Origin of the sequence: Streptomyces melanogenes, assembly GCF_014649795.1 — a bacterium.
Taxonomy (GTDB): Bacteria; Actinomycetota; Actinomycetes; order Streptomycetales; family Streptomycetaceae; genus Streptomyces; species Streptomyces noboritoensis.
On record NZ_BMTS01000001.1, the window covers coordinates 56156 to 514031 of the forward strand.

The window sequence follows — 457876 nt, forward strand, 5'->3', positions numbered from 1 at the left end:
GAGTGAGGTATGGTTCTCATGCACGACCGGCCAGGGGAAGCCCCAGGTCAGACGGGCAACGGGACGTGGCGCAGCTTGGTAGCGCACTTGACTGGGGGTCAAGGGGTCGCAGGTTCAAATCCTGTCGTCCCGACCAGCGTTCTTCGCAGGTCGAAGCCCGCTTTCGCAGAGATGCGAGAGCGGGCTTATCCGTTTTCCGGCCCGTCGCGCGAGGCACCGCCCCGCGTCGACCACGGGCTGCCCCCGGCTCAGCGGGGGGAGCTGATCTGGCCCAGGGGCAGCCCGCGTGCTGCCGTCGACTGCGGCGCCGACACCGTGCCGGATCCCGGGCACGGTGGTCACAACGTATCGCCGGGATCCGCGGCGGCCGATCCGGGATGCGTGGCCGTTTCACGCAGGCTAGGGCGTGCCCAGGGTCTGGGAGGGGAGTTCGCCGAAGCGCCTGCGGTAGTGGTCGGCGAAGCGGCCCAGGTGGGTGAAGCCCCAGCGGTAGGCCGCCTCGCCCACGGTCAGTTGGGCGGGGTCGGCCTGGCACAGCTCCGTGTGGACGCGGGTCATGCGGACGTCGCGCAGATACGCCATCGGGGACATGCCCAGATGGCGGCGGAAGCCCTCCTGGAGCCAGCGGGCGCCGACTTGGCCTATGACGGCCAGTTCCGTGGTGGTGAACGGGCGCTCGGGGTGCGCGTGTATCGCGTCCACGACCCGCTTGACCGGGCCGGGCAGCGCGGCCCCGACCGGCTCGTCGAGCGCCTCGCGGTAGCGGTGCTCGGTGGCCAGGAGCAGGCCCGTGAGCAGGGCGTCCTGGAGCCGGGCCGCCATCAGGGGCTGGGCGAGCGCCCCGTGCTCGTTGTCCATCTCCTTCACCGCCAGCGCGACCAGGCGTGCCCAGCTCAGGCCCGGGCCCCGGCTGATGTCGAGTTCGGGCGCGAGCCGCATCCCGGTGGGGACCGAGCGGTCGAGCAGGAGCTCCAGATGGCGCAGCAGGTCAGTGGCGCCGATCTTGACGGCGAGCAGGCGGCAGTCCCCGTGCCACCGCTCCAGGGTCGACTCGCCCTGCGGGTGGAAGACGGCCGCGCGCCGGGCGTCCGCGGTGGCGGGCGTGCGCGACCCCTGCCGCCAGGCGAGCTCCCCGGAGAGGGGGACGTCCACGTGGTACGCCCCCAAGTCGCCGAAGCGCATGTGCACATCGGTGCCGCAGCGCAGGTCACCCAGGGTCAGCGGGCCCAGCCGCACCACTTCGAAGGCGGCGTCGAGGCGGCGCTCGCGGTCCAGTACGTCGATGGAGTTGGCGTAGTACGTCTCGCCGATCACCTGGCGGGCCTCGTCGAGGTCCCCGGTGCGGAACGAGAGCCGGGACGCGGTCGGCGCGCGCCGCGTGCCGGTCTGCGAAGTTGCCTGCATGGCCCACATCTTCCCGGTGGCCGGGCCCGGTCGTCACCCGTCCTTCACGAACCCGTTTCCGCCCGTGGCCGCGCGGCGGTCGCGGGAATCGCGGGTGTCCTTTCGTGGGCGTCCTGGAGAAATCCGGTGCGGCCCCTCTGTGTTTGCCGTGAAAGACGTTGAACGCGTCGTACTCTGAGGCGGTTATCGGCTATCGGGTTAATTCAGAACTCTCCGGTCCGCGCGTCAGGGATCCGTGGGACGACTGACGGGAGAGGCGATGCACGGGATCACCCGAAGGGGACTGCTGGGGGCCGGACTTGGTGCCGTCGCGGCGGCCGGAGTCGCCGGCTGCGGCACGGAAGGCCGGGACGGCGCCGCGGAGCGAGCGCATTCGCCGGGGAACGGGCCGGGCCATCCGGCGGCGCCCAATGCACCGGTAAAGCCCCAGGTCAAGCTGATCGGTGACGGTTCGACAGCCGATGCCGGACGGCAGCCGCACCAGCCCGACAAGCCCGTGCCGCTCGAACCGGGCCAGACCCCGCCGCAGTTCGTGATCTTCTCCTGGGACGGCGCCGGAGAAGTCGGCAACGGGCTCTTCCCGCGCTTTCTGGAGCTCGCCCGCGACCACGGCGCCTCGATGACGTTCTTCCTCTCCGGAATCTATCTGCTCCCCGAATCCAACAAGTCGCGCTACCGTCCGCCGAACAATCCTGTCGGCGCCTCCGACATCGGCTATCTGACCGACGCACATGTGCGCGAGACGCTCAAATTCGTACGCGAAGCCTGGTACGACGGCCATGAGATCGGGACGCATTTCAACGGGCACTTCTGCGGCGGATCCGGCTCGGTGGCCAACTGGTCGCCGGGCCAGTGGCGCAGCGAGATCGAGCAGGCCGTCTCCTTCGTCACCGAGTGGCGCACCAACACCGGCTGGCACGACCTCGAACCGCTGCCCTTCGACTACCGCAAGGAGCTCGTCGGCGGCCGTACGCCGTGTCTGCTCGGGCAGGACAACCTGTTGCCCACCGCCCGCCAGCTCGGCTGGCGCTACGACGCCTCCTCGCCGGGCGGGCGCCAGGTGTGGCCCGAGAAGCGCCAGGGCGTCTGGGACCTGCCACTCCAGGGCGTGCCCTTCCCCGGGCACTCCTTCGAGGTGCTGTCGATGGACTACAACATCCTCGCCAACCAGTCGAAGAACACCACCCGGGGCATGCCGTCGCGCTACCCGGGCTGGCGCGAGCAGGCGACCCGCGCCTATCTCGCCGGGTTCCAGCGCGCGTACGAGACGAACCGCGCGCCGTTCTACATCGGCAACCACTTCGAGGAATGGAACGGCGGGATCTACATGGACGCCGTCGAGGAGGCGCTGAAGGGGATGGCCGGGAAGAAGGACGTACGACTGGTGTCCTTCCGCCAGTTCGTGGACTGGCTCGACGCCCAGGACCCCCGAGTGCTGGACAAGTTGCGCGCGCTGGACGTCGGCCAGGCCCCGGCGGGCGGCTGGAACGCGTACTTCAAGACCGTCTGACGCCTATGACTCAAGACCGTCCGAGGGAACTCGGCGCACACGCGAAAGGGACGTTGTCGTGCACGAGATGAGAGCCGAGCGGGACCCCGGCGGGGTGGGGGCGGTGGGCCGGGCCGCCCTGCTCTGGCACGTCATGAGCGCCGACGAGCCGAGGACGATGTGCGGCCGCACCCTAGGCCGCCCGGACGCGGCGGTGCCGCCGGACCCGGACCTGTCCGACGCCGACCGCTACTGCGCGGCCTGCATGGCGGCCTGCTGAGCGGCGTCAGCTGTGGGAGACCGGCTCCTCGTGCCGTATCCCGGCCGGTACGTGCGGCGCCGCCACCAGTGAGCCGAGCGTCAGCCACACCGCCGCGAACAGCCAGCCCCCGAGCACATCGGTGAGCCAGTGCACCCCGAGGTAGACGCGGGAGAGGCCGACCGCCGCGCCCCACCCGAGGACCAGCACGGCGGCGAGGTGCGCGGAGGCCGAGCGGGAGCGCGTGGTCACGCCCCACACCAGGAGCCCGGCCGTCAGTGCGGCGGTGGTGGCGTGGCCGGAGGGGAAGGAGTGGCCCGAGGCGTGCGTCGCCCAGTCGGCCATCGCGGGGCGCGGGCGCGCGACGGCGCTCATCACTCCGTACCGCACGGCCTGGCCGAGGGCGAGGACCGCGAGCGCCCCGGCGGCCGCGCACAGGCGCTGGCAGGCGTCCCGCCCGGCCAGCAGACCCGCGCCCACGGCCAGCAGATAGGGGAGCGCCCCGGTGCCGGTGGTGGTGACCGCGCGGGCGACCGCCAGCGCCACCGGCGGCCGGTGGTCCAACGCCCAGGTGTGCGTGGCCCGGTCGCCGGGCAGCGGTGCCCCGTCCCGTACGGCGACAGCCACCGTGAGCAGGACGAACAACAGCAGGCACAGCGCGGCCCCGACGAGCCGGGCCCTCCTCATCGGGCGGTCACCAGCGGGCGCAGCCGGGTCTCGCCGAGCCGGTCCACGAGCGGCCCGGCCCGGCGCGCGAGCAGGGTGAGGACCAGGGCGACCGCCGCGCCGACGGCCAGGCCGACCAGGACGTCGTGCGGGTAGTGCGCGCCGATCCAGACCCGGGAGGCGGCCATCAGCAGCGCGGCGGGCACCGCGATCGCGCCCAGGAGCCGGTCGCCCAGCAGGACGGCCACGGCGGCCGCGGCCGCGATCGCCGCGTGGTTGCTGGGGAAGGACCAGTCGCCCAGCGGCGGACAGGCCTCCACGGTCAGCACGTGCAGGGTCTGGCAGGGCCGCTGTTCCTGGACGGCGGACTTGAACAGGTCGTTGACGGCGAACGCCGCGACCACCACGAGCGGCGCGGCCAGCGCCATGGCGAGCCGGGCGCCGCCGGTCCGCCGGGCCCGCCACCAGGCGAGGACCATCAGGACCGCGAAGAGCCCCAGACCGTAGTCCGACCAGAGCCGGACGGCGGTGTCGACCGGGCCGGGGGTGTCCTGCGCGAGCTCGGTCACCCAGCTGTACCACCTGTCGTCGAAGTGCATCAGGGGGTGTCCTCGGTGGTGCGGGCGCGGCGGGCGCGCAGGATCTCCAGGGCGATCGGGAGCAGCGAGACGGCGACGACCAGCGCCACCAGCGGCAGCAGATAGCGGTCGACGTTCGGGATGGAGGAGCCCAGCGCGTACCCGCCGAGGACCAGGCCGCACGTCCACACCGCGCCGCCGACGACCTGCCAGAGCGCGAACACCCCGGCGGGGACGCCGAGCACGCCCGCGAGGGGGTTGAGCACGGTCCGGACGATCGGCACGAAGCGGGCCAGGACGATCGCCTTCGCGTGGCCGTACTTGGCGAGCAGCTCCTCGGCGCGGGCCGCGCCCTCGTGGAGCTTGCGGGACCTGGTGCGGGCCAGTAGCGCGCGGCCGCCGCGGCGGCCGATCCAGTACCCCACCTGCGCTCCGACGAGCGCGCCCGCCACGGAGGCGAGCAGGACCTGCGGCAGCGAGAGCGACACCGGTCCGTCGCCGCCCGGCACGCACAGCAGCCCGGCGGTGAACAGCAGCGAGTCGCCGGGCAGGAAGAAGCCGACGAGCAGGCCGGTCTCGGCGAACAACACGACGGCTACGCCGATCGCGCCGAACGCGGAGAGCAGCGAGCCCGCGTCCAGCACGTTCACGGCCTGCGGGGCGGCGGCGAACAGGGGTACGGCCATGGCGGTGGGCCCTCCCATAATGGTTTGCGGGCCGCGAGCAGCGCGGAGCCCGACTGACTACAGTGGTGTAGACGGTCTACAGAACTGTAGACGAAAGATCGAGGAGGATCGTTCCCATGGCGGTCGTTGACGGGTCCGGCCACTTCGGCGGCCGCGCGGGCGGCGACGCGCGGCGCCCCGCCGGCGAGCTGGAAGCGGGCGTGCTCGCGGCGCTGTGGGCCGCCGAGGGACCGCTGACGCCCGGCGAGGTCCAGGGCGCGCTCGGCGGCAGCCTGGCCCGCACCACGGTGACGACGATCCTCACCCGGCTGTACGAGAAGGGCGCCGTCACCCGCGGCCGCTCCGGCCGGGGCTTCGCCTACACCCCCACCGAGGACTCCCCGGGCCTCACGGCCCGCCGGATGCACACCGAACTCGCCAAGGAGGAGGACCGCTCCACGGTCCTCGCCCGCTTCGTCTCCCAGCTGAGCGACGAGGACGAGCAACTGCTGCGGACGCTGCTCGAAGGGGAGGCGGGGGCGTCGGGGGAGGCGATATCCGGGGGCGGGGCCGCCTCTGGCCACGACCGGTTCGGTTCGGCGCACGACCGGGCTCCCTCCGCGCACGACCGAGCCCCCTCGGGCCACGGCCGGACCACCCTGGGCCGTGAGTCCGCCGGAGGTGACCGGGGATGATCTTCGCGGTGTGGATTCCGCTGCTCGTGCCCTTCCTCGCCGTCCCGGCCGCGCGCAGGCTCGCCGAGGCGCTGCCGCCCAGGCCCGCCGCCTGGCTGCTCGCCGTCGCCTCCACCGGCCTCGCCCTCTGCTCGGCGGCCGCCCTCGGACTGCTCGCCCTCGCGGGCGCCCTGCGGCTCCCGTTCGTCGCCGCCCTCGGCCATCTGGTGAGCCCGCTCGACGAGGTGCCCGGCGCGCTCGCCCTGCCCGCCGCCTGCGCGGCCACCGCCCTGCTCGCCCTCTGCGGCCTCGCCCTGATCCGCACCGCCCGCCGCCAGCTCGGCGAGGTGCGCGCCGCCCGCCGTAGCCTCGCGCCCGCCACCGGTGAGCTCGCGGTGGTGCGCGACCCCTCCCCGTACGCCTACGCGCTGCCCGGCCGCCCCGACCGCATCGTCGTCACCACCGGCATGCTCCGCGCCCTCGAACCGGCCGAGCGTGAAGCCCTGTTCGCCCACGAGCGCGCCCATCTGCGCGGCCGCCACCACCTCTTCCTCGCGGCGGCCGAACTCGCCGCCCATCTGCACCCCTCGCTCCGCTCGCTGCGCGCCCCGCTCGAATACGCCCTGGAGCGCTGCGCCGACGAGGCCGCCGCCCGGGCCGTGGGCGACCGCCGGCTCGCCGCCCGCGCCATCGGCCGGGCCGCCCTCGCCGGCCGTGCGGGCGCCCCGGCGGTGCCGCGCGCGGCTCTCGCCGTTGCGGCGGGACCCGTGCCGCGCAGGGTCGCCGCGCTCCTGGACCGCCGCCCAGCCGCCCCGTTCCGCTCGCGCGGCGCCCGGCTGGTGGCGGCCGCGCTGCTCGCCTGCCTCTGCGCCTCCGCCGTCTCGGCGGTCGAGGCCGCCGCCGATCTGCACGGCGGCATCGAGACGGCCCAGGGCGAGGACTGACCTTTCCGAGTAGGCGGGGCACCCCAACGGCCCAGCAACGCTGAGGCCCGGCGCCCGCCGCACCGGAGAGTGGATCCCGTACGCCCGTGACGGCGTGCCACGTCACGAACGGCCAGCGCGGGAGGCAGCCATGACATGCATCAACCGACGGGACCTGGGACTCCTCGTCCTGCGGGTGGGCACCGGCGCCGTCCTCGCGGCGCACGGCACCCAGAAGCTCTTCGGCTGGTTCGGCGGCGGCGGGATCGAGGCCACGGCCGCCGGGATGGAGCACATGGGCTTCCGCCCGGGCAAGCAGAGCGCGGTGGCCGCCGGGCTCGGCGAGGCGGGCGGGGGCGCGCTCCTGGCCCTGGGCCTGGCCACCCCGGCCGCCGGGGCCGCGGCGGCCGGAGCCATGGCGGGCGCGGTCGCCGTGCACGCCCCCGCCGGGTTCTTCGCCCAGGGCGGCGGCTTCGAGTACCCGGCGTTCCTCGGCTTCACGGCCGCCGCGATCGGCGTCGCCGGAGCCGGGCGCTACTCCCTCGACCACGCCTCCGGCCACGTCCTGGACCGGCCGTGGACGGTCGCCCTGGCGTTCCTCGGCAGCGCGGCGGCGGCCGCCCTGGTCGTCGGCCGACGCGCGCAGGACCAGGGCGACGGCGACCCCGAGGCCGAGCGGGCGGAGGCCGACGCGTCACCGGAGGCCGGGACGTCCGCGTGACCCACGGCCCACGGCGGAGCCGGGCATTCAACTCGCGCGGCCGTTGAGATCGAGACGCAGGCCACAGGCCCGGGCGGCGGACCAGGGCCGTACGCTGTCGTCGACGGCGCGTACCCCGACCGGGGGCGCGACCCTTTGTACGGCAGGGAGTGACGCAGTGCTGCGCACCATGTTCAAGTCCAAGATCCACCGAGCCACCGTGACCCAGGCCGACCTCCACTACGTGGGGTCCGTGACGGTCGACGCCGAGCTGATGGAAGCCGCCGATCTGCTGCCCGGCGAGCTCGTCCACATCGTCGACATCGACAACGGCGCCCGCCTGGAGACCTACGTCATCGAGGGCGAGCGGGGCTCCGGCGTCATCGGCATCAACGGCGCCGCCGCCCACCTCGTCCACCCCGGCGACCTGGTGATCCTCATCAGCTACGCCCAGGTCGACGACGCCGAGGCGCGCACCCTGCGCCCCAGCGTCGTCCACGTCGACGCGGAGAACCGCATCGTCGAACTCGGCGCGGACGCCTCCGCCCCGGTGCCCGGCACCGACCAGCGCCGCGGCCCGCACGCCGTCGCCTCCGTCCCCGCCCCTTCCAGCCCCGTCGCCGTTCCCCAGCACTGATCCGGGAGAAACGTATGCTCGCGCTGCTCCACACCTCGATGGTGCACGTGCCGGTCTTCAATGCCCTGCGCGACGAGAACCACCCCGGCCTCGAACTGCGCCACCTGGTGTACGAGGAACTGCTCGGCCGCGCCCGCGGGCTCGGCCCCGCCGCTGCCGCCGAGGCCACCAAGACGGTCATCTCCGAGATCACCGAGGAGGGCGCGACGGCGGTGCTCTGCACCTGCTCGACGATCGGCGCCGTCGCGGAGGCCGTCGGGGCCGAACTCGGCGTGCCCGTGCTGCGGGTGGACCGCCCGATGGCCGCTGCGGCGGTCGCGTACGGCTCCCGGATCACGGTCCTCGCCGCCCTGGAGTCCACCCTGCGCCCGACCTCGGAGCTGCTCCACGAGGAGGCGGACGCTGCGGGCCGCGAGGTCGAGCTGCGGCCGGTCCTGGTGCCCGACGCCTGGCGCCGCTTCGAGAAGGGCGACCTGGAGGGCTACGCGTGGGCGGTGGCCGAGGCCATCGAGGAGGTCGAGGACGCGGACGTCATCGTCCTGGCCCAGGCCTCCATGACACCCGGAGCGCAGCTCGTCCCGTCGAAGATCCCGGTGCTCTCCAGCCCGCGCCTGGGCCTGGAGGCGGCGGCGAAGCTGGTGTGAACGCGCGCGGTCCGGGGTAGCCCGCCCCCGGACCGCGCTCCTCGCTCAGCCCGCCTCGACCTCCGTGCGGTCCCCGCCCCACAGCGTGTGGAACGAGCCCTCGCGGTCCACCCGGCGATAGGTGTGCGCCCCGAAGAAGTCCCGCTGCCCCTGGGTGAGCGCCGCCGGCAGCCGCTCGGCCCGCAGCGCGTCGTAGTACGCGAGCGCCGCCGAGAAGCCCGGCACCGGCACGCCCTGGCGGGTCGCCGCCACGACCACCGCGCGCCAGTCCTCCTGCGCCGCCCCGATCTCCTCGCCGAACCGCTTGTCCGAGAGCAGGCTCACCAGCTCGGGCTCGGCGTCGTACGCGGCCCGGATCCGGTCCAGGAACGCCGCCCGGATGATGCACCCGGCCCGCCAGATCGCGGCCACCGAGCCAAGGTCCACGCCCCACTCGTACTGCTCGCTGCCCGCCCGGATCTGGTGGAAGCCCTGGGTGTACGACACGATCTTCGACGCGTACAGCGCCTGCTCCACCTGGGCGGCGAACGCCTCGGCCGCCTTCTCGTCGAGCGGCTCGGGCACGGGGCCCGCGAGCGCGCCGGACGCCTCGCGCAGGTCGGCGTGGCCGGAGAGGGAGCGCGCGAACACCGCCTCGGCGATGCCGGAGACCGGCACCCCCAGGTCGAGGGCGATCTGCACGGTCCAGCGGCCCGTGCCCTTCTGCTCGGCCCGGTCCTGCACGACGTCGACGAACGGCTTCCCGGTCGCCGCGTCCTCGTGGGCGAGCACCTCCGCCGTGATCTCGATCAGATACGAGTCGAGGCGGCCCGTGTTCCAGCCCCGGAACGTCTCCGCGATCTTGGCGGGGGAGTACCCGGCGACCGTGCGCAGCAGGTGGTAGGCCTCGGCGATCAGCTGCATGTCGGCGTACTCGATGCCGTTGTGCACCATCTTCACGAAGTGACCGGCCCCGTCCGGGCCGACGTGCGTCACGCACGGGGTGCCGTCCGGCGCCTTCGCCGCGATCTTCTCAAGGAGCGGGCCCAGCGACTCGTACGACTCGGCCGAGCCGCCCGGCATGATGCTCGGGCCGTGCAGCGCGCCCTCCTCGCCGCCCGAGACGCCCGCGCCCACGAAGTGGATGCCGCGCTCGCGCAGCTCGCGCTCGCGCCGCCGGGTGTCCTCGAAGTGGGCGTTGCCGCCGTCGATGATGACGTCGCCCTCTTCGAGCAGCGGCGCGAACTCCTCGATCACCGCGTCCGTCGGCTCGCCCGCCTTCACCATGACGACCAGCCTGCGCGGCCGCTCAAGGGCGGCTACGAACTCCTCGGGCGTCTCGGCGGGCACGAACCGCCCCTCCTCGCCGAACTCCTCGACCAGCGCCCGGGTCTTGGCCGCCGTCCGGTTGTGCACCGCCACCGTGAGGCCGTTGCGAGCGAAGTTGCGGGCGAGGTTGCGCCCCATGACGGCGAGTCCGGTCACGCCGATCTGGGCTGTTCCACTCATGGCTGTGCTCCTGAATCATCGGGTGCGCTGCTCGATCAACCCTACGGAAGACTCCAAGCCGCGCGACTCGGCCGGCATTCCCCTCGAAGCGTGGGTACGCACTCTTGTCACGGTCCGTTCAGAGCCCCTAGTTTGGCGGCTCCCGATGCGTTCGAGGGGGACCCATGTCCGTACGCGGGCGGCACCGCCGGTATCAGCCGAGCCGTATCAACCGGGCCTCGCTGACAGTGACGGCGGGCGGGGCGGGCATGGCCCTGCCTCTGATCGGCGCGGGCGCCGCGCACGCCGCGTCGCTGGACGTCTGGGACAAGGTCGCGGCCTGCGAGTCCACCGACAACTGGAAGATCAACACCGGCAACGGCTACTACGGCGGGCTCCAGTTCAGCCAGTCGACCTGGGTGGCCTACGGCGGACGGCAGTACGCGCCGCGCGCCGACCTGGCCTCCAGGAGCGAGCAGATAGCCGTCGCCGAGAAGGTGCTGGACGCCCAGGGCCCGGGCGCCTGGCCGGTCTGCTCGGGCGAGGCGGGGCTGACCCGGGGCGCCGCGCACACCGCGCACACCACCCCGGCGGCGCAGCAGCACCACGCGCGCGTGGCGAAGAAGGCGCCGCCGCAGGCGAGCCCCACCAAGGTCCCCGGCAAGCGCGAGGGCTACACCGTCATCCCCGGCGACTCCCTCTCCCGCATCGCGCACACCGAGCACGTCAAGGGCGGCTGGCAGGCGCTGTACACCGTCAACCGCAAGGTCGTCGGCCCCGACCCCGATCTGATCCTGCCCGGCCAGCGGCTGGCCCTGCCGGACACGGCGACGCCGCCGAAGGCGCACCCGAAGCCGAAGCCCCAGCAGAAGCAGCCGACCAAGCCGCAGCAGAAGCACCCCGCCAAGCCGCAGCCCAAGAAGCCCGCCGCCCCGCACCAGCAGGCGCCGACGCCGGTCGTCCACAAGAGCGCCGGGTTCAGCGCTCCCGTCGACGCCGGCCCCAGCACCCCGTACCACAAGGCCGGTTCGTCCTGGGCGAGCGGCTACCACACGGGCGTCGACTTCCCCGTCTCCACCGGGACCTCGGTACGGGCCGTGGCCACCGGCAAGGTCGTCGAGGCGGGCTGGGGCGGCAGCTACGGCTACCAGGTGGTGATCCGGCACGCCGACGGCAAGTACAGCCAGTACGGCCATCTCTCGGCGGTGAACGTACGGGCCGGACAGCAGGTCAACTCCGGCCAGCGCATCGGCCGTTCCGGCTCCACCGGCAACGCCACCGGGCCGCATCTGCACTTCGAGATCCGCACCGGGCCCGCTTACGGGTCGGACATCGACCCGCTGGCCTACCTCAGGGCGGGCGGCGTCAGCCTCTGATCGGACCCGGTGCTCTTGCTCTCGGCGCTCGGACCGGGCGCCGGGATGCCCGGCAGCGTCTTGTGCTCGGTGCGTGAGCGGCGGGAGGCGGCGCCGAGCCGCTCGGTGGTGAGCAGGATCAGCCCGCCCGCCGCCACGATGCCGCTGGCGAGGGCGAAGACCAGCCCGGCCGTCCCGTACCGGAACTCCTCGCCGAACATGGTGAGCCCGACGGTCGCCGCGACCACCGGGTTGACGACGGTGACGGTCGCCAGCGGCGCCGCGAGCCCGGCGCCCCGGTAGGAGGCCTGGGAGAGCAGCAGACCGGCGGCGGCGAGCACCGCTATGGCCAGCAGGCTGGGCACCTCGCTGAGCTGGAGGCCCGCGTCCCAGTCCTCGGCCACCAGCTTGGTGAAGACCGACGCCATGCCGAAGGAGACACCGGCCGCGGCGGCGAGCAGCACGCTGCGCACCACCGGCCCGTGCACCACGCGCGAGGCGAGGAAGAGCACCGCCATCCCGCCGAAGGTGGCCGCCGCCAGCAGCAGGCGCTGGCCGCCGCCGACCGAGTCGGCGTCCGCGTCGGTGGTGAGGGCGAGCAGCCCGGCGAGGCCGACCGTCGCCATGACCGCGCCGCGCCAGGCCGCCGCGCCCGCCTTGCGGCGGACGAAGACGGCGGCCATCGGCAGCGCGAAGACTATGGTCAGCGCGCCCAGCGGCTGCACCAGGGTGAGCGGCCCGCAGGCGAGTGCCACCACGTGCAGGAGGGCGCCGAGACCGTTGAGTGCCACGGAGACCCACCAGGCGCCTTGGCGGAGGTAGGTGCTGTCGGGGGTGGCCGCGGCCACGCGCTCCTGGACGATCGCCGCGGCCGCGTAGGCGACGGCGGAGACCAGGGAGAGCAGCACGGACAGGGCAAGGGCACTCATGCATCCACGATCTCTCGCGAATCGCCTTCCGTCGTCGTCCTTGAGACCGCATTGACACGTACTGCCATAGGAGTAGGCGCCTACTCCAGAAGTCGTCCATACATCGGACATTCGGTACAACTGCTGGTGAGGGTGGGTGTGTTTGGATCATTTCGGCCAGATGACCCCCTAGGGATGTCCGGTAGTAGTCGTACGTAAGTTCGATCGAAAATCTGTAAGAATCACGGCCATCCTGGCGCGGACACGCCAGGTCTTTCCGTGGGCGGCGCCTGCGGACGCAAACAAAGCGGACGGGAACAAAGGGGACGCGTGGTGGATCTGGCGGCGGTGGCGTCGGTGGGCGGGTTCTTCGCGCTGCGCACCGGACCGGCCGACGGCGCGCACCTTCCGCTGGCGCGGCTGTACGCGGGCGAGGGCGCGCCGCTCACGGCCCGGATCGACACCGTCGCGGCCGCCCTGCGCGCGCCCGAGCGCCGGACCGCCGCCTCCATCGCCCACCTGGGACTCGTCGCCCGGCTCTGGTCGATCGCCCTCGGGTCCGCCGTGCTCCACGGCGAGCTGCCCGACCTCGACCCGAAGGCCCTGTCCTGGGACGGCGGCCGCGGCGCCCCCGACGACCTGCTGCTCGACGCGGTCCGGCCGCTGCCCGGCACCGCCGAGCGGATCCGCGAGAGCGTCCAGTACGGCCACCTCGTCCCGCTCGCCGAGGCCTTCCGCCGCGACACCCCGGTCTCGCCCGGCCTGCTGTGGGGCAACGCGGGCTCCGCGCTCGCCGGGGCCGTCCGCGAGCTGCACCGCTGGGCGCGGCGCGAGGGCCGCCCGGACGCCGCCCGGCGGGCCCTTGAGCTCGGCGCCGAGCTCTTCGCCCACCCCGACCTCGCGGGCACCGGCACCCTGCTCCCCGGCCCGGCCTTCCGGCGCCGCAGCTGCTGCCTCTACTACCGCTGCCCGGGCGCCGGCCTGTGCGGCGACTGCGCCTTCGATCGGCCACCCGTACGCGCCTGACCGGCGGCCGGAGGGCTCGCGGTTTGGTGTGCGGCGTCCTCGCTCCGTACCATTCCGCTTTTGGGAACTTTCACGCGCGGGCGAGACCGCACGCATGACCGAGGAACGGCGACGGCGATGACGGTGACAGAGGACATCCAGGACCAGGGGTACGGTCCCGGCATCGGCCAGGAGCCCGGCGAACCCGAGATCGAGTACGGCCCCGGCATCGACCCGGAGCGGCTCGCCGTCTGCCTCAGCGTGCTCGACGAGCTCGACACCATCGAGGTCGACCACCCGGACGCGATCGCCGTGCGCCGCGCCACCGCCGCCATCTACCGGACCGTGAAGCAGCGCCGCCGTCAGGAGCGCCGGGCCGCCAAGACCGCCCACGACCGGGCCGTCACCCATGCCACCGCCACCGGCTCCGCCGAGCGCATCGACGACGAGACCGAGGGCATCCTGCCGTCGTCCGCGACCCCCACCGGAGAGATCGCGGGGATACTCCAGCGCCCGCGCTCCTGCTACATCTGCAAGACGCGGTACGTCGAGGTCGACTACTTCTACCACCAGCTCTGCCAGAAGTGCGCCGCCGAGAACCGCATGCGCCGGGACGCCCGCACCGACCTGACCGGCAAGCGCGCGCTGCTCACCGGCGGCCGGGCGAAGATCGGCATGTACATCGCGCTGCGGCTGCTGCGCGACGGCGCCCACACCACGATCACCACGCGCTTCCCCAAGGACGCCATCCGCCGGTTCAAGGCGATGGAGGACTCGGCGGACTGGATGCACCGCCTGGAGGTCGTCGGCATCGACCTGCGCGACCCGGCGCAGGCGGTCGCGCTCGCGGAGCAGACCGCCGAGCAGGGCCCGCTGGACATCCTGATCAACAACGCCACCCAGACCGTGCGCCGGCTGCCCTCCGCCTACGCCGCCCTGGTCGACGGCGAGGGCGCCCCGCTGCCCGCCGGCGAACTGCCCGCCCACCACGTCATCGGCGCCTTCAACTCCGGCGCGGTCGACGGGCTCGCCGCGCTGCCGCTCGGCACCTCCGGCCTCGACGCCCAGCGGGTCGCCGACCTCGCGCTGGTCGCGGGCAACGCCAGCATCGCCCGGCACCACGACGGCACCGCCATCGACGCGGGCGGGCTGCTCCCGGACGTCGTCGACACCAACACCTGGGTCCAGTCCATCGACCAGATCTCCCCGGTCGAGCTGCTGGAAACCCAGCTGTGCAACTACACGGCGCCGTTCATCCTGATCAGCATGCTCCGCCCGGTGATGGCCGAGGCCGCCCGCAAGGCGCCCAACGGCCGTGCGTACGTGGTGAACGTCTCGGCGATGGAGGGCGTCTTCAGCCGCGGCTACAAGGGCGCCGGACACCCCAACACCAACGCCGCCAAGGCCGCCATGAACATGGTCACCCGGACCAGTGGCCAGGAGATGTTCGAGACCGACAAGATCCTGATGACCTCCGTCGACACCGGCTGGATCACCGACGAGCGCCCGCACCACGACAAGCTGCGGCTCGCCGAGGAGGGCTTCCACGCCCCGCTCGACCTGGTCGACGGCGCCGCGCGCGTCTACGACCCGATCGTGCGCGGCGAGGCGGGCGAGGACCTGCACAGCGTCTTCCTGAAGGACTACGCGCCCGGGAACTGGTAGGCCCCACCGGACACGCGAAAGTGGCCGGGCTCCCTCGGGGGAGTCCGGCCACCGGCGTGTCCGCCCGGGTCAGGCGTCGTACCGCCCCCGTGCCGCGCGGCCACCAGCTCCAGGACCGGCCGCCAGTCCTCCATCACACCCACGTCCAGGCCGACGACCTTCCCGGCGTCGTCGGCCTGGCGCAGGGTGAGCGCCGCCTCGGCCTCCGGGTCGAGCGCGAAGGCGTCCGCCTCCTCGGGCGTCATCACCCCGCCCTGCGCCCGCAGGGTCAGCTCGCTCTGCGGCGACAGCGTCCGGTCGGGCTCGACCGCCGCGAGGTAGCGCTTGGCCGGAACGTGCAGCCGTACGAGCCGGGCGACCCGCGCCCCGAGCAGCGGGCGCACCGCGTCCGCCGCGCGGTCCGCGTGCCCGGCGTCGTCACCCGGACGGAGCAGATGCCCCAGATCGTGGACGAGCCCCGCGATCTGGAGCTCCTTGTCACTCGGATGGGTGCGCCGCAGCAGATGGGCGGTCTGCAGGGCGTGGTCGTGCAGATCGACCGGATCGCCGCTGCGGTCCGGTGTGTCCCAGGCGTCCCGGCAGGCGTGCAGCAGGTCCATCAGTTCCGCGACGGACCGAGGCCGGCTCGGCAGGTCCATGTGAACTCCTCCCCGGGTGGCGACCGACGCCGGTCAGCAGATCATGGCCGGATGAACGCCGTGATGAACTCCGTGTTGAACGGGCGGCGAAGGAAAGTTGACGCAAAGGAAGTGGCCCCATCGAGCGGGGGTCCGCTCATTTGGTTACTCTGACCCCGACGGAAGCCATCAAAGGATCCACCAGTCCTCGATGCCCGTTCCGGGACCGGCCTGCAACCTGGCCGTGCTTCCGACAGAGTGCCGGCGCCACCGCGTCAGAACTGCCCCTGCCCCCTGCCCCCTTGGGCGGCCGGCGACCGGGAAGAGACCGGAGTCGCCAGTACGCCCAGGGTTACGCGACACAGAGGAGTGCGCGGTGACACCAGAGATGACAGAACGCGAACAGCGGACACCGGAACGCGGCGACCGGCCGGGCCGGCCCGAAAAGCTCCGCAACCTCGAAGTCTGGGCCCGTTCGGCCCCGATCCGGCTGGCCGGGTACGAGGACGACCTGGCCGAGCCGCACATTCTGCCTGGCATTGACTGAGCGGGTCCGTGTGACGTGTGCCCCCTGTTCCGGCAGGGGGCACACGTCGTTCCGGCGCGCCGCGAGTGGTGCGGCCCGGCCACACGTATGCCGGTCGTCCGCTTGCGGGACCGGCCGACATCCGGCAGACAATAAGGGATAACTCGGGGCAAAAGGTGGGAGATTTGCGTGCGCCCGATCCCGCGCCGGTTCACCCTGGCGGCAGCCGTCATGTCCATCGGAGTGCTCGTCGCGGCCTGTGGCAGCGACAGCGGCGGCAACAGCGCCTCCGATCAGAAGGAGCTGTTCCTGCAGCCCGTCGCGGCGTCCGGCCCCGACCCCTTCACGGAGTCGACGGCCAAGGCCGCCAAGCCGCTCACGCCCTCCCAGCCGCCGCCGAACGCCCCCAGCAGCCCCACGGCGACCGTGCAGGCCATCCGTGCCGTCTCGGGCTCCACTCCCGGCCTCTACGGCGGCACCCAGTCGGTGGCCAGCTGCGACGTGGAGCAGCAGATCCGCTTCCTCAACGCCGACCGGGTCAAGGCGCGCGCGTTCTCGGAGACCGCCGGGATCAACCCCGACGACCTCCCGTCGTTCCTGCGCGGGCTGACCCCCGTGGTGCTGCGGGCCGACACCCGGGTCACCAACCACGGCTTCAAGGACGGCCACGCCACGGCCTTCCAGTCCGTGCTCCAGGCCGGCACCGCCGTCATGGTCGACGACCACGGCACCCCGCGCGTGCGCTGCGCCTGCGGCAACCCGCTCAAGCCCCCCGTCGCCACCCGGGGCGCCGCCTCGCGCGGCCAGTCCTGGCCCGGCTACCAGCCGCAGCGGACCGTCGTCATCAACCGCACCACCACGGTCATCAACAGCCTGATCATCGTGAACGTCATCAACAACACCTGGATCGAGCGGCCCACCGGCGACCACGGCATGCACGACCGCGAGCGCCCCGACATCCAGATCGACCCGACCGCGCCGGTGGTCACCGACTCGCCGTCCACGTCGGTGAGTCCGGACCAGTCCAGCCCCGCCGTCTCGCCGAGCGAGTCCACGCCGTCCACGTCCAGCACCTCCCCGAGCGGCACCAACTGCCCGAGCACGACCCCGACGGTCACCGTGACGCAGTCGCCCCCGTCGGTGCCGCCGGGCGGCACCACGCCGAGCGCGCCCACCACCTCGGGCTGCCCGACGGCCACCGTCACCGTCAGTCCCAAGCTGACGTCGAAGCCGCCGTCGCTCCCGGTCACGCCGAGCCAGCAGATCGTGCCGACCCCGTCCACCGAGCTGCCCACCCTGCCGTCCGAGCCGCCGCCGGTCTTCCCGCCCGAGTCGTCGGGCGGCCAGTTGCCGTCCGGCACCTCCGACTTCGACACCGAGCCGCCGCTGGACGCCAGACTCTCCTGACGGACGCCCCCGATCGGACCGAGGATCGGAGTGACGATGGACGACTGGCCCGCGCCCCCGAGTCTCGGCCTCGCCCTCAACCGCATGGGCACCTTCGACTGGGACCTCATCAGCGGGCAGCTGCACATGGACCGCTCCGCGCTGGCCGTCTTCGACATGGCGCCCGAGGAGTACGACGGCCGGCCCGAGACCCTGGGCAGCCGGGTGACCCCGGCCGAGGGGACCCGGCTCGACGCCCTGGTCTCCCAGGCGCTGAAGAACGGCAGCGTCCACTACGGCGCCTACTTCCGCGTCCGGCTGCGCGACGGCTCCGCGCGCTGGACGCACACCCAGGGGTACGTGGAACGGGACGCCACCGGCCGTCCGCAGCGCATCATCGGCGTGGTCCGGGACGCCACCCAGGAGCTCACCGAGTACTCCGACCGCCCCGCCGCCGACGACGAGGACCAGCGCCGCAGTACGAGCGTGGTGGACAGCACCACGGCCGCCCTGGCGCACGCCCGTACCGTCCAGGACGTCATCGACGTGCTCAAGGGCTCGCACGGCCTGGAACACCTGGGCGCCACCAGCCTGGTGATGGGGCTCCTCGAAGCGGGCCGGATCCATCTGGTGGCCGAGGGCCCCGAGGGCAGCTTCGTGCCCGGTACCCGCTGGACCCGGGTCGACGAGCAGTACCCGATGAGCGAGGTCGTCCGCACGCTCGCGCCCCGGTTCATCCAGACCGCCGACGACTTCGCCCGCTCCTACCCCCGCCTGTGGCCGCACATCAGCGGCCTCGGCATCACCGCCGCCGCCTATCTCCCGCTGATCGCCCAGGCCCGCCCGATCGGCGCCCTCGGCCTGCTCTACAGCGACAAGACCGGGTTCACCGCCGACGAGCGCAACCTTCTGGTGGCGCTGGGCAGTTCCATCGCCCAGAGCCTCCAGCGGGCCGTGCTCTACGAGCAGGAGCACGACCTCGCCGAGGGGCTCCAGCAGGCCATGCTGCCGCGCCGCATCCCCGAGGTGCCCGGCGCCCAGATCGCGGTGCGCTACCGCTCGGCCCGGCTCGGCCGGGACATCGGTGGCGACTGGTACGACGTCATCCCGCTGCCCGGCGGCCGCGTCGGCGCGGTCATCGGCGACGTCCAGGGCCACGACACGCACGCCGCCGCCGTCATGGGCCAGCTGCGGATCGTGCTGCGCGCCTACGCCGCCGAGGGGCACACCCCGGCCACCGTGATGGCCCGCGCCTCGGTGTTCCTGCACGAGTTGGACACCGACCGCTTCGCCACCTGCACCTACGCCGAGGCCGACCTGTCGACCGGGGTCGTCCAGCTGGTGCGGGCCGGACACGTCGACCCGCTGCTGCGGTACTCCGACGGCAGCTGTCGCAGACTGCCGGTCGAGGGCGGCCTCCCGCTGGGCCTGTCCGCCGAGTTCGGGCGGCTCGAATACCCGGTCACCACCGTCGAGCTGGACCCCGGCCAGACCCTGCTGCTCTACACCGACGGCCTGGTCGAGCAGCCAGGCGCCGACCTCGACGACGGGATGCAGCTGCTCGCCGCGCTCGTACGGTCGGGGCCCGGCGACCTCCAGGAACTCGCCGACCGGCTGTGCGACGTGGTCGACGACCGGGCGGGCGACGACGACGTGGCGCTGCTGCTCCTGCGCCGGCGCGCCCTGGAGGCCCCGCAGAGCGGCGGCCGGCTCCAGCAGCACGTGGCGCAGAACGACCCGGAGGCGCTGAGCTCCTCGCGCCATATGATCCGGGCCGCCGTGCGGGCGTGGGGCGCCCGGGAGCGGGCCGACGAGATCGAGCTCGCCGCCGACGAGCTGATCACCAACGCGCTGATGCACACCGACGGCGGCGCCATCGTGACCGTACGGGTGCTCGCCGGGCCCGAGCGGCGGATGCGCGTCGAGGTCGAGGACCGCTCCAGCGCCCTGCCGCGCCGCCGCGAGGCGGGTGACTCCGGGGTGTCGGGGCGCGGCCTGATGCTGGTGGACCGGCTCGCGGACGTGTGGGGCGTGGAGTCGAGGGGCAGCGGCAAATGCGTGTGGTGCGAGTTCATCGTCCCCGAGCGCGCTACTTGACAGTAACTATCCGTAATCTGATCCTACTTGACCGTAACCGAACGTTGACGCTTGACTGCTGAACTCGTGCGGTCGGCGGTGTCGCCGGCTGCCCGCCCGCGACTGACACGAGGCCCCCTTGAGCAGTGAGCTTCTGGCCCCTCTCGACCTGGCGTTCTGGCACCTCGAATCGGCCGAGCACCCGATGCACCTGGGGGCGCTCGCGGTCTTCGACGCCCGCCCGGGCTGCGACGGCGAGCGGATCGCGGACCTGCTCGCCGAACGGGCCGCCGCGGTGCGGCGCCTGCGGATGCGGGTGCGCGGCGTCTGGCTGCCGGTCGGCGGCGCCGCCTGGGTCGCGCACCAGGAGTTCGACGTACGCCGCCATGTCGGCCTGGTCCGGCTGCCCGGCGACGACTTCGCCGCCGAGGCCGCCCGCGTGGCCGCCGAGCTGATGGAGAGCCCCCTCGAACGCGGTCTGCCGCCCTGGCGGATGTACGTCCTGACCGGCCGCGACGACGGGCGTACGGGAGCGCCCTTCGCGGTCCTGGTCAAGCTGCACCACGCCCTGGCCGACGGGATGCGGGCTGTCGCCATCGGCGCGGGCATCCTCGACCAGGCGGCCGAACCGCGCACCCGGCGCGGCCGCCCCGCGCCCCCGAAGTCGTGGCTGCCGGGCCCGCGCGAGGTCGCCGGGTTCGCCCGCGAGCGGGTCGGGGAGGTGGCCAGGGCGGTCGGCATCGGCGCCTCCGTCGTCCGGGCCGGCCGCCTCGAACTCGGCACCGCCTCCGCGCTCGCCGCCGACTCCAGCGGCACCCGGCGCCTGGCCACGGCCGTGCTCGACGAGGACGAGGTAAGGCGCGTGCGCAGGGTGAGCGGCGGCACCGCCAACGACGTGCTGCTCGCGGTGGTCGCGGGCGGGCTGCGGCGCTGGCTGCTGGAGCGCGGCTCCCCGGTCCCGGACGCGCGGCCCCGCGCCCTCGTCCCGGTCTCGCGGCGCCGCCCGGGCACCCCGCCCGGCTCCGGCAACAAGCTCTCCGCGTACCTCCTGGGGCTCCCGGTCGACGAGCCGGACCCGGCGGCCCGGCTCGCCGCGGTCCGTACCGCCATGGAGCGGAACAAGGCCGCCGGGCCCGGGCGCGGTGCCGGGGCGGTCGCGCTGCTCGCGGACCGACTGCCGCCGCTGGCCCACCGGTTCGGGGCGCCGCTGGCGGGCGGCGCGGCCCGCATCCTCTTCGACGTGCTGGTCACCAGCGTGCCGCTGCCCCGCACCGGGCTGAGCCTGGGCGGCTGCCCGCTGCGGGAGATCTACCCGATGGCGCCGCTGGCGCGCGGCCAGTCCCTCGCGGTCGCCCTGTCCACGTACGGCGGCCGTATCCACGTGGGCCTGGTCGCCGACGGCAAGGCCGTCCCGGACGTCGACTGGCTGGCGCGGGCGCTGGGCGAGGAGCTCGCGGAGCTGGTTAACCTGTGAGGTATGCCGGAATTGCCCGAAGTTGAAGCGCTCCGTGACTTCCTCGCCACGCATCTCGTCGGCCACCGGATCGCCCGCGCGCAGCCGGTCGCGATCAGCGTCCTCAAGACGTACGACCCGCCGCTGGCCGCCCTCGACGGGCGGACGGTCACGGGTGTGGGGCGGTACGGCAAGTTCCTCGACCTCGACGCCGACGGCCTCCACCTGGCGCTCCATCTGGCCCGCGCCGGCTGGCTGCGCTGGCACGACGCGCTGCCGACCGCGCCGCCGCGCCCCGGCAAGGGCCCGCTGGCGCTGCGGGTCGCGCTGGAGGGCGGGGCCGGGTTCGACCTGACCGAGGCGGGCACCCGCAAGAGCCTCGCCGCCTACCTGGTCCACGACCCGCGGGAAGTGCCCGGCATCGCCCGGCTCGGGCCCGACCCGCTCGCCCCGGACTTCGACCGCGACCGGTTCGCCGGGCTGCTCGCGGGGGAGCGGCGCCAGCTCAAGGGCGCGCTGCGCGACCAGTCGCTGATCGCCGGGATCGGCAACGCCTACAGCGACGAGATCCTCCACGTGGCACGGATGTCGCCGTTCAAGCAGGTGGACCGGCTCACCGACGACGAGATCAGCACGCTGTACGAGGCGGTCCGCGCCACCCTCACCGACGCGGTGGAGCGCTCGCGCGGGCTCGCGGCGGGCCGCCTCAAGGCGGAGAAGAAGAGCGGGATGCGGGTGCACGGCCGCACCGGCGAGCCCTGCCCGGTCTGCGGCGACACCGTCCGCGAGGTCTCCTTCGCGGACTCCTCGCTCCAGTACTGCGCCACCTGCCAGACCGGCGGCAAGACCCTCGCCGACCGGCGGATGTCCAAGCTGCTCAAGTAGTCCTCCCCGTACGGCGGACGGCCGCCCCTCAGCCCGACCTGGTCAGCGTCGCGAGCCGGGCCCCGTCCCGGGTCCGCACCTCGAAGCGGGAGATGTCGGCGGGTGCCAGCGCCGCGGCCCCCCGCATCGTCACCTGGGCCGCGTCCCGTACCGCCCAGGTCGCCACCGTGTCCTCCTCGCCGCCGCGCCCCACCGCCACCAGCGTGCACACCGCAGGTCCCCGCACCCCGCCCACGTCCAGCCCCACGTCGGTGCCGAACCCGGCGGGCGCGGCCGCCAGCGTCGCCGTCACCCCGGGCGCCGCCGCGGTCGCCGTCCAGTGCGGCGTGGCCGGGTCCGCCATCAGTTCGCGCGCAGCGAGGGGCGCGCCCGCCACCAGCGCCGCCGCGGCCACCAGCAGGCCGAGCCGCCTCCTGCGCCGCGCCCGCAGCCGGTCGCCCACCGCGCCGAGCGCCGAGTGCAGCAGGCCGGGCGACGGCGTGGCGACCGGATCCACCCCGGGCGGCGTCCAGCGGGCGTACGCGGCGAGCAGCGCCTCCACACTCCCGAGCTCCTCCAGCAGGCGCGCGCAGTGCGCGCACCCCGCCAGGTGCTCCTCGAAGCGGAAGGTTTCGGCGACACCGAGCACACCGAGCGCGTACGCCCCGACGTCCCGGTGGAGTTCCAGCGGCCTCATGCCGTCTGGTACGCAGACGGCGGCCCAATCACTCAAGTCACACGGGAAGGGACAGTAAGGAGTCGGCGCACCTACAATCCGACCGCATGCTGCGCGTACTGGCCGTCGACGACGAAGCCCCCGCCCTGGAGGAGCTCCTTTACCTCCTGCGCTCCGATCCGCGGATCCGCAGCGCCGAGGGCGCCACCGGGGCCACCGACGCGCTGCGCCTGATCGGGGGCGCGCTGGACGCCGGGCCCGACGACGAACAGGGTGTGGACGTCGTCTTCCTCGACATCCACATGGCGGGGCTCACCGGACTCGACATCGCCCGGCTGCTCGCCGGGTTCGCCCGGCCGCCGCTGATCGTCTTCGTCACCGCGCACGAGGGCTTCGCCGTCCAGGCCTTCGACCTGAAGGCGGTCGACTACGTCCTCAAGCCCGTCCGCAGGGAGCGGCTCGCCGAGGCGGTGCGCCGGGTGGCCGAGATGAGGGGGGAGCGCGGCCCGGCGCTCCCGGAGGTGCACGAGTCCGCGACGGCCCACATCGCCGTCGAGCTCGGCGGCGTCACCCGGTTCCTGGCCGTCGCCGACATCGCGTACGCCGAGGCGCAGGGCGACTACGCCCGGCTGCACACCGACTCCGGCAGCCATCTGGTGCGCGTGCCGCTGTCCACGCTGGAGGACCGCTGGCGCGCACACGGGTTCGTACGCGTCCACCGCAGCCATCTGGTGGCGCTCGCCAGGATCGACGAACTGCGCCTGGAGGCGGGCAGTATGACCGTCCGCATCGGCGGGGCCGAGCTCCCCGTCAGCCGCCGCCATGCGCGTACCCTCCGCGACCAGCTGCTGCGTCGCGGCGGTCGCTGATGCTCCATCGCCTACGTTCTGATGGTCCGTCAGAACAGATGGATCGCCAGATGCCCGAGCGGCAGGCCGAGTTCCCACGCCGGGGTCCACACCCGCGGCTCGTCCTCGGCCTCGGCGCGCGGGTCGACCCCGCCCGGCACCACCGCCTCCAGGTCCGCGGCCAGCAGCTCGGTCTCCTCCAGCCACCGCCACGCGTCCCGCGCCAGCGCCAGGTCGGGGCCGGACCCGGCCGCCTCCCGCTCGCGCAGGCGCTCGCGGACCCAGCCGTGCCACGGCCGCCCGGCCGCGGTCAGCGAACTCCACTCGTCGAGTCTGGCCACCACCCGCGCGCCGCCGACCGCGCCGTCCGACAGGAAGATCGTCAACGCCAAGGCGTTGCGTCCGGCCCTGAATTCGAGCGTCGTCGGCGGCATGAGATCGCCGGTGCGCAGTAATTCGTCGGCGATGTACTCCGCGTACATCCATGCCATCGGCACCAGCAGTTCGCCACCACTGGTCCCGTTCGTACCCTCCGGACGCATTCCGTCTCGCCTCTTTCATCGACTGTCCAGGCGCTCCAGGGAGCTCCAGGGAGCATTGAACCGGGGGAGCGTGCCCGCCGTGGCCAGAAGGGCAGGATCCGTCGTCCCACACGAGGTGCCCATGCATGTGCGGCAGTCGCTCGGCGCTTACGTCCTGGGCGCCCTCGCGCCGGACGAGGACCGCCGGGTCGCCGGTCATCTGCGCACCTGCCCGGGCTGCCGCGCGGCCTACCTGGAGGTCGCGGAGGCGCCCTCGATGCTTGCCCTGCTCTCCGAGGAGGACCTGGCGGACGGGCCGCCGGACGAGTAGCCCGGCAGGACCCGCGCCAGGGCCCGCAGAGCATAGTACGAGCGGGACTTGACGGTGCCGCACGGCACCCCCAGGACCTCCGCCGCCTCGGCCACGCTCAGCCCCCGGAAGTAGATCTGCGCCAGCACCGCCCGGTGCTCGGGGCTCAGGGTGCGCACCGCGTCCCGTACGTCGAGCGCCGCCGCCGACCGCTCGGCGTGGTCGTCCTGCGCCTCCACGCGCGCGTCGAGCACGGCGTCGTGCACCTCGACCGGGCGCGCCTGCCGGTTCCGGCGGGCGTCGATGGCGAGGCGCCGCCCGACGGTGAACAGCCACGGCCGCATCGAGGCGTACGGGCCCTCGAACGCCTCCGGGTGCTGCCAGGCGCGGACCAGCGTCTCCTGGAGCAGGTCCTCGGCGCGCTGGCGGTCGCCGTAGGTCAGGCCCAGCAGGAAGTGCATCAGGGCGGGGCCGTGCTCGCGCTGGAGCGCCGCGAGGTCGGGCTCGCGGGTGTACCGCGGCGGCGCCGCACCTCGCGGGGCCGCGCCCGGCCGTGGGGCCGTGTCCGGTCGGGGGACCGCGTCCGAGATACCCGTGCTCACCGTGGTGCTCCCTTCCCGAGAAGTCCGCAGGCCGCAGCCCGTATCCGAGCGCAGTCGGGCGCGAAGGGACAGCCGCCGGACCGCGACATGCGACGAACGGTCGAATGGAGCGGCGAATGGTGCGGCGAACGGTTGGACAATCGGGCTATCTATGCGTGATATGGATATCTGATAATCAATCAGGCATTCCCGACCCATGGAGCCCGGTGCCATGACCAGCAGCACGAGCCGGCGGACGGCGGCCGTCGCGGCCCTCGTCCTCGCCGCGACCGCCGGGTGCTCGGTGGAGCACCCCGCCCCCGCGCGCCTGCCGCACCACCAGGACTCCGAGCGGCCCGGCACGCCGTCGCCGGCCGGGGGTTCGGCGAAGGCGGGGCCGCGCCCGTTCACGCTGGTCGCGACCGGTGACGTACTGCCGCACTCCTCGACCATCGAGCGCGCGGCGGCCGACGCGGGCGGGGACGGCTACGACTTCCGGCCGATGCTGGCCGGGGTCAAGCCGGTGATCTCCCGGGCGGACCTGGCGATCTGCCACATGGAGACGGTGTACGGGCCGGACGGCGGGCCCTTCACCGGCTACCCGGCCTTCAAGTCGCCGCCGCAGGTGGCCGCCGCGCTCAAGGACACCGGGTACGACTCGTGCTCGACCGCGTCCAACCACAGCCTCGACGACGGGGCGGACGGGATCGCCCGGACCCTGCGCGCCTTCGACAAGGCGGGCCTCCAGCACACCGGTTCGGGCCGCACGGCCACGGAGTCGGCGACGCCCGCCCTGCTTGAGGCGGGCGGCGCGAAGGTCGCCCAGTTGGCGTACACGTACGACACCAACGGCTATCCGATGCCGGACGGGCAGCCGTGGGCCGTCCACCTCATCGACGAGCAGAAGATCCTCGCGGACGCGCGCGCGGCCCGTAAGGCGGGGGCCGACGTGGTCGTCGTCAGCCTCCACTGGGGCACGGAGTGGCAGACCGAGCCCGACGAGCAGCAGCTCCAGCTGGGCAAGGCGCTCACGGCCTCGCGCACCGGGGGCCGCCCCGACATCGACCTCATCCTGGGGACGCACGCGCACATCCCGCAGGCGTACGAGAAGGTCAACGGCACCTGGATCGTCTACGGGGAGGGCGACCAGGTCGCGGGGGAGATGTTCAACAACTCCGGCGCGCGCGATCCGCGCGGCAACATGAGCTCCATCGCCCGCTTCACGTTCGCGCCGCCCGTGCGGGAGGGGGCGCGGTGGGAGGTCACCAAGGCGGAGTTCATCCCCCAGTGGGTCGACGCGGACCGCGGCCGCGTGGTGAACCTCCCCGAGGCCCTGCGCGCCTCCCCCGACCGGGAGGACTACCGCACGGCGGAGACGGAGATCCGGGAGGCGGTGCTGGGCCGCGGGGCGGCGCGGGACGGGTTGCGGATGGCGACGGGGTAGGGCTGCGCCCCCGTTCGTCTGCGGACCGTGCTGGGTTGCTCGCGCAGTTCCCCGCGCCCCTAACCACCTAGGGGCGCGGGGAACTGCGCGACCAGCCACAGACGGCCTGCAGTCGACGAACCCGGCCGCCCGCCAGAGGGCTTTCGGGAAGGGGCGGGGTGGGGAATCCAACCCCCTACGGAACCACCGTCACCGGCCACCGCCCCGCCTTGACCAACCGCACCGCCACCGACCCGATGATCCGATGCCCCGCCGACTCCGACGCCCCCACCACCACCGCATCCGCCTTCAAAGAATCCGCAGCCGCCACCAGCCCCCCATACGCGTCGCCCCGCAACGTATGGAACTCCCACCGCACGGTCCAGATGTCCCGCACCCGTTCCGCCGCCGCGCGGATCTCCTCGGCCAGGCCCTCCGCGATCTCACCCGTGGTGTCGGCGATCGGCGCCCCCATCGCGGCGCCCGCGGGCACCAGCGGCTGGACGTAGACCACCGCGAGCAGCGCGTTCTGGCGCCGGGCCAGCCCGCTCGCGTAGGCCGCCGCGCGCAGCGAGGAGTCGGAGCCGTCCACCCCGACGACGATGACCTTGGGACCATCCGTACCGCGTTCGAAGGGTGTTGTCACACCATCGAGGCTAACCCGCTCCCGACAGGCGGCCCGGCGTGCCGCTCCCTAGAGTGCAAGGCATGAGTGTCAGCGAGGAGACGCCCATACCGGCACGGGCCCGGACGCCCGCGCGGTCCCGGTTCCTGAGCCGGGTGCCGGAGGCCTTCGCGATGTTCTTCGCCGGGCTCGGGCTGTACTGCGGCGTCATCGCGCTGGTGCCCGCGCTGCGCAGATGGCTGCGGCCGGTCTCCTGGTTCTTCGACCGGGTCACCGTCCCCGTCAGCGCCAACCTCGCCTACGCCGTCTTCCTGCTGCTGCTCGCCGCCGCGATCGGCGCCCGCAAGAAGGTCGCCTGGTGGCTGGTGGTCGGCTACCTCGGGCTGCTCTTCCTCGCCGACGTGCTGCTCGTCGCCGTCGCCGAGTGGATGTGGGCCGCCAACGGCGTGGTGTGCGGGGCCGCGCTCCTCGTGCTGATCCTGGCGCGCGGCGAGTTCTACGCCGAGACCCGGCGCGGCGCGGTCCGCCGCGCGCTGCTCGTCCTGGTGCTCGGACTCGCCGCGGGCGTCGTGGCCGGCTGGGCGCTGGTGGAGATCTTCCCCGGCACGCTCCCGCGCGGCCAGCGGCTGCTGTGGGCCAGCAACCGGGTGCTCGGCGGCCTCGCCTCCGGCGGCCAGTTCGACGGCCGCCCGCCCCGCCCGCTCTACTTCTTCCTCGGTCTGTTCGGCGCGATCGCCCTGCTCAGCGCGGCCACCACGCTCTTCCGCTCGCAGCGCATGGAGGCCGCGCTGCACGGCGACGAGGAGCCGCGCATCCGGGCCCTGCTGCGCGCCTACGGCCGGGACGACTCGCTCGGCTACTTCGCCACCCGCCGCGACAAGGCTGTCGTGTTCTCGCCGAGCGGCAAGGCGGCCGTCACCTACCGGGTGGAGGCCGGGGTCGCGCTGGCCAGCGGCGACCCCGTCGGCGACCCGGAGGCGTGGGGGCCCGCGATCGCCGCCTGGCTGGACGTGGCCAGGAAGTACGCCTGGGCGCCCGCCGTGATGGGCGCGTCCGAGGAGGGCGCCACCGTCTACGCCCGGCACGGCCTGGGCGCGATGCAACTGGGCGACGAGGCGATCCTGCACGTCGCCCGGTTCGACCTGGACGGCCGCGAGATGCGGGTCACCCGGCAGGCCGTCCGCCGCGTCGCCCGCACCGGCGCCACCACCCGGATCCGCCGCCACTCGGCGCTCACCGACGAGGAGATGGGCCAGATCGTCGACCGGGCGGACGCCTGGCGGGACACCGAGACCGAACGCGGCTTCTCCATGGCGCTCGACCGCCTCGGCGACCCGGCCGACGGCGACTGCCTGCTGGTGGAGGCGTTCGACGCGGACGGCAAGCTGATCGCGCTGCTCTCGTTCGTGCCGTGGGGCCCGGACGGCATCTCGCTCGACCTGATGCGGCGCGACCGCAGCGCGCCCAACGGCGTCATGGAGTTCATGGTGGCCGAGCTCTGCGCGTACGCCCCGAAGCTGGGCGTACGGCGGATCTCGCTCAACTTCGCGGTGTTCCGCTCCGCATTCGAGGAGGGCGCCCGGATCGGCGCGGGCCCGGTGCTGCGGCTGTGGCGCAGGCTGCTGCTGTTCTTCTCCAAGTGGTGGCAGCTGGAGGCGCTGTACCGCTCGAACGTGAAGTACCAGCCGCAGTGGTTCCCGCGCTTCCTCTGCTACGGGGACGCGGGCTCGCTCGCCCGCGTCGGCCTCGCCTCCGGCATCGCCGAGGGCTTCGTCTCCGTACCCAGCCTGCGCAAGCTGTGGGGCAAGGGGCACCCCAGGGGCGTCACCAGCCCGGGCAGCACCGAGGGCCTGCCGTCCATCGAGGCGCTCGGCCTGTCCGAGCAGGGCGCCGAGGGGGCGGGGGAGCGGCGGCTGCCCGACCAGGTGCGGGTGCGCCACCGCAAGCTGGAGCGGCTGCGCGCCGAGGGCACCGAGCCGTATCCGGTGGTCATCCCGCGACGCACGCACACCCTGGCGGACCTGCGCGCGGCCGGTGCGGGCACGGCCGCCACGGTCGCCGGGCGCGTGATGGCCGTACGCGACTTCGGCGGGGTCGTCTTCGCCGTGCTGCGCGACTGGTCGGGCGACCTCCAACTGGCGCTCACCCGGGACGGCACGGGCGCGGAGGTCCTCGACCACTTCACCCGTGACGTCGACCTCGGCGACCACATCACCGCCACCGGCACCACCGGCACCAGCGCCAAGGGCGAGTACTCGCTGTTCGTCACCGGCTGGCAGATGACCGGGAAGTGCCTGCGCCCGCTGCCCGACAAACGGCTCGGCCTGGCCGACCCCGAGGCCCGGGTCCGCCGCCGCTACCTCGACCTGGTGGCCCGCCCCGAGGCCCGCGACGTCGTCCGGGCCCGCTCCACCGCCGTCCAGGCGCTGCGGCAGGGCCTGCTGGACCGTGGCTATCTGGAGGTCGAGACACCGATGCTCCAGCAGATCCACGGCGGCGCCAACGCCCGCCCCTTCACCACCCACATCAACGCCTACGACCTGGACCTGTATCTGCGGATCGCGCCCGAGCTGTATCTGAAGCGGCTGTGCGTCGGCGGGGTCGAGAAGGTCTTCGAGATGGGCCGCACCTTCCGCAACGAGGGCGTCTCGTACAAGCACAACCCCGAGTTCACGATGCTGGAGGCCTACCAGGCCTTCGCCGACTACGACGTGATGCTCGATCTGACCCGCGAGCTCATCCAGGGCGCCGCGACCGCCGCGTTCGGCGCGCCGGTGGCGCGCAAGGCGGGTCCCGACGGTCGGCTCGTGGAGCACGACATCTCCGGCCCCTGGCCGGTCAAGACGCTGTACGGGGCGCTCTCCGAGGCACTGGGCGAGGAGATCGACGCCGACACCGAGGAGCGGGAGCTGCGCCGGCTCTGCGACCGGGCCGGGGTCCCGCACACCCCTGAGAACACCCGGGGCGACGTGGTGCTCGAAATGTACGAACGGCTGGTCGAGGAGAAGACCCAGCTGCCCACGTTCTACAAGGACTTCCCGACCGACGTCTCGCCGCTCACCCGCCAGCACCGCCGCGACCCCCGGCTGGCCGAGCGCTGGGACCTGGTGGCCTTCGGCACCGAACTGGGCACCGCCTACTCGGAGTTGACCGACCCGGTGGAGCAGCGGCGGCGGCTCACCGCGCAGTCGCTGCTCGCGGCGGGCGGTGACCCGGAGGCGATGGAGCTCGACGAGGAGTTCCTGGACGCGCTCGAATACGCCATGCCGCCCACCGGCGGACTCGGCATCGGAGTGGACCGGCTCGTCATGTTCCTCACCGGCCTGACGATCCGTGAGACACTGCCGTTCCCGCTGGTGCGACGCCACTGAGCCACGTCCGTCAACGGTTCGGCCGGGTGCGTCCCAACGGGTGTTTTCGGCCGCGCGGGCGGTGCGCTTCAGGCGCCGGGACCGCGTGTCGTGCGAGCCATGGGTCATGAAAGAGGATGAGATGCTCCCCGGGCGGCGTACGTTCCTGCGCGTCGGCGCCTGTCTGGGAGCCGCCGCCGCGCTGCGGATGCTGACCGCCGAGGACACCGGCGTTCCGGAGCGGAAGGCCGCGCGGGCCGCCGCGGGCCCGCAGGCCGCCGCGCCCCGGCTGAAGTCCACCGCGTACCGCCTCGAACCGATGACCGCCGAGGCGCCGCCGCAGTACCGCACCGCGCTGCCGCCGGTGCGGCGCCGGCCGTTTCTGAGCATGCCCCAGCTCGGCCCCGACACCATGGTGCTGACCTTCGACGACGGGCCCGACCCGCGCTACACGCCGGAGATCCTGCGGACCCTGCGCGAGCACGACGTGCGCGCGATGTTCTTCGTCTGCGGCGAGATGGCCACCGACAACCGCGACCTGCTGCGCGAGATGCACGACGACGGGCACGTGATCGGCAACCACTCCTGGACGCACCCGCTGCTCATCAAGATGTCGCGGGAGGCGGTACGCGACGAGATGACCCGGACCAGCGAGGTGGTCGAGGAGGTGCTCGGCGAGCGGCCGCAGTGGTTCCGCGCCCCCTACGGCGCCTGGAACCGCAACTCGTTCCAGATCGGCGCCGAACTCGGCATGGAGCCGATGGGCTGGACCCTCGACACGCTGGACTGGACGACGCCCGGCACCGACACGATCGTGCGCCGGGTCCAGCAGGGCGCCGCCCCCGGCGTCGTGGTGCTCTCGCACGACGCCGGGGGCGACCGCTCGCAGAGCGTGGCGGCGCTGCGCACCTATCTGCCCCGGCTGATGGCCGCGGGCTACCGGCTGCGCGTACCGCCCAAGCGGCGCTGAGGCCGGGGCGGTTCAGCGGGTGGCCACCATCCGGGCGAAGACGACCACGTTGCCGTCGTAGCCCTTGGTCCTGGTGAAGCCGCCGCCGCAGGTGATCACCCGCAGCTCCGGGTGCCCGGTGTCGCCGTACACCCGGGCACCCGGGAAGTTGTTCTTGTCGTAGACCTCGACGCCGTACACCTCGAAGACGGCCACGTGCCCGTCGTAGCGGGTCACCTCGACGTGGTTGCCCTTCTTGAGCGAGCCCAGGCCGTAGAAGACGGCGGGGCCCCGCAGGGTGTCGACGTGGCCGACCATGACGGCGGTGCCGCGCTGGCCGGGGGAGATCGCGTTCTGGTACCAGCCCGCCAGGTTGGGGTCGTCCGGCGGCGGCGCCTGCACCCAGCCGTCCTGGTCGATGCCTACCTCGATGACCGGGGCGTCGACCTTGATCGCGTCGATCTTGACCCGGGAGGCCGGCGCGTACGCCAGCGGCTCCACCGGGGCGAGGGAGGTGGCCGGGACGAACACCTCCGGCCGGCCCGTCAGCGCGGCGGCCGCCGCGGGCTGCGGGGGGCCCATCGTGACGTCCGCGCCGTTCCGCATCAGCGCCAGACCGGTGAGCATCACCAGGGCCAGCGCCCCCCACGGCGACCGCCTCCGATGCTCCGAGCCGCCCTCTTCCTGCCCCATCTCGCTCCCTCCAAAGCCCTCCGTGCCACCTCTAGGCACGGTAAGGGCGCGCTCGCACTCCGGCGATCAGAGAGGGGCGAACGGGTGGTGGCGGGGGTGACGGCCGACCCGTGCGGCACCCGGGGTGACCCATCCGTGTCATGGTCCGATAAAAGTTCTGACGGTCTGTGACCTGCGGGTCCGTCAGATCAGCCGTCCGTCCCCCGGCGTGTCGGCTCACCAGGGTGGACCAGCGCGACATGCGAGGTGAGAAGCCTGCGGTGAGGGTTCGTCATGGGAGGCGTACTCGTCGAATTTCCCGGAGCACGGCTTTGGGGCGCCCTCCCTCGGAGGTTCAACCATGCGTGCTGCACGCGCTCTCCCGGTGGCCGTGGCCGCCTTCGCGGCGGTGGGGCTCTCGGCCCCGCTCGCCTCCGCCAACTTCGGCCCGAGCAACGTCACCGTCAACCCGAGCGCGGTGCACCCGGGCTCCACGCTGACGATCACGGCCAACGGCTGCGGCCACGGCGGCATCGTGACGTCGAACGCCTTTTCCCCCACGTCCCTCTCGGGCGGAGACACCGGATTCGCGACCGCCAGGATCCACGACCACATCACCCCCGGGTCGTACAACCTGTCGGTCCGCTGCAACGACAACCCGCGGACGGAGACGCGCAGCTTCACCGTGCTCCCCGGCCGCGGCGCGATGGGCGGCCTCGGTGGCGCCGCCGGTCCGACCCAGACCGAGATGGCCGTCGGCGGGTCCCTGGTGGCGCTCGCCGCCATCGGCGGTGCCGTGTTCGTGGCACGGCGCCGCCGCACGAGCGGCGGGCGGGTCTGACCGGCCGAACCTCCCGGACAGAGCCGAACCGCCCGTCGCCCCGAGTCCTGGCCAGGACTCGGGGCGACGGGCGGTTCGCGGTGTCTTCTTCGGATGCGGCTAGCCGTCCCGGCGGCGCAGATAGAACATCAGGCCGCCGCCGGCCGCGGCGACGAGCGCGAGGCCGATCGCGATCTCGCCCAGGTCGACGCCGTCCGAGGTGCCGCCGAGGCCGCCCCGCACCCCGCGCGAGGGCGCGGTGGTGGTGCTGGTCGTGGGGCGGAGCGTCTGCAGCCCGCCGGTGATCGTGAGATCGGTGGTGCCCCGCTCGCCGCCGCACATGAACGTCACGGTGTAGGTGGCACCGCGCTTGGCGTTGAAGTCGACCTGGGCGGTCGTGGAGCTGTTCGGGGAGATGGTCACCGTGTTGAAGACGCCGGAGGAGGCGGTGGCGGTGGAGGGGCACCCGGTGACGTTCAGCGTGACCGTACCGCCGGGGGCGATGGTGGAGGGGGTCACGCTGAACCCGAACGACGTGATGTTGCTGCCGTGCGCGCCGCCGCCGTCGGCGGCCGGCGCTGCCGCGGGGGTGGCGAGGGAGAGAGCCGCGGCGCCGAGCAAGGTGGCGGATGCGATGCGTATCGCGCCCATGGACAATCCTCCGGGTCCCCGAGGAGCACTGCGGAAACGATTTCCACAAAAAGCGGGAAATGCACCTCGTGCCCGACACGCTAGGAGCGGGTGGCGCCGGTCGCGATCCCTGTCCGGCGAATGGGGCATTCGCTTCCCCCACCCGGCGGACCTGTCGGGGTGTCACCGGGGATTCGGCTCAGGTGAACAGATCGGGAAAGAGGTCGCGGAACGGCGCCGAGGTGGCCGACAGACCCCGGCCGAACGGCGCGTCGAAGTCCCAGATCAGGAAGAGCAGGAAGGCGATGAGCACGCTGAAGAGCCCGGCCAGGAGCAGTTCGCGCCCGGTGCGGCGGATCTGCAGCGTGAAGATCAGGCCGACGGTCACCACGGCCCCGGTGATCAGCCCGAACCAGACCACCCCGGGCATCGTGGCCCCGGCCCCCTCGCCGCGCGTGGTGCGGGCGTCGTCGACGGCCGCCACCTGGTCGACCAGCGGCTGGTACGCCTGGCCCTCGTGGTCGGTCTTGGGCTCGTAGTCCGTGACGTCCCGGCGCAGCTGGGCGAGCAGCACCGCCCCCTTGTCGCCGAGCTCGCCCTTGACCTCCATGTGGTGCCATTCGGAGCGGACGACGTAGGTGACGTACGAGTCGACGTCGGCACGGATGCGCGCGCGGACCGGGCCCGGGTAGACCTGGACGCGCTCGCTGACCTCGTGCAGCGCCTGCGCCTCCTGGCGGACGGTCTCCGAGGCCGCGCCCTTGGCCTCCCAGACGCCCGCGATGGCGAGGCCGAGGACGATCGCGTACACCACTCCCATCATCATCGTCATGTACTCCATGACGTCCGGGGTCTGGGAGGGGTCGTCGTCCTCGCCGATGCGGCGGTGGTTGACGACGACGATGGTCAGCACGACGACGCAGGCGGCGGCCATCGCGATGGTGAGGACGATCCAGTCCTTCAAGGGGGAACCTCCGACGAGGGAGAAGCGGTAACGGCGCGGGGGCCGACGGCTAGCTGGAGCGGGGGCGGAGCACCGCGACGGCGATCACCGCGGGCACCGTGATCAGCAGGGTGAGCGTCACCGTGGACAGCCCCGGCGCGGGCTTCTTCCGCGGCGGCTTGCGGTAGGCGGGCAGGGCGATCGGCCGCAGCCGGGGCGGCGGGGTGGCCGAGGGGCTCGGCGGCACGGGCGCGGGCGGCGGCGGTGGCGCCGGCTGCGGTGGTACGGGCGGCGCGGGCCGCACCGGCCGGGGCTTCGGGGGCTGCGGCGCTGGTGGCGGGGGTGGTGCGGGAGGGACCGGCTTCGGCGGGGCCGGTGGATGCGTCGGCGGTGGTTTCGGCGGCGCCGGCGGCTTCGGTTCGGGCGGCTCGGGCGGCGGTGGTTTCGGCGTGGGCGGCGGGGGCGACGGCGTACAGATGCCGCCCCCGGCGACCGCCACCGCCCAGTCGTCCCCGGAGCCGCCCGAGACCGAGGCGTACGCGCAGGCGTCCGCGCGCGCGTACGGCGCGGGGCCGGTCAGCAGCAGGGCGAGCGCGGCCGCCGACAGCAGTCGCTGGGCCAAGTGGGTTACGGGCACGCCCAGGATCATCCGGCCCGGTGGGCCGTGCGGCCACGAGACCGACGTGGATTCGCCTGATGGGGGGAGGTTGGGCGGGTTTGCGTTTGGAACCGCCGGGGGCGGTTCTGCGGGGGCGGGAAAATTCTTTCGCAGGCTTTGAACACTCGGGGGTCCGCCACGCGTACCTAGGGCCATGAAAGGCGCACTGGGGCGCCACAAGAATCAGCGGATCAAAGGGAGTTGACATGGCAACCTGGCGCAACGCCTCGCTCGCGGTGACGGCGGCGGCAGTACTGGCACTCACGGCGACGGCCTGCGGCCAGGACAAGGGAAGTGCCTCGCCGAAGGGCCAGTCCGTCGGCAACGCCGCCCAGGCCGCGGGCAGTGGGAACGGGTACGGATACGGCGACGCGGGCTACGGCTCGGGGGGCACGGCCAACCAGGCGGCGGCCAAGGCGGCCGGGCAGCTGGCGGTGTGGGACAGCAAGGAACTGGGCAAGGTGGTCACCGACAGCGCCGGATTCACGCTCTACCGCTTCGACAAGGACACCGCGAGCCCGCCCAAGTCGAATTGCGACGGCGACTGCGCGAAGCTGTGGCCGGCGGTGCCCGCGGCCGGTGTCACGGCGGCTCCCGGCACCGACGCGAGCCTCATCGGCGAGGTGACCCGTACCGACGGCAGCAAGCAGCTGACGATCGCGGGCTGGCCGATGTACCGGTACACCAAGGACACCAAGCCCGGCGACGCGACCGGCGAGGGTGTGGGCGGCACGTGGCACGCCTCGGCCCCCGACGGCAAGAAGGCGACGCCGTCCGCCGACAGCGCCGAGGCCGGTGGCGGCGCGGAGACGCCGAGCCTGCCGGGCCTCTCGGTCCGCAACGACCCCAAGCTCGGCAAGATCATCGTCGATGCCCGGGGGATGACCGTCTACCGGTTCAAGAAGGACTCCGCCTGGCCCATGAAGTCGGCCTGCACCGGCGACTGCCTCAAGAAGTGGCCGGTGGTCGCCCCGGTCGACAAGAAGGACACTGAGGGCATCATCCAGAAGGGCTTCGTCACCTTCAACCGGCCCGACGGGCTCAAGCAGCAGTCGGTCAACTGCTGGCCGATCTACACCTACGCCGGTGACAGCAAGCCCGGCGACACGAACGGCCAGGGCGTGGGCGGCACCTGGTGGGCCGTCTCGCCGGAGGGAAAGCTGATCGCCACCACCAAGTGAACCCCCTCCCAAGGCCGTCGGCCCGTCACCGTGTCCCCCGCGCGGTGGCGGGTTCGACGTGCGTCGCGGCGGGTGTGACCGAACCTGTGTGTGACCAATAACGGATCGGCATTTTCCGTTTTTACTCGCCCTCCTGCCTGACGATCAGTAGCCTCAGCTCGAACACTGACCATGCACATGGCCACCACACCCCCCGCGGCGAGTTGTTGGAGACATAGATGGAGCGTCCTGCCTGGGCCCCTACGGGCATCGACATCTCGGTGCCGAGTGTGTCCCGCATCTACGACTACTACCTGGGCGGTTCGCACAACTTCGAGGTGGACCGGGAAGCCGCGCGCAAGGCCATGGAGTTCATCCCCGGACTGCCCAAGGTGATGCAGGCGAACCGGGCGTTCATGCGGCGGGCGGTCCGGTTCGCCCTGGATGAGGGAATCACGCAGTTCCTGGACATCGGCTCGGGCATCCCGACGTTCGGCAACGTCCACGAGATCGCCCAGAGCGGCGCCCCCGAGGCGCGGGTCGTCTACGTCGACCACGACCCGGTCGCCGTGGCGCACAGCAAGGCCGTCCTGGAGGGCAACGACCTGGCGGGCGTGGTCGCCGCCGACCTGCGCAAGCCGCAGGACGTCCTCAGCAGCCCCGAGGTCACCCGGCTGCTCGACCTGGACCGGCCGGTCGCGCTGCTGCTGGTCGCCGTCCTCCACTTCGTGGAGGACTCGGACGACCCGCGCGCCGCGGTCGCCGCCCTGCGTGACGCCCTCGCCCCCGGCAGCCTGCTGATCCTCACCCACGCCGCGTACGAGGGCATCCCGCTCAGCGAGGACCGGGCCGGCGGCGCCGTGGGCGTCTACCGCAACATCCGCAACCCGCTGGTCATGCGCACCAGCGAGGAGATCGCCACCTTCTTCGACGGGTTCGAGATGGTCGCGCCCGGTCTGGTGCAGATGCCGATGTGGCGCCCGGAGAGCTCGCCGGAGCAGGAAGACCCCTATGCCTTCTCGGGGTTCGCCGGCGTGGGACGCATAGCGTGAGCACCCCGATCCGCACGGACGGGCAGCCCGTCGATCCCGACGGCCCCGAGTCCAGGCTCAGACGGTTCGCCACGATCTGGAGCCGGGCCATCTTCCCGGTGACGGCCACGTCGCTGACCCGCCCCGAGTTCGAGCGCCATCTGCTGCCGCTGGCCCGCCGCCTCATCGAGGCGCTGCACCGCCGCCACTTCGACCCGGCGCCCGCGCACGAGGTCGGCGCCGCCCTGGTCGGCGTCCACTGCACCGACCCGGACGCCCTCAGCCGTACGCTCGGCGTGGTCGACTCCTACCTCGTCCTGTACTGCGGTACGGGCGGCGACCTGCGTCCCGAGGAGGCCCGGGCCCGCTGCGCCCGCCTCCAGCACGCACTGGCCGCCGGGTTCGCCCAGGCGCTGCGCGAGCGCACCCTGAGCGAGCAGGAGGCCATCGCCCGCTCCGCGCTCTCCGCCCGCAGCGCCGCCGAGGAGGCCCTGCACACCACCGAGGCCCGGTTCCGCGCGGTCTTCGAGGGCGCCGCCGTCGGCATCGGGATCGCCGACCTCGAAGGCCGCGTCCTGGAGGTCAACGAGACCCTTACCCGGATGTTCGGCGGCGTCGAGGGCCAGATCCGCAGCCGCAACGTCAGCGAGTGGGTGCACCCCGAGGACGCGCCGCAGGTCTGGAAGCTGTACGAGGAGCTGGTGCGGGGCGAGCGCGACCACTACCGGGTCGAGAAGCCGTACTACCGCGGCGACGGCACCGTCCTGTGGACCAATCTGACGGTCTCGCTGCTGCGCGACGCCGAGGGCCGCCCGCAGTACCAGCTGGCCCTGTTGGAGGACACCACCGAGCGGCGGCTGCTCAATCTGCGGCTGCGCTACGAGGCCACCCACGACGCGCTGACCGGCCTGCCCAACCGCACCCTGTTCTTCGAGCGCCTGGACAAGGCGCTCGCGGCGGGCGACGGCAAGCGCTTCGGGCTCTGCTACCTCGACCTCGACGGGTTCAAGGCGGTCAACGACAGCCTCGGCCACTCGGCGGGCGACCGGCTCCTGGTGGAGGTCGCCGACCGGCTGCAGAGCTGTGCGACCGGGCCGGGCGAGATGGTGGCGCGGCTCGGCGGCGACGAGTTCGTGGCCCTGACCACCGGCACCGACACCCTGCGCGAGGTCGACGAACTGGCCTCGCGCATCCTCGGCGTGCTCTCCGTGCCGATCCGCCTGGAGGGCCGCGAGCTCACCGTGCGCGGCTCGATCGGCGTGGTCGAGGGCCCGGCGGACGAGCGCGGCCCGGCGGAGGTGCTGCGCAGCGCCGACATCACGATGTACCGGGCCAAGGCGGCGGGCGGCAACCGCTTCGAGCGGGCCGACCCGGAGGCCGACGCCCGTGCGATCACCCGGCACGGGCTCACCAACGCGCTGCCCGCGGCCCTGGAGCGCGGCGAGTTCTTCATCGAGTACCAGCCGCTGGTGCACCTGGGCGACGGCAGTGTGCACGGGGCGGAGGCGCTGGTGCGCTGGTCGCATCCGCAGCACGGCGTCCTGGGCCCGGACCGCTTCATCCCGCTCGCCGAGCACACCGGTCTGATCGTGCCGCTCGGCCGCTGGGTGATGGAGGAGTCCGTACGCCAGGCGCGGTTCTGGCAGGAGCGCCACCCGGGCGCGCGGGCGGGCGCTCCGTTGCGGGTCAACGTGAACCTCTCGCCCACGCAGCTGCACCACCCGGGCCTGGTGGCCGACACGGTGGAGATGCTGGAGCGCTCCGGTCTGGAGCCGGGCGCGCTGTGCCTGGAGGTCACCGAGTCCGCGCTGATCGGCGCCGACGACGATCTGCTGAAGCCGCTGCGCCAGCTCGCGGACATGGGCGTGGACATCGCCCTGGACGACTTCGGCACCGGCTACTCGAACCTGGCGAACCTGCGTCGCCTCCCGGTGAGCGTGCTCAAGCTGGATCGTTCCTTCACCCAGTCCATGCAGCAGCACCCGGCCGACCCCGTCGACATCAAGATCGTCGAGGGGATCGTGTCACTGGCCCACAGCCTGCAACTCGCCGTCACCGTCGAGGGCGTGGAGACCGGGGCGCAGGCCGAGCAGCTGCGCGAGCTGGGCTGCGACACCGCCCAGGGCTGGTACTACGCCCGCCCGGGCGCCCCGGACCGCATTCACTCGCTGGCGCTGACCGACGCCGTCTGATCCGTACCGATGCCGAGCAGGACCCGCTGCAACTCCCGCGCCGCGCGCGGCGGGTCCACGTCGCTGCGGTGGGCGAGCGCGATCGTGCGGCGCAGGCCCGGGCGGGCCAGCGGGGTCACCCGCAGGTCGCGGCCCGCCCGCGCCGCCACCATGCTCGGCACCACGGCGATGCCGAGCCCGGCCCGTACGAAGCCGAGCACCGCGTCCATCTCGCCGCCCTCGACCGTGAACACCGGCTCGAAGCCCTCGGCGCGGCAGGCCGCCACGGTGAGCTCGCGCAGGTCGTAGCCGTGCCGGAACATCACCAGCGGCGCGTCTCGCAGATCGCGGACGTAGACCCGGCCGCCGCTGCCGGGGGCCGGTTCGGCGGCGGCCGAGACTACCACCAGGTCCTCGTGGAAGAGCTCGACGCTGGTCAGCGCGGGGGAGCCGGGCGGCAGCGGGAGCACCACCAGGGCGAGGTCGAGGGCGCCGCGCGCCAGCTCCCGTACGAGGTCGTGGGAGCCGCCCTCCTCGATCAGGAGCTGGATGCCCGGATGGCGGTCGTGGAAGGCGCGCAGCACGTCCGGCAGCAGACCGGTGCACAGGCTCGGGGTGGCGCCGAGCCGCACCCGGCCGCGGCGCAGCTGGGCCAGCTCCTGCACCTCGATCCGGGCGGTGTCCGCGTCGGCCAGGATGCGGCGGGCCAGCGGCAGCAGCGCCTCACCCGCGTCGGTCAGCGCGATGTTGCCCCGGGCGCGGCTGAACAGCTCGGCGCCCAGCTCCTTCTCCAGCGCCCTGATCTGCTGGGAGAGCGAGGGCTGCGAGACGTGGACCTGCTCGGCGGCGCGGGTGAAGTGGCGGGTCTCCGCGACGGCCACGAAGTACAGGAGCTGCTGGAACTGCATGGACCCACGATAGGCCATGGCTATCGAATTGAGCGTATTCATGTCTTGGACCTCTCGGGACCTCCGGCCCTAGCGTCTATGACATGGCTCTGGCAACGCGGACGGACCGAAAACCGTCCTTGACGCGCACCGTGTGGGACTCGACCGTCGGCAAGAAGGCGGTCATGGCCGTCAGCGGTCTGATCATGCTGACGTATCTGGCCGTCCACATGTTCGGCAACCTCAAGATCTTCTTCGGGGCGGGCGACTTCAACGGGTACGCGCACTGGCTGCGCACCGTCGGCGAGCCGTTCCTGCACTACGAGTGGGCGCTCTGGATCATCCGGGTGGTGCTGGTCGCCGCCGTCGTCGCGCACGCGGTCTCCGCGTACCAGCTGAGCCGGCGCGACATCAGGGCGCGCCCCAGCCAGTACGTGCACCGGCGCCCCCGTGCCAGCTACGCCACGCGCACCATGCGCTGGGGCGGTGTCATCCTCGGTCTGTTCATCGTCTGGCACGTCCTGGACCTGACCACCGGGACTGTCCACCCCGGCGGCTTCCAGTCCGGGCACCCCTACCAGAACGTGATCGACACCTTCTCCACCTGGTACGGCAACACCATCTACATCGTGGCGATGCTCGCCCTCGGCCTCCACGTCCAGCACGGCTTCTGGAGCGCCGCCCAGACCCTCGGCGCCGGCAGCGCGGCCCGCGACCGGATCCTCAAGACCCTCGCCAACGTGCTCGCGCTGGTGCTGACCCTCGGATTCATCTCCGTCCCCGTCGCCGTCATGACCGGAGTGGTGAGCTGAATGACCTCGTATACCGACTATGCGCTGGGCGAGCCGATCGCCGACACCAAGGCGCCCTCGGGCCCCGTCGCCGAGCGCTGGGACACCCGCCGCTTCGAGGCGAAGCTGGTCAACCCGGCCAACCGCCGCAAGCACACCGTGATCGTCGTCGGCACCGGCCTCGCGGGCGGCTCGGCCGGGGCGACCCTGGCCGAACAGGGCTACCACGTCGTCCAGTTCTGCTTCCAGGACTCACCGCGCCGCGCCCACTCCATCGCCGCGCAGGGCGGCATCAACGCGGCCAAGAACTACCGCAACGACGGCGACTCCATCCACCGCCTCTTCTACGACACCGTCAAGGGCGGCGACTTCCGGGCGCGGGAGTCCAATGTCCACCGGCTCGCGCAGATCTCGGTGGAGATCATCGACCAGTGCGTGGCCCAGGGCGTGCCCTTCGCCCGCGAGTACGGCGGCCTCCTCGACACCCGCTCCTTCGGCGGCGTCCAGGTCTCCCGTACGTTCTACGCCCGCGGCCAGACCGGACAGCAGCTGCTGCTCGGCGCCTACCAGGCGCTGTCGCGGCAGATCGCGGCGGGCAACGTAGAACTGCACGCCCGCACCGAGATGCTCGACCTGATCGTGGTGGACGGGAAGGCGCGCGGCATCGTCGCCCGGGACCTGGTCACCGGGAAGATCGACACGTACTTCGCGGACGCGGTGGTCCTCGCGTCCGGCGGCTACGGCAACGTCTTCTACCTCTCCACCAACGCCATGAACTCCAACGCCACCGCCGTGTGGCGGGCCCACCGGCGCGGCGCCTACTTCGCCAACCCGTGCTTCACCCAGATCCACCCCACCTGCATTCCGCGCACCGGCGAGCACCAGTCCAAGCTGACCCTGATGAGCGAGTCGCTGCGCAACGACGGCCGGATCTGGGTGCCGAAGGCCAAGGGCGACACCCGTCCGGCGGCCGCGATCCCCGAGGACGAGCGCGACTACTACCTGGAGCGCATCTACCCCTCCTTCGGCAACCTCGTCCCGCGTGACATCGCCTCGCGCGCCGCCAAGAACGTCTGCGACGAGGGCCGCGGGGTGGGCCCCGGCGGCCAGGGCGTCTACCTGGACTTCGCGGACGCCATCGCGCGGATGGGGCGGGACAAGGTCGAGGAGAAGTACGGCAACCTCTTCGAGATGTACGAGCGGATCACCGCCGAGAACCCGTACGAGGTGCCGATGCGGATCTATCCCGCCGTGCACTACACGATGGGCGGGCTGTGGGTCGACTACGACCTCCAGACCACCGTGCCGGGCCTGTTCGCGATCGGGGAGGCCAACTTCTCCGACCACGGCGCCAACCGGCTCGGCGCCTCGGCCCTGATGCAGGGCCTGGCCGACGGCTACTTCGTGCTCCCCTCCACGATCAACGACTACCTGGCGCGCAATCCGCACCAGGAGCCGGTCACCGCCGAGCACCCGGCGGTCGCCGAGGCCGTCGCGGAGACCGAGGACCGGCTCAACCTGCTGCTCGCGGTGGACGGCGACCGCACCCCCGACTCCTTCCACCGCGAGCTCGGCGAGCTGATGTGGGAGTACTGCGGGATGGCCCGCACCGAGGAGGGGCTGCGCAAGGCGCTGGAGCGGATCCCGCAGATCCGCGAGGAGTTCTGGCGCCGCATCAAGGTCCCGGGCACCGGCGAGGAGTTCAACCAGTCCCTGGAGAAGGCCAACCGCATCGTCGACTACCTGGAGCTCGCCGAGCTCATGTGCCTCGACGCACTGCACCGCGCCGAGTCCTGCGGCGGCCACTTCCGCGAGGAGTCCCAGACCCCGGACGGGGAGGCGGCCCGGCGCGACGAGGAGTTCTCGTACGCCGCCGCCTGGGAGTTCCGGGAGACCGGTGCCGCCCCCGTCCTGCACAAGGAAGACCTCGTCTTCGAGTACGTCCACCCCACCCAGCGGAGCTACGCATGAAGCTCACCCTGCGCGTCTGGCGGCAGCAGAACGCCGACGCCGACGGAGCGATGTCCACCTACGAGGTGGACGGCATCTCGGCCGACATGTCCTTCCTGGAGATGCTCGACACGCTCAACGAGGAACTCATCCTCGGCGGCGAGGACCCGGTCGCCTTCGACCACGACTGCCGCGAGGGCATCTGCGGCGCGTGCAGCCTGGTCATCAACGGCGATGCGCACGGACCGGAACGCACCACCACCTGCCAGCTGCACATGCGGGCCTTCCGGGACGGCGACACCATCGACGTCGAGCCGTGGCGGGCAGCCGCGTTCCCGGTCGTCAAGGACCTGGTGGTGGACCGCTCGGCGTTCGACCGGATCATCCAGGCGGGCGGCTACATCAGCGCCCCGACGGGAGCCGCGCCCGAGGCGCACGCCACGCCGGTGCCCAAGCCGGACGCCGACTTCGCCTTCGAGCATGCCGAGTGCATCGGCTGCGGCGCGTGCGTGGCGGCCTGCCCCAACGGCTCGGCGATGCTGTTCACCTCGGCCAAGGTCAACCACCTCAACGTCCTGCCGCAGGGCGCGCCCGAGCGCGAGACCCGGGTGCTCGACATGGTCGGCCAGATGGACGCGGAGGGCTTCGGCGGCTGCACCCTCACCGGTGAGTGCGCCACCGCCTGCCCCAAGGGCATCCCGCTGCCGTCGATCGCGGCGATGAACAAGGAGTGGCTGCGGGCGACCAGGAAGGCGAAGAAGGTCGGCCGCTGAGACGCTGAGACGCTGAGGCGCTGAGGCGCTGAGCGGTGGGTGTGCCCCGGGCCGTGGGTCCGGGGCACACCCCTTTTTTTGTTGTACTGCTCAGCTGGTGACGGTGATCTGCTGGGCCGCGTCGGTGGTGTCGGTGACGTCATACGTCGCGCTGAAGGTGGCCGTCTGGTTGCCCGTCGGGCAGAGGAACCCACCCGTGCCGGTGGCGGCCACGGGCGCGTTGGCAATGGCCAGCTTGGACGGCGAGCCGTTGGTCCAGGTGCCCGGGACGCTGGTGGGGCCGCCGGGCGAGGCGGTGAGCGTGCAGCTGGCCAGGCCGCTCGTCTTGATGACGACGCCGCCCTTCGGCATGGTGAGCCCGGCCGAGATCGGCGAGCCGTACTGGGCGGAGATGCTCCACTGGCCGTTGGTCGCGTTGCTGGTGACGGTCACACCGACGCCGAAGATGCTGGTGGTGCAGCCGCTGAAGGTCGGTGGGTTGATGGCGGCGGAGACGGGCCCCGAGGCGTTGTGGTTGCCGGGGGCGGCCGGGATCTGGTTGGTGCTCCCGCCGTTGGGGACCGACGCGGAGACCGTACAGGTCATGGTGGTGGAACCGGCGGTGAAGGTGGCCTTGCCGTTGAGCTTGGCGGCGAAGGAGTGGCCGGCCGGGGTCACCGTGGTGGAGCTGGGGGCGACGGCGCTCGCGGCGGTGGTGGCGCCGAGGGTGAGAGCGGCCGCGGTGGCCACGAGGGCGGCGGGCACGCGGAATCTGCGGGTTGCCATGGGGGGCTCCTCGGTCGTACGACTTCGATGGGGTGGGGGTTGCGAGGAGGAACTCAGGTGAATCCGAACCCTGGTGAACTTGAGGGTAAGTCCGCTTTTTCGGACCGAACAGCCGCTGTTCCGCCACGAATTGACGAACCGTCAGCTTGCTGTTCGGTGAGGTTCTGCTACTGATCGGCGGCGGTCGCCCGTCAGCCGTCGAGCGCCTTCGCCAGATACGGGGCGGTGCGTCCGGCCCCCGCCGACGCGACCTCGCGCGGCGGGCCCGCCGCCACGATCCTGCCGCCCTCGTCGCCGCCGCCGGGCCCGAGGTCGACCACCCAGTCGGCGCCCGCCACCACGCTCATGTCGTGCTCGACCACGACCACCGAGTGGCCCGCGTCGACCAGGCCGTGCAACTGGCGCAGCAGCACCTCGACATCGGCCGGGTGCAGCCCGGTCGTGGGCTCGTCCAGCAGGTAGAGGGTGTGGTCGCGCCGCACACGCTGAAGTTCCGACGCCAGCTTGATGCGCTGGGCCTCGCCGCCGGAGAGCTCGGTGGCGGGCTGGCCCAGCCGCAGATAGCCGAGGCCCACGTCGAGCAGTGCGGTCAGGCTGCGGGCGGCGGCCGGGGTGTCGGCGAAGAAGTCCGCCGCCGCCTCCACGGTCAGGTCGAGCACCTCGGCGATGGTGAGCCCCCGGTGGGTGACCTCCAGCGTCTCGGGGTTGTACCGGGCGCCGTGGCAGTCCGGGCAGGGCGCGTACGTACTGGGCAGGAACAGCAGCTCCACCGAGACGAACCCCTCGCCCTGGCAGGTCTCGCAGCGCCCGCCGGCCACGTTGAAGGAGAACCGGCCCGCCTTGTAGCCGCGCACCCGCGCCTCCTCGGTGGCGGTGAACAGCTTGCGTACGACGTCGAAGAGACCGGTGTAGGTGGCGAGGTTGGAGCGGGGCGTGCGGCCGATCGGTTTCTGATCGACCATCACCAACCGTCCCACGCCCGGGAGTTCGTCGGTGACCTCGCCGACCAGGGTGGACTTCCCGGAGCCCGAGACGCCGGTCACCGCCGTGAAGACGCCCAGCGGCAGGCGGGCGGTCAGACCCCGCAGATTGTGCCGGGTCACCGGCCCGACCTCCAGCCAACCGGACGGCTCGCGCACCTCGCGTACGGGCGCGGGCGCCGTGTCGAAGAGGAAGCGGCGGGTCTGCGACTCGGCCACCTCGGCCAGCTCGTGCGGCGGCCCGCTGTGCAGCACCTGCCCGCCGTGCACACCGGCGTGCGGACCCACGTCCACCAGCCAGTCGGCGTGCCGCACCACATCGAGGTGGTGCTCGACCACGAACACCGAGTTCCCGGCCGCCTTCAGCCGGTCGAGGACCGTGAGCAGGGCCTCCGTGTCGGCCGGGTGGAGCCCCGCCGACGGCTCGTCCAGGACGTACACCACGCCGAACAGCCCCGACCGCAGCTGGGTCGCGAGCCGCAGCCGCTGGAGCTCCCCGGCGGAGAGGGTGGGCGCGGTCCGGTCCAGGCTGAGGTAGCCGAGGCCGAGCTCGGTGACGGGGGCGATCCGGCTCAGCAGGTCGGCCGTCAGGACCTCGGCCGTGGGGCCGCCGTCGGCCGAACGCAGCACCTCGGCGAGGGAGCTGAGGGGGAGCGCGGCGAGCTCCGCGATCGTGCGGCCCGCGAAGGTGACCGCCAGGGCCTCCGGCCGCAGCCGGCTGCCGCCGCAGACCGGGCAGTCGGCGCTGGTGAGGAACCGCTCGGCCTTCGTCCGCAGCGTGGGGCTCTTGCTCTCGGCGAACGTCTTCATCACATAGCGGTGGGCGCTCATGTACGTGCCCTGGTACGGGCGTTGGATGCGGTTCGCCTCGCGCACCGGGTGCACGGTGACCACCGGCTGCTCGTCCGTGAACAGGATCCACTCGCGGTCGGCCGGGTCGAGCTCGCGCCAGGGCCGGTCCACGTCGTACCCGAGCGTGTCCAGGACATCGCGCAGGTTCTTGCCCTGCCAGGCGCCCGGCCAGGCGGCGATCGCGCCCTCGCGGATCGACAGCGACGGGTCGGGGACGAGGAGCTGCTCGCTGGTGCGGTGGACACGGCCCAGGCCGTGGCACTCGGGGCAGGCCCCGGCGGCCGTGTTGGGCGAGAAGGCGTCCGAGTCCAGGCGCGCGGCGCCCGCCGGGTAGCTGCCCGCGCGGGAGAACAGCATCCGCAGCGAGCTGGAGAGCGTGGTGACCGTGCCGACCGAGGAGCGCGAGGTCGGCGACGAGCGCCGCTGCTCCAGCGAGACGGCGGGCGGCAGCCCCGAGATCTCCGCGACCTTCGGCGCCCCCACCTGGTGGATCAGCCGCCGGGCGTAGGGCGCCACCGACTCGAAGTAGCGCCGCTGGGCCTCCGCGTAGATCGTCCCGAAGGCCAGCGAGGACTTGCCCGACCCGGAGACCCCGGTGAAGACCGCCAGCGCGTCCCGGGGGATGTCCACGTCGACCCCGCGCAGATTGTGCTCGCGGGCGCCCCGCACCCGTACGTACGGGTCGTGGGCGCGGTCTTCGGTGGGTCCGGCGGGGCTTTGCATACCGGAATTCTAGGCGGGGCCGCCGATGAGGCCCGCGAGCCGCCGGTAGGAGTCCAGCATCGCGCCCCGGTCGTACGTACTGGTCGTGACCAGGTACTCGTCGGCCGCGCTGCGCGACAGCAGCTTCTCCAGGGCGTCAGTGACCTCGTCCTCGGTGCCGTGGATCTGGCCGCGCCGGGCCTCCTCGAAGAGCGCGCGCTCGCGGTCGGTCATCGCCAGCGCGAGGATGTCCTCGGCGGGGGACAGCGGCGGGAACTCGCCCCGGGTGCGCGAGTACGCCGTCGACCAGGCCTCGGGCAGCAGGATGCGGCGGGCCTCCTCGGTGGTGTCCGCCACCGCGACCGTGCCGGAGACCACCACGTACGGGCGGTCGTTCCACGCGGACGGGCGGAACGCGTCGCGGTAGTCGTCGATGGCACGCAGCATCGTGTCCTCGCCGCGCACATTGGCGATGACCAGGGCGAGACCCGCCTCGGCGGCGAGGCGGGCGCCCTGCCCGGTGGCGAGGACGAAGGCGGGCACCCGCAGGCCCTCGGCGGGGCGGGCGTGCACCTGGGGGTGGGCCGTCTGCGTACCGTCGAAGTAGCCGAGGAGCTCGGTCAGCCGGCCCGCGAAGTCGTCGGCGTCCTGCTTGTCGCGGCCCAGCGCCCGGCGGATCCCGTCGGTGAACCCGACCGAGCGGCCCAGGCCCATGTCGATGCGGCCGGGGAAGAGGGATTCAAGCACCCCGAACTGCTCGGCCACCACCAGCGGTTGGTGGTTGGGGAGCATCACCCCGCCGGTGCCGACCCGGATCGTGGAGGTGGCGGCGGCGACGGCCGCGGCGAGCACGGTCGGGGCGGAGCCCGCGACGCCCGGCACGCTGTGGTGCTCCGAGACCCAGAAACGGTGGTAGCCCAGCCGCTCGGCCTCCTGCGCGAAGGCCACGGTGTCCCGCAGCGCCCGCGGGCCGTCGTGTCCCGCGCGGATGCGGGAGCGGTCCAGGACGGAGAAGCGCGTCGACGCGATCACTGAGCTCACACAACCTTCAACGTCTGTGCCGCGCCAGGATTCCCTAGGGTGGACGCATGACCGAGAACAGCAGGCCACTGGCCGTATTCGATCTCGACGGCACGCTCGCGGACAGCGGCCACCGCCAGCACTTCCTGGAGGGCGCGAAACGGGACTGGACGGCGTTCTTCGCCGCCGCCCCGGCCGATCCGCCGCTGGCGGAGGGCGTCGCGCTGTGCCTGAAGGCCGCCGAGGAGTGCGAGGTCGTCTACCTCACCGGCCGCCCCGAGCGCTGCCGCCGGGACACCCGCGCGTGGCTGGCCGAGCAGGGCCTGCCCGACGGGACGCTCCACATGCGGCCCGACGCCGACCGCAGGCCCGCCCGGACCACCAAGCTGGAGCTGCTTCGCCGGCTCGGCGCCGGGCGCGAGGTGCGGATGCTGGTGGACGACGACGAGCTGGTGTGCGACGCCGCCGAACGGGCGGGGTTCCGGGTCGTACGAGCGCGCTGGGCTGCCCCGTCCGAGGCGCTCAAGGACGCGCAGGAGCGCGAGGGCAGGACCTGAGCGGCGGGCCGGACGGCCCGTCACACCTCCTGGTCGTCGTCCAGCCGGAAGCCGACCTTCAGACCCACCTGGTAATGCTCGATCCGCCCGTCGGCGATCTGGCCGCGCACCTGGGTGACCTCGAACCAGTCGAGGTTGCGCAGGGTCTGCGACGCGCGGGCGACGCCGTTGCGGATGGCCTGGTCGACGCCCTCGGGGGAGGTGCCGACGATCTCGGTGACGCGGTACGTGTGGTTGGACATGGAGGTGCACTCCTCTTCGTCGCGTCCCTCCACCGTGCCCCACCTCGCGCCGCTTCGCGAGGCGTCGGCCGGGGCGCGGGTGCCGGGCCGGATGCGGCCTCGGTTCCGTAACGGGGCTTGACCGGTCCATTGGTACAGACCAAAATCGGCCGCACCCGAACTAGCCAACAGCTGCTTTCCCCCAGAAGAGCCGTCTGCGCTTTCCCCACGTCGGGTCATGACTGCCCGTGCCATGACGCAGAAGGTGACCTCCGTGAAGAACCGCTTCCTCCATGCCCCCGTCGTGCTCGTCACGGCCCTAGCACTCGGCGGCTGCGGCGCGCTGCCGGGCATGGGCGGGGACTCCACCACCAAAGTCACCGTGTGGCTGATGAAGGACAGCGCCTCCGACGAGTTCGTCAAGCGGTTCACCGACGAGTTCGAGAAGGAGCACAGGTCGGTCAAGCTGGACGTACGCATCCAGGAGTGGACCGGCATCGGCCAGAAGGTGACCGCCGCCCTCAAGACCGGTGAGGCGCCCGACGTCATCGAGGTCGGCAACACCCAGGTCTCCCAGTACGCGGCGAGCGGCGGGCTGCTCGACCTCACCCTGGAGTCGCTGCGCGACTGGGGCAGCAAGGACTGGCTGCCGGGCCTCGCCGAACCCGGCAAGGTCGACGGGGTGCAGTACGGCATCCCCTGGTACGCGGCGAACCGCGTCGTCATCTACAACAAGGACCTGTTCGACGCGGCGGGCATCACCAAGACCCCGAAGACCCGCGCCGAGTGGCTGACCGACACCGGCAAGCTGAACACCGGCGCCCAGCAGGGCATCTACCTCGCCGGACAGGACTGGTACACGCTCGCCGGGTTCGTCTGGGACGAGGGCGGCGAGCTCGCCCAGGAGAGCGCCGGGGAGTGGACCGGCACCCTCGCCACGCCCGCCGCGCTGCGCGGCATGGACTTCTACCGCCAGCTCCAGGCGCTCGGCGCGGGCCCCAAGAACGCCGACGAGGCCACGCCCCCGCAGGCCGAGGTCTTCGCCAAGGGCAAGGTCGCCCAGATCATCGCGGTCCCGGGCACCGCCAAGGCCATCCAGAAGGCCAACCCCGCGCTCGCCGACAAGCTCGGCTACTTCCCCATCCCCGGCAAGAGCGCGGCCAGGCCGGGCGCGGTGTTCACCGGCGGCTCGGACCTCATCGTGCCCAAGCGGTCCGTGCACCACACCGAGGCCGTGGAGGTGATCAAGGCGCTGGCCGGGGAGAAGTGGCAGCAGGACCTCGCCGCCACCATGAGCTACGTACCGAACAAGCCCGCGCTCGCGGCCGCCGTGGAGAACCAGGCGGGCACGGCCGCGATGGCGCAGGGCGCGGCCCGGGGCCGGGCCACGCCCAACTCGCCCCAGTGGGCCGCCGTCGAGGCCGACAACCCGATCAAGCCGTACATGACCGCCGTCCTCACGGGCGCGGACCCGAAGACGGCGGCCAGGACGGCGTCCTCGCGGATCAGCGCGCTGCTGTTCCCCTGACCGGGTCGTCGCCAGCCGCGCCCGCCGTCGCCAGCGACAGCGCGAACCGGCCGCCGGCGTCGGTCCACCAGTGGGTGGCCGTCAGCCCGGCGGCCGCCAGCTCGGCCCGCACGCCCTCGCGGCGGAACTTCGCCGAGATCTCGGTCCGCAGCTCCTCGCCCTCCTCGAAGCGGACGACGAGGTCCAGCTCGGGGATCTTCACGGTGAGGTCGGCGCGGGCCCGCAGCCGCATCTCGATCCACTCGTTCTCGGCGTCCCAGCGCGCCACGTGCGCGAAGTCGTCGAGGTCGAAGTCGGCGCCGAGCTCGCGGTCGATGACGGCGAGCACGTTCTTGTTGAACTCGGCCGTCACCCCCTGGTCGTCGTCGTACGCTCGCACCAGGACCGACTCCTCCTTCACCAGGTCGGTGCCGAGCAGGAAGCTGTCGCCGGGCTCCATCATCGCGGCGACCGAGGCCAGGAACTCCGCGCGCTCGGCGGGCAGCAGATTGCCGATGGTGCCGCCGAGGAAGACCACCAGGCGCGGGCCCGGCGTGGCGGGCAGGGCGAGCGGCCGGGTGAAGTCGGCGATCAGCGCGTGCACGTCGAGCTTCGGCCGCTCCTCGATCAGCGCCTTGGCCGCCCCGGTCAGGGCGCTCTCGCTGACGTCCACCGGGATGTACGTGAGCGGGTCCGGCAGCGCGTCGAGCAGCAGCCGGGTCTTCTCCGAGGAGCCCGAGCCCAGCTCCACCAGGGTGCGGGCGCCGGAGGCGGCCGCGATCTCGGCGGCCCGACGGTGGAGGATCTCCCGCTCGGCGCGCGTGGGGTAGTAGTCGTCGAGCCGGGTGATCTCCTCGAACAGCTCGCTGCCCCGGGCGTCGTAGAACCACTTGGGCGGCAGGGTCTTGGGCGTACCGGTCAGCCCGTGCAGCACGTCGGCGCGCAGCGCGGCCCCGGTGGCGTCCTCGGGCAGGGTGCGGGTCAGCTGGAACGGGTGGGACTCGTGCACGAGGAAGGCTCCTTGAGGGGGGTCAGTACGAGGTCGGTACGGGTCGCGGACAGCAGGGTGCGGTCGGGGACCTCGTGCCAGTGCGGATCGTCGTCGTAGGGCTCCGAGGCGACGACCGTGCGGTCGCCCGGCCGGGCCAGGTACCAGAGGGTGTCGCCCCAGGCCGTGGCGGCGATCGTCTCGCCGTCCATGACCAGCAGGTTCAGCCGCGAGCCGGGTGCGGCCTCGGCGACCTCGACCACCGTCTCGGCCAGCGCCCGGCCCAGCTCGTCGCCCGCCCGCAGGCGGTGCAGCAGCAGGGCCCACACCAGCGCGGAGTCGCAGCGCGCCTCCAGGCGCAGCAGTTCCTCCGCGGGCAGGGTCGCGGCCAGCGGGGCGAGCGAGCCGGGCCAGCCCTTGACGGCCCCGTTGTGGCTGAACAGCCAGTTCCCGGCGGCGAAGGGCGCGGCCGCGGCCTCGCCGTCCGCGCCGGGTTCGGTGGCGTCCCGGACCGCCGCGAGCAGCGCGCCGGTGCGCACCACCCGGGCCAGGTCCGCGAACGACGGGTCGGCCCAGATCGGCCCCGGGCGGCGATAGCGGCCCGGCACCGGGTCGCCGTCCGCGTACCAGCCCACCCCGAAGCCGTCGGCGTTGACCGTCCCGTACCGCTGGCGACGGGGCGCCCACGACTGCCGGTACAGCGCGTGCGGCGGGCTCACGAGCAGCTCACCCAGCGCCAACGGCTTGCCCAGAAAGGCGATGTGACGGCACATCAGGCATCCCTCGCGGTCCGGAACCCGGCGAAGATCTGCCGCCGCACCGGAAGGTCCCAGTTGCGGAAGGTGCCCCGGCAGGCCACCTGGTCCACGGCGAAGGAGCCGCCGCGCAGCACCTTGTGGTCGGGCCCGAAGAACACCTCCGAGTACTCCCGGTAGGGGAACGCCACGAAGCCCGGGTAGGGCATGAAGTCGCTGGACGTCCACTCCCACACGTCACCGATCAGCTGCCGCACCCCCAGCGGGGACGCGCCCGCCGGATAGGCCCCGGCGGGGGCCGGGCGCAGATGGCGCTGGCCCAGGTTGGCGTGTTCGGAGGTGGGGTCGGCGTCGCCCCACGGGTAGCGGTGGGAGCGGCCGGTGGCCGGGTCGTGCCGGGCCGCCTTCTCCCACTCCTCCTCGGTGGGCAGCCGCCGCCCGGCCCAGCGGGCGTACGCGTCCGCCTCGTACCAGCTCACGTGGAGCACCGGCTCGTCCAGCGGTACGGGCTCGGTCACCCCGAAGCGGCGGCGCAGCCACTGGCCGCCCTCGCGGCGCCAGAACAGCGGGGCCGTCAGCTCGTGCCGGCGGACCATCGCCCAGCCCTTCGGCTTCCACCAGCGCTCGTCGGTGTAGCCGCCGTCCTCGATGAACCGCAGATACGCGCCGCAGGTCACCGGGGTGGTGTCGAGGTGGAACGCCGGGACGATCCGGTGGTGGGCGGGGCGTTCGTTGTCCAGGGCCCACGGCTCGGCCGAGGTGCCCATGGTGAACGGGCCGCCGGGTATGAGGACTTCGGCGGGCATTTCCGCGGTGGAGCCCTTCGGCGGCTCGGGGGCGGCGAGCGCGGCCGGGCCCTTGCGGAGCTGATGGGTGATCAGCATCGTCTCGTCGTGCTGCTGTTCGTGCTGGGCGATCATCCCGAAGGCGAAGCCCGCGTCGACGAGGCGGGGGCCGCCCTCCAGCGGGGTGCTCTCCAGGACGTCGAGCGCCCGGCCGCGCACTTCGGCGGCGTACCGGCGCGCCTCGGCGGGCGAGAGCAGCGGCAGCGAGGGGCGGGACGCTCGGGGGTGCTCGAAGGCGTCGTACAGCGAGTCGATCTCCGGGCGCATCGCGTCCCGCCCGGCGACGGCCCGCAGCAGCCACTGCTCCTCCTGGTTGCCGATGTGCGCCAGGTCCCAGACCAGCGGCGACATCAGCGGGGAGTGCTGGGCGGTGAGGTCGTGGTCGTCGACGCAGGAGGTGAGGGTGGCGGTGCGCGCCCGCGCGGCGGTGAGAGCGTCCAGGGCGCGCCGGCGCAGCGCCTCCGGGTCGGTGGGGGCCGCTCCGGTCGGTTCGGGGCCGGTCATGAGGAGGTGTCCTTCCCGGGGGCGGGCGCGGACGAGGTGTCCGCGGGGGAGAGGCCCCGTGCGACGTGGCGGTCCGTGAAGGCGGCGACCGCCCGCCGGACCTCGGTGGTGGCGCCGAGCCGGGGCAGCGCCTCGATGGCGGCGGCGAAGCAGATCTCGGCCGCCTCCCGCAGTTCGGGGTCGGTGAGCCCGGAGCGGGCCGCGTCGACCCAGAGCGGGTTGCGCGGCGCGGGCGGTGAACCCGCCCTCTCGGCGAGGGACTTGACGGTCCGGTAGGCGGTCTCGGCCGCCTCCTGGTCGTCGAAGAGCGCGGTGGTCACGGCGAGTGGGACGATCCAGCCGTCCTCGCCCGGCTGCGCGTCGATCATGCGCAGCTCCAGGTGCCCGCGCGGTCGCACCGGCGGGAAGAGCGTGGTCAGGTGGTAGTCGAGGTCCTCGCGGGTGGGGCGGCGCGGCTCGCCCGTGCGCAGCCACTCCCGGAAGGTGAGCCCCTCCGGCGCGTCCCAGGGGCCCTCGTCGGAGCGGACGCACATCACCGGCGCGTCCAGGACGTGCGCGGCCCAGGCCGCCCGGGGCTCGGCGTCCAGCGGCGGCGCCAGCGAGCGCACCGGGTCGATCGCGGTCCACACCGCCTGCCGGGAGGAGCGCCAGTCGGTGCGTCTGCCCTCCTGCCAGGGGGAGTTGGCGAACGCGGCCACCAGGACCGCGCCGAGGAGGTGGGCCAGCCGCCAGCGGCGCCCGAAGCCCAGCGGGCCCGGCTCCTCGTACCCGGCGTCGAGGCAGACCTGGACGGAGGCCGAGGCGCACATCATGGCCCGCCCGGCCGGGCCCGTCCGGTCGAAGTGGGCTTCCATGGCGTCGTACCGGGGGTCGTGCAGGAACCGGCGCGGCGGCTGCCACGGCTCCTGGCCGAGCCCGGTGAGTGTGAGGTCCCTGGCGCGAAGAGCGGCCCGGACGGCCGTCAGATCGGCCGCCACGGAGTCGATGCACTCCATGAGGGATTCGGCGGGAAGCGAGCTGAGCTCCAGCTGGCCGCCGGGTTCGACGGTGAGTGCCGACCGCAGGGGCAGTGCCCTTAACGAGGCGTAGGCGGCGGCGAGTCGATGGTGCTGTACGGGGAGGTGCGGGTCGTGCAGATCATGGACGAGCCATTCCACTTCGACGCCGACGGCGCGAGGTGGGCCGGTCTTGAAGCAGATACATCGAAGCAGATCATCCGCTTCCGTTTCTGTGAACTGTCTGGTCAGCATGGTCGCTTCCCCAACTCGGGGGCCTTTTCGGTGCACTGTCCCACCTAAGCCACTGCCGTCATCTCGCACAAGAGTGCCCATCCGGACGGAAAGTATGTTGCGGGAGTGTCGTCCCGGCGTCAACGATGCTAGATATGAGTGCACGACTGCGCGACCTCGCGCGCCATACCGTGGAGATCACCGAAACCGGAGCGTACGAGGCGCCCGGCGGGGCCACGGTCTCGATCGCCGCCTGGCTGGCGGCGGCCGTCGACGGAACCCGGCTCTTCGGCCCCGGCCCGGTGCCGGTGACACCCGACTCCGACCGCTCCAGCGTATGCGCGGTGACCGGCGAGAGCAGCCTGGAGGCGGCCCGGCGGCTGGTGGGCGAGGGCCCCGGCGAGGTGGCCGTGCTGAACTTCGCCTCCGCCCGCAACCCCGGCGGCGGCTTCCTGAACGGCGCGCAGGCCCAGGAGGAGGCGCTGTGCCGCTCCTCCGCGCTCTACCCGACGCTGCTGACGGCGCCCGGATTCTACGAGCACCACCGCGCCGACCGCGATGTCTTCTACACCGACCGGGTGATCCACTCACCCGGTGTGCCGGTCTTCCGGGACGACCGGGGACGGCTGCTGGACGAGCCCTTCCGGGTCGGCTTCCTGACCTCGCCCGCGCCCAACGCGGGAGTGATCCGCCAGCGCACCCCGGAGGCCGTGGACCGCATCCCGCAGGCCCTGGCGGGCCGCGCCGAGCGCGTGCTGGAGACGGCTGCCGCCTGCGGCTACCGACGCCTGGTGCTGGGCGCCTGGGGCTGCGGTGTCTTCCGCAACGACCCGGCGGGGGTGGCGGGCGCCTTCCACGCCCACCTGACGGGCGAGGGCCGCTTCGCACGCCACTTCGACGAGGTCGTCTTCGCGGTCCTGGACCGCACGGCCGGCAGGGCCACGCTGCGGGCCTTCGAGACGGTGTTCGCGCAGGCGTAGCGGGCGCCATCGGGTGAGAGTCGCCTCCCCGGCTGCGCCGGACGGCGCAGTATGCGCGGCCCCGGGGGCGGACGGCGGCCAGGCTCGGGGGCATGATCGTCCGAGCCCTCACGGCGCTGCTCGCCGCCCTCCTCGCCGTCGCCGCCGTGCCCCCGCCCGCCTCCGCAGCGGAGCCCGCACCGCCCCGCACCGTCTCCGCCTGGCTGCCGTACTGGGACCAGGAGGGCGCGTACCAGGACGCCCTGCGCCACGCGGCCCAGCTGCACACCGTCAGCCCGTTCTGGTACCAGGCGATCAGCGCCGAGCGCGTCGACGGCCACCCGGGCGCGGGCGACCGGCGCATCGTGGACGGGCTGCACGCGGCCGGGATCGCCGTGGTGCCGACCGTCATGGAGACGATGAAGCCCGGCGTCCTCGCCGCGATCCTCGCCGACCCGGCTCGCCGCGCCGCCCACATCACGGCCCTGCTCGCGGTGGTGGGCAGCCGCTCCTACGACGGCCTGGACATCGACTACGAGTCGATCGCCCCGACCGGCGACGCCGGCTACCTCGCGGTTCGCGCGAACTACGCCACGTTCATCACCGAGCTGTGCGAGCGCCTGCACGCCCTGGCCAAGCAGTGCGTGAGCACCGTCTCGCCGCAGACCGCGACCACCGGGCGCATCTGGGACTACGCGACGATCGGCCGGGCCGCCGACCGGGTGCGGATCATGGCGTACGACCGGCACTGGTCGGGCGGTGACCCCGGCCCGCTCGCCGGGGTCGACTGGTACGAGGAGATCCTGCGCCGGGCCACCGCGCTGATCCCGCCCGCCCGCATCGAGATGGCCCTGCCCGCGTACGGCTGGGACTGGCCCGCCGACGGCGGCGGCCGCGCCAAGCACGTCACCATGCGCGAGGCGGAGGCCCTGCGCGTCGCCGAGGGCAGGCCGTACCAGCTCGACCCGGTGTCCCAGACCCCGCACTTCGGCTACCAGGACGGGGACACGGCCCGCGAGGTCTGGTACCAGGACGCCAAGGGCATCGAGGCCGACCTGCCGGTCCTGGCCCGCTACGGCATCCGGAACACCTCCCTGTGGGCCCTCGACTTCGAGGACCCGGGGGTGTGGCCGGTCCTGGCCAAGCTCAGCCCGTGACCGTGGCGGTCGGGGTGTTCCACCCCGAGATCCGCAGCCGGGGCGCGGAGCCGTGCAGGTCGGCGGTGCGGTAGCCGACCGTCAGGGTCGCCGATTCGCCGGGCCAGAGGCTGACCTGGTTGTCCGACCAGTGGACGGGCAGGACCGGGGTGTCCTTGGTGTCCACGAGGTGGACGTCGGTGAGCAGCGCCGGGGTCCTGCCCGTCCCCGTGTTGGTGAGCGTGACGGTCGTGGTCGAGGTGCCGTCGCCGCCGGTGGTGGTCGTCGCGGTGGCGCTCACCTGCGCCTTCGCCATCGCGCTCAGGCCCTTCAGATCGGCGTACGCGGTGGTGGGGGTGTGGTACCAGTCGGTGTGCGCGTAGTCGAGGGCGTCCGCCTTGGTGGAGAGCCAGTACACATTGCGGCTGACCTCCTTGCCGGTGGCGTCGGTGAGCAGCAGCCGGGCGAGGTAGGTCGTGGAGAGGCCGCTCACGTGCGCCGGGACGGTCAGCGCGGTCGCCTTCGCCCCGTCGCCGCCCACGGCCACACCGGTCGCCGTCCTGTCGTACTTCTGCGTCCCGTCGGTGGTGAAGAGGGTCACCCGGGCCGTGAGACCCGACACCGGAGCGTGCGCGCCGTTCACCACGGCGACCGTGCGGTCGTCGTAGGAGTACTGGACGTGCAGCGGCTCGTTCGCCTTCCTCGCGCCGAAGTACGCGCCGCCCTGGTCGAGATAACGGTCCATCAGCTGCCAGTGCAGGGAGGTCCAGCCGCTGTTGAACATCCAGTAGACGACCCCGGTCGCGGGCTTCGAGGCGTCCTTGGAGTTGCGGGCGTACGCCTCGTACTGGGCGCGCACGTTCTCGTACTGGGCGAGCTGCGCCTTGCGCACATAGTCCTCCAGGCCCGTCGGGGCGCCGTAGCGGCCGGTCAGGGCCGCGTCGTAGAGGGCGAGGGTGGCGAAGGTGGAGGAGGGGGAGCGGTGGTACTGCTTGGCCGACGGGCTCTTCCAGAGCGTGTCCAGCTCGGCCGGGGACATCATGCGGCGCAGGGTGTCCAGGGTCGGGATGTCGGGGCCCGCGCTGGTCTCGGAGTTGAAGCCGGTGGCCCCGCCCTCCTGCTTGTTGTACCAGTAGGTGGGCGGCACCCAGTCGTAGGGCCCGGTCATCTTCATGCCCGAACTGCCGGTGATCGGCGAGGAGTTGTCGGAGGCGGCGGCCACGACCGGGGTCGGCCAGTCGGCCGCCCGCAGCGCGTCCACGTACCCCTTCTCGATCGTCTTGTCCGGCGCGAAGTCGCTGCCGATCAGGAACGAGATCACGCTGGGGTGGTCGCGCAGCCGGGCCGCCTCGGCGGCCATCGACGCCTTCGCGACCGGGTAGTCCGTCGCCGTCCACTTCTCGCCCGGCTCGCTCCCGTTGACCTGCCCCTCCCACTTGTCGCAGCACTCCCAGCCGGGGAGCGTGAGGATGCCGTACCGGTCCGCGAGGTCGAAGAACTCGTCCGGCTCGATGTGCCCTTCCAGCCGGATGGTGTTGAGGCCCAGGTCGAGCGCGTACTTGAGCCGGTCCTCCACATAGGCGCGGTCCCAGCGAAGATACTCGTCCGGCGACCAGCCGCCGCCCTTGATCAGCAGCGGGCGGCCGTTCACCGAGTACTGGCGGGCGCCGTCCGCGTTGAGGGGTGCCTTCACGTCGCGGATGCCGAACGACTCGTGCGCGGTGTCGGAGGGGGTGCCGGAGACCGACGCGGTCAGGTCGAGCCCGTACAGCGCCTGCTCGCCCATCCCGGCGGGCCACCAGACGTGCGGCGAGGCGAGATGGAGCTGGGGGAAGGCGGTCGGGGTGAAGGTGACCGTCTTCGTCTCGTGTGCGGCGAGCGTGACGTCCTGGCTGAAGGAGGCCGTGCCGATCGTGCCGGAGACGGTCGTGGTGACCGTGCTCGCCGAGTCGTTGCGCGCCTGGGCCTTCACCGTCAGGTCGGCGGTCGCGAGCGACGGCACGGCCAGGGAGGTGACGACGTGCGCGTCCCGCAGCGCCACCGGACCGCCGCGCCGCACCAGCACGTCCCGGACGATGCCCATGTTCTCGTCGGGCGGCGGCTGGAGCCAGTCGATCCACCCCATGGTGAGGTTCTTCCTGGGATCGTTGGGCTGGACGCGGAAGGCCACGGTGTTGGTGCCGGATTTCACCGTCGAGGTGATGTCCAGCTCATGGCGGGTGTACGCGCCGGCGACCGTGCCCTTCTCCGCGACCTGCTGCCCGTTGACGAACACGTCGGCGGCCGAGACGACCCCGCTGAAGTCGAGGTACGTACGGGAGGAGGTGTCCGCGACGGTGAAGTCCGAGCGGTACCACCAGGGGACGGCGAAGTCCGCGGTGGGGATGTTCTTCTGGTTGGTGGAGTAGAACGGGTCGGCGTACTTGCCCGCCGCGAGCAGGGCCGCGAGGACCGTGGAGCGGGGCCCGGCCGGGTACCAGCCCGCCGCCGGATAGCCGGGGCTGGAGACGGCCGCGGCCGAGTCGGTGACCTTGGCGGTGGACTGGATGGCGTATCCGGAGAGCGCCATGGTGGAGGGGGCAACTGCCGTGCGGTCGGCGGGAGTTGCCTGCTGGACCCCCGAGGCGAGCGCGAGGATCAGGGTGAGGGCGGCGGCCGCGGCGGTCCTTCGGCGGACGAGAGGTCGACGGTAGAACACGGTGGTCTCCCGGCATCCAGGTCAGGCATCAAAGTGAGGAATTCAAAGTTAGGAACCCTTACTAACGCGCATCCCGAAGGTAGAGACCTGAGGAAGCCATGTCAACGACCGGGGTTACCGGAGCGGGTGCGCCGCTCGAACGTCACGTCCCGCGCCGTCCCCAGCGCCGTCGCCACCGCGCCGAGCAGTACCGCGTCCTCGCCGAGCGAGCTCGGCGCCACCTTGGGGCGCAGCGGCGTCAGGGTGCGCAGGGTCTCCCGTACGGTCCGCAGCAGCAGGTCCGCGCTATGGCCCACGCCCCCGCCGAGCACCACCAGATCCGGGTCGAGCACCGCGGCGACGGCCGCCACCGTGTGGGCCAGGCGTTCGCCCTCCAGCTCGACCGCCTTGACCGCGGCGGGATCTCCGGCCCGCGCGGCCTCGAAGACGTCCTTCGCCGTGAGGGGCCCGGCCATGCCGTGCGAGCGCGCCGCCGCCACCACGGCGTCGCCGGAGACCGCGTCCTCCAGGGTGTCCGGCTTCTGCCGTCCGGGCCAGGGCAGGAAGCCGATCTCGCCGGCGCCGCCGTGCGCGCCGGTGAAGAGCTGGCCCTCGCTGACCACGCCCATGCCGAGGCCGGTGCCGATCATCACGTACACGAAGAGGCGGCTGCCCGCGCCGACGCCGAAGGTGTACTCGCCGAGCGCCGCCAGATTGGCGTCGTTGTGCACCGCCAGCGGCATCCCGAGCCCGTCGCGCATCCGGTCGAACAGGCCGGGGCGGCCCCAGCCGGGCAGGTGCTGGGCATAGCGGACCCGCCGCTTCTCCGCGTCGTACACACCGGGCGTGCCGACCACCGCCTGGGCGATCTTCTCCGCGTCCACGCCCGATCCCGCGACGAGCTGGTGGGCGGTGGTGACCACCAGATCGGCCATGGTGGAGGAGGTGCGGGCCTGGTTGCGGACCTCCGAGCGGGCCACTACCGCGCCGTCCAGGTCCGCCAGCGCGACCCGCAGCCAGGCCCGCCCGATGTCGATGCCCAGCGCGTATCCGGCGGTCGGGTCCGGGGCGTAGAGCACCGCGGACCGGCCCCGCTCGGGCGTGTGCGTGCCCGCCTCGCGGACCAGGCCGGTGGCGGCGAGCGCGGCCAGGGCGCTGGAGACCGTGGGCTTGGACAGACCGCTCTCGCGGGCGAGCTGGGCCCGCGACGAGGGGCCGCCCGCGCGCAACCGGTCGAGCAGCAGCCGCTCGTTGCTGTTGCGCTGGCGCTGTGGGTTCCAGGGCTGCTCACCCTCGTCGCTGCTGGTCATCGCATCATTCTCACGCATCGCTCCGGACGGTTTCCCGGCGACCTCTTGACGCCCAAAGTAAAGGTACTTAACTTGAGCACGCCCGGCGCCGGGGCGCACCCCCGCACTGGCGAAGAACCGCCGCCCGCACCGCCGTTGCCCTCGCGTCCCCCGAGCCCCAGGGAGGTCCCTCGTGTCCGGAACCCCGCCGCCGACCGGCGGCTTCGTCCGCCGTATCGGACTCTTCCAGGCCACCGCCATCAACATGAGCCAGATGTGCGGCATCGGCCCGTTCGTCACCATCCCGCTGATGGTCGCCGCGTTCGGCGGACCGCAGGCCGTCCTGGGCTTCGTCGCCGGGGCGGTGCTCGCCCTCGCCGACGGGCTGATCTGGGCCGAACTCGGCGCCTCCATGCCGGGCTCCGGCGGCAGTTACGTCTATCTGCGCCAGGCGTTCCAGTACCGCAGCGGGCGTCTGATGCCGTTCCTGTTCGTGTGGACGGCGATGCTGTTCATCCCGCTGATCATGTCCACCGGGGTGGTCGGCTTCGTCCAGTACCTCGGCTATCTCGCCCCGGACATGGGCAAGACGACCGGCGACCTGGTCGGGCTCGGGGTGATCGCGCTGGTCGTCCTGCTGCTGTGGCGCGGCATCGAGCACATCGCGCGGATCACCACGGTCATGTGGGCGGTGATGATTGCCTCGGTGGCTCTCGTCATCATCGCCTCGGCCACCCACTTCAGCGCCGACCGCGCCTTCACGTACCCGTCGGACGCCTTCGAGCTCACCAGCAACCACTTCTGGCTCGGCTTCGCCGCGGGTCTCACCATCGGGATCTACGACTACCTCGGCTACAACACCACCGCGTACATGGGCGCCGAGATCAAGAACCCCGGGCGCACCCTGCCGCGCTCCATCGTCTTCTCGATCCTCGGCATCATGGTGATCTACCTGCTCCTCCAGATAGGCACGCTGGGCGTCATCGACTGGCAGCGGATGACGGACCCGGGCGACATCGCTTCCACCTCGGTCGCGTCCGCAGTCCTGGAGAAGACCTGGGGCAAGGGCGCCGCGGACGTCGTCACCGTCCTGATCCTCGTCACGGCCTTCGCCTCCGTCTTCACCGGACTGCTCGGCGGCTCCCGGGTGCCGTACGACGCGGCCCGCGATCGCGTCTTCTTCCGCCCGTACGCCAAGCTCCACCCCCGGCACCGGTTCCCGACCCTGGGCCTGGCCACCATGGGCGTGATCACGGCGATCGGCTTCCTCATCGGCCGCCACACGGACCTGGCCACGCTGATCCAGTTGCTCACCACGGTGATGGTGCTGGTGCAGGCGCTGGCCCAGATCGCCGCGCTGACGGTCCTACGCACCCGCCAGCCGACCCTGCGCCGCCCCTACCGGATGTGGCTCTACCCCCTGCCCAGCGCCGTGGCCCTGGTGGGCTGGCTGGTGATCTACGGCTACGCCGACAAGAACTCACCCGGCCGCCACCCCATCGAGTGGTCACTGGCATGGCTGGCACTGGGCTGCGTCGCGTTCCTGGCATGGGCGCGCTTCGAGAAGGTGTGGCCGTTCGGGGAGCGGGAGGTGCGGGAGGAGTATGTGGAGGAGGGGGTGGGGGCGGGCTGAGTGCCGTACGGGCGAGTTCCGATGGCCCGGTTCCTGGTTGGGGCGGGGCCAACTCCGCAAGGCCCGCACCGCCCTCGGCAGCATGTCCTACGCTTCCCCCATGATCCGCGCAGTGGCCTTCGACGTCGGCGAAACCCTCGTACGCGACGACCGCTACTGGGCTTCCTGGGCCGACTGGCTCGACGCCCCCCGGCACACCGTGGCCGCTCTGGTCGGCGCCGTGGTCGCCCAGGGGCGGGACAACGCGGACGCGCTGCGGCTCATCCGGCCGGACATCGACGTGGCTGCGGAGTACGCGGCTCGCGAGGCCGCCGGGCGGGGCGAGTTCCTGGACGAATCCGATCTGTACCCGGACGTACGCCCCGCTCTGACGGCCTTGCGCGACCGAGGCGTACGGGTCGTGATCGCCGGAAACCAGACGACTCGCGCCGCCGAACTCCTTCGGGCCCTCCACCTCCCCGCCGACGTGATCGCCACATCCGGCGAGTGGGGCGTGGCGAAGCCCGCGGCCGACTTCTTCGCCCGAGTCGTCGAGGCCGCGGGGACCGCGCCGGGCGAGACGCTGTACGTCGGCGACCACCCGGCGAACGACGTCGCTCCCGCCCTCGCCGCGGGCCTGCGAACGGCACACCTGCGGCGGGGCCCGTGGGGCCACCTGTGGGCGGACACGGCGGAGGCGGCTGCGGCGGATTGGCGGGTCGACTCCCTGGATGACCTTGTGCGGATCGTTACCGGGTAGGTCGCGGTGAAACGGCCCCAACTCGGTCTTGGGAAAGGTCTCGAGCGTGCGCCTCGCCGGTGTCGTGGCCCTGTCTCAGCAAACCGCATCGCGCGCCATCACGGCGGCGAGCTCACCCATGCGCTGATGACGGCAGAGCCTCGATGGCGGCTTGCCACGGGTACGCTTCGAGGTCGCCGTGCCGGGGCCGGTGCGGGACGAAGCCGTCCTCCCCGAGCAGCACGGTCACACCAGCGCCGCGCAGCGCGTCGACGTGTCGCGCGATCGCGGGATGCGCGCCTTGGGCGCTGTTCCAATGCGGCAGCGCGACGATCGGCAGGCCGAGCCCGATGCCCTCGGTGATGAGTCCGAGGGCGAGGGTGTCGCTGACGGCGGTGGCCCATTTGGCAAGGGTGTTGGAGGTCAGCGGGGCGACGAGGAGTGCGTCCGGCGGCGGCAGCACGTCGTCTTGCGAGGGCAGCTTGCAGTCCACAGCGATCGGCGAGGCCGCGCAAGCGGCCCTTGGTGCTGCCGGTGCCGCAGGCATGAGGACGGAGATCTGGAGGCGCGAGTGGGGCGATACGGCGATCGGATCCAGCAGGCGTATGGCCACCGGGCAGTGCACAACTACCCTGCCTGGGAGGCAGGCTTCGAGCAGCGGGCGCGCCCGGAGACGTCCAAGACGAGGTGGCGCCTGTCATGCCGCTCGGCGGGCGCGTACCGCGTCGGTGTACAGCTCACGCGTGAGGTCGTCGGCGTCGATTCCGAGGTCTGCCAGCACGGCGCGAACGTCGGTGAGTGCTGCCGCGAGCTCGTCCTCGTCCACGAGGGTCTCCAGCTCGATGAATGTGCCGTCGAGCTCCGGGACCCGGACCAGCGTCGCGAGCATCCGGCGGCCGCGCGCCTCGAAGTCGTAGTTCCGGCACCGCTTCTCGAACGCGATCACGGGCAGATAGCCGAGCCCGCGCAGCATCGCGTGCACCGCGTCGGCATCCTCGACACGGGTCTCGTGCTCGGGCTTGGAGCCGGTCTCCTCGTCCACGCGCGCGCCCTTGAAGGTGAGGACGGTGCGGGTCTCGTCCTGACCGTGCACGGTGCGGACCCGCAGTTCCTCGTCGCGTGCCTCCAGCACGCCGTCCGGGGTGTCGTAATAGGTGTCCTGGTACACCTCGGCCCTGCCGACGGCACGCTCGTCGAGTTGCCGGAGCAGCGTCTCAGGTGCGTGGACGCGGGCCTTCAGCTCGGCCTCGATCACGTAAGGCTCCCCTCTTTTCCTCAGACAGTGCGTGTGGCTCCGTCGACGATCGCCTCCACCATCCGCCTGAATCCCCGGAACAGGGGTCCGTGCGGTGTCTCCATCACCTTGTACGTCGCCGATTCATGCCCTTCCCATCCCGCATCGAAAGCGCTGACGAACATCGTGTTGTCGGTGCGGATCATCCGCCAGATAGGCAGCATGCCGTACCGGTAGACCTGAATGTCGCACGTCTCGGCGAGCTCTCTCAGCCGGGCTTCGGCCAGACGTACGCCGCTGGCCAGAGACTCCTCGGATTCGCCGATCTCGGCCGCACGCCGAGCGAGGGCCGGTGACTCGGGATCGAGGAGCAGCACGCGTACTCGCAGCCCATGGCCGCCCTGCTCGCGCGGCAGACAGGCCCGCAGGAGCGAGTCGTTCAGGCCGATCAGGCCGAGACCTCGCACCGCGAGGACGTCGAGCTCCTGGGCGGCGCGGGCCTGTTGCTGGATTTCTTCGCGGGCGGAGGCCTGCGAGGCGTAAACGCGCACGACCTCGGGGAACGCGGACAGGTCGAACGCGGCGCCGCCGGAGCGCTTCTCGCGGCCGGCGGCGAGGCCTAGGAGGTGCCGAGCGTCGTCGGGCATGTCGAGGCCGTCGGCGATCCGCTCGTACACGTCGAGCCGGGACACTTCGCGACGCCGGTTGATGATCTCGTTGACGCGGCTCTGCGTCATGTCGACCGCTGCGGCGATACGAGCCTGGCTGGCTCCCGAGTACTGCTGTACGTACGCGAACACCGAGGCGATGTCCCTGCGTCGGAGGGCCTGGCGGACCGCGGCCTGTTCCCACGCCCAGGCCGGGATGGTGACGGCGCCGACCGACGCGGACATGGCTGTGCTCCCTCTCCACCGGGGAATGAGAATCCATCTCACCGTGAGATTACCGCTCGGGTATCGAACCAGCACCGGCCGTGACCGGAACCTGTGGCGCACAGTCAGCTACCAAGGCGACCAAGGGAGTACCTCTGTGAACGCCATCAAGCCGTCGGTCGATCCGGCAGCGCACCGACAGTGCGAGGTGTGCAAGGAGCCGGGGGCCGACACTGCTATCCGCCTGCTGGTCGTCGACTCCGGCGGCTGCCACGCCAGCTACGCCCACCGTGGCTGCGCCGAGGCGAACGAGCCCACCGGGGTGGTCACGCCGTGATGAACCAGACCACCAGCGCCATCACCGACTGGCTCGCCTCCGCGCACGACGTGCCCGCCCAAGCCCAACGCGAATTCGCCGTAGGCATCGCCCTCGTGCCGACCGGCGAGAAGTTCGACGCGATCCGTCTCCCCGCACCCATCGTCCACGCCGCTGCGGGCAGCGAAGCCCCCGACGCCGTCGCCGCGTTCCTCGCCGAGACCCTCCCCGGCGGAGCCGTCATCCACGACGCGTACGGCATCGGCGTCTGGCACTACGCCCTCGTCCCACCCGGAACGTACGCCAACTGGCAGGCGCCGGGCGTCGAGTGCCTGCGCCCAGGGACCTGGCTTGGCGTACCCCGCCCCGACCTCACCGCACAGCCTGGCCCCCACTGGGCCCTGCCGCCCCACACGGCAGGCAGCGTCTGTGCGGCCAAGGCCGTCGCCGACCTGGTCGCGCTCGGGCAGAGCAGTCCGCGCCCGATGCCGATGGCGCCGGAGCGGACGTCATGAGGTCCGTGATTCGGTACGCGGAGTGGACGCTCGGCGCCGACACCACCCCCGGCGCCTCCGCCCCCATCCACGTCATGGAATGCACCACCTGCCTCGACGCCTCCCCACCCTCCGACACCCGCGACGGGCCGGAGGACTGGGCGATCCGGCACACCGCGCGGCACCACGATCACGCCGGATTCCGGGCCGTCGTGACGTCGTTCGGCCGGGTCACTCCGGCGCCGGGCAACCCGTTGTACGCGCAGGCGCCGCCCCGTTGAGCGCCCGCCCTCGTGTCCCGCGCCCCGGACGGTATATCCGCTCCCCGCCGTACCGACTTCGGCCAACCGCCGGACCTGGACACCGGTGGTTCTGCAAGGATGCCGAACGCGATGAGCGATACAGCGAAGCAGCCGCAGCAGCCCGCCGAACGTCCGGTCCCGACCAGTGCCGACGTGGCCCGACTGGCCGGTGTCTCGCGCGCGACGGTGAGCTACGTACTCAACAACACCTCGGCCGTACGCATCAGCGAGCCCACCCGCGTGCGGGTCCGGGAGGCCGCCCAGGAGCTGGGGTACGTGCCGCACGCCGCCGCCCGCAGCCTGCGCGCCGGACGCACCCGGATCGTGCTCCTGCCCAGCGGGCACATCCCGGTCGGCCCGCTCTACAGCCGCTTCCTCAACGAACTGCAATGGGCGCTGCGCCGCCTCGACTACACGGTCGTGCAGTACGGCAGCCTCGGCCTGGGCGCCGACGAGGCCGCCCGCGCCTGGGCCGAGCTGCGCCCGGTCGCGGTCATCTCGCTGGGCGAGACCGCACTGACCGCCCAGGGCGTCGAGCTGCTGAAGCGGTCGGGGGCGCGGGCGGTCGTCACCCTCGGCCCGCACCGCGTCGAAGGCGCGCACTCGCTGCCGATGGACCAGCGCGAGATAGGCCGCTGCGCGGTCGGCCACCTCCTGGAGCGCGGCCACCGCCGCATCGGCGTCGTGGTGCCGTCCGAACCGGGCCTGGAACTCTTCTCCACCCCCCGCCTGGCGGGCGCGCGCAAGGCCGTCGCGGGCACGGACGCGGTGGTCGAGCCGCTGGAGCTGGCGTACGACGAGTCGTCGGCGGCCGCGCTGGCCCGGCGCTGGCGGGGCCTGGGCCTGGACGCGGTGTTCGCGTACAACGACGAATACGCGATGCTCCTGATGCGCGCCCTCCAGGACGCGGGCGTCGAGATCCCCGGCGAGACGGCCGTGGTGGGAGCCGACAACCTCCTCCTCGGCAACCTCCTCCGCCCCCGCCTGACCACGGTCAACATAGACATGGTCGAGGGCCGCCACCTGGCAGAACTGGTGGACGCGGCAGTACGCGACCCGTCGGAGGTGGGGGAGCGGAGGGATTTGATGGGGGCGACTTTGGTGAGACGGGAGTCGAGCTAGAGGCGTGCAGTTGCGCGCCAGCTACCCGTCCCTCCCCGTCCGTTGTGGGCATGCGTTCCGCCAAGGGCGGAACGGGTGGGCACAACGGACCACCGGCCCGCAGCCGAAGGACCCAGCCACCCGCAGGGCTTTCGGGAAGGGGCGGGGTGGGGAAAAATCCCCCACCAGCGGAGTGGCACCGCAAACCCCCCACCCCCACCCCCCTACCGTCCCCCCATGCACCCCTCCCGCTTCGTCATCCTCATCGTCCCCTCCCACGTGGAAACCCGCGGCACCGCCTCCGTAGCCGACAGCGCCGTCCGCTCCGCCCTCGTGGAGGCGACGGGCGAGACCGGCGAGACGGGCTACCCCCGCTACGCCGGCCACGGCATCGTCGCCGACGTCGACCCCCGCACCCGCACCGTCGAGGCCCTCCTCGTGGACGGTACGGAACTCGACTACGGCCTCACCGCACTCATCGCCCCCGAAGAGTGACCGGGCACCCCCAAAGCGCCCAGCGCGCCCGGCACCCCCAGCACCCCCAGATCCGCCGAGATCCCCGCCCCCGCAGCCCGCAGCGCGGGAAGCACCGCCCGCACCATCTCCTCCGCGCTCCCACGCCCCGCGTGCTGCGCCACGTTCACCGCAGCCACCACCCGCCCGTCCGCCCCGCGCACCGGCACCGCCAGTGAGCGCAGCCCGACCTCCAACTCCTCGGCCACCAGCGCGTAGCCATCGGCCGCGCACCGCTCCACGATCCGGGTCAGCTCGGCCGCGGACGTCACCGTGTTCGGGGTGAGGGCGGGCAGCCCGTCGGGCAGCGGCGGGCGTTCCCCGGGCGCGAGACCGGCGAGCAGCACCCGCCCCATCGACGTCGCGTACGCCGGGAACCGCGTCCCCACCGTGATGTCGATGCTCATGATCCGTACGGTCGGGACGCGCGCCACATAGCGGATGTCGGCCCCGTCGAGCACCGCCATCGACGCCGACTCGCCGGTCCGGGCCACAAGGCGCGCCAGATGCGGCCGGGCGACCTCGGCGGGACCGAGCGCCGAGAGCCGGGCACAGCCCAGTTCGAGGACGCGGGGGAGCAGCCGGAAGCGGTGCCCATCCGGACCGCCGCGCTCCACGTACCCCAGCTGCACGAGGGTGAGCAGCGAGCGCCGCACGGTGGCCCGGGCCAGGCCGGTCGCCTCGGAGACGGTCGTGAGCGTCAGCCCCTCGCCCCGGTCCGCGCCCAGCGCGCACAGCACCGCGAGCCCACGCGCCAGGGACTGCAGGAAGTCCGGCCCGAGCTCCCGCTTGAGCCCGGCGGACGCGTCGACGAACGCGGCGCCCGCCACCGGATCCGCCGCACACCGGCCCGCCAGCGCCGCCTCCATCGCACCCCCCGCCTCCCGCAGCCGAGGCAGCGCCGCCTCCCGCAGGGACCGGGGGGTGTGCCTGCTCGTATGGCTCGCCACGCTCACCGCGCACACCGTCGAGCCCGCCCCGTCCCGTACCGGCACCGCCACCACGATCAGCCCCGGCTCGATCAGCTCCTCGTCGACCGCCCACTCCAGTGTGCCGTCGGCGAAGAGCGCACCCGGCGCGCAGCGGTCGGCGGGCAGCAGGTCGCCGACGCGGAAGGCGAGCGCCATCGTGCGGCGGCGGGCGGCGGTCTGGAGGACGACGCGGACGCCGTCGCCGTCGGGCACGCCCACCGAGACGGACTCGTCCAGCTCGTCCGCGAGCCGCCCCACCAGCGGCCCGAGCGCCGCCGGGATCCCGCTGCCGCGCAGATAGGCGCCGGACAGCACCATCAGGCGCGGCGCGAGCGCCACTTCCCGGCCGTCCGCGCGGACCAGGTCGAGCCGGTCCAGGGTCGCCACCACCCGGTCGACCGTCGCCCGGGCGAGCCCGGTGGCCCGTACGAGGGCTCCCCGGTCCATTTCGTACGCGGCGAGCGCGCGCAGCACCGCGAGGCCGCGTTCCAGCGGGCCGACCGACATGTCTGGGGACACGGGTCCTCCTGGGGCCGTTGACAGCGCGCCGGGGGCGGGCCGAGACTCGGGACTGATTGTGAACCAAAGTTCACTGGGCGAACAGCCCCGGAATGAAACGAGTGCGTCGGACCGAATGCGTCGCGCACCACGCGGGCACGGCCGACCGAGCAGCGGGAGAGAACCGATGAGCATCCGGGACGTGTACATCGTCGACGCCGTGCGCACCCCCATCGGCAAGTTCGGGGGCGCGCTCGCCTCGGTGCGGCCCGACGACCTGGCCGCGCACGTGGTGAAGTCGCTCGTCGGCCGCTCCCCGCAGCTCGACCCGGCCCGTATCGACGACGTCTACTTCGGCGACGCCAACGGCGCCGGAGAGGACAACCGCGACGTGGCCCGGATGGCCGTGCTGCTCGCCGGGCTGCCGGTGTCGATCCCCGGCGTCACCGTCAACCGCCTGTGCGGTTCGGGCCTGGAGGCCGTCATCCAGGCCGCCCGCGCCATCGCGGTCGGCGACGCGCACATCGCGGTCGCGGGCGGCGTCGAATCGATGTCCCGCGCCCCGTGGGTGATGCAGAAGCCCGAGCGCGCCTTCCCGGCCGGCCACCAGCAGCTCTGGTCGACCACGCTCGGCTGGCGGATGACCAACCCGAGGATGCCCGCCGAGTGGACGGTCGCGCTCGGCGAGGGCGCCGAACTGATCGCGGACAGGCACGCGTTGACCCGCGAACAGCAGGACGCGTTCGCCCTCGCCAGTCACCGCAAGGCCGCCGAGGCCTGGGCGAAGGGTCTGTACGACGACGAGGTCGTTCCGTACGAGGGCGTCGACCTCGCCCGTGACGAGTGCATCCGTGAGTCGTCCTCCATGGAGGCGCTCGCCCGGCTCAAGCCCGCCTTCCGCGAGGGCGGTTCGGTGACGGCGGGCAACTCCTCGCCGCTCAACGACGGCGCCGCCGCGCTGCTGCTCGTCGACGAGGAGGGGCTGCGCGCCACCGGCCGCGAACCGCTCGCCCGGATCCGTACCTCCGCCGTCACCGGGATCGAGCCGCAGCTCTTCGGCCTCGGTCCGGTCGAGGCGGTGCGCACCGCGCTCGCCAAGGCGGGCAAGGGCCTCGGCGACCTGAGCGTCTTCGAGCTCAACGAAGCCTTCGCCGCGCAGTCGTTGGGGTGTCTGGCCGAGTGGCCGGAGCTGGATCCGGCCGTCGTGAACCCGCGCGGCGGCGCCATCGCCATCGGCCACCCGCTCGGCGCCTCGGGCGCCCGGCTCGCCGGGGCGGTGGCCCACCAACTGGCCGCCAAGGGCTCGGGCGTGGGCCTCGCGGCGCTCTGCATCGGCGTGGGTCAGGGGCTGGCGCTGGTCCTGGAGCGCTAGGCGCTCCGCCGGGAGTGCGGTGATTCGGCTGCGGGTTGTGGGTGGCTGGTCGCCCCTTCGGGGCGCCGGTACCGCACCGGACTTCCCCAAGTCCGCTTGGGGGGACCCGTATCACGAGTGACGGGCGGGACATTTGTTCGTGCGGCCCCACTAAGATGCCGCACGGGACTTCCCCGCGATCATGGCTTCCCCCCGGGCACCGCTCTCGATCACGCGTGAGACTGGAGATCCTTCATGACCCTGCTCGACCCCAAGACCTGGCAGGCGCGGACGCTGTCGGGGGGTGAGTACGAGGTCACCGAACCCGCCACCGGAGAGGGCCTGGGCGCGCTCACCCTGGCCACCGCCGACGACATAGCGGCGGCCGTCGCGGCGGGCCGCGCGGCCCAGCCCGGCTGGGCCCGCTCCCCGCACTTCGCCCGCGCGGCCGTACTGCGCCGCGCGGGCGACCTGTTCACGGAGTACGCCGACGAACTGCGCGAATGGCTCGTACGGGAATCCGGCTCCATCCCCGGCAAGGCCGACTTCGAGCTGCACGTGGCCGCCCAGGAGTGCTACGAGGCCGCCGCGCTCGCCTCCCGCCCACTGGGCGAGGTGCTGCCGAGCGAGGAGCCGAGGCTCAGCTTCACCCGGCGGGTGCCGGTCGGGGTGACCGGGGTGATCGCCCCCTTCAACGCTCCCCTCATCCTCGCCATCCGCTCGGTCGCGCCCGCGCTGGCTCTCGGCAACGCCGTGATCCTGAAGCCCGATCCGCGCACCGCCGTCTGCGGCGGCCTCTCGCTGGCGGCGGTCTTCGAGGAGGCCGGACTGCCCGAAGGACTCCTTCACGTGCTGCCAGGGGGCGCGGAGGCCGGCCAGGCCCTGGTCGCGGACCCGGGCGTCCCGGTGATCTCCTTCACCGGCTCGACCGCCGCCGGGCGCAGGGTCGGCGAGGCCGCCGGGCGCCTGCTCAAGCGCGTCCATCTGGAGCTCGGCGGGAACTCCGCGCTGGTCGTCCTGGAGGACGCCGACATCGAGGGCGCGGTGGCACAGGCCTCCTGGGGCTCGTTCTTCCACCAGGGCCAGATCTGCATGACCACCGGCCGCCACCTCGTACACGCCTCGCTGTACGAGGAGTACGTGGAGCGGCTCGCCGCGCGGGCCGACGCGCTGGCCGTGGGCGACCCGTACCGCGAGCAGGTGCACCTCGGCCCGGTCATCGACCGGCCTCAACTGGCCAAGATCCACGGCCTGGTGGAGGCCAGCACCGCGCGCGGAGCCCGGCTCGCGGCGGGTGGCACCCACCGAGACCTGTTCTACCGCCCGACCGTCCTCGCGGACGTCGACGACCACACCCCGGCATACGCGGAGGAGGTGTTCGGTCCGGTGGCGCCCGTACGGCCGTTCCGTACCCTCGACGAGGCCGCGGCCCTGGCCGCCGACGGCCCGTACGGCCTCTCCCTCGGCATCGTCACCCGCGACACCGCACTCGGCCTGGAGCTCGCGGACCGCATCCCGACCGGCATCGCCCACATCAACGACCAAACGGTCAACGACGAGGCGGTGGCCCCCTTCGGCGGCGTGGCGGCGTCCGGAACGGGGGCGAGGTTCGGGGGCACGGCGAATGTGGAGGCGTTTACGGAGCTGCGCTGGACGACGGTAAGGCGGGAACCGGCGGCACACGGTTTCTAGGGCAACGTCGCGGTCCGGGGCAGGCCGTACCCCCTAGGGGCGCGGGGAACTGCGCGACCAGCCCCAGACGGCCCGCAGTCGAACGACCGTCCGTTCCAGCCACAACGCACCGCATACCCTTGCGCGGTGCACAACGTGATCACCGGCTTCCTGCCCATCTGGGCGCTGACGGCCTGCGGCTGGGCCGCCGGGCGCTACAACGTGCTCGGCGCCCAGGCGCAGGCGCAACACGTGCTGGGAAGGTTCGCGTTCACCTTCGCGATGCCGTCGCTGCTGTTCCTGACGATGTCGCGCTCGCACCCGGGCGACCTGGCCCGCCCGGGCGTCGCCGTCTTCGCCGTCAGCCTGGTCACCGTGTTCGCGGCCGGACTCCTCGTCAGCCGCTGGATGTTCCGCCGCAAGCGCGGCGAGCAGGCGATAGGCGCGATGGCCGCGTCCTACGTGAACTCCGCGAACCTGGGCATCCCGGTCGCCGTACACGTCCTGCACGACACCTCGTTCATCGTCGCCGCCGCGCTCTTCCAGATGCTCTTCATCACGCCGCTGATCCTGGTGCTGATCGAGCTGGACGTACGCAGGGCGGGGCGCGAGCGGTGGACGCGGATCCTCCAACTCCCGTTCCGCAACCCGGTGATCGGGGCATCCGCCCTGGGACTCGTGGTCGCCGGGCTCGGGCTGCGGCTGCCCGAGGAGGTGGTCTCGCCGCTCCAGATCCTCGGCGGCGGCGCCGTCCCGGCCGCGCTCTTCGCGCTCGGCATGTCGCTGAACGCGCGCGCCCGGCCCGACGCCGACGGCCGGACCGAGCGGCTGATCCTGGTGGGGCTGAAGGTCGCGGCGCAGCCCCTGTTCGCCTACGCGCTGGGGCGCTGGCTCTTCGGGCTCGACGGGCACGCGCTGTTCGCGGTGGTGCTGTGCGCCGGACTGCCGACCGCGCAGAACGCCTTCATCTTCGCGTCCGAGTACTCCCTGGACACGGAGCTGCCCAGGGACACCGTGCTGCTCTCGACGCTCCTGTCGATGGTGTCCCTGTCGCTCATCGCCTGGCAGCTGGGCTGAGGCAGCGCAGCCGGAGGGCGCCCTACTGCGCCTTGTTGGCTTCCTCCACCGACTTGCGGACCTCGTCCATGTCGAGCGCGCGCGCCTGCCCGATCACGTCCTCCAGAGCCGCCTCCGGCAGCGCGCCGGGCTGCGAGAAGATCGCCACGTTCTCGCGGACGATCATCAGCGTGGGGATCGAGCGGATCTCGAACGCCGCCGCCAGCTCCTGCTGGGCCTCGGTGTCCACCTTGGCGAAGACCAGGTCGTCGTGGCGCTCGGAGGCCGCCTCGTAGACCGGGCCGAACTGCCGGCAGGGACCGCACCAGGAGGCCCAGAAGTCGATCAGGACGAAGTCGTTGTCCGACACGACCTGGTCGAAGTTCTCCTTGGTCAGCTCCACAGTCGCCATCACGCACTCCCTCTTCCTGGCCTCACCGTGAAGCCGCTTCGCACAACGGCGGCCGCCGTCGTGGTATTCCGAGTGTTTTCCGCTGACTCACGGCTGCCCCTGTGGCTCCCGGGTACTCCCCGCACCAGACTGTGCCTATGACGGAAGCCTTGGAATACGACGTGGTGGTGCTGGGAGCGGGACCGGTCGGGGAGAACGTCGCCGACCGGGTGCGGGCGGCGGGCCTGAGCGCCGCCGTGGTGGAGAGCGAGCTGGTCGGCGGCGAGTGCTCGTACTGGGCGTGCATGCCCAGCAAGGCGCTGCTGCGGCCGGTGATCGCCCGCTCGGACGCGCGCAAGGTGCCCGGCCTGCGCGGGAGCGTGGCGGGCCCGCTGGACGTGCCGGCGGTGCTCGCCCACCGCGACGAGTACGTCTCGCACTGGAAGGACGACGGCCAGGTGCGCTGGCTGGAGGGCATCGGCGCCCACCTCTACCGGGGCCACGGGCGCCTCTACGGCACCCGCAAGGTCAGCGTCACCAGCCCCGAGGGCGAGCACCATGTGCTGACCGCCCGGCACGCGGTGGCCGTCTGCACCGGCAGCCGCGCGGTCGTGCCCGATCTGCCCGGCATCGCTGACGCCCGGCCCTGGACCAGCCGCGAGGCCACCAGCGCGCAGGAGGTGCCGGGGCGGCTCGTGGTCGTCGGCGGGGGAGTGGTCGGTGTGGAGATGGCGACGGCCTGGCAGGCGTTCGGCGCGCAGGTGACCGTTCTGGTGCGCGGCGACGGGCTGCTGCCGAAGATGGAGCCGTTCGCGGGCGAGCTGGTCGCCGAGGCCCTGAAGGAGGCGGGCGCCTCCGTCCGTACGAACGTGTCCGTCTCCGAGGTCGTACGGGACGGCGGCACCGGTCCCGTCACGGTCGTCCTGGACGACGGCGGGCGCATCGAGGCGGACGAGATCCTCTTCGCCACCGGCCGGGCCCCGCGCACCGACGACATCGGCCTGGACACCATCGGGATGGATCCCGGCTCCTGGCTGCCGGTCGACGACTCCTGCCGGGTGGCGGGGAGCGACTGGCTGTACGCGGTGGGCGACGTCAACCACCGGGTGCTGCTGACCCACCAGGGCAAGTACCAGGCGAGGATCGCGGGCGCCGCGATCGCCGCGCGCGCGGCGAAGGTGCCGCTCCTGGAGACCGACCCGTGGGGCGCCCACGCGGCCACCGCCGACCGCGCCGCCGTCCCCCAGGTCGTCTTCACCGACCCCGAGGCCGCCTCGGCGGGGCTGACGCTCGCCGAGGCGGAGGCGGCCGGGCACCGCGTCCGGGCCGTCGACTACGACCTGGGCGGCGTGGCGGGCGCGGGCCTGTACGCCGACGGCTACCGGGGCCGCGCCCGGATGGTCGTCGACCTGGACCGCGAGGTCCTGCTCGGCGTCACCTTCGTCGGCCCCGGCGTGGGCGAGCTCATCCACTCCGCGACGATCGCGATCGCGGGCGAGGTCCCGATCGGACGGCTGTGGCACGCGGTACCGGCGTACCCGACGATCAGCGAGGTGTGGCTGCGCCTGCTGGAGGCGTACCGCGACCAGTAGGAGCGGGCCCGCGCGGAGGTCAGCGCTCCTCGAAGACGAGGTTCTCCGGTGGCTCGGTCATCCGGACCGTCTGATCGGCGACCTCCACGACCGTCGACAGGGTGGTGAACTGCCCCTTGGAGACGATCAGGACGCGATCGGGCCGCTGGTCGAGGAAGGCCTTGAACCCGGCGAGCGAGGGGTCGTCGGCGCCGAGGACGAGATAGTCCGCGAGCCGCCGGAACAGCTTCGGCAGCACGACCGCGCTCTCGGTCAGCGAGGCCAGACCGTCGATCTTCGCGCCGCTGGCGGTCAGGTCCACCGGCCACAGCCCGTTGGCGGCCGTGCGCGCCTCCTGCACCGCGGCCGTCATGACCGCGCGCAGATCGACGAACAGCTTGGTGTAGTACGTCGGATAGGCGAGCCCGTCCGCCAACTGGGCGAAGTTGGCGGTCTGCTGGAGCAGCGCCGCGTCGACGAAGTGCTGCTGCCCGCTGGGGCCGGGCGCCGGGCCGCGTCCGGCCATGGCCACACAGCGCCCGTGCAGGTCCGCGCCCCGGGTGAGAATGAACCCCGGGGCCTGCGCGGGCTCGGAGGCGGTGACCGTGCCGTGGGCGTCGCGCTCGACGCCGGTGAAGCCGAGCCAGGTGGTGAGCGCGTCGGCCGCCTCGTCCGCGAACGGCGGCGGCTGGTGCATCTCGCGGCCGTGCGCCGGGATGTAGTGCGTCTCCAGGGTGTCGATGCCGTCCAGCCGCAGCTGGGCGCCGCCGGTCCGGTTGCGCTGGACGCGGTGCGGTCCGGGCACGAGGTCCCACTGGGTGAGGTCGGCCGGGTAGAAGCGGACGGAGTCGCCGTCCGGGCGGGCACCGGTGACCCGGTACGTTCCTTCGATCACGAGCATTCCCACGACGGCCTCCTCAGCGTGCACACCGGGCACCTCCAGCATCCGCCGCACAGCCGTCGAGGGCGCCCGCCCGGCGCGATACTTACGGTCCCGCGGGCCCCGGCGCGCACAGCGTCGTACGCCGTTGCGCGTACGCCCCGTCCGCTCCGGCCACCACCTTGCCGAACGCGTGCGATTCGGCCAGGCCGGGAGCGCGGCGCCGGGCCCCGGTTCGCCCGTACGGCCGCCCATCAGTAATACTCACCCCATGACCTCACACATTACGAGCAAGGGTGGCGAAGGCGTGCGGATCCGGCGCGCGGTCGCGCGCGACGCCAAGCGCCTCACCCGGCTCGTACGGTCGTCGCGCGCCTACGAGGGCCCGTACGCCGCGATGGTCGCGGACTACCGGGTGGGCCCCGACTACATCGAGACGCACGAGGTGTACGCGGCGGTCGGCGCCGACGACCGGCTGCTCGGCTTCTACGCCCTGCTGCTCGCCCCGCCCGAGCTCGACCTGATGTTCGTCGCCGACGACGCCCAGGGGCTCGGCATCGGGCGCCTGCTCATCGCGCACATGACCGACCGGGCCCGGGCCGGGGGCCTCGACCGCGTCCGGGTGGTCTCGCACCCGCCCGCCGAGGGCTTCTACCGCAGCGTGGGCGCGCTGCGCACCGGCACGGCCCGCGCGAACCCGCCCGCGGTGCTGTGGGACCGGCCCGAGCTGGAGATCCCGATTCCCTGACCGGTCCCGGACCGGCTCAGCCCAGCGGCACGCCGACCTGGCTCCACGCCTTGGTGACGGCCTGGAGCTCATCGCCGTCGCCGAACAGGCTGCGGGCGGTGGCGACGGTGAGGCGCCCGAAGTCGGCGAACTTGGCGTCGGTCGCCAGCTCTCCGCCGGTCAGCGTCGCGTACCAGATCTTCCCCGCGCGCTCCCAGGCGTTGCCGCCCAGGGCCGTGGCCACCAGGTAGAACGCGTGGTTGGGGATGCCCGAGTTGATGTGCACACCGCCGTTGTCCCGGCTGGTGCGCACGAAGTCGTCCATCGTGGCGGGCTGCGGGTCCTTGCCGAGCTGCGGGTCGTCGTACGCCGTGCCCGGCGCCTTCATCGACCGCAGCGCCTCGCCGTGGATGCGCGGCCCGAGCAGCCCGGCGCCGATCAGCCAGTCGGCCTGGTCGGCGGACTGCCCCAGCGCGTACTGCTTGATGAGCGAGCCGAAGACGTCCGAGAGCGACTCGTTGAGCGCGCCCGACTGCCCGAAGTACTCCAGGTTGGCGGTGTACTGCGTGACGCCGTGGGTGAGTTCGTGGCCGATGACGTCGACCGGGATGGTGAAGTCGAGGAAGAGCTCGCCGTCCCCGTCGCCGAACACCATCTGCTCGCCGTTCCAGAAGGCGTTGTCGTACTTCTCGCCGTAGTGGACGGTCGCGTCCAGCGGCAGCCCGGAGTCGTCGATCGAGTGGCGGCCGTACGCCTTCAGATACAGCTCGAAAGTGGCACCCAGCCCGGCGTGCGCCCGGTTGACGGTCGCGTCCTGCGACGGCGTGTCGCTCTCGGAGTGGACCTTGGTGCCGGGCAGCGCCTCCTGGGTCCGGGCGTCGTAGATCGTGCGGTCGGGCTTGTCGGACGGCGTGCCCGCGGAGGGGGTGATGCCACGCACGGTGGTGATCCGGCGCCGGGTGCGCTGGAGCGCGTCGTGCTCCAGGGTGCGGCGCGCGGGCTCGAACGTGCCGGGGTCCTCGGCCTGCGCGAGCTTGTCGAGGACGTGCGGCGGGATGATGGTGCAGAACACGGTGTTGGTCTCCATGCCGAGCAATGTGGCACAGCGTGACCGCTTCGGTGATGCCTGTAGTCGAGTTGGCCGAAAATCGGTGGCGGAGTCGGAACGCCCGCTTCTACGGAGCGTGACGGTGACCCCTCAACCGACCGATCAGAGCCAGCCGTTGCGGCGGAACCCCCGGTGGATGGCGAAACAGGCGGCGGCCATGACGGCGAGCGCGAGGAAGTACCCGTACTTCCAGTGCAGTTCGGGCATGGTGTCGAAGTTCATGCCGTAGATCCCGCACACCATCGTCGGCACCGCGACGATCGCCGCCCAGGCCGTGATCTTGCGCATGTCCTCGTTCTGCGCCACCGTCACCTGCGCCAGATGGGCCTGGAGGATCGAGTCGAGCAGCGCGTCGAAGGAGCCGATCTGCTCGTTGACCCGGGCCAGATGGTCCGAGACGTCGCGGAAGTACGGCTGGGTGTCCGGGCCGATGAGCGGCATCGGCCCGGTGGCCAGGGCCTGGAGCGGGCGGTTCAGCGGGGTCACCGCCCGCTTGAACTCCAGGAGTTCGCGCTTGAGCTGGTAGATGCGGCCCGCGTCGCCGCGCCCGGCGGTGTCGCTGAACACGGCGGTCTCGACGGCGTCCACGTCGTCCTGCATGGCGTCGATCACCACGAGGTAGTCGTCGACGACGTGGTCCGCTATGGCGTGCAGCACCGCCGCCGGGCCCTTGGCGAGCTGCTCGGGCGTCTCCTCCAGGGCCTCGCGCAGCGGGCCGAGCGAGCCGTGCTTGCCGTGCCGCACGGTGACCACGAAGTCGGGCCCGGTGAAGATCATCAGCTCACCGGTCTCGACGACCTCGCTGGTCGCGGTGAGCTCCTCGTGCTCGACGTAGCCGACGGTCTTGAAGACCGCGAACAGCACGTCGTCGTACGGCTGGACCTGCGGGCGCTGATGGGCGCGGACCGCGTCCTCGACGGCCAGCGGATGCAGCCCGAAGAGCTCGGCGATACCGGCGAACTCCTCGGCGCTCGGCTCGTGCAGCCCGACCCACACGAACCCCTCCTTGGCCCTGCGCACCCGCCGTACGGCCTCCTCCACCGGGCAGTCGCCGGGCTGGCGCACCCCGTCCCGGTAGACCACGCAGTTCACCACGGCGCTGCCGAGCGGCGAGCGGGCCGGGTGGCTGAGGTCCACCGTGCGGCGGTAGGCACGGCGGACCGCCCTGCGGAGGTTGCGGATCATGGGCACGGCTGGGCACTCCTTCGGCGGATCGGCGGCCAGTGTGCCATGCCCGGCCAAAGCGCCCGTCCGTACGCCGACGCCGCAGGTCACCGCTGTGCGGCGACCTCCCCCGCGACGTCCCCGTCGAAGGCGGCGGCGAGGCGCAGATAGCGGGCCGCGTCCTCGGGCCGGCCCTGGCGCTCCAGGGTGCGGCCGAGCATCAGCGTGGCGTACTGCTCGACGGGGTCGCGCTCGAGCACGGCCCGCAGCTCGGTCTCCGCCTTCTTGAGCTGGGCGGAGTGGTAGTAGGCCCGGGCGAGCAGCAGCCTCGGCGCGACCTGCTCGGGCACCTCGTCGACGATGCCGGTCAGGATGCGTACGGCTGTGACGTACTCCTTGGCCTCGAAGAACAACTGGGCGCGGTCCCAGCGCTCGGCGGTGCTGCCGGACTCGTAGTAGCTGTCGACCACGGAGGATCCTCTCGTAGCTGGTGTGCTGGATGCCGTTACGGACGCCACAACACAAGGTAATGGTTGAAAATTCCACAACCTTGCGGGTGTGGCGCGCGTGGGAGGCTGCCACCGGGTGCCCCGACAGGAATAGGTTGACCGACATGAGCAATCTCGATCGTCAAGCCACACTCTCCGTGTGCGGCGGCCGCGGCTTCGTCGTCGCCGAGCCGGTGCGCGAGCTGCTTTCGCCGCGCACCGTCAAGCTCGGCGAGTCCACCGAGGTCCGCCGACTGCTGCCGAACCTCGGCCGCCGTATGGTCGGCGCCTGGGCCTTCGTCGACCACTACGGCCCGGACGACATCGCCGACGAGCCCGGCATGCAGGTGCCGCCGCACCCGCACATGGGGCTCCAGACGGTGAGCTGGCTGCACGAGGGCGAGGTGCTGCACCGCGACAGCCTCGGCAGCCTGCAGACCGTACGCCCGCGCGAGCTCGGCCTGATGACCTCGGGGCGGGCGATCAGCCACTCCGAGGAGAGCCCCCGCCCGCACGCCCGCCTGCTGCACGGCGCCCAGCTCTGGGTCGCCCTGCCCGACGCCCACCGCCACACCGAGCCGCACTTCCAGCACCACGCGGACCTGCCCACGGTCACCGCGCCGGGCCTGCAGGCCACGGTGATCCTGGGCGAGCTCGACGGCGCGGCGTCGCCGGGCACGATCTACACGCCCCTGGTCGGCGCGGACCTGACCCTGACGGCGGGCGCGGACCTCGCCCTGCCCCTGGACCCCGACTTCGAGTACGCGGTCCTGTCGATGTCCGGCGAGGCCCACGTGGACGGCGTCCCGGTCCTCCCCGGCTCCATGCTCTACCTCGGCTGCGGCCGCACCGAACTCCCCCTGCACGCCGCCTCCGACGCGGGGCTGATGCTCCTGGGCGGCGAGCCGTTCGAGGAGGAGATCGTGATGTGGTGGAACTTCATCGGGCGTTCGCAGGCGGACATCGAGGAGGCACGCGAGGAGTGGATGTCGGGGGCGCGGTTCGGTGAGGTGAAGGGGTACGACGGGGAGCGGCTTTCGGCTCCTGCGCTGCCGGCGGGGGTGTTGAAGGCTCGGGGGAGGGTGCGGTGAGCCGGGGCTGAGCTTTGGCGCCGCGATCATCGACGTCGCGTACAACACCGCCCCCTGACCGCCCCCTTGAGATCGAACGATTGGTCGACGGTGTTCGAGCGCTGGTAGCTTCACCTCGCCCCCGGACCGCATGCGGGGGCGATCGGAGGAAGCACGCCCATGAGGTTCGGCGCGAGGCTCGCGCTCGCCGTCATCACCTTCGTGGCCACGGTCACCGCCTGTGGCGCCCCGCACGGCAGCGGCCCGCAGTCCCGTACGGCCACGGACTGCGGGCCGTACGCGCGTTACGGCGAGCACGCGGGCACCCGGGTGAGCGTCTACGGGCCGGACCGGGACCGGGAAGCCGATCTGTTCGAGGAGACCTGGGCGGACTTCGCGCAGTGCACGGGCATCGACGTCCAGTACGAGGGGGACGGCGAGTTCGAGGCCCGGATCCAGATCCGGGCCGAGGGCGGGAACGCGCCGGACGTCGCCTTCTTCCCCCAGCCGGGGCTCCTGGAGCGCTTCGCCCGCGCGAGCAGGCTCAAGCCCGCGAGCGCCGGGCTCGCCGCCCTGGCGAAGCGGGGCTGGTCGGCGGACTGGAACGGCTACGCGACCGTGGACGGCACCCTCTACGGCACGCCGTTGGTCGCGAACGTGAAGTCGTTCGTCTGGTACTCGCCGAAGTTCTTCCGGGACAGGCGACTGACCGTTCCCCGCACCTGGTCCGAGCTGATGGACGTGACGGAGAAGGTCGCCGCCTCGGGGGTCAAGCCGTGGTGCGCGGGCGTCGAATCCGGTGAGGCGACCGGCTGGCCGCTGACGGACTGGATCGAGGACGTCCTGCTGCGCCAGCAGGGGCCGGACGTCTACGACCAGTGGGTCACCCACAAGATCCCGTTCAACGACCCCAGAGTGCTCAGGGCCATGGACACCGTGGGGTCCATCCTCAAGAACGACCGGTACGCCAACGGCGGTTACGGTCCGGCCAAGTCGATGGCCTCGATCTCCTACCAGGAGGCCGGTACCCCAATCCTCCCCGGCGACTGCGCGATGCACCGACAGGCCTCGTTCTACGCCGAGCAGTGGCCCAAGGGCACCGAGATCGGCCCGGACAAGGACGTGTTCGCCTTCCTCCTGCCCGGAACCGACGCGACCAGCCGTCCGGTCCTGGGCGGTGGGGTGTTCGCCGCCGCGTTCGCCGACCGGCCCGAGGTCCGCGCCTTCCAGGAGTACCTGGCGACCGCGGACTTCGCCCGCGCGCGCATGAAGAAGGGTCCGTTCGTCTCGGCCAACAAGGGCGTGGACCCGGCGAACGCCGCCAACCCGGTCGACAAGCTCGCGATGCAGCTGCTCCAGGACCCCCGGACGCAGTTCAGGTTCGACGGCTCGGACCAGATGCCCGCGGCGGTCGGTGCGGGAGCGTTCTGGAAGGGCGCCGTCGACTGGATCGGCGGCAAGAGCACCCGGCAGGTGGCCGACTCCATCGAACGGTCCTGGCCGAGCCACTGATGTCGTTCGATGTCGTCGCCCAGCAGCCCAAGCTGCTGTATCTCCTCCAGGGCATCGCCGCGTTCACGGCGGTGGTGGGCCTGATCCTCGTGGCGCTGCACCGGGGGCCGATACGCAGGCGGGGCGCCGCCGCCCTGCTGCTGGCCCCCGCGCTGCTGCTGCTCGCGGTCGGTCTCCTCAGGCCCGGTCTGCGCACCCTGATGCTGTCGTTCACGGACGGCGAGGGGGACTCGTGGGTCGGGCTCGACAACTACGTGTGGATCCTCACCGACCCCCAGGCGCTGACCGCACTGCGCAACACCCTGACGTGGGTGGTGCTAGTCCCCGTACTGACGACCGTGGTCGGTCTGCTGTACGCGGCGGCCGTCGTCCGGTCGCGGTTCAGGGCGCTCGCCCTGTCGCTCCTCCTGCTGCCGATGGTGATCTCGTTCGTCGGCGCCGGTCTCGTCTGGAAGTTCGTCTACGCCTACCGGCCTGCCGGGGCGGACCAGATCGGGCTGCTGAACCAGCTCGTGGTGGCATTGGGCGGCCAACCGCAGCAGTGGCTCGTGGACTCTCCCTGGAACGTCCTGTTCCTCATCGTCACGATGGTGTGGACGCAGGCGGGCTTCGCCGCCGTCCTGCTTGCGGGCGCCATCGCGGGGGTTCCCCGGGAGATGACCGAGGCGGCCCGGCTGGACGGTGCCTCGCCCCGGCAGATCTTCTGGCGGATCACCCTGCCCTCGATCAGACCCACCCTGCTCGTCGTGGTCCTCGCCGAACTGATCGCCACCTTCAAGGCCTTCGACGTCGTCAAGACCATGACGGGCGGTCAGTTCGACACGGGTGTCCTCGCGTACGAGATGTACGACCAGGCCTTCCGCTACGGACAGACGGGCCGGGGCGCGGCGCTCGCCGTGCTGCTGTTCGTCCTGGTCACCCCCGTCGTCGTGTACCAGGTCCGGGCGCAGCGGGGGGCGAGGTGAACGGCGTACGGGAGCGGCTGGCCTCCCGTACCTTCTCCGTGATCGCCGTGGTGATCGCGGTCCTGTGGACGACACCGACGTTCGGCCTCCTGCTGTCCTCGTTCCGCCCCGAGGGCGAGATCAAGACGACCGGCTGGTGGACCACGTTCGGCTCGCCGCACCTCACCCTCGACAACTACGGCGAGGTGCTGTTCGGCACCGGCAACGCCTCGGGTCGGCTCGCCGACCACCTCGTCAACTCGGTCGTCATCACCCTCCCCTCGGTGCTGTTCCCCCTCGTCCTGGCGTTCTTCGCCGCGTACGCCCTGGCGTGGATCGACTTCAAGGGGCGCGACGCGCTCGTCGTCGGCATCTTCGCGCTGCAGATCGTGCCCCTCCAGATGGCGCTCGTCCCCCTGCTGAAGCTCTTCTCCCAGGGGTGGCTGTTCCTGCCCGCCTGGGACCCCACAGGACCGGCCCGGTTCGGCCACGTCTGGTTCGCCCACACGGTCTTCGCGCTGCCGTTCGCGGTGTTCCTCCTGCACAACTTCCTGGCCGCGTTGCCCCGGGAGCTGATCGAAGCCGCCCGGGTCGACGGCGCCTCGCACGGCACGCTGCTGCTCCGGATCGTCCTGCCGCTGGCCCGCCCGGCGCTGGTCTCGTTCGCGATCCTCCAGTTCATCTGGGTGTGGAACGACCTGCTGGTGGCGCTCACCCTGTCGGGAGGTACGGCGGATACCGCGCCGATGACGGTGAAACTGGCGGCACTGGCCGGGACGCGCGGCAACGAGTGGCAGCGGCTGACGGCCGGGGCGTTCGTGTCCGCGCTCGTCCCGGTGCTCGTGTTCTTCGCCCTCCAGCGGCACTTCGCCCGGGGGCTGCTCGCCGGATCGGTCAAGGGATGACCGCCGGGCCTCGTGACGCGGTCACATGGCGTGGCCGCTGCCGTACGGGGCGTACAGATCGAGCAGTCTGGTGCGGGCCGCGTGCAGCCGGTGGGCCAGGACGCGGCCCACCCAGCCGCTGACCGCCGCGCTGAACGCGGGGTCGGAATCCATCAGGGCGCGTACGGCCAGGGCGTCGAACTCGAAGGCGTGGACGGGCGTCATGACCTCGGCGCCCAGCTGCCACACATAGGGGCGGAACAGCCAGGACCAGCCCACCAGTTCGTCGGAGCCGAGCGTCTCGATCACGGCCGGGCGTCTGCCGGGGATGCGCATGTCGAGGGTGACCGTGCCGGAGCGCAGGACCCAGAACCGGTCGGCGTGGCCGCCTTCGTTGAAGAGACGGGTTCCGGAGGGGAAGTCGACCTCTTGGGCGAGGTCGGTGAGGCGGTTGCGGTGCTCGTCCGCCAGGGCGCTGGTGAGCCGGGGGAGCGCGGGAATGCTCATGGGCGGCCTCCTTGCCGAGTCCCCCTTTTGTCGCGTTTCCCTCCAGTGTCACCCGCCCGCGACCAGGACCGCCTCCTCCAGGGTGGGAACCACGTGCAGCACCGCGCCCAGGCCCGAAAGCGCCAGGATCCGGAGCGTGAACGCGTGCGCACACACCACGGTGAGGCTGCCGTGGCGGGCGGCCACCCGACGGCGGGCGGAGCTGAGCAGCCGCAGGCCGGAGCAGTCGAAGAAGGTGACCGCCGTCAGATCGATCACGACATGGGCCTCGTACGGGGCGGTGACCGCCTCCAGGTACGGGACGACCTCGACGGCGGTGGCGATGTCGATCTCGCCGCAGAGGGCCAGCACGGTATGCCCGTGCATGCGGTAGACGCGCGACGGTGGAGCGAAGTCCGGAAGAACGGTGACCATGTGCTCACCTCGGCGGAGGCGACCCGCCCGCCGGGGGCGGACGGAGGAGAGAGGACGGCGGACGACGTGCGGTGGAACGGTGGAGACGCCCGGCCCCAGGTGTGCAGAACCGGAGCCTCCGGTGTGTGCATGCCCGTCCCAAGTGGCCATTGAACATGGTGCGTTGGCATATGACGAACTGGTTGGGCGGGCGGTCCGGTAGGTCGGCCGGTGAGGCGTCAGGAACCGTCGCCGGTGCGGGCGGTCAGATGCTCCATTCCGAGCAGATCGTCGATGCCCGCCTTGATGCGCTCGGGTGTCACCCGCCGCCCGATGGTGAGGTGCTCCATCAGGCTCGGCACGAACGGCGCGAGCAGCAGATGGGCCAGGATCGCCGTGTCCGCCTCGGGGCGCGCCTCGCGCAGGAGCATCGACACATGGGTGTGCAGAGTCGCGTACACCCCGCTGGTGTAGCGCGCGCTCGGTGACGCGGCCTCCGCCAGCTGCATGATCTCGCGCTGCTCCACGATCCGGTCGGCGAGCGCGTGCAGGAAGGCGCGCAGCCGGTCGGCGGGCGGGGCGCCCGGGCCGAGCGGCGGGGGGCCGGTCAGGAACGACTGCTGGAAGCGCTGCTCGCTGTCGTCCAGGAGGGCGAAGAGGAGCTGGCTGACGTCGCCGAACCGCCGGTAGACCGTGCCGACGCCCATGCAGGCGGCGTGCGCGACCGCGTTCATGGTGACGGCCTGGGGCCCCTGCTCGGCAACGAGACGGGCCGCCGCGTCGAGGATCTTCCGGCGGTTGCGAGCGGCGTCGGCGCGCTCGGGTGGGGCCTGGCCCGTGACGGAGAGTTCGATGCGGGTCATGGTCCGAGGCTAGCGGATGCCTCGGATACGTATCCGCTTCGAGCGCGGGGTCGTGCGGAGCCCCTCCCGAATCGCTTGCAAAGTGGATTCCTATCCGCTTTACTCGTGCTCAGCGGAACCGGATAGATATCCGGATCCAGTGCACAGTCTTACGATCTCTGCTTGGGAGGGGCCTCGTCATGAGCGCCAAGGTCGCGGTCATCTACTACTCGTCCACCGGCAACGTCCACCAGCTCGCCAAGGCGGTCGCCGAGGGCGCCGAAAAGGCCGGCGCCGAGGTCCGGCTGCGCCGGGTCCCCGAGCTCGCCCCGGACTCCGCCATCGACGCCAACCCGGCCTGGCGCGAGCACGTCGAGGCCACCAAGGACGTCGAGATCGCCACGCTCGACGACCTGGCGTGGGCGGACGCGTACGCGCTCGGTTCGCCGACCCGTTACGGCAACATCGCCGCGCAGCTGAAGCAGTTTATCGACACCACGGGCGGCCTGTGGCAGCAGGGCGCGCTGGCGGACAAGCCCGCCACGGGCTTCACCAGCGCCCACAACGCCCACGGCGGCAACGAGTCGACGACGCTGGCCCTCTACAACACGTTCCACCACTGGGGCTCGATCATCGTCGCGCCCGGCTACACGAACCCGGTCGTGTACGGCGCGGGCGGCAACCCGTACGGCACGGCCCACGCCGGCGCCGAGGCCGTCTCCGAGGACACCCTGGTGGCGGCCCGCTACCAGGGCGAGCGCCTGGCGACGATCGCCGCGCGTCTGCTGGCGGGCTCGCGCTGACCGTTCCCGCTCCTTCGGTGCCCCGGCCGTACGTCACGGCCGGGGCACCGACGCGTACATCGACGTAGAGGGGGAACCCGTACCAACCGACCGCACACGCAGTCGAGTTCGGAGGTACAGCCATGGGTCTGGGCGGATGCATTCTGCTGATCGGGGCCGGAGCGATTCTCACGTTCGCGGTCGACTGGCATGTGCAGGGCATGAACATCCATGTGGCCGGTCTGGTCCTGATGGCCGTCGGCATCATAGGAACGGCGGCGTACGTCAGCATCTTCAAGCGCAGGCGGCTCCAGGCACCGCCTCCTGCCGCGCCGGTGGTCGAAGAGGACCGCCGCTACTACTGAGGCGCGGAGGATTTCGCATGGAACCCCTGTCGAAGAAGGTGACGACGGAGTCGACCGGCCTGGTGGAAGCGGCGGTCCTCGCCCTCGACTGCGCCGAACCGGAGGCACTCGCCGAGTTCTACGCCCGCCTGCTGGGCGCCGAGCCGCCGGCGGAACGCGGTACGGAACGACTGGAGATCACCGCCCCCGGCGGCACGAGAATGGCCTTCCGCCGCGACCACGGCGCGGCCCCCAACAGCTGGCCCCGCCCCGACGACTCCCAGCAGGCGCACCTGGAACTGCTGGTGTCCCGGGAGGACATGGACGCGGTCGAACGCCAGGTGATCACACTGGGCGGCCGCCCCCTGGACACGAAGGACAACGGCGGGCTCCACGACACCAGGCTGTACTCGGATCCGGCGGGGCATACGTTTTCGTTGCGGAGCGGGTGAGGGGCCGCGCGGAGGACGAGGCCGGGCTGAGTACGGGTACTCATGCGCCCGCCTCACCCGCACGGCCAGGGTGACGGACATGAACCTGCCCATCGCCCCGCCGGCCTTCGACGCCACGACCGGCCCCAAGCGGCGCCACCGCGCCGATTTGGGCGCGGACATCGCGGCCGGGTGCGGCCTGATGCTCCTGGAGCTGTTCTTCCTGGGGATGACCTTTGGACTGTGGTTCCTGTCGGGGCTCGACCTCGACGCGGGGGAGCCCGTCCACGTCGACTCGTTGTGGGGTTACCTGGCTGTCGCGGGCGGGGTGGGTGTGGTGGCGGTCGTGGCGGCTGCGGTTGCTGCCCGTGCGGGAGCGGTGGTGACGGTCATCAGCCAGGTGGTCATGGCCGTTCTGGTCTGTGTCTGCGTGGTCGGCGGGGCCGCGATGCAGTCCCATGAGGATGTGAAGTGCCGTGATGTGCCGTCCGCTTCGGGCTGCGACGACTGATCCCGCGTGCTGGCGGGCTACCGCCTGGCTTCCGAGCACCGTTTCCCCGGCCGCGCTGAATTATCCGTATGCCGTGCCGGTCCGGGCCGCCGAGTCGGCGGCCGAACTTGGCTTCGACGTGGGGCCGCGATCTGGCAGCGCCACTCTCCGCTATTGTTGAACGCGTTCAAGTCGGCGCGTAGAGCGACATGGGGCGCTGCGCGGCGGGGCGGGAGTGGGGGTGCCTGGCGTGGCGCGGAGTGCGAGTAGGGGTGCTGCGGGGCAGACGGGATCTGCGCCGTCGTCGGTGCCGATGGCTGTGCTGTGTGTGACCGTTGCCGCGCTGGTATTGATATGGATCGAGGCGTTCGGCGGTTCCCCGGAGGGCGCTGCGGTGCTGATTCCTGTAGCCGTCGTGGCTGGGCCGGTGATGTTTGTGTCGGTGAGCGCGGCGGTGACCGTCGCGTACGTCCTGCCTGCTGTAGCCCTTGCTCATTGGTTCGCGCGGCGCACCGGCCGCAGGCGGCAGTGGCGGTGGGTGGCCGCGAGCGGCGCACTCGGGCTGCTGCCCGCGGCTGGCCTGCCCACGTTGTTCCGGATCCTGCACGGCGGGCTCCATGACTGGCGTCGGATTGCCGTGGAGGGTCTGGTGTTCGCGGGTGTGCTGTGGATTGTTGCGACTCCGGCCGCCGTTGCCGCGCACATGACCGTGCTGCGGGAAGACGCAGGAGACCCGATCCGGCCGGTTGGTGACATCCTCCTGTGGGGAACGCTGGGGCTGTCGATCGAACTCACAGGGTGGCTGGCATGCCTCTGAATCAGGCGGTGGGGTGTGAGTGGGCCGCCGCCGTGCACCCGTAGCGGTCATGCTCTTGTCGGTGTGATCAGGCGACCAGTTCACTGATCTCGAACAGATGTCCGTCAGGGTCGCGGAAGAATGCTCGGATCTCGTAACCGCGGTCCAGCGGCGGAGTGAGGAAACGCGCCCCGCGCGACCGGAGCGTTTCGTATGCGCCACGGCAGTCGCGTACGCGAAAGATCAGTTCGGCGCTGACCCGGTCGGGGTCCGTGGGTGGGGCCATGGTCACGGTCGGTTTGTCCTCGGTCGGGTCGCCGCCCGGGACCAGGAGCAGCCAGCCGCCCAGCATGCGCAGCACGCACGAGGATTCGTACGCGCGGTCGACGTGCGCGCCCAGTACCTCCTCGTACCACTGACGCGAGGCCGCGACGTCGGAGACGACGAGCAACCGGGTCATTTCCATGTCCTCGGTCGGGAAAGCACTCACCGCGCGGACACCTCCTTGGGACGGAACCCCGCCGCTTCGGGGCGGCCCTTGTCTCTCATCGTCGGGGGTTGTGGGCGTCGTGCCACCGGAGTCGGCCGCATGTGCCTACCGAGTCGCCAGTGGCGCGAGGGCGGGCCAGGATGGGCGGGCATATCTCGTACATCTCGTGTATCTCGATATGAGAGGTTCGATTCCATGGCCGCTGAGAACGCGTCCGAGCCGGAGAACGGGCCCGTAAGAGTGCTCGTCTTCGGGGGCTCGCTGCGTGCCGATTCCCTGAACAGGCGTCTAGCCGCGCTCATCGCCCGGCTGGTGGAACGTACCGGCGCGGCCGTCGAACTCGCCCATATGCGGGACTTCACCATGCCGGTCTACGACGGGGACGTCGAGACGGCCGAGGGGCTACCGCCGGGCGCGCTGGCTCTGCGGGAGCGTATCGAGGCGTGCGACGCGTTCGTGATCTCGGCTCCGGAGTACAACGCGTCGGTGTCCGGTGTGCTGAAGAACGCCATCGACTGGGTCTCGCGTGTCCGCCCCCAACCGTTCAAGGACAAGCACGCCCTGCTCGCCTCGGCCTCGCCCTCCATGGTGGGAGGAAACCGCGGGCTGTGGGCGCTGCGGGTCCCGCTCGAACACCTCGGCACCCGCGTGTACCCGGACATGTTCAGCCTCGCCAAGGCGCACGAGGGTTTCACCGAGAGCGGTGACCTGTCCGACTCGGCGCTCCAGGAGCGCCTGGCGGACACGGCGGCGTCGTTCGTGCGGTTGGTGGAGGCCGACACCCGTTACGTATGCCTGCAACGCCGCTGGTACGAGTTCCTGGGGGACTGCACGGACGCGCCGGTCACTCTGCGGGCCCAGGACTGAGCGCCTTTCGGGGGGCCGTGGTGGACCGTCACGGCGACGTCCCCCGTCCTTTCCGTCGTGCGGGGACAGCGGCGGCGTCCAAACAGGCCATTGTTTAGGTAATTTGGCTATTTCGAGACATTTGATCAGCATTTCTTACGCGATGTGAATATTTTCCGTATAGGTTAGGTGTTGTCAGTCGGAGAATTTCTTCGGCTGTACAACCGAAAGGCGTACCCCATGCGCTCCATGCGCACCATCGCCATCCCCCGAAGCCTCCTCGTCGCCGTGTTCGCTGTCGCCGGCCTCGCTGCTACCCCCGTCCTCGCTTCCGCAACGTCACAGACCAACACGGGCATCGCCCGCACCCACACCGACCTCGGAGCCCTGGGGCTCCCCGGTGGCAACGGAGCCAATGGAGTGGGGAGCAACGGTGGGATCGGCGGCCTGGGCGGTACCGGCGGCGCGGCCGGCGCCAACGGCAACGGCGGCAACGGAGGCGCCGGCGGCAACGCCAACGGCATCCTGAGTGTCGGCGGCGCCGGTGGCGCGGGAGGCGCCGGCGGGGCCAACGGCAACGGTGGCACTGGCGGGTTCGGCGGCGCCGCCACACTCAATGGCACCGGTGGCAAAGGCGGCGTAGGGGGCGTCGGCGATGCCGGGGCCGGTATCCCCGGTGGCGCGGGCGGCAACGGCGGTGCCTCCACAGTGGGAGGCGGCCACAAGGGCGGTACGGGTGGCGCCGGCGGCGCTGCCAGCCCCGTATGCCCGGGCAAGCCGGGTGGCAACGGCACCGCTGCCACGTTCGGCGCTGACGGCACCACGGGTGCCACCGGCGCTGCCGGTCGCACCACCCTTCCCTGCTGAGCGTCGCACGACCAGCGAAAGGCCGGTCCTCTTGCCCCTTCGGGGGCGGGAGGACCGGCCTTTCGCGTGCATGCCGAGGCGCGGGGAGGGTCGGCCACACCGGCCGACAGGAAGCCTCCGCTCCCTCGAAGAGTCTGGCACCATGCAGCGACATCGCAGTGTGGGACAGCGTCGCAGCGTGGGACAGCATCGACCCAAGGAAGCAGGCAGTCGAAGATGACCGATCCCGGCGGTACGAGGCAGCATCATCCGGTCGTCGTCGCGCACCGGACCCACCGCGCGGGCGACGCCCAGTTGCGCATCGCCGATGCGATCACCAAGTTCGCCGGCTCCATGCCGTTCGTCTATCTGCATGCGGTCGGTTTCGCGCTCTGGATGCTGTTCGTGGAATCCAACCCTTGGCCCACGCTGACCCTCGTCGTATCCCTTGAGGCGATCTTCCTCTCGACGTTTGTCATGATCGGCCAGAACCGGCAGGCGGAGTTCCAGCAGGCGAAAGCCGATCACGACTTCGTCGAGCAGGAACTGGAGCTCAAGACGAACACCGAGCTGACCAGGGCGATCCACACGATGACCGCGGAACTCCACCGGCGGCTGCTGACCACCCCCGAGAAGGAATAGCGCCGCCGTAGTCTCCATTGCGGTCCCCTGCGCGCCCAGGACTGAGCGGGATCAGCCGGTGTCGAGGCCGTCGATCAGCCGGTTGAGGAACCGGGTGAAGGTGGCTTCGGGGGTGAGCGGGCGGCCGGGGGCGGAGAGGGCTTCGGCGAGTTCCGGGTGGTGGCCGTCCGTGGCCACGGCCGCGAGGTAGCGGGCTTCGGCGGCGGCCCGGTCGGGCGACTGCGAGGCCGCGGCCTGCGCGATCTCATGCGCGGCGTGCCCGGCCACGAATGCCGTGAGCTGGGCGAAGACCTCCAGCTTCGCCGTACCGTCCAGCCCGGTGGGCCGCAGCACAGCGAGCACACGCTCCAGGAAGGCGAGCGTGTTGGGTCCGGGGATGCGGCGGCCGGTCAGGGCGGCGGGCAGCCAGGGGTGTCGCAGCATGTGGGCGCGCTGGAGGTGGGCGATGGCCTTCAGATCGGCGCGCCAGTCGCCGGTGGATGTGTCCGTCGTCGGCAGTTCGCCGCTGACGTGGTCGACCATCAGGTTGAGCAACGTTTCTTTGTCCGGGGCGTAGCTGTAGAGCGACATGACACCGGCTCCCACCTGTGCGGCGACCTTCCGCATGGTGACCGCTTCGAGCCCCTCCGCATCCGCCAGGGCGACGGCCGCGGCGGTGATCGCCTCTCGGCTGTAGGCGGGCTTGCGGCCTCTGCGTGGCTGGGCGGGGCTCAGCCAGAGCTGCTGGGGGTCGATGCCCGGGGCGTCGGTCTCTCCCTCGCGGGACATGGTCCCTGCTCCTTCCCTTGATCACGGAGGCCTTGCGGGTGTCAGTCAAGCATGCTCTATTCTCGTACAGTGTACGGAAAAGAAGGAGGGGAAGGAACCATGACATCCCGCACGCACGGTCCTGCTGTGCCGAGGCCGACCTGGGTGGCGCCCCCGGGGAAACCGCCACTGTCCGCACGGATGATGAGGGCGACTTGGCGGCGCCTCCCGGCCAAACTGCACGAGGTCGGGTGGGAGCCGGGGTTGGTGGTACCGGCGGCCGATGGCAGCCCGCTGATCACCGACCACTACTTCCCGCGTGTCAACGACAACCGCGCCCAGGGCGACTTCCCCACCCTCCTGGTGCGCTCCCCGTACGGCAGGGGCCTGCCGTGGTCCCCCATGTACGGCCTGCTCTTCGCCGAACAGGGCTTCCACGTGGTCGTACAGAGCTGCCGGGGCACGGGTGGTTCGGGGGGCACGTTCGACTACTGGCGCAACGAGGTCGCCGACGGCCAGGCCACGGTGGCCTGGCTGCGCGAACAACCCTGGTTCAACGGCACACTCGGGACCGTCGGCCCCAGCTACCTGGGTTACGTGCAGTGGGCTCTCGCCGCCGACCCGCCGCCGGAACTGAAGGCGATGGTGGTGCAGTTGGGTCTGCACGACCCGTACGCCCTGTTCTACGCGGACGGTGTGCTGCGCCTGGAGACCGCCCTCGCCGTCGGTGTAGGTATGACCTACCAGCACCAGGGCATGGGCCCGTTCCTGAAGGCGACCTTGCGCCTGCAACGCCGCCTGCGTGAAGTCACCACCGCCAAGCCACTGCGCGGAGCGTATGCCCCGGCGTTCGGAGGCGAAGTGCCCTGGTTGGACGAGGTGATGGCCCACCCGGACGCCAAGGACGCGTACTGGCAGGGCGCGTCATTGGCGCAGTCGGCAGAGCGTCTCAGCGTTCCCACCGCTCTGATCACCGGATGGCACGACGCACTGGCCGACCAGACCTTCGAGCAGTACGACCGACTGCGTCAAGCGGGCTGCGAGACCTCCCTGCTCGTCGGCCCCTGGACGCATACCTCCGCCCTGCAACAGGGCTGGCCCGAGGTGTTCGCCGAAACCCTGGCCTGGCTGCGCGCCCACCTCGGCGCCGATCCCTCCGATCTCCGTCGCACGAAGGTGCGCGTGCACGTCGGCGGCGAGAACGCCTGGCGCGACCTCGACGACTGGCCGACGGCCACGGCCGCCAGCCCGTGGTTTCCCACCGCCGAGGGGCATCTCACCCAGCAGGCCCCCACGGACTCCGCACCACTGACGTCGTTCCGCTACGACCCGGAGGACCCCACCCCGTCCCTCGGCGGCCCGCTGCTCTCCCGCACGGCCGGTTCGCGCGACAACAGCAACCTGGAGGCCCGCGAGGACGTACTGATCTTCACCGGCCCGCCGCTGACCGAGCCCGTGGACATCCTCGGACCGGTCTCCGCGCGGTTGAGCATCTCCACGGACACCGGGCACACCGACGTCTTCACCCGCCTGTGCGACGTGGACCCGCAAGGCCGCTCCTTCAACATCTGCGACGGGGTGGGCCGCCTGCGTACGGAAGGGGACGAGCCGTCGCAGATCACCGTCCCGATGAGCTCGACCGCCCACCGCTTCGGCGTCGGCCACCGCATACGCTGGCAGATCAGCGGTGGCGCCCACCCGCGCTACGCCCGCAACCCCGGCAACGGGGAGTCGCAGCTGGACGCCACCACGTTCACACCGGTGCACATCACGCTCCATACGGACTCGGCGTTGATGCTCGCGACGCATACGGCGGTGCGTGCTGCTGAGGCCGAGGACACCGTGTGACCGGTCTGGGACCGTTCTTGGCTCAGCCCACGAAGTCCTGCGCCCACCAGTAGTTGCCGTTGCCGTCGACTGTGACGCCGACGCCGGTGTACTTGTAGGCGTCGCCCAGGATGTTTCGCTCGTGCAGCGGTTCCTTGATCCACGCGTCGACGACCGAGGGGGCGTCCTTCCAGAAGCCGGGTGCGCCGGCCGCGTTCTCGGCGATGGCCCCGACCGGGCGGGAGTAGCCGTACCGGGAAAGCGAGTCGCGCATCGCCGCGAAGGTCCAGTGGCCCTGCTGCCCACGGCGGGCCTGCTCGTTCGCCTCGTCCTGTGCGGTACGGGCCACGGCGTCGTCGTACTGGAGCGCCGCCTTGCCGTGCTGTACGCGGTAGTTGTTGACCAGGTCGAACACCTGCCGCTGCAGTGTGGCGGGCGGGTTCTGGCCCTGGTCACCGCCCCACTTCCACACCTGGGAGGCGGTGAAGTTGCAGGTGTAGATCTGCACCGGGGTGCTGTCGGCGGTGTTTCCGCCGGACACGTCCAGGCACTTGTTGGACTGCGGGTTGATGAGCACGTCGCCCTGGTAGCGGACCCACTTCTGCGCTCCGCTGCCGTTGCAGTCCCACAGCTGCACGGGGGTGCGGTCGGTGGTGCCGCTGGACGCGACGTCCAGACACTTGCCGAACGCGGTCACCGTCGCACCGACCTCGCCGGGCTGCTCGGTGTAGGTCCATCTCTGGGAGGTGGTGCCGTTGCAGCCGTAGATCTGTACGGGGGTGCCGTTGCCACTGTTCCCGCCGCGGACGTCGAGGCACTTGCCCCCGAGCCCGACGACCGGACCGGTCAGCTGCGCCGCCTGCGCGGTGGTCGGAACGGCGGCGATACCCATCGCGGCGACGGCCAGCGTCCCCCATATGTGCGACTTCTTGAGTGCCAGTGTCATGACAGTCAGTCCTTGCCCTCGCATCCGCGGCCCTGGCTCGCCACCAGGGCCGTTCCTGTCGTCAAGGACGGTATGGACGGGCTCTCAATATCAAATAAACGCCCTCTGAGCGGGGTTGGTCGGCCCGGCCGCCGAGTCTCCCCATTCATTCGCCGTTGATCTGCCATTGAGCGACCCACGTTGCAATGCCCGGACAAACGCTGTCCAGGTACCCAGAAAACGAGGTCACGGCATGGTCCTCCCACACCAACGGGTGAGGAACAGACGGCGGCGGGGGCGGAGCGGGTACGGCGTTCCCGTCGTCCTCCTCCTGGCCGTCGCCCTCCTGGCCGGGCTGCTCCCGGCCTTCGTACTGCCCGCGCGCGAGGCGGCTGCGGTTCCGGGGGGATTCCAGTACAAGGCTGCGTCGTGGAACATCGCGGCCTCGGGGTCGCGACTGCGCAACGAAGTGCCCAGGCTCATGCAGGCGTCGGGCGGACTGGACGTGATGACCATCCAGGAGGTACGCGACCAATATTCGGAGGCTGTCCTGCCGGGGGACGCCGAGCCTTCGGTGGTCGTCCCGGAGGACCGGAGGGTCGACGACCCCGATACCCCAGGGGGCTGGCAGGTCCGGCGGCAGTGGACCGTGGAACGCTCCCGGTGGACCCCGCAAGATGGGCTCTCATTGTATCTGTACCGCGTCAAGACGCCGGAGAAGAACAACCGGTCCTTGGTGGTTGTGCAGCGGAGTTGGAACGCCGGGCAGGTGCTGCTGGATGCGAATGACCTGAGCGTGCTGACGATGCGGCCCGGTCACACGGTGGCACGACCGCTGCCCAATCCCACCGCCATCCATCCCGACAACGCGGGTTTCCCCGCCCTGGGCATCCGCCTCAATGTTGCCGGGCGCGGCGGAGCCACCTGGTTCTATTCGATCCACGCGACCAGCAAAACGACGCGCGCCGACAACAACGCCGACTTCATCGTCCAGGACGTGAGCTCCAACGACCCACGGCGTGCCGCGGGCGACAGGTGGGCCATGCTCGGCGACTTCAACCGGATTCCCACCGCCCGTTCGATCGGCAACACCGGCAATGCGGAGAACGACGCGCCTCTCGAAGACATCGTCGAGCGCGACGCCGATGAAGCGTTCCACTACTCGGACCCCAGCCTTCCCACCTATTGGAGCAAGAAGGGCGCCAGGATCTCCAGGTCGCAGCTGGACTACATGGTGTCCAAGGAAGCCATCGACAAATACAAGGCCGTGCGCTGGCCCGACCGCATGGGGTCCGACCACTACCCCGTCGTCTACGTGCCGCCGGCCTGCCCGGTTACCGCTCGTACGGCCAGGGCGGCCGCAGACAACTGCGGGACCAAGCTCCCCGCCGCAGTCTCCCTAGGCGACAGCTACATCTCCGGCGAGGGCGGCCGATGGCGCGGCAACGCGAACACCTGGGCCGACGGGTCGGCCTGGGGCACCGACCGTACCGCCGTGTCATGCGATGCGGACGAGTCGAAGTGCGGACACGACCTGAGCCGGGTGTACGGCTCCACCTCCTACGGCACCGATGAGGAGGGCGTCGAGGGCAATCGGTGCGACCGGGCCGACACCGCCGAGATCCTGACGGCCGACCTGCCGGACATCGGCCCGGAGCGCCGCTTCAACCTGGCCTGCTCCGGAGCCACCACCGCCAACGTGCGCGATACCGGGTTCAAGGACGAGGACCCGCAGATCGATCAACTGGCGGCGCTGGCCGAGTTCTTCGACATCAAGACGGTCGTGGTGTCGGTGGGCGGCAACGACCTGGACTTCAACGGCATCGTCAATGCATGCGGCGAAGCCTTCGTCAACCGCCTGAACACCTCGTGCAGCAAGAGCAGGGAGCCCGGTTTCGCCAGCGCCCTCGGTGAGGTGCAGAGCAAGGTCAAGGCCACCCTCGACGCCGTGCACGCCACCCTCAGGGCCACGCAGGCGCCCGGCAGCTACAGCGTGGTGCTGCAGTCCTACCCGTCGCCGATCCCGCGCAACGACAACAACCGCTACCGCGACGCGCTCAACCGCTACGAGTCCGGCGGTTGCCCCTTCACCGCCCAGGCCTCCGACTGGGCGCGCGACTCGGTCATGCCCCGGATCAGCTCGATGCTCCGGCAGGCCGCCCGCGCCGGTGACGCGGCGTTCCTCGACGTCCAGGACGCCTTCAACGGGCACGAGTTGTGTGCCAAGACCGCTCAGCAGGCCACCTCGGCCAACCGGCTCGGCCGACCGCAGTCCGCCGAGCAGGCGGAGTGGGTGCGCTGGGTTCCGTACCTGTCCGAGAAGACGAAGGACTGGCTGTGGCAGTCCCAGGGCGACCAGCAGGAGGCCGTCCACCCCAATGCTTTCGGCCAGCAGATGCTCGCCGCCTGTCTGACGCGTCTGGTCGGCCAGTCGCCGCGCGGGGGCGCGGAGTTCGCCTGCACCAACACGCCGGGGCAGGGCCCGGACGGCGCCCAGGTGCGGCCGGGCACGGCCCGTGGCATCGACGCGACCCTGTCGGTGGCGACCAACGAGGCGTATTTCTTCCACGGCGACCAGTACGCCCGGGTGAAGCTCGGTCCCAACGGCGCCAACGAGATCGTCGACGGCCCGGACAAGGGCATCAAGTCGATCGGCGACAACTGGCCGAGCCTGCGCGGCACCCAGTTCGCCAACCGGGTCGACGCCGCGTTCTCGCTGCCCGATGTGCCGGGCGAGGCCTTCATGTTCAGCGGCAGCCAGTACGTACGGATCAAGAACGTGACCCCGGGGACCAGCAACGACACCCGGGTGAACGGGCCGTGGTCCATCTGCACCGGGTGGACCAGTCTGTGCAGCACACCGCAGTTGAAGGCGCTGTTCGCCGACGGTATCGACTCCGCGCTGTCGGTCCGCAAGAACGAGGTGTACTTCTTCAAGGGCGACCAGTACGTGAGTGTCGAGGCCAACCCCGGCAGCATCGACCACATCATCAACGGCCCGAAGCCCATCGCCGACCACTGGCCCAGCCTCAAGGCCGCCGCGGACAAGGCCCCCTCGGCGGGCTTCACCAACGCCATCGACGCCAGCTTCGGCGTGCCCGAGTGGTACTGCAACTGGCTGGAGGCGTTCATCACGCTCGGCATCGCCTGCTCGTTGAACGAGCCGGGGCGCGGGGCGGTGTTCGCGGGTGGCCAAGCCGTCACGATCTCGGTCATCCCGGGCACCAACGACGACAAGCTGCTCGGCGGTCCCGAGCGGATCTCCGATGCGTGGACGTCGCTGCGCAACACGATCTTCGACGAGCAGCCGGACCCGGCCGTCATCCGGGCGCGCTCATCGATGCGCGGCCCGCAGCCGGCCGAGGACCGCGAGCCGAAGGGGCCGGGCCCCTGGTCCACCAACCCCGCCGACCAGCCCAAGTGCCGTCCGGACGGTATGACGTCGACGCCCGACGTGAACACACCGTACTGCCAGGTGTACGACGACCAGGGCCGGGAGCGGATGGGCAGCACCCACCCCCGGCGCGTCGTCGGCTACTTCACCGGCTGGCGCACCGGCGCCGACGGGCGGGCCCAGTACCTCCCGAACAGCATTCCCTGGGGCCAGGTCACCCACGTCAACTACGCCTTCGCGCACATCCAGGACGACAAGATCTCCGTCGGCGACCCGAATGATCCCGACAACCCGGCGCTGCGGATGACCTGGCCGGGCGTCGCGGGCGCGGAGATGGACCGCAGCCTGCCCTATCAGGGCCAGTTCAACCTGCTCACCCAGTACAAGCGGCAGCACCCCCGGGTGAAGACGCTGATCTCGGTGGGCGGTTGGGCCGAGACCGGCGGCCGTCTCAACCCGGACGGCACCCGCACCGCCGACGGTGGTTTCTACGCGCTGGCGACCAAGGAGGACGGCAGCGTCAACCAGCCGGCGATCGACACGTTCGCCGACTCCACGGTGGAGTTCCTGCGCCGCTACGGTTTCGACGGAGCGGACATCGACTACGAGTACCCCACCGCACTCCCGGACGCCGGAAACCCGCTGGACTGGCCGGTGTCCAACCCGCGGCGCAAGGGCCTCACCGCCGGATACACCGCACTGATGAAGACCCTGCGCGAGCGGCTCGACCGCGCGGGTGCGGCGGACGGCCGCTACTACCAGCTGACCACCGCCGCATCCGCTTCCGGCTATCTGGTGCGCGGTATGGAGGACTACTCGGCGCTGCAGTATCTCGACTTCGTCAACGCCATGTCGTACGACCTGCACGGCTCCTGGAACAGTTTCGTCGGCCCGCAGGCCCCGCTCTACGACGACGGCCGCGACATCGAGCTGGCGGCGGCCGGGATGTACGACAAGGCCAAGTATCCGGAGTTCGACCAGGAGGGCTACTTCAACACGGACTGGTCCTACCACTACTTCCGGGGTGCGATGCAGGCCGGGCGCATCAACCTGGGCGTCCCGTACTACACGCGCGGCTGGGACCACGTCAGCGGCGGTGTGGGCAATGGGCTGTGGGGGACGTCCGAACTGTCCGACCAGAGGGCGTGCCCACCCGGTACCGGTCCCAACGGGGCCCGCAGCAACTGCGGTTCGGGCGCGAAGGGCGTCGCCAACCTGTGGCACGACACCAACCCCGACGGCAGCGAGGTCGGCGCGGGTTCCAACCCGATGTGGCACGCGAAGAACCTCGAACGCGGTGTCACTCCCGGCTACCTCGAACGCTTCGGCCTCGACCCCGACGCGCCGGTGAACGCGACCGGTGGCTACACCCGCCACTGGGACGACACCCTCAAGGCGTCCTGGCTGTGGAACGAGGACAAGAAGACGTTCCTGTCGACGGAGGACGAGCAGGCCGTGGCGGCCAAAGCCCAGTATGTGAAGGACAAGGGCGCGGGCGGTGTGATGCTGTGGGAGCTGGCCGGGGACTACGACTGCCCGGCCGAGGGGGAGTGCCGTCCCGGCTACACCCTGACCACGGCACTCGACGAGGCACTGCGCTCCGCCGATCCGTACGGCGCCGAGCGCGCGCAGGGATCGACGGCCACCCTCCCCAAGGAACAGCTCGACGTCAGCGCCGAGTTGGTGGAATTCCCCACCGGTCGCGATGACCTGTGGCCCCAGCAGCCCAAGCTGAGAATCACCAACCACACGGGTGGCTCGCTGCCGTCCGGTGCGGAGCTGTCCTTCGACATCCCCACCAGCACGCCGCCGCTCGTGAAAGACGGGGCGTGGAAGGAGCTGAAGGGCGCGGTCCAGGCGGGTCACAGCGGCCCCAACGTGGGCGGTCTGAAGAGCGACTTCCACCGGGTCACCCTGAAACTCGGCTACTGCGAGGACATCCGGGCGGGCCAGTCGCGTGACATCGCGCTCAAGTACTACCTGCCCCTGACCGGCCCGGCCAACTTCACCCTCAAGATCGGAGACACCACGTACGGCCTGAGCCAGGACCGGCGCAAGAACACCACGACCGTGGCGCCCGCCGCGTCCGACGGTCCCGGCTGCCAGGCCGAGGAGTGGGACGGCGGCCGTACGTACAACCCGGCCTGGGCCCCGTTCTCGTTCTGGCAGACGGGCGACAAGTGGAAGATCGAGGACGTGAGCAGCGGCAACCTCCTCGACCACCCCGGTGACTGGTCCACCGCACACCTGACCGAGAAGCAGGACGGCAACGCCAACCAGCTGTGGACGGTCAGCGAGGACTCGGCCGGCGGTTGGTTCCGGATCAAGAGCGGCACCAGCGGCCACGAGCAGTGCCTGGGCGCGGCGCGGACACTGGACGCGCTGACGGTGGGGGACTGCGACTACAGCCCCGGCCAGTGGTGGCAACTACGCACGGATGCGGGGGAGGTGACGACGGGCGCGCCACGCCATGGCGGGTCGTACGGCCTGGTCTCGTTCGCGGCAGGCACGGACTACACGAAGCCGGACTTCGCGGCGGAGCCCCGCAACAGCGGCACCGCACCGGGCACGCAGGTCGTGGCCGGCGCCCCCGACGGCAGTACCCGCACGGTCGTCTCGTACGGCGGCTTCTACTGGAGGGCGAAGTACTGGACGAAGGGGAACCGCCCTGACGCGGCAGATCCTGCCAACCCGTGGACGCGCCTCGGCCGTACGACGACGGAGGCGCTGCTGAGGGGCCCCGGCTTTGGGGGCGGCCTTATGTTGTCGCGGCCTCTGGTGGGGGGAGGTATGGGTATGGGTATGCAACGGGGGCTCGGCTTGAACTAGGCGAGCACTACCTGCAAACGGTGGCCTGCTGCGGCAGGCCACCGTTTCGGGTTTCACGTCCGGGTAGCGCGGCCGCAGCCCTTGTCCGTCCGCTGCTCCAGGGGCGTGCTGCGGTCGTACGGATCGATCGCGGGGCCATCACCGGCGCCGGTGTCCTGTCCCGAGCCGAACACCGGGTTGAGGTAGCCGTTCGGTGCGCCGCAACCGCCGTTGGTCATGTCGAGTTTGTACGAGACGAGGGAGAACGTTCCCGGCTCGGTGATCACCTTCGCGGGATTGTCCCAGCTCACCACGACCTCGCGCCGCACGATCGTACGCTCGACGTCGTCGCTGCCTGCGGCCGCGCGCACGACCGGGTATACGTACGTGATGTCGGTGGTCACCTGCAGAGCGCCGCGCTCACCTTGCTGATACGTCATGCGGCCCCGCGTCTTCACCACGTCCCCGACGAGACGTGTACGCGTCTTGTCGAACCGGCTGAAGAGCAGCAGCGGGTCGTTCTCCTTGCTGGGTGTGCGGAACGCGGTCGACAGGTAGTCCTGGACGTCCTTCTGGTGCGGGTTGATCCGGGCGATCGCCTTGGTGGGGTGATCGCCGCGCAGCACCGCCGGATCGAGGCTGGCGGCGGTGAGGAAGTCCCGGGTGCGGCCGAGGGCCTGTGCCACCTCCGCCGTACTCATCCACCCGGTCGCCTTGGCCTCGGGAACCGTAATCCCGGCGGCGTTGTCGGCCCAGCGTGCCGCGGGCGATCCCCTGAACGGTTGGTCGAGGGTGGGCCGCTGCGCAGCCGGTGTGGGCGGTGCCTGGTCGGGGCGTCCCGACTCGGCGGCAAGGGGGGTGTCGGACTGCGCGTCGTCGCCGAACAATCCGACGACACGCCCCGGCATCAAGGCGACGACCAGCAGGGCGATCGACGCCAGGAAGCCGACGACGTACCACCCCTGCTTCTTCCGCCTCGGGCGGGCCGGTGTGTGGCTGCGCCACGCCTGCGGCGACTCGGGTTCCTCGCGCAACCGCTGCGCCACCACGCGGGCCCGCGCGGACGGCTCCTTGGGTGCATCCGCCACGCCATCGGCGGACTCCCGCAGAAACCGCTCCCACTCCTCGTCGGGCACCGACGACCCGTCGCCGTGCTCCGCAACCCCGCTCACGCCAGTTCCCCCTGCATCACCGGCCGCCCAGGCCCTCCCCGGCGGCCCGCCCATGGTCGCACAGCGGGTTGCGGGTGTTGGTCATCGGTTCGGGTGCTCGGCGCACGTCGAGGAGGTTGGTGCCGCTCGGATTCCGTTACGGCGCCCGATCCCTCAGACTTCCGGCTCGGTGCGCTCCACGCCGCCTCGGTGCAGCACCGCTTCCCGGGCCCGCCGGGCGGCTCCCTCGGCCACGCTCCGGCCGGTGCCTCGGTCGGCGACGATGACCATGCCCATGCTGCCCTTGTCGGCCCAGCCGCATGCCACTTCGGGAACGCTGACGGCGGGTTGGTACGTCACGCACTTCATCCAGCCGCCGTAGCGGCCCGGTTCGGCGTTCCACTCGACGCTGACGGTCAGGCCGGATGCCTCCAGGCCGTGGCGCAGCTCGTCGAGGAGGTCGGGGGTCATGGCGTGGAAGTCGCCCGTCGCGCCGAGGACGATGAACGCCGTCCGGCCGAGCTCCTTGTTCCCGTATACGTAGGCGAACGTCTCGTGCGCCACGCCCGCGAAGTTCGCCTTCAGCTGGTCGGCCATGCCTTGCTGGACGGGTGTCAGCTCCAGCCTGTCCAGGCGGCCGAGGCTCGCGGGCGCGGCGACCGTGTAGTGGGGGTAGTCCCGGTACTGGATCTGCGACCAGGTCACGGAACCGGCGGCCGCGCCGATGGCGGTGGCGAGGACGAGCGCGCGGGTGATGCGGTCACGTGGGGTGGGGGCCGGTACGGGCGGCAGCACCGGGAAGGTGAGGTCCTGCGGGGTGTGGGTGGAGGTGGTCGAGGTGTGTGTCCCGGCTCTGCGTCGAGCCCCGCGCAGTACAAGGTGCAGGACGGCCGACGGGAGGAGCGGGAGTGCGGCGGCGCATGCGGCCCACGCCGGGAGGGGGACCGCGGGTACGGCGAGGAGTATCGCGGCGTAGGCCACCCAGGACATGAACGTGCTCGCCAGTGGGTGTACGACCATCAGGCGCAGCGGACCCCGGCCCGGCCGGACCAGCGCGTCCAGGGTTTGGGTGAGCACCGCGAGGCGTTCGTCCTCGGGGCGGGCGCCTGCCTGGATCCGGGCTCGGTCCGCGGCCGTGCGGGGGGTGGGGGAGAGCTTCAGCACCAGCCGCGCGTCGTGGCGCTGCACTCGGGCGGGCTTGGGTACGCCCTTGCCTCCGGCAGCGCGCTCGGCCCGGAGCGCCTGGACTGAGCCCGGGGCCAACTCGCGGATGCGTGCGGCGAGTTCGGGGCCCCGGCGGTGGCGTCCGGGGCGTTCCAGGTAGTCGGCGTTGAGGCACAGTTCCGCGTAGGCGGACAGCAGATCGATGTCGTCGGGGAAGGCGTCCAGGCCTGCCCGGTATACGGCCTCGGCGCGGTCGTCGTGGTGGTCGTCGCCTTCGGCGGCGTGTGCGCGGCCGAGGACGGTGTAGAGGCGGGCGGTGGGCCGTACGCCGGTGTCCAGCGCGCGCTGGGCGGTTTGCCGGGCCTCGATGAGCCGCCCCTGCTGTAGCAGGGTCTCGGCCTCCTCGACTGCGGCGGCGGTCGCGGTGTCGGCCTTCGCGTTGGTCGCCGTCTCAGACGCCGCTTCCGCTTCCGCTTCCGCTTCCGCGCATGCCGAACTGCCTTCTTGCCCCTTGACCTGCATGATTCCCCACCCTGTGAACGCCCGAACGGTTCGATCAGAATTCCGTTCAGTGGGCAACTATTGTTGCTGCGCGGTGGGGCGGTCAACTGGGTTGATCAGTGGTCAAGGCTGGCTCGGGGCGCCATCCCCGCAAGGCCGCCGACCAGCTTCAGGGAAGCAGGCGCCGGGCCACGGGTACGCTGGCAGCCGATGCCGGAACCCCGCCAACCCTCACCGCCCTTACCGACGCCCGGGGCACCACCGGCGGAGGTGCCTCGTGGTGCGGCCTGGATCCCGCACGGCTACCACCTCGACGCCCACTCCCACACCCACGGCCAGCTGGTGTACGCCGCCGCAGGAGCCTTCGCCACCACGACCGAACGCGGTACCTGGATCGCCCCGGCGAACCGGGTGACGTGGACGCCGCCCGGATTCGACCACTCCCATCGCTTCTACGGCCGAACCGACGTCCGCCTGCTAGACATCCCCGTCGACCTGTGCGGCGAACTCACCGCGTACCCCGGTGTGTTCGAGGTGAGCCCGCTGCTCCGGGAGGCACTCCTGGCGTTGACCGACCGGCCGGAGTTCCGCCCCGGGGCCGACCGGCGGCTGCTCACGGTGGTGGTAAACGAGCTCGCCGAGGCCCCCGAGCCGTCCCTTCACCTGCCCGAACCGCGCGACGACCGGCTGCGAGCCGTAACCGCCCTCCTGCATGCCGATCCCGGCCGGACCGCGACCCTGGCTGCGTTGGGGCGGACGGTGGGGGCGAGCGAGCGGACGTTGAGTCGTCTGTTCCGCACCGACCTCGGTATGAGCTTCCACCATTGGCGCACTGTCCTGCGCATCCATCACGCCCTGGTGCATCTCACCAACGGCCGGTCGGTCACCGACACCGCGATGGAGTGCGGTTGGTCCAACCCCTCCAGTTTCATAGAGGCGTTCACCAACATCGTGGGTCAGACCCCGGGCCGCTACCAGGCCGATCTGCGCGGCGAGGTGCCGTAGCCGTACACCGTTCCCACCTTGGCGGCTTTCCCGTATTCGCTGGCTGTTTCCCGGTTGGGGGAAGTCGCGGCGCGGCTCACAGTGAAGGGCATACAGGCGGAGCGAAGGGGGAGACGGACACGTGATGGATACAGGTGAAAGCACAACGGTCGTCATCGTGGGAGCCGGGATCGCCGGACTCACGCTCGGCAATTTGCTGTTGCGCAACGGCATCGACTGCGTCGTTGTGGAGAAGCGCAGCCGGGCATACGTCGAGCGGAGGCAACGGGCCGGAACGATCGACGCCCGAGGGGTGCGTATGTACCGGGAGTGGGGCCTCGAAGAGGTGGTGGAGAGCTTCTTCTCCTCGGAGATGATGGGTTTCCGGCTCGACGGCGAGGAGTTGCCGCTCGTCTTCGGCGGGGACGACACCGACGACATCGCCTTCTGCCCGCAGCAGGTCCTCGTACGCAATCTCACGGAGGTCTTCCTGCGCGACGGCGGCGACCTCCGGTTCGAGGCGGCCGACGTCCTGCTCGAAGGCATCGACGGTGAGCGCCCGCGTGTCCGATACCGGGACGCGCTCGGCTCGACGAAGACAGTCGACTGCGACTACATCGCTGGCTGCGACGGCCACCACGGCGTGAGCAGGGCCTCCATCCCCGCAGGCGTCCTCACACGCCACGCTCATGAGTACGCGTACGCCTGGCTGAGCGTCCTGGTCGACGTGCCGGCCGATCCCGCAGCCATGGCGATACACTCCCGCGGCATGGCCGGGCTGATCCCCCGTGGCACGAACGCCAGTCGGCTCTACCTCCAGTGCCCGGCCGACGACACCCTCGCGCAGTGGCCGGACGAACGCATCTGGAGCGAGCTGGAAGCCCGCTTCGGCACTCCCGTCTCGACCGGCCCGATCCTCGACAAGCGACTCGTGCCGCTTCGTAGCGTGGTGTACAGCCCTATGAGTTACGGCAGGTTGTACCTGCTCGGAGACGCGGCGCACCTCGTCCCACCCATGAGCGCGAAGGGGATCAACCTCGCCCTGAACGACACCGAGGTGTTCGCCCGAGTCGTCATCCGCCGGGCGAAGGAGACCGATTCGACCCTTCTCGATGCCTACTCGGAGACCTGCCTGCGCCACATCTGGAACTATCAGGCGTTCGCGGTCTGGATCACCGAGCTGATGCACAACGCCGGAGACGCCTCCTACGAAGGGGAGTTCCGTCGCCGGATCGCCCGAGCGGAACTGGAGCGCATGCTCACCTCGCGGACGGCGAAGCGCCTGTTCGACGAGTTCATGGCGGGCGTGAACTAGGGACTGGGAGGCTGTGCGCGCGCGGGGACCGCCTGTGCGATCTCGCCCGGGTCTGTTGGCCTGGGGGTCGAGATCCTGTGCGGGACGGCGGATTCAACGCCCAGTGCCATGGTCGTCGGAGTCGAAGCGGCGTCGTGCGGTGTCGATTTCGTCGAGGTAGCGGCGGGTCCAGGCGCACATGCCGTTGACCGTGTCGCGTAGCGCCGCGCCTGCCTCGGTGAGGCGGTAGTCGACGCGGGGTGGCACCGTGGCGTACACGGTTCTGTGCACCACCCCGTCGCGTTCCAGCCCGCGCAGAGTCTGAGTGAGCATTTTGTGGCTGATGCCCTCGACCTCGCCTCTGAGCTCGGTGAACCGCAGCGTCCGCGTCCCCAGGACGTTGATGACGAGCAGTGCCCACTTGTTGGCCACCCCCGAGAAGATCTCGCGGGCGAGGGAATGGGCGCGTGTCACATCCGCGTCGTCGGGGACGGGTTGGGGCTGCTCGGTTTCCATGAGGTTCCTCTCTCACCGAAAAGTGCGTTCTTCCACGCCCGAGGCTACGCACCTACGGTTCCAGAGAGCCGGCAAGAGACTTGAGAGGGCAAGGCCATGACCATCCTGAGGACCTACGCACGCCTGTGGACCGACGACCTCGACCACGCACTGCCCCTGTTGGAGGAACTCACGGGCGAGCAACCCCACTTGCGTCTGGATTTCCACGCGGTGGGCCTCGCCGCCATCGGCAACTTCCTGGTGATCGCGGGCTCGGCCGAGGAGCGAGCGAAGTACGAGCACGCCTCCGCCACCGTCGTCGTCGACGACCTCGACGCCCTCCAGGAGACGCTGGTGTCGGCCGAGGCGACCATCACGACCCCCGTAACCGATGGCCCGACGGGGCGGTTTCTCTACGCCCGCCATGCGGATGGAGCGGGCGTGGAGTACGTCGAGTGGAACAGGGAGCTGGTTGGCAGGCTCATCCGCGCGTAGGCCCTGATACGGCGAGGGCGGATGGACGGTCCTCACGTATCGGAAGATGCCTTTGGACGGGTCGGGTCGGGTCAGGGGCGGTCGACGGGGGAGGGGCTCGTGGCCCGGGGGTCGGTGCCGCTGGTGCGGGCCGGGGTAGGGGCCGCGACCGTTACGACCTTCGTGTCGCGCCGGATCAGCCGGTGACCCAGCTCGCCGATGAGCAGGCCGGTGGCGATGATCGCGGCTGCGGGGAGGCCGAGGTGGTTTACGGACACCACGTCGTCCAGGAGGAAGCCGCCGACGATGGGGGCGAGGGAGACACCGATGTAGTTGGCGGAGGAGCTCAGGGAGATCGAGAGTTGGGAGGCGGCGGGGTTCACGCCGACGAGCCGGTGCTGGATCGGGACGAGCATGGCCCATCCGCACGCGCCCCAGATAACGACAGCGATGAACGCCGATACGAGGTGTCGGCTGCTCCAGGGGGTGGTGAGGAAGACGAGGACGGCTGTGACGCCTGCGGTGTTGATGACGATGCGGCTGCCGAATGCGTCGGTGAGGCGGCCGGCGAACAGGTTGCCGACCACGGCGGCGGCGCCCCAGGTGAACAGGAGCCAGGCGAGGGTCGTGCCGTCGCCGCCGGTGGCCGGTCGGAAGACCTGGCTGACGTAGGTGTAGAGGACGAAGAGACCGCTGTAGGCGACGAGCAGCAGGAGCAGGGTGAGGGTGATCCGTGCGTCGGCGAGCGGGGAGAGGCGCTGCTTGAAGGGGACGGCGGGTGGGCGGGGTATGGCGGGCAGCCCGATGAGTACGGCGATGGCGGCGAGTGCGCCGACGGCGGCGACGAACATCATGGTGCCGCGCCAGTCGGTGATTCCGCTGATGGCGGTGCCGATGGGGGAGCCGAGGGCGGTGGCGGCGCTGAGCCCTCCGAAGAGGATCGACAGTGCGGTGGCCCGCTTCTCGGGCCCGGCCAGGGCGACGACGGCGCCTGCGGCGGTGGGGGTGAACATGGCGCCGCCGAGCGCCGCCACGACGCGGAAGGCGATGGCGGTTTCGAAGGTGGGGGCGAGGCCGGTGCCGATGTTGCCCGCGACGAAGACGGCCAGCCCGCCGATCAGCAGTGCTTTGCGGGATGCCCGGCCGGCGACCGAGGCGATCACCGGGGACAGGATGGCGTAGGCCAGGGCATAGGCGGTGATGAGTTCGGCGCTGGTGGGGACGTCGACGTGTAGGTCTTCGGCGACGCTGGGCAGGATGCCGGCCACTACGAAGCTGTCGGTGCCGATGGCGAACATGCCGATGGCGAGCGCGACGAAATGGAGGTTGAGGCGCTTGTCGGTTGGTGTCATGGGTTGTTCCTCGGTAGGAGCCTTGGCCGAGAACTCGGGGTCTAACGGCAAAGGTGTTGGCTTTCCGTTGTAGATCGGTCGGCGTGACGGTACGTCGAGTCACGGCAAATCTCAACTGATACCGTTAGGGACGTGGACGCCGTCGAACGATCTCTCTCATCGCAAGGGCCCGCCCCCGGCGAGGCCGATCACTGCTCGCTGGCCCTGGTCAACACCGAGTTCGAACTCCCCGGTGGGCCCTACGAGGGGCTGCCCGACGGGCCGGCTGCGGGCCGGTGGCTGCGAGAGCGCGGCCTCGGCCCGGTGCGGTCGGTGACGGAGGCGGAACTGCGGCGGCTCAGGCTGCTGCGCGAGGCCACGAGGGCGATCTTCAGCGCGCACATCGCGGGCGAGCGCCCGGCGGAGCAGGCCCTGGAGTGCTACAACGACGCGTTGGCTGCGGCGCCGGGCGTACGCGAGTTGGCCTGGAGCGTGACGGGCCCGCGACTGGCCGTGGGGGAGAGGCCGGGAACGCGGATGGAGGCGGTGCTCACGCAGTTGGCCGAGGACGGGGCGGACCTGCTGACCGGGGCGTCGGCCGCGAAGCTGTCGGCCTGCGGAGCGCAAGGCTGCACGCGCCTGTTCATCCGCTCGCATGCGGCTCGACGCTGGTGCTCGGACCGCTGCGGGAACCGGGTCCGGGCGGCGCGGCATTATGCGGAGCGTGACCGCAGTACGAAGTGATGTACGGGGGCCGGAAGCTTCCGGCTCCGCTCTTCGGGGAGAGGTCAACGGAGCGGTCGCGCACCTCGCGCGCACCGGGATCTCGTGATCCTCGGACGTTGGGATCGCCGAGTCCCAGAGTTTCCAGCACGACGCGGCCGGTGCCCCCCACGAGCGCCTGCAGCTGATGAGTTGCCGGATCTTCCCGCGCGTCGGCAGGAAGGACCCACAAGGCGCGTCTCGTACTCCAGCGTGACTTCGCGATCTACGTGCTGGAGGGGGGCGGAGGGCCGCTGCCGGTAGCGGCTGCGAGGTGCCGGAGCTTGGTGGCTTGTGCGCCAGTTCGACCAGTGCGGGAGTGTGTTCAGGGCTGTGATCGGCGGGCTGAAACAGTGCGCCGATCAGGCGGCGGATCTCTGGGGCGGTCAGGCCGACCGGGTCTCCGCTTCGGGCGGGGCGGTTCGGATTCGCACGTCTGGTCGGCCTCGCGCAGTCGACTGCCGCGGCACGGAACGCGTCGCGTCGGTGCGGCGTTGCTCCGTTGGCTGTGATGTGTGGCGCCTATGTCACACCAGTGCCGCGCCGCCGTCTATCGCGAGCGTGATGCCGGTGACGTAGGCGTTGGTCAAGACGAAGAGATACGCCGCCGCGGCTTCCTCGGCAGTGCCGACACGCCGTGTGAGCAGCTCGGACCCGGCGCCCTGGAGGAAAGCCTCCGGGTCCGGGACACTGCCGTCCCACAGCTCGGTACGGATCACACCGGGCTGGATCACGTTGACGCGCACAGGGGCGAGTTCGACGGCGAGGGCCCGGGACAGGGCCTCGATGCCGCCGGTGATCCCTGCCGTGAGCGCGGTTCCGGACAGGGGGCGGATCGCGAGGACGCCGGAGCTGAAAGTGATCGAGCCGCCGTCGCGCAGTCGCGGTGCGGCGTACTTGGCGGAGAGGAACGCGCCCCAGAACCGGCGCTCGAAGACGGCCCTGGCCTCCTGCGGGGTGGTGTCGACCAACGGCTTGATCAGCAGAGATTCGCCCGCGGTGTAGACGAGGTGGTCGAACTCCCCGACCTGCTCGAAGAACGCGGCGATGGCGTCGCCGTCGGCGACGTCCAGGCGGCGGCCTTGGGCCGGCTCGCCCAGCCGCTTCGTCGCGGCGTCCACGCGGTCCTGATTGCTGGAGGCGACCACGACGTCCGCGCCGGCCGCCACGGCCTGTTGGGCTACCGCGAAGCCGATGCCGGAGGTTCCGCCGATGATCACGATCTTCTTGTCGGCCAGAGACATGGAATCCATTCCTTCGTCGATGCGGTGCCGGGGTTCGGCAACCGCCATGGCAAGAACGTACGCCTCTACATCGAGACGGTGAATGGCTGAAGATCTCGATTCCCTGTCATATCGTCTCGCCATACAGGCACTAGAGTGGTGCTATGGACATCCTGAGCGACACCCTCGAAGTCCTGCGCACGGGACGCCCGATGGTGACGCGCACCGACGCCCACGCCCCGTGGGCCCTGACGTTCCAACCCATCTCGGGAGCCGGATTCCACGTGGTCGTGGAGGGGCACTGCCACCTGCTGCCACCGCACGGCCAACCGCTCGCGCTCGGCCCCGGCGACATCGTGTTCCTGCAGCGCGGCAGCGGACACACCCTGTGCGATATACCGGGCCGCGATCCGGTGGACTTCGTACCGGACCGCGTGGACCGTTCCTCGCCGATCGGCCAGGTCACCGTGGACGGACCAGGGCCGCACACAGTTCTGGTGTGCGGCGCGTACGCGATCGACATCGATCGCCCGCATCCGCTGTTCAGCGATCTGCCGGAGGTCATCCACCTCCCCGCGGTCCCCGGCCGCCACCCGGTGCTGCGCTCGGCGGTCGATCAGCTGTGCGCCGAGTTCCACGCGCCGCAGCCGGGCTCGGACGCGGTCGTCACGGCGCTCATCGATCTGCTGCTGCTGTACATCCTCCGGTCGTGGTACGCCGAACTACCCAAGGAGCGGACCCGGGGTTGGGCGGCCGCGCTGACCGACCCGGCAGTCGCCCCGGCCCTCAAGGCGATCCATGACGATCCCGGCCACCCCTGGACCGTGGAGTCGCTGGGCACCCGCGCCGGGCTGTCCCGAGCGGCGTTCGCCCGCCGCTTCACCTCGGTGGTCGGCGAGCCGCCGTTGACCTATCTGACCAACTGGCGGATGGCCACCGCGGCACGGTTGCTGCACCAATCGCCGACCCCGTTGAGTACCATCGCGCAGCACACCGGGTACACGTCGCAGTTCGCCTTCGCCAAAGCTTTCAAACGACACTTCGGGTCGCCACCGGGGGCCTACCGCAAGCGGGTCAGGACGGCAGGCGACGAACCAGGCGGACACAACTGACGGTGAGGGACAGGACATCACCGCAGCGGATGGGGGAAGCGGTGGTCGCTGCCGATCCCGGTCTCGCGGTGGTTCAGATGCAGTGACCGCGACGATGCGCGGTGGCGTGGGCTGGCGGGGAGAACGGACGGGTGGGTGGTGGGAGGCAGACTCCGGCCGGAACACCTCCACGCTGGCGGGGAGGACCCGACCAGGAGCTCACCCTCACCAAGGCCATGCGGATCACCCCCGCGTCGGCGGGAGGGGCACTTCCTGACCTGCACCTCAGTAAGGGCTTTGCAATTCCTTTGACTTGGTCGAGATGTGTGGGGCGCAGGGCATGCGCTCACTGTATAAGACCTCACACCGCGACGGCTGGTCTGTCTTCCTTCTGTCAGCCGTAATACCTACTGGTAGCGAAGCGGGCGTCAACGGCCTCGCCAGGCATCATGAGGAAGCGCCCGAAGCCAACGAATCTGCCTGACGGATAGCCGATGAGCTGTGCTCACTTACCGCACCACGCCGACCCCTCGGGGGCCTGTGAGGCTTGACCCGAGACCCCCCGCAATAGTCGGCCATCAATCGAACACCGAGACCCGTCCGTTCCCTGAGGCTTGCCAGACCGCCCGTTTCTTCCTGTGCCCGTTAACCGGCCGACGGCACCCGAGCCGTAACTCAGGAAGGGGAGCCAGCCGCCCCGGCGAACGAACCGCCCAGCCCCGATCACGACACCGCTCACCTCGCCCACACCCACGCTCAGCCCGTAAGAACTCCCGAAGCGGAATTCACCGGAATAGCCTCCTCCGGCACCGAAACCTTCACAGCCTTCCCGTGATCCGCGAAGTCCACCGTCACCGCCACGTGCCCCGGCCCCAGATCACAACGCAGACGAGCCCGCACCAGCCTGCCCCGACCGTCCACCCACGTGTCCGCGTACATCGGTATCTCCCCGATCGCGTCGCGCAGCTGGCCGGCCTGCTCGCGCAGCTTCGCCGAGCCGCGAAGCGTGAGGGTGTCCGCGCCGAGGAGTCCGTGATAGCGGACGGCCGCCGTACCGTTCACCTGCTCCGTCTCCTCCTTGGAGATCTTGTGCATGGTGCCGAGCTGGCGCAGCACATGCTCCGGATCATTCAACGGTGCCCTCAGCAGATAGTGTGCCTCGGCCTTATCGCGGCCGATCACGCCCCATTCACCATCGAGGCCCGCCGCACCCCGCACGTATACCTTGCTGTCCGCGAATACCTCGTCCACGTGACTGATACCGCCCTCAGGGAAATCGACGGCGAGCGTCCCCCTGTCCCCGGCGAAGTCGAAACGGCCCTTGACTCCGATCCCGAAATTCTGGCCGTCGCCAGCGATCTCTACCTTCTCGTCGAATGCCGCCGTCGACTTGCCCATCGCAGCTACAGCCGTTCGCACCGTCGGGCCGTAATCCGGAGCAGGCGACTCGGCCGCCCTGTCGGTCTTCGTACCCGAGCAGGCCGCACAAAGCAGCAAGGCAGCACTAGTCAGAGCGAGGTGAGGGCGGCGGCGCATGAGTGGTTCTCCGAAGTCGTGCAGGAGTCGTACAGGACCGGCCACAGCCCAACGTCCGTCCGAGCCCAGGAAAAAGAGGAGTGAGGCCCTGCGTTCGGGGGATGCCGCAGGGCCTCACTCGCGTCCACTTTACTCCCTCTTTTCCATCACGGCAGTGGTCGGTCAGCCGATCGGCCAGAGGGTACGGACCCTCCGCCTTACTTCCGCCAGAACAGGTGATGCATCACACCACTCGGACTCGGCACCACCTCCAAGTGGAAGCGGTCCCGCAGCTCATCCGGCGACTCCCACAGCCGGATCCCCGACCCCAACCGCACCTGCGGCGACACCGCCACATGCATCGTGTCGACCAAGTCCGCCTCCAGGAACTGCCGGATCGTCGTGACCCCTCCACCCAGCCGTACGTCCTTGCCCTGCGAGGCCTCCCGCGCCTGCGCCAGCACCGCCGCCGGGTCCCCGTCCACGAAATGGAACGTGGTGTCCGAGAGCGTGAACGACGGCCGCTTGTGGTGCGTCATCACGAACACCGGCGTATGGAACGGAGGCTCGTCACCCCACCAACCCCGCCAATCCTCGTCCTGCCACGGCCCCCGCAGCGGCCCGAACTTGTTCCGACCCATGATCTCCGCACCGATGTTGTGTGCGAAGTCCCGCGTGAAGTAGTCATCCAGGCCACGGCTGCCCCCGGGATCCGTACGCATCGGCCAGCTCGCCGTCGCACCCGCCCAGGCGAACAACTCGCCCGGATTAGGAAGGCCGAACGGGCTCTCCAGGCTCTGGTCCTCTGCAGCACCCGCGCCGATACCGTCGCTCGAAACGTTGAAGTTCTGCACCCTCAGTAGCTGAGTCATTCGTTCCCTCCTGCTGTTGCCGACACAGCTGTGACTGCTCGGGCCGCGCAAACTCATCGCCGCGGCGGTCACCAATCACACGGGCGCGCAGGATGGCCATGGCGGGCAGCGTTCCACGATGCACCTCCTCGCCACGACGTGAATCTGGGACCCCACGCCAACTCGCACGCTCCGGGGATCGGCTGACACGGCGTGAACGCTGTGTGGGGACCAGACCGCGGTCTGGTCCCCACACGCGTCTGCGGCCGGACAGGTCAGCCGGTGTACTCCATCCATGGACGGTCCGGATCGGGAACGTTCGGCGGCCCCCACACCAGAGCCCCGCCCGCGATGCCTGGTTTGCCATATGTAGACAGGGAAGGCGCTTCAAGGCTGTCGGCGATCTCTTCCAAGTAGGTGACCAGCGTTTCGCGCTTTGCTTCGTCCCGGTACGGGTAGTGGTCTTCCCGGGACCAGGGGTACATGTAGCCGGTATCGGTTTCGAGGTAGAGGCCGGAGAAGGTGTCGTCGGCTCCGAAGGAGCACACCGGTACCCATGTCGTCCTCCACACCGTGGTCTCCTCTTCGTCCCTTCCTGCTGCCCGCCGGATGGCGCCAAGAGCGTCCGACTACTCCTGGATGTCCATTTTCATCCGGTAGTGGTAGACCACCCTGTCCAGGTCCATCAGGGCCCAGCCGTCCAGGAGGAACCCCGCGCCGTACACGTGGCGGACACCCGCATGCAGGGACCACAGCGCCTTCAGGGGTGCGGGGACCGGCACGCCGAGTGTTTCTTCGAGCGCAGCGATGTCCTCCCGTGAGGCGCCCGGGTTGAGGGATGCGTACGACGCGGGAGCATGGGCGCGCAGCCATGTTCCGATACGGTGCCACGCGTCGGCCACCTGCCGCACCGCTATCTCCTCCGGGTGCGGGCCCGGTGCCGGGGGCTGGTCCTTGGGGGGCGCGGAGGCAGGTTGGCTGGCGAGGAACTCCGCGAATGCCGCCGACTGCTTCGGGTCCATGTATCCCTGGCGTCCTTGGCGCGCCCGCTCTTCCAGCCAGGCAAGATCACGCGCAGAGCGCATCTCGGCCACGATGACCCGGTCCCGCGTAAGCGTCATCCGTAACCCGTCCGCGTGTACGTACCGGGTATACGGGCCCTGCTGTTCCGGTCCCGGAACGCTTTCCAGCGATGCGTCCGGAACGGGCAGCGGGGCGCCGGAGCCCCGCTGCGCCCAGTGCTCCAGCTCGGCCAGCTCGGCCGCCGGAAGGACCACACCCACCAACTCACCACCAGCGGTAATACCCACGCGTTCGCCGGTCTCCTCGACCAAGGAAGCCAGGCGCTCGAAGTCCCCGACCACATCTGCCAGTTCAACGCTCCTCAGCGGCGTGCCGTCCGGCGTCACGTTCGCTTCCCTTCTGTGGGCGGGCCATCTCGTCTGTCGTACGACACTAGCGTCGGCCCATGTCGTAGGAGTGCGAGAGGAACCGGCGCTGTTACGTCCCCACCTCCCTCGCCGTTTCGCTTGGGTACGGCTGTGAGTGGGCTGGAATCGGAAAGTGCCCTTCCTGACCTGGGACGATGAGGCACCTGATATACGGGCAGCGCGTGCGGGGTGTGGAAGTCATGCCGAGCCCTCCGCCCACGCGGGGACCACCGCCGTCGAGTCCGGGCGGGGGAAACGGCTCCCCCAGGTGCTCGCCGAAGGCCCGGCCGACTCCGGGGCAGCGAAAAAGCTGGTGTGCGGGGCCGACGGAACCGGGTAAGGTCTTTGTCATGTTCTTCCAGACGCCGATTTACGAGTGAGAGCGTGACGGGCCCCGCTGACGTCCTTCGACGTCGCCGCCCGTCCCCCATCGATGAATCCGTAGATCACTTCGCATCATTACCGGGAGAACCCGTGACCGTGAGCAAGAACATCAACAACCCCGTGGGCCAAGGCGGCGGCCAGCGCAAGAAGCAGTCCCGCGCCGAACGCCAGAACAACGGTCCGCACCGCAACCTCGACCGTCAGAGTGCGGCCGAGCAGAAGGCGGAGCTGGTGCGCAAGATGCGCGAGAAGGCAGCCGCAGCCGCAGGTGAGGGCGCCGCGCAGGCGGGCGACGACACCGCACAGAGCTGACACACCGCCGCCACAGGGCGGCACCGCACGGGGCAGGGCCCGGACCGCGACGCGCGGTCCGGGCCCTGCTGCCGTACCGGGCGCGGCCGGTCCCATTCAGCTCCCGGCCCACCACCGCATCTCAGCTGACAACCCGGGGCAGCTCGTGGAGGCGCCCGCCGGGATCGTCCCCCCAGGCCCAGAGACCACAGCGTCGCCGCGTACGACGACGACCTGCCACCGGGACCGCTCCCGCACGTGGCAGGGGCCACGCCCGCACCCATGGGGCCCACCCCTGCGTGTGCGGGGACCACACACCGGATTTCAGGCTTGCCAATGCCGGGCGGGGACCACACGGCCCGCCTGATGAGGCAGGACTCCGTGGAGGGACCACCCCCGCGTGCGCGGGGACCACTTCGAGAAGGTGAAGAGTTTGTTTGCCAGCCAGGGACCACCCCCGCGTGCGCGGGGACCACAGGTGGTGACCAGGGCCTTCACGTAGCTGGCCTACGGATTCTGCCCACTTCTTCAGATTCCGGCATTCCGATCGAAATACGTGTAATCGGTGGCTAGTTGTGGGGGTGGAACTACCTCCACGACAGGCTACTGGGAGGGACTGCCAGGGGGAGACGAAAAGGCGTCGCGTTCACTATCCCGATCGAACTGCCCCTCCACGCTCATGGGATTCGCCTTGTCCTGAACAGAGCACCGATACCTTGCCCGTTTCCTCCTCTGCCCGTTATTCGCGTTACGAGCCGTACCGAGCATCAAGCCCGCGCCACACCGGTGAGCCAGTTGAGTCCTTGCGGAAATGAGCTTCATGCCCAGCGAGCGCAGCCGCTACGAAGTTCCCCCGTGAGGCCTCGCCCCCGCCCCCATCAGGAGCTCAACGGTTTCCGGATGAGGCCCACGAAGCGCCCACTCCAGTGGCGACCAACCCGTCCCGTCATCCTCCCGGCGGTTCGGATCCGCGCCGTACGCCAGCAATACGCGCACCGTCTCCGCATACCCCCAGCACGCCGCCGCGCACAACGGGGTGCCCTCCGCCCCGACCCCGCTGCTCTCGGCATTGGGAGCAGCCCCCGCCGCCAGCAGCAGGCGGGCGATCTCCGCGTTCCCGTTCACCGACGCCTTGTAGAGAGGTGTGGTGCCTTCCCTGTCCGGGCGCTCCGGGGCGGCCCCAGCCCTCAGAGCCGCCCTGACGCGGGCCGCGTCACCCACCAAAATCGCTGTGAAAAGACGATGGGAGAGCTTCTTCTGCTGCCGCCGGTTCATAACCGCCGAGGCTAGCGACCGGGCGCCCGGCTGAGCCAGTCATTTCCGCCCCACGGCGCCCTTGACCTGCAACGTCACCGTCGGCCACCGGATCGCGGCCTCATCGCGGACACCAGCCTGCCCCTCGCTCCAGCCACGCCCCAATCTCAGAATCCAGGGGAGCAGTCACTCCTGGCCGACCCCATCGCGACTCAAGCCACCGACCGATCCTCAACCTCAATCACCCGCGCCGGCCCCGCCCGAAACCCTGGGCTCGCGGCATCCGCAGCAACCATGTGCGCAGTGACATCGTGCGCCGCCAACGCCTCCCGCGACGCCCAAAGCTCCACGAGAACGAACTGATCCGGATCACCGACCACCCGGTGCAGGTCGTACTGCAGGCACCCCTCCTCAGCCCGCACGATCGGCGCGAGCCGCTCATAGGCATCCACCTGCTCCTGGCCGCGGCCAGGAAGCGTGGTGATCAGTATGTGAAGTCGTACGGGCTGTGACATGCGTGCGAGCGTAGATCAGCAAGCACGGCAGGAGAACCGGGGTCTCAGCAGGCAGACATCAGCCCAGATATCGGCGCAGACGTCAGTGGCGCAACCCGCCCCTGGTCAGCCGACATCACCCCCATCGACTCGCGCGCCGCCCCTACCAACCACCACCGCCCCCACCCCATCGGCCCATCCCCCCGAGCGTCCACCCCACCCCCCACCTTCCAATAGGAACGTGACCGCCGGACAGCTCACCGCGGTGCTGCCGCCCGCCGACGCCGGGGCGCCCCACGACTGCCTCGCGCGTAACGAATGGATCTGCGGGGAGTACCTCTCCACCCGCCGCCAGATCCTCTGGGACGCCGTCGTTCAGCACCTCCAGCTGACCGCCGTCTCCGTCGTCATCGGGCTGGCCGTCGCCCTGCCGCTCGCCGTCGCGGCGCGGCGGTGGCGGTGGGCCGCCGGGCCCGTGCTCGGGGTCACCACCGTCCTCTACACCATCCCCTCGCTCGCGATGTTCTCGCTGCTCCTGCCCGTATACGGGCTCTCGGCGACGCTCGTCGTGGCGGGACTGGTGCTGTACTCGCTCACCCTCCTTGTACGGAACATCCTCGCCGGGCTACGAGCCGTACCCGACGAGACGCGGCAGGCCGCGCGCGGCATGGGATACGGGCCCGTACGGCTGCTCCTCGCCGTCGAGCTGCCGCTCGCGCTCCCCGCCGCCATGGCCGGGCTGCGCATCGCGACTGTCTCCGCCGTCTCCCTCGTCACCGTTGGCGCCATCGTCGGATACGGCGGACTCGGCAACCTCATCTACTCCGGCATGAACACCTACTTCAAGGCGCAAGTCCTCACCGCCTCCGTCCTCTGCGTCGTCATCGCCATCGCCGCCGATCTCGTTCTCCTCTTTGCCCAGCGGCTGCTCACCCCCTGGACCCGGGCGGTACGCGCATGACCCAGCCCCCCGACCCCCCACCGGCGACCCCATGACCACCCTCTCCCACGCCTGGTCCTGGCTCACCACCTCCGCCCACTGGCACGGCGAGAACGGCATCTGGCACCGGCTCGGCGAGCACCTCTGGCTCACCGCCCTCTGTCTCCTCCTGAGCTGCCTCATCGCGCTGCCCGTCGCCCTCGTCCTCGGCCACCTCGGCAAAGGCGGCGCCCTCGCCGTCAACCTCTCCAACATCGGGCGGGCCGTGCCCACCTTCGCCGTACTCGTCCTGCTGCTCCTCACCCCCCTCGGCAGGCACGGCGAAGCCCCCACGATCGTCGCCCTCATCCTCTTCGCGGTACCGCCGCTCCTCACCAACGCGTACGTCGGCATGCGCGAAGTCGACCGCGACGTCGTCCGGGCCGCCCGGGGCATGGGCATGACCGGCAGCCAGATGCTCTGGCGCGTCGAGCTGCCCCTCGCGCTCCCGCTGCTCCTCACCGGCGTACGCATCGCAGCCGTCCAGCTCGTCGCCACCGCCACCCTCGCCGCACTCGCGGGCGGCGGCGGGCTCGGGCGGATCATCACCGCCGGGTTCAACCTCGCCTCCACACCCCAGGTCGTCGCCGGTGCCGTCCTCGTCGCCGTCTTCGCCCTCCTCGTGGAGGCGATCTTCGAGGTCGCCCAGCGCCTCGCGCCCGCCTGGGCGAGGGGCGGCCCCTCATGAAAGCCCGGCATCTGCTCCCTGCGGCGCTGCTCACCCTTACCGCCTGCACCACCGGCCCCACCCTCGAAACCCAAGGCACCGTTACCGCACCCCCCGGCGACAGCAAACACCTCACCATCGGCACCGCAGGGTTCACCGAAAGCGACCTGCTCGCCCAGATGTACGCCCTGCTCCTCGGCAAAGCCGGCTACCGCACCAAGATCCTCTCCGTCACCAACCGCGAGCTCTACGAACCCGCCCTCGAAGCCGGGCAGATCGACGTAGTCCCCGAATACGCCGCCACCTTCGCCGACTGGCTCAACGCCAAAGCCAACGGACCCGACGCGCCCCCCGTCGGCTCACCCGACCTCGCCACCACCATGACCGCCCTCCGGCGCCTCGCCGCACCCCGCGGCCTCACCGTCCTCGACCCCGGCAAAGCCGTCGACCAGAACGCCTTCGCCGTCACCGCCGACTACGCCCGGCAGCACAGACTCCGCACCCTCAGCGACCTCGGCGCCGCCAAACTCCCCGTACGGCTCGCCGCCGGTGACGAATGCGTCCAACGCCCCTACTGCGAACCCGGGCTGAAGAAGACGTACGGCATCGACATCACCGCCGTCGACCCCAAAGGCGTAGGCACCACCCAGTCCAAACAAGCTGTCCAGAACGGACAGGACCAGATGGTCCTCACCACCACGACGGACGCCACCCTGGACGCCTTCGGGCTCGTCCTCCTCGCCGACGACAAGCACCTCCAGAACGCCGACTACATCGTGCCCGTTGTCAACCGGTCGCGAGCCGGAAGCGCAGGGGTCACCAACGCGCTCGGTGCGCTCAACACCGTCCTGACGACCGGCGACTTGGCCAGCCTCAACCAGCAGGTCGACAGCTGGCGGCGACTCCCGAAAGACGTCGCCAAGAACTACCTGGTGTCCAAGGGCCTGCTGCGTCCCTAACGGTCCTGACGCCCCTGCCGACCCGGAATCCTGTCCCGCAACCGGTCCTTGCCGCGCCGGTGCAGCCGCCGCTGGACACGCCCGAGCGTGCGGTCCGGCGGCACCTCCTCCACCAGGTCGTCGGCGCCCTCCTGCACGCACACATGGACGTGCACGTCATGCCAGCCGTCCGCGTGCAACTGCGCGCTGCGCCGCGTGCTCTCCGGGACGAAACCCGACTTCAGAGCCACCCGGCAGGCCGCCTCGTTCGCCGTCGGATGCGCGATCTCGATCCGGTGCAGCCCCACCGTGTCCAGCGCCCACGACGCCAGCGTGGCCACCGCAGCCGGCGCCACCCCCTGGCCCCGCACCGACGGCAGGATCCAATAACGGCAGTCCGCGCGGCCGACCGCCAAGTCCAGACTGCACAGCGCGACCCAGCCGATCAGCGCCCCGTCATGCGCCCGCACCACCGCCCAGTGCGCGTCCGTCTCCGCACGCCAGCCCTGCCGCCAGCGCGCGATCCACCCCCTCGTCTCGATCTCACAGTCCGCGCGCCGCCGCGTCCAGTGCTGGATCGCCGGATCCTGGTACGCCTCGTAAACGAACGGCGCGTCCTCAAGTTCCCACGGTCGCAGGAAAAGACCGGCTGACACCGCCAGGGCCGGTTGGTCGGACCGACCGAGACGGCCTGCCGGGACAACGGCAGGGACCAACTGGGGCATGGACCCATCATGGCAGCGGAGCACCGCCGGAGGGGGCCGCTCCAGACGGACCGTCCAGCCGATTTTTCACGTCCACATTTTCACGTCCCTACGGGACTTGACGCGACCAGATGCCACGCCCGCACCGCACCCGCGCGACCCGCCCCACCGATTCGACCCCGACAATGGCAGCAAGCAGCAACAAGAGAAGGCACCGGCGAGAGGGACACGAGAGCATGGATCACGACGAGCTCCGCAGCCGCTTCGCGACACTGACCACCGCACACGTGGCGGACGCCTGCCTCCGCGCGCGCGTGCCCGTGCGGTGCGCGCCGTCCGTCGTACGTCCCGTAGTGGACGGCGGACGCGTCGCCGGGCGCGTGGCACCCGCGCGGCACGTCGGCAGTGTCGACATCTTCCTGGAGGCGTACGAGGAGGCCGCGCCCGGAGACGTCCTGGTCGTCGACAACGGCGGGCGGCTCGACGAGGCCTGCGTCGGCGACCTCGCCGTCCTGGAGGCCAAGGACGCCGGGCTCGCCGGAGTCGTCATCTGGGGGCTGCACCGCGACAGCGCCGACATCCGGGCCATCGGGCTGCCCGTCTTCAGCATGGGCGCCACCCCTGCCGGACCCCAGCGGCTCGACGGCCGCGCCAAGGACGCGCTGGAAGCCGCCACGGTGGGGGAGTGGACCGTCAGCCGCGAAGACGTCGTCTTCGGAGACGACGACGGCGTCCTCTTCGTACCCGCCGACCGGGCCGCCGAACTCCTCACCGTCGCCGAGACCATCCGCGACACCGAACGCCGCCAGGCCGACCGCATCCGAGAAGGCAACTCCCTGCGCGAGCAGGTGCAGTTCGCCCGCTACCTCGCCGACCGCCGAGGCAACCCCGCGCTCACGTTCCGTGAGCACCTGCGCGCTGTCGGTGGGGCGATCGAGGAATAGCATGGTGTACGTGGCATACGGCACGCATCTCCGCACGCCTCGCGGCAGAAAGGACGGGTGACCGATGCTCATCGGCGCACACGACCCTCTCGCCGTCGAGGTGGCAGCGGCGATCCGTACCGGGGACCTCCAGCGCTTCCAGGAGCTCCTCGCCGCCCACCCCGGCCTCGCCACCGCGCGGCTGGGCGACGAGCTCGTGAACCGGACCCTGCTCCACGTGGCCACCGACTGGTCGGGCCACTTCCCGAACGGCCCGGCGGTCGTGGCCGCGCTCGTCGCGGCGGGCGCGGACGTGGGAGCGCGGTTCACCGGTCCGCACGCCGAGACCCCGCTCCACTGGGCCGCCAGCTGCGACGACGTCGCCGTCCTCGACGCGCTGCTCGACCTCGGCGCGGACATCGAGGTCGACGGCTCGGTCATCGCGGGCGGCACGGCGATCGCGGACGCGGTGGCCTTCGGCCAGTGGCGGGCCGCCCGCCGCCTGCTCGAACGCGGCGCCCGTACGACCCTGTGGCAGGCGGCCGGCCTCGGCGAACTCGACCGCGTCACCGCCTACTTCACCCCCGGCACCCCGCCACCGCCCACCATCGATGTCACCGAGGCCCTGTGGTGCGCCTGCCACGGCGGCCAGCAGCCGACGGCCGCGTACCTGCGCGACCGGGGCGGCGACATCGACTGGGTCGGCTACGACGAACTGACCCCGCTGGACGCGGCAGTCCGCTCGGGCCACGAAGAGGCGGCGGAGTGGCTGCGGGGGCTGGGGGCGCGGTCGGCCACCGAGCGGACCTGACGCGGCCGCGTTCCCGGCCTCTGCCCGCGACGCCTGGCGGGCTCCGCCACGGGCGTGTGGACCTGGCGGGAAACGAGGCTCGGCCTCGGGGGCCGGTCCGCTACCGTTTTCCCACGGGGTCGCCTCGCTCCACCCGGCTGGTGCGGAGCGTGCGGATCCCTCTCCTGCCGCCCGGTGTGACCGCTGGGGCTGCGCGCACGTTCGTCCGCTCACCACGGGGGAGTCCATGCCGGTCGCGCGCGTGTCCACGGACCTGATACCGGTGGCGGAACGATTCGACTGGTGGTGCGACCTGGTCTGGCAGGACGTCGCCCGCACCATCATCACCAGCGATCACGCCGCCGAGTTCCAGGCCGGGGCGGAGACGGCAGACCTGGGTCTGGTCAAAGTGACCGCGATGCACTTCGCGCCGATTCGCTCCCTCCGCACCCGGACGCTCATCCGGCAGTCCGACCCCGAGGTCTACGAGCTCGCCTTGATCACGGGCGACCCGATGTGGCTTTCGCAGCGCCGCAACGACACCGCCGCCCGGGCGGGCGACCTGCTTCTCTGGGACACCTCACAGCCGTTCGACGGCGGTGTCTGCGGAGACCACGCCGAGGCGATCATCGTTCATCTGCCACGCTCGGCGCTGTCCCTCCCACCCGACCGGATCGACCGCCTGGTCGCGCAGCGCATGCCCGCGACCAGTGGCATGGGGGCGATCCTGGCCGCCTTCCTCACCGAGGCCCTCGACCAGGCCCACGCCTGCCGCCCACAGGACCTGAACACCCTGGGAACGGTCACCCTGGACCTGGCCTCCGCGTACCTCGCCCAGCGTGTCGACGCCGCGGAGCGGCTCTCGCCCGAGACTCGCCGACAGGTCCTGACTGCGCGCATCACGGCCTTCATCGACCGCAACCTCGCCGACCCGGACCTGACCCCGGCCGTGATCGCGGCCCAGCACCACATGTCGCTGCGCTCACTGCATCTGCTCTTCCAGACCTCCGGGGAGAGCGTCGCCGCCACGATCCGGCGCCGCCGCCTGGAACGCTGCCGCAGGGACCTGGCCGACCCGAGACTGCGTCACCGCACGATCGGCGAGACCGCCGCCCGGTGGGGATACCACCGCCCCGCGGACTTCAGCCGGGCGTTCCGGGGCGCCTACGGCGTCTCGCCGAGCGAGGTCCGGGCGCGCGCATGGGAAGCGAACGACGCTCGCGCTCCGCGCTGAGCGACGCGTCCAGCACTCGGCGCAGAACAAGCCGAACCGGCTCCGGCGAAGTCATCGTTCAGGCTCTGAGTTCAGCCTTCGACAATGCCGCCCGTCCATGATGCTTTTCCGGCCAGGAATGGCAAATCCCGGCGTATGTCTGGAACAAGGAAATCCGGATGCGCTGAATGACAACGAACCGTGCGCGACAACCCAACGACCGAGTGCCGCCCTCCCCTGCAAACTCCTTGCACCGAGTCGATCCAAGGCCGACTCGGTATCGCAGCAGTCTTCGACAAAGGAGTCAGACAATGCACTTCTCCCTGCCGCGCACGGCAGTTCTGGGGGCCTTCCTCATGGGAGCCGCCCTCACACCCACCGTGGCCAACGCCGCCACCAGCACCTCCCCGGCGCCGGCCCCGGCCGTCGCCAAGGTGTCGGCGAGCAGCGCCGGTACGACCGTCACGGTGAACCGCGACGCGCGTACCGGCGTCTTCACCGCGACCGGATGTCACGGCACCACCTGCATCTACGTCAACGGGACCGGCCTTTACGTGAATTACGCGACCGTCACCAATCGGAACGGCGACCCCACGGGCCGGGGAGTGATTTCCAGTACGTGGGACGGCCAGACCCACTACGGACCCTGGCTCGGGAAGAGCGGTTCCTGGCGCTGGGACTACTACGTTTATATGAACCAGAACAACAAGGTCTGCGGATCCATAGAAGGCCGTGACGTGGCCTGCCTCACGATCCATCGCTGACGTCAGGCAGCGGTGACGGTGGCCGGGCCTCGGAGGCCGCGCCCGCGTCCACCGTCACCGCGAGCCGCGCGGTCCCGTGCGCCCTGCCCGATGTCAGTGGCCCGTGCGAAGGTGGTCCACATGGGAACGACACGTACGACACCTGACGGGCGGCCCATTCCGCCGCCGCACGCGGACGAACGGGCCATGCTGGAGAGCTGGCTGGACTTCCAGCGCGCCACGCTCGCGCTGAAGTGTGAGGGGCTGGACGACCACCGGCTTCGGCTGGCGTCCGTGGAGCCGTCCGCGATGACGCTGCTCGGGCTCGTCCAGCACATGGCGGAGATCGAACGGAACTGGTTCCAGCGGGTGTTCGCCGGGCAGGACATACCGTTCCTGTTCGGCAAGGACGGCGACGCCGGGTTCACGCTCGACCCGGACCGAGGGATCGACGAGGCGCTGGCGCTCTGGCGCGCGGAAATCGACCGGGGCCGCGAGCTCATCGCCGACGCGTCCCTGGAGGACTCCGGGCCGCTGAGCGCGGAGAACGCGGCGGTCCTGGGCGAGCCAACCGTCTCCCTGCGCTGGATCCTCATCCACATGATCGAGGAGTACGCACGGCACAACGGGCACGCGGATCTGCTCCGGGAGCGGGTCGACGGGGTGACGGGCTTCTAGGGGCGCATTGAAGCAGAGGGAGGTTCTGGAGCGCCCTGGTCGCACATCGATCGGACCTGTCGGCTTGGGGCAAGGCCCTGCCCGCGAAGCACTCCGTTCGCGACACTGGAGTACGGGGTGGGCCGCGCGCGGTCCTGTTCCCGTGTGTCGGAGGACAGGAGGCAGTCATGGCCCTGCATCGCAGCACGCGGTCGCGGCCCTTGGCCGTCGCGACAGGTGTGCTCCTCGCCCTGGTGGCCGTCACGGGGTGCTCGGACGGTGGTCTGCCGAATCAGGGCACCGCCCCCGTGAACCAGGGGGGCCAGCGCGGCGGTGCGGACGACGCCTGGATGACGGAAGCCCGGGATGCCGTCCAGGTGGTGGACGACTTCTGGCGGTCGCACTGGAACCAGCACTTCACCGGTGCGTATGGATCACCGAAGGTCTTCGGCACGTACACGCCCAACACTCCGCAGGCCCCGAGGTGCGGGAGCGAACCGGCCACCCCGTACAACGCGTTCTACTGCCCCGCCGGGGACTTCATCGCCTGGGACGGAAAGCTGATGCGCGACGGATATGCCCAGGGCGACTCCTGGGTGTATCTGGTCATCGCCCATGAATGGGGCCATGCCGTGCAGCGCAGGGTTCTGGGATTGAAGGACGTGGCTCAGGAACTCCAGGCGGACTGCCTGGCCGGGGCCACCCTGTTCGGCTCCGAGGAGCTGCGGTTCGAGCCGGGGGACACCGACGAGCTGGCCCAGGCGCTGACCGCTCTCGCCGACGAGTCGCCGTGGACCAACTCCCAGGACCACGGCAACGCCGACCAGCGCCTGTCGGCCTTCAGCACGGGCGGCCGGGGCGGGGTCAACGCCTGTCTGCCCAGGTGAGCGGCGTGCCGGACAGCCCGTCGTCAGCGAATCCGGCGGACCGGTCCCCCACGCTCACATCCCGCCGTGGTGCTCGACCGCGTACACCCGACCGCCCAGGTCGGCGACGTACACCACCCCGTTCGACGCGGCCGGTGACGCCTGTATCGGGCGGGCCGTGGCAAGCCGCCACCGCAGGGCACCGGTCTCGGTGGACAGGGCGTACAGACGCAGACCAGGCCGTCCGCCAGGACCGGCGACACGCTCACACCGCTGCCCACAGGGGTGCCCCATCTGATCTGTCCGGTCAACGCGTCGATCGCGTACACGTAGCCGCTGCCGGTGCCCACGTAGAGGAACCACTCGGACAGAGCGGACCGGGACGAGATCGGGGAGGGGAGCGCGGTCCGCCACTTCCGGTTCCCGGTCGCCGCGTTGACGCCGTACACGGCCCGCCCGGTGGCGGTCCACACCAGACCGCCGGCCGCCGTCACCCACAGGAAGGGGGCGATGCGCGGGCAGTACGTCCAACTCTTCTCACCCGTGGCGAGGCTCAGGGCGTACAGGCTGTTCGTGTTCGCGAGGTAGACCGACCCGCCGTCCGTCTCGGGGAGGGCGGTGATCCGTTGGCGCACCTTGAACTGCCAGCGTTCCGCGCCGGTGCGGGCGTCGAGCAGATGGAAGTACGGGCCCGCGGTGACGCCCACGGTCCCTTCCGGTCCGGCGAGCACGGCCCGCACGGGGTTCCCGGCGTCGAAGCACCAGTGGTCGCGGCCGGTGGCCGTCTCCACCGCGTACACCCGTCCCCGTTCGTCGCCGACGTGGACCGAGCCGCTCACGACGGCGAGGGAGGCGTGCACGGAGGCGTCGGTGGTGACGGACCAGCGGATGCGGTCCTGCGGCACGGGGGGTGGGGCCGGTAACGCATGCGGCTCCGGCGGCAAGGCCGGGGCCGAGTCCTGCGGCGGCGGGACCGGGACCGGAGCCGTGGGCGCCAGCTCCTCCCCGGCCCCGGTCAGGGCCTGCAACCGCGCCGCGGCCGCCGCCGAAACACTGCGGCTGTCGTCGTCCAGGAGACGCCGCATCTCCTCCTCGACCCGCTGCCGTACGGTCGCGTTGCCGGTCCGGTACCGATCGGCGAGGCCCTCGATCGCGCCGAGCCGGTCGGCGGCCAGCGGACTGGCCAGCGCGTGCCGCACATGCGCGGGCAGCTGCCAGTTGACGTTCCGGGCGATGACGATGCGGCCCTCGACGTTCTCCTGCTTCTTGGGGCGCTGCTGCGGCATCTCCTCGACGACCTTGTCGTGGACGTACGCGTACAGCTCGTCCAGCGTGATGTCCCCGTCGCCGTCGAGGTCGGCGCTGCCGTCGCGCAGCCCGGACACCAGGTGCCGGGTGAAGACCGACTGCGGGGCCCGGCCGTGCACCTGGTCGCCCTCGAAGGAGTACTGGGTGGCGTCGGAGGCCGTCAGGACGCTGCGGCCCCGGCCCCGGAACCGCTCCAGGGTGTGCATGTCGGCGTCGCCCTTGGCCAGGCGGCCCGCCGGGAAGGCGCCGCTGTAGCAGCAGTCCAGGATCAGCACCTGCTGCCGGGACGCGCACCCGGTCATCGCGCGGTCGATCTGCTCGGCGGGCAGCGACGTGAACGCCAGGTTGTCGCGGCGGGTGTTGCCCATCGCCAGATGCAGATGCCCCTCGTCGTCCTTGAGGCCGTGCCCGGTGAAGTACAACAGCGTCAGATCGTCGCGCCGCCGGTCGCGGAACAGGTCGCCGATGGCCTCACCGACCCGGTAGTGGGGCTCGTTGATCAGCGTGGTGACCTCGAAACCCGCGATGTCCGGGTCCCGCAGCACGCCCGCGAGGGCCTCGGCGTCGTGCGCGGGCGCCGTGAGCCCGCGCAGACCCGCGTCCTGGTACTCGTACGTCGCGACCAGAAGGGCGAGCCGACGGCCCACCGCTACTCGCCCGCCCGGTGGCGGCGCACGAACCCGTCGATCAACTCCCGGCGCTCTTCGGCGGTCGCGTGCTCCAGCTCGATCGTGTCGCCGTCGATCGTCACGGAGATGCGGTGCCGGGCCGACTGCCGGCCGAGCCAGTCCCGCAGGGTGTCGATGAGCACCGTGAACACGCCGCCGGACGCGCTCAGCGCCACCACGATCGCCCCGACCGTCACCGGGTCGCTGCCCTTGGCACCCGGCGGAAGCTGCCCGACCGGCACCGGACGAAACACGTCGACGTCCAACTCGCGCAACTCCGCGAGCAGCCGGCGCGTCAGCCGCTCGGCCTCCTCCGCGTCCGACTCCTCGTCAGGTGCCAGCGCCAGCAGCACTTCCATCACGCGCCCCCGCTCCAAACCCGCAGCCCACACATCTCGGTGGTCCCGCACGGACAGTACGGTCCATTACATCAGGCGGGCCCGCGGCTGGTTTCAACTTCCCTGTCACGGCAACCCGGTCGGCATGTCCAGACGCTATGGCGGAAACCCGGCCGCGACGATCATCCTGATCATCGCGGATGTCACGGCGGTGATCCTGATCCTGTGGATCGCCTTCTTCCTCTTGGACGCCAACACCGCGAACGACCTGGTGTCATGGGTCCACCACGCGGCGAACTGGCTCTCGGGCTGGTCGCGCGACATGTTCGACGTCCAGTCCGACGACTGGCGCACGATCCTCAATTACGGCCTGCCCGCAGTGGTCTACCTGATGATCGGCCACGCGGTCGCGGGGCGCGTCAACCGCTCGTAGCACCGCAGCGAGTGCACCGCAGCGGGCGCCTCACCGCAGCGGCCGCCGACGGCCGCGCCGGGACCACCGCAAGGTGAAGAAGGCGATGTCGGCCACCAGCACGATGACACCGATGGCCAGCAGATAGCCCAGGCCGTCCGCGACCGCGCCGATCAGTCCCAGGACGACGGCCACGAGGATGAGGAACAGGAACAGCGCCATGGTGTGGCCATCTCCTTCGTACGTGGGCGGCGGTCGGCGCGGTCACGGGCGGGCGAGCCGGCGCTCGCCCGCCGCGCCCGGCCGGTACTCCAGCTCGTAGTACTGGAAGATCGCCTCCTCCTGGTCGGCGGGCAGCACGTCGTCCGTTCCGATGGAGGGGGCCTGGCGGACCATCGACCGGGCGTACGGGACCTTGACGTAGTGCGGACCGAGGACCGCCTCGCCGAGCGGGACGAAGACCAGGCGGCGCCGGGTCGGCAGACCGGTCAGGACGGTGGCCATCGCCGGTTCGTCGCTGCTCGTGTCCACGTACACCGCCTCCAGCACCCCGATCCTGCGCCCCTTCGGGTCGACCACGTCCTGGTTGCGCCACTCACGGACATCGGCTGAGGTGATCATGGTCGTTCCCTCCGGTCGGGACCCGGATCGGCAGGCCCCCGCCCCTCCAGCCTGCCCCCGATCGCGTACGACCACCACGGTCGCCACGCCCACCGGCCCCCGAAGTCACCCGAGCCGCGTCACCTTCGACCCGAAGGACGGCTCGCGGAGATCCTTCTGGAGCGCCACCGGGACGGTCGGGGCGTCGGGACCGGTGCCGATCGTCAGCGTGGCCACCACCGCACCGGCCCCGGCCGCGTGCGGCACCGGCTTGCCCGAATCCGTGAGCCGCAGGGGCAGCCGCTGGCCCGGTACGCCGATCGCCTTCAGGTCCCTGGTGGCGACCAGCGGCGTACGGCCGCCGAGCCCGTCGTCCACGTACCCGACCACCTGGCCCTTCCGCACCGCGACCACGGAGGTCAGGGCGTCGCGCACCGCCGCGATGACCTTCTTGCTGTTCTCCTTCACCAGGGTGAGGCTGTTGCCGCCGTTGGGGTCCGGGCCGTCGACGCGCTGGTCCAGCATCGTGCCGAGGATCAGCGGCGTCCGGTCGCCGACCGTCTTGTACGCGGCCCACATCAGCGCGCCGCCCGCCGCCGTGTTGGATCCCGTCTTGATCCCCTTGATGCTCAGCCCGGCGAGCAGCAGGTTGTCGTTGTTGTTGTTGATCGGCTGGGGCAGACCCTTGATCGTCGCGTTCGGCAGCGCCACGATCGGCCGGAAGGCGTCGAACCTCATCACCGCCTCGGCGAGCTTCAGCTGGTCGACGGCGGTGCTCACGGTCTTCGCGTCAAGACCGCTGGGATCGGTGTACGTGGTGTCGTTCATGCCGAGCGCCTTGGCGGCCTCGTTCATCTTCGCCACGAACGCCGTCTCGTCGCCGCTCCCCGTGTCCCAACGCGCCAGCAGCCGGGCGATGTTGTTGCCCGACGGGATCATCAGCATCTTCAGCATGTCCTGCTGACTGAACTTCGCCCCGGCCGTCAGACCCTCGATGCGCGACTCGTCCTTGGCCTCCCCCTCCCGTACGGCCTTCTCGTCGACCTCGATCGTCGGCCCCGCCTCGTCCTTCTTGAGCGGATGGTCCTTGAGGAGCACGTACGCCGTCATCACCTTGGCGACACTCGCCGTCGGCACCGGCTTCTGCTCCCCGAACGTGCCGAGGCTCCCCGAGCCCTGGACCTGCACGGCGCCCTGGCCCTTCGCGGGCCACGGGAGGCTGAAACGCCCGTCGAAGGTGTACGAGGCCGTGTCGGCGCCCAGCTTCAGGGACGGCGCCGGCAGGGGGCGGACCGCCTGGACGATCACGAAGACCAGGGCCAGGAGGAGGACGATCGGCACCCAGATCTTGAAGCGGCGCGTGATCGTACGAGCCGGGGTCTCCGGCGGTTTGGGTGTGTTGGTGAGCTCCGCGAGGAGGTCCAGGGGCGGGAGGGCCGGTGCGGGCTCCTCGGCGTCAGGGGTGGGTGATTCGGTCGGCTCGTCCTTGGGCCGGGCGCCGAGCGCGGGACCGGCCGTCACCGGGCGCGGCGGCTTCAGGGCCGGTACGTCGACCGGCTTCAGCGCCACGAACTCGCTGGTGCGCTCGGAGTCGGATTCGGGGGGCGCGTCGGGGGTGCCGGGAGCGTCGGGGGTATCGGCGGTCTCGGGGGTGCCGCCGGAGCTGGCCGAGCCGACCGTCTCCTCCGTCCCACTAGCCTCCTCCGTCGTGTCTTTCTCCTCCGCCTCGCTCGCCGCCTCCGCGTCGATCTTCCGCTTGCTGCCCTCGTCGGGGGACTGGTCCGCCACTGCTCTCTTTCCCTGTCCGATCTGAAACCGTCGTGGCACCACCCGTGCCACCGCCGCCACCTGTCGGCGCTACTTCTTCAGCACCGCCTGCATGACCGCCTTCGCGATCGGCGCACCAAGGCGCCCGCCCGCGATGGCGTCGCGCGAGATGTCCATGTCCTCGGGGTCGACGAGCACCGCCACCGCGACCGGTGAAGTGCCGTCGCTCTGCTTGGCGTACGACACGAACCAGGCGTACGGGCGCTCGTCGCGCACATCGGCGCCGTGCTGCGCGGTGCCGGGCTTGCCGCCGACGGTCACGCCGTCGATCTTCACCTTGCTGCCGGAGCCGTCGGTCACCGTGTACTCCATCATTTCCTGCACCTTCTTCGCGGTGGCCTCGGAGACGGCCTGGTTCAGCACCTCCGGCCGGGTCTTCGCGAGCGGTGACAGGTCGGGGCCGCGCAGCTCCTCGACCATGTACGGCTTCATCACCTTGCCGTTGTTGGCGAGCCCGGCCGTGACCATGGCCATCTGCAGCGGGGTGCTGGTGAGGCTGCCCTGGCCCATGCCGGTCAGCGCGGTCTGCGGCTTGTCCAGCTTCTCGGGGTAGCCGCTCGCCACCGTGCGTACGGGAGTGAACTGCTCCTTGTTGAAGCCGAACTTCTCCGCCGTCTCGCGCATCTTGTCCTTGCCGGTCTTCAGCGCGGCGTCGAGGAAGACGTTGTTGCAGGACCACTGGAGGCCGGTCTTCATCGAGACCTTGTCGCACTGGGAGTTGGGGACGACGTTGCCGATCTTCTTCGTGCTCTGCGGCAGCGGATACGGGGCCGGGGCGCCCGAAGGCGCGTTGATGTCGGTGACCGTGCCGTGCTCCAGGGCGGCCGCCGCCGTGAGGATCTTGAAGGTGGAGCCGGGCGGGTAGATCTCGCGGATCGCCCGGTTGTTCAGCGGCTTGGACTTGTCCTGGTCCAGCTTCTTGAACACCTCGCCCTCCTTGCGCGAGATGCCCGCGAAGACCGAGGGGTCGTACGAGGGCGTGCTCGCCATGGCGAGGATCCGGCCGGTACGCGGGTCGAGCGCGACCACCGCGCCCTTCGCGTCGAGGTCGGTGAGCCCCTTGTACGCGGCCTTCTGCGCCTTCGGGTCGATGGTGGTGATGACGTCGCCGCCGCGCGGTTTGACGCCGGTCAGCGTGTCGAGCGGTCCGGCGAGCAGTCGGCTGTCCTTGCCGCTGAGCACATCGCCGTGGACGCCTTCGAGGAAGGTGGCACCCTGCGCCTGGGAGAGGTAGCCGGTGACCGGTGCGTACATCGGGCCGTCCTTGTAGACGCGCTTGTACTTGAGGTCGGAGCCCGGCGTCTCCACGGAGGCGGTGATCGGGGCGCCGCCCACGATGATGTTGCCGCGCGGCTGGGCGAAGGTGTCGATCCGCACCCGCTGGTTGTTCGGGTGGTTGGCGAGGGTGTCGCGCTGCGCGAACTGCACCCAGGTCGCCCGTACGAGCAGGGCGAGCGTCAGCGCCCCGCAGAAGACGGCTATGCGTCGCAGTGGCCGGTTCATCACTCTCCGTCGGGCGTCGTGGGTTCGGCGGTGGGCATGGGAGGAGGAGATCAGCAGTCTGTGCCGTATGTCCAAGTTCACTATCAGTCCCAGATCGATAAAATTGCGATATCGTCGCTGGTCGTGGACTTGATTCGGCATCTGGAGTGCTTCGCGGCTGTTGCAGAAGAGTCACATTTCGGTCGGGCCGCGGAGCGGCTCGGTGTGGCTCAGCCGCCCCTTTCGCAGCGCATCCAGCGCCTGGAGCGCGAGCTCGGGGTGCGGCTCTTCGAGCGCACCAGTCGACAAGTGACGATCACCAAGGCCGGGACGCTGCTCCTGGAGGAGGCGCGTGAGCTGCTCGCCCGCTCCGAGGCGCTGATGGCCACCGCGCGCCGCATCCGGGACGGCGAGAGCGGGCTGCTGCGCGCCGCGCTGCCGCCGGACATCGCGGGCGAGACCGTCGCCGCGATCCTGGCGGACTTCGCCCGGCTCCACCCCGGTGTGGAGCTGGAACTGCGTGAGCTGACCACCACTCAGCAACTGGCCCAGTTCGCCTCGCACGACCTGGACGCCGGGCTCATCCACCACCCCTGCGACGTCTCCGGCCTCGAACTGGGCCCGGTGCTCCGCCGCGAGGTGGGCGTCCTGCTGCCACGCGACGCCCCGGAGGCGGAGCTCGACGCGGTGCCGCTGGCCGCCCTCTCCCCGTACGACCTGATCCTGTTCCACCGCGCCGCCGCGCCCGCGCTCCACGACGACGTCCTGACCACGTGTGCGCGCAACGGCTACACGCCCGCGGCCGTACGGCACGGCCAGGGCGCCAGCTTCATCCGCGGTCTGATCCTCTCGGCGCACGCCGTCGCCCTGAGCCCTAGGGACGCCCACACCGCCGACCGCGACCCGGACCTCGTCTGGCGGCCGCTCGCCGGGGCGCCGCTGTCCTGGCGGCTCTCGGTCGCGTGGCCGCGCGGGCGCAGCGACACGGCGGTGAGTACCTTCGCCGAGGCGGCCACGCGCGCGTTGCGGGAGACTTCGGCCGTGAGCACCGAACTGCCCCCGCGCCCGCTCCATCTGCGCCCGGCCGCGGAGTACTGGCTGTGACCGCCGCCGCCCGCATCCGCGAGGCCTTCGACGAAGCCGGGGTGACCGGCTGGCTGCACGCGCTCGACATCGACTCGGGTGCCGAGATCGGCACGGGCGGCGACCACGCGGTGGTCACGGCGAGCGTGCACAAACTCTGCGTGCTGGTCGCGCTCCACGAACAGGCGGCGGCGGGGCGGTTGGACCTGACGGAACAGCTGGAAGTCCCCCTGTCCGGCCGGGAGTTGGGCCCCACCGGAGTCGCGGCCATGCTGGACCCCGTACGCATGTCACTGCGCGACGCCGCGTACCTGATGATGGCGGTCAGCGACAACACGGCCGCCGAACTCCTCCTGGGCCGCATCGGCCTCGACGCGGTCAACGCCACCACGGCCCGGCTAGGCCTCGCGCACACGTATGCCGTCCACACCTTCCGCGAACTCCTCGCCACCATCAAGGAGGACGCGGGTCCCGGCGGCGCCCAGGCGCTCGCCGACCCGTACGTCATCGCCCGCCTGCGCGCGCTGGACCCCGCCCGCACCAACCGCAGCACGCCCCGCGACATGACCCGCCTGCTGAGCGCCGTATGGCGGGACGAGGCGTGCACCCCCGAACACGGCGCCGCGATCCGCCGCCTCCTGGGCCTCCAGGTCTGGCCCCACCGGATGGCCTCCGGCTTCCCCTTCGACGACGTCCACGTGGCGGGCAAGACGGGCAGCCTGCCGACCCTGCGCAACGAGGTCGGCGTCATCGAATACCCCGACGGCGGCCGCTACGCCGTCGCGGTCTTCACCCGCGCCGCCAGCACGGCGGCGACGCTGCCCCCGGCGGACGCGGTCATCGGAACGACGGCGCGGATCGCGGTGGAGGCGCTGCGGGGGGCGTAGTCGCCGTCCGGGCCGACGTGCATCGGTGGCGGCTGTAGCGCCGAGGGAGTGATCTCGGAGGGGCTGCAGCCTGGCTGTGTTGCACGGGGCACATGCCCGGTTTGGGAGTTTACGTCCTGAGGGTGGGCGGTCGGAGCAAGACTGCTGAGCAGGAAGACACCCCCACGTGAAGGAGAGACAATGTCCCCCACCAATGTCCTGCCTCTGCCTCGGCGCGCGAACTCGGAGTCCGAGTGCCCCTCGTGGTGCGCGCGCGAAGCGCACATCGAAGCCACCGGGAGCCACGCCGGGGCCCCGGTCGAACTGGCCTTGCCGCAGGGGAGGCTTCCGGCCGCTAAAACTCCTCTGCTTTCGGTACGGATCGTCCTCGGGCACGACGAGGAGCTGCGCGGCGATCCGCCCAGGCTCTGGCTCTCGGATTCTGTGGGCTCGGCGGAATGGGACAGCCAGGCCCTGGAAGCACTCATCTTCGGCCTTGAAGACTTCGCGCTGCGGCTGCGGGGCCTTCAGCACCGGTACGACACGGTCGTGGTCGGCGGTGCGGAGGAAAGCCTCGATTTCGTCGAATCGCCGACCCATCCGCTCGAACTCGTCGCTCCCTGCCCTCCCTGGTGCCAGTACCGGGACGCGGACCCGCACACTCTGACCGGGCTCCTGGTGGATCACTTCCACGCAGCACACGAGTTCAGCCTGGAGCTTGGGCTCCAGAGGCCTGTGCGGACAAGCCGAGGGCTGGAGGCGGTGTCGCTCGAACTCCACATGGAGCACATGCCGCACGCGGCGATGCCTCAACTCGACCTCACGGTCGGCAGCTCGGCGAACTGGCGTCACGCCTCTCTCACCTTCGAGGAGGCGGATCAACTCCGGTCGCAACTCAACGAGTTCATCGCAGAGGGTCGCGAATACGCTCAGCCGCAGGCCGTACCCTCGCTGCGGGAGCTCGTGGACTACTGCGGTGTCCGGCTCGTCGAACACGAGGGCAGCGCGACCCGTTTCCTCGAGCACGCCGTCGGCGACACACGACAGGGTGGACCCGTCTGGGTGACTGTGCCGAAGGGAATCGCCGGCCCATGCCTTGAGGGCTTGGTCAAGAGCCTCCTCGCGGAAATCCACGAAAGTCAGGAGGAGTTCACCGTGCGCGGCGACACCGCAGCGCACACGGTGGGTGAAGCACCCATGCCGACCTGGCCGGAGAATCGGTCGGCCGCCTAGCTGAGGCGCGAGATGATGCCGCTGGCCAGCGAGAAATCAGATGCTGGTCAGCGGCTGTTCGGCGCCTCGTTCGGGCTGGTCGCCGCGCCGCTGATGCGGCGGCGCCGCCTGGAGACGGGGCTCGGCCTCGCCGTCGCGGTGTGCTGCGCCAGGCCGGTACGGTCTACCAGTTCCGCCACATCCAGTTGCAGCGCCACCTCGCGGGCCGCCGCTGACGACGACCGCCCGAAAAACCCCTCTACGCATCCGCCACAGAGTCGAACTCCACCTCCCCCCGCCCCACCCCCTGCGCATCCGCGTCCACCGACCGCCGCAGCGCCTCGTGGAGCTTCGCCGGGGTGAGGACGCCCGCGAAGTGGGAGCCGTCCAGGACCGCCACCCAGCCCGCGTCGTACTGGAGCATCTCGCTGAACGCCTGCTTCAGCGGCGCTCCCAGCGGGACCCACGCCTCCATGCGGCGGGCCAGGTCCGCCACCGTGGCCGGGGTGCCCGCCAGGGACAGCTCGTCCGTGGAGACCCAGCCGTGCAGCTCGCCCGACGCGTTGAGCACGACCGCCCAGCGCGCCTCCGCCTCGCGCAGCCGCGCGGCCGCGGCGTCGGCGGGCTCGTCGAGGCGGGCCAGCGGCGGCTGCTCCAGGTCGGCCTCCTCGACCGTGGTGACCGACAGCCGCTTCAGCCCCCGGTCCGCGCCCACGAACTGGGCGACGTACGGGGTCGCCGGGGCGCCCAGGACCGCCGCCGGGGTGTCGAACTGTTCGATGCGGCCCTGCCCGTACACCGCCATCCGGTCGCCCATCCGCACCGCCTCCTCGATGTCGTGCGTGACCAGCAGGACGGTCTTGCGCACGGTCGCCTGGAGGCTCAGGAACTCGTTCTGGAGCCGCTCGCGCACCACCGGGTCCACCGCCCCGAACGGCTCGTCCATGAGCAGCACCGGCGGATCCGCCGCCAGCGCCCGCGCGACCCCGACGCGCTGGCGCTGGCCGCCCGAGAGCTGCGCCGGATAGCGGGAGCCGAACGTCTTCGGGTCGAGGCCCACCAGGTCCAGGAGCTCGGCCGCCCGCGCCCGCGCCTTCGCCCGCTTCCAGCCGACCAGCGCCGGAACCGTCGCCGTGTTGTCCAGGACCGTGCGGTGCGGGAACAGGCCCACCTGCTGGATCACGTAACCGATCCGGCGGCGCAGTTTCACGGGGTCGACCGACGCGATGTCCTCGCCGTCCACCAGGATCCGGCCCGACGTCGGCTCGATCAGCCGGTTCACCATCATCATCGTCGTGGTCTTGCCGCAGCCCGAAGGGCCGACCAGGGTGACCAGCTCCCCCTCGGCCACCTCGAAGGACAGCCCGTCGACGGCGCTCGTACCGTCCGGATACACCTTGCTGACCCGCTCGAACCTGATCATGGATCCACGCTAGGAGCCGCCGTGGCCGTACGCACACGGACCGCCGCCACGGGAGTGCGCTCCCGGTCGGCCGGATGGCAGCGGGCGGGGGAGTGCGCGCAGCGGCCGGTGTGATCCACTGGGCCGAACCGGACGTACGACCGAGAGCAGGAGCCCGCACCCTTGACCACCGCGCCCGCCTACCGCCAGCCCGGAACCGTCCTCGTCGACCACCGGTTCGTCGTACCGCTCGACCACGCCCGCCCCGACGGCGAGCAGATCGAGCTCTACGCGCGCGAGGTCGTCGCCGCGAGCCGCGCCGCCGACAGGGAGCGGCTGCCCTGGCTGCTCTACCTGGAGGGCGGCCCCGGCTTCGGCGCGCGGCGGTTCATCGGGCGGCAGGCCTGGCTCGGGCGCGCCTTGTGCGACTTCCGGGTGCTCCTGCTCGACCAGCGCGGCACCGGCCTGTCCACCCCGGCCAACCGCCAGACCCTCCCGCTGCGCGGCGGCCCCCGCGAACAGGCCGACTACCTCGCCCACTTCCGTGCCGACTCCATCGTCAAGGACTGCGAGCTGATCCGCCGGCGGCTCACCGGCGGCGCGCCCTGGACGGTCCTCGGCCAGAGCTTCGGCGGCTTCTGCGCCACCCACTACCTCTCCACCGCCCCCGAAGGCCTCGACGCCGTCCTGATCACCGGCGGCCTGCCCTCGCTCGACGCCCACGCGGACGACGTGTACCGGGCCGCCTACCCCCGCATCGAGCGCAAGAACGCCGCGTACTACGCCCGCTATCCGCAGGACGTCGAGCGGGTGCGCCGCGTCACCGAGCACCTGGCCACCGAACGCACCACCCTGACCAGCGGATACGTACTGACCCCGGCGGCCTTCCAGTCGCTCGGCATCCTCCTGGGCGGTGGCGACGGCGCCCACCAGCTGCACTACCTCCTCGAAGACGCCTTCGTGCGCACGGCCGCGGGCCCCGCGCTCTCCGACGCCTTCCAGGAAGGCGTGCACACGGCCCTCTCGTACGCCGCCCACCCCCTCTACGCCGTCCTCCACGAGGCGATCTACGCCCAGGACGCCCGCCCCACCGCCTGGTCCGCCGACCGGGTCCGCGCGGAGTTCCCCCGGTTCTCCGCCGAGAAGGCCCTCGCCGGAGACGGCCCCGTCCTCTTCACGGGCGAATCCGTCCACCCCTGGCACTTCGAGACCGACCCCGCGCTGCGCCGGCTGCGCGAGACCGCCGATCTGCTGGCCGCCCGCACCGACTGGACCCCGCTGTACGACCCGGCCGCGCTCGCCGCCAACGAGGTGCCCGTGGCGGCCGCCGTCTACCACGACGACATGTACGTCGACACCGCCCACTCCCTGGCCACCGCCCGGGCCGTGCGGGGTCTGCGCACCTGGGTCACCGACGAGTACGAGCACGACGGCGTACGGGCGAGTGGCGAGCGCGTACTCGACCGGCTGCTCGCCCTCGTACGGGGCGAGTTGTAGCCGGGAGGCGGCGCGGCGGCCTCCGCCGGGGCTCGTAAGCTGCGGCTATGACAGAGCAGTTGGAACAGTTGGAAGAGATGCCCGACGACTGGCAGCGGGCCCTCGCGGTCGTCGCCCACCCGGACGACCTGGAGTACGGATGCGCCGCCGCGATCGCCGGATGGACCGACGCGGGCCGTGAGGTCACGTATCTGCTCGCCAGCCGCGGCGAGGCGGGCATCGACGGCATCGAGCCCGCCAAGTGCGGGCCGCTGCGCGAGCAGGAGCAGCGGGCGAGCGCGGCCGTCGTCGGCGTCTCGGCGGTGGAGTTCCTGGACCACAAGGACGGTGTGATCGAGTACGGGACCGACCTGCGCCGGGACATCGCGGCCGCCATCCGCAGGCACCGGCCCGAGCTGGTCATCACGCTCAACCACCGCGACACCTGGGGCGGCGTCGTCTGGAACACCCCCGACCACCGGGCCGTCGGCCGGGCCACGCTCGACGCCGCCGGTGACGCCGGGAACCGGTGGATCTTCCCCGAGCTCATCGAGCAGGGCCTCCAGCCCTGGAACGGCGTGCGGTGGGTGGCCGTGGCCGGTTCCGACTCCCCGACCCACGCGGTCGACGCGACCGCCGGGCTCGAACGGTCGGTGGACTCGCTGATGGAGCACCGCAGTTACATCGAGGGCCTGACGGACGAGGAGCCCGAGACGTACTGCCGCACCTTCCTCACCGCCAACGCCGAGCGCGCGTCCGCCCGCTTCGGGGGCCGCCCGGCGGTGGCGTTCGAGGTGTTCCCCCGGTAGGGCGGTTCTTCCGGCAGGGCTGTTTTCCGGTAGGGACGGACAAGGGCCGGGCCGAGTGGGTTTCCCCTGCTCGGCCCGGCTCGCCGCTATTCTGACGTACCGTCAATTATCTTTCACCATAAGGGAATCAGGAGGGCGTGATGATCGACACCCTCGACCGGGAGATCCCGGACGGCGAGGAGCGGATGCGCCTCGAGGTCACGGGGGACGGGCTCGGCGTCCTCACCCTCTGCCACCCCGAGAAGCTGAACGGCTGGAGCTGGGAGTCCAGCCGTCAGCTCGGCCTCCTCGCCGACCGGATCCGCTTCGACGACGCGATCCGCGCCGTCCTGCTGCGCGCCGACGGTCGCGCCTTCTGCGCCGGGATCGACGTCACCGCCCCCGGCGGCGCCATCACCGGCCGCTCCCCGGCCGAGCGCACCCACCGCTACTCCGAGGGCATCCGCTGGGTCCACGAGCGCTTCGCCGCGTTCGCGCGGCTGCCGCAGCCCGTGGTCGCGGCCCTCCAGGGCTACTGCCTCGGCTTCGGCTTCGAGCTCGCGCTGATGGCGGACATCAGGATCGCCGCCGAGGACGCGGTCTTCGCGCTGCCCGAGACCGGGATCGGGGTCGCCGTCGACGCGGGCGGCGACCTGCGGATCGCCCGGGACGCGGGCGCGGGCTGGGCGAAGCTCCTGGCCCTCACCGGCCGCCGCATCGACGCACCCACCGCCGAGCGGCTGGGTCTCGTCCAACAGGTGGTGCCCGAAGCGGAGTTGGAGAAGGAGGCGCGGGCGCTGGCCGCCGAGATCGCGGCCAACGCCCCGCTCGCCGTGCGGGCGGTCAAGCGGAACATCGACGCGTTCGCGGACGCGGGGCTGGCCGAGGCCCTAGACCGTACGGCCATGGCCGCCGCCCTCACGCTCACCTCGGAGGACGCCCGCGAGGGCTATGCGGCGAAGGCGGCTCGCCGCCCGCCGAGGTTCGAGGGCAAGTGAGGCCGCTGGGGTTCACCCGTGGAAGGGCTCGCGGCCCAGCTGCTCCCGTACGGGAGTGACCGGCGCGGCGACCACCGTGCGGCGCTGCCAGTTCGCGCCGTCGACCACCAAGGTGTGGCCGCTGATGAAACGGGCGTACGGGGAGGCCAGGAAGGTCGCCGCCCAGCCGAGCTCACGGGGCTCGCCCACCCGTAACGCGGGCTGGCGGGCGTCGAGTTCGCCGCGCGCCGCCGCATCTTCCAGCCCCGAGCGGATGGCCTCGGGCATGTCCGGATGTGGGAAGAGTCCGGGGACGAGCCCGTTGACCTGGATGCCGTAGGGGCCCCACTCCACGGCGAGTGTCTCCACGAGGTTCCGTACCCCGGCCTTCGCGGCCGCGGAGTGGGCGTACCCCGGACCGCCCGTCCAGGCGTACGACGCCCCCACGTTGATCACCGACCCGGGCGTCCCGGCCGCGAGATGGCGGCGGCCGAACTCGCGGGTCGTGAACCAGGTCCCGGTCAGCGTGATGTCGACGACCGCGCGCCAGGCGTTGGGGGACAGGTCCTCGGCGGGGGAAGGGAAATTGGCGGCGGCGCTGTTGACGAGCACGCCGGGGAGTCCGACCTCCCGTTCGGCGAGGTCGAAGGCCGCGCCGACCTGCTCCGGTTCGCGGACGTCGCACACGGCGACGACCACGCGGCCACCGCTCAGCTCCGCCAGCTCCTCCCGAGCCGCCTTCAGCCGCTCCTCGGTGCGTCCGAGGATCACCAAGTCCGCTCCCAAGCGGGTGAATTCGGCGGCCATCGCCTTGCCGAGGCCGGAGCCGCCGCCGGTCACCAGGACTACGGTCCCGGCGTACGTCCCCGGCGGCAGTGCGCGGGCGCCGGGCGGGGGAGGGGCGGGCAGCCCGGGCAGTGGTGCGGTGTCGTCCGTCATGGCGGCCATCCCTACCGCCGACACCTCGAATCCACCAGACACGGCTACTGAGTAGCCGTCAAAATCCCTCTGTGGCAGTGACTCAGGACGAATCGGCGATCGCGGCGGTCTGGGACCAGCAGAACGTCTGGTCGCGGAGCGCGGACCGGCTGAAGAAGGCGGTGGAGGGGGCGCGCGGCAAGGCGCTGCTGCTCGCCATCCTCGCGGCGGTGCTCGGGACGGGTTCCGCCCAGGCGATGGGCCGGAACGAGGCGGCGGGCAAGGCGCTCGCCTTCGCCGCGGCCCTGGCGGCCGGAGCGGCCCCGCTGTTCGCCCAGCGCGGCGGGGCGTCCCGGCTCAGCGACTGGATCCGGGTGCGGGCGGTGTCCGAGGCGCTGAAGGCCGAGGTGTACACCTGCCTGGCGCGGGTCGGGCCCTACCGGGACCTGGCGGGCGCGGGGGCGCTGCTGGCCGAGCGGGGACGGGCGTACCGGACGGACGGCGGCGACCTGATCCGCTACACCGCCGGGATCACCGCCCTCCAGAGGCCGCTGCCGCCGGTGACCGACCTCGACTCGTACGTCGAGCACCGGCTGCGGCGCCAGATCGAGACGTACTACCGGCCCAAGGCCGAATGGATGCGCCGGAAGGTCGTCCTGGCGGGCCGTGTGGAGCTGGCCCTCGGCGGCCTGGCCGCCGCACTGGCCGCGGCGGCGGGCGTGTTCTCGGTCGGCGGCCTCGCCGCGTGGGTGCCGGTGGTGGCGTCGGTGTCGGTCGCGCTGACCGCGCATGCCATCGCGCAGCGGTACTCGTACCAGCAGCTCGAATTCATGCGTACGGCTGAGGAGTTGGAGCGGTTGTCGGTGCGGTGGGAGGGGGTGCCGGGGGGTGTGACGCCTGAGGCGGCCGAGGCGTTCGTCGCTGAGTGCGAGCACGTGATTTCGATTCAGAACGAGGCGTGGATGATTCGGTGGACGGTGGGTTGATGGAGGACATCGCCGCGACGACCGCGGACAGCGCGTTCGAAAGCCGCTACCTGGAGTTCGTGGCCAAGAGGTACGACCGGGTCGAGGTGTTCGGCGTCGATGTCCCCTCAAGGCGGCCGAGGCACGGCTGGCCGCTGCGCGACCTGTTCACCGGTCTGAGGGCGTTCGACGAGGCCGGGTGGCCCACGGCGGTGACCGCGGGCAGCGCGCTGACCGGGGGGCGGCGGACGCTGCTGCGCGGTGCGGCGGGCACCGGGAAGACGACCCTGCTGTGGCACATGGCCGTCTCGGCGGCGCGGGGCCAGCTGGCCGGGAGCGACCATCTGCACGAGCACATCCCCTTCGTCCTGCCGGTACGGAGCCTCGGACGGCTGGATCGCCTGCCCCGCCCTTCGGACTTCCTGGCCGCCACGGGGGTGGTGATCGCGAACGAGCAGCCGGTGGGCTGGGCGGAGCGCGTACTGGCCTCCGGCCGAGCCCTCCTGCTCGTCGACGGCGTCGACGAGGTGGGCGAGTCCGAGCGGGCCGGCATCCGCTCATGGCTGGGCGAGTTGCGCACCGCGTATCCGGACTGTTCGTACGTGGTGACGTCACGGCTTCACGCCGTGCCCGAGTCGTGGCTGGGCGAATGGGAGTTCAGGGCGCTGGACCTGGGGCCGCTGAGCCCGGAGGAGGTTCGTGAGCTCATCACCCGCTGGTACGCGGTCAGCTTGGCGGCCACGGAGGGACGGGCGGAGAGGGCGGCACTGGGGTCGAGGCGGGACGCGCTGCTGGCCGCCGTCGTCGAACGGCCCGATCTGCGGGAGTTGGTGAGCAACCCGCTGCTGTGCACGCTGCTGTGCGTCGTCAACGAGGAACGGCGCGGCCTGCTGCCCCACACCCGGTTGCAGCTCTATGACGCCGTCCTCGACATGATGCTGACCCGGCGGGACGCGGAGCGGGAGATCACGGTAGCCGGGGCGGCCGTGCTCGGGCGGGAGGCCCAGACCGCGCTGTTGCAGCGGCTGGCCTACTGGATGCACCGCAACGACCGGACCGAGACCGAGCGTGCCAGAGCCGTGGCCCTGTTCGCCGACTTGCTGCCGGCCCTTCCCGCCGTCGTCGGGCGATGGACGCCCGAGGAGGTACTCGGCCGGCTGCTGGAACGCAGTGGCCTGCTCCGACTGGCCGCACCCGGCTACCTCTGCTTCCAGCACCGGACCTTCCAGTCGTATCTCGCCGCGAAGGCCGCCGTCGAGGAGGGGGACTTCGGCATCCTCGTGGCCAGGGCCCATGAACCGGCCTGGCAGGACGTCGTCCTCATGGCGTTCAGCCACGCCCGGCGGCGCGACGCCGAGGAGCTGTTCCAGGGGCTGCTGGACCGCGCGGAAGGGGACGCGGAGCACCGGGTGCGACTCCATCTGCTGGCCGCGGCGGCGCTCGGATACACCGCCGTGGTCGCCCCTTCGGTCCGCGAGCGGGTCGAGTTCCGGCTGGCGCAGCTGGTTCCGCCCCGAACGCCCGCCGAGGCCGACGCGCTGGCCGAAGTGGGGGAGCTGGTGCTGGAGTTCATGCCGGGGCCCGAGAGTCTGGACCCCGACGGCCCGGAGGCGGCGATGGTGCTGCGCGCCGCGCAGCGGATCGGGAGCGCCGCCGCCCACGAGCTGGTCCGGCGCTTCGTCGCGGCCCGCGAAGAGCGCGCCGCCCGGGTGCCGCGAGCAGCCGCCCGGCCGGCCCCGGAGGCCGTCCGGGTCGAGTCATGGGCCACCGTGCCGGGCCGACAGGATTCCGCACCCCGGTCGTTGGAGATCTCCGGATCCGAACTGCCGAGGGACCTGGACCGGCTCGCCCGCACCGTCCATCACGTGGTCTGGCGCGGCGCCGCGTCCCCGAACGCCGCCCTCGCCCGACTGCCGCTGCTGCGCACCCTGGTCATCGCGGACAGCCCGGCCCTGACGGACCTCGGCGGACTCGTCGGGCTGCGCCGGCTGCGTACGGTAAGGATCACCGCGTGCCCGGCCCTCCGCGACCTCACGGCGCTCGAGCGCACCGGAGTGGTCTTCCTCGACGTGGCGCCCAACCCCGGGGTCGCCGCGATGGCGGCACTCGCGCGCGCGGAGCGCCTGCGCGTGCTCGGATTCCCGCTGCCCGAAGGGGAGTTCGACCTGGAGGCGCTGCGCAGCGGGCTGCCGGGAGTGCAGCTCGTACCGCGTTCCGGCGTCCACGGGTGAGAGGGCGCGCCGGCGTGCACAATGACTTGCGGACGCACCGTCGAGGGAGGGCCGCGTGCTGCGGTACGACAAGGAGTTCGACCCCAAGGGCAGCGGCGGCCCGGCGGCAGATCCCGGGCGGTACGCCGCCGACGACGAGGTGTACGTGTTCGACGACGACGAAGTCGTCCTCGCGGTCAACGTCGCCCTCAAGACGGGGCGCCCCCTCCTCCTCTTCGGCCCGCCGGGCTCCGGCAAGTCCACCCTCGCACCCAACGTGGCCAGGATCCTGGGCTGGGAGTACTACGAGCACGTCGTCACGGCCCGCACCGAGCCGGAGGACCTGCTGTGGCGGTTCGACGCGCTGAAGCGGCTCAACGACGCGCAGGCGCAGCAGCTCGTCGACGACATGGGGTACTACTACACCAAGGGCCCGCTGTGGCGGGCCTTCGCGGCTCCCGGCGGCAAGCGGTCGGTCGTCCTCATCGACGAGATCGACAAGGCTGACCCGGACCTGCCGAACAGCCTGCTGGGGCCGCTCGGTTCGCTGTCGTTCCCGGTGCCGTGGGACGACGAGCAGTCGGTCTCCGTACCGCCGGAGCGGGCGCCCTTCGTGGTGATCACGACGAACGACGAACGCGAGCTCCCCCGGCCGTTCCTGCGCCGCTGCATCGTCTTCGAGCTGCGGTCTCCGACCAAGAAACACCTGCTGAAGGTCGCGGACTCGCACCTCGGCGAGCGGTACGAACCGGAGCTCGCGGACAAGGTCGCCGAGCACATCCTCGACGTCCGCAAGAAGCTGGAGGATCCGGCGGCCGGGCCCAGCACCGCCGAGTACCTGGACGCGCTCAAGGCCAGCCAGCAGCTCGGCGTGGTGCCCGGTACGCCCGAGTGGGACGCGCTGGAGGCGGTGACCCTGCGCAAACGGCGCGACGGAGCGGAGCCCACCGGGTGAGCGGGCGCGGCGAGCTCTTCCTCGGTGATCTGGTGCGGGCCATGGCCGAGTTGAAGCCCGCGGACCTGGCCACCGCCGCCGCCGTGGCCGCGCTGCTGGGGCAGGGGAACCGTACGCCCACGGCCCCGCCGCAGAGCCACGCCGTACGGGCCGTCGTCGCGGGTGCCGGTCGCCCGACGGCCGTACGGCTGGAGGGGGCGTCCGGCGGGCCGCGTCGCAGCACGCCCGCGCCGCCTCCCCGGGCCATCGCCGCGGAGCGGGGACCGCGCGCGGAGCGGCCGGAGCGCTCCGGACCGGAGGAGGAGGTTCCCGGCCGCGACGGCGCGGAGCGGGCGGTCCTGCTGGCCCACCGGCCCGTCGACTTCTCGCTCACCGCGATCGGCGGACCCGCGCCCCCGGCCACCGAGGCGAACGGCACGGAAGCGGGACCCGGGCTGCCGGAGCGCAGGGCCGCCGCCGTCCCGCTCGCCCACGAGCCGCCCTGGAAGAAGGACTGGGCCCGGGGAATCATGTTCGCGGCGGTCGCCACCCCCGTCGAAAGCAGGGAGGTCGACCAGCGGGCGCTGCTGCGGGGCGTCGCGGGCCGCCAGGCGCTGCGGTCCGTACCGCGCCGGCGGCGGCTGAGCACCCGGCGCGGTGCGCAACTCCTGCTCGACCACGGCCCGGGCATGGCGCCGTTCCGCGACGACGGACTGTGGCTGCGCGACCTGGTCGGCAGCATCGCCGGACGCGACCGGGTCGAGGTGCTGAGGTTCCGGGGCGCACCCGGACGCGGGGTGGTGCGCCAGGACCCGCTCACCATCGACCCGTACCGGCCGCCGCCGCCCGGCACACCCGTGATCCTCTTCTCCGACCTCGGCCGGATGCGGCCGCCGTTCGCCGGGCAGGGCGTCGCGGGCCCGCAGGAGTGGCGCGCGTTCGTCCACGCCGTGGCGCACTCCGGCTGCCCCGTCGTCTGCCTGACCCCGTACGAGAGCGGCGACTATCCGGCCGTGCTGCGCAAGAGGGTGGCGTTCGTCCCCCTCGACCGGCGCGTCTCGCTGCGGCACGCGCAGCGGGCGACGGCGCGGGTGCGGGGCTGGCTGGAGCGCCCGTGACCCAGCCCGAGGCGCCGGAGGCGCACCTGCCGCCACGGTCCGACCGCACGATGGAGGAGTACATCCCGCGGCTCGCGCGCAGCCGTCCCCAGCTCGTCCGGCTCGCCGAGTGCCTCTCGCTCGCGGCCGGGGTGGAGCGGCCGCTGCTGCGGCGCGCCCGGCTGCGCTTCCTGCCGCGCTCGGCGGCGGGTCTGGAGGCCGAGCTGTGGTTCTCCCCGCTGGTGGAGGCGGCGAGCGAGCACTCCTTGGTGCTGGATCCGGCCGCGGCGGCCGTCCTGCGCCGACGCCTCGCACTCCGACCCCGCCCATTCGTCCAGGACGTCCGGGACATGTTGGTCGAGGCGCATCTGGGCGCGCAGCCGGTCGCCCGCTGGTTCGAGGACCTGCTGTGGGCCGACCTCTTCCCGGCCACCTCGACCCCCGAGTACATCGAGGAGCAACTGCGGCGCGTCCTGCACGCGGTCACGGCCATCGGCGATTCGGGCGACGAGGTCGGGCGCTGGGCGCTGCACTATGTGCCGCGTCTGCCGAGCGGGGTGCGGCGCTACGACGACGCCTGGCGGATCCAGGTGGCCTCCTCCGAACGCCTCGGCCTGGCCCCGCCGGTGGACGACTTCCCGCGCCCGCCCGGCGTGACGGCGGGGGCGCGGGCGCTTGTGCGGCGGGACATTCCCGTGGGGGTGGTGGCCCGCTCCGACGGCTTGGTGCTCAGCTGCCCGCCCGTCGACGGCGTGCGTACGGTGTCGGCTCCGGGGGTGCGGACGGCCCGCATCGAGGTGGCGAGCGTGCTCGCGCCCCGGTCGGCGCCGGTGCGGCTGGAGCTGGAGGAGCACCAGAGCGTCCGCCTCCCCTTCACCGTGGTGCAGAGGCTCTCCACGAACGGCGAACCGACCCAGGGCATCGCGCACCTCGGGAACGCCGACGAGGTGGCGGTCGCCTCGGGTGTGGTGGGGGAGGGCGCGCGGTACGCCGTCCTGCTGGCGGACGGCACGATCGTGCTGTACGCGGACGACGGGACGGAGAGGGGCCGCCTCCCCGCCGAGGACGGCGGCCCGCCACGGAAGTCCCTGAGCGTGTTGGCTGACGGGCGGTTCCTGGCCTGGATCGAGGGGGGAACGGCGATCACGTACGAAGTGGCCTCGGGGAGGCTGGATTCCCATGAACGGGAGTGGGACGCGGCGCTCCTCGTGCGGTTCACGTCGAGTCATACGGTGAGACTCGTGCAGCTGGGCATCGGGGACGGCCAGCTCCTCCTGGACAGGGGGCGGCATATGGTCAGCTGGGCAGAAACCACCCCGGTTCGGACGCTCTGGCTGTCGCAGGACGGGGAGTGCGCGGCCTTCATCGACGGATCGGGTGTGCTGAGGGTCGAGGGCCCCTGGGAGCTGGAGGGGGCCGGGGCCCCCGACGTCACCGCCGTTACCAGTACCGCGGACGCGGTATCCGTGGCCTGGGCGCATGCGGATGGAACGGTCTGCGCGCGGGTGATCGGCGACGACCAGAGACTGGTCGACTGCGGCGCCGCGCCCTGGCAGATCACCTCCCTGGCCATGAGTGATGACGGCCGCTGGATCACCGCCGTGGGCGGGGACTCCAGGCTGCTGCTCTGGGAGCTCGTGGACGGGGCGGCCGTACCTCACGTACGACGGCTGGCCTTCTGCGCCGACCGCGTCTTCGCCCTCCCCGGCGGCGAGTGGGCCGTTTCCGGCACCGGCGGCCCGGTCGAGCTCACCACCGACGACGGCCGTCAGTACGTCGTCACACCGGACACCGAAGCCCTGGCTCACCCGGTGGACGTGCCCGGCTGGATCCGGGGCGAGGTGATCGCCGTGGTACGGGCGGGCCGGGACCCGGTCACGTTCGTGGACCTGGCGGAGGCGATGGAGTCCATCCGGGCGGTCGGCGTCACGTGCCTGACGGTCGGGCCGATCACCCCGACCGGCAGCGGCGACGTGGAGGGAATCCCCGGCGAGGAAATTCCCGGCTCCCTGGGGGACTTCGGAGGGTTCGCGTCACTGCTCATGTCCGCCCACCACCACGGCGTACGGATCGTCGTCGACATGGATCTGCGGGCCGTGTACGCGGTCGGCCGGATCCTCAACTCGATGCGCCAGTGGCTGGACCACGACGTCGACGGCCTGCGGCTGGTCGGCGACCGCCGCCTCGACGCGGACGTACTGCGCGATGTGCGCCACCTGCTGGACGGCTACGACGACCGGGTGCTCATCGGTACGCACACCACCGGGCTCCCCGCCACCGCGGACTCCGACTTCGGCGCCACCGGCGCCTTCGTGGCCTGTGATGTCGTGGTGCGGGCTCTGCAGGGGGAACTGATCATCGGGTTGACGGAAGGCGCACTGGTCAGGAACGCACTGGTCAACGCCCAGTTGCCGCTGGGCGCGGCCAGGTCCGGAGCGCAGTGGGGCCATCTGCTGCCCGACGACCTGACCGCACCCGGGCGAACGGCGTTGGCCCTGCGTGTGCTGCTCGGCCTGCCCGGATGCCCCATCGTTCCCCTGTCGCTCCTCCAGAACCAGGACCCGGAGGTGTCAAGAATGCTGGAGCTGCGCCGGGACCACCTCGCCCTGTCCCGAGGTGACTGCCGTGAACTCCCGTTGTCGCGCCCTGGCTTGCACGGAGTCGTACGGCGACACGGCGACGAGATCGTCCTGTGCGTCGCCAACGCTGGTGCGAACCGGGAGGCGATCCACGTCACCCCGGACGACCTGGGCGCCCCGGGCGACGCACGGCTGCTCGACCTGTTCGGCGGGACCGTGACCCCGTGCTCGGACGACACCCCCGCCACCGTGACCGTCGACGCCGGCGCGGTCCGCTGGTACCGGCTGCTCCCGATACCGCACACCTCCGGCCCGGGGGAGTAGCGGCCATGGCACGTCCCCGGATCTTCCTCAGCCACAGTTCGCAGTGCACCCCCGAGTCGGGGTGCGACTGCCGGGCCTACCTCTTCGCGCTCGAGGCGCACCTCGTCGACCTGGGCTGCGAACCGATCGTCGACAAGGGCATCCTGAACGGCGGCGACACCTGGTACGGCAAGGTGCTCACCGAGATCAAGAACTGCCACGGCATGATCATCCTGCTGTCGCCGCACGCGCTCGACTCGTACTACGTGATGGTGGAGGCGATCGTCGCCGACGCCGAGCGGGCCGGGACCGACGACGCCTTCGTGGTCCTGCCGGTGACGCTGCCCGGAGTCCGGCGGCGCCAGCTTCCCGACAGCGGGCTCGGCAAGCTGAACCTCGGGCGGTTCGACATGGTGGACTGGAGGCCGCAGTACGGTCCCACCCGGCCCCCGAAGAAGATCGCCACGTCGCTGCGGCCGCTGATCGAGCGCCAGGGCGCGCTGCCGTATCCGGAGGTCACCGACTTCCTCGTCGGACGTATCTCCGACCTTTCCGACGCCGCCCTGGAGCACACCGCCGAGATCCTGGGCGTCGCCACCTTCGCCTACGCGCGCGGCCACTCGCGCTACGCCGTGGCCCAGGGGCTGCTGACCGAGCGGCCGGTCGAGAACGTCGGGGACAGCTGCGCGATGCGCAAGGCGGTCACGCACTTCCTGCCCAAGGTGAAGCTGCGGGAGCACCGGCAGGAGATCGTCGACGTCGTGGTGCCGTTCGCCCGGGTGCCCAAGGAGGCAGCCGATCAGCTGCGTCTGGTGGTGGAGAGCGGTGACGACCGGGTGGCGCTCCTCGGGGCGACGCTCAAGGAGACCGCGGACATGTACGTACGCCGGGCGAGCGAGACGCCCAAGCCCTGGCTCATGAGCAAACCCGCGCCCCGGCACGACGGGGCGGGCTTCGTCGAGAGCGTGGTCGCCGAGGTGCGTGCCTGTGTGGTCGCCTCGATCGGGTACGGCTTCGAGTGCGACGACGACACCCTGCGGCGGCTGCTGGCCCGCCACGAGGCGGAGTCGGGGCCGTTCACGATCGTGCTGTACCAGCCGCCGGACGCCGACCTCCTCGACCGGCTGCTCGCCGCGTTCCCCCGACTGCTGTTCGTCTTCGCCCACCAGCAGGCGGCCGCCGCACGGGGGTGGAAGGGATCCGTCCGCCTCGCGGGGCTGACGCCGGGTCAGGAGCAGGACATGGTGATCACGCACTGGGAGTTCCAGGAGCTGGCCGCCGCGCGGGAGTGCCCTTCGAGCAGGCCCGATTGACAATCCGCCTTGCCGATTCTGCAATGGACGGATGGACGAGGAACGCGCACTCGACGACGTGCTGACCGACGTCGGCCCCCGGCTCCGGCGGATCCGCAAGGAGCGCGGGGCCACGCTCGGCGATCTGTCGGCGGCGACCGGGATCTCCGTCTCCACGCTCTCCCGCCTGGAGTCCGGGAACCGGCGGCCCAGCCTCGAGCTGCTGCTGCCGATCGCCCGCGCCCACCAGGTGCCGCTCGACGACCTGGTGGGCGCGCCGCCGGTCGGGGACCCCCGGGTGCGGGCCAAGCCGATCGTGCGCGGCGGCAAGACCCTGGTGCCGCTCACCCGCCAGCCCGGCGGCCTCCAGGCGTACAAGGTGGTGGACCGGGAGGTGGGCGGCGAGCCCGAGCCGCGCGTCCACGAGGGCTATGAGTGGCTGTACGTCCTGGCGGGGCGGCTGCGGCTGGTGCTCGCCGGGAACGACGTGGTGCTGGGGGCGGGGGAGGCGGCCGAGTTCGACACGCGGTTGCCGCACTGGTTCGGGCCGGCCGGGGACGCGCCGGTGGAGTACCTGAGCCTGTTCGGGCCGCAGGGTGAGCGGATGCACGTACGGGCGCGGCCCAAGCGGGCGTAGTCGCGGTACGGCGGGGGAGAAGAGACAGTGCCTCGCCTCTGCCTGTTCCCTCAGCGGCAAGCGACCGCTTAGTATGCGATGTGGCAAGGGTACGCAGCCGTACCGCCTACAGTGCGTGGAGGCCCCGAATGCAGGCATGGCGAGTGCACGAGAACGGCGAGCCGGGCGAGGTGATGCGGCTCGAAGAGGTCGAGCGCCCCACCCCGGGCCCGGGGCAGGTGCTGCTGAAGGTGCGCGCCGCGAACATCAACTTCCCGGACGCGCTGCTGTGCCGGGGGCAGTACCAGATCAAGCCGCCGCTGCCGTTCACGCCCGGGGTGGAGATCTGCGGGGAGACCGAGGACGGGCGGCGGGTCATCGCCAACCCCGTGCTGCCGTTCGGCGGGCTCGCCGACCATGTGATCGCCGACGAGCGCGCGCTGCTGCCCGCGCCCGACGCGCTGGACGACGCCGAGGCCGCCGCCCTGCACATCGGCTACCAGACCGGCGTGTTCGGGCTGCACCGCAGGGCCAACCTCCAGGCGGGCGAGACGCTGCTGGTGCACGCCGCCGCAGGCGGGGTCGGCAGCGCGGCCGTCCAGCTCGGCAAGGCGGCCGGGGCCAAGGTCATCGGCGTGGTCGGCGGCGCCGACAAGGCCGAGATCGCCCGGCAGTTGGGCTGCGACCTGGTCATCGACCGGCGCACCGACGACATCGTGGCCGCCGTCAAGGAGGCCACCGGCGGGCGCGGCGCGGACGTGATCTACGACCCGGTCGGCGGCGACGCGTACGCCAAGTCCGCCAAGTGCGTCGCCTTCGAGGGCCGCATCCTCGTCGTGGGCTTCGCCAGCGGCAGCATCCCCGCCCCGGCCCTCAACCACGCGCTGGTGAAGAACTATTCGATCGTCGGTCTGCACTGGGGGCTGTACGCGCAGAAGGACCCCGCGTCGATCCTGCGCTGCCACGAGCAGCTGACCGAGCTCGCCGCGAAGGGCGCCGTCAAACCGCTCATCAGCGAGCGCGTGGCGATGAAGGACGCTGCCGCCGCCGTCCAGCGGGTCGCCGACGGCACGACCACCGGCCGTGTGGTCGTGCTCCCGGACGGAGTCGCCCGGTGAGCGAGCAGCAGCCCGGCGCCGACGAACTGCTCGCCCGTACACGGGAGTTGCTCGCCGCGCACCCGCCCGCCACGACCGAGGCGGTCGACTTCCTCAAGGCCCGCTTCGACGCCGGGCTCGCCTGGGTGCACTACCCGGTGGGCCTCGGCGGGCTCGGCGCGCCGCGCTCGTTCCAGCCGGTCGTCGACGCAGAGCTGGCGGCGGCCGGCGCGCCCGACAACGACCCGCGCCGGATCGGGATCGGGCTCGGCATGGCCGCGCCGACCGTGCTCAAGTACGGCACCGACGAGCAGAAGCGGCGGTTCCTGCGGCCGCTGTGGGTCGGCGAGGAGGTGTGGTGCCAGCTGTTCAGCGAGCCGGGCGCGGGGTCCGACCTCGCCGCGCTCGGTACCCGGGCGGTCCGTGACGGCGACCACTGGGTGGTGACCGGGCAGAAGGTGTGGACGTCGAGCGCCCATCTCGCCCGCTGGGCCATCCTGATCGCCCGCACCGACCCCGACCTGCCCAAGCACCAGGGCATCACCTATTTCATCTGCGACATGACCGACCCCGGCGTCGAGGTGCGGCCGCTGCGCCAGATCACCGGCGAGGCCGAGTTCAACGAGGTCTTCCTCACCGACGTCCGCATCCCCGACGCCCACCGCCTGGGTGAGGTCGGGGACGGCTGGCGGGTCGCGCAGACCACCCTGATGAACGAGCGGGTCTCCATCGGCGGGATGCGGCTGCCCCGCGAGGGCGGGATGATCGGGCCCGTCGCGCGCACCTGGCGCGAGCGCCCCGAACTGCGCACCCACGACCTGCACCAGCGCCTCCTCACCCTCTGGGTCGAGGCCGAGGTCGCCCGCCTCACCGGCGAGCGGCTGCGCCAGCAGCTCGTCGCGGGCCAGCCGGGACCCGAGGGCTCGGGCATGAAGCTCGCCTTCGCCCGGCTCAACCAGGAGATCAGCGGCCTGGAGGTCGAACTCCTCGGGCAGGAGGGGCTGTTGTACTCGGACTGGACCATGCGCCGGCCCGAGCTCGTCGACTTCACCGGCCGCGACGCCGGATACCGGTATCTGCGCTCGAAGGGCAACTCCATCGAGGGCGGCACCAGCGAGGTGCTCCTGAACATCGTCGCCGAGCGCGTCCTCGGGCTGCCCGCCGAGCCGCGCAACGACAAGGACGTCGCCTGGAAGGACCTGGCCCGATGACCGAGACCGCCCCCGACCTGCTGTACTCGGAGGCCGAGGAAGACCTCCGGGCCGCCGTGCGCTCCCTGCTCGCCGACCGCACCGACACCCCGTCCGCGCTGGCCCGCGCCGAGTCCGACACCCCCTACGACCCCCGCCTCTGGCAGGCGCTCGGCGCCGAGATGGAGCTCGCGGGTCTCCTGGTGCCGGAGAAGCTGGGCGGCCAGGGCGCGGGACACCGCGAGGCGGCCGTGGTCCTGGAGGAGATCGGCCGGAGCGTCGCCCCGGTCCCGTACCTCACCAGCTCGGTCGTCGCCACCGAGACGCTGCTCGGCCTCGACACCACGAACGCCGAAGTGGCGTCTCTCCTCGGCGAGTTGGCGTCCGGCCGCAAGACCGCCGCGCTGGCCGTGCCGTTCTCGTACGGGCCCGACTCGCTGCGGCTGCGCGGCGGGCTCGACGGGATCGTGCGGACCGTGGCCGACGCCGCCACCGCCGACGTGCTGCTCGTGCCTACCGGGCAGGGGCTCTACGCCGTCGAGGCGGACCAGGTGACCGTCACCGCGCTCACCCCGCTCGACCTCACCCGCCCGCTGGCCGACGTCGCCCTCGACGGGGCGCGCGGCACGCTGCTCGCCGACGCGGACACCGGCCGGGCTGCCGTCCGTCGGGGGCTGCTCGCCGGGGCCGGGCTGCTCGCCTCCGAGCAACTGGGCGTCGCGGAGTGGTGCCTGACCGAGACCGTCGCGTACACCCGGGACCGCAAGCAGTTCAACCGACCCGTCGGCTCCTTCCAGGCGCTCAAGCACCGGATGGCGCAGCTCTGGCTGGAGGTCGTGTCGGCGCGGGCCGCCGCGCGCAACGCGGCCGACGCGCTGGCGACCGGCAGCCCTCAGGCGCCGCTGGCGGTGGCGGTAGCGCAGGCGTACTGCTCGCGGGTCGCGGTGCACGCGGCCGAGGAGTGCGTCCAGCTGCACGGCGGCATCGGGATGACGTGGGAGCACCCCGCGCACCTCTACCTCAAGCGGGCCAAGTCGGCGCAGGGCGCGCTGGGTTCGGCCGGTGAGCACCGCGCGTCGGTCGCGGAGATCGTGGGGCTGCCCGGACCCGCATAGTCTGCGCCGAGTGTCCCGTTTTTGACCGCCCCTTTACGGACTGTTTAAATGGCGAGCTGTTGCGATCGATTCGCAATAACAGTCGATCTTCAATAAGGGGTGTGGGGCATGGTCGCCCGTTCGATCCACGGGGCGATGCGAGGAGCGGGCGCCGCGGCGCTGGCCGGAGCACTGGCCCTCACCGCGAGCGCCTGCTCGAACCCGGGCGGGGAGAGCGGCGGCACGGCCGCCAAGGACACGGCCGTCGTCGGCATCGCCTACGAGCCCGAGACGCTCAGCCCGCTCCTCGGCTACGGCAAGGACGGCAACTCCAAGATCTTCGACGGGCTGCTCACGCAGGACGTCGACATGAAGCTGAAGCCCGCGCTCGCCGTCGCCCTGCCCGAGGTCAGCTCCGACCGGCTGACCTACACGTACAAGCTCCGCAAGGGCGTGACGTTCAGCGACGGGCAGCCGTTCACCGCCAAGGACGTCGTCTTCACCTACTCGACGATCCTCGACCCGAAGACCAACAACCCCTCCAAGGGCGAGCTCGACGCCGTCAAGGAGGTCCGCGCCGACGGCGACGACACGGTGGTCTTCACGCTCAAGTACCCCTACGCGCCGTTCGCGCAGCGGACCGTGTTGCCGATCGTGCCCGAGCACATCGCGGGCAAGCAGGACGTGAACACCGGCGACTTCGCCACCGCGCCCGTCGGCACCGGGCCGTACAAGCTCGTCAAGTGGTCCAAGAGCGAGAAGATCGCGTTCGAGGCCAACCCGTCGTACTGGGGCGGCGCGCCCAAGGTGAAGAAGTTCACCATGGCGGTCATCAAGGACGACGACGTGCGCGCCACCCGGCTGCGCTCCGGCGACCTCGACGGCGCGATCCTGCCGCCCAACCTCGCCCAGGGCTTCGCGAAGGACAAGCACAAGAAGACCTGGACGGCGAAGACCTACGACTACCGCAACGTGACCCTGCCCACCGGCAACAAGGTCACCGGCGACACCGCCGTGCGCCGCGCCCTCGACCTCGCCGTCGACCGCAAGGCGATGGTCGACAAGATCCTCGACGGCGCCGGCAAGCCCGCCTACGGTCCGGTGCCCACCGGCAGCCCCTGGTTCGCCAAGGGCACCGAGCGGCCCCACGACCTCGCCGGGGCGAAGAAGATCCTGGACGAGGCGGGCTGGAAGCCCGGCGCCGACGGCGTCCGCGAGAAGGACGGCGTCCGCGCCGCCTTCCCGCTCTGGTACCTCTCCGGCGACAAGCTCCGCCAGGACCACGCCCTCGCCTACGCCTCCGACGCCAAGAAGGCCGGCATCGAGATCACCACCCAGTCCGGCACCTGGGAGGTCATCGAGCCGAAGATGAAGGACGAGGCGGTCCTCGCGGGCGGCGGCTCGCCCGGCGACCCCGACTTCGACCAGTACACGCTGCTCAAGTCCTCCCTCGCGGGCGACGGCTTCAACAACATGGCGTGGTTCACCGACCCGGCCGTCGACAAGGCGCTCGACGACGGCCGCCGGAGCGGGGACACCGCCGTGCGCAAGGCCGCGTACGACACCGTCCAGCGCGAGCTGGTGATGAACCCCGGCTACACCTTCCTCACCCACATCGACCACCTCTACGTCGTCAACGACCGCTGGGACGGGCTCTCCACCCAGACCGAGCCGCACGACCACGGCCTGGCCTCCGGCCCGTGGTGGAACGTCGAGACCTGGGCGCCGAAGAAGTGAGCCGCCGCCTCCCCTGGGGGCCGATGGCACGGATGGCGGGGCGGCGGACCCTGTTCGCCGCCCCCGTCCTGCTCGTGGTGACCTTCGGCGTCTTCGCCGTGGCCGCCGCCTCCCCCTTCGACCCGGTCAAGGCCTACGCGGGCACCGCCGGGCTCACCGCCTCGCAGGACAACCTCGACCAGCTGCGCGCCAACCTCGGCGTCGACCAGCCGCTGGTCACCCGCTGGTGGGACTGGCTGACCGCCGCCCTCACCGGCGACCTCGGCGACTCCAGCGTGCTGCGCCAGCCCGTCGCCGACGTCATCGGCGAACGGCTCGGCTGGTCGGTGCTGCTCGCCGCCACCGCCTTCCTGGTCGCGATCGTGCTCGGCACCGGGCTCGGCGTGCTCGCCGGGCGCCGCCCCGGCGGCTGGCTCGACCGGTGCGTCAGCTCCGCCGCGTACACCCTGGAAGCGGCGCCCGCCTTCTGGCTCGGGCTGCTCGCCATCTGGTTCTTCGCGCTGAAGCTGGACGTGCTCCCGGCGGGCGGGCTCACCGACACGGCGAGCGACACCGTCACCTTCGGCCAGGTGGCGAGCCACCTCGTGCTGCCCGCCGCAGTCCTCGGCGTCTCCCAACTGCCCTGGTTCTTCCTGTACGTACGCCAGGGCGTCGCCGACGCCCTGGAGGAGGACCCGGTGCGCGGCGCCCGCGCGCGCGGGCTGAGCGAGCGGACCGTCCTGCTCGGCCACGCCCTGCGCTCGGGCATGCTGCCGATGCTGACCCTCGTCGGCTCGCGCGTGCCCGAACTCATCACCGGCGCACTCCTCGTCGAGACCGTCTTCAGCTGGCCCGGCATCGCCGCCGCCACCGTGCAGGCCGCGACCTCCGTGGACTTCCCGCTGCTCGCCGCGCTGACCGTGCTCGCCACCGCGGCCGTGCTGCTCGGCAACCTCCTGTCCGATCTGCTCTACGGCATCGCCGACCCGAGGGTGGGCTTCGATGGCTGACACCGTGTGGCGGACGCACGGGCGCACCCGCCGCTCCACCCGGACGCTGCGGGTCCGCGCCTCCGCCGTGATCCTCGTCGCGGCGGTCCTCGCCGTCCTGCTCGTACCGCCGCTCGTCCACCTCGACCAGCAGGCCGTCGACCTGTCGCAGAAGCTCCTCCCGCCGTCCTGGGAGCACCCGTTCGGCACCGACGACGTCGGCCGCGACCTGCTGCTCCGCTGTGTCTACGGGCTGCGGATCTCGCTCCTCGTCGGTGTCGTGGCCGCGCTCGTCGCCACCGTCGTCGGCACGCTCGTGGGCGCGGCGGCCGCGGCCCTCGGCGGCTGGACCGACCGACTGGTGATGCGCCTGGTGGACGTGTTCTCGTCGGTGCCGCACCTGCTGCTCGGCATCTTCGTGGTCGCGATGTTCCGCCCCGGGGTGTGGCCGGTGATCGCCTCGGTCGCCGTGACGCACTGGCTCTCCACCGCCCGTATCGTGCGCGCCGAGGTGCTGTCCCTGCGCTCGCGCCCCTACATCGACGCGGCGATCTCCGGCGGCGCCTCCCGGCTGCGGGTGACGACCCGGCATCTGCTGCCGGGAGTCCTGCCGCAGGCCGGGCTCGCGGCGGTGCTGATGGTGCCGCACGCCATGTGGCACGAGTCGGCTCTCTCCTTCCTCGGCCTCGGCCTGCCCAGCCACCAGGCCAGCCTCGGCAACCTCGTCCAGTCCGCCCGCGGCTCGCTGCTCGCCGGGGACTGGTGGCCGACCCTCTTCCCGGGCCTGCTGCTCATCGTGCCGACCCTCGCCGTCGCGGGCCTGGCCGGCGCCTGGCGCGAACGCCTGGACCCGCGCCGCCGATCGGAGCTGATGCTGTGACCAAGGCTGCTGCTACCAAGGCCGCTGCGACCACGGTCCTTTCGGTGCGCGGCCTGTCCGTGCGCTTCCGGATGCGCGGCGGCCGCCACATCGCCGCCGTCACCGACGTCTCCTTCGACCTGGCGGCGGGGGAGTGCCTGGCCCTGGTCGGCGAGAGCGGCTGCGGCAAGTCCGTCCTCGCCTCGGCGCTGCTCGGCCTGCTGCCGGGCAACGCCCAGACGGCGGGCAGCGCCGTGCTGCACGGCGGCGGCGACCCCGTCGACCTGCTCGCCGCCGACGAACGCACACTCGCCCGTACGGTACGGGGCCGCCGCATCGGTCTCGTACCGCAGAGCCCGGCCGCCCACCTCACACCGGTGCGGACGGTCCGGGCGCAGCTCGCGGAGACCCTGCGCGAGCTCACCGGAACGCCCAGGCGCGAGCTGCGCGCGGCGACCGAGGCGGCCGCCGAACGGGCCGCGTTCCCGCTCGGGCACCTCGACCGCTACCCGCACGAGCTGTCCGGCGGCCTCGCCCAGCGGGCCGCGACCGCGCTCGCCCTCGTCGGGGACGCGCCGCTGCTGCTCGCCGACGAACCGACCACCGGGCTCGACCGCGACCTGGTCGACCGCACCGCCGACGAGCTGCGCCGCACCGCCGACGACGGCCGGGCGCTGCTGATGATCACCCACGATCTGGCCGCCGCCGAGCGGATCGCCGACCGGGTCGCCGTGATGTACGCCGGGCGCGTCGTGGAACTCGCCGACGCAACCTCGTATTTCGGCGGGTCCGGACCCCGTCACCCGTATGCTCAAGGCCTGCTCGAAGCGCTCCCGGAGCGGGCCTTCACGCCCGTCCCCGGGATGCCGCCCGAGCTGGGCGATCTGCCGGACGGCTGTGCGTTCGCACCCCGTTGCGAACGGGCCACCGGCCAGTGCGGCACCCGGCCGCCGTTCGACGGCCGGGTCGCCTGTCACCACCTGGAGGAGCCCGGCCGTGCTTGATCTGAAGAACATCACCGCCGGGTACGAGCGCGGCAGGCCCGTGGTCCGCGAGGTGAGCCTCGCCGTCGCCCCCGGCGAGGCGGTCGGCCTGCTCGGCCCCAGCGGCTGCGGCAAGTCCACCCTGGCCCGGGTCGCGGCGCTGCTGCACCGGCCGGACAACGGCACGGTGACCCTCGACGGCGCCCTCGTCACCGAGTGGCGCCACCGCGCCCCGCGCGCGCAGCGCACCACCGTCGGGGTCGTCTTCCAGTCGCCCCGGCTCGCCGCCGACCCCCGGCTGCGGCTGCGCGAGATCGTCGCCGAGCCGCTGCGGGCGACCGGCCGCCAGATCGAGGTGCGCGAGCGCGTCGACGAACTCGCGGACCTCGTCGGCCTCGGCGGCGACCTGCTCAACCGCCGCCCCCACGAGGTCAGCGACGGCCAGCTCCAGCGCGCCTGCCTGGCCCGCGCCCTGGTGCTGCGCCCGCGCCTGCTGGTCTGCGACGAGATGACGGCGATGCTGGACGCGTCGACGACGGCGGCCCTGGTGGCGGCGGTCGAGCGCTACCGAAGGGAGACGACCGCGTCCCTCCTCGCGGTGGGCCACGACCGGACGCTCCTTGAGCGGTGGTGCGACCGGGCGGCGGAGTGGACCGAACTCTCGGGGTGACTGAGCAGTAACGTGCCTGCGATACGGGTCGCCCCGCGCGGCCACCGGGTGTCCGGGCGGCGAAGTACCGGCCAACTCTGCGAAGGAGCCTGCCCGTTGGGGCGGGTGCGCACGCATACTCGGTCGCGTCCGCCCGTCCCACCGCCCCGGGAGCACCCCATGGCTCGACCGACCCGCCGCAGCGCCGTCGCCGCCCTCGCCGCGGCCGCCGCCTCCGCCGCCATCGCGCCCGCCGCGAGCGCGGCCGAACGCGCCCACCCCGCCGGGCCCAGACCGCTGCGCCGCACCCACGCGCACAACGACTTCGAGCATCCGCACCCCCTCTTCGACGCCCTCGACCACGGGTTCACCAGCGTCGAGGCCGATGTGTTCCTGGTCGACGGACAGCTCCTGGTGGCCCACGACCCCTCCCAGCTCGACCCGACGCGTACGCTCGAAACGCTCTACCTCGACCCGCTGCTGGCCCGCGTCCGCGCCCACCACGGCTCGGTGTACCGGGGCTACCACCGGCCCGTGCAGCTCCTGGTCGACATCAAGACCGACGGCGCCGCCGCCTACCTGGAACTCGACCGGCGGCTGCGCCCCTACCGCCGGATGCTGACCAGCTACGCGCACGGCCGCGTCTCGACCGGCGCCGTCACGCCCGTCGTCTCCGGCGACCGCGCCGCCCGGGTGCCGATGGAGGCGCAGAAGGTGCGGTACGCGTTCTACGACGGGCGCCTGGACGACCTCGGCACCGCCGCCACCGCCGCCTTCATCCCGCTCATCAGCAGCAACTGGACGCAGAGCTTCAGCTGGCTGGGCGCCGGGCCGTTCCCGGCCGCCGAGCGCCAGAAGCTGCGCGCCATCGTGGCGCAGGCCCACGCGCACCGGCAGCGGGTGCGGTTCTGGGCGACCCCCGACCTCCCCGGACCCGAGCGGAACGCCCTGTGGCGCGAACTGCTCGCCGCCGACGTCGACCACATCAACACCGACGACCTCGCGGGCCTGGAGGCCTTCCTCCGCGCACACGGAGAGTAGTACCGGCCGCATACCGGGGTCGCACGCGCCACTCGCCTCACGGGTCGTCACCCGCAGTCAACACCCGTACGGCGGACACGCCATACGCCCGACCGGCCCGCCTCCTCCGCCACACTGGCCGCCGAATGCCGCAATTCCGGCGCGGTGGAGGAGGTTGGCCATGGCCATTTCGATCTCGGTGGTGCTGTTGCTCGTGGTGCTGGCGGTGATCTTCCTGCGCAGCGGCGGCCTCAAGGCCTCGCACGCGATGGTCTGTGTGCTGCTCGGCTTCTTCCTCGCCGGTACGAGCATGGCCCCCACCATCCAGGACGGGCTGAACGCCACCGCGAGCGTGGTCGGTAGCCTCAGGCCATGACCCCGGCCCGCCCGAAGATCACCGCCGCGGCGCGGCGCGCCCGCCTCGGCCCCCGCCACCTCCTCACCCCCGCCACCCGCGCGGCGACCCCCGAGGCGGTCGCGGACGCACTGGTGGCGCTGCACGCCACCGACCCCGCGACGGTGTACCTGGCGGCGGCCGCGCGGATGGGCAACGCGTCGGTGGCGGAGCTGGAACGGGCGCTGTACGAGGACCACTCACTCGTACGGATGCTGTGCATGCGCCGCACCATGTTCGTGCTGCCCACGGCGTTCGCCCCGGTGGCCGACGCGGCGGCCGCCCGGGCCGTCGCCGTCCGTGAGCGCGCGGGGCTTGCGAAGGTCATCGAGGAGCAACTCGGCTTCGACGCCCAGTGGTTCGCCGCCACCCAGGAAGCGGTCCTGGCCGCGCTCGCCGAGCGCGGCGAGGCGACGGCGGCCCAACTCGCCGACGACGTACCGGACCTGAAGTCGCAGATCGTCCAGGCCCCGGGCAAGCCGTACGAGGCGCGGCCCCGCATCACCAGTCGCTTCCTCGGGGTCCTGGCCGCCGAGGGCCGCATCCGGCGCGGCCGACCGCTGGGCACCTGGGCGTCCAGCCAGTTCCGCTGGACCGTCGCCGAGCCGCACCCCGAGCTCGCGGCCGACGAGGCCAGGGCCGAGCTCGTCGCCCGCTATCTGGACGCCTACGGGCCCGCCACCACGGAGGACGTGAAGTGGTGGACGGGCTGGACCCTCACCGACACCCGCAAGGCGCTGGCCAGGACCGACGCCGTCGACGTCGACCTCGACGAAGGCCCCGGGCACGCCCTGCCCGGCCAGCTGGCCGCGCCGCCCGACCCCGAGCCCTGGGCCGCCCTGCTCCCGGGCCTGGACCCGACCCCGATGGGCTGGCGCCACCGCGACTGGTACCTCGACACCGGCCACAAGGCCGAACTCTTCGACGGCACCGGCAACATCGGCCCCTCGGTGTGGTGGAACGGCCGCATCGTCGGCGGCTGGGCCCAGCGCCCGGACGGCGAGATCGTCACCCACGTCTTCGCCGACCAGGGCCGCGAGGCGGCCGCCGCGATCGAGGCGGAGTCGGTCCAGCTCACGGCCTTCTTCGGCGACGTGCGGGTCCGTCCGAGCTTCCGCACCCCGCTCGAACGGCGGCTCTCCGCCTGAGCACCGGCCGATCATGAAACGTGTGTGAAGCGGCCATCGTTTCCATGGACACTTCAACCCTGCGGCTCTAGCGTCGGGCGCCGGCGCGACACCCGATGTACGTACACGGCGTACGTGTGGACCACGTACGCATGCCGACGTACGCACCCAGAGGAGCCGTATGTCCCGCAGAGCGCTCGCCCGCGCACTGGCCCTGACGCTCACCGTCTGCGCGACCGCCCTCGCCGGGCCCACCGGCGCCGGGGCGGCCGAGATACCCAAGGCGCCCGGCCACCGCCTGGTCAGCCAGTACGAGGGCGCCCCCGCCACCGCCCGGCCGGTGCCGGGGCCGGCCCCCGCCCAGCACCCCTACCTCGCCCCCAACGGGCGCAGCGGGATGCACGGCGACGCCTGGGGCAGCGGCACCCATCCGTACGCCGGTCCGCTGGGCCGGGATCCGCAGGTGACCAGCGAGCAGATCGCGGCACTCGGCGGCGAGTGCGCGACGGCGACGTTCGACGCGGCCGGGCGGCTGATCACCGTCTGCGGCACCTTCCAGGGCTTCAAGCTGAAGCTCCTGGAACCGCGCACGCTCGCCACCCTCGCGGAGTACCAGCTGCCGCAGCGCTCCTCCACCGTCGAGGCGATCACCCGCCTGGACTTCTCGAAGATCTTCAAGGACACCTCGGGCGGCGCCTACTTCTACCTCGACAACGAGGACCGGGTGGTCCTCGCCGACTCCCGCCACCACATCCTGCGCATCGCGCACGAGCGGACCGGGGACGGCGGTTGGCGCTTCGCCGTCGTGGACGACTGGGACCTGACCGGGGTGGTCCCGCACGACTGCGTCAGCTGGACCAACCTCTTCCCCAGCGGCACCTGCGACCCGGTCACCTCCGTGATGCCGGACTGGCAGGGCCGTATCTGGTGGGTGACGCGGCTCGGCCGGGTGGGCACGGTGGACCCCGGCACGGGCCGGATCCGCTCGGTCGAGCTGCCGGGGGAGGAGATCCAGAACTCCTTCTCGGTGGCCGAGGACGGCGTCTCCATCGTCTCCGACCACGCCCTCTACAGCTTCCGCGCGGGCGCCGACGGCACCCCGGTGGTGCAGTGGCGCCAGACGTACGACCGGGGCACGGGCACCAAGCCCGGCTCGGTGAACCAGGGGTCGGGCACCACCCCCGACCTCTTCGGCGACGGCTATGCGGCCATCACCGACAACGCCGACGACCGCATGAACGTGGTCGTCTACCGGCGCGGGGCGGGCGTCCCCGACGACCGGCGCCTGGTCTGCAAGATCCCGGTCTTCGGATCGGGCCGGTCGACCACCGACAACTCCCTGATCACCTGGGGCAACAGCATCGTCGTCGAGAACAACTACGGCTACGAGAACGTGACCTCGCTGACCTTCGGCAGGAGCGTGACCGGCGGAGCGACCCGCATCGACGTGCGCCCGGACGGAAGCGGCTGCGACACGGTGTGGGAGAGCGCCGTCCGCTCCCCCTCGACGGTTCCCAAGCTCTCGACGGCCAATGGGCTGCTCTACTTCTACGAGAAGGAGCCCAACGCCCTCGGCATCGACGCCTGGTATCTGACCGCCGTCGACTTCCGTACGGGCGCGGTGCGCTGGAAGCGGCTGACGGGGACCGGCCCGGCGTACGACAACAACTGGGCGCCGGTGACGATCGGCCCGGACGGTACCGCGTACGTCGGCGTGTTCAACGGGATCGTGGCCGTGCGCGACCGGGACTGACCCGGGGCGGGGGCTTTGGCGTGGCCGTCAGATGAGGCGGGAGCGGATCAGGAAGCGCACGCCCTCCGGCGCCTCCAGGGAGAATCCGCTGCCGCGCCCCTCGACGACGTCGACAATCAGCCGGGTGTGCCGCCACACCTCGTGCTGACTCACCGACATCCAGAACGGGACGGGCTCCTCCACCCCGTCGACGGCGAGGCGTTCGAGCAGGACGTCCGACCCTCCCGTACGGAACTCGCCGTCCGGGTAGCACATGGGCGCGCTGCCGTCGCAGCAGCCGCCCGACTGGTGGAACATCAGTGGCCCGTGGGCCGCCCGCAGCCGCCGCAGCAACTCGGCGGCGGCGGGCGTCAGCTCCACGCGCGCGTGCCCCGTGCTCGCGTCGCTCTCCGCGTTCCGGTCGGACATGAGGATCACGGCCCTTCGGTACGGTGTCCGGTGCCAGCCCCCCAAACAACCACGGAGGGGGTTGCGGTCACGTTGCGGGCAGGTCAGACGACCGTCACCGGGTGCCGGACCACCGCGTCGAAGAGGTAGCCCTGGGTGTTGTGCACGGCGGTCGGCGGCTGGACGCGGCCCGAGGCGTCGGTCGCACGGGCGAGCAGTACGGCGGGACCCCGCTCGCGCGGCACCCAGGGGGTGGACCAGCGCACCCAACTGCCCCGGCGCGGCGCGTCGTGCAGCCGCGCCCGGCGCCAGGTGCCACCGGCGTCGGTGCTGACGTCGACCCGCCGCACGGGGGCGCCGCCCGACCAGGAGCGCCCGGTGAGCACCGTGCGGCGGTGGGCCGGAAGGGTCGCGCCGGACGCCAGCTCGAAGGCGCTCTTGAGGGTCTGCCGGGTCAGCGGGGCGCTGCCGCCGGGCGGGTAGGCGGCCCCGAACAGCCGGTACATGTCGGTGTTCCACGGGGTGTACAGCGGCTCGTCGCTCACCTCGATGTCCCCGACCCACTTCACCGAGGAGATGCCCACCCACCCGGGCGTGATCACCCGGACCGGATGGCCGTGGTCGGGCGGCAGCGGCTCCCCGTTCATCTCGTACGCCAGCAGCACGTCGTCCAGCGCCTTCGCGACGGGCAGCGGGCGGCGCACCCGGCCGAGGTTCACGCCGTTGCTGACGACCTCGTCGTCGAGCCCTCGCGGCAGTACGTCGACGGCGTGCGGTGCGATGCCCGCGCGGTGCAGCACGTCGGCGAGCCGCACCCCGCGCCAGTGCGCGACTCCGATCGCCCCGAGCGTCCAGGCGGTGCCGGTCACCTGCTGGCCCTGCTGGGTGGTGTAGAAGCTGCGGCCGTTGCCCGCGCATTCGACGAAGAGGGTGCGGCTGACCGACGGCAGCGCGCGCAGCTCGTCGTATCCGAACTCCACCGGCCCGCCGGTCAGCCCGCTGCCCCACACCTTCAGCCTCCAGTCGGCGGCGTCGATGTGCGGGGTGGCGGTGTGGTTGCGGACGAAGAAGTGGTCGGCGGGGGTGAGCAGCCCGGTGCCGCGCAGCGAGGCGAAGTTGGTCTCCGCGTTGGAGCCGCGAACCGTGAACACCTCGGGCGGGAGCGGCTTGACGATGCCGGGCGAAGCCCCGTTCGTACTCTCCCGTGCCGCCGCCTCGGTCGCCGTCAGGCCCAGCGGTCCGGCGGCGGAGGCGGCCGCGAAGAGCTTGAGCAGATCGCGGCGTTCGAGCCCGGCCGACCGGGCGCGCCCGCGCGCCCACTGCCGCAGCCGTCTGCGGTCGTACGCGATCTCGTCGGACGGGTCCGGTGCCATGGGCAACTCTCCTCGTGTGGGCGCCACGACGGACCGTAGAACCGGCGGCGGCCGGGGAGAAGCGCCCGGCCGCGATGGCCACGAACCCGCAATACGGCGGCAATACGCTCGCCGGGTGGTGCGGCCACCGTCAAGACCGCACCTCCGGCCACGCGCTAGCCCTTGAGGTCCGCCCGGGCCGAGTCCGGTGCTTCGCGCGGATGCGGGACCGGGACCGGGGACGACACGAGTGAGGAGGGTGTCTGCTCGTCGTGCTGGAGCGAGACCGTGCGGGTGGGGGCCGGGATCGCGATGCCCTCGGCGCGGTAGCGCTGGTGCAGGCGCTTGATGAACTCGTGCTTGATGCGGTACTGGTCGCTGAACTCGCCCACGCCCAGGATCACGGTGAAGTTGATCCGCGAGTCCGCGAAGGTGTGGAAGCGGACGGCCGCCTCGTGGTGCGGGAGCGCGCCGGTGATGTCGACCATCACGCTGTCGATGACTTCGAGGGTCACCCGCTCGACGTGCTCCAGGTCGCTGTCGTACCCGACGCCCACCTGGACGAGGATCGACAGCTCCTGCTCGGGGCGGCTGTAGTTGGTCATGTTCGTCCGCGCGAGCCGGGCGTTGGGGATGATGACCAGGTTGTTCGACAGGTTGCGCACCACGGTGTTGCGCCAGTTGATGTCGACGACGTACCCCTCCTCGCCGCTGCTGAGCCGCATGTAGTCACCCGGCTGCACGGTCTTGGAGGCGAGGATGTGCACGCCCGCGAAGAGGTTGGCCAGGGTGTCCTGGAGCGCGAGCGCCACCGCGAGCCCGCCCACGCCGAGGGCGGTGAGCAGCGGCGCGATGGAGATGCCCAGGGTGTCCAGGGCGACCAGCGAGCCCATCGCGACCACCACGACGCGGGTGATGTTCACGAAGATGGTGGCCGACCCGGCCACCCCGGTCCGCGAGTGCGCCACCGACTGCACCAGACCCGCGATCACCCGGGCCGTGGAGAGCGTGGTGATCAGGATGAGCAGGGCGGTCAGCGAGTGGTTGACGATCGCCGCGATCCGCGTGGTGAGCGGCAGCGCGGAGGCCGCCGCCGCGGTGCCCGCGATGACGGCGGCCCAGGGGGCGACGGTGCGCAGCGCGTCGACGATGATGTCGTCCCCGCTCCACCGCGTGCGCAGCGCGTGCTTGCCCAGCCACCGCAGCAGCGCGCGCAACAGCACCGCGGCGACGAGCCCGGCGGCCACCGCGATGGCGGCGACCACCCAGTCGTGCACGACGAGGCCCCGGGTCAACGGACACCCTCCGAGGCGTGTCGGGCCGGGGAGACGCCGTGGGGGGCCGGAGGAACGGCGAGGGCCGCCACCGGCCGCCGTATGTGAAGTGTCGCCATCTTGTCACCTGTCAGTTCGTCGTGCGCGAAGCCTCGTTCGGCGGTCCGCGTACGCGCCGAACGGGCTGCCATCCTGCCCCATGGGCGCAGCGACGTCGCAGGTGGGCCGGGGTGACACCGGGCACCGGCTCATTCGTGCGGGGTGCCGCCGCAATCCCGGGCCACCGGGTCCTCGGGCGCGGTGAGTCCGGCGCGTTCGGCGAGCGCACCGCCCTGGAAGCGGCTCTCGGCGCCCAGCTCCTCAAGCAGGTCCGCGATGTGGCGGCGGCAGGTGCGCAGGGACATGCCCATGCGCCGGGCGATCACCTCGTCCTTGGCGCCCTCGGCGAGCAGCCCCACCAGCGCCCGCCGCAGACTGTGTCCGACCTCCTTGTACGCGGCCTCGCTGGTACCCAGGAACGGGGTCGCGCCGGACCAGTGCTGCTCGAACACCCGGCAGAGGTAGGCGACCACGTCGGGGTCCCGGACGAGCACCGCGCCCTCGCCCGACCCGCCGTCCGCCCGCCGGGGCAGAAAGGCCACGGCCCGGTCGAACACCACGGCCCGGTCGGGCAGTTCGGCGGCGGTGCGGTACTCGGCACCGGCCTCGGCGAGCGTCTCCACATACCCCTGGGTGGACAGGCTGGCGCGCGCCGAGTGCTGGTAGAGCGTGCGCATCCGGACGCCCCGGCGGAGCATCGCCAGGTCGCGGTCGATGGCGTCCCCGAGGCGGTGGGGCGCGCGGCCGCCGCCCGGCTGGATGCTGAACACCTCCTCCCGGCACTCCGCCGCGGCCTCGGTGAGCATCGCCGACGCCGCCGACAGGTCGGGCAGCAGGTCGATGCCCTCCCGGTGGCCGCGCCCGCGCCGGGCGGCGCGGTAGTGCGGCATGAGGGAGTGCAACTCGTCGCGGACGGACTGGGCGTGCGCCGCGTCCCGTGCGAGCCGCGCCTCCAGCGGACCCACCACCTCGGCCGCGGCGGCGTCGGGGCTGACCGGTATGAGCTCCTCGGGTCTGCCCGGCGCGGGGCGCAGCAGCCGGAGCAGCAGCAGGGTCCGGCAGGCCGCCTCGACCTCCTCCTGGGTCAGGCCGAGCGCCGGGGGCGCGTCGGGCGGCCACCGCTTGAGGCTGCCCCGCGACAGCACGTACTCGAAGACGGCGACGGCTCTCGCGTCCAGCTGCGGCAGCCCGTCCAAGTTTGCCCCGATAGTCATGAGTTTCCCCCGCAATGCGGCCGTACGACTTCCGTGCCATGCAGGGTATTGCCAGGTCAAAGCGCTGGACCAACGGGGCCCGCCGGGATGGACTTTGGTCGTCCGGCCGGGCAAACCCCGCCAGGCCGACATTTGGGACCCCGTGTGTCCATGAGTTCATGACCTCCCGACCCTGGAGCCGTGCCATGCCCGGAGCAGTCCGCTGTCTTCTCGTCCTCACAGTCCTGCTGGTGGGTGGCGCGTGCGTCACCACGGCGAACGGCGGCCCGGGGACGGCGGCCGGAGTGCGCGGGGGTGCGACCGCGACGGTCGCGGCGGACATCCTCGACACGAGCTGGGGCGACGACTACGTGCGGCCCCAGCTCTAGCCCCCTTTATTTCCTTCCGCTCCTCCTCCTGCGAACTGTGAGGTCGAACAGCGTGTCCACCCTGCCCGCGCCGCCGCCGCCCGCCCCGGCTCCGGCCCTGCCCGGACCCCGGCGGGCCCGCGCCGAACGTCCGGCGGACCTGGCGCTGTTGCCCGATCTGGTACGGGCGGTGGTGGCCCGTACCGCCGCCGGGGCGGACTGGAACGTGGAGCCCGGTGACTTCTGGTGCCACGTCGTCCCCGCCGGGGCCGCCCGCCGCGCCCAGGGCTGGAAGCTCCACGTCTCGGCCACCCCGCTCTCCGCGCCCCTCACCCTGGCCCGGGCCGCCGAGGTGCTCGTCGCCCACCGGGCCGCGTTCAAGTTCGCGGGCAGCCCCGCCCGGGTCGCGGCCCTCGTCTCCGGGCGCTACGAGCGCGGCGGGGGCGGCAAGTTCATCACCGTGTACCCGGCCGACGACGACCACTTCCGCCTGCTCGCCGAGGAACTGCACCGCGCCACCGTGGGGCTGCCGGGGCCCGCGGTGCTGTCCGACCGCCGCTATCTGCCGGGCAGTCAGGTGTACTACCGGTACGGCGTGTTCGCCGCCGCCACGGTCCTGACGGCCGACGGCTGCTTCGCCGCTCGGCTGACCGACCCCGAGGGGCGGCCGGTCGCCGACGAGCGGAACGCCTGGTTCAGCCCGCCGGCCTGGGCGGGCGACCCGTTCCCCGACCGCCCGGCGGCCCCGGCCCGCAGCAAGGCCACGGCCAAGCCGGTGCTGCTGAACGACCGCTATCTCGTGCGCGGTGCGATCCAGCACTCCAACAAGGGCGGGGTGTTCCGCGCCGAGGACACCAGGACCGGCGCCCAGGTCGTCGTCAAGCAGGCCCGCCCCCACGTGGGGGCGGGGTTGGAGGGGCTGGACGTCCGCGATCTGCTGCGCCGGGAGGCGGCGCTGCTCGACCGCTTCGGCAGCGCCCGCCCCGACCGGGTCCCGCGCCTGGTGGAGGTGTTCGAGCAGCAGGGCAGCGAGTTCCTGGCGACCGAGTCCGTGCCCGGGGCGACCCTGCGGCGTACCGTCGCCGAGCGCCTGATCCAGGACGGGACCGGCTGCCCGGACGACCGTACGGCCGACTCCCTGGTCTGGCAGCTCGTCGAACTGGTCGGCACCGCCCACGAACTGGGCGTCACCCTCCACGACTTCAACCCCAACAACGTGATGGTCACGCCGGACGGCCAACTCCTGCTGATCGACCTGGAGATGGCGGCCCGGCAGGGCGAACTCTGGGTGCTCGGCGCCACCCCCGGCTACACCGCCCCCGAACTGCGCGCCCTGGACCAGGTGGCGCCCGCGCTGGCGCCGGACGTCGACCTGTACGCCCTGGGGGCGACGGTGCTGCACGCGCTGACCGGCGCGGACCCGCTGTTCGCGGCGGACCGGCCGGGCGCGGGGGACGGGGGCCGACCGGAGGAGGAGCGCCTGGCCGGGCTCGTGGAGCTGCTGGCCCGCGACAACCCGCTGGTACGCCGGTTCTCGCCGCTGATACGGGGGTTGATGCGGGACGACCCGGCCGAGCGGTGGACGCTGGAGCGGGCACGCCAGTTCGTCACCGGGGCGGGGGAGGCGCGAGGGTCCCTGGTGCAGGTCGCCGCCGCCCGTACGGCAGCGGACCCGGAGCCCGTCGACGCCGTGCGCACCCGCGCACGCCTGCTTCACGACGGTGTCGCCCACCTCCTCGCCACCATGCGCCCGCACGACACCGAACGGCTCTGGCCCTCGGAGGCGTTCGGCGAGACGTGCGACCCGGTGGCCGTGCAGCACGGTTCGGCGGGCGGCGTGAGCGTACTCGCCCGGGCGCTGCGCCACTGGGACGAGGACGGCGCCGGATCGGCGCCCGTGACCCGGGACGCGTTGCGCGAAGGGCTGCGGTCCGCCGCGTACTGGACCGCCGACCGGCGGGACGCCCTGCCCGGGAACCTCCCCGGCCTGCACTTCGGCCGCTCCGGCACGGCGTGGGCCCTGCTGGACGCGGCCCGGGCGCTCGACGACACCGCGCTCGCCGCCCGCGCCGCCGACCTCGCCCTGGCGCTCCCGGTCGAGTGGCCCAACCCCGACGTCTGCCACGGCGCGGCCGGATCCGGTCTGGCCCAGCTGCACTTCTGGCGCACCACCGGGGACCCGCGCTTCCTCGACCGTGCCACCCGGGCCGCCGACGGGCTGCTCGCGGCGGCCCGGCGCACCCCGGAGGGGATCTTCTGGCCGGTGCCCGAGGACTTCGCGTCCGCCCTCGCGGGAGCCTGGCACTACGGCTTCGCGCACGGCGTGGCCGGGGTCGGCACCTTCCTGCTGCTCGCGGCCGAGGCCACGGGGGAGGAGCGCTTCCTGGGCGTGGCCGTCGAGGCGGGCGCCACGTTGGCCGCCGCCGCCCGCCGGGGACCCGCGGGTGCCCTGTGGCCGGTCGACCGCGCCCGCCACCTCTCCGACTCGCCCGACCTGGCCCGGCACTGGTGCAGCGGCTCGTCCGGAGTGGGCACCTTCCTGGTCCGGCTCTGGTCGGCCACCGGCGCGCACGACGACGCCCTGCGCGAGCTGGTGGAGGGCGCGGCCCTCGCCGTACGGGCGGGCAGGGCGACCGACTCGACGTCGACCTGCCACGGGCTCGCGGGCAACGCCGAATTCCTGCTCGACGCGGCCGAGTTGACGGGCGACGCGCACCACCGAGCCGGGGCCGAGCTGCTGGTCGAGCACCTGGCGGCGCAGGCGGTCCGGTACGACGGCCGGTTGCTGGTGCCCGACGAGAACCGCAAGACGGTGCTCGCCGAGTACGCCGGCGGCCTCGCCGGAAGCCTCGCGCCGCTGCTGCGCATGCGGTTCGGCGGGCCCCGCGCGTGGCTGCCCGAGGGCGGACGCGCCCACCCCTGAACGTCCGGTGGCCACCCGGCCACCGGCGGCCGGACCCGCCGGGTCCGGCCCGTCCCTCCCGAACGAAGGAGTCCACCATGATGGAGCACGACATCGACGCCCTCCAGGTCCTGCCCGAGGACATCCGCACCGAGAGCCTCGGCGGCGAGGACCACGCCGCCGCGCTGATCACGGCCTGTCGCATCCACACCAGCGGCTGCTGACGCGCCGGTGGAGGGGACCGGCTCCAGTCCGGCCCCCTCCACCCTGCTTGCCAGTCAGGCTGAACACGGGCTAGCGGTGCAGCAGTTGGGTCGTCGCCAGCTCGCGGTACAGGCTGTCGCGGGCCAGCAGTTGGGCGTGGGTCCCCACCGCCCGTACGCACCCGGCTTCCATGACCACGATGCGGTCGGCCGTGGTCACGGTGGACAGCCGGTGGGCGACCACCAGGACCGTGGTGGTGCGGGCCGCGTCGGCGACGGTGTCGCGCAGGGCCGCCTCGTTGGCCGCGTCGAGCTGCGAGGTCGCCTCGTCGAGCAGCAGAAGCCTGGGGCGGCGTAGCAGGGCCCGGGCGATCGCCACGCGCTGGCGCTCGCCGCCGGAGAGTCGGCAGCCCCGATGTCCGACGTCGGTGTCAAGGCCCTGCGGCAGCCGGTCGGCCACGCCCTCGAGCCGGGCCAGCCGCAGGACGTGGTGCAGTTGGTCCGCTGTCGCCTCGCCGACCCCCAGCGTCAGGTTGTCGCGGAGGGTGCCCGCGAGGACGGGGGAGTCCTGCTCGACGTAGCCGATGTTGGCCCGCAGCTCGGCCAGCGGCCACTCCCGTACGTCCTTGCCGTCAAGGGACACCCGGCCGGCGTCGGGCTCGTAGAACCGCTCGATCAGGGAGAACGCGGTGGTCTTGCCCGCGCCCGACGGTCCGACGAACGCGGTCAGACCGCAGCCGGGAACCGTGAAGGAGACCCGTCGGTGGACGTCCGGCAGCCCGGGGCGGTAGGCGAACCGCACCTCGTGGAACGCCACGGTGGCGGGCAGCGGCTCCTGTCCGGGGGGCGCCAGGGCCGCGACACCCGGCACCCCCACGTCCTCCACCTCCAGCTCCTCCACCTCCCGGATGCGGGCGGCCGCGGCCGAGCCGATCTGGAACTGGCCCACCCCGTCGACCAGTTGGCCGATCCTGGGTGCAAGCGCGAAGAGGTAGAGGAGGAAGGCCACCAGCGTGGAGACGCCGATCGCGCCGGAGGTCACGCGCGCGCCGCCCACCCCCAGGACGACGAGGAAGCAGATCTGCACGACCACCGCCGACACGGTCGCGGAGACCGCTTCCCACGCGGCGGCGCGCACCCCGGTGCGGCGGGCGTGTTCGGCCGCCCGGTGCAGCACCGCGGCCTCGCGCTGTTCGGCGCCGGACGCCTTGAGCGTACGGAAGGCGCCCAGGGCCCGTTCGAGCGCGGCCCCGATGCGGCCGACCGCCTCCTGGGTGTGCCGGGTGGCGCGGCCGATGCGCGGGGAGACCACCGCGACGACGACGCCCACGAACGCGATCACGGCGAGCGTGACGCCGAGCAGCACCGCGTCGAGGAGCCCCATCATGACGACCGTCGCAGCGGTGATCAGGGTGCCCGTGACGGCGGCCGACACCGCCTGGGGGGCGCTCTGGCGCAGCAGCGCGGTGTCGGAGGTGGCGCGGGCGATCAGATCGCCCGGCTCGGTGCGCTCCACCACCGGAACGCGCAGCCGCAGCAGACGGTCGGTCAGGCGGCGGCGGGCGGCGCAGACGACGGCCTCGGCGGACCGGTCCAGTACGTAGTGGCCGAGGCCGGCGAGGATGCCGCCCGCCACCACCAGCGCGCTGAGCGCGACGACGGGGCCGGCCGCCGGCTGCCCACGGCCCATGTCGTCCATCACGTGCTTCGCCGCGAGGGGCTGCGCCAGCCCCATCAGACTGCCCAGCAGGCCGAGGAGCACCCCGGCGAGCATCCGGGTGCGCTGCGGGCGGAGGTGGCTCAGGAGGGCGCGATGGCCGTTGGTGCGTGGAGGGTCGTCCGGCCGGGCCGTCACGCGATCGTCGTCGGACGCTCGGCGGATCTCGACGGGAGGCGCTTGCGTCACGGCCTCACTCCACCGCGAAGAAGCGCTGGAAGTAGTCGGCAGGCGTGCCCTCGCCCACGAGCTCGCCCTCGGCCTCCACCCAGGCGTGCGCGGCGAACGGCGGACGGGTGCGCACCCCGACGCACCAGGTGGGCCACTGGCCCCGGCAGCGGCAGAGCAGCACGGTGGCCAGCGACCGGGGCAGACACCCCTTGTGCCCGCCCGCCGCCAGGCTCACGGCGAGCACCGTCTCGCGCGCCCGGGTCGCCTCCGCGAGCGTCGCGGGCCGGGCGCCCCTGCGCAGCAGGCCCAGGACGGCGCGGATGCGGCCGGGCGGCAGCGCGGCCAGCGCGTGCGCACAGCCCACCACCAGCCGGGCCGCGACACGGCGGCCCAGGGGGACGGAGCGAGGGCGGTAGGGAAGCGCTTCGGGCGTCGACATTCCGTTCCTCTTCTCTGCCGGTCTCTGCGGGTCCCTGCGGTCTCCGCGGGCGCATCCGTTACGGGGTCTACGGGGCGATGAGGCCCGCCGAGCTCAGGTCGTCCACGATGCGCGCGACGTCCCGCGCCGCCGTCTGCACGTCGACGCCCTCGTACCGTTCGACCAGGCTCGCCACCGCCCGCTCGGCGCCGTGGCCGTCGAGCAGGGTCTGCAGGACGAGCGCCGCGGTGGGGTTGAGGGTCCAGTACTCGGCGCGCCTCTGGTCGAGCAGGGCCCTGCCGTACTCGGTCTCGGTGAGCAGGACCTCGGGCTTCAGCGTGCACATCGGCTCACCCTTCTCGGCCGGCCGGAGGTCCGGCCTGGGACGGTGTCGTCTCCCGGGAGCGCAGCCACACTTCGCAGGCCACGGTCGAATGCAGCAGATAGCTCTCGGTCTCCGCGGAGAGCGCGCGGCCGCACCACTCGCGCAGCACCCGCTCGTCGACCAGCCCGAGCCGGGCCAGCCGCGAGTCCTCGCACAGCGCGAGCAGCCGGGCGCGGTGGCGGCGCAGCCCCGCCTCCTCCTCGAAGGTGGCGTTGGCCTTGGTGCCGCGCGTACGGCTGGCCTCCGGCACGACGCCGCGCATCGCTTCGACGATGAGCGGCTTGTAGCGCCAGGGCGTGATCCGCTCCTGCGGCCGCACCGCCAGGGCCGCCTCGATCACGCGGTCGTCGTAGTACGGGGCCGCGACGGTGATCCCGAGCGGGGCGGCCATCTGCCCGATGTGCCGGGTCCACTGCGAGATGCCGTCCATGGCGACCAGTTCCCGGTGCTCGCCGTGGTCCCGGCCGCGCGGCCCGACGTCGCGCAGACGGTCGCGGAGCAGGGTGCGCACCGCGTCGACGGCCTCGCGGGTGGCCCAGGGCGGCATCCGGGGCGGCACCGACCAGTCGAGCAGTGGCTCGTCCACGGGGGCGGGCGGCGCGGTCAGATCGCGGGCGACCCGGCCGAGCCAGGACCTGTACGAGCGCCGGTCCAGCAACTGGTGTGCCGTTCGCCCCCTGGACCACTGGTACTTCGCGCCGTACCCGCGTATGTGCCGCAGGGCGATGAGGGGATGGGTCCGTACCAGGGCGTGCAGCCGGGCGGGTGTTCCGGCGAGGAGCTCGTCGCCTCCCAGCCCGGTCAGATGCAGCCCCGAGCCCCGGGCCGCCGCCAGCGCCACGATGTGCATGCGCCGGTTGCGGTCCACCGTGAGGATGCTGGGGGTGTCCAGGACGTCGTCGAGCACGTCGACGCCGTCGAAGGTCATGGCCACGTCCTCGGCCGGGACGACGTGGTGCTCGACGGTTTCCAGGGCCTGGACGGTCCGCCGCGCCCAGGACACGTCGTCGCCGAGCTCGTCGTGGAGGGCGGCGGTGTACGCGACGACCTTCGCACCGCCGTGTGCGGCGGTGCAGCACACGGCGGTGGAGTCCAGGCCGCCCAGATCCGCCGTCACCAGCTCGCGCCCGCGCGTGCGCGCCTCGACGGCGGCGGTCAGCGCGTCGCGCAGGTGCAGGGCGCCCTCGGCCAGCGGGATCTCGGGCTCGGGCGGCGACCACCAGCGGGTCGTTCGGGCCCGGCCGCGCGCGTCCAGGGTGAGGGCGTGGCCGCCGGGCACCGCGTGCACACCCCGCCACATCGGGGACCCGGCGAGCGGGTACGGCACCGACGTGATCAGTTCGAGGGCGAGCCGGTGCTCGTCAAGTTCGGCGCCGACGAGTTCGGCGAGCACATCGGCCCGGTCGGACGCCAGGCTCACCCCTGCGGAGCCCGGCGGCGCGGGGTCGGTGTGGAACACGCGCCGCATCCCGACGACGCCGCCCCGTACCAGGGCCCGCCCGCCGCAACTGGCGACCAGGTGGAAGCTGCCGGTCCAGGCGGCGGCGAAGCGGTCGAGCGCGGTCAGGGAGGACCCCGCCGAAGTCGCGGCGGCGGCGCGCTGCGCCTCCTGGGCCGTGACGGTGTGCTCGCCGATCAGGACCACGCGTACGCCCCGGTGCTTCGCCGCGACGATCGTCTCGGGCGCCCAACGGCCCACCAGCCAGGGGCGGCCGGAGGCGTGGGGCAGGCTCCGGTTGACGTGGGCGAGCGCCTTGGCGGCGAGGGCGGCGGCCGCGTCCGTATCGGGCAGGACGACGAACCAGGCGGGCACGGCCCGCAGGGAAAGGAACTCTGGCACGGCTACGGCCTCCGGTCGGCAGTGTCCAAAGGGGAGGGCTCACGCTTCACGGCAAAGGGATCGGGTGGCGGCTGGACGCCGCCACCCGATGGCCGGGCCGGTTCAGCGACCGGCAGGCCTACGACGGGACTCGCACCGCGAGGCGGTCACGAGCCGCCCGTGTTCAGAGGAGCTGCTTGCCGCCGAGGACGTCCTTGGGCCCGTGGTCCTTGAGTCCCGTGACCTTGCGGAATCCGCCGGCCTTGGTGAGGGTGGGGCGCCCGTACGTCAAGGTGGAACTCCTTTCCCGTGGGGGACGGTGCATTTCCCAGGCGCGCCTAAAGCGGATTTACGAGGGGAATGCCGTTTCCGGTCCCCCGAGCGGTGAAATCCGCATCACCCACCTAAATACGATAAGAGCATCATCACAATCACCACCCGGAGGTGGCGGGTAGCGCCCGGGGGGCGCGTCTTTCGGTCGCACGACCGTGCTGCGGGCGCACCCGCTCCGGGGTGTGATCCGTGGGGCTGTGGGCTTGTGGCGGGGCTCAGGTCAATAGAACCCCTCTTCGGCCGGGGGGATCATCCGATCGACGTGCGGGGCCGGGGTGGCCGAAACGCGGACCGCGCGTCGGGCTGTCCAACTCCGCCCGCCCTCTCTACGGTGGTGTCGACCGGCCCGACGGGCGGGAGACATGAAGGGGGCTGGGTGGACGCCGAGTTGACCGCGCTCGCGGCGTCGGGTGCGACGAGCCTGGTCGGGCTCATGGTCACGGACTCCTGGGGGCAGGCCAAGGAGCGGCTGGCGCGCTTCCTCGCCCGCCGACGCGGTGGCGCGGACGGCACGGACGGCACGCGCGCCGCCGGGGACGCCGAGGACGAGCTGGCGGCGGTGCGCGGCGTACCGGACGCGCGTGCCCTGGCGGACCTGGAGGACCGCTGGTCGCAGCGGCTCCTGCGGATCCTCCGCGAGGACCCGGGCGCGGCCGTGGAATTGCGGCGGCTGCTCGACGAACTCGCCCCCGCCCAACCCCACTCGACGCGCCCCGAAGTCCGTCCCTTCCAAGTGCCCGCCCTCACCGTCGCGTTCGTCAACCGCACGGCCGACCTGTCGGCCCTGGACCGGTGCTTCGGAAGTGGCGGGACCCGCGCCGCCGCCCCCGTCGGCATCGGCGTGCTCCACGGTCTGCCCGGCGTCGGCAAGACCGCGACCGCCTGCCACTGGGCGGACAGGGCTCGGGAGCTGTACCCCGACGGCCAGATGTACGTGGACTTCGCGAGCCTGCGCGCAGGGACCGGCGGCGACGTCTCCGAGGCCGTCGCCATGTGCCTCAGATCGCTCGGCGTGAGCGACGACTGGATGCCGCGCTCGCTCGCCGAGCGCACCGCGCTGTTCCGGTCGCACTCGGCAGAGCGCCGCATGCTGGTCGTCCTCGACGACGTCAGCCACCCCGCGCAGGTCAGACCCCTCGTCCCCAAAGGGCCCGGCAGCGCCGTGCTCGTCACCAGCCACGGGAAACTCGGCGAACTGGTCCTGGACGGCGCTCGGTTGATCTCGCTCGACCCGCTGGACGGGGACGGCGGGATGCGGCTGCTCGCCGACCGCTGCGGCGAGGACGCCGTGACCGCCGAACGGGCCGCCGCCGAGCGGCTGGTGGAGCTGTGCGGCGGCCTTCCGGTGGCGCTGCACGTGGTGGCGGCCCGGCTGCTCACCGACCGCCGGCTGACCATGACCGGCCTGGCGGACGAGCTCGCCGACGAGGCCGGACGGCTCGCCGGAATGTCGATGCGAGGGGAGCGCCAGGTGTCCGCCGTGCTCGGCCCGTCGTACCGCACGCTGCGGCCCGACGCGGCCCGGCTCTACCGGCTCCTGGGATGGGCGCCGGTGAGCGCCTTCGATACCACGACGGCGGCCGTCGCCGCCGGAATCGACGTTCCGCACGCGGCGGAACTCCTGGAGGTACTGGAGACCGCGAGCCTCCTCGAAGGCTCCCCGGACGGCCGGTACCGCCTGCACGACCTCGTACGGCTGCACGCGCGCGAATGCGCGGAGCGGGAGGAGGCGGACGGCGAGCGGGCGGCGCTGACGCGGCGCGTGGTCACGCACTACCTGGCCCTCACCGCCCTGGCCGACCGGGCGATCCGGGCGGACCGCCTGCGCATCGCCGACCTCTCCGGGCCGCTGGCGGATATTCCGGATCCGTTCGCCTCGCCGGGCGGCCCGGTCCCGCTGGAGTGGCTGGAGGCCGAGCGGACGAACATCCTCCAGGTGCTCCGGGCGGCCGTGCAGGAGCAACTGCACGAAGTTGTATGGCAGTTGGCGGAGGCCTTCACCGTTCTGTTCCTGCACCACCGGCACCTGGCCATGTGGCGGGAGTCCCTGGAGCTGGGCGCGGCCGCCGCCGCTGCGGACCTGATGCCGGCCGCCGAGGCGCGGCTGCGGAGCCTGCTGTCGCGGCCCCTGCTCGACCTCGGCGAGGACGACCGGGCGCGCGCGGAGCTGGAAGCGGCCGTGAGCTGCGCCGAGATCGCCGACCACATCGTCCTGCGGGCGTCCGTGCAGGAGTTCCTCGGGCGGTACTGGGACCGCGCCGACCCCGCCCGCGCCATCGAGGCGTACCGGCGCTCCCTCGCTCTCAACCGCCGGGCGGGCGAGGCGCGCGGGGCGGCCATCGCGGCGTACTTCCTCGGGTGCGCGCAGGACGCCCACGGCGACCACGCCGACGCCCTGACCACGCTCACCCGGGCGCGGGACGAACTCCTCGGCTGCTCGGACGCGCGGATGGCGGCGCGGGCGACGGCCGCCCTCGGGACCGTCCACGACCACCTGGGCGACACCCAGGAGGCCCTGCGCGCACTGCGCGAGGCCGCCCGCACCCTGCACGAACAGGACGCCACCCACTACGAGGCGCAGGCCCTGGTCCGACTGGCCGACATCACCGAGCGGAGCGGCGCGCCGCGCTCCGCCGCACGCCCGTACCTCGTCCGGGCCCTGGAGATCCACGAGGCGGGCGGCAGCCCCGAGGCGCAGGGGCTGCGCGAGCGGCTGGACGGCGACTAGGGAAGGCGCGCTGTACGACGACGGTTCAGCGCGGGCGCAGTCGCAGGACGACGTCCGCGTCGCGCAGTCCGCCGACCCTCAGCGTCACCATGGTGTCGTCCAGCGGGCGGCCCGCGCGCAGACAGCCGTACACGGCGGCCGCCAACAGCCCCGCGTCCAGGGCCGGGCCGGTGGCCGCCGCCTCGACGACCCGCCCGTCCCGAAGCCCGACCAGCCACTCGGCCCCGCTGACGCCGGTCGCGGCCAGGCCGCTGCCCGGCAGCCGGGTCAGCGTGTCCTGGATCCAGCCCAGGGCCCCGGCGGCCGTCGCGGCCGGGCGGGCGCGGACGACGACCGACGCGCTCTCGGCCAGGCGCGGGTCGCGCTCCTCGTCGGTGCACGCCAAATGGACGTACGGGCCCGGGCCCTCGGCCCAGTCCTCGCAGACGGCGGCGGGGAACCGCTGCACGGTGACCACCGGCCGCCCCACGTCCTCGGCGACGGCGGTGGCCACCCGCCACGAAGTGACCGCCGCCGACGCGGGATCCGGCGGGAGCAGGGTCGGCGCGGCGGGCGGCCGCGAGGGCGGCTCGGGCAGTTGGAGCAGCTGATATACGGCGGTACGCAGCCGGGCGAGCGCCTGCCCGGAGTCGCTGAAGGCGCGCCCGGCGACCTCCGCGTACTGCTGCGGCTCATGGCTCTGGACGGCGTCCTCGATCTGCCGCCGCAGGTCTCCGGCCGGATCGAGGCGGGGCGCCATCCGGCCGAGATCGGCGCCCGCGGTCCCCGGCACGGCGTCGCTCCCGAACGCGGCGAGCAGGACGGGCTTGTTCAGGGCGGCCCCGTACAGCGTCACCGAACCGTGGTCGCCGACGACGAGGTCGGCCGCGACCAGCGCGGGCCGCCAGCTGTGGACCGGCGGCATCAGCAGCAGCCCCGCGTCCAGCGCGGTGGCCTGCGCCGTGCGGAGCTGCCAGGAGCCGTGCGCCGACCACACGTTGGGGTGGACGATCGCGCCCACCCGGTACTCGTCGTACGGCAGCGCGGCGAGCAGGCGCGCGGGCAGCCCCGGCTCCCGGCCGACGAGGGAGGTCGGCCCCCAGGTCGAGCTCACCATGACCAGGCGCTGTCCGGGGCCGACGCCCAGCGCCGCCCGGTACGCGTCCCGGTGCCGCGCGCTCACCACCAGCTCGTCGAAGCACGGATCGCCCACCAGCAGGGTGCGACCGGCGGTCTTCGGATGGCTGGCGAGCAGTTGGGCTTCCTGGTCCGGGTGTGACACCGCCAGCCAGGCGCGCCCCGCCTCCAGGAGCGCGTCGGGGACCACACCGGACAGCCGGGTGCGCGGCGCCCGGGAGTCCGGGACGAACTTCTGGAAGCCGATGCCGTGCGGCAGGACGAGGACCGGGCAGTCGCCGTCCGGTACATCGATGTTCTCGCTGGCGGAGACGATCAGATCCGGGTCGATCTCGCCCAACTGCCCCCAGGGCATGACCCGGCAACCGGAGTCGTGCAGCAGCTCCAGGACGCCGTTGTCGAAGGCGGACGTCGGGTCGTACGCGAACACCACGGACACACGGGTGTCGTCGCGCAGGAGGGCGGGCAGCGACTCCAGGACGCGGGCGGTCGAGGTGACCGTGCGGGCGGCGACGACGAGCGTCCGCAGGGCCTGGAAGGTGCTCCACCGCGGGGCTTCGTGCCCTACCGGTACGCGCAGGGGCGGGCTAGGGTGCATGGCCACCCCGAGAAGCTACGCGCCGAATGTCCCCTATGCCCGCGCGGCTCGCGGCTCGCGGCTCGCGGCTCGCGGCTCGCGGCTCGCGGCTCGCGGCTCGCGGCTCGCGGCTCGCGGCTCGCGGCTCGCGGCTCGCGGCTCGCGGCTCTGGCCATCGTCGCTCTATCGCACTTCAAACCGCGGAACAACCCTTCTGGGGACGTGGCCTGACCGGGCTACAGATTACCGGCAGGGGTCCGGCGGGGTCCGGCCTCGGCGCGGGAGAGTGAAGTTCGGCCCGGCGGGGGTACGCGCTCGGCGGACGGTGCACATGTATGCGCCATGTGGAAGTTCCCCCGAACCGGCCGCACCCTGCGGGCGCTGATCCCCGCCGCGCCCCTGGCGCTCACCGTCGGCGTCCTGCCCGCGTACGGCGTCGCACCCGCGACGCCCGCGAGCGCCCCGCTGAAGTGCTCGACGGCCGACGGCCCGTATCAGCGCCAGGTCGAAGAGCTGCTCGGCCTCGAGGTGGACGGCTCGCAGTCGCCCGCCGACTGCCTGGCGATCCAGCGGTACCAGGAGAGCCAGCTCATCGTGCCCGCCGACGGCTCCGCCGGGCCGATCACGTACACCGCCCTCTACTGGGAGTGGGCCCAGAACTATCCCGAGCAGCTGCGCGGCTGTCCCGAGCGCAAGGGCCGGGTCGCCTGCGTCGATCTGGGCCACCAGATCATGTGGGTCGCCCTGGACGGCAAGGTGGCCTTCACGCCCGTCGCCATCCGGTCGGGCCGGGCGGAGCTGCCCACCCGGACCGGCTGGTTCCGCGTCGAACGGCGCAAGGAGGACGACTGGTCGACGCTCTACAACTCGCCGATGACGTTCAGTCAGTACTTCAGCGGCGGCCAGGCCATCCACGGCGTCTACAACAACCTCTACGAGGGCGTCGGCTCCCACGGCTGCGTCAATCTGCGCTACGCCGACGCCAAGCGGCTGTGGACCGCTCTCCAGCAGGGGGACGCGGTGTACGTGTGGGGGAGGAAGCCGGGAGGGTGACCCTTCGGCCAGTCCTCCGGGGGTTCCCGGATGGCGGGCCCCCGGCGGCTGGGGCATCGTGACAGGCATTCACTCACGGTTATCGGGTGTGGGTTTTCCGTCACCGCCGTGCACGGCCCGGTGGCTCTCGCCGAAGGAGAAGATCATGAACGCTCGCAGAGTGGCCCGGACCGCTGTGGCGGTGGCCGCGGTGGTGGGTGCGGGAGTGCTGTCGGCTCCGGCGGCCTTCGCCGGTGGTGGGGGCGGCGACGAGTGCCGGAGTGTGGGGGACTCGGTCGTCTGCGTCGGACCGCAGGGCCCGGCCGGGCCGCACGGACCCGCTGGACCGGCCGGTCCCGCCGGTGCGCAGGGGCCCACGGGCCCGGCCGGTCCGGCTGGCGAACAGGGACCCACCGGACCGGAAGGCCCGGCCGGTCCACAGGGGCACATCGGCCCCGCTGGTCCCCATGGCCCCACCGGCCCGGCGGGCAAGGGCGGCGCGGTGGGCCCCAAGGGGGACAAGGGGGACCCGGGGCAGGTGGGACCCGCCGGCCCGAAGGGCGACAAGGGTGACAAGGGCGATCACGGTGAGCAGGGCGCCGCGGGTCCGACCGGTCCGGCCGGAGTGGCGAAGGCTCCCAAGATCGTTCACAGCGTTCAGACGACCGTCGCCCCCGGCAAGACCGAGTTCGCCATCGCGAGGTGCCCGGACGGGACGATGCCCACCGGTGGTGGCTTCTTCTACCGGACCGAGCCCAGCGGTCTCGCCGCGGTGACCTCCCACACGGTGGGAAGCGACTGGATCGTCGCGATGACCAACACGTCGACCGCGGACCGCGTCTTCCAGGCCCAGGCGGTCTGCCTGCCGATCGCCTGACCTCGCCCGTTCTCGTGTTACACGCGCTAGGCGGCACCCCCTGAAGGGTCGAACAGGGGTCGGGTTACCATATGAGCGCCGCCTAGCTCGAAAGATAAACTCGTGACTGTCAATGACGACTCGTTCACCAATTGGAAGAACCGCGAGGAGATCGCGGAGTCGATGATCCCGATCATCGGGAAGCTGCACCGGGAGCGGGACGTCACCGTCCTCCTCCACAGCCGCTCCCTGGTGAACAAGTCGGTGGTCAGCATCCTCAAGACCCACCGATTCGCCCGGCAGATCGCCGGTGAGGAACTCTCGGTCACCGACACGCTTCCGTTCCTGCAGGCTCTCACCACCCTCGATCTCGGCCCCTCCCAGATCGACATCGGCATGCTCGCCGCGACGTACCAGGCCGACGACCGCGGGCTGTCCGTGGCCGAGTTCACCGCCGGGGCCGTCGTCGGCGCCACGGGTGCCAACAAGATCGAGCGCGGCGAGGGCCGCGACGTGGTGCTCTACGGGTTCGGCCGCATCGGCCGCCTCGTCGCGCGCCTGCTCATCGAGAAGGCCGGTTCCGGCAACGGCCTGCGGCTGCGCGCCATCGTCGTGCGCGGCGGCGGCGAGGCGGACCTCGTCAAGCGCGCCTCGCTGCTGCGCCGCGACTCCATCCACGGCCAGTTCCAGGGCACGATCACCGTGGACGAGGCGACCAGCACCATCGTCGCCAACGGCAACGAGATCAAGGTGATCTACGCCAACGACCCGTCCGAGGTCGACTACACGGCGTACGGCATCAACGACGCCATCCTCATCGACAACACCGGCAAGTGGCGCGACCGCGAGGGCCTCTCCAAGCACCTGCGCCCCGGCATCGACAAGGTCGTCCTGACGGCGCCCGGCAAGGGCGACGTGCCCAACATCGTGCACGGCGTCAACCACGACACGATCAAGCCGGACGAGCAGATCCTGTCCTGCGCGTCCTGCACCACCAACGCGATCGTCCCGCCGCTGAAGGCGATGGCGGACGAGTACGGCGTGCTGCGCGGCCACGTGGAGACCGTCCACTCGTTCACCAACGACCAGAACCTGCTGGACAACTACCACAAGGCCGACCGCCGTGGCCGTTCGGCGCCGCTGAACATGGTCATCACCGAGACCGGTGCCGCCTCCGCCGTCGCGAAGGCCCTGCCGGACCTCAAGGCGCCGATCACCGGCAGCTCGATCCGCGTCCCGGTGCCGGACGTCTCGATCGCGATCCTCAGCCTGCGGCTCGGCCGCGAGACCACCCGCGAGGAGGTCCTGGAGTACCTCCGCGACGTCTCGCTGAACTCGCCGCTGAAGCGCCAGATCGACTTCACCACGGCCCCCGACGCGGTGTCGATGGACTTCGTCGGCTCGCGTCACGCCTCGATCGTCGACGCCGGTGCCACGAAGGTCGACGGCGACAACGCGATCCTGTACCTCTGGTACGACAACGAGTTCGGCTACTCGTGCCAGGTCATCCGCGTGGTCCAGCACGTCTCGGGCGTCGAGTACCCGACGTACCCGGTGCCGATGAGCTGAGCGTCCTGACGCACGAAAGAGGCGCCCGGTCTGGGGAAATCCCAGGCCGGGCGCCTCTTCTCGTACGTGTGGGATCAGACGAGGTCGAACCGGTCCAGGTTCATGACCTTCACCCACGCCCCGACGAAGTCCTTGACGAACTTCTCCTTCGCGTCGTCGCTCGCGTACACCTCGGCGAGGGCGCGCAGCTCCGAGTTCGAGCCGAAGACCAGGTCGGCCCGGGTGCCGGTCCACTTGACCTCGCCCGTGGCGGCGTCGCTGCCCTCGAAGGCGGTGGCGTCCTCGGAGGTCGCCTTCCACGTCGTGCCCAGGTCGAGCAGGTTGACGAAGAAGTCGTTGGTCAGGACCCCGGGGGTCTTGGTGAGCACGCCCGCCGACGACTGCTGGTGGTTGGCGCCCAGCACCCGCAGACCGCCCACCAGGACCGTCAGCTCGGGAGCGCTGAGGTTCAGCAGGTTCGCCCGGTCGAGCAGCAGGTACTCGGCCGGGAGCCGGTTGCCCTTGCCGAGGTAGTTGCGGAACCCGTCGGCGGTCGGCTCGAGGGCGGAGAACGACTCCACGTCGGTCTGCTCCTGCGAGGCGTCCGCGCGGCCCGGCGCGAAGGGCACCTCGACGGCGAGGCCCGCGTCCTTGGCGGCCTTCTCCACGGCGGCGGATCCGCCGAGCACGATCAGGTCGGCCAGGGAGACCTGCTTGGCACCGGAGTTGAACTCCCGCTGGATGCCCTCAAGGGTGCTCAGCACCACCGCCAGCTGGTCCGGGTCGTTGACCTCCCAGCCGCGCTGCGGCTCCAGGCGGACGCGCGCGCCGTTGGCGCCGCCGCGCTTGTCGCTGCCCCGGAAGGAGGAGGCCGACGCCCAGGCGGCGGACACCAGCTGGGACACCGTGAGGCCCGAGCCGAGGATCCGCTCCTTGAGGGAGGCGACGTCGGCGGCGGAGACCAGCTCGTGCGTCACCGCGGGCAGCGGGTCCTGCCACAGCAGCTGCTCGGCCGGGACCTCCGGGCCGAGGTAGCGGACGACGGGACCCATGTCGCGGTGGGTCAGCTTGAACCAGGCGCGGGCGAACGCGTCCGCGAACTCGGCCGGGTTCTCCTTGAACCGCCGCGAGATCGGCTCGTACACCGGGTCGTACCGCAGCGACAGGTCGGTCGTCAGCATGGTGGGCGCGTGGGTCTTGGACGCGTCGTGGGCGTCGGGGACGGTCCCGGCGCCGGCGCCGTCCTTCGGCCGCCACTGGTGCGCGCCCGCGGGGCTCTTGAAGAGCTCCCACTCGTAGCCGAAGAGGATCTCGAAGAAGCTGTTGTCCCAGGTGATCGGCGTGTTGGTCCAGATGCCCTCGAGGCCGCTGGTGATCGCGTCGCCGCCCACGCCGGTGCCGTACGAGTTGTGCCAGCCCAGGCCCTGCTGCTCCAGCGGGGCGGCCTCGGGGTCGGGGCCGACGGCGTCGGCCGGGCCCGCGCCATGGGTCTTGCCGAAGGTGTGGCCGCCCGCGATGAGCGCTACCGTCTCCTCGTCGTCCATCGCCATCCGGCGGAACGTCTCACGGATGTCGCGGGCCGCGGCGATCGGGTCCGGGGTGCCGTTCGGGCCCTCCGGGTTCACGTAGATCAGACCCATCTGCACCGCGCCGAGGGGGTTCTCCAACTCGCGGTCGCCGGTGTAGCGCTGGTCGTCGAGCCAGGTGGTCTCGGGGCCCCAGTAGACGTCCTCGTCGGGCTCCCACACGTCCGGGCGCCCGCCGCCGAAGCCGAAGGTCTTGAAGCCCATCGTCTCCAGGGAGACGTTTCCGGCGAGGATCATCAGGTCGGCCCAGGACAGGCTCTTGCCGTACTTCTTCTTGACCGGCCACAGCAGTCGGCGGGCCTTGTCCAGGCTCGCGTTGTCCGGCCAGCTGTTGAGGGGGGCGAAGCGCTGCTGACCGGCTCCGGCGCCGCCGCGGCCGTCGCTGATGCGGTACGTGCCGGCGCTGTGCCACGCCATGCGGATCATCAGCGGGCCGTAGTGGCCGAAGTCGGCGGGCCACCAGTCCTGCGAGGTGGTCAGCACCTCGGCGATGTCCCGCTTCACGGTCGGCAGGTCGAGCGTCTTGAACGCCTCGGCGTAGTCGAACCCCTCGCCCAGCGGGTTGGCCACCGCGGGGTTCTTGGCGAGGATCTTCAGGTTGAGCCGCTCCGGCCACCATTGCCGGTTTCCGCCGCCCTGCGTCGGGTGCGGGGCGCGACCGTGCGCGACCGGGCAGCCGCCGCTTCCCTCCTCCGCTTTCGGGTCCGTGACGATCGCGTCGTGGTTCTCAGACATCGGAATCCTTCCGGGCTGGGTGGATCACACTGCTCAGGGGACTTCGGGGGTCGAGCGGTTCGATGCGGCGGAACGGTCCCGTCGCGGTCATGGGTGGACGGTGGACGGCCGGTCCGGAGCGGGGCCCGGAGGGGACGGACGCTTCGATCGGACGTGTCCGCTCCCTTGGCCGTCTATGGGATCGATCCTACGATGGACGCAGTCCAGGTCAAGAAGCTCACCGGTTTCGTCCTCGGTCGGAAGCTGTACGGCCACCGGTGAACGGGCGCCCCGTCACTGTTCCACTCGATCTCCACGGGCCGGAAGGGAAGGACCCCTAATGAGTGACCTGCTGGAGCGGCTCCGCGGACGCGGCTGGCGGGTGACCTCGCAGCGGCGTGTCGTGGCGGAGGTCCTCGACGGCGACCACGTGCACCTGACGGCCGACGAGGTGCACGCCCGCGCGGTGCGGCGGCTGCCGGAGATCTCCCGGGCGACCGTCTACAACACGCTGGGCGAGATGGTCTCCCTCGGCGAGGTCCTGGAGGTCTCCACCGACGGCCGCGCCAAGCGCTACGACCCCAACGCGCACCGCCCCCACCAGCACCTGGTGTGCTCCGGCTGCGGCACCATCCGCGACGTCCACACGACGGGCGACCCGCTCTCCCAGCTCCCGGCCGAGGAGCGGTTCGGCTTCACGGTGTCGGCGGCCGAGATCACCTACCGGGGGCTCTGCCCGTCGTGCGCCTAGCGCCCATCCGCGTGGGTCATCGCCCGTCGAGGAGCGGCCGCAGGGCCGTCGCGAGGCGTTCGTACTCCTGTGGCACGTTGTAGATCTGCCCGCAGACACGGATGCCGCCGCCGCCCGGCCAGGGCCAGATCAGCACCCGGAAGCCGAGGCGGGCCGCGATCTCCTCGCGCAGGGCGGCCGCCTCGGCCGGGGTGCGGGCGAGGCCCGACGGCAGGCGCAGGGCCCGCATGGCGAGGCGGTCGTCGGCGGGCAGCGGGGTGAGGCCCGGGAGGCGGGCGAGGAGGCCTGCGCCGTAGCCCGCCAGGGCGCTGTTGTGCGCACGCACCCGTTCCGGACCGAGGTCCGCCAGCAGGTCGAGGCCCTCGGGTGCGGCGAGCCGGCCGGTGTAGTCGACGGTGGCCCGGTATTCGAGCGCACGCGGGAAACCGCGGTCGTCCTCCCAGGAGGGAACGGGCGCGGGCACCCGCTCCCGGTGGGCGGGGGAGACCACGAGCAGGGCGCTGCCCGGCGGCGCGTACGCCCACTTGTGCAGGTTGCCGAACCAGAAGTCGGGCCCGCCCGCCAGCGGTTCGGCCAGCATGCCGGGGGCGTGGGCGCCGTCGACCACCGTGGTCACCCCTCGCTCGGCGAGGTCGGCGAGGAGCCCGGGGGTCGCGATGAACCGGGCGGTGGGCGAACTGATCTGGTCGAGCAGGGCGACCTGGGTGCGGGGGGTGAGGGCGGCGAGCACGGCCTTGCGCACCGCCTCCTCGTCGGGCAGGTCCGGGGCGAGGGCGACGGTCGTGACGCGGGCGCGGCGGGCGGCCGCCGCGACGACCGTGCCGTAGCCGTGGTCGGTGACCAGCACTTCGTCGTCGGGCGCCAGCCGCAGTGCGTCGAGGGCGAGGTTGGCGGCCTCGGTGGCGTTGTCGACGAGCGCGGCCCCCTCGGGATCGGCCCCCAGCCGGGCCGCGATCCGGGTCCGGGCCTCGGCGAGCCGGTCCGGGACGCCGAGGAAGAAGGCGTCCGGGTCGGCGTGGGCCTGTTCCACCAGCCGCCGGTGGGCGGCGGCGACGGGGACCGGGACGGCCCCGAAGGAGCCGTGGTTGAGGTGGGCCACGTGCGGGCCGAGCCGGAACAGCTCGGCGCCGCCGGGGAACGCGCCGGGCGCGGTCACCGCACCTCGACGGTGACGGTGCGGCCGGGGGCCACTCGGGTGCGGACGGTGGTGTACGTCATGCCGTCGATCATCTCGGTACGGGCCGGGCGCGGCACCCCGTCGACGGTGACGGTGGCGTGGGCGCCCGGGAAGCGCGCCTGCCAGGTGTAGGGCACGGTGCCCGAGGTGTGGGTGAGGGTGGAGCGGCGCCGGGTGTCGTGGCGCAGGGTGAACGCGGAGTCGCCGACGCGCAGGTCCTCGACGCTCAGCCACTCCATGCCCGACGGGAGTCGCGACTGGGTGGTGAGGGTACGGGCGGGGGCGTCGGGGGTGACGCCCATCAGCCCCTGGACGGTCTGGCCGACGAGGGTGAAGGAGACCTCCGGGTAGTCGCCGTTGGTGCCCTGGCGGGTGTTGACGTGCTGGACGTCCTTCTGCGCGTAGATCTCCCGCATCCACTTCCAGGCGGTGTCGGGGCGGTTGTTGGTGAAGAACGTGTCCGGCAGGTAGGTCAGGGCCTCGATGTTGTCGGGCCGCCCCGCGCCCTCGGCCTGGGCGTCGATGTAGTCGAGGTAGGCCTCGCGCCGGGCGCCGGGCGCGAGGATCCGCTTCATCGGCATGAACCAGCTGTTCTCCTTGCCCCAGCCGGTCAGGGCGCGCCCGTCGGTGGTGTATCCGCGCACCATGGCGGCGCCAGAACCGCCGCCGCTCCAGGTGGTGTTGAAGTACGCCTTGAGGTCGTTCGCCCGGCGCTCGAAGCGGGCGGCCGTGTCGCGGTCGCCCTTGGCGCGGGCCAGCGAGGCCATCGCCCGGTAGGCCTGGTACTGGGAGCCGATGGCGTCGCCCGCCTCGGCGAGCGGCTCGTCGCTCTGCTCGTTGTAGCTGGCGGTGCCCTGGAAGATGCCCTTCCCCGTGCCCTCGGCCACGCGAACCGGGCCGTTGTCCTTCGTACCGTCGTGCAGGGCGACGAACTCCTCGGTGGCGTGCCGGTAGAAGTCCCACAGGGCCGGGTCGTCGAGGTAGGCGCGGTCCCCGCTCCAGCGGTACGCCTCCTCCGCCTTCTGCACCAGCTCGAAGACGGCGGGCACCTCGCGCACGAAGAGGTCGGGGGAGCGGTAGTCGATGGACAGCGGGGTGCGGTCGTCGAAGTTGAGCGCCCACACCGGGTAGTAGGCGTGCCGGGCCGTCGCCGACGCGGCGAAGGCGCGCAGCATCTCCTTGTCCTCGGTGCGCAGCCCGAGCACTTCGGCGCCGCCGAGCTGGTGGGCCATGTCGCGCGAGTAGTAGCCGCTGCGGTTGGCGTAACCGGCCCAGTAGGACGGGGAGTAGACGCCGCTGCCGGTGCCGCCGGTCTGGCGCTCGTCGGCGTCGAGGGGGCCCACGGTGCCCGGCGACTGGACCCAGCTGTTGGCCTTCCGCGCGGCCCAGTCGAACATCTCGGCTATCTCCGGGTTACTGGAGGTGACCTTGGGGCGGGCCGGGGTCGCGGGGGAGACCATCACGTCGTCGGCGTTCACCCAGCCCTGCCCCGACTCGAAGGCGACCTCCAGGCGGTCGCCGGGCGCCAGGGCGACCGGACCGAGCGTGTAGCGGCGGTAGTTGGCGGAGGCGGGCAGGTCCAGGGAGGTGGCGGTGGCGCCGTTGACCCGCAGGACGTACCGGCCACCGGGGCCGCCGGTGGCGATCCAGGCGGAGAGGACGTAAGCACCGCGGCCGGTCGCCGTCACCGCCTGGGAGACCTTCATGCCGCTGCCCGCGTCGAGGTAGACCAGTCGGCTCCCGCTGTGCGGGTTGTTGGTCGCGACGCCGGTGCCGGAGGTGAACTGCCAGGCCCCGCCGCCCGCTTCGAAGCCGGGGTCGCCCACGGCGAGCACGGCGGGTGCGCCGGCGACGGGCGCCTTCGCGGCGGACGGCTGGGCCGCGGACGGCTGCTGGGCCAGGGCGAGCGGAGCGAGCGTGCCGAGTAGTGCGACGGCGGAGAGCAGCGTCGTACGGGAACGCGTCATCGGGTTCTCTCCCGGGGGGATCAGGTCGGTCGGAGCGGGGCGCGCGGCACGCTAGCAAGCTCTAGCGAAGGATTGCAATGGGCCAGACAGCAATGGAAAGTTGGTCAAGCTGAAAGTTTTCATTTCTCCATTGCAAGTTGATTGTGGAGGCTTGTAGTGTCCCGCCCCGTCAACGTCGTGACAGCGCGAACAGAGGGGATCCGACGTGAGGGACGACAGGGAGCCGGAGAGACGGCCGGGACGGCGGGGCGTCCTCCTGATGGGAGCCGGGACCCTCGGGTCCCTCGGTCTGGCCGCCTGCTCCGGCAGCGGCGGAGGCGGCGACGCGGGCGCGGCCGGCGACCCCCGCAAGGGCCGGATCACCGTCTGGTCCTGGCAGGGCCCGGCCGCCGAACTCAAGGCGCTGGTACCGGAGTTCAACAAGACGTACCCCGACATCCAGGTCACCGTCGAGGACATCGGCAACCCGGCGATCTGGGACAAGATCACCGCCGGGATGGCGGCCGGCGGTCGGGGCCTCGCCGACGTCCTGCACATCGGCGTCGACTATCTGCCCGGTTACGTCGAGCGCTTCCCGGGCGGTCTCGCCGACCTCGCCCCGCTCGGCGCGACCACCCACAAGGACGCCTTCGCGCCCGGCCTGTGGGGGACCGTCAGCCCGGACGGCAAGCGGGTCAACGCCCTTCCCTGGGAGGCCAACTCGGCGGGCTTCTACTACCGCGCCGACCTCTTCGAGCGCGCCGGAGTCGACGTCGAGGCGCTCCAGACCTGGGACGAGACCATCGAGGCGGGCAAGAAGCTCAAGGCGAAGACCGGCGCGTACCTGCTCGGCATCGACAAGCCCGCCTCGCAGCCCGACGCCGCCAACTTCTTCCAGATGCTGCTCCAGCTCCAGGGCGCCTTCTACTTCGACCTGGAGGGGCGCATCACCCTGGACTCCCCGGCGGCCGTCCGCGCCATGACCCTGATCAAGACCATGAACGACGCCGGTCTGGTCAGCGACCTCGCCGGCGGCTGGAACGCCCTGATGAGCTCGCTGAAGCGGGGCACGGCGGCCGTCCTGCCCTGGCCCACCTGGTTCGGCGGCGTCATCGAGGAGCAGGTCCCTGCCGAGGCAGGCAAGTGGAAGGTCCGCCTCCCTCCGGCGGTACGCCGTGGCGGCCCCACCGCCGCCACCGTGAACTCCACCCACCTCGCCATCGCGGGCAGTAGTAAACACCGGGCCGCGGCCTGGTCGTTCGTCGAGTTCGCCCTCACCCGCCCCGCCTCCCAGGTGCGGATCTACCGGGGCAAGGGCATCGCCCCCGCCCTGATGAAGGCGTACGACGACGCCGCCTTCCACCAGCCGTCGGCGTTCTTCAGCGGCCAGCGCAAGGGCGAGACCTTCCTCGCCGCCCTGAAGGCGCCCTCCCCGGCGGTGAACTACACCTCCGACTACGCCCGGGCCCTCAAACTCGTCACCGACGCCCAGTCCAAGGTGCTCCTCAAGGGCGCCGACCCGGCGAAGGTGCTCCGCGCCGCGGCGGACGACCTGGCCCGCCAGACCGGCCGGAAGGCCGCCCGATGACGCTCGCGCCGCCCGCACCGGCCCCGGCCAGGACCAAGGCCCCGGCCGCCCGCCCCCGTCGGCGCGGCCGGGCGGCCCCGTACCTCTTCGTCCTGCCCGCGCTGCTGCTCTTCGCCGCGTTCAAGCTGTACCCCATCGGCTGGTCCTTCGTGATGAGCCTGCACCGCACGGTCGCGGGCGTGGACACCTACGTCGGCGCCGACAACTACACCCGCATGCTCGACGACCCGCTGATGTGGACCGCGCTGCGCAACACCGGGGTGATCCTCGCCGTCCAGGTGCCGCTGATGCTGGCGCTCGCCACCGCCCTCGCCGTGGCCCTCAACTCGACGCTCCTGCGCGGCCGTTCGCTGTTCCGGCTCGGCTTCTTCCTGCCCATGGTCACCGGCCTCGTCGCGTACGGAATCGTCTTCTCCGTCCTGCTCAACAAGGACTACGGCCTGGTCAACTGGCTCCTCGGACAGCTGGGCATCGATCCGGTGCCCTGGCTGACCGACGGGCTGTGGGCGCGGATCTCCCTCGGTCTCGCGCTGACCTGGCACTACACCGGCTACAACGCCGTGCTGCTGCTCGCCAGGCTGCAGACGATCCCGCACGAGCTGTACGACGCCGCCTCCGTCGACGGGGCGGGCGCCTTCGCCGCCTTCCGCCACGTCACGCTGCCGGGCCTGCGTCCCGCGCTGCTGCTCACCACGGTCCTGTCGACGATCGGCACGCTCCAGCTCTTCGACGAGCCGTACGTCCTCACCGGCGGCGGCCCCGACAACGCCACCCTCACCATCGGCGTGTACCTCTACCGCAACGCCTTCACCTACTTCGACTTCGGCTACGCCTCCGCCCTCGCCTACGCCCTGACCGTGCTGATCGGCCTCCTCGGCCTGCTCCAGTTCCGCCTCCTGGGAGAGAAGCCGTGACGACCTCCGCGACGACCTCGGTGACGACCTCCGTGACGAACAGAAACCCCGGGCGCGGCATCCTGCTCACTTCCGGCCTCGCCCTGGCCCTCGCGGCCGTCGCGGTGCCCTTCTACTGGCTGGCCGTCGCCGCCACCCACAGCTCGCAGGAGATCTTCGCCAGCCCGCCGCCCCTCCTGCCCGGCGGCCACCTCCTGCGGAACCTGCACACCCTCCAGGACTCGGCCCACTTCGGCCGGGTGATCCTCAACTCCCTGGGCATCGCCGTCGTATACACCCTCCTCGCGGGCGCCGTCTGCACCCTCGCCGGGTACGGCTTCGCCACCTACGACTTCCGCGGCCGCGAGCTCCTGTTCGGGCTGCTGATGCTGGGACTCGTCGTCCCCACCCAGGTCACCCTGGTGCCGCTGTTCAGGATGATGGCCGACCTCCAGTGGCTCGACACCTATCAGGCGGTCATCGCCCCCAACCTGGCGCTGCCCTTCGGCATCTTCCTGATGCGGCAGTCGATGGCCGCACTCCCCAAGGAACTGCTCGACTCGGGCCGGATGGACGGCTGCGGCGAACTGCGGCTGTTCTGGCGGGTCGCGCTGCCGCCCATGCGCCCGGCCCTCGCGGCCCTCGGCATCTTCCTCTTCCTCTACCAGTGGAACGACTTCGTCTGGCCGCTGATCGTGCTGCGCGAAGGCACCTCCTTCACCATCCCGGTCGCGCTCGCCTCGCTCCAGGGCCTCGACGAGACCGACTACGGCGCGATCCTGGCGGGCACGTCCATCGCCGCCGTCCCCATGGCGGTGGTGTTCCTCGTCCTCCAGCGCCACTTCGTATCCGGCCTGCTCGCGGGCGCGGTGAAGGAATGACCATGAACGCACCCGTGTACGACGCCGTGACCACCGCCCACGAGGCCCCGGCCCCCTGGGAGCCCCTCCTCGACGAGGTGTCGATCGCCGTCCTCGCCCCGGACGCCGACCCCCACTGGACCCTCACCGAACTCCCGGGCGGGCTGCGGATGCTGGAGGTCCACACCCGGGGAACCCCGGTCGAGATCCGCCTCTCGGTGCCGCTCGGTGACAGTGCGGGCTACTGGCACCCCCAGGGCGGCTGGCGGCGCACGCTCGTCGCCGACTGGGAGGGCCGGAGCACGGTCAGCCTGGTCAACGGCCCCGCCGCGGGCTGTCTGTACGAGCACTCCGGCGCCACCCTCCTCACCTTCGCCGCCGCCGACCCGGTCTCCGAGGCCACGGTCCGCTTCGGTGTCTCGGAGGAGAACGACACCCATGTGGTGCATCTGCGGATGCCCGCCCGGACCGGCCCGCACCGGCTCCTGCTCGTCCCGCGCGCGCCGTCGGTCGCCTCGGCCCTGCGCCCGCTGCGCGACTGGTTCGCCGCCGCCCATCCGCCGATGCCGGTGCCGGACGCGGCCCGGCGGCCCGTCTACTCCACCTGGTACGCCTTCAACCAGAACGTCACCGCCGCAGCGGTGGAGACCCAGGCGCGTCCGGCCGCCGAGCTGGGGTGCGGCACGCTGATCCTGGACGACGGCTGGCAGCGGTACGGCAACGGCCGGGGTTACGCCGGATGCGGCGACTGGCAGCCCGACCCGGCCAAGTTCCCCGACCTCGCCGGGCACGTGGCCCGGGTGCGCGCCCTCGGGCTGCGCCATCTGGTCTGGGTGGCGCCGCTACTGCTCGGCCCGGAGGCCGACTGCCACGACGACTGGGCCGCCGCCGCGCCCGCCCCGGCCACCGTGCCCGGCGCCCGGGTGCTCGACCCCCGGCTGCCCGAGGTGCGCCGTCATGTGATCGACCTGTGCGTCCGACTCGTACGCGACCACGGCCTCGACGGCCTCAAGCTCGACTTCCTCGACGAGGCCGCGGTGTACGCGGGCGACGGCGCCGGGGACGTGGGCCCGGCGATGACCGAGCTGCTCAGCGGCCTGCGCCGGGAGCTGGAGGCGGTCCGCCCCGAGGTGCTGCTGGAACTGCGCCAGCCGTACGCCGGGCCCGGCATGACCCCGTACGGCAACATGCTGCGCTCCTTCGACTGCCCGGCCGACGCCACCGCCAACCGGGTGCGCACCCTGGACACTTCGCTGCTCGCGGTCGGTACGGCCGTCCACTCCGACATGGTGATGTGGTCGCGCGACGCGAGCGCCGAGGCGGTGGCCCGGCAGCTGATCGGCGCCCTGCACTCCGTACCCCAGATCTCGGTACGCCTCGACGAGGTCCCGCGCGAGCACCTGGATGTGGTGCGGTTCTGGCTCGGGCGCTGGCAGAGGCACCGCGAGCTGCTGCTCGACGGCCGGGTCGAGCCGGGGCGGCCGGACGAGCTCTACCCGTTGGTGGCGGCGGCCCGGGGCGACGAGTGTCTGCAGAGCGTGCACGGCGACCGGGTCGCGGTCCTCGACTTCGCCGCGTACCGCCGCTTCCACCTGGTCAACGGCTCCGACCGGGACCGGCTGACGGTGGAGGTCACCGGGGGCGGCGGCCCGGTGCGGGCACGGGTCCACGGGCCCGACGGCCGTATGATGGATGATCCTCTGACGCTCCTGCCGGAGGGGCTCCGCCTGCTGGCCGTCCCGCGCGGCGGTCTGGTGTCGCTCACACACACGGAAGGACCGCGATGAAGGTCGGTATCACCGACGTCGCAGCCCATGCACAGGTCAGCGAGGCGACCGTCAGCCGGGTGATCAACCGGCGTCAGGGCGTGTCGCGCAAGACCAGGGAGACGGTCGAGCAGGCCATGGCGGAGCTCGGCTACGAGCGCCCCACCCAGGGGCAACTCGTGGCGGTGGTCACGGAGTTCGTCTCCAACCCGTTCTTCGCCGACGTCGCCGAACGGATCGAGTCGGCCCTCGCCCCGCACGGCCTCAAGACCATCCTGTGCCCCGTCTTCCCCGGCGGCGTGCAGGAGCTGGACTTCCTCTCCGCGCTGGTGGACAAGGGCGTCGCGGCGGTCGTCTTCCTGTCGGCGTCCAACACCGTCGAGGGCGCCGACACGGAGAGCTACGAGCTGCTGCGCCAGCGCCGCGTCCCGTACGTGGGCATCAACGGCGAGTTCGCCGACGGCGTGCCGGTGCCGGTCTTCTCCACCGACGACGCGCTCGCGGCCGAACTGGCCGTGGACCACCTCCACCGCCTCGGCCACCGCCGCATTGGCATGGCCTCGGGCCCCTCCGGCAACCGGCCCGCCGACCGCCGGGTGCGGGGCTTCGTCGACGCGATGACCCGCCGGGGCGCGGACGACGCCGAGCGGTGGGTGGTGCGGCAGTCCTACACCGTGGAGGGCGGCCAGGCGGCCGCCGCGTCCCTGGTCGCGCAGGGCGCCACCGCGATCGTCGCGGCCAGCGACTACATGGCCCTCGGCGCCGTCCGGGGCCTGCGCCGGCAGGGCCTGTCGGTCCCGGACGACGTCTCGGTGGTGGGGTACGACGGCTCGTCGGTCACCGAGTTCACCGACCCGGCCCTCACCACGGTCCGCCAGCCCGCGGACCGCCTGGCCCTGGAGGTGGGCCGCAGCGTGCTGTCCCTGGTGAGCAACCGCGAGGTCCCCACGGGCGAGCTGCTCTTCGACCCGGAGCTGGTCATCCGCGCCTCGACGGGGCCCGCACCTCGGTGACGAGGCGGGGAACGCCGTCGAATAGGGTGCACAAGTAGACCTGGTACCGCTTCCGTATGCAGGTAGACGGAGGATACTGGTCGGGCCCCGACCACCTACAGAACGACTCCATGGCCAAGAAGAGCACCTCCTCGACCACCGTCCCCGGCACCGCGTGGCTGGGGCGCGCGCGCCACCTCGGGCCCGAGCCCGAGCAGGACGTCCGGCGCAACCTGATCGCCCTCAAGGCGGCCGGGGTGCTCGACGACTTCCTGGACCTCGACCCCGTCGAGGCGGCGCGCTCCACCGTGCTGCACCCGCGCGACGAGACCGCCGACCCCGGCCCCTCGGCCCGCCGCGTCTTCGAGGCCCGCTGGCGCGTGGCCGAGGACGTCACGGTGCGGGCCCAGCTGACCACGTACGACCCCGAGTCCCGCCGCAAGGACGGCGACGGCGTCACCTGGGTGCTCGCCGCCGAGGCGGAACGCGCGTGGGAGGCGCACTGGCCCTCGCCCGCCACCATGTTCTGGCCCGACAGCGACCGGATCGCCTGGGACCACGACACCGTGCCGGGGGTGCGGCTGCGCACGACCAACCAGCTGCCGAAGGACGACGACGAGCTGCGCCACCGGCTGCGGGACTGCACCCGGCAGAGCTGGTTCATCCACGTCGTGGTGCACGAGGCGATGACGCCGGACGCGGCGGGGCAGCGGCCGGTCTCGGCGTTCCTGCCGCCGAGCCTGCGTCACCTGGTGGTCGAGCACCGCAGCACACCGGAGCAGGCGCAGATCGCCGACTTCGCGATGAAGCGGGAGCTGGGTGTGCGGCTGCCGCGCGGCGGCGCCGTCGTCCTGCCCGCGGACCCGCAGGGCCCGGACTACGACGCGGACCGCTTCACCGTGCGCAGCGTCTTCCTGGACGGCTCGGAGCCCACCGAACTCCTCGACAGGATCAAGGAGTTCGCCGCCCTGCCCAGGCCCCTGCCCGTCGACGCCGAGCGGGTCCTGACCCGGCTGCGCCAGGGCTGGCACCTGCTTACCCCGGACGAGGAGCTGGTCCATGCCCAGGGCATGGTCACCAAGTACGCCGAGGCGTTGGACGCCATGACGAAGTCCCGTGACCTGTACCGGGAGGCCGCCGAGGCGGCCCAGGCCGCGCTGGCCGAGGCGACCGGCGGCGACGGCGTGCCCCGCCTGCCCGCTCCCAGGCCCGCCAAGGCGGACGGCAAGCCGCTGGGCGCCCTCACGAAGGCGTTCGGCCGCTTCCGGGACCCGAACAAGTAGGCCGCGCCGCCCGGCCCGCCGGGTCTACCGGTGTGCCAGGCCGCGCCGCCCGGCCCGCATCGCCACGGCGTGGTTGAGGTGGAAGAACGGGCGCGCCAGCGGCATCCAGCGCCGCAGTGCCGCCTTGCGGATGGTGACGTGCTGGGCGAAGTGGGCCGCAGACCCGTGGTGTTCGTCGGGGGCCACGGCCCAGCGCACGCTGCCTGCGAGGCCGCCGTCGAGCGCCGCCTCCAGCACGCGCGGCGGGATCCTCCACGACCGGCGTCATACGGACGGTGAGCTCGTACGGCAGGAGGGCACGGATGACGACCTCGCACTCCCGCTCCCCGGTTTCCCGTACGGAGCGGAAGCTCGGCCACCACTGCGGGTAGGCCGTGAGGTCGGCGAGCGTGGCGTACACGGCGTCGGGTGCGAGCGGTGTGCGCCAGGTGTCGGTGAAGCGGATGGCGTGGCGGTTCACACGGGGCTCGCTGTCGGCGGTGGGGTAGGAACCCGGAGGTGGTTGCGGGTCCGTACGAAGAACGCCGCCGTGCCGAGGGCCCACATCAGCAGGAACCAGGCGGGACCGAGTAGCAGATGCCCGAGCGAGGCGTCCGTGGACGTGAAACCGGCGGCGACGCCGATCTGGGTGGGGCCGTAGCCGGGCAGGAACTGGAGCCCCTGCTTATCGGCTTCCGTGTTGCTCATCGGGTTCTGGAGCATCGTGTCCAGCAGGCTCGTCATGATGATGACGAAGAGCCCCGCCAGGTCGCTGCGCAGGAACGCGCCGAGCAGGATGCCGATGCCGCCGTAGCTCACGGCGGCGGTGAACAGGCCGAGGGCGAGCAGGACGGGCCGGACCGGGTCCCAGTACCAGCACACGATCAGCGTGGCGTACCCCGCGACCAGGGCGGAGGCGACCGTCATGGCGATGACCTTGCCCACCAGCAGACAGCTGCGGGGGTATCCGGCGAGCGCGAGCCTGCTGTCGAAGGCGAGGGCCTTGAAGGTCGTCATGAACATCATGAACCCGACGATCAGCGTCACCGTGTTGACGGCGCCGGACACCATCGTCAGGTGGTTGCCGTCGACGGTGACGGTACGACCGGTCGCGCGCAGCAGGAACCGCGCGGGCGCGGGCGTCACGAACCAGTGCTCCATCGTCAGCCAGAGCGGGATGTAGACGACGACCAGGACGATGGCGAGCCGGTTGCGGGCGTGTTCGAGGAGCGCGAAGCCCGCGCCGGTGCGGAACACCTCCCACGCCCGCCTCAACGCGACGCTCCTTGCGGGACGCCGGTGCGCTCCTGGGCGCTCCAGGGCGCGGCCACTCCGTCCTTCAGTCGGTGGACGACGTCCAGCCGCCCGGCGTCCCAGGCCAGGTGCGACACGACGAGCACACAGCGGCCCCGGTCGCGCAGCCGCGCGGCGACGTCCCAGAACCGCAGATACGTCTCCCAGTCGAAGCCCTGGTACGGCTCGTCCAACAGCAGCACATCGGGGTCGTGCATGAGCGCGAGCGTCAGGTTCAGCTTCTGCCGGGTGCCCCCGCTGAGCACCTCGACCCGGGTGTGCCGGTACTCGGCGAACCGCAGCTCGTCGAGGAGTTCGTCGGCGCGCCGGGTCCCGTCCAGACGGTAGGCCGTGCGGAACCAGCGCAGATGCTGGTCGACGGTCAGCGCGTCGTTGAGCACGGTCGCCTGCGGGCAGTACCCGAGCGTGCCGCGCCGCTCCACCTCGCCCGAGTCGGCGGCGAGCTGCCCGCTGAGGACGCGCAGCAGTGTGCTCTTGCCCGAGCCGTTCTCTCCGACGATGCCCACCAGCGTGCCCGGCTCGACGGCGAACGAGACGCCTCTGAGCACCCGGCGGGACCGATAGGCCTTGTGCAGATCGAGCACGCGCAGGGCGCAGGGTCCGAGCGTCATAGGAGCCCCCTTCCGGCGTTTCTTTCTCGTCTCAGCCGCGGCGCTGCGACAGCCCGTCGATGATCGAGTGCCACTGCTGCCGTACGTCCGCGGGGAGTTCGGCGGCGTCCAGCGCGGCCACGGCCGACGCCACATGGCGGGCCGCCACCTCCTCGGCCCGTTCCCGGCCGCGCGTGGCCTCCAGCAGGCCCATGACCTCGGGGACCTGGGCCGACGGCAGCGGGGCGGGGCCGAGCAGGGCCGCGAGCCGCCGCCCGTCGGCGGTGTCCGACCCGGCGGCCAGCACCAGCGGAAGGGTCTTCTTGCCGCGCACCAGATCCGTACCGACGGGCTTTCCGGTGAGCGCCCCGTCGCCCCAGAGGCCGAGCACGTCATCGAGGATCTGGAAGGCCACGCCGAGGTCGCTGCCCGCGCCGCGCAGGGCCCGTACGACGGTTGGCGGTGCCTGCGCGAGCACGGCGCCGAGCGCCGCCGCGCAGCCGAACAGCGCCCCGGTCTTGCCGCGCGCCATGCGCACGTATCCGGGCACGGACACCTGGTGGGCACAGCGGTGCTCCAGGGTGAGGTCCTCCGCCTGCCCCGCCACCATCTGCTCCACGGCGGAGATCAGCTCCTCGGTGGCGGCGGAGGCGCCGGGAGCGCGCGCGTGGAAGATGGTGGCGACGGCCTGCACGACGAGGGCGTCACCGGCGAGCACGGCGGCGCCGGTGCCGAAGCGGGCCCAGGCGGTGGGCCTGCCGCGCCGCTCCGTGTCGCCGTCCATGATGTCGTCGTGGAGCAGCGACAGCTGGTGCACGAGCTCGACCGCGGTGCCGGCGACGGCGGCGTACCCCTCGGGAGCACCGACCGCACGCACCGAGAGCAGCGCGAGCGCGGGCCGCACCCGCTTGCCGGCCCGCACCACGGCGGGCGCGCGGCTGTCACCACCGTCCCACCCCAGGTGATACCGACACACCGAGGCCAACGACCCGTGCAACCGCCCCACGGCCTCGCGCAACACGGGTTCGACGAGCCCGGTCCCCGCCCGCAGCAACCCGAGGAACTCCCCGTCACCCGAGCCGGGTTCACCACCGCACCAGACCCCAACACCGCCCGCCAACGTGTCAGTCATCGTCTCCCGGCCCACCCTGCTGTCGTCGTTCCCCTTGGTGGCATAACGAGGGTGACGATCATGGGTTGCGGGCGGGCGGGGTCCATCTGGGCCCTTCACGAACGAACGTGCTGGAAAGCGTCCTCGAACGCCTCCCAGCACGCAGTCGTCAAACCAACCCATCACCGAGGCAACATCACTTCCCGTAATACGCGTTGTGGATCGTCAGCATCGACTTGTTGCCCTGCTTGTCCGTGACGTCGGCTCGGAGCGAGACCGCCTTGTCCTTCGCCGGGTTCTTCACGGAGATCCTGCCGTTCTCGACCTTCACCAGCTGCCAGGTCTTTCCGTCGTCGTAGCTCACCGACACCGCCAGCGACTTGAGGTTCTTTCCGGCCGCCGAGCCCTGTACGGTCACCGGGATCTGGACCGGTCGGCCCGCCGGGGCGCGCGAGGCCAGGTCGACGGGGGCGGCGAAGCGGACCGTGGACACCGGGAGCGACGTGGTGGTCGCGACCCGCTGGGAGCGGAACGTGAAGCTGGTGTCGATGCGGGTGGAGGTCGTGGCGACCTTCGCCGAGCGCTCGACGGAGGTCGTCAGGCGGTATTCGGCGTCGGCGGAGTCGACGGTGAACGGCTTTCCGCCGGTCAGCGGGTCGTCGTTCTCGGCGACCTTGACGCCGTCGCGGTAGAGGGTGGACACGGCCGAGGTATACGCCGAGAAGCCCGTGTGGCCCTTGCCGTCGGCGAACAGCGGCACGGCGCCGACGAGCTGCTGCTCACCCGTGGCCGGGTCGGGGGCCGCGCGGAAGACGCCCGTCTTCTCGCCCAGGAGCGGGCCGAAGACGCCGGTGTTGAACGTCTCGTGATACGTCCTGCCCGCCTCGTAGCGCTTCGGCTCGGACATCTCGTACGAGCCGTCGAAGGCCGGGTAGCCCCGCTTGTCGGGCTCGCCCAACTGGTCGGACTTCGTCGCCCACTTGACGCCGTCGGTGGTGGACACGTAGAAGGTGCGCGTGCCCGGCGTCGGCTGCGGTGCGGAGAAGCCGTTGCCCTCCGGCGCGCCCGGCAGATGGGCGAAGGGGGAGGTGAGCGTGGTCTTCCCGGGCGCGGAGGCACCGACGTCGACCTTGAGCGTCGCCAGCTCGGTCGCCTTCACATGCCGGGTGTAACCGGTCGCGACCTGCTGCGTCTTCCCGCCGAAGGCCACCGAGTACTGGGCGGTGTCGCCCTTGACGAAGTGCGCGTCCCAGGTCTGCAGGAGCGAGCCGTCGGTGACGGCCGGACCCAGGTGGGCCGTGCGGAAGCCGGTGAAGCCGCGCAGCACCCAGCCGTTGCCCACGCGGCCGATGTCGGTCTTCCCGAGCTCGTAGTACGTGCCCCCGTAGTCCGCCTTGTCGAGGCCGGGCACGGTGAGGTCCACCGGCTTGGCGGTGCGCGCGTCGGCTGTGACGGCGGTGTCCGCGAAGACGTCCAGCTTCGGCTGGGCGATCCAGTCGGTGCCCTTGGCGAAGTCCGACGGGTCCTGGTAGACGGCCGCGTTGAACATGTACGAGCCCTTGGGCACGCGGATCTTGTGCGTGCCCGGCTCGTTGTCGATCCGGGCCTGGAAGCCCTTGGCGGGGCCGGTGGTGCCGATCAGGCTGCTGAAGAAGTTCCGCGCGTCGGTGCCGTCGCGGTCCACCGTCCTCAGCGTCACGTCGTAGGACTCCGGCTCGCGGACGGCCGCCGCGGCCGTGCGGACGGACTGGCCCGCGCCGGTGGCGGTGACATGGCCCGAGTAGGCGCCGTCGGCGTCGCCGATCCTGGTGTCGGCGGTCAGGTCCACTTCGGCCCTGCCGCCGGCGGGCACGGTCACCTTGGTGGCGCCGAGCCGGAAGAACCCGGCAGGGGCCGGCTCGCCCCCGGGGTCCACCCCGGACACCGCCAGATCGAGGGTGACGTCGCTGGTCCCGAGGTTGCGGTAAACGACCTTCTTGGTGAGCGGCCGGTCGTCGGTGTGCGGCCACTGCGCGACGCCGAAGCTCAGCGAGACCGGGTCGGCGATCACACTCTGGGCCAGCGCCCTGTCGACCTGGACGCGGCCCGAGCCCTGCTGGAAGACGGTGTAGTCGCCGCCCTTGGCGGACGCGGTCAGCGCGCCCTTGAGCTCGGCCGACTTCCAGTCCGGATGCCGCTGCTTCAGGATCGCCGCCGCGCCCGCCACGTGCGGGGTGGCCATGGAGGTGCCGTCGATCTGGAGGTAGCCCGGGGCCGGGTGGGGCGTGCTGGGGTCGGTGTCGATCGCACTGCCCGCGGCCGCCGCCGCGGCGATGGCGACGCCGGGCGCGGTCACGTCCGGCTTGACGGCGCCGTCGCCGGTGCGCGGGCCGATGCTGGAGAACGGCGCCAGCTTGTCGTCCCGGTCGACGGCGCCGACGGTCAGCGCGGCGTCCGCACTGCCCGGCGAGCCCAGCGTCGACTCGCCGCCCTCGCCCTCGTTGCCCGCCGCGACGGCGAACAGGATCCCCTTCTCGGCGGACAGCTTGTCGACCATCGCCTCCAGCGGGTCGACACCGGGGGAGTCCGGGCTGCCGAGGCTGAGGTTGACCACGTCCGCGCCCTCGGCGGCGGCCCACTCCATGCCCGCGATGATGCTGGAGTCGTCCCCGCGTCCCCCGTCGTTCAGCACCTTGCCGCTGATGATCTTCGCGCCGGGGGCGACGCCCTTGTACTTGCCGCCCGACTTGGCACCGGTGCCGGCGGCGATCGAGGCGACGTGCGTGCCGTGCCCGACGCGGTCGGCGGTGTCGGGTGAGGCGGAGAAGTTCTTCTCTTCGACGACCTGGTCCTTGAGGTCGTCGTGGGTCTTGTCGACGCCGGTGTCCAGGACGGCGATCTTGACGCCCTTGCCGTCGTACCCGGCCTCCCACGCCTTGTCGGCGCCGATCTGCCGGACACTGCGGTCCAGGCTCGCCGTGCGCACCCCGTCCAGCCACACCTTGGCGACACCGGAGGCGGTGGCGCGTACGCCGCTCTTCTGCGGACTGGTCAGCGCCGCCCACACCCTGGCCACGTCGTCCCGCGATGTACGGACGGCGTCGGCGTTGATGGTGGGGAACGTGCGCCGCACCTGGGTGTCACCGGCCGAACGCACCGCGGCCCGCGCGGCACCGGCACCCCCGTCGTACTGCACGATCAGCTTGAGCCCGTCGCGGTGGCTCTCGCGCAGCAGCGGGTCGGTGAGCGCGGTGACGTCGAAGAGCCGCTGGTCCAGCCTGCCCGTGGCGATCAGGCGCTGCGCGTCGCTGGGCACCACCAGTGTGTGGTCCTTGATGCGCTGCAGCTGTACGGGTATGCGCTCACGGCCCTTGGCGGGTTCGAAGCCCACCACCTGGCCCTGGGCGCCGACCCTCACGCGGTCGCCCGTGACGAGCTGGATCCGCTGGTCGCTGTCGAGGCGCGGGGTCTTCGGTGTGGTCGTGGTGTTCGCGGCGAGCGCTGCCACGGGGCCGGTCATACCCGCCACGAGGGCCACCGAAGTGGCCGCCGCGACGGTGACGGCGCGTGCTCTGTGCCTGTGTGCGCGCAAGTCTCCCCCAGGAGCTTGGGATGAGGTCGAGTGGTCGGGTCCGGCCAGGGGCGCGAACGGCGCTCGCCGGGCCGGTTCAGCGCAGTATGTGACGTGATCAACGGCGGTACGGGAGTGGGGGATTGAGGCACGTGGGTTCAAGCCATCCCGAGGTCGGCGAGTGCGATGGGGCCGCGACAGTGGTGTGACCGCTGTGTGACGGCGGAGCGATCCTTCTGCGACACCGGCGCATGGCAGCTCCTCCGGATCCCGGTCCAGGACAGGCCCCGCGCGCATTTCGAGGCCCGGTTCGCTCGCGATCGGTACGTGCCCTTCCACTTGGCCGTATCCGCACCCCGTACGGCAGCTGTCGCCGTGCGGCCCGTGGCCCTTCGGCGCGTAGCATCGCTACAAGATCGGGAAGGAGCCCCCACCCATGCACCCCTTCGATGCGGAGACACTGCCCGCGGGCCCGTGGCGCAACGGCGGCGGCGCGACCAGGGAGATCGCCTCACGGCCGGTCGGCGCCGAGGAGTTCGGGTGGCGCGCGAGCATCGCCGACATCCACCGGGACGGGCCGTTCTCGGCGTTCCCGGGCGTGGACCGTACGCTCACCCTGCTGACCGGGGACGGTGTGCGGCTGACCTGCCCCGGGGAGTTCGACCGGCTGCTGGCGCGTGCGGGGGAGCCGTTCGGGTTCTCCGGCGACCTCGCCCTCGACGCCGAACTGCCGGGCGGCCCGTGCCGTGTGCTCAACCTCATGGTGCGGCGCGGCCGTTGGACCGCCAAGGTGGCCCGGGTCGCGGACCCGGTCGCGCCGCGCGCGGGCCACGCCGGGGTGCTCTATGTGCTGCGCGGCCGCTGGCAGCTCGGCGATCACGGGCTGACGTCGGGGCAGGGTGTGTGGTGGGACGGAGACGACGAGGCGCCGGCCGGAGCGGTCGTACCGCTCTCGGCCGACGCCGATGCCTTGTGGGCGGATGTCGTGCCGACGGGGTGACGCGGGATCAGACGACCGGCGCTGCCTGACCGCTTTCGGTCGCGGTCGGGTGGATGGTCTCGGCGGGCGGGTTGGTGGTGCGCCGCGCCCACAGCCAGTACAGGGCCGAGGTGACCAACAGACCGACGATCCACGAGATGTCGGCGCCGTCGAGCTTCTTGGTGATCGCGCCGGTGTACAGCTTGGTGGCCAGGAACGGGACCTGCACGGCGACGCCGACGACGTAGCAGGTCAGTGCGGTGACGTTCCACCGTCCGTAGCGGCCGTCCGGGTCGTACAGGGCCGGGATGTCGACGCGTTCGCGCGAGAGCAGGTAGTAGTCGACCAGGTTGATCGCGCTCCACGGTGTGAACACGGTCAGGAGCAGCAGCACGAAGTTCTTGAAGTTGGTCAGGAAGTCGTCGCTGGCGGCGAGTGCGATGACCATGGACACCGCGATGAAGCCGACGATGTAGGCGGCGCGTACGGCGGCCGAGATGCGCGAGCGGCGGTCGAAGGCGGTGACGGTGGTCAGGATCGACATGAAACCGCCGTACGCGTTCAGGCAGTTGACGGTCAGCTTGCCGACCACGATCACCAGGTAGATGAGGAACGCCAGGAAGGCCGGGCCCGCCAGATCGCCGAGGAAGCCGACCTGGTCGGGCAGGAACGCCTTGCCCGCGACGGCCGCGGTGAGCGCGCCCAGCGTCATGGCCCACTGGGATCCGATGACCGAGCCCGCGAAGGTGGACCAGAACGTCGCGCGCGTGCTGGTGTCGCGGGGCAGATAGCGCGAGTAGTCGGCGACGTACGGGCCGAAGGTCAGCTGCCATCCCGCTCCGAGGCCAACGGCAAGCAGGAAGGTCGCCGCCTCGAAGCCCTTGTTGCCGACGTGCGCGCCGACGTCGTACTGCGTGAACAGCCGCACCAGCAGATAGCCGAGGCCGAGCGCGCCGACGACGGTGGCGATGCGGCCCGCGATGTGGATGAGGCGGTAGCCGGTGACGGCGACCACGGCGGTCAGCGCCCCGAAGACGAGGATCCCGGCGTTTGTGCCGATGTGCAGCATCTCGGACACCGCCTGCCCGGCCAGCACACTGCCGGTCGCGGCGAAGCCGAGGTACATGAGGATCACCAACACCAGTGGCAGGACCGCGCCGTAGACCCCGAACTGTGCGCGGCTGGAGATCATCTGCGGTACGCCGAGCCGCGGCCCCTGTGCGGAGTGCAGCGCCATCACGATGCCACCGAGCACGTTGCCGATCAGCAGCGCGGGTATGGCCCAGAGCGCGTCGGCCCCGAAGACGACCGAAAGGGCGCCGTCGACGATCGCGGTGATCTGCATGTTGGCGCCGAACCACAGGGTGAACTGGCTGCGCGGCGTGCCGTGCCGCTCGGCGTCCGGTACGGCTTCGATGGTCCGCCGCTCCATCGCGAGACGGTCCCCAGGGGCGTGTTGAACCGGCATGGTGGTGGCCTCTCCCCGCAGCTGTTCCGGCGTGTTCAGGACGAACTCCGCCGTTGACCCAGGTGGTGCTGCGCCGAATCTGGCATGGGCATGAACAAACAGCAAGATCTTGAATGGCAAATTTCACAGCGGGCCGTCAGGCCGGTGGGTCGCCGAACGCATGGATGATCACGATTGAGTACGCGTACTCATGGCTGGCCTGAATTCGCCCCATAGCCTCCCGGAAGGAAGATCAACAAGCGGAGGGGCGAACGGCATGTCCACACCGATCGGTGGTCCCACACGGGGCTTCTGGATCACACCGGGTGAAGTCCAGAAGGCCGGAGAGTCGGCCCGCAAGGTGGCCAAGGACATCCCCGACGAGATCAAGACCCTGTACAAGCCGACGGACGCGGCGGTGGCGGGTCTCGCCGGTTTCGAGACGGCCAAGGCGATCGACGACTGCCTGGAGGCGTGGGCGAAGGCGCTGCGCTCGCTGGCGGGCATGGTCGAGGGGGCGGCGGACGCGGTCGGCTCGTCCAGTACGAGCTTCACCCGGGAGGACCACGAGCGCGGGAAGTCCTTCCTGGACTTCGGCCCGCACACGCCGTACGCGCCGGGCGTCACGGCACCAGGGGCGCACGGCCCGTACGCGCCGTACACCCCCTACCCGGGAGTGACCCTCCCGCCGGCGTCGAACGGAGGGCACTGACGCATGCAGGTCTCGCAGCTCCGCGACGCCAAACCGCTCCTGCTGACGGACGCGGGCGACGCCTGGGACAAGCTGGCGGAGAAGTTCGCCACGCACACCGCCGACTGTGGCAAGTATCTGCACCAGCCCCTCCAGCAGGGGAACTGGGGCGGGCTCGCCGCCGAGTCCGCCGCCGACCGGCTCGCCCGGATGCAGCGCGACCTGCTGGTGGCGAAGAGGGAACTCGACGCCGTGGGAACGGTGTTGAGGGCGTGCGGCGAGGAGTTCGCCGCGCAGCAGGGCAAACTCGCGAACGCCGTGGCGGACGCGACGGGGGCCGGGTACCACGTCGCGGACGACGGCAAGGTCACCGCGCCGACCGTCGACACCGCCGGGATGAAGCCCGGCGACGTGGCGATGATGCAGCGCGACCAGGCCACCCGCGCGCAGGGCTACGCCGACCGCATCGGCGACGCCCTGTCGGCGGCACAGAAGGCCGACAAGGAGTACGCGGCGGCCGTCAAGCTCTTCACCGACGCGGCCAACCGCTGCGCGAAGGGCGACTGGAGCGTGGGTTTCGTCGAGCTGGCGAAGGCCGACGAGCTCAACCGCGAGCTGCTGCACGAGCTCGGCATGCCGGACAGGAAGGGCTCACCCGGCTCCGTACAGGCGTGGTGGGCGCAGCTGTCGCCCAGCCTCCAGGCCAAGCTGATCCAGGACTACCCGCAGGAGATCGGCAACCGCGACGGCATCCCGGCCGCCGACCGCGACCGCGCCAACCGGACGTATCTGCCGATGCTGCTGAACAGCCTGGAGGCGGAGTACGCGGGAGCGGACGGCGACAAGGCGAAGGCCCTCAAGGACAAGATCGACGGGCTTCAGGGCATCAAGAAGCAGCTGGCGGCGGAGGGCGAGCCGCGCCCGTACCTGCTGGGCATCGGCTCGGAGGGCAAGGGCCGGGCCATAGTCTCCTTCGGCAACCCGGACACGTCGAAGAACGTCTCCGCGTACGTACCGGGGCTCAACACCAAGCTGAGCGGCCACTTCGCGTCGGCGGACGTGGACCGGGCCCGGAACGTGGCGACCATGGCGAACAAGATGTACCCCGACACCACGACCGCCTCGGTGGTGTGGCTGGGCTACGACTGCCCGCAGCTCGACAGCTTCTCGTGGTCGGCGACGGACGTGATGAGCAAGGACGACGCGAAGGCGGGAGCCCCGGCGTACGACAGGTTCCTGAGCGGCATCAGGGCCACCCACGAGTCCGGCTCGCCACATGTGACGGCCATCGGCCACTCGTACGGCTCGCTGACGGTGGGTCAGGCGACGCAGCAGCCCGGCGGCATCCCGGCGGACGACGTGGTCCTGGTCGGCAGCCCCGGCGTCGGCGTGAACAAGGCGTCCGACCTGGGAGTGGGGGCCGAGCACGTGTACATAGGCGCGGCGGAGAACGACCAGGTCACCTACCTCCCGTCGCCGAACCTCCTGGAGTACGTGGCACCGGGAAGCGAGTACGGCCCGAAGAAGAACTGGTTCGGCACGGACCCGGCGGACAACCACTTCGGCGGCCACCACTTCGCCGTGGCCCCCGGCAAGGACACGGGCCTGACGGGCCTGGCGAAGGGCGACCTCCCCGCGCACTCGCTCTACTTCGACCCCGACGCGGGCGGCGACTCCCTCCCCAACATCGCGAGCGTGGTGACGGGCCACGGCGACCGCATCACGACGACGAGGCCGCGATGAGGGGGGTACGGCTGGTGGTGGGTGCGGTACTGATGACGGCGCTGACGGCGTGCGGGCCTTACGGGGCAGGGTCCGACCAGCACACACAGCAGACGCGAAAGGAGACGAAGATGAACATGGACATGCAGCAGGCGGGCGAGGGCTCGGAGAAGATCCTGGACGACACGCTGGCGGCGATCCGGCCGCCGGTGAAGTGGGCGTACGGCGCTCCCATGCGGGAGGCGTGCAGCACCGACCTCAACGAGCCGACGGGCAGGACGACGGTCACCCGCAGCCGCAACCTCCTGACGGTGGTCTCCCCCCACCGCCGCGGCAACCTCCTGGGCGTGGTCCAACGCCAGTGGGAGCAGCAGGGCTTCAAGGTCACGAGCGTACGCAACGACGAGTCAATGCCGTGGCTCCGCGCCACCCGCCCCGACGGCTTCAGCGTGTCACTCCAGGTGGGAAGCGTGGGCAACGTGTTCATCAGCGCGAGCTTCGGATGCGCGCGGGACTCGGCGATGACGTATCCGGCTGGGACGCCGGGTCAGCCCGGGGGCCCTCGGTCGGAGAAACTGCGGCCGACGGAGCGGTCGGAGTTTTGGTCGGTGGAGGGGTGAGGTGGGTGGGGCTACAGCGGCTGCACCCACGTTGACCAGGAAGAACTGCAGTTGACGCGGCATCCGCTCTTCTCTCCCCGCGACACCCCGCCGCGCCCCGCTCCGACAAGGAATGCCGGGCCCCGGAACGGGGTTGGTGCCGGACAGTCGATCTTCTGCTTCCAGTGGAAGTTGGCTGCGCGACCGCCGGTGACCAGTCGGTTGGTGTCGCGCCGTGAGCAAGGGGGATGCCATGAGACGGTCCGCGGTCTCTGCCGCCACAAGGGCGTCGGCCGACGGGTCAGGCTGGTTCTGCGAGATGGTGCGGAGTGAGCTGACGTCCGCACCACTCGGCAGCAGCCGGTGTACGTCAGACGTCCACGCCCGGCACACCGGGCTGAACCTGGGGCCGGTGAGGGTTGCGTCGGTCGCGTTTTCGCGGGTGTGCTCGCGCCGGACGGCGACCCGCGTCCGGCGGGACGGTCCCGGGTCGTATCAACTGGCCCTCGCCACGCAAGGCGCCTTCAACATCGCCCGGTTACGCAATGCGTCCGTGGTGGCGGGAGGTCTCGTCCTGACGGACACCTCACGTCCGATGGAGAACGTCTGCCTCAGCGACTACGGGGCGGTCGAGGCGATCGTGCTGGAAATCCCCCGCACGGTCCTGCCCCTGCGGTCCGACAGGGTGGACCGCATCCTCGCGGAGCCGAGCCCCGTGCATACGGGTACGGGCGGAGGGACGGCCGAGATCCTGGCCGACTTCCTGCACTCCTTGCACCACCACGGCCCCCGGTGCGGACCCGACGAGTTGCCTCGCCTGGGCTCAGTCGCCCTCGACCTCGCCACCGCGTGCCTGGCACAGCGGCTCGGAGCCGAGGCCCGGGACGAGACACCGGCCGAGGCACACGCCCGGGCGATGCTCCAGCGCGTCCTCCAGTTCATCGACGACAACCTCCACGACCGCGAGCTGACGCCGCAAGCCGTCGCCGACCGGCACAACATGTCCCTGCGCGGCCTCTACACACTCTTTCGCGACCAGCCGACGAGTGTCGCCGAATCGATCCGCCGACGCCGACTGGCCCGCTGCCACGCCGAGTTGGCCCGCCCCGAGTCGGGCCACCGCACCGTCGAGGCCATCGCGGCCCGCTGGGGTTTCGCCAGCGCCACCGCTTTCGGCCGTGCGTTCCGGAACGCGTACGGGATCACCCCCGGCGAACACCGCGCAGCCGCCCGGTCTTTGAGCACGGCGCCATGTGTCCAGCAGATCAGCCGGTAGCAGTGCGCGGGCGTCTGCCCGGTCAGGTGGCGGCTCTCGCCGCGTCGATCATCGCGCCGATCGTCAGCAGGACGACGGGTAGGAAGATCAGCAGGAAGGCCATGGCCCAGCCCGTCCGCGCCGTGGTCCTGTTCGCGACCTTCCGGCACAGCAGGGTCACCGGCACGAGGTAGAGGATCGCGGCGAAGAAGGCGACGTACAGCATGCCCATGAGGAGTTCTCCGATGGTGTGCGCGAGGAGAAGGGGGGCGGCCTGTAATGGCCGCCCCCCTTCTCCTCGCATTACATCACGCGATGTCCGACGCGGTCACCGGGTGAGAGGGGCGGTGAACTCGTTGGCCGGGTCGTCGCAGTGGACCACCTTGCTCGGCCGGTTTCCCGGGCCGTCACCGATGATCGGTGCCGGGGCGTCGACCCCCCACGGGTTGCCGCCACTGCCGCGAGTGGCATTCGAGCAGGTTGCGTAGGCGTTGCCGTTGGGAGCGGTGGCGGGGAAGTTGGAGAAGTTCCTCCAGTCTCCGCCGCTGATCCGGTGGTTCGACGGGCGGCCGAGGTTGTCGGTCAGCTGGTCGTCGACGTACAGGTACAGGTCGGGCATGTAGGACTGGAAGACGATGCCGTTGGACGGAGTCGCGTCGCCGTTCCGCTGCAGGTGCGTCGGCTTCACGGACCCGTCGGCGCAGAAGGCCGCGGATATGTCCTGCCAGATCGGAGGCGCATTTCCGATCATGGAGCCGCCCATGTTGTTGTTCCAGGATCCGGAGTTCTTGAAGAACATCGCGTAGACGTCTCCGGCGAACCGCTTCACCGCGTGGTTGGCCTGCAGGCTCGCGTTGACCTTGTCCACCCACGCCTTGACGTTGTCGTTGATCGACTTGTGGCCGATCATGGCGCGGTAGCCGTGCACGCCGCCGCCGACGGCGCGGAAGTCGACGCACTGCTTGGCGTCGTCGATACGTGCCTGGCGGAAGTGCGGGAAGTACGCCTGACCCGGAGTGTCCCCGTCGGTGTAGGGGTGGGAGGTGTGGACGTTGCCGTACTCCAGCGCGTCCTGCGTGGTGTAGTCGATGTCCGGCGCCGGGATCCCGTAGTCCGCCTCGATCGTCTTCATGATCTTGGTGACGAAGTGGGGCAGGTGGGCGTTGCCGACGCGGGCCCGGTAGTTCGACGCGGCGCTGCCGTCGACGATCTTCCCGTCCTCGCCGACCACGAACGTCACGTTCACATCAGACTTGATCTTGTAGCTGTTCGGGTCGTTGTACGCCTCGGAGGCGGGCTTGGACACGTCGGGACGCAGGTTGGACATGGCCATCCACACGGGGATCGACATCGCGGGGGCGGAGCCGTCGGCGCGCGGAGCCGATCCACCGGCCCTGATGTCCTTGGCCCACTGGTCGGCCGCGTCCCATGTCTGCTGCCCCGTGCACTCGCCGACGGCCTTCGCCGTCGGGCAGCGCGCCTCGGAGGACAGACCGCGGGCGTCGGCTCCCTCCGGGTTGTTCCACAGCGGTCCCTTGTCGGCCAGGCCCAGCCCCCAGTCGTAGAGGGCCTTCATGGACCGCACGGGCGAGTTGATCTCCGTCGACACCGGCCAGTTGGAGTTCAGCTCCTGGTTCGGGTCGAAGATCGCGGCCGCGGTCAGGGAGCGTTGGACGAACCTGCCCCTGATCGGCTTGAAGGCGACGGAGTTCCAGGCGATGTCGCGGTCGGCGGTGGCCCCCTTCGAGTAGTTCGTCAGCGTCACCTTCGGCGTGGAGGTGAACTTGTACGCGCCCAGCGGCACCCACTGGCCGTTGTTCGCGTCCTGGTCGACGTACCGCTCGTACGGGCCGCCGACAGCGCCGCTGATGACGTACTTCGCGTCCTTGGTCTGCGCTCCGGTGTCGGGGATGTAGGCGTAGACGGCCGCGAGGTCGTACGTCTTGCCCGCCGTCCACTCGCCTCCGATCGTCATCCGGTTGCCGTCGCCGCCGAGGTGGTTCTCGTCACGGGTGTGGGTGTACCAGAAGTGGCCGCCGTGGCCGCCGCCGATCGAATGCAGATCGGCCTTGGCCTCGTAGTGCTGGTCCCAGTCGGGGTGGAAGGTGAACTCGAACGAGCCCGTCGACGCCGCCGCCCCGCAGGCCGACCACGTCGGTGTGCCGGTGGGGACGGAGGTGACGACGTCGGAGCCCGCCGGGGCGCCGGCGCACACCGGACTGCCGTTCTTCAGCCGGTAGCCCCGGCCGGGCTCGGCGCGCAGGGTCTGGTACTTGATGTTCTCGTGCCCGCACGTCTGCTCACAGTCGGGCTTCCACGTCGCGTTCTCCTGGTTCCACCAGAACTGGCGGTAGCAGGCCTCGTCCGGGCAGTCGATCGGGCTGGCCGGGTTACAGTTGTTCTTCGTGTTGCAGAAGGTGCTGATCGGCGGGCTGACGCGGGAGCGGTCGGCAACGGTGGTCCACCAGGCGGGGTTGAACCCGGCGGAGGAGAACCCCGATTCGCCCTTCCAGTCCTGGCGGCCGTCCGTGCCGTAGGAGAAGCCGCTGTCGATGGACCAGGCGGACCAGCCCATCACCTTCATCTCGTACGGCCAGTACTGCGGGGTCGCCGCGTCACGGATGTTGTTCGTGTTGAGGCTCACATCCATGAACGGGTGGTCCCAGGCACCCTTCTTGTACATGGGGTTGGCGGGGTTGTTGTACCAGCCCAGGCCCCAGCTGCCGCCGTTCTGTCCGGCCGCCGACCTGGGGTTGAAGCCGAGGTTGTAGTTCCAGGCCGCCGTGAACCAGTTCTCCACGCGGGAGGGATCGTCGTTGTTGACCGTGATCTTCTGCCCGTCGGCGTGCACCTCGTTCCACTTGTCGGCGAGGATCTTCATGGAGGCGGCGATGTTGGTGGCGTAGTCGACGGCGATCGCCTTCTGCAGCGCCGGCTCGAGGCTGGTCTCGCCGGTCTTCTCGTGCCCCTTCAGACGCATGCCGTCGGTGACCTGGCCGACGCCGTAACCGCAGTCGGACTTGTCCCAGTTGATGCGCCAGTAGCCGAGCAGGGTGTCCTTCGCGCTGTGGCCGTAGTAGCCGTCCACGGCTGCCAGCGGGCTGCCCATCTGGCCGGGGATCGCGCCGGATTCGGCCTGCCACAGGTTGGACTCCTGCGCCAGGATGCCGAGCAGCACGTTGGCGGGGATCCGGCCGCCTCCCTTCAGCTCCGGGCGGGGGAACAGGCCCTGGGGGTCGGTCGTGAGGAGCCCGGACTGGCCGCGGTAGTCGCCCTGGCGGATCCAGTTGCTGCGCAGCTCGCCGCGTACGGCCATGTCCACCGCCCACTCGACCTGGTTGGGCGTCGGCTGCAGCGCCTGCACACTCAGGTCGTTGCGGGAGACGGAGCACCAGCGGTCGGTGTCACGGGGGTCGTGGGAGTCTGGCGCGGCCGCGGCCGCACGGGGCAGCGTACGCGGCTTGGGGTCACCGGTCAGGGCGGGGGAGAGGCCCTCGACGGGGCTCTGCCGCTCCGGGGCGACCTGCTGCCGGACTTCCTTGCCCGTCGCCGTGACGGTCGACGTCACCGTCATCGCGGTGTCGTCGTCCGACGTCTCGGGGGCCGTCCCGGAGCGGGAACGCACACCCGCCTCGGGCTCGGCCGGCCTGTCGAAGTCCTTTCCGGCCGCCTTGATCCGGGTCAGTCCGGCGCGGACACCGGGGGTGAGTACGGGGGCGACGGCGAGGCGACCGTGGGAGGAGACGTCGGTGTCGGCCGGCGCGTCGAGCCGGGTGACTCCGCTCCCCTCCACCTTGACGTTCTGGGGACGGCCGGTGAGGAAGACGCGGCCCTGCGCGCCGGGCACCAGCTCCAGGTCGCCCAGCTGCCCGGTGGCGACCGTGCGCGGCTCACCGCCGCCGTACACCTTCGCCTGTGCCGTCTTCGTGTCCTTGCGGTCCACGAAGCCGATCCGGTCCCCTGTCATGGGGCGGATGTCGAAGGGGATGCTGTCGCCCCTGGCGAGTCGGCGGACCTTCCCCTTGCCGTCGATCCGGACCAGATCGCGGCCCAGACCGGCGACGACACCGTCCTTCACCGGTGCCGCCGACGACACCTGACCTCGCAGCTCCCCCGTCTTCACGACCGTGGTGCCGGCCGTGTCCACGGTGATCACCTGCGTCTTCACCTGCGCCATGTCGTTCATGTCGCGGTACTGGGTGAAGGCGGCCGTGTGCGTGGTGGTGTTACAGGTGGGGTCGAAGTAGGCGAGGGTGGCGGTGAACGGCAGCTTCGTCACCTCACCCGTCCTGGTGTTCACGATCGCCGTGAACGCGCCGCCCTGCATGAGGTCGGGCTTGTTCGTGAACGCGCGCGGGGCGTACACCGCGGCCACGTGGGAGTCGTCCATGACGCACTGGTTGCCGATCCAGGAGTCGGCGGGCACTCCCGGCTCCGCCAGCGCGGCGACCGTCTTCCACTCGTACGCCTTCGCCTCGTCGGCGACGAGTATCTTGAAGGCCTTGGCGTCGGCCGCGCCGGTCACCGCGCGGTCCTCGGAGGTCTTCCAGCCCTTGCCCAGCGTCTCGTCCGGACTGTCCACGCGTCCGGACGCGGCGGGCGGCGGGGCGTCCCCGGTGGAGGGCGTCGGCGCGGCGGCCGCGGGAACGGCTTGGAGTAAGCCCCCGGTCAAGGCCGCACAGGCAGCCACCGCGGCTACCGGCACGCATGCCCGTCGGATGGATCTCAAGAGAGAACTCCCCCGTATCTCGTCGGTCAGGGGCCGTGCCCGCTCGGGCACAGCCGAGTTCACCCGGCCGGTGGGATCAGGCCTTCACTGGGCTGCCCCCGCCGGTGCGGGTGTCTCTTCGGTAGGTCCGCACATCCGGTGCGGCCAACAGATCTCCGATGAACGGATCGCCCGCACGAGCGGTCTCGGCGGAGCCGGAGAAACCCCGCCACGGCGGTCGGACGGCAGACAACTCCCCCTGCCGCACGAGTGCGTTGCGGCGTCACACCCGGCGGGGATCGGAGCGTCGACCGGTGTGCCGACCGTCAGTACCGCATCATCCAGTGCTGCTCCGGCGGAAAGTCCGAGGCGCAGGTCCACAGGGTGAGGTAGGTGCCGTTGCCGGACGAACCACCCTTGTTGGTAAGGCACTTGTCCGAGTATTTGGTCTTGATGGACCAGTCGTCCGACCAGAACTGCTGGCTGCGGTTGCTGCCGCTGTTGTCGCACGGCCACAGGGTGAGCACCGCGCCGTTGACGTTGTACCCGTCGCCCGTCGGGGTCAGGCACTTCCCGCTCGCCTTGTGGACGATCTGGTAGTCGTCGCGGTCCCACTTCTGGAGCTCGTCCCCCGTGCAGGTCCACAGGGTGATGATGGTTCCGTTGGCCGTGCTGTTGCCCTTGGGAGTGGCGCACTTCCCGGGGTACCAACTGCCGGGGCCGACCGGGGTGAAGAGCTCTCCCCAGTTGGGGCCGGCCGCCGAGGCCTGCGGGGCCATGGCCGTATGGAAGCCCACTGCCAGGAAGACCGCCGACAGGAACGCCATTGGCTTGCGCATGACACGCCTTTCATGAGATGCCGTCTGCAACACCGGTGAATCTAGCCACGCCCGGCGGGCCGGGATGTGCGAGGCGTGCAGAGTTTCTCCACAATCCATGCACCCCGTGGTGTCGCATGTCGTCACTGCCCGGGGCGGCGAAGTCGGTGAACTCGGCGGGCGGGCGCGCCCACAGCGCGTGTCTCGGCCCGCCGGCCCGGCCGGGCGCGCTCGCGGCGGCCACCGCGCGCGGGCGGCCCGCCCCTGTGCGGCTGTGCCGTGCGTCACCGGGACGCCTCCCGCACCCCTTTTGCGCCCGTATGAAGATCGCACGTGTGATGGAATGAGGTGATGCGACCCCCCACACGCATGCCGTCCCGTCCCCACAACCCCTACGACGAACTGGCGGCACTCGCCGACCCCGACCCCGATCTGGACCCCGCGCCCCGGCCCCGGATCCTCCCGCTCGACCTCAGCCGTATGTACGCCGACGAGGACGAGCCGTGGTCGCCGCCCGACCACCGCCGGTCCGGTAACGGGCGCCGCGCCAGGCGGAGTCGACGGCGCCGCCGCAGTCCCCTCGCCGCGCTGCCCCGGCTGGCCAAGCTGCTTTTCGCGCTGGTCGTGTGCGTCGGGTTCCTGGTGCTCGCGGACCGGTGCGCGGTGATGTACGCGGAGAAGAAGGCGCAGCGGGCGCTCCAGGACGAGCTCCACCTCGCGGCCGCTCCCCAGGTGGACATCCACGGCTTCCCCTTCCTCACCCAGGTCCTGGACAAGGACCTGAAACGGGTGGACGTCACCGTGCCGCACGTGGCCGCCGACCGGGTCTCGCTCACGAAGGTGCAGGCCAGCGCGCGTGACATCAAGCTGACCGGGGATCTGCCCAGCGACATCCGCAGCGCGGTCATCGGCGACCTCGACGGCAGGGTCACCCTGTCCTTCGACGACATGAACCGCGAACTCACCGCCTCCCGGCTCAAGTTCAGCCGGGTGAGCGACGACACGGTGGGCGCGGACGGCAAGCTGAGCATCGCCGGGCAGGAGTTGCGCGTACGGGCACGGGCCCAGGTGCGCCTCATCGGCACCAGCGGGCTGTCCACGGACGTCGACGGCATGAGACTCGACGTGCCGGGCATCGCCACGTACCGCCCGGGCCGCGACCGGGGGCTGACGCTGCACCGGGCGTCCGCCGAACTCATCAGCCGGGACACGGCACGCGTGAAGGCGCTGCTGTCGGTGCCGGCGGTGGTGCGGCGGCTCGGGGTGCCGGAGAAGGACGTACGGGCGGCGCTGCGGAGCGACGAGAAGCTGCACGAGCTGGTCGGCACGCCCCAGTTCGTCGAGCGGCTGACGCGGGTCAACCTGGTCGACGTCGTCACCGACCACCCCTGGCTGCTGTCCAGGATCGGCATCGACCCGAAACTGATCACCGGCCTGCTGGCGATGCGCCCGCCGGAGCTCTCCGACCGGCTGTCCTTCTCGTTCACGCTGCCGAGCCAGGCGCGGGAGCTGCAGATACGGGACGTCCGCGTGGAGGAGAGGGGTGTCGTGGCGACGGTGTCCGGGGTGGAGGTGGGGGTGGGACGGTGACGGGGTGCGGTGTCCGGCCGCGGAGCGTGCCGGGCTGAGCACGGCCCACGACCGTGTTCAGCCGCCACGGCGTGTACGCCGCCGGGTCTCAGGAATCGAGAACGGCGGCGACAGCCTCGATCTCGACGAGTTGGTCCCGGTAGCCGAGCACGGTGACGCCCATCAAGGTGCTGGGGACGTCATGGTCACCGAACGAGTCCCGGACCACCTCCCAGGCAGCCACCAGGTCCTCTTGCCGGGCGGACGCCACAAGGACCCGCGTACTGATGACGTCCGGCAGTGACGCACCGGAAGCAGCGAGAGCAGCCTTCATGTTCTCGATGGCTTTCGCCGCCTGGCCCGCGTAGTCCCCGATCGCGGCCGTGGAGCCGTCATCGTTCAGCGGACACGCCCCGGCGAGAAAGATCAGGCGGGACCCGGCGGGCGCCGTGGCCGCATAGGCGTACTCCGCGACGTCGGACAGGGAGGCGGAGCGGATCAAGGTGACGGCACTGGCCACAGTCGTCGGTCCCTTCGTATCGGGCATGGAACGCGGACATCCTGCCAACCCCGACAGGGCTCCCGCCTCCCCTTTTTCCTTCGCCGAGCAGTCACGACTGCCGGCTGAGACCGGCCCCCACTCCAAGCGCGTCGTGCGAAAGGCGCCTGCCCGGCAAAGTCCCCGGTCAGGCGCCTTTCCTCGCGCCCCTAGAAGAAGCCCAGCTTCTTCGCCGAGTACGACACCAACAAGTTCTTCGTCTGCTGATAGTGATCCAGCATCATCCGGTGGTTCTCCCGCCCGATCCCCGACTGCTTGTAGCCGCCGAAAGCGGCGTGCGCCGGGTAGGCGTGGTAGCAGTTCGTCCAGACGCGGCCCGCCTGGATCGCTCGGCCCGCGCGGTACGCCTGGCTGCCGTCGCGGGTCCAGACGCCCGCGCCCAGGCCGTACAGCGTGTCGTTCGCCGTGCGGATCGCGTCGTCGAAGTCCGTGAAGGACGTCACCGCGACGACCGGGCCGAAGATCTCCTCCTGGAAGATCCGCATGCGGTTGTCGCCCTCGAAGATCGTGGGCTGGACGTAGTAGCCGCCCGCCATCTCACCGTCGTACTCGATCCGCTGACCACCCGTCAGGATCTTCGCGCCCTCCTGCTGGCCGATGTCGAAGTAGGAGAGGATCTTCTGGACCTGGTCGTTGGAGGCCTGGGCGCCGATCATCGTGTCGGTGTCCAGGGGGTGGCCCGCCACGATGGCCTCGGTGCGGGCGATGCCCGCGTCCAGGAACTCGCCGTAGTGGCCGCGCTGGATCAGCGCCCGGGACGGGCACGTGCAGACCTCGCCCTGGTTGAGGGCGAACATCGTGAAGCCCTCCAGCGCCTTGTCGCGGAAGTCGTCGTCCGCCGCCCACACGTCGTCGAAGAAGATGTTCGGGGACTTGCCGCCGAGCTCCAGCGTCACCGGGCGGATGTTCTCCGACGCGTACTGCATGATCAGGCGGCCCGTCGTCGTCTCGCCCGTGAAGGCGATCTTCGCCACGCGCGGGCTCGACGCCAGCGGTTTGCCCGCCTCCACGCCGAAGCCGTTGACGATGTTGAGCACGCCCGCGGGGATCAGGTCGGCCACCAGGCTCAGCCAGACGTGCACGGAGGCCGGGGTCTGCTCGGCGGGCTTGAGGACCACCGCGTTGCCCGCCGCGAGCGCGGGCGCCAGCTTCCACGTGGCCATCAGGATCGGGAAGTTCCACGGGATGATCTGGCCGACGACCCCGAGCGGCTCGTGGAAGTGGTACGCCACCGTGTCCTCGTCGAGCTGGCTCAGCGAGCCCTCCTGCGCCCGCAGCGCTCCCGCGAAGTAGCGGAAGTGGTCGATCGCCAGCGGGATGTCGGCGGCCAGTGTCTCGCGGACCGGCTTGCCGTTCTCCCAGCTCTCCGCGACCGCCAGCTCCTCCAGGTGCGCCTCCATCCGGTCGGCGATCTTGTTGAGGATGTCGGCGCGCTCGGCCGGAGCCGTCCGGCCCCAGGCGGGCGCCGCCGCGTGCGCCGCGTCCAGGGCGCGCTCGACGTCCTCGGCGGTGCCGCGGGCGATCTCGGTGAAGGGGCGGCCGTTCACGGGGCTCGGGTTCTCGAAGTACTGGCCGCCGGCCGGCGGAACGTACTCGCCGCCGATGAAGTGGTCGTAGCGGGACTCGTACGAGACGATCGCGCCCTCGGTGCCGGGCGCTGCGTAACGGGTCATCTCCGTGGCCTCCCTCCGGCGCCGCCCGCCCTTGGACGGCACTCGGGTGGAGGGTAGGGATGGGCACGTTGCGGCCTGGTTGCGAGGCCCAACGGCGCTCACGTGCTGCCCGCGAACCCCGCCCCCAGCTCCCCGTCCAGCTCCTGCAGCCTCGCCAGCGCGGCCCCCCGTCGGCACTCCGGCAGCGCCGCCACCAGCGCCCGCCACACGCTCACGTCCTCCTCGCCCCACGGGCTGCGCGCCCAGTCCGCCAGCAGCCCCGGGTCGCCGCGCTCGATCAGGGCCGCGCGCAACTGTGCGGCGAGCCGAGCCCGTATACGTACGATCGCGGGTGCCTGCGAGGTGGGCAGCAGCGGGCCCGCGTACGCGCCCATCGCCGCCGCCACCGCGCCCGAGCCCAGGCGGCGGGCGACCATGTCGAAGTCGGTGTCGACCGGGAGGGCGAGGCGGTACGGGCGGGAGGAGAGCAGGTCGGGGCCCAACAGGCGGCGCAGCCGGGAGAGTTCGGCGCGGACCGTCACCGGGGTCACCGACTCGTCCTCGTACAGGTCGACCAGCACCTGATCGCCCGTCAGGCCCTCGGGGTGGCGGGCGAGCAGCACCAGCAGCTCGCTGTGGCGGCGGCTGAGGCGGACCTTGCGCCCGGCCGCGACCAGCAGCGCCTCGTCGCGGCCGAGGGCGCTCAGCTCGATGGTGTCGCCGGTGGGCGGCGGGGCGAGCAGCGCGAGCTCCGACTCCGCCGCCCGCGCCACCGCCTGGACGAACGCGAGGCTGTGCGGATGCGCCAGGCCGTCGCCACCGGTGATGTCCACCGCGCCGAGCAGCCGCCCCGTGCGCGGGTCGTGCAGCGGGGCCGCCGCGCACGTCCAGGGGTGCACCGGGCGCCGGAAGTGCTCGGCGGAGAAGACCTGGACGGGCCGGTCCTCTGCGAGCGCCGTGCCCGGAGCGTTGGTGCCCACCGCCGACTCCGCCCACCGCGCGCCCGGCACGAAGTTCATCGCGCCCGCCTTGCGCCGGGTCGCCGGGTGGCCCTCCACCCACAGCAGCCGTCCCTGTGCGTCGCAGACGGCGACGAGGTGCTCGCCGTCCTTCGCGTACGAGTCCATCAGCTCCCGGATCACCGGCATCGCCCGGGCCAGCGGGTGCCCCTCCCGGTACCCGGCCAGCTCGTCCTCGCCCAGCTCCACACCGGCCGTGCCGTCCGGGTTCACCCGGGCCCGCGCCGAGCGCCGCCAGGACGCCGCCACCAGCGGGCGTACGGGCCGGACCACCCGTCCGGCCGAGGTGAACGCCTCATGGGCGCGGCGCAGCTCGCCGGTCCGCTCGACGGGGTCGGCCCCGGCCTCCAGGGCGACCCAGGACTCGTACCGCGTATCGGTCAACTGGGCCTCCGGGGCGGGCGGGGCGGGCGGGGACCGGTCCATCGTCGGCCCGCCGGGCGCACCCGGCAAGGCGTCCCGCACGCCCTCGGCGCATCCCCGCTCCGGCGGGGCTCCGTCAGGCGAAGTTGACCAGGCGGATGTAGCGCACCCAGTCCCAGTTCGACCCCGGGTCGGTGTGGTCGGTACCGGGGACCTGGTAATGGCCGAGAATGTGCTCCCGGTCCTTGGGGATGCCGTGCCGGTCGCAGATCGAGGCGGTCAGCCGCGCCGACTCCTCGTACAGCGCGTCGGTGAAATAGGCGGGCTGGTCCACCCAGCCCTCGTGCTCGATGCCGACGCTGCGGGTGTTGTAGTTCCAGTTGCCCGCGTGCCAGGCGACGTCCTGCTCGCGCACCATCTGCGCCACATAGCCGTCGGCGGAGCGCACCACATAGTGCGCGGACACCTTCTTCGCCGGGTTCTGGAAGATCTGGAGCGTGTTGGTGAACGACTCCTGGGTGACGTGGATGATCACCCGGTCGATCGTGTACGTGAAGGGGCGCTGCGAAGCCGTGTAGTTGGCGGTCGAGGCGGGGACCCAGTGCGCGCCCGGGTAGTCGGTGTCGGCGGCGGCCTCGGCGCGCGTCGCGGGGAAGAGCGCGCCCGCGGCCACGGTCGCGGCGGCACCCTGGAGGAGTCTTCGGCGGTCCACGGGCAACGGAGCTCCTGAATGTCGCGTCGTGTGCACGTCGTTCGTACGTCGATACGTCACGTTCAACCGGCAAGAACCTCGCCGAGGTTACGTTACGGGGCGGTGTAAGGGAGTGGAAGGGCAGCGGCAGCGCGTGGCGCACGGCGGCGCGCCCCCGCGTACGCGGGGGCTCCGGCAAGCGTCGCGACTGACCGACTTTGGCGTAAATTCCGGCCAGGGGTCGCGAGATGAACCGTTTCGGGCCGACTCTGGAGGCTATGGCCACGCCGCCCCTTCCTCCGCGCCCACCCGGGCCGCCGTCCTCACCGGGCGGGGGCTTCGGTCCCCCCGCCTGGGAGCCCCCGACGCCACCGCCCCCTGCCCCAGAGGGCGGAGGCGGCCGCCGGGGCGTCTTCATACTGCTCGCGGTCGTGGTGGCCGCCGCGGCCGTCGTCGCCATCGTGCTGGTGGTGAACGGCAGTGGCGACGGGGACGGTGGCAAACCCACGAGGACCCCGACGAGCCAACCGGCCCCGACGCCGTCGCTGAGCCTCCCGAGCGGGATCCCGACGGACCTGCCCTCCCGACTGCCCAGCGGTTTTCCCTCGAACCTTCCGTCAACACTCCCCACGGAACTGCCGAGCGGCTTCCCCAGCGACCTGCCGAGCGAACTGCCGGACCTGCCGGATCTGCCCACCGAGATCCCCGGCGGCATCCTCCCGTCGGCGGCGGACGGAATCGGCGACGACCTGCCGCTCTACGAGATCAGGGCGGGTGGGGAACCGAACCACGAGATGCCTCCCAGGACATAGGCCCCCCACCCCCGCACCCCTACCGCTCCAGCACCGCCCCCGGATCCGGGTCGGCGGGCCCCGCCGGAACCCACGCCCCGCGCTCCTTGCGGTACGGCCACCACCGGCCGTCCCGTCCGAGCCGCAGCTGCGCGCCGCCCCCGACCACCGTCCAACGGTTCGCCCCGGAGGCGCGCAGCACGGGCCGGTCCTCGTCCTGCCAGGCCCGCGCCAGCGCGTCCTTGGCGCGGGCCAGGGCCTCCTGGCCGGGGGTCCACTCCTCCTCCAGCACGGAGAGGGAGGCGGCGCCCCCGTAGCGCCACGCCTGTACGGCCAGGTCCAGCTCGGCCGGTCGCCGTCCGGAACCGGCCGCCAGTCGGCGCGTGATCCGCCGATCCTCGCAGCCCGCCGCCAGGCGTACGGCGTCCTGATGCTCAGTCAGGCCATCGGTCGGCGGCTGGAGTTCGTGGCCCGGCGCCAGCGCCTCCGCCAGCAGCTCCCGCGCCCGCCGGGCCGCGTCCGCCGCCAGGAACTCCAGCGCCGTGGGATCGACGCCGGGCTCGGGTGCGACCTCCGTGTCCAGGTGCGGCGGCGCCCCCGCCTCGGCCGGTACCTCGGGTGCCTCGGGCAGCGGCGGCACGATGTCCCGCGCCGCGAACACCTCGGCGGCCGGCACCCCGGCCGGAACATCCGGTTCCGTGGAGCGGGGTGCCGCACTCCGCTCCGCCAGGTCCGCCAACAGCGCCCGCTCGCCCCGGCCCCGCATGAGCAGCAGGACGAACGGGTCCTGGTCGAGGAGCCGCGCCACCTGGTAGCAGAGCGCCGCCGTGTGCGGGCAGTGGTCCCACGCCTCACAGGTGCACTCGGGCTCCAGGTCGCCTATGCCCGGCAGGAGTTCCACCCCGGCCGTCGCCGCGTCCTCCACCAGGTGCGGAGGCATGTCGCGGTCGAGGAGCGCCGCGATGTGCCCCGCCCGCTCCACCGCCATGCCGAGGAAACGGTCCCAGTCGTCGTCGGAGAGCCGCTGCCACACCACGTCGCTGCGGTGGGAGCTGCCGTCCCGGTCGCGCACCACCGCGGTGATCCGCCCCGGCCGCACCGACACCGCGCCGACCGCGCCCCCGCGCGCGTAGCGGCGGCCCGTCTTCAGCTGCTGGTTGTCGAGCGCCGTGTCCTCCAGGGCCTTGAGCCACGCCTGGCCCCACCACGTCTCGGCGAAACCCCGCCCGTGCGCGGGCGGCAGCGCCGCGAAGGTCCGCTCCTCGGCGCCGTCCCCGTACATGTGCTCCTCCGAGAGATCCCCGTACCCGCTCATCGCCCGCTCCCTCGCAGTGCCACCAGATCCGCCAGCTCGGCGTCGGACAGTTCCGTCAGCGCGGACTCGGCCGACTCGCCCGTGCCCAGGACCGCGTCCGCCAGCTCCCGCTTGCGCGTCAGCATCTCGGCGATGCGGTCCTCGATCGTCCCCTCCGCGATCAGCCGGTGGACCTGCACCGGCTGGGTCTGGCCGATGCGATACGCGCGGTCGGTGGCCTGCGCCTCCACGGCCGGGTTCCACCAGCGGTCGTAGTGGACGACGTGGCCCGCCCGGGTGAGGTTGAGACCGGTGCCCGCCGCCTTCAACGACAGCAGGAACACCGGGACCTCACCGTCCTGGAAGCGCCGCACCATCCGCTCGCGCTGCTCCACGGGCGTACCGCCGTGCAGGAACTGCGTGGCGACCCCGCGCGCCGCCAGATGCTGCTCGATGAGCCGCGCCATCTGCACGTACTGGGTGAAGACCAGCACCGCACCATCCTCGGAGAGGATGGTGTCCAGGAGCTCGTCCAGCAGCTCCAGCTTGCCGGAGCGGTCCGCGATGCGCGGCTGCTCCTCCTTCAGGTACTGCGCGGGGTGGTTGCAGATCTGCTTCAGCGCGGTGAGCAGCTTCACCACGAGCCCCCGCCGCTCGAAACCGTCGGCGCCCGCGATCTCCGCGAGGGTCTCGCGCACCACCGCCTCGTAGAGCCCCGTCTGCTCCTTGGTGAGCGAGACGGCCCGGTCGGTCTCCGTCTTGGGCGGCAGCTCGGGCGCGATGCCCGGGTCCGACTTGCGGCGCCGCAGCAGGAACGGGCGCACCAGACGGGACAGCCGCTCGGCCGCAGCAGGATCCTTTCCTCCCTCGACGGCCTGGGCGTACTTCGTACGGAACGTACCCAGGCGGCCGAGCAGCCCCGGCGTCGTCCAGTCGAGGATCGCCCACAGCTCGGACAGGTTGTTCTCGACCGGCGTGCCGGTGAGCGCCACGCGCGCGCGGGCGCCGATGGTGCGCAGCTGGCGGGCGGTCGCCGAGTACGGGTTCTTGATGTGCTGCGCCTCGTCGGTGACGACCATGCCCCACGCCACCTCGCCGAGCTTCGCGGCGTCGAGCCGCATCGTCCCGTACGTGGTGAGGACGAACTCCCCGTCGGCCAGGTCCTTCAGGCGCCGCGCGGAGCCGTGGAAGCGGCGCACGGGCGTGCCCGGCGCGAACTTCTCGATCTCCCGCTGCCAGTTGCCCATCAGGGACGTCGGGCACACCACGAGCGTGGGACCGGCGGTCGCCGGATCGCTCTGGCGGTGCAGGTGCAGGGCGATGAGGGTGATCGTCTTGCCGAGGCCCATGTCGTCGGCGAGACAGCCGCCGAGGCCCAGCGAGGTCATGTCGGCCAGCCAGTTGAGGCCCCGCAGCTGGTAGTCGCGCAGCCGCGCGGCGAGCGCGGCGGGCTGCTCCACGGCGTCCTGGCGCGCGCCCTCGGGGTCGGCGAGGCGGTCGCGGAGGCCCGCGAGCCAGCCCGACGCCTCGACCTCGACCCGGCGTCCGTCGACCTCCGTCGAGCCCGTCAGGACCGTGCTCAGCGCGTCGACGGGGGTCACCTTGCGGTCCTGCGCCGCGCGGGCGCGGCGGACCTCTTCGGGGTCGATCAGGACCCACTGGTCGCGCAGCCGCACCACCGGGCGGCTGGCCTCGGCCAGTTGGTCCAGCTCCGCGCGCGTGAGCCGGGTGTCGCCGAGCGCGAACCACCACTCGAAGGCGAGCAGGGCGTCCGCGGAGAGCGTCGACGGGGCGGCGGACTGCGTGCTGTCCGGCCGCGCCCCGGAGGTGCCCTGCTCCGCGCTGTCCTGTAGGGGCCCGATCACCGCGCGCGTGGTGAACTTCCGCGCGAGGTCCTTGGGCCAGTGCACCTGGACGCCGATCGCGGCGAGGGTGCGCGCGGCCCCGCCGAGCAGCTCGCCCACCTCCTCGTCGGCCAGCTCGATCGCGTCCGGCACGGCCGCCGACAGCAGCGGCGCGAGCGGCGCCCACGCGCGCGTGGCGCGACGCAGTGCGAGGAGCGCGTCCATCCGCGCGTGCGGGCCGAACGCCCCGGCGGTGGGGCCGGACTCGCCCCACACCTCGGCCGCGTCCGCCACCAGGGCGGGGTCGCTCACGCTGTGCACCTGGAGCACGGCCCGGAAGACGGGTCCCGCCGCGTCCGGGTCCGCCGACTCCAGGCCGGGCAGCTCGACGCGGAGCGAGATGCGCACGCCCGCGTCGTGCCCGGCGGCCACCTCCGCGGCCCAGGCGCGCTGTTCGGGCAGCCGCCGGGGCGGGTCCGCCGCGAAGGCGGGGGAGCCGGTCGCCAGGGCGGCGGCGGGCGTTCGCGGCAGCCCGTCGGCGACCGCGTCGAGGAACTGCCGTACCAGCACCTCGGGTTCGGGCAGCAGCAACGGTTCGCCACCGGCGTCGAGCGGCACCGCGTGCGCCTCGGGCGGCATCGAGGCCGCCAGCTCACGGACGCGCTCCAGCTCGTCGGCGCCCAGCGGACCGATCCGCCACGCGTCGTGGTCGGTGGCGGTGAGGCCGGGCAACAGCAGGCCGCGCGCGGCGAGTTGCAGCGCGCGCAGCGCGGCCGTCCCCCAGAAGGCGGCGGCCCGCGAGGCGTCGGTACGGGGCCGGGCCCTGGTCAGGACGGGCAGCGCGTCGCGTACGGGCAGGAGAACCGCACGTACGGCGTACGGCTCGGCGTCGGCCCCCGCCACGGTCAGCTCCTCGGCAGGCTCCTCGACGCGGTCGGAGAAGGCCTGCGGGGCGGAGCCGTCGGTGTGCCAGAAGGCGATGCGGCCGAGTCGGGCGGGGTCGGCGGGCAGGAAGGTGACGTGGCAGCGGGCGAGTTCGTCGATTTCGGAGGGTGTGGGCGCGGGGAGCCTGTGTGCGGCGATGACACATTCCTCAAACTTGACTACCGAGGTTCCGGAATCGCCGAGGGTACACCGGCCGGTGCGCTTCCGGGCGGATGCGCGCCGTGATCTGGATCACTCCGTGTGCGTGCTGGGCTCTTTCCCCGCCCGCCGGGGTGGCGTCAGCACCACCATGCCCCCGGGACAGGCCCCCGCCCCGTCCGGGTGGTGGCGCCATGGTGGCCAAGGGCCCCGGATTCGTACGTTTCATGAGGTCAGCGCAGGTGACTGCGGAAGACGAGCGACCGGAGACCCACGATGCCCCAGGCCATGCCCCCGGCCATGCTTCAGGCCCCTGCGAATGCCGAGGGTGGCGCGAGCGGCACCCTGCTCGCGCCACCGCGCCCCGCCGGACGGGGCAGCGAGTTCGCGCCCCTCCTCAAGGAGGTCAAGGGGCAGGGGCTGCTGGAGCGGCGCACCGGCTGGTACGCGAGGGGCATCGCCGTCAACCTCCTCGCCCTCGCCGCGACCGTGACCGCGATGGCGCTCACCGGCGACACCTGGTGGACCCTGCTGTACGCGGTGCCGCTCGCGGTGTTCTGGGCCCGGACCGCGTTCTTCGGCCATGACGCGGGCCACGCCCAGATAACCCGTAGCCGCCGCGCGGGCCGCACCATCGGCCTGCTCCACAGCAACCTGCTGCTCGGCATGAGCTACGCCTGGTGGAACGACAAGCACAACCGCCACCACGCCAACCCCAACCACGTCGACAAGGACCCGGACGTCGGCGTCGGCGCGCTCGTGTGGACCGAGAGGCAGGCCGAGCGCCGCGAGGGGTTCGCACGCTGGCTCACCCGCAACCAGGCCCGGCTCTTCTTCCCGATGCTGCTGCTCGAAGGCATCGCCCTGAAGGTGTACGGATTCCAGGACCTGCGCAGGCAGTTCCGGCGGGAGCGGGCCGTCGAGGGCACGCTCCTCCTGGTGCACCTCGCCGCCTACGCGGGTCTGCTGCTGACCGTGCTCCCGCCGGGCAAGGCGCTGGTCTTCGCGCTGCTGCACCACGCCCTCTTCGGGCTCCACCTGGGCATGACCTTCGCGCCCAACCACAAGGGCATGGAGATGCCCGACGCCGACGACGACGGCTGGGGCCATCTGCGCCGCCAGGTCCTCACCTCGCGCAACGTACGCGGCGGACCGCTCACCGACTGGTTCCTCGGCGGACTGAACTACCAGATCGAGCACCACCTCTTCCCGAACGTGCCCCGCCCCCACCTGCGGCTCGTGCAGCCGCTGGTCCGCGCCCACTGCCGGGCCGTCGGCATCCCGTACGCCGAGACGTCCTTGATCGACTCCTATCGGCAGGCCCTGCGGCACATGCACGCGGTGGGCGCGCCGCTGCGGCGGGGTGGTGCGGCGTAGGTGCCGCACGGAGGGGCCGGGGCGCGTGACTGTGCTGTGGGCGGCCGATATGTGGCTGCCCTGCCGCATAGTGGAAGCAGACGGTCGGCGTACCGCGCGGAAGCGGACACGTGGCCGGGAACCGGAGGACGCGGCCACGCGTTCCCTGGACAGAGAGCGGCAGCAGCAGCGGCCGCGAAGGAGGCGACGGACATGTCGAAGCGCGCGATGATCGCCGCCGGTGGAGTGGTGGTGGGACTCATCCTGATCCCGCTGATCGGATTCCTGCCGGCGCTGCTGGTGCTCATAGGGGTGCCCGTCGTGGCCTACCTGATGCTGGACCCGAGCCAGCGCCGCCGGCTGCGCCACATCAGCCGGAAGGAACTGCGCTGAGGGTGGGGCCTCTGGACCTGGCCCCGGCCCGGGGCTGACTGCCGGTGCGGCCTGGCATCGTCCGTCGGCCCCGGCGGTCGGGCCCTCAGCCGTCGAGGCCGCTCCCGGATGCCGGCTCGCCCGCGTAGTAGTCCCGCATCAGCTCCGTGGACCACTCCGGCTGGACCGTCTGGCCGCGCGGGCCGAACTCCGCCATGTACGGCTTGATGTCCAGCACCGGGGTGCCGTCCACCGCGTCCAGGCCGGTGACGTGGACGTCAAGCCCTTCCACCTTCACCACGCGGCAGCGCGAGACGCCGAGCCGGTTCGGGCGGTTCTTGCCGCGCTGGGCGAAGATCCCGACCAACGGCCAGCCGGGGTTGCCGCGCGGGTGGCGCGCGCCCGACTCGACCTTCTCGGGCGGCACCCGGTCGAAGTGGTACACGACCTCCAGATGGGAGAAGTCCGCCAGGCCGAACAGCGCCTCGGGGCCGAACTGTTCGGCATCGAGCCGGATCACCGCCGACTCTCCGCCCCAGTGGTCATCGGCCACCTCGGCCCGCCCGCCGACCACCCGCCCCACCGCCCGGCACACCACTTCCCCTTCCGCGCCGTGCTCGAGGATTTCGCCGTCCGCCATGTCAGTTCCTCCCGTTGGCCCGCCCAAAATCGCCTTGCCCGTTGATCGAAACGCTGCCAGGATCGTACGCATGATGATCCGAAAGGAGGCCTCACGATCCCACGGTGATCGTTGATGGCCCATTCCACTCCGCCCCAGCCGCTGACCCCCGAGTGGATCAGCACCCACTTCGACTCCCTGCCGTTCCCGGCCCGGATGCCCGCCCTCGCGCGCTACGCGCGAACGCTCGCCCCGGACGCGTACACCACCCTGCACCGCGCACTCGACACCGGTGACCAGGATGAACGGCACACCGGACTCTTCCTCGCCGTCGCCCGCCGCGACCTCGACGCCGTGGCCGCCGCGCTCGACGACCCCGTGCTGCGCCGCCGCGCGCTCGCCGCGGCCATCCGGCTGCCCGTGCCGGAAGAACCGCTCGCCGCCCTCGCGTTGAGCGACATCCGAGCGGTCCGCCACTCCGTGTACCGCGTCCTACGGCTCAGCGGCCGCCGCGGCCTCGCCGACCGGCTCCTGCCCGAGGTGTACGAGCGCCACGGCGCCCAGGAAGCGGCCCGGCTGCTCATCGCCTGCTCACCCGGGACGGTCGCCCGCTGGCTGCCCCGAACCGATGCCCCGCCGGGGGTGCTGTCCACCCTCGCCCGTACCGCGCCCACCGCTGTCGCGGCCCTGCTGATCAAGGAGTACGGGGAACGGGCCGACGGTCCGTACGCCTACCGCTATGCCCAGGGCAGGAAGCTCGTCGCCACCGTCGTCGCGGAACACGACCCGGCGGCGGGCCTGGCGCTGCTGCGCGACGCGCCCCGACTCATCGGGGAACGCGCGGCCGTCGCCCTCCTGCGACGCCCCGCCGAACTCCTCGACGTCCTGCGGGGCCTCCGCGCACTCCCGCCCGTTCCAATGGGGGAGGACGCCGGACCCTTCGAACTGACCGTACCGGCGGGCCCCTTGGCCAGGGCGACCGTCGCCGCACTCCGCGCCCTCCCCGAGCCCGACCTCGTAGAGCTGGCCACCCGCTGCCGCGCCACCGGCGGCCATCTGCGTGCACCGGGACGGCAGGAGGTCGCGGCCGACCCCCTCTTGTCGCTGCTGCCCCCGGCCGAACGGCGGCGGCTCGTCGCCGAACGGGCGGGTGGCGAGGGACAACGCGTCCCGCTGGCCGCCCTCGCCGCCCTCGAACCGGCCGACCGCGCCGAGTTCAGCGACGCTCGTCTCGAACGCTGGAAGCGACGCCCGGTCCATCTCATCGCCGTGGCCATCGGCCTGCCCCTCGCGGACGCCGAACCCATCCTGCGAGAACAGGCCTCCCACCATCGGATACACCAGCGGGTGTATGCCTGGCCCGCGCTGCTGGCCTGCGCCGAACTCGACGGCGATCCGGACGAGTTCGCCCGCATCGCCCTGAGCTGCGAACGGGCCTGGCACGACCAGGAAGAGGTACGCCGCCACACCCTGCAACAACTGGCGGGAACCGCCGCACGACTGCTGGCCGCCGTCCCCGAGCAGGTACTCCGGGACGCCACACTGACCGCCGTCCAGTCCCGTGACTCCAAGGCGGAAACGCTCGCCGCCGCCGCGTCGCTGCTGCGCCGCACGGCGGAGAGTGCCGCAGCACGCGGCGACCGTGGGCGCGCCGCGACCGCCGCCCTGCTCCTCTGCCATGTTGTCACGGACCCGCGCCACCATGGCTCGCACGGCCCGCTGCGCGTGGATCTGCCGACGGCACGCCACATCTGGGCGATGGCATCCCCGTCCGGCGAGGGTTCCGAGGACCCGGCTGCGCAGATCGCGCTGGCCGAGCTGCTCGCGTCTCACCTCACCGAACTGCCGGACGCCGACGCCCTGATGCGCCGCACCGCGCTCACGGACGACGACCCTCTGGCCGCCGTCCGCGCGGCCGCAGTGTGGGTGACTCCAGCCCGCGTCCGGGAGGACCGCTGTGCCCAACTGATTGCGGCGGACCCGTGGTTCGCCGCCGTACCCGAAGTGCTGACAACGATCACCGAACGCCGTACCGACCTGCTCGTATCCGTCCTCGCGTCGGCCCTGCCAGCGGTGGAAGCGGGCGATGTACGGGGGCTGCACGGCAGGGTCCGGCCGCGAGGCGGGGTATGGGTGCCCCGGCTGAGAGCCGGAGCCACCGGACGCTGGCAGCTGAAGGAACGCCGACAGTGGTACGAACTGCTGGCGGCGGCCGCCACCGACGAGCGGGCACCGATGCGCGCCCGCGCCGACGCCGCGGCCCAGCTCCGCTCACCCGCTCACCTCCATCCCCTCGCCGAACACGCACCCCAGCCGGTCGCGGCCGCCGCCCTCACCGCCCTCGGTGAAAGCGGTCCGGCCACACCGGAGCTCCTGGCCACGCTGCTGCGGCACGCCGGAACCGGCGGCGTGCGCGGCCGCGCGGCCGTCGCTTCCCTGCGCTCCCTCCTGGCCGAAGCGCCCGACGGCCAAGGGGTCACATTGCTCATCCCTCTGCTCAACGCCCCGTCGTCCCCGGTTGGTTCCCGCAAGGAGGCGGCCCGTACGCTCGGAGTTCTGGGCGGGGAGGACGCCGACGCGGCACTGCTCGGAGCATGGGACCAGCCGGACCAGCACCGGGATGTACGGGCCGCGATCGCCCCGTTCCTGCTGCGGCACGCGGACCGGGACGACATCGCCCGCCGGCTGCTGGAGGGGACGCGCGAACCGGCTGTCCGGGACGCGGTCATCACGCGGTCCGTCACGTCCGCCGCGCACATCGCGTTCCTCGCGCGCGTGGCCCGCGAGGGCGACGACGACAGCGCCAAGGCAGCCTGCGCCGCTCTGCACGGGCGGATCGTGGGGGAGAGTCCCACCATGCGGGACGCGGCCCAGGCGCTGGGCGAGGCCGCGGTCGCGGAGGGGCGGCCACGAAAGGTGTGGCACGCGGCGATTGCGGCGATCGCTGGGATTACGGGGATTGGTGGGATTACGGCGATGGGTGCGGTCGGTGAAGTCGCGGTGGGGCGCCCGTCGAGTGGCGGACCGAGCGATGTGGCGACTGATGTTCTGGGACAGGTCCTCGGCGCTCTCGTCGACAAAGCGACGGCGAGTTCGAGCACGGAGCACGTGAGGCGAGACGCCCTGCGGCGACTCGAAGGATGCGCCGACGCGGTCAGCTCCCGCTACGGCTCGTACGTGGATGTGCGCCGCGCCGACGCGATGGCGGCGGCTCTGGAGGACGTCGGGCTTCTGCGCGAGGCCGCGTGCCTCGCGCTGGACGCGGCGTGGGCGGCACTCCGACGCGACGACCCCGCGCCCGAACGCTGGGCGAAGGCGCTACGGCTGGTCGAGGACCACCCCGGCCGGCTGCCCGACCTGAGCGGGTTCAGCCTCGGAGCCACACCCGTCCGCCACGCCGAGGCCACCCTCCGTACCGCCCGCATGCTGCGCGAACGGGGCACGCCTGCCGCCGGACTGCTGGCGATGGCGCTCGTACGGGCATCGGGGGCGCGCACGGGTTGGGACGCGCCATGGCGCACCGAACTGTCCGCGCTCCGGCGCCACACCGACCCCGATACGGCGATGGCGGCGCTGCTGACCGAGCCTGTTGGGGGTGGGTGAGGGGAGCGGGAGCGCGGGCGGCGTCGCGCGCGTGGCTCAAGACGGTCGTACGGCGATCGCGTCCAGGGCTTCCAGAAGCTCCGGCAACTTGGGCCCGCGCCCCACCGGCGTCACCTCGCCCGGCTCGTCGTCCAGCAGCACGAACGCGATGTCGTCGGTCCTGGCGACGATCGACCACCCAGGACCGTCGGCTCGCAACATCCGCGCCCCACCCGGCGCGAAGCTCGACCGGACACGCCCGAGCGGGGGAGGGGAGTCGAGGTACTGACGTACCTCGTCGAGAACTCGCTCTACGCGCGCGTTGAGGTCGCCGGGGGTGGGGGAGGTGTCGGGGTTGGGCTCGTCCGGGGTTTCCGGGGTTTCCGGGGCTTTCGGGACTTCCGGGGTCTCTGAGGTCGACGGGGCGGCGGAGTCCGCGGCGTCTGCGGAGGTTTCCGGTGCGGCATCTGCGGATTCATCCGCAGGGTCATCCGGAGCCGCAGTCGACGATTCCGCGGATGCCGTCGGCTCCGGCTGCTCGTCCTCCTCCTCGTCACCGTCCTCGTCCTGGCCGTCGGCTATCTGCCCGCGCCACATCGCCCACTGAAGGGCGATTTCGTCCGCGCCGAGGCGCCGTTGCGGGGAGCCCCACACGCTCGTGTCGGGCGGAGTGAGCGGCGGGCGTACCGTGCCGTCTTCGTCCGGCTCCGGCTCGGGGTCGTGCGGCGGGGCCACCCCGGGCGCGGCCACGGCGAGTTCCAGCGGCCACCCGGGCAGCGCGGCCACGACCGTACGCTCGTCCGGCGACAAGTCGTACTCCATCCCGCAGTCCCACGACGCGATCGCCACTGCGACCAACGAGACGTCGTCGACGATCACGGTCCAGCGGGCACCGCTCCCGTCCTGGCCGAGGACCAGGCCGTAGCCGCCCGGGTACGGTTCGAGGCCGAGGGCCGCGCACGCCTCCGGGAAGTCGTCACCGAGCACGCTGGGGAACTGCGCGGGTGTGAGCAACACCGCCGTGAGCACATACAGCGCGTCGTCATCGACCGCGTCGGCTGCGGCTGTGGCAGCCGCCGCCTCGTCCGTCCCGGTCACGGAACCCTCCCCTTCGGATCGCTCGTCGGCGCACCATAACCAGTCGGTAACCCGATCGTCGAGGGTTTGCGGCACCCAGCCGGTACGAGGTCAGGCCACCGGCAATCCCATCAGCGAACGCGCGACGGCCTGCGGCGACTCGTCGCGCTCCCGCGCCAGCGCGATGAGCGCCCGGCACGCCAGCTCCCGAACCCCGAAGGACATCGCCTCCGGCGACACCCACCCGACCGCCTCGTCGAGCGCCTCCTGGTCGTCGTCCGCACAGGCCGCGACGTAGGCGGCGGCGGCCTCGAAGATGTTGTGCTGCCGCACGGGCTCCCGCCGTTCGGGCTTCCGGAATCTGCCGAACATACGAAACATCCGGACCGCCTTCCCCACAAGTGCGCTCACCAGGTGCGACTCAAAGTTCCTTTCCCAAGCTAGAGTTGACGACCTGGTGACAGATAGGGGTCGGAACGGGTCGGTTGACGTGAACCGCTGATGTGAACTGTCAGCGAGTGCCGACCGTGAACGGCTTACGAGCGGGCCCGGCCGCGCGACCCCGTCGCGCCGGTCGAACGGTTCGAGCCGGACGCCTCCGTCGCGCCGGTCGCATCGGCCGCGCCTCCCGGCTCCATTGTTCCGTCCATTGATCCGAGCGACCGGAGTGTGGCGCGCAGCCACTTCAACTCCGCCGCGCTCGTGGCCCGGGCCACAGTGAGAATCCCCTGCCGAAACGGGTCGTCCAACTCCTCTGCGCTGAGCGGCCGTTCGCCTTCGTAGAAGAAACTCGCGGGCTCTTCGAGGAAACGCAGGCGTCGCCGCAGCACCTCGGCCTGGCGGGCTGGCTCGGGCAGGTGCCGCAGGAACGCCAGCAGCGTGAACCACCGGTTTTCATCCGTGATCTCCACCTGCTCGGGCTCCGCGAGCCGCCGCACCAGCTCCGCCCTCCCCTCGGCAGTGAGCGTGAGCGTGTGGCGGGGCGCCGCCACCGCACCGGGCTGCGTCTCCCGCGCCAGCAGCCCCGCCTTCTCCAGCCGCTTGATCGCCGGGTAGAGCGTGCTCTCGGCGACAGGGCGTACGTGCCCGGTCAGCGCGGTGATCCGTTTGCGCAGCTCATAGCCGTGCAGCGGCGTTTCGTACAGAAATCCCAGGATGGCGAGCTCAAGCATGCCCGTATTCTGCCGCACGAGCGCTGTACATCGATGTCGCTATACATCGACACCGATGTATAGTTGCCGAACCGAAGCAGACACGGGAAGTGCCTGGCAGGCATGCAGGCATGACCAGAACGGGGGACGGAACCGTGCGACAGACGGCATTCGACAAGCAGGGCAGCCAGATCCGCTGGACCGAGTCGGAGGGGCTGATCGAGTCGGAACGACTCGACGAGGCTGGGCGACCGCAGGCCGGTCGCCCGCAGACGGGTCGCGATGAGCGTGGCCCGAACGCCGCCAAGCCGCCCCTCGTGTACGTACACGGGCTCGGCTCGGCATCAACCGTCTATCACGCCCACATCGCCGCCGACCCCCGCCTCGCCGCACGCAGGCAGCTGTTCGTGGACCTGCCCGGCCACGGCATCAGCGACCGCCCGGCCGACTTCGGCTACAGCCTGGAGGAGCACGCGGACGCCCTCGCCGCCGCCCTCGACGCGGCAGGCGCCACCGGAGCCGACATCGCCGGACACAGCATGGGCGGCGCCGTGGCCATCGTGCTCGCCGCCCGCCGCCCCGACCTCGTGTCCCGCCTGGTCCTCACGGAGGCCAACCTCGACCCCCACTCCGTCCCGACGGCCGGAAGCAGCGGCATCGCCACCTACACCGAGGACGACTTCGTCCACGGCGGCGGCTTCGCAGCCGTCCTCGACCGAATCGGCCCGCTGTGGGCGGCGACGATGAGGCTCGCCGACCCGCTCGCGCTGCACCGCACCGCCCTCGGCCTGGTACGCGGCACCCAGCCCACCATGCGCCACCTCCTGATGGGCCTGCCGATCGACCGCACCTACCTGGTCGGCAGCATCGACAACGACCTCTCCGGCCGCGAGGAACTGACCGCGTCGGGCGTCCGCATCGAGGTCGTACCGAACGCCGGCCACAACATCATGTTCGACAACCCCCAGGCCTTCATCAGCGCGGTGGCGGGCGGCGGCAGCACCAGCACCACTACGAGCACTAGCGGTTCGGCGGGCTATCGCCAGCCCTGACCGGAAGGGCCAGCCTTGGCCGGAACTGCCGGAAGTACCGGGACTGTCAGTCGTACGGGAGGGGGCCCGCCCCCGCCCCCCTCCCTCCCCCCGTCACCCCTCCCGCACAGCGATCGCCAGAAAGCGCGCGTCCTCGTCCACGTACGACACCATCCGCCAGCCCGCCCCCGCGAGCAGCGGCCGCAGCTGTGGCTCCGCCCGGAGGTCGTCCGGTGTGATCTGCCGCCCCTGGCGTGCGGCGAGGGCCGCGCGTCCGATGGGGTGGAAGAGCGCCAACTGCCCACCCGGCCGTACCACCCGCGCCAACTCCCGGAGATTTCCCTCGGGTTCCGGAAGGTGCGAGATCAGGCCTGCCCCGAACACCGCATCCAGCGCTCCAGTCTGCAGCGGCAGCCTGGCCACATCGCCGAGCGCCAACGACCCGGCTCGGTCGCGCCCGGCCCGTACCGCCGCTTCCAGCATCTCGGGCGTCAGATCGAGCCCGAGCACCGTGCCACCGGGGCCCACCGCGTCCCGGAGCGGCGGCAGTGCGCGGCCCGTTCCGCACCCGGCGTCGAGTACGGCGGCTCCGGAGCGCAGTCCCAGCTCCGCGACCGCCGCCGCGTATGCCGGCCCGTCGTCCGGAAAGCGGTTGTCCCAGTCCGCTGCGCGAGCGCCGAAGAATTCCTGAACGTGCATGTGGTCGTCGGCCATATGCCCATGATCTCGCACAGGATCAAACGGTCCGCCTCTGACTCGGCTGGCTGAAACAAGTCGTCGGTGCGCACGTTCGAACGCGGCACGATCGTTCAGGGGCCTAGTTGTGTCAATTTTCAACGGCTTTCGAAATGCGCCCCTGCCGTGCGCCCCCGGCCGGACTACCGTCCCGGGGCCATGGGACACCTGGACCACGCCGCCTTCGGCTGGCTGACCCCCGTGCTGTCGTACGCGATGGCCTGTATCGGCGCCGCCCTCGGGCTGCGCTGCACCGTCAGGGCGCTCTCGGCGACCGGCCGCTCCCGCCGCAACTGGCTGGTCACGGCAGCGTCCGCGATCGGCACCGGCATCTGGACCATGCACTTCGTGGCCATGCTCGGCTTCGCCGTCACCGGCACGGACATTCGCTTCGACGTGCCACTCACCCTCCTCAGTCTTCTCGTCGCGATGCTCGTCGTCGGTGCGGGTGTCTTCGCCGTCGGCTACGGCAAGGACCGCACCCGCGCCCTGCTGCTGGGCGGCCTCACCACCGGTCTCGGCGTCGCCAGCATGCACTACCTCGGCATGGCGGCCCTGCGACTGCACGGCCAGATCCACTACGACCCCGCGCTCGTAGGTCTCTCCGTGCTCATCGCGGTCGTCGCGGCCACCGCGGCCCTATGGGCCGGACTCAACATCAAGTCGCCTGCCGCTGTCGCCGTCGCCGCCCTGGTCATGGGCGCGGCCGTGAGCAGCATGCACTACACCGGCATGATCGCAGTGAGTGTGCACGTCACCCCGTCCGGCGCGGATCTGCCGGGAGCGACGGCCATGCAGTTCATCTTCCCCCTCGCGGTCGGTCTCGGCTCCTATCTCTTCATCACCTCCGCCTTCGTCGCGCTCTCGCCCACCGCCGGGGAGCGCAGCGCCTACCGCTCCGCCGAACTCACGGACATGGGCGCGCCGCCCGCCGCTTCCCCTCGCGACGCGAGCGCCCCTGAGTGCATTCGTGCATCCGGCCCCCTCTGACCCCGTTCACCCCTCGCCCATCCACTCTCCACAACGACCGCTCATGGCCCGAAGTTCCGGTCGCAGAACAGCCGTTCCCGGATTTTTTGCAGAACCGTTCCCGTAAGCGAGGCGATCCGTGCGCACACCCCGCAAGGCCCCGGGCGCCGCCCCCGGGCCGCTTCCCCCGTCACCCTCACCCGCACGCGGCCGACGCGCGCACGCCGGCCCGCCCGCCGCCGAGTACGACTCCGCAAGGGCAGGCCGGAGCGAGGGTCCAGGGGCATATCAGCGAGCGTTCCGTGCGCGCCCGGAATCAGGGGAGCCGGGTGAGCCGGGGGAGTCGGGGCTGCGTGGGCGGCTGCGCCCGACGACCGTCCGGGCCAAGATCGTGTCTTTGCTAATGGTTCCGGTCGTCTCGCTGCTGGCCCTCTGGGGATTCGCCACCGTCACGACCGCGCAGGACGTTTCGGCTCTGCGCCAGCTGCGCCGTATCGACGAGCAGGTGCGTACGCCCGTGGCCGCGGCGGTCGCTGAGCTCCAGGCCGAACGGCGCTCGGCGGTACGGTACTTGGCCGCCCCGGCCGACGACCGTGCGACCGCGTACACCCAGCAGGCCAAGCGCACCGACGGCGCGCTCGCTCGGTTCCGCCTCGGCGACAAGAACACCGTCGCGGACGAAGGTGACCTTCCTGGCGGCGCGGCCGACCGGCTGCGGCAGTTCGTGTCCCGCGCCCAGCAACTGCCTGCCCTGCGGGCGAACGCCCTCGGTCGGAAGGCCGGCTGGGACGCCGCCTACCAGCAGTACACCGACACCATCGCGCTCGCCTTCGACGTGACCGGTGCGCTCACCGGCATCAAGGACGGCTCACTCGGCTCCGACGCGCGCGTGGTCCACGAGTTCAGCCGCGCGGCGGAGATGCTGGCCCGAGAGGATGCCCTGCTCAGTTCAGCCCAGCTCGCGCGCACATTCACTGCTGCCCATCACACCGCGTTCGCCGGTGCCGTCGACTCGCGCCGCACCCTCACCGACGCCGCCACAGCCGACCTGAGCGGCACGGAACGCGCTGCCTGGCGCACCCTGAGCGGGCAGCCCGCGTACACCGCGCTCCGCGCCGCCGAGGACAAGGTGCTGACCGCGACGCCCGGACGCGACGCGGCCCAGGCTGTACCGGACGCTTCCTGGGACGACGCGCTCACCGCAATTCAGAAGGGCATGCGCGACATCGAGTCCGGTGCCGCGCGCGATGTCGTGGGCCGCGCCGATCCGTTCGCCCGAGGCCTGCTCACCCCGGCCGGGGCGGCCGTCCTCTTCGGGCTGGTGGCTGTGGCCGCCTCCCTGGTCATCTCCGTCCGGATCGGCCGGGGTCTCGTCGTCGAGCTGGTCAGCCTCCGCAATACGGCCCTGGAGATCGCCCGGCGTAAACTCCCGGCCGCCATGGGCCGGTTGAGGGCGGGTGAAGACCTGGACGTCGAGGCCGAAGCACCCCGGGGTCCGGCGTCCGAGGACGAGATCGGCCAGGTCGGGGAAGCGCTCGGCACCGTCCACCGGGCCGCGCTGGCCGCCGCTGTGGAGCGGGCCGAACTCGCCAGCGGCATCTCGGGGGTCTTCGTCAACCTCGCCCGCCGCAGTCAGGTCCTCGTCCACCGCCAGCTCAATCTGCTCGACAGCATGGAACGCCGTGCCGAGGACCCGGGAGAACTGGGCGACCTGTTCCGCCTCGACCACCTCACCACCCGGATGCGCCGCCACGCGGAGAGCCTGATCATCCTGTCCGGGGCCGCCCCCGGGCGTGCCTGGAGCGTGCCCGTCCCGCTCACCAGTGTCGTACGGGCGGCGGTGTCGGAGGTCGAGGACTACGCGCGCGTAGAGGTACGCCCGCTTCCCGAGGCGGCCGTCGCCGGAGGCGCGGTCGCCGACCTCACCCATCTGCTGGCCGAACTCGTGGAGAACGCCGCGCAGTTCTCGCCGCCCCACACCAAGGTGCGCGTCAGCGGCGAACCCGTCGGCAACGGCTACGCACTGGAGATCGAGGACCGGGGTCTGGGTATGGGCAGGGAGAGCCTCGACGAGGCGAACCACCGGATCGAGCACTCCGAGGCCGTCCACCTCTTCGACACCGACCGTCTCGGCCTCTTCGTGGTCAGCCGGCTCGCCGCACGGCACGGCATCAAGGTGCAGCTGCGCACCTCGCCGTACGGCGGTACCACTGCCGTCGTCCTTCTGCCCACTGGGCTGCTGGACAGCGCCATCACCGCCGTCACGCGACAGGCAACGCGCTCCGGGCTCGACACGGAGCGGGTACCCCTTGCCAGGTCCGGCGCCGAGCACGACGACCGCGCGCCCACTGCTGTGCGACACGAACGACGCAGACCGCTCGCCCCGGCGCCAGGCCCACGGCCGGAACCGACAGTTGACGATCGCCCGGCGAGCCCCAGCAGGACCGCGCCCACCGCGCCGACCGCAATACGCCCCGCCCTCGTCGCCCAGCCCGAAACTCCATCCACGCGCGCGACGACCGCGCCCGCGACGGTCCCCACACCACCGCCCGGTGTGACCACGCTGCGTCAGCGGGCCCGGACTGTCGCTCCCGACAGCGCCCACGGCGACGGACTTCCGCGCCGCGTACGCCAGGCGAGCCTCGCCCCCCAACTACGCGAAGCCCCCACCGAGGAACCCCAGACCGATGAAACCGCCGACACCCGCACCCCGGAGCAAGTCCGGGACCGTATGACGGCGTACATGGGCGGCTGGGCCCGTGGAGGTGCCTCCCGTGCCGGCGCGGCTCAAGGCACCGCCACTCGCGCCCCTGAAACCGACGCTGACACCGATCGCACCACCAGCGGCCCTTCTGCCGCCGAAGACGCCTGCGGCGACGACCACCCGAGCGAAGGAGACCACGCATGATCGACCACCAGAGGCTCGACTCCCCGCTCCGCGCCGGGGAGGTCGACTGGCTGCTCGACGACCTGGTCCTGCGGGTCGGCGAGGTCCGGCACGCCGTCGTCCTGTCCAACGACGGACTGGCCGTCGGCGCGTCCAACGGCCTCAGCCGCGAGGACGCCGAGCATCTCGCGGCCGTCGCCTCGGGGTTCCACAGTCTCGCCAAGGGAGCCGGACGCCACTTCCACACCGGAGGTGTGCGACAGACGATGGTCGAGATGGACGAAGGTTTCCTCTTCGTCGCCGCGGCGGGGGATGGCTCCTGCCTCGCCGTGCTGAGCACCCTCACCTCGGACATCGGGCTCATCGCCTACGAGATGGCCCGCCTCGTCAGGCGTGTCGGCGAGCATCTGCACACCCCGCCCCGGCACACCGCGCCGCCCCCGGCCGCTGGTTGACCGGACGACGAGGGACGTCACACCCCATGACCGAGCACGAGGAGGCCGACCCGGCGCCGGCGGCGAGCCGCTGGTACGACGCCGATGCGGGTCCGCTCGTCCGCCCCTACGCCATGACGGGCGGCCGCACCGAACCGGCCGCCGGTGGTATCCGACTGGACTTCATCGCCCTGGTCTCGATGGCCGCGGACGCTCCGGGCCCCGCCGAGGAGTCGCTGCTGGGGCCCGAACACCGCTCCCTGCTCGCCCTGTGCCGGACGGAGACCCAGTCGGTCGCCGAGCTGGCCGCCGACGCGGATCTGCCCGTCGGGGTCGTCCGGGTCCTCATCGGCGACCTCCTCGAAGCCGGTCACATCAGCGTGCACCGGCCCGTGCCGCCCGCGCAGTTGCCCGACGAGAAGATCCTGAGAGAAGTGATCGATGGACTCCGAGCACTCTGACCCCACTCCCGCCCTCGCGCTGAAAATACTGGTCGCGGGCGGCTTCGGGGTCGGCAAGACCACCCTCGTCGGCGCCGTCAGCGAGATCCGGCCCCTGCGCACCGAAGAACTGCTCAGCGAGGCGGGCGAGGACGTCGACGACACCGACGGCGTCGACCACAAGACGACCACCACGGTGGCCATGGACTTCGGCCGCATCACCATCCGGTCGGGGCTGTCGCTCTACCTGTTCGGCACCCCTGGACAGGATCGCTTCTGGTTCCTGTGGGACGAGTTGTCGCAAGGCACGCTCGGCGCCGTCGTCCTGGCCGACACCCGCCGCCTGGAGGACTGCTTCCCCGCCGTCGACTACTTCGAGCACCGCCGCATTCCGTTCGTCGTCGGCGTCAACTGCTTCGCGGGCTCGCGCGCCTACGGCGCCCACGAGGTCTCCCAAGCCCTCGACCTCGACCAGGGCACCCCCGTCGTGCTGTGCGACGCCCGCGACCGCGACTCCGGAAAGGAGGTCCTGATCCGCCTCGTCGAGTACGCCGGGCGCGTTCACACCGCCCGGCTGCTCGACTCCGTGGGCTGAGCGCTGCCGCTACCGCCCGCAGGCCCTGCTTGCCCCCACGCGAACCATGGGTAAGGCTTGCCGCAGACCTGGGGGGAAACGGGGAACGCATGAGTGGGGTGAGGCCGTAATGGCACTGAACAAGGAACTCGACTGGCTGCTCGACGACCTGACCAAGCGGGTCGAGCACGTGCGGCACGCCATCGTCCTGTCCAACGACGGTCTGGTCACCGGCGCCAGCGCCGACCTACCCCGCGAGGACGCGGAACACCTCGCCGCGGTGTCCTCGGGGCTGCATAGCCTGGCGAAGGGGTCCGGCCGCCACTTCCGGGCCGGCCGGGTGCGGCAGACGATGGTCGAGTTCGACGAGGCGGTTCTCTTCGTCACGGCTGCGGGCGACGGGAGTTGCCTGTGCGTGCTGGGCACCGCCGAGGCCGACATCGGCCAGATCGCGTACGAGATGACGCTGCTGGTCAATCGGGTCGGTGAGCACCTCGGCGTCGCGGCACGGCGGCCAGGCCCCCCGGTTTCCGACCTCTGATCAGCGGTTCTCCGGCGAAGTCGGTTCGGTCGGCGAAAGTTATCCACAGGCCGAGCGGGATGTCCGCACGGAGGGTTACGGTCGTCACCGAGAGTATTCGCAACTCGCGGGGGAGGACCTCATGACCACCACGACCACGGCCGAAGTGAGCGGAAAGACCGTCACCTTGGGCCGGGCGGCCCAGCAACTGGACCTGAAACGAGGCGAATTCGACCTCGCCGTGCAGCTCGGCCATGTCCGCACCGTGCGGGAAGACCTCGGCGCGCGCCCACGGGTCGCACAGGAAGAGGTCGAGCGGATCCGCTCGGCCGAGGACTTCCCGGAAGCCCTGCGTGAACGAGTACGCGTGGTGGGTACGGCGGAGGCGTCGCAGCTGCTCGACGTGCCCGCCCACCGTTTCACGCGACTCGCCCGCGGCGGCCACTTCACGCCGGTCAAGTGCTACCTCAACCGATACAGGGCCGTCGTCTGGCTCTACCTCGCCGAAGAGCTGACCGACCTGGCCCTGCGGCATCCGGAGCTGCTCACCGACCGTCAGCTGCCCAAGGAGACACTGGTCCGGCTGGGCGCGGGCGAGGACCGGCGTCCGCGCAACTGGCGCGGTCGGCGCGCCGCCATGCTGCTGCAGCAGACCGACGACCCCTGGGAGCGAGCCGCGGGCATCGCCTCCGCGCTCGACGCCGCGCATCTGGCGGAGCTGGTCACGGACCCGTACGAGCTCGCCTATCTGAGCAGGCTCCGACCCGAAACGGCCAGGGTCGGCCCGGATTCGCCCGCCGCTCGGGAGATCATCGAGCGGCTGCAACTGGCCCAGGACCCGGACGAGGTTCTCTGGCACCGCATGGATCTCGCGCAGCACCTGAGCATCGCCCGCTCGGCCCGTCCAGCACCGAGGCCGGAGTGGGAACGCCCCGCGATCGGCACGACCGCGACTGCGACGGCCATCGCGCGCCCGGCCCACGTGCCTGCGCCCGCTTCCTCTCCCGGACCGACGGAGCTCAAGCCGAGTCAACTCCGGCAGAGCTATCCCAAGGGGAGGGAACTCGAGCCGGTCGGAGTCGAGCGCGTGGAGTCGAGGGGCGGCCACGGAAGGCTCAGGCGCGGCCTGGCACGCTTGCGTCGGCCCAGGACGGCCGCCCGCTCGTCCACCACCGCGCCCTGACGCTGGTGGCAGTGATGACAAGGACAGGATTCCTCAGCGGGATCGGAGCCGTGGTCGGATCAGCTCTGCACCGAATGCTGTGCGGTGGCCGGAGGCCGTCCCCGCCGCCCGTGTCCGCGCCTGCGTGTGCGGTCCCGCTGTGGCCACACCAGCACGTACGTCGTGGAGATCACCACGAACGCGAGACGTATCAGACCCCGTGCCGAGTCGTCCGGGACGACGAAAACGCTGCCGTACAGGGCGATCAGCGCGAGCCAGCTCCACCACGGCACCAGCCGGCGCTGCCCGATCACGTCCCACAGGAGTGTGCCCAGCAGGACGGACGCCGTGTAGTACGTGTAGACGCTCGGGTCCAGGACGATGCGGGCGTTGGCGCCGAGCAGCACCACGGCCGTCCAGCGTTTGCGCCAGACCGCGATGCCGCCGAGCACCAGGCTCAGCGCGGCCTGGGCGGGCCGGTCCCAACCGGGGGTCTCGGCGTCGCCGACACCCAGCCAGCGCAGCGCGGAGGCGGGTTGGTTGGGTATCGCGAATCCGGTGGCGGCGAAGCTGTCCGCGTTGCCGATGAAGAACGGCAGCCAGGCCAGGGCGACGAGGCCGGCGCACCACAGCCCGGCCCGCAGCCACGACTGTCGGGGAAGCGCGAAGAGCAGCATGGCGAAGCCCAGCGCGGTCGGTTTGGAGTCCATCGCCAAGGCGAGCCAGATGCCCGTTCCGGCCGCGTTGCCACGGGTGACCGCCCGCACGGCGAGAGTCGTGAAGAACAGCGCCAGCACATCGTCGAGATGGCCGAACCGGACCGAGACCTCGATCCACATCGGGATGAAGGCCAGCCCCGCGATGAGGACGCGCTGGCGCAGCCGCTGGTGGTTGGTGCCCGTGCCCAGGAAGTGCCAGGCGGCGCTGCGGCCGACCAGCACCACGATCACCAGCCCGAGCACCGACATCAGCGCCGCGGCCAGGAACTGCCCGGTCGAGTCGGGGAACGGGTTGAACAGCCCGGCGATCAGAAAGCTGACGGGCCCCATCTGGAGCTCGGGATGGTGGGCGTACAAGTTGAGCCCGCCGGTGCCGTCGCCGGACGGCCCCTGGTAGATCAGCTCCCCGCCAGTGCGCAGATAGTGCCAGGAGAAGCCGCCGTTCGGCTCCACCACGGCGAACCAGAGCACGGTCCATGCGGTGAGCAGCACGAGGTGCATCCGCTGGCTGATGGCCGGCACGTGTGTTCAGCTCCTGTTTCCCCGCCGGGTACGTCGATAGCTCGCAGGGGCCTGCGGAGCCCGGCAGGGAAGACGGGAGTCCGGTGCGACTCGTTCATCGGGGCACGCAATTGTGCTTCCGCCCACACCCGAAGGGTGAGGAACGGGTCATCCCACACTGATCACCTTGGCGATGCTCGGTACGCCGTCTGTATTCAGGGCGAACAGCAGGTACGTCCCGGGGAGGGCGACTCCGGGGTCGCTCGGGATGGAGAGATCGTAGGAGCCCACGCCGGTCTGCCGGAACGTCAGTGGCACCCGGCGCTGGTCGTTGTCGACGGAGTGGGTCGCCGCACCGGAGCGCACCAGGGCGAAGGCGCTGACGGGCGACCCGGTGGAGACCTGCAGCGTCGAGCCGAGCGCCACATGGCTCGGTGGGGTGCTGGTGATCATGGGCCGGGGTCGCTCGCTGCCGTCCGGGTTGAGCAGGTAGGGCGGGGTGAAGATCGCGCCGTCCAGGTGGTTGGTCGCGCAGTCGCCGCAGAGCCCGCCGCCGCCCGAGAAGATCCGTCCGTCGGGCAGCAGGTTCGAGGTGCTGTGGTAGTTGCGGGGGACCGCCATCGTGGCGAGCGGTGTGAAGCGGCCGGTGGCCGGATCCCAGATCTCCGGGGTCATGACCGACGTGGCGTCGCTGAACGGAACCGGGGTCCCCTGGCCGCCGAAGACCGCGACCTTTCCGTCCGGCAGCACGACGCTGTTGCTGAACGCGCGGGCGGCGGCCATGTCTCCGGTGCGGGTGGCCGTGGGCCGACCGCCGCCGTTGAGGTCGACCGTGTAGGCGCGGCGGGTGGCGGGGGTGTCCTGGTAGGCGGGTGCGCCGCCCAGGGTGAGCAGTTTGCCGATGTCGTACGAGACGGCGTTGCCGTTCATCGCGTCCGCGCTGTCGGCCCGTGTGCCGGCGGGGGTGATGCTGCCGTTGCCGTCGGTGGTGATCCAGTTCATCTGCTTGCTGGGGCCGAGCTGGAGGACGCGCCCCTGGGAGGTGGCGTGCAGCCACATGTGGTTGTCGGCCCGGTAGGCGCCCTTGGGGTCGGCGGTCATGGCGCCCTCGACCGGCACGCCCGGGAGTCTGCGCCAGGTGTGGGTGGTGGCCGACCACACTTCGCCGTCCTTGGGACCGTCCCCGCCGCTCCAGGAGCCGCCGAGGACGAACGCGTCGCCGTTGGAGAGCAGCGTCATCGCCTGGTAGCCGCGGGCGATGTTCATGTCGGCCGTCGAGGACCAGGTGTCCGTGCGGGGGTCGTAGATGCTCGCACGGGACGCGTTGCTGCCGCCCGTGACCAGCACCCGCCCGTCGGCGAGCAGGGCTATGCCGGGGCAGAACATGTCGTGGCCGGTGTTGTCGACGCGGCGCTGGGTCACTCGGCCGGTGGTGAGGTCCATGACGGCGGTCTGGGTGTAGCCGTTGCTGCCGCCGTACCGGTCGACGGCGTACGCCGACCAGGCCAGCAGTTTGTTGCCGGGCAGTACGGCCGTGGCGACCGGCACCAGGGGGAATCCGGTGACCGGTCCCCAGGAGCCCGACAGGGAGGGGTCGCTCGGGCCACTGAGCCGGATCTCGGCGGCGGAGCTCCAGGGGCCGCGCTGTCCCGCCTCGCTGAGGGCGACGAGTCGTACGTACCGCGCGGAGACGGTGCGGGTGAAGATGGCGGTCTTCGAGGTCGCGTCGTCCTTCCAGTGGCCGCTCGCGACGGGGGCGTCGAACGAGGTGCCGTCGAGGCTGGTGGAGATGGCATAGGTGCCGATGCGGCCGTTCGCGCCGGTCTGGCGCGGCTGATAGGTGAGTGCGGAGACGGCGGTCGTGCGGTGCATGTCGATGACGAGGGCGTGCGGGAGCCGTACGGTCGTCGGCGACCATCTGCTGTGCCAGACGGTGGTGGGATCACCGTCCAGGATGTTGGCGGCGCGGTCGTTCGCCTGGGCCGTCTCCTCGTCGGTCGCGGAGACCGTCCAGCCGTCGACCGGCAGGGAGGCAGTCGACGGCGCCGTGAGGCCGGGGTCACCCAGGAGTTGGACGGCGGCTCGGGAAGCGAGGGGAGTGGGCGAGGAGGCGGAGGATATTCGCTCCGTTCCGGCGGCCCAACCGTTGTGACCGGCGGCCGGTGTCGTGGCGGAGAGCCGTACATAACGGGTGCCCTGGGCGGCGAAGCTGAGGGTCTTGGCGGTGGTGTCGTCCGCCAGGGTTCCGGTGGCGACGGGTTTGGTCCAGCGCCGCCCGTCCGCGCTGAGGCGGATGGCGTACTCGGTGAGGCGGCTGCCGCCGCCCGTCCTGCGCGGTTGGTAGACGAGCGCCGAAACCACGTCGGTCCGGTGCATGTCGATGGTGAGGGCAGTGCCGCTCGCCGTGACACTCCAGCCGGACTCGGCCAGGACGGGGGCGGTGGGGCGCATGGCGTCAGCCGGTGCCACACCGTGGTGGGGAGACATCGGAGACGCGTTGGGGTCGATCACAGGGGAGGCATGGCGGCCGGGGACGGCCGCGTCGCTCGGGGTGACCAGCGGCAGCAGCGCGGCGGTCGTCGTCGCCGTGGCGAGGAGGACGAGAACACGTGGTCTGAGGCGGGTGAGACGGAACGACGTACGCGAGAACCTGAATGTCACCCGAGCCCCCCGGCCGAGATGTGGTAGCAATGTTCCGGCTGAACCTAGGACATGTGGATGCCATGTCAAGGTCAGCGGCCGGAAATGCCCCGGCTCGGGCTGCCGCACCGGTGAGACGCCAGTCGGCAGTTGCCCGTAGCCGGGGGCCGCTGCCGACCGGATCCTCTCGCGGCCGGGCCGGGCCGGACCGGCGAGGCCGAGGCGGTTGACCGCGACGCGATACACCGTGGACAGCAGCGACGCCATACACCGCACCATGGACAGGATCGCGCTCCGGCGGGCCCTCCCGAGCCGTCGGCTCCGCCTCGGCCCCAGCCCGACCTGCCCTCGGTAGGTGTTAGCGGGCCACCTCGTACGCCGCCACGCCTGCTCGGCGGCCCGCGAGGGCCAGCAGGGCGACGCCTGTCAGGGTTCCGGCGACGAGTACGGTCGCACCGGTCCACGCGGCGTAGCCCACCGCGTCCGTGAAGGCCGCGCCAGGGTTCTTGGCGCCCGCTGCCAGGCGGTCCGTGAAGTGGGAGGTCATCAGGGTGCCCAGGATGCTGGTGCCCAGGACCGCGCCGACCTGGCGGGCGGCGTTGACCGTGCCGCTCGCCTCGCCCTCGCGGCCGCGCGGCACATGGCTGACGCCGAGTGCGGTAGAGGGCGCGTTGGCCAGTCCGCAGCCGAGGCCGAAGACGACGAGGGCGGCGGCGTACCCGGTGAAGGTGTCGCCCGGCTCGACGGTGGCGAACAGCGCCGCACCGAGGGCGGCCAGGAGGAGCCCCGCGATGATCAGCGGGCGAGGGCCCCACTTGCGTACGAGGATGCCTGCCACCACCGAGGCGGCGATGAACGTACCGAACTCCGCGAGGAGTTGGACGCCCACCTCCAGGGCGCTCAGTCCGCGTACCCGCTGGAGCCACAGGACCTGGAGCAAGGAGATCCCGACGAAGCCGAAGAGGACAGTGGCCGCGAGCAGGAGGGAGGCGCTGTAGGACGGGTCGCGCATCAGGCGCAGGTCGACCATGGGGTGGTCGCGGCGCAGTTCGACGGCGACGAAGGTGCCGAGGAGGACGACTGCTCCGGCGAGGGAGGAGAGTGCGCGGGCGGAGGCGTAGCCGTGGTGGCCGCCGTCGATCAACCAGTAGATGAGCAGGGCGAGTCCGGCCGTGCCGAGCACCTGGCCGGCCCAGTCGGGTCGGCCGCCGGGGACGCGTGACTCCTCCACCCGGGTCAGCGCCACGAGGACGGCCAGGGCGCCGAGTACGAGGTTCAGCCAGAAGGCCGCGTGCCAGGTCCACCAGCGCAGGGCGAGCCCGGCGGTGACCGGGCCGATGGCCAGGCCGAGCCCCGAGGTGGCGGCCCAGGCGGAGATGGCTCCGGCGCGGCGGCGCGGGTCGGGGAAGGCGTGGCTGACCAGCGCGAGCGAGCTCGGGGTGATCAGCGCCCCGCCGAGGCCCGCGAGGGCCTGGCCGACCAGGACCGTAGGCAGGTTGGAGGAGAGGACCAGGACCAGTCCTCCCGCGCCCATCGCCACGGCACCGGCGAGGAAGATCTTTCTGCGGCCCCAACGGTCCGAGAGGGCGCCCGCGCCGAGGACGAAGGAGGCGACGACGAGGGTGTACATGCTGGGCACCCAGACCAGGTCGGCGGGGGCGATGCCTAGGTCGTCCTGGACGGCGCTGAGGGTGCCGATGGTCTGGGTGGTCTGGAGGAAGACGGTGAACAGACCGAGGCAGGCGGCCACGAGGACGGCCACGGGGCTGCCCTTGGAACGCGGTTCAGCGCGCGGCATGCGGCACCCCCGACAGCGCGGCCTTGACCTGGCGGGTGATCTCGTCGGCGAGTACTTCCTCGCGGCCCGCCTCGACCGCGTCGAGCACCTGGTGGGCGACGTCGACGGGGCTCGTCTTCGGCTGGTCGACGCCCGCCGCCATGTCGGTGTCGATGAAGGCCGCGTGTACGGCGACGGTCAACGTGCCCTGTGGGCGCAGCTCTTCGCGTATCGCGTTGGTCATCGACAGGGCGGCCGCTTTGGAGACACCGTACGAACCGATCTGCGGGAGGGTGTGCCAGGACAGCACGGAGAGCATGTTGACGACGGCGCCGCCACCGTTGCGGGCGAGTACGGGGGCGAAGGCGCGGCACATCGCGAGAGTGCCGAACAGATTGGTCTCCAGCTCCGCCCTCGCCCCTTCGAGTGAGTCCGCACCGATCAGGGAACTGCCGCTCAGAATCCCCGCGTTGTTGAGGAGAAGGGAGGTGTCGGAGCAGAGTTCGGCGGCCGCGGCGACCTGGGTGGGGTCGGTGATGTCGAGCGCGACCGGGGTGAGACCCGGGTCGGTCACCGTGCGCGGATCGCGCGCCGCCGCGTAGACCGTTTTGGCACCCCGCTCCAGCAGGGCGAGGGCGAACGCGCGCCCCAGCCCTCGGTTGGCGCCGGTCACGAGCGCCGTGGTGTTGCGCATGCGTGTCTTCTTTCGGGAGTCGTGGAAGGACGTCCGGTCCGGAGCCGGGTTAGTTGGAAATCTGGACTCACCATAGCGGAGTGGGTTGGATATTCAAATGGACGGGGGATGGGTGGGGGTTGGTGTGCGCGGAGTGCTGTCGATGGGGGCGAGGGGAACGGGGGGAAGCGTGAAGAGTGAAGGGCGACTGAGGGGGCGGTCGATGGAGTGGTGTGCGGTGGCGGGTGTCAGCGCGCCGCCTCGACCTCCAGATAGCGGTGGCGGCGCGCGCCCCGGTATTCCAGTGCCTCCCAGCCCAACGGCCGCAGCGCGTCCGCGCAGCGGCGCAGTGCCTCCGGTTCCTCCTGGGCGGCGCCACTTCCGGCCGGGCCCAGCCACTCCACGCGGACGACTCCGGGCTGGTCGGCCGGGCCCACGCGGTAGCCGGTCGCGGTTCGCTGTCCGGCAGCGTCCACGGCCGACGGTGGAATGCCCGCGGCCTCCAGGGCCAGGGCGATCGCGCGCACCATCTGGTTCCGCTCCCAGGTAGCGGGCATGGAGAGCGGATCGGGGTGCCCGGTGTTCATCAGGCGCCGGATCTGTCGCAGCCCCTCGAAGGCGACCCGTACCGCCGCCTCCCGCTGGGCGGGCGGTTCCGTCGGTGCGGGCCCATCGCCGGTCGCCGCCTCGAAGGCCGCTGCCGTGGGCCGCTCGTCGCGCTCGTGGGGAGGCGTCACCGTAATCCCTTCTCCGGGGGCGGGGAGGGTAAGTGTCGCCGACCTTGCGGGGTGAATGGGGTCGAGGGCTGTAGGGGCTGGTTTGGTGAGTAAAGTTTGCGCCATGTGAGACAGATTTGTATCATTCGAGGCATGGAGGGATCGTCATGCTGAAAGATGAAGCGCTGCTCGACGCGGCAGCGCGGGTACTCGCGGACAATCGCGGTGCTTCGCTGGTCCAGGTCGCCAGCGGGATCGGCATCAGCCGCGCGACGCTGAGCAGGCGCTACCCGACCCGGGAAGCGCTGATCAGAGCCGTCGCGGCGCGGGCCATCGACGTCATCGACGAACGGCTGGCCGCCACCGACCTGCCCGACGACGCGGACGCGGCGGCGTTCGACGCCTCACTCGAACGGCTGATCGCGGACCTGGCGCCCGCCGTGGACCTGTACGGCTTCACCGCCCACGACGGCCTCGTCCTCGCGGATCCCGTCTTCCGGGCCGGCCTGGAGCGGCACGACCAGCGCGCCCTGCGCTTCGTGACCCTCGGGCAGCGGCTCGGGCGCCTCCGCGGCGACCTGCCGCCGTACTGGATCTGGTACATGCTGTGGGGACTGCTCGACGCGGCCGCCGAGGGCGTCCGCGACGGTCACCTCGGACACCGCGAGATCCGCCGCCTGGTCGGCACCGTGTTCCGCCACGGCGCGGAACCGCCGGACGCCCCGTCCTGACAGCAACGTCCTCTTCGTCTTCGTACCGCCTGGGCACCACGTCACAAGCCCCTACGGACCCCGAGCAAACCGCTTCGAACGGAACACCCATGTACGCCCCTGTCTCCCGGCCCGCCGCCGACCTCACCGAGCGCCTGGATCCCCGGCGTTGGATCGTCCTGACGATCCTCTCCGGGAGCCTTCTGCTGATCGCGATGGACACCACCATCCTCAACGTGGCCTTTCCGTCGCTGGTGGCCGACCTCCAGCCCGGCTCGGTCGAACAGCTCTGGATCATCGACGTCTACGCCCTGGCCCTCTCCGGCCTGCTCGTCACCGCCGGTGGCCTCGGCGACCGCTGGGGGCGCAAGCGCCTGCTCCTGGTCGGCTTCGGGATCTTCGCGTTCGCCTCGCTGCTGGCCGTGTTCGCCACCGAGGCCTGGCACGTCATCGGCGCGCGGGCGCTGCTCGGTGTCGGCGGCGCCGCGATCATGCCGTCCACCCTGTCGATCCTGCGGGACGTGTTCACGGACGCGCGCGAGAGGGCGTTCGCGTACGCCGTGTGGGCCGCCGTTCTCGGTGGCGGTATGGCTCTCGGGCCGATCCTCGGCGGTCTGCTCGTCCAGGACCACGGCTGGCAGTCGGCGTTCCTGCTCAACATTCCCATCGCCGCGCTGGTGATCGGGTTCGGTCTCTGGTTCCTGCCCGAGTCGCGCTCCGCGCGCAGCGGCAAGTGGGACTGGTGGGGCGTGGGGCAGTCGATCGTCGGCATGCTCGCCCTCGCGGGCGGGATCAAGCAGCTCGGCAAGAGCGGTGTCGACGACCCGATGCCGTGGATCCTGCTGGCCGTCGCGGCAGTTGCCTTGACCGTGTTCGTACGCCGTCAGCTCCGCTTGGAGGTTCCCCTTCTCCAGGTCCGGCTCTTCGCCAACCGGTCCTTCAGCCTCGCCGCCACCGCCATCTTCCTGGGCATGGTCGGCATGGGCGCGGTGCTCTTCCTGGTGACGCAGTGGTTCCAGTACGCGCAGGGGTACACACCGCTGCAGGCCGGACTGCGGCTGCTGCCCGCGCCGCTCGGTCTGATCGTCACGTCGATGACCACGCCCGCGCTGATGCAGCGCTTTCCCATCCGGCATGTGATGGGCGCCGGACTGGTCGCGATGGCGGCGGGGCTCGCGCTGCCCTGGGTCGTCCAGCAGTTCGCGGAGGTGGGCTACCCGGCCTTCGCCGTCGCCCTCGCGGTGCTCGGCCTCGGCGTCGGCGTGGCCACCACGGTGGCGTCCGTGACGCTCATGGCCGCCGCGCCCACGGACGACGTCGGTGGTGCGGCGGCGATCGAGGAGACCTGCTACGAACTGGGCGCCGCCATGGGCGTGGCCATCCTCGGCAGCCTCGCCACCGTCCTCTACACGGCCAACCTGCCCTCGTTCGACCTGACTGGACAGGCGTCCGACAAGGTGCGTGACTCCGTCGGTGAGGCGGCGCATGTGGCCGACGAGATAGGCGGCCCGGCCGGCAAGGCGCTGCTCGACACCGTCTCGCACGCCTACAGCACGGCCGTCACCCCGGCCTTCCTGGTCGCCGCGGGCCTCGCACTCGCCGCCGCCGCGATGGTGTGGGCGTGGATACCCAGGGACCTGCGCCCGACGGAGAACGCGCACTGAGGCGTACGGGCCCTTGCCTCGCCCCCGGCCCGCAGTGCCCCTGCTCACGGCCCCGCGCCCGCCCCGATCAGGCGCCGTGGCCGGGGCGCAGGCCGTCCATCTTGTCGGGGTTGACCTGGAAGCGCAGTTGGTGGATGCGTCCGTCCAGCAGGTCGAAGGTGAGCGCGCCCAGCGGCTGGCCGTCCACGCTGAAGAGCAGGCCCTGCTCGCCGTTGAGCGACGCGGCCCGGATCTCCAGCGGTTCGAGGTGGGGCTTGGCGAGGACGCCGACCATCCACCGCGCCACGTTGTCGGCGGTGTGCAGGGGCCGGCGGGCGGCGGTGACCTTGCCGCCGCCGTCCGACCAGGCGGTCACATCGGGGGCGAGCAGCTCCATCATGGCGTTGAGGTCGCCGCCCTGGCAGGCGGCGATGAAACGCCGGGTGACCTGGGAGCGCTGCTCCGCGTCGGTGTCGTACCGGGGGCGGCGCGCCTGGACGTGCTCCCGCGCCCGGTGGGCAATCTGACGGATCGTCGGTTCGGGGCGTTCGAGGACCTCGGCGATCTCGGCGTGGCTGTAGCCGAAGACCTCGCGCAGCAGGAACACGGCCCGTTCGACGGGGCTGAGGGTTTCCAGGACGACCAGCATCGCCATGGAGACGGTGTCGGCCAACTCCGCCTCCTCGGCGATGTCAGGGGTGGTGAGCCAGGGTTCGGGCAGCCAGGGGCCGACGTACGCCTCGCGGGTGGCGGCGGCCGAAGTGAGCCGGTTGAGCGCCAGGTTGGTGACCGTGCGCACGAGGTACGCCTTGGGGTGCCGCACCCCGCTCCGGTCCGTCTGGGACCACTTGAGCCAGGCGTCCTGGAGGATGTCCTCGGCGTCGCTGACGCTGCCGAGCATGCGGTAGGCGGTGGCGAACAGCAGCCGCCGGTGCTCGGTGAACGGGTCGAGGGCAGCGTCTTCGCCGGTCGTACTGATCATGGCGGTCAGGCTGTCAGACGCCCAGGGAGCGGGCAAGCGAGCGCACGCCTTCGACGCTGTCGGCCTGGCTCGGCTTCCAGCCCAGCTCCGCCTTGGCCTTGCTGCTGTCCAGGCGCAGGTTGGTCGCCATGACGGTGTGGGCGAGCGGGGCGGGCTTGAGCAGCCACAGCGGGATGCGCAGCGGAGCCGGTGTGCCGAAGGCCTCGGCGACAGCGCGGACATGGCTGCCGAAGCCGGTCGGCAGGTCGTCCGCGATGTTGTACGCCTGCGAGGGGCGGCCGTGCTCGACAGCGGCCGCGACCGCGCGGCCCGCGTCGTCCACGTTCACCCACGCCAGCTCCCGGCCGTGGTCGGCGACGACCGGCATCTTGCGCTTGCGCAGCATGGTGAGGACCGTCGTGTCGGTGACGTCCTTGCCGTAGAAGAGGCCGAAGCGCAGGCTGACCGCGTCGATCCCGTCGGCGGTGAAGGCCAGCTCCTCCTTGGCGCGCATCGCGCCGACGTGCTGCTCCAGCCAGGGGTTGGTCCCCGCCGGGCCGAACGGGGTGCCGTCCTCGGTGAGCGGCCGGTCGCCGTGGTCGCCGTATCCGTAGCCGAACATCATGTTCTCCAGGACGATCCGGCGGGCGCCGGTGGCGCGGGCGGCGGCCAGCAGGTGGGCCGTGCCCCGCACGCGCAGGGCGTTGGTGCCCGCCATCTCCTGGTGGCGGATCAGGGAGGTGTCCTGGAGCGCGGTGGCCGCGTGGATGACGACGTCGAACGCCATCCCGTCGACCGCCCGCAGCACCGCGTCCCCGTCCAGCAGGTCGGCCCGTACGGTGTTGGACGCGCCGCGCCCGAGTCCGGCCACCTCGTGGCCCGCGGCCGTCAGCTCCCGCACGGCCCGCCGCCCCAGCACCCCGCTCGCCCCTGCCAGCAGAATCCTCATCGCCCTTGCCTCCGCCTCGCGTCTCCACCGTGGTGACGTACATGGGACAACCGGGGGAGCGTGGACGTGACAGCGTAGAAGGTGACCTACGTCACACTCTTCAGGTGGTTGATGCCGATCTTGTCCGTGGCGTCGGCATCGCCGCCGAGCCGGTGGACGAGGACCCAGGTGCCGTCCGGCAGGGCGCCCGCGAAGACGGAGGCGTCCTTGGTGGCCCCGTTGTGCCAGATCAGGCGCCCGGCCCGCTGCCAGGACGGGGCGGGCTCGCCCAGCCGGCGTTCCACGAGCAGCGAGGTGACCAGCCGGGAGGCCGCGACCGGGGTGGCCCACAGGCCCCCGGCCGGGAGGATCGCACCGGTCATCGTCCAGGGCCTGACGGGACGGCCGAAGAGCCCCCGCGCGACCAGGCGCCGCTCCGGCGCCGGGGTGGAGGTGACGTCCGTGATGTCGATCGGGCTGAGGACGTACTCGTTGAGCAGGTGCTCGTACGGGGCGCCGCCCGCGGCCGCGAGTGCCGAACCCAGCACCGCGTAGCCGAAGTTGGAGTACTCCTCGTTCTTGCCCGGCTCTGCGGTGGTCAGGGTGTCGAGGCGGCGGACGAGCGCGTCGAGCGCCTCGGCGTCGAACGGGGCGTATGGATCACGGCGGTTGAGGCCCGGAGGCAGCCGGGGCAGGCCGGAGGTGTGGGTGGCCAGGTGTCGCAGGGTGATGCCGGTGCCCGCGGGTGCGGGCAGGAAGCGTTCGAGGGGATCGTCGAGATCGAGCGCGCCCGCGACGGCGAGGCGGACCAGCAGGGTGCCGGTCAGGGGCTTGGTCAACGAACCTATCTGGACGAACAGTTCGGGGTCATGGCCGTGCTCCACGCGCGGCGGGGCGGAGCTGCTGAGGATGCAGAGGGGTACGGGGCGCACCCTTCCATGATCACCGATGCGGGTGAGCGGGTGTGCGGCGGGCCCGCCCCGACGGAGGTGGGGCGGGCCCGCGCACGACTGCCCGGCGTCAGCCGCGGGGCAGCGTCAGGCCCTGGACCTGGGGAAGGGCGGTCCAGTCGTTGGAGGCGATGGTCGCGTGGGACTTGGCGAGCAGGGCGATACGGGCCTGGGCGTCGGCCGGGAGCGGGTTCTTGCCGTCCAGGGCCGGTGCGACGTTGTGGGCGTCGGTCATCACCAGCAGATAGTGGCGGGCGTCGTACCAGGCGGTGTCGATGGTGCCGTTGAGATACGTGGCGGCGTCACCGTCGAACAGGACGAACCACGGGCGCAGCGAGGCGTCCGCGTAGCGCGTGCGGGGGTCGCCCGACTGGGCGCCGTGGACCGTGGGGAAGATCTGGGCCTGGGCGGTGCGCCCGGCGGTGTGCAGATCGCGGAGGTACGTCGCGTACTCCTTGTCCGTCCACAGGGTGTCGGTCGGATTGCCCTCCTCGACCGTGCCCGGGATGATCTCCAGGATCACCTTTCCGGCGAGCTGCGCGCGCGTCGGCCAGTTCCCGGCCGTGGCCGCCTCGTCGAGCGTGGCGTACTGGCCGCCGCCCGGCTTGGCCAGCAGATCGGCCGGGCGGAAGACGGCCGACCCGAGGTGGGCGCTGATCGTCTGGTCCAACTGGGCCGGGCCGAGGCCGAAGCGGGACTGGAACCCGGCCTTCATCTCCAGCTTGATCATGAGCGGCGCGTGCCCGGGGTGGGCCGCGAGCCAGACCCTTACGTCGTCCAGGCAGCTCTCCAGGTTCTTGTTGGCGCTGCCGGAGTAGAGCTGTGCGGGCGTGCTCGCGTTGACGCAGTTGTTGCTGTTGCCGAGGGGGTTGGAGTGGCTGACCTTCCACTCCTTGGTGATGAAGTCGTCCCACACATCGAGCTCGATCATGGAGGTGCCGGTGTCGAGCGCCTGCGCCAGATACGGGAAGGCGGCCGGGTCATAGGTGTTGTGCAGGCCCGACGAGGTGGTGCCGGACAGCGGCAGGTCCTCGGACCCGGCGGCGGAGGCGGCGCTGGTGCCGCCGCCCGCGCCGACGAGCGCCAGGCCGATGGCGACGGCGCCGGCCAGCGCGGTGCGCAGGCGGGGAACGCGGCGTCTGGGCAACGGTTCTGACAGCGGCTCTGACACGGGGGACCTCCTGTGGGGGGACGACTCTCGTCGGACGGTGACAGGAGAGTGTGAATCGACGAAGTCATGACAAGCAACAGAAGCTGCACTCCGGTTGTCCCCGCAGAAACGAGCGTCGGCGGAAGGGGGTTGGGCGACGCCCCCGGCTCCGCGTCGGCTCCCCTCGGCCCGCGTCGGCTCCGCGCCCTCTTCGGCCGTTCCGGCCACGGTTGCCCCCGGCGACCGAAACACGCTCTGGCCGCCCCGTGATCCGCACAGCAGGATGCTCCCCTGAGCAGCACCTGTACGGCAGAGCGGCGTGCCGCCCGTATCAACGCCGCACCTCAACCCGCACGTCCCTCAACCGGCTGGGAGGCCGAGGCAATGACCCGTACGACATTCCGTACCGCATCACGCTCCAGACGCAGGCGCGCGCTCCTCGGCGTGGCCGCGGCCTGTGGCACCCTCGCGCTCGCACTCGTCGGCGCGCAGCCCGGCTCGGCCGCCCCTGCCCCCGCTCCCGACGGGCCCACCCTCAAGGTCGACCGGACCACCGGCATCCGCGACGGCGACATCGTCAGTTTCCAGATCACCGGCGGCCCGCCCAAGGAGTACGTCTGGGTCGAGCAGTGCGTGGCGACCTCCGGCGGGGGCACGGCCTGCGACGAGAACACCGCGCGCCAGTTCCGCGTCTACCCCGACGGCACCTACCAGCTCTCGCCCAAGAAGCTCTACGCGCGCCTGGACACCCCCGCCGGAGCGACAGACTGCCGGACCGCCACCGCCGCGAACCGGTGCCTGCTGGCGCTCACCGACAACGCGGGCACCGTACTCACCACGGTCCCCCTGCGCTTCCTGCCGCTCGCCCCGCTCGAAGCGCCGCCGACCCTGCGCGCCACGCCGAACGGCGGGTTGACGGACGGTCAGTCCGTCCACCTCGGTGGGCAGCGGTACGAGCCGCAGTACCACATCCCGATCCTGGAGTGCCTGGCCGGAGCGGCCGACACGTTCGCCTGCCGCCCGGGCGGCCGTCCGCCCGCGACCACCGACCAGGGCCGGATCGACCAGGACAGCACCCTCTCGGCCGCCTTCACGACGATCGACGGGCGCACGGTCGACTGCCGCGAGGTCAACTGCGAGCTGGTCGCGTTCGCCTCCCGCTACCACGGTCCTTCGACGGTCCGCACCCCGATCAGCTTCGCCCCGGTGCCGTCCGTGGCGCACTGACGCCACCCCGACCTGCAGGCCCGGCCGTCCGGGAACGGAGGCGGCGGCTCCACTTCGTCCCCACCCGGATGGCCATCCCCGGCCGTGTCATGCGGCCGGGCGGGCCCTCTCCCGTCGATGATGCGCAAATGCGCAGGTTCAATGCCAAACAGGTACTGGTCGGACGTCCGCTGGACACCTCGCGGCTCGGTGAGACGCTGCTGCCCAAGCGGCTGGCCCTGCCCATCTTCTGCAGCGACCCGCTCTCCTCGGTGGCGTACGCGACCGAGGAGATCCTGCTCGTCCTGGCGCTCGGCGGCGTCACGCTGCTGCACCTGGCCTGGTACGCGGCGGCCGCGATCGTCTTCCTGCTCGTCGTGGTCGTCGCCTCCTACCGGCAGACCTGCTACGCCTACCCCGGCGGTGGCGGCGCCTATGTGGTGAGCGCCGAGAACCTGGGCGCCACCGCCGCCCTCACCGCGGCGAGCGCCCTGCTCGTCGACTATGTGCTCACCGTCGCCGTGTCGGTGGTCTCCGGGGTCGCGGCCATCACCTCCGCCGTGCCCTCGCTCCACGACCACCAAGTGGCGCTGTCCGTCGGCTTCGTCACCGTCCTGACCCTGCTGAACCTGCGCGGGGTGCGCGAGTCCGGCCGCATCTTCGCCATTCCCACCTACGGCTTCGTCGCCGTCATCTACGTGATGTTCCTGATCGCCGGGATCCGCCTCGCCACCGGCACCACCATCCGGGCTGAGTCCGCGCACCTGCCGATCCACCAGGCGGGCACCTACACCGGGATCGCCCTGGTGCTGCTCGCGATGCGGGCGTTCGCCTCCGGCTGTACGGCGCTGACCGGCGTGGAGGCGATCAGCAACGGGGTGCCCGCCTTCCAGAAGCCCAAGAGCCGCAACGCGGCGGCGACCCTGGCCGCGATGGGCATCCTGTCCGTCACGATGTTCGTGGGCATCACCACGCTCGCCCTGGTCTACAAGGTGCACGTGACGGCGGACCCGACCGAGCTGGGCCTGCCGCCCGGCACCGCCACCTCGACCGCGCTCGCCCAGATCGCCCGGGCCACCTTCGGCCACGTCGACGTCCTCTTCTACCTGGTGCAGGCGTTCACCGCGGGCGTCCTCGTCCTCGCCGCCAACACCGCCTTCAACGGCTTCCCGATGCTCGCCTCGATCCTCGCCCGGGACCGGTACGCGCCGCGCCAGCTCTACAACCGGGGGGACCGGCTCGTCTACTCCAACGGCGTCGTGCTGCTCGCCCTCGCGGCCATCGCCCTGATCATCGCCTTCGACGCCGAGCTGACCCGGCTGATCCAGCTCTACATCATCGGCGTCTTCGTCTCCTTCACGCTCTCCCAGGCGGGCATGGTCCGGCACTGGCGCAAGGAGCTGAGCACGGGACCTGCGGCCGCGCGACGGAGGAAGATCCACCGCTCGCTCGCCATCAACGCCGTGGGCGCCGCCCTCACCGGTCTCGTTCTCGTCATCGTGCTCATCACCAAGTTCACCCACGGCGCCTGGCTGGTGATCATCGCGATGCCGGTGCTGTTTCTCGGGATGAAGGGGGTGCGGCGGCACTACGAGCAGGTGGCCCGGCAGGTCGCCGTGTCGTCGACGGAGAGGCCGCGCAAGCCCGCACGGCACCATGTGCTCGTGCTCGTCGCCTCGGTGCACGCTCCCACTCTCAAGGCGATCGGCTTCGCGCAGGCGCTGCGGCCCAGCACGCTGACCGCGCTCACCGTCGCGGCCGACGAGGACGCCGAACGGCTGCGGCAGCAGTGGAGCGAGCACGCCCTGGACGTCCCGTTGAAGATCCTGCACTCGCCGTACCGCGAAGTGGTCGGACCCCTCATCGCCTACGTCCAGGAGCGGGCGGCGGCCGACCCGGACGCGATGGTCTCCGTGGTCATCCCCGAGTACATCGTGGGCCACTGGTGGGAGCAGCCGCTGCACAACCAGAACGCGCTGCGGCTCAAGGCCAGGCTGCTGTTCACCCCGGGCGTCGCCGTCATCGACGTGCCGTATCTGCTCCAGTCGGCGCGCCCGCAGGAGACGGCGGCGGCGCGGACGCCGAGCGGGCCGGACACGTAGGTGTCCGGCCCGCCAGGAGGTACGGGAGTGCGTCAGCCGTTGATCGAGAAGACGACCCGTATGCCGGTGGTGGAGTTGATGCGCTCGTTGATGCCCCAGATCCGTCCCGTGTCCGGCGCGTAGCCGAGGTTCTGGGTGAGGACCGGGGAGGTGGTGTACACGTGCGGGGCGTCGTCGGGCAGTGCCCGGTGGATGCACGAGTAGTCGATGGCGTCGCCGGATCCGCCGCCGGTGCCGGTGGGGCAGGTGCCGCTCATGTACCAGTACTGGCCGTTGGTCGCGGCGCCCTGCATCGCCCAGACCGGGGACGAGTAGCCGACGGTGGCATGGCTGACGCCGTGGCCGGAGGGGTCGGTGGTGGTGGGGAGCGCGGTGAGGTAGTTCAGCGGCCAGCGCACGACGCGGCCGCCCGCGCCGCCGGGCTTGTACTCGGCGGAGACCAGGCCGTCCTGGCCGGTGCGGTCCAGGCTCAGCGAGTTCAGACAGGGGCTCGTGCCGGTGGCCACCACGCAGGCGGTGTTGTCGTCGGCGGTGGTGCGGTAGCGGCCGATCATCGGCAGCGCGTAGTTGCTCCAGCGCGCTGAGGAGGTCGTGCCGGTGATGCCGACCGACTCCTGGCTGGAGTTGACCTTCCAGATGTGCTGGAGGTCGTACACCTGGAGCCAGCGGCCGTTGGCGACGAAGACCTTGTTGCCGTACCAGACCACGCCGTCGGCGTGGGTGCCCTGGACGGCCCGGAAGTTGCCGTCGCCGCCCGCCCGGGTGCCGGTCGGCTCGACGAGCAGCAGATGGTTGTACGTGATCTTGCCGTTGTCGGCGTTGACCAGGCTGACGCGGGCGAACTCGTTCCCCACCGGGTTCGCCCCGCCCAGGCCCCGGCTGAAGTGCCAGGAGGCCAGGAACGCCTTGTGGCCGTCTACCAGGCCGCCCGGCTGGGCGTCGTAGGAGCCGGTCAGGCCCTGCGGCGTCCAGCCGCCCGCGTCGGTGTACGAGTTGGACGTGTCGTCCGCCTTGTCCCAGCAGAAGCCCGAGGGGTTCAGGCCCGCCGCCAGGCCGGTGCCGTGGCACAGCCCGTTGGTGCCGGTGCGGCCGCCCGAGGTGAGCACGCTCGTGGCGTTCACCTGGGCGACCGCGCCCTTGGCCTCCACCGCCCTGATCGCCTCGTCGTAGACGTCGAAGGTGTTCTGGCGCTGCCCGCCGAAGTCCGCGACCGGGTCGAGGGCGAACTGGCCGACGACAGCGCTGTCGATCGAGCCGAACGGCGTGGCCGCCTGGGCGGGGCCGGCCGTCACCAGGGTCGCGGCGACGGCGGCGAACCCGGCGGCCAGGGCGGTGAGCCCCGTCTTCCATGATCTTGTCATGGGTAGGAAGGGTATGCCTCAGAGCGGCGGGCGCACATCCCGGGCCGGGGACGTGAAGTGATATATGGGGCCTTGTTCGGCGTGGGGGAAGGTCAGCAGGGTGATTTCCACCGTGCGGTGGTGCTGGTCGCGCACCTCGCGGTGGATCTCCAGCTGCGGGACGCCGTCGGAGCGGTCGTCGCCGGGGGCCATGGTGAGCTGCTCGTTGTGCTCCAGGCTGAGCCCGGCGTCCGCCGCCCAGGCGTAGAGGCGGCGCAGATCGCTGTGGGTGTGGTGGGACAGCGTCCGCTCGTAGCGGGCGAGGAGCGGGATCTGGGCGATGAGGCTGGGGGAGAGGTAGCTGACCGCGTGCTGGATCACCCTGTCGCCGGCCGAGGCCGTGTAGTAGTGGACGAGGGTGCGGACGCCGGGCCGCAGGCCCAGCCTGGTCGCGTACGTCGCCGGGGCGGCCTCCCAGACGAGCCGGGTGGCGGCGGCGATGCCCGCCCGGGGGCTGAGCGCGCCCAGCGGGAACTGCGCCTCCGGGGGCGCCTGGAGCAGCCGCGCGTGCGCCTCGCCGGGGCGGTCGCCGCGGACGAAGGAGCCGCGCTTCTCGGTGCTGATGAGCCCTTCCTGTCGCAGTACGTCCAGGGCCTGACGGATCGTCTGGCGGTTGCTGCGGTAGTGCTCGGCGAGGATGCGCTCGGCGGGCAGTCGGTGTCCGGGGGCCGAAGTGCCGGACTCGATCGTGGACTTGAGGTCGTGGGCGATCTCCAGGTACCGGGGAACGGGGGGCAGGGAATGACCATGTGTGCCGGGCATGTGTCTCCCTAGATTGATCACTGCGGGTGTCTGAACGGTTCTGTGGAGCGACTGCCTTTGTATCATTGGTCTAGACCGCCGAAGCGATCCGGAGCCTGTCATTGGCGAGATTGCAACACGTGGGCAAGGGGGCGCGCGGGTCACGCGGCCAGGAATGGCCGGAGCGCGTCGTTCGCGTCCGGAAATCCGCCCGGGTGCGCCCGCCTTGTGGACGCGTCCGTCGCGCGGCCGGAGGCGGGCGTGTCCGCCCCGTCGGGGGCGCCCTGTGGGGCGCCGCCGACGGGGTCGTGGACCTCGCTCCGCGCGGCCGCAGGTCTGGTGCCGGGTGAACGAGGGGTGGACGGGCGGCGGGGTGCGGGGGCGTTCCCGCAGGGCGGCACGCTGGGCGTGCGCGTGCGGAGCCGCCCGAACGGGCCGCCGTCCGCGCGGGGTTCGAGTCCGAGCCGTACATCCGGGTCCCGCATCGCGCGCACCCTCCCGATCGCCGTCACCGCCTCGCAGCCCCATAGTGGCAGGCGCGCCCCGCGCTCATGGACCCGAGGCGCAGGTATCGGTCTGGAGGTCCTCCACCAGTGCGAACAGTCTGGCCTCGTTGCCCGCGAGGCCCGCCGCCCGCAGGGACTCCTCCGCCTCGGCCATCGGCCCGGCGAGCAGCGCCAGGGCGCGCGGGGCCGTCGCCGGGTCGGCGAGCACGGCCTGGGCGGTGCGCAGCAGCCGGACGTACGCCTTGGCGGCCGTCCGCTCCGGTTCGGTCATCTCGGCTTCTCCCTCGTGTCCTTCGGATCCTTGGAAAGGTGTCGGACCGTCAAGCATCCCTCGCGGCACTGACAACGCGGGCCGTGCGGCGCGCGGGCGGGCCGCCCGTCCCCTCCGCGCGGCTCAAGTCCACGTATCCCGTCGCAGGTTCAAAGATTCCCCATGGTCTAGTCCAAGTCGTTGACGTGCCCCGGACACGGCTCGATTCTGCTGGGAACCCATCCCTCCGGAGTCCCCTCCGGACGCCGGGGAACTCCCCCCACCCCAGGAGACCTGGACATGAAGCGTCTTCGCGCTCTCCTCTGCGGTGCCGCCACCGCCGCGCTCGCCACGGCCGGCCTCTCGGCCTTCGTCGCCGGTCAGGCGTCCGGGGCACCGGCCGCCGCGGCCGCGCTGGGCAACCGGTGGTACGCGGCGGCGCCGTATCTGATGCCGCTGGACAACAACCCGCCCAACGCGGGCGCCATCATGGACGCCACCGGGCTCAAGGCGTTCCAGCTCGCGTTCGTCCTCGCCCCCAACGGCGGCGGATGCAGCCCCACTTGGGGCGGCACCGCGCCCGTCTCCTCCGACACGGCCGTCGGCTCCGTCGTCGCCGCCATCAGGGCCAAGGGCGGCGACGTGTCCGTCTCCGTCGGCGGCTACGGCGGCACCAAGCTCGGCCAGACCTGCTCCGACGCGGCGAGCACCGCGGCCGCGTACCAGCAGGTCGTCACCAAGTACCAGCTGAAGGCGATCGACTTCGATCTGGAGGAGCCCGAGTACGAGAACAGCACGGCCATCGCCCATGAGATCGGCGCCGCCAAGATCCTCCAGCAGAACAACCCCGGCCTGTACGTCTCGGTGACCACGGCCGGAACCGCCGACGGCACGGGCTGGTTCGGGAAGCAGATGCTGGGCGAGGCCAAGGCGCAGGGCTTCGTGCCCAACAACTTCTCGATCATGCCGTTCGACGGGGGCTTCAACGGCGCCGCCGCCCAGACGAGCGCGCTGACCAACTTCAACTCCATCCTCCAGTCGACCTTCGGCTGGAGCGCGGCGACCGCCTACGCCCACGAGGGCTTCTCCGGGATGAACGGCCGCAGCGACACCGGCGAGTACTTCCGCCAGGCCGACTTCCAGACCGTCCTCGACTACGCCACCGGCCACGGGATGGACCGCTTCACCTTCTGGTCGCTCAACCGGGACCGGCAGTGCTCGCCGCCCGACAACAACGGCACCACCTCCGGCACGTGCAGCAGCGTGGCCCAGGCCGACTGGGACTTCGCCAAGTACGCCGTGCGGTTCGCCGGTGCCACCCCGCCCACCGACCCGCCCACCACGCCTCCCACGACGCCGCCCGGAAGCTGCTCGGTGGCGGCCTGGAGCAGTGCCGCGATCTACACGTCGGGCAACGAGGTCTCCCACAAGGGCCACAAGTGGAAGGCCAAGTGGTGGACCCAGAACGAGGAGCCCGGGACCACCGGCGAGTGGGGCGTGTGGCTGGACGAGGGAGCGTGCTGATGCGTTCCTAGGTGCCCGTGTGTCCGGCGCGCCCCCTTGACCGGGGGCGCGCTGACGCGTTTTCGGGGGCCGATGGGGGCAGTTGAGTCCGTTCGGGCGCGCGGTGCGTATGTGAGGTGGTGGAATCCGTCACTAACACCACTGTCCATTTCGTCATAGAGGACATAGAGACGACGCTGGTGCCCGTCCCGAGGGGGGAGACATGGAAGAGATCTGCGTACCGCTGTATGTGGAGCTGTTGCACGAGGGGGGTGATGCCATGACGCCGGTGGAGGCCGTGATGACCTACGACTCCGACGACCCGCTCGCGGTGTCCGTGGACTTCGTGTGCGGCAACGGCACCCACACCACCTGGACGATGGGCCGGGACCTGGTGGCCGAGGGGCTGACGTCCCGCCGCCCGGTCGGCCTGGGTGATGTGCGGGTCTGGTACTGCGGCGACGGGGGGTTACGGATCAGGCTGGATTCGGACGAAGGCAGCGCCGACCTGCTGGCCGGCCGGGAGGACGTCGCGGAGTTCCTCTCCCGTACGTACCAACTCGTTCCGGAAGGGAGTGAGCTGGACGGCTACGACGTGGACGCGGTCCTGGACCTGCTGTTCGCGCCTACGTCACCGGCCCCGGCCTGCCAGTGGTGCGGCCGGGAGTGTCCGTGTCCGGACCACGGCGCCCGGTAGACCCGACGGGGGGAACGGATTCCTGAGCCCGCCGCCCGCCCCGGTGCTCCGGAGCGGGCGCGGCTCGAAAGCATCCCGTATCAACGCGTGTGGCTCCTGCGGCTATTGACAGTTCTGTCAATGACATGGACATTACAGTCGCTTATTCGGTTCCGCCGCGGCGCACCATCCCGCGCCGCCGCCGGACCGTGCTCCCACCCCCACCGTCGTACCCCATGACGTCCGGACCCCGGTCCGGTCTGGAGGAGCCACGTGAACAGACACACGCCCACCCGAGCGAGGTCTGCCAGATCCGCGAGAACCGCCCTCGCGGCCGCCCTGCTCGTCGCCGCCGCGGCCCTGGGCGGCGTGCACGGCGCCGGGACCGCCGCCGCCCGGCCCGCCGAACGCCCCGGCGCCGCGCCCTCGCCCGACGCCCCGCACCACGGCGCCGTCGCGGGAGCCCGCGCCCCCGGCCGTGACGCGGGCCGCGACCGCGCCGTCGAGGCGCTCAGGGACGGCCGCGCCGCCCACCGCCGGGCGCGCGCCGCCGCCCTCACCCACAACTGGTGGGGGATCTTCCCGCAGCCCGGCACCCACGACGGCATCACCGCCACCCACAGCGTCGACGCCGCCTACCGCGTGAGCAACGCGGACAACTTCACCTACGCGCCCACCACCAAGGCGCAGAACTCCTGCATCGAAGTGGTCACCGCGTACTGGAACAGCGGCAACGAGCTGTGGGCCTGGGACTGGTGCTCGCAGAACGGCGGCCCCGCCAAGATCCTGCCGCTGGACGCCGACTTCCGCGCGAAGTACACCACCGCCGTCGACGGTCGCCCCGCCTTCAGCATCCAGCTCGTCAAGGACACCGGATCCGGCAATCGCTGGTCCTCGTACCTGTACAACTACCGCACCGCCCAGTGGGAGCTGCTCTACCGCCAGTCCGGCACCGACCAGAGCGACCTGGACTACGGCTGGGACATCTTCGAGATATACGCGAGCGTCAACCCGGCCACCAAGGTGGGCTACTACTGCACCGAGGCGAGGAATACCGTCTTCGACAGCAGCACGATCCAGCTGCGCAAGAACGGCGCCTGGAAGCCCGCGCGACCGGCCGACTCCCCGTGGACCGAGGCGAACCCGTCCGGGCGTGACTTCCTGTGCCCGCCCCTGAAGTTCCTCCAGGCGGGCGCCAACGACCACTGGACCGTACGGCAGTGACCGCGTCCTGAACCGCCCCGTCGGCGTCCGGCCGCCGCTCCTCGGCGGCCGGACGTCACGGCCGGTCGGCCGTCCACCACCGCGCCTTGTACAGGCTCGACCCCTTGAGCTCCTCCTCGCCGCCCGGGCCGTGGAAGCGGATGCGCGAGGTGCACCAGGTGCAGGGCGCGCCCGGCTCGGGGCTGACGGTCAGGACCTGACCGGTGACCGGGTGCTGGCTGACGCTCTTGACCGTGGGCCGGTCGACGGCGCTCTGGTTCGCGTACGGCACGAACGCGCCGGTGCGGACGGCGAACTGGCGCACATGCCCGCTCGTCGACAGCCACATCGGGGTGTCCGCGCCCAGCGCCCGCGCCAGGTCGTGGCCGCCGGACTCGGGCAGCGGATAGGAGCGCGCCGCCGTCAGCCGCGGGCTGGCCGCTCCGCCCTCCACGGCGAGGCCCACGAGCAGCCCGGTGCCGAGCGCCCACAGCAGCCCGCTGCCCGCGTCCCAGAGCAGCCCGTGCGCACCCGGCAGCGCGAACGAGGCATGCACGCGGGAGCGCGCGCCCTGCGAGGCGGTGTAGACGCGGACGAAGCCGCCGGTGCTGGCCGCCACCGCGATGTCGCCGTCCGGCAGCAGTTCGACGGTGTGCGGGTTGGTCCAGGCGGGCAGCGACGCCGCCCAGTACACCGCCGCGCCCTCGTGCCGGACAGCCGCCACGAACCCGCCGGAGGCGCAGGTCAGCAGGAGCGGGCCGGAGGTGGTGGAGCGGGCCTTGGCGTCGCTGACGTTGCGCCAGCCGCTCTGCGGATCGAGATCCGCCAGGCCGGGGTCGTCCACGGGCGTCCACGACCACAGCGGCAGCAGATCGGCGGCCCGCGCCGTCCGGTCGCTCTGCCCGGAACGCCAGTAGGCGCTGGTCGCGTCGAGCAGGAGCACCGACTGGGACGCCTGGTCGCAGGCGAGGATCTGGGTCGGCGGCGCCCCCGGCGTGGCCGGGGCCCGTCCGGCCGCACGGGCCGTCGGCGGCGCCACCGCGGCGAGCCCGCCCGCCACGGCGGCGCGCAGCAGGGCCCGGCGGGGAGCGCGCGAGGGGGATGCGGATCGCGTCGTGGACACGTGGCCCTACGTTGACAGGCGCTGTCATTTCATACGGCGTGGGGGCACCGCGTCCGCGCCTACTCCACCCGGACGGGCCAGCGGGCCCGGCCCGGCTCGGCGGGCGGGGCCGTCGCGCGCACCCGACTATGGAGCGGTGAACACCACGTCGCACATCGCACCCGGGGGGTTTCTGACGCGGCCGATGGACAAGGCCGACGTGCCCGCCTGGCTGGACCTGCGCGGCGACGCGGAGCGGGTCGACCGGACCGGCCACCACGTCGACGCGGACGACCTCGCCGAAGAGCTGGAGAACCCCAAGCTGGACCTGGAGCGGGACACCCTGACGCTGTGGGACGGCGCGCGGATGGTCGCGTACGCCCTGCTGCACACCCCGGACGGCGCCGTGGACGCCGCCCGCTTCCGCGGCGACGCGGCGGTCCGGCCCGAGTGGCGGCGCCAGGGGATCGGCCGCCATCTGGTCGCCTGGATGGACTCCCGGGCCCGCGCGCTCTACGCCGAGGGCTTCACGCACCTGCCCGGCGAGCTCCTGATCAGCGGAAAGTCCGGCGACGAGAATCTGGAGGCGCTCGCCGGGAGCGCCTCCTTCACTGCCTGCCGCTGGTGGTTCGAGATGACCCACCCGCTCAACACGGGCCGCCCGATGACCGGCGGCGTACCGCAGGGGCTGCGGCTCGTGGAGTTCGAGCCCGCGTACGACGAAGCCACCCGGCTGGCCCACAACGACGCCTTCCGGGACCACTGGGACTTCACCGAGATGGACGGGACCGACTGGCGGACCTGGGTCGTGGGCGCCCGCTCGTTCCGCCCGGCCCTGTCGCGGCTGCTCCTGGACGGGGACGAGGTGGTGGCGTATCTGATCGCCGAGGAGTACGACGCGGACACCGCCGCCGACGGCACTCGCGACTGCCACATCGGCTACCTCGCCACCCGCCGCTCGCACCGGGGCCGCGGCGCCGCCCCCGCCCTGATGGCCGCCACCCTCGACGCGGCCCTCACCCACGGCTACGACAGCGCCTCGCTCACCGTCGACACCGCCAACCCGTCCGGCGCCCTGGGCCTCTACGAACGTCTCGGCTTCACCGCCCACCGCGAGTACGTCACGTACGCCCGGCCGCTGCCCCGGGCCTGAGCGGGGCGCCCCACACGAACGGGGTTCGCGCGGTTAGCCGCGATGATCTTCGGGTACCCGTGGCGGGCATGTCCGGTATCCGGGTGCGCAGCGGCCCGGAGCAGTCAGGTCAGGGAGGCACGCATGGACGGTGTGACGGCGGGCAGCGGGGCGCGCGGCCGGACCATCACCACCGAGGTCCCCGCGCGGCTCGACCGGCTGCCCTGGTCGCGCTGGCACTGGATGATCGTCATCGGGCTCGGCACCGTCTGGATCCTCGACGGCCTCGAAGTCACCGTCGTCGGCAACATCGCCAGCCGCCTCTCCGAGGACGGCAGCGGCCTGGCCATCACCGACGCGCAGGTCACCGGCCTCGGCGCCGCGCTGTACGTGGCAGGGGCCTGCTCCGGCGCGCTGTTCTTCGGCTGGCTCACCGACCGGTACGGCCGCAAGAAGCTCTTCCTGATCACCCTCGCCGTCTATCTCGCCGCCACCGCCATGACCGCGCTGTCCTTCTCGGCCTGGTGGTTCTTCCTGTTCCGCTTCCTGACGGGCTTCGGCATCGGCGGCGAGTACGCGGCCATCAACTCCGCGATCGACGAGCTCATCCCCAGCAAGTACCGCGGCCGGGTGGACCTGATCATCAACGGCAGCTACTGGCTCGGCGCGATGGGCGGCGCGCTCCTCTCCGTACTCGCCCTCAACACGGACATCTTCCCCAAGGACCTCGGCTGGCGGCTCACCTTCGGACTCGGTGTGGTGCTCGGCCTGGTCATCCTGGTGGTGCGGCGCCATGTGCCGGAGAGCCCGCGCTGGATGTTCATCCACGGCCACGAGGAGGGCGCCGAAGAGCTCGTCGACGGCGTGGAGCGGCAGGTCGAGGAGGAGAAGGGCGAGCCGCTGCCCGCGCCGGGGCGGCTCATCACCATCGAGCAGCGCGAGAGCGTGGGGTTCGTCGAGATCGCCCGGACCCTCTTCCGCTCCTATCCGAAGCGCGCGGTGCTCGGCTTCGCGCTCTTCATCGGGCAGGCCTTCCTGTACAACGCCATCACGTTCGGCTTCGGTTCGATCCTGGTGAAGTTCTTCGACGTCTCCAGCGGGGCGACGGGCTACTTCTTCGCCGTCATCGCCTTCGGCAACTTCCTCGGGCCGCTGCTGCTCGGCCGGTTCTTCGACACCGTCGGGCGCAAGGTGATGATCGCCGGGACGTATCTGCTCTCCGGCGTTCTGCTCTTCGTCACGGCCTGGTTCTTCAGCCAGGGGTGGCTGAACGCGCCCACGATGACCGCGTGCTGGTGCGTGGTGCTGTTCTTCGCGTCGGCGGGGGCCAGTTCGGCGTATCTGACGGTGAGTGAGATCTTCCCGATGGAGACACGGGCGATGGCGATCGCCTTCTTCTACGCGATCGGCACGGCGGCCGGCGGCATCTCCGGGCCGCTGGTCTTCTCGGACCTGACGTCGAGCGGAGTGGTCGACGACGCGGTCCTGGCGTTCTGCATCGGCGCGGCCCTGATGACGGTGGCGGGCACGGTGGCCGCGTTCTTCGCGGTCGACGCCGAGGGCAAGGCACTGGAGGACATCGCCACGCCGCTGTCGGTGCGGGAGGCGACCGCCGGGGGATGAGGACCGGGAGGCCGCCCCTTGTGCGGCGGCCTCCGGGCCGAGGTCAGTTCACGTTGACCGCGCTCCAGGCCGCGGCCACCGCGGCGGCCGCGGGGCTGGTCGTCCCGTACAGGTCGCGGGCGGCGGCGATCGTGGCGGTGCGTGCGGCGCGGTAGTTGGCGTTGGGGGTCAGGTACTGGGTCAGGGTGCGGTACCAGATCGCCGCCGCCTTGGTGCGGCCGATGCCGAGGAGCTTGGCGCCGTTGACGGTCGGGCTGTCGTACGAGATCCCGTTGATCACCCGGGGGCCGCTGCCCTCCGCGAGCAGGAAGAAGAAGTGGTTGGCCACACCGGAGCCGTAGTGCGGGTCCAGGGTGGGCAGCGACGGCGACCAGTAGTCCGGCGAGACGCCGTCCCGGGAGGGGCGGTCCATGTAGCGCAGGGGTGTGCCGTTGCCGTTGAAGTCGGGCTTCTCGCCGATGAAGTAGTCCGGCACGTCGGCCGGGATGTTGGCGTGGAACTCGACCATGGTGGCGAAGATGTCCGAAGTGGCCTCGTTGAGGGCGCCGGGTTCGCCGCTGTAGCCGAGCCCGGCGGTGGCCGAGGTGACGCCGTGCGTGATCTCGTGGGCGCCGATGTCGAGAGCGGTGAGCGGGTGCGCGTTGCCGGGCCCGTCACCGTAGTTGATGCACCCGCACGCGTCGCTCCAGAACACGTTGGGGTAGTTGGAGCCGTAGTGCACGACGCTGCGGACCCCCTTGCCGTCGTTGCGTACGCCCAGGCGGTTGAAGGACGACTTGTAGTAGTCCCACACCGAGGCCGCCGCGAACTGGGCGTCCACCCCCACGGACTGGCGGTTGGTCGGCAGTCCGTTGCCCCATACGTTGTCGGCATCGGTCAGGATGGCGTGGGTCTGTCCGTCGACGGTGTCGGTGTTGCCCCGGGTCGGGTCCTGGAGCAGATACGACGTGGCCGTCTTCGTGGTCGTCAGCGGCACCTTGCCGTCGAAGACCCCGGTGCCGCTGCCCAGTGCGGGTGAGTCGGCCGCGGCCGGTGGAGCGCCGGTCAGGCCCGCGACGGTGGCCGATACGGTGAGGACGGCCGCCGCGAGCGCGGCCCGGCCGCGTCCCGTGGTGTGCGTGCGTCTGGCGCTGCGGTTTCCCTGTCGGTCCATCTGCTGTCTGCCCCTCGGTCGGCGACGCGGGCGCGGTGGCGCCTCGCTCTCGGGGCGCCGGGTGGGCGCCGGGTCGCAGCATGGGGGAGCGGCGCACGGGTTGGCAGGATCCCGTCAAGAAAATGGCTCGGCTTCGCCGCTGGGGCGACGGGATCCGGTCATCGAACGGCGAAGGCGCCCCCGCGGGTCTCGCGGGAGCGCCTTCTGGGAACTGCGTCAGGCGTCAGTGCTTCGGCGTGTTCGCCACGGTGACGTTGACGGCGGCCCAGGCCTTGTCCACCGTCTTGTACTCGACGCTGTTCGCGCCGTACAGGTCGGTCGCCGCCTTCAGCGTCGCCGTGCGGGCGTCGTGGAAGTCGGTCGTGGAGACCATGTAGCGGGACAGGGCGCGGTAGAAGATCTGCGTGGCCTTGTCCCGGCCGATGCCGGTCACGGTCGAGCCGTCGTACGTCGGCGAGTCGTAGGCGACCCCGCCGATCGTCTTCTGGCCGCTGCCCTCGGCGAGCAGGTAGTACGCGTGCGAGGAGACGCCGGAACCGGCGTGCACCTCGGTGTCGTACGACGCCGGCGACCAGTAGTCGACCGTGCCTTCCAGCTTGTCGAGCGACGGCTTGTCCAGACGGCGCAGGAAGGTCTGGGCCAGGCCCAGCTTCTCGCCCATCAGGTAGTTCGGCGGGTTCTTCGGGTTGTTGGTCTGGAACTCGACCGCGCTCCCGAAGATGTCCGCCAGCGACTCGTTGAGCGAGCCCGCCTCACCGAACTGGTTGTCGTTCGCGTCGACCCGGGTCGGCTGGAGGTTGGCCGTGGCGTCGACGACGCCGTGGGTGAGCTCGTGGCCCGTGACGTCGAGCACGACCAGCGGCTTGGTGAAGGTCTGGCCGTCACCGTCGCCGTAGAGCATGCAGCCGCAGTCCGAGTACCAGAAGGCGTTGCCGACGTTGGTGCCGAAGTGCACCATCGCGCGGGCGCCGACGCCGTCGTTCTTGATGCCGTTGCGGCCCAGCACCTTCTTGTAGAAGTCGAGGGTGCTGGCGACGCCGAACTGGGCGTCCACGGCGGCCGTCTGACGGCTGCTCAGGGCGCTGTTGCCCCAGGTGTTGTTGGTGCTGGTGAACGGCTTGCCCTGGGAGAACTGCACGACCTCGCGGCCGCCGGCGTCGCGCGTCTCGGTGTTGCCGCGCGAGGCGTCCTTGAGCAGGTAGGAGCTGCTGCCGGTCTTCAGCGTGTTCAGCTGGACCTGGCCGACGAACAGCGAGTTGCCGGTGCCGAGCGAGGGGATGCCCGCGCTCTTCGGCGGGTTGAACGGCTTGGCGCCGGACGCCGAGGCGGCCGCGCCGGAGGGGGCGGTCGCACCGGTCAGGGGCGCCACCTTCTCGCCGCGCTGGCGCAGCTTCGCCTTCAGCTGCGGCGAGACGAACTGGTCGTTGACCGGGGCGTTGCTGAGCACGGCACCGGTGGCGGCGTCGACGACGACCGTGCGGGCGCCGCCCCCCTCGGTGGTCTTGCTGCCGGTGACCTTGATCTGGTACGCGAGCGCCGTGCGGTCGGCGCGCGCGTCGACGACCAGCTCGGCCGAGTCGGCGTCTCCCTTCGCCACCGAGGCCGCCTTCGCCTTGGCCTGCTCGGCCGTCAGCTTCGGGGTCTTGGCGGTGACGGCGACCTGCTTGCGGGTGGCCCGGGTCACGTCCAGGTAGGCGGACTTGGCGTCGAGGTGGACGACCAGGTCGCCGCCGAGGACCGGCAGGCCCTTGTGGGCGCGGACGAACCGGACGTGCTGCTTGCCGTCCGGGTCGATCAGGGTGTCGGTGGCCGTCAGGGTGTCGTCCTTGGAGACACCGGTGGCGGCGGCGTGCGCGAAGGCGGCGGCGCGCGCCGCCTCCACGACCGACTGGGCGGACTTGACGGCGGCGACGGAGGAGGTCCCGGTGGTGGCGGAGGTCGCGACGGCGGTGCCCACGCCCCCTGCCGTGATGGTCGCGGCCGTGGTGACGGCCAGGGCGATCGCCAGTCTGCGTATGTGGGGTGTACGCACTATGGAGGGTCCTTATGTGTTGCGGGGGCGGCCGGCTACAACCGCCCGTACGCACGGTGCCCTTGAGCACCGCGGGGACTGTGTGGCCCCGAGCGAACCCTGCTACGCCTGACATGTGCATGTAAAGGCGTTTGTTCGGCTTACGCGCCTTTGGAACTCAGATTTAACAATCGTCCCCGCCCAACTGAACGGAGGGCGACGGGCTGTGTGTTCTCTGTGTTCCTGCTGTATGCCACTGGTCCAGATGCACGCACGACGGGGTTGGTTGCTCCGCCCGCACACTGTGCTGGTGATCACAGCGCGCGGACGGTGCTTCCTCCATGTACGTACGGTGCTTTCTCCGCGTACGGGGAAAACGCGCATGTTCCAGCAGGTCGGCCGGGGTGTGATCCTCTCACCCCGGCCGTGCCGCGGCCGGTGCGGGGGTGTCAGCCCCCGGACGGGCCGGTCCAGTCGGCGGAGACATGGCCGATGCGCACCCGCTGCGGGTGGTCGCCGACCGCGACGGACACCGTCTTCTGTCCGGTCGCGAAGTCGATCGCGGTGATCCGGTCCGCCCCGGCCTCGGAGATGACACAGGCCTTGCCGTCCCCGCTCACCGTCGCCCAGTACGGCTTGGAGGCGGGAACCAAGGGGCCTTCCTGCAACGTTGTACGGTCGACGACCGTCGCGTAGTCGTCCATCGTCCCGGCGACGCAGAGCTTGGCCCCGTCGGGGCTGATCGACAGCCCGTGGTGGCGCGAGTCGTTGACCCAGGTGGTGCGGTCCTCGCTGGTCGCGGGGTTCTTGGGGAGTGTCTTGGAGCGGGTGATCCGGTCGGTGGCGATGTCGTATTCGAGGAAGCCGTTGAAGAACGACACCTGGAAGTAGAGCTTCGACTCGTCGGGGGTGAAGACCACGGGCCGGACGGCGTCGGAGAGGTCCTTGCGGCCGAACGCGTCGAGCCGGTCGCGCATGTCGATGGTCTTGACCGTCTTGAAGGTGTGCGCGTCCACCACGGTGATGTGCCGGTCGCCCTTCGTCCAGTCCAGCCACGGGTCGTCGAGGGCCGTGTTGACCTCCCCGATCGCCATGTTCCACAGATACTTGCCGCCGTCGGTGAAGACGTTTTCGTGGGGTTTGTCGCCGGTCGCGAACGAACCGAGCTGCTTGCCGCTCGCGATGTCGAGCACGTGCACGGTGTTCGAGGTGGACGCGGAGACGGCGACCCGGGTGCCGTCGGGGGAGACCGCCATGTGGTCCGAGCGGTAACCCGACACGGGGAAGCGCCAGTTGATGCGTCCGGTGGCAAGGTCGATCGACACGACGTCGGCGAAACTGGGCCGGGAGACCACGACGGCGGAGCCGTCGGGCGTGGAGTACATGTCGTCGACGAACTGGTCGTGGCCCTCGCCGGGGCCCTGTCTGATGCCGAGGAAGTAGGCCAGTTTGATCGGGTTGAGGTAGATCTCGGTCATCCGCTGGTCCTTGTCCGGAATGACGTTGATCCGCCCGATCCGGGCCAGGGCGCCGCTGGACTCGACGACGTCGGCGGTGCCGTCCCAGTTGTTGCCCACGAACAGGACCTCGCGCAGCCCCGCGGCGGCGGAGGCCGAAGGCGGTGCGGAGGCGGTCGCGGTCGCGGAGGCCCCGGTCACGGCCAGGGTCACCACGGCCGCCAGGGAGCCGAGCGTTCGGTAGAGGGGCATCGTCACTCCGGTGATCTTGTGGGGGGGCATGGCAATCACGGTGCGATGTGGCTACGGGACGGTAATGAGCGGCGCCCGACAAGACAAGAGCCATGACGACGGCGTCCGGACACGCGCGAACCGCCGCCCACCCGCGAAGGGGGGACGGCGGTTCGGGTGACGCGACCGCGGGGTCAGCTCACGTCGAGCGCCGTGTCGTCGATGACGAACGACGTCTGGAGCTGGGAGCCCTCGGTGCCGGTGAACTTCACGGTGACCGTCTGCCCGGCGTACGCGCCGAGGTCGAAGGTCCGCTGCGTGTAGCCACTGGCGGCGTTGAGGTTGGAGTACGTGGCGAGGGTGGACAGCACCGTCCCGCCGCCGTTGACCACCTGCGCCTTGAGCGTGTCGTAGGCCGTCGTCGTGGTTGTCTCGGCCGTGTCGACGTGCAGGTAGAAGCTGAGCTTCGTGCTGGTGCAGCCCGCCGGGATCGTCACCGACTGGGAGAGCGTGTCGGTGCGGGCCGAGCCGTAGCCGTTCAGCCATGCCTTGTACGTGCCGGTGCGCGCGGCCTCGCCGGAGTCGTTGGTGATCACACCGCTGGTGCCCGACCACGCCGAACTTCCGGACTCGAAGCCGGGGTCGGCGAGCAGCTGGGCGGCGGTGCAGGTGCCGCCGGTCCCGCCGCCGTCGCCACCGCTGCCCGAGCCCGCGGCGCCCGCGAGCCACTCCGTACCGTTGAGGGCGAGGGCCGCGTCCGTGCCGGCCGGGTCGTTCCAGCCGTCGTAGAGGGTGTTGCCCGACTGGCCGGTGCCGTCGTCGATGGGCGAGCTGTCGCCCCAGAACGCCACCCGGCCGCTGCCGAAGGTGCTGGTCGCGAAGAACGCGCCGGTGTTGCCCGAGGAGCCCGTGCGGTACACCAGACCCTTGACCGCCGGGTTGTCCGCGGGCTTCAGGGTGGCCGTGGTGCCGTTGCGGATGATGCTGCCGGTGACCTTGCCGAAGGAGCCGTTGAGCACCGGGTCCGTGGTGCTGGAGACGGCCCTCGGGTTGTCGGTGCCGATGTTGAGCGAGTCGATGGAGAACCCGAACGGGTCGGTGCTGTCCACGCTGTTGTTGGTCATCAGGTCGTTGAGGACCTTGACCGCGTCGGCGCCGTCGTTGTTGCGGTCCGAGCCGGTGTGGTCGGAGATCATGAAGAGACCTCCGCCGTTCTGCACGAACTTCATGACCGCGGTCTTCTCGGACGCCGAGAGCAGCACGTTCGGCTCGGGCAGCACGAACGTGTCGAAGTTCTGCAGGTCGAGCGCCGACGAGGTGCCGTAGGTGATCGTGTTGCCGGAAGGCAGCGTCTTGAGCGAGTAGTCGCCGGTCTTCTGGAGCGCGACGCCCCAGGACGACAGCGCACCGGTCCAGTCCTTCTCCGCTGTGGGGTTGGCCTTCTGGCCGAGCGGGTCCGGCTGGCTCGTACCGATGATCCAGTCGGCGTTGCCGGCGGTCTCGGCCTTCGAGTTGTCGAAGAGCACGCGGTGCGGGGTGGTGGCCGCGGCGGCCGGGGGAGCGGTGACGGCCAGCGCGGCGGTACCGGCGCCGACCATGCCGAACACGGCGAGTGCGGTCGCGAGTCTCTGCCGTGACCTTGGGGAACTCCGGGGTCGGAGCATCCTGCTACCTCCATGAGGGGTGGGGGAGAGGCGGTGCGGGCGCCCAGTCTGCGCGCGTAGAACGGCAGTTGGGGTACTGCCGGACGACACGCACTTGAACGGTACATGGCGAGATCGCGTCGGTGCAGTGTCCTGGCGGGGCCGATCTGAACCGGCCACCGCCGACCATGCCGCGCCCGGGCAAGCGAAGGCCCCCGCCGGCCGCGCCGACGAGGGCCTGACAACCCGTCAAATCTCCTAATCGGTACGGAGACTGTAGAAGCCACGACCGAAGGTGGCCGCCACCAGACGGTGGTGGACCTGGTCGTATGTGATGTCCGACACCGGCACCAGCGGCAGCCCGCCGCCGAGCCGCCGCCAGCCGTCCCGGCCGCTCACGAACACCCCCTGGTCGGTGGCGGCGTAGAGCGTGTTCCGGCCGCTCAGCACCACGTCGTTCACCGGAGCCTGGGGTAGGTTTCCGGACAGATCACGCCAACTCGCGCCCGCGTCCCGGGTCCGCAGCAGATGCGGCTGCGAGGAGCCCGACCGGTACCCGGACAGCGACACGTACGCGGTCGCCGGGTCGTCCGGGTCCACCGCGATCCGGGTCACCCACGGCTGCCCGGCGAGGACCCGGGTCCAGTGCGCGCCGAGGTCGCGGGTCACCCACACCCGCCCGTCGTCCGTGCCCGCCCACACGGTGTGCCCGTCACGCGCGGCCGCGACCGTGGTGATCGTGCCGTAGGGGTACGCGTCGTGGCCCGGGCCGCCGGTGAGGTCGGGGCTGATGGGCTGCCAGGTGGCGCCGCCGTCGGTGGACCGGTTGAGGCGGTTGCCGCCGTAGTACAGGACGCTCGTGTTCACCGGGTCGAACTGGACGGGGGTGAGCCAGTTGCGCCGGTCGGCGGTGGTGGAGTCGGTGTACTCGGTGAGCGTGGCGCCGCCGTCCGTGGAGCGGAAGCAGTTCCCGTACTGGTAGCAGGCGTACACCCGGTTGATGTCGGTGGGATCGATCAGGTTCTGCAGCCCGTCTCCGCCGAGGTACTCGTTGAACCGGTCGCCGCCCCAGGACCGCAGGGAGCCGTTGTCCTGGGCTCCGCCGGAGATCCGGTCGGTGTCCTGCGGGGTCGCCGCCACGGTGTAGAGCTGGGTCCACGGCTCGTACGTGGCCTTGGTCCAGCCGCCGTCGCCGCGGGCGTCGGAGCGGTAGACACCGCCGTCGTTGCCCAGGTAGACGCGGCCGGGTGTGCGCGGGTCCCAGAGCATGGCGTGCTGGTCGGCGTGGACGGCGTCCTGCTCCGTCCAGGTGGTCCCGCCGTCCTTGGTGGTGAGCAGGTCCACCCCGGCCACGTGGACGTGCCGGGCGTCGGCCGGGTCGACCCACACCTTGCCGAACCACCAGGAGTAGCTGGACTGGGACTCCTTGAGAGCTGTGTTGTCCGGCAGCTTCGTCCAGCTGTCGCCGCCGTCGGCCGAGGTGAGGAAGGACCCGAAGGTGCCGTCGGTGGCGCCGACCATGGCGTAGAGGCGACCGGGCTCGGAGGTGGCGATGCCGAGGCCGATGCGCCCCGAGTCGGCCGTGGGCAGCCCGCCGCCGAGGCGCCGCCAGTGGGCGCCGCCGTCGTCCGACCGGTAGACGCCGGAGCCGGTGCCGCCGTAGGTGCGTTTGTCCGGCTCGCGCCGGTGGTCCCAGAGCACGGCGTAGACCCGGTCGGGGTTCACCGGGTCGCGCTGGACGTCGACGGCTCCGGTGAACGCGTTGGGTACGTCGAGCACCCGCCGCCAGGAGCCGCCCGCGTTCTCGGAGAGGTACACGCCCCGGTCGCCGCCCGGGTTGTAGAGCGAGCCGGTCGCCGCGGCGAGCACCCGGCGCGGTCTGCGCGGATCCACGGCGAACGCGCCGACGGCCCCCGAGTCCCGCAGTCCGACCGACCGCCAGCTGCGGCCCTGGTCGGTGGAGCGGTAGACGCCGGTGCCTTCGTACGTGACGCTGCCGCCGCCCGGGTTGGGCTCGCCGGTTCCGGCGTAGAGCGTGCCGTCGGGGGCGGCGGCGAGCGCGCCCATGGCCTGTGTGCCGCGCTCGGGCCAGGCGGGGGCGAACGTCCGGCCCGCGTCGGCCGAGCGCCACACCCCGCCGCTGGCGGCGGCCGCGTACAGGGTGTCGGCGTGGTGCGGGTCGAGCGTCAGCGAGACGACCCGGCCGCCGATGTTGGTGGGCCCGACGGGCTGCCAGGCGCCGCCGGTCGCGGGCAGGGCGGCGGCCTGTGCGGCGGCGGTGTCGTAGGCGTGCCGGGGCAGCGGCTGCCCCGGTATCGCCTTCTGCAGATAGCTGTATTCGGCGGGGGCGGCCGGACCGCCCTCGTCGTCCTCCTCCTGGATCCCGGCACCGGCGGCCGGGCCTCCCGGGACCAGCAGCCCCGCGATCGCCAGGAGGACGACCGCGGCCGTACGCATCCCTCTCGATCTCCCTGTACGCATGGACGGCTCCTTACGCGGGCCGGTGCGACCGGCGCGCGACGAGTGGAAGAGCTTTCCCGGCACGTAACAGGGGGAGAGTGTTCATCAACTGCCGCAGCGGCACCAGTAGTTGGGGCGAGTGAAGGGTGTGAATCCGCCGTCCGGCGACCGAAGCGGAAGCTGCTTGCCGCGACTCGCCGCACCCCACCCCCTTCGCCGCTCATCTGAGCGCGGTTCATCACGATCGGATCTCGGAGCGTGGGAAGGGGCTTGTCCGGGCGCCTGTAATCGATTCCAATCCTCCGTGTAATCGATTCCAGGGGCTCGTAACGGGCTCACCAGGAGGTGGTGCGGCGCATGGCGAGCATCAAGGACGTGGCGGCCCGCGCGGGTGTCTCCGTCGCCACGGTCTCCCGCGTCCTCAACAGCCACCCGTCCGTCAGCCCCGAGGCGCGCGCCCGCGTCCTCGCCGCCGTCGACGCGCTCGGCTACCGGCCCAACGCCGTGGCCAGGTCGCTGCGCACCGACCAGACCCGCACCCTCGGCCTGGTCATCAGCGACGTGCTCAACCCGTACTTCACCGAACTGGCCCGCTCCGTCGAGGAGGAGGCCCGCGCGCTCGGCTACAGCGTCATCATCGGCAACGCCGACGAGCGGCCCGAACTCCAGGACCACCACGTCCGCACCCTCCTCGACCGCCGGATCGACGGGCTGCTCGTCTCGCCCACCGACGGCGGCTCCCCGCTGATGCTGGACGCGGCCCGCGCGGGCACCCCCATGGTCTTCGTCGACCGCTGGATCCCCGGTGTGGACGTCCCCGTCGTACGGGCCGACGGCCGCGCCGCCATCCGCGACCTGGTCGCCCATCTGTACGGCCTGGGCCACCGCAGGCTCGCCATCATCGCGGGCCCGGCCGCCACCACCACCGGCAGCGAGCGCGTCGAGGCCTTCCGGGACGCCCTGCGCGAGCACCGCCTGGCGCTCCCCGAGGCCTACATCGGCCACGGCGACTTCCAGGCCGACAGCGGCCGCCGCAGCACCGAGGCCTTCCTGGCGCTCCCCGAGCCGCCCGAAGTCGTCTTCGCCGCCGACAACCTGATGGCGCTCGGCGCGCTCGACGCGATCCGGGCGCACGGACTGCGCGTGCCGCACGACATCGCGCTCGCCGCGTTCGACGACATCCCGTGGTTCGTCCACACCGACCCGCCGATCACCGCGATCGCGCAGCCCACCGGAGAGCTGGGCCGGGCCGCCGTCCGCGCCCTGGTCGACCGGATCGAGGGGCGGCCCCCGCAGTCCGTCACCCTGCCCGCGCGCCTGGTCGTCCGCAGCTCCTGCGGCGAGCACGCCCCGACCCGGAGGAGCAACCCGTGAGCGACTCCCCCGACCTGCTGCGCGTCGAAGGCATCCGCAAGGCCTTCCCCGGCGTGGTCGCGCTCGACGGCGTCGACTTCGCGCTGCGCCGGGGCGAGGTGCACGTCCTGCTCGGCGAGAACGGCGCGGGCAAGAGCACCCTCATCAAGATGCTTTCCGGCGCCCACCGCCCCGACAGCGGCCGCATCCTCGTCGACGGGCGCGAAGTGCGCGTCCACGGCGCCCAGGACGCCGAACGGCTCGGCATCGCCACCATCTACCAGGAGTTCAACCTCGTCCCCGACCTCACGGTCGCCGAGAACATCTTCCTGGGCCGTCAGCCGCGCCGCTTCGGGATGATCGACCGCAGGCGGATGGAGGCGGACGCCGCCGTGCTGCTGGAGCGGGTCGGCGTCGACGTCGCTCCCCACGCGCGCGTACGTGAACTGGGCATCGCCCGGCTCCAGATGGTCGAGATCGCCAAGGCGCTCAGCGTCGACGCGCGCGTGCTCGTCATGGACGAGCCGACCGCCGTCCTCACCTCCGAGGAGGTCGACAAGCTCTTCACCATCGTCCGCTCGCTGCGGGCGGACGGGGTCGGCGTCGTCTTCATCACCCACCACCTCGAGGAGATCGCCGCCCTCGGCGACCGCGTCACCGTGCTGCGCGACGGCAGGAGCGTCGGCCAGGTACCGGCCTCCACCCCGGAGGACGAACTCGTCCGGCTGATGGTGGGGCGCGGCATCGACCAGCAGTATCCGCGCGAACGCCCGGACGTCGGCGCCCCGTTGCTGTCGGTGCGCGGCCTCACCCGCGACGGCGTCTTCCACGACGTCGGCTTCGAGGTGCGCGCCGGTGAGGTCGTCGGCCTCGCCGGGCTGGTCGGCGCGGGCCGCACCGAGGTCGCCCGCGCGGTCTTCGGCGCCGACCGCTACGACAGCGGAACCGTCGAGGTGCTGGGCGCACGCCTGCCCCGGCACGACGTGAACGCCGCGATGGGCGCCGGGATCGGCCTCGTCCCCGAGGACCGCAAGGGCCAGGGCCTCCTCCTGGACGCCTCCGTACAGGAGAACCTGGGTCTGGTCACCCTGCGCTCGGCCACCCGCGCCGGGCTCGTGGACCGCAAGGGGCAGCGGGCGGACGCCGCACGCATCGCCGAGCAGTTGGGCGTACGGATGGCCGGGCTCGGCCAGCAGGTGCGCACCCTGTCCGGCGGCAACCAGCAGAAGGTCGTCATCGGCAAGTGGCTCCTGGCCGAGACGAAGGTGCTGATCCTCGACGAGCCGACCCGTGGCATCGACGTCGGCGCCAAGGTCGAGATCTACCAGCTCATCAACGAACTGACCGCCTCCGGGCACGCCGTCCTGATGATCTCCAGCGATCTGCCCGAGGTGCTCGGCATGAGCGACCGGGTCCTGGTCATGGCCCAGGGACGGATCGCCGGCGAACTCCCGGCACACGAAGCGACCCAGGAAGCGGTCATGGAACTCGCCGTCGGCGCCGCCCCCGCGCCCGCCCCGGCACCGCACGAAGAGGAGGGCTCCCGTGGCCACTGACACGCTCCGGAGCACCACGGGCGCGAGCGCCCCGGCGGTCCGCCGTCTGCTGCTCGACAACGGCGCGCTGAGCGCCCTGGTGGTCCTGGCGGTGGCGATGTCGCTGCTCTCCGGCGACTTCCTGACCACGCAGAACCTGCTCAACGTCGGCGTCCAGGCCGCCGTCACCGCCATCCTCGCCTTCGGCGTCACCTTCGTCATCGTCTCGGCCGGCATCGACCTCTCCGTCGGCTCGGTCGCCGCGCTCAGCGCGACCGTGCTCGCCTGGACGGCGACGAAGCAGGGCCTGCCGGTGTGGCTCGCGGTCGTCCTCGCCATCGGTACGGGCCTGGCCTGCGGCGTCGTCAACGGCGCCCTCGTCTCGTACGGCAAACTCCCGCCGTTCATCGCCACCCTGGCCATGCTCTCGGTCGGCCGCGGCCTCTCCCTGGTCATCTCGCAGGGCAGCCCGATCGCCTTGCCCGAGTCCGTCTCCAAGGTGGGCGACACCCTCGGCGGCCACCTGCCGGTCCCGGTGATCGTGATGGTGGTGATGGGCCTGCTCACCGCCCTGATCCTGTCCCGTACGTACATCGGGCGCTCCATGTACGCGATCGGCGGCAACGAGGAGGCGGCCCGGCTCTCCGGGCTGCGGGTCAAGCGGCAGAAGATCGCGATCTACGCGCTCTCCGGCCTCTTCGCCGCCGTCGCGGGCATCGTGCTGGCCTCCCGGCTGGTCTCCGCGCAGCCGCAGGCCGCCCAGGGGTACGAGCTCGACGCGATCGCTGCCGTCGTCATCGGCGGCGCCAGCCTGTCCGGTGGCGTCGGCAAGGCGTCCGGCACCCTGATCGGCGCGCTGATCCTCGCCGTGCTGCGCAACGGCCTCAACCTCCTTTCGGTCTCCGCCTTCTGGCAGCAGGTCGTCATCGGCGTCGTCATCGCGCTCGCGGTGCTGCTCGACACCGCGCGCCGCCGCGCCGGGGCCGCACCCGGGCCGGCCGCGACGGGAGCGGGCGGCGGCTTCGGCGGCAAGCGGGGCGCCGCGAAACTCGCGGTCGCGGCCGTGGCCCTCGCGGCGGTCCTGGGCGCCCTGTCGTTCGTGAACACCGGCTCCTCCGGCGCGTCCACCAAGGTGGGCATGTCGCTCTCCACCCTCAACAACCCGTTCTTCGTACAGATGGCGGCCGGGGCCAGGGCGGAGGCGAAGGCGGCCGGAGTCGACCTCACGGTCACCGACGCCCAGAACGACGCCTCCCAACAGGCCAACCAGATCCAGAACTTCACCGGCGCCGGAGTGAAGTCGATCATCGTCAACCCGGTCGACTCGGACGCCGTCGGGCCGTCCGTGCGCGGCGCCAACAAGGCGGACATCCCGGTGGTCGCCGCCGACCGGGGCGTCAACAAGGCCGAGACCGCCACCCTCGTCGCCTCCGACAACGTCGCGGGCGGCAGGCTCGCCGCCAAGACCCTCGCCGACAAGCTCGGCGGCAAGGGCAGCATCGTCGTCCTCCAGGGCACGGCGGGCACCTCCGCCAGCCGCGAGCGCGGCCAGGGCTTCGCCGAGGGCATCAAGGCGTACCCCGGCATCACGGTCGTCGCCCGCCAGCCCGCCGACTTCGACCGCACCAAGGGCCTCGACGTCATGACGAACCTGCTCCAGTCCCACGCCGACGTCACCGGAGTCTTCGCCGAGAACGACGAGATGGCACTCGGCGCAGTCAAGGCGCTGGGATCCAGGGCGGGCACCTCCGTCGCCGTGGTCGGCTTCGACGGAACGCCCGATGGCCTGAAGGCGGTCGCAGCGGGCACGCTGTACGCGTCGGTCGCGCAGCAGCCCGCCGAACTCGGCCGCATCGCCGTCCGAAACGCGGTTCTGGCGGCCAAGGGCGACGCGGTCCAGAGCACCGTGAAGGTCCCGGTCAAGGTCGTCACCCGGCAGAACGTCGTCGACTTCTCCTGACGGACGTCCACCCGCCACCCAGCCCCACCCGCCCCTCAGCGAAAGCAGGACAGGGATGTACGACTACGACCTCCTGGTCGTCGGGTCCGCCAACGCCGACCTCGTCATCGGCGTCGACCGGCGGCCCGGTCCCGGCGAGACGGTCCTCGGCTCGGACCTGGCGGTCCACCCGGGCGGCAAGGGCGCCAACCAGGCCGTGGCCGCCGCCCGGCTCGGGGCGCGCGCCGCGCTCCTCGCGCGCGTGGGCGACGACGGGCACGGGCGGCTGCTGCTCGACTCCCAGCGGGCGGCGGGCGTCGACACCGTCGGCATGTTGGTCGGCGGGGCGCCCACCGGGGTCGCGCTGATCACCGTGGACCCGTCGGGCGACAACAGCATCGTGGTCTCGCCCGGCGCCAACGCCCGCCTCACCCCCCAGGACGTACGCGCCGCCGCCAGCCTCTTCCAGGCCTCCCGGGTGGTCTCCGCGCAGCTGGAGATCCCGCTGGAGACGGTGGTCGAGACGGTCCGCAGCCTCGCGTTCGACAGCCGGTTCGTCCTCAACCCCTCGCCGCCCGGGCCGCTGCCCGCCGAGGTCCTCGCCGCCTGCGACCCGCTCATCGTCAACGAGCACGAGGCCCGCTTCCTGCTGGGCGCCTCGGCGGGCCCCGACCCCGAGGACTGGGCGCGGGCGCTGCTCCTGCGCGGCCCGCGCTCGGTGGTGATCACCCTGGGTGCGGCGGGCGCCCTGGTCGCGGCCGGAAGCACGAGCTCGTTCGTCCGCGTGGAGAGCCCGCGGGTGGACGCGGTGGACACCACCGGCGCGGGCGACGCCTTCACGGCCGCCCTGGCCTGGCGGCTGAGCCGGGGCGAGACCCTGGCGGAGGCCGCCGCCTTCGCCGCGCGGGTCGGCGCGGCCGCCGTCACCCGCCAGGGGGCGCAGGAGTCCTTCCCCACCGCCGAGGAGGTCCTGGTCCGGTGAAGAAGACCGGCATCCTCAACCGCCATCTGTCGGGCGCGCTGGCCGAGTTGGGGCACGGCGACGGGGTCCTGGTGTGCGACGCGGGCATGCCCATCCCGCCCGGCCCGCGCGTGGTCGACCTGGCCTTCCGGGCCGGGGTGCCGTCGTTCGCCGAGGTCCTGGACGGGCTCCTCGCCGAGCTGGTGGTGGAGGGCGCGACCGCCGCGCGCGAGGTGCACGAGGCGAACCCGCCGACCGCGGACCTGCTGGCCGCACACTTCCCCCGCCTGGAACTGGTCGCGCACGACGAGCTGAAGGCGCGGTCGGCGGGGGCCCGGCTGGTGGTGCGGACGGGGGAGGCGCGGCCGTACGCGAACGTACTGCTGAGGTGCGGAGTGTTCTTCTGAGCCGACCGGCCCGGCCGGCATCGGTTATCGGCCATACACGTACATATCCCGGAGGGCGCCCCCTCGCGCCCCTTACCGTGATCCCCGTGCGTCGACCGACGCAGCACGACACGGCCCACGGGGGCCTCGGGCCAGGGAGTTGCGGGAATGAATCGACGGTTGGGCACCCTTGCGGCGGTCGGCGCGCTGACCCTCGGCGCGACCGGCGCGGGCACGGCGGCGGCGTCAGCCCCGTCCTCGGCCGGATCGGGCCACACCACGGCGACGGCCGAGCTCTTCGCCACCAACAACACGGCCACCATCACCGACCCCGCCGACCCCCGCCTCAAGACGCGTCTGGTCCGCTTCGACCACGAGGTCCGGAACATCATCCGCACCCATGGCGCGAAGGCCGGTGACTCGACGCTCCTGGACGGCGTTTTCTGGTCGTCCGACCTCAAGAAGGCGACGTACGAGCGCTCGCGCGAGTTCGACGTCAACCATGTCAGCGCGGCCGGGCTGCACCACATCGCGGACGTCATCCGCAAGCAGTACAAGCAGGAGTCCGTCCTGACGTTCCGCCACCTCCCGCGTACCTCGCCCGAGACCAACGCGGTCGACATCGAGGCGACCGGGGTGACCTCGCGCGAACTGCACGACGCCCTCCTGGCGGACCCCGAGGCCCGCGACGAGCTCGGCGGCGGCTCGGTCACCGCCCGCGACGGCCGCCTCATCCTGATCGCCCCCCTCGCCGACCTCCCCCTCGCCAAGAAGTTCGTGGGCGAGCTGGGCGTGGACTGGAACAAGGCGAAGGTGCGGTACGGGGCCGAGGAGTTCGTCGGCGGATAGCGCGCGGCCGGGGCCCTCGCCGACAACGGTCGGCGAGGGCCCCGGCGTGTGCCGGTTACGACACGTACAGCTTCCCGGGGTGCGGGTAGTTGGACCGGTAGCCCGCCAGGTCACGGGCGTCGGACGGCTTGAGCTTTATGCAGCCGTTCGACTTGTAGTCGCTGTTGCCGTCCCAGCGGTAGGGCTCGCTGCTGCCCTGCTTGCCGTTCGGGAGCATCTCGCTGTGGACGAAGAGCGCGTCGCGGTTCGTGCCACCCGGCTTGCACCGGTGCTCGCCGATGTACCAGGCGAGGCCGTGGATGCCGTGCGGGCCGCCGTCCTTGTGCGCCTCGAACGAGCGGATCTTGTAGTCACCGCTCGGCAGCACGCCCCGGTTCTTGAGGCACGAGTTCGTGCTGCCCGTCCCCGACCCGGCGCGCCAGGTCTTCACCGTGTACGTGCGGACCTTGTCCGGGTTGATCACCTGGACGTACACCAGGCTCAGCCGGGAGTTGGAGGTGTCCTTGCGGTTGATCTTGAAGGAGAGGTACGTGTAGCTGCGGGACGCGGCGGCCTTGGTGGTCGCGCCGGCGGCCGACACGGCCGACTGCTGCTGCGGGGCCTTGGCGGGCGTCGGCGCGGCGTGCGCCGGCAGGACGCCGATCCCGGTGACGGCCATCGCGACGACGGCGCCGTACGCGAACTTCGACTTCCCCCGTACCGTGGTCATGGAATCGTTCCTTTCCTGAGTGGTCCCCGGAGGACTCATGTCCTCGGTGTGCGGAACACCATAGGAACCACGGCTACCGCTCGGCATTCACCGTGGGTTTGAACCCATATCAACTTCGGCGGCAGCTCCGGAGGGCGGCTCATACCCGGGCGGTAGGTCGCTCGCGGTAGCCGGCTCGTGCCCGGCGGGCGGCGCCGTGCGGTCCGCGCCGGACAGGAACGCCCTGGCCTGTGCCTCGATGTGGACGGCGCCCAGCGCTCCCGCCCAGCGCGCCACCTCGCGGGCCAGCGCCTCGGCGGCCGCCGCGTCGCCGGTGGTACGGGCGAGGACCGCGAGCAGCATCTGCTGCGAGAGCGTGCCCGGGACCAGCCCGGCCCGCGCCCCCAACTCGGTGGCCCGCTCCCAGCGTTCGCGCGCCCGCACGGGGTCACCGGCGTCGTGGTCGTGGTCGCCGAGGTGGCGCAGGGCCTCCCGGGCGAGCCGGTCGTCGCCGTGTCCGGCGGCGCGCAGGGCGGCCGCGTAATGGGCGGGCGCGGAGTCGCGCTCGGCGAACAGGTTGTCCGCTATCAGGCCGAGGTACATCTCCGCCCAGCCCGCCCGTACGGCGTCCGGCGCCCGCTCGCGCAGCGATACGGCCCGGCGCCGGACTTCGGCGAGCGCCCGCGCGTCCTTGCCCTCCGGGCCGAGCCGGAAGCTCCCGCCGACGAAGATCTGGCCCGCGTAGTCGTGCCGCAGCCCCAGGAACGCCAGGTCCCAGCGGTCGTCGGAGTCGAGGTCGGCGGCGCCCTCCTCGGCGACGGCCAGCCGCTTCGCCGTCAGGTCGGTCCCGCCGAACCAGTCGCTCTCCAGGGCGACTTCGACCGCCGCCAGGGCGATCCGCGCCCGGCTCCCCTCGTCCCCCGGCTCCGTCGCGTCGAGGAGAGCCGCCGCCCGGCGCCACCGCCCGCCCCGGGCCAGCTCCAGCGCGGCCGCGATCACGTCGTCGACCGGGACCCGACTCCTCTTGCCCATCTCGGTGTTCGTCATGGCGAGGAAGGTAGTTATCGAAAAAACTATCCACAAGAAAACTACCTTGGGCGTAACGCGGTAAAGCCGTAAGCCGTGAAGCCGTAGGGCATCGAGACGTGAAGAGGGGGTTGCCGTGCCGGAAGACTCGGCCGATCGGCAGGTGGCGCGCTGGGCGCGGGAGTTGGATCCGTACGACCCGGTGAAGGAGGCGATCGTGATGCGCCTGGCGATCCTGGGGCGGTACCTCGCCCAGACCCGCCGGGAGGCCCTGGACTCCGACGGGCTCAGGCACGGGGAGTTCAAGATGCTCCTGATGCTCCGCCGCCAGGGCCCGCCCTACACCACGAGCCCGTCCCGGCTCGCCGATCTGCTCGGCCTCACCCGGGGCGCGCTGTCGGCCCGGCTCGGGCCGCTGGAGCAGGCCGGGCTGCTCACCCGGACGACCGACGCGACCGACCGCCGCCGCGTCCACGTACAGCTGACCGAGGCCGGGCACGCGGCGCTGCGGGGGCATCTCGACTCCGAGGGCCGGGGCGAGGACGCCCTGCTGTCGGTGCTCGACGACGACGAGCGGCACGCCCTCGCCGGTCTGCTGCGCAAGCTGGTCGTGGGCGTCGAGTCCGGGCCCGGGGCGGCTTGACACGCCCGGTCACTCTGACCGGATCGGTCGGTCACCCTGTGTGACCACGTGGGTATCACCCGTCCCGCCGTCCACAGGGCGGCCCTGGCGCAGCCGGATTGGCCACTTTAAGTGGTCGCACACCCCGTGCATTTCGCGGAAGTACGGCGCAAGCTGGAATCGGAGCCGGGCCGTCTATCCCCGAGCAGACGGCCCCGCTCTCTCCGGGGCGCCGCCGAACGCGGGAGGACGGCGCCCCGAAAACACGCCCGCGCACGGGCCCCGCTCTCAGCCCACCAGATCCGGGTGGTGCAGCCGGGCCACCTGCGGGTGGGCGCGCAGCCACCCCTTCAGCTCGTTGCGGCCGTACTCGGCGTGCAGCGGGTTGTCCGTGCTGTGCGCCACGCCCGGCGCGTGCGCCAGATAGTCGCCGGGGACCGTGTCGACACGGGCGTCCAGGCGCGGGTTGTAGAAGAACGGCACCGAGTACCGCTCCACCGCTCCGGGCGGCGAGACCACCCGGTGGTCGGTCGCGGAGAGGTAGCCCTCGGTCGCGATCTCCAGGAGCTCGCCGAGGTTGACGACGAAGGCGCCGGGCAGCGGCGGTACGTCCACGAAGCCGTCCCCGAGCCGGACTTGGAGCCCGCCCACCGAGTCCTGGAGCAGCAGCGTGAGGAAGCCGTAGTCCTTGTGGGCGCCGACGCCCTGGCCGTCGCCCTCCGGCGCGCTTCCGGGGTAGCGGATCAGCTTGGTGTGCAGATGCGGGCGCTCGGCGAAGGCGGCGTCGAAGAAGTCGGCCGGGGCGCCGATCGAAGCCAGCAGCTCCTGGAGCAGCCGGTGCGCCACGGCTGCGAGCCGGTCCTGCCAGTCGAGGACGACGGTGCGCAGCTCGGGCAGCGCGTCGGGCCACTGGTTCGGCCCCTCCAGCCAGCGGTACGCCGGGTCGTCGGGCCCCACCTCGGGCGCGGGCCGCTCGGCCCCGACGTCCAGCTGGTCGCGCCAGTCCGAACGCCCGCCCGTCAGCTCGTGGCCGATGCGGGTGTAGCCCCGGAAGTGCGGCGAGCGCAGATTGCTCAGGGCGAGCCGGTCGGCCTCCGGCAGCGCGAAGAACTCCCTGGTCAGCCGCAATATTCGGGCGACCTCGGCGTCGTCGATGCCATGTCCGGTGAGGTGGAAGAACCCGGTGTCGCGAGCCGCTCGGTGCAGCCCCTCGCGGAAGGCGTCACGCGTGGCCGGGTCGTCGGCCTGCGAGAGGGCGACCACGGGGAGTGAGGTGGGAAGCAGGGTGGTGCTGGACATGAGCGGGTTCCGTTTCCGTTCCGGGATGTACGGAGGTCCTGTTCCCGGGGTTGGCGGGAGGGAGGCCCGGGACGGATCGGCGTATGGGTGCGCCGGAACCGGAGGGACCGCGACAGGACCGTTGGCAGAAGGGCGAAGGGCCGGGGCGGGCGGAAAGCCGGGCCGGGGCCGTGGCCGCGAAGGCCGCGAGGGTCAGTCCTGCGGGCGACAGCTCATGCTGGTGACGCGCACGTAGTCCACGTGTCGGCGCATCACCAGAAGAGTCATGCCTTGAGGGTACGCCCACGGCGCCCGCTCGCGGACGAGACCTTCCCCACACCCCTGCTTCACGCCCGGTTCAGGCCCCGGCCACCTCGCTCCCACGGGAACGGACCCGGACGCCCCGGACGCGGGGTTGCCCGACCAGTGACCCCGGCTAGTGGACCATCCCCTGCTTCCGCGCCTGGCGTCCCGCCGCACCGTCGCGGCAGCCCTCCACCCACAGCGCGGGGTTGTAGCCCGCCTTCACCCCGCCGCGCCCGGCCGACCGCCACCGCTCGCAGCCGCCCTTGAGCAGCATGCGGGCCTCGGCGCCGGTGCGGTCGTAGTGGCGCGCGCGGGAGCCCGCGATGAACCCCGACTCGTACGCGATGTCATCGGCCCACGGCGGCCGGTCGTTGTACTCCCAGATGAGGTAAGAAGCCGCCGTCAGCAGCAGGGTGACGGCGGCGGCGATCGCGCCGACCCTCTTCAGGCGCGCGCGGCGGGGGGTGCGGTGCGCGCCGATGGTGTGATGCCCCAACAAGACCATGACCGCACCATGTCAGCCGGGACCTTTCCCGGATGTTTCGTCAAAGGCCGTTGACAGGATCCAGGGGGCGGGCGCGCTGATCCGATCGGGGCAACCCCCAGCCTGCCTACCGCGCCCGGCGTCCCGGGTTGGCGAGAGTCGTACGCGATCAGCCGCACACGCCGGCCCGCCCACCAGCCAAGGGACCCCCCTGCTCCGTCGCCTCCGACGAACCCCGGGAGCTGACGCCCCGTGAGCAGGCGGGCCTCGCGTTCGCGGGCCAGGTGCTCGGCAGCTTCCTCGGCGGTGCGCCGCTGCGCGGCGCGGGCCTCTGACAGCGCGAGGCGGGCGCCCACCCCTCGGAAGGGGTGGGCGCCCGCTTTCGCACGTTCCGCAGCCGGATCAGCTCACGCTGACCGCGGCCCAGGCCGCGTTGACCGCCTTGTACTCGGCGCTGCTGGCGCCGTAGAGCGCGCTCGCCGCGTTGAGCGTGGCGGTGCGGGCGCCCGCGTAGTTGGTCGTCGACGTCATGTACGTGGTGAGCGCCTTGTACCAGATCTGCACGGCCTTGTCCCGGCCGATGCCGGTGACCGTGGAGCCGTTCGAGGTGGGCGAGTTGTAGCTGACGCCGTTGATGGTCTTGGCGCCGCTGCCCTCCGAGAGCAGGTAGAAGAAGTGGTTGGCCGGGCCCGACGAGTAGTGCACGTCGAGGTTGCCGAGGCCGGAGTACCAGCTGTCCTTGGACCCGCCGTCCTTGCTCGGCTTGTCCATGTACCGCAGCGGCGTGCCGTCACCGTTGATGTCGATCTTCTCGCCGATGAGGTAGTCGCCGACGTCGGTGGAGTTGTTCGCGTAGAACTCCACCGAGGTGCCGAAGATGTCCGAGGTCGCCTCGTTGAGGCCGCCGGACTCACCGCTGTAGTTCAGGTTGGCGGTGGCCGCCGTCAGACCGTGCGACATCTCGTGCCCGGCCACGTCCAGCGAGGTCAGCGGGGCGGCGTTGCCGGACCCGTCGCCGTACGTCATGCAGAAGCAGCTGTCGTCCCAGAACGCGTTGACGTAGCTGTTGCCGTAGTGCACCCGGCTGTAGGACGCCACGCCGTCGTTCTTGATGCCGTTGCGGCCCAGCACGTTCTTGTAGAAGTCCCAGGTGACCGCCGCGCCGTAGTGCGCGTCGACGGCCGCGGTCTGGGTGTTGGAGGCCAGCCCGTTGCCCCACACGTCGTCCGCGTCGGTCAGGAGCGTGCCCTTGCCCGAGGTCTTGTGGGCGAGGTTGTACGTCTTGTGGGCGCCCCGGGCGGAGTCGCTGAGCTGGTAGGTCGACCCGGAGAGCGTGGTGCCCAGGGTCACCTTGCCGCTGTACTCGCTGTTGCCCGTACCGGTCTTGACGGCCTGCCACTCGGAGAGCTTCTTGCCGGTGGTGGCGTCCGTGACGACGTGCAGCTGGCTCGGGGTGCCGTCGTCCTGGAAGCCGCCGACGACCGTCTCGTAGGCGAGCACCGGGGTGCCGCTCGCCGCCCAGATCACCTTGCGCGGCGCCTGGTCGGCGGTGGCCTTCTGGGCGCCGGCGCCCTTGGCGGCGGTGAGCGCCCTCTGCTGGACGGTGGCCGCGCCGAGCGCGGGGGTGGTGGAGGCGACCTTGATGGCGGCTCTGGTCGCCCGGGTCACGCCCGCCGGCTTGCCCGCCTTGGTCTCGTGGACGACGAGGTCGCCGCCGAGGACGGGCAGTCCGGCGTAGGTGCGCTCGTAACGGGTGTGGACGGCGCCGTCGGCGTCCTTGATCACATCGCGGACGACCAGCTTCTCCTGGGCGCCGAGGCCCAGTTCACCGGCGGTCCTGGCGGTGGTGGCGTTCGCCTCGCGGATCAGCTCGGCCCGCTGGGAGGCGGAGAGGCGGAGCGGCTGCGCGGAAGAGCCGTCGGCCGTGGGGGAGGCGCCGGCGGATCCGGAGGACAGGCCGGTGAGGCCTGCGGCGAGCAGCGCGGCGGCGGCGACGGAGCCGGCGACGCGCGTAGAACGCGATATACGAGAGGTCACGCGAGCGTCCCTTTCTGAGGGGGGAGGTGTGGGGGGTGCGGGTGCCACGTGCGACCACAGCGTTGCAGGCAAGGCGCGTACATGTCATGAAGGTGTCGCCGGAATGACCGGAAAGCAACTGCGGGGCGGTGAGCCGGGGTGGAAGGGGAAGTTGCTTTCCGGCCAAGGGATTTCAGGAGTGCCTGGTCGTCGTGGGTCAAGCTGTGAACCAGCTGTGACTTTCCGTGGTGGCTGGAAAGTGACCTTCGATGTGAAGGCGGGTGCGGCCGTGGGGGAGGGGTCTGGACGTGCGGCGGCGTACGTGGCTACTGTCTTCTGCACATACTCAAAAAATTGAGTATGCAAGGGAAGAGGTGGCTGATGGCGACGAGCGCCTTCCGCAAGGCCGTGGAGTCCGGCGACCACGCCGCGATCGAGGAACTGCTCGCGGAGAACGTGGTGTTCACCAGCCCGGTGGCGTTCAAGCCGTACCCGGGCAGGGCGATCACGGCGGCGATCCTGCGGGGTGTGAGCCGGGTCTTCACCGACTTCCGCTATGTGCGGGAGATCGTCGGCACCGACGGCCGGGACCAGGCACTGGTCTTCACGGCCAAGGTCGACGGGCTGGAGGTCAACGGCTGCGACTTCCTCCACTTCGACGAGGACGGGCTCATCGACGACCTCACGGTGATGGTGCGCCCGCTGTCCGGCGCGAACGCGCTGTCCCAGGCCATGGGGGCCCAGTTCGACCGCATCCGCGCGGAGGCCGCCGCGGGCTGAGCGTGCACGAAAGAGCCCGGGCCCACGAGGTGTTCCTCGTGGGCCCGGGCCTTTGTGTCGCGGGAGCCGCTACTCGACGACGAGCTCGACCTCGATGTTGCCGCGCGTCGCCTTGGAGTACGGGCAGTAGGCGTGGGTCGCCTCCACCAGCTGGCGGCCGGTCTCGCCCGCGAGCTCGTCCGGCAGCTCGACGCGCATGACGACCGCGAGGCCGAAGCCGGTGTCGTCCTTGCCTATGGAGACCTCGGCGGTGACCGAGACGTCCTTGGTGTCGACCTTCATCTGACGGCCGACCGCACCCATGGCGCTGGCGAAGCACGCCGCGTACCCGGCGGCGAAGAGCTGCTCGGGGTTGGTGCCCTCGCCGTTCCCGCCGAGCGCCGCCGGCATGGCCAGCGGGAGGTCGAGCCGGCCGTCCGAGCTCACGGCCCGGCCCTCGCGCCCGTTGGCGGTGGCGGCGGCGGTGTACAGCGCGTCCATGGGATGCCTCTTCTTCCGTCCGGTGGTGAGCGGCGTCCGCTCTCCTCTGCACTGAAGAGTTGCACACAACTAAATTGTGCGCAACTCAATGACGGGCGACAAGCTACCCTGGTGTCATGAGCTCCTCGTCGACCCCCGCCGCCGCGTCGCACCCGCCCCTGGCGTCCGACGTGGATCTGCTCCGCCTGGACCACCAGGTCTGCTTCTCGCTGCACGCCGCGTCGCGCGCGTTCGGCGGCGTCTACCGCGACGCGCTCAAGGACCTGGGCCTGACCTATCCGCAGTACCTGGTGATGCTGGTGCTGTGGGAGCACGGCCCGCAGCCCGTCAAGGTGATCGGCGAGCGGCTGCGGCTCGACTCGGGCACGCTCTCGCCCCTTCTGAAGCGGCTGGAGACGGCGGGTCTGGTGACTCGCGAGCGCAGCGCCGAGGACGAGCGCTCGGTGGTGGTGCGGCTCACCGAGCAAGGCTCCGACCTGCGGGACCGTGCGCTGCCCGTACCCCTGAAGATCCTTTCGGCCACGGGGCTCTCGGTGCCGGAGGTGCTCGCGCTCCAGCAGCTCCTGGGGCGGATCACGAACGCCCTGGACCAGGCGCACTGAAAGCGCCGGGCCGCGCCCCGGCGGGGCGCGGCCCGGGCGCAGCGGCTACTTCAGGCCCATCGCGTCGCAGGCGTCCTTGACGTTGGGCGTGCAGATCTCGGAGGTCGAGTAGACGCCGTCGCGGATGACCGTCTCCTTGATGTTGGCCTTGGTGAGGGCCATGATCGGGATGATCATGGACGGGATGGCCTTCTTCGTGGGGGAGTCGACCGTGGTCTTGGTGATGATGGTCAGCGGCTGCCCCTTGGCCAGTGCCACGGCCATCTGCGCGGCGACGGGGCCCTCTTGGACGTAGGGCTTGTAGACGCTCATGAACTGCTCGCCCATGACGATGCGCTGGACTCCGGCGAGTTCGGCGTCCTGGCCGGTGACCGGGGGGAGCTTGGGCAGGCCGGCGGCCTTGAGGGCGGTGATGATGCCGCCCGCCATGCCGTCGTTGGCGGAGTACACGCCGATGATCTTGTCCTTGCCCAGGGCCGAGATCGCGCCCTCCATGTTGGCGTTGGCGTTCTCCGGCTTCCACTCCTTGGTGTCGTACTCCTTGCCGATGTTCACCTTGCCGTCGAGCTCGGCGTGCGCGCCCTTCTTGAACAGCGCCGCGTTCGGGTCGGTGATCGCCCCGTTCATCATCACGATCTGGCCGTCCTTGGCCTTTGCGCCCAGCGCGTCGACCAGGGCCTTGCCCTGCACATGCCCGACCTGCTCGTTGTCGAACGACGTGTACGCGTCGATCGGACCCTCCGCCAGACGGTCGAAGGCGACGACCGGGATCCCCTGGTCCTTGGCCTTCTTCACCGCGCCCGCGATCGCCTTCGAGTCCACCGCGTCCACGATCAGCGCGTCGACCTTGTTGGTGATCATCGTGTCGACCTGCTGGGCCTGGACCGTGGCGTCCTGCTTGGCGTTGGCGTAGATCACCTGCCCCTTGCCCGCCGTGAGTTCCTTGACCATCTTCTCGATGAGCGGCTTGTCGAACTTCTCGTAACGCGCGGTCTGGTTCTCCGGGAGCAGCAGACCGATCTTGAGGGCGCCGCCCTTCTTCGCCCCCGCGACCTTGCCGGTGTCCCCGGACTCCTTGGCGCTTCCGCAGGCGGCGAGGGAGACGGCCATCGCGGTGGCGGTCACGGACACGGCGGCACGACGCATACGGGTGTTCATCGAGAGACCTCCCTGACATGGCCACGTCCTCGCGGCCGAGGTGGCTGGAAGTCAACTGGGAGGTACAGGAGGCGTCAAGGAGTTGAGGGTGACCGAGACCGCAATGAGTCTTTCCATTGATTAGTCGAACAGGCAACAACTCTGAGCTGGGCAAAGGCGGTTGGACCGGCCGTGCGGACGCGGCGCCTCCGGCGCCTGCGGATCGCCCGTCACGCGAGCCGGAACGCGTCCGCCAGCGCGTCGGCCTGAGCCATGAGCAGGGTCCGGGTCCGGTGGCCGATGCCGCCGTACTGGCCCGACACCGCGAGGCTCACCGTGCCGTGCAGTTGCGACCAGGCGAGCACCGCGCCCGACAGCGCCGTCCCGGCCGCGGTGTCGCGCGCGGGGCGCCCGGTGTGCTCCCAGACCCACGCGGCCAGTGAGACGTCCTCCCGTACCCACTGGGCGATCTCCTCGACCACCGGGCGGAACGCCTCGGTGGGATTCCCGGCGGCGAAGACCGCGAGGAAGGGGCCGAGGGCGGCCCGTGCGCGCTCCAGGGTGTCCGGCGGCGCGGCATAGCCCGGCACCGGAGTTCCCTGGATCAGCAGATAGCGGTGCGGCTGCGCGGTGGCCCAGTCCAGGAAGGCGTCGGCGAGCGCGTGCAGCGCGGTGCGGGCGTCGGTCTCGCCGGTGCCCACGGCGTGCGTGACGGCGTGCGCCAGATCGTCGTACGCGTCGCGGATCAGATCGCCGAGCAACTCGTCGCGGCTGGCGAAGTAGCGGTAGAGCGCGGGTCCGGAGAGCCCCATGTCCTTGGCGATCCGGGTCAGCGCGACCGCCTGGGTGCCTCCCTCGGCGAGCTGTTCCAGCGCCGCCGCCTTGATGTCGGCGCGGGTCTGCTCCCGGTAGCGGGCCCGGGGACTCTTCACGTCGGCGGTCATGGGTCCTCCTGCGTGCACCGGTGTTCCCGTGCGGCGCGGCGGCCGGACGCGGTGCCCTTGCGGCGGTCCCCTCCTCCCATGATCACTCCGGTGAGTGCGGTTCGCAATGGCTACGAGCCGTAACAAGGCCGACCGAGGCGGCGCGGGAGGGCGCGGCCGGTGTGCCCGCTGCGTCATCATTCGGATGCGTACCGTCCGCATGAGCGAGCGCGAGAGCGTGAGAAAGAAGGCCGCCGGTGGCTCCGCATTCCGCAAGCGGCCCTGACGGCGGGCCGGGCCGCGCCGGTACGGCCGCCGCCGTGCCTCCGTCCGACCGCGACCGCTGGCGGGCGCTCGCGGTGTGTCTGGTGGCGGGGTTCATGACGCTGCTCGACGTGTCGATCGTCAACGTGGCGCTGCCGTCGATCCGGGTGGCGCTGGACGCCCCGGAGGCCGATCTGCAGTGGGTGCTCTCCGGATACGCGCTCGCCTTCGGGCTGTTCCTGGTCCCGGCCGGGCGGATCGGCGACGCCCGGGGCCGACGCGCGGTGTTCATGACCGGGCTCGCCCTGTTCGTCGTCGCCTCGGCGGCCTGCGGGGCGGCGCAGTCCAGCCTGTGGCTGGTGGCGGCCCGCGCCGTCCAGGGCCTGGCCGGAGGGCTGATCTCGCCGCAGATCTCGGCCCTGATCCAGCAGATGTTCTCCGGCGCCGAACGCGGCCGCGCCTTCGGGATGCTCGGCAGCGTCATCGGCATCTCCACGGCCGTCGGCCCGCTCCTCGGCGGACTGCTCATCCACGCGGCGGGCCCGCACGAGGGCTGGCGCTGGGTGTTCTACGTCAACGTGCCGATCGGCATCGCCTGTCTGGTGCTGGCCCGGCGGCTGCTCCCCGACACCCCGTCCGCCCGCCGCATCCCGCTGCGCGCCCTGGACCCGGTCGGGGTGCTGCTGCTCGGCGCCGGGGTCCTGGCGCTGCTCCTGCCGTTCGTCCAGGCGCAGCAGTGGCACGGCCCGGAGAAGTGGCTGCTCCTGGTCGTCTCGGCCGCGCTGCTCACGGCGTTCGTGGGGTGGGAGCGGCGCCAGAGCGGACGGGGTGCGTCGCCGGTCGTCGACCTGGCCCTGTTCCGCGAGCGCAGCTACTGGCTGGGCTGCGCCCTGATCCTGCTCTACTTCGGCGGGTTCACCTCGATCTTCTTCATCACCGCGCTCTATCTCCAGGCCGGGCTGCACCTGAGCGCGCTGCTCGCGGGTCTCGCCATCACCCCGTTCGCGGTGGGCTCCGGCGTCGCCGCCACCATCGGCGGCCGCCTGGTCGCCCGGTTCGGGCGACGGCTGGTCGCGGTGGGCCTGGTCATGGTCGCCACCGGCCTCGGCGCCACGGCGCTCGCCGTCCATCTCGCCCCCGGCAAGCCGGCGGCGTGGGCGATGACGGCCCCACTGCTGCTCGCCGGACTCGGCAGTGGTCTGGTCATCGCCCCCAACCAGACGCTGACGCTCTCTCAGGTCCCGGTCCGCTCGGCGGGCAGCGCGGGCGGCACCCTCCAGACCGGTCAGCGCGTCGGCTCCGCCGTCGGCATCGCGGCCGTCGGGGCGGTCTTCTTCGCCCAACTGGGGCGCGACGGCTGGGCCACGGCGTACGACCACGGACTGCTGGTGTCGATCGCGTTCGTGCTCGGCGCGCTGCTGCTCGCGCTCGGCGACCTGAAGGCCGGTATCCGGGAGAGCTGACCGGCCCTCCGCTCAGGCCGTCCCCTTCGCCGCCCGTACGGCTCGGCGCCAGGCAGAGTCGACCGAGAGCAGGGCCGCCGGGACGCGATCGGCCGGTACGTCGGGCAGGAACCCGGTGCCGAGGAGGGCGCCGGACCCGTCCACCGCGACGGGCCGCGCGAGGCCGCGCGGCGCCGCACCCCGTCGGCCGGTCCAGTGCTCGCGAGCCTCGTCCCGTACGTCGACGAGCGCTTGGAGGCGGTCGACCGGGGGCGGGGCGAAGAGGTGGCCCGCCGCACGTATCTGCTCCTGCCACCGGTCCTGCCAGAACTCGACCGTCCAGCCCGGCCAGCGCGACGCCATCTCGTACGCCCCGGCCTGCGCGCCGAGCAGCCACCAGCCCACCCGGCGGCGCGCCGGGTCGACATGCAGCCCGGAGAGCACGGCCAGCTCACAACGGCCGTGCTCCGGCGCCGAGTCGAGGCGTTCGAGGAGGGCGGGTCCCTCGGCGACGGGGTGGTCCCCGGTGGCGGCCAGGAGGTGGCAGCGGTCGGCGCCGACGGTGACGACCGTGGCGAGCGGATCGTCCTCGGCCAGCTCCTCGTCCCCGGGCGCGAGCATCGACCCCGCATGCACCTCGCCCCGCGGATCGCGCACCGCGCCCGGGTCCAGGCCCAGGTAGGCGCGCGGTTCCGCCGGGCCGTCGTAGGTCCAGCGCACCTGCCAGCCCGGCCAGGCGTGGCGCAGCAGGTCGAGGGCCGCGGCCCGGTGGCGCATACAGGTGGTCGGCCCGTCCTGGACGAAGGCGAGCAGCACCCGGCGGTGCGGGTCGACCAGGACCGCGCCCTCGCAGTGGACGTCGTCGCGCCAGCCGTGCCGCGCCGGGTCGTGGGCGCGCAGGAACGGCAGCACGACGTCGGGGCCGGCCAGCAGGTCGAGATCGAGCCCGACCGCCCCGGAACGGGACTCGTAGAGCTCGTACCGCTCGTGGTCGCCGTCCTCGGGAACGACGGCGAAGGTTGCCCAGTCGGCCATGGCGAGAGGATCTCAACCCGGTGCGGCCCCCCACCAGTCCATTCCCGGTGGTGCGCGCAGTGATCCACACCACGGCCCGCGCGGCCGCGACGGCCGTAGGGTGCGATCTTGTGAACAGACACATCGCGTTCGAGCGGCTGCACAACTTCCGTGACCTGGGCGGCTATCCCACCGAGGACGGCCTGGCGGTGCGGTGGGGGCGGCTGTACCGCTCCGACTCGCTGGGCAAGCTCGCGGGCGAGGACTGGGACCGGTTCCTGGGCCTGGGCGTCCGTACCGTCATCGACCTGCGCTACCCGTGGGAGATCGAGGGCAAGGGCCGCGTCCCCGAGCACGCCTCGCTGGCGTACCGCAACCTCAGCATCGAGCACCGCCCGTACGACCAGGCGAGCCTCGGCGTGGACGTGGAGACCGGCCGGTACCTCGCCGACCGCTTCCTGGAAGTCGCCCACGACGGGGTCGAGGAGCTGCGCGAGGCGCTGCGGACGATCGCCGCGCCCGACAGCGGGCCGCTCGTCTTCCACTGCGCCTCCGGCAAGGACCGCACCGGTCTGCTGGCGGCGCTCGTGCTGGACCTGATCGGTGTCCCCGAGGACGTCATCGTCGAGGACTTCGCCCTCACCGAGCTCGCCACGGACCGCCTGATCGCCGACTGGCGGGCCGCCAACCCCGGCCGCGAGATCACCTGGCCGGGCTACGGCCGTGCCCCCGCCGCCATCATGCGGTTCTTCCTCGCCGACCTGCGTGCGCGGCACGGGTCGGTGCGCGGGTACGCGAGCGAACTGCTCGGCGTGGACGAGGAGTTGGTGGCAGCCCTGCGCGCCGGACTGCTGGAACCGGCGGTCGAGCCCGCCCCCGCCCCGTAACCGGGGCGCGGGGACGAGGCCACTGGGGGCACTTCTGCCCGCAACGCACCACGCCTATGGTGGGTCGTCACTTGTGTCCGGCCAGAGGGGAACTGATGGTGCGTAGGACCAGGATCATCCGGCACACCGCCGCGTTCGCGGCCGCCCTGCTGTTCGGCGCGGGGTTCGCCCCGGCCGCCGCCGCTGCCGAGGGCGGCCCGGCCGGGCCGAACCCGGCCGCCGCCGCGCTCGACGCCTACTGGAGCCCCGCCCGGATGGCGGCCGCGCTCCCCGCCGACGGGGGCAAGGGCGCGGGGGCCGGGCCGTTTGCGCGGGCCGTATCGCCCGCGCAGTCCGCGGACCCCACGGTGGACGGGCCCCGGCCCGGTGAGTACATCCCGCCCAGCCGGAGCTTCGACGGCATCCCGCAGGCGGGCACGTTCTTCTGGACCGACGCCAACGGCACCGGGCGCACCTGCAGCGGTTCGGTGGTGCGCAGCCCCGGCCACGACCTGGTGCTGAGCGCCGGGCACTGCCTGAAGGGCTACGCGGGCCCCTCGCCCCGGCGCCATCTCGCCTTCGTGCCGCAGTACCACGACGGGCTCAAGCCGTTCGGCGTCTTCCCCGTGGCGGCCGACGGGGTCTACGTGTCACAGGAGTACTACGACCTGGGCGAGCACGCCGGAGCCGCGTACGACTTCGGCTTCGCGCTCACCCAGCCCAACCAGGACGGCACCCGGCTCCAGGACGCGGTGGGCGGCGTGCGGCTGCTCACCGGCACGGGCTACTACCACCTCCCGGTGCGGATGATCGGCTATCCGGGCAGCGCGCAGAAGCCGCTGGAGTGCTGGAGCTGGGCCACCAGGTGGGACAGCGACGACCCGGCCGACCCGGGCACCTTCCCGCGCATCGCCTGCGACGCCTTCGTGGGCGGGACCAGCGGCGGCCCGATGCTGGTGCCCTCGCCGGACGGCTGGGCGGTGATCGGGGTCATCGGCGGCTACCACACCGGCGGCAACACCCCCCAGGTCTCCTACAGCGCCTACTTCGGCGCCGCCACCCGGGCCCTCTACCGCGCCGCGGTCACCGGCGCCCCGCCGGCGGGTCCGGCGTCCTGACGCGTCAGCGCCCCAGGGCCGACAGGCCCTTGCGCAGATCGTCCCGGTCCATGACCGGTGTGTAGGAAACCTTGGCGCCGAGCTCCAGGAAGAACGGCTCCGAGAACTTCGGCATGTTGGACGAATCGGTCATGTCGAAGAAGATGAACGCCGTACGACAGCCGTTCTGGGCGGTGAAGTAGGCGGCTTCGGGGTGGAGCGCCTCCATGGCGGCTTCCACGGTCTTCTGGAGCGTGCCGTTCTTGATGGCGTCGTTGGCCTTCTCCGTGTCCATTTCGACCTTCAACAGTGTGCGCACGAAACTCACCCCTTTTTGACCGGGTGGGTGCTCTCTCTTCGGCGCACCGGTCACTCCCGGCCGCATACACCTCAAGCGTCTCCCCTAACCGCCAGTATCACAATGCGGGGCATCTCGCACGGCGGCCACGAGGTGTATTCGGACGGGTGTATTCCGGGGCGCGCGGGCCGTCGTACAAAATGAGGGCCGAGTTCCTGTTATCCCCGTGTCCGCCAGGGGTCTTAGAACGACGGGAGCGTACGAACGACGCCAGCGGGTGAGGGAGCAGATGCACAGGGACAGCACGTCCATGCCGGAGCTGGTGGGCGCCGCGCGGACCGGCGACGCACGGGCCCAGGAGCGGCTGGTCTCCGACTACCTCCCGCTCGTCTACAACGTCGTCGGCCGGGCCATGGACGGGCACGCCGACGTCGACGACGTGGTGCAGGAGACCATGTTCCACGCCCTGGAGGGGTTGGACGGGCTGCGCGAGCCGTCCCGGTTCCGGTCCTGGCTGATCGCCATCGCGATGAACCAGATACGCCACCGCTGGCGGGCCCAGCAGTACACGACCGCGACCCCTCCCGAGCAGCTGGCCGAGGCGGCCGACCCGGAACCGGACTTCGTGGACCTCACCATCCTGCGCCTCGGCCTGTCCGGGCAGCGCCGCGAGGTGGCCGAGGCGACCCGCTGGCTCGACGAGAGCGACCGCGAACTGCTCGCCCTGTGGTGGCAGGAGGCGGCGGGCGAGCTCACCCGCGCCGAACTCGCCGAGGCGATGGCCCTCACCCCGCAGCACGCCGCCGTACGCGTCCAGCGCATGAAGGCCCAGCTGGAGGTCGGCCGGATCGTGGTGCGGGCGCTCGCCGCCCGGCCGCTCTGCGACGAGCTGGCCCGGACCGCCGCCGGGTGGGACGGCCGCCCCGCCCCGGTGTGGCGCAAGCGGATCGCGCGCCACACCCGCGACTGCCGTACCTGCTCGGGCCGGGGCGCGGGCCTGGTGCCCGCCGAGGGCCTGCTCGCCGGTCTCGCCCTGCTCGTGCCGCTGTACGGGGCCGCCCATTTCCTCCCCGGCGCCCGCCTCGCGCCGGTCGCGTCCACGGCGCCGGTGCCGAGCGCCGGACCAGGCCCGGCCACCTTGGCGAAGCCGCGTGCGTACGTGATCGGGGGCGCCCTCGCCGTCACCGTCGTCCTCGGGATCCTGGCCGTCCTGCTGTGGCCCGATCCGCACCCCGAGGCCAAGCCCGCCGCGCCCGTGGCGCCGCAGGCCACCGTGACGTCCGCCTCGCCGTCCCCCTCCGCCACTCCCGTACCGCAGCCGACGAAGGCGAGCCCCTCGCCCAAGGCGCCTCCCAAGACCGCCCGGCCGACGCCGACCGCCGCCACCCCCGAGCAGCGGTTGCTGCGGCTGGTCAACAGCCGCCGTGGCGCGGCCGGTTGCGCGCCCCTGCGCATGGACCCCCGGCTCACCACGGCGGCGGTCGGGCACGCCCGGGACATGGTCGCCCGCCACTACTACGACCACGCGAGCCCCGAGGGGCAGCACGCCGACGCCCGGATGCGGGCCGCCGGGTACCCCGTCGGGGCCTGGGCGGAGAATCTGGACCGGGGCACGGCCGACCCGGCCGCGATCGTCGACGACTGGACGGACGGCGCGATCCACCAGCAGAACATGCTCGACTGCGGCTACCGCGACACGGGCGTGGCCGCCGTGCCCGGCCCCGACGGCACGGTGTGGGTGCAGGACTTCGCGGGTTCGCAGTCCTGAGTCCCACCCACACCTGTGCCGGGCGAGGCTCAGCTGCCGAAGTTCTGCACCCACCACGGGCCGTTGCCGCTGAGGTTCACGCCCACGCCGATGTCCTTGAAGCCGCAGTCCAGGAGGTTGGCGCGGTGGCCCGGGCTGTTCATCCAGTCGCGCATCGCGTCGGCGGGGGTCTTCGGGCCGCGGTGGATGTTCTCGCCCCACTTGTGCCAGTCGTATCCGGCGGCGCTCATCCGGTCGCCCGCGTTGCGCCCCTCCGGGCTGTTGTGCTCGTAGTAGTCGCGCGCGGCCATGTCGTCGGCGTGCGCCTGGGCCGACGCGTTGAGGCGGCCGTCGGCCTTGAAGGGCGAGCAACCCGCCTTGGTGCGCTCGGCGTTGGCGAGGTCCACGACCTGCTGGACGTACGCGGCGGCGGTGCCGGTCGGGGTGTTGTCGGTACGCGGCGGTGTGGTCCTGCGGGGTGCCTGGCCGCCACCCGCCTGCCCCTTGGTCGTCGTGGTGCCCGTGCCCGTGCCTGGGTGCGTGGACGCGGGGCCGCTCCGGGTCGGCTTCGGCTTGGGGGACGCGGTCTTCGCGGGGGCGTCGGAGCGTATCGGCGAGGGCGAGGCGGACGGAGTTGCGGCGGCCGTGGTGGCGCCGGTGTCCAGGGGGTGCCCGGCGGGCGGGGCCGCCTGGGTGCGTACCGCCTCGGCGGGGTCGTCGGAGTGTGGCCACAGAAGCGCTCCGGCGACGGCGGCGACCGCCACGGTCCCGGCCATCGCGGTGCCGACGGCCTGCCGGGACCGCTGCCGGTGCGCGCGGCGGCGCCCGGCCCGGCCCTCGCTCGCGGCGGGCCGGACGTGGGGGTGGTCGTCGTGGTGCTGCATGGTGCTCCGCTCTCTGTCCGGTGCTGCCGGGGTGTCCGGCACCTGGGAGAGCCGGGGGAGGCGGAGCCATAACGATTTCTCCGGGCGTGACCTGGGCCACAAGTAACCGTCAGGCGCGCAGGATCGCGGGTTCCGGCCCGGTGGTGTCGGCGCTGGACGCGTTGAGCAGGCCGATCCCGGCCGCGGTGGGGGTGTGCAGGACGGCGTTGCGGTCCCGGGCCGTGCTCACCAGACCCGCCGACCGCAGCACCGTGGCGTGTTCGCTCGCGCTCGCCGGTGAGATGCCCGCGCGCGAGGCGAGCTGACTGGTGGTCAGGCCGGGGTGCTCGGCGATCGCGCACAGCACGGTCGCGCGGGTGCGGCCGAGGAGCGCCGCCAGGGAGCGCGGCGTCTCGGTGAGGGCGCTCGCGGTCGCCGTCGCGGTCAGGGGGAACCACGGTGTGCGGTCGTGGCCGATGGGGAAGCTGATCCAGGGCTGCGGCCCGGTGTCGTCGAAGACCGGGAACGCCGAGCCGAAGAGCGTGGGGATGAGCAGCAGGCCCCGCCCTTCGAGGTACAGGTCGCCCTCGTGGCCGGAGGCCATGGTCAGTTCGAGCACCGGGGGGCTCCAGCGCACCCGGCGCGGATTGAGCCCCTGGAGCAGCCGCTCCACCCCGCCCTCGGTGAGCTGGCGCATCCGCATCGCCCGGTCGGCGTCCGCGAGTTGCTCGATCCGGGGCCAGTACGGCGCGACGAGCTGCTCGTAGGTGTCCTCGAAGACGTCGACCAGCTCCCGTACGAAGAGCGGGTCCTCGGCGAGGCGGCCCGTCCACGGCGGAATCCGTTGGACCCGGCCCGCCCACTCGTCGACCTGTTCGCGTACCCGCGTCGCAGGGGTGGCGCGCACCCTCTCCCACAACTCCTGGGCGCTGCCCGGCTCCACGGGCAGGAGGAACTCCATCGACCAGCCCTTGACAGGAACCACTTCGAAGGCGAGCCGGGCCCGGGGTGCCAGCCGGGCGAACGACTCCCGCCGCCACGCGTCGAAGCGCACCGGGTGCACGGGCTCCCGCAACACCCGCAGGGCGACGTCCAGTTCGAGCAGCGGACGCGGGCCCTCCGCCAGCCGGGTACGGGCGAGGTCGTCGGCGGTGAAGTGGATGCGCAGCGTCACGCGCCCGAGCATCGCCCTCCGCCGTGTTTCGGACCAGCCCGAAACACGTCACCTCCGCGCCTACAGGGCTGCCACGGTGGAGGGGCGCAACAACGGGGGAGTGCCGGCTGGTCCACACGGAAGATACGGGGGGTGGTGGACCGGCCGGCACTTGCGTGGGCAGGCGTGACCGCGCGGCATCCTTGTCCTACCGAACGGCTCGGTTTACTTTTTCCGCGTACCGGGTGGCCGTCCCTCTCCGGCCCCCGATCCCGAAAGGATCGAGCCTCATGCGCTACGCAGTCCTCGGCACCGGCATCGTCGGCCGGACGATCGCCGCCAAGCTCGCCTCCCTCGGCCACGAAGTGGCCGTCGGCACCCGTGACCCCAAGGCCACGCTCGCCCGCACCGAGCCGGACGGCATGGGCAACCCGCCGTTCTCCGTATGGCACCAGGAGCACCCGCGTGTACGCCTCGAAGCGTTCGCGGACGCAGGGGCGTTCGGCGACACCGTGGTCAACACCACGTCGGGCCTGGCCAGTCTGGACGCGCTCGGCGCCGTCGGCGCGGAGAACCTCGACGGCAAGGTGCTCATCGACATCGCCAACCCGCTGGACTTCTCGCACGGCATGCCGCCCACCCTCGACCCGGCGAACACCGACAGCCTCGGCGAGCGGATCCAGCGGGCCTTCCCCGGGGCGCGCGTCGTGAAGACCCTCAACACGATGAACACCCACGTCATGGTCGAGCCGTCCCGGGTCCCCGGCGAGCACAACGTGTTCCTCTCCGGCGACGACGAGGACGCCAAGAAGGCCGTCGCCGCGCTGCTGATCGCCTTCGGCTGGCCCCAGCCGAGCATCATCGACCTGGGTGACATCACCAGTGCGCGCGGCGCCGAAATGATGCTGCCGGTCTGGCTGCGGCTGATGGCGGCGCTGGGCCACGCCGACTTCAACTTCCACATCCAGGGCGCCTGACCCCGGTCCGGCGTCCCCACGAGGCGGGCATGCACGACGAGACGACGACCAGGAGCGCCGGACGGCCCCGGTCCGCCGAGAAGAACGACGCGATCCTGCGGGCCGCGCTCGACCTGCTGGCGCGGCAGGGTTACGTACGGATGACCCTGGACCAGGTCGCCTCGGCGGCGGGGGTGAGCAAGTCCACCATCCATCTGCGGTGGAAGACGAAGGCCGACCTGCTCACCGCGGCGCTCGCCGCCGCACGGATGGCCGACGCCCCACCGCCCTCCGGTGACGTCCGCGCCGACCTCGTCGCCGTCCTGCGGGACTTCGCCGACACCGTCGCGCGGGTGAACGGGATGGCGCTGATAGGCACCTGCCTCGCGGAGGAGGACCACACCCCGGAACTCCTCGCCCTGCTGCGCGCCCGCACGGTCCTGCCCCGCCGCGCCCTGCTGCGTGAGGTCCTGGAACGGGCCCGCGAGGAGGGGAGCATCCGCCGGGACGCGGATCTGGAGGCGGCCGTCTCGGCGCTCCTCGGGCCGTTCTACGCCGACTATCTGGCGGGCCGCGGCGGCCACCCGCAGTGGGCCGAGCAGGCCGTCGACCTTACGTTGGCGGCACTGCGCCCCGAGACACGTACACAGTGACGCGCACGCCTCACCGCCGCACCAGCAGATCCCCCACCGCCGCAACCCCCGCCCGGATCGCCCGCTCGCCCACATTGCCGAACCCCAGCACCAGCCGGGGCGGGGCCGTCGCGCCTGTCGAGCGGCACGGGCTCATGCCGTAGAGGCCGACGGACCGCTCCCGCGCGGCGGCGATCACGGTGCCCTCGTCGGCCGCGTCGTCGAGGTGCGCGACCACGTGGAAGCCCGCCGCCAGGCCGCTGACCTCGACCCCGGGCGCGTGCTCGGTGAGCGCTTCGAGCAGGGCGGTGCGGCGCGCCGCGTACATGGTGCGCATCCGGCGCAGATGCCGGTCGAAGCGGCCGGACTCGATCAGCCGCGCGAGCGCGAGCTGGTCGAGGGTGGGGGAGCCGCGGTCGCTCAGCCGCTTGTGCTCGACGACGTCCTCGGCGAGCGCGGGCGGGCAGAGCAGCCAGCCGAGGCGCAGCGCGGGCGCCAGTGACTTGCTGACCGTGCCGAGGGAGACCACCCGGTCCGCGGCGAGCCCCTGCACCGCACCCACCGGCTCGCGGTCGTAGCGGAACTCGGCGTCGTAGTCGTCCTCGACGACGTACGCGTCCCGGCGCACCGCCCAGGCGATGCGTTCGCGCCGCCGACCGGGGGAGAGCACCACTCCGGTCGGCCACTGGTGGGCGGGGGTCAGCACCACCGCGCGGGCGTCCGTCACGGCCAGCGCCCGCACGTCGACGCCGTGCGCGTCGACCGGCACCGGGACCGCCGAGAGCCCGGCCGAAGCCGCCGCCGCGGACACCGTGGCGGGCGAACCCGGGTCCTCGTACGCCACCGTGCGCACCCCCGCGCGGGCCAGGGCCCGCAGCGCCAGGCCCAGGCCCTGCGCGTAGCCGGAGCAGACGACCATGCGCTCCGGGTCGGCCGCCGCGGCCCGCACCCGGCGCGCGTATCCGGCCAGCACCTCGCGCAGGACGGAACTGCCGCGCGGGTCCCCGTAGTCGAGCGCCGCCGTCGGCATGGCGCGCCCGGCCTCCCGCAGCGCCCACAGCCAGTCGTCGAGGGGGAAGGTGCCCAGGTCGGGCACGCCCCAGCGGAAGTCGGCCAACAGGCCGGGGCCGGTCCCGGGCGGTGGTGCGGGCGCCGGTGGTATGTGCGCGCCGGCCGCGACCCGGGTCGCGGCGCCGACCCGGGTCACCAGGTATCCCTCGGCCTGGAGCTGGGCGTAGCACTCCTGCACCAGGCCCCGCGACACCCCCAGGCCCAGGGCGAGTTCACGCGAGGACGGCAGCCGCTCGCCGACCTGGAGGCGCCCCGAGCGGATCGCCTCGCGCACCTGCCGCTCCACCTGCGCACGCAGGTGCTCGCTGCTCTCGAGGTCGAGCGAGAGCAGCAGACCGCAGCCCGCCGTCTCGACGGCGGGCCGCTGGTGGGCGGGCCGCCTCGGCGACCGGCACGGCGCCGCCCGGCTCGTCCTGCCGGGCCTGCTCCTGTCGGCCGCCGGGGTGCTCCTGACCGCGCTGATCCGCATGCCCGTAGCCGCGCTGGCCGGGGTGGCCCTGTTCGGGGCGGGCTTCGGCATCGCCCAGAACGCGACCCTGACGCTGATGTACGCACGGGTCTCCACGGCGAGTTACGGCACGGTCAGCGCGCTGTGGAACCTGGCGTACGACGGCGGGATGGGCGTCGGCGCGGTGGGGTTCGGGGTGCTCGCCGACCGTACCGGCTACTCCTCGGCGTTCGTGCTCACCGCCGCGCTGATGCTGGTCGCGGTCGTCCCCGCGGTGCGCGACAGGGCTACGCGGTGCCCTTGAGGCTGTCCACGACCGTGCCCGCGAACTCCTGGGCGAGCGGGCCCAGCGCGTCCCACTGGCGCACCGCCCAGCCCGCCGCCAGCGGCGGCAGCATCGGCAGGGGTACGAAGCGCAGGGCGCCCTGGCCCGACGCGGTCCAGCCGGGCAGGGCCGGCACCACCGCGTGGCCGAGCCCGAGCTCGGCCAGCAGGATGGCGGTGTCCCAGTCCGTCACGCTGGTGGTCGACGCCAACGTGATGTCCAGACCGGCCAGTTGGACGTCCAGGTGGTGGCGTGACCTGGAGTTGGTGGGCAGCTGGATGTGGCGGATCTCGACCAGGTCCGCGACCTCGATGCTGCTCTTGTGGGCGAGGGGGTCGTCCGCGTGGACGGCCAGCACCCAGGGCAGCTCGATGACCGGACGCTGCTCGATGCCCCGCGCGGGGGTGCCGGTGGTGATCCAGGCGAGGTCGGACTCGCCCGCTGCCAGTGCGTTGAAGCAGCCCCGGCTGGAGTTCTCGGTACGGAACTCCAGCTTGACGTGGGGGTGCGCGCGCCGGAAGCGCACCACCGCGTCGGACATGAAGTGGCGCACGGTGGTGGCTCCGGTGGTGATCCGGACGGTCCCGCCGTCGCCCTCCCGTAGATCGCGGAGCTGACGCAGTGCCAGTTCTATGTGGCCGATGCCCTGGGCGGCGGCCTGTTGCAGGATGCGCCCGGCCTGGGTGGGGGCGACGCCCCGGGGCCGCCGCTCAAGGAGGGGCAGGCCGAGTTCGGCCTCCAGGCGCTTGACGTGCTGGCTGACCGCCGACTGCGTACGGGACAGATCGCGCGCCACGGCGCTCAGATTGCCGCTCTCACAGGCGGCGACGAAGACACGGAGGTCGTCGAGAGTCATGAACTCCAAGGTATTGCTTGGATCTTTGAAAGAAAACCAGAGGATTGACTTGGGTAGGTGTCGCCACAAGGATTTGTGTCCGGGGCGGCAACCCGTCCGTGGAAGCCGTCGGGGATCCGGACCCGGGCGGCGTGGTCCACGGAGGGTGCCGACCCCTCCGGTGAACCCGCTGAACTGATGGCCCGCCAGATCACGTCACACCAGGCCTGTTTCGCGCCTGGTGTTACTCATGAGAAATGTGTGACCCTCTGACACGGCGCAGACGGTGCAGGTGACGAAGGGACAGTTGATGGCAGCCTCGGGTCGTCCGGAGCAGGAGGACGGGGCCGTCGCCCCCGAGCTGGGGCGGCGGCGGTTCCTGGGATATGTGCTCGCGGCCTCGACGCTGACGGTGGCCGCGCAGCTCGGCGAGGCAGCGCTCGCACCCGCCCGGGCCGAGGCGGCGGTCCCGTCGTTGCCCGGCCCGTCCGAGATCTACGACCTCAACGACATGCTCACCGACGCCGCCCTGGCGACGTCCGGTCTGATCACGATCGAGGTCCACGACGACGGCACCGCCTCCTTCGTGCTGCCCCGCGCCGAGGTGGGCCAGGGCGTGACCACCTCGTCCGCGATGCTGATCGCGGAGGAGCTGGACCTGCCGCTCGACCGGATCCGGGTGAGCCTGGCCGACGCCCGGCCGGAGCTGCTGTTCAACCAGATGACGGGTGCGTCGAACACCACCATCGCCACCTACACCCCGATCCGGGTCGCCGCCGCGACCGCCCGGGCGCGGCTCGTGGAGGCCGCGGCCGCCGAGTTCGGCGAGGCCGCCTCCACGCTGACCACCCGGGCCGGGGTCGTCACCTCCCCGCGCGGGAAGAGCGCCACGTACGGCGAACTGGCGGTGAAGGCCGCGAGCCGCACCACCGTCCGCATCCCCGTCACCCTGAAGAAGCCCGCGCAGTTCGGCGTCATCGGCACCCCGCGCAGTCGCGTCGACGCGCTCGCCGCGGTCACCGGGCGCAAGCAGTTCGCCATGGACGTCAGCGTGCCGGGCGCGCTGCCCACGATGGTGTGCCGGCCGCCGACGATCAACGGAACCGTACGGTCGGTGGAGAACCGGGCGGACGTCCTCGCGATGCCCGGCATCACCGACGTCGTCACCGTCTCCACCGGAGTCGCCGTGCGCGGGCGGACGTTCGGCCAGTGCATCGACGCCGTACGGGCGCTGCGGGTTTCCTGGGGCCCCGGCACCGAGGAGGGCGCCTCCGACGCCACCGTCCTCAAGGAGTTGCGCGCCGCCGAACTGCCGCTGGTGGTACCGGCCCTCGACCCCCTGGTCCACTCCGTGGACGCGCGGTTCACGTTCCACTTCGCCAGCAACAGCGCCCTGGAGCCCAACTGCGCGGTGGCGGATGTCAGAAGCGACCGGGCCGAGATCTGGGCGTCGCTGAAGACCCCGATCACCGCGCAGGAGACCATCGCGCTCAAGCTCGGCCTGCCGCTGTCCGCCGTCAAGGTGCACGTCACCGAGGGCGGCGGCTCCTTCGGCCGCAAGCTGTTCTTCGACGCGGCACTGGAAGCCGCCCAGATATCGAAGGCGATGGGCAAGCCCGTCAAACTGATGTGGCACCGCACGGACGACTTCCGCCAGGGCCGCACCCACCCGATGTCCACCTCCCGGGTCCGGGCGACGTACGCACTGGGCGAGGTCCTCTCGTACGAGCAGCGGCACACCTCGGTGGCCACCGACTTCGGGCACGGGCTCGGCGAGATCATCACCTCCATGGCGGCCAAACTGCCCGTCGGTGATCTCGCCTTCTCCGAGACGATCTTCGCGCTCTCCACGCAGAGCCCGTACCACTTCGGCGTCACCACCCAGCTGCTCAGCGAGGTCGACAAGGGCTTCAACACCGGCAGCATGCGCAACATCTACTCGCCCAACGTGCGCTGCGCCCAGGAGCTCGTCGTCGACCAGCTCGCTTCGCGGATGGGCAAGGACGCCTACCGGTTCCGCCGCCAGTTCCTCAAGGCGGACCGGGCCCGGGCCGTCCTGGACAAGGTCGCGCAGGTCGGCGAGTGGGGCCGGAGCATGCCCGCGGGCACCGCGCAGGGCATCGCCCTCCACCCCGAGTACCACGGGTTCGTCGCCGTCCTCGCCGAGATCGACTGCCGCCCGGAGACGACCGGGCGCCAGATCCCCGACGCGTACACCGGCCCGCGGGTCACCCGGGTCGTGTGCGCCGTCGACGTGGGGCTTGCCGTCAACCCGCGTGGTCTTGAGGCCCAGATGATGGGCGGCATCATGGACGGCATCGCGATCACCCTCAGCTCCGGCCTCCATCTGAAGGACGGCCACTTCCTCGAAGGCAGCTGGGACAACTACTTCTACACCCGGCAGTGGAACACCCCGCCCGAGCTGGAGATCATCGTGATGCCGCCCACCGGCGACAAGCCGGGCGGCGCGGGGGAGCTGGCCGTCGCGGGCGCGATGGCCGCGGTCGCCTGCGCCTACGGCCGGGCCACCGGCACCATGCCGACCACCTTCCCCATCAACCACGACGGCCCCCTCGGCTTCGACCCCCTGCCGACCGTCCCCCCGATCCCCGCGTCCCCCACCGACGGCCTCAGCCGCGCGTACTAGGAGCATCCGTGCCTCAGCACACCTTCATCCTCAACGGCAAGCCGGTGTCGGTGGACGTCGAGGACGACGTCCGGCTGCTCTGGGTGCTGCGTGACGTCCTCGGCGTGACCGGGCCGAAGTACGGCTGCGGCCTCGGCGTCTGCCAGGCCTGCACCAGCCACATCAACGGCAAGGCGTTCAACCCCTGTTCGGTCCGGGTCAAGGACGTCAAGCCGACCGACGAGGTCACCACCATCGAGGGCCTGCCCGCCACCGTCGGCAAGGACCTGCACCCCATGCAGGAGGCCTGGCTTGAGTACGACGTGGCCCAGTGCGGCTACTGCCAGCCCGGCCAGATCATGGCCGCCGTCGCCAAGGTCCACCAGGCCCGCGCCGCCGGTCACGAGATCGGCGACGCGGACTTCGACGAGATCCGCAACATATGCCGCTGCGGTACGTACCACCGCATCCGCGAGGCCATCAGGGCGGGTGCGAAGAACTTCTGACGCGTACGGCGCGACGCGCGCGCTCTCTGACATGTTCAGCGCAGGTGGGCGCTACGATCAGCGCCAGGAGGGCCCGGCCAGGCCCGGGAGTGCGCGGGAGAACACGTGAAGTTCGGGCTGCTCGGTCCGCTGTCCGTCCACGACGACCACGGAGTCGAGCGGACACCCGTGTCGCCCAAGGGGCGGGCCCTGCTGACCGCGCTGCTGCTCACGCCCGGCCGTGCCGTACCGCTGGTCCGGCTGGAGCGCGCGCTGTGGGGCGAGCGCCCGCCGGCCACCGCCCGCGCCTCGCTCCACAACCACCTGCTGCGGCTGCGCCGTTCGCTCGGCGAGGAGACCCGGATCCGGGCGGTGCCCGGAGGCATGCTCCTGGACGTCGAGGACGGCGAGCTCGACACCCGCGTCTTCGGCGCGCGCCTCGACGCGGCACGCGCCGCGCGTCCGAACGAGGACTGGGACGCCGTCGTACGGGAAGCGGACGCCGCGCTGGCGCTGTGGCGCGGCACCCCGCTCGACGAGTTCCCGGAGCTCGCCGAGGACGAGGGCGCCCGGCTGGAGCAGTGGCAGGAGGCCCGGGTGCAGGCCCTGGAGTGGCGCTGCGACGCGGAGCTGCGGCGCGGCCGCCACGAGGGACTGCTGCCCGAACTGTCCCGTCTGGTTGTCGAGTTCCCGCTGCGCGAGGCCTTCCACGTCCAGCTGATGCGGGTGCTGTACCGCAGCGGACGTCGGGCTGAGGCGCTGGCCGCCTACCACCGGCTGCGGCGCACCCTGATCGACGAGATGGGCGTCGAGCCGGGCCCCGACGCGGCCGCCGCCTATCAGCACATTCTGGTCGACGACGCCCCGGCGCCGCCCCGGACCCCGGACGCCGACGCCGTGCCGACGTCACTGCCCCGCGATGTGGTCGCCTTCACCGGCCGCGAGCGCGAGGTCGAGGGCCTGGTCGCGGCGGTACGCGCCGGAGCCACCGGAGGCGTGGTCGGGATCCACGCCGTCGACGGCATGCCGGGCGTGGGCAAGACCGCGTTCGCCGTCCACGTCGCCCACCGCCTCGCGGCCGACTTCCCCGACGGCAGCCTGTTCCTGTCCCTGCACGCGCACACGCACGGAACGCCGCCCGTCGACCTCGGCACCGCGCTGACCAGCCTGCTGCTCGCCCTGGGGACCGCTCCCCAGCGCATCCCGGCCGACCTGTCCGCGCGCGCCGGACTGTGGCGCGCCACCCTCGCGGGCGGGCGCTACCTCGTCCTCCTCGACGACGCCGGCGGCAGCGCACAGGTGGAGCCGCTGCTGCCCGGCACACCCGGGTCGCTGGTCCTGATCACCAGCAGGCGACGCCTGGTCGCGCTCGCGGACGCGGTGCCGGTCACGCTGGACGTCCTGCCCGAGGACCGGGCGGTACGCCTCCTCGTGGCCAAGGCCGGGCGCGCCGACCTGACGGCCGAGGACCCCGGCTGCGCCGAACTCGCCCGGCTCTGCGGACACCTGCCGCTGGCCCTGCACCTCACCGCCGCGCGGCTGCGCCACCACCGCGCGTGGAGTGCCGAGGACGTGATCACCGACCTGGCCGCCGCGAGCGGCCGCCTGGCGGCGCTGAGCTCCGAGAACGTCTCCGTACGGGCCGCCTTCGAGCTCTCCTACCGCGACCTCTCCCCGGATCAGCAGCTGTTGTTCCGCCGCCTTGGACGGCAGCCGGGGCTCGACTTCGACGCGTACGCGGTCGCCGCGCTGCACGGCACGGACCTGCCGACGGCCCGCGGCCTCCTGGAGGAGCTGGAGGACCACCACCTCGTCGAGGAACCGTCGCGCGGCCGCTACCGGATGCACGACCTGGTACGCGACTACGCGCGCGCCCTCACGGACAGGGACCACGACAGCGGATGTCGCGCCGACGCGGCGCGGGCCGTGGAACGCCAGCTCGACTACTACCTGCACGCGGCCCTCGCCGCCAGCCGCTCCTTCGCCCGCTACGACACCCCCGCCCTCGCTCCCAGCGCCCCTGCTCCCGTGGCCCTGCCACCGGTCGCGGACGAGGGGCGGGCGCTCGCCTGGATGCGGGCCGAACACGCCAATCTGAGCGCGGCCGTCGCCCACGCGGCCCGCCACGGCCACGGCGAGCACGCGGTGCAACTCCCGGCCGCCATGGCCGAGTTCATGCGCACCCAGGGTTACTGGGGCGACGCCCTCGCGCTGCACCGGACGGCCCTCGGCACAGCCCTCCTGACCGAAGACCCCCTTGGCCGAGCCGTCGCACTGCGCAACACCGCGGTGATCGAAGCGCTCCAGGCCGAGTTCGCGCAGGCCGAGAGCAACCTGCTGGCCGCCCTCGACCTCTTCCGCGGCCTGCGCGACCGGGGCCGCGAGGCCATCGCGCTCCACGACCTCTCCTCCGTCGTGCGCCGCACCGGACGCTACGAGGAGGCGGAGAGCTCGCTGCGGCACTGCCTGCGCCTGTTCGGGGAGACCCGGGACACGCGCGGCCAGGCAGAGGTGCTCGTCGAGCTCGGCCACGTCCAACAGCTCACCGGGCGCTTCACGGAGGCGGCCGACAGCATGGGACGCGCACTGGAACTGCACCGCGCCCTCGACAACCGACTCGGCCAGGCCAACGCGCTCACCGCGCTCGGCGACGTACGCAAGTCGACCGGGGCGTACGCGGAGTCCGTCTCCAGCCACCGCCGGGCCCTGGTGCTCTTCCGCGACCTGGGCAACGAACTGGGCGAGGCGAACGCGCTGAGCGACCTCGGCGACGTCCTGCGCCTGACCGGGGCGTACGAGGAGGCGCTGGAGAGCGTCGGCCAGGCGTCGCGCCTCTATCAGGGCCTCGGCGCCCGCCTGGGCGCGGCCAACGCGCTCGCACACCTCGGCAGGATCAAACAGCGCACCGGTCGGCTGACCGAGGCGGAGAAGGACCTGCAAGAGGCGCTCGACAGTGTCCGTTCCCTCAACAGCCGTATGGGGCAGGCCTATGTGCTGATGTATCTGGCCGAGGTCCAGGCCCTCGGCGGCTGTCACACCTATGCCCTGGAGAACGCCACCGCGAGCGTGGCGCTGTGCCGCGAGATCGGGGACCTCGGCGGCGAGGCCGAGGCGCTCAACACCCTTGGCACGGCGCAGCGGGCGGACGCGGCCCCGGCCGACGCCCTCGACTCCCACCGGCGCGCCCTCGAACTGGCCCGCGAGGTCCGGTCCCCGTACGAGGAGGCCCGCGCCCTCGAAGGCCTCGGCGAGAGCCTGCACCAACTGGACCGACCCGACGAGGCCGCCGCCCATCTGACCCAGGCCCTGGAACTCACCCGCACCCTCCAAGTCCCGGACGCCCAGCGGATCGAGGCCCGGCTGGCGCGGGGGCGGCGGCCGCACTGAGTGGTCCGGTCGAAGCGACAGGTGTGTACGGGCGCCCCGGAGCCCGGCGGCGCGGCAGCGGTCCACTCGCCCGCGCCGCCGGGCCCGGCGGTCAGCCGAGCCGCTCGCGGACCTGCTCGGCCTGCCTCGCGAACTCGGCTGCCTCGGCCCCCTCCAGCTCGCGGAGGTCGGCGACGAGGGCGGTCATCCGGGATATGCCGTCCTGTGCCCGGCCCAGCGCGTGCTCGGTCCAGGCCGCCCGGACGGCGCACTGGAACCGCTCGCGCAGCGCGTCCCCGCCGAGCGTGGCGTAGCCGGTGGCCGCCCGGTCCAGGAGCGCGGCTATCTCGGCCCGGACGGCCGCCGCCAGCTCGGGCGCCCGGCTGGGGGCATCGCCCTCGTCCTCCTCCCCGTACTCGTCCTCGTTCACCGAGTCCTCAAGGAGTGCGGCGAGCTGCTGCCAGGTCTGCGCGCGTTCGTAGCGCAGCTCGGGCTCCTCGGAGCCTTCGAGTACGGTCAGTGCCTGCTCCATCAGCGCACGCGCCTGCCCGTACTCCTCGTCGCCCGCCCGGCCGTCCACCGTCAGCCACGCCAGCGAGCGCAGCACCCGGACCTCTCCGACCGGGTTGTCGCCCGCGCGCCGCCACAGCTCCAGGGCCCTTCCGTACGCCGACCGCGACTGGTCGCGCAGCCCGGCGCCCGACAGTGCCTCGGCGGCCGAGTGGGCCAGGCTCGCCTGCGGCCGGGGGTCGTCCCAGCCCTTCGCGGTCTCGGCGGCCAGCAGATACTGCTCGGCCGCCGCGCGCTGGTCGTACAGCCGGGACAGCAGCCCGCCGAGCATCCGCCGGGCTTCCACGGCCTCCTGCTCGCCGTGCTCCACCAGGTCGGGCAGCGCGGACTGGAGGACCTCGGCCGCCTCGGCGGTGCGGTCCGCCTCCGCGTAGGCGCGGGACAGCAGCAGCCGTGCCCGGGCGCCGCCGGTCGCGGTGCGGCCCGCCTGGTCGAGCCAGTGCGCCGCGTCCAGCGCGTGCGCGGCCGCCTCGTCGGCCGCGCCGGTCCGGTGCAGCAGGATCTCCGCGAGCGTCAGCCGTACGGCCGCGTGCTCCTCCGGGTCCGTCAGCTCGGCGGCGTGGCCGAGCGCGGCCCGGGCGAGGGCCTCGGCGCCCTCCATGTCGTTCCTCGCGGCCAGCACCCGCGCCCGCAGCGACAGCGGCTCGACCGCCTCCCAGGGGCGCTCGGCGGTGAGGCAGCGGTGTGCCGCCGAGGTGAGCAGCGGCTCGGCCCGGACGAGGTCACCGGTCGTCAGGGCCATCCGGGCCAGCGCCAGTTCGGCCTCGGCGACGATGTCCGCCACGTCCTCCGCGTCCGTCCGTACGCCGGAGTCGAGCGCGGTGACGAAGTCCTCCAGCCCGGTGGCGAGGTGGGCGTCCACCGGCTGCCGTTCCTCCTCGGGCGTCTCGCGCCCGCGCAGATACGACTCGATCTGGAGGGTGGTGAGTTCGGCCACGGCGATCCGCCGGGCGCGGACCGGATCGGTCTCCTCCAGGGCCCGCGCCGCCTCAGCGGCCACGGCGAGCAGACGCCGTATCTCCCCGGTCTCCCCGCCGGACTGGGCGGCCGCGCCCGCGATCCCGAGCAGGGCGTAGGCCGCGCGGGCGTGCTGACCGGCGGCCCGCTGGGCGGCGGCCGCCTCCGCGAACAGGCCGCGAGCCTGCTCGGCCCCGGCCCGCGCCGCCGTCGTCGCGCGGAACTCCAGCAGGTCGGCGCTCACGGCATGGTCGGGCAACTCCGCGCCCGCGTCGGCGAGTTCACCGACCCGCGCCCACAGGGCGTCGGCCGAGGGGTGCCCCTTCTGCCGGGCCGTACGCGCGTGCTTGACCAGCGCCGCGAAGTCCGGGTCGTCGGTGGCGGCCGGGGCCGACGCATCGGACACGGCGGGCGGCCGTACGCCCACGGGAGCCGTGGCGGCGGGAAGTCCCGCACTGCGCACGCCCAGTGGCAGCACGTCGACCAGCGGCTGCCGACCGATCCGTCCGGCCAGCTCCTCGGAGACGTGCGGGCTGCCGTTGCGGGCGTCGAAGCGGGCCGCGATGGCGGTGGCGTCCGCCGACAGGCGCGCGTACAGCTCGTCCACCGTGTGTCCCGTGCCCTGGTAGGGCACGGCGGGGCGGTGGCCGTGGCCGAGCTCGGCCAGGCGGCGCAGCAGGACCAGGACGCCGCCCGCGAACTCCATCTGCGACTCGACGTCGGTGAGCGGGCCCAGGTGGGCGGCGTGCTCGGCGAGGATCTCCAGGCCGCGCGACTCGTTGCCGGTGAGCGCGCAGAACTCGATGTGCCTGCCGACCGAGCGCAGCAGGCTGTCCTTGCCGCGCGCCATCCGGTAGCCGCGCAGATGGTGGGAGCGGGCCTCGTCGAGACGGCCGAGGCGCACCAGCGGGAGCAGGGAGTGCGCCAGGACGCGGTGCGGCTCCTCCATGCAGGACTTGCCGCCGGAGAGCACCGGCTCCCAGATCCCGATCGCCTTGGCGTCGTCGCCCTTGCGCGCCCAGTACCAGCCCTGGGTGTTGATCTCGCACGCGTGGCAGTCGCTCATCCGGTCGCGCGCGGCCGCCGTCCAGGCCGCCGCGGCCCGGTCCATCCGGGCCTCGTCGCCCGTCGCGTCGGCCAGGTGGAACTCGGCCTGGCGCACGGCCCGTTCGCTGTATCCCGCCAGCCGGTAGCGGCGCTCCATGTCGGTGAGCCAGCGCTCCACCGCGGCGAGCGGGATCTCCGGGGACTCGACGATCCGCCCGGCCACCCACTTGAAGCGCCAGAACAGGCCGTGCACCTCGTGGTCGGCGAAGGCGGACGGGTCGCGGTCGTACTCCTGGAGCAGGCGCGCGAACGGCACCACCATCTTGGTGCGCTCGGCGCTCCACTCGTACGCGTCGATCAGCCCGTCCAGCGCCCGGCGGAACAGCTCGCGGTCGCCGCCGGCCTCGGCCGCGGCGGCCAGCGTCTCCGCGCGCGCGTTGCGCGCCGCGCCGTAGGGGGCCCGGGCGTTCTCCGCGAGGCCCCTCAGGATCTCCTCGGTGGTCAGGGCGGTCACTTCTGGTCCTCCTGGGGACGCGTGCTCGACGTGGAGTGGGTGGCCCATTCGAGGAGGCCGAGGAAGGCCCGGTTGAGCAGGGTGGAGTCGGCGGGGCGCAGCGGGCGCTGCGACATCAGCAGCGCCTGGCCGTAGAGCGATTCGACCGCCGTGCCGGTGAGCTCGGCGTCGGGCAGCGCGGCGATCCGGCGGATCAGCGGGTTGTTGTGGTTGAGCACCAGACGCGCGCGCGGGGCGGAGCCGCGCAGCGCGCCGAGGATGTCGTTCCACAGCGAGTCGGCGTTCTCCTGCGCGGCGGCCCGGTCCCGCTCGTGGCGTGCCTGGCGGTCGTCGAGGAACAGCGCGGGCACGGCCACCGGCTGGAAGGCGCGCAGTGCCACGTCGCAGCCGTGCGGGTCCAGACGGGTGCGGGCGGTCGACAGGAACCCGGCGAGCGAGAGCTCGGCCGTGGTGGGCACCGGGTCGAGGCGGTCGGTGACCGCGCCCGCGTCGAGCTCGGTGACCTTCAGACCGGGCCGGATCCCGGGCAGCAGGGCGAGCAGATCGGCGTCGTACGTGTAGCCCGCGTTGACCACGCCCAGGCCGTGGGCCGCCGCGATCGGGGCGATCTGGCGGAACTCCTCGACGGTCCGGGTGAAGTGGATCTCCGAGTGGGCGGCCGCGAACTCGTCCAGGCTCCGCTGCCCGTCGTTGGTCTCGAACGGCAGCCACGGCAGCATCAGCGCGAACAGCTCGGCGTCGTGGCGGGCCAGCGACTTCACGCCCAGGTGGTGGACGCTGAGGAAGGCGGCCAGGCGCTGCGGGTCGCCCGCGGCGAGCTCGGTGAGCCACTGCCGCACGCGCGCGCCGAGGGCGTCGCGGACGGCGGCGAGCGTCTCGTCGTCGTACAGGTTCTCCCGCGAGGCGGTGGGGCGCAGGGTGTCGGTGTCCACCACCGCGCGCACGAAGAACGCCCACTCGGGCAGCAGGTTGTCCGCGTGGTCGGTGAGCAGCATGCCCTTGAGGTAGGTGCGGTGTCCGGCCCGGTGCGCGGGGCTGGTCGGCTCCGGCAGTACGTAGGCGACGCCGCGCACCCCGGCGACCGGCAGGTCCAGGTCGATCGAGTCCAGCGGGGTGAAGCCGAACAGGCGCGCGCAGTGCCCGGAGAGCGCGACCCGGCGGGCGGCCGGTGTGGCGTACTCCCGCTCCCACACGGCGGGCCGGTCGGTGACCGGGCGCTCGGCGCCGTCGTCGCCCGCGAACGTGATGTCGTACGGCAGCAGCGAGCCGAAGTCGCGGGCCAGTTCCTCCACGCGCGCGGCGGCTGTCCACTCCTCGGCGCCCGGGCGCGGCTCCAGGTAGACGGTGGTGCCGGGCTCGGGTCTGGCCTCGTCGGGCAGCGCGCGGACCGTGTAGGAGCCGTCGTCGGTGGCGAGCCACTCCACCGGGGCGGCGTCGGGGGTGCGGGCCGAGCGGGTGACCACGCGGATCCGGCGAGCCACCACGAAGCAGGCGAGCAGGCCGATGCCGAACTGGCCGAGGAACTCCCGGCGGGCGGACTCCAGACCGTGCTCCCCGCCGCGCTTGGAGCTGCGTCCGATGGTCGCGAGCAGGGTGTGCACCTCGTCGGCGGTCAGGCCGATGCCGCTGTCCTCGACGGCGACCCGGCCGTCCACCGCCGAGAGGCGGATGCGGATCCGCGCGCCCGGGTCGTGCGCACGGCGTGCGGTGACCGCGTCCACCGCGTTCTGCAGGAGCTCGCGGACGTAGACCCGGGGGCTGGAGTAGAGGTGGTGGGAGAGCAGGTCGACCAGGCCCCGCAGGTCGACCTGGAAGCTGTTGACGTCCGGCGGGGTGCCGTCGGTCAGGGCGGAAGAAGTCATGGCGCATCACCTCGCGTGCACACGGAAATGGGCGATCGCGAGGTCCCCCCTCATCGATCACGAAGTGAGAACCAGCGTAGGGGCGGCCACTGACAATCTCCTCCGGAATTGCCGCCGCGGGCGTTCCGGCCACGGGTGCGGCGATCCCGGCGGTTCGCGGGGGTGATCTTGTGCGTTCGTTCCCGTTCGGGTCGGTCCGCTCCTCGTCAAGCGTTGATCACGATTTGGCAAATTTGGAACCCTTGCATCGGCTTTGTCCATCCCCGGAGGCGGAACACGACCGTCGTGCCCCGAGGGGCCGAAGCAAGCCGGAGCCACAGATGTCGCACGCGTCCACCAAGACCAGGAACGGGGCCGAGACCTATGAGTCCCGGGGCCACCGTCGCGCCTCCAAGGCCCGGCGATGGCTTGTCGCCGTGGTCTGCGTGGGGCTGCTCGGGGCCATCGCCTGGCCGGTCATGAGCTACTTCGAGATACCGCCGTTCACGGACAAGGGCGACCCCATCTCGTACGGCAAGATCGACAACAAGGGCGACGGCACCCCGCAGAAGCCGGCGGACTCCAAGACCCTGATGCCGACCGGCCCGGCCGCCGACTTCAAGATCTCCAGCACGCTGGGCAACGGCACGCACGTGGGCGTCGTGAAGATCACCGGCAAGAAGTCCGGCTTCACGGGCAAGGTGTGGGTCTGGGCGCCGAAGGAGTACGACGACCCGAAGTACGAGAAGAGCGGCTTCCCCGTCCTGATCGCGCTCCCGGGCGGCCCCGGCTTCCCCAACAACTACTGGATGGACAACAACCTCAAGCTGGAGTCGTCCATCTCCAAGTGGGCCGAGGAGGGCAAGGGCAAACCGTTCCTGCTGGCCATGCCGGTGCTGAACCCCAAGCCCGACGACGGCGGGCTCTACTGGGACGGCAGCGACATCCCCGGCCAGCCCAAGATGGGCACCTGGCTGACCGAGGACGTGCCGGACCTCATGCGGCAGAACTTCCGCACGATCAAGTCGCGCGACGGCTGGGCCTTCATGGGCTCCTCCTCCGGCGGCTTCGCCGGTCTGAAGGCCGTGCTGAAGCACCCCGACAAGTTCAAGGCCGTCATCGCCTCCGGCCCGGACATCGTCCCGGACTCGCCCCTGTGGAACGGCCACCCCAAGGAGAAGGCGGAGAACAACCCCGAGGTGCTCTCCAAGCAGCTGATCGCCGCCAAGGGGCCGGACGTGTACCTCGCCTTCCAGTACGGCACGAAGGAGTCGTCCGTCATCCCCAAGGTGAACAAGTACATCGCCACCTACGGGAACAAGGGCCCGATCCACACCCACCTCGAAGTCATCCAGGGCGGGCGGCACAACGCCGTGACGTATGTGAAGGGGATGGACGCGAGCAGCATGCAGTGGATCAGCGAGCAGATCGAGGGGCCGACGCCTTCGCCGTAGGGTCCACGCCTTTGTCGTAGAGGGCCAGTCTCACTGAGGGGCCGCGCCGAGGGTCTATTAGGTAAGCCTAACCTTATGCGTAATGATCTCGTATCGCCGCACGCCACAGCAGGTCGTGCACGTCCGTGAAAGGGATCCGATGTCGTTACGCATGCTCGCATCCGGCGCCGCCGCTCTGGCGGTCGCCGCGGCGACGGTCGCGCTCGCCCAGCCGTCCGCCCAGGCCGCCACCGTCCCGCTGGGCACCCCCATCACCAAGGTCCTCGACTGGCGGGCCGGTCACGGGGACGCCACTGCGGCCGGGACCAGATGGCTGGAGCAGGGGACCACGCCGTACGAGCGCCCGCTCGTGGTCAAGGGCGAGCTCCGCACCACGGGGCCGGGCTGCTCCTCGGGGTGGATCCAATGGCAGCGCGACTTCGTGACCTACCCGGCGCAGAAGCAGGCCACCCAGTGCGGCCCCGGCGCCACGCCCGTCGCGTACCACAAGAGCTCACCGGGCACGCTCTCCGGCGCCACCCTCTTCGTGTGCAAGGGCGAGCAGGACACCCAGGACTGCGGCGACCGGGTCCTGATGACCAACTGGGGCCTGGGCTGACGCTCCGGCGGCCCGTAGGCCTTACGCCAGGATCTTGGCCTTGGCGCGCTCGAACTCCTCCTGGGTGATGTCGCCCTTGTCCTTGAGCGCGGAGAGCTTGCTCAGCTCCTCCACCGAACCGCCGCCGGTTCCGGCCGCCTTGCGGACGTACTGCTGGAACGCGTCCTCCTGCTCCTTGAACTGCTTGGCGTCGCGCTGCCCCATGCCCTGTCCACGGGCGATGAGATAGACGAAGACGCCCAGATAGGGCAGGACGAGCACGAAGACCAGCCATCCCGCCTTGGCCCAGCCGCCGAGGCTGTGGTCGCGGAAGATGTCGGTGGCGACCTTGAAGAGCAGGAAGAACCACATCACCCACAGGAACAGCCACAACATCGTCCAGAAGAGGTTGAGGAGTGGGTAGTCGTCCATGCCTGTCTCCGATCGCGGGGGTGATTCCTTCCTACCTTTGGTAGGAGGAGGCCGCATTCCGGAGGGGCGCCCGGGAGAGGCCGGAGTTCCGGAGGGGGTCCCACAACAGGGCTCCCTCCGGGATGCTGTCTTCAGTGGCGGTACGGCCCGTCTCCGTCTCTCCTGAAGCCGAGGGCGGATCGGCCCCGGGCGCCTCCGCCGCCCGACAGCACCCCGCGCACACCGGAGCGGCCCATGGAACCCGCAGGCCCGGAAGCGCGGCGCCGTCGCCGTGCCCTCGCCGGTCATCTGCTGCGCGCGGTGGCCTCGGTGGTCCTGCTGACGTCGCTGTACTACCTGGCCCCGCTGGACCGGGGAGTCGGCGTCGGCACCGCTGTGGCGCTCGTGCTGGGGCTGGTGCTGTTCGGCTGCCTCACGGCCTGGCAGATCGCCGCCATCACCCATGCGGAGTATCCGCGGCTGCGGGCCATCGAGGCGCTGGCCACCGCCGTGCCGCTCTTCCTCGTGCTGTTCTCCGCCACGTACTTCCTGCTCGCCGACAACCGGCCGTCGTCGTTCTCGGAGCCGCTGAGCCGGACCGGCGCCCTGTATTTCACGGTCACGGTCTTCGCGACCGTCGGCTTCGGCGACATCGCGCCCGCCACCGACACCAGCCGTGCGCTCACCACCGTGCAGATGATCCTGGACCTGATCGTGGTGGGCGTCATCGCCAAGGTCCTCTTCGGCGCGGTCCAGGTCGGGCTGCGCCGCCGGGGGGATCCGGACGACCGGCCCTGAGGGCGAGCGGGGGCGGGCGGTGCGGGTCGGGCCGAAGCGCCTCCGCCCGCACAGCGCCGGGTGGCACAATCCGATCACCATGGAGGCCTCCGGGGCGGTACGCGTGCTGCGCGCGGCGGTGTTCGCCGCCGTGTGCGTGGCGCTCGCCGCCGTCGGCCATGTGCTGGCGACGGGTGCGGCTCCGCCGGTGTGGGCGTACGGCGCGGGGCTGGCCGGCGTCTTCGGCGCGGCCGTGCCGCTACGCGCGCGTGAGCGGTCGCTGCCCGGCATCGCCGGGGCGACGCTGGGCGCGCAGGGCGTTCTGCACGGGGTGTTCGCCGTGGCGTGCGGTCGGGCCGCCGGCGCGCACGGGCGGGACCCCGGCAGACCGGGGATACGGCACCGCCTCGCGCCCACCGCGACCCACTTCGGCGCCGCCCCCGCAGGAGCCCGGCACGCCGCCCACGCCGCCGCGCACCACCTCGCCCACCCCGCGCTCCCGCACGCCACGGCCGCCCACTTCGTCGCCGCGCTGGTCACCGCCTGGTGGCTGTGGCGCGGGGAGGCAGCGCTGTGGTCGCTGCTGCGGCGGGCGGCCGCGCTCGTGCCGGGGCTGGCCGCCTGGTGGTCGGGGCGGGGGTCCGGCGTGGGCGCAAGCCCCGGGCCCGCACCCCACCCGTACACCTCTTCCGCGCGGCCGAAGCGGCAGGCGCTGCTGCGCCACGCCGTGTCCCGGCGCGGACCGCCCGACCGGAACCCGTATCCGACCCACCGTCACACCACCATCAACGGTACGGAGTTCCTGTCATGTCCCAGCACCACACCATGCTCCGGCGCGCCCTGCGCCGGACCGCCGTCTCCACCTGCCTCGCGGCCGCCGGGCTGCTCGGCGCCGCGGGCGCGGCGTCCGCGCACGTCACCGTGCACGCGGAGAGCGCCACGAAGGGCGCCACGGACGGCGTGCTGACCTTCCGCGTCCCCAACGAGGAGAGCGGAGCGAGCACCACCAAGGTCCAGGTGGTCGTGCCCACCGACCACCCGCTGCTGTCCCTGCTGGTCACCCCGGAGGCGGGCTGGACCGCGCAGGTGACCACGACCAAGCTCAAGACGCCGGTCAAGACGGACGACGGCACCGTGAGCGAGGCGGTCTCGGAGATCACCTGGACCGGGGGCAGCATCAAGCCCGGTCAGTACCAGGACTTCCACGTCGCCTACGGCCAACTACCCGACGACGCCGACCAGCTGACGTTCAAGACGCTCCAGACGTACTCCGACGGCAAGGTGGTGCGCTGGATCGACGAGAGCCGCGAGGGCCAGGACGAACCGGCGAACCCGGCGCCGGTCCTGCGGCTCACCGCCGCGTCCGCTCCGCCCCAGTCCCCGGCGTCCGGCAAGCCCGCCGCGCCGACCGCCTCCACCGCGCCGAAGGCGGCGTCGAAGAGCAGCGATGCGACGGCCCGCGGGCTGGGCGCCGCCGGGCTCGCCGTGGGTGTGCTCGCGGTGGCCGGAGCCGCCGTCGCGATACGCAAGGGCCGGGCCGCCACGCCCCGCGACTGACGGGTCGCTGACGTGGACGGCTGCCCACCTCACTCGGTGGGCAGCCGTCTGCCGCACCAGGTGGAGAGCCGGACCGCCTACCGCTCTGGTTGCAGGAGGGATCTCAACCCCCTGTGTGACGCCGCGCGGCAACCCCGCTCCCTATGTTGGCGTTCCGGCGGCGGCGAACCGGCACGCCGCCGGAGTACGGCGACACGCGTCGCGCCACACGCGGTCGCCCCCATCCGCGGGAGACCCCATGAAACAGGTACGGATCCTCGTCGTCGCGCTGCTCAGCGCGGCAGTGCTCGGCGGCGCGGGCATGCTCGCCCCGGCCGACGCGGCCACGTCCGCCACCCGAGCGCCGAGCGCCGCCGGATGTGCGCAGACCCGGCCGTTCCTCTCGCAGGGCGACCGGGGCACCTGCGTCAGGTTCCTCCAGCAGAAGCTCACCGACCAGGGCATCAGCACTCGCGTCGACGGTGTCTTCGGCAGCGGGACGACCAAGTCGGTCAAGAGTTTCCAGTACCTGTGCGGCTACCGCGGCCGCGAGGTGGACGGCCTGGTCGGGCCCCGGACGTGGGCGGGGCTGCTGGACCACGCCTGCGTGTGAGGAGCGGCCCGGTGTCGTCTGCGGATCGGCCCGACATCGCAGGTCAGCGCTGCCGATCCACCCCAGGGTGTACATCCATGGGTCCAGCGCCCGAGTATGAAGTTCGGTCGAGGGGTTGATGTGGTGACGGCCGGACTTCCGGCACTCTTATGGACATGCCGAGCAACCGACATCACCTGATGGTGCGTCAAAAGACCGGAAATATGCGGAGACTGGGGTCGATGGTCGCCGCTCTCTGCCTGGCCTCCGGCGCCGCCGCGCTGTTACCGGCGTCCGCGTCCGCCGCGCCGGAACCAAACGGCAAACGGGTGGGCGACCACGGCTACACCGCGCAGATCCGCCGCACCGAATACGGCATTCCGCACGTCCTGGCCCACGACTACGGCGGCTTGGGGTACGGATACGGGTACGCGTTCGCGCAGGACAACCTGTGCCAACTCGCCGACCAGGTCATGACGTTGCGGGGTGAGCGCTCCCGGCACCTCGGCCCGACGGAGACAACCGCCGACGGCACGCCCAACCTGGCGAGCGACACCTACCACCAGGGACTGCGGCAGGCCGGTACGGTCCGGCGGCTGCTCGACCGCCCGGCGCCGCTCGGCCCGACGCCCGAGCTGCGCCGGATGGTCGAGGGGTACGCCGCCGGGTACAACCGGTATCTGCGCGACACCGGCACCGCCCACCTGCCGGACCCGACGTGCAAGGACAAGCCCTGGGTCGGCCCGATCAACGCGACGGACATCTGGAACCTCGTCTACGACGTGAACGGCGCCTCCGGGGCGACGGCGCTCAAGCAGGCCATCGCCACCGCGACCCCGCCGACGGGGGCCGGGGACAAAGTCGCCGCGAAGCCACCGAGGGCAGCAGAGGAAGCAAGGGGAGCCTCTCGCCGCGACGACCTCGGCAGCAACGGCTGGGCGCTCGGCCGTGACGTGACCCGTGGCCGCGACGGCATGCTGCTGGCCAACCCGCACCTGGCCTGGATCGGCGGGGACCGCTTCTACCAGGTGCAGTTGACGATCCCGGGCGTCATCGACGTCGCGGGCGCGAGCATCTACGGCACCCCGGTGGTCGAGATCGGCCACACCCGCACCCTGGCCTGGACGCACACCACGAGCTACACCGACCACGCCTCGCTCTACCGCCTCGCCCTCGCGCCCGGCGACCCGACGAGCTACCTCGTCGACGGCAAGGCGGTGCCGATGACCCGCCGGACCGTACCGGTCACGGTCCGGGGCGCCGACGGCACGGTCTCCACCGTCTCCAGCACCCTCTACACCTCCCGGTACGGCCCGGTGCTCGCCGAGGGCTGGACGCGCACCGAGGCGTACGCGCTGAGGGACGCCAACGTCGACAACCTGCGCTCGATGAACGAGTGGCTGGCGATCGGCAGGGTGGGGTCCGTGGCCCAGCTCAAGCAGGCGCACCAGACGTACCAGGGCATCCCGTGGACGTACACGATCGCCACGGACACCACCGGCACCGCGTACTTCAGCGACTCCTCCGCCGTGCCCCATGTCGCCGACGACCGGCTCGAGCGGTGTGCCCTGGCGGGCGGGGGTGGGGGCGAGGATCTGCCCGGCGTGCTCGACGGTTCGACGGCGGCCTGCGACTGGGGCAGCGACCCCGACGCGGTGGTGCCGGGCATCTTCGGCCCCGGCCACCAGCCCCGGCTGACCCGGACCGACTATGTGGCCAACTCCAACAACGACTCGACGCTGACCAACCGCGCCGAGCCGCTGGCCGGTTACCCGCGGATGTACCGCGCCGGAGTGCCGCTGGGGCCGCGCGCCCAGCTCGGGCTCCAGATGATCGCGGGCCGGCGCGACGGTTCCGACGGACTGGGCGCACCGGGCTTCACCCTGCCTACGTTGCAGGCGAGCATGCTCGGCGACCGCAACTACACGGCGGAGCTGGGCCGCGACGACGCGGTCGCGATGTGCCGCGCGCACCCCGTCCTGACCGCCACCGACGGCACCGAGGTGGATGTGCGCGCCGCCTGTGACGTCCTGGCGGCCTGGGACACCCGCGACGACCTCGGCAGCCGCGGCGCCGTGCTGTGGAAGGCGTTCCGCACCCGAGTGGGCGGCCCGCACGCCTGGTGGCGTGTTCCGTACGACCCGGCCCAGCCGCTCACCACCCCGCGCGGGCTCAACGGAGACGAGCCGCAGGTGCGGCGCGCGCTGGCCGACGCCGTGCGCAAGCTGGCCGCCGACAAGGTGCCGCTGGACGCGCCGATGGGCAGCGTGCAGCGCTGGGCCGGGATCCCGCTGCCCGGCTGCTCTGGTGGCGAGGGCTGCTTCAACGTCGTGAACGCGTCACCGACGTCGGGCAGCGGCGGCGCCACGCGCCCGAGCTCGCCGGACGACTACGCGTCGGGCTCCAGCTTCATCATGGCCACGGAGCTGACGGCCCAGGGGCCGCGCACCCGGACGATCCTCACCTACGGGCAGTCCGCCAACCCCGAATCGCCCCACTACACCGACCAGACCGTCCTCTTCTCGCACAAGCGCTGGGTGACGGAACGGTTCACCGAGGCGGAGATAGCGTCCGATCCCCGGCTCCGGACCATAAGCCTGCGGGGCTGACCGGGGCTGACCGGGGCGGCGGGCGCCGGTGCCATGGACGCGGCGGGGCGACCTGTACGGTCCACGCCATCCCCAGAGTTGGGGATACCGCGCCCGGGAGGTGCCTCCTAGTCTGATCGAGGCGGGAACGTCCCCCTCCACCGTACGGGGGGGCGTTCCGGCGTCGAGGCCGCGAGCGGACACGGGGAGCATGCGATGGAGCGCGCGAACAACGTTGTCGATGGTCCCCAGTCCGTGATCTGGGACATCACGTACGCCTGTCCGCTGCGCTGCACCCACTGCTACTCGGAGTCCGGCAGGCGCCCCTCACGCCAGGCCAGCCATGACGACATGCTCCGGATCGCCGACGCCATCATCGCCCTGGGCCCGGTCCAGGTCACCCTCGCCGGGGGCGAACCACTCCTGGTCAAGGGGGTGTTCGAGGTCGCGGAGCGGCTGACGCGGGCCGGTATCTCGGTGCTCGTGTACACCGGCGGCTGGAACTTCCAGCCGTGGATGACCGAGGAGCTGGCGCGTGTGTGCGGGCGGGTCGTGGTGAGCGTCGACGGCCCCGCGCCCGAGGTGCACGACCGGATCCGCGGCAGGGCGGGTTCGTTCGAGCGGGCGATGCGGGCGCTGGCGCTGCTGGAGGTTGCGGCGCGGGAGCGGGCCGAGCGCGGCGAGCGCCCGCTCCCGTTCGCCATCGACTGCGTGGTCGTACGGAGCAACGTCGACCGGCTGGAGGAGTTCTGCACGGACGTCGTGCCCCGGTTCCCGCACCTGAGCTCACTCGACTTCGGCGCCGCCGTGCCGTCCGGGCTCGGCAGCCGCACCGGATACGCCGAGCACGAACTGCTCTCGGACGAACAGCTCGCCAGGCTGGGCAGTGAGGAGCAGCGCGCGCGGCTCCAGGCGCTCGCCCCGGCCACCGTCCGGGTCGGCACGTCGACCAACTTCTCCTTGCAGATGAACCCCGAACAGGTGGCGCGCGGGCTCGACTTCCAGTCGGTGCAGATCGAGCCCGACGGGCAGGTCCGGGCCATGCTCATCTACGAGGGGACGGTCGGCAGTCTGCTGGAGGAGCCGCCCGCCGAGCTGTGGCGGCGTGCGGTGGAGCGGTGGACCGACCCGTTCGTTACCGAGGCGCTCTCCGGCGCGGGCGTGGGCACCATGCGCGGCTGGGCCGAGGCCGTGCGGCGCATCGACTACCACTTCGGCTCCGCCGCGGTCCGCGCCCGTATCGACCGCCGCCCGGTGTTCATCGCACCGACGGTGGGGTGAACGGCGTTTCGGAGGTGGGTCATGGCTGGGAGGGTTTGCCCGCGATCGCGTCGTAGACCTTCACGCGCAGCCGGCGGCGCCAGCCTTCGCGTTCCTCCCGGCGTTGTGCCCGCTGTGCTTTGTGGCTGCCCTCCGGGTAGCGGGCCCGTGCCCACGGCGAGCCCGGGCGGGCCAGCCGCAGTGCCCCGATCACCGCGACGAGCGGGACGAGGATGCCGAGCAGGCCCGTGAAGGCCTTGCCCTTGCTCAACGCGACCAGCGCGAAGGCCGAGTTGAAGACGATCACGCTCGCGTACGTCCAGCCGGAGACGGGCGCGCCGTCCACCGAAGCGTCGTTGACGCCGAAGGGGGCCGCGCCGAGCAGCAGGAGCCCGCACACCGCCGCGCCGAGGACGACGCTGTCCACGGAGAGCCTGCCCTCCTCCGACCAGTAGACGTCGCGCAGATGCAGGATGAGGGCGAACTCGTCCAGGACGAGGGCCGTGCCGATCCCGAAGACGGCGGCCTCGATCTCGGCCCAGGGCCGCTCGCCACCGATGGGCGAGGCCAGCCCGAGCCCACCGATGATCATGAAGATCACGCCGAACACCGCATGGTGGATGTGGAGGCCGCCGGGCGTGACGTTCTTCGGCCACCACGAGACCTCGGCCCGCATCATCCGCACGCTGAACCGGATGAACAGGAATGCCCCGAGGAACCCGAGCAGCAGGAACAGCAGGGGCTGCTTGCCCGGGTCCATGATCTCCCGCCGGTACCAGTCGTTCATGGGTCAGCCGTGTTCGCCGGGGTTCGGTGTCCACCGGTCGGGGCCGGGGTCGCCGCCCCGGGCGCGGACGGTGAGCCGGTCGAGGTAGTGGTGCCAGCCATCGGAGTGGCCCGCGCAGGCTTCGGGAGAGGGCAGACCGGTGTGGAGCAGGCGCAGCAGGGTGTCCTCGCCGTCGGGATCGAGGGTGACCTCGACCGTGGAGGAGCCGGGTGCGACGGGGGTGCCGCCGCTCTCCCAGCCCCAGGTGAACACGATGCGCCGGGGCGGTTCGACGGCGAGGAAGCGGCCGGCGGCGCGGTGCGCGCCGGTCACCGTGGTGCGGTAGGCGCCGCCGGGTTCGAAGGCGAAGGTGCCCTCAGTGCCCATCCAGGACAGCCAGCGGTCGTGGTCGGTGAAGAAGGAGAACACGGCGGCGGGGCTCGCGGCGATGTGCCGCTCGACCGCGACCGTGTTCCTGCTGGCGGCGTCGCCCATGCGTCGGCCCTTCCTCGTGCCCGTCGCGCCGGGCCGGGAGAAGCGATTGCTCCCGTCCGGCGCAGCGTAACCAGGCCCGCGTGCGTCAGCACCTTGAGCGGGGGCGGCCGGGTGCCGCCCCCACCGCCCGCACCGCGCGTGTCAGGCCCGGCTCTGCTCCGCCGGTAACCGGAGGCAGGGCGCGCAGGGTGCCCGCAGGGGGACCCGGGGCCGAGTGGCGGGCCCCCGCCGCGCGCTCGGAATGTGATCTGCAATACCCCTGCCCACAGCCAGACTTGCAGGTGGGGCGGGTCGCACCTACGGTTGGCGAGCCGTGGTGTTCGGGAAGACCGGTGCAAGACCGGAGCGGCCCTCGCCACTGTGATCGGGCCCCATGTCGTCCAGGCCATGAACGGCTTCGGGTAGCCCGTCCCGTAGTGCCACTGGAGGCCGTGAGGCCGCTGGGAAGGCAGGGGCGGCGCGACACCCGGAAGCCAGGAGACCGGCCACGGCATCTCGCGTAATGATCCACGAGGTGCTGGAGCGTGAACGAATGACCCTGCCCACCCCTGCCGCCACATTCCACTGGCGGCGCGAGGACACCGTGCGCACCGCCTGGCTGCTGGCGGTGATCGCCGCCCTGCACGTCGTGGCGTTCGGCATCCTCTTCCTGCTCGTCGTGCCCGAGCACTACGAGGTCGGCTCGAAGACGTTCGGCCTGGGCCTCGGCGTCACCGCCTACACCCTCGGCATGCGGCACGCCTTCGACGCCGACCACATCGCCGCGATCGACAACACCACCCGCAAGCTGATGGCCGACGGCAAACGCCCGGTGTCGGTCGGCTTCTGGTTCGCCCTCGGGCACTCCAGCGTCGTCGTCGCGATGGCGGCCCTGGTCGCCGGGGGCGCACAGCTCGCGGGCACCCTGATGAACGACGACTCGCAGACCCACCAGACCCTCGGCGTCGTCGGAACGACCGTCTCCGGATCGTTCCTCTACCTCATCGCCGCGCTCAACCTCCTCGCCCTCGTCGGCATCCTGCGGGTCTTCCGGGCCATGCGCGCGGGCACGTACGACGAGGCCGAGCTGGAACAGCACCTGGACTCCCGGGGGTTCATGAACCGCCTCCTGGGCCGCTTCACCAAGTCGATCACCCGGCCCGGCCAGATGTACCCGCTGGGCTTCCTCTTCGGGCTCGGCTTCGACACCGCCACCGAGGTCACCCTGATGGTGATGGCCGGCTCGGGCGCGGCCGCCGGGCTGCCCTGGTACGCGGTGCTGTGCCTGCCGCTGCTCTTCGCGGCGGGGATGAGCCTGTTCGACACCATCGACGGTACGTTCATGAACTTCGCCTACCAGTGGGCCTTCTCCAACCCGGTGCGCAAGGTGTTCTACAACCTCACCATCACCGGGCTCTCCATCGCGGTGGCCTTCCTGATCGGCACGATCGAGCTGGTGGGCGTGCTGCACGACAAGCTCGACCTGAGCGACGGCGTCACCGGCTGGGTCGCGGGCCTCGACCTGGACAACGTGGGCTTCATCATCGTCGGCCTGTTCGTCGCGGTGTGGGCCGCGGCCCTGACGTACTGGCGCTTGGCCAAGGTCGAGCAGCGGTGGGCGGGGCGCGTCGCCGCACCACCCACCGAAGGGCCCGTCCAGGCCGTATCCGCACCACCCGCCGAAGTGCCCGTCCAGGCCGTGTCCGAGCCGGTCCCGGACGTCACCTGAAGGCCGCCGCGCTGTCCGCCGCCCAGGCGCTGAACGGACGCGGCGCCCGGCCCAGGACCCGCTCCACGTCCGGGCTCACCCGCCGCTCCTCGGGCGTCGGTTCGCCGAGGATGCCCAGCGTGGCCTCGACCACCGGCTCCGGCATGAAACGCAGCAGCAGCTCCCGCGCCTCGGCCCGGCTCTGCTCGACGAACCGCACCGGCGCCCCCAGCGCGTCACCGATCGCACGGGCCTGCTCGCGCGGTGAGACGGGGGCCGGTCCGGTGAGTTCGTACGTCCGGCCCGCGTGGCTCCCGTCGCGCAGGGCCTCGGCGGCGACCGCGGCGATGTCGGCCGGGTCGACGACGGGCAGGGCGACATCGCCGAAGGGTGCCGTGATCGTCCGCTCGGAGCGGACCGAGGGCGCCCACATATAGGCGTTGGAGGCGAATCCGCTCGGCCGCAGCACCGTCCACTGGAGGCCCGACTCCCGTACGGCGTCCTCGAAGACGCGCAGCCGGGTGTGCGCGGGGGAGTGCGGACGGGTCGCGGTGGCCTGCGAGGACTGCAGGACGACCCGGCGCACCCCGGCGGCCCGCGCCGTGTCCAGGATGGCGTGCGGGTCGAGGCCCTCGCCGTCGCCGGGGACGAGGAGGTACAGCGCGTCGGCCCCGTCGAGGGCGGGCTTGAGGCTCTCGGGCCGGGCCGGATCGGCCTGCTGGAACTCCACGTTGCCCGGCACCTCCCCGGCCGGGACGCGGCGGGATACCGCCGTCACCCACTCGCCCGCCGAGGCGAGGGTCCGGACGAGGTGCCGTCCGACGTTCCCGGTTGCTCCGGTCACCACGATCATGATCTCTCCCTGAAGGTGTGCGGCGCGGCCCTTGATCCGTTTTCTGATCGTCCGCGCTCGATCTGCACCCATCCTGGAAGCCAAACTGGCCATCTCCTGGCCAGTTTCCAAAAGATAATGATCCGTATGAGAGCCGATCGTCTGGTGGCGACCCTGTTGTTCCTGCAGACACGCGGACGCGTGACCGCGCGCGAGGTGGCGGTGGAGCTGGAGGTGTCCGAGCGCACCGCGCGCCGCGACCTGGAGGCACTGGCGGCCGCGGGCATCCCGGTGTACTCCCAGCACGGGCGGGGCGGCGGCTGGTCCCTGGTCGGCGGGGCCCGTACCGACCTCACCGGTCTGACCGCCGCCGAGATCCGTGCGATGTTCCTGGTCGCGGGGCCCTCGGCGGACTCGCCCGAACTGCGCACGGCACTGCGGAAGTTGGTGCGGGCGCTGCCCGCGACGCTTCGGCCCGACGCCGAGGCCGCGTCGAAGGCCGGTGTCACGGACGGCACGGACTGGTCGCGGCTGCCCGTCACGGCGGGCACGCCCCTGCTGGACGCGCTGCAAGGGGCGGTGGTGGACGGACTGCGGATCCGGCTCGGATACGCCCGCCCCGGCAGCCCGGCCGGTACCCGCACGGTCGCCCCCCTGGGCGTCGTCACCAAGGCGGGAGTCCCATACCTCGTGGCCGGTACGGACACGGCGAGAGGCGAAGCGGCGGCCGGTCTGCGCATCTTCCGGCTCGACCGGGTCACCTCGGTCGAGGTGACCGCGGAACCCGTCGTCCGTCCCGAGGGCTTCGATCTGGCGACGGCCTGGCGGGCCCTGGCCGCCCCGATGGAGGAGCGGATGCGCGGCGCGATCGTACGGGGGCGGGCCGAGCCCACGGCCGGACGCGTCCTCGGGATGTTGTTCGGCGGCCGACTGCGCCTGGGCGGCGAACGGGCCGACGGATGGCTGGAGATGGAGATCGACGGCCCGTCCCCGGAGGTCGTGGCCGCGCAACTGGCCGGTCTCGGGGCGCGCGTGGAGGTCCTGGAACCGCCGGAGGCCCGCGAGCGGCTCGCGCGGCTCGGGGCCGAACTCGCCGCGCTCTACGGCGAGGAGTGAGCGACCGGGCGAGGGGCCGGAGCGGACACCCGCTCCGGCCCCTCGCCACTGGTCACCCGGCGGCCAGCACCGCCTTGCGGTGGCTGAACGTCTCGATGGAGTAGCGGCCGTGGTAGTTGCCCATGCCGCTCTCGCCGACGCCGCCGAACGGCAGGTCGGAGACGGTGAGATGGGCCAGCGGCAGACCGAGGCCGAGACCGCCCGAGGAGGTCTCGGCGGCGAGGCGCTCGCGGGTGGTCGTGGACTCGGTGAAGGCGTACAGCGCCAGCGGCTTGTCGCGGTCGTTGATGAAGCCGATGGCCTCGTCCAGGTCCGCCACCGTGACGATGGGCAGGATCGGCCCGAAGATCTCCTCCTGCATCACCGGCGCCTTGGGGTCGACGTCGGCCAGCACGGTCGGCGCGAGGTACTTGGTGGCGCGGTCGCCCCGGCCACCGGTGACGACCCGGCCCGAGTCGAGCAGTGCGCTCAGACGGTCGAAGTGGCGCTCGTTGACGATGCGGCCGTACTCGGCGGAGGCCTGCGGGTCGGCGCCGTACAGGGCCTCCACGGCCCGGGCCAGCGCCGGTTCGAGGGCGCGGGCGGTCTCCGGGTCGGTGAGGACGTAGTCGGGCGCGACACAGGTCTGGCCCGCGTTGAGGAACTTGCCCGCGGCCAGCCGGGCCGCGACCGTGTCGAGGTCGGCGCCCCGGTCGACGAACACCGGGGACTTGCCGCCCAGTTCGAGGGTGACCGGGGTGAGGTGCTGGACGGCGGCAGCCATGACGATACGGCCGACGGTGCCGTTGCCGGTGTAGAAGATGTGGTCGAACCGCTCGGCCAGCAGCGCCGTGGTCTCCGGAATGCCGCCTTCCACCACGGCCACCGCGTCCGCGTCGAGATACTCGGGCAGCAGCCGGGCCAGCACGGCGGAGGTGGCCGGGGCCAGCTCGCTGGGCTTGACCACGACCGCGTTCCCGGCGGCCAGGGCGCCGATCATCGGGGTGAGCAGCAGCTGCGCCGGATAGTTCCAGGGCGCGATGACCAGGACGACGCCCAGCGGGTCGTACTGCGTCCAGGCCGTCGCCCCGCCCAGGTGCTCAGGGACGGGCGCGGGCTCGGGGCGCAGCCACTGCGCGAGGTGGTCCAGGGTGTGGTCGAGCTCCCGGACGGTGAAGCCGATCTCGGTGCGCTGGACCTCGGCCGGGCTCTTGCCGAGGTCCGCGCGGAGCGACTCCACCAGGTCCGCACCGCGCTCGGCGAGCATCTCGCGCAGGCGTCGCAGCTGCGTGGTGCGCCACTCGACGGGCTTGGTGCGGCCGGTGCGGAAGGTGGCGCGCAGCCGGGCCACGGTGTCGGCGGGCTGCTCCTGGATGGGGTTCATGGTGCCTCGCTGCTGGGGGCGGACCCGTCGGTCCGCGCTGTCGTCGGGGTCGAGCCGTGAGCAGCTCGATGCATATGCCAACAGTTGAGGTTGGAAAATAGATTCCCGGTGGCGCGCGAATTTCTCGACGAGATTTCGTGGTTGCGCGCAGTGATGAGTCGCGACGGTATGTGTCGACCGGAGGGCGGGTGTATGGCGGATCCGGTGGCTCAACTTCCGTATGGGGCGGGCTCGTGTGGCACTTCCGTGGATTCACCTCGCATATACGAGAAGTTTCCTACCGACCAGTAGACATCGGGTCAGCGGCTGATCATTCTTGGCCGTGCGCATGCCAATCCCGTGCCGTCCGAGCCGATCGCCACGGCCCGGCGGGTCCCCCACGGCCTCCCACCATCGCGACAGAGGAGCACCAACCCCCCATGCACCGCACTGCTTGGACGACGCGCACGGCCGTCACGGTGGCCGCAGCGGCGACCGTCCTCATCGCCGCGCCGACCGCCTCCCAGGCGGCCCCCGCCGCGGCCCCGCACTCCGTCGTGGCCCAGGCCTCCGCCTCCGGCGGGATCGCCGGGCTGAAGGGCGTCGACTACGGGACCTGGCAGCGCGACGTCCAGTCCGTCGTGGACACCGCCCGCCCGTACCTGAAGGAGCGCATCGCCGCCTCGCCCGCGGGCGAGAAGCCGGCGATCGTCCTGGACATCGACAACACCACGCTGGAGACGGACTTCCACTACTTCTGGACGTTCCCGACCCCTGCCATCCAGTCCATGCGGGACATGGTGCGCGAGGCGAACGCCCAGGGCGTCGCCGTCTTCTTCGTGACGGCCCGCCCCGGCATCATCGAGTCCCTCACCTCGTACAACCTCAAGGCGGTCGGCTACCCCGTCACCGGTCTCTATGTACGGGACCTGCCGGACCTCTTCCACGAGGTCAGCACGTACAAGACGGAGAAGCGGGCCGAGATCGAGGCGCGCGGCTACACGGTCATCGCCAACTTCGGCAACAACACGACCGACCTGGTCGGCGGTCACGCCGAGCGCACCTTCAAGCTCCCGGACTACGACGGCAAGCTGTCCTGACCGGCCGCTGACACGAGGACGGCGCCCCGCGGCCACTGCCGCGGGGCGCCGTTCTGCGTAGATCAGAATCGTCAGCCGAGCACCGGGAAGTTGCTGCGGAAGACGCCGCGCGGGTCGCGGTCGCGCTTGACCTGCTGGAGCCTGGCCAGCGCGTCGGGCTTGAACGCGGCCGCGGCGGTGTCGCCGGGGGAGAGGTAGGTGTAGGGCTTGCGGCCACTGATGTACGGGGCGACCGACTGGACCAGCGCCTCCTGGCGGGCGGCGATCTCGGCGCCCCGCTCCGGCGTGAACGGCAGACCGAACATGGACAGCGTGTAGGGCTCGGTCAGCGGGCCCTGCGGGTTCTCCGTCGGGGTGGCGAACGCGCCGCCCAGGTGGCGGATGTGCACACCGAAGAGCGGGTCGACCGGCTCCGCGAGCAGCGCGGCCGCGACCTTGTCGTCCAGGTCGGTGAGCAGCTCGGCGCGGGTCGCGCTGGGCCCGGGCTCGGTCGGCTCGCCGGTGATCTCGCCCAGCTCGGCCACCGGCAGCATGCCCCGGGTGTCCGTGTTCGCCCCCTCGATCGCGTCGAGCGCGCCAAGCAGCGCCCGGCCCTCGGCCTCCTCGCCGAGGAAGGTGCTGTCGACGGTGACCAGGGAGGGACCGTTCGGGATCTGGAGGAAGTTGATCCACGCGGTCAGCTCGTCCGGGGCGGTGGAGGTGATCTTGCGGAAGGCCTCCAGGACGCGCGGCGCCTGGCTGCCGTGCCAGACCACCCGGCCGCCGAACAGGGCGGGCGCCGGATGCAGGTCGTACTCGATGGCCGTGACCAGGGCGTAGTCGCCGCCACCGCCGCGCAGCGCCCAGAAGAGCTCGGCGTCGGAGTCGGCGGTCACCCGGGTCTGGGTGCCGTCGGCGGTGACCACCTCGAAGGCGGTGACGCTGTCGGCGGCCCAGCCGTACTTGCGCCCGAACCAGCTGAGCCCGCCGCCGAGCGTGTAGCCGACCACGCTGACCAGCGGGGAGCTGCCCGGCAGCCCGGTCAGGCCGAGCGGCCCGGCCACGGCCTGGACCTGGCCGCCCAGGACGCCCGCGCCGACGCGCGCGGTGCGCGCGGCGGCGTCCACGTGCAGCTCGTCGAGCTTGCCGGTGCGGAGCAGGATCACTCCCTCCACGTCACCGCTGGCGCCCCGGCCGCCGGGCTGGGGCGCGACGACGAGACCGGCGGCCGCCGCGTAGCGCACCACGGCCGAGACGTCATCGGCGTCGGCGGCCTCGACGACCGCCGAGACGGGCTGCTGGACCGCGAGGTTCCACGGCTGTCGTGCCTGGTCGAAGTCGTCGTCGCCGGTCAGCAGGACACGGCCGCGCACTTGGGAACGCAGTTCGGCGAGAGCGCTCGTGGTCATGGTTCTTCCCTACTTCCTCGTTCAGCGTGTGCCCCCGGAACCGCACCGGCCGGCTTTCGCGATCACTTCCCTGACGGAATCGAACGGGGAAATGTGACGAGAGGAGAGAGGGAATATGGCGCGCGGAACCGGTGGACGCGGTTCCGCGCGCCCGGCCTAGACCCCCTCGGGCCCGGCCGCGTCGTCCTCCGGGGCGGGCGGCGCGAGGGGCCGCAGCCACAGCCAGACCAGGAAGAACAGCCCCAGGGCCAGCATCCCGAGCCCCGTCCAGAGGTTGATGTTGACCCCCTCGGCCTTCTTCAGGTCGGCGTCCGAGGGGTTGATCCCGGCTATGGTGACGATCACTCCGTACAGGGTGAAGAGGCCGCCGATGATCCGGCGGATGTCGAACAGCCGGGCCGCGGTGGCCGACTTCTTCTCCAGCTCGGAGACTTCGCGTTGCAGTTCAGACATGGTCCGGGCCTCCGATCAGAGCGAGTAGGGCAGGTAGCAGAGCGCGGCGAGGACCACCGCTCCCCAGCCGAGCAGCGCGGGCCTGCGGTACCAGGCGCCGTCGCCCTCGGCGGGCGGCTCCTCAAGGCCGGGCGAGACCGTCCCGTACACCAGACCGGCGAGCTCGGCCTCGGGCTTGGGGGCGGTGAAGAGCGTCACCACGACCATGACGATCGCGCCGGCGGCGAAGCCGACGATCGCCGAGACGAAGTTGGCGCCCTGGTCGGTGGGGATGGAGACGACGCCCTGCTTGTAGATCCAGAAGTAGTTGACCATCGCGGCCGTGGTGCCCGCGAGCAACCCCCAGACACCGGACTTCATGGACGCCCGCTTCCAGAACATCCCGATGACGAAGACCACGAACATCGGCACGTTGAAGAAGGAGAACAGCGTCTGGAGGTACCCCATGATGTTGGAGAAGGACGAGGCGATGAACGCCGTCCCGATGGAGGCGAGCACACCGATCGCCGTGATCACCCGCCCGAAGCGCAGGTAGTACGCGTCCGGCTGCCCCTTCTTCACGTACTTGGACCATATGTCGTACGTGAACACGGTGTTGAACGACGACACATTGGCCGCCATGCCCGCCATGAAGGCGGCGAGCAGCCCGGTGACGGCGATGCCGAGCACACCGTTGGGCAGCAGCTCCTGCATCAGATACGGGATGGCGTCGTTGTACGTGAGGTCGGAGCCGGGGGTACCGATCTTGGGCACCAGGGCGGCGGCGACCAGTCCCGGGATCATCACCAGGAAGACGATGAACATCTTCGGGAAGGCGGCGATCAGCGGGGTGCGCTGGGCGGCGCTGAGGTTCTTGGCGGAGAGGGCGCGCTGGACCTCGGCGAAGTTGGTGGTCCAGTAGCCGAAGGAGAGCACGAAGCCGAGCCCGAGGATGATCGTCAGCCAGTTGGCGCCGAGCGGGTTGCCCTGCCCGATGCCGGTACCGCCCCAGGCGGTGAGGTAGTTGTGGCCGTGCGCCGCCTCCAGGTCGTCGCTGAGCGCGCCCCAGCCGCCGACCCGCTTGAGGCCGAGGACGACCAGCGGGATGAGGGCGGCGAGGATCACGAAGAACTGGAGCACTTCGTTGTAGATCGCCGAGGAGAGCCCGCCGACGGTGATGTACGCGAGCACGAAGAGCCCGGCGACGACGATGGCCACCCACTGCGGCCAGCCGAGCAGCGCCTCCACCACGATCGACAGGGCGTAGAGGTTGACGCCCGCGATCAGGATCGCGGCGAAGGCGAACAGCGCGGAGCTGAGCAGGTGCGCGGACGCGTCGAACCGCTGGAGCAGGAACTCCGGCACCGAGCGGACCTTCGAGCGGTAGTAGAAGGGCATCATCACCAGGCCGAGGAAGACCATGGCCGGGATGGCGCCGATCCAGTACCAGTGGACGACCGCGACGCCGTACTGGGCGCCGGTCGCGGCCATCCCGAGGATCTCCGTCGCGCCCAGGTTGGCGGCGACGAAGGCGAGCCCGGTCACCCAGGCGGGCAGCGACCGCCCGGAGAGGAAGAAGTCGAGGCTGGTCTTCACGCTCGCGCGGGCGGCGAAGCCGATCCCCAGAACGACGACGAAGTAGATCGCCAGAATCGTGTAGTCGAGCCCGTTGGTGGGGAGCCGGAGCCCTTCGGCCAGAGATTGCATACGTACCCGCTTCGTCGCGCGAACTGATCCGAACCGGAACCTACGCCTCGACGAGCAGAAACTGAACAGTTTTGTTGGAAGTTTTTGTTTGATTGTGGTGGAGAGTGGGCGTGGTGCGGGGGCTACCGGTGCCGGAACGGGCCGTCCAGGGCCGCCCACTGGAGCAGCATGACGGTCTTGGCGTCGGCGATCTCCCCGCTGCGGACCAGGTCCAGGGCCTCGGTGAAGGGGAGCTCCAGGACCGCGATGTCCTCGCCCTCCGCCGCGACCCCGCCGCCCTGGGCGGTGGCGGTGGCCGGGCCGTAGGGGGCCGCGAAGAAGTGCAGCCGCTCGGTGACCGAGCCGGGGCTCATATAGACGGTGAAGACCGGCTCGGGCGTGCCGACGGTGTGGCCCGTCTCCTCGGCCGCCTCCCGTCGGATGGCCTCCTCGGGGCCGTCCCCGTCGAGCAGCCCGGCGGCGGTCTCGACGAGCATGCCGTCGGGGTGGCCGTTCACGTACGCGGGCAACCGGAACTGGCGCGTCAGCAGCACGGTGCGGCGGTCGGCGTCGTACAGGAGGATCGTCGCGCCGTCGCCCCGGTCGTACGTCTCGCGCTGCTCGCGGCTCCAATGGCCGTCGCTGTGGCGGTAGTCGAAGGTGGTCTTGCGCAGGACGTACCAGTCGCAGGAGAGCACCTCGACGTCGGTGATCCGCACCTGCGGGTTGCCGGTCAGGTCGCGTCCGTGCCGGTCGAGTCCGGTGCGGCCGCGGCGGTCGGGGGTGTCGATGCCGGCGGTCATCGGGCGAGCACCGTCTCTACGCCCGCGTCCCGCAGCGCCTTCAGGGTCGCCGGGCCGCCGGGGTGGGTGGCGGTGTCCTCGGCCGCCGCGTCGGTGACGAAGGTGTGCACCGCGTCGAGCGGGGCGACCTGGCCGAACGCCTGGACGCCGAGCTTGGTCGCGTCGGCCACCCCGACCGTGCGGGCGGCCTGGGCGAGCCCGGCCTGCTTGACGGCCGCGTCCTCCAGCGAGAACTCCGACCAGCCGTGCTCGGCGTGGACGCCGCCGATGGACATCACGAAGCAGTCGAAGACGAGGGATTCGAGCGTGCGCAGGGCCAGCGGGCCCACCAGTGAGCGCTCTCCGGGCCGTGATCGGCCGCCCACGACGAGCAGTTCGATCCCGGGCCGGTCCGCCAGGCAGGCCGCCGCCTGGAGGCTGAGCACGGCGACCGTGAGCGGGGCCCGGGCGGCCAGGTGCTCCGCGACGTGCACGGTGGTGGTCCCGGCGTCGAGCAGCACGCGCGATCCGGGCTCCATCAGGGCGGCCACGGCCGCACCGAGCCGATCCTTCGTAGCGGCCTGCCACGCCTCCCGCGCGGCGAACCCCGCACCCTCCTCCCGGGGCGGCCCGGCGACGGCCCCACCGTGCACACGCCGGAGCAGCCCCTGACGCTCCAGCGCGTCCAGATCCCGACGCACGGTCATCTCGGAGACCCCCAGACGCTGGGAGAGTTCGGACACGGAGACCTGACCGGCGCCCTGCACGAGGCGGAGGGTCAGATCGAGACGGTTGGCGACACTCATGGCTCCTTTCTAACATGAAAATGTTCGATCGAACATAGAGATGGGAGAACGGGGATTGCCGGGGCCGGGCCGACCGACTGGTGGTGGCGAGTCGCGGGCGCGGGCGGGCTGACCCACCCTGATTGCATGAACGAGCCACGGGAACCCGGCGCCAGTGGGTCCGGTCAATGGGGGCCTCGTCCGCAGCCGCGCAGGCGCAGGCGGTGGCCGTGGGTGCTGCTGGTCGTCGCACTGCTGCTGGCGGGCGGCTGCGCGGCGGTGTTCGCGCTGTTCGCCAATGAGGTGTCGAAGGAGAGCGGGAAGACGGTCACGATCCGGTACGAGGTCACCGGGCGTGCCCGCGATGTGTTGATCACCTACTCGATCTGGCACGGCGGTGATGAGTCCCGGAACCAGGTCAACGGTGTGACGCTGCCCTGGTCCAAGCAGGTGGAGGCCAAGGGCTTCCTGAGAGGTGGCACCCTCACCGTCACGCTCGGCTCCGAGGGCGGCAACGCCACCTGCTCCGTGACGGTCGGGGACGGCACGCCGAAGACCGCCACTGCCTCCGGGGCGTTCGCCAGTGCGTCGTGCAGCGACTTCTGAAGGCGGTGTTCCGCATGTGCCGCCCCCGTGTCATCGTGATGCCGAGGCCAACTGGTCTGGACCATCTCACCTCAGTCGGGAGCGGGCGGATGCGTGGGGCGACGGTGTTACCGGGGGCCGGTGGGAATGGGTGTGGGGTAGTTGAGGGGGTGCCGCCGCTGCATCGGCTTGAGGTGCCGATGCCCAACTCGCTGCCCTTCGCCATGGGCACTTTCGACACCATCGGCGCCATGTCCCGCGCCGACTTCCCGCACCGGCACACCTTCTACGAGATCGTGTACGTCACCGGCGGCACGGGTGTCCATGTGCTCGATCTCGCGCGGTTCGCGCTGCGGCCCCCGCACCTCTGCGTCATCGCGCCCGGGCAGGTCCACCAGTGGGAGTGTGCGGACGGGCCCGAGGGGTGGGTGGTGCTGTTCACCGACGACTTCCTGCTCGACCACCCCGACGACCGCACCCTGCTGCGCGGGCTCGGGCCCCGGCCCTGGCTGGAGCTCGACGAGGAGGCCGACGCCTGGACGTCGTCGCTGGTGGCGGAGATGTACGAGGAGTACCGGACGGGGGCCGAGGGCTTCCACGGGGTGATCCGCGCGTTGCTGCACGTGCTCGTCGTGCGGGCCGCCCGGCTGCCCGCGCGGCCCGTCACCCCGGGCGTCGCCCGGGCGAGCGGCGTCGCGGGGGAGTTCACGGCCCTGGTCGCCCGCGCCGACGACCTGCCGCCGTCCGTACGGGAGTGCGCCGACCGGATCGGGGTGTCGGTGGGGTATCTGACCGAGGCAGTGAAGGAGGCCACCGGCCGTACGCCCGGCGAGCTCATCCGGCAGGCCCGCACCCACGAGGCCAAACGGCTGCTGCTGCACACAGAGTTGAGTGTCCGTCAGGTCGGCAGCCGGGTCGGGTTCGACGATCCCGCCTACTTCTGCCGGTTCTTCCGTCGCGAGACCGGTACCAGCCCCGGTGACTTCCGCCGCGGCGGCGGAGATTTTCACCACGACCACCGCATTGCGTCCATCGCCCGGCCCGAACCGCCCGCCTAGCGTCGTAGCCGTCCCCCCACCTCCCCCGAGGATCTCCCCGAGGAGCAGACATGGATGGCGAGAGCGACGCGACACCCCGTGACGACAGTCGGCCGCGGCCCAGCCGCAAGACCGTGCTGCGGGCCGCGCTCGCGGCCGGCGTGGCCGTGCCCGTGTCCCTGGCCGCGGTGCCCGCGTTGGCACGCGGCTCCGTCGGTACCGGCAGCGCCCCCGAGCTCACCCCGTCGTGCGACGACGGCGACCACCCCACCCCCGCGCAGATCGAGGGCCCGTACTTCAAACCCAACTCCCCCCTGCGCACCTCGCTCCTGGAACCGGGCACCCAGGGCACCCGCCTCACCGTCACCGGATACGTCTTCGGCCGGGCCTGCCTGCCCATCGGAGGCGTGCTGCTCGACTTCTGGCAGGCGGACACCAACGGGGCGTACGACAACACCGGCTTCAAGTTCCGCGGCCACCAATTCACCGACGCGCGCGGGGCGTTCACCCTCACCACCGTCGTGCCCGGCCTCTACCCCGGCCGCACCCGGCACCTCCACGTGAAGGCCCAGGCCCCCGGCCGCCCGGTGCTCACCACCCAGCTGTACTTCCCCGGCGAGCCGCGCAACAACACCGACTCGCTCTTCGACGCCCGGCTGCTCATGACCGTACGGGACGCGGGCGGCGCCAAGGAGGCCGCGTTCGACTTCGTGCTGGACGTGGCCCAGTCCCCGACGCCGACCGCCTCACCCACCACCGCACCCCCCGGCACCACGTGGGCCGTCGGCACCTCGTACCGCTCCGGCGACCGCGTCGACTACGGCGGGCGCCCCTATGTATGCCTCCAGGCCCACACCGCCCAGCCGGGCTGGGAGCCGCCGAACGTGCCCGCGCTGTGGCGGGCCGCGTGACCCCTGTAGTTCCCCTATCAGTGGTCGTTTCGGATTCGGATTGCCGCGTATTCCCCGCCTCTTGGCTTTCCGGGTAATCCCCTCCGATCGTTCGGCGCACGGCGTGCATTCGAGGGAAGGCGGTCGAGAGAGCCGAAACCCGGCGGATTCTTTCGGCCGTACTTCTCTCACACAGCCGTGGAGTTCGGGCGGTCTGCGCGCGCGGGCGCGGATGGCAGACTGCGCTCATGGCTACGAAGACGATCGACGCGGCGGCAGCGGGCACCTGGAAACTCGGTGACCTGACGGTCAACCGCCTGGGATTCGGCGCGATGCGCCTCACCGGCAGTGCGGCATTCGACCCGAGCACGCCCAGCAGCGACCGTGAGCGGTCCATCGGCGTGCTGCGGCGCGCGGTCGAACTCGGCGTCAACCACATCGACACCGCCGCCTTCTACTTCTCCCGGCTCCGGTCCGCCAACGAGCTCATCAATCGGGCGCTGGCGCCCTACTCGGACGATCTGGTCATCGTCACGAAGGTCGGGCCGGGGCGCGACGCCTCGGGCGCGTGGCTCCCCTGGGCCACGCCGGAGCAACTGCGCGGCCAGGTCGAGGAGAACCTGCGCCAGCTCGGCCGCGACCACCTCGACGTGGTCAACCTGCGCCTCAACGGGCCGGGTTCGCTCGCCGAGCACTTCGGCGCGCTGGCCGAGCTGCGCGACGCCGGGCTCATCCGCCACCTGGGCCTCTCCAACATCACCCCCGAGCACCTCGCCGAGGCCCAGGCGATCGCGCCGGTGGTCTGTGTGCAGAACCGGTACGGCCTGGACAGCCGGCGTACGGGCTCCGACGAGGTGCTGCGGCTCTGCGGCGAGCAGGGCATCGCGTTCGTCCCGTTCTTCGCGATCGCCGGGGAGGGGCGCGAGGGCGGTGCCGGGCAGGGCGGCGGCACGGAGAGCGACGCGGTCCTCGCCGTCGCCCGCGCGCACGGGGTGACGTCCGCGCAGGTCCGCCTCGCGTGGACGCTCCAGCAGGGCGAGCACGTGCTGGCCATCCCCGGCACCGGCAACCCGGACCACCTGGTGGAGAACGTGGACGCGGGCGCCCTCCGGCTCACCGACGAGGAGATGGAGCTACTCCTCTCCTGATGTCCGAAATGAACCATGAGGGGGCTATTTCCCTTCTATGTCGCCAATCTCTTCATTGGGAATGATAAAGCGGCTTAGCCTTCGTTTGGGCGCTGTCGGCGGAATTGCTTTTGACGGCACGGGAAGTGAATTGGGTCACGCGGACCCCTGATGGGCCGGGGTCCGTGAAGCGTGCATTCCCGTGCGTGGAAGGGGAGTTGGGGGTACGGGGAGGTGGGGACCCGTATTCCCCGCCCCTGATGGATCTTTCTCGCGGATGCCGTCGTGAATTCAGGTCTTGTTTCGGCTGGACCTATTCAATTACGGTCACGCTCAAATCCGGATGGACCGCCGAATCCTGCCGCTGTCCGGAAACCTCCCACACACGAAATGGCAGGAGCGGGGGACCCAGGTAGGCCGCCGATTCCGGAGACGGAACGGCTCGGGGTGAAGCCGCGTGCGCCGCGGCCGGGCAGCTCTCGCCCGAACCCGACAGCTCACCTCGCAGGCGAAGGAGAGGAATGCGCCATGCCTGCAAAGGGTAAGCACCGCCGCCCCAAGTCCAGCTCCCTGACCCGGGGCATCGCCGCCGCGGGCACGGGCGGCGCCGCGCTCATCATTCCGGTGATCGGCGCGACCAGCGCCGGTGCCGCGCCCTCGGCGGCGCCGCACTCCGGCGCCGTGAAGTCCGCGCCCGCCGTCGCGACGGGCACGGTGGCCGCCAAGCCGATCGTGGCGAAGAAGGCCGCCGCGACGACCTACTCCGTGGTCGCCGGGGACACCCTCTCCAAGATCGCCCAGGACCTGGACGTCAGCGGCGGCTGGAAGCAGCTGTACCAGGACAACCGCCAGGCCATCGGCGGCAACCCGGCCCTGATCCACCCCGGCCTCGAACTGGCGGTGGGCGAGAAGGCGAAGGCCCCGGCGTCCGCCGACCGTACGGCCACCTCGGCCCGGGCCGACCGTTCCGCCCGTACGAGCACGCTGCCCCAGCAGGCGACCGCCGCCGTGGCGAAGACGGCGACGTACGGGAACAACCTCGACGGCTGGATCCGGCAGTCGCTGGACATCATGGCCCAGCACGGCATCCCCGGCTCCTACGACGGCATCTACCGCAACGTGATGCGCGAGTCCTCGGGCAACCCCTTCGCCATCAACAACTGGGACTCCAACGCGGTGGCCGGCACGCCCTCCAAGGGCCTCCTCCAGGTCATCGACCCCACCTTCCAGGCCTTCCACGTGCCCGGCACGTCGACGGACAGCTACGACCCCGTCGCCAACATCGTCGCCGCGTGCAACTACGCGGCCAAGACGTACGGCTCGATCGACAACGTCGACGGCGCGTACTGACGGCGGCCCGCGGCCGACGGCAGCCACCGGTCGACTACTGAGGAGGGGACGACCGGGGTAGCAGACCATCTGGTCCATCACGGACCAGGTGGTCTGTTACGGTGTGCGTGACCAGGCCCAGGGGAGGACCCGTCATGCCACGCCCGACGCGCGCCGAGCTCGACGCCGAGATCGTCGAGGCCGCCGCCGAGCTCTTCACCGCGCAGGGCTACCGCGGCACCTCGGTGCAGGAGATCGCGGACCGCGTCGGCTACTCGAAGACCGGGCTGCTGCACCGGTTCCCCTCCAAGGGGCGGCTGCTCGCGGCGACGCTGATCGGTCCGCTGACCGAGTTCGCCGCGCTGCGCGCCACCTGGGGCGCCCTGCCGCACGGCCCCGAGCGGCACCGGCGGGCCTCGGCCGACCTGGTCGACCTGGCGCTGCGCCACCGCTCCCGGCTCGCCCTGCTCTTCAACTCCGGGCTGCCGGTGCTGCCCGGCGCGCTCGCCGGGGTGGAGGGCCTGGACGACCTGGGCGACCACCGCACGGAGACCCTCGCCGCCTTCGCGGACGCGGACGACCTGGCGGGCACGATCCGGGCGCAGCTGGCCGTGACCGGGCTGGTCAGCACGGTCGCCGCGCGCCAGGACGTACCGGACGACGTTCTGCGTACGCCCCTGCTGCGCGCCTTCCGCGCCGCGTGCGGGATCTCCGCGCACGCCGTACCGAACGGGGGATCCGCATGCTGAAGAAGCGTGCCGTGGCGGGCAGGGTGCTGCGCGGCTGGCGCAAGTACGCGGTCGGCGTGGTCGTCCTGGCCGGGCTGAGCGTGGCGGGCGACCGGGCCGCGGCGGTGTGGACGGAACACCGCACGGCCGACGCGTTCCAGAAGGCCCAGGGGCTCAAGTCCGCGCCGCATGTGGAGGTGCACGGCTTTCCCGTACTGACCCAGCTGGCCGGGGGCACGCTCGACCGCGTCGACATCGAGGCCTCCGACATCCCCGCGGGCCGCGACGGCGGCAGGCTCCCGATCACCACGCTGAACGTCGAGCTCGATCGTCTGCGCCGCTCCTCGGACGCCTCCGAGGCCCACGCCGCCTCCGCCAAGGCCACGGCCTTCGTGTCCTACCGGGACCTGTCCGACGCGCTCGGCGTCGAGATCGGCTACAGCCAGGACAGTACGAAGTCCGAGCCGCGCGTCGCGGCCACCACCAGCCTGCCGCTGCTCGGGAAGGCCACGGCCAGCGCGCGGGTCGACGTGGCGGGTGACCACGCGCTCGCCTTCCGGTCCGTGAAGGTGGGCGACGGCCTGCCGAAGGCGATGCGGGCGATCGTGACCGGCATGCTGGAGCGCGAGCTGAAGCTCGACGGCATCCCGGACGGCCTGGCGCTCAAGTCCCTCACCACCACTCCGGACGGCCTCACCGCGACGCTCTCCGGAAAGGACGTCACCTTCCGCACCGACGCCCGCGCCTGAGCGCCCGCCGGGCAGGTGCAACACCGGGTTTCGCGGACGCCAACGCCCCCGAAGGGGCGCCGGGCGTGATACGCAGAGCCCCACACTGGTCGGGGTCACGGAACTTCGCCGACCGGTGACAGGAGCAGCGGGAACAGACGGGGAGTCAGCCCATGCCCATGAAGGTGATCCTCTTCGGCGCGACCGGCATGGTCGGCCAGGGTGTGCTGCGGGAGTGCCTGCGCGACGACAGGGTCGAGAGCGTCCTCGCCGTGGGCCGCACCGCGCTCGGCGTCGCGCACCCGAAACTCAGCGAACTCGTCCACCCCGACCTGGCGGCCCTGATGAGCGAGCCCGGCACCCAGGCCCGACTCACCGGATACGACGCCTGCTTCTTCTGCCTGGGCGTCTCCTCGGCGGGCATGGACGAGGCGGCCTACCGCACCATCACCCATGATCTCACCCTCGCGGTCGCCCGCCCCCTGTCCACCTGGAACCCGGGCTCCACCTTCGTCTACGTCTCCGGCCAGGGCACCGACAGCACCGAGCGCGGCCGGATCAAGTGGGCCCGGGTCAAGGGCGAGACGGAGAACGACCTGCTGGCGCTGGACCTGGACGCGTACATGTTCCGCCCCGGCTACATCCAGCCCCTGCACGGAATCACCTCGAAGACCCGCCTCTACCGCGCCGCGTACGTGGTCACGAAGCCGCTCTACCCCGCCCTGAAGCGCCTGGCCCCGAACCACGTCACCACGACGGAACAACTGGGCCGAGCGATGATCGCGGTCGCGACGGAGGGCGCCCGGGTCCATGTGCTGGAGACGAAGGACATCAACAGCACAGCAGCCTGCCTCTGAAACACCCTCCGGTTGCAGGCACCCCCAGATTGCCCGCAACCGCGTGCGCCCCCAGCGCCGAGTCCGACAAGCCGTGCAGGTCATATGGCACTTGGGGTGTCAGGGCGAGTGCCGACGGCGCGCGGCGCCCTGGCCGCCGGTCTCGTCGTCATGGGCGCGGTCGTCATCCGCCTCGGCTTCCGCCGGGGCAAGACCCCCAGGGACATCTGATGCGCATCCCCACGGCGACCTACGCACCCCTCCCGCGCCTCGCCCTCCTCGCCGTACTGCCGTTCACGGCGTTCGTGGGGTGGGGAGTGTGGCACGCGCTGGCGGTGACGCAGGCGTTTCAGGGGCACGGGAACCGGCTCGCGCTGGCCTGGGCCGCGTCCTTCCTGCTGCTCTGGTGGGTGCCGCTGGCCTGGCGGGAGAAGCCGGTCAGTGTCACCGCGCGGCAGCAGCGGCAGCTCGACACGTTGCTCGTGACCGTGCAGATCCCCGCGTACAACGAGGACGAGGCGGCCCTGCGGCAGTGCATCCAGTCGCTGTTCGAGCAGACCCGGCTGCCCAACCGCATCCACGTGGTGGACGACGGCTCGTGCGACCGGGCCACCGGACAACCCGTCACCTACGACCAAACCCACGCCTGGTTCCTCGCCGAGGCGGACCGCCTGGGCGTCCAGGCCACCTGGACGCGCACCGCCAACCGCGGCAAGCGCCACGCCCAGATGGAAGTCCTCGCGCACGACGACGGGGACATCTTCATCACCCTCGACAGCGACTCCGTACTCGACCGCAAGGCCGTCATGGAAGGCCTCAAACCCTTCCACGACCCCAGCGTCACCTCGGTCGCGGGCATGGTCGTCGTCCTCAACAGCCGGGACAACCTGCTCACCTTCATGACGAGCATGCTCTACCTCCCCTTCACCCGAGGCCTGCGCTCCGCGCAGTCCGCGATGAAGCGGGTGATGGTCAACTCCGGCACGCTCGCCTTCTACCGCGCCGAGACCATCCGCAAGTACGCGGGCGTGTACGAGAACGAGCGCTCCCGCGGCCGGCCCATGCAGATGAACGACGACTCGCTGTTCACGCTGTACGGACTGCTCGACGGAGACACCGTCCACCAGCCCTCCGCCGTCTGCTTCACCCTCGTACCGGTCTCCGTCCGGCACTACCTCAACCAGCAGTTCCGGTGGATGCGCGGCACGTTCGTCCGCAGCTTCTGGTGGTTCAGATATCTGCCCATGACCGGCATCGCCTTCTGGATGCCCGTCATGGAGCTCATCCAGCTCGTGCTCTCCGTGGTGATCCCGGCCGCCCTCTTCACCGACCCGCACCCCCGCGACCTCGGGGCCATCGTCACCTCGACGGTGATCGTGGGGCTGGGCGTCAACTACCTCATCGCCCTGCGCTTCTACGCGATCGACCGCAGCGACGAGCCCCAATGGTTCCGGCTGGCGCTGTTCCTCACCTCGCCCCTCACCGGCCTGTGGCGCCTGCTCATCCTGCGGCCGATGTACTTCTACGCCCTGTTCACCTGCTGGAAGATCGGGAAGTGGGGCACCCGCGACAGCGTGGAGGTGGGGCTCGCCGCCCCGGCCGCCGCGCCGCTCGTCGGCACCTGACCCCGTCCGGGGCGGAGCCGCCTCACACGACGGTCCCCGTGCTGCGGTACACCCGCAGCACGGGGACCTCGAACGACATCTCCGACACCCCCGGCGCCGGGGCCGGGTGGTAGCGGCCCGCGCTGATCGAGAGGTTGACGATGAGGTGGGCGTGCCAGGTGCGGCCCACTCCTCGGTGGTCGGCGAAGACGTGGGTGCCGTTGACCCACCAGGTGACCGAGCGGGCGCCGAACCGCACCCGGAGGTCGACGAGGGCGCCGGGGGCGATCGACGGGGCGCGGTGGGAGTGGTGGGCGTCGCGGACGTGGTTGGTCAGTTCCAGGAGGTCGGGGTTGTCGGGGTGGTACTCGAACACGTCGACCTCCTGGCCGCCGTCCCGCCAGGTCCAGATCGCCGGCCAGGCCCCTTCGGCGTGCGGCAGCCGCACCCGGGCCTCCAGGACGTCGCCCGCGCGCACCACGAAGTCCTCGTCGCTGCCCTCGGTGGTCAGCAGCCCCGTGCTCCACGTGCCCTCGAGGCGGCGCCGCCCCCAGAACGTGCCGGAGCGGCTGTACGCGGCGTCCGGGACCAGGTGGTCTTGTCGTCGCCGGGGTTGACCGGGCCGCCGTCCGGATACGCCCAGGAGCGGCCCGCGACCCACTGCGCGGGGGAGGTGAAGTCGGCCGTGAGGACGGGGAGCCGCGGGGCCTCGGTGAGCACGGGCACACTCTGGCACAGGCAGGGGGCGCACCCCGGGAGCCTTCTGCGCGTCGCCCCGCCTCTCCTCCCCGTACGCCGAAAGTATGCTTTACGTAAGCAAATATCTGTTGGGGCAGGTCGGGGGCGGGTTCGGGGATTTTTTCCACGGGGGTTGGGGATTCCCGGGGGAGCGGCTGGAAAAGTCGGCATTTGCTGTACGGGACGGCCGCATCGTGCTACGGTTGATCCAGTTGCAGTTGTGGTTCCCAAAGACTTCAAGTGCCTGGACGGTCTAACCGTCGGGCACTTTTGTATTTCCGGTGCTTTTTCCGGACGGGGCAATCATCACGGCGACGCCGGGGTTCGCACAGTGTGGACCCCAGGGCAATGCCCCGAAGGAGATATGACATGGCTACTGGCACCGTGAAGTGGTTCAACTCGGAAAAGGGCTTCGGCTTCATCGAGCAGGAGGGTGGCGGCCCGGACGTCTTCGCCCACTACTCGAACATCGCCACCCAGGGCTTCCGTGAGCTTCAGGAAGGCCAGAAGGTGACCTTCGACGTCACGCAGGGCCAGAAGGGCCCGCAGGCGGAGAACATCCTCCCCGCCTGACGTCGCTGAAGCGCAGGTATGACGCAGCTGGGGCCCGCACCTTGTGTACGGGCCCCAGCTCGTTGCTGTCTCCGGGCACGCACCCCTCGTGGCGCGCGTGCCCGCCGCGCCGTGGACGGCACTCCACGCCGCGCGTGACACCGGGTACCGCCGTACGCGCCACCGCCCCGCCGGGATCATCCGCCCGGGCCGGCGCGCGCCAGGTATTCCGAGGCCCGACGACCGCCCGCAGTGACGCGGCCGGACCGGGCTCGTTCTCGTCTTTTCTTTCGGCTCGTTCTTGCGATTCCCCGGCAGTCATTTCTGCCGCGAATTCCTCGATACGTGCCATATCGAGGAAGGTTCTGCATGAACCGATCAGCTCGCACGAATGACCGCTCGTTCGGCGCCCGCAAGGGATCCGGCTCCGGCGGCGCCCGCTACCGCGCACAGGCGCAGGCCCAGGCGCAGAGCCGCTCCGGCGGCCGCACCCGGCGCCCCACCGCCCCGCAGGGCGAGTTCACCCTCCCCACCACCGTCACCCCGGCCCTGCCTCCGGCCGAGGCGTTCGCCGACCTGGACATGCCGGCCCCGCTGCTCGCGGCGCTCGACGCCGAGGGCGTGACGGTGCCGTTCCCGATCCAGGCGGCCACCCTGCCGAACTCGCTCGCGGGCCGCGATGTCCTGGGCCGGGGCCGCACCGGCTCGGGCAAGACCCTCGCCTTCGGCCTCGCGCTCCTGGCCCGTACGGCAGGCAAGCGCGCCGACTCCAAGCAGCCGCTGGCCCTGGTGCTCGTCCCCACCCGTGAGCTGGCCCAGCAGGTCACCGACGCGCTCACCCCGTACGCCAGGTCGCTGAGGCTGCGCCTGGCCACCGTCGTCGGCGGGATGTCGATCGGACGGCAGGCCGGGGCGCTGCGCTCGGGCGCCGAGGTCGTCGTGGCGACGCCCGGCCGCCTCAAGGACCTCGTCGAGCGCCGCGACTGCCGTTTGGACCGAGTGGACATCACCGTCCTGGACGAGGCCGACCAGATGGCCGACATGGGCTTCATGCCGCAGGTCACCGAGCTGCTCGACCTGGTGCGCCCCGGCGGCCAGCGGATGCTGTTCTCGGCCACCCTGGACCGCAACGTGGACCTGCTGGTGCGTCAGTACCTGACCGACCCGGTGGTCCACTCCGTCGACCCCTCGGCGGCCACGGTCACCACGATGGAACACCACCTACTGCACGTGCACGGCGCCGACAAGTACGCCACCGCCACGGAGATCGCCGCCCGCGAGGGCCGGGTGATCATGTTCCTGGACACCAAGCACGCCGTCGACCAGTTCACCAAGCACCTGATGAGCAGCGGCGTACGGGCGGCCGCGCTGCACGGCGGCAAGTCGCAGCCGCAGCGCACGCGCACCCTGGCCCAGTTCAAGGACGGGCAGGTCACCACGCTGGTGGCGACCAACGTCGCGGCCCGGGGCATCCACGTCGACGACCTCGACCTGGTCGTCAACGTCGACCCGCCCGCCGACCACAAGGACTACCTGCACCGGGGTGGCCGTACCGCTCGTGCGGGTGAGTCCGGCAGCGTCGTCACGCTGGTGACGCCGAACCAGCGCCGCGACATGACCCGGCTGATGGCGGACGCCGGCATCCGGCCGCAGATCACCCAGGTCCGCTCCGGCGAGGCCGCGCTGAGCCGTATCACCGGGGCGAAGACCCCGTCGGGCGTGCCGATCGGCAACGCTCCGGCGGCCGAGCGCCCCAAGCGCGGCGGGGCCCCGTTCCGGGGCATCGGCACCACCCCCGGGCGGCCCGGCCGCTCCGGCGGCAGCCGCCGGACCACCGAGGCCCAGCAGCTCGCCGAGGCGCGCAAGGCGGCCCGGGTGCGCCGCTCCGCGTAGGCGGGAGCGCAGACGGGTGCGCCGCTCGGCCTCGGGGCCGGGCGGCGCTCAGTGTGCGTGGGTGTGTGTCGGCGTCGCCGCCGGGAACGTCTCGCCGAGCAGGGCGTCGAAGAGCGTCGTGACGTCGTGTTCGGTCATACCCTCCGCCCGCGCCTCGCGCAGCCACTCGCCGAGCCGGGCGCGCAGCGGTGACTCCGGAGCGGTCTGCGGGGTGGCGAGCGAGCGGGTGATGAACGTCCCCGCCCCCTGGCGCACTTCGACGAGGCCGGAGCGCTCCAGCTCCCGGTAGGCCTTGAGGGTGGTGTTGGGGTTCACCTTCGTGGTGGCGGCCACCTGCGCCGCCGTCGGCAGTTTGTCGCCCTCGGCCAACGCCCCCATGCGCAGCGCCTGCTCCACCTGGTGGACGATCTGGAGGTAGGCGGGCAGGCCGCTGCGGCGGTCCACGCGGAACACGACCATCGCACCTGCCTCCTTCGCTTCGGATGTGTCGGGCGGGCGCGCCCACGGGCTTCAAGTCCCGGGGCGCAAACCCCTTCGTACAGTGGCTTACAGCCTATGCGCAGCGGTTTCGCGCGCCGCGCCGGAGCGGGCTAGAACGCCTGGCGGCGGGTCCGCCACACGGCCAGCGCCAGCAGGACCGCGCTCGCCACGACCAGCAGGGCGGCAGCCGTCCACTGGAGGGTGGCCATCTGGTCGTAACCGAAGTAGTCCCACACCGAGTTGACGATGCCCTTCCGGGCGCGGCAGGCGTCGGAGTCGGCCTCGTTGACGCAGGTGCCCCACCCGTAGAGCTTTCCGGAGGCGGTGCCGACCCACTGGTCCACCTGCACCGCGCCGTCGAGCACCGCCGGGTGTTCGCCGTTGAGGGGGAACGCAACCCGGCGGGGTGTGCCGAGGTGCGGCTTGAAGTAGTCGAAGACCACCGAGAAGGCGAACACGCCGAAGAACGTGAGCGTCATCGCGGTCACCGCACGGCGCACCAGCGCGCCGATGACGATGCCCAGGGACAGGGTGAACAGCGCCGTCGTGAGCAGGACGGGGCCCGTGTTGACGAAGATCGTCTCATCGAGCCAGTCGCGGGAGACGAACGGCCGGGCGGTGTGCCAGTACCAGGTCAGCAGCGTGCCCAGGATCGCCGTGGTCACCACGACGAGGGTCACGGCGAAGCCGAGCTTCCACAGCAGCCAGCGCGCGCGGGGCACCGACTGGGTGGTGACCAGCCGCGCCGTGCCGTTCTCCTGGTCCGCGGAGAGCAGCGGGGCGCCGAGGAAGATGCCGAAGAGCAGCGGGAGATACCCCACGTAGGAGGCGATCTCGTCGAACTGCTTCTCCAGCCGCAGGCGCAGATTGCCGTCGATCTCGTCGACACCGGTGCCGGGCCAGCCGGCGGCGTGCGCGTCGTGGAGGAGGTTGCCGCGCTGGTAGACGATCCAGGCCGAGCCGATGACGACGGCCGCGGCGCAGGCGATGAGGACGGCCCGGTGCTGGCGGGTCACCAGCCAGAGCAGTCCGCGCACCCTCCGGGGCGCGGTGCGGGTCGGCCCGTCGGTGACGGCGGGGCGGGTGAGCGTGCTCATACGGCGTACTCCTCTTGGTGGCCGGGAGCGGCGGCCGGGGAAAGCAGCGCGGGCGCCTCGGGGTTGCGGAGGTAGGCGAGCAGTACTTCTTCCATGCTGGGCTCGGCGAGCTGCCAGTCGCCGGTCAGCGGGCCCTCGGTGCGCACCATCGCGGTGAACTGCCGTCCCGCGGTGCGGGATTCGATCACCGTGTGGGTGGCCAGCCCGGCGGGCAGGCCCTGGTCGGTGGCGACCCCGGTGACCAGGGTGTGCATCGGCACCAGCTCGTCGGTCTCACCGGCCATCCGGACCCGGCCGTCGGCGAGGACGAGGAGGTAGTCGCACATGTGCTCAAGCTCGCTGAGCATGTGGGAGGACATCAGGACCGTGGTGCCGCGCTCGACGGCCTCGGACATCAGCAGCGAGCTCAGCTCGTCGCGGGCGACCGGGTCGAGATCGGCCATCGGCTCGTCCAGGAGCAGCAGCTCGGGCCGCTTGCCGAAGGCGAGCGCGAAGGCCACGCGGGTGCGCTGGCCGCCGGAGAGGCTGCCGATCCGGGCGTCCAGCGGGATCCCTCCGCCACGCACGATGCGCTCGGCCGCCGCCTGGTCCCAGCCCGGGTTGAGCTCCTGGCCCAGCCGCAGCGACTCGGCCACGGTGAACCGCTTGAACATCGGCTTGTCCTGGGCGAGGTACGCGTACCGGGGCAGCGCGGCGGGCGAGTCGGCCGGGGTGCCGAAGATCCGCAGCTCCCCGGCGCTCGGCTCGACGAGCCCGGTCGCCAGGTTCAGCAGGGTGCTCTTTCCGGCGCCGTTGGGGCCCACCAGGCCGCAGATGCGCCCGGCCGGAATCCGGAAGGTGCAGTCCCGCAGGGCCCAGCCCCGACGGTATTTCCTCCCCAGCCCACGCGCTTCCAGGGCCCACCGGGTGTCGGCCGCGCCAGGAGCGGTCATGTCGCGCACGCCTCCCCCCTTTCCATGATTCCACTAGGTGACTAGTGGAATCATGGTGTCCGTGGCGAAGACCTGTCAAACGCGCGCGGACTGGGGGGAGCGGATCACTGGGCGGCTGCCCGCGTCTCCTCCCACAAGTCACGGGTGAGGGAGGCGGCCGGTACGGCGCGGGCCAGGTGGTGGCGGCTGCCCGCCCACAGATGCAGCCGCTCCGCGTCCCCGTTCTTGGCCGCGGCCGCGCGCAGGCCCTTGGTCAGGTGGTGGACCTGCGGATACGCATCGGGGGCGGTTGCGTCGTGCGCGTCGATGAACCGGTTGCGCAGGCCCCGCGCGGGCCGTCCGGAGAAGGCGCGCGTGACCACGGTCTCGGTGAAGCGCGGGTCGACCAGCGCGTCCTGGTGCGTCCGCGAGGCCCCCGACTCATGGGTGCGCAGATATACGGTACCGAGCTGCGCGGCGACGGCACCGGCCGCCAGCACGGCCGCGATGTCCTCGCCGGTGCCGAGGCCGCCCGCCGCGATCAGGGGGATCCGCACGCGTTCGCGGACGGCCGACAGGAGGTCGGGCAGCGGCAGGTCCGACGGCTCGGCACCGGCGTCGTGGGTGGCCCGGTGGCCGCCCGCGTCCGGGCCCTGGAGGCAGAGCGCGTCCAGTCCCAGGGCCTCGGCCGCCTCGGCCTCGGCGAGCGTGGTGGCGGTGCCGATCAGCCGGCTGCCCGCCCGGTGCAGCGCCTCGACGACGGCCGCGCCGGGCAGCCCGAAGGTGAAGGACACCACCGGCACGGGCTCGCGCACCAGGACGTCGACCTTCTCGTCCCACTCGTCGTCATCCGCGTCGTCGGCGGGTACGGGCAGGGTGATGCCGTACTCGGCGGCGTCGGCCAGGAGTTCCTCGCGGTAGGCGGCCACCGCCCCGGCGCTCGACGAGGCCGGGGGACCCGGCACGAAGAGGTTGACCCCGAACGGGCCGCCCGTCAGCTCCCGGGTCCGGACGATCTGCTCCCGCAAGCCCTGCGCGGTGCGGTATCCGGCGGCCAGGAAGCCGAGTCCGCCCACTTCGCTGACGGCGGCGGCCAGTTCAGGCGTGGAGGCACCGCCCGCCATCGGCGCCTGGACGAGCGGAACGGAGAGTCGGTCGGGCTGGAACGGCATGGTCGTCCTCCAGGTGAGGGTTGGTGCGTCGTCACTCCCGATCATGCCGGGGCCCGGTGCGAGCGGGCCAAGGGCGGGTGCCGCCGGTTGCGGCTCCTCGGCCGCGCGGCTGGTCAAGGGGCGTCGGGGCGTGGCTGATTGATCCATATCGGCGGTGGCCGCGCTCGGCGTACGATCCGGCCGCCCGACGGTCACATCCGGCCGGGGCCACGAGGTCGATGGGGGAGTCATGACGAGCAACGGGAGTGACAGACCGAAACCGGACGGCGGTGGCCTGCCGGATCCGGGGGCGCTGGGGACGGTGGGGGAGTTCATCGGCGCGCTGAGGGCGCTCAAGGCGGTGGAGAGCCTTTCCCTGCGCGAGTTGCAGCGGCGCACCGGGCTGCCGCGCACCACCATCGCCCACGCGCTCAACGACGAGCGCCCGTCGCTGCCGCCGTGGGACCGGGTGCAGGCGCTGCTCCAGGCCTTCGGTGTACGAGGGGACGCGCTGGCGAGGTGGAAGGACGCGTGGACGCGCATCCGGCTCGATTCGGCCAAAAGCGCGGGTGGGGACGGTGAAGCGGAACCGGAGGCGGCGGAGCGGGCCGCCGAGCGCCCGGAAGGGGAGGTTCAGACAGCGGTGGAGACGGAGGTACCGGAAGGGGACGTTCGGCAGGCGGTCGCCGCCGTGCCCGAGGTGTCCGCCGCACCGCGCGCCGCGTTCCGTCCCCGGAGCCGTGCGCTGACGTACGGCGGCCTGCTGGGGGCCGGCGCGGTGCTCGGGGCCGTGACCGTGTTCGGTCTTGGCGGCTCGGCGGGCGGTTCGCCGGGAGGGGGCGGTCCCGAGACCTGTCCGCCCGCGACCGCGTCGCGGAGCACCGACCCCGGTCTGCCCATCTCGGCCGACCCCCGGCCGCCCGCCTCCGCCGACCCCGGCCGTTCGCCCACCGGCGATTCTCCGAAGCTTTTCGTGCGGGCACGCCCCGACTGGGTGGGCCGCCCCGCGTCCGACGCGCAGATCCTCTCCGACACGGACGTCGATCTTCCGGTGACGTCCCCGGTGACCGGCGGGGACGCGCTGATCGTCAGCGTCATGCTGACCAGCACCTGCCCCGGCCCCGTCGCGGTGACCGACACCCAGGGGGACCGGTTCGTCGTCGCGGGCGACGTCACCGACTCCCGCAGGCACCGCACCCTGCTCCTGGCGGCCTTCCACGTGCACGCGCTCACCACCGCCGACTCGATCCGGGTGGTGTATCCGTGGGCCAGTAAGTACCACGTCGCGGTCGACGAGTTCCGGGGCATCAACACGGTCGCCGCGTGGGCGCGCGCCCACGGTGAGGCCGGCGGCACCGCCTTCACCACCAGCCACAGCAAGCTGGAGTGCACGGGCGGTGACCTGGTGGTGGCCGCCGTGGGCACCAACAGCGGTACCGCGCCCACCTATTCGGCCGAGTGGAACGCCCTGCCCGCGCTCCGGCTGTCGTCCTACCGGCTGTCCGGCGCCTACCGCATCGCATCGGACGACGCGTCGTGCGCGGCGACCGGGACCACGACGGCCCAGTGGGGCGCGGTCGTGGCGGCCTTCCGCTGACGCGCCCGCCCTGGCGGATTCGCGCCCTTCCCCGCCGCCCGCGCGGCACGTTACGTATGGCTTCGTACGCACCGGCGGCGCGCACGGGGCGGGGAGGGGCGGCGGCCATGACCGAGGCACTGCCGAGGGGCCAAGTGCCCGCGCCGGACGACGTGTTGCGTCCGTCCCGCACCGGCGCCCACGGGATGACGCGCTTCGACGACGCCTACGACCAGCCCGACCCGCGCGCCTACTTCCGTGCGCTGCGCCCCTGGGGGTACCGGACACCCCACCACGCCCAGAGCGTGTTCCGGCGCCTGCTCGCCGCACGTACGGCCGCCGGGCGCGAGCAGGGCCCGGCGACCGTGCTCGACCTCTGCTGCTCGTACGGCGTCAACGCCGCTCTCCTCCAGCACGACCTGACGCTGGAGGAGTTGTACGAGCACTACGCCTCGGCGGGCGCCGCCGCGCTCACCACCACCGAGCTCGAAGCGCGCGACCGCTCGTTCTACGCGGCCCGCCGCCGCCCCGACGCGGTGCGCGTCATCGGGCTCGACATGGCCGCGCACGCCATCGCCTACGCGCGGTCGGTGGGTCTGCTCGACGAGGGTTTCGCCGAGAACCTGGAGGCGGCGCCGCCGAGCCGGGCGCTGGTCCGGGCCGTACGGCACACGCGGCTGATCACCGTCACCGGCGGAGCCAGCTTCCTGTCCGCCCGCACCTTCGCCCCGCTCCTCGCGAGCATCGAGGTGCCCGTGTGGGTGGCGGCGTTCGTCCTGCGCACCGGCTCCTACCGGGCCATCGCCCGCAGCCTCGCCGCCTACGGCCTCGTCACCGAGAAGCTGATCGCGCCCACCTTCCCGCAGCGCCGCTTCACCGATGAACGGGAGCGGCGCTACGCCGTCGACGCGGTGACCGCGGCCGGTGAGGACCCCCGGGGCAAGGAGAGCGAGGGCGCTTTCCACACCGCGCTGTATCTGTCGCGTCCCGCTGCCGAGGTCGCGGATGTGCCGCTTTCGGCGCTCTTGGGCGGGGGTTTGTAACCGTCGTGCCACACGGGTGCGTACGTGTGAACCAATGCGGCCGCCGCGGTGTGTTGTACGGCGAGTGCCGGGGTGTGCCGGCCATATCCTCGGGGGAGTCATGGACTACTCGAACGTGCGACGTGCGATGACGGTTGCGGCGACGGCCGTGGTGGCCGGTGTGCTGGTGGTCGGCTGTGAGCCGGGCGGCGGCAAGGGACCCGACACGGGGGCCGCGTCCCCGGTCATCCCGACCGCCAAGGCCACGCCGCACACCGCCGAACCCACCACGAAGGCCCCCACGGCCCCGGTCGGGACCGCCAAGCCCAAGCACGCGGCCCCCAAGTGCGGGATCAGCGACCTGAAGGTCACCCCGGCCCACCAGCCGGCCAAGCACCCGGAGGGCACGGGCACGGGTGCGGCGGTCGTCGGCTTCGCCAACACCTCCGCGCACCCCTGCACGGTGAAGGGGTTCGTCACGGTCGCCGGCGCGGGCAACGGCTCCCCGGACCACAACGTCCCCCTCACCGCCACCCACATCGGCACCGCCTCCACGGTCACGCTCGCCCCGGGCGCACACGCCTGGACGAAGCTCACCTTCGTCCAGGTCCAGGGCGAGGCCGACGGGTACTGCGTGTCCGGCTCCACGCCGCACTCGTACCCGACCCTCGTCCTCGGGGTGCCGGGCGCCGGGCACCACCAGACCGCCATGGACGACGGGGTGTTCGCCGAGTGCGAGAACACCGTGAAGGTCACCGCGCTCTCCGCCACCAAGCCCTCCTGAGCGCACACACCGTCCGGCTCAGCCGTCCGGCGGGCAGTACACACTGACCCGCTGGACCAGGTTGTTGGCGAAGCCGCCCCGGTTCCAGGGCTGGGTGAGCGGCTGGGTGGCGCCGCTCGCGTCGGTGGCGCGGCCGCTCAGGACGTGGCTGCCGGGGGTGGCGGTCCAGGGTGCCCGCCAGTGGCGCCAGGCCCAGTCGTGGCCGTGCGCCGGGGCGAGTTCGGCGTCGTACCAACCACGCCCGTCGTCCGTGCTCACCTCGACCCGGGTGATCGGCGCCCGCCCCGACCAGGCCCGGCCCTCCAACACGCAGGGGCCGGGGCGTACGACACGCGTGCGGGACATGAAGTCCGGGAAGCCCGGCGGGATGATCAGGGCGCGCGGGGCGATCCGGGTCACCGGCTCGCCGGGATCACCGGCGGACTGCCGGAGGCGGTAGGCCACTTGTTGCTGGAAGCCGGTGAACGGGGTCGCCGTGAGCGTGATGTCACGTAGCCACTTCACCTGGGCCATGCCGTACCACCCCGGGACCACGAGCCGCAGCGGGTGGCCGTGCTGCGGCGGGAGCGGGGCGCCGTTCATCTCGTACGCCACCAGCACCTCGGGATCCGGACCGAGCGCGTCCGCCAGCGGCAGACTGCGCTGGTAGTCCTGTTCCACACCGCGCTCGACGCCGTGGTCCGCGCCGGTGAACACCGCCTCGACGGCGCCCGGCTCCACCCCCGCCTCGGTGAGCAGGGCGCACAGCGGCACTCCGGTCCACTCGGCGGTCCCCACCCCCTCGACCAGCCAGGGCTGGCTGACCGGGCGCGGGGAGAGCCGGGCCCGGCCGTTGCCCGCGCACTCCATCGTCACCCGGTGGGTGACCGCCGGGAAGGCGCGCAGGGCCGCCAGGTCGAAGGTGAGCGCGGTGCGCACCCGGCCGCCTACGGTGAGCTGCCAGTGGTCCGCTTCGGCGTACGGGATGTCGTAGTGGACCAGGACGTAGTGCAGCCCGGGCGGGGTGACGTCGTAGCGCAGGGCCTCGAGCGGCAGCCCGTGGTTGCGGGCCGCCAGGGCGAGTTCCTCGGGGCTGACGCCCTCCGCCGGGTCGGCGAGGCGCCCCGGCGTACTGATGTCACCGAAAGGGCCGTCCATGCCCCCATCGTGCGCCCGCGAACGGGCCCGGTCATCTCCGGAGCCGGGCCGCGCCGGCCGGGGTTTGCGAGTCTTCGCCCGCGGCGAGACGCTTGAGGTGTCAGCCCTGTGGCGCCCGTGCCGGCCGAGACCGGTGGGACGCCGGGGCACCGGCGCGCGCAGCAACCCACCGGCGGCCCAGCAGGGGAAGGGCCGGGCGGGATCACGGACCGTACCGTGCCGCTGCTAGGAGATCGCCATGGACGGCACCACGCTGGAGGCGATGCGGACCGTACTGCGCGGCCCGGTCATCGGCCCGCAGGACCAGGAGTACACCGAAGCCCGCACGATCTACAACGCGATGATCGACCGGCGGCCCGCCGCGGTCGTCCGGTGCGCGGACGCGGGCGACGTCATCGACGCGGTCGACTTCGTCCGCGACCACGGCCTCGAACTCGCCGTGCGCGGTGGCGGCCACAGCGGCGCGGGCCTGTGCCTGGTGGACGACGGCGTCACCCTCGACCTGTCGCCCATGCGCTGGGTGCGCGTCGATCCCTCGGCGGAGATCGCCCAGGTCGGCGGCGGGTCCCTGCTCGGCGACCTGGACCACGCGGCGCACGCGTTCGGCCTGGCCACCCCGGCCGGCATCATGTCGACGACCGGCGTCGGCGGGCTGACCCTGGGCGGCGGCCACGGCCATCTGACCCGCAAGTACGGCCTGACCATCGACAACCTGCTGGCCGCCGACGTGGTGCTGGCGGACGGCAGCTTCGTCACCACCAACGAGCGCAACCACCCGGACCTGTTCTGGGCGCTGCGCGGCGGCGGCGGGAACTTCGGCGTCGTCACCGCCTTCACCTTCTCGTTGCACCCGGTGCACACCGTGGTGCTCGGCGTCACCGTCTGGACGCTGGACCGCATCGGCGACGTACTGCGCTGGTACCGCGAGTTCCTGCCGCAGGCACCCGAGGACCTCAACGGGTTCTTCGCGGTGCTCGTCGTCCCGCCGGGGCCGCCGTTCCCGGAGGAGATCCACGGGCAGAAGATGTGCGGCGTGGTGTGGTGCTGGACCGGCGACCCGGACCAGGCCGACAAGGTCTTCGAACCGGTCGGCGAACCCGGCCCGCCCGCCTTCCACTTCACGGCGCCCATGCCGTACCCGATGGTGCAGAGCATGTTCGACGAGCTGATCCCCAAGGGCCTGCAGTGGTACTGGCGCGGTGACTTCTTCGACCGGATCACCGACGGGTCCATCGACGTCCACGCCAAGTACGCCGAGGGCATCCCCACCGGCCTGTCGACCATGCACCTGTACCCGGTCGACGGCGCCGCCCACCGGATCAAGCCGGGCGACACGGCCTGGGGCTACCGGGACGCCGTCTGGTCCGGCGTCATCGGCGGCATCGATCCCGACCCGGCCAACGCCGAGACCATCAGGCAGTGGTGCGTGGACTACTGGGAGGAGCTGCACCCGCACTCGATGGGCGGCAGTTACGTGAACTTCATCGGGGCCGGCGAGGGCCAGGAGCGGGTCCGGGCCACCTACCGCGACCAGTACGACCGCCTGGCCGCGGTCAAGCGCGCGTACGACCCGCACAACCTCTTCCACGCCAACCAGAACATCGAACCCGCCCGCGGTTAGGGCCTGTCCGGCGGCCCCGTCACACCGGCAGCAGCCGGGCGACCAGGCCGCCGAGCTGGTGCGCGTTGCGGCACACGTGCATCTCGACCAGCTCGGCGTAGGCGAGCGCGGCCGAGTCCCCGGTGCCCCACTGGGACGCCGGTTCGGGGTTGAGCCAGTAGACCCGGCGGGCGCGCTCCGCGATGCGGCGCAGCGCGGGCAGGTTCGGGTCGGCCATGTTGGTACGGGCGTCGCCCAGGACGAAGACGGCGGTGCGCGGGCCGACCGCGTCGAGGTGGCGCTCGGCGAACTCCCCGAGCGAGGTGCCGTAGTCGCTGCTGCCGTGCCAGCCGGTCACCGCCGCCTCACCGGCGATGCGGTCGCCGAGGCCCGCCGGGTCCGCCGCGCCCTTGCGCAGCAGACCGGTGACCTCGTCCACACGGTTGACGAACGCGTACACCCGCACCTTGCTGAACTGGTCGTGCAGCGCCTGGACGAGCAGCATCGTGAAGTTCGCGAACCCCGCCACCGAGCCGGACACGTCGCAGAGCAGCACCAGCTCGGGACGGGCCGGACGGCGGCGGCGCAGCACCGGGCGCATCGGGACGCCGCCGGTCGACAGGGAGCCGCGCAGGGTGCGGCGCAGATCGATGCGCCCCCGGGCCGCGCGGCGGCGGCGCGCCGCCAGGCGGGTGGCCAGTTTGCGCGCCAGTGGATGCACCGACCCGCGCAGCTCGTCGAGTTGGGCGCGGCCCGCCACCAGGAAGTCGACCCGGTCGGCAGTGGGCCGCAGGGCCCGGCGCGCGATCTCGTCCGCGCCGCGCCGCTCGGCCACCCGGCGGCGCGCCTCGGTGCCCACCCGCTGCCGGAACCCCTCGATGCGGCGGCGGATCTCGTCGTCGGTGAGCCGGTCGGTGAAGTCGGCGGCCTGAGAGCCCTGGGCTCCCTGGGCGAGCGTGGCCCGTACCCGCGCCAGCAGCGTCTGGGGCCGCAGCCGGTCCAGGGTCTGGTGCGCGGAGAAGCCGTCCGAGCCCGGCGAGGCGCCGTAGCCGCCGAGGCTGTCCACCGCCTCGGCCGCCAACTGGCCGAGGGCCGCCTGGTCGTTGGCGGCGAGCGCCGCGGCCAGCCGCTCGCGCAGCTCGGCCGTGTCGCCGGACGCTGCCGGCGCGCCGACGCGCAGCGGGAAGTACAGGTCGAAGACCGGATCGAAGACCGCCCGCTGCCCTTCGTGGTGCAGCAGCGCCGCCGCCAGCCCCTCCCGCACCCGCTCGCGGTCGCCGAGGCCGAGCACCTCCAAGGCGGCCGCGGCGTCGACGGTCTCGCCCGGGCCGATCCGCAGCCCGTGCGTCCGCAGCGTCCGCACCAGCTCGATGACCCGGTCGGGGAGCGCGGTCACACGGCGTCCAGGTCGAGTTTGGCGGCGGCCTTCAGCATGTCGTCCTGATGCTTGAGCAGGACGCCGAGGCTGTCGCGCACCACGTTCTCGTCGAGGGTGTCGGCGCCGAGCGCGAGCAGCGTACGGGCCCAGTCGACCGTCTCCGACACCGACGGCACCTTGCGCAGGTCCATCGCCCGCAGCGCCCCGACCGCCCGCACCACGGACGCGGCCAGCGCCTCGTCGAGCCCGGGCACCTTCATCCGGACGATCCGGCGCTCCAACTCCTCCTCGGGGAAGCCGATGTGGAGGAAGAGGCAGCGGCGGCGCAGGGCCTCGGAGAGCTCGCGGCTCGCGTTGGAGGTGAGCACCACGAACGGGCGGCGGGTCGCCGTGATGGTGCCCAGCTCCGGGACGGTGACCTGGAAGTCGCTGAGGACCTCCAGGAGCAGCCCCTCGACCTCCACGTCCGCCTTGTCCATCTCGTCGATGAGCAGGACCTTGGGGTCGCTGCCTCGGATGGCCGTGAGCAGCGGCCGGGAGAGCAGGAACTCCTCGCCGAAGATGTCCGTGCGGGTCTCGTCCCACGACTCGTCGCGGCCCGCCGTGATCCGCAGCAGCTGCTTGGCGTGGTTCCACTCGTACAGCGCGCGGGATTCGTCGACGCCCTCGTAGCACTGGAGTCGGATGAGCTCGGCGCCCGCGACCTGGGCGACCGCCTTGGCCAGCTCCGTCTTGCCGACGCCCGCCGGGCCCTCGACGAGCAGCGGCTTGCCGAGCCGGTCGGCGAGGAAGACGGTGGTGGCGACCGCCTGCGAGGCCAGATAGCCGGTCTCGGCGAGGCGCGCGGAGACGTCGTCCACGGACGTGAAGTACCCGGTCGTCATGGGGCGTTCTCCTGGTCTCGCGCGTCTCCCGCCCTGGCGGAACAGCCGCGCGGCGCGCTCGTACGTGATGTCGTACGTACTTGATCAGCTCCCGGGCCGGTCCACAACGGGCGGGCACGGTTTGCGGCGAAGGTCACGGTCGCCGGGGGAGGGCGCGTCAGCGGGTGGCGCGGCGGGTGGTCAGCAGGAGCGCGATGTCGTCCGGGCGGTCGGTGGCCTGGCGGGCCTCCTCGATGAGCAGGTCCGCGGTGCCGCCCAGGGACGGGCCGGTGCGGCGGGTGGGGGTGGCGGCCCGGGCCAGGGCCGCGCGGAGCCGCTCGATGCCCTCGTCGATGTCGGTGCCCGGCCGCTCGACCAGCCCGTCGGTGTACAGGGCGAGCACCGCGCCCGGCTCCAGGTGCAGGTCCACCACCGGGTACACGGCGTCCGGGGCCACCCCCAGCACCACGCCGCCGGGCAGGTCCAGGACCTCGGTGCGGCCGTCGGGGCGGCGCAGCAGCGGCTGCGGGTGTCCGGCGCGGGCGGCCCGGGCGGCGCCGGTGAGCGGGTCGAGCCGGATGTAGCAGCAGCTGGCGAACTGGCCTGGGTCGAGGTCGATGAGCAGCCGGTTGGTGCCGCTCATGACCTCCTCGGGCGGATGCCCACCGAGCGCGAAGGCCCGTACCGCGCTGCGCAGTTGGCCCATGGTGGCGGCGGCCTGCACGCCGTGCCCCTGCACGTCGCCGATGACCAGGGCGAGCCCGTCCCCGGCCTCGACGACGTCGTACCAGTCGCCGCCCACGTCCATGCCCTGGGTGCCGGGCAGATACCGTCCCGCCGTCTCCACCTGGGGGTGGACGGGGAGGCGGTGGGGGAGCAGGGCCGCCTGGAGGCCGCGGGCGAGGGCGGCCTCCGTGTCGTAGCGCTGGGCCCGCTCCAGGGCCTGGGCGACCAGGCCGGCGAGCGCGGTGAGGACCGTGCGCTCCTGCGGGCTGAAGCCGCGCGGCCGGTCGAAGCCGAGGATGCAGGAGCCGACCGGCCGTCCGGAGGCGATCAGCGGCAGGAAGGCGCGGGCGCCCTGCTCGGCGTCGAGGGCGATGCCGGGGTAGGCCGCCGCGAGCTGCTGCATCGACTCGAAGAAAAGCGGGCGGCCGCTGGTCAGCGTCTCGACGCCGGGCAGCCGTACGTCGAGCGCGACCCCGTCGAACGGGTCCAGGAAGCCCTTGGGGAAGCCGCTCTCCCAGGCGAGGTAGAGGTGGCGGTCCTGGAGCAGGTAGATGGCCAGGCGGCGGCCGCCGAACGCCGGGAGCAGCTCCTGCATCACCACGGCGGAGACCTGGCGGGCGGTGACCGCCTCGCTCAGGGCCAGGGCGAGGATGACCGGCGGGTAGAGGGAGTCCGTTCCGTTCGTGGGCGCGGCGGCCGAGGCCGGGACGTCCGCGAGCGCCGCCGGGGCCGTCAGGGGCCCGAACGGCGGGTCGCTGACGGCCCCGGCGGCGCCGGGGTGGGAGGCGGCAGTGGTGGCCTCCGCCTCCCGGCCCACCGGGACCGCCGTGAACGTCAGACCGTCGGGGCCGGGGTACGCGGACAGCGAGAGCCGGTCGCCGTACCGCTCCCCGGCCCCCGGCCCCGCACCGGGGGCCGGCGGGCGTCTGACCTGGAAGTGCACCGGGTCCCTGGACAGCAGGGCGCCGCGCAGCTGGTCCTCGTACGCGGGCTGCTCCAGCCACGGCACCGCGTGCCACAGGGACTGCCCCAGAAGTTCGGCGCGCGGCCGGCCGAGGAGCAGGGCGGCACGCGGGTTGACGTAGCTGAACCGCCCGAGGCGGTCCAGTGTGAACACTCCCTCGGGGAGCAGATCGGCCGCGCCGCCGCCTGTCTGCTCCGGTGCGCAGACGTCGTCCGGGGGCGGTACGGAGAGCGGCTCGCCGTCCCAGACGACGGCGGGGCCGTCCGCCTCCAGTTCGAGGAGGGCGGCGCCCAGGGCCTGTGCCGCCTCGGTGAGGCGGTCGCGGTCCAGGGGTGCCGAGGAGGCGTCCGCCGTCGCCGGGCGCACCACGCTGAGGACCCCGTACGCCGTGGACGCCCCCACCACCGGCACGTACACCGAGCCGAACCGGAACGGCAGCCCGGCCGCGAGCTGCGGGTAGCGGCGCATGGTCTCGATGGGGTCGGCGAGCTGGATCTCGACGCCGAGCCGGTGGGCGTCGGCCACCGGGAAAGGCCGGTCGACGTGCATGCGCCACCAGGGCCGGAACAGCGGTCCGGGCAGTCCGGACAGCACGGCGAGCCGCAGCAGCCCGGGGGTGCTGGAGCGCAGGTACACGCCCCCCACGTGGCCGCCGACGGCGCGCATGGCCTCCGCCACGGCCCCGGTGAGCAGTGCGGTCAGTCTTTCCGGCGCCCAGTGCTGGCTCTCGGCGCTCTCGGTCATCGGTCTGCCCTCGTCCGCGACGCCGCGCGGTAGGTGATACAGCAAGAATGCGCCCCGGGGCCGGGCGCGCGCACCTCGTGGGCGGCGCCCGGGTGGCCCAGGGCTCAGGGTGCCGTGCGGGCCGGGGATCGGCGCGGCGGCTCGCCGAACGTACGGCGGTAGGCGCCCGGTGTCGTGCCGAGCGCGGTGCGGAAGCGGCGGCGGAGGTTGACGGCGGAGGCGAGGCCGACGCGCGCGGCGACCGCCTCGACCGGCAGGTCCGTCTCCTCAAGAAGGACCCGCGCCGCGTCCACGCGGCGCCGCAGCAGCCACTGGCCGGGGCTGACGCCGAGCTGGTCGGTGAAGCGCCGGGCGAGGGTGCGGCCGGAGACGCCCGCGTGGGCGGCGAGCCGGTCGAGGGTGAGCGGGGTGTGCAGGTGCGCGGAGGCCCAGTCGAGCAGCGGCGCCAGTGACTCGTCGGCGGCCCGGGCGGGCACGGGCAGGGCGGCGTACTGGAGTTGGCTGCCCTCGCGGTGCGGCGGCAGGACCATGTCGCGGGCGATCCGGGCGGCGTGGGCCGCGCCGTGGTCGCGGCGCACGAGGTGCAGGCACAGGTCGATCCCGGCGCCGCCGCCGGCGCTGGTGGCCACGTCGCCGTGGTCGACGTACAGGACGTCCGGGTCCACCTCGGCCTCGGGGTACTCGGCGGCGAGCCGGTCGGTGTGCCGCCAGTGGGTGGTGGCGCGGCGGCCGTCCAGCAGCCCGGCGCGGGCCAGGACGAAGGCGCCCGTGCAGATGGACACGATCCGGGCGCCGCGCCGGTGGGCGCCTCGCAGCGCGTCCAGGACGGCCGTCGGCACGGCCCCGTCGACCGGCTGCCAGCCGGGCACGACCACGGTGTCCGCCCTCTCCAGGGCGTCGAGCCCGGCCTCGACGAACATCGGGCAGCCGACGGTGGCCGGTATTGGCCCGGGCCGCTCGGCGCACACCTCGAAGGTGTAGGCGTCGGGGAGGTCCGGGCGCAGGGTCCCGAAGACCTCGGCGGCGCAGGAGAGTTCGAAGGGCGACTGCGGCCGGTTGACCAGCGCCACGACACGATGACGGTCCATGGCAGGAATGTACCCAGGGATGTCTTTCAGGACTCTCGGGGGATGGATCGCGTGTGATCCACAGTGGGTCCATGAGCGAGATCACTGGAACAGGACCGCTGAAGACCGTCGTGCACGTCGAGGAGTTGGAGCCGGTCGAGGTCGCCCCCGGCATCGTGCGCCGCAGGGTGGGGGCCACCGGGCACGCGCGCGGCTGGCTGATCGACTTCGCGCCGGGCAGCGAGTGGCCCGAGGTCGACGTGCACACCACCGAGGAGCGCTACTACGTGCTCAGCGGGGAGGTGATCGAGGGGGAGGAGCGCCACGGGGCCGGTACGTATGTGGTGTTCGCGCCCGGCAGCCGCCACCGGCCGCGCAGCGAGAGCGGCGCGCGGATACTCGGCATCACGGTGCTCTGACACCCCCCGGACATACGAGTGGGCCGGAAGGCAGTCGCCTTCCGGCCCACTCACACCTGTCGGTGGCGGTTACTTCTCGGCGTGCCCGCTCGCCAGCGGCCACTCCTTGTGGAGGGCGCCGAGCGGGATGCGGCGCTCGATGACCGGCGTGCCGAACAGGGACAGCTGGAAGTGGAGCTGGCCGCTCAGGTCGAAGCCGCCGTAGACGGCCCAGGCACCGGAGACGGACGCCTTGCCGTCGCTGGACGCGGTCGCCTTGGCGTCGGCCTCGCCGCGCAGATAGGGGGCGAAGTCGGCGCTGACGCCGACGGCCCCGTACAGACCGACCGAGGCCTCGGCGCCGAGGGCGCCCTTGACGCGCCCGGCCGCGGCGACCGTGGCGGTCACCGGCGTGCTGTGCACGGCGGAGGTGCTGACCGGGGTCCAGCCCTTGCCGGAGGCGTAGCTGCCGCCGACGCGGAAGTCGCCCTTGACGTCCTGCTGGACGTCGAGCGTGACGCGGCCGTCGGCCTCGACCTGGACGTAGCAGGTCAGGTCGAGGTTGACGACGACCGGGACCGGGCCGACCTGGATGACGGGCGCGCTGTGCAGCTTGGCGAAGGGGATGCGCTTGGGGGCGCCGGTGCTGGCGGCGGCGCGGCCCTTGAGGGCCCACTGCGAGGACCAGTCACCGCTCATGCCGAGGAACGCGGAGCGCGGTCCGAAGCCGCCGGAGCTGCCGTCGTACGAGAACTCGACCTCGGGGGCGAGCTGGACGAAGCCGGAGACCGAGGCGCCGGCCGAGGCGGGCGCGTCCTTGGCGGTGTCCACCGCGGCGTTCACGTCCAGGCGCAGGTTGCCCAGCGGCAGCTTGGCGCCCTTGGGCCCGAAGGTGAGGCCCTTGCTCTTGGCCCAGGAGAAGGTGACGCCCTTCATCAGGGGCTCGACCTTGACCGAGGACGGGTCGACCGGGACCTTGCCGTCGGCCTTGTCGTCCTTGAGGACCGAGGCGAGCGTGGTGGAGGCGGTCTTCACCTCGGTGCCGTGCTCGGTCTTCCCGACGACCTCGGTGACCTTGGCGAGCAGTCCGTTGGGGGCGCCCGGCGCCGGAGCGCTGGCGATGACGTCGCCGACCGCGACGGGCTTGTCGGGCGCGGGGGAGTGGCTGGGACCACCGGTGTGCCGCTGCGGGGCGCTGGATATGACGGCCCGTCGGCTCGTCTTGTCGTAGGAGGCGACCTTCAGCGAGGACTTCTCCGGGTGGCCCTTGCCCGTGCGGGTGCGGGCCACGGCCGTCCGCGCGGACGCCTCCTGCGGCGCGGCGGCCACGTCGAGCTGCTGCGTGCCGTCGGCGGCCGCCGCGGTGGTGGCGGTGCTGCCCGGCTGCGCCGCACTGCTGGTTCCGGTCGAGGAGCAGCCGGTGGCGGCGAGGGCCAGAGTGGCCAGGCCGGGCACCAGGAGGCGTGTGGTGAACGTGCGCACGTAGATGTGACCTTCGGATGGGAGGAGGGGGGTCGTTACTCGGGAGTAACGCGAAGGCCGATCATGCCATGTGCGCCCGGCGCCAGTCATCTTGACGGCCCGCCAACTCGCGTGCGACGCGGGACGGTTGAAGCTTCATTTACGTAGGTGGGGGTGGTCCCACGCGGGGGCGGCTCCCGACCGCCGTCGGGGATGCCCCCGGCGGCCCCCCGCTCCGACGTCAGGCGCGCTCCGCGAACGCGTCCACCCCGGTCAGCTCGGCGGAGAGCCGCCACAGCCGGGCGGCCTGCTCGGGGTCCGTGGCGTGGGCGCTGACACCGGTGGTGAGTTCGTCGCGCGCCACCTTCCCGTCGGCGTCCACGGGCTCCGCGATGTCGCAGTCCTCGCAGTAGACACCGCCGAGGCCCGCCAGCCGGGGCGAGGTCGCCGCCCATACCTGGGTAGCCGCACCCTGCTCCGGCGTCTTGAACGAGCCGGAAACGTTGCCCTCCTCGTCGACCCAGCCCGCGTCGAGCATCTCCTCGCGCGAGACATGGCGCGTCAGCGGCGTCAGGATCTCGCCGGGATGCAGCGCGAACGCCCGCACGCCCGCGTCCCGTCCCAGCGCGTCGAGTTGGACGGCGAACAGCACGTTGGCCGTTTTGGCCTGCCCGTACGCCAGCCACTTGTCGTACCCCTGGGTGAAGTGCACGTCGTCCCAGCGGATGCCGGAGAGCTGGTGGCCCCGCGAGGACACCGCCACCACCCGAGCCCCGCCCGCCGCCAGCGCCGGCCAGAGGCGGTTGACCAGGGCGAAGTGGCCGAGGTGGTTGGTCGCGAACTGCGTCTCCCAGCCCGCCCCGACCCGGGTCTCGGGGCAGGCCATGACCCCGGCGTTGCCGACCATGATGTCGATGCTCCGGCCCGACGCCAGGAAGCGGTCGGCGAAGGCGCGGACACTGTCGAGGTCGGAGAGGTCCAGGGTGTCGACCTCGACGGCGCCGGTGACGCCTGCCAGTGCCTCCTCGGCGGCGGCGCGCCGCCGGGCGGGCACCACCACCCGGGCTTCGGCGGCGGCCAGCGCCCGGGTCGTCTCCAGGCCCAGGCCCGAGTAGCCGCCGGTCACGAGGGCGAGCTTCCCCGTGAGATCGATGCCGCGCAGCACCTCCTGCGCGGTGCTGCGGGGGCCGAAGCCCGATCCGATCCCGCGCTGAGGAGTCGCCGTGGTGGTCGTACCGGTCGTGTGAGATGTCGTGCGCGTCGTCATGCCGCAGACGCTACGAATTGGAGTGCGCTCTCAGTCAAGCCCGGCTCTGATTGGCGGCCGGTGCGGTGCGCGTCCATGGTCGTGCCTGCTCCAACTGGGCCACTACATCGAGGAGTTGGTGTTCCGAGCCGGGGCGGCCGACGAGCTGGACGGAGCCGGGCAGGCCCGTCGCCAGCGTGCCGAACGGCAGCGCGAGGGCCGGGTTGCCGGAGAGGTTCCACGGCGGGGTCATCGGCGAACAGGCCGTGTTGACCAGGATGTTGGCCAGCCAGCCGCGCTCGTGCCAGGCGTCGGCCGCCGGGCCGCGCCGGGCCAGCGCGGGCGTGAGCAGCACGTCGTACTCCTCGAAGAAGGGCGCGAGCCGCTTGTTGAGCGCGCCCCGGTGGTCCGCGCGCAGCATCCCGAGCCGCCCGGCGGCCCGCCCGACGGCCGCGTGCCGCCGGGTGCGCGGGGCGAGCAGCCGCGGGTCGAGCCCCTCGGCGTCCTGCGCGGTGCCTCCCGTCCAGCGGGCCAGGATGACCGTGCCGAAGGTGAGGGGGTAGGGCGGATGGGCGGCCGACACCCGGTGCCCGGCCTCCACCAGCACCCGGGCCGCCTGACGGGCGAGCGAGGCGTACGCACCGCCGACGCGCACCCCGGCGATCGGACTGCGCGTGGATACGGCGATCCGGAGCCCGCGCGGCGGGTCGGCCGACTCGTCGGCGCCGGGCCCCGGCTCGCCCGCGAGCACCGAGAACATCAGCCGTGCGTCGGCCGCCGTCGTCGCCAGCGGGCCGTTCTCCGACATCCCGAACCAGGCGCCGCCGAGGCTCGGCACCCGCCCGGTGCCCGGCTTGAGGCCGATCAGACCGCAGTGCGCGGCCGGGATCCGCAGGGACCCCATGCCGTCGTTGCCGAGCGCGAGCGGAACCAGGCCCGCCGCGACGGCGGCCGCGCTGCCCCCGGAGGAGCCGCCCGCCGTACGCGACGGGTCCCAGGGGTTGCGCGCGATGCCGTGCACCCCGTCGGTGGTTCCGAAGACACACAACTCCGGTACGTGCGTGAGCCCCACCACCACCGCACCGGCCGCCCGCAGCCGGGCGACCGTGGCGTGGTCCTCGGCAGCGAGGGTGGTCGGGGTGGCGGCGGAGCCGTTGCGGGTGGACTCGCCGCGTACGGGCAGGTTGTCCTTGACGGCCACGGGCACGCCCGCGAGCGGCAGCCGGGACAGGTCCGTACGCGCCCCGACCTCGTCCGCCTCCGCGAGCGCGGCGGTGGCGCGCACCACGCGGAACGCGCCGACCCGGCCATTGCGTGCGGCGATCGCGGCCAGGTGGTCGGCGACCACCTCGCGGGGTGTGACCACCTTCTGCCGCACGGCCTCGGCTATCTCGGTGGCGGTCCGGCCTGCCCACTTGGTCACGGTGGCTCCTCGGCGCTGCTGGCTCGGTCACGACGGACGAGAGGCCACTGTGTACGACCCGCGCGCCTCCTGTCGATACCCGTGGATCTTCGTCGCCGCCGCGATCGGACCCGCCCGGCCCTGGACAGGCGGCACGGCCTGGGGCAGGCTCCGGCGCCATGAGCGCACACCAGTCGAGTGGGAACACCTTGCCGCCGGGGCTCGGTGACGCGATACGCGCCACCGCCGAGGACATCGCCGTGCTGTTGCGCGGGGCCCGCGACACGAGCGTCCCCGTACCGGGTCTCGAGTGGATGCTGGGGGAGACGGCCGCCCACCTGGCGCAGGCCAACCAACTGATGGCCGAGATCGCGGCGGGGCACGAACGCGGCCACGGGGACGGTACGCCCGGGAGCATCGCGGCGGCCAACGCGCGGGCCCTCGCCGAGTTCGGTGAACGGGGGGCCGAGCCGCTGGCCGCGACGATCGTGGCCCAGGCGGTGGCCTACCTCGACGCGGTGGAGGCAGCCGACCGGGGCGCGGCCGGGCCACTGGCCACCCCGATGGGCACCATGGACCTGCCGACCCTGGGCGCGTATCTGCTCACGCACATGCTCGGCCACGGCTACGACATCGCCCGTGCGGTGGGCCGCCCGCACATGCTCGACCGGCGGCGCGTCGGGCTGACCCTGCCGTTCATGCTCGCGGCGATGCCCCGGGTGGTGGACGCGGGCGCGGCGCGGGGGTGCAACGCGCGGTACACCGTACGACTGTGGGGCGGCGCCCGGTTCGGCGTGGAGTTCACCGAGGGCGCGGCCACGGTGGGTGAACGCCCGCTGGAACGCCCCGACTGCACCATCCACATCGAGCCCGTCACGTTCCTGCTGATGGCCCTCGGCCGTGTCGAACCCCGCGCGGCCATCGCCCGGGGCCGCGTCCTGACGTGGGGCCGCAAACCCTGGCTGGCACCGCGCTTCCCCACCCTGTTCAAGGCACCCTGAATCGGCGGCGGGATACTTGGCGGCGACATACCCGGCGGCGCGGCCGTGCCCACGGCCCGTCCCCAAAACCCGCCCTGCCCCGCCTTTGAACAGGAGTCTTCTTGTCCCCGCAGCAACCGTCCCAGCGAACCACCCGAACCACCCGGAGCCGTACGGGAGCACGTGCGGTGGTGCTCGCGTTGGCCCTGCCGTTGCTCGCGGCCGCCGTCGCCGCCCCCGCGCAGGCGGAGATACGTCCTGCGGCCCCCGCCTACTCGGCGCCCGCCACGGCCACCGTGACGGAGGGGCAGATCCGGGAAGTCGCCCGGGGTGGTGTGCTCACCTACCCCTCCGTCACCAGCTGTCTGACGGTCACGGTCCGGCTGCGCGGCGGCGGCCTGGTCGGCGCTCACGCCAGCCTGTTCCAGGTGCCGGGTGAGCTGAGGTCGGACGAGATCCTGCCCGCCCTGCGCAAGGCCGTGGCGGGGCGCCCGGTCGCCGCCGTCGAGGTCCGGGGTGCCGTGGGCGCCTGGCACCCCGGCTACTTCACCCGGGCGATCGAGGCGTACGGCGACGGGGAAGCCATACCGCAGCCGCAGGGCCGTGACTTCGACGGCTTGGCCAAGGCGGTCGCGCTCGGGCTGAAGCAGCCGCGTGGATCGGTGACGGTCGAGGACGTGCCGGACGGCGACCAGATCGTGCGCTGACCCGGTGCCTAGCGGCCGCACCCCGAAACCGGGGTGCGGCCCGCCCGGCGGGATGCCACAGTCACCCTCGTGACCTTGCTCCCCCTCCTCGTCGACTTCGCCACGACCGGCCGCATCGGGCCGCTGCACTGCGGAATGCCCCTCACCGAGGCCGAGAAGCTGCTCGGCCCCGGGCGGCCGCACCCGATCATCCAGATGAAGGGCCCGGACACCGACGGCTATCCGTACGTCTGGGGCGGTCTGGAGCTCGTCGTCACCCGACACCGGGTCAGCGGCATCTGGATCCGACTCTGGCCGGGGTCGACGGTCGCGCTGCCGCCCCTCGTGCTGCCGGACTCCGGCTCGTACGAGGCGACCGTGCTCCGCGAGGACCTGCTCGCCGCACTCGACGCCGCGGGCTGCCGCCACGAGGTCAACAGCGTCCTCACCTTCGACGAGCAGTCGAGCGTCTATACCCGGCCCGCCGACGTCTGCGCGGTGTTCGGCATGCCGGGCCGGGACAACCGGGTGCCGGACCGCGACCGGTTCTACCTCGAAGCGCTCCACAAACACACCGTGTGACGCGGCCCGTGCACGGCCCGGGGGCTACCCCCACCCCGGTCGTCCTGCCTGCCGGATGGGATCACGCGTACCGCTCAACCACCCTTGTCTCATGACGACTTACCGCCACAGAGGCCTCGCGATCGCCCTCTCCCTCGCGGCCGCCACCACGGCCCTGACCGCCACCGCCGTCCCGGCGGCCCAGGCCCGCTCCGCCGGCGCCGAGGCACCCGTGCTCGACTGGAAGCCCTGTGCCGACGACACGACCGGGCGGGAGTGCGCCCAACTGCCCGTGCCGCGCGACTACGCCGACCCGCAAGGACCGAGCCTCACCGTCGCCGTCTCCCGGCTGCGCAGCGACCACCCGGACAAGCGGCGCGGAGCGCTCGTGCTGATCCCCGGTGGGCCGGGCGGATCCGGGGTGCGGGAGGTGGCCGAGCGGGGGGCCGCGCTGCGCGAGGAGACCGGCGGCGCCTACGACATCGTCGGTCTCGACCCGCGCGGCGTGGGCGGCAGCACCACCGCGAGCTGCCAACTCTCCGACGACGACCGGATGCTGGTGAACCTCCGGTCGTGGCCCGGCCCCGGCGGCGACATCAGCGAGAACGTCGCCAGGTCCCGCCGCATCGCCGAGGCCTGCCACCGCAACGGCGGCGCGGACCTGCGCAGCTTCACCTCCCGCAACGAGGCCCGGGACATCGACCGCTTCCGCCAGGCACTGGGCGAGCGCAAGCTGTCGGCGTACGGCGTCTCGTACGGCACCTATGTGGGCGCGGTGTACGCGCAGATGTTCCCGCAGCACACCGACCGCTGGGTGCTCGACAGCAACGGCGACCCCGACCCGACGCGCGTCGAGCGCGGCTGGCTGGCGAACATGGCACCGGCGGCCGACCTCCGCTTCCCGGACTTCGCGGCCTGGGCCGCCGACCCGGCCCGCGAGGCCCAGGGGCTGCGCCTTGCCGAACGCGCCGAGGACGTACGGCCGTTGTTCATTGCCCTGGCGGCGAAGCTGGACGCGGAGCCGAGGAAGACGACGGAGGACGGTGTCCTGCTGACCGGCAACCAGCTGCGCCAGGCGCTCCAGCTGGCCCTGGAGTCGGACGGCTCCTTCCCGATGCTGGCGCGGCTCGTCAAGGCGGCCCGGGACCCGAAGGCGGTCCCGGTCCTGCCGCCGCCGCTCGCCGGGCCCCTGAGCGACCAGGACGCGGCGGCCGTCGTGGCGGTGCTCTGCAACGACGTGAGCTGGCCGAAGTCGGTCCCCTCGTACGAGCGGGCCGTCGCGGCCGACCGGATCCGCCACCCGCTCACGGCGGGCAGCCCCGTCAACGTGCTGCCCTGCACCTTCTCGAAGGACGCGCCGGTCGAGAAGCCGGTCCGGATCACCGACGAGGGACCGTCCAACATCCTGATGATCCAGGGCCTGCGGGACCCCGCGACGCCGTACTTCGGCGCTCTGAAGATGCGTGAGGCGTGGGGCGACCGGGCCCGCCTGGTCACGGTGGACCACGGCGGCCACGGGATGTACCTGGACAGCGGCAACGCGTGCGGCGACCGCGCGGTCACCACGTTCCTCACCACGGGAGTGCGTCCCGAGCGCGACACGTACTGCGCGAGCTAGCTCGCCGCGTCGGTGTCCCGCAGGGTGCGCAGGATGCGCTCCAGGGCGTGGCGGTCGTCGGGGGAGATGCGGCCGCTGAAGTAAGTGCGCAGTGCGCCCACGTGGCTGGTGAGCGCGCGCTCCAGGGCCCGTTCGCCGTCCTCGGTCAGGACGGCGAACGCGGCCCGCCGGTCGTCGGGGTCGGGCTCGCGCCGGATGAGCCCGGCCTCCTCGATGCGGTCGGCGAGGCGGGTGAAGCCGCCGGAGCTGAACGAGACCGCCGCCGCAAGCTCGCTCATCCGCAGTGCGCGCCCCGGGGTGCGGCCCAGGCGCAGCAGCACCTCGAACCAGGTCTCGGGCAGCCCGAGGTCCTGGTGGAGCAGGGGTTTGAGGCGGGAGTACGCCTCCACGAACAGGCCGTACAGCGTCACGTCGTCGTCATCCAGGAGTTGTCGCTTCACCGCACCAGGGTGGCAGAAAACCGCTCCCACCGGCAGAACCTGCCCTTGCAGTATCTGCTGATGCAGACATATTGTCTTCCTCGGCAGATAATTCTTTTGCACATATGTGGAGCTCGTCATGCGCAAGCGCACCCTTCCCGCCCTCGGCGTCGCCGCGGCCACGGCCGGCGTCGTCGGCGTCGTCCTCGCGATCAGCCCGAGCACGGCCGGGGCCGCCCCGTCCGGCGCGCCGCACTCCCTGAGCCTGGAGGTCGTCGAGAAGGGCACCGCGATCAACATGGTCGACGTCGCCCCCGCCGACTCCGCCCTCGGCGACCAGCTGATCGGCACCGGCGACCTGATCGGCACCGGCGGGCGCAAGGTCGGCACCAGCAGCTTCCAGGGCATCTCCACCGACGCCAAGCCGCGCACCTCCGAACTCCTGACCTTCGTCTACGACCTGGGCGACGGCAGGATCACCACCTCCGGCACCGCGAAGCTCTCGGCCACCGGGCCCGTCTTCGACGAGCAGTTCGCCATCACCGGCGGCACCGGCAAGTACAAGAACGCGCGCGGCCAGGTGCGGGTGCTCCAGGAGACCGTGGAGCAGGCCAAGGTCACCTTCGACATCCAGCTCTGACGGCTCCGGCAGGCGCACCGCCCCAGACCTGGAACCCCGTAGACCCCGTACACCCCGACAGTCCGGAAGAAGATCCCCATGGCCACCGCCCCCCTCAAGATCGTCGTGCTCGGCGCCACCGGCATGGCGGGCGGCCGCATCGTCACCGAGGCGCTCACCCGCGGCCACCACGTCACCGCCACCGCCCGCAGCCACGCCCAGGCCCCGGCGCACGACCGCCTGAACCGGCTCGCCGCCGACGTCACCGACCCCGAGGTGCTTCCGCAGGCCGTCGCCGGTGCGGACGTCGTCGTCAGCGCCCTTCCGGCCCAGCGCGTGCTGCCGCTGCTGCCCCGGCTCACCGAGCAGGTACGGACGTCCGGCGTCCGGGTCGCCTTCGTCGGCGGCGCGGGCAGCCTGCGCCACCCGGACGGCGGCCGGGTCATCGACCAGCCGGGCTTCCGCGAGGAGTGGAAGCCCGAGGCGTCCGCGCACGTCGAGCTCCTGGACCAGCTGCGCACGCTCCCCGACGACGTCGACTGGACCTTCCTGAGCCCGTCCGCGCTGTTCCTGCCGGGCGAGCGCACCACGGCGTTCCGGATCGGCGGCGACGACCTGCTCACGGACGCCGAGGGCGCCTCGCGGATCTCCGCCGAGGACTACGCCATCGCGCTGCTCGACGAGATCGAGACCCCCGCCCACCGGCGCCGCCGCTTCACCGTGGGGTACTGAGTCCGCCGCGGGGCGCTGAACCGCTCGTGGTTCAGCTCGTGAACCCGATGTGCACGTGGTCGTGGTGGGTGGCGTCGGAGAAGAACTGGTTCGCGGTCGCACCGCCCGACAACTGGACGGGGCCGCCGACGTTGTACGAGCCCGCCGCGGCCGCCGCGCGCATGAAGCCGGTGATCAGCGCGCGCGAGGTCGCCGGGTCGACCACCGGGTGCCCGTCGACGCGCCAGACGTCGAAGGCCCGCCCGGGCGGATGGTCGCTGGGGCGGTCGGTGCCGAACACGTCGAGCGGGTGCCCCGAGCGCACGACGCTCACCGACATCCGGTAGTCGACCGCGAGCCGGAGCATCGCCCGCAGCACGCTCTCGTGCACCTTCCCGCTGCGGATGTCGGCGGCCGAGGCGGGCGGCAGCTCGATCCGGGGCTGGGCGAGCACCGCCTTCGCCGACGCGCCGAGGGGTACCGGAGGCCCCGGGGCGGCGGGGTGCAGCGAGGTGACCTCCCAGCCCGACGAAGTGCGGCTGAGCCGGACGTCGACGGTGGTTCCGCCGCTCCGGACGGCCGTGCCGGTCCGGGTGCTCTGCTCGCACACGACCAGCACGCTCGCGGAGTCGGACAGGATCCCGCCGTACTGGGCGTCGATCACCCGGACCACCGCCTCGTCCGCCGACGGTGTCAGCGACCCCGCCTCGGCGGCGAGCCGGGCCGCGGACGCTGCGGGGATGCCGAGCGCGGCGGCGCGGGCGGTCGCGCCGCGTACACCGCCCTGCCCGGCCCGCCAGGTCCCGAGCGCTTCGACGAGGCGGACGGCCGCGGTCTTGGCCGCCGGGGTGACCTCGCCGGACCCCGGCCGCCACGGGACGGGCGAGGGTAGGGGCGTGCCTGTCTCCTTGCTGGGCAAGGGAGTTGGAGCCGAGGTCGTCGGCTGCCGTGTGCCGGGACCGGACGGGGAGCCCGTGGCCTTCGGTGTCTTCGTACCGTCCGAGCACCCCACGGCGCCGGCGCACCAGGCGGCCGTTCCCAGGAGCAGCGCGCGGCGTCCGAGCGGCCCCGGCCGCTGCTCGTGGATCGGGGGACGACGGGCCATGACCGCTCCTCTGACGCACGGCGAACGACGCACACCGCGCGGATCGCCTCGGGGCCTTCGGGGTGCCTCCACTATCCGTCAGACGAGCCCGGCGGCACGGCACATGCGGGGGGCGACTACTCCGTACGCGTCGGGCTGCCGTCCCGTACACGGTTGGCCGTCACGGCCCCGACGTTGTCGTCGCAAACTCGCCGGACCCGAGCCGGGGGTGGCTGCTGGACTGTGCCGTCGGAGAAACGACGTACACCAGCTACGGGACGGGACCACCCCACCATGACCACAGCCACCACCCTCTCTACCGCCACGGACCCGGCCGCGCGGCGACCAACCCTCGGGGGATGGCTCGCGGTGCTGTCGGTGATGGCGGGCATCTTCTCGATCGTCACCACCGAGATCCTGCCGATCGGCCTGCTGACACCGATCGGGGACGACTTCGGTGTGTCGGACGGCACGGCGGGGCTGATGATGTCCGTCCCCGGAATCGTCGCCGCGGTCGCCGCTCCGGTCGTCACCCTGAGCACGGCGCGGATCGACCGACGTGTGGTGCTGTGCGCCCTCGTCCTCCTGCTCGCCGTGGCGGACTTCCTGGCCGCCGCCGCACCCGTGTACTGGGTGGTGCTCGTCTCGCGGGTGTTGGTCGGCGTCATCGTCGGCGGGTTCTGGTCGATCGCGGCCGGTCTCGCCGAACGCCTGGTGCGGGCCGAGTCGGTGGCGCGGGCGACCGCAGTGATCTTCGCGGCCGTCCCCCTCGGGTCCGTCCTCGGTGTGCCGGTCGGCACCTTCATCGGGGACCACGCCGGATGGCGCACCGCCTTCGTGGTGATGGGCGTCATGTCGGTGGCGGTGTTCGCCGCGCTGCTCCTCGTGGTCCCGCCGCTGGCGCCGGTCCGGGCCGTACGCCCGGCCGCGCTCGGCTCGTTGCTGCGCCACGGCGCCGTCCGCCGGACCCTGCTCATCACCTTCCTGACCGTCCTGGCGCACTTCGGCGCGTACACCTACGTCACACCGTTCCTGGAGGACGTCACCGGTATCGGCGCGGGTGCGGTCACCGGCCTGCTGTTCCTGTACGGGGTCGCGGGCATCGCGGGCAACTTCCTGGGCGGCGTCCTGGTGGCCTCGCGCCCGCGCGCCGCGTTCGGCACCGCGACCGCGCTGATGGCCGGTGCCACCCTGCTGCTGCCGGTGCTCGGGGGTTCACCGGCCGGGGCCGTGGCGCTGCTCGTCGTCTGGGGCATCGGCTACGGGGCCGTACCGGTCTCGACGCAGGTATGGTTCGCCCGGGCGGCGCCGCACGCGCCGGAGGCGGCCGCGGTGCTGTTCACCGCGTCGTTCCAGGCGACGCTCTCGCTGGGGGCGCTGGCCGGTGGCGCGGTCGTGGACCACACCACACCGTCGGTCGTCATGGCCCTGGGCGGCACGGTGGTGGCCCTCGCCACGGCGGTCATCGCGACGGCGAAGCGGCCGACGGTCTGAGCGTCGCGTTCCCCGGGACGGCCGCCCTCCCGGTCACCGTGGCGCGAGCGTCGGTTCCGGGCCGAAGCGCCGCCGGTACGCCGAGGGGCTCAGCCCCGTCTCGCGGCGCAGCCGGGCGCGCAGATTGGCGGCGGTGCCCAGGCCGCTGAGCTGGGCGACCACGTCGAGCCGCTGTTCGCCGCGCTCGATGAGGCGGCGGGCGAGGGTGACCCGTTCGCCGGTGAGCCAGGCCAGCGGGGTGGTACCGAGCTGGCCGCGGAAGCGGCGGTGCAGGGTGGCGGGGCTGACGGATGCGCGGGTGGCGATGTCGGCCACGGTGAGGGGTTCGCCGAGCCGCTCCTGGGCCCAGGCCAGCACCGGCGCCAGCGACTCGTCCGGGGTGTCGGGGACGGGCCGCTCCACGAACTGCCGCTGCCCGCCGTCCCGGTGGGCGGCGAAGACCAGCCTCCGGCTCACCGAGTTGGCCACCTCGGCACCGTGGTCGCGGCGCACCAGGTGCAGCCCCAGATCGAGGGCGGCGGCGCTCCCGGCCGAGGTGAGGATGTCGCCGTCGTCCACGAACAGCACGTCCGACCGCAGGTCGACCGCGGGGAAGCGGGCCCGGAACGAGTCGGCCCACTGCCAGTGCGCGGTGGCCCGGCGCCCGTCGAGCACCCCCGCCTCGGCCAGGGTGAAGGCACCGCTGCACATCCCCACCAGACGCGCGCCGCGCGCGTGCGCCCGACGGACGGCGTCGAGGAGCGCGGGGCGCCGGGGCACGTCGGTGTCCGGCCGGTTGGGCACGATCAGGGTGTCCGCGGTGTCGGCCGCGTCCAGCCCGGCGACGCCCGTCAGCGTGAAGAACCCGTCCCGCATCAGGGTGTGCGGCTCGGGGGCGCACATCGTGAAGTCGTAGAGGTCACGGCCGAGTTCGGGCCTGCGCAGCCCGAACACCTCGGTGACACAGCCCAGCTCGAAGGGGTTGGAGTTCTCGTCGACGACCACGACGACCCGGTGGGTGCGGGACGCGCGGGGCCCGTGCGAGGAATCTTGCGGCATGTGCGATTTCTAGCACTCGCGGGGCCGGAGCACCACGGCCGAGGATGAGGTCATGAGCAACGACCCGATCGCCCTGAACCAGGCCCTGGCCTCCTTCGACGCCCTGTGGAGCCCCCGTATCGTCACCCGCGTCAACGACTACGACGTCCGCGTCGCCAAGGTCGAGGGCGAGCACGTGTGGCACGTCCACGACCACACCGACGAGTTCTTCCTGGTGCTCGACGGGGAGTTGGACATCGCCCTGCGGGAGAGCGGTGGCGAGCGGACGGTGACCCTGGCCACCGGCTCGGTGTTCACCGTGCCGCGCGGCACCGAGCACAAACCCTCCTCGCCGTCCGGTGCCTCGATCCTCGTGTTCGAGCCCACCGGGACCCTCACGGTGGGCGACCGCCACGAGGAAGTGCCCGCTCACGTCGACGCGACCACCGGGCACGCGCTCTGAGCGTGTACCGAGGCGTTTGCCGAGCTCACCCGGGGGTGTGTGTCGGCGACGATCATGTTTCCGGCATATTTCGGTCGCGCCGCCGGAACACCCGTACCGCGAAAGGTACTTCCCTCCCCGGGTGATCATCTGACATCTTGCGTCCACCACTCGTTTCGTACGACCCGGTAGGTGCCACCCGTACCCGCCGGGTCATCGGAGGACGCATTGATACCCCCCATATCCAGACGCCCCCGACGTTTCCTGGTCGGGGCCGCCGCCCTCGGAGCCGCGCTGACCTTCGCGGCTCCCGCCCTCGCGAGCACCCAGCCCGTCGCCCCGGCCAAGTCCGCCGCCCCGGCCCACACGGCCGCGAAGGCACCGGCCCGGAGCGCGGCCTGGGTCGCCGGCACCCGCGCCTACCTGGTCATCACCGCTCCTGGTGACACCTCGGCGGTGCGCTCGGCCGTCACCGCCAACGGCGGCACGGTCTTCTCGTACTTCGACGCGATCGGCGTCGTCGTCGCCCACTCCGCCTCCGGCACCTTCGCCGCGACGATGCGGGGTGTGAGCGGAGTCCAGCAGGTCGGCGCCACCCGCACCTCGGACGTCCCGGCCGACGCCTACAACCCGGCGCTGTGAAGGTGGGCATCCTCGACACCGGCGTGGACGACCAGCACCAGGACCTCGCGGCCAACTTCGACGCCGCCGACTCGGTCTCCTGCGCCTACGGCAAGCCGGACACCCGCGCAGGTGCCTGGCGGGACGTGGACAGCCACGGCACGCACGTCGCGGGCACGATCGCCGCCGCCAAGAACGGCAAGGGCGTCGTCGGCGTCGCACCGGGCGTCAAGATCGCCTCGGTCCGCCTGGCCGAACCGACCTCCACGCTCTTCTACGCCGAGAACACCGTCTGCGGTCTGGTGTGGGCCGGTGACCACGGCTTCAAGGTCACCAACAACAGCTACTACACCGACCCGTGGCAGTTCAACTGCCCGGACAACGCCGACCAGGCCGCCATCATCGAGGGCGTCCGCCGCGCCCAGGAGTACGCCGAGGGCAAGGGCTCCCTCCAGGTCGCCGCCGCGGGCAACTCCAACTACGACCTGGCGAACAAGACGACCGACACCGAGAGCCCCAACGACTCGACGCCGACCACCCGCCGCATCACCAACGCCTGCCTCGACATCCCGACCGAGCTGCCGGGTGTGGTCACGGTCTCGGCGATGGGCAGCGGCAACGTGAAGGCGTCCTACTCCAACTTCGGCAACGGCGTCATCGACGTCGCGGCCCCGGGCGGCGACGGCTCCAACGGCGTCTACTCCACCCTGCCCGGTGGCAAGTACGGCACCAAGAGCGGTACGTCGATGGCCTCGCCGCACGTCGTGGGTGTGGCCGCGCTGCTCGCGAGCGCCAACCCGGGCATCACCCCGGCGCAGCTGCGCGACAAGCTGGCCGTGCAGGCCAACGACGTCGCCTGCCCGTCGGACAGCCGGTGCACCGGCACCACCGCCAAGAACGCGTTCTTCGGCGAGGGCCAGGTGGACGCGCTCAAGGCGGTCGGCGCCACCGTCCCGCCGGGCACGTACTTCGAGAACACGGCCGATGTCGCCGTCGGCGACAACACCACCGTGGAGAGCCCGCTGACGGTCACCGGCGTCAGCGGCAACGCCCCCGCCGCGCTCAAGGTGGGCGTGAACATCGTGCACACCTACATCGGTGACCTGAAGGTCGACCTCGTCGCCCCCGACGGCACCGTGTACACCCTGCACAACCACACCGGCGGCAGCGCGGACGACATCCACCAGACGTACACCGTCGACGCCTCGGCGCGGGTCGCCAACGGCACCTGGAAGCTCCGCGTGAACGACAACGCGGCCGGTGACACCGGCCGCATCGACAGCTGGAACCTCACGTTCTGAAGCCTCTGAAACCTCTGAAGCCTCTGAACTGAGAAGGACCCGGGCGTCCGCTCCCCGACGGGAGCGGGCGCCCGGGCGCGTTCTTCCTGCCGCCTTCGTCCGCGAGTCGCGCGTATGCCCTCGAAGCGGGAGCGCACCCCACGGGGCGAATTTCCATCCAATCGGATGATTTTTGTCAACGTTGCTCGGTAAGTGGGGAGTTACACAGCAAGGCCCCCAAGCCCGCCCCCCTGTCCCCGTCCATGCTCACGTCGCCCGACGGCCCGAAGCAGCACCCGAGCCGTCAGGGCGCGTCGGCATGTGCCGAGTTGTGCGCGACCCCCTCCGACGACATCCGTAAACCCTCGTAAACCTCCGTAAACCTTCCAAGAAGACAGAGGTGTTCAGTGATCCGTGTGTGTGCCAGGTCCGCACTGGCTCTCGTCCTCATGCTCATCTCGATGGCTGCCGCACCGACGTCCTCGGCGGCGGCCGCACGGCAGACCCTGACCGTGCTGACCTACAACATCCACCACGGCGCGGGCGCCGACGACGACCTCGCCCTGGACCGGGTGGCCCGCGTAGTGAAGGACAGCGGCGCCGACGTCATCGGCCTCCAGGAGGTCGACCGGCACTACGACGCGCGCAGCGACTTCGTCGACCAGGCGGCCTGGCTCGCCAAGCGCCTCGGCATGCACGTGGTCTACGGGGCCAACCTCAGCCTCGACCCGCCCCGGTCCGGGGCACCCCGGCGGCAGTACGGGACCGCGATCCTGTCGCGCTTCCCGGTCACCGAGGCCCACAACACCCGGCTGCCCCGCCCGCGCGACGGTGAGCAACGCGGCCTGCTGGAGGCGGACATCAACGTGGAGGGCACGGCGGTGCGCGTCCTGACCACCCACCTGGAGCACACCTCGCAGACCGAGCGGCTCGCCCAGGCCGAGGCGATCAACGGCGTCATCGAGGACTCCAGCCGTCCCACCGTGCTGGTGGGCGACCTCAACGCCACTCCGGGCGCCCGCGAGGTCGGCGTACTGACCAGGCATCTCGGCGACGCGTGGCGCGCGGCCGGGGAGGGCGCCGGATACACCTTCGACGCCCGCAGCCCGCACAAGCGCATCGACTACGTCCTCACCTCGTCGGGCATCGCCGCCCGGCAGGCGGAGGTCATCGACAGCGACGCCTCCGACCACCTGCCGGTCAGCGTCGACATCACCCTTCCCTAGCGCTGAGCCGACACGGCCGCCACGGCGGAGACGAACCGTTCCAGTGCGCGCGGATCGTTCTGAAGGAACAGGTTCGGCTCGATGAGCTCCAGCTCCATCACCACCGGTGCCCTGCTGTCGTCCAGCGCGAGGTCCACCCGCGCGAACAGCAGGGCGCTCGGTGCCGGAACCGCCGCGAGCGCGTCCAGCGCGGTACGGATCTCCGCGCCTGTCGGCTCGTGGGGGACCAGGCCGGGGTGCGCGTCCCGGAAGTTGTCGATCACATTGGGCTCGGTCAACACGGGCTGTTTGCGGATGGCATGACTGAACGTCAGCCCGTCCCCGGTGGCGAGGAAGACCAGCGCACGTTCGCCCTCCTCCACCAGCGGGAGATAGGGCTGGACCATCGCGCTGCGGCCCTGGTCGAGCAGCATCCGGGCGTGGCGTGCGGCATCCGCGTGGCGGCCGGGCTCGTACCGCGCGGTGTCCCGGGCGCCGGCGGACACCGCGGGTTTGACCACCACGCCGGTGGGCAGGTCGAAGTCCGCCTCCTCGCACCGCCCGCCCGGGTCGATGACGCGCGTCGGCACGACGGCGACGCCGCGCCCGGCGAGCTCCGGCAGATAGCGTTTGTCGCTGTTCCAGCGCACCACCGGCAGCGGATTCCACAGCCGGGTGGCGCGCCCCGCCTTGTCGGCCCACGCGAGGAACTCGTCGAGGCGCCCCGAGTAGTCCCAGGTCGAACGGATCACCGCCAGATCGAATCCGCCCCACTCCACGCCGTCCGCGTCCCAGGCCACCGCCTCGGCGGCCAGGCCGTCGGCGCGCAGCGCGTCGACGATCAGCCGCAGGTCCACGTCGTACGCGATACCGGCGGCGCTCGTCACGACCGCGACCCTGGCAGCACCCATGGACATCCCCGTTGCCTCGCACGTCGGACCGGAGCTCCACCTCGGACCGGAGCTCTTAGAACACTCTTATAGTGCACGACTATTCACGACGCATGAGATCAATCTTCTCGACGCACAGGGGAACCCACGGCGGAACCCCCAGCCGGTCCCGGAGCCGCGCCGCCGCCCACGGGCTCGCCGTCAGTCTCGCCCTCGCCGCGCTCGCCGGATGCACCACGGCGGCCGGCGCCGAGATCTCCGCCGCCCGGGACGGGGACGGCGAGGTCACCGTTCCCGTCCGGGGCGGCACCGCCGTCATCGACACCGCCTCGCTCGCCGTACGGGCGCGCCCGGCGTCCGGGAGAGAGCTGGAGCTGTCCGCCCCGGCCGCGACCGACCTCGGTCGGCCGGGCCCGGTCAACAAGATCCCCGGGGGAGCCCGCTGGACGTACCCCGCCAAGGAGTTGACCGTCGCGGCCGTCGCCGAGCGCGGGCGGCTGCGGGTGAGCATGGCCGCAGGGCGGGACGGTGAGGTGCGCTGGCCGGTCACCGGCACCGACGCGTCCGCCACCGACCTCCAGCTGCCGCGCGGCGAGGGCCTGGACATCCCCGTCCGCGACGCGTTCTGGAGCGCTCCCGAGCGCGGACTCACCGGCGAGCCGATGGACCTGGGCTCCGGCGCCCTCACCATGCCGATGTGGGGCTATACGTACGGCAAGCGCGGTGTCAGCTATCTCGTGCCCACCGACATCGGCACCTCGCTGGGCTTCGCCTCCGACCAGGGCGGTCTGCGCGGCACGGCCACCCACACCTTCGACAGCGGCGACGACACCCGCGCGTACACCGTCACCTTCGCCCTCACCGACGGCGACCCGGTCGCCCCCGCCGTCGACTACCGCGACTGGCTCTCCGAGCACGGCCGCCTCGGCAGCCTCCGCGACAAGATCAGGGCCAACCCGGCCGACGGCAAGCTGCTCGGCGCCTTCCACGCCTATCTGTGGGGCGACGCGCGGACACCCCAGGGCATGGCGGAGCTGCGCAAGCTGGGCGTGAGCCGGATGTGGCTCGGCTACGACGCCGGAACCGACCCGATGAGCGCCCAGGCCGTCAGCGCCGCCAAGAAGAACGGCTACCTCGTCGGCCCGTACGACTCGTTCGCCAACGGGCAGGACGCCGCCACCGCCGACTCGCCGAGCTCGGCCTGGCCCGACCGCGTCTACCCCGACTACTGCGTGATCGACGCGAAGGGCAAGCCGGAGACCGGCTTCGGCAACCGGGGCTGCTACCTCAGCTCGCAGGCGTTCGAGCAGGCCGAGCCCACCAAGCACTACCTCGCCGACCGCACCCGCCAGATGGTGGCCAACGGCGCCGACAGTTACTTCCTCGACGTCGACGCGGCCGGAGACCTCTTCCGGGACCACAGCCCCCGGCACAGGATGACCAAGGCCCAGGACCGGGCCCACCGCCTGGCCCGGATGAAGCGCCTCCAGGACGGCGGGCTCGTCCTCGGCTCCGAGTCCGCCGGAGGGTGGGCCAACCAGGTCGTCGCCTTCGACCACGGGTCGGCCACCCCCGTCGGCAACGACCTGTGGGCGCTCCAGCGCAACAAGGAGGTGTGGGGCGGCTACGCCCCCGAGAAGGCGCCGAAGACCTTCTTCAAGCCGGTCGACCTGCCCGCCGACCTCGCCCGGGAGATGTACGACCCCAAGTACCGCGTTCCGCTGTACGAGACCGCCCTGCACGGCTCACTCGTCAACGTCGAGCGCTGGGAGCTGTCCTTCGGCAAGCTGCCGCAGCAGAAGCAGACCCGCGCGCTCCTCGCGATGCTCTACAACGTCCCGCTCAACTACGTCCTGGACGGGCCGACCCTGATGCAGGACGGGCCCGAACTGGCCGCGCTGCAGAAGTACTTCGCTCCGCTCCACGAGAAGGCGGGCACCGAGCGGCTGACGTCCTTCCGCCGGTTGACCGCCGACCGCGCCGTGCAGCGGACCGTCTTCGGTGACGGCGTGCTGACCGTCACCGCCAACTTCGGCACCACCACGTCGCACGGTGTGCCCGCCGGATGCGTCAGCGCGAAGCTCAAGGGCGAGGGGCAGCCGAGGCTGCTGTGCCCCGGGAAGGTGGTTCGCTGAGCCCTCAGCGGGCCAGTCGCAGCTCGATCCACGGTGTGTCGTCACCCGGCAGCACATACCGCTCGAACTCGACGAACCCGTGGTTCAGCGCGAACCGCAACCCCTCCACGTTGGAGGCGAGAACGACCGTCTCGATCACGTCGGCGCCCAGCGCCCTGGCGTGGTCGAGGCCCCGGGCGTAGAGCTGCTCGCCGAACCCCTGCCCGCGGTGTTCGGCGAGCACCCGCGCGATGACGGTGGCCGTGGCCGAGCCGTCCTTCGGCGGACGCACCGTCGTGCACCCCACCAGGACGTCCCCGAGGTAGGCGACCTCCAGCCGGTTGCGGTGCACGCGCTCGCGCACCTCGTCGAGCGACAGGGGAGCGGTGGGGATGATCACGTTGTGCACATGCCGCCAGTCCCGCAGCATGGCGTCACTGTCCGGCACCTGGATACGAAGGTTGCTCACCGGAGCAGGAAACCCGCAGGTGGGGCGGGCCGTCAAGGGTTCACCGGGGGTCCGTCTTGACCTTCTCACCGGTGTGAGGGTTGGAGCATGGCAGCACGTTGCCGCACCAAGTAGCAGACACGAGGTGAGAGTTGATGGACAACCAGCTCTATGACTACAGCCCGATCGTCGACCGCGAGCCGATCAGCTGGCCCGGCGGGGCCAGGGTCGCCTTCTACGTAGGACTCAACGTCGAGCACTACGAGGTCGACCGCCCCTCGACGAGCACCTTCGAGGGCACCGCGGGCCTCAAGCCCGACCCGCTGAACTACGGCTGGCGCGACTACGGGCCCCGGGTCGGCATCTGGCGCGTCATCGAGAGCCTCGACCGGCACCGGATCCGGGCGAGCGTGCTGCTCAACTCCGACGTGGGCGCGCGCTACCCGCAGATCGTCGAAGCGGGCCTGGCCCGCGACTGGACCTGGCTCGCCCACGGCAGGAACAACTCCATCTTCCAGGCCGACATGACCGTCGAGGAGGAGCGCGCCTATCTGACCGAGGTGGTCGACACCATCGAGAAGGACACCGGGCGGCGGCCGCGCGGCTGGATGGGACCGGCGCTCACCGAGACCTTCCGCACGCCCGAGCTGCTCGCCGAGCTCGGACTCGACTACGTACTGGACTGGACGAACGACGACCAGCCGTACCGCCTGAACGTGCCCGGAATGCTGAGCGTGCCCTACTCCGTCGAGCTCAACGACATCGGTCTGTTCGTCAGCAAGGGCCTGACCGGGCCCGACTTCGTCCAGATCGTCAAGGACCAGCTGGACCAGCTCCACGAGGACGCGGCGGACAGCGGCCGGGTGATGGCGCTGGCCCTGCACCCCTTCGTCATCGGCCAGCCGTTCCGCCTCAAGTACCTGGACCAGGCCCTGGAGTACGTGGTCAACCACCCCGGGGTGTGGGTGACGACCAGCGACGAGATCGCCGACCGCTTCGTCAGCGGAAGTAGCCCGGAGCGGGCAGGTTCGGACGGAACGGCATGATCACCCGCTCCAGGTTCCGCTGGATCTGCTCGGCCTCCCGGCGCACGTCGCCAGGGACGTCACCCCGTTCCCGTATGAGCTGGGCGTAGATTGGTACGTCACTGTCGCTGTTCACCGCGCGCTGTCCCTCCTGGCCGCCGGCGCGTCCCGCCGACGGCACGATTTTAGGCGGTGCGCGAGGGCGGTCGAGCACGCCGGTCAGTCGGTGGCCGCGATCGCGCTCGCCGTGGTGCCCAGCGCGACCCACTCGGAGCCGCGGCCGGTCCACCGGGAGACGGCGGTCCCGTCGACGGCGATCCGGTACACCGAGTTGCCGGTGACGGCGAGGGCGGCGCCCGCCGCGCCGATCGGGGTCCACGAGCCCGGAACGCCGCCGTACTTGAGGATCCGCCCGCTCGCCGCGTCGGTGGCGAACAGCCCCGCGCCGCTCGCGTGCAGCTGGTGGGCCGGGCCGCCGATCCGCCGCCAGCCGCTGCCCCTGCCGTTGGCCTGCCAGATCTCCTTGCCGTCGGGGGGAGAGGCGGGCCACGTAGTCGGGGCCCACGGCGAAGTCGGCGCCGGGGCCGCCCGCGTCGACCCACTTGTCGCCGTAACCGGAGTAGCGGAACAGGGCGCCGGTGTCCGGGCTCGTGGCGAAGAGGCCCGCGCCGCCCGCGTACAGCCGGGCGGCGGGCCCGCCGATCTGCGCCCACTCGCCTCCCAGGCCGGTCCAGCGCATGACGGCGTCACGGTGTTCGGTGATCGCGTAGAGGCCGTCCCCGGCGGTGATGAACTGCTCGCCGGGGAGCCCGATCTGGGCCCAGGACCGGGACGGCTCGTCGTACCTGGAGATGCGCCCGTCGTCGGGGTTGGTCGTGAAGAGCCCCGCCGCGCCCGCGTAGATCTGGTCGGCCGCCGGGCCGATCACCTTCCAGGAGCGGTCCTCGGCGGTCCACCGCAGGACGTTCCGACGGTCCCGCGAGACGACGTACGCGGTGCCGTGCGCCCGCCCGGACGGCGGATTCGGAGGCGGTACGAGTACGGGGAGCGGGGGAGCAGGGGCCCGGCCGGAGGGTGAAGGCGCCGGCGGGCTGCCGAGGGCGCGATTCGAGCCCCGCGACGGCGACGGCGAGGGCGAGGAGGCCGAAGGGGAAGCCGACGGGCTCGCCGTGCCGGGCCCGGTGGCGGACGGCAGGGGTACGGATCCGGGGACCTGCCAGACCGTCGTCCCGGACGCGGACGCGGTGTGGTGGCGGCCGAGGAGGACCCCGGTCAGGGTGGCCGCGGCGAGCAGGGCCAGGGCGGTGACCGTCCCCAGCAGGGCGAGCGTGCGTCTGGTGCGCGGCTCCCGGGCGGCCGGGAGGGCGGCGCGGGGCGCCGGGTTCCTGGAGGCGGGCACGACGGACCTGTCCAGCCGCTCCAGGACCACTCCCTCGACGACGTACGGGCGGAACGAGTCGGGAGCGACCGGCTCCGGCAAGGCGCCGGACGGAAGCCGCCATACCCGCTTCCGCAACCACCGGGCGTCGGCCCGCTGTTGCCTCAGGGTGTTCCCGATGCGGACCAACTCGACGGAGAGCGCGGCGTCGGCGAGGGGCGGAACCCGGTGGTGGGCGTCCGGTGCGGCGGGCACTGGCCGCTCGGCGTCCGGCGAGGTGTTTCCGGGCGCGGGTCCGGCATCGGGCAGGGGACGGTCGTCCAGGACCATGCCCGCCTCCACCAACTCCCCGTCCTCCGGCCGGAATTCGACTCCCCGCCCGGTCCCCGCCTCCCGCTGGGCCTCGGCGTCCGCGACGGCCCGTCGCGCCGCCGCCTGGACGGACCGGGCGGCCACCAACTGGTCGACGGCCTGGTCCAGTCGCAGCCGCACCTGCTCGGCCGCCGCGGATTCCGCTTCCCCGGGCGGCGCCTCCGCGGACCGGCCTTCCGCATGTGCCGAGGAGGCGTCGGATTTCACGGCGCCCGCGCTCGCATCCCCCGCCCCGTCGGCGTCCACGCGCTCCCGGAGCAGCGACACCATCGCCAGCAGGCTCTCCACCAGACGGCCCGACTCGGCGAGGTCCGCGCGCGCCTGACGCAGTGCCTCCGTCACGCTCGGCGCCGGTCTGCCCGCTGCCTCGGCGGTGAGCGCCAGGTCGTGCAGCCGCCGGGCCTCGGCGAGCAGCCCCTCGCGCCGACGCGGATCGCGGACCTGGTCCTTGAGTACGGCGTTGAGGCGCCCGAGCACGATGATCCGTGCTCCGGAGCGGTATTCGCCCCACGCCGTCTTGCCGCCGCCGTACCGGTCCGCGAGCTCCCGCACCGTCATTCCGTGTGTCACCTCGCGGAGGAAGTCCGCGAGTTCGTTGGCGGCTTCCGTTCTGCCCTTGGGTGCTCCCTGCGGGCGTCCTGCTCTGGCCATGTGTTCCCCCTGATCCACCGACCGGCCATGTGGTCCGTGCAATGACTGCCGCGCGTGCGGCCCCCGGCCGCGTCCCCCGCGCGAGCGCGGCACAGGGAACACCTTCCGGCCTGTCACGTCCAGCACAGGGAGCCACCGGTGTCTCAAACAGATGCCCGCCGCCACCAGCTGGAACGGGCGCCGGGCCGCCACGGCGGTGAGCTATGTTTTGAACACACATGGCATGAGAAGGAGGCCCGCCGGTGTCATCGGGGCAGAAGGCGCGCGCCCAGGCGGCCGCGATCACGCCGAGCGGGCAGGCGTCGGACCACGAGCGCCCCGCGGCGGACCGCGTGCGCGCCCTCTTCGACGGCCACCGCCTCTCCCCGGGGCAGCGGCGCATCGCGCAGTATCTGATCGACCACCTCACCGAGGCCGTGTTCCTGTCGATCACCGAGCTCGCCGAGCGGGCCGGGGTGAGCCAGCCGTCCGTGACCCGCTTCGCCGTGTCCCTCGGCTACAGCGGCTATCCCGCCCTGCGCGACGTGCTCCAGCCGATCGCCCTGAGCGCGGTCGCGGGCTCGCCCGAGACCCGCGAGGAGATCCGGCACAACGAGCTGCAGGCGGCGGTGGACGCCGAGATCGAGAACCTGGAGAACGTGCGCCGGCTGGTGGCCGACACCAACCAGGTCCTGGAGCTCGGCCGCGAGCTGGCCCACTCGGTGCCGCTGACCATCCTCGGACTGCGGATCTCGGTGTCCCTCGCGGAGTACTTCGCGTACGCGGCCCGGCGCATCCACCCCGATGTGCGGCTGGTGACGCGCGGCGGCAGCGTCGCCTACGACGCGCTGCTCCAGTCCCGCTCGGCGGGCGGCACCTGGGTGCTGGCCTTCGCCATGCCCCGGCACGCCAAGGAGACCCTGGCCGCGCTGCGGGCGGCCCGCAGCGCGGGGCTGCGCGTCGCGCTGATCACGGACACCACCCTGGGTCCGCTGGTCGACGAGGCCGACGTGGCCTTCACCGCGGGCACCGGCTCCCGGCTGGTCTTCGACTCGTACGCGGCACCGAGCATGCTCGCCGCGGCCCTGCTCCAGGCGATGGCGGACGCGGATCCGGAGCGGACGCAGGCGCGTCTCGAACAGTACGAGCAGGCCGCCGACCAGCACGGTTTCTTCCTCTAGGACCCGATTAGGGCCCGATTCTCCCGCCCGGCTCCCCGGGATCTTCACACGTTTCGGGTGCATGAATTTTTTCATACCCTTGTTTACTCAACGGTATATATGTTTACTGAGGCGGTGGCGATCCCCTGATCCCCCAGATGCCAAGGAAAGCGACCCCACGCCTTCCCAGAGCGAACAGCCGACGTGACGCCCCCCTCCTCGCGTCAGGCCGGATGTTCGATTCGAGGCTTTCGGATCCGGGCGGACGCCCACGGGCGGCCCTGGCTAACCCCTAGGCCGGGGCCGCCCCCCTCCTCCCACCTCTCGATCAGAGTTCGACAACTTCGGAAGCGACGAGAATGCCCCACACGGCCCCCACCATCGCGCTCAGCCCGGACTGGCCCTGTCAGGTCAAGGAACCCGGGACGCGTGACTGGGAACGCACGGCCACCCGCTGGCTGCGCGACCTGCTGCCGGCCCGCTACGCCGGCTACTCACCGCTGACCCGCCACCACGTCATCCTCGCCCGGCACGCGCAGCTCCAGCTCCAGCACGAGATGCGCGCGGTCCGGGTGGCCCTCCAGACCAGCCGGGCCGAACTGCCCACGCTGGGCGTGGCGGAGGCGGTCATCGAGAACACCATCCGGATGTACGCGATGGAGCTGGACCAGCTCGGCCGCCTCGCCCGGGGCGTGCGCCTGGTGACGGACGCGCTGGCGGGCGACTACCCGGGCCACCGGCGCCCCTAGGTCCCGGCCGCAGGGCCGAGCCCTCACGTCAGAGCCGCCCCCAGCGCCACGAATCCGCAGATCAGCACGAACAGGATGACCAGCAGGGGCCAGACGAAGCGCAGGTACCTGTCGTAGCCGACCTTGGCCAGGGCGACGCCACCGATCGTCACGGCCGTCGTCGGCACCCACAGGTTCATCCAGCCGCTCGCCGCCTGCCAGGCGGTGACGACCACCGCGCGCGAGACGCCCGCGAAGTCGGCCAGCGGGGCGAGGATCGGCATGGCGAGGGTGGCGTGCCCCGAGGTGGACGGGATCAGAAAGGCCAGCGGCAGGTTCACCACGAACACGATGATCGCGAAGAGCCCCGACGAGGTGCCCTTCACGACGCCCTCGATGGAGTGCAGGACCGTGTCCGTGATCCGCGAGTTGTTCATGATCACGGTGACACCGCGGGCCAGCATGATGACGAGCGCGGGGGAGATGAAGTCCCCCGCGCCCTGGATGATCGTCGAGCTGGTCTTCTGCTCCCCGAGGCGGGCCACCAGGCCGACGAGCACCGCCGCGCACAGGAAGAGCGCCGCCAACTGCGGGAACGACCAGCCCAGTTCGAAGGAGTACGGGGTGGCGTCGGCCTTGCCCGTCAGCGCGCTCGACCACGGCACCACCGAGAAGATCATGAAGGCGAAGACCAGTCCGAGCACGACGAGTACGGCCTTGTGCGTGCCGGTGAGCTGAGGAGCCTCGCCCGCGTCCGTCGCCGTCCGCTCCCGGTCGCCGGGCAGGAAGCCGCTGAGGGACCGCGCGGGAACCTTCTGCACGCGCCGCGCGTAGCGTACGACGTACGCGATGGTCACCGCGGTCAGCACCAGCCACATCACGAAGCGCAGCGCGATGCCGTCGCCCAGCGAGATGTCGGCGGCCGAGGAGGCGACACCCGTGGCGAAGGGGTTGACCGTCGAGCACAGCACGCCCACCCCCGCGCCGAGGATGGCCGTGCCGACCGCCACCATCCGGTCGTAGCCGAGCGCCAGCATCATCGGCACGAGCAGTCCGTAGAAGCCGAGCGTCTCCTCGGCGAAGCCCTCCACGGTGCCCAGGACCGAGAAGACGACCATCACTCCCGCGATCAGCAGGGTCCCGCGCTCGCGCAGCCGGTGGGCGAGGCGCTCGATGCCCCGGTCGAGGGCGCCGGTGGCGAAGACGACGGTGATGAACGCGCCGATCGCCAGGACGAAGAGGAACACCCCCGCGCTGCCGTAGAGATCACCGGTCAGGCTGGGGCCGACCTCGCCGGAGGTGGTGTCCCGGATGCCGTACAGACCGTTGACCGGCGCCAGGAAGAGGTCGTTGAGGCGGTCGACGAAGCTCTGGCCGGAGGAGACCCGGTGGTAGGTGCCCTGGACCGGCGCGCCCTTGTCGTTGCGGTCGTACTGGCCGGACGGAATGAGGAACGCGAGCAGCCACACGGCGACGGTGACGATCGCCAGGACGGTCAGCGCACTCGGAAACGCGAGCTTCCGCTTCTTCGGCGGACCGGGCGGCTCGGGCGAGGCGGTGTCCCCGGGCCCCGGCGGCCCGCCCGAGTCGACCTCGCCGTGCCGCAGCGGCCCACCGGATCCGCCCGGCTCCACCGGCCCCGCCGCCCCGCCCGCGCCGCTCACGCCCCGGCCCCCGCACGGCCGCGCGCGTCGCCACCGGCGAAGTCCTCGGCGTATTCGCGGACGAAGGCCGACATGGCGATCACGGTGTTGCGCAGTTCGGAGAAGAGGACCCGTTCGTTGGGGGCGTGCAGGTTGCACATGCTGTCCTGGGCCCCGAACAGCAGCACCTCCGCTCCCGGCGCGGCCTTGGCCAGGCCGTTGACCAGCGGGATCGAGCCGCCGGTGGCGACGTACGAGGCCTCCTCGCCCCAGGCCTCCTTGAGCGCGGTGAGCGCGGCGCGGTAGGCGGGCCCGCCGGTGGCCGCCTCGTATCCGGGGCCGGTGTCGCCGGGGGTGACGGTCAGCGGGATGCCGAAGGGCCGCAGCGCGCGCAGGTGGTCGACGAGCTTCCGCTGCGCCTCGCGCGGGTCCTGGAGCGGGTGGAAGCGGAGGTTCAGCTTGGCCCGGGCATAGGGGACCACCGCCGAGGCCGCGTGCTCGACGGCGGGCGCGTCCAGCCCGATCACCGTGATCGCGGGCCCGCTCCACAGCCGCTCGCCGAGCGAGCCGGAGCCGATCAGAGGGAGCCCTTCCCGTACGCCCGCCAGCGAGCGGAACTCCTCCTCGGTGTACGTCGTTCCGGTCCAGGGATCGCGGCGCAGGCCCTCGACGGCCACGTCGCCGTGCACGTCGTGCAGGGTGGCCAGGGCTTTGAGCAGGGCGAGCAGCGCGTCGGGCGCCGCGCCGCCGAACTCCCCGCTGTGGCGCGGCTCGTCCAGCGTGCGGACCTCGACCGTCACCTCGGCGGCCCCGCGCAGCCCGGTGGTCAGGGTCGGGGTGCCGGGGCGGAGGTTGCCGAGGTCGGCGATGACCATCGCGTCGCAGGCGAACCGCTCGGGATCGGTGGGCGGATAGGTGTCGAAGGCGCTCCCGTACTCCTCCTGCCCCTCGATCACGATCTTGACGCCGACGGGCGGCCGTCCCCCGTACACCCGCAGCATGCCGAGGTGGGCGATGACGTTGGACTTGTCGTCCGCGATGCCCCGGGCGCGCAGACCGCCTTCGACGGGGGTCGGCTCGAACGGCGGTGAGAGCCACAGAGCCTGGTCGCCGGGCGGCTGGACGTCGTAATGGCCGTACAGCAGGACGGTGGGCGCGTCCGGGGTGGGGGCCGGGATCCGCCCGTAGACCACCGGGGCGGTGCCGGGCAGGTCGAGCCGTTCGACGTGGGGCACTCCGGCATCGCTCAGCAGCTCCGCCACCAGGTCGTGCGCCTGCTGGACCGGTTCGGGCGGAAAGCCCGGGAAGGCGATCGAGGGGATCGCCGCCAGCCGTTCCAGATCGGCGCGGAGCCCGTCCATGAGGCCGTCGACTCGGGTTTCCAGCTCCATCGCACGCCGCCCTGACTGCCGCTGAGCCGCCGTGCCCGGCGCCCGGGCCGGCGGATTCGAATGTCATCGGGACACCACGATTGGCGATCGGGCGCACGGCCGCACTCCGGGTGGCGCACCCGGGTCATCCCGGCCGCATCCGGCGTTGTCAGTGGTGGGTGGCACGCTGGCGGGTATGGACGAGCTGATACGGCGCCGGGTGTACGGAGCCGACCACGACGATCCGGACCCCGGCCCGCGACCGGGGCACGTCTACCGCGAGCTGGTGGCGGGCCCGCTGGACGGGCTGCTGCTCGACGTCACCGGCTGGACCGACGGCCAGTTGCGCGAGGGCGCCGCGCTCGCCACGGAGATCGGCTCCCACGGCCCGGGCGGCCGCGCCTGGTACGGGCCGCGCGCGGGCGATCCGCACCACTGGGACTGGGCTGGCGACACGCCCTGACCGCACGGGCCCCGTGGCGTCAGGAGTCGTGCTGTCCCGGTCCACGCACGATCAGCCGGGTCAGCAGCACCACGGACCGGGGCGCCGAGCGGTCGCCGTCGATCCGGGAGAACAGCAGATGGGCGGCGGTGGCGCCGAGCGCGACCGGATCCTGGCTGACCACGCTGAGCGGCGGGCTGAGGCGGTCGGCGAGCGGGAAGTCGTCGAAGCCGACGACGTCGACGCGGTCGGCGGGGCCGAGCGCGCCCATCACCCCCATGGTGATCACGTCGTTGGTGGTGAACAGGGCGGTGGGCGGCCCGGGCAGCGCCCGCAGCGCGGCCAGCGCCGCCGCCGCGTCCGACCGGCTGCGCAGATCGTGCCGTACGAGCGCGGGGTCCTCGGGTATGCCGTGCGCGGCAAGGGCGTCCCGGTAGCCCGCGTGGCGCTCGCGCTGGGTCCAGATGCCGAACCGGTCGCCGAGGTAGGCGATCCGGGTGTGCCCCTGGGCGAGCAGATGGCGCACCGCCCGCTCGGCGCCCGCCCGGTTGTCGACCGTGACGGTGTCGACGGCCAGGCCCTTGGCCGGCCGGTCCACGCAGACGACACGCGTGCCGCCCTCCATCGGCTGCTTGAGGAAGCCGTGGCCGCCGATGGTGGGGACCAGGAGCAGGCCGTCGACCTGGCGGGCCGTGAAGGCCGCTATGACCTCGCGCTCGCGGCGCGGCTCGTCGTTGGTGCTGCCGACGAGGACGAGACAGCCGCGCCGGTGCGCCTCGTCCTCGACCGAGCGGGCCATCAGCGCGTAGAACGGGTTGGCCAGATCGTCCACGACCAGCCCGATCGTGGACGTCCCGGGGTTCTTGCGCCGTAGGTTGCGGGCGTTGTCGTTGCGCTGGTAGCCCAACTGCCGTACGGCCTGCTCGACTCGGGCGGCCGTCCCGGGGGAGACGCCGGGCTCGCCCGACACCGCGCGCGACACGGTCATGGGGCTGACCCCGGCGGCGCGGGCCACGTCCTTCATCGTCGGGCGCTTCACGGGCCTCCTCAGCGGCGGATCCCCCTGCGGGGACGGACGGGCACGGCGATGCGTCGATGATTGCAGACGGAGCCGCATGTCAGGCCGGATGAGGGGACCTTGGTGCCGCTGGTGCGGCCTGGGCCTCGGCGCGGGTCCGGCTTGGTAACGTTCCCATTCTCAACTGCCCCGTCCGGGGCTTGTTTACGTCCCGCGCTCTTGACGAGTCGTCAGGGACACCTCAACAATCCTGAGTTGATTGGTAACGTTCACACGCCCACCCTGCACCCGCACTCCGAGCATCCCCGTCCCCGAGGCAGCCCGCCGGACGGCGAGCGGGCCTCCGCGAGAAGGTGGTCCCCCCTCGTGCTCCGATCCGTGCACCCCTCCAGATCCCCGCTCCGCGCCCGGTACGCGGGGGCGTTGAGCGCCCTCGCCCTGGCCGCCTCGGGCCTCGTCGGCCTGGCAGCCGCGGCGCCGGCCCACGCGGCTGCGCTGCCGCTGACCCAGTACGTCGATCCGTTCATCGGCACCGACGACAGCAACGCCCCCAACCCCGTGCCGGGCGGCGCCGGGGGCAGCACCTACCCCGGCGCCGTAGTGCCGTTCGGCGGCGTGCAGTTCAGCCCCGACACCCCCACCGCCTCCCCGTCCGGCTACCGCTACAAGGACACGACCGTCGAGGACTTCAGCCTCACCCACTTCGACGGCGCAGGCTGCGCCAACAACGAGGACCTGCCGCTGCTCCCGGTCACCGGCGCGCTCGGCACCTCGCCGGGCGCCAACTGGACCGGCTACGCGTCCGGCTACACCAAGGCGAACGAGGTGGCCAGGCCCGGCTACTACAAGACCCGCCTCGACCGGTACGGAACGGACGTCGAGCTGTCCGCCACCACCCGCACCGGCATGGGCAAGCTGACCTACCCCGCCTCCACGGCCTCCCGTCTGCTGGTCGCCACGGGCCGCAGCGCCACCGGCAGCCGCGCCGGAGCCGTGCACGTCAACGGCAACGAGCTGACCGGCAGCGTGACGGCCGGGGGGTTCTGCGGCTCGTCCAAGACGTACCAGATCTACTTCGACATCCGCTTCGACCGCACCCCGACCGGCTTCGGCACCTGGTCCGGCTCCACCGTCACGGACGGATCGGCGAACGCCTCGGGCACCAACACCGGCGCCTACGTCACCTTCGACACCACCAGCAACGCCACGGTCCAGTTCAAGGTGGGCCTGTCGTACGTGAGCGTCGCGGGCGCGCAGGCCAATGTGGCGGCGGAGAACGGCGGCTGGGACTTCGGCGCGGTGCGCACGGCGGCCGACGACTCCTGGAACCAGATGCTCAACCGGGTCCAGGTCTCCGGCGGCAGCACGGCCGAGCGCCAGAAGTTCTACACCTCGCTCTACCACGTGCTGCAGAGCCCCAACGTCTCCAGCGATGTGAACGGCGACTACCGGGGCTTCGACAACGCCGTGCACAACTCGACCCGGCCGGTCTACCAGAACTACTCCGGCTGGGACATCTACCGCTCCTGGGCGGCCCTGATAGGGCTGATCGCGCCCACCGAGGCCAGTGACATCGCACAGTCGATGGTGCTCGACGGACAGCAGGGCGGGCTGCTGCCGAAGTGGTCGCAGCAGACCAACGAGGACTTCGTGATGACGGGCGATCCGGGTCCGATCATCGTCGCCAGCCTGTACGCGTTCGGGGCGCGCGACTTCGACACCAGCGCGGCGCTCGCCCTGATGGAGAAGGCGTCCAACGGCGGCACCACCCAGGGCAGCGCGATCCGTGGGCGCCAGTCGACGTATACGAACCTGCACTACCTCGACGACCCCTCCGACTCGCTCGAATACTCCGCGTCCGACTTCGCGGTGGCCCAGTTCGCCAAGGCGCTCGGCAACACCTCCAGCTACACCACCCACATGAGCCGCGCCCAGTGGTGGCGCAACACCTTCGGCCAGGAGTCCTCGTACGTCCAGCAGCACAAGAGCGACGGCTCTTGGAGCTGGCCGCTGGACCCGGCGAGCCAGTCCGCCTTCACCGAGGGCAACGCCTCCCAGTACACCTGGATGGTCCCGTACGACTTCGCCGACCTGATCAACTCGATGGGCGGGCGGCAGACCGCCGTGCAGCGCCTCGACCACCACTTCACCGAGGTCAACGCCGGTCAGAGCAGGCCGTACTACTACATCGGCAACGAGCCCGAGCACGGTGTGCCGTGGGCCTACAACTACGCCCGCCGGCCGGCCGGGGCCTCGGACGCGGTGCGCAAGGTGATGGCCGAGTCCTTCACCACCGGCGCGGGTGGTCTGCCGGGCAACGACGACCTCGGTGCCACCTCCGCCTGGTACGTGTGGGCGGCGCTCGGGATGTATCCGGCCACGCCCGGCGCGGACACGCTCGCGCTGCACGGGCCGCAGTTCCCGTCCGTCCTGATCCAGCGGGCGGCCGGGAACATCACCATCAACACCACCGGCTCCGGCCCGTATGTGCAGGGGCTCGGCGTCAACGGCACCGCCACCGGCCACAGCTATCTGCGCTATCCGGACCTCGCGGCCGGTGCCACCCTCACGTACACCATGGGCGCGGCGCCCAGTGCCACCTGGGGCACCGGGGCATCGGACGTGCCGCCCTCCTTCCAGGACGGGGCAACTCCCGTACCGGCCGCGCCCGAGCTCGGGGCCGATCTGGCCCAGGGCGCGACGGCGACCGGAACTGCCGTGTGTGCGGCGGCCGAGTCGCCCGACAAGGCGGTGGACGGTTCGCTGAGGAACAACAGCAAGTGGTGCTCGGCCGCGGCCAGCCCCTCGCTCCAGGTCGACCTCGGGTCCGCCCGGACGGTGTCGTCGTTCGTGGTGAAGCACGCCGGCCTCGGCGGTGAGAACACCGGCTGGAACACCGGTGGCTTCCAGATCCAGACCAGCACCGACGGCTCCTCCTGGACCACGGCGGCCACCGTCACAGGCTCGCGCTCCAGCAGGACCTACCACCCCGTCTCCGCGCGCACGGCCCGCTACGTCCGGCTGCTGGTCACCAGCCCGGCCAACACGTCGGGCAGCGCGGCCCGCATCTACGAGCTGGAGGTGTACGGCGGCGGGAGCGGCAACCTCGCCCTCGCGCGGCCCGCGAGCGGCTCGGCGCCGTGCAACGCGTCGGAGACGCCGGACAAGGCGGTCAACGGCAGCGTCAGCGGCGGCAACAGCGACAAGTGGTGCTCGCTCGTCTCCGGCACCAAGGACCTCCAGGTCGACCTGGGCGCCTCCCACCCGTTGAACGCGATCACCGTGCGGCATGCGGGCGCGGGCGGCGAGAGCGCCGCTCTGGACACCAGGGACTTCGACCTGAGCGTCTCCGCCGACGCGGCGACCTGGACCACCGTGGCTCAGGTGCGCGGCAACAGCGCCGACTCCACCACCGACCCGGTCGCGACCTCGGCCCGCTATGTGCGGCTCTCGGTCGTCACCCCCACCCAGAACAGCGACCAGGCCGCCCGGATATACGAGTTGGAGGTCTACGGCACCTGACGCACCGGCCTGGTCGACGGGACGTCGTCGCGCGCCGCCGGACATGTGAGGTCGGCGCCCGGCAGCCGCCCGTCGGCCAGGTAGGCGTTGACCGCGCCGTTGACGCAGGCACTGCCGTACGAGAGTCCGTACACGGCGTGCCGGTAGGAGTCCTCGACGGTGATCAGCCGGGAGCTCGGCCACTTGGCGTGCATGGCCAGGGCTTCGGAGTACGGGACGCGCGGATCGCCGGTGGCGTTGACCATCAGCGCCGGGACGTCGTTGTCCACGACGGTCGCCCGCTCGCGCGGCGCGGGCCAGAACGGGCACGGGGTGATGTCGTTGAGGACCGGCCCGAACAGCGGGTGGGCCGCGCGGCTGCGCTCGACGGCCCGCCGGTAGACCTCTGGGTCGCGCGGGCCGGGGGTGTCGGCGCACAAATAAGCCGTCTGGGTGCTGCCGTAGGCCGCGTACTGACCGGTGAACAGCCCCGGCAGTATCTCCGCGAGCCCGGGGTCCGGCTCCGCGTGGCCGGTCTCGGTGGCCCGCTTCAGGGTCCCGACCATCACGGCGATGTCCGCGTCACTGCGCGCCAGGTCGTCGCCGAGGACTCCGTACACGAGCACCGGCAGGACGTGTTCGTCGATGCGGTAGGTCCCGACCGTGAACGGGCGGCGGGCGGCTGTCGTCCGGATGCGGTCGACCGTCGCGAGGACCGCGTCGGCCGTGGTGCCCAGGCCGTAGGCGGCGTCGCGCGGCGCGGCCCACCGGGCCCAGTGGCGCAGGGCGTTCTCGTTCACCTCCTCCGTGCCGTACTCGGCCCAGGGGGCGAGGTGGCCCGGCTCGTGCACGCCGTCGAGGACCATCCGGTCGGTGCGGCCCGGGAACATCGCGGTGTACACCTCGCCGAGGTACGTGCCGTAGGAGATCCCCAGATACGAGATCTTCCGCTCGCCGAGCGCCGTGCGCACGATGTCGAGGTCGCGGGCGGCGTTGCGGGTCGAGGCGTACGGCAGCAGGGCGGCCGCGTTGCGGCGGCACTTGGCGGCCAGGTCGCGCTGGAAGGCCGTCATACGGTCGAAGCCCGCGCGGTCCTCGCCCGCCCCGCGGAAGTACGTGCTCGTGGGCCAGCGGCAGTCGATGGGTGGGTTGCGGCCCGCGAACCGGGGGTCGACACCCACCAGGTCGTAGCGGGCCGCGAGGTCGCCCAGCGCGGCCCGGCGGTCGAGCAGGTAGTCGATCACCGGGTCGGCGGGGCCGCCCTCGTTCACCACCAGCGCGCCGATCCGGTGGGCGGTGTCGGTGGCCCGGATGCGGGCGACCGCGACGGTGAGGGACGGGCCGCCGGGTCGGGTGTGGTCGAGCGGGACCTTCACCTCGGCGCACCGGGCGCCCGCCTTGTCCAGCTCCTGGCCGGCGGTGTCCTGGGCGTCGCGCACACAGCTGTGCCAGGCGGGGGCCGCCGGGCGCGCGGCGGCCGTCGACGGCGGGGTGGCCGTCAGGGCGAGGAGGGCGGCCACGGCCGTGGCCGCCCCCAGCCTGACGCGGGTGTCCATGCCGCACGCGATCCTCATGTCACCGAGGGTAGCGGGACGTTTCGCCACTCCGTCGCCGAAACCGGAAATTCCGTCAGGAGACCGCCACGGGGGCGGCGCGCACGAAGTCCGCGAGGACGATGCCGCCCTCCTTGGTGTCGTCGTTGATGAAGACGATCGACTCGATGGGCACGTTCCGCTCCTCGCTCAGCGCCGCCACCAGCTCCTGCGCCACCACCGTCTCCAGGACGACCCGGGCGCCGGGCGAGCTGTCCGGCAGCCGGACGACGGCGAGGTGCTCGGACGCCTTGACCCGTGCGGTGGTCACCAGCAGGGTCAGATGGCCCGCCGCCGACAGGGAGCGGGCGAGCGCGACCTCGCGGCCGCAGCCGAAGACGAGGTGCAGCGTGTTGCCCGCCGACTCCATCTCGCCGTGCAGGTAGTTACGGGTGACCGAGGCGGCAGCGGGCATCCGGGGCACCTCGCGCAGCAGCAGCGCCGCCTCCTCGGCGGTGACCCGGGAGGCGCCGGAGGCGACGCAGTCGGCGGCGACGCACCGCGCGGCGCGGGTCCGCAGCGAGGCGACGGCGTGGGCCGCCCGGGTCCGTACGGCCTCGGCCTGCTCGGGGACGCCGTCCCAGGCGTCGCCCTCGCGGCCCGCGATCACCCCCGCGATCAGGTCGAGGGCGATGACCGTACCGGTGAAACCGACCGTCGAGGCGCAGGAGTCGGGCTCGTTGCCGAGGTCGACGGTCAGCCCGGCCAGGGCGCCGAGCGAGGACGGGGTGACGTTGAGGACCGCGAGGGTCGGCACGCCGCGCGCCGCCCGGAACGCCGCGATCGTCTCCGAGCTGCGGCCGCTCTGCGACACACCGACGAGCAGATCGGTGTCGAAGCCGCCGAGCCCTTCCTCGATCTCGCTGGCGAGCACCCGCTGGGCGGGCACGCCGTGGCCGCGCAGCACCTCGACCGGCAGCGCCAGCGCCGCGTACGAGGCGCCGATGCCCGCGAGGAGCGGGCGTCGGACGGCACGCAGCCGGTCGCCGACGGGGCCGTCCAACTGCCGCCGCACATGGGCGATCACGCGCTCCAGCGCCTGCGGCTGGCCGGCCTGGCCGTCGAGGAAGGTGATTCGCGTTCCGGACATGAGGAGTCCTTTCGTGCGCCCCCGGCGTGAGCGGGCGGGAGCGCGGGGCGGGGGACAGAAGGCGGACGAACCGGGCAGGCAGGACGTTGAAGGAAGGATCATCCTGCGAAGTGCCGACCGGGTAAATGGCGCCCGGGGAGCGCACGGTGGCGGACGTGTCCGCCGTGACCGCAGGCGCCTCATCCGCAACGGTGACGCGCCGGGGCCCACGGCGCTCGGCGCCGTGTGTCCGCCGTCCGGCCGGGCGCCGCCCGTCCGCCCACGTACGCGGGCCGTCCCCCGCTCCGCAGAGTCGGGGGACGGCCAGGAAGGTCAGGCGTGGGACGCCAGGGCGTCAGATGAGGTCCATCGCGGCCACCTCGTCGGGGCTGCCGTAGCTGACCGGCCCCTGGAAGCGGCGGCGGGCGGTGGCGAACCACCACAGGGTGGCGATGAACAGCACCGCGCCCAGCGCGATCGGCGCGTAGTTGAACGAGGTGGTGGTGATCGGCGAGGTCTGCGGCAGCATGAACAGCACGCTGCTGAGCAGGATCCAGACCACGGCGATGGCCGCCACGGGCTTGCCCCACCGGCCCAGGTTCCATGGGCCGGGCTCGAAGTCGTCCAGGCGCAGCCGCAGGAAGATGGGCACGCCGTAGGCGAGGTAGAGCCCGACGACGTTGACGCTGACGATCGCGGTGAAGGCGGTGTGCGACCACCAGCCGGGAATGATCAGCACCAGCGAACAGGCCGCGGCCAGCCACACGGCCTTGACCGGGGTGCGGGTGCGCAGCGAGACCGAGTGCCACAGGCTGGAGCCCGGCATCGCCCCGTCCCGCGAGAAGGCGAAGATCTGGCGGGTGTTGCTGGTCATGTTGGCGAGGCCGCAGAACAGCATGGCGCCGATCACGATCAGCAGGAGCAGCTTGGCGGTGCCCATGCCGAGCGCGTCGATGAGGATCTGCACCGGCGGGGCCGCCGCGCCCGCCTCGCCCGCGTAGTCGCGGATCGCGTACACCAGGGCGAGCATCAGGACCAGTCCGGCGAGCGCCGAGTAGATGATCGCGCGCATGATGCCCTTGGGGGTGTTGACCGTGGCCTTCACGGTCTCCTCGGACATGTGGAAGCTGCCGTCGAAGCCGGTGAACGTCCAACTGGTGACCAGCAGGCCCAGCATCGCCGCGTACAGCCCGTTGCTGAAGCCGGTGGTGTTGACGAAGTGGTTGGCGAACGACGCGGACTGGTGGTGGGAGGGCTTGAAGGTCAGGGCGGCCACGATGACCACCATGCCGACCAGCAGCCACCACACGGAGATCCGGTTCACCACGGCCACCAGCTGCACGGTGTAGGTGTTGGCCAGCGCCTGCACCACCAGGATCACTGCGGCGATGCCGACGGTCTGCTGGGGCGTCGGGTCGTAGGAGGGCCACTGCATCGAGACGAACGCCTGGATGAAGGTGGCCGCCGCGTAGTTGGTGGCGGCGGTGCCGCCCACCTGGCCGACGAAATTCAGCCATCCCGTGTACCAGGACCAGGCGCCGCGGTGCCGCTTGGCGAGCTTGCCCGCGGAGAAGTACAGGGCGCCGCTGGTCGGGTAGGCGGAGGCGATCTCGCCCATCGCCGCGCCGACGAACAGCACCATCACCGACACACCGATCCAGCCGAAGATGAGGATGCGCGGCCCGCCGGCGCCCATTCCGAATCCGAAGGCGGAGAATATGCCGGAGATGATGTTGATGATCGTGAAAGATATCGCGAAATTGTCGAACGCGTGGAATCTGCGGGTGAGTTTCCGCGGGTAGCCCATCGCGTGCAGCGTGGCGTCGTCGTCGAGGGCGACGGGTGCTTCACGGCGAGGGGCTTTCGAGCGGAGCGGGGACGTGCGCTCGGACACTGGGGCAGCCTTTCCTGGTGGGGGTGGACAGGACAGCGGGGAGTCTCGTACGGGCGCCGCGGGGCGGCGCGGCCCAGGGAGCGGATCAGGCCGGGCCGGGAGTGGGCAGTCCGCAGGACCGCCGCGCCCTGGTCAGGCGTTCCTCGGGGTCGCCGAACGCGCTCCAGGGCATGCGGGAGGCGTACGGGCCCATGGCCGTGAGCACTTCCCGGGCCTCGAACTCGCGCTTGGCCATGTACAGCGCGTGCGCCAGATACGCCAGGTCCAGGACCGGGGTGAAGCGGTAACTCGCGGTGTGCGGGAACCAGTTCTGGTAGATGCCGAGCGCGGTGGTCGTCCACTGGGGCTGGAGCCAGGTGCTGTCCGCGAGCAGGGCGTTCGGGTCGTAGTCCTCGACCAGGGCGACCAGGGGGAGCAGCCGCAGCGCCGAGGTGAGCGGTGCGCGGTGGCTGAGGAAGGAGGCGACGTCCCAGCGGGCGCTCGCCGAGCCGCCGTGGCGGGTGAAGAAGAAGGCCAGGAACCGGTGGTGGGCCTCGCGGTTCCAGGGGTCGAGCCGCAGGATGTGCGAGAAGAGCAGCCAGGGTCCCGGCGGCGCGGTCAACAGCCCCTTGGGGGCCGGGTCGTGGGAGCGCTCGTAGCGGGCGAGGGCGAGCTGGGCGACCCAGGGCGTGGGGTCCTGCGGGAGCAGCTTCGCGGCCCGGCCGCACGCGGCCGTCGCGATGCGCACCAGCGCGCTCGCCCGGCCGTCGTGGGCGTCGGCCATGCGTAACGCCCGTACCATCGCGACGCGCGCGGCCAACAGGGCGGCCTCCGCGCTGGGTTCCTCGGCGAGCCACCGCTCGGCGAGGTCGGAGTCGGCGGCCTCGGACGCGAGCACCAGCGAGCGGTGGGCCCGCACCTCGAAGTCCGTGCGCGCTTCCTTGAGGACGTTGTGCGCGCTCAGATACCGGCCCGCCCGCACGTCCGTGCAGGCGCGCGCCAACTCGCGGTCGTCGGCCGCCGGATGCCACACGTACTGTCCCTCGAACGAGCCCGCAGTCACGATCCCCTCTCCATCCCGAAGACGACGCCACCCGCATGCGCATTCCGGCCATGGCGAATTCGGCCAGGGGACGTAACCCCTACGCAGGCTCACTGACAGCGAGCCACACCTTACTCATCATTAAGTCGTATCGAAACTCGTCGCCCGGAATATCTGGTTCCTTGTCATTTATGGGCGGGGTAAATGGGGTTCGCTCCACGAGTGCGGCCGCCCGGCTTTTGGCGGGACGCCGGTGCGGGGTATCCGTACGGCATATTCAACGGCTCAGCGCCGCCAGTTCCGTGCCGGCCAGCAGGAAGGCACCGACGCCGAAGTCCGCCGTGGTGTCGTACGTGACGGGCTGGCTGGAGTCGGGGTGGTCGCCGACGCCCTGGACGTGGCCGAGGAAGCCGTCGGGGTGCACGGCGGTGGAGACCAGGCCCTGCCAGGCGCGGGCGGCGACGGGGAGGAAGGCCGCGCGGGCGACGAGCCCGGCCCGTACCGCGTAGGCGGCGCCGTAGGCGAAGAAGGAGGTGCCGCTGGTCTCCGGGCCGGGGAAGTGGCCGGGGTCGGCGAGGTTCACGTTCCAGAAGCCGTCGGGGCGCTGGACCTGGCGGACGGCGGTGAGCAGGCGGACCAGCGTCTCGCGGTACTCGGGCACCCGCGGGTCCTGCGGCGGCAGCGCCTTGAGGGTCTTCACATGGGCGCCGGTGACCCAGCCGTTGCCGCGCGACCAGACGACGGGCCGGCCCGAGGGCGAGCTGATCGCGCCGGGCAGGCCGGGGATGAACCGCTTGTCGCGGAACCACAGTCCGCTCGCCGCGTCGTACAGACCGGGGCCGCCCTCGGTGCGCTTGGTGTGGGTGTAGAGGCGGTGGAGTTTGTCGGTGTACGCGCTGTCCCGGCGCAGCACGCCGAGCCGGGCGAACGGCGGCATCGCCATGTGCAGCGCGTCCGCCCACCACCAGTCGTCGTCCTTGGCGGGCCGGTCGACGGCGACCATGCGGTGCAGGCACTCCTCGACGGCCGCGATCTTCGACGGTTCGGGTTCCAGACGGTGGAGGTCGAGGTAGGTCTGCCCGGCGCACTGGTTGTCCGCGTGACGGGTGGTCACACCGCCGATGAGTCCGTACGCGTGGCTCTCGGCCCAGTTCCGCGTGTACGCGAGGTAGCGGGCGTCGCCGGTCAGCCGGTGCAGTGCCATGAGGCCGCTGAAGAACGTGGCGCGGGCCCAGCCGTTGTCACCGGGGTCGGTGTGCGCCGTCAGCCAGTGGTCGGCGACCCTCCGAAGGACGGCCACGATCTCGTACCTGGACGGGAGGCCGCTGTCGGCACTTGCAGGGGAGGATGCCGCCAAGGAGCCTGTGGTCGCCAACACGGCACTGGCTGCGAGCAGTTGACGACGATTCATCTTCGGGAACCTCTCCATCCATGGGGTTCCGTATCCTGCACGGGAATCAGGGATGTGTCCACGGGGCATTGTGCGAGAGGGTTTCCCCGGGTGGCGCGCGTGACGCGGGTGTGCCGGGCGTGTCACTCTTGCCGTCTGTGAAGGCCCTGGTCACAGGGCCGGGGGCCGGTGGTGGCCGGTCCGGGGAACCGATGCCTGGAGTAGGGCTGTTGCTGCATCTGCGTCTGAACGTGCCCGCCGACCTGACCGACGAGGTGGTGCGGACCCTGGAGGCCACCGTGGGCACCGCCCACCTGGCCGTCGTCCAGGGCGCCTCCCGCAACCCCGCGGGCGATCTGGTGCTGTGCGACGTCGCCCGCGAGGCCGGGGACGAACTCCTCGGCAGTCTGCGCGCCCTCGGGCTCGACCGGTCCGGGGCGATCGCCGTCGAGAACATCGACCTGTCGCTGTCCAAGCGCGCCGAGAAGGCCGAGGCGGAGGCCCCGGGCGAGGGCGTGGACGCGGTGCTGTGGGAGCAACTGGCGGACGCGACCCACGAGGAGTCGACGCTCACGGTCACCTATGTGGCGTTCCTGGCGATCGCCACGATGCTCGCGGCGTGCGGTGTGATGCTCGACAACGCCATCCTGATCGTGGGCGCGATGGCGGTCGGTCCCGAGTTCGGGCCGCTGGCCGGGATCTCCACCGCGCTCGTCCAGCGCGCGCCCGGCCTGGTGTGGCGCTCGCTCACCGCGCTGGTGGTGGGCTTCGCCGCGGCCATGCTGCTGACGGCCGGATTCGGCTGGCTCCTGGACCAGCTGGGGCTCTTCGACAGGGCCATGCTGGAGGCGGACCGCCCGAACACCGCCTTCATCTGGAAGCCGGACTGGATGTCGTTCGTCGTCGCCTTCCTGGCGGGTGTCGCCGGAACCCTCTCGCTCACCTCGGCCAAGTCCGGGGCGCTGATCGGGGTGGCCATCTCGGTGACCACGGTCCCGGCGGCGGCCAACGCCGCCATGGCGTTCAGCTACAAGGAGTACGCCCAGACCTGGGGCTCCAGCGGGCAGCTCCTCGCGAACCTGGGCGGGATCGTCCTCGCGGGCGTCCTCACCCTGCTCACCCAGAGGTCGCTCCTGGCGAGCGTGCGCCGGCGTCGTAGGCCCGCGCGCTGAGGGTCCGTGCCGCGTGGCGCGGGGCGGCGGGCAGCCCGTCGCTCCCGCGCCACACGCGAGGCCGGTCAGTACGTCTCGTGGTGCCCCTTCTTGGACCAGCCCCCCGAGTCGCAGTCGTGCTCGTAGAACGAGCCCTTGCTGGCGTTGCTGCCCGCCGCCGTGTGACAGCTCTTCTTGTAGCCGCCGTCCTCGCCGTGGCCGCGGCCGTACTTGTCGTCGTGGTCGCGGCCGTGGTCGCGGCCGTGGTCGCGACCGTAGCCGCGGTCGTGGTCACGGCCGTAGTCGTGCCCGTACTTGCCGCCGTGGTCACGGTCCGTAGCTGTCCTTGCGGCAGTGGTCGTCGTGGTCGTGCGCGAGCGCGGTCGACGCGCCGCCGAAGACGATGCCGATGGTGAGGACGCTCGCGGTGATCGTGGTGCGCAAACGCATACGTGCTCCTGTGAAGAGGGGCGAAGTCCTCAGCGATCACCGATACGGGCGGTGGCGAAACCTGACTTCACCCGACTGCCCGGTGTGTGACTACCGGTGTGTGACGTCCTTCACGTCTATGTGGCGGAACGTGATGAATTCCTTACAGGGGCACTACGTACAGGTGTGCACAAGGATCGGTTTGACGTTTCCGCGGGAGGTTCCTCATGAGGCCGTTCACTCTGCGTTACACGGTGCCGCATGAGCCGGAGGCGGTGGCGGTCCCCTACCGCTTCGACGCCTCACGGCAGTTGAACGTGCTGCCCGACGGGCGTCCCGCCGTGGCCGACCGCGCGGTGCTCAGGGCGACCGGGACCACCGCGTCCACCGCCGGTTCCCAGACCCATTTCGACGACTGACGGCCCGGCGGATGACGGTTCTCATCCTCACCTGCGAAGGCGACGTCACCACGGACATGGTGGTGACCGAGTTGCACGGGCGGGGCGTCCCGCTGGTGCGCCTGGACCCCGCCGACCTGCCCGGCCGGGCGGTGCTGTCCGCCGAGTACGCCCACGGGGACTTCGCGGGGCACCTGTCGGTCGACGGGTTCCTGGTGAGCATGTCGGGGCTGCGCTCGGTCTGGGTGCGCCGGCCGGGACGGCCCGCCGCCCATGCGCCGGAGCCCTCCCGGTGGCTCACCGCCGAGGTCCGCCAGGCGCTGTTCGGCATGCTGTACTCGGCGTCGGCGCGCTGGATGAACCATCCGCGCGACGCCGAACAGGCCCGCCACAAGCCCTGGCAGCTGCGGGTCGCCCACGCCGGCGGGTTCGCCGTGCCGCCCACCGTCGTCACGACGGTTCCCCGGGTGGCCCGGCAGTTCGCGCAGGAGTACCGGGACGTGGTGGTGAAGAGCGCCGCCGGGCCGCCGCCGGACGAACCCCTGATGGCGCTGCCGACCACGCTGATCGGGCCCGACGCGGACTTCTCCAGCGTTCGGGCGGGCCCGGTGCTGCTCCAGCGCTACATACCCAAGAAGGCGGACATCCGCCTCACCTGCGTGGGCGCGCGGCTGTTCGCGGCCCGGAAGGTCTGCGACCCCGACCAGGTGGACGGGCGCTACGACGACAGCGGCCGCCGCTGGGATCCCACCGGGGTGCCCGACCGCATCGCCGAGTCGGTGCACGCGTACACCCGCCGCACCGGGCTCGCCTACGCGGCGTTCGACTTCGCCGAGGACGCGGACGGGGTCTGGTGGTTCCTGGAGTGCAACCAGGGCGGGCAGTTCGGCTTCGTCGAGCTGGACACGGGCCTGCCGATAGCCGCCGCGGTCGCCGACTGGCTGGCTCAGTGAACCGCGGCGGGGCGGCGCGTGCGCACGGTCGCCATGAGCGGCACGTCGGGCTGGAGCAGCAGTCCGGGGTGGGGCGCCACCTCGGTGGTCGGCAGGTCGAGGCGGCAGCGCTGGGCGAGGGTGGCGAGCACCAGGGCGGCCTCGACCTGGGCGAAGCGGGCGCCGAGACAGGTCCGCTGGCCGCCGCCGAACGGAAACCAGGCGTGGTCCGGCACCGCGTCGGGCGCGTCGGCGTCCCAGCGCTCGGGCCGGAACTCGTCGGGGCGTGGGAACCAGCGCGGATCGCGGTGCGTGGTCCACTGGCTGCACCAGACGACCGTCCTGGCCGGGACGCGCGTGCCGCCGAGGGTGGCTCCCGCGCGGGCGAGCGCGGGGACGAGCCAGACCGGCGGGTACAGGCGCAGCGCCTCCTTGACGATCTGCCGGGTCCACCCGAGCCGGTCGTAGTCGTCGACGGTGGGCGGGCGTCCCGCGAGCACGTCGTCCAGCTCGGCTTCGAGCCGGGCGCGGGCCACCGGGGCGCGGGAGAGCAGGTGCAGGGCCCACGTCAGGGCCGTGGAGGTGGTCTCGTGACCGGCGGCCCAGAGGGTGACGGCCTCGTCGCGCACCTCCTTGGGCGACAGCGGCCGGCCCTCCTCGTCGCGGGCGGCGAGGAGCCTGCTGAGCAGGTCGTCGCTCTGGTCCGTGGCGTCGGGCGCGCTCAGCCGCTCCTGGATGAGCCGGTGCACCTCGGTGTCGATGGTGGCCACGGCCCGCAGCATGGCCCGCCGGGACGGGGTGCGCACCCAGGCGGGCAGGAACAGGCCGATGCCGCGCAGCTCGGCCCCGACCGTCCGCCCGGCCAGGTCCATCGCGTCGCCCAGCGCCCGGGTCTGCTCGCCGAGGTCGTTGCCGAACAGGGTGCGCAGGACGACCCGCTGGGTGATGAGCGCCATCTGCTTGCGCACGTCGATCCGCTCGCCCTCGCGCCAGGCGTCGGCCGCCGCGCCCGCGCAGTCCACCATCGTGGCGGCGTACGAGCGGACCTGGCGAGGCCGTACGGTCGGCTGCACCAGTGAGCGCTTGCGCCGCCAGTCGTCGCCCTTGCTGATGATGACGCTCTGCCCGGTGATCTGTTTGAACGCCCAGCCGATCTCGAGGATGTCGAAGGTGTGCTCGCGCCCCGCCAGCATCTCCATGATGTGCTGGGGGTGGGAGAGGAACAGGCTGCGCCTGGGGCCCAGCGACCAGGTCACCGCGTCCCCGAACTCGTCGCGCAGCCGCGTCAGGAAGGCGAGCGGATCCTTCCCGAAGTCGAACAGGTTGCCCAGCGGCCGGGGCAGGCCCCGGGGGCCGCGGACGGGGTGGAGCGGGGGCGCGGGCAGGGTCACGGGGACTCCCGGGGTGTGCCGGTGGGGGCTCGACATAGTGCTTTTCTGCCCGGGTGCCCGGCGCGCCAAGCCGCCCGTACGAGCCATTGCGGGGCGCGCCCGGCGAACGCTCAGGCGTCGGAGGCCTGGAGCTCCGGCAGTTCGTACGGCGGGTGCAGCTCCGGATGGGTGTCCCACCAGGCCCGGTGGAACGCGTTGTTGTCGACGTTGGACAAGTAGGCGCAGACAGCGGCGCGGTAGAGCAGCTCCGCCTGCCGGGCCGGGACGGCCGAGCGGTTCCATGCCAGCCGGATGCGGCCGTGCAGCGGGGCGCCGGCGAGGGGGCGCACCACGGTGCCCTCCGCCCGTGGCGCGGTCGGCTGGCTCAGGGCGACGGCGCGGCCCCCGGCGATCAGCGCGTACTGCATCTTGCGGTCCGCGATCCGGTGCCGCAGCCGGGGCACGAACCCGGCCCGCGCGCAAGCCTCCAGGAAGGCCTCCGGGCCGCCGTCGTCGTCCTCCACGAGGGTCATCCACGGCTCGTCGGCCAGGTCGGCCAGCTCGATGTGCTCCCGGCCGGCCAGCGGGTGGTGGGCCGACAGCCGGATGGAGAACGGTTCCTCCGGGATCAGCGTCCTGGCCAGGACCCCTTCGGGGAGCGGGACTTCGTGGTCGTTGACCTCGCCGTACACGATGGCGTCATAGCGTCCGGCGCCGAGCATCCGGGTCAGCGCGGTCACCGAGTGCTCCACGTCGACGGTGATCTCCTGGCCGGAAAGCGAGAGGTCGGTCTGCTCCAGCAGGCCGTCGACCAGGACGAGCAGGATGCAGCCGAGCCGCAGCGGGGCGTCGGCGGCGACCGTGCGCGCCCGGGTGCCGAGCGCGTCCATCTCGCTGAGCACCCGGCGCGCCCTGTCGAGCACGAAGCGGCCCAGCGGGGTCGGCTCCGTGCCGTTGCGGCTGCGGACGAAGAGGTCGCCGCCGGTCACCCGCTCGATGCGGCGCAGCTGGGCGGAGAGGGAGGGCTGGGACACCCCGAGCCGACGGGCGGCGCGCCCGAGACTGCCCGCCTCCGCAATCTGGCAGACGGCCTGTAAGTGCCTCAACTCCAGCTGCATCTTCCGAGCGTACGCAGCGGCCTCCCGACGCACCATAACTCGCGCCGTATGACCAACTGGTATGTACCACGTTTGCCATGTCCACGCCCATACTGCGCGGAGAACAGGCCCCCCACGATCGGAGTGGACGTTGCGCCCCTTCAGATTGACGGCCGCCGTGGCAGCACTGGCACTGACCACGGGCCTGACCGGCGCTTTGGCCGGTACGGCATCGGCCGCACCCCATTCGCAGTCCGGGCCGGACCAGCGGCCCACCCCCCTCTCGCGCGCCGTCGCCGCCGCCGACCAGGCGGTCCGCAGCGGGCTCGACACCTTGGTCAACTCCCCGCAGGAACAGTACGAACGGCGCATGGTCACCCCCTGGGTGAAGAACCTCTACTCCGTCGCCTACGAGCGCAGTTACCGCGGGCTGCCGGTAGTGGGCGGCGACGCGGTGGTGCTCGCGGACGGCGACGGCGACATCCGCGCCGTGCAGTCCGCCTCGACCGTACGCATCGACGTGGCGACCACCCCGGCGGTCACCGCGAAAACGGCCGAATCCACCTCGCGCACCAAACTGGCCAAGGTCGACAAGGTGGTCGACAGCCGGCTCGTCGTCCGGCTCGCGGACGGCAAACCCGTCCTCGCCTGGGAGACCGTGCTCGCCGGACGTACCAAGTCCGCGCCCAGCAAGCTGCACGTCTTCGTGGACGCACGGACCGGCAAGGTCCTCGCCACCCACGACGACGTCGAGGCGGGCACCGCCAACAGCAAGTGGAACGGCCCCAGTCCGCTCACCATCGACACCACCAACTCGAGCGGCAGCTACTCGCTGCGCGACCCCAACCGGCCCGGCCTGAGCTGCGCCGACTACAGCAGCGGAACCGTCTTCACCAAGTCCTCGGACTCCTGGGGCACCGGCAACCCCACCAGCAAGGAGACCGGCTGCGCGGACCTCATGTTCGCCGCGCAGAAGCAGTGGGACATGCTGGGCCAGTGGCTCGGCCGCAACGGCGTCAACGGCAGCGGCCGCAGCTTCCCCGGCAACGTCGGCCTGAGCGACCTCAACGCGTACTGGGACGGCAGCTCGGTCACCATCGGCCACAACAGCGCCAACGAGTGGATCGCCGGGATCGACGTGGTGGCCCACGAGTACGGGCACGCCATCGACTCCAACACCCCCGGCGGCACCAGCGGCCAGGAGGCCGGACTCGGCGAGGGCACCGGTGACATCTTCGGCGCGCTGACCGAGGCGTACGTCAACGAGCCCGCCCCGTACGACACCCCGGACTACACGGTCGGCGAGATGATCGACCTCCAGGGCCGGGGCCCGATCCGGAACATGTACAACCCGTCGCTCGTCAGCAACGACCCGAACTGCTACAGCTCCTCGATACCCGGCACCGAGGTGCACAAGGCCGCGGGCCCGATCAACCACTGGTTCTACCTGCTCGCCGAGGGCAGCAGCCCTGGTGGCGGCAAGCCCAACAGCCCCACCTGCAACAGCTCCACGGTGACCGGCGTGGGCGTCCAGAACGCCGGCAAGATCTTCTACGGCGGCATGCTCCTCAAGACCAGCAGCATGTCGTACAAGAAGTACCGTACGGCGACGCTGAGTTCGGCCAAGACGCTCGACCCCACGTGCGATCTGTTCACCAAGACCAAGGCCGCCTGGGACGCGATCAGCGTGCCCGCGCAGACCGGTGACCCGACCTGCACGCCGAGCGGCCAGAACGACTTCTCGATGGCGCTCAACCCGGCGTCCGGCACCGTCCAGCAGGGCGGATCGGTCACCACCACGGTGAGCACGTCCGTCACCACCGGCAACGCCCAGTCGGTGGCGCTCACCGCCTCCGGCCTGCCGTCCGGCGTGACCGCCTCCTTCAACCCGGCCACCGTGCAGTCCGGCCAGTCCTCGGTGCTCACGCTCTCCGCGACCAACAACGCGGCGCCCGGCCCGTCCACCGTCACCGTCAAGGGCCAGGGCACCACGCTCTCGCACACCGTCGACTACGCGCTCAACGTCGGCGGCACCCCGCCCGGCACCGACCCGCCCAACATCGACGTCGCCAACGTCCAGGCGCACCTCTCCCAGCTGGGCACCATCGCCACCCAGAACGGCGGCAACCGCCGTGCGGGCAGCGGCGGCTACACCCAGTCGGTGGCCTACATCAAGGGCAAGCTGCAGGCCGCCGGATACACCGTGACCGAGCAGAACTGCACCAGCTGCACCTACCCGTCGAACAACCTGATCGCCGACTGGCCCGGCGGCCCCGCCGACCAGGTCATCATGCTCGGTGCGCACCTCGACAGCGTGTCGGCCGGACCCGGCATCAACGACAACGGCTCGGGCTCCGCGACCCTGCTGGAGAACGCGCTGGTCCTGGCCCAGAAGAACCCCACCATGACCAAGCACGTGCGGTTCGCCTGGTGGACCGACGAGGAGCAGGGCCTCAACGGCTCCAAGTTCTACGTCAACCGGCTGAGCACCACCGACCGCGCGGCCATCAAGGCGTACTACAACTTCGACATGGTCGGCTCGCCCAACGGCGGCTACTTCATCAACAACCTCAACTCGACCGCGGGCGCCCCGCTCAAGGCGTACTGGACCTCCCTCAACCTCGCGCCCGAGGAGAACGTCGAGGGCCAGGGCCGCAGTGACGACGCGTCCTTCCAGGCCGCCGGCATCGCCACCTCCGGCTACGCGGCCGGCGCCAGCGACCGCAAGACCTCGGCGCAGGCCGCCAAGTGGGGCGGCACGGCCAACGCCGCCTACGACTCCTGCTACCACAGCGCCTGCGACACCCCGAGCAACATCGGCCCGACGGTCCTGGACCGCAGCGCCGACGGTGTGGCGTACGCGATCTGGAAGCAGGCCGTCGGCGGGACCACCCCGGCGCAGGACTTCTCCATCGCCACCAACCCGTCCTCCGGCAGCGCCAACCCGGGCGGCAGCGTCACCTCCACGGTGAACACCACCACGGTCAGCGGTGACCCGCAGACGGTCGCCCTGTCGGTCTCGGGCACGCCCACTGGTGTGACCGCGACCCTCAACCCGACGTCCGTGCAGTCCGGCAGCTCCTCGACGCTGACCGTGCAGGTCGGTGCGAGCACCGCACCGGGTACGTACACCCTGACGGTCACGGGCGCCGGTACGGTCAGCCACAGCACCACCTACACGCTGACCGTCGGCGGCGGCACCTGCACCCCGCGCCAGCTCGTCGTCAACGGCGGGTTCGAGAACGGCTCCAGCCCGTGGACGGCGACCTCGGGCGTCATCACCAACCAGGCCGGCGAGACGCCGCACGGCGGCTCCTACATGGCATGGCTGAACGGCTGGGGCTCGCCCCGCACGGACAGCGCCTCCCAGTCGCTGAGCATTCCGTCCGGCTGCTCCAGCTACCAGCTCTCGTTCTTCCAGCACATCGACACGGACGAGAACGAGAACGTCGCGTATGACGTCTTCACCGTCTCGGTGGGCGGCCAGACCCTGGCCACCTTCTCCAACCTGGACGCCAACTCCGGCTACACGCAGAAGTCCTACGACCTCTCGGCGTTCGCCGGACAGACCGTCACCCTGAAGTTCAACGGCGTGGAGGACCAGTCCCTGCAGACCTCGTACGTCGTGGACGACGTCACCCTCCAGGTGAGCTGACGACCACCTGAGCGTGCCGTGAACAGCATCGGCCCCCGCCTCTTACGGCGGGGGCCGACCCGTGTGCCCAGGACGCGTGACTACGCGCCGCTGGCCCTCAGCATGTCCTCGCGCTCCACGATCTTGACGCGCTCGCGGCCCTGCGGCTCGCCCAGCGCCTTCTCGGCCGCGTCCAGGCGGTGCCAGCCCTCCCAGGTCGTCCAGCGCACCCCGCGCTCGGCGAGGAAGGCGTCGACCGCCTCCGGCTCCGGCGCGGACGGGGTGCGCAGCCGGCCCCGGGCGTGGTCGTCCAAGAGGTTGGCGACGGTCTCGTTGGCGTCGCCCTTGGTGTGGCCGATCAGGCCGACCGGGCCGCGCCGGATCCAGCCGGTGACATACGTGGAGGGGAGGTGCTGCCCGGCCTCGACGACCCGGCCGCCCTCGTTGGGGACCGTGCCCGACTCGACGTCCCAGGGCAGCTTGGGCAGCTCGTCGGAGAGGTAGCCCACGGCCCGGTAGACGCCCTGGACGTCCCAGTCGTGGAACTCGCCGGTGCCCTCGACGTTGCCGGAGCCGTCGAGCCGGGTGCGCTCGGTGCGCAGGCCGACGACCGTGCCGTCCTCGCCGAGGATCTCGGTGGGCGACTCGAAGAAGTGCAGGAACAGCTTGTGCGGGCGCTCGCCCACGTCGCGGATCGCCCAGTTCTCCAGGGTCTTGGCGACCATGTCCGCCTGCTTGTTGGAGCGGCGGGTGGCGATCGAGCCCTCGTCGTAGTCGATGTCCTCGGGGTCGACGATGACCTCGATGGTGGGGGAGTGGTCCAGCTCGCGCAGCTCCATCGGGCTGAACTTCGCCTGGGCGGGGCCGCGCCGGCCGAAGACGTGGATCTCGCGCGCCCGGTTGGCCTTCAGGCCGTCGTAGACGTTCTGCGGGATCTCGGTGGGCAGCAGCTCGTCGGCGGTCTTGGCGAGGATGCGGGCCACGTCGAGGGCGACGTTGCCGACGCCGAGGACGGCGACCTTGTCCGCGTGCAGCGGCCAGGTGCGCGGCACGTCCGGGTGGCCGTCGTACCAGGACACGAAGTCGGCGGCGCCGTACGAGCCGTCCAGCTCGATGCCGGGGATGTCGAGCGCCCGGTCGGCGTCGGCGCCGGTCGAGAAGATCACCGCGTCGTAGAACTCGTGGAGCTCGTCGAGGCTGATGTCGCCGGGGTAGTCCACGTTGCCGAAGAGCCGGATCTGCGGTTTGTCGAGCACCTGGTGCAGGGCGGTGACGATGCCCTTGATGCGGGGGTGGTCGGGAGCGACGCCGTAGCGGATCAGTCCGAAGGGCGCGGGCATCTTCTCGAAGAGGTCGATCGAGACACCGGGGTCGGCGGCGGCCGCGGACTTCAGCAGCGCGTCCGCGGCGTAGATCCCGGCGGGGCCTGCGCCCACGATGGCTGTCCGCAGGGGGCGGGGCATGAGTGTTTCCCTTCGACCGACAAACGAAATGGCTCGTCGGACACCCTAAGCTTAGGTAAACCTAAGTGAGTACCCGCCCCCTGTTTATGACCTCATAAGCCAACCTTATGACATCCCAAAGTCATGGTGATGGGCAGGGTGGCAGACGACGCAAAACGGTCGCCGCGGCGGGGTGTCCCGGGCCCGCTCCGGGGCAAGGGAGAATACAAAGCCTCAGCAGGAGTGGGAGGTTGCCCCTTGACCGTCTACGTGGACGACGTGAAGGACTACGGCGCTCTCGCGCGACGACGAGGTCTGCCGTCCGCGCACTGGTGCCATATGACGGCCGACACCGAGGACGAACTGCACGCATTCGCGGCCGCCCTCGGCATGCGGCGCGCCTGGTACCAGCGCAAGGGCCCGCACGACCACCGGTGGCACTACGACATCACCCCGCCGACCCGCGCCCAGGCCGTCCGGCTGGGCGCCCGCGAGGTGGACCGGCGGTTCATGGGCAACCTGATGATCAGCCGCAGCGACGACGTCCGGGTCTGACCCGGCAGGGTGCGACGGCCCCGGCGCACCGGGCTACGGGGTCGCGCTCCGCGCCGGCTCGGCCGCCCGCCGGACCGGGGCGGTGATGGCGGGGTGCTTCCGGCGCGTCGCGAAGCCGTGCCGGACCAGGGCCGCCCCCGTCAGCAGCGCCACCAGAGCGCACACCGCGGGCCAGCCGAACGCGGCGTACGCCCGCGCCCCGGTCCACGAGCCGACGCTTCCGCCGATGTAACCGCAGGTCATGTACGCGGTGTTGAGCCTGCTGCGGGCCTCGGGGCGCAGTGCGTAGAACCGCACCTGGTTGGCGACCATGCCGGACTGCATACCGAGGTCGAGCAGCAGCGTGCCGACCACCAGCGCGCCCATGCCGAGCGCCCCGCCGAGGCCGCCGAACGCCAGGACGGCGGCCGCCGCCAGGACGCCGAGCAGGCTGACGAGGTTGACCGCGTCGGGCCCCCGGCGGTCCGTCTGCCGTCCGGCGAACGGGGTGCAGAGCATCGTCGCCGCGTTGACCAGGGCGAGCGCCCCGACCGCCCGCGCGCCCATGCCGTACGCGGAGCTCGTCAGCAGCAGGGCGACGCCCGTCCAGACCGCCGAGAAGCCGCCGAACACCATGGCCTGGTAGAAGCAGGACCGCCGCAGCTCGGGCTCGGCGCGCAGCAGCCGCAGCGGCTCGGCGAGCAGCGCCGGATACCGCTGCCGCGACGGCGGCGACGTCCTCGGCAGCACGCGCCACAGCAGCACCGCGGTGATCAGGGCGAGCACGGCGGCGATCAGATACGGCGCCCGCCACCCCAGCCACTCCCCGACGGTCCCGCCGAGCGTCCGGGAGAGCAGCATCCCGCCGATGGACCCGCTCAGCAGGGTCCCGCTGACCGCCCCGCGCCGGTCCTCGGCCACCAGGCCGACCGCCAGCGGCCCCGCGATCGGGGCGATCACCGTGGTGATGCCGATCAGGGCGCTCGCCCCGACCAGCGGCCCGAGCGCCGGTGCGGCCCCCGCGGCGAGCAGCCCGAGCCCGGTGAGGCCGAGCAGCGTGACGATCAGCGACCGGTGCGGGAACCGGTCCCCGAGCGGCACCAGCAGGAATATCCCCGCCGCGTACCCGAACTGCGCCGCAGTCACCGTGAGGGCGGCCGCGTCCGGGGAGACGCCCAGCGCGGCGGCGACCGTGGGGCTGATCGCCTGCGGGAAGTAGACGTTGCCCACGGCAACGCCGCAGGTGATGGCCAGGAGGAGGATCACCCGGCGGCTCACCCGGGCCCCGTCGGGTACGGCGGAACGGCCTGCGCTGGGATCACTCATGTGCGCATGTTCACGTCACGAGCGGGCCCTTGCCAACCGAATTACCGGACGGCCCGTCAGCGCCGGGAGAGCACACCCCGTACGAACGCGGCCTGCCCGGCGTGCTGGAGGTCGTCCGAGACGACGCTGATCAGCCGGACGGCGAGGGTGACCGGCGGGTTCCACGACGTGTCGACGACCCGGGCGAGCGCCTTGCCGTCGAGCCCCGCCAGACAGGCGACGGTCTGCGCGTGGACGGCGTCGTGGTAGCCGGTCAGTTGCTCGGCGGAGGCGCCGACCGAGGCGACCTGGGCGGAGGTGTGTCCGTAACCGGTGTCCGCGTCCGCCAGCGGCAGCCCGAACCGCCGCGCCCACCCCTGCCCGGTCCACACCTGTTCGAGCCCGGCCGCGTCCGCGATGTGGTCGTCCTGGATCCTGGTCAGATGCCAGACCAGCCAGGCGATGGAGTTGCCCGAGCCGTCGACGCGGAACGCCAACTCCTCGGTGCTCAGGCCTTCGACGGCCTCCGCGACCGTTTCGCGGATCCTGCCGAACGCGTCGACGAGGAGATCGGAACTGCTCACGGTGGCCAACGTAGTGCACGGGCCAGCGTGCGCGCCGGTTCGTGGCGGGGCCCGCGTGGGAGTGTCGTGAGCCTTCCCGGACCGTCCTGCGCCTGAGGTCCTAGGGCCAAAAGGTGAGGTCAGCACCGTCTTCGAGTAGAGGTCCCGGCACCTCACGCGGCGTAGGCTCGACCTCGTAACGGATGATCGTTGTGAAGCCGACGAGGTGTTGACACCATGCGTACGGATACACCGGCGCGGGGGTCCGGAAGAGGGGGAGCCGTGAGCGAGGCAGGGAACGACGGACGCGGCTGGTCGGGCGACCGGCTGGACCTGGACGCCTATCTGGCACGTATCGGGTACGAGGGCGAGCGCACGCCGACACTCGGTGTCCTGCGCGCGCTGCAGCGGGCGCACGTGACCTCGATCCCGTTCGAGAACGGCAACGCGGTGCTGGGCAAGCCGGTGGCGCTGGACCTGGAGACGGTTCAGGACAGGCTCGTGCGGGGCAGTCGCGGCGGGTACTGCTACGAGCACGTCGTGCTGTTCGCGAGCGCGCTGGAGCGCCTGGGCTTCGCGTTCACCGGCCTCATCGGGCGCGTGACGCTCCGCAACCCCAAGATCCTCCCCGCCACCCACGCCCTGATCGCGGTGCGCCCGGCCGACGACGACCGGCTGTGGCTGTGCGACGTGGGATTCGGCAGCGGGCCGCTGGAGCCCATCGAGATCGCCGACGGCGTCGAGGTGGACTTCGACGGCTGGAAGTACCGCGTGGAGCGCAGGGACGGGGTGCTCGGCATCGACGAGTGGTGGCTGCACCAGCGCGGCGAGGACGGCTGGCTGGACCGGCACACCTTCACGCTGCTCCCGCAGTACCCCATCGACTACGCGGTCGGCAGCCACTTCGTGAGCACCCACAGCCGCTCGCCGTTCACGGCCCGCCTGTTCACGCAGAAGTTCAGCGCCACCCACCACCATCGGCTCGACGGGGCCACGTGGACGACGTTCCGCCCCGACGGCTCCTCCACCGAGCGCAAGATCGAACCGGCCGAGCTGGAGCGCGTACTGGCGGAGGAGTTCGAGATCGTCGTCGAGAAGGACGAACTCGTCCAGCTGGAGCAGGGTCTCGCCCCGGCCTGACGCGCCGGGGGGCCTGCCGCAGGGCAGGAAAAAGCCGGTGATCCTCGCGGTGGCGAAGATCACCGGCAGTGTCCGGGACCGGGTCCCGGACGGTGATGCCCGTGGGGAAGCTCAGGCGCGCTTGTCCTTGGACTCCTCGGCGCGCTGGGCGTTCTTCTCCTTGATGCGCACCGCTTCCTTGCGCACCTCGGCCTGGGTGGCGCGCTCCTTCTGTAGCCACTCCGGGTTCTCCTGCTTCAGCGCGTCGATCTGCTCGGTGGTGAGCGCCTCCGTGACACCGCCGCGGGCCAGGCCCGCGATGGAGACACCGAGCTTCGCCGCGACCACCGGCCGGGGGTGCGGGCCGGTGCGGCGCAGCTCCTGGAGCCACTGGGGCGGGTCGGCCTGGAGCGCGTTCAGCTCGGTGCGCGAGACGACACCCTCCTGGAACTCTGCGGGGGTGGCCTCGAGGTACACACCCAGCTTCTTCGCCGCGGTCGCGGGCTTCATGGTCTGGGCGGTCTGGTGCGACGTCATGGGGTCAAGAGTATCGAGCGTGTGCGCCACCTCCGACCATCACCGGTAACCTGGCGGAGTGACAGGCTCGGAAGCAACCCCCTCGTTCCGGCTCGCCTACGTCCCGGGCGTGACACCCACCAAGTGGGTGCGGATCTGGAACGAGCGGCTGCCCGACATCCCGCTGACCCTGGTCGCGGTCTCGGCCGCGGAGGCGTTCGGCGTGCTGCGCGGCGGCGACGCCGACGCCGCTTTCGTACGGCTGCCGGTCGACGCGGCCGACCTCAGCGCCATCCCGCTGTACACGGAGACGACCGTGGTCGTGGTCCCCAAGGACCACGCGATCACCGCGGTCGAGGAGGTGTCCGCCGAGGACCTGGCCGACGAGACCGTGCTGCACCCCCTCGACGACACCCTCGACTGGGAGCGTCCGCCCGGGCAGCCCGCGTTCGAGCGCCCCGCCACGACGGCCGACGCCGTCGAGCTGGTGGCGGCGGGCATCGGCGTGCTCGTCGTCCCGCAGTCGCTGGCCCGGCTGCACCACCGCAAGGACCTCACCTACCGGCCGGTGACGGGCACCCCGGAGTCGCGGGTCGCCCTGTCGTGGCCCGAGGAGCGGACCACCGACATGGTCGAGGACTTCATCGGGATCGTCCGCGGCCGTACCGTCAACAGCTCCCGTGGCCGCGCGCAGACCCCGGCCAAGACCAAGGCCGAGCCGAAGGCCAAGCGGCCCGACGCGTCCGCCGCCCGCCGCAAGCCCGCCGCGGGCAAGCCGGCAGGCAAGAACCAGCGGACCGGCTCCGGCGCCTCCAAGGGCGGTTCGAAGGGCGGCGGTGCCAAGCGCGGCAAGCCGCGCGGCCGCTAGGCCCCTCACCGCTTACGGGGCCAGCAGCTCCCGTACCGCCTGCTCGGACCAGTGGGGATGCGCCCCGGGGCGGGAGGCGACGTACGCGGCGACCGCGTCCGTGTCCCACGCCCCGGCCTCAAGGAGGCCCGAGGCCAGATGGCGCAGATACGCGGCGGACGGCACCGTCGACAGGACGTCACCCACTCTCCACGGCGCCGTGAAGGTGAGCAGGGGCAGGCCGTCCACCTGCCCCGCGCAGACGAGGGTTTCGTAGCGGCCGTCGCCGAGCGTCACCCGCCCGCGCGTCAGGACCTCGGTCAGATCGAGGTCGGCGCCCGGCTCGCGGTACATCTCCTGCGCGGCGATGTCGGCGAACTGGGAGGCCGACACCAGGTGGGCGCGCGCCAGGACGCGGCCCTCGGTGTCCGGGTCGTAGAAGGCCCGGCCGCCGCCCCAGACCGGCGACCGGGTCGCGAAGTACATGACCCCGGGGAGCTCCACGGGGATCGACGCGGTCGGCAGGCTGCGGTCCCGGCAGCCGGGGTAGTCGCGGGTCCCCCCGGCCGGGCGTCCGCCGGTGAGGTAGCAGGCGAGCCGGTCCAGGAGCATGTTCGAGCCGTACGAGGTGTACCAGACCCGCTGCGGAGCCGGGTCGGCCGGCGGCCCCTGCTCGATGGCGCGCGTGGCGCTCATGGGCGCCGCCGTCCCGCCGTGTCGTCCAGGCTCCGCTCGAAGCGGAGGCCGGGGCGGCCGTCCAGCTCGATCTCCCCGCAGGGGACGAATCCGGTACGGGCCAGGACGGCTTGCGAGGCGGTGTTGTCGAGGGTCGTCGACGCCCGCAGCCCGGTCAGGCCGTACTCCGACGCGGCCAGGGCGCAGACCTCGCGGACGCTCGCCGTGGCCAGTCCGCGCCCGGCGGCGCTCTCGGCGATGCGGTAGCCGAGTTCGGCCGAACCGTCCGCCACGTCGACCAGGTTGACCCGCCCCAGCACCTCGCCACCGCCGTCCACCAGTACGTGGAAGTGGCACAGCCCCGTCGCCTGTTCGGCCAGCAGCGCGGCGTGGCGCGCGTCGAAGTGGGCGAAGTAGTGGTCGCCCCGGTCGGGGACCGACGCCGCGAAGTAGGCGCGGTTCTGCCGCTCGAACTCGAGGAGTGCCGGAGCGTGGTCGAGGTGCAGGCGCTGGAGCTGAGGCATGGTCCGCATGCTACGCAACGGGCGCGGTGGCGGCGGAGATTTACGGCTGCGCCCGGCCCCCTTCCCCTTCGCGGCGCGGGCCGCGCCCTGCCACGACGTCCTGGCGTCGGAGGCCGCCGTCACGGGGCGAGCGTGAAGTCACGCACCAGCTCGACGAATTCGTCCTCCTTCTCGAAGAACGCCACGTGCCCCGCGTCGATTTCGGCGTACGTGCTGCCCGCGATCGCGGTGTGCAGGGCGCGGCTGTTCTCGACGGGGATGGTGATGTCCTGGGTGCAGCCGATGACCAGGGTCCTGGCCTGGATGCGGGGCAGGTGGTCGCGGATGTCGATCCGGCTGTCGAGGTCGACGTGGCGCAGGGTGCCGGGCGTGGGCGGCATGTTGGGGATGAGGAGCTCGACCTGCTCGCGCCCGATGGCGTTGAGGAAGCCCCGGCTGAAGCCAGTCATGGCGACGGCGCGCCCGAAGGCGGCCGGGTCGGACGTGCCGAGCTGCCCCCACAGGGTGAACAGGTTGCGCAGGTACTCGTCGCCGTCGGTGTGGGCCCAGCCCGCGACCAGGACCAGTCGGCGGACGAGGTCGGGGCGCAGGGCGGCGACGGCGGCGGAGACCGGGGCGCCCATCGAGAAGCCGAGCAGGTCGACCGGGCCGACGGCGGCGTCCTCGATGACGGCGATGACCTGCGCGGCCAGGCCTTCCACGGTCAGCGGCGCACCCCCGTCCGTGGTGCGCTCGCTGCCGGACAGGTCGGGCGTGATGACGGTGTGGCCCGAGGTGAAACGGGGCGCGGTCCGGCCCCAGTTGACCGCGGCGCCACCCGAGCCGGTGCCGTGGACCAGGACGAGGGCGGGGCCCGATCCGGCGCGCTCGTAGTGGACCCGGGCGTCGGCGACGGTCACGGTCGCGGAGGTGGCGGCGGGGGTGAGGACGGAGGTGGTGGACATGGGTTTCTCCTTGGTGTGGTTGCCGGGGTCGTTCGCTCCGGCTGTGCCCACACTGCCGCCCTGGCGCCAGGGGTGGCAGAGACCGCCCGGACCCGGGGACCGGGAGTCCCTGGCTGGGGCGCCGGGGCATCCGGCAGGATGATCCTCATGACGATCGACCGCCGTGAGCTCGCCGACTTCCTCCGCCGTTCGCGTGAGCGGGTGAGCCCGCAGGACGCGGGGCTCGCCGAGGGCTCCCGGCGCCGCACCCCGGGGCTGCGGCGCGAGGAGGTGGCCCAGCTCGCGGGCATGTCGACCGACTACTACACCCGCCTGGAACAGGCCCGCGGACCGCAGCCCTCGCCCCAGATACTCGCCGCGCTCGCCCGCGCCCTGCGGCTCAGCGACGACGAGCGCGACCACCTCCACCTCCTGGCCGGACAGCGCCCGCCCGCCGTGCGCAGCAGGGACGACGAGGTCGGCGCGAGCCTGCTGCACCTACTCGACCGCCTCCCCGGCACCGCGGCCCAGGTCCTCAGCGACCTGGGCGACGTGCTGGCCCAGAACGACCTGGCCCGCGCCCTGCTCGGCGGGGTGTGCACGGTCTCCGAACACGGGCGCAACGTGGTCTGGCGCTGGTTCGCCGACCCGGCGGCGCGGGCCGCGTACCCGGCCGAGGAGCACGCGCACTACAGCCGGTTGCACGTCGCGGACCTGCGGGCCGCCGTGGGCCGCCGGGCGGGGGACCCGGCGGCGGCTCGGCTGGTGGAGCGGCTGCGCGGCGCCAGCGAGGAGTTCACGGCCCTGTGGGAGCTGCACGAGGTAGCCGTCCGCCGGCACAGCCGGATGCGCGTGCTGCACCCGGTGATCGGTCCCCTCGACCTCGACTGCCAGGTGCTCCTCGCCCCCGAGGGCAACCAGCGGCTCGTCCTGCTCACCCCGCCGCCCGGCACGGACGCGGCCGACCGCCTCGCCCTGCTCCCGGCCGCCGGACAGGAGCGGCTGGTCGGGTGATTCGGCGCGCCGCGCCGTGGATGCGGCGGGCGGCGGGACATCAGTGGAGTGGGAGCCGCCGAGAGGGAAGGTGCGGGAGGTGCCCGAGTTCACTGATCCCCTCGTCCATCTGGCGCGCCGCCGCCGGGAACCCGCGGTGGCGCAGACCCTGCGCTCCACGGCCGCCGCCGTCATCTCGTACGTGGTGGCGCTCCACCTCAGCAGCGAACCCGCGCCCCTCACCGCCCCGCTGACCGCCCTGCTCGTCGTCCAGGTCACCCTCTACACCACGCTGGTCACCGGGGTGCGGCGGGTGAACTCCGTGGTGGCCGGTGTGCTGCTCGCCATCGGATTCAGCGCCCTGGTGGGGCTGACCTGGTGGAGCCTGGGGCTGATCATCCTGGCCGCGCTGGTGGTCGGACGCTTCGTCAAGGCCGGGGAGTTCGTCCCCGAGGTCGCGATCAGCGCGATGCTCGTGCTCGGGGTGACCCGGGTGTCCGCGACCGCGTGGGACCGCGTACTGGAGACGCTGATCGGCGCGGGCGTCGGCATGCTGTTCAACGTGCTGTTCGTGCCGCCGGTGTGGGTGGAGTCCGCGGGCGAGGCCATCGAGGAGCTCGCCGCCCGGATGCGCAAACTCCTCCTCGACCTCGCGGAGGAGGTCGGCGGCCACACCCCGGTCGCACGGGCGGCGGCCCGTCTCCACGAGGCCCGCCGGCTCGACCACGACATCGTGCAGGTGGACGCCTCGCTGCGGCAGGCCGAGGACAGCCTGCGGTTCAACCCCCGGGTCAAGGAGGGCCTGCTGTCGCGGGTGGCGCTGCGCACCGGGCTCGATGCCCTGGAGATCTCGGCGGTGGTGCTGCGGGTGGTGTGCCGTTCGCTCACCGACCTCGCCAAGGAGCGCACCGAGGAGCACCTCTTCGAGCAGGAGACCGGCATCGCCCTGCGGGACGTCTTCGAGCACCTCGCCCGGGCCGTGGAGAGCTTCGCCGTACTGATCACCACGCAGGTCAGGGCCAACGCCGAGGAGGCGGAGAACCGCTTCGCGGCCGAACTGGCGGCCGCCCGCGCCAGCCGTGACCGGGTCGCCCTGTTGCTGCTCGCCCAGGTCCGGCGCGACCCCCGGCAGTGGCAGCTGCACGGCGCGCTGCTCGCGGAGGTCGACCGGATCCTGGACGAACTCGACGTGGAGAAGCGCTCGCAGCGCCTGGTGGAGGAGCTCGACCGGCACTCCCGCGAGCGCCGCGAGCGCCATCCGCTCCTCACCCGCCTCCAACGCGGCCTGCGCCTGCGGGAGTCGGCGGACTGAAGCCGTGATCCGTCACGTACGCGGTACGCGCAGCTTCGTCCAGGACACCGGTCCCGGCCAGCCGTCGGCGTCGCTGCCCCGGTAGCCGATCTTCCGCTGGAAGTTCGCGTACGACCTGCGGTCGGCGTCGGTCCACTGCGGGCCCGGGCCCTCCTCGTACACCGCCACCCCCTCGGCCACCAGCCTGCGGCCCATCGCGGTCACGACCGGGCTGCGCGGCTCGGAGTGGAACCACTCGGCACCGGGGAACGGCTCCAAACCGTCCGGGTGCGGGATCGGGGCGGGCGGCGGCCACGACGGGTCGGCGGAGTCGATGCCACCGGGGTAGTCCGGGTAGCCGTACCCGTACACCCGGATCGACTTCCGCTCCCGTACGCGCCGGTACACACCGTCGCCCTCGGAGGAGCCGTTCACGTTGGTGTTGCCCTCGATGGTGTAGATGTGCGTGCTGTCGTACCGCTCGACCACGCCCGTGTGCTCGGAGCCGCCTGGGCCGTAGAACACCTGGGCGCCCACCGCCGGATACTCGGAGAAGCGGCCGCGCTCACGGAACCAGGCCACCCCCGTCGCGCACGACGCGGTGCGCGGAAACAGACTGGCGCACCCGGCCCGCATGGCCACCCAGGAGACGAAGGTGGCACACCAGGCCTGCCCCTGCGACCACTTGAGCCCAGGCACCTCGTCGCTGTAGCGCTGGACGTTGTTCCAATGGCCGTTCTCGCGCCCCTCGTGGACACCGACCTGCCCGGCCGCCGTCAGCAGCACCGCGCCGGCACCTGAGTCGACGAGCTGCCCTTCGGGCGATGACGTGACTGTCTTCACTGGATCCATGTGTCCCCCGTATGCGACTGCGCTCGGACGCCTTGCTGCCCGGGCTCAACAACATCAACGGCCGTTGCTCCGGCCGCACTTGAGCGTCGCATCCGCACCGCCGCCCGCCCAGGCGGTGTTCCGCTGAGCGGACCGCACCCGGTCTCTGGCGGTGTGGTGGTGCGCCCGCCTAGCGTGGGCGGACACGTAGACACCATGAGGGGGAACCATGGCAATCCACCGCATCGGGCGGCGGCAGACCCTGCGGGCGGCGCTCGCCGCGACCGTGGTCGCGGGGACCGGGATCGGCGGCATCGGCGGCGCGCGCGCCGCGGAAAGCGGCGGACACCTGCCGCCGGTCCCCGGAATGCGGGGCGACCGCCTCGCCAACGAGTTCTGGTACGTACTCGACGACACCACCCTGTTCCACCGCTCGCAGGAGCTGGACGACGCCTATACGGCGATCAGAACGTACGCGGGCGGGCTTGAGGCGCCGGTCATCCAGGCCTGGGTCACGAGATACAACCAACCCGGCTACCCGGGCACGTTCCGCGACTGGATGGAGCCGATCGCCGAGCAGTTACGCCTGCTCTCGGAGGTCCAGCTCGGTGTCGTGGACCGGTTCTACCGGCGCCGCGACCCCCGGCTCGTCACCGCGTTCGCCGGTTTCGGACAGGGCACGCTGTACGACCCGCGCCGCCCGGAGCCGGCGCTCTCCGTGCACACCATGAACGGGGAGGCCGGCTACCACGCCTGGCACGTGTACGCCCGGGCGATGGCGCTGCTCGGGATCGACCGGCGGCGGTGGGAGGAGATAGGTCCGCTGCTGGGCTTCGCCTGGGCGCTCCAGAGCATCGCCAAACCGTCGACGTCGTCGCCCAACCCCCCGCTGTCTCCCCGTACGGTCGTCGAGCAGGCGGCGTACTGGCTGCCGAGGGGGATCGAGCGCCAGGACGCCGACTTCCAGTCCTATCCGTATCCCGCCGGAACCGGTCCGTCACCCCTCGGCTGACACCCGCTCGCGGCACTCCGACCGGCGCTCCTCCAGCGCCTCGCGGTCGGCGCCGGGCAGCTCCAGGGCGTGGGTGTAGTCGTCCAGGGCCCGCGCCCACTGCCCGGCGCTCTCGTGCACGTATCCGCGGTTGTGGAGGAGGTCGGGGTCCTCGGGCGAGAGCGCGAGCGCCGTCGTCAGGTCCCGCAGGGCCTCTTCGTGGTGGCCGAGGGCGAGGTGGGCGGAGGCGCGGTTGGCGTGCGCCCCGGGGGTTGAAGGATCCACTGCGAGGGCACGGTCGAGGCTGTGCAGGGCCACCTCGGCCGTGCCCAGGGCGAGCAGCGCCGTCCCCTGGACGCAGAGCAGCGACGGGTCGTCGGGGGAGAGGACGAGCCCTTCGCGGGCCAGTTCGGCGGCCTCGGCGGCGCGTTCGTCGTCCAACCACAGCTCCGCGAGGGCGATCCGCGCGTCCGTACGGGTCGGCTCCAGCTCCAGGGCCCGCGCGAACTCGGCCGCCGCGTCGCCCCCGCCCGCCGCGCTGTAGAGGTCGCCCCGGTTGTAGTGCAGCTCGGCGAAGGGCGGACTGATCCGCTCCACCTCCGCGTAGTCCGCCAACGCCGCCTCGAATCGCCCCTGTTGGTGGTGGAGGACGGCCCGGTCGAAGCGGTACTCGGGGTGGTTCGGGTCCTGGGTGACGATCCGCTCGTACTCCTCAAGGGCCTCCTCGCCCCGGCCGAGCCGGGCCAGGAGCTGGGCGCGGTTGTGGTGCAGGACCGACTTGTGCAGGTGGTGGCGGCCGGGCGCCAGACCGTCCTCGACCGCCGCCAGGGCGGTGTCGACCAGGCGCAGCGCCTCGGGCAGATCGCCGAGGTGCATGGTGACGAGCGCCTTCCCGTTGTGCATGAAGGCGGTGTGGAAGGCGCGGTCCTCTGCGTCGGGGAGCTGGTCGATGAACGCGATGGCGGTGTTGATGTGGGCGAGCGCCCGGACGTGGTCCTTGCGGGGCGCGTCGTAGAGCCGGGTGAACAGGACCGAGAGCGCGTAGCTGACGGTGGTGTGCACCTTGGGGTCGGTGGTGCGCGCCAGCACGTCGTAGTACGCGGCCTCCGCCTCGGCCGGGCGGTCCAGGAGCGCCAGACACAGGCCCCGCTGGCGCAGTTGGCGGTAGCGGGTGGACCAGGGCGCGTCCGGACTGAGGAGGTCGTCCATGCGGGTGGTCAGCTCCAGGGCGGCGGTGTAGTACCCCATGCCCAGGCAGTATGCGACGGCGGATTCACAGGCCGCGTGCCCCGCGTCGGGCGAGCTGCCGTGTGCCCGGTGGTACGGGACGGCGCCCAGCCGCCACGACCACACGGGCGATGCCTCCAGCTCGTCGGCGCGGCTGTCGTGGAGTTTGGCACGGGCGGCGGGGTCCAACTGGCGGTAGAGGTCGTCGGGTTCGCCCGTTCCGTCGGTGCCGACGAACTCCCCCCGGTACGTGTCGGGCACGGCCGGGGCCTCGCGGTGCTCGGCGCGGCGGCGCAGCTCGGCGGCCGTGGCGGGGGCGAGGGACGAGCCGGGTGTGTCGTCGTCGGAGCACACCACGATCCGTACGCGCGCGGGGTCCAGTCGGCGCAACGCGATGCCGAGGAACTCCGCGTCCGTCGCGTCGGCCTCGTGGACGTCGTGGAAGACGAGGGTGAGCGGCGGGCCGGGGTGGGCGGCGAGGTGGTCCACCAGGCCGTTGGCGATGCGCCGGGTCCGCTCGTGGCCGTACCAGCGGGTGCGCTCGCCGGGCGGGGCGGCGGAGGTGAGGGTGGGCTCCGGCGCCCCGAGCAGGGCGGAGAGTTCGGGTGCGGCCGCGAGGATCGAGAGCCGGGTGCCGCCGGGCAGCGGGCCCCGCCCGTGGGTGCGCGGCACCAGCAGCCGCATGAGCTCGCCCGCGCCGGTGTACGGGCCGCGCAGCCCGCGGTGGCAGTCCACGCTCACCGGGTCCGGGAAGGGCAGCGCGGCGGCCGCCTCGCGCGCGGCCCGGTTCGGGCCGGTGATCCACAGGTGTGCCGTCGCCTCACGCACGCCGTTTCTCCTTCTGAGCCGATGGGGGCGGTCATCCGGCCCGGTGGCCGGTCTTGCCGGGTGACAGGGCGGTCCGCGCGGCGGCGGCCCGGCGCAGCCGGTCCCGTACCGCTATCCACGCGGCCACACCGAACTGCGTGAACATGATCAGTGCGGCGACCGCCGCGTCCCAGAAGCCGTGGCCGAGGGACCCGGAGGACAGGGCGGAGTGGAAGCGGGTCGCGAAGCCGACCAGGACGGGCAGCGCGGCCGTCGCCGCGAGGACGCACAGCAGCACACTGCCGACGACGAGGAGCGGAACGTACCAGCGCAGCACGGCCAGTTCGCGGTCCGTGGCCCGGGCGGAGACGGCTGCCTCGGCGGTGCGGCGACGGCGGGGGAGCCAGGCGGTCCGCTCGCGCAGATACGCCCGCGCGAGCTCCTGGAGGTCGGGCAGGGCCAGGGTGTGGGCGAACAGGTGGTGCAGATCCGTCTCCAGGAAGAACAGGCACTGCCAGGCCATCCGCATGAGCGCGCCGAAGGCGAGCGCGAGGGCGAGACCGCCCCACACCGTCACCTCGCCGTGCGCCAGCAGATCGGCCTCCGCCGCCAGGATGAGCACCGAGGCGACCAGGGCGTCGGCGAGGAGTCCCGCCAGGACCGGCAGGACGCGCTTGCGCCTCGGCACCCCCATCAGCCCGACCAGGGTGGTCTGGAACACCACGAAGTACAGCCGTCGGCCCAGGCTGAGCCGGCTGGGCAGCCCGAGCCGCCGTCCCGCCAGCACATGGAACGACTCGTGCAGGGCGATGCCGGGGAACTGGCCCAGGAACGAGGCGAGTTCGACCAGAAGTAGTGAGGGCGTGAAGAACACCTTCGACGGGCCGGGGCGCAGCTGGGGGTGGCGGACGGCCACGGCGGCGGCCGCCACGACGAGTACGGCGTACAGGACCCGGGCGGGTGCCGAGAAGACGGCGGTGCCCAGGCGTTGGAGCGGGACGTTCCGAGGGGTGTCGGGTGACGGTCCGGCCTCGTCGTCCCGGCGGACGAACCGCAGCTCGTCGAGGGTGTCGACGAGGTCCTCGATGTCGGCCTCCTCGCCGTACGCGGCGGTGTAACGGCGTGCGGCCTCGGCGATCGTGGCGCCGTCGCGCAGCCAGCCGACCACGGCGGCGGCGTCGGCGGGGAACACCGCGAAGGAGTCGATGTCGAAGCGGCCGATGACGACGTCCTCGCCCTCCTCGACGAAGGTCAGCGGATGGAGTGCGACACGGACGCCTTCCACGGCCCTCCCCTCGCGGAAACGGGCGTGTGCGGCCCGGTGTCGGCGGACCGCACACGCCGTGCCCTGGTGCTCAGCACCACCAGTCGTAGACGGACGTACCGCTCGTCAGCCGGACCGGACCGGTCTTGCGGATTCTGAACTTCTTCATCCCGGTCGTGGGCTGCTTGACCTGCTTCATCGCAACCGTCCTTCGTTCTTGTGGGAGTGGGAGGCCGCCGTGTCCGCACGGGTTGGCCCGTCGGCGTCGTCGTCGCGCTGTGGTGGCCCGCCCCTGTCGAGAGAGTCGTGGTGGATCTGACTGCTCGTCAATGGCCATGGTTGAAACCATGTAGGTGTACGGCGAAGTCGGGCCACCCGGGGGTGCTCCCACCCTCGGGGAAATCCAGTGTCGGCAACCTACCCGCCTCACTACACTCACACCGAAGCGGCCACGGGAACCCGGGCCGCGAGTCGACCAGTTGAGGGGAGCCCGGCATGTGTGAGCACACCGCTGTCGTCGTCTCCCCGTCGCGGTACGACGTGATCCTGGTGTCCACGCCCTCCCGGTGACGGCTGCGCGGCCGCCACCGGATGCCCGCGACGAACTCCTGACCCCTGTCCGCACCTGAGTCATGTGCGGACGGCCTGGTCACGACCTTGATGCCACCTAGGCAGCCCATGCCGCATCAGGGATTTCCCTTGCCCGGATCCAGGATCCGGTCCTCTTCGTCCCGTCGCGGAATCGCGCTGCCCATTTTCGCTTCATCCTGAAAGGCCCCGGGTCGTGCGCACCAACCTCCGAACCCACCCCACCCGTCCGCTGACCGTCATACGGAACCTCGGCATCCTCGCCCACGTCGACGCGGGCAAGACCACCGTCACCGAACGCGTCCTGTACGCGACCGGCGCCACCCACAAACGGGGTGAGGTCCACGACGGCACGACCGTCACCGACTTCGACCCGCAGGAGCGCGACCGCGGCATCACCATCTTCGCCGCGGCCGTGAGCTGCGACTGGGACGGCCACCGGATCAACCTCATCGACACACCGGGCCACGTCGACTTCTCCGACGAGGTGGAACGCTCGCTGCGCGTGCTCGACGGCGCCGTCGCGGTGTTCGACGCGGTCGCGGGCGTCGAGCCGCAGAGCGAGTCGGTGTGGCGGCAGGCCGACCGGCACCGGGTGCCCCGGATCGCGTTCGTGAACAAACTGGACCGCGCCGGGGCCGACCTGGACACGGCGGTCGCGTCGATCCGCGACCGGCTGCGCACGGTCCCGCTGGTCGTCCAACTGCCGATCGGCCGCGAGGACGGCTTCACCGGCGTCGTGGATCTGGTCCGTATGCGTGCGCTCGTCTGGGGCGCGGGCGGCGAGGCGTACCAGGAGGGCCCGGTCCCCGAAGACCTTCGCGAGGAGGCCGGGCGGCGCCGACGGCTGCTCGAAGAAGCGGTGGCGGAGCTCCACCCGGTCGCCCTGGAGGAGTTCTGCGCCGGGGTGGCCCTGAGGGACGCGACCTTGGCGGCGGCACTGCGCGACCTCACCCATGGCGGCGAGGGCGTGGTCGTGCTGTGCGGCTCGGCCTACCGCAACCGCGGGATCGAGCCGCTGCTCGACGCCGTGGTGGCCTACCTTCCGTCCCCGCTGGACGTGCCCGCCGTACGGGGCACCCTGGACGGGGAGGTACGGGAGCGGGCCGCCGACCCGGCCGCGCCCTTCGCCGGTCTGGTCTTCAAGGTGACCGCGACCGCCACGGGCCGCCTCACCTACGTACGGGTGTACGCCGGAACCGTCGAGAAGGGGGACACCGTGCTGGACGCCACGGCCGGGCGCACCGAGCGCATCGGGCGGATCCTGCGCGTACAGGCCGACCGGAACACCGAGGTGGACCGGGCGGTGGCCGGGGACATCGTCGCCGTGATCGGGCCCAAGTCGGCCCGCGCCGGGGCCACGCTGTGCGCACCGGACGCGCCGCTCGTCTTCGAACCGCCGTCCGTCGCGACCCCGGTCGTGTCGGTGGCGGTCGAGGCCCGCAGGAGCCTCGACACGGACCGGCTGGCCTCGGCGCTGGCCCAACTGGTCGAGGAGGACCCCTCGTTGGTGGTGCGGACCGATGCCGAGACCGGGCAGACGGTGCTGTCCGGGATGGGCGAGCTGCATCTGGAGGTGGCGGTGGAGAAGATCCGCCGCGCCCAGGGCATCGAGCTCAACGTCGGACAGCCGCAGGTCGCCTATCGCGAGACGGTCGCCCGCGGGGTGTCCGGACTGCTGTACCGGCACGTCAAACAGGAAGGAGGAGCAGGTCAGTTCGCCCATGTCGTGCTCGACGTGGAGCCGTTGGACGCGGCCGCCGAGGCCGCTGACGGTTTCGTGTTCCGTTCGGCCGTCACCGGTGGCCGGGTGCCGCAGGAGTACGTGCACGCGGTCGAGGCCGGGTGCCGGGACGCGCTGGCCGAGGGCCCCCTCGGCGGCCACCCGGTGACCGGGCTGCGAGTCACGCTGGCCGACGGCGCCACCCACTCCAAGGACTCCTCGGAGATGGCGTTCCGCACGGCGGGCCGTTTCGCGCTGCGCGAGGCCCTGCGGGCGAGCGCGATGGCGCTCCTGGAGCCGGTCATCGAGGTCACCGTCACGGTGCCGGACAGCGCGGTGGGCGCGGTCCTCGGTGATCTGGCGGCCCGGCGCGGCCGGGTCTCGGGGTCGACCGCCCGGGCGGGCACCGCGGTGGTCACCGCGACCGTGCCACTGGCCGACCTGTTCGGCTACGCGTCCCGGCTGCGCGGTCGCACCCAGGGCCGGGGCACCTTCACCACGCGGCCCGCGGGTTACGCCCCGGTCCCGGTCGGCGTTGCGGACGCCCTGCTGACCCGGTAGTGCCCGCACGATGGCCCCGCCCCCCACCCGCGGAAGGCGGGGCCATCCCCGTGCTACCGGTTCTTGATCTGTACGCGCTTGATGTTCACCGGCAGCGTCGGGAACCCGTCACCGGGGCCGTTCTGGTCGTCCTCGCCGCCCGCGGCGATCTTCTGGAGCACGTCGAGACCGGCCGTGACCTTCCCGAACGGTGTGTAGGCCGGGGAGAGTTTGGTGTCCTTCCAGACGAAGAAGAACTGGCTGCCGTTGGTGTTCGGCCCGGCGTTGGCCATCGCCACCGTCCCCGCCGGATAGGTGGCACCCGTGAGGTTCTCGTCGGGGAAGGAGTAGCCGGGGCCGCCGCTCCCGGTGCCGGTCGGGTCGCCGCACTGGAGCACAAAGATCCGGGCCGTGGTCAGCCGGTGGCAGTGCGAGCGGTTGAAGTAGTCCCGCTGGGCGAGGAACTTGAAGGAGTACGTGGTGCAGGGGGCCTTGTCCGTGAGCGCCTGGAAGGTGATGGCGCCCTGGCCGGTGCGGAGGGTGGCGCTGTAGGGCTTGGCGGCCTTGACCGGGTCGAAGACCGGTATCCCCTTGAAGTTGTCCGCGGGCACGGCCGGCGTGTACGTGCAGGCGGTCGCGGCCCCGGGGGCGGCAGGGGCGGCGGCTGCGGCCTGCGTCGCCGCGCCGAGGGGCAGCAGGGCGGCAGCGGCGAGCAGGGCGTACGGCTTACGGAGCACGAGACGGGTCCCTTTCGGATCGACACCGGACGGGTGTGTCATGGCCGCCTCATCCTGCCCGCTGCGGCGCACGCCATGCCAGGGGTCGGGGAGGACCGCCCGTGGCCCGGTGGCTACTTCCGTACGACCGTGTCCAGCGCCGGGGCGATCACGACGAAGGCCCGCTGGATCAGCTCGGCCGGGTCCTCGCCGCCGTCGCTGTCGCTCCACCGCCGCAGTACCACGTCGAAGGCGGTCAACGTCATACCGGCGGCAAGCGGCGGATACAGGTCGGTGTCGGGGTCGAGCCCGAGGCGGTGTGCCAGCTCCGCCGTCAGGTCGTCGCGCCACTGGGCCTGGTGCTCCAGGAAGCGCGCGTTCAGGGCGGGGGTGCGCAGGATCAACTGGACCACGCGCAGGGCCCGGTCGGCGTGGCCCGCGCACTCGTCCAGCGGTACGGAGACGGCATGCCGCAGCGCCACGGAAGGGAGTTCCCCGGCGGCGCGGGCCGCGAGTTCCGCGCGGATGCCGGTGCCCATGTCGGCCAGGAACTGGACGACCACGTCCTCCTTGGACGCGAAGTACCGGAAGAACGTGCGCTTGGAGACGCCCGCCGAGGTGGCGATCTCGTCGATGGTGACCGCGTCGAACCCCTTCGACGCCAGCAGTTGGAGCGCCGCTTCGGTCAGCTCGTTCGCGACGAGCTGACGTTTGCGCTGGGCCAGGCTGACTTCGGGACGGGTGCTCACCCGGCCATGGTAACGCCATGCCGCGTGTGTCACTCAGTAGCGTCTTGACACCGAGTGCCATGAACGGCAGCGTATGCCATATGACGCAGAAGCAGCGCTGGACCACCGAGCAGATCCCCGACCAGACCGGCCGGGTGTTCGTCGTCACCGGAGCCAACAGCGGCCTCGGCCTCGCCACCACCCGGGCGCTGGCCCGCCGGGGCGGGCAAGTGATCCTGGCCGTACGGGACGTGGAGAAGGGGCGGGCGGCGGTCGCGCGGATCGCCGCCGAGCAGCCGGACGCGCAGGTGGAGGTGCGCCGACTCGACCTGGCCGACCTGGACTCGGTCCGAGCCTTCGCGCTGCGGGTGCGGGCCGACCACGCGCGGCTGGACGTGCTCGTCAACAACGCGGGGGTGATGGCGCCGCCCCGCTCGCTCAGCGCACAGGGCCACGAGCTGCAGTTCGCCTGCAACCACCTCGGCCACTTCGCCCTCACCGGGTTGCTGCTCGACCTGCTGGCCGCCGGGCGCGATCCCCGTGTGGTGACGGTGAGTTCGGTCAACCACCGCAAAGGCCGCATCCGGTTCGACGACCTCGCCGGGGAGCGCGGCTACTCGCCCATGGTGTTCTACGACCAGTCGAAGCTCGCCAACGCCGTGTTCGGGCACGAACTCCAGCGGCGTCTCGCCGAGGCGGGCAGCCCGGTGCGCAGCGTGCTCGCCCACCCCGGGTACACGGCCACCAACCTCCAGACGAGCGCGCCCGTCGGCCTGGTGAAGCTGCTGTTCGGCCGCATCCTCACCCCGCTCGCCCAGCGCCCGGACCAGGGCTCGCTGCCCCAGCTGTACGCGGCGACCGCGCCGGACGTGCGGGGCGGTGAGTTCATCGGGCCTGACGGTAGGGGCGAGCTGCGCGGCGGACCCACCCGGGTGGAGCTGTCCGCCGAGGCGGCCTCCGCCGAGACCGGGCGCCGGCTGTGGGAGGTGTCGGAGCAACTGACCGACGTATGGTTCCCGTTCGCGGCGGCCGGTGTCCCAACGGGTGGCAACGACTAGTGATCAGGCCGCCCTGGTCTGACGGCGGTACCCGCCGGGAGCCACACCGTACTCGCGCTTGAACGCCTTGGCGAAGGCGAACTCCGAGCCGTAACCGGTGCGCGCCGCGACCGAGGTGAGCGGGGCGTCGGTCTCGCGCAGCAGTCGCGCGGCCGTCGTCATGCGCCAGCGCGTCAGATACGCCATCGGCGGCTCGCCGACCAGCGTGGCGAACCGCCGGGCGAACGCGGCCCGGGACAGACCGGCGCGCTCGGCCAGCGACTCCACCGTCCACGGGGCCGACGGGTCCTCGTGGATGGCCGACAGGGCCGGTGCCACCGCCGAGTCGCCCAGGGCCGCCGCCCAGCCCCGGGCCGCGGCCGGAGGCTGCTCCTCCAGCCAGGCCCGCAGGATGTAGAGCAGCAGCGAGTCGATCAGCGTGGGCACGATGCCGTCCGAGCCGATCCGCGGGTTCTCCAGCTCCGAGCCGAGGAGCTGGACTGCGGCGCTCAGTTCGGGGTGGCGGCCGTGCCGCGTCTGCAGGTGGATCACCTCGGGCAACTGGTGCACCAGCGGGTGCGCGCGGCCCTGGTCGAGGTGGTAGTTGCCGCAGAGCAGGCTCGTTTCGGGGCCCTCGCCGCCGACCGTGACCGAGCCGATCGGCGAACCCCCGTCGCACTGCTCGGCCTTGGCCTCCTCGGCCACGGTGGCGGGGTGGTCGGCGAGGATGTGGCCCCGCCCGTCGCGCAGGAACACCACGTCGCCGGGGTTCAGCGGGATCGGCTTGAGGTGCGGCGGCGCGTCCTCCAGGGGGACCAGCCAGCAGGTCCCGTACAGCACCACGTGGAACCCGGCGCCCGCGACCGCCGGCAGTCGCAGGCCCCAGGGGGCGCGGCCGTTGGTCCGTACGGACGCCGGGTGCCCCGTGCGCATCGAGGCCAGCGCCTCGGTGAGGATGTCCATCCGGCCTCGCCCTCCCCGGTGGTCCGTCGGTCAGACCGTCAGGACAATCTTGCCCTGTACGTGTCCGGCGCCGACCAGCTCATGCGCCTTGCCGGCCTCCTCCAGCGGGAACGTCTCCTCCACGTACGGCCGGATCGCACCCGCGTCGACCAGCTCGGCGATGGCTTCCAGCGCCGCGTAGTCCGGCTCGACGGAGATGCCCGCGAAGCGCCGCCCGGCCGCCTCGACACGCGCGGCGAGCTCGGCGTCGCCGTGCTGAAGGATGGAGACGAGGGTGCCGCCGGGCCGCACCGACCCCACCAGAAGGTCCCCCTGCGCAGCGGAATCGAAGACGACGTCGGCGTCCTTGACAGCCTCCGCGAGGTCGGTGGCGCGGTTGTCTATGACCTCGTCGGCGCCGAGGTCGCGCAGGAACTCGTGCCGGGCCGCACTGGCGAGGGCGATCACGTGGGCGCCGCGCGCCTTGGCGATCTGCACCGCGAAGTGCCCGACCCCACCGGCCGCCCGGTGGATCACCACCCGGTCCCCCTCCTTGACACCCGCCGCCTGCACCAGCCCCTGCCAGGCGGTGAGCGCCGCGAGCGGAATGGCGGCGGCGTGCACGTGGTCGACGGAGGCGGGCTTACGGGCCACCTGACGGGACGGCACCAGCACGTACTCGGCGTACGCGTTGGCGGCGCGCGGGAAGAACGGCATCCCGTACACCTCGTCCCCCACCTTGAACCGGGCGCCCGGACCGGCCTCCTCCACCACACCGGAGATGTCCCACCCGACACCGAACGGCGGCTCCCCGAGCAGCGGATAGGCCCCGGACCGAACGGCTACGTCGACCGGGTTGATCGCACTGGCACGCACCCGCACGAGAAGCTCACCCCCCAGCGGCTTGGGCCGCTCGACCTCCACAACCTCAAGAACCTCGGGCCCACCGAAGGACTTCTGAATCACTGCACGCACGATAACTCTCCCTAAGTCCGCACAAGTCCCCGCCCGACTCGACGCCCGACGCGGTGTGTGCCCTGCTTGATGTCCCCAACATTAGGGAGATCGAACGAGCGCCAGAATGGCCTTCCGTCTCACTTACATGTCTCAGCGTCTTGGGGGTTGGGGGTTTGGGTGGGCTCAACGCAACCGCGCCGTCATGCCCGGCTCCCACCGCTGCTGATACCGCGCGGCCGAGGCGCCCGCTGTGAACGCGGCCGACGACGCCGGGGACGTGCCCACGCGCCAGTCGATTTCCTTTACCGCCTGGTACCAGATCACGCCGATGATGTCGCGGTGGCGGGGCAGGGAGTGGAACATGCCCGTGATCCACTCGGCCTTGCGGCCGGCCGCGTCCGTGGCGGCGACCTCGGTGATGACGAGGGGCTTGTGGGTGAAGCGGCGCAGTTCGGTGCGGGTGGGGGTGAAGAGGGCGTCGAAGGACTGGTAGTTCTCCTTGCCCACGGTGCCGTAGTAGCCGGACAGGCCCACCCAGTCCACGTAGGCGTCCCCGGGGTACAGGCTGCGCAGCGGTGTGGAGTTGGTGTAGCTGACGTTGGGGCTCCACACCCACACCGCGTTGTGCGCGCCCGCCGCGTCGAAGAGTTGGTGGATGTGGCGCCATGCACGGATGTACTCGCCAGGGCTGTTGCTGTTGGACTGCGCGCACCACGGGTACCAGTAGCCGTTCATCTCGTGGGCGAAGCGGATGGCCACCGGGTAGCCGAGCGAGGCGATGCCGCGCGCCCATGAGCGTACGTACGTGTCGAAGGCGCCGTCGGTGATCCGGGAGAGGCGGTACGTCGGCTGTTCGCCTCGCAGTTTCGGTTCCTTGGCTTCCTTGGCGTGGTCCCATGGTTCCCAGGCCACCATGGGGAGCATGCCCCGTTCGGCCACCCGGTCGATGGCCGCCGCGTCGAAGCGGTCGTGGGCCCAGTCGGCCGAGAACTCGAATACCTGCGGTCGGTGCCCGGTCTGGCGGGTGAAGTCGGCGGCCTCGGTGAAGTCGTGGGTGCCTTGGGAGGTGAAGACGCCCAGGAACGCCCTTCCCGGGGCGGGGAACGGTGTGGTGGGGTGAGGCGACCTGGATGCCGGCAGTCGCGTCGTCGGGGGTAGTACCGCGTCCGCGCGGGCTGCCGCCGCACGGCGGGGGCGGTCCGCGAGGTCCGGGGCCACCTGGAAGGTGTACCAGCACAGGACGACGGCGCAGAGCAGCGCGAGCACCCGGGGCGCGGTGAGCCTCACTGCTCGGCCCTCGCCGTACGCAGCCGCGTGGAGACGCCCTCGGCCAGCGCTAGCAGCGGCGGCGCCGACCCGGCCGCCAGGCACAGCAGCGTCCAGATCCGCATGCCCGTGTAGTCGTGGTGGTGCAGGAAGCTGACCACCAGCAGGCCCCCGGCCAGCAGCGTCCAGATCAGATGCAGCCGGAACGTGCGCGGCGACTCGGAGCTGCGCAGCTCCCCCTTGGCGGTGACGACGTACGCGAGCGGGCGCCGCAGCAGCGCGTTCACCGCGGCGGCGATGTACACCGGCCCGGCGAACAGCGTCAGCAGGAGGCCCGCCGTGCCGATCTCGCGCCGCTCGTGCTCGGCCAGGTTGAACCGGCGCAGCCACAGCCACAGCGCGAACGACCCGGCCATGCCCGCCGACCACAGCAGGAACCAGGGCAGCCCGGGCAGTTGGATCGACGACACGCCGAGCAGCATGTACAGCGCGGTGGCGAGCGTGCCGAGCGCCAGGTTCGCCGCGATGCTCGGGTAGTAGAACTGCACCAGGTCGTACAGCAGCCGCTGGCGGGGCGCGAGGCGGATGCCCTGCCGCAGCCGGGGGTTGAGCTTGATCTCCCAGATGCCGTACGCCCAACGCTTCTGCTGGTTGAAGTAGTCGGTCCAGGTCGTCGGCCCCTCGCCCACGGCCACCACGTCCGGCGTGTAGACGCCCTTCCAGCCGTTGCCGGTGGCGGGGTTGGGCGTCCCGTGCACCCGCATGCTCGTCAGATGGTCCTCGATGATCGAGTCCTGGTACCCGCCGATCTGTCGCCAGGCGGCCACCCGGTAGAGGTGGTTGGTGCCGATCAGCAGGGGCGCGCCGAGGCCGTTGCCGCCCCGCTCGACGATGCTGCTGAACAGGTACTGCTGTACGGAGGCGCCGTGCGCCACCCAGTTGTCGTACGCGTTGCCGTACACCTGCGGGGCGACCACGAACGCGGTGTCGGGGTCGTGGAAGTAGCCCAGGGTCCGCTCCAGGAAGCACGGCAGCGGCACATGGTCCGGGTCCATCTGCGCGACCACGTCGTACCGGCTCTCGTGCTCGGCGCGCCACGCGTTGTGGTTCCCGGACTTGGTGCGGGCGCGGAAGGGACCGGACGACTGGTTGTACTCGGGCCGGTCCTTGCGGCTGAAGTGGTGGACGCCGAGGCGCGCGGCCATCTGCCGTACGGCCGGGTCGTTGCCCTCGTCCAGGATCCACACGTCCACCGCGCAGTCCCAGCGCTCCACCTCCAGCATGGCCCGCAGCGTCCGCTGCACCACGGCGAGCGGCTCCTTGGACGGCACGATCGTCGTCAGCATGGCGACCCGCAGCTTGCCCGGCGGGGTCATGGGAATGGGGTCGCGCGCCCGGAAGGCGAACACCCAGATCGCCACCGCCTGCACGACTTTGATCGTCTCGACCGCGATGACCAGGCAGAACCCGACCCGGGCCAGACACAGTCCGCACCCGCCCAGGCCTGTCACCCCGGGGCCGGGCACGTGCTCGGGCAGGAGGAGCCAGCCGATGAAGACGACGTCGGCCAGGGCGGTCGCGGTGACCAGTGCCGTGAGCGAGATCCGGTCACCCGTGCGCAGCACGGAGAAGTACCCCACCTCCCGGCGCGGGTTGGCCAGCGGGCCGCAGCCCCGGGCCGCACGCCGATAGGCCGCGACGGCCGACGCGTTGCGGCGGTCGCGCTGTTCGGCGCGCCGGTCCAGCCGGGACGGATAACCGGACATGTCTCCCCCTGCCGACCGAACAACATCACTGTGGCGTGAAAGGCCCGCTACTTGCGGTGAGTAGGACAGCCGTCGTCGGCTGTCCGGTTCCCGCCCTTGCGCCGTGGTCGGGTGTTCGGATGCGCGTCAGAGGCGTACGGCGTACAGGGCGCTGTCGTCGCAGCCGAAGTACACCGTGTCCTGGGTGGCGGCCGGGGCGTGCACCGGCGCCGGGGCTAGGAAGCTCCAGAGCTCTTTGCCCGTCGCGGCGTTCAGCGCGTACAGCCTGCTGTCGTCGCTGCCCACGTACACCACGGAACCCGCCACGGCCGGGGTGTGCACGTCGCCGGCGGTCATGAACGTCCAGACGGTCTTCCCGGTGGCGGCCTCCAGCGCGTAAAGCGCCTTGCCGCCGCCCACGTACACCAGCCCCCGGGCGATCGCCGGGCTGGAGCCGACGGACGCGCCGTCGAACCGCCAGGCCTGCTTCCCGGTGCCCGCGTCCACCGCGTACAGGCCTCCGTCGGTGCTGCCGAAGTGGACCAGGCCGCTCGCCACGGCCGGGATGCCGGAAACGGCGCCTTTGGTGGTGAACGCCCACCGCTTCTCGCCGGTGGCCGCGTCCACCGCGTACAGATTGGTGTCGCTGCTGCCGACGTACACCGACTCGCCGGACACGGCGGGGGAGTGCGTGTCGTTTCCGGCCGTGAAGGCCCAACGCCGCTTGCCGGAGGCCGCGTCGACGGCGTACAGCCGGTGGTCGGCGCTGCCGACGTAGGCGACGCCGCCGGTCACCACCGGCGTGTGGACGATGCCCTGGGTCGTGAACCGCCAACGGACCGCGCCCGAGAGCGCGTCGAAGGCGTACAGGACGCGGTCGTCGCCACCCAGATAGACGCTGCCGCCCAGCACGGCGGGCGCGGAGCCGATGGCCGCGCCGGTCGTGTACGCCCACCGACGCCGCCCGTCGGCCGTGTTGAGCGCGTACAGCGTGCCGTCGTTGCTCGCCGCGTACACCAGGTCGCCCGCCACCCTGGGGTACGACAGGACCGTGCCGGTGGTCGCGAAGCGCCAGCGCTGCCCCCCTGCCCCGGGCGACCCGCCGCGCGTCAGCGCCCACCCGGCGGCCACCGCGCCACCGGCCGCGAGGGCGCCGACGGCGGTGTACAGCACCCGCCGACGGCCGACCGGCCGACCGAGGGCGTCCGGCGACGGGGTCGGGGGTACGGGGCCGGGCTGCGCGGTCGTCGACGTCGGCGCGTCCGGGAGGGCCGGTGCCGTGTCCTCGCCGTGCCACGGTTCCGGCAGCCAGCCCGGGGCGAGCAGTTCCTCCGGCGACCGTCCGCCGGTCAGGGCGTGCATCAGCGCGGGCAGCTCCGGTCGGTCGGTCGGCTTCTTCGCCAGGCACCAGGCGATCAGGTCCCGCAACCCCGTGGGCACCGCCTGGAGATCGGGCCGCTCGTTCACCACCCGGTACAGCAGCGCCGGTACCGACGCCTCCCCGAACGGGCTGGTGCCCGTCGCCGCGTAGGCCAGCACCGAACCGAGCGAGAACACGTCCGACGACGGCTCGATCCGGAAGCCCTGGATCTGCTCGGGCGACATATAGCCCGGGGAGCCGATCGTGGTGCCGGTCAGGGTCAGTCCGCTGTGCTCGCTCAGCCGGGAGATCCCGAAGTCGATGACGCGCGGCCCGTCCTGGGCGAGCAGCACGTTGGCGGGCTTGAGGTCCCGGTGGATCAGGGACGCGCCGTGGATCGCGGTGAGCGCCTCCACCAGCGCCGCCCCGAGCGCCCTGACGGACCGCTCGGGGAAGGGGCCGCTCTTCTGCACCGCCCGCTGGAGGGAGGGGCCCGGGATGTACGCCGTCGCCAGCCACGGCCGGGGCCCCTCGGGGTCGGCGTCGACCACCCCGGCCGTGAAGAAGCCGCTCACGGCCCGGGAGGCGATCACCTCCCGGGCGAACCGCTGCCGGAAGGCCGGGTCCTGGACGTACTCCGGCCGGATGACCTTGATCGCGACCTTGCGGCCGCTGGGGGAGTACCCGAGGTAGACCCGGCCCATGCCGCCGCTGCCCAGCTGGGCGACCAGCCGGTACGGCCCCACGGTGGCCGGGTCGTCAGGCCCCAACGGCTCCAAGGCGCCCCCCGGGTCGCATCCTGGACGTCACCACGTCGCTAGCCGGAAAGCGTAGCGCCGCTCAGGCCGCGCCGCTCACCCCCGGAGCGATGAACCGCCGGTGCAGCGGCAGCAGTTGGGTGTCCGGCTGGCCGACGATCCCGGCCTTCTCGACGGCGGGCGCGAGCCGTTCGCCGAAGAACCGCTCGAAGTCCTCCTGGGAGTCCCAGACGTCGGTGACGTGCAGTGCTCCGGAGTCGAACCACGCCACGTGCACACAGCCGCCGTCCGGCGCCTGCTCCTCCCAGCCCACGGCGTCACGCACCGCGTCGTACTGCTCGGGGGTGACCCCGTCCCAGGTCAGCGAAAGGACAACGGCCATCGACTGCTCCTCTCCCGGTCTTGCCCGCTCGTGCGTCGGGCGGGCCAATTCTCGCCGCGGGCGTCCCCTTTGAGACACCGCTCCCGAGGGCGTGCGGCAGCGTACGGGAGCACATTCGGGGACCGTCGCGCCCCCGGATCCGGCGCGGCCGGTGTCACCCGGACGGGTGCCTCTCCGGCGCGCGCACCGGCACGGGCGCCACCCGTCCAGCGGCTGTCGGCGCGCCGGGGCGTCCGCCGGGCGCGAGCCTGGGGCTGTCGCCCCTCGCCACCGTCCCAGGAGGACGCCGTGCCCCGTCCCCGACGTCTGTTCCACGGTGTGCTCGCAGTCGCCGTCCTCACCCCGGCCCTGCCCGCCGCGACGGCCGCCGCCGAAGGGCCCACGGCCCCGGCGCCCGGGGCGGCGGCGCGGACGACCAGCGTGGCGTGGGCCGAGGGAGCCTTCCGGGGCGTCTGCGGCACCCGTCAGGGCGGCGCGCCCGACCGTCGCGTCTTCCGGTTCTTCGACGACGCCCGGATGGAGGCGGTCGCCTCGCACGTCACCCGGGACCGCCAGGGCACCGTGCTGTGGACCGGGCACCTCGCGGGCCGCCCCGACCGGCCCGTCAGCCTCGCGATCGACGGGGCGTGCGGCAACGGCGTGCCCAGGGTGGCCGGAGAGGTCCACCTGGGCAGCAAGCGCTATGTGATCGACGCCGACCGGCCGGGCACCTCCACGGTGCGCGAGCTGTCCTTCGCCCGGACGACACCGCTGCACAACGACGTCGTACGGGTCGAGCCCCCGCAGGGCCCCCGCACACCCAGGCCCGTATGGAACGAGCGGCAAGCGCGGCCGCGAGCCGCGATCACGGCACCCGTCATCGACCTGCTCATCGGCTACACCCCGCACACCGTCCGGGAGACCAAGGGCGGGGTGGAGGCGCTCGACCTCAAGGTGAAGGCCGCCGTCGCCGGGACCAACGCCGCCTACTCCGACAGCACCGTCACCGCCCGGCTCAACCTGCTCGGCACCTTCACCACCAAGGAGTGGACGGGCGACGACGGCGACACCGACGGCATCACCAGCGCGCTGTCGGACACCAAGAGCGTGCGCTACTCCAGCGCGTTCGCCACCGACGCGCGCCGCCAGCGCGACGAGAAGGGCGCGGACCTGCTGCACGTGCTCACCCAGTTCACCCCCGAACCCGGCACCCTCTACACCGCCGGCACGGCCAACACCCCCTCGCTGCCCCGGATCATCCCCGGCGCCGCCCCCGCGGCGAGCAGCGACGGCGCGGCCTTCGGGGCCCAGCAGATCGACACCCTCGGCACCTACCACCTGGCTCACGAGATCGGGCACAACTTCGGCCTCAACCACGACTACCGCACCGATCCCATCGACCGCGACGCCGACGACTACCGGGACGGCAACCTCAACCTGTACTACCCCGACAACCACGGCTATCTGCCCGCCGACCGCACCTGGACGGACATCATGGGGTACACCATGGCGTGCGCCGACGAGGACAAGTGCGAGACGAAGCTGTGGTTCTCCAACCCCCACCAGAAGTACCTGGACGGGTCCCGGGAGGTGCCCCGGGGCGTGGCGCTGGGCCAGCCCAATCCGGCCGACTGCGTCCGCGTCATGAACCTCACCGGGCCCGTGCTCGCCAACTACCGCACACCGCCCGCCACTCCGGCCCCGACCGCCCGGTACGCGCTCACCGCCGCCCCGGACAGCCCTGAGCGCGGCAGCGTCACGCCCGCCGCGACCGGCCTCTTCGACAAGGGCGACCAGGTCACCCTGACCGCCGCGCCCAAGGCGGGCTACAAGATCGACTACTGGGCGGTGGACGGCAAGCTCCAGTCCACCCGGGCGAGCGAGCTCACCGTCACGATGGACGACAACCACTTCGTGACGGCGAAGTTCATCAAGACGACGGCGACCGCCACCCAGCTCCCGGCGACGATCACCAAGGTGTCCCCGGCCAGCGGCCCGAAGGCGGGCGGCTTCACCGTCACGCTCACCGGCACCGGCCTCGCCAGCACCACCAACGTCTACGTCGGTTCGCGCACCGCGACCGGATTCAGCGGCAGGCCCGCGAGCGCCGTGAAGGTGGTCGACGACTCGACCGTCACCTTCACCATGCCCACCTGGGCCAGCGCCGCGACCGTGCAGATCGCGACCGTGGCGAACGGCGTGCTGACCGCGTCCGCCGACTTCACCTACACCGGCTGATTGGACCCCCTCATGCACCTCCGGCACACGTTGGGCGCCGCCTCGGCGGCGGCCGCGCTCTCCCTCTCGTTCGCCGCCCAGCCCGCCGCGGCCGCCTGCGACGTGGCGGTACGGGTGGACGCCCGCTTCGCACCGCCCAAGGGCTCGGCGCCGTACAAGGCGGTGACGTATGCCCCGGCCGGGATGCCGGTGGGCGCCCGGGCGGCCGTCGTCGAGTCGCTTCCGCACGAGGGAGGCACCCGTTTCACACTGCGGCTGAGCGGTGCGCGTCCCGACCACACCTACGGCGTACACGTGCACCGGATGCCGTGCGGCGCGCACCCCGAGGACTCGGGCCCGCACTACCAGGACCGGCCCGACCCCCACCAGCCGTCCACCGACCCCGCGTACGCCAACCCCCGCAACGAGGTCTGGCTCGACCTGACCACCGACCACCGGGGCGACGGGCACTCCGCCACGCGGGTCGCCTGGCGGTTCCGGCCGGGCGAGGCGCGTTCGCTGGTCTTCCACGAGCAGGCCACGGCCACCGACCCCGGGCACGCGGGCACCGCGGGCGCGCGGCTGGCATGCGTCGGTGTGCCCTTCGAGCCCGCGGGTTGAGGCGGCCACCGGCGCGGTGACGCGGCCCGGCCCGTCGTCGCCGCTAGCCTCGGCCCATGACTGACACCTTTGAGCACAACCCCCGGGTGTGGACGGCGGCGCGCCTGCGCGAAGCCCTCCAGGGGCTGCCGGACGAGACCCCCATCCACGTCGGTGTCGCGGACGGGCCGGGCGACTTCGACGGGTACACCGAGTACGCGCTGGTCAACCTGGAGCCGGTCGAGAAGGACACCGCACCGGCCGGGCCCGCCGGGTCGCCCGCCGTGCACGCGGACGTGGAGTACACGCTCTTCGCGGACTTCAAGGCGGGCCAGTACCACTACGACCTGGACTGACCCCGCGCTACTCGAAGCGCGAGGTGTCGCCCGCCCCACGGCGGACGATCTCGGCCTCACCGCCGGAGAAGTCGATGACGGTGGTCGGCTCGGTGCCGCAGTCGCCCGAGTCGATCACGGCGTCCACCACATGGTCGAGGCGCTCCTTGATCTCCCACCCCTGCGTCAGCGGCTCGTCCTCGTCGGGCAGCAGCAGGGTGCTGGAGAGCAGCGGTTCGCCCAGGTCGGCCAGCAGGGCCTGGGTGACGGTGTGGTCGGGGATGCGCACCCCGACCGTCTTCTTCTTGGGGTGCAGCAGCTGGCGCGGCACCTCCCTGGTGGCGGGGAGGATGAAGGTGTAACTGCCCGGCGTCGCCGACTTGATGGCGCGGAACACGTCGTTGTCGATCTGCACGAACTGGCCGAGCTGCGCGAAGTTTTCGCACACCAGGGTGAAGTGGTGCCGGTCGTCGAGCTGCCGGATCGCCCGGATCCGGTCGATGCCGTCACGGTTGCCGAGCTGGCACCCCAGGGCGTAGCAGGAGTCCGTCGGGTACGCCACGAGCGCGCCGGAGCGGATGCTGTCGGTCACGCTGCTGATGGTGCGCCGCTGCGGATTGTCGGGGTGCACGTCGAAGTACTTCGCCATCCGCCGAGTCTACGGGCCGCGCGGCGCCGGTGCCCGGGGCGCCCGTTCACTCGTCGGGGTGGTGCGATGATCCCGGTGTGACCAGCACTCTTATGGATACCGCCGGTGCCACCGCGCGGGGCACGCACGTCCTGTTCGACGTCGACGGCACGTTGATCGACGCCGTCGACAACCAGCGCCGGGTGTGGCGGACCTGGGCGGAGCGTTACGGTCTTGACCCGGACGAGGTGTACCGGGTGGCGCTGCGGACCCGGCCCCTGGAGACCTTCGCGAGCGTGGCCCCGGACCGCGATCCGCGGGAGTGCCTGGCCGCGCTGCACGAGCTGGAGGACGAGGACGTCCGCTCCGGGGTGTACGGCGCCTTCGCGGGGGCGGCGGAGCTGCTGTCCGCCCTGCCGCCGGGTTCCTGGGGGCTGGTGACGTCGAACTACGAGCACCGGGTGCGCGGGCGGTTCGCCCGGACCGGGCTGCCGGTGCCGGAGGTCCTGGTGGACGCCGCCTCCGTGACGGAGGGCAAGCCGTCGCCGGTGCCCTATCTGCTGGCGGCCGAGCGGTTCGGCGCCCTGCCGCAGGACTGCCTGGTGGTCGAGGACGCGCCGTCCGGGGTGCTGGCCGGACGACGCGCGGGCATGACGGTGTGGGGAGTGAACGCGCCCGCCCCGGTGGACGGGGTGCACCGCCACTTCGCGAGCCTCGAGGAGGCGGCGCCGGAGATCCTGGCGTTCGTGACCGCGGCAGGGTGAAGCGGGCGCGCCGCTCCTCAGGACCGGGGAGCGAGCGCGTCCACCACCAGGTCCGCGAGCAGGCGCCCCGCCGTGCCGTCCGGGTCGAGATCGGGGTCGTAGATCGTGAGGTTGAAGCCCACACAGCGCTCCGACCGCACCAGGGCGCCCAGGAGCAGGGCGAGTTCGTCGGGCAGCAGTCCGCCGGGGTCGGGGCTGTCGACGGCGGGCATCACGGTCGGGTCCAGGACATCGGCGTCCAGATGGACCCAGAACCCGTCGAGCGCCGCCGTCTCCAGGGACTGGCGGACCGAGGCGCCGATCTCCGCCGGGCCCCACTGCCTGATCTCGCCGACCGTCGCCGTGGGGATCTTCAGCTCGGCGAACTCCGCCTGGTCCTCGTCGCCGTCCCGCATCCCCAGGATCCGGACGTCCTCGTCGCGTATGTACGGACGCAGCCCTTCCAGATCGGTCAGGTCGTTCTGGCCGCGCCCGGTGGCCAGGGCCAGCTCCTCGCCGCCGGCCGCGCCGATCCGGTCGGAGTTGCCCGGGTGGCGGAAGTCCGCGGAGCCGTCGATCACCACGATCCCGTACCGGCCGGCGCGGCGCAGCGCCAGCGAGGCGCCGAGCTGGATCGAGCAGTCACCGCCGAGCACGACGGGGAAGTCGCCGGCCCGGACGTGCTGTTCGACGCGGTCGGCGAGCTTGCGGGTGTACGAGGCGATGGCGGCCGCGTTGAAGACGCCGTCACCCTCCTGCCAGTCGCCGCGGTCGTAGCGCGGCGGCACCACCACCCCGCCCTCGTGCGCCCCGAGCCGCCGGACGATGCCGAACTCCCGCATCGCACCGGCGAGTTTGTAGCAGCCGGGGACCGTGCCCGGGGCGGGCGGGCGCAGGCCGAGGTTGGACGGGGCATCGATGACCACGAGACGTCGCATGCGCGACATCCTCGCCCGGGGCGGCCTCCTCCTCAACCGTGATTCGCGCGTGCGGACGGCGGGGCTTGACCTCGTGTGCGCTCCAACGTGCAGACTCCCGTCCCGACGGCGGCGCGGAAGGTCACCGGCGTCACACACATCACAGCGGGAGGGGACCGGAATGAAGCGGCGACACCTGGGCGGGGCGGACGGGTTCGAGGTCAGCGGGCTGTGCCTGGGGGCGATGGGGTTCGGGACCTGGGTGGACGAGCGGACCTCGTACGCCATCCTGGACCGCTTCCTGGAAGCGGGCGGGACCTTCGTGGACACCGCCGACTGCTATGCCTTCTGGATGGACGGCGCCACGGGTGCGGAGAGCGAACTCCTGCTGGGGCGCTGGCTCGCCGACCGTGGCGTACGCGACCGGATGGTGCTCGCCACCAAGGTCGGCGGGCTCGCCACCGGGCCGCTCGAGGAGTGGCCCGGCAACGCCGAGGGGCTCTCGGCCCCGGTGATCCGCAAGCAGGCCGAGGCGAGCCTGCGCCATCTCGGCACCGACCGCATCGACCTCTACTACGCGCACGTCGAGGACCGGACCGTTCCGGTGGAGGAGACCGTGGGCGCCTTCGGCGAGCTGGTGCGGGACGGGAAGGTGCGGGCGCTCGGCTGCAGCAACCTCGCCGCCTGGCGCATCGAGCAGTCGCGGGCCGCCGCCCGGGAGTTGGGCGTGGCCGCCTATGGCGCGGTGCAGCAGCGACACACGTATCTGCGCCCCCGGCCGGGCGCCGACGGCGGGGTCAACCCCTTCGCGGGCCCCGAACTGCTCGACTACGTCCGCGACCGCCGCGACGAGCTGACGCTGCTCGCCTACTCTCCGCAGCTCGGCGGCGCCTACACCAACCCGGCCAAACCGCTCCCGGCCGAGTACGACCACCCGGACTCGACCGCGCGGCTCGCCGTGCTGCGTACGGTGGCGGACGAACTGGGGGCGACCGTCAACCAGGTGGTCCTCGCCTGGCTGCTGCACAGCGACCCGGCCGCGCTGCCCGTGGTCGGCGCCAGCAGCGTCGCGCAGCTGGACGAGGCGCTGGGGGCGTTGGAGCTCGACCTCGACGCGGAGCTGATGGAGCGTCTGGACGCGGCCGGGGCCTGACGCCCCATCAGCCATCACGTCGGCGCGGGCCCGGGAGTCAGGACGTCAGGTGCAGGGCCTGGGCCACGTCCGCCGTGCGGGCCGAGGACGTGGTCGACTCGTAGCCGCCGCGCATCGAGGCGTCCGGGTCCTTGAGGCCGTTGCCGGTGACCGTGACCACCACGCGCTGCCCGGCGTCCAGGCGGCCCGCGCGGTGCTCGGCGAGCAGCCCCGCGATGCCGGCCGCCGACGCGGGCTCGACGAAGACGCCCTCGTGGCGGGCGACGAGGCGGTACGCGTCGAGGATCTGCTCGTCGGTGACGGCGTCGATCAGACCGCCGGAGCTGTCGCGCGCGTCGATCGCGCCCCGCCACGAGGCGGGGTTGCCGATGCGGATCGCGGTGGCCACCGTCTCCGGCTCGGCCACCACCTCGCCGTGCACCAGCGGCGCCGCGCCCGCTGCCTGGAAGCCCCACAGCCGGGGTCGGCCGGTGGCGAGACCGGCGGTGGCGTACGCGTCGTAGCCGCGCCAGGCGGCCGTGATGTTCCCGGCGTTGCCGACCGGGAGGCAGTGGATGTCCGGCGCGTCGCCCAGCGCGTCCACGACCTCGAAGGCGACGGTCTGCTGGCCCGCCAGGCGGTGGTCGTTGACCGAGTTCACCAGCGCGACCGGGTGGTGCTCGGCCAGCTCGCGGGCGATGCGCAGACAGTCGTCGAAGGAGCCGGTCACCTCGACGATCTCGGCGCCGTAGCGGACCGCCTGGGCGAGCTTGCCGAGCGCGATGTGGCCCCGGGGGACCAGGACGGCGGCGCCGATGCCCGCGCGGGCC

The 457876-nt window shown here is 72.0% G+C and carries 405 protein-coding genes, 1 tRNA gene, 5 pseudogenes and 2 riboswitches (1 of these 413 only partly in view); of the genes and pseudogenes, 220 read left to right on the forward strand and 191 right to left on the reverse strand.

Going from position 1 to position 457876, the window contains the following annotated elements:
- Window positions 1-59 precede the first annotated feature (59 nt).
- Window positions 60-136, forward strand: a tRNA-Pro gene (locus IE252_RS00280).
- A gap of 263 nt (window positions 137-399) precedes the next feature.
- Here the strand turns inward: IE252_RS00280 and IE252_RS00285 are convergent.
- Window positions 400-1404 carry an AraC family transcriptional regulator gene (locus tag IE252_RS00285; RefSeq protein ID WP_190087161.1) on the reverse strand — a complete coding sequence of 335 codons (1005 nt, stop codon included), beginning with the start codon at window positions 1402-1404 and terminating at the stop codon, window positions 400-402.
- A 259-nt stretch (window positions 1405-1663) separates the two neighbouring features.
- Between IE252_RS00285 and IE252_RS00290 the strand changes: the two genes are divergently transcribed.
- Together IE252_RS00290 and IE252_RS00295 are read left to right on the forward strand one after the other, a co-directional pair.
- Window positions 1664-2914: a polysaccharide deacetylase family protein gene (locus IE252_RS00290; RefSeq protein WP_190087788.1), complete on the forward strand. Its 1251-nt coding sequence runs from the start codon at window positions 1664-1666 to the stop codon at window positions 2912-2914.
- Window positions 2915-2972: 58 nt separating this feature from the next.
- Window positions 2973-3173, forward strand: a complete 201-nt coding sequence (locus IE252_RS00295; protein WP_190087162.1) for a hypothetical protein — start codon at window positions 2973-2975, stop codon at window positions 3171-3173.
- Window positions 3174-3179: 6 nt separating this feature from the next.
- On the opposite strand, the gene IE252_RS00300 is transcribed toward IE252_RS00295, so the two are convergent.
- The 3 genes from IE252_RS00300 to IE252_RS00310 are packed head-to-tail and all read right to left on the reverse strand — an operon-like array spanning window position 3180 to window position 5082.
- On the reverse strand, window positions 3180-3839 hold the full coding sequence (locus IE252_RS00300; protein ID WP_190087163.1) for a phosphatase PAP2 family protein: 660 nt from the start codon (window positions 3837-3839) through the stop codon (window positions 3180-3182).
- A complete protein-coding gene (locus tag IE252_RS00305) occupies window positions 3836-4417 on the reverse strand; it encodes a phosphatase PAP2 family protein (protein ID WP_190087164.1) in 582 nt (193 codons plus the stop codon). The genes IE252_RS00300 and IE252_RS00305 overlap by 4 nt, the downstream gene beginning before the upstream one ends.
- The gene (locus tag IE252_RS00310; protein ID WP_229847772.1) at window positions 4417-5082 is read right to left on the reverse strand and encodes a DedA family protein; all 666 of its coding nucleotides are present in this window, start codon (window positions 5080-5082) and stop codon (window positions 4417-4419) included. Before IE252_RS00310 ends, IE252_RS00305 begins: the two co-directional genes overlap by 1 nt.
- Before the next feature lie 116 nt (window positions 5083-5198).
- Between IE252_RS00310 and IE252_RS00315 the strand changes: the two are divergent.
- The 5 genes and pseudogenes from IE252_RS00315 to IE252_RS00335 all read left to right on the forward strand — a co-directional run.
- Window positions 5199-5594: pseudogene (locus IE252_RS00315) on the forward strand (BlaI/MecI/CopY family transcriptional regulator); the annotation flags it as partial.
- A gap of 158 nt (window positions 5595-5752) precedes the next feature.
- Window positions 5753-6679 carry a M56 family metallopeptidase gene (locus IE252_RS00320; protein ID WP_190087167.1) on the forward strand — a complete coding sequence of 309 codons (927 nt, stop codon included), beginning with the start codon at window positions 5753-5755 and terminating at the stop codon, window positions 6677-6679.
- A gap of 130 nt (window positions 6680-6809) precedes the next feature.
- Window positions 6810-7379, forward strand: coding sequence for a DoxX family membrane protein (locus IE252_RS00325; RefSeq protein ID WP_190087168.1), 570 nt, complete (start codon window positions 6810-6812; stop codon window positions 7377-7379).
- A gap of 157 nt (window positions 7380-7536) precedes the next feature.
- Window positions 7537-7995, forward strand: coding sequence for an aspartate 1-decarboxylase (gene panD, locus IE252_RS00330; RefSeq protein WP_190087169.1), 459 nt, complete (start codon window positions 7537-7539; stop codon window positions 7993-7995).
- A gap of 14 nt (window positions 7996-8009) precedes the next feature.
- On the forward strand, window positions 8010-8639 hold the full coding sequence (locus IE252_RS00335) for an aspartate/glutamate racemase family protein (RefSeq protein WP_190087170.1): 630 nt from the start codon (window positions 8010-8012) through the stop codon (window positions 8637-8639).
- Between the two features lie 45 nt (window positions 8640-8684).
- Here the strand turns inward: IE252_RS00335 and gnd are convergent, their stop codons facing one another.
- Window positions 8685-10127, reverse strand: a complete 1443-nt coding sequence (gnd, locus tag IE252_RS00340) for an NADP-dependent phosphogluconate dehydrogenase (protein WP_190087171.1) — start codon at window positions 10125-10127, stop codon at window positions 8685-8687.
- 164 nt (window positions 10128-10291) lie between these two features.
- Between gnd and IE252_RS00345 the strand changes: the two genes are divergently transcribed.
- A complete protein-coding gene (locus IE252_RS00345; protein WP_190087172.1) occupies window positions 10292-11482 on the forward strand; it encodes a transglycosylase family protein in 1191 nt (396 codons plus the stop codon).
- Here IE252_RS00345 and IE252_RS00350 read toward each other — a convergent pair.
- On the reverse strand, window positions 11452-12390 hold the full coding sequence (locus IE252_RS00350) for a DMT family transporter (protein WP_190087173.1): 939 nt from the start codon (window positions 12388-12390) through the stop codon (window positions 11452-11454). The two genes, IE252_RS00345 and IE252_RS00350, sit on opposite strands and share 31 nt — an antisense overlap.
- Before the next feature lie 312 nt (window positions 12391-12702).
- Here IE252_RS00350 and IE252_RS00355 point away from each other — a divergent pair, with 312 nt between their 5' ends.
- Both IE252_RS00355 and IE252_RS00360 read left to right on the forward strand, forming a co-directional pair.
- On the forward strand, window positions 12703-13395 hold the full coding sequence (locus IE252_RS00355; RefSeq protein WP_190087789.1) for a (2Fe-2S)-binding protein: 693 nt from the start codon (window positions 12703-12705) through the stop codon (window positions 13393-13395).
- Between the two features lie 117 nt (window positions 13396-13512).
- Entirely contained in the window at window positions 13513-15039 is a 1527-nt protein-coding gene (locus IE252_RS00360) for an SDR family NAD(P)-dependent oxidoreductase (RefSeq protein ID WP_190087174.1), read from the forward strand.
- On the opposite strand, the gene IE252_RS00365 is transcribed toward IE252_RS00360, so the two are convergent.
- Window positions 15018-15677, reverse strand: coding sequence for an inositol oxygenase family protein (locus IE252_RS00365; protein WP_190087175.1), 660 nt, complete (start codon window positions 15675-15677; stop codon window positions 15018-15020). The genes IE252_RS00360 and IE252_RS00365 overlap by 22 nt on opposite strands.
- A gap of 367 nt (window positions 15678-16044) precedes the next feature.
- On the opposite strand from IE252_RS00365, the gene IE252_RS00370 reads away from it, so the two are divergent.
- From IE252_RS00370 to IE252_RS00390, 5 genes are all read left to right on the forward strand, one after another.
- Entirely contained in the window at window positions 16045-16203 is a 159-nt protein-coding gene (locus IE252_RS00370; RefSeq protein ID WP_190087176.1) for a hypothetical protein, read from the forward strand.
- A gap of 168 nt (window positions 16204-16371) precedes the next feature.
- A complete protein-coding gene (locus IE252_RS00375) occupies window positions 16372-17589 on the forward strand; it encodes a DUF6777 domain-containing protein (RefSeq protein WP_229847774.1) in 1218 nt (405 codons plus the stop codon).
- A gap of 36 nt (window positions 17590-17625) precedes the next feature.
- Window positions 17626-19665 carry a SpoIIE family protein phosphatase gene (locus tag IE252_RS00380; protein ID WP_190087177.1) on the forward strand — a complete coding sequence of 680 codons (2040 nt, stop codon included), beginning with the start codon at window positions 17626-17628 and terminating at the stop codon, window positions 19663-19665.
- A 118-nt stretch (window positions 19666-19783) separates the two neighbouring features.
- Window positions 19784-21118, forward strand: coding sequence for a wax ester/triacylglycerol synthase family O-acyltransferase (locus IE252_RS00385; RefSeq protein WP_190087178.1), 1335 nt, complete (start codon window positions 19784-19786; stop codon window positions 21116-21118).
- Between the two features lie 3 nt (window positions 21119-21121).
- Window positions 21122-21982: an Fpg/Nei family DNA glycosylase gene (locus tag IE252_RS00390; RefSeq protein WP_190087179.1), complete on the forward strand. Its 861-nt coding sequence runs from the start codon at window positions 21122-21124 to the stop codon at window positions 21980-21982.
- Window positions 21983-22010: 28 nt separating this feature from the next.
- Here IE252_RS00390 and IE252_RS00395 read toward each other — a convergent pair whose 3' ends face one another.
- Complete coding sequence (locus IE252_RS00395; RefSeq protein ID WP_190087180.1) at window positions 22011-22658, reverse strand: zf-HC2 domain-containing protein; 648 nt, start codon at window positions 22656-22658, stop codon at window positions 22011-22013.
- An 86-nt stretch (window positions 22659-22744) separates the two neighbouring features.
- On the opposite strand from IE252_RS00395, the gene IE252_RS00400 reads away from it, so the two are divergent.
- A complete protein-coding gene (locus IE252_RS00400; RefSeq protein WP_190087181.1) occupies window positions 22745-23506 on the forward strand; it encodes a LytR/AlgR family response regulator transcription factor in 762 nt (253 codons plus the stop codon).
- A 29-nt stretch (window positions 23507-23535) separates the two neighbouring features.
- On the opposite strand, the gene IE252_RS00405 is transcribed toward IE252_RS00400, so the two are convergent.
- Window positions 23536-24027, reverse strand: a complete 492-nt coding sequence (locus IE252_RS00405; protein WP_190087182.1) for a hypothetical protein — start codon at window positions 24025-24027, stop codon at window positions 23536-23538.
- A 121-nt stretch (window positions 24028-24148) separates the two neighbouring features.
- Here IE252_RS00405 and IE252_RS00410 point away from each other — a divergent pair, with 121 nt between their 5' ends.
- The gene (locus tag IE252_RS00410; RefSeq protein WP_190087183.1) at window positions 24149-24337 is read left to right on the forward strand and encodes a zf-HC2 domain-containing protein; all 189 of its coding nucleotides are present in this window, start codon (window positions 24149-24151) and stop codon (window positions 24335-24337) included.
- Here IE252_RS00410 and IE252_RS00415 read toward each other — a convergent pair.
- Window positions 24256-24918, reverse strand: a complete 663-nt coding sequence (locus tag IE252_RS00415; RefSeq protein ID WP_229847776.1) for a sigma-70 family RNA polymerase sigma factor — start codon at window positions 24916-24918, stop codon at window positions 24256-24258. The genes IE252_RS00410 and IE252_RS00415 overlap by 82 nt on opposite strands.
- A gap of 211 nt (window positions 24919-25129) precedes the next feature.
- Here IE252_RS00415 and IE252_RS00420 point away from each other — a divergent pair, with 211 nt between their 5' ends.
- The gene (locus IE252_RS00420) at window positions 25130-26341 is read left to right on the forward strand and encodes a CapA family protein (RefSeq protein WP_190087184.1); all 1212 of its coding nucleotides are present in this window, start codon (window positions 25130-25132) and stop codon (window positions 26339-26341) included.
- 175 nt (window positions 26342-26516) lie between these two features.
- Here the strand turns inward: IE252_RS00420 and IE252_RS00425 are convergent, their stop codons facing one another.
- Window positions 26517-26966, reverse strand: coding sequence for a universal stress protein (locus tag IE252_RS00425; protein ID WP_190087185.1), 450 nt, complete (start codon window positions 26964-26966; stop codon window positions 26517-26519).
- Window positions 26967-27028: 62 nt separating this feature from the next.
- Here IE252_RS00425 and lysX point away from each other — a divergent pair, with 62 nt between their 5' ends.
- Both lysX and IE252_RS00435 read left to right on the forward strand, forming a co-directional pair.
- Window positions 27029-30316 (forward strand): bifunctional lysylphosphatidylglycerol synthetase/lysine--tRNA ligase LysX, encoded by a 3288-nt coding sequence (lysX, locus tag IE252_RS00430; RefSeq protein ID WP_190087186.1) that lies wholly within the window; start codon window positions 27029-27031, stop codon window positions 30314-30316.
- A 106-nt stretch (window positions 30317-30422) separates the two neighbouring features.
- Window positions 30423-31265, forward strand: a complete 843-nt coding sequence (locus IE252_RS00435) for a polysaccharide deacetylase family protein (RefSeq protein WP_190087187.1) — start codon at window positions 30423-30425, stop codon at window positions 31263-31265.
- 12 nt (window positions 31266-31277) lie between these two features.
- Here IE252_RS00435 and IE252_RS00440 read toward each other — a convergent pair whose 3' ends face one another.
- The gene (locus IE252_RS00440) at window positions 31278-31937 is read right to left on the reverse strand and encodes a class F sortase (protein ID WP_190087188.1); all 660 of its coding nucleotides are present in this window, start codon (window positions 31935-31937) and stop codon (window positions 31278-31280) included.
- Between the two features lie 340 nt (window positions 31938-32277).
- Between IE252_RS00440 and IE252_RS00445 the strand changes: the two genes are divergently transcribed.
- On the forward strand, window positions 32278-32757 hold the full coding sequence (locus IE252_RS00445) for a hypothetical protein (protein WP_101391123.1): 480 nt from the start codon (window positions 32278-32280) through the stop codon (window positions 32755-32757).
- Window positions 32758-32856: 99 nt separating this feature from the next.
- On the opposite strand, the gene IE252_RS00450 is transcribed toward IE252_RS00445, so the two are convergent.
- From IE252_RS00450 to IE252_RS00460, 3 genes are all read right to left on the reverse strand, one after another.
- The gene (locus tag IE252_RS00450) at window positions 32857-33387 is read right to left on the reverse strand and encodes a hypothetical protein (protein ID WP_190087189.1); all 531 of its coding nucleotides are present in this window, start codon (window positions 33385-33387) and stop codon (window positions 32857-32859) included.
- Window positions 33388-33565: 178 nt separating this feature from the next.
- On the reverse strand, window positions 33566-34330 hold the full coding sequence (locus tag IE252_RS00455) for a bestrophin-like domain (RefSeq protein ID WP_190087190.1): 765 nt from the start codon (window positions 34328-34330) through the stop codon (window positions 33566-33568).
- A 49-nt stretch (window positions 34331-34379) separates the two neighbouring features.
- Window positions 34380-34946, reverse strand: a complete 567-nt coding sequence (locus tag IE252_RS00460) for a hypothetical protein (RefSeq protein WP_229847778.1) — start codon at window positions 34944-34946, stop codon at window positions 34380-34382.
- 227 nt (window positions 34947-35173) lie between these two features.
- On the opposite strand from IE252_RS00460, the gene IE252_RS00465 reads away from it, so the two are divergent.
- From IE252_RS00465 to IE252_RS00475, 3 genes are all read left to right on the forward strand, one after another.
- A complete protein-coding gene (locus IE252_RS00465) occupies window positions 35174-36148 on the forward strand; it encodes an SCO0930 family lipoprotein (RefSeq protein WP_190087192.1) in 975 nt (324 codons plus the stop codon).
- A gap of 218 nt (window positions 36149-36366) precedes the next feature.
- A complete protein-coding gene (locus IE252_RS00470; protein WP_190087193.1) occupies window positions 36367-37179 on the forward strand; it encodes an SAM-dependent methyltransferase in 813 nt (270 codons plus the stop codon).
- Window positions 37176-39350 (forward strand): putative bifunctional diguanylate cyclase/phosphodiesterase, encoded by a 2175-nt coding sequence (locus IE252_RS00475; protein WP_190087194.1) that lies wholly within the window; start codon window positions 37176-37178, stop codon window positions 39348-39350. The genes IE252_RS00470 and IE252_RS00475 overlap by 4 nt, the downstream gene beginning before the upstream one ends.
- On the opposite strand, the gene IE252_RS00480 is transcribed toward IE252_RS00475, so the two are convergent.
- On the reverse strand, window positions 39320-40237 hold the full coding sequence (locus IE252_RS00480) for a LysR family transcriptional regulator (protein ID WP_190087195.1): 918 nt from the start codon (window positions 40235-40237) through the stop codon (window positions 39320-39322). The genes IE252_RS00475 and IE252_RS00480 overlap by 31 nt on opposite strands.
- Before the next feature lie 83 nt (window positions 40238-40320).
- On the opposite strand from IE252_RS00480, the gene IE252_RS00485 reads away from it, so the two are divergent.
- The 3 genes from IE252_RS00485 to IE252_RS00495 are packed head-to-tail and all read left to right on the forward strand — an operon-like array spanning window position 40321 to window position 43730.
- A complete protein-coding gene (locus tag IE252_RS00485; RefSeq protein ID WP_190087196.1) occupies window positions 40321-41028 on the forward strand; it encodes a succinate dehydrogenase in 708 nt (235 codons plus the stop codon).
- The gene (locus tag IE252_RS00490; RefSeq protein WP_190087197.1) at window positions 41029-42978 is read left to right on the forward strand and encodes a fumarate reductase/succinate dehydrogenase flavoprotein subunit; all 1950 of its coding nucleotides are present in this window, start codon (window positions 41029-41031) and stop codon (window positions 42976-42978) included. It abuts the gene before it with no gap.
- On the forward strand, window positions 42975-43730 hold the full coding sequence (locus IE252_RS00495) for a succinate dehydrogenase/fumarate reductase iron-sulfur subunit (protein WP_190087198.1): 756 nt from the start codon (window positions 42975-42977) through the stop codon (window positions 43728-43730). Before IE252_RS00490 ends, IE252_RS00495 begins: the two co-directional genes overlap by 4 nt.
- Before the next feature lie 90 nt (window positions 43731-43820).
- Here the strand turns inward: IE252_RS00495 and IE252_RS00500 are convergent, their stop codons facing one another.
- From IE252_RS00500 to IE252_RS00510, 3 genes are all read right to left on the reverse strand, one after another.
- Complete coding sequence (locus IE252_RS00500) at window positions 43821-44495, reverse strand: hypothetical protein (RefSeq protein WP_190087199.1); 675 nt, start codon at window positions 44493-44495, stop codon at window positions 43821-43823.
- A 191-nt stretch (window positions 44496-44686) separates the two neighbouring features.
- Window positions 44687-47050 carry an ATP-binding cassette domain-containing protein gene (locus IE252_RS00505; RefSeq protein WP_190087200.1) on the reverse strand — a complete coding sequence of 788 codons (2364 nt, stop codon included), beginning with the start codon at window positions 47048-47050 and terminating at the stop codon, window positions 44687-44689.
- 9 nt (window positions 47051-47059) lie between these two features.
- Window positions 47060-48070: an LLM class flavin-dependent oxidoreductase gene (locus tag IE252_RS00510; RefSeq protein ID WP_190087201.1), complete on the reverse strand. Its 1011-nt coding sequence runs from the start codon at window positions 48068-48070 to the stop codon at window positions 47060-47062.
- Between the two features lie 47 nt (window positions 48071-48117).
- Here IE252_RS00510 and IE252_RS00515 point away from each other — a divergent pair, with 47 nt between their 5' ends.
- Window positions 48118-48606, forward strand: coding sequence for a phosphatase domain-containing protein (locus IE252_RS00515; protein ID WP_190087202.1), 489 nt, complete (start codon window positions 48118-48120; stop codon window positions 48604-48606).
- Between the two features lie 20 nt (window positions 48607-48626).
- On the opposite strand, the gene IE252_RS00520 is transcribed toward IE252_RS00515, so the two are convergent.
- A complete protein-coding gene (locus IE252_RS00520) occupies window positions 48627-48848 on the reverse strand; it encodes a dodecin (RefSeq protein ID WP_101391137.1) in 222 nt (73 codons plus the stop codon).
- Between the two features lie 253 nt (window positions 48849-49101).
- On the opposite strand from IE252_RS00520, the gene IE252_RS00525 reads away from it, so the two are divergent.
- The gene (locus tag IE252_RS00525) at window positions 49102-50355 is read left to right on the forward strand and encodes an extracellular solute-binding protein (RefSeq protein WP_373298497.1); all 1254 of its coding nucleotides are present in this window, start codon (window positions 49102-49104) and stop codon (window positions 50353-50355) included.
- On the opposite strand, the gene egtD is transcribed toward IE252_RS00525, so the two are convergent.
- Genes egtD through egtA form a run of 4 tightly spaced genes read right to left on the reverse strand, consistent with a single transcriptional unit; the run spans window position 50333 to window position 54676 of the window.
- Entirely contained in the window at window positions 50333-51343 is a 1011-nt protein-coding gene (gene egtD / locus IE252_RS00530) for an L-histidine N(alpha)-methyltransferase (protein WP_229847780.1), read from the reverse strand. The two genes, IE252_RS00525 and egtD, sit on opposite strands and share 23 nt — an antisense overlap.
- Window positions 51316-52095, reverse strand: a complete 780-nt coding sequence (gene egtC / locus IE252_RS00535) for an ergothioneine biosynthesis protein EgtC (RefSeq protein ID WP_190087204.1) — start codon at window positions 52093-52095, stop codon at window positions 51316-51318. The genes egtD and egtC overlap by 28 nt, the downstream gene beginning before the upstream one ends.
- Entirely contained in the window at window positions 52095-53426 is a 1332-nt protein-coding gene (gene egtB / locus IE252_RS00540; RefSeq protein WP_190087205.1) for an ergothioneine biosynthesis protein EgtB, read from the reverse strand. The genes egtC and egtB overlap by 1 nt, the downstream gene beginning before the upstream one ends.
- Window positions 53423-54676 (reverse strand): ergothioneine biosynthesis glutamate--cysteine ligase EgtA, encoded by a 1254-nt coding sequence (gene egtA, locus IE252_RS00545; RefSeq protein ID WP_190087206.1) that lies wholly within the window; start codon window positions 54674-54676, stop codon window positions 53423-53425. The genes egtB and egtA overlap by 4 nt, the downstream gene beginning before the upstream one ends.
- A 134-nt stretch (window positions 54677-54810) precedes the next feature.
- Between egtA and IE252_RS00550 the strand changes: the two genes are divergently transcribed.
- Together IE252_RS00550 and IE252_RS00555 are read left to right on the forward strand one after the other, a co-directional pair.
- Window positions 54811-55635 (forward strand): TIGR02452 family protein, encoded by an 825-nt coding sequence (locus tag IE252_RS00550; protein ID WP_190087207.1) that lies wholly within the window; start codon window positions 54811-54813, stop codon window positions 55633-55635.
- Between the two features lie 92 nt (window positions 55636-55727).
- Window positions 55728-56771, forward strand: coding sequence for a glycosyl hydrolase family 18 protein (locus tag IE252_RS00555; RefSeq protein ID WP_190087208.1), 1044 nt, complete (start codon window positions 55728-55730; stop codon window positions 56769-56771).
- On the opposite strand, the gene IE252_RS00560 is transcribed toward IE252_RS00555, so the two are convergent.
- Entirely contained in the window at window positions 56761-59448 is a 2688-nt protein-coding gene (locus tag IE252_RS00560) for a glycoside hydrolase family 2 protein (RefSeq protein WP_190087209.1), read from the reverse strand. The genes IE252_RS00555 and IE252_RS00560 overlap by 11 nt on opposite strands.
- Before the next feature lie 101 nt (window positions 59449-59549).
- Window positions 59550-60737, reverse strand: a complete 1188-nt coding sequence (locus IE252_RS00565; protein ID WP_229847782.1) for an ROK family protein — start codon at window positions 60735-60737, stop codon at window positions 59550-59552.
- A 172-nt stretch (window positions 60738-60909) separates the two neighbouring features.
- On the opposite strand from IE252_RS00565, the gene IE252_RS00570 reads away from it, so the two are divergent.
- Window positions 60910-62349, forward strand: a complete 1440-nt coding sequence (locus IE252_RS00570) for an APC family permease (RefSeq protein WP_190087211.1) — start codon at window positions 60910-60912, stop codon at window positions 62347-62349.
- Window positions 62350-62449: 100 nt separating this feature from the next.
- Window positions 62450-63088, forward strand: coding sequence for an HAD family hydrolase (locus tag IE252_RS00575; RefSeq protein ID WP_190087212.1), 639 nt, complete (start codon window positions 62450-62452; stop codon window positions 63086-63088).
- Window positions 63089-63200: 112 nt separating this feature from the next.
- Here the strand turns inward: IE252_RS00575 and IE252_RS00580 are convergent, their stop codons facing one another.
- From IE252_RS00580 to IE252_RS00590, 3 genes are all read right to left on the reverse strand, one after another.
- Window positions 63201-63560 (reverse strand): flavoprotein, encoded by a 360-nt coding sequence (locus IE252_RS00580; RefSeq protein ID WP_229847784.1) that lies wholly within the window; start codon window positions 63558-63560, stop codon window positions 63201-63203.
- 204 nt (window positions 63561-63764) lie between these two features.
- Window positions 63765-64322, reverse strand: a complete 558-nt coding sequence (gene cyaB, locus IE252_RS00585) for a class IV adenylate cyclase (RefSeq protein ID WP_190087213.1) — start codon at window positions 64320-64322, stop codon at window positions 63765-63767.
- A 20-nt stretch (window positions 64323-64342) separates the two neighbouring features.
- Entirely contained in the window at window positions 64343-65194 is an 852-nt protein-coding gene (locus tag IE252_RS00590) for a helix-turn-helix domain-containing protein (protein ID WP_190087214.1), read from the reverse strand.
- Window positions 65195-65330: 136 nt separating this feature from the next.
- Here IE252_RS00590 and IE252_RS00595 point away from each other — a divergent pair, with 136 nt between their 5' ends.
- The 5 genes from IE252_RS00595 (at window position 65331) to IE252_RS00615 (ending at window position 67881) form a co-directional block, all read left to right on the forward strand.
- Entirely contained in the window at window positions 65331-65510 is a 180-nt protein-coding gene (locus IE252_RS00595; RefSeq protein WP_190087215.1) for a hypothetical protein, read from the forward strand.
- Complete coding sequence (locus tag IE252_RS00600) at window positions 65510-66004, forward strand: hypothetical protein (protein ID WP_190087216.1); 495 nt, start codon at window positions 65510-65512, stop codon at window positions 66002-66004. Before IE252_RS00595 ends, IE252_RS00600 begins: the two co-directional genes overlap by 1 nt.
- On the forward strand, window positions 66001-66264 hold the full coding sequence (locus IE252_RS00605) for a DUF7848 domain-containing protein (RefSeq protein ID WP_190087217.1): 264 nt from the start codon (window positions 66001-66003) through the stop codon (window positions 66262-66264). Before IE252_RS00600 ends, IE252_RS00605 begins: the two co-directional genes overlap by 4 nt.
- A gap of 111 nt (window positions 66265-66375) precedes the next feature.
- A complete protein-coding gene (locus IE252_RS00610; RefSeq protein ID WP_190087218.1) occupies window positions 66376-67407 on the forward strand; it encodes a LacI family DNA-binding transcriptional regulator in 1032 nt (343 codons plus the stop codon).
- Window positions 67408-67623: 216 nt separating this feature from the next.
- Window positions 67624-67881 carry a hypothetical protein gene (locus tag IE252_RS00615; RefSeq protein ID WP_190087219.1) on the forward strand — a complete coding sequence of 86 codons (258 nt, stop codon included), beginning with the start codon at window positions 67624-67626 and terminating at the stop codon, window positions 67879-67881.
- On the opposite strand, the gene IE252_RS00620 is transcribed toward IE252_RS00615, so the two are convergent.
- Window positions 67845-69377: an IclR family transcriptional regulator domain-containing protein gene (locus IE252_RS00620; protein ID WP_190087793.1), complete on the reverse strand. Its 1533-nt coding sequence runs from the start codon at window positions 69375-69377 to the stop codon at window positions 67845-67847. The two genes, IE252_RS00615 and IE252_RS00620, sit on opposite strands and share 37 nt — an antisense overlap.
- Window positions 69378-69555: 178 nt before the next feature.
- Between IE252_RS00620 and IE252_RS00625 the strand changes: the two genes are divergently transcribed.
- The 3 genes from IE252_RS00625 to IE252_RS00635 all read left to right on the forward strand — a co-directional run bounded on the left by IE252_RS00625 (window position 69556) and on the right by IE252_RS00635 (window position 73467).
- Window positions 69556-70740, forward strand: coding sequence for a thiolase family protein (locus IE252_RS00625; protein ID WP_190087220.1), 1185 nt, complete (start codon window positions 69556-69558; stop codon window positions 70738-70740).
- 234 nt (window positions 70741-70974) lie between these two features.
- Window positions 70975-72411, forward strand: a complete 1437-nt coding sequence (locus IE252_RS00630) for a benzaldehyde dehydrogenase (protein WP_190087221.1) — start codon at window positions 70975-70977, stop codon at window positions 72409-72411.
- Window positions 72412-72537: 126 nt separating this feature from the next.
- Complete coding sequence (locus IE252_RS00635) at window positions 72538-73467, forward strand: AEC family transporter (RefSeq protein WP_190087222.1); 930 nt, start codon at window positions 72538-72540, stop codon at window positions 73465-73467.
- A gap of 22 nt (window positions 73468-73489) precedes the next feature.
- Here the strand turns inward: IE252_RS00635 and trxA are convergent, their stop codons facing one another.
- Entirely contained in the window at window positions 73490-73858 is a 369-nt protein-coding gene (gene trxA / locus IE252_RS00640) for a thioredoxin (RefSeq protein WP_190087223.1), read from the reverse strand.
- A gap of 137 nt (window positions 73859-73995) precedes the next feature.
- Between trxA and IE252_RS00645 the strand changes: the two genes are divergently transcribed.
- Window positions 73996-75429, forward strand: a complete 1434-nt coding sequence (locus IE252_RS00645; RefSeq protein ID WP_190087224.1) for a dihydrolipoyl dehydrogenase family protein — start codon at window positions 73996-73998, stop codon at window positions 75427-75429.
- Between the two features lie 19 nt (window positions 75430-75448).
- On the opposite strand, the gene IE252_RS00650 is transcribed toward IE252_RS00645, so the two are convergent.
- Window positions 75449-76336: a nuclease gene (locus tag IE252_RS00650; protein ID WP_308434505.1), complete on the reverse strand. Its 888-nt coding sequence runs from the start codon at window positions 76334-76336 to the stop codon at window positions 75449-75451.
- A 223-nt stretch (window positions 76337-76559) separates the two neighbouring features.
- Between IE252_RS00650 and IE252_RS00655 the strand changes: the two genes are divergently transcribed.
- The gene (locus tag IE252_RS00655; RefSeq protein WP_190087225.1) at window positions 76560-77036 is read left to right on the forward strand and encodes a GNAT family N-acetyltransferase; all 477 of its coding nucleotides are present in this window, start codon (window positions 76560-76562) and stop codon (window positions 77034-77036) included.
- Window positions 77037-77052: 16 nt separating this feature from the next.
- Here the strand turns inward: IE252_RS00655 and IE252_RS00660 are convergent, their stop codons facing one another.
- The 3 genes from IE252_RS00660 to IE252_RS00670 all read right to left on the reverse strand — a co-directional run bounded on the left by IE252_RS00660 (window position 77053) and on the right by IE252_RS00670 (window position 79757).
- Window positions 77053-78102, reverse strand: a complete 1050-nt coding sequence (locus tag IE252_RS00660) for a M4 family metallopeptidase (RefSeq protein ID WP_190087226.1) — start codon at window positions 78100-78102, stop codon at window positions 77053-77055.
- Window positions 78103-78225: 123 nt separating this feature from the next.
- The gene (locus tag IE252_RS00665; RefSeq protein ID WP_190087795.1) at window positions 78226-79308 is read right to left on the reverse strand and encodes a magnesium and cobalt transport protein CorA; all 1083 of its coding nucleotides are present in this window, start codon (window positions 79306-79308) and stop codon (window positions 78226-78228) included.
- An 86-nt stretch (window positions 79309-79394) separates the two neighbouring features.
- Complete coding sequence (locus IE252_RS00670) at window positions 79395-79757, reverse strand: tetratricopeptide repeat protein (RefSeq protein WP_190087227.1); 363 nt, start codon at window positions 79755-79757, stop codon at window positions 79395-79397.
- A gap of 143 nt (window positions 79758-79900) precedes the next feature.
- Here IE252_RS00670 and IE252_RS00675 point away from each other — a divergent pair, with 143 nt between their 5' ends.
- The 4 genes from IE252_RS00675 to IE252_RS00690 all read left to right on the forward strand — a co-directional run bounded on the left by IE252_RS00675 (window position 79901) and on the right by IE252_RS00690 (window position 84206).
- A complete protein-coding gene (locus tag IE252_RS00675) occupies window positions 79901-80866 on the forward strand; it encodes a pirin family protein (RefSeq protein ID WP_190087228.1) in 966 nt (321 codons plus the stop codon).
- Window positions 80867-81025: 159 nt separating this feature from the next.
- On the forward strand, window positions 81026-82357 hold the full coding sequence (locus tag IE252_RS00680; protein WP_190087229.1) for an ABC transporter substrate-binding protein: 1332 nt from the start codon (window positions 81026-81028) through the stop codon (window positions 82355-82357).
- Entirely contained in the window at window positions 82357-83322 is a 966-nt protein-coding gene (locus IE252_RS00685; protein ID WP_190087230.1) for a carbohydrate ABC transporter permease, read from the forward strand. The genes IE252_RS00680 and IE252_RS00685 overlap by 1 nt, the downstream gene beginning before the upstream one ends.
- Window positions 83319-84206: a carbohydrate ABC transporter permease gene (locus IE252_RS00690; RefSeq protein WP_190087231.1), complete on the forward strand. Its 888-nt coding sequence runs from the start codon at window positions 83319-83321 to the stop codon at window positions 84204-84206. Before IE252_RS00685 ends, IE252_RS00690 begins: the two co-directional genes overlap by 4 nt.
- Window positions 84207-84227: 21 nt before the next feature.
- On the opposite strand, the gene IE252_RS00695 is transcribed toward IE252_RS00690, so the two are convergent.
- The 3 genes from IE252_RS00695 to IE252_RS00705 form a co-directional block, all read right to left on the reverse strand.
- Window positions 84228-84692: a Crp/Fnr family transcriptional regulator gene (locus IE252_RS00695; protein ID WP_190087232.1), complete on the reverse strand. Its 465-nt coding sequence runs from the start codon at window positions 84690-84692 to the stop codon at window positions 84228-84230.
- Between the two features lie 48 nt (window positions 84693-84740).
- A complete protein-coding gene (locus tag IE252_RS00700; RefSeq protein WP_190087233.1) occupies window positions 84741-85106 on the reverse strand; it encodes an STAS domain-containing protein in 366 nt (121 codons plus the stop codon).
- 218 nt (window positions 85107-85324) lie between these two features.
- A complete protein-coding gene (locus IE252_RS00705) occupies window positions 85325-85948 on the reverse strand; it encodes a TetR/AcrR family transcriptional regulator (protein WP_190087234.1) in 624 nt (207 codons plus the stop codon).
- A gap of 179 nt (window positions 85949-86127) precedes the next feature.
- On the opposite strand from IE252_RS00705, the gene wrbA reads away from it, so the two are divergent.
- The 5 genes from wrbA (at window position 86128) to IE252_RS00730 (ending at window position 88791) form a co-directional block, all read left to right on the forward strand.
- Entirely contained in the window at window positions 86128-86730 is a 603-nt protein-coding gene (gene wrbA / locus IE252_RS00710; protein WP_190087235.1) for an NAD(P)H:quinone oxidoreductase, read from the forward strand.
- A 122-nt stretch (window positions 86731-86852) separates the two neighbouring features.
- A complete protein-coding gene (locus IE252_RS00715; protein WP_190087236.1) occupies window positions 86853-87074 on the forward strand; it encodes a hypothetical protein in 222 nt (73 codons plus the stop codon).
- A gap of 17 nt (window positions 87075-87091) precedes the next feature.
- Entirely contained in the window at window positions 87092-87505 is a 414-nt protein-coding gene (locus IE252_RS00720) for a VOC family protein (protein ID WP_190087237.1), read from the forward strand.
- 79 nt (window positions 87506-87584) lie between these two features.
- Window positions 87585-87995 carry a DUF6234 family protein gene (locus IE252_RS00725; protein WP_190087238.1) on the forward strand — a complete coding sequence of 137 codons (411 nt, stop codon included), beginning with the start codon at window positions 87585-87587 and terminating at the stop codon, window positions 87993-87995.
- Between the two features lie 307 nt (window positions 87996-88302).
- Window positions 88303-88791, forward strand: coding sequence for a hypothetical protein (locus tag IE252_RS00730; protein WP_229847787.1), 489 nt, complete (start codon window positions 88303-88305; stop codon window positions 88789-88791).
- A 67-nt stretch (window positions 88792-88858) separates the two neighbouring features.
- On the opposite strand, the gene IE252_RS00735 is transcribed toward IE252_RS00730, so the two are convergent.
- A complete protein-coding gene (locus IE252_RS00735) occupies window positions 88859-89260 on the reverse strand; it encodes a VOC family protein (RefSeq protein ID WP_229847789.1) in 402 nt (133 codons plus the stop codon).
- A gap of 195 nt (window positions 89261-89455) precedes the next feature.
- On the opposite strand from IE252_RS00735, the gene IE252_RS00740 reads away from it, so the two are divergent.
- The 3 genes from IE252_RS00740 to IE252_RS00750 all read left to right on the forward strand — a co-directional run bounded on the left by IE252_RS00740 (window position 89456) and on the right by IE252_RS00750 (window position 91594).
- On the forward strand, window positions 89456-90127 hold the full coding sequence (locus tag IE252_RS00740; RefSeq protein ID WP_190087240.1) for an NADPH-dependent FMN reductase: 672 nt from the start codon (window positions 89456-89458) through the stop codon (window positions 90125-90127).
- Between the two features lie 228 nt (window positions 90128-90355).
- Window positions 90356-90973, forward strand: a complete 618-nt coding sequence (locus IE252_RS43865) for a hypothetical protein (protein ID WP_190087241.1) — start codon at window positions 90356-90358, stop codon at window positions 90971-90973.
- Between the two features lie 216 nt (window positions 90974-91189).
- Window positions 91190-91594 carry a DUF1003 domain-containing protein gene (locus tag IE252_RS00750; protein WP_190087242.1) on the forward strand — a complete coding sequence of 135 codons (405 nt, stop codon included), beginning with the start codon at window positions 91190-91192 and terminating at the stop codon, window positions 91592-91594.
- Between the two features lie 51 nt (window positions 91595-91645).
- Here the strand turns inward: IE252_RS00750 and IE252_RS00755 are convergent, their stop codons facing one another.
- A complete protein-coding gene (locus IE252_RS00755; protein WP_190087243.1) occupies window positions 91646-92362 on the reverse strand; it encodes a TetR/AcrR family transcriptional regulator C-terminal domain-containing protein in 717 nt (238 codons plus the stop codon).
- Window positions 92363-92545: 183 nt separating this feature from the next.
- Here IE252_RS00755 and IE252_RS00760 point away from each other — a divergent pair, with 183 nt between their 5' ends.
- Window positions 92546-94189 (forward strand): CocE/NonD family hydrolase, encoded by a 1644-nt coding sequence (locus IE252_RS00760; RefSeq protein WP_190087797.1) that lies wholly within the window; start codon window positions 92546-92548, stop codon window positions 94187-94189.
- A gap of 22 nt (window positions 94190-94211) precedes the next feature.
- Here IE252_RS00760 and IE252_RS00765 read toward each other — a convergent pair whose 3' ends face one another.
- Complete coding sequence (locus IE252_RS00765) at window positions 94212-95114, reverse strand: CAP domain-containing protein (RefSeq protein WP_229847791.1); 903 nt, start codon at window positions 95112-95114, stop codon at window positions 94212-94214.
- 253 nt (window positions 95115-95367) lie between these two features.
- On the opposite strand from IE252_RS00765, the gene IE252_RS00770 reads away from it, so the two are divergent.
- Window positions 95368-101316, forward strand: coding sequence for a glycosyl hydrolase family 18 protein (locus tag IE252_RS00770; RefSeq protein WP_190087245.1), 5949 nt, complete (start codon window positions 95368-95370; stop codon window positions 101314-101316).
- Window positions 101317-101369: 53 nt separating this feature from the next.
- Here the strand turns inward: IE252_RS00770 and IE252_RS00775 are convergent, their stop codons facing one another.
- Together IE252_RS00775 and IE252_RS00780 are read right to left on the reverse strand one after the other, a co-directional pair.
- On the reverse strand, window positions 101370-102467 hold the full coding sequence (locus tag IE252_RS00775) for a hypothetical protein (protein ID WP_229847793.1): 1098 nt from the start codon (window positions 102465-102467) through the stop codon (window positions 101370-101372).
- Window positions 102468-102620: 153 nt separating this feature from the next.
- Complete coding sequence (locus IE252_RS00780; protein WP_190087246.1) at window positions 102621-104132, reverse strand: tetratricopeptide repeat protein; 1512 nt, start codon at window positions 104130-104132, stop codon at window positions 102621-102623.
- 189 nt (window positions 104133-104321) lie between these two features.
- Here IE252_RS00780 and IE252_RS00785 point away from each other — a divergent pair, with 189 nt between their 5' ends.
- Together IE252_RS00785 and IE252_RS00790 are read left to right on the forward strand one after the other, a co-directional pair.
- The gene (locus IE252_RS00785) at window positions 104322-105116 is read left to right on the forward strand and encodes a helix-turn-helix domain-containing protein (RefSeq protein ID WP_190087247.1); all 795 of its coding nucleotides are present in this window, start codon (window positions 104322-104324) and stop codon (window positions 105114-105116) included.
- A 124-nt stretch (window positions 105117-105240) separates the two neighbouring features.
- Window positions 105241-106410 carry a 4-hydroxybenzoate 3-monooxygenase gene (locus IE252_RS00790; protein ID WP_190087248.1) on the forward strand — a complete coding sequence of 390 codons (1170 nt, stop codon included), beginning with the start codon at window positions 105241-105243 and terminating at the stop codon, window positions 106408-106410.
- Window positions 106411-106503: 93 nt separating this feature from the next.
- On the opposite strand, the gene IE252_RS00795 is transcribed toward IE252_RS00790, so the two are convergent.
- Window positions 106504-106905, reverse strand: a complete 402-nt coding sequence (locus tag IE252_RS00795) for a winged helix-turn-helix transcriptional regulator (protein WP_190087249.1) — start codon at window positions 106903-106905, stop codon at window positions 106504-106506.
- A gap of 96 nt (window positions 106906-107001) precedes the next feature.
- Between IE252_RS00795 and IE252_RS00800 the strand changes: the two genes are divergently transcribed.
- Window positions 107002-107379, forward strand: a complete 378-nt coding sequence (locus IE252_RS00800; protein ID WP_190087250.1) for a VOC family protein — start codon at window positions 107002-107004, stop codon at window positions 107377-107379.
- Between the two features lie 71 nt (window positions 107380-107450).
- Here IE252_RS00800 and IE252_RS00805 read toward each other — a convergent pair whose 3' ends face one another.
- Window positions 107451-108710: an MFS transporter gene (locus IE252_RS00805; RefSeq protein ID WP_229847797.1), complete on the reverse strand. Its 1260-nt coding sequence runs from the start codon at window positions 108708-108710 to the stop codon at window positions 107451-107453.
- Between the two features lie 132 nt (window positions 108711-108842).
- Between IE252_RS00805 and IE252_RS00810 the strand changes: the two genes are divergently transcribed.
- Window positions 108843-109433: a CGNR zinc finger domain-containing protein gene (locus tag IE252_RS00810; RefSeq protein ID WP_190087251.1), complete on the forward strand. Its 591-nt coding sequence runs from the start codon at window positions 108843-108845 to the stop codon at window positions 109431-109433.
- Between the two features lie 545 nt (window positions 109434-109978).
- On the opposite strand, the gene IE252_RS00815 is transcribed toward IE252_RS00810, so the two are convergent.
- Window positions 109979-110695 carry an SDR family oxidoreductase gene (locus IE252_RS00815; RefSeq protein ID WP_190087252.1) on the reverse strand — a complete coding sequence of 239 codons (717 nt, stop codon included), beginning with the start codon at window positions 110693-110695 and terminating at the stop codon, window positions 109979-109981.
- A 143-nt stretch (window positions 110696-110838) separates the two neighbouring features.
- Here IE252_RS00815 and IE252_RS00820 point away from each other — a divergent pair, with 143 nt between their 5' ends.
- On the forward strand, window positions 110839-111786 hold the full coding sequence (locus tag IE252_RS00820) for an AraC family transcriptional regulator (protein ID WP_190087253.1): 948 nt from the start codon (window positions 110839-110841) through the stop codon (window positions 111784-111786).
- 735 nt (window positions 111787-112521) lie between these two features.
- Here the strand turns inward: IE252_RS00820 and IE252_RS00825 are convergent.
- The 4 genes from IE252_RS00825 to IE252_RS42975 all read right to left on the reverse strand — a co-directional run bounded on the left by IE252_RS00825 (window position 112522) and on the right by IE252_RS42975 (window position 115540).
- The gene (locus IE252_RS00825) at window positions 112522-113301 is read right to left on the reverse strand and encodes an SCO4651 family lipoprotein (RefSeq protein WP_506417289.1); all 780 of its coding nucleotides are present in this window, start codon (window positions 113299-113301) and stop codon (window positions 112522-112524) included.
- A gap of 197 nt (window positions 113302-113498) precedes the next feature.
- Complete coding sequence (locus tag IE252_RS00830) at window positions 113499-114152, reverse strand: dihydrofolate reductase family protein (protein ID WP_190087255.1); 654 nt, start codon at window positions 114150-114152, stop codon at window positions 113499-113501.
- A 254-nt stretch (window positions 114153-114406) separates the two neighbouring features.
- Window positions 114407-114703, reverse strand: a complete 297-nt coding sequence (locus tag IE252_RS42970; RefSeq protein WP_229847799.1) for a hypothetical protein — start codon at window positions 114701-114703, stop codon at window positions 114407-114409.
- A 57-nt stretch (window positions 114704-114760) separates the two neighbouring features.
- Window positions 114761-115540 (reverse strand): SMI1/KNR4 family protein, encoded by a 780-nt coding sequence (locus IE252_RS42975; protein ID WP_229847801.1) that lies wholly within the window; start codon window positions 115538-115540, stop codon window positions 114761-114763.
- Window positions 115541-116035: 495 nt separating this feature from the next.
- On the opposite strand from IE252_RS42975, the gene IE252_RS00840 reads away from it, so the two are divergent.
- The gene (locus IE252_RS00840) at window positions 116036-116257 is read left to right on the forward strand and encodes a DUF6243 family protein (RefSeq protein WP_190087256.1); all 222 of its coding nucleotides are present in this window, start codon (window positions 116036-116038) and stop codon (window positions 116255-116257) included.
- Between the two features lie 819 nt (window positions 116258-117076).
- On the opposite strand, the gene IE252_RS00845 is transcribed toward IE252_RS00840, so the two are convergent.
- Both IE252_RS00845 and IE252_RS00850 read right to left on the reverse strand, forming a co-directional pair.
- On the reverse strand, window positions 117077-117511 hold the full coding sequence (locus IE252_RS00845; protein ID WP_190087257.1) for an ankyrin repeat domain-containing protein: 435 nt from the start codon (window positions 117509-117511) through the stop codon (window positions 117077-117079).
- Window positions 117512-117702: 191 nt separating this feature from the next.
- Entirely contained in the window at window positions 117703-118005 is a 303-nt protein-coding gene (locus IE252_RS00850; RefSeq protein ID WP_190087258.1) for a putative quinol monooxygenase, read from the reverse strand.
- A gap of 220 nt (window positions 118006-118225) precedes the next feature.
- Here IE252_RS00850 and IE252_RS00855 point away from each other — a divergent pair, with 220 nt between their 5' ends.
- Genes IE252_RS00855 through IE252_RS00865 form a run of 3 tightly spaced genes read left to right on the forward strand, consistent with a single transcriptional unit; the run spans window position 118226 to window position 120589 of the window.
- Window positions 118226-118945, forward strand: a complete 720-nt coding sequence (locus tag IE252_RS00855) for an ABC transporter permease (protein WP_229847803.1) — start codon at window positions 118226-118228, stop codon at window positions 118943-118945.
- Window positions 118946-118976: 31 nt separating this feature from the next.
- Window positions 118977-119651 carry an ABC transporter permease gene (locus IE252_RS00860; protein ID WP_190087259.1) on the forward strand — a complete coding sequence of 225 codons (675 nt, stop codon included), beginning with the start codon at window positions 118977-118979 and terminating at the stop codon, window positions 119649-119651.
- Window positions 119648-120589: an ABC transporter substrate-binding protein gene (locus IE252_RS00865; RefSeq protein ID WP_190087260.1), complete on the forward strand. Its 942-nt coding sequence runs from the start codon at window positions 119648-119650 to the stop codon at window positions 120587-120589. The genes IE252_RS00860 and IE252_RS00865 overlap by 4 nt, the downstream gene beginning before the upstream one ends.
- Here the strand turns inward: IE252_RS00865 and IE252_RS00870 are convergent.
- Window positions 120586-121293: a GNAT family N-acetyltransferase gene (locus IE252_RS00870; RefSeq protein WP_190087261.1), complete on the reverse strand. Its 708-nt coding sequence runs from the start codon at window positions 121291-121293 to the stop codon at window positions 120586-120588. The two genes, IE252_RS00865 and IE252_RS00870, sit on opposite strands and share 4 nt — an antisense overlap.
- 215 nt (window positions 121294-121508) lie before the next feature.
- On the opposite strand from IE252_RS00870, the gene IE252_RS00875 reads away from it, so the two are divergent.
- From IE252_RS00875 to IE252_RS00900, 6 genes are all read left to right on the forward strand, one after another.
- Window positions 121509-122216: an RraA family protein gene (locus IE252_RS00875; protein WP_190087262.1), complete on the forward strand. Its 708-nt coding sequence runs from the start codon at window positions 121509-121511 to the stop codon at window positions 122214-122216.
- 64 nt (window positions 122217-122280) lie between these two features.
- Window positions 122281-123006, forward strand: a complete 726-nt coding sequence (locus IE252_RS00880; RefSeq protein WP_190087263.1) for an ankyrin repeat domain-containing protein — start codon at window positions 122281-122283, stop codon at window positions 123004-123006.
- Window positions 123007-123232: 226 nt separating this feature from the next.
- Window positions 123233-124219 (forward strand): AraC-like ligand-binding domain-containing protein, encoded by a 987-nt coding sequence (locus IE252_RS00885; RefSeq protein WP_190087264.1) that lies wholly within the window; start codon window positions 123233-123235, stop codon window positions 124217-124219.
- Window positions 124220-124509: 290 nt separating this feature from the next.
- A complete protein-coding gene (locus IE252_RS00890) occupies window positions 124510-124962 on the forward strand; it encodes a hypothetical protein (RefSeq protein WP_190087265.1) in 453 nt (150 codons plus the stop codon).
- Window positions 124963-125082: 120 nt separating this feature from the next.
- Window positions 125083-125619, forward strand: a complete 537-nt coding sequence (locus IE252_RS00895) for a DinB family protein (protein ID WP_190087266.1) — start codon at window positions 125083-125085, stop codon at window positions 125617-125619.
- Window positions 125620-125786: 167 nt separating this feature from the next.
- A complete protein-coding gene (locus tag IE252_RS00900; protein WP_190087267.1) occupies window positions 125787-126485 on the forward strand; it encodes a neutral zinc metallopeptidase in 699 nt (232 codons plus the stop codon).
- A 54-nt stretch (window positions 126486-126539) separates the two neighbouring features.
- On the opposite strand, the gene IE252_RS44230 is transcribed toward IE252_RS00900, so the two are convergent.
- The 3 genes and pseudogenes from IE252_RS44230 to IE252_RS00910 all read right to left on the reverse strand — a co-directional run bounded on the left by IE252_RS44230 (window position 126540) and on the right by IE252_RS00910 (window position 128799).
- Window positions 126540-126758, reverse strand: coding sequence for an outer membrane protein assembly factor BamB family protein (locus IE252_RS44230; RefSeq protein WP_373298498.1), 219 nt, complete (start codon window positions 126756-126758; stop codon window positions 126540-126542).
- Window positions 126704-128419 (reverse strand): annotated as a pseudogene (locus IE252_RS00905) (caspase, EACC1-associated type); the annotation flags it as partial. The pseudogene IE252_RS00905 and the gene IE252_RS44230, both read right to left, overlap by 55 nt.
- Window positions 128420-128421: 2 nt before the next feature.
- Window positions 128422-128799 (reverse strand): effector-associated constant component EACC1, encoded by a 378-nt coding sequence (locus IE252_RS00910; protein ID WP_190087269.1) that lies wholly within the window; start codon window positions 128797-128799, stop codon window positions 128422-128424.
- A gap of 124 nt (window positions 128800-128923) precedes the next feature.
- On the opposite strand from IE252_RS00910, the gene IE252_RS00915 reads away from it, so the two are divergent.
- Entirely contained in the window at window positions 128924-129211 is a 288-nt protein-coding gene (locus tag IE252_RS00915; RefSeq protein WP_190087270.1) for a hypothetical protein, read from the forward strand.
- Window positions 129212-129241: 30 nt separating this feature from the next.
- Here IE252_RS00915 and IE252_RS00920 read toward each other — a convergent pair whose 3' ends face one another.
- The 4 genes from IE252_RS00920 to IE252_RS00935 form a co-directional block, all read right to left on the reverse strand.
- The gene (locus IE252_RS00920; protein ID WP_190087271.1) at window positions 129242-129412 is read right to left on the reverse strand and encodes a hypothetical protein; all 171 of its coding nucleotides are present in this window, start codon (window positions 129410-129412) and stop codon (window positions 129242-129244) included.
- A gap of 42 nt (window positions 129413-129454) precedes the next feature.
- Window positions 129455-129811 carry a PRC-barrel domain-containing protein gene (locus IE252_RS00925; protein WP_190087272.1) on the reverse strand — a complete coding sequence of 119 codons (357 nt, stop codon included), beginning with the start codon at window positions 129809-129811 and terminating at the stop codon, window positions 129455-129457.
- A 105-nt stretch (window positions 129812-129916) separates the two neighbouring features.
- On the reverse strand, window positions 129917-131578 hold the full coding sequence (locus IE252_RS00930; protein ID WP_229847806.1) for a D-alanyl-D-alanine carboxypeptidase family protein: 1662 nt from the start codon (window positions 131576-131578) through the stop codon (window positions 129917-129919).
- 69 nt (window positions 131579-131647) lie between these two features.
- Window positions 131648-133120: a peptidoglycan D,D-transpeptidase FtsI family protein gene (locus IE252_RS00935; RefSeq protein ID WP_190087273.1), complete on the reverse strand. Its 1473-nt coding sequence runs from the start codon at window positions 133118-133120 to the stop codon at window positions 131648-131650.
- Between the two features lie 123 nt (window positions 133121-133243).
- Between IE252_RS00935 and IE252_RS00940 the strand changes: the two genes are divergently transcribed.
- The 3 genes from IE252_RS00940 to IE252_RS00950 all read left to right on the forward strand — a co-directional run bounded on the left by IE252_RS00940 (window position 133244) and on the right by IE252_RS00950 (window position 136281).
- Window positions 133244-134203: a LysR family transcriptional regulator gene (locus IE252_RS00940; protein ID WP_229847808.1), complete on the forward strand. Its 960-nt coding sequence runs from the start codon at window positions 133244-133246 to the stop codon at window positions 134201-134203.
- Window positions 134200-135069, forward strand: a complete 870-nt coding sequence (locus tag IE252_RS00945; RefSeq protein WP_190087275.1) for a serine hydrolase — start codon at window positions 134200-134202, stop codon at window positions 135067-135069. The genes IE252_RS00940 and IE252_RS00945 overlap by 4 nt, the downstream gene beginning before the upstream one ends.
- Before the next feature lie 180 nt (window positions 135070-135249).
- Window positions 135250-136281: a DUF6907 domain-containing protein gene (locus tag IE252_RS00950; RefSeq protein WP_190087276.1), complete on the forward strand. Its 1032-nt coding sequence runs from the start codon at window positions 135250-135252 to the stop codon at window positions 136279-136281.
- Window positions 136282-136519: 238 nt separating this feature from the next.
- On the opposite strand, the gene IE252_RS00955 is transcribed toward IE252_RS00950, so the two are convergent.
- On the reverse strand, window positions 136520-137683 hold the full coding sequence (locus IE252_RS00955; protein ID WP_190087277.1) for an ABC transporter ATP-binding protein: 1164 nt from the start codon (window positions 137681-137683) through the stop codon (window positions 136520-136522).
- A 162-nt stretch (window positions 137684-137845) separates the two neighbouring features.
- On the opposite strand from IE252_RS00955, the gene IE252_RS00960 reads away from it, so the two are divergent.
- From IE252_RS00960 to IE252_RS00970, 3 genes are all read left to right on the forward strand, one after another.
- Window positions 137846-139159 carry an alpha/beta fold hydrolase gene (locus IE252_RS00960; protein ID WP_190087278.1) on the forward strand — a complete coding sequence of 438 codons (1314 nt, stop codon included), beginning with the start codon at window positions 137846-137848 and terminating at the stop codon, window positions 139157-139159.
- Window positions 139160-139206: 47 nt separating this feature from the next.
- Window positions 139207-139947, forward strand: a complete 741-nt coding sequence (locus IE252_RS00965; RefSeq protein ID WP_190087279.1) for a PIG-L deacetylase family protein — start codon at window positions 139207-139209, stop codon at window positions 139945-139947.
- Between the two features lie 140 nt (window positions 139948-140087).
- On the forward strand, window positions 140088-140924 hold the full coding sequence (locus IE252_RS00970) for an enoyl-CoA hydratase/isomerase family protein (RefSeq protein ID WP_190087280.1): 837 nt from the start codon (window positions 140088-140090) through the stop codon (window positions 140922-140924).
- 12 nt (window positions 140925-140936) lie between these two features.
- On the opposite strand, the gene IE252_RS00975 is transcribed toward IE252_RS00970, so the two are convergent.
- Window positions 140937-141842: an SDR family oxidoreductase gene (locus IE252_RS00975; protein WP_190087281.1), complete on the reverse strand. Its 906-nt coding sequence runs from the start codon at window positions 141840-141842 to the stop codon at window positions 140937-140939.
- 71 nt (window positions 141843-141913) lie between these two features.
- On the opposite strand from IE252_RS00975, the gene IE252_RS00980 reads away from it, so the two are divergent.
- From IE252_RS00980 to IE252_RS01070, 19 genes are all read left to right on the forward strand, one after another.
- Window positions 141914-142807, forward strand: coding sequence for a DUF4231 domain-containing protein (locus tag IE252_RS00980; protein ID WP_190087282.1), 894 nt, complete (start codon window positions 141914-141916; stop codon window positions 142805-142807).
- Window positions 142807-145017, forward strand: a complete 2211-nt coding sequence (locus IE252_RS00985; protein ID WP_190087283.1) for an NACHT domain-containing protein — start codon at window positions 142807-142809, stop codon at window positions 145015-145017. The genes IE252_RS00980 and IE252_RS00985 overlap by 1 nt, the downstream gene beginning before the upstream one ends.
- A gap of 55 nt (window positions 145018-145072) precedes the next feature.
- Window positions 145073-145951, forward strand: a complete 879-nt coding sequence (locus IE252_RS00990; protein ID WP_229847810.1) for an AAA family ATPase — start codon at window positions 145073-145075, stop codon at window positions 145949-145951.
- Window positions 145948-147048 carry a hypothetical protein gene (locus IE252_RS00995; protein WP_190087284.1) on the forward strand — a complete coding sequence of 367 codons (1101 nt, stop codon included), beginning with the start codon at window positions 145948-145950 and terminating at the stop codon, window positions 147046-147048. The genes IE252_RS00990 and IE252_RS00995 overlap by 4 nt, the downstream gene beginning before the upstream one ends.
- Entirely contained in the window at window positions 147045-149930 is a 2886-nt protein-coding gene (locus IE252_RS01000; RefSeq protein WP_190087285.1) for an alpha-amylase family protein, read from the forward strand. Before IE252_RS00995 ends, IE252_RS01000 begins: the two co-directional genes overlap by 4 nt.
- 5 nt (window positions 149931-149935) lie before the next feature.
- Window positions 149936-151222: a toll/interleukin-1 receptor domain-containing protein gene (locus IE252_RS01005; protein ID WP_190087286.1), complete on the forward strand. Its 1287-nt coding sequence runs from the start codon at window positions 149936-149938 to the stop codon at window positions 151220-151222.
- Between the two features lie 31 nt (window positions 151223-151253).
- A complete protein-coding gene (locus IE252_RS01010; RefSeq protein ID WP_190087287.1) occupies window positions 151254-151838 on the forward strand; it encodes a helix-turn-helix domain-containing protein in 585 nt (194 codons plus the stop codon).
- Between the two features lie 128 nt (window positions 151839-151966).
- Window positions 151967-152935 (forward strand): NADPH:quinone oxidoreductase family protein, encoded by a 969-nt coding sequence (locus tag IE252_RS01015; protein ID WP_190087288.1) that lies wholly within the window; start codon window positions 151967-151969, stop codon window positions 152933-152935.
- The gene (locus tag IE252_RS01020) at window positions 152932-154125 is read left to right on the forward strand and encodes an acyl-CoA dehydrogenase family protein (protein WP_190087289.1); all 1194 of its coding nucleotides are present in this window, start codon (window positions 152932-152934) and stop codon (window positions 154123-154125) included. The genes IE252_RS01015 and IE252_RS01020 overlap by 4 nt, the downstream gene beginning before the upstream one ends.
- Window positions 154122-155219 (forward strand): acyl-CoA dehydrogenase family protein, encoded by a 1098-nt coding sequence (locus IE252_RS01025; RefSeq protein ID WP_190087290.1) that lies wholly within the window; start codon window positions 154122-154124, stop codon window positions 155217-155219. The genes IE252_RS01020 and IE252_RS01025 overlap by 4 nt, the downstream gene beginning before the upstream one ends.
- A 108-nt stretch (window positions 155220-155327) precedes the next feature.
- Entirely contained in the window at window positions 155328-156935 is a 1608-nt protein-coding gene (locus IE252_RS01030; RefSeq protein ID WP_190087291.1) for an ABC transporter substrate-binding protein, read from the forward strand.
- Between the two features lie 23 nt (window positions 156936-156958).
- Window positions 156959-157924, forward strand: coding sequence for an ABC transporter permease (locus tag IE252_RS01035; RefSeq protein ID WP_190087804.1), 966 nt, complete (start codon window positions 156959-156961; stop codon window positions 157922-157924).
- Window positions 157917-158783: an ABC transporter permease gene (locus IE252_RS01040; RefSeq protein ID WP_190087292.1), complete on the forward strand. Its 867-nt coding sequence runs from the start codon at window positions 157917-157919 to the stop codon at window positions 158781-158783. Before IE252_RS01035 ends, IE252_RS01040 begins: the two co-directional genes overlap by 8 nt.
- Window positions 158784-158854: 71 nt before the next feature.
- Window positions 158855-159766 carry an ABC transporter ATP-binding protein gene (locus IE252_RS01045; protein ID WP_190087803.1) on the forward strand — a complete coding sequence of 304 codons (912 nt, stop codon included), beginning with the start codon at window positions 158855-158857 and terminating at the stop codon, window positions 159764-159766.
- A complete protein-coding gene (locus IE252_RS01050) occupies window positions 159759-160415 on the forward strand; it encodes an ABC transporter ATP-binding protein (protein WP_190087293.1) in 657 nt (218 codons plus the stop codon). The genes IE252_RS01045 and IE252_RS01050 overlap by 8 nt, the downstream gene beginning before the upstream one ends.
- Before the next feature lie 159 nt (window positions 160416-160574).
- The gene (locus IE252_RS01055; RefSeq protein ID WP_190087294.1) at window positions 160575-161435 is read left to right on the forward strand and encodes a phosphatidylinositol-specific phospholipase C/glycerophosphodiester phosphodiesterase family protein; all 861 of its coding nucleotides are present in this window, start codon (window positions 160575-160577) and stop codon (window positions 161433-161435) included.
- A gap of 160 nt (window positions 161436-161595) precedes the next feature.
- Complete coding sequence (locus IE252_RS01060) at window positions 161596-161790, forward strand: hypothetical protein (RefSeq protein ID WP_101391222.1); 195 nt, start codon at window positions 161596-161598, stop codon at window positions 161788-161790.
- Window positions 161787-162956, forward strand: coding sequence for a winged helix DNA-binding domain-containing protein (locus IE252_RS01065; RefSeq protein ID WP_190087295.1), 1170 nt, complete (start codon window positions 161787-161789; stop codon window positions 162954-162956). Before IE252_RS01060 ends, IE252_RS01065 begins: the two co-directional genes overlap by 4 nt.
- Before the next feature lie 160 nt (window positions 162957-163116).
- Complete coding sequence (locus IE252_RS01070; protein WP_190087296.1) at window positions 163117-164688, forward strand: hypothetical protein; 1572 nt, start codon at window positions 163117-163119, stop codon at window positions 164686-164688.
- Window positions 164689-164715: 27 nt separating this feature from the next.
- Here the strand turns inward: IE252_RS01070 and IE252_RS01075 are convergent, their stop codons facing one another.
- The 4 genes from IE252_RS01075 to IE252_RS01090 form a co-directional block, all read right to left on the reverse strand.
- Entirely contained in the window at window positions 164716-165096 is a 381-nt protein-coding gene (locus IE252_RS01075) for a DUF779 domain-containing protein (protein WP_190087805.1), read from the reverse strand.
- Between the two features lie 83 nt (window positions 165097-165179).
- Window positions 165180-166448: a sulfite oxidase gene (locus tag IE252_RS01080; protein WP_190087297.1), complete on the reverse strand. Its 1269-nt coding sequence runs from the start codon at window positions 166446-166448 to the stop codon at window positions 165180-165182.
- 155 nt (window positions 166449-166603) lie between these two features.
- Complete coding sequence (locus tag IE252_RS01085) at window positions 166604-167722, reverse strand: mechanosensitive ion channel family protein (RefSeq protein WP_190087298.1); 1119 nt, start codon at window positions 167720-167722, stop codon at window positions 166604-166606.
- Between the two features lie 227 nt (window positions 167723-167949).
- Window positions 167950-169014 carry a hypothetical protein gene (locus tag IE252_RS01090; protein ID WP_190087299.1) on the reverse strand — a complete coding sequence of 355 codons (1065 nt, stop codon included), beginning with the start codon at window positions 169012-169014 and terminating at the stop codon, window positions 167950-167952.
- A 185-nt stretch (window positions 169015-169199) separates the two neighbouring features.
- On the opposite strand from IE252_RS01090, the gene IE252_RS01095 reads away from it, so the two are divergent.
- From IE252_RS01095 to IE252_RS01105, 3 genes are all read left to right on the forward strand, one after another.
- Complete coding sequence (locus IE252_RS01095) at window positions 169200-169382, forward strand: hypothetical protein (protein ID WP_190087300.1); 183 nt, start codon at window positions 169200-169202, stop codon at window positions 169380-169382.
- A 52-nt stretch (window positions 169383-169434) separates the two neighbouring features.
- Complete coding sequence (lanL, locus tag IE252_RS01100) at window positions 169435-172284, forward strand: class IV lanthionine synthetase LanL (RefSeq protein ID WP_190087301.1); 2850 nt, start codon at window positions 169435-169437, stop codon at window positions 172282-172284.
- 77 nt (window positions 172285-172361) lie between these two features.
- Window positions 172362-172487: an ALQxL family class IV lanthipeptide gene (locus tag IE252_RS01105; RefSeq protein ID WP_190087302.1), complete on the forward strand. Its 126-nt coding sequence runs from the start codon at window positions 172362-172364 to the stop codon at window positions 172485-172487.
- 70 nt (window positions 172488-172557) lie between these two features.
- Here the strand turns inward: IE252_RS01105 and IE252_RS01110 are convergent, their stop codons facing one another.
- The 5 genes from IE252_RS01110 to IE252_RS42980 all read right to left on the reverse strand — a co-directional run bounded on the left by IE252_RS01110 (window position 172558) and on the right by IE252_RS42980 (window position 177268).
- On the reverse strand, window positions 172558-174372 hold the full coding sequence (locus tag IE252_RS01110) for an ABC transporter ATP-binding protein (protein ID WP_373298488.1): 1815 nt from the start codon (window positions 174370-174372) through the stop codon (window positions 172558-172560).
- A gap of 4 nt (window positions 174373-174376) precedes the next feature.
- Entirely contained in the window at window positions 174377-174793 is a 417-nt protein-coding gene (locus IE252_RS01115) for a lasso peptide biosynthesis B2 protein (protein WP_190087303.1), read from the reverse strand.
- 67 nt (window positions 174794-174860) lie between these two features.
- Window positions 174861-175118: a lasso peptide biosynthesis PqqD family chaperone gene (locus IE252_RS01120; protein WP_190087304.1), complete on the reverse strand. Its 258-nt coding sequence runs from the start codon at window positions 175116-175118 to the stop codon at window positions 174861-174863.
- A gap of 4 nt (window positions 175119-175122) precedes the next feature.
- Window positions 175123-176997 carry a lasso peptide isopeptide bond-forming cyclase gene (locus IE252_RS01125; RefSeq protein ID WP_190087305.1) on the reverse strand — a complete coding sequence of 625 codons (1875 nt, stop codon included), beginning with the start codon at window positions 176995-176997 and terminating at the stop codon, window positions 175123-175125.
- 163 nt (window positions 176998-177160) lie between these two features.
- The gene (locus IE252_RS42980; RefSeq protein WP_229847812.1) at window positions 177161-177268 is read right to left on the reverse strand and encodes a keywimysin-related RiPP; all 108 of its coding nucleotides are present in this window, start codon (window positions 177266-177268) and stop codon (window positions 177161-177163) included.
- 417 nt (window positions 177269-177685) lie between these two features.
- Here IE252_RS42980 and IE252_RS01130 point away from each other — a divergent pair, with 417 nt between their 5' ends.
- A complete protein-coding gene (locus IE252_RS01130) occupies window positions 177686-180037 on the forward strand; it encodes an ATP-binding protein (RefSeq protein WP_229847814.1) in 2352 nt (783 codons plus the stop codon).
- Between the two features lie 25 nt (window positions 180038-180062).
- On the opposite strand, the gene IE252_RS01135 is transcribed toward IE252_RS01130, so the two are convergent.
- Entirely contained in the window at window positions 180063-181751 is a 1689-nt protein-coding gene (locus tag IE252_RS01135; RefSeq protein WP_190087808.1) for a CDP-glycerol glycerophosphotransferase family protein, read from the reverse strand.
- A gap of 321 nt (window positions 181752-182072) precedes the next feature.
- Here IE252_RS01135 and IE252_RS01140 point away from each other — a divergent pair, with 321 nt between their 5' ends.
- The 3 genes from IE252_RS01140 to IE252_RS01150 all read left to right on the forward strand — a co-directional run bounded on the left by IE252_RS01140 (window position 182073) and on the right by IE252_RS01150 (window position 185187).
- Window positions 182073-182783, forward strand: coding sequence for a L,D-transpeptidase (locus IE252_RS01140; RefSeq protein WP_190087306.1), 711 nt, complete (start codon window positions 182073-182075; stop codon window positions 182781-182783).
- Window positions 182784-182928: 145 nt separating this feature from the next.
- On the forward strand, window positions 182929-183639 hold the full coding sequence (locus IE252_RS43870; RefSeq protein ID WP_190087307.1) for a collagen-like domain-containing protein: 711 nt from the start codon (window positions 182929-182931) through the stop codon (window positions 183637-183639).
- Between the two features lie 102 nt (window positions 183640-183741).
- Complete coding sequence (locus IE252_RS01150) at window positions 183742-185187, forward strand: glyceraldehyde-3-phosphate dehydrogenase (protein ID WP_190087308.1); 1446 nt, start codon at window positions 183742-183744, stop codon at window positions 185185-185187.
- A 74-nt stretch (window positions 185188-185261) separates the two neighbouring features.
- Here the strand turns inward: IE252_RS01150 and katG are convergent, their stop codons facing one another.
- The gene (gene katG, locus IE252_RS01155; RefSeq protein WP_190087309.1) at window positions 185262-187487 is read right to left on the reverse strand and encodes a catalase/peroxidase HPI; all 2226 of its coding nucleotides are present in this window, start codon (window positions 187485-187487) and stop codon (window positions 185262-185264) included.
- Between the two features lie 319 nt (window positions 187488-187806).
- Here katG and IE252_RS01160 point away from each other — a divergent pair, with 319 nt between their 5' ends.
- Complete coding sequence (locus IE252_RS01160; RefSeq protein ID WP_190087310.1) at window positions 187807-188217, forward strand: Fur family transcriptional regulator; 411 nt, start codon at window positions 187807-187809, stop codon at window positions 188215-188217.
- A gap of 16 nt (window positions 188218-188233) precedes the next feature.
- On the opposite strand, the gene IE252_RS01165 is transcribed toward IE252_RS01160, so the two are convergent.
- Window positions 188234-189373 (reverse strand): aminotransferase class V-fold PLP-dependent enzyme, encoded by a 1140-nt coding sequence (locus tag IE252_RS01165; RefSeq protein ID WP_190087311.1) that lies wholly within the window; start codon window positions 189371-189373, stop codon window positions 188234-188236.
- A complete protein-coding gene (locus IE252_RS01170; protein WP_190087312.1) occupies window positions 189370-191361 on the reverse strand; it encodes a carbohydrate-binding protein in 1992 nt (663 codons plus the stop codon). The genes IE252_RS01165 and IE252_RS01170 overlap by 4 nt, the downstream gene beginning before the upstream one ends.
- Before the next feature lie 205 nt (window positions 191362-191566).
- Between IE252_RS01170 and IE252_RS01175 the strand changes: the two genes are divergently transcribed.
- The 6 genes from IE252_RS01175 (at window position 191567) to IE252_RS01200 (ending at window position 198722) form a co-directional block, all read left to right on the forward strand.
- Window positions 191567-192928 (forward strand): ABC transporter substrate-binding protein, encoded by a 1362-nt coding sequence (locus IE252_RS01175; RefSeq protein ID WP_229847816.1) that lies wholly within the window; start codon window positions 191567-191569, stop codon window positions 192926-192928.
- Window positions 192925-193842, forward strand: coding sequence for a carbohydrate ABC transporter permease (locus IE252_RS01180; RefSeq protein WP_190087313.1), 918 nt, complete (start codon window positions 192925-192927; stop codon window positions 193840-193842). The genes IE252_RS01175 and IE252_RS01180 overlap by 4 nt, the downstream gene beginning before the upstream one ends.
- Window positions 193839-194702, forward strand: coding sequence for a carbohydrate ABC transporter permease (locus IE252_RS01185; RefSeq protein WP_229847818.1), 864 nt, complete (start codon window positions 193839-193841; stop codon window positions 194700-194702). The genes IE252_RS01180 and IE252_RS01185 overlap by 4 nt, the downstream gene beginning before the upstream one ends.
- A gap of 2 nt (window positions 194703-194704) precedes the next feature.
- Window positions 194705-196468 carry a glycoside hydrolase family 36 protein gene (locus tag IE252_RS01190; protein ID WP_229847820.1) on the forward strand — a complete coding sequence of 588 codons (1764 nt, stop codon included), beginning with the start codon at window positions 194705-194707 and terminating at the stop codon, window positions 196466-196468.
- Window positions 196465-197460, forward strand: a complete 996-nt coding sequence (locus tag IE252_RS01195; protein ID WP_190087315.1) for a LacI family DNA-binding transcriptional regulator — start codon at window positions 196465-196467, stop codon at window positions 197458-197460. The genes IE252_RS01190 and IE252_RS01195 overlap by 4 nt, the downstream gene beginning before the upstream one ends.
- Before the next feature lie 110 nt (window positions 197461-197570).
- Window positions 197571-198722, forward strand: a complete 1152-nt coding sequence (locus IE252_RS01200; RefSeq protein WP_190087811.1) for a hypothetical protein — start codon at window positions 197571-197573, stop codon at window positions 198720-198722.
- Window positions 198723-198746: 24 nt separating this feature from the next.
- On the opposite strand, the gene IE252_RS01205 is transcribed toward IE252_RS01200, so the two are convergent.
- From IE252_RS01205 to IE252_RS01225, 5 genes are all read right to left on the reverse strand, one after another.
- A complete protein-coding gene (locus IE252_RS01205) occupies window positions 198747-198959 on the reverse strand; it encodes an SRPBCC family protein (protein ID WP_190087316.1) in 213 nt (70 codons plus the stop codon).
- A 219-nt stretch (window positions 198960-199178) separates the two neighbouring features.
- Window positions 199179-199976, reverse strand: a complete 798-nt coding sequence (locus IE252_RS01210) for an ABC transporter permease (protein WP_190087317.1) — start codon at window positions 199974-199976, stop codon at window positions 199179-199181.
- Window positions 199973-200626 (reverse strand): ABC transporter ATP-binding protein, encoded by a 654-nt coding sequence (locus IE252_RS01215; protein ID WP_190087318.1) that lies wholly within the window; start codon window positions 200624-200626, stop codon window positions 199973-199975. The genes IE252_RS01210 and IE252_RS01215 overlap by 4 nt, the downstream gene beginning before the upstream one ends.
- A gap of 31 nt (window positions 200627-200657) precedes the next feature.
- Entirely contained in the window at window positions 200658-201737 is a 1080-nt protein-coding gene (locus tag IE252_RS01220) for a polyprenyl synthetase family protein (protein ID WP_190087319.1), read from the reverse strand.
- A gap of 175 nt (window positions 201738-201912) precedes the next feature.
- On the reverse strand, window positions 201913-205215 hold the full coding sequence (locus IE252_RS01225; protein WP_190087812.1) for a S8 family peptidase: 3303 nt from the start codon (window positions 205213-205215) through the stop codon (window positions 201913-201915).
- Between the two features lie 487 nt (window positions 205216-205702).
- On the opposite strand from IE252_RS01225, the gene IE252_RS01230 reads away from it, so the two are divergent.
- Window positions 205703-206266 carry a HutD/Ves family protein gene (locus IE252_RS01230; RefSeq protein WP_190087320.1) on the forward strand — a complete coding sequence of 188 codons (564 nt, stop codon included), beginning with the start codon at window positions 205703-205705 and terminating at the stop codon, window positions 206264-206266.
- A gap of 7 nt (window positions 206267-206273) precedes the next feature.
- Here the strand turns inward: IE252_RS01230 and IE252_RS01235 are convergent, their stop codons facing one another.
- Window positions 206274-207677 carry a purine-cytosine permease family protein gene (locus IE252_RS01235; protein ID WP_373298490.1) on the reverse strand — a complete coding sequence of 468 codons (1404 nt, stop codon included), beginning with the start codon at window positions 207675-207677 and terminating at the stop codon, window positions 206274-206276.
- A 292-nt stretch (window positions 207678-207969) separates the two neighbouring features.
- Between IE252_RS01235 and IE252_RS01240 the strand changes: the two genes are divergently transcribed.
- From IE252_RS01240 to IE252_RS01255, 4 genes are all read left to right on the forward strand, one after another.
- Window positions 207970-208404: a type VII secretion target gene (locus tag IE252_RS01240; RefSeq protein ID WP_190087322.1), complete on the forward strand. Its 435-nt coding sequence runs from the start codon at window positions 207970-207972 to the stop codon at window positions 208402-208404.
- Window positions 208405-208407: 3 nt separating this feature from the next.
- Complete coding sequence (locus IE252_RS01245; protein WP_229847822.1) at window positions 208408-210126, forward strand: alpha/beta hydrolase; 1719 nt, start codon at window positions 208408-208410, stop codon at window positions 210124-210126.
- Window positions 210127-210236: 110 nt separating this feature from the next.
- Window positions 210237-210725, forward strand: a complete 489-nt coding sequence (locus IE252_RS01250) for a hypothetical protein (protein WP_190087323.1) — start codon at window positions 210237-210239, stop codon at window positions 210723-210725.
- A 532-nt stretch (window positions 210726-211257) separates the two neighbouring features.
- Complete coding sequence (locus IE252_RS01255; protein ID WP_190087324.1) at window positions 211258-211980, forward strand: helix-turn-helix domain-containing protein; 723 nt, start codon at window positions 211258-211260, stop codon at window positions 211978-211980.
- Window positions 211981-212002: 22 nt separating this feature from the next.
- Here IE252_RS01255 and IE252_RS01260 read toward each other — a convergent pair whose 3' ends face one another.
- The 3 genes from IE252_RS01260 to IE252_RS01270 form a co-directional block, all read right to left on the reverse strand.
- Window positions 212003-212191, reverse strand: coding sequence for a hypothetical protein (locus tag IE252_RS01260; RefSeq protein WP_190087325.1), 189 nt, complete (start codon window positions 212189-212191; stop codon window positions 212003-212005).
- Between the two features lie 96 nt (window positions 212192-212287).
- Entirely contained in the window at window positions 212288-216631 is a 4344-nt protein-coding gene (locus IE252_RS01265) for a golvesin C-terminal-like domain-containing protein (RefSeq protein WP_190087326.1), read from the reverse strand.
- A 362-nt stretch (window positions 216632-216993) separates the two neighbouring features.
- A complete protein-coding gene (locus tag IE252_RS01270; RefSeq protein ID WP_190087327.1) occupies window positions 216994-217506 on the reverse strand; it encodes an RICIN domain-containing protein in 513 nt (170 codons plus the stop codon).
- A 330-nt stretch (window positions 217507-217836) separates the two neighbouring features.
- On the opposite strand from IE252_RS01270, the gene IE252_RS01275 reads away from it, so the two are divergent.
- Window positions 217837-219075: an LmeA family phospholipid-binding protein gene (locus IE252_RS01275; protein WP_190087328.1), complete on the forward strand. Its 1239-nt coding sequence runs from the start codon at window positions 217837-217839 to the stop codon at window positions 219073-219075.
- Between the two features lie 88 nt (window positions 219076-219163).
- Here IE252_RS01275 and IE252_RS01280 read toward each other — a convergent pair whose 3' ends face one another.
- From IE252_RS01280 to IE252_RS01295, 4 genes are all read right to left on the reverse strand, one after another.
- On the reverse strand, window positions 219164-219574 hold the full coding sequence (locus IE252_RS01280) for a RidA family protein (RefSeq protein WP_190087814.1): 411 nt from the start codon (window positions 219572-219574) through the stop codon (window positions 219164-219166).
- 188 nt (window positions 219575-219762) lie between these two features.
- Complete coding sequence (gene exaC, locus IE252_RS01285; protein ID WP_190087329.1) at window positions 219763-221286, reverse strand: acetaldehyde dehydrogenase ExaC; 1524 nt, start codon at window positions 221284-221286, stop codon at window positions 219763-219765.
- 98 nt (window positions 221287-221384) lie between these two features.
- Entirely contained in the window at window positions 221385-222710 is a 1326-nt protein-coding gene (locus IE252_RS01290) for a GAF domain-containing protein (RefSeq protein ID WP_190087815.1), read from the reverse strand.
- Between the two features lie 73 nt (window positions 222711-222783).
- Complete coding sequence (locus tag IE252_RS01295) at window positions 222784-223359, reverse strand: N-acetylmuramoyl-L-alanine amidase (RefSeq protein WP_190087330.1); 576 nt, start codon at window positions 223357-223359, stop codon at window positions 222784-222786.
- Window positions 223360-223769: 410 nt separating this feature from the next.
- On the opposite strand from IE252_RS01295, the gene IE252_RS01300 reads away from it, so the two are divergent.
- Window positions 223770-224150: a hypothetical protein gene (locus IE252_RS01300; protein WP_190087331.1), complete on the forward strand. Its 381-nt coding sequence runs from the start codon at window positions 223770-223772 to the stop codon at window positions 224148-224150.
- Between the two features lie 19 nt (window positions 224151-224169).
- Here IE252_RS01300 and IE252_RS01305 read toward each other — a convergent pair whose 3' ends face one another.
- Both IE252_RS01305 and IE252_RS01310 read right to left on the reverse strand, forming a co-directional pair.
- On the reverse strand, window positions 224170-225444 hold the full coding sequence (locus IE252_RS01305) for an SWF or SNF family helicase (RefSeq protein WP_190087332.1): 1275 nt from the start codon (window positions 225442-225444) through the stop codon (window positions 224170-224172).
- Window positions 225441-228388 (reverse strand): annotated as a pseudogene (locus IE252_RS01310) (SCO1167/SCO6262 family helicase). The gene IE252_RS01305 and the pseudogene IE252_RS01310 overlap by 4 nt, the downstream one beginning before the upstream one ends.
- Before the next feature lie 238 nt (window positions 228389-228626).
- Between IE252_RS01310 and IE252_RS01315 the strand changes: the two are divergent.
- Both IE252_RS01315 and IE252_RS01320 read left to right on the forward strand, forming a co-directional pair.
- Window positions 228627-229727, forward strand: a complete 1101-nt coding sequence (locus IE252_RS01315) for a fatty acid desaturase family protein (RefSeq protein WP_190087333.1) — start codon at window positions 228627-228629, stop codon at window positions 229725-229727.
- A gap of 192 nt (window positions 229728-229919) precedes the next feature.
- Window positions 229920-230099, forward strand: coding sequence for a tail-anchor membrane protein (locus IE252_RS01320; protein WP_190087334.1), 180 nt, complete (start codon window positions 229920-229922; stop codon window positions 230097-230099).
- A gap of 85 nt (window positions 230100-230184) precedes the next feature.
- Here the strand turns inward: IE252_RS01320 and IE252_RS01325 are convergent, their stop codons facing one another.
- Window positions 230185-230718, reverse strand: a complete 534-nt coding sequence (locus tag IE252_RS01325) for an SAM-dependent methyltransferase (protein WP_190087335.1) — start codon at window positions 230716-230718, stop codon at window positions 230185-230187.
- Between the two features lie 114 nt (window positions 230719-230832).
- On the opposite strand from IE252_RS01325, the gene IE252_RS01330 reads away from it, so the two are divergent.
- Window positions 230833-234300 carry a hypothetical protein gene (locus IE252_RS01330; protein WP_190087336.1) on the forward strand — a complete coding sequence of 1156 codons (3468 nt, stop codon included), beginning with the start codon at window positions 230833-230835 and terminating at the stop codon, window positions 234298-234300.
- Between the two features lie 36 nt (window positions 234301-234336).
- On the opposite strand, the gene IE252_RS01335 is transcribed toward IE252_RS01330, so the two are convergent.
- The 3 genes and pseudogenes from IE252_RS01335 to IE252_RS01345 all read right to left on the reverse strand — a co-directional run.
- Window positions 234337-235377 carry a hypothetical protein gene (locus IE252_RS01335; RefSeq protein ID WP_190087337.1) on the reverse strand — a complete coding sequence of 347 codons (1041 nt, stop codon included), beginning with the start codon at window positions 235375-235377 and terminating at the stop codon, window positions 234337-234339.
- 90 nt (window positions 235378-235467) lie between these two features.
- The gene (locus tag IE252_RS01340) at window positions 235468-235728 is read right to left on the reverse strand and encodes a hypothetical protein (RefSeq protein ID WP_257584057.1); all 261 of its coding nucleotides are present in this window, start codon (window positions 235726-235728) and stop codon (window positions 235468-235470) included.
- Between the two features lie 275 nt (window positions 235729-236003).
- Window positions 236004-236528 (reverse strand): annotated as a pseudogene (locus tag IE252_RS01345) (PadR family transcriptional regulator); the annotation flags it as partial.
- Window positions 236529-236662: 134 nt separating this feature from the next.
- Between IE252_RS01345 and IE252_RS01350 the strand changes: the two are divergent.
- Window positions 236663-237559 carry an alpha/beta fold hydrolase gene (locus IE252_RS01350; RefSeq protein ID WP_373298492.1) on the forward strand — a complete coding sequence of 299 codons (897 nt, stop codon included), beginning with the start codon at window positions 236663-236665 and terminating at the stop codon, window positions 237557-237559.
- 93 nt (window positions 237560-237652) lie between these two features.
- Here IE252_RS01350 and IE252_RS01355 read toward each other — a convergent pair whose 3' ends face one another.
- Window positions 237653-238252, reverse strand: coding sequence for a class I SAM-dependent methyltransferase (locus IE252_RS01355; protein ID WP_190087340.1), 600 nt, complete (start codon window positions 238250-238252; stop codon window positions 237653-237655).
- 180 nt (window positions 238253-238432) lie between these two features.
- On the opposite strand from IE252_RS01355, the gene IE252_RS01360 reads away from it, so the two are divergent.
- From IE252_RS01360 to IE252_RS01390, 7 genes are all read left to right on the forward strand, one after another.
- Entirely contained in the window at window positions 238433-239263 is an 831-nt protein-coding gene (locus tag IE252_RS01360) for an MHYT domain-containing protein (protein ID WP_190087341.1), read from the forward strand.
- A 118-nt stretch (window positions 239264-239381) separates the two neighbouring features.
- A complete protein-coding gene (locus IE252_RS01365) occupies window positions 239382-242150 on the forward strand; it encodes a sensor histidine kinase (protein WP_190087342.1) in 2769 nt (922 codons plus the stop codon).
- Window positions 242147-242584 carry a roadblock/LC7 domain-containing protein gene (locus IE252_RS01370; RefSeq protein ID WP_190087343.1) on the forward strand — a complete coding sequence of 146 codons (438 nt, stop codon included), beginning with the start codon at window positions 242147-242149 and terminating at the stop codon, window positions 242582-242584. The genes IE252_RS01365 and IE252_RS01370 overlap by 4 nt, the downstream gene beginning before the upstream one ends.
- A 26-nt stretch (window positions 242585-242610) precedes the next feature.
- The gene (locus IE252_RS01375) at window positions 242611-243024 is read left to right on the forward strand and encodes a DUF742 domain-containing protein (RefSeq protein ID WP_190087344.1); all 414 of its coding nucleotides are present in this window, start codon (window positions 242611-242613) and stop codon (window positions 243022-243024) included.
- Window positions 243005-243598, forward strand: a complete 594-nt coding sequence (locus IE252_RS01380; RefSeq protein WP_190087345.1) for a GTP-binding protein — start codon at window positions 243005-243007, stop codon at window positions 243596-243598. Before IE252_RS01375 ends, IE252_RS01380 begins: the two co-directional genes overlap by 20 nt.
- Window positions 243599-243707: 109 nt before the next feature.
- Window positions 243708-244118, forward strand: coding sequence for a roadblock/LC7 domain-containing protein (locus tag IE252_RS01385; RefSeq protein WP_190087346.1), 411 nt, complete (start codon window positions 243708-243710; stop codon window positions 244116-244118).
- 121 nt (window positions 244119-244239) lie between these two features.
- Window positions 244240-245280: a DUF6397 family protein gene (locus IE252_RS01390; RefSeq protein WP_190087347.1), complete on the forward strand. Its 1041-nt coding sequence runs from the start codon at window positions 244240-244242 to the stop codon at window positions 245278-245280.
- A 59-nt stretch (window positions 245281-245339) separates the two neighbouring features.
- On the opposite strand, the gene IE252_RS01395 is transcribed toward IE252_RS01390, so the two are convergent.
- The 5 genes from IE252_RS01395 to IE252_RS01415 all read right to left on the reverse strand — a co-directional run bounded on the left by IE252_RS01395 (window position 245340) and on the right by IE252_RS01415 (window position 252306).
- Window positions 245340-246479, reverse strand: coding sequence for a hypothetical protein (locus IE252_RS01395; protein ID WP_190087817.1), 1140 nt, complete (start codon window positions 246477-246479; stop codon window positions 245340-245342).
- A 168-nt stretch (window positions 246480-246647) separates the two neighbouring features.
- Complete coding sequence (locus tag IE252_RS01400; protein ID WP_229847825.1) at window positions 246648-249140, reverse strand: discoidin domain-containing protein; 2493 nt, start codon at window positions 249138-249140, stop codon at window positions 246648-246650.
- 337 nt (window positions 249141-249477) lie between these two features.
- Window positions 249478-250917 (reverse strand): MFS transporter, encoded by a 1440-nt coding sequence (locus tag IE252_RS01405; RefSeq protein ID WP_190087348.1) that lies wholly within the window; start codon window positions 250915-250917, stop codon window positions 249478-249480.
- Window positions 250904-251590 (reverse strand): SDR family oxidoreductase, encoded by a 687-nt coding sequence (locus tag IE252_RS01410; protein WP_190087349.1) that lies wholly within the window; start codon window positions 251588-251590, stop codon window positions 250904-250906. Before IE252_RS01410 ends, IE252_RS01405 begins: the two co-directional genes overlap by 14 nt.
- 227 nt (window positions 251591-251817) lie before the next feature.
- Complete coding sequence (locus IE252_RS01415; protein WP_190087350.1) at window positions 251818-252306, reverse strand: hypothetical protein; 489 nt, start codon at window positions 252304-252306, stop codon at window positions 251818-251820.
- A 146-nt stretch (window positions 252307-252452) separates the two neighbouring features.
- On the opposite strand from IE252_RS01415, the gene IE252_RS01420 reads away from it, so the two are divergent.
- Together IE252_RS01420 and IE252_RS01425 are read left to right on the forward strand one after the other, a co-directional pair.
- Window positions 252453-253016 (forward strand): TetR/AcrR family transcriptional regulator, encoded by a 564-nt coding sequence (locus IE252_RS01420; protein ID WP_190087351.1) that lies wholly within the window; start codon window positions 252453-252455, stop codon window positions 253014-253016.
- 89 nt (window positions 253017-253105) lie between these two features.
- Window positions 253106-254659: an MFS transporter gene (locus IE252_RS01425; RefSeq protein ID WP_190087352.1), complete on the forward strand. Its 1554-nt coding sequence runs from the start codon at window positions 253106-253108 to the stop codon at window positions 254657-254659.
- Between the two features lie 67 nt (window positions 254660-254726).
- Here IE252_RS01425 and IE252_RS01430 read toward each other — a convergent pair whose 3' ends face one another.
- The 4 genes from IE252_RS01430 to IE252_RS01445 all read right to left on the reverse strand — a co-directional run bounded on the left by IE252_RS01430 (window position 254727) and on the right by IE252_RS01445 (window position 258648).
- Window positions 254727-255620: an RNA polymerase sigma-70 factor gene (locus tag IE252_RS01430; RefSeq protein WP_190087353.1), complete on the reverse strand. Its 894-nt coding sequence runs from the start codon at window positions 255618-255620 to the stop codon at window positions 254727-254729.
- A 13-nt stretch (window positions 255621-255633) separates the two neighbouring features.
- Window positions 255634-256548, reverse strand: a complete 915-nt coding sequence (locus IE252_RS01435) for an NAD-dependent epimerase/dehydratase family protein (RefSeq protein ID WP_190087354.1) — start codon at window positions 256546-256548, stop codon at window positions 255634-255636.
- Window positions 256549-256634: 86 nt separating this feature from the next.
- Entirely contained in the window at window positions 256635-257459 is an 825-nt protein-coding gene (locus IE252_RS01440) for a serine hydrolase domain-containing protein (RefSeq protein WP_190087355.1), read from the reverse strand.
- Between the two features lie 88 nt (window positions 257460-257547).
- Window positions 257548-258648, reverse strand: coding sequence for a phosphatidylinositol-specific phospholipase C domain-containing protein (locus tag IE252_RS01445; protein ID WP_229847827.1), 1101 nt, complete (start codon window positions 258646-258648; stop codon window positions 257548-257550).
- A 363-nt stretch (window positions 258649-259011) separates the two neighbouring features.
- Here IE252_RS01445 and IE252_RS01450 point away from each other — a divergent pair, with 363 nt between their 5' ends.
- Entirely contained in the window at window positions 259012-259854 is an 843-nt protein-coding gene (locus IE252_RS01450; protein ID WP_190087356.1) for a neocarzinostatin apoprotein domain-containing protein, read from the forward strand.
- Between the two features lie 128 nt (window positions 259855-259982).
- Entirely contained in the window at window positions 259983-261935 is a 1953-nt protein-coding gene (locus IE252_RS01455) for an APC family permease (protein ID WP_190087357.1), read from the forward strand.
- Window positions 261936-261967: 32 nt separating this feature from the next.
- On the opposite strand, the gene IE252_RS01460 is transcribed toward IE252_RS01455, so the two are convergent.
- The 4 genes from IE252_RS01460 to IE252_RS01470 form a co-directional block, all read right to left on the reverse strand.
- Window positions 261968-263296, reverse strand: coding sequence for a hypothetical protein (locus IE252_RS01460; RefSeq protein WP_190087358.1), 1329 nt, complete (start codon window positions 263294-263296; stop codon window positions 261968-261970).
- Between the two features lie 18 nt (window positions 263297-263314).
- Window positions 263315-264097, reverse strand: coding sequence for a GntR family transcriptional regulator (locus IE252_RS01465; protein WP_190087359.1), 783 nt, complete (start codon window positions 264095-264097; stop codon window positions 263315-263317).
- Window positions 264098-264237: 140 nt separating this feature from the next.
- Entirely contained in the window at window positions 264238-264561 is a 324-nt protein-coding gene (locus IE252_RS42990) for a hypothetical protein (protein ID WP_229847829.1), read from the reverse strand.
- A gap of 64 nt (window positions 264562-264625) precedes the next feature.
- The gene (locus tag IE252_RS01470) at window positions 264626-264853 is read right to left on the reverse strand and encodes a hypothetical protein (protein WP_101391270.1); all 228 of its coding nucleotides are present in this window, start codon (window positions 264851-264853) and stop codon (window positions 264626-264628) included.
- 279 nt (window positions 264854-265132) lie between these two features.
- On the opposite strand from IE252_RS01470, the gene IE252_RS01475 reads away from it, so the two are divergent.
- The 3 genes from IE252_RS01475 (at window position 265133) to IE252_RS01485 (ending at window position 268235) form a co-directional block, all read left to right on the forward strand.
- On the forward strand, window positions 265133-266356 hold the full coding sequence (locus IE252_RS01475; protein WP_190087360.1) for a carbohydrate-binding protein: 1224 nt from the start codon (window positions 265133-265135) through the stop codon (window positions 266354-266356).
- 202 nt (window positions 266357-266558) lie between these two features.
- Window positions 266559-267032 (forward strand): SsgA family sporulation/cell division regulator, encoded by a 474-nt coding sequence (locus tag IE252_RS01480; RefSeq protein WP_190087361.1) that lies wholly within the window; start codon window positions 266559-266561, stop codon window positions 267030-267032.
- 252 nt (window positions 267033-267284) lie between these two features.
- Window positions 267285-268235 carry a carbohydrate-binding protein gene (locus IE252_RS01485; protein WP_190087362.1) on the forward strand — a complete coding sequence of 317 codons (951 nt, stop codon included), beginning with the start codon at window positions 267285-267287 and terminating at the stop codon, window positions 268233-268235.
- Window positions 268236-268290: 55 nt separating this feature from the next.
- Here IE252_RS01485 and IE252_RS01490 read toward each other — a convergent pair whose 3' ends face one another.
- Window positions 268291-269337, reverse strand: coding sequence for a DUF6528 family protein (locus IE252_RS01490; RefSeq protein ID WP_190087363.1), 1047 nt, complete (start codon window positions 269335-269337; stop codon window positions 268291-268293).
- A gap of 136 nt (window positions 269338-269473) precedes the next feature.
- On the opposite strand from IE252_RS01490, the gene IE252_RS01495 reads away from it, so the two are divergent.
- Window positions 269474-270469: a GNAT family N-acetyltransferase gene (locus IE252_RS01495; protein WP_190087364.1), complete on the forward strand. Its 996-nt coding sequence runs from the start codon at window positions 269474-269476 to the stop codon at window positions 270467-270469.
- Between the two features lie 123 nt (window positions 270470-270592).
- Window positions 270593-272071 carry an MFS transporter gene (locus IE252_RS01500; protein ID WP_190087365.1) on the forward strand — a complete coding sequence of 493 codons (1479 nt, stop codon included), beginning with the start codon at window positions 270593-270595 and terminating at the stop codon, window positions 272069-272071.
- A 43-nt stretch (window positions 272072-272114) separates the two neighbouring features.
- On the opposite strand, the gene IE252_RS01505 is transcribed toward IE252_RS01500, so the two are convergent.
- The 5 genes from IE252_RS01505 to IE252_RS01525 all read right to left on the reverse strand — a co-directional run bounded on the left by IE252_RS01505 (window position 272115) and on the right by IE252_RS01525 (window position 281023).
- The gene (locus IE252_RS01505) at window positions 272115-273224 is read right to left on the reverse strand and encodes a M4 family metallopeptidase (RefSeq protein WP_190087366.1); all 1110 of its coding nucleotides are present in this window, start codon (window positions 273222-273224) and stop codon (window positions 272115-272117) included.
- Window positions 273225-273447: 223 nt separating this feature from the next.
- Window positions 273448-275256, reverse strand: coding sequence for a M4 family metallopeptidase (locus IE252_RS01510; RefSeq protein ID WP_190087367.1), 1809 nt, complete (start codon window positions 275254-275256; stop codon window positions 273448-273450).
- Between the two features lie 428 nt (window positions 275257-275684).
- On the reverse strand, window positions 275685-276944 hold the full coding sequence (locus tag IE252_RS01515) for a YncE family protein (RefSeq protein ID WP_190087820.1): 1260 nt from the start codon (window positions 276942-276944) through the stop codon (window positions 275685-275687).
- Window positions 276945-277117: 173 nt separating this feature from the next.
- Window positions 277118-278521, reverse strand: coding sequence for a hydrolase (locus IE252_RS01520; protein ID WP_373298499.1), 1404 nt, complete (start codon window positions 278519-278521; stop codon window positions 277118-277120).
- A gap of 303 nt (window positions 278522-278824) precedes the next feature.
- A complete protein-coding gene (locus IE252_RS01525; protein WP_190087369.1) occupies window positions 278825-281023 on the reverse strand; it encodes a WD40/YVTN/BNR-like repeat-containing protein in 2199 nt (732 codons plus the stop codon).
- Window positions 281024-281383: 360 nt separating this feature from the next.
- Between IE252_RS01525 and IE252_RS01530 the strand changes: the two genes are divergently transcribed.
- From IE252_RS01530 to IE252_RS01555, 6 genes are all read left to right on the forward strand, one after another.
- Window positions 281384-282400, forward strand: coding sequence for a LacI family DNA-binding transcriptional regulator (locus IE252_RS01530; RefSeq protein ID WP_190087370.1), 1017 nt, complete (start codon window positions 281384-281386; stop codon window positions 282398-282400).
- The gene (locus IE252_RS01535; protein ID WP_190087371.1) at window positions 282397-283935 is read left to right on the forward strand and encodes a sugar ABC transporter ATP-binding protein; all 1539 of its coding nucleotides are present in this window, start codon (window positions 282397-282399) and stop codon (window positions 283933-283935) included. Before IE252_RS01530 ends, IE252_RS01535 begins: the two co-directional genes overlap by 4 nt.
- Window positions 283925-285874: an ABC transporter permease/substrate-binding protein gene (locus tag IE252_RS01540; protein WP_190087372.1), complete on the forward strand. Its 1950-nt coding sequence runs from the start codon at window positions 283925-283927 to the stop codon at window positions 285872-285874. Before IE252_RS01535 ends, IE252_RS01540 begins: the two co-directional genes overlap by 11 nt.
- A gap of 55 nt (window positions 285875-285929) precedes the next feature.
- Window positions 285930-286835: a ribokinase gene (locus tag IE252_RS01545; RefSeq protein WP_190087373.1), complete on the forward strand. Its 906-nt coding sequence runs from the start codon at window positions 285930-285932 to the stop codon at window positions 286833-286835.
- On the forward strand, window positions 286832-287221 hold the full coding sequence (gene rbsD / locus IE252_RS01550; RefSeq protein ID WP_190087374.1) for a D-ribose pyranase: 390 nt from the start codon (window positions 286832-286834) through the stop codon (window positions 287219-287221). The genes IE252_RS01545 and rbsD overlap by 4 nt, the downstream gene beginning before the upstream one ends.
- 147 nt (window positions 287222-287368) lie before the next feature.
- A complete protein-coding gene (locus IE252_RS01555; RefSeq protein WP_190087375.1) occupies window positions 287369-288049 on the forward strand; it encodes a hypothetical protein in 681 nt (226 codons plus the stop codon).
- A gap of 55 nt (window positions 288050-288104) precedes the next feature.
- Here IE252_RS01555 and IE252_RS01560 read toward each other — a convergent pair whose 3' ends face one another.
- Both IE252_RS01560 and IE252_RS01565 read right to left on the reverse strand, forming a co-directional pair.
- The gene (locus IE252_RS01560) at window positions 288105-288758 is read right to left on the reverse strand and encodes a L,D-transpeptidase family protein (protein ID WP_190087376.1); all 654 of its coding nucleotides are present in this window, start codon (window positions 288756-288758) and stop codon (window positions 288105-288107) included.
- 87 nt (window positions 288759-288845) lie between these two features.
- Window positions 288846-289784, reverse strand: a complete 939-nt coding sequence (locus IE252_RS01565; RefSeq protein WP_190087377.1) for a serine/threonine-protein kinase — start codon at window positions 289782-289784, stop codon at window positions 288846-288848.
- Between the two features lie 115 nt (window positions 289785-289899).
- On the opposite strand from IE252_RS01565, the gene IE252_RS01570 reads away from it, so the two are divergent.
- Window positions 289900-290406 (forward strand): MarR family winged helix-turn-helix transcriptional regulator, encoded by a 507-nt coding sequence (locus IE252_RS01570; protein ID WP_229847831.1) that lies wholly within the window; start codon window positions 289900-289902, stop codon window positions 290404-290406.
- Between the two features lie 267 nt (window positions 290407-290673).
- On the opposite strand, the gene IE252_RS01575 is transcribed toward IE252_RS01570, so the two are convergent.
- Window positions 290674-291684 carry an isopenicillin N synthase family dioxygenase gene (locus IE252_RS01575; RefSeq protein WP_190087378.1) on the reverse strand — a complete coding sequence of 337 codons (1011 nt, stop codon included), beginning with the start codon at window positions 291682-291684 and terminating at the stop codon, window positions 290674-290676.
- Between the two features lie 415 nt (window positions 291685-292099).
- Window positions 292100-292474 carry a hypothetical protein gene (locus tag IE252_RS01580; protein WP_190087379.1) on the reverse strand — a complete coding sequence of 125 codons (375 nt, stop codon included), beginning with the start codon at window positions 292472-292474 and terminating at the stop codon, window positions 292100-292102.
- 128 nt (window positions 292475-292602) lie between these two features.
- Here IE252_RS01580 and IE252_RS01585 point away from each other — a divergent pair, with 128 nt between their 5' ends.
- Window positions 292603-292788 (forward strand): hypothetical protein, encoded by a 186-nt coding sequence (locus tag IE252_RS01585; RefSeq protein WP_190087380.1) that lies wholly within the window; start codon window positions 292603-292605, stop codon window positions 292786-292788.
- Window positions 292789-292855: 67 nt separating this feature from the next.
- Here IE252_RS01585 and IE252_RS01590 read toward each other — a convergent pair whose 3' ends face one another.
- Window positions 292856-294490, reverse strand: a complete 1635-nt coding sequence (locus IE252_RS01590; protein ID WP_190087381.1) for a M4 family metallopeptidase — start codon at window positions 294488-294490, stop codon at window positions 292856-292858.
- Window positions 294491-294829: 339 nt separating this feature from the next.
- Between IE252_RS01590 and IE252_RS01595 the strand changes: the two genes are divergently transcribed.
- Window positions 294830-295249, forward strand: a complete 420-nt coding sequence (locus IE252_RS01595; RefSeq protein WP_229847951.1) for a nuclear transport factor 2 family protein — start codon at window positions 294830-294832, stop codon at window positions 295247-295249.
- Window positions 295250-295318: 69 nt separating this feature from the next.
- Here the strand turns inward: IE252_RS01595 and IE252_RS01600 are convergent, their stop codons facing one another.
- The gene (locus IE252_RS01600) at window positions 295319-295729 is read right to left on the reverse strand and encodes an organic hydroperoxide resistance protein (protein WP_190087383.1); all 411 of its coding nucleotides are present in this window, start codon (window positions 295727-295729) and stop codon (window positions 295319-295321) included.
- 116 nt (window positions 295730-295845) lie between these two features.
- Between IE252_RS01600 and IE252_RS01605 the strand changes: the two genes are divergently transcribed.
- Complete coding sequence (locus IE252_RS01605) at window positions 295846-296331, forward strand: MarR family winged helix-turn-helix transcriptional regulator (protein ID WP_190087384.1); 486 nt, start codon at window positions 295846-295848, stop codon at window positions 296329-296331.
- A 45-nt stretch (window positions 296332-296376) separates the two neighbouring features.
- Here IE252_RS01605 and IE252_RS01610 read toward each other — a convergent pair whose 3' ends face one another.
- A complete protein-coding gene (locus IE252_RS01610) occupies window positions 296377-297489 on the reverse strand; it encodes a sugar ABC transporter substrate-binding protein (protein WP_190087385.1) in 1113 nt (370 codons plus the stop codon).
- Between the two features lie 209 nt (window positions 297490-297698).
- Complete coding sequence (locus IE252_RS01615) at window positions 297699-298412, reverse strand: TetR/AcrR family transcriptional regulator (RefSeq protein ID WP_190087386.1); 714 nt, start codon at window positions 298410-298412, stop codon at window positions 297699-297701.
- 236 nt (window positions 298413-298648) lie between these two features.
- Here IE252_RS01615 and IE252_RS01620 point away from each other — a divergent pair, with 236 nt between their 5' ends.
- Window positions 298649-300118, forward strand: a complete 1470-nt coding sequence (locus IE252_RS01620; RefSeq protein ID WP_190087387.1) for an MFS transporter — start codon at window positions 298649-298651, stop codon at window positions 300116-300118.
- Window positions 300119-300130: 12 nt separating this feature from the next.
- Here the strand turns inward: IE252_RS01620 and IE252_RS01625 are convergent, their stop codons facing one another.
- Complete coding sequence (locus IE252_RS01625; protein ID WP_190087388.1) at window positions 300131-301132, reverse strand: hypothetical protein; 1002 nt, start codon at window positions 301130-301132, stop codon at window positions 300131-300133.
- 110 nt (window positions 301133-301242) lie between these two features.
- Between IE252_RS01625 and IE252_RS01630 the strand changes: the two genes are divergently transcribed.
- Together IE252_RS01630 and IE252_RS01635 are read left to right on the forward strand one after the other, a co-directional pair.
- Window positions 301243-301998, forward strand: a complete 756-nt coding sequence (locus tag IE252_RS01630; protein ID WP_190087389.1) for a tyrosine-protein phosphatase — start codon at window positions 301243-301245, stop codon at window positions 301996-301998.
- Between the two features lie 95 nt (window positions 301999-302093).
- Window positions 302094-303095, forward strand: a complete 1002-nt coding sequence (locus tag IE252_RS01635; RefSeq protein ID WP_229847833.1) for a trypsin-like serine peptidase — start codon at window positions 302094-302096, stop codon at window positions 303093-303095.
- Window positions 303096-303099: 4 nt separating this feature from the next.
- On the opposite strand, the gene IE252_RS01640 is transcribed toward IE252_RS01635, so the two are convergent.
- Window positions 303100-303393 carry a hypothetical protein gene (locus IE252_RS01640; protein WP_190087390.1) on the reverse strand — a complete coding sequence of 98 codons (294 nt, stop codon included), beginning with the start codon at window positions 303391-303393 and terminating at the stop codon, window positions 303100-303102.
- 268 nt (window positions 303394-303661) lie between these two features.
- On the opposite strand from IE252_RS01640, the gene IE252_RS01645 reads away from it, so the two are divergent.
- Window positions 303662-305140: a sigma-70 family RNA polymerase sigma factor gene (locus IE252_RS01645; protein ID WP_190087391.1), complete on the forward strand. Its 1479-nt coding sequence runs from the start codon at window positions 303662-303664 to the stop codon at window positions 305138-305140.
- Window positions 305141-305169: 29 nt separating this feature from the next.
- On the opposite strand, the gene IE252_RS01650 is transcribed toward IE252_RS01645, so the two are convergent.
- Together IE252_RS01650 and IE252_RS01655 are read right to left on the reverse strand one after the other, a co-directional pair.
- A complete protein-coding gene (locus tag IE252_RS01650) occupies window positions 305170-306003 on the reverse strand; it encodes a CAP domain-containing protein (protein WP_190087392.1) in 834 nt (277 codons plus the stop codon).
- 109 nt (window positions 306004-306112) lie between these two features.
- Window positions 306113-307156, reverse strand: a complete 1044-nt coding sequence (locus IE252_RS01655; RefSeq protein WP_190087393.1) for a MarR family transcriptional regulator — start codon at window positions 307154-307156, stop codon at window positions 306113-306115.
- A 269-nt stretch (window positions 307157-307425) separates the two neighbouring features.
- Here IE252_RS01655 and IE252_RS01660 point away from each other — a divergent pair, with 269 nt between their 5' ends.
- The gene (locus tag IE252_RS01660) at window positions 307426-308112 is read left to right on the forward strand and encodes an NADPH-dependent F420 reductase (RefSeq protein ID WP_190087394.1); all 687 of its coding nucleotides are present in this window, start codon (window positions 307426-307428) and stop codon (window positions 308110-308112) included.
- Window positions 308113-308141: 29 nt separating this feature from the next.
- On the forward strand, window positions 308142-308744 hold the full coding sequence (locus tag IE252_RS01665; RefSeq protein ID WP_190087395.1) for a TetR/AcrR family transcriptional regulator: 603 nt from the start codon (window positions 308142-308144) through the stop codon (window positions 308742-308744).
- A 10-nt stretch (window positions 308745-308754) separates the two neighbouring features.
- On the opposite strand, the gene pdxR is transcribed toward IE252_RS01665, so the two are convergent.
- The gene (gene pdxR / locus IE252_RS01670) at window positions 308755-310263 is read right to left on the reverse strand and encodes a MocR-like pyridoxine biosynthesis transcription factor PdxR (RefSeq protein WP_190087396.1); all 1509 of its coding nucleotides are present in this window, start codon (window positions 310261-310263) and stop codon (window positions 308755-308757) included.
- On the opposite strand from pdxR, the gene IE252_RS01675 reads away from it, so the two are divergent.
- Window positions 310223-310546 carry an MFS transporter gene (locus tag IE252_RS01675; protein ID WP_229847955.1) on the forward strand — a complete coding sequence of 108 codons (324 nt, stop codon included), beginning with the start codon at window positions 310223-310225 and terminating at the stop codon, window positions 310544-310546. The genes pdxR and IE252_RS01675 overlap by 41 nt on opposite strands.
- Here the strand turns inward: IE252_RS01675 and IE252_RS01680 are convergent.
- A complete protein-coding gene (locus IE252_RS01680) occupies window positions 310530-311423 on the reverse strand; it encodes a LysR family transcriptional regulator (protein WP_190087397.1) in 894 nt (297 codons plus the stop codon). The two genes, IE252_RS01675 and IE252_RS01680, sit on opposite strands and share 17 nt — an antisense overlap.
- A 289-nt stretch (window positions 311424-311712) precedes the next feature.
- Here IE252_RS01680 and IE252_RS01685 point away from each other — a divergent pair, with 289 nt between their 5' ends.
- The 3 genes from IE252_RS01685 to IE252_RS43875 all read left to right on the forward strand — a co-directional run bounded on the left by IE252_RS01685 (window position 311713) and on the right by IE252_RS43875 (window position 317900).
- Window positions 311713-314049, forward strand: a complete 2337-nt coding sequence (locus IE252_RS01685; protein WP_190087398.1) for a molybdopterin cofactor-binding domain-containing protein — start codon at window positions 311713-311715, stop codon at window positions 314047-314049.
- Window positions 314050-314057: 8 nt separating this feature from the next.
- The gene (locus IE252_RS01690; RefSeq protein ID WP_190087399.1) at window positions 314058-314534 is read left to right on the forward strand and encodes a (2Fe-2S)-binding protein; all 477 of its coding nucleotides are present in this window, start codon (window positions 314058-314060) and stop codon (window positions 314532-314534) included.
- 105 nt (window positions 314535-314639) lie between these two features.
- Entirely contained in the window at window positions 314640-317900 is a 3261-nt protein-coding gene (locus IE252_RS43875) for an AfsR/SARP family transcriptional regulator (protein ID WP_190087400.1), read from the forward strand.
- Window positions 317901-317991: 91 nt separating this feature from the next.
- Here the strand turns inward: IE252_RS43875 and IE252_RS01700 are convergent, their stop codons facing one another.
- Together IE252_RS01700 and IE252_RS01705 are read right to left on the reverse strand one after the other, a co-directional pair.
- A complete protein-coding gene (locus tag IE252_RS01700; protein ID WP_190087401.1) occupies window positions 317992-320967 on the reverse strand; it encodes an ATP-binding protein in 2976 nt (991 codons plus the stop codon).
- Window positions 320964-322829 (reverse strand): HSP90 family protein, encoded by a 1866-nt coding sequence (locus IE252_RS01705; RefSeq protein ID WP_190087402.1) that lies wholly within the window; start codon window positions 322827-322829, stop codon window positions 320964-320966. The genes IE252_RS01700 and IE252_RS01705 overlap by 4 nt, the downstream gene beginning before the upstream one ends.
- A 320-nt stretch (window positions 322830-323149) precedes the next feature.
- Between IE252_RS01705 and IE252_RS01710 the strand changes: the two genes are divergently transcribed.
- Both IE252_RS01710 and IE252_RS01715 read left to right on the forward strand, forming a co-directional pair.
- Window positions 323150-324262: an alpha/beta hydrolase gene (locus tag IE252_RS01710; RefSeq protein ID WP_190087403.1), complete on the forward strand. Its 1113-nt coding sequence runs from the start codon at window positions 323150-323152 to the stop codon at window positions 324260-324262.
- A 139-nt stretch (window positions 324263-324401) separates the two neighbouring features.
- Window positions 324402-324860, forward strand: coding sequence for a hypothetical protein (locus tag IE252_RS01715; protein WP_190087404.1), 459 nt, complete (start codon window positions 324402-324404; stop codon window positions 324858-324860).
- Window positions 324861-324881: 21 nt separating this feature from the next.
- Here IE252_RS01715 and IE252_RS01720 read toward each other — a convergent pair whose 3' ends face one another.
- Window positions 324882-325271 (reverse strand): SHOCT domain-containing protein, encoded by a 390-nt coding sequence (locus IE252_RS01720; protein WP_190087405.1) that lies wholly within the window; start codon window positions 325269-325271, stop codon window positions 324882-324884.
- Window positions 325272-325505: 234 nt separating this feature from the next.
- On the opposite strand from IE252_RS01720, the gene IE252_RS01725 reads away from it, so the two are divergent.
- The 6 genes from IE252_RS01725 to IE252_RS01750 all read left to right on the forward strand — a co-directional run bounded on the left by IE252_RS01725 (window position 325506) and on the right by IE252_RS01750 (window position 332024).
- Entirely contained in the window at window positions 325506-326048 is a 543-nt protein-coding gene (locus tag IE252_RS01725; protein ID WP_190087406.1) for a potassium channel family protein, read from the forward strand.
- Between the two features lie 79 nt (window positions 326049-326127).
- Window positions 326128-326994, forward strand: a complete 867-nt coding sequence (locus tag IE252_RS01730) for a hypothetical protein (RefSeq protein ID WP_308434508.1) — start codon at window positions 326128-326130, stop codon at window positions 326992-326994.
- Complete coding sequence (locus IE252_RS01735; protein WP_308434509.1) at window positions 326949-327584, forward strand: YcnI family protein; 636 nt, start codon at window positions 326949-326951, stop codon at window positions 327582-327584. The genes IE252_RS01730 and IE252_RS01735 overlap by 46 nt, the downstream gene beginning before the upstream one ends.
- 238 nt (window positions 327585-327822) lie before the next feature.
- The gene (locus IE252_RS01740; protein WP_190087408.1) at window positions 327823-328176 is read left to right on the forward strand and encodes a peptidoglycan-binding domain-containing protein; all 354 of its coding nucleotides are present in this window, start codon (window positions 327823-327825) and stop codon (window positions 328174-328176) included.
- Between the two features lie 221 nt (window positions 328177-328397).
- Window positions 328398-330764, forward strand: coding sequence for a penicillin acylase family protein (locus IE252_RS01745; protein WP_229847835.1), 2367 nt, complete (start codon window positions 328398-328400; stop codon window positions 330762-330764).
- Between the two features lie 195 nt (window positions 330765-330959).
- Complete coding sequence (locus IE252_RS01750; RefSeq protein ID WP_190087410.1) at window positions 330960-332024, forward strand: radical SAM protein; 1065 nt, start codon at window positions 330960-330962, stop codon at window positions 332022-332024.
- A gap of 19 nt (window positions 332025-332043) precedes the next feature.
- Here IE252_RS01750 and IE252_RS01755 read toward each other — a convergent pair whose 3' ends face one another.
- Together IE252_RS01755 and IE252_RS01760 are read right to left on the reverse strand one after the other, a co-directional pair.
- Window positions 332044-332790, reverse strand: coding sequence for a hypothetical protein (locus IE252_RS01755; RefSeq protein WP_190087411.1), 747 nt, complete (start codon window positions 332788-332790; stop codon window positions 332044-332046).
- Window positions 332791-332793: 3 nt separating this feature from the next.
- Window positions 332794-333264, reverse strand: coding sequence for an SRPBCC family protein (locus tag IE252_RS01760; RefSeq protein WP_190087412.1), 471 nt, complete (start codon window positions 333262-333264; stop codon window positions 332794-332796).
- Window positions 333265-333561: 297 nt separating this feature from the next.
- Window positions 333562-333768: riboswitch (cobalamin riboswitch) on the forward strand.
- Between IE252_RS01760 and nicT the strand changes: the two genes are divergently transcribed.
- The gene (nicT, locus tag IE252_RS01765; protein WP_190087413.1) at window positions 333767-334972 is read left to right on the forward strand and encodes a Nickel transporter NicT; all 1206 of its coding nucleotides are present in this window, start codon (window positions 333767-333769) and stop codon (window positions 334970-334972) included. It overlaps the preceding riboswitch by 2 nt.
- Here the strand turns inward: nicT and IE252_RS01770 are convergent.
- On the reverse strand, window positions 334965-335804 hold the full coding sequence (locus IE252_RS01770; RefSeq protein ID WP_190087414.1) for an NAD(P)H-binding protein: 840 nt from the start codon (window positions 335802-335804) through the stop codon (window positions 334965-334967). The two genes, nicT and IE252_RS01770, sit on opposite strands and share 8 nt — an antisense overlap.
- A 126-nt stretch (window positions 335805-335930) precedes the next feature.
- Between IE252_RS01770 and IE252_RS01775 the strand changes: the two genes are divergently transcribed.
- Window positions 335931-336899, forward strand: a complete 969-nt coding sequence (locus tag IE252_RS01775) for a helix-turn-helix transcriptional regulator (RefSeq protein ID WP_190087415.1) — start codon at window positions 335931-335933, stop codon at window positions 336897-336899.
- 52 nt (window positions 336900-336951) lie between these two features.
- Here the strand turns inward: IE252_RS01775 and IE252_RS01780 are convergent, their stop codons facing one another.
- Entirely contained in the window at window positions 336952-338262 is a 1311-nt protein-coding gene (locus IE252_RS01780) for an aldehyde dehydrogenase family protein (RefSeq protein WP_190087416.1), read from the reverse strand.
- Window positions 338263-338681: 419 nt separating this feature from the next.
- Here IE252_RS01780 and IE252_RS01785 point away from each other — a divergent pair, with 419 nt between their 5' ends.
- Entirely contained in the window at window positions 338682-339341 is a 660-nt protein-coding gene (locus IE252_RS01785) for an HAD family acid phosphatase (RefSeq protein ID WP_190087417.1), read from the forward strand.
- A 71-nt stretch (window positions 339342-339412) separates the two neighbouring features.
- Here IE252_RS01785 and IE252_RS01790 read toward each other — a convergent pair whose 3' ends face one another.
- The 5 genes from IE252_RS01790 to IE252_RS01810 form a co-directional block, all read right to left on the reverse strand.
- Window positions 339413-340729: an FAD-binding oxidoreductase gene (locus tag IE252_RS01790; RefSeq protein ID WP_190087418.1), complete on the reverse strand. Its 1317-nt coding sequence runs from the start codon at window positions 340727-340729 to the stop codon at window positions 339413-339415.
- Between the two features lie 156 nt (window positions 340730-340885).
- Window positions 340886-341182 (reverse strand): hypothetical protein, encoded by a 297-nt coding sequence (locus IE252_RS01795; protein ID WP_190087419.1) that lies wholly within the window; start codon window positions 341180-341182, stop codon window positions 340886-340888.
- Window positions 341183-341197: 15 nt separating this feature from the next.
- The gene (locus IE252_RS01800) at window positions 341198-342868 is read right to left on the reverse strand and encodes a sodium:solute symporter family protein (RefSeq protein WP_190087420.1); all 1671 of its coding nucleotides are present in this window, start codon (window positions 342866-342868) and stop codon (window positions 341198-341200) included.
- A 122-nt stretch (window positions 342869-342990) separates the two neighbouring features.
- Entirely contained in the window at window positions 342991-343650 is a 660-nt protein-coding gene (locus IE252_RS01805) for an NUDIX domain-containing protein (protein WP_190087421.1), read from the reverse strand.
- Complete coding sequence (locus tag IE252_RS01810) at window positions 343647-344435, reverse strand: DeoR/GlpR family DNA-binding transcription regulator (protein ID WP_190087422.1); 789 nt, start codon at window positions 344433-344435, stop codon at window positions 343647-343649. The genes IE252_RS01805 and IE252_RS01810 overlap by 4 nt, the downstream gene beginning before the upstream one ends.
- 126 nt (window positions 344436-344561) lie before the next feature.
- Between IE252_RS01810 and IE252_RS01815 the strand changes: the two genes are divergently transcribed.
- From IE252_RS01815 to IE252_RS01855, 9 genes are all read left to right on the forward strand, one after another.
- Window positions 344562-345020: a hypothetical protein gene (locus IE252_RS01815; RefSeq protein WP_190087423.1), complete on the forward strand. Its 459-nt coding sequence runs from the start codon at window positions 344562-344564 to the stop codon at window positions 345018-345020.
- A gap of 89 nt (window positions 345021-345109) precedes the next feature.
- Window positions 345110-346057: a helix-turn-helix transcriptional regulator gene (locus tag IE252_RS01820; protein WP_190087424.1), complete on the forward strand. Its 948-nt coding sequence runs from the start codon at window positions 345110-345112 to the stop codon at window positions 346055-346057.
- A gap of 50 nt (window positions 346058-346107) precedes the next feature.
- Window positions 346108-346947 carry a dioxygenase family protein gene (locus IE252_RS01825; RefSeq protein WP_190087425.1) on the forward strand — a complete coding sequence of 280 codons (840 nt, stop codon included), beginning with the start codon at window positions 346108-346110 and terminating at the stop codon, window positions 346945-346947.
- Between the two features lie 227 nt (window positions 346948-347174).
- The gene (locus tag IE252_RS01830; RefSeq protein ID WP_190087426.1) at window positions 347175-348074 is read left to right on the forward strand and encodes an oxidoreductase; all 900 of its coding nucleotides are present in this window, start codon (window positions 347175-347177) and stop codon (window positions 348072-348074) included.
- A gap of 321 nt (window positions 348075-348395) precedes the next feature.
- A riboswitch (cyclic di-AMP (ydaO/yuaA leader) is annotated at window positions 348396-348577 on the forward strand.
- Between the two features lie 4 nt (window positions 348578-348581).
- Window positions 348582-349403, forward strand: a complete 822-nt coding sequence (locus tag IE252_RS01835) for a transglycosylase SLT domain-containing protein (RefSeq protein ID WP_190087427.1) — start codon at window positions 348582-348584, stop codon at window positions 349401-349403.
- A gap of 134 nt (window positions 349404-349537) precedes the next feature.
- Entirely contained in the window at window positions 349538-350131 is a 594-nt protein-coding gene (locus IE252_RS01840; protein ID WP_190087428.1) for a TetR/AcrR family transcriptional regulator, read from the forward strand.
- Window positions 350125-350859 carry an LmeA family phospholipid-binding protein gene (locus IE252_RS01845; RefSeq protein ID WP_190087429.1) on the forward strand — a complete coding sequence of 245 codons (735 nt, stop codon included), beginning with the start codon at window positions 350125-350127 and terminating at the stop codon, window positions 350857-350859. Before IE252_RS01840 ends, IE252_RS01845 begins: the two co-directional genes overlap by 7 nt.
- A 152-nt stretch (window positions 350860-351011) precedes the next feature.
- Entirely contained in the window at window positions 351012-351695 is a 684-nt protein-coding gene (locus IE252_RS01850; RefSeq protein WP_229847839.1) for a Rossmann-fold NAD(P)-binding domain-containing protein, read from the forward strand.
- A 209-nt stretch (window positions 351696-351904) separates the two neighbouring features.
- The gene (locus tag IE252_RS01855) at window positions 351905-353299 is read left to right on the forward strand and encodes a glycosyltransferase family 2 protein (protein ID WP_190087430.1); all 1395 of its coding nucleotides are present in this window, start codon (window positions 351905-351907) and stop codon (window positions 353297-353299) included.
- Window positions 353300-353321: 22 nt separating this feature from the next.
- Here IE252_RS01855 and IE252_RS01860 read toward each other — a convergent pair whose 3' ends face one another.
- Entirely contained in the window at window positions 353322-353939 is a 618-nt protein-coding gene (locus tag IE252_RS01860; RefSeq protein ID WP_373298493.1) for a LamG domain-containing protein, read from the reverse strand.
- Between the two features lie 446 nt (window positions 353940-354385).
- Here IE252_RS01860 and IE252_RS01865 point away from each other — a divergent pair, with 446 nt between their 5' ends.
- Window positions 354386-354589 carry a cold-shock protein gene (locus IE252_RS01865; protein WP_101391331.1) on the forward strand — a complete coding sequence of 68 codons (204 nt, stop codon included), beginning with the start codon at window positions 354386-354388 and terminating at the stop codon, window positions 354587-354589.
- Window positions 354590-354937: 348 nt separating this feature from the next.
- Window positions 354938-356461 (forward strand): DEAD/DEAH box helicase, encoded by a 1524-nt coding sequence (locus tag IE252_RS01870; RefSeq protein WP_190087431.1) that lies wholly within the window; start codon window positions 354938-354940, stop codon window positions 356459-356461.
- 48 nt (window positions 356462-356509) lie between these two features.
- Here the strand turns inward: IE252_RS01870 and IE252_RS01875 are convergent, their stop codons facing one another.
- The 4 genes from IE252_RS01875 to IE252_RS01890 all read right to left on the reverse strand — a co-directional run bounded on the left by IE252_RS01875 (window position 356510) and on the right by IE252_RS01890 (window position 360121).
- Window positions 356510-356920: a GntR family transcriptional regulator gene (locus IE252_RS01875; RefSeq protein WP_190087432.1), complete on the reverse strand. Its 411-nt coding sequence runs from the start codon at window positions 356918-356920 to the stop codon at window positions 356510-356512.
- A gap of 131 nt (window positions 356921-357051) precedes the next feature.
- Complete coding sequence (locus IE252_RS01880) at window positions 357052-358038, reverse strand: ABC-2 membrane transporter-related protein (RefSeq protein WP_190087433.1); 987 nt, start codon at window positions 358036-358038, stop codon at window positions 357052-357054.
- On the reverse strand, window positions 358035-358970 hold the full coding sequence (locus IE252_RS01885; RefSeq protein ID WP_190087825.1) for an ABC transporter ATP-binding protein: 936 nt from the start codon (window positions 358968-358970) through the stop codon (window positions 358035-358037). Before IE252_RS01885 ends, IE252_RS01880 begins: the two co-directional genes overlap by 4 nt.
- A 104-nt stretch (window positions 358971-359074) precedes the next feature.
- Entirely contained in the window at window positions 359075-360121 is a 1047-nt protein-coding gene (locus tag IE252_RS01890; RefSeq protein ID WP_190087434.1) for an NAD(P)H-dependent flavin oxidoreductase, read from the reverse strand.
- A gap of 229 nt (window positions 360122-360350) precedes the next feature.
- Here IE252_RS01890 and IE252_RS01895 point away from each other — a divergent pair, with 229 nt between their 5' ends.
- From IE252_RS01895 to IE252_RS01905, 3 genes are all read left to right on the forward strand, one after another.
- Window positions 360351-361697 carry a helix-turn-helix domain-containing protein gene (locus IE252_RS01895; RefSeq protein ID WP_190087435.1) on the forward strand — a complete coding sequence of 449 codons (1347 nt, stop codon included), beginning with the start codon at window positions 360351-360353 and terminating at the stop codon, window positions 361695-361697.
- 107 nt (window positions 361698-361804) lie between these two features.
- On the forward strand, window positions 361805-362719 hold the full coding sequence (locus tag IE252_RS01900; protein WP_308434510.1) for a hypothetical protein: 915 nt from the start codon (window positions 361805-361807) through the stop codon (window positions 362717-362719).
- Window positions 362720-362819: 100 nt separating this feature from the next.
- A complete protein-coding gene (locus IE252_RS01905) occupies window positions 362820-363482 on the forward strand; it encodes a DUF4232 domain-containing protein (protein WP_190087436.1) in 663 nt (220 codons plus the stop codon).
- An 18-nt stretch (window positions 363483-363500) separates the two neighbouring features.
- Here the strand turns inward: IE252_RS01905 and IE252_RS01910 are convergent, their stop codons facing one another.
- Window positions 363501-364619: a sulfite oxidase gene (locus IE252_RS01910; protein ID WP_190087437.1), complete on the reverse strand. Its 1119-nt coding sequence runs from the start codon at window positions 364617-364619 to the stop codon at window positions 363501-363503.
- Between the two features lie 238 nt (window positions 364620-364857).
- On the opposite strand from IE252_RS01910, the gene IE252_RS01915 reads away from it, so the two are divergent.
- Entirely contained in the window at window positions 364858-366240 is a 1383-nt protein-coding gene (locus tag IE252_RS01915; protein WP_190087438.1) for an FAD-binding oxidoreductase, read from the forward strand.
- 19 nt (window positions 366241-366259) lie between these two features.
- On the opposite strand, the gene IE252_RS01920 is transcribed toward IE252_RS01915, so the two are convergent.
- The 4 genes from IE252_RS01920 to IE252_RS01935 all read right to left on the reverse strand — a co-directional run bounded on the left by IE252_RS01920 (window position 366260) and on the right by IE252_RS01935 (window position 371982).
- The gene (locus IE252_RS01920) at window positions 366260-367615 is read right to left on the reverse strand and encodes a vWA domain-containing protein (RefSeq protein ID WP_190087439.1); all 1356 of its coding nucleotides are present in this window, start codon (window positions 367613-367615) and stop codon (window positions 366260-366262) included.
- Window positions 367612-368481 (reverse strand): AAA family ATPase, encoded by an 870-nt coding sequence (locus tag IE252_RS01925; protein WP_190087440.1) that lies wholly within the window; start codon window positions 368479-368481, stop codon window positions 367612-367614. The genes IE252_RS01920 and IE252_RS01925 overlap by 4 nt, the downstream gene beginning before the upstream one ends.
- Before the next feature lie 157 nt (window positions 368482-368638).
- On the reverse strand, window positions 368639-370894 hold the full coding sequence (locus IE252_RS01930) for a SpoIIE family protein phosphatase (RefSeq protein WP_190087441.1): 2256 nt from the start codon (window positions 370892-370894) through the stop codon (window positions 368639-368641).
- Window positions 370895-370998: 104 nt separating this feature from the next.
- Window positions 370999-371982, reverse strand: a complete 984-nt coding sequence (locus IE252_RS01935) for a helix-turn-helix domain-containing protein (protein ID WP_190087442.1) — start codon at window positions 371980-371982, stop codon at window positions 370999-371001.
- A gap of 71 nt (window positions 371983-372053) precedes the next feature.
- Between IE252_RS01935 and IE252_RS01940 the strand changes: the two genes are divergently transcribed.
- The gene (locus IE252_RS01940; protein WP_190087443.1) at window positions 372054-372380 is read left to right on the forward strand and encodes a cupin domain-containing protein; all 327 of its coding nucleotides are present in this window, start codon (window positions 372054-372056) and stop codon (window positions 372378-372380) included.
- Between the two features lie 69 nt (window positions 372381-372449).
- Here the strand turns inward: IE252_RS01940 and IE252_RS01945 are convergent, their stop codons facing one another.
- The 3 genes from IE252_RS01945 to IE252_RS01955 form a co-directional block, all read right to left on the reverse strand.
- Window positions 372450-373841: a hypothetical protein gene (locus tag IE252_RS01945; protein WP_190087444.1), complete on the reverse strand. Its 1392-nt coding sequence runs from the start codon at window positions 373839-373841 to the stop codon at window positions 372450-372452.
- 220 nt (window positions 373842-374061) lie between these two features.
- Window positions 374062-375087 (reverse strand): SDR family NAD(P)-dependent oxidoreductase, encoded by a 1026-nt coding sequence (locus tag IE252_RS01950; protein ID WP_190087445.1) that lies wholly within the window; start codon window positions 375085-375087, stop codon window positions 374062-374064.
- Window positions 375088-375121: 34 nt separating this feature from the next.
- Window positions 375122-376489, reverse strand: a complete 1368-nt coding sequence (locus tag IE252_RS01955; RefSeq protein WP_190087446.1) for an amidase — start codon at window positions 376487-376489, stop codon at window positions 375122-375124.
- Window positions 376490-376647: 158 nt separating this feature from the next.
- Here IE252_RS01955 and IE252_RS01960 point away from each other — a divergent pair, with 158 nt between their 5' ends.
- The 4 genes from IE252_RS01960 to IE252_RS01975 all read left to right on the forward strand — a co-directional run bounded on the left by IE252_RS01960 (window position 376648) and on the right by IE252_RS01975 (window position 380313).
- The gene (locus IE252_RS01960) at window positions 376648-377469 is read left to right on the forward strand and encodes a maleylpyruvate isomerase family mycothiol-dependent enzyme (protein ID WP_190087447.1); all 822 of its coding nucleotides are present in this window, start codon (window positions 376648-376650) and stop codon (window positions 377467-377469) included.
- A 167-nt stretch (window positions 377470-377636) separates the two neighbouring features.
- Window positions 377637-378155, forward strand: a complete 519-nt coding sequence (locus tag IE252_RS01965) for a hypothetical protein (RefSeq protein WP_190087448.1) — start codon at window positions 377637-377639, stop codon at window positions 378153-378155.
- Window positions 378156-378224: 69 nt separating this feature from the next.
- A complete protein-coding gene (locus tag IE252_RS01970) occupies window positions 378225-378716 on the forward strand; it encodes a hypothetical protein (protein ID WP_190087449.1) in 492 nt (163 codons plus the stop codon).
- A gap of 91 nt (window positions 378717-378807) precedes the next feature.
- Window positions 378808-380313, forward strand: a complete 1506-nt coding sequence (locus IE252_RS01975; RefSeq protein ID WP_190087450.1) for an alpha/beta hydrolase — start codon at window positions 378808-378810, stop codon at window positions 380311-380313.
- Here the strand turns inward: IE252_RS01975 and IE252_RS01980 are convergent.
- A complete protein-coding gene (locus tag IE252_RS01980) occupies window positions 380310-380753 on the reverse strand; it encodes a MarR family winged helix-turn-helix transcriptional regulator (RefSeq protein ID WP_190087451.1) in 444 nt (147 codons plus the stop codon). The two genes, IE252_RS01975 and IE252_RS01980, sit on opposite strands and share 4 nt — an antisense overlap.
- Before the next feature lie 118 nt (window positions 380754-380871).
- Here IE252_RS01980 and IE252_RS01985 point away from each other — a divergent pair, with 118 nt between their 5' ends.
- Together IE252_RS01985 and IE252_RS01990 are read left to right on the forward strand one after the other, a co-directional pair.
- The gene (locus IE252_RS01985) at window positions 380872-381372 is read left to right on the forward strand and encodes an allene oxide cyclase barrel-like domain-containing protein (RefSeq protein WP_190087452.1); all 501 of its coding nucleotides are present in this window, start codon (window positions 380872-380874) and stop codon (window positions 381370-381372) included.
- A 78-nt stretch (window positions 381373-381450) separates the two neighbouring features.
- Window positions 381451-382083: an NAD(P)-dependent oxidoreductase gene (locus IE252_RS01990; RefSeq protein ID WP_190087453.1), complete on the forward strand. Its 633-nt coding sequence runs from the start codon at window positions 381451-381453 to the stop codon at window positions 382081-382083.
- A gap of 31 nt (window positions 382084-382114) precedes the next feature.
- Here IE252_RS01990 and IE252_RS01995 read toward each other — a convergent pair whose 3' ends face one another.
- Complete coding sequence (locus IE252_RS01995; RefSeq protein WP_190087454.1) at window positions 382115-383167, reverse strand: hypothetical protein; 1053 nt, start codon at window positions 383165-383167, stop codon at window positions 382115-382117.
- A 273-nt stretch (window positions 383168-383440) separates the two neighbouring features.
- On the opposite strand from IE252_RS01995, the gene IE252_RS02000 reads away from it, so the two are divergent.
- Window positions 383441-384640, forward strand: a complete 1200-nt coding sequence (locus IE252_RS02000; RefSeq protein ID WP_190087455.1) for an MFS transporter — start codon at window positions 383441-383443, stop codon at window positions 384638-384640.
- A gap of 33 nt (window positions 384641-384673) precedes the next feature.
- On the opposite strand, the gene IE252_RS02005 is transcribed toward IE252_RS02000, so the two are convergent.
- Window positions 384674-385678, reverse strand: a complete 1005-nt coding sequence (locus tag IE252_RS02005; RefSeq protein ID WP_190087456.1) for a helix-turn-helix domain-containing protein — start codon at window positions 385676-385678, stop codon at window positions 384674-384676.
- 52 nt (window positions 385679-385730) lie between these two features.
- Between IE252_RS02005 and IE252_RS02010 the strand changes: the two genes are divergently transcribed.
- The 3 genes and pseudogenes from IE252_RS02010 to IE252_RS02020 all read left to right on the forward strand — a co-directional run bounded on the left by IE252_RS02010 (window position 385731) and on the right by IE252_RS02020 (window position 389226).
- Window positions 385731-386120 (forward strand): cupin domain-containing protein, encoded by a 390-nt coding sequence (locus tag IE252_RS02010; RefSeq protein WP_190087457.1) that lies wholly within the window; start codon window positions 385731-385733, stop codon window positions 386118-386120.
- Between the two features lie 207 nt (window positions 386121-386327).
- Window positions 386328-388021: pseudogene (locus IE252_RS02015) on the forward strand (S8 family peptidase).
- A gap of 440 nt (window positions 388022-388461) precedes the next feature.
- Window positions 388462-389226: an endonuclease/exonuclease/phosphatase family protein gene (locus IE252_RS02020; protein WP_229847841.1), complete on the forward strand. Its 765-nt coding sequence runs from the start codon at window positions 388462-388464 to the stop codon at window positions 389224-389226.
- Here IE252_RS02020 and IE252_RS02025 read toward each other — a convergent pair.
- Entirely contained in the window at window positions 389223-390116 is an 894-nt protein-coding gene (locus tag IE252_RS02025; protein WP_190087458.1) for an ATP-grasp domain-containing protein, read from the reverse strand. The genes IE252_RS02020 and IE252_RS02025 overlap by 4 nt on opposite strands.
- A gap of 92 nt (window positions 390117-390208) precedes the next feature.
- Here IE252_RS02025 and IE252_RS02030 point away from each other — a divergent pair, with 92 nt between their 5' ends.
- Complete coding sequence (locus IE252_RS02030; protein WP_190087459.1) at window positions 390209-392230, forward strand: glycoside hydrolase; 2022 nt, start codon at window positions 390209-390211, stop codon at window positions 392228-392230.
- Between the two features lie 4 nt (window positions 392231-392234).
- On the opposite strand, the gene IE252_RS02035 is transcribed toward IE252_RS02030, so the two are convergent.
- A complete protein-coding gene (locus IE252_RS02035; protein WP_229847844.1) occupies window positions 392235-392678 on the reverse strand; it encodes a GNAT family N-acetyltransferase in 444 nt (147 codons plus the stop codon).
- 134 nt (window positions 392679-392812) lie between these two features.
- Between IE252_RS02035 and IE252_RS02040 the strand changes: the two genes are divergently transcribed.
- Window positions 392813-393703, forward strand: coding sequence for a polysaccharide deacetylase family protein (locus tag IE252_RS02040; RefSeq protein WP_190087460.1), 891 nt, complete (start codon window positions 392813-392815; stop codon window positions 393701-393703).
- On the opposite strand, the gene IE252_RS02045 is transcribed toward IE252_RS02040, so the two are convergent.
- On the reverse strand, window positions 393657-396083 hold the full coding sequence (locus tag IE252_RS02045) for a hypothetical protein (protein WP_190087461.1): 2427 nt from the start codon (window positions 396081-396083) through the stop codon (window positions 393657-393659). The genes IE252_RS02040 and IE252_RS02045 overlap by 47 nt on opposite strands.
- Window positions 396084-396325: 242 nt before the next feature.
- Here IE252_RS02045 and IE252_RS02050 point away from each other — a divergent pair, with 242 nt between their 5' ends.
- Window positions 396326-397243, forward strand: coding sequence for a MurR/RpiR family transcriptional regulator (locus IE252_RS02050; RefSeq protein ID WP_190087462.1), 918 nt, complete (start codon window positions 396326-396328; stop codon window positions 397241-397243).
- Window positions 397244-397581: 338 nt separating this feature from the next.
- Window positions 397582-397971 (forward strand): hypothetical protein, encoded by a 390-nt coding sequence (locus IE252_RS02055; RefSeq protein ID WP_190087463.1) that lies wholly within the window; start codon window positions 397582-397584, stop codon window positions 397969-397971.
- A gap of 23 nt (window positions 397972-397994) precedes the next feature.
- Here IE252_RS02055 and IE252_RS02060 read toward each other — a convergent pair whose 3' ends face one another.
- Window positions 397995-399449 carry a YfcC family protein gene (locus tag IE252_RS02060; RefSeq protein WP_229847960.1) on the reverse strand — a complete coding sequence of 485 codons (1455 nt, stop codon included), beginning with the start codon at window positions 399447-399449 and terminating at the stop codon, window positions 397995-397997.
- Window positions 399450-399610: 161 nt separating this feature from the next.
- Window positions 399611-400984, reverse strand: coding sequence for a M20/M25/M40 family metallo-hydrolase (locus IE252_RS02065; RefSeq protein WP_190087464.1), 1374 nt, complete (start codon window positions 400982-400984; stop codon window positions 399611-399613).
- Between the two features lie 175 nt (window positions 400985-401159).
- On the opposite strand from IE252_RS02065, the gene IE252_RS02070 reads away from it, so the two are divergent.
- Window positions 401160-401426: a hypothetical protein gene (locus tag IE252_RS02070; protein ID WP_190087465.1), complete on the forward strand. Its 267-nt coding sequence runs from the start codon at window positions 401160-401162 to the stop codon at window positions 401424-401426.
- A gap of 19 nt (window positions 401427-401445) precedes the next feature.
- Here IE252_RS02070 and IE252_RS02075 read toward each other — a convergent pair whose 3' ends face one another.
- Complete coding sequence (locus tag IE252_RS02075) at window positions 401446-402444, reverse strand: LacI family DNA-binding transcriptional regulator (RefSeq protein WP_229847845.1); 999 nt, start codon at window positions 402442-402444, stop codon at window positions 401446-401448.
- 357 nt (window positions 402445-402801) lie between these two features.
- Here IE252_RS02075 and IE252_RS02080 point away from each other — a divergent pair, with 357 nt between their 5' ends.
- Window positions 402802-405945, forward strand: coding sequence for a GH92 family glycosyl hydrolase (locus IE252_RS02080; protein ID WP_190087466.1), 3144 nt, complete (start codon window positions 402802-402804; stop codon window positions 405943-405945).
- On the opposite strand, the gene IE252_RS02085 is transcribed toward IE252_RS02080, so the two are convergent.
- From IE252_RS02085 to IE252_RS02105, 5 genes are all read right to left on the reverse strand, one after another.
- Entirely contained in the window at window positions 405933-407498 is a 1566-nt protein-coding gene (locus IE252_RS02085) for an alpha/beta hydrolase (RefSeq protein ID WP_190087467.1), read from the reverse strand. The genes IE252_RS02080 and IE252_RS02085 overlap by 13 nt on opposite strands.
- Before the next feature lie 55 nt (window positions 407499-407553).
- A complete protein-coding gene (locus tag IE252_RS02090; RefSeq protein ID WP_190087468.1) occupies window positions 407554-408606 on the reverse strand; it encodes an SIS domain-containing protein in 1053 nt (350 codons plus the stop codon).
- Between the two features lie 334 nt (window positions 408607-408940).
- On the reverse strand, window positions 408941-410392 hold the full coding sequence (locus IE252_RS02095) for an amino acid permease (RefSeq protein WP_190087831.1): 1452 nt from the start codon (window positions 410390-410392) through the stop codon (window positions 408941-408943).
- Between the two features lie 172 nt (window positions 410393-410564).
- A complete protein-coding gene (locus tag IE252_RS02100) occupies window positions 410565-411521 on the reverse strand; it encodes a hypothetical protein (protein ID WP_190087469.1) in 957 nt (318 codons plus the stop codon).
- Between the two features lie 256 nt (window positions 411522-411777).
- Window positions 411778-412800, reverse strand: a complete 1023-nt coding sequence (locus IE252_RS02105; protein ID WP_229847849.1) for a glycoside hydrolase family 88/105 protein — start codon at window positions 412798-412800, stop codon at window positions 411778-411780.
- A 320-nt stretch (window positions 412801-413120) separates the two neighbouring features.
- Here IE252_RS02105 and IE252_RS02110 point away from each other — a divergent pair, with 320 nt between their 5' ends.
- On the forward strand, window positions 413121-414062 hold the full coding sequence (locus IE252_RS02110) for a DUF389 domain-containing protein (protein WP_190087471.1): 942 nt from the start codon (window positions 413121-413123) through the stop codon (window positions 414060-414062).
- A 306-nt stretch (window positions 414063-414368) separates the two neighbouring features.
- Here IE252_RS02110 and IE252_RS43880 read toward each other — a convergent pair whose 3' ends face one another.
- Entirely contained in the window at window positions 414369-414491 is a 123-nt protein-coding gene (locus IE252_RS43880) for a hypothetical protein (RefSeq protein ID WP_268248383.1), read from the reverse strand.
- A gap of 206 nt (window positions 414492-414697) precedes the next feature.
- Here IE252_RS43880 and tgmA point away from each other — a divergent pair, with 206 nt between their 5' ends.
- Entirely contained in the window at window positions 414698-414889 is a 192-nt protein-coding gene (gene tgmA, locus IE252_RS02115; protein WP_101391363.1) for a putative ATP-grasp-modified RiPP, read from the forward strand.
- An 11-nt stretch (window positions 414890-414900) separates the two neighbouring features.
- Window positions 414901-415821 carry an ATP-grasp ribosomal peptide maturase gene (gene tgmB, locus IE252_RS02120; protein WP_190087472.1) on the forward strand — a complete coding sequence of 307 codons (921 nt, stop codon included), beginning with the start codon at window positions 414901-414903 and terminating at the stop codon, window positions 415819-415821.
- On the opposite strand, the gene IE252_RS02125 is transcribed toward tgmB, so the two are convergent.
- Together IE252_RS02125 and IE252_RS02130 are read right to left on the reverse strand one after the other, a co-directional pair.
- Window positions 415815-417227: a cytochrome P450 gene (locus IE252_RS02125; protein WP_190087473.1), complete on the reverse strand. Its 1413-nt coding sequence runs from the start codon at window positions 417225-417227 to the stop codon at window positions 415815-415817. The two genes, tgmB and IE252_RS02125, sit on opposite strands and share 7 nt — an antisense overlap.
- 74 nt (window positions 417228-417301) lie before the next feature.
- Complete coding sequence (locus IE252_RS02130) at window positions 417302-418288, reverse strand: LysR family transcriptional regulator (protein ID WP_190087474.1); 987 nt, start codon at window positions 418286-418288, stop codon at window positions 417302-417304.
- Window positions 418289-418445: 157 nt separating this feature from the next.
- Here IE252_RS02130 and IE252_RS02135 point away from each other — a divergent pair, with 157 nt between their 5' ends.
- Window positions 418446-421922: a M28 family peptidase gene (locus tag IE252_RS02135; protein WP_229847852.1), complete on the forward strand. Its 3477-nt coding sequence runs from the start codon at window positions 418446-418448 to the stop codon at window positions 421920-421922.
- An 80-nt stretch (window positions 421923-422002) separates the two neighbouring features.
- Here IE252_RS02135 and IE252_RS02140 read toward each other — a convergent pair whose 3' ends face one another.
- Window positions 422003-423364 carry an FAD-dependent oxidoreductase gene (locus tag IE252_RS02140; RefSeq protein WP_190087476.1) on the reverse strand — a complete coding sequence of 454 codons (1362 nt, stop codon included), beginning with the start codon at window positions 423362-423364 and terminating at the stop codon, window positions 422003-422005.
- Window positions 423365-423601: 237 nt separating this feature from the next.
- Here IE252_RS02140 and IE252_RS02145 point away from each other — a divergent pair, with 237 nt between their 5' ends.
- Window positions 423602-423898 (forward strand): DUF4031 domain-containing protein, encoded by a 297-nt coding sequence (locus tag IE252_RS02145; protein WP_229847854.1) that lies wholly within the window; start codon window positions 423602-423604, stop codon window positions 423896-423898.
- A gap of 33 nt (window positions 423899-423931) precedes the next feature.
- On the opposite strand, the gene IE252_RS02150 is transcribed toward IE252_RS02145, so the two are convergent.
- Both IE252_RS02150 and IE252_RS02155 read right to left on the reverse strand, forming a co-directional pair.
- Entirely contained in the window at window positions 423932-425203 is a 1272-nt protein-coding gene (locus tag IE252_RS02150) for an MFS transporter (RefSeq protein ID WP_190087478.1), read from the reverse strand.
- A gap of 56 nt (window positions 425204-425259) precedes the next feature.
- Window positions 425260-425766, reverse strand: coding sequence for a mycothiol transferase (locus IE252_RS02155; protein ID WP_190087479.1), 507 nt, complete (start codon window positions 425764-425766; stop codon window positions 425260-425262).
- A gap of 261 nt (window positions 425767-426027) precedes the next feature.
- On the opposite strand from IE252_RS02155, the gene IE252_RS02160 reads away from it, so the two are divergent.
- Window positions 426028-426885 carry an arylamine N-acetyltransferase family protein gene (locus tag IE252_RS02160; protein WP_229847855.1) on the forward strand — a complete coding sequence of 286 codons (858 nt, stop codon included), beginning with the start codon at window positions 426028-426030 and terminating at the stop codon, window positions 426883-426885.
- A 111-nt stretch (window positions 426886-426996) separates the two neighbouring features.
- Here the strand turns inward: IE252_RS02160 and IE252_RS02165 are convergent, their stop codons facing one another.
- On the reverse strand, window positions 426997-427401 hold the full coding sequence (locus IE252_RS02165; protein ID WP_190087481.1) for a DUF5997 family protein: 405 nt from the start codon (window positions 427399-427401) through the stop codon (window positions 426997-426999).
- A 58-nt stretch (window positions 427402-427459) separates the two neighbouring features.
- On the opposite strand from IE252_RS02165, the gene IE252_RS02170 reads away from it, so the two are divergent.
- Window positions 427460-428248 (forward strand): LysR family substrate-binding domain-containing protein, encoded by a 789-nt coding sequence (locus IE252_RS02170; protein ID WP_190087482.1) that lies wholly within the window; start codon window positions 427460-427462, stop codon window positions 428246-428248.
- A 12-nt stretch (window positions 428249-428260) separates the two neighbouring features.
- Here the strand turns inward: IE252_RS02170 and IE252_RS02175 are convergent, their stop codons facing one another.
- The 3 genes from IE252_RS02175 to IE252_RS02185 form a co-directional block, all read right to left on the reverse strand.
- Window positions 428261-428923 carry a histone deacetylase gene (locus IE252_RS02175; RefSeq protein ID WP_190087483.1) on the reverse strand — a complete coding sequence of 221 codons (663 nt, stop codon included), beginning with the start codon at window positions 428921-428923 and terminating at the stop codon, window positions 428261-428263.
- Entirely contained in the window at window positions 428920-429426 is a 507-nt protein-coding gene (locus IE252_RS02180) for a GNAT family N-acetyltransferase (protein WP_190087484.1), read from the reverse strand. Before IE252_RS02180 ends, IE252_RS02175 begins: the two co-directional genes overlap by 4 nt.
- A 119-nt stretch (window positions 429427-429545) precedes the next feature.
- Window positions 429546-430370 carry an alpha/beta fold hydrolase gene (locus IE252_RS02185; RefSeq protein ID WP_190087485.1) on the reverse strand — a complete coding sequence of 275 codons (825 nt, stop codon included), beginning with the start codon at window positions 430368-430370 and terminating at the stop codon, window positions 429546-429548.
- Window positions 430371-430508: 138 nt separating this feature from the next.
- Here IE252_RS02185 and IE252_RS02190 point away from each other — a divergent pair, with 138 nt between their 5' ends.
- Both IE252_RS02190 and IE252_RS02195 read left to right on the forward strand, forming a co-directional pair.
- Window positions 430509-431363 (forward strand): helix-turn-helix transcriptional regulator, encoded by an 855-nt coding sequence (locus IE252_RS02190; RefSeq protein ID WP_190087486.1) that lies wholly within the window; start codon window positions 430509-430511, stop codon window positions 431361-431363.
- A 79-nt stretch (window positions 431364-431442) separates the two neighbouring features.
- The gene (locus IE252_RS02195) at window positions 431443-432654 is read left to right on the forward strand and encodes an aromatic acid exporter family protein (RefSeq protein WP_190087487.1); all 1212 of its coding nucleotides are present in this window, start codon (window positions 431443-431445) and stop codon (window positions 432652-432654) included.
- Window positions 432655-432666: 12 nt separating this feature from the next.
- Here IE252_RS02195 and IE252_RS02200 read toward each other — a convergent pair whose 3' ends face one another.
- Entirely contained in the window at window positions 432667-433476 is an 810-nt protein-coding gene (locus IE252_RS02200; RefSeq protein ID WP_229847857.1) for a peptidoglycan-binding protein, read from the reverse strand.
- Window positions 433477-433693: 217 nt separating this feature from the next.
- On the opposite strand from IE252_RS02200, the gene IE252_RS02205 reads away from it, so the two are divergent.
- Window positions 433694-434476: a hypothetical protein gene (locus IE252_RS02205; RefSeq protein WP_190087489.1), complete on the forward strand. Its 783-nt coding sequence runs from the start codon at window positions 433694-433696 to the stop codon at window positions 434474-434476.
- On the opposite strand, the gene IE252_RS02210 is transcribed toward IE252_RS02205, so the two are convergent.
- Window positions 434462-436510 (reverse strand): tetratricopeptide repeat protein, encoded by a 2049-nt coding sequence (locus IE252_RS02210; protein ID WP_190087490.1) that lies wholly within the window; start codon window positions 436508-436510, stop codon window positions 434462-434464. The genes IE252_RS02205 and IE252_RS02210 overlap by 15 nt on opposite strands.
- 31 nt (window positions 436511-436541) lie before the next feature.
- Window positions 436542-437774 carry a hypothetical protein gene (locus IE252_RS02215; protein ID WP_190087491.1) on the reverse strand — a complete coding sequence of 411 codons (1233 nt, stop codon included), beginning with the start codon at window positions 437772-437774 and terminating at the stop codon, window positions 436542-436544.
- A gap of 763 nt (window positions 437775-438537) precedes the next feature.
- Between IE252_RS02215 and fusA the strand changes: the two genes are divergently transcribed.
- Window positions 438538-440625, forward strand: a complete 2088-nt coding sequence (gene fusA, locus IE252_RS02220; protein ID WP_190087492.1) for an elongation factor G — start codon at window positions 438538-438540, stop codon at window positions 440623-440625.
- 53 nt (window positions 440626-440678) lie between these two features.
- Here fusA and IE252_RS02225 read toward each other — a convergent pair whose 3' ends face one another.
- Together IE252_RS02225 and IE252_RS02230 are read right to left on the reverse strand one after the other, a co-directional pair.
- Complete coding sequence (locus IE252_RS02225; RefSeq protein WP_229847859.1) at window positions 440679-441341, reverse strand: peptidylprolyl isomerase; 663 nt, start codon at window positions 441339-441341, stop codon at window positions 440679-440681.
- Between the two features lie 113 nt (window positions 441342-441454).
- Window positions 441455-442069: a TetR family transcriptional regulator gene (locus tag IE252_RS02230; RefSeq protein WP_190087494.1), complete on the reverse strand. Its 615-nt coding sequence runs from the start codon at window positions 442067-442069 to the stop codon at window positions 441455-441457.
- A gap of 80 nt (window positions 442070-442149) precedes the next feature.
- Here IE252_RS02230 and IE252_RS02235 point away from each other — a divergent pair, with 80 nt between their 5' ends.
- Window positions 442150-443106 carry an oxidoreductase gene (locus IE252_RS02235; protein ID WP_190087495.1) on the forward strand — a complete coding sequence of 319 codons (957 nt, stop codon included), beginning with the start codon at window positions 442150-442152 and terminating at the stop codon, window positions 443104-443106.
- A gap of 3 nt (window positions 443107-443109) precedes the next feature.
- Here IE252_RS02235 and IE252_RS02240 read toward each other — a convergent pair whose 3' ends face one another.
- From IE252_RS02240 to IE252_RS02265, 6 genes are all read right to left on the reverse strand, one after another.
- Window positions 443110-444048, reverse strand: coding sequence for an AraC family transcriptional regulator (locus IE252_RS02240; protein ID WP_190087496.1), 939 nt, complete (start codon window positions 444046-444048; stop codon window positions 443110-443112).
- A gap of 30 nt (window positions 444049-444078) precedes the next feature.
- Window positions 444079-445002 carry an NADP-dependent oxidoreductase gene (locus IE252_RS02245; RefSeq protein WP_190087497.1) on the reverse strand — a complete coding sequence of 308 codons (924 nt, stop codon included), beginning with the start codon at window positions 445000-445002 and terminating at the stop codon, window positions 444079-444081.
- 165 nt (window positions 445003-445167) lie between these two features.
- Window positions 445168-446271 carry a glycoside hydrolase family 26 protein gene (locus tag IE252_RS02250; protein WP_190087498.1) on the reverse strand — a complete coding sequence of 368 codons (1104 nt, stop codon included), beginning with the start codon at window positions 446269-446271 and terminating at the stop codon, window positions 445168-445170.
- The gene (locus IE252_RS02255) at window positions 446268-448016 is read right to left on the reverse strand and encodes a glycosyltransferase family 2 protein (protein WP_190087499.1); all 1749 of its coding nucleotides are present in this window, start codon (window positions 448014-448016) and stop codon (window positions 446268-446270) included. The genes IE252_RS02250 and IE252_RS02255 overlap by 4 nt, the downstream gene beginning before the upstream one ends.
- Before the next feature lie 126 nt (window positions 448017-448142).
- Complete coding sequence (locus IE252_RS02260; protein WP_229847861.1) at window positions 448143-450125, reverse strand: serine/threonine-protein kinase; 1983 nt, start codon at window positions 450123-450125, stop codon at window positions 448143-448145.
- A 70-nt stretch (window positions 450126-450195) separates the two neighbouring features.
- Window positions 450196-450495, reverse strand: a complete 300-nt coding sequence (locus IE252_RS02265) for a hypothetical protein (protein WP_190087501.1) — start codon at window positions 450493-450495, stop codon at window positions 450196-450198.
- A 288-nt stretch (window positions 450496-450783) separates the two neighbouring features.
- On the opposite strand from IE252_RS02265, the gene IE252_RS02270 reads away from it, so the two are divergent.
- The 3 genes from IE252_RS02270 to IE252_RS02280 are packed head-to-tail and all read left to right on the forward strand — an operon-like array spanning window position 450784 to window position 453647.
- The gene (locus tag IE252_RS02270; protein WP_190087502.1) at window positions 450784-452712 is read left to right on the forward strand and encodes a reprolysin-like metallopeptidase; all 1929 of its coding nucleotides are present in this window, start codon (window positions 450784-450786) and stop codon (window positions 452710-452712) included.
- Between the two features lie 12 nt (window positions 452713-452724).
- Window positions 452725-453312 carry a superoxide dismutase family protein gene (locus IE252_RS02275; protein WP_190087503.1) on the forward strand — a complete coding sequence of 196 codons (588 nt, stop codon included), beginning with the start codon at window positions 452725-452727 and terminating at the stop codon, window positions 453310-453312.
- Between the two features lie 56 nt (window positions 453313-453368).
- Window positions 453369-453647, forward strand: a complete 279-nt coding sequence (locus tag IE252_RS02280) for a DUF6225 family protein (RefSeq protein ID WP_190087504.1) — start codon at window positions 453369-453371, stop codon at window positions 453645-453647.
- A gap of 7 nt (window positions 453648-453654) precedes the next feature.
- Here IE252_RS02280 and IE252_RS02285 read toward each other — a convergent pair whose 3' ends face one another.
- Window positions 453655-454275: an L-threonylcarbamoyladenylate synthase gene (locus IE252_RS02285; protein WP_190087505.1), complete on the reverse strand. Its 621-nt coding sequence runs from the start codon at window positions 454273-454275 to the stop codon at window positions 453655-453657.
- A 92-nt stretch (window positions 454276-454367) separates the two neighbouring features.
- Between IE252_RS02285 and IE252_RS02290 the strand changes: the two genes are divergently transcribed.
- Entirely contained in the window at window positions 454368-455018 is a 651-nt protein-coding gene (locus IE252_RS02290) for an HAD-IA family hydrolase (protein WP_190087832.1), read from the forward strand.
- Window positions 455019-455035: 17 nt separating this feature from the next.
- Here the strand turns inward: IE252_RS02290 and IE252_RS02295 are convergent, their stop codons facing one another.
- Window positions 455036-455935 (reverse strand): arginase family protein, encoded by a 900-nt coding sequence (locus tag IE252_RS02295; RefSeq protein ID WP_190087506.1) that lies wholly within the window; start codon window positions 455933-455935, stop codon window positions 455036-455038.
- Window positions 455936-456095: 160 nt separating this feature from the next.
- Between IE252_RS02295 and IE252_RS02300 the strand changes: the two genes are divergently transcribed.
- A complete protein-coding gene (locus tag IE252_RS02300) occupies window positions 456096-457067 on the forward strand; it encodes an aldo/keto reductase (protein WP_190087507.1) in 972 nt (323 codons plus the stop codon).
- 37 nt (window positions 457068-457104) lie between these two features.
- Here the strand turns inward: IE252_RS02300 and thrC are convergent, their stop codons facing one another.
- Window positions 457105-457876, reverse strand: the 3' portion of a protein-coding gene (thrC, locus tag IE252_RS02305) for a threonine synthase (protein WP_229847964.1). The gene runs 329 nt beyond the window's last position; only the last 772 of its 1101 coding nucleotides appear in the window; its start codon lies off the right edge, out of view; its stop codon occupies window positions 457105-457107.

Bases quoted from the DNA above. Each gene is read 5' to 3' on its own strand.
- IE252_RS00285 (WP_190087161.1), bottom strand. From the start codon at position 1,404: ATGCAGGCAACTTCGCAGACCGGCACGCGGCGCGCGCCGACCGCGTCC.
- IE252_RS00290 (WP_190087788.1), top strand. From the start codon at position 1,664: ATGCACGGGATCACCCGAAGGGGACTGCTGGGGGCCGGACTTGGTGCC.
- IE252_RS00300 (WP_190087163.1), bottom strand. From the start codon at position 3,839: ATGAGGAGGGCCCGGCTCGTCGGGGCCGCGCTGTGCCTGCTGTTGTTC.
- IE252_RS00305 (WP_190087164.1), bottom strand. From the start codon at position 4,417: ATGCACTTCGACGACAGGTGGTACAGCTGGGTGACCGAGCTCGCGCAG.
- IE252_RS00310 (WP_229847772.1), bottom strand. From the start codon at position 5,082: ATGGCCGTACCCCTGTTCGCCGCCGCCCCGCAGGCCGTGAACGTGCTG.
- IE252_RS00320 (WP_190087167.1), top strand. From the start codon at position 5,753: ATGATCTTCGCGGTGTGGATTCCGCTGCTCGTGCCCTTCCTCGCCGTC.
- IE252_RS00325 (WP_190087168.1), top strand. From the start codon at position 6,810: ATGACATGCATCAACCGACGGGACCTGGGACTCCTCGTCCTGCGGGTG.
- IE252_RS00335 (WP_190087170.1), top strand. From the start codon at position 8,010: ATGCTCGCGCTGCTCCACACCTCGATGGTGCACGTGCCGGTCTTCAAT.
- gnd (WP_190087171.1), bottom strand. From the start codon at position 10,127: ATGAGTGGAACAGCCCAGATCGGCGTGACCGGACTCGCCGTCATGGGG.
- IE252_RS00345 (WP_190087172.1), top strand. From the start codon at position 10,292: ATGTCCGTACGCGGGCGGCACCGCCGGTATCAGCCGAGCCGTATCAAC.
- IE252_RS00350 (WP_190087173.1), bottom strand. From the start codon at position 12,390: ATGAGTGCCCTTGCCCTGTCCGTGCTGCTCTCCCTGGTCTCCGCCGTC.
- IE252_RS00360 (WP_190087174.1), top strand. From the start codon at position 13,513: ATGACGGTGACAGAGGACATCCAGGACCAGGGGTACGGTCCCGGCATC.
- IE252_RS00365 (WP_190087175.1), bottom strand. From the start codon at position 15,677: ATGGACCTGCCGAGCCGGCCTCGGTCCGTCGCGGAACTGATGGACCTG.
- IE252_RS00370 (WP_190087176.1), top strand. From the start codon at position 16,045: ATGACAGAACGCGAACAGCGGACACCGGAACGCGGCGACCGGCCGGGC.
- IE252_RS00380 (WP_190087177.1), top strand. From the start codon at position 17,626: ATGGACGACTGGCCCGCGCCCCCGAGTCTCGGCCTCGCCCTCAACCGC.
- IE252_RS00390 (WP_190087179.1), top strand. From the start codon at position 21,122: ATGCCGGAATTGCCCGAAGTTGAAGCGCTCCGTGACTTCCTCGCCACG.
- IE252_RS00395 (WP_190087180.1), bottom strand. From the start codon at position 22,658: ATGAGGCCGCTGGAACTCCACCGGGACGTCGGGGCGTACGCGCTCGGT.
- IE252_RS00400 (WP_190087181.1), top strand. From the start codon at position 22,745: ATGCTGCGCGTACTGGCCGTCGACGACGAAGCCCCCGCCCTGGAGGAG.
- IE252_RS00405 (WP_190087182.1), bottom strand. From the start codon at position 24,027: ATGCGTCCGGAGGGTACGAACGGGACCAGTGGTGGCGAACTGCTGGTG.
- IE252_RS00410 (WP_190087183.1), top strand. From the start codon at position 24,149: ATGCATGTGCGGCAGTCGCTCGGCGCTTACGTCCTGGGCGCCCTCGCG.
- IE252_RS00420 (WP_190087184.1), top strand. From the start codon at position 25,130: ATGACCAGCAGCACGAGCCGGCGGACGGCGGCCGTCGCGGCCCTCGTC.
- lysX (WP_190087186.1), top strand. From the start codon at position 27,029: ATGAGTGTCAGCGAGGAGACGCCCATACCGGCACGGGCCCGGACGCCC.
- IE252_RS00435 (WP_190087187.1), top strand. From the start codon at position 30,423: ATGAAAGAGGATGAGATGCTCCCCGGGCGGCGTACGTTCCTGCGCGTC.
- IE252_RS00440 (WP_190087188.1), bottom strand. From the start codon at position 31,937: ATGGGGCAGGAAGAGGGCGGCTCGGAGCATCGGAGGCGGTCGCCGTGG.
- IE252_RS00445 (WP_101391123.1), top strand. From the start codon at position 32,278: ATGCGTGCTGCACGCGCTCTCCCGGTGGCCGTGGCCGCCTTCGCGGCG.
- IE252_RS00450 (WP_190087189.1), bottom strand. From the start codon at position 33,387: ATGGGCGCGATACGCATCGCATCCGCCACCTTGCTCGGCGCCGCGGCT.
- IE252_RS00465 (WP_190087192.1), top strand. From the start codon at position 35,174: ATGGCAACCTGGCGCAACGCCTCGCTCGCGGTGACGGCGGCGGCAGTA.
- IE252_RS00470 (WP_190087193.1), top strand. From the start codon at position 36,367: ATGGAGCGTCCTGCCTGGGCCCCTACGGGCATCGACATCTCGGTGCCG.
- IE252_RS00480 (WP_190087195.1), bottom strand. From the start codon at position 40,237: ATGCAGTTCCAGCAGCTCCTGTACTTCGTGGCCGTCGCGGAGACCCGC.
- IE252_RS00485 (WP_190087196.1), top strand. From the start codon at position 40,321: ATGGCTCTGGCAACGCGGACGGACCGAAAACCGTCCTTGACGCGCACC.
- IE252_RS00490 (WP_190087197.1), top strand. From the start codon at position 41,029: ATGACCTCGTATACCGACTATGCGCTGGGCGAGCCGATCGCCGACACC.
- IE252_RS00495 (WP_190087198.1), top strand. From the start codon at position 42,975: ATGAAGCTCACCCTGCGCGTCTGGCGGCAGCAGAACGCCGACGCCGAC.
- IE252_RS00500 (WP_190087199.1), bottom strand. From the start codon at position 44,495: ATGGCAACCCGCAGATTCCGCGTGCCCGCCGCCCTCGTGGCCACCGCG.
- IE252_RS00505 (WP_190087200.1), bottom strand. From the start codon at position 47,050: ATGCAAAGCCCCGCCGGACCCACCGAAGACCGCGCCCACGACCCGTAC.
- IE252_RS00515 (WP_190087202.1), top strand. From the start codon at position 48,118: ATGACCGAGAACAGCAGGCCACTGGCCGTATTCGATCTCGACGGCACG.
- IE252_RS00520 (WP_101391137.1), bottom strand. From the start codon at position 48,848: ATGTCCAACCACACGTACCGCGTCACCGAGATCGTCGGCACCTCCCCC.
- egtC (WP_190087204.1), bottom strand. From the start codon at position 52,095: ATGTGCCGTCACATCGCCTTTCTGGGCAAGCCGTTGGCGCTGGGTGAG.
- egtB (WP_190087205.1), bottom strand. From the start codon at position 53,426: ATGACCGGCCCCGAACCGACCGGAGCGGCCCCCACCGACCCGGAGGCG.
- egtA (WP_190087206.1), bottom strand. From the start codon at position 54,676: ATGCTGACCAGACAGTTCACAGAAACGGAAGCGGATGATCTGCTTCGA.
- IE252_RS00550 (WP_190087207.1), top strand. From the start codon at position 54,811: ATGAGTGCACGACTGCGCGACCTCGCGCGCCATACCGTGGAGATCACC.
- IE252_RS00555 (WP_190087208.1), top strand. From the start codon at position 55,728: ATGATCGTCCGAGCCCTCACGGCGCTGCTCGCCGCCCTCCTCGCCGTC.
- IE252_RS00565 (WP_229847782.1), bottom strand. From the start codon at position 60,737: ATGACCAGCAGCGACGAGGGTGAGCAGCCCTGGAACCCACAGCGCCAG.
- IE252_RS00575 (WP_190087212.1), top strand. From the start codon at position 62,450: ATGATCCGCGCAGTGGCCTTCGACGTCGGCGAAACCCTCGTACGCGAC.
- IE252_RS00590 (WP_190087214.1), bottom strand. From the start codon at position 65,194: ATGTCCGCGTCGGTCGGCGCCGTCACCATCCCGGCCTGGGCGTGGGAA.
- IE252_RS00600 (WP_190087216.1), top strand. From the start codon at position 65,510: ATGAACCAGACCACCAGCGCCATCACCGACTGGCTCGCCTCCGCGCAC.
- IE252_RS00605 (WP_190087217.1), top strand. From the start codon at position 66,001: ATGAGGTCCGTGATTCGGTACGCGGAGTGGACGCTCGGCGCCGACACC.
- IE252_RS00610 (WP_190087218.1), top strand. From the start codon at position 66,376: ATGAGCGATACAGCGAAGCAGCCGCAGCAGCCCGCCGAACGTCCGGTC.
- IE252_RS00615 (WP_190087219.1), top strand. From the start codon at position 67,624: ATGCACCCCTCCCGCTTCGTCATCCTCATCGTCCCCTCCCACGTGGAA.
- IE252_RS00620 (WP_190087793.1), bottom strand. From the start codon at position 69,377: ATGTCGGTCGGCCCGCTGGAACGCGGCCTCGCGGTGCTGCGCGCGCTC.
- IE252_RS00625 (WP_190087220.1), top strand. From the start codon at position 69,556: ATGAGCATCCGGGACGTGTACATCGTCGACGCCGTGCGCACCCCCATC.
- IE252_RS00630 (WP_190087221.1), top strand. From the start codon at position 70,975: ATGACCCTGCTCGACCCCAAGACCTGGCAGGCGCGGACGCTGTCGGGG.
- trxA (WP_190087223.1), bottom strand. From the start codon at position 73,858: ATGGCGACTGTGGAGCTGACCAAGGAGAACTTCGACCAGGTCGTGTCG.
- IE252_RS00645 (WP_190087224.1), top strand. From the start codon at position 73,996: ATGACGGAAGCCTTGGAATACGACGTGGTGGTGCTGGGAGCGGGACCG.
- IE252_RS00655 (WP_190087225.1), top strand. From the start codon at position 76,560: ATGACCTCACACATTACGAGCAAGGGTGGCGAAGGCGTGCGGATCCGG.
- IE252_RS00660 (WP_190087226.1), bottom strand. From the start codon at position 78,102: ATGGAGACCAACACCGTGTTCTGCACCATCATCCCGCCGCACGTCCTC.
- IE252_RS00665 (WP_190087795.1), bottom strand. From the start codon at position 79,308: ATGATCCGCAACCTCCGCAGGGCGGTCCGCCGTGCCTACCGCCGCACG.
- IE252_RS00675 (WP_190087228.1), top strand. From the start codon at position 79,901: ATGAGCAATCTCGATCGTCAAGCCACACTCTCCGTGTGCGGCGGCCGC.
- IE252_RS00680 (WP_190087229.1), top strand. From the start codon at position 81,026: ATGAGGTTCGGCGCGAGGCTCGCGCTCGCCGTCATCACCTTCGTGGCC.
- IE252_RS00685 (WP_190087230.1), top strand. From the start codon at position 82,357: ATGTCGTTCGATGTCGTCGCCCAGCAGCCCAAGCTGCTGTATCTCCTC.
- IE252_RS00695 (WP_190087232.1), bottom strand. From the start codon at position 84,692: ATGAGCATTCCCGCGCTCCCCCGGCTCACCAGCGCCCTGGCGGACGAG.
- IE252_RS00700 (WP_190087233.1), bottom strand. From the start codon at position 85,106: ATGGTCACCGTTCTTCCGGACTTCGCTCCACCGTCGCGCGTCTACCGC.
- IE252_RS00705 (WP_190087234.1), bottom strand. From the start codon at position 85,948: ATGACCCGCATCGAACTCTCCGTCACGGGCCAGGCCCCACCCGAGCGC.
- wrbA (WP_190087235.1), top strand. From the start codon at position 86,128: ATGAGCGCCAAGGTCGCGGTCATCTACTACTCGTCCACCGGCAACGTC.
- IE252_RS00715 (WP_190087236.1), top strand. From the start codon at position 86,853: ATGGGTCTGGGCGGATGCATTCTGCTGATCGGGGCCGGAGCGATTCTC.
- IE252_RS00720 (WP_190087237.1), top strand. From the start codon at position 87,092: ATGGAACCCCTGTCGAAGAAGGTGACGACGGAGTCGACCGGCCTGGTG.
- IE252_RS00725 (WP_190087238.1), top strand. From the start codon at position 87,585: ATGAACCTGCCCATCGCCCCGCCGGCCTTCGACGCCACGACCGGCCCC.
- IE252_RS00740 (WP_190087240.1), top strand. From the start codon at position 89,456: ATGGCCGCTGAGAACGCGTCCGAGCCGGAGAACGGGCCCGTAAGAGTG.
- IE252_RS43865 (WP_190087241.1), top strand. From the start codon at position 90,356: ATGCGCACCATCGCCATCCCCCGAAGCCTCCTCGTCGCCGTGTTCGCT.
- IE252_RS00750 (WP_190087242.1), top strand. From the start codon at position 91,190: ATGACCGATCCCGGCGGTACGAGGCAGCATCATCCGGTCGTCGTCGCG.
- IE252_RS00755 (WP_190087243.1), bottom strand. From the start codon at position 92,362: ATGTCCCGCGAGGGAGAGACCGACGCCCCGGGCATCGACCCCCAGCAG.
- IE252_RS00760 (WP_190087797.1), top strand. From the start codon at position 92,546: ATGAGGGCGACTTGGCGGCGCCTCCCGGCCAAACTGCACGAGGTCGGG.
- IE252_RS00765 (WP_229847791.1), bottom strand. From the start codon at position 95,114: ATGACACTGGCACTCAAGAAGTCGCACATATGGGGGACGCTGGCCGTC.
- IE252_RS00780 (WP_190087246.1), bottom strand. From the start codon at position 104,132: ATGCAGGTCAAGGGGCAAGAAGGCAGTTCGGCATGCGCGGAAGCGGAA.
- IE252_RS00785 (WP_190087247.1), top strand. From the start codon at position 104,322: ATGCCGGAACCCCGCCAACCCTCACCGCCCTTACCGACGCCCGGGGCA.
- IE252_RS00790 (WP_190087248.1), top strand. From the start codon at position 105,241: ATGGATACAGGTGAAAGCACAACGGTCGTCATCGTGGGAGCCGGGATC.
- IE252_RS00795 (WP_190087249.1), bottom strand. From the start codon at position 106,905: ATGGAAACCGAGCAGCCCCAACCCGTCCCCGACGACGCGGATGTGACA.
- IE252_RS00800 (WP_190087250.1), top strand. From the start codon at position 107,002: ATGACCATCCTGAGGACCTACGCACGCCTGTGGACCGACGACCTCGAC.
- IE252_RS00805 (WP_229847797.1), bottom strand. From the start codon at position 108,710: ATGACACCAACCGACAAGCGCCTCAACCTCCATTTCGTCGCGCTCGCC.
- IE252_RS00815 (WP_190087252.1), bottom strand. From the start codon at position 110,695: ATGTCTCTGGCCGACAAGAAGATCGTGATCATCGGCGGAACCTCCGGC.
- IE252_RS00820 (WP_190087253.1), top strand. From the start codon at position 110,839: ATGGACATCCTGAGCGACACCCTCGAAGTCCTGCGCACGGGACGCCCG.
- IE252_RS00825 (WP_506417289.1), bottom strand. From the start codon at position 113,301: ATGCGCCGCCGCCCTCACCTCGCTCTGACTAGTGCTGCCTTGCTGCTT.
- IE252_RS00830 (WP_190087255.1), bottom strand. From the start codon at position 114,152: ATGACTCAGCTACTGAGGGTGCAGAACTTCAACGTTTCGAGCGACGGT.
- IE252_RS00845 (WP_190087257.1), bottom strand. From the start codon at position 117,511: ATGAACCGGCGGCAGCAGAAGAAGCTCTCCCATCGTCTTTTCACAGCG.
- IE252_RS00850 (WP_190087258.1), bottom strand. From the start codon at position 118,005: ATGTCACAGCCCGTACGACTTCACATACTGATCACCACGCTTCCTGGC.
- IE252_RS00860 (WP_190087259.1), top strand. From the start codon at position 118,977: ATGACCACCCTCTCCCACGCCTGGTCCTGGCTCACCACCTCCGCCCAC.
- IE252_RS00865 (WP_190087260.1), top strand. From the start codon at position 119,648: ATGAAAGCCCGGCATCTGCTCCCTGCGGCGCTGCTCACCCTTACCGCC.
- IE252_RS00870 (WP_190087261.1), bottom strand. From the start codon at position 121,293: ATGCCCCAGTTGGTCCCTGCCGTTGTCCCGGCAGGCCGTCTCGGTCGG.
- IE252_RS00875 (WP_190087262.1), top strand. From the start codon at position 121,509: ATGGATCACGACGAGCTCCGCAGCCGCTTCGCGACACTGACCACCGCA.
- IE252_RS00880 (WP_190087263.1), top strand. From the start codon at position 122,281: ATGCTCATCGGCGCACACGACCCTCTCGCCGTCGAGGTGGCAGCGGCG.
- IE252_RS00885 (WP_190087264.1), top strand. From the start codon at position 123,233: ATGCCGGTCGCGCGCGTGTCCACGGACCTGATACCGGTGGCGGAACGA.
- IE252_RS00890 (WP_190087265.1), top strand. From the start codon at position 124,510: ATGCACTTCTCCCTGCCGCGCACGGCAGTTCTGGGGGCCTTCCTCATG.
- IE252_RS00895 (WP_190087266.1), top strand. From the start codon at position 125,083: ATGGGAACGACACGTACGACACCTGACGGGCGGCCCATTCCGCCGCCG.
- IE252_RS00900 (WP_190087267.1), top strand. From the start codon at position 125,787: ATGGCCCTGCATCGCAGCACGCGGTCGCGGCCCTTGGCCGTCGCGACA.
- IE252_RS44230 (WP_373298498.1), bottom strand. From the start codon at position 126,758: ATGGGGCACCCCTGTGGGCAGCGGTGTGAGCGTGTCGCCGGTCCTGGC.
- IE252_RS00910 (WP_190087269.1), bottom strand. From the start codon at position 128,799: ATGGAAGTGCTGCTGGCGCTGGCACCTGACGAGGAGTCGGACGCGGAG.
- IE252_RS00915 (WP_190087270.1), top strand. From the start codon at position 128,924: ATGTCCAGACGCTATGGCGGAAACCCGGCCGCGACGATCATCCTGATC.
- IE252_RS00920 (WP_190087271.1), bottom strand. From the start codon at position 129,412: ATGGCGCTGTTCCTGTTCCTCATCCTCGTGGCCGTCGTCCTGGGACTG.
- IE252_RS00925 (WP_190087272.1), bottom strand. From the start codon at position 129,811: ATGATCACCTCAGCCGATGTCCGTGAGTGGCGCAACCAGGACGTGGTC.
- IE252_RS00935 (WP_190087273.1), bottom strand. From the start codon at position 133,120: ATGAACCGGCCACTGCGACGCATAGCCGTCTTCTGCGGGGCGCTGACG.
- IE252_RS00950 (WP_190087276.1), top strand. From the start codon at position 135,250: ATGTCCCCCACCAATGTCCTGCCTCTGCCTCGGCGCGCGAACTCGGAG.
- IE252_RS00955 (WP_190087277.1), bottom strand. From the start codon at position 137,683: ATGATCAGGTTCGAGCGGGTCAGCAAGGTGTATCCGGACGGTACGAGC.
- IE252_RS00965 (WP_190087279.1), top strand. From the start codon at position 139,207: ATGACAGAGCAGTTGGAACAGTTGGAAGAGATGCCCGACGACTGGCAG.
- IE252_RS00970 (WP_190087280.1), top strand. From the start codon at position 140,088: ATGATCGACACCCTCGACCGGGAGATCCCGGACGGCGAGGAGCGGATG.
- IE252_RS00975 (WP_190087281.1), bottom strand. From the start codon at position 141,842: ATGACGGACGACACCGCACCACTGCCCGGGCTGCCCGCCCCTCCCCCG.
- IE252_RS00985 (WP_190087283.1), top strand. From the start codon at position 142,807: ATGGAGGACATCGCCGCGACGACCGCGGACAGCGCGTTCGAAAGCCGC.
- IE252_RS01005 (WP_190087286.1), top strand. From the start codon at position 149,936: ATGGCACGTCCCCGGATCTTCCTCAGCCACAGTTCGCAGTGCACCCCC.
- IE252_RS01010 (WP_190087287.1), top strand. From the start codon at position 151,254: ATGGACGAGGAACGCGCACTCGACGACGTGCTGACCGACGTCGGCCCC.
- IE252_RS01015 (WP_190087288.1), top strand. From the start codon at position 151,967: ATGCAGGCATGGCGAGTGCACGAGAACGGCGAGCCGGGCGAGGTGATG.
- IE252_RS01025 (WP_190087290.1), top strand. From the start codon at position 154,122: ATGACCGAGACCGCCCCCGACCTGCTGTACTCGGAGGCCGAGGAAGAC.
- IE252_RS01030 (WP_190087291.1), top strand. From the start codon at position 155,328: ATGGTCGCCCGTTCGATCCACGGGGCGATGCGAGGAGCGGGCGCCGCG.
- IE252_RS01035 (WP_190087804.1), top strand. From the start codon at position 156,959: ATGGCACGGATGGCGGGGCGGCGGACCCTGTTCGCCGCCCCCGTCCTG.
- IE252_RS01040 (WP_190087292.1), top strand. From the start codon at position 157,917: ATGGCTGACACCGTGTGGCGGACGCACGGGCGCACCCGCCGCTCCACC.
- IE252_RS01045 (WP_190087803.1), top strand. From the start codon at position 158,855: ATGCGCGGCGGCCGCCACATCGCCGCCGTCACCGACGTCTCCTTCGAC.
- IE252_RS01055 (WP_190087294.1), top strand. From the start codon at position 160,575: ATGGCTCGACCGACCCGCCGCAGCGCCGTCGCCGCCCTCGCCGCGGCC.
- IE252_RS01060 (WP_101391222.1), top strand. From the start codon at position 161,596: ATGGCCATTTCGATCTCGGTGGTGCTGTTGCTCGTGGTGCTGGCGGTG.
- IE252_RS01065 (WP_190087295.1), top strand. From the start codon at position 161,787: ATGACCCCGGCCCGCCCGAAGATCACCGCCGCGGCGCGGCGCGCCCGC.
- IE252_RS01070 (WP_190087296.1), top strand. From the start codon at position 163,117: ATGTCCCGCAGAGCGCTCGCCCGCGCACTGGCCCTGACGCTCACCGTC.
- IE252_RS01075 (WP_190087805.1), bottom strand. From the start codon at position 165,096: ATGTCCGACCGGAACGCGGAGAGCGACGCGAGCACGGGGCACGCGCGC.
- IE252_RS01080 (WP_190087297.1), bottom strand. From the start codon at position 166,448: ATGGCACCGGACCCGTCCGACGAGATCGCGTACGACCGCAGACGGCTG.
- IE252_RS01090 (WP_190087299.1), bottom strand. From the start codon at position 169,014: ATGACTATCGGGGCAAACTTGGACGGGCTGCCGCAGCTGGACGCGAGA.
- IE252_RS01095 (WP_190087300.1), top strand. From the start codon at position 169,200: ATGCCCGGAGCAGTCCGCTGTCTTCTCGTCCTCACAGTCCTGCTGGTG.
- IE252_RS01105 (WP_190087302.1), top strand. From the start codon at position 172,362: ATGATGGAGCACGACATCGACGCCCTCCAGGTCCTGCCCGAGGACATC.
- IE252_RS01115 (WP_190087303.1), bottom strand. From the start codon at position 174,793: ATGTCGACGCCCGAAGCGCTTCCCTACCGCCCTCGCTCCGTCCCCCTG.
- IE252_RS01120 (WP_190087304.1), bottom strand. From the start codon at position 175,118: ATGTGCACGCTGAAGCCCGAGGTCCTGCTCACCGAGACCGAGTACGGC.
- IE252_RS01135 (WP_190087808.1), bottom strand. From the start codon at position 181,751: ATGCACCCTAGCCCGCCCCTGCGCGTACCGGTAGGGCACGAAGCCCCG.
- IE252_RS01140 (WP_190087306.1), top strand. From the start codon at position 182,073: ATGTGGAAGTTCCCCCGAACCGGCCGCACCCTGCGGGCGCTGATCCCC.
- IE252_RS43870 (WP_190087307.1), top strand. From the start codon at position 182,929: ATGAACGCTCGCAGAGTGGCCCGGACCGCTGTGGCGGTGGCCGCGGTG.
- katG (WP_190087309.1), bottom strand. From the start codon at position 187,487: ATGTCTGAGAACCACGACGCGATCGTCACGGACCCGAAAGCGGAGGAG.
- IE252_RS01160 (WP_190087310.1), top strand. From the start codon at position 187,807: ATGAGTGACCTGCTGGAGCGGCTCCGCGGACGCGGCTGGCGGGTGACC.
- IE252_RS01170 (WP_190087312.1), bottom strand. From the start codon at position 191,361: ATGACGCGTTCCCGTACGACGCTGCTCTCCGCCGTCGCACTACTCGGC.
- IE252_RS01180 (WP_190087313.1), top strand. From the start codon at position 192,925: ATGACGCTCGCGCCGCCCGCACCGGCCCCGGCCAGGACCAAGGCCCCG.
- IE252_RS01190 (WP_229847820.1), top strand. From the start codon at position 194,705: ATGAACGCACCCGTGTACGACGCCGTGACCACCGCCCACGAGGCCCCG.
- IE252_RS01195 (WP_190087315.1), top strand. From the start codon at position 196,465: ATGAAGGTCGGTATCACCGACGTCGCAGCCCATGCACAGGTCAGCGAG.
- IE252_RS01200 (WP_190087811.1), top strand. From the start codon at position 197,571: ATGGCCAAGAAGAGCACCTCCTCGACCACCGTCCCCGGCACCGCGTGG.
- IE252_RS01215 (WP_190087318.1), bottom strand. From the start codon at position 200,626: ATGACGCTCGGACCCTGCGCCCTGCGCGTGCTCGATCTGCACAAGGCC.
- IE252_RS01220 (WP_190087319.1), bottom strand. From the start codon at position 201,737: ATGACTGACACGTTGGCGGGCGGTGTTGGGGTCTGGTGCGGTGGTGAA.
- IE252_RS01225 (WP_190087812.1), bottom strand. From the start codon at position 205,215: ATGACCGGCCCCGTGGCAGCGCTCGCCGCGAACACCACGACCACACCG.
- IE252_RS01230 (WP_190087320.1), top strand. From the start codon at position 205,703: ATGCACCCCTTCGATGCGGAGACACTGCCCGCGGGCCCGTGGCGCAAC.
- IE252_RS01235 (WP_373298490.1), bottom strand. From the start codon at position 207,677: ATGGAGCGGCGGACCATCGAAGCCGTACCGGACGCCGAGCGGCACGGC.
- IE252_RS01240 (WP_190087322.1), top strand. From the start codon at position 207,970: ATGTCCACACCGATCGGTGGTCCCACACGGGGCTTCTGGATCACACCG.
- IE252_RS01245 (WP_229847822.1), top strand. From the start codon at position 208,408: ATGCAGGTCTCGCAGCTCCGCGACGCCAAACCGCTCCTGCTGACGGAC.
- IE252_RS01250 (WP_190087323.1), top strand. From the start codon at position 210,237: ATGAACATGGACATGCAGCAGGCGGGCGAGGGCTCGGAGAAGATCCTG.
- IE252_RS01260 (WP_190087325.1), bottom strand. From the start codon at position 212,191: ATGGGCATGCTGTACGTCGCCTTCTTCGCCGCGATCCTCTACCTCGTG.
- IE252_RS01270 (WP_190087327.1), bottom strand. From the start codon at position 217,506: ATGCGCAAGCCAATGGCGTTCCTGTCGGCGGTCTTCCTGGCAGTGGGC.
- IE252_RS01275 (WP_190087328.1), top strand. From the start codon at position 217,837: ATGCGACCCCCCACACGCATGCCGTCCCGTCCCCACAACCCCTACGAC.
- exaC (WP_190087329.1), bottom strand. From the start codon at position 221,286: ATGACCCGTTACGCAGCGCCCGGCACCGAGGGCGCGATCGTCTCGTAC.
- IE252_RS01290 (WP_190087815.1), bottom strand. From the start codon at position 222,710: ATGGACCGGTCCCCGCCCGCCCCGCCCGCCCCGGAGGCCCAGTTGACC.
- IE252_RS01305 (WP_190087332.1), bottom strand. From the start codon at position 225,444: ATGAGCGGGTACGGGGATCTCTCGGAGGAGCACATGTACGGGGACGGC.
- IE252_RS01315 (WP_190087333.1), top strand. From the start codon at position 228,627: ATGCCCCAGGCCATGCCCCCGGCCATGCTTCAGGCCCCTGCGAATGCC.
- IE252_RS01320 (WP_190087334.1), top strand. From the start codon at position 229,920: ATGTCGAAGCGCGCGATGATCGCCGCCGGTGGAGTGGTGGTGGGACTC.
- IE252_RS01325 (WP_190087335.1), bottom strand. From the start codon at position 230,718: ATGGCGGACGGCGAAATCCTCGAGCACGGCGCGGAAGGGGAAGTGGTG.
- IE252_RS01330 (WP_190087336.1), top strand. From the start codon at position 230,833: ATGGCCCATTCCACTCCGCCCCAGCCGCTGACCCCCGAGTGGATCAGC.
- IE252_RS01340 (WP_257584057.1), bottom strand. From the start codon at position 235,728: ATGTTCGGCAGATTCCGGAAGCCCGAACGGCGGGAGCCCGTGCGGCAG.
- IE252_RS01355 (WP_190087340.1), bottom strand. From the start codon at position 238,252: ATGGCCGACGACCACATGCACGTTCAGGAATTCTTCGGCGCTCGCGCA.
- IE252_RS01360 (WP_190087341.1), top strand. From the start codon at position 238,433: ATGGGACACCTGGACCACGCCGCCTTCGGCTGGCTGACCCCCGTGCTG.
- IE252_RS01370 (WP_190087343.1), top strand. From the start codon at position 242,147: ATGATCGACCACCAGAGGCTCGACTCCCCGCTCCGCGCCGGGGAGGTC.
- IE252_RS01375 (WP_190087344.1), top strand. From the start codon at position 242,611: ATGACCGAGCACGAGGAGGCCGACCCGGCGCCGGCGGCGAGCCGCTGG.
- IE252_RS01380 (WP_190087345.1), top strand. From the start codon at position 243,005: ATGGACTCCGAGCACTCTGACCCCACTCCCGCCCTCGCGCTGAAAATA.
- IE252_RS01385 (WP_190087346.1), top strand. From the start codon at position 243,708: ATGGCACTGAACAAGGAACTCGACTGGCTGCTCGACGACCTGACCAAG.
- IE252_RS01390 (WP_190087347.1), top strand. From the start codon at position 244,240: ATGACCACCACGACCACGGCCGAAGTGAGCGGAAAGACCGTCACCTTG.
- IE252_RS01395 (WP_190087817.1), bottom strand. From the start codon at position 246,479: ATGCACCTCGTGCTGCTCACCGCATGGACCGTGCTCTGGTTCGCCGTG.
- IE252_RS01405 (WP_190087348.1), bottom strand. From the start codon at position 250,917: ATGCCGCGCGCTGAACCGCGTTCCAAGGGCAGCCCCGTGGCCGTCCTC.
- IE252_RS01410 (WP_190087349.1), bottom strand. From the start codon at position 251,590: ATGCGCAACACCACGGCGCTCGTGACCGGCGCCAACCGAGGGCTGGGG.
- IE252_RS01420 (WP_190087351.1), top strand. From the start codon at position 252,453: ATGCTGAAAGATGAAGCGCTGCTCGACGCGGCAGCGCGGGTACTCGCG.
- IE252_RS01425 (WP_190087352.1), top strand. From the start codon at position 253,106: ATGTACGCCCCTGTCTCCCGGCCCGCCGCCGACCTCACCGAGCGCCTG.
- IE252_RS01430 (WP_190087353.1), bottom strand. From the start codon at position 255,620: ATGATCAGTACGACCGGCGAAGACGCTGCCCTCGACCCGTTCACCGAG.
- IE252_RS01435 (WP_190087354.1), bottom strand. From the start codon at position 256,548: ATGAGGATTCTGCTGGCAGGGGCGAGCGGGGTGCTGGGGCGGCGGGCC.
- IE252_RS01450 (WP_190087356.1), top strand. From the start codon at position 259,012: ATGACCCGTACGACATTCCGTACCGCATCACGCTCCAGACGCAGGCGC.
- IE252_RS01455 (WP_190087357.1), top strand. From the start codon at position 259,983: ATGCGCAGGTTCAATGCCAAACAGGTACTGGTCGGACGTCCGCTGGAC.
- IE252_RS01460 (WP_190087358.1), bottom strand. From the start codon at position 263,296: ATGACAAGATCATGGAAGACGGGGCTCACCGCCCTGGCCGCCGGGTTC.
- IE252_RS01465 (WP_190087359.1), bottom strand. From the start codon at position 264,097: ATGCCCGGCACACATGGTCATTCCCTGCCCCCCGTTCCCCGGTACCTG.
- IE252_RS42990 (WP_229847829.1), bottom strand. From the start codon at position 264,561: ATGCGGGACCCGGATGTACGGCTCGGACTCGAACCCCGCGCGGACGGC.
- IE252_RS01470 (WP_101391270.1), bottom strand. From the start codon at position 264,853: ATGACCGAACCGGAGCGGACGGCCGCCAAGGCGTACGTCCGGCTGCTG.
- IE252_RS01475 (WP_190087360.1), top strand. From the start codon at position 265,133: ATGAAGCGTCTTCGCGCTCTCCTCTGCGGTGCCGCCACCGCCGCGCTC.
- IE252_RS01480 (WP_190087361.1), top strand. From the start codon at position 266,559: ATGGAAGAGATCTGCGTACCGCTGTATGTGGAGCTGTTGCACGAGGGG.
- IE252_RS01500 (WP_190087365.1), top strand. From the start codon at position 270,593: ATGGACGGTGTGACGGCGGGCAGCGGGGCGCGCGGCCGGACCATCACC.
- IE252_RS01505 (WP_190087366.1), bottom strand. From the start codon at position 273,224: ATGGACCGACAGGGAAACCGCAGCGCCAGACGCACGCACACCACGGGA.
- IE252_RS01515 (WP_190087820.1), bottom strand. From the start codon at position 276,944: ATGCCCCTCTACCGAACGCTCGGCTCCCTGGCGGCCGTGGTGACCCTG.
- IE252_RS01520 (WP_373298499.1), bottom strand. From the start codon at position 278,521: ATGGTCGGCGCCGGTACCGCCGCGCTGGCCGTCACCGCTCCCCCGGCC.
- IE252_RS01525 (WP_190087369.1), bottom strand. From the start codon at position 281,023: ATGCGTACGGCCGCGGTCGTCCTCCTGGCGATCGCGGGGCTGCTGGTC.
- IE252_RS01530 (WP_190087370.1), top strand. From the start codon at position 281,384: ATGGCGAGCATCAAGGACGTGGCGGCCCGCGCGGGTGTCTCCGTCGCC.
- IE252_RS01545 (WP_190087373.1), top strand. From the start codon at position 285,930: ATGTACGACTACGACCTCCTGGTCGTCGGGTCCGCCAACGCCGACCTC.
- IE252_RS01555 (WP_190087375.1), top strand. From the start codon at position 287,369: ATGAATCGACGGTTGGGCACCCTTGCGGCGGTCGGCGCGCTGACCCTC.
- IE252_RS01560 (WP_190087376.1), bottom strand. From the start codon at position 288,758: ATGACCACGGTACGGGGGAAGTCGAAGTTCGCGTACGGCGCCGTCGTC.
- IE252_RS01565 (WP_190087377.1), bottom strand. From the start codon at position 289,784: ATGACGAACACCGAGATGGGCAAGAGGAGTCGGGTCCCGGTCGACGAC.
- IE252_RS01575 (WP_190087378.1), bottom strand. From the start codon at position 291,684: ATGTCCAGCACCACCCTGCTTCCCACCTCACTCCCCGTGGTCGCCCTC.
- IE252_RS01580 (WP_190087379.1), bottom strand. From the start codon at position 292,474: ATGGTCTTGTTGGGGCATCACACCATCGGCGCGCACCGCACCCCCCGC.
- IE252_RS01595 (WP_229847951.1), top strand. From the start codon at position 294,830: ATGCAAGGGAAGAGGTGGCTGATGGCGACGAGCGCCTTCCGCAAGGCC.
- IE252_RS01600 (WP_190087383.1), bottom strand. From the start codon at position 295,729: ATGGACGCGCTGTACACCGCCGCCGCCACCGCCAACGGGCGCGAGGGC.
- IE252_RS01605 (WP_190087384.1), top strand. From the start codon at position 295,846: ATGAGCTCCTCGTCGACCCCCGCCGCCGCGTCGCACCCGCCCCTGGCG.
- IE252_RS01610 (WP_190087385.1), bottom strand. From the start codon at position 297,489: ATGAACACCCGTATGCGTCGTGCCGCCGTGTCCGTGACCGCCACCGCG.
- IE252_RS01615 (WP_190087386.1), bottom strand. From the start codon at position 298,412: ATGACCGCCGACGTGAAGAGTCCCCGGGCCCGCTACCGGGAGCAGACC.
- IE252_RS01625 (WP_190087388.1), bottom strand. From the start codon at position 301,132: ATGGCCGACTGGGCAACCTTCGCCGTCGTTCCCGAGGACGGCGACCAC.
- IE252_RS01635 (WP_229847833.1), top strand. From the start codon at position 302,094: ATGGTGCGTAGGACCAGGATCATCCGGCACACCGCCGCGTTCGCGGCC.
- IE252_RS01645 (WP_190087391.1), top strand. From the start codon at position 303,662: ATGCACAGGGACAGCACGTCCATGCCGGAGCTGGTGGGCGCCGCGCGG.
- IE252_RS01650 (WP_190087392.1), bottom strand. From the start codon at position 306,003: ATGCAGCACCACGACGACCACCCCCACGTCCGGCCCGCCGCGAGCGAG.
- IE252_RS01660 (WP_190087394.1), top strand. From the start codon at position 307,426: ATGCGCTACGCAGTCCTCGGCACCGGCATCGTCGGCCGGACGATCGCC.
- IE252_RS01665 (WP_190087395.1), top strand. From the start codon at position 308,142: ATGCACGACGAGACGACGACCAGGAGCGCCGGACGGCCCCGGTCCGCC.
- pdxR (WP_190087396.1), bottom strand. From the start codon at position 310,263: ATGCGGATCAGCGCGGTCAGGAGCACCCCGGCGGCCGACAGGAGCAGG.
- IE252_RS01680 (WP_190087397.1), bottom strand. From the start codon at position 311,423: ATGACTCTCGACGACCTCCGTGTCTTCGTCGCCGCCTGTGAGAGCGGC.
- IE252_RS01685 (WP_190087398.1), top strand. From the start codon at position 311,713: ATGGCAGCCTCGGGTCGTCCGGAGCAGGAGGACGGGGCCGTCGCCCCC.
- IE252_RS01705 (WP_190087402.1), bottom strand. From the start codon at position 322,829: ATGACTTCTTCCGCCCTGACCGACGGCACCCCGCCGGACGTCAACAGC.
- IE252_RS01710 (WP_190087403.1), top strand. From the start codon at position 323,150: ATGTCGCACGCGTCCACCAAGACCAGGAACGGGGCCGAGACCTATGAG.
- IE252_RS01715 (WP_190087404.1), top strand. From the start codon at position 324,402: ATGTCGTTACGCATGCTCGCATCCGGCGCCGCCGCTCTGGCGGTCGCC.
- IE252_RS01720 (WP_190087405.1), bottom strand. From the start codon at position 325,271: ATGGACGACTACCCACTCCTCAACCTCTTCTGGACGATGTTGTGGCTG.
- IE252_RS01725 (WP_190087406.1), top strand. From the start codon at position 325,506: ATGGAACCCGCAGGCCCGGAAGCGCGGCGCCGTCGCCGTGCCCTCGCC.
- IE252_RS01730 (WP_308434508.1), top strand. From the start codon at position 326,128: ATGGAGGCCTCCGGGGCGGTACGCGTGCTGCGCGCGGCGGTGTTCGCC.
- IE252_RS01740 (WP_190087408.1), top strand. From the start codon at position 327,823: ATGAAACAGGTACGGATCCTCGTCGTCGCGCTGCTCAGCGCGGCAGTG.
- IE252_RS01745 (WP_229847835.1), top strand. From the start codon at position 328,398: ATGGTCGCCGCTCTCTGCCTGGCCTCCGGCGCCGCCGCGCTGTTACCG.
- IE252_RS01750 (WP_190087410.1), top strand. From the start codon at position 330,960: ATGGAGCGCGCGAACAACGTTGTCGATGGTCCCCAGTCCGTGATCTGG.
- IE252_RS01755 (WP_190087411.1), bottom strand. From the start codon at position 332,790: ATGAACGACTGGTACCGGCGGGAGATCATGGACCCGGGCAAGCAGCCC.
- IE252_RS01760 (WP_190087412.1), bottom strand. From the start codon at position 333,264: ATGGGCGACGCCGCCAGCAGGAACACGGTCGCGGTCGAGCGGCACATC.
- nicT (WP_190087413.1), top strand. From the start codon at position 333,767: ATGATCCACGAGGTGCTGGAGCGTGAACGAATGACCCTGCCCACCCCT.
- IE252_RS01770 (WP_190087414.1), bottom strand. From the start codon at position 335,804: ATGATCGTGGTGACCGGAGCAACCGGGAACGTCGGACGGCACCTCGTC.
- IE252_RS01775 (WP_190087415.1), top strand. From the start codon at position 335,931: ATGAGAGCCGATCGTCTGGTGGCGACCCTGTTGTTCCTGCAGACACGC.
- IE252_RS01780 (WP_190087416.1), bottom strand. From the start codon at position 338,262: ATGAACCCCATCCAGGAGCAGCCCGCCGACACCGTGGCCCGGCTGCGC.
- IE252_RS01785 (WP_190087417.1), top strand. From the start codon at position 338,682: ATGCACCGCACTGCTTGGACGACGCGCACGGCCGTCACGGTGGCCGCA.
- IE252_RS01790 (WP_190087418.1), bottom strand. From the start codon at position 340,729: ATGACCACGAGCGCTCTCGCCGAACTGCGTTCCCAAGTGCGCGGCCGT.
- IE252_RS01795 (WP_190087419.1), bottom strand. From the start codon at position 341,182: ATGTCTGAACTGCAACGCGAAGTCTCCGAGCTGGAGAAGAAGTCGGCC.
- IE252_RS01800 (WP_190087420.1), bottom strand. From the start codon at position 342,868: ATGCAATCTCTGGCCGAAGGGCTCCGGCTCCCCACCAACGGGCTCGAC.
- IE252_RS01805 (WP_190087421.1), bottom strand. From the start codon at position 343,650: ATGACCGCCGGCATCGACACCCCCGACCGCCGCGGCCGCACCGGACTC.
- IE252_RS01810 (WP_190087422.1), bottom strand. From the start codon at position 344,435: ATGAGTGTCGCCAACCGTCTCGATCTGACCCTCCGCCTCGTGCAGGGC.
- IE252_RS01815 (WP_190087423.1), top strand. From the start codon at position 344,562: ATGAACGAGCCACGGGAACCCGGCGCCAGTGGGTCCGGTCAATGGGGG.
- IE252_RS01820 (WP_190087424.1), top strand. From the start codon at position 345,110: ATGCGTGGGGCGACGGTGTTACCGGGGGCCGGTGGGAATGGGTGTGGG.
- IE252_RS01825 (WP_190087425.1), top strand. From the start codon at position 346,108: ATGGATGGCGAGAGCGACGCGACACCCCGTGACGACAGTCGGCCGCGG.
- IE252_RS01830 (WP_190087426.1), top strand. From the start codon at position 347,175: ATGGCTACGAAGACGATCGACGCGGCGGCAGCGGGCACCTGGAAACTC.
- IE252_RS01835 (WP_190087427.1), top strand. From the start codon at position 348,582: ATGCCTGCAAAGGGTAAGCACCGCCGCCCCAAGTCCAGCTCCCTGACC.
- IE252_RS01840 (WP_190087428.1), top strand. From the start codon at position 349,538: ATGCCACGCCCGACGCGCGCCGAGCTCGACGCCGAGATCGTCGAGGCC.
- IE252_RS01845 (WP_190087429.1), top strand. From the start codon at position 350,125: ATGCTGAAGAAGCGTGCCGTGGCGGGCAGGGTGCTGCGCGGCTGGCGC.
- IE252_RS01850 (WP_229847839.1), top strand. From the start codon at position 351,012: ATGCCCATGAAGGTGATCCTCTTCGGCGCGACCGGCATGGTCGGCCAG.
- IE252_RS01855 (WP_190087430.1), top strand. From the start codon at position 351,905: ATGCGCATCCCCACGGCGACCTACGCACCCCTCCCGCGCCTCGCCCTC.
- IE252_RS01865 (WP_101391331.1), top strand. From the start codon at position 354,386: ATGGCTACTGGCACCGTGAAGTGGTTCAACTCGGAAAAGGGCTTCGGC.
- IE252_RS01870 (WP_190087431.1), top strand. From the start codon at position 354,938: ATGAACCGATCAGCTCGCACGAATGACCGCTCGTTCGGCGCCCGCAAG.
- IE252_RS01875 (WP_190087432.1), bottom strand. From the start codon at position 356,920: ATGGTCGTGTTCCGCGTGGACCGCCGCAGCGGCCTGCCCGCCTACCTC.
- IE252_RS01880 (WP_190087433.1), bottom strand. From the start codon at position 358,038: ATGAGCACGCTCACCCGCCCCGCCGTCACCGACGGGCCGACCCGCACC.
- IE252_RS01885 (WP_190087825.1), bottom strand. From the start codon at position 358,970: ATGACCGCTCCTGGCGCGGCCGACACCCGGTGGGCCCTGGAAGCGCGT.
- IE252_RS01890 (WP_190087434.1), bottom strand. From the start codon at position 360,121: ATGCCGTTCCAGCCCGACCGACTCTCCGTTCCGCTCGTCCAGGCGCCG.
- IE252_RS01895 (WP_190087435.1), top strand. From the start codon at position 360,351: ATGACGAGCAACGGGAGTGACAGACCGAAACCGGACGGCGGTGGCCTG.
- IE252_RS01900 (WP_308434510.1), top strand. From the start codon at position 361,805: ATGACCGAGGCACTGCCGAGGGGCCAAGTGCCCGCGCCGGACGACGTG.
- IE252_RS01905 (WP_190087436.1), top strand. From the start codon at position 362,820: ATGGACTACTCGAACGTGCGACGTGCGATGACGGTTGCGGCGACGGCC.
- IE252_RS01910 (WP_190087437.1), bottom strand. From the start codon at position 364,619: ATGGACGGCCCTTTCGGTGACATCAGTACGCCGGGGCGCCTCGCCGAC.
- IE252_RS01915 (WP_190087438.1), top strand. From the start codon at position 364,858: ATGGACGGCACCACGCTGGAGGCGATGCGGACCGTACTGCGCGGCCCG.
- IE252_RS01925 (WP_190087440.1), bottom strand. From the start codon at position 368,481: ATGACGACCGGGTACTTCACGTCCGTGGACGACGTCTCCGCGCGCCTC.
- IE252_RS01930 (WP_190087441.1), bottom strand. From the start codon at position 370,894: ATGACCGAGAGCGCCGAGAGCCAGCACTGGGCGCCGGAAAGACTGACC.
- IE252_RS01935 (WP_190087442.1), bottom strand. From the start codon at position 371,982: ATGGACCGTCATCGTGTCGTGGCGCTGGTCAACCGGCCGCAGTCGCCC.
- IE252_RS01940 (WP_190087443.1), top strand. From the start codon at position 372,054: ATGAGCGAGATCACTGGAACAGGACCGCTGAAGACCGTCGTGCACGTC.
- IE252_RS01950 (WP_190087445.1), bottom strand. From the start codon at position 375,087: ATGACGACGCGCACGACATCTCACACGACCGGTACGACCACCACGGCG.
- IE252_RS01960 (WP_190087447.1), top strand. From the start codon at position 376,648: ATGAGCGCACACCAGTCGAGTGGGAACACCTTGCCGCCGGGGCTCGGT.
- IE252_RS01975 (WP_190087450.1), top strand. From the start codon at position 378,808: ATGACGACTTACCGCCACAGAGGCCTCGCGATCGCCCTCTCCCTCGCG.
- IE252_RS01985 (WP_190087452.1), top strand. From the start codon at position 380,872: ATGCGCAAGCGCACCCTTCCCGCCCTCGGCGTCGCCGCGGCCACGGCC.
- IE252_RS01990 (WP_190087453.1), top strand. From the start codon at position 381,451: ATGGCCACCGCCCCCCTCAAGATCGTCGTGCTCGGCGCCACCGGCATG.
- IE252_RS01995 (WP_190087454.1), bottom strand. From the start codon at position 383,167: ATGGCCCGTCGTCCCCCGATCCACGAGCAGCGGCCGGGGCCGCTCGGA.
- IE252_RS02000 (WP_190087455.1), top strand. From the start codon at position 383,441: ATGACCACAGCCACCACCCTCTCTACCGCCACGGACCCGGCCGCGCGG.
- IE252_RS02005 (WP_190087456.1), bottom strand. From the start codon at position 385,678: ATGCCGCAAGATTCCTCGCACGGGCCCCGCGCGTCCCGCACCCACCGG.
- IE252_RS02010 (WP_190087457.1), top strand. From the start codon at position 385,731: ATGAGCAACGACCCGATCGCCCTGAACCAGGCCCTGGCCTCCTTCGAC.
- IE252_RS02020 (WP_229847841.1), top strand. From the start codon at position 388,462: ATGGCTGCCGCACCGACGTCCTCGGCGGCGGCCGCACGGCAGACCCTG.
- IE252_RS02025 (WP_190087458.1), bottom strand. From the start codon at position 390,116: ATGGGTGCTGCCAGGGTCGCGGTCGTGACGAGCGCCGCCGGTATCGCG.
- IE252_RS02030 (WP_190087459.1), top strand. From the start codon at position 390,209: ATGAGATCAATCTTCTCGACGCACAGGGGAACCCACGGCGGAACCCCC.
- IE252_RS02040 (WP_190087460.1), top strand. From the start codon at position 392,813: ATGGACAACCAGCTCTATGACTACAGCCCGATCGTCGACCGCGAGCCG.
- IE252_RS02045 (WP_190087461.1), bottom strand. From the start codon at position 396,083: ATGGCCAGAGCAGGACGCCCGCAGGGAGCACCCAAGGGCAGAACGGAA.
- IE252_RS02055 (WP_190087463.1), top strand. From the start codon at position 397,582: ATGCCCCACACGGCCCCCACCATCGCGCTCAGCCCGGACTGGCCCTGT.
- IE252_RS02065 (WP_190087464.1), bottom strand. From the start codon at position 400,984: ATGGAGCTGGAAACCCGAGTCGACGGCCTCATGGACGGGCTCCGCGCC.
- IE252_RS02070 (WP_190087465.1), top strand. From the start codon at position 401,160: ATGGACGAGCTGATACGGCGCCGGGTGTACGGAGCCGACCACGACGAT.
- IE252_RS02085 (WP_190087467.1), bottom strand. From the start codon at position 407,498: ATGAGGATCGCGTGCGGCATGGACACCCGCGTCAGGCTGGGGGCGGCC.
- IE252_RS02090 (WP_190087468.1), bottom strand. From the start codon at position 408,606: ATGTCCGGAACGCGAATCACCTTCCTCGACGGCCAGGCCGGCCAGCCG.
- IE252_RS02095 (WP_190087831.1), bottom strand. From the start codon at position 410,392: ATGGGCTACCCGCGGAAACTCACCCGCAGATTCCACGCGTTCGACAAT.
- IE252_RS43880 (WP_268248383.1), bottom strand. From the start codon at position 414,491: ATGCGTTTGCGCACCACGATCACCGCGAGCGTCCTCACCATCGGCATC.
- tgmA (WP_101391363.1), top strand. From the start codon at position 414,698: ATGAGGCCGTTCACTCTGCGTTACACGGTGCCGCATGAGCCGGAGGCG.
- tgmB (WP_190087472.1), top strand. From the start codon at position 414,901: ATGACGGTTCTCATCCTCACCTGCGAAGGCGACGTCACCACGGACATG.
- IE252_RS02125 (WP_190087473.1), bottom strand. From the start codon at position 417,227: ATGTCGAGCCCCCACCGGCACACCCCGGGAGTCCCCGTGACCCTGCCC.
- IE252_RS02130 (WP_190087474.1), bottom strand. From the start codon at position 418,288: ATGCAGCTGGAGTTGAGGCACTTACAGGCCGTCTGCCAGATTGCGGAG.
- IE252_RS02140 (WP_190087476.1), bottom strand. From the start codon at position 423,364: ATGCCCCGCCCCCTGCGGACAGCCATCGTGGGCGCAGGCCCCGCCGGG.
- IE252_RS02150 (WP_190087478.1), bottom strand. From the start codon at position 425,203: ATGAGTGATCCCAGCGCAGGCCGTTCCGCCGTACCCGACGGGGCCCGG.
- IE252_RS02165 (WP_190087481.1), bottom strand. From the start codon at position 427,401: ATGACGTCGCACCAGACCGCCCAGACCATGAAGCCCGCGACCGCGGCG.
- IE252_RS02175 (WP_190087483.1), bottom strand. From the start codon at position 428,923: ATGAGCGCCACGCGCGCCATCGAGCAGGGGCCGCCGGCCGACCCGGCT.
- IE252_RS02180 (WP_190087484.1), bottom strand. From the start codon at position 429,426: ATGCCTCAGCTCCAGCGCCTGCACCTCGACCACGCTCCGGCACTCCTC.
- IE252_RS02185 (WP_190087485.1), bottom strand. From the start codon at position 430,370: ATGTCCACCACCTCCGTCCTCACCCCCGCCGCCACCTCCGCGACCGTG.
- IE252_RS02190 (WP_190087486.1), top strand. From the start codon at position 430,509: ATGATCCTCATGACGATCGACCGCCGTGAGCTCGCCGACTTCCTCCGC.
- IE252_RS02205 (WP_190087489.1), top strand. From the start codon at position 433,694: ATGGCAATCCACCGCATCGGGCGGCGGCAGACCCTGCGGGCGGCGCTC.
- IE252_RS02235 (WP_190087495.1), top strand. From the start codon at position 442,150: ATGACGCAGAAGCAGCGCTGGACCACCGAGCAGATCCCCGACCAGACC.
- IE252_RS02240 (WP_190087496.1), bottom strand. From the start codon at position 444,048: ATGGACATCCTCACCGAGGCGCTGGCCTCGATGCGCACGGGGCACCCG.
- IE252_RS02255 (WP_190087499.1), bottom strand. From the start codon at position 448,016: ATGTCCGGTTATCCGTCCCGGCTGGACCGGCGCGCCGAACAGCGCGAC.
- IE252_RS02265 (WP_190087501.1), bottom strand. From the start codon at position 450,495: ATGGCCGTTGTCCTTTCGCTGACCTGGGACGGGGTCACCCCCGAGCAG.
- IE252_RS02275 (WP_190087503.1), top strand. From the start codon at position 452,725: ATGCACCTCCGGCACACGTTGGGCGCCGCCTCGGCGGCGGCCGCGCTC.
- IE252_RS02280 (WP_190087504.1), top strand. From the start codon at position 453,369: ATGACTGACACCTTTGAGCACAACCCCCGGGTGTGGACGGCGGCGCGC.
- IE252_RS02285 (WP_190087505.1), bottom strand. From the start codon at position 454,275: ATGGCGAAGTACTTCGACGTGCACCCCGACAATCCGCAGCGGCGCACC.
- IE252_RS02290 (WP_190087832.1), top strand. From the start codon at position 454,368: ATGGATACCGCCGGTGCCACCGCGCGGGGCACGCACGTCCTGTTCGAC.
- IE252_RS02295 (WP_190087506.1), bottom strand. From the start codon at position 455,935: ATGCGACGTCTCGTGGTCATCGATGCCCCGTCCAACCTCGGCCTGCGC.
- IE252_RS02300 (WP_190087507.1), top strand. From the start codon at position 456,096: ATGAAGCGGCGACACCTGGGCGGGGCGGACGGGTTCGAGGTCAGCGGG.